Annotated in this window: 368 protein-coding genes, 8 tRNA genes and 3 pseudogenes (1 of these 379 running past the window's edge); 211 read left to right on the forward strand and 168 right to left on the reverse strand. The window is 44.8% G+C overall.

What is annotated here, in order from left to right:
• Window positions 1-233, reverse strand: partial view of a molybdenum cofactor guanylyltransferase gene (gene mobA / locus FBF61_RS12035; RefSeq protein WP_229215016.1) — the start only. 382 nt of this gene lie to the left of the window's left edge; only the first 233 of its 615 coding nucleotides appear in the window; its start codon is at window positions 231-233; its stop codon lies off the left edge, out of view.
• Window positions 234-431: 198 nt separating this feature from the next.
• Here mobA and fdhA point away from each other — a divergent pair, with 198 nt between their 5' ends.
• The 3 genes from fdhA to mnmA all read left to right on the forward strand — a co-directional run bounded on the left by fdhA (window position 432) and on the right by mnmA (window position 4,613).
• On the forward strand, window positions 432-1,622 hold the full coding sequence (fdhA, locus tag FBF61_RS12040; RefSeq protein ID WP_138477471.1) for a formaldehyde dehydrogenase, glutathione-independent: 1,191 nt from the start codon (window positions 432-434) through the stop codon (window positions 1,620-1,622).
• A 697-nt stretch (window positions 1,623-2,319) separates the two neighbouring features.
• Window positions 2,320-3,363, forward strand: coding sequence for a hypothetical protein (locus FBF61_RS12045; RefSeq protein ID WP_138477472.1), 1,044 nt, complete (start codon window positions 2,320-2,322; stop codon window positions 3,361-3,363).
• A 140-nt stretch (window positions 3,364-3,503) separates the two neighbouring features.
• Complete coding sequence (gene mnmA / locus FBF61_RS12050) at window positions 3,504-4,613, forward strand: tRNA 2-thiouridine(34) synthase MnmA (protein WP_138477473.1); 1,110 nt, start codon at window positions 3,504-3,506, stop codon at window positions 4,611-4,613.
• A 329-nt stretch (window positions 4,614-4,942) separates the two neighbouring features.
• Here the strand turns inward: mnmA and FBF61_RS12055 are convergent, their stop codons facing one another.
• Complete coding sequence (locus tag FBF61_RS12055; protein ID WP_138477474.1) at window positions 4,943-5,482, reverse strand: YciE/YciF ferroxidase family protein; 540 nt, start codon at window positions 5,480-5,482, stop codon at window positions 4,943-4,945.
• A 269-nt stretch (window positions 5,483-5,751) separates the two neighbouring features.
• Here FBF61_RS12055 and FBF61_RS12060 point away from each other — a divergent pair, with 269 nt between their 5' ends.
• On the forward strand, window positions 5,752-6,669 hold the full coding sequence (locus tag FBF61_RS12060) for an LEA type 2 family protein (protein WP_138477475.1): 918 nt from the start codon (window positions 5,752-5,754) through the stop codon (window positions 6,667-6,669).
• Window position 6,670: 1 nt separating this feature from the next.
• Here FBF61_RS12060 and FBF61_RS12065 read toward each other — a convergent pair whose 3' ends face one another.
• Entirely contained in the window at window positions 6,671-8,611 is a 1,941-nt protein-coding gene (locus FBF61_RS12065; RefSeq protein ID WP_138477476.1) for a glycoside hydrolase family 127 protein, read from the reverse strand.
• Between the two features lie 94 nt (window positions 8,612-8,705).
• Window positions 8,706-10,073: a sigma-54-dependent transcriptional regulator gene (locus FBF61_RS12070; protein ID WP_138477477.1), complete on the reverse strand. Its 1,368-nt coding sequence runs from the start codon at window positions 10,071-10,073 to the stop codon at window positions 8,706-8,708.
• A gap of 357 nt (window positions 10,074-10,430) precedes the next feature.
• Between FBF61_RS12070 and FBF61_RS12075 the strand changes: the two genes are divergently transcribed.
• Window positions 10,431-11,678, forward strand: coding sequence for an efflux RND transporter periplasmic adaptor subunit (locus tag FBF61_RS12075; protein WP_138478093.1), 1,248 nt, complete (start codon window positions 10,431-10,433; stop codon window positions 11,676-11,678).
• Between the two features lie 57 nt (window positions 11,679-11,735).
• On the opposite strand, the gene FBF61_RS12080 is transcribed toward FBF61_RS12075, so the two are convergent.
• On the reverse strand, window positions 11,736-12,095 hold the full coding sequence (locus FBF61_RS12080; RefSeq protein ID WP_138477478.1) for a four helix bundle protein: 360 nt from the start codon (window positions 12,093-12,095) through the stop codon (window positions 11,736-11,738).
• An 84-nt stretch (window positions 12,096-12,179) separates the two neighbouring features.
• Between FBF61_RS12080 and FBF61_RS12085 the strand changes: the two genes are divergently transcribed.
• The 17 genes and pseudogenes from FBF61_RS12085 to FBF61_RS12165 all read left to right on the forward strand — a co-directional run bounded on the left by FBF61_RS12085 (window position 12,180) and on the right by FBF61_RS12165 (window position 36,883).
• On the forward strand, window positions 12,180-12,857 hold the full coding sequence (locus FBF61_RS12085) for an ABC transporter ATP-binding protein (RefSeq protein WP_138477479.1): 678 nt from the start codon (window positions 12,180-12,182) through the stop codon (window positions 12,855-12,857).
• 156 nt (window positions 12,858-13,013) lie between these two features.
• Window positions 13,014-13,616 (forward strand): lipoprotein 17-related variable surface protein, encoded by a 603-nt coding sequence (locus FBF61_RS12090; RefSeq protein WP_138477480.1) that lies wholly within the window; start codon window positions 13,014-13,016, stop codon window positions 13,614-13,616.
• 11 nt (window positions 13,617-13,627) lie between these two features.
• A complete protein-coding gene (locus tag FBF61_RS12095; RefSeq protein WP_138477481.1) occupies window positions 13,628-16,057 on the forward strand; it encodes an ABC transporter permease in 2,430 nt (809 codons plus the stop codon).
• 103 nt (window positions 16,058-16,160) lie between these two features.
• Entirely contained in the window at window positions 16,161-18,572 is a 2,412-nt protein-coding gene (locus tag FBF61_RS12100) for an ABC transporter permease (RefSeq protein WP_138477482.1), read from the forward strand.
• Between the two features lie 167 nt (window positions 18,573-18,739).
• Window positions 18,740-21,208, forward strand: a complete 2,469-nt coding sequence (locus FBF61_RS12105) for an ABC transporter permease (protein ID WP_138477483.1) — start codon at window positions 18,740-18,742, stop codon at window positions 21,206-21,208.
• Window positions 21,209-21,295: 87 nt separating this feature from the next.
• The gene (locus FBF61_RS12110) at window positions 21,296-23,680 is read left to right on the forward strand and encodes an ABC transporter permease (RefSeq protein ID WP_138477484.1); all 2,385 of its coding nucleotides are present in this window, start codon (window positions 21,296-21,298) and stop codon (window positions 23,678-23,680) included.
• A gap of 96 nt (window positions 23,681-23,776) precedes the next feature.
• A complete protein-coding gene (locus FBF61_RS12115) occupies window positions 23,777-26,167 on the forward strand; it encodes an ABC transporter permease (protein ID WP_138477485.1) in 2,391 nt (796 codons plus the stop codon).
• Between the two features lie 105 nt (window positions 26,168-26,272).
• Window positions 26,273-28,654, forward strand: a complete 2,382-nt coding sequence (locus tag FBF61_RS12120; protein ID WP_138477486.1) for an ABC transporter permease — start codon at window positions 26,273-26,275, stop codon at window positions 28,652-28,654.
• Window positions 28,655-28,720: 66 nt separating this feature from the next.
• Complete coding sequence (locus FBF61_RS12125) at window positions 28,721-28,957, forward strand: hypothetical protein (RefSeq protein WP_138477487.1); 237 nt, start codon at window positions 28,721-28,723, stop codon at window positions 28,955-28,957.
• Between the two features lie 17 nt (window positions 28,958-28,974).
• Window positions 28,975-29,259, forward strand: coding sequence for a type II toxin-antitoxin system RelE/ParE family toxin (locus FBF61_RS12130; RefSeq protein ID WP_262712809.1), 285 nt, complete (start codon window positions 28,975-28,977; stop codon window positions 29,257-29,259).
• A 338-nt stretch (window positions 29,260-29,597) separates the two neighbouring features.
• Window positions 29,598-29,825, forward strand: a complete 228-nt coding sequence (locus FBF61_RS12135; protein WP_138477488.1) for a DUF433 domain-containing protein — start codon at window positions 29,598-29,600, stop codon at window positions 29,823-29,825.
• A 77-nt stretch (window positions 29,826-29,902) separates the two neighbouring features.
• Window positions 29,903-30,190: pseudogene (locus tag FBF61_RS35525) on the forward strand (DUF5615 family PIN-like protein); the annotation flags it as partial.
• 233 nt (window positions 30,191-30,423) lie between these two features.
• Window positions 30,424-31,062, forward strand: a complete 639-nt coding sequence (locus FBF61_RS12145; RefSeq protein WP_138477489.1) for a hypothetical protein — start codon at window positions 30,424-30,426, stop codon at window positions 31,060-31,062.
• A gap of 55 nt (window positions 31,063-31,117) precedes the next feature.
• Window positions 31,118-33,574, forward strand: a complete 2,457-nt coding sequence (locus FBF61_RS12150; RefSeq protein WP_138477490.1) for an ABC transporter permease — start codon at window positions 31,118-31,120, stop codon at window positions 33,572-33,574.
• A gap of 58 nt (window positions 33,575-33,632) precedes the next feature.
• Complete coding sequence (locus FBF61_RS12155) at window positions 33,633-33,845, forward strand: hypothetical protein (RefSeq protein ID WP_138477491.1); 213 nt, start codon at window positions 33,633-33,635, stop codon at window positions 33,843-33,845.
• Window positions 33,842-34,225: a type II toxin-antitoxin system VapC family toxin gene (locus FBF61_RS12160; protein ID WP_138477492.1), complete on the forward strand. Its 384-nt coding sequence runs from the start codon at window positions 33,842-33,844 to the stop codon at window positions 34,223-34,225. Before FBF61_RS12155 ends, FBF61_RS12160 begins: the two co-directional genes overlap by 4 nt.
• 237 nt (window positions 34,226-34,462) lie before the next feature.
• Window positions 34,463-36,883: an ABC transporter permease gene (locus FBF61_RS12165; protein WP_138477493.1), complete on the forward strand. Its 2,421-nt coding sequence runs from the start codon at window positions 34,463-34,465 to the stop codon at window positions 36,881-36,883.
• Here FBF61_RS12165 and FBF61_RS12170 read toward each other — a convergent pair whose 3' ends face one another.
• Both FBF61_RS12170 and FBF61_RS12175 read right to left on the reverse strand, forming a co-directional pair.
• Window positions 36,884-37,282, reverse strand: coding sequence for a type II toxin-antitoxin system VapC family toxin (locus tag FBF61_RS12170; protein WP_138477494.1), 399 nt, complete (start codon window positions 37,280-37,282; stop codon window positions 36,884-36,886).
• Window positions 37,279-37,497, reverse strand: a complete 219-nt coding sequence (locus FBF61_RS12175; protein WP_138477495.1) for a DUF2281 domain-containing protein — start codon at window positions 37,495-37,497, stop codon at window positions 37,279-37,281. Before FBF61_RS12175 ends, FBF61_RS12170 begins: the two co-directional genes overlap by 4 nt.
• A gap of 240 nt (window positions 37,498-37,737) precedes the next feature.
• Here FBF61_RS12175 and FBF61_RS12180 point away from each other — a divergent pair, with 240 nt between their 5' ends.
• From FBF61_RS12180 to FBF61_RS12225, 10 genes are all read left to right on the forward strand, one after another.
• The gene (locus tag FBF61_RS12180; RefSeq protein WP_138477496.1) at window positions 37,738-40,146 is read left to right on the forward strand and encodes an ABC transporter permease; all 2,409 of its coding nucleotides are present in this window, start codon (window positions 37,738-37,740) and stop codon (window positions 40,144-40,146) included.
• A 143-nt stretch (window positions 40,147-40,289) separates the two neighbouring features.
• On the forward strand, window positions 40,290-42,665 hold the full coding sequence (locus tag FBF61_RS12185; RefSeq protein WP_138477497.1) for an ABC transporter permease: 2,376 nt from the start codon (window positions 40,290-40,292) through the stop codon (window positions 42,663-42,665).
• 190 nt (window positions 42,666-42,855) lie between these two features.
• Window positions 42,856-43,239, forward strand: coding sequence for a hypothetical protein (locus FBF61_RS12190; RefSeq protein WP_138477498.1), 384 nt, complete (start codon window positions 42,856-42,858; stop codon window positions 43,237-43,239).
• A 229-nt stretch (window positions 43,240-43,468) separates the two neighbouring features.
• Entirely contained in the window at window positions 43,469-43,840 is a 372-nt protein-coding gene (locus tag FBF61_RS35395; RefSeq protein ID WP_310590268.1) for a DUF6249 domain-containing protein, read from the forward strand.
• 101 nt (window positions 43,841-43,941) lie between these two features.
• On the forward strand, window positions 43,942-46,386 hold the full coding sequence (locus FBF61_RS12200; RefSeq protein WP_138477499.1) for an outer membrane beta-barrel family protein: 2,445 nt from the start codon (window positions 43,942-43,944) through the stop codon (window positions 46,384-46,386).
• Window positions 46,387-46,566: 180 nt separating this feature from the next.
• Complete coding sequence (locus FBF61_RS12205; RefSeq protein WP_310590269.1) at window positions 46,567-48,996, forward strand: ABC transporter permease; 2,430 nt, start codon at window positions 46,567-46,569, stop codon at window positions 48,994-48,996.
• Between the two features lie 111 nt (window positions 48,997-49,107).
• On the forward strand, window positions 49,108-51,510 hold the full coding sequence (locus FBF61_RS12210) for an ABC transporter permease (RefSeq protein ID WP_138477500.1): 2,403 nt from the start codon (window positions 49,108-49,110) through the stop codon (window positions 51,508-51,510).
• A 55-nt stretch (window positions 51,511-51,565) separates the two neighbouring features.
• Window positions 51,566-53,947: an ABC transporter permease gene (locus tag FBF61_RS12215; protein ID WP_138477501.1), complete on the forward strand. Its 2,382-nt coding sequence runs from the start codon at window positions 51,566-51,568 to the stop codon at window positions 53,945-53,947.
• A gap of 57 nt (window positions 53,948-54,004) precedes the next feature.
• The gene (locus tag FBF61_RS12220) at window positions 54,005-56,380 is read left to right on the forward strand and encodes an ABC transporter permease (protein WP_138477502.1); all 2,376 of its coding nucleotides are present in this window, start codon (window positions 54,005-54,007) and stop codon (window positions 56,378-56,380) included.
• A 104-nt stretch (window positions 56,381-56,484) separates the two neighbouring features.
• A complete protein-coding gene (locus tag FBF61_RS12225) occupies window positions 56,485-58,881 on the forward strand; it encodes an ABC transporter permease (RefSeq protein ID WP_138477503.1) in 2,397 nt (798 codons plus the stop codon).
• A 21-nt stretch (window positions 58,882-58,902) separates the two neighbouring features.
• Here FBF61_RS12225 and FBF61_RS12230 read toward each other — a convergent pair whose 3' ends face one another.
• The 3 genes from FBF61_RS12230 to FBF61_RS12240 form a co-directional block, all read right to left on the reverse strand.
• Window positions 58,903-59,151 (reverse strand): hypothetical protein, encoded by a 249-nt coding sequence (locus FBF61_RS12230; RefSeq protein WP_138477504.1) that lies wholly within the window; start codon window positions 59,149-59,151, stop codon window positions 58,903-58,905.
• A gap of 445 nt (window positions 59,152-59,596) precedes the next feature.
• Window positions 59,597-61,174 (reverse strand): carbohydrate-binding domain-containing protein, encoded by a 1,578-nt coding sequence (locus FBF61_RS12235; RefSeq protein ID WP_138477505.1) that lies wholly within the window; start codon window positions 61,172-61,174, stop codon window positions 59,597-59,599.
• A 90-nt stretch (window positions 61,175-61,264) separates the two neighbouring features.
• The gene (locus FBF61_RS12240) at window positions 61,265-61,924 is read right to left on the reverse strand and encodes a 2'-5' RNA ligase family protein (RefSeq protein ID WP_138477506.1); all 660 of its coding nucleotides are present in this window, start codon (window positions 61,922-61,924) and stop codon (window positions 61,265-61,267) included.
• Window positions 61,925-62,268: 344 nt separating this feature from the next.
• Between FBF61_RS12240 and FBF61_RS12245 the strand changes: the two genes are divergently transcribed.
• The 11 genes from FBF61_RS12245 (at window position 62,269) to FBF61_RS12305 (ending at window position 87,379) form a co-directional block, all read left to right on the forward strand.
• Window positions 62,269-62,874, forward strand: coding sequence for an START domain-containing protein (locus tag FBF61_RS12245; protein ID WP_138478097.1), 606 nt, complete (start codon window positions 62,269-62,271; stop codon window positions 62,872-62,874).
• Window positions 62,875-63,231: 357 nt separating this feature from the next.
• On the forward strand, window positions 63,232-65,598 hold the full coding sequence (locus FBF61_RS12250; protein WP_138477507.1) for an ABC transporter permease: 2,367 nt from the start codon (window positions 63,232-63,234) through the stop codon (window positions 65,596-65,598).
• A gap of 325 nt (window positions 65,599-65,923) precedes the next feature.
• Window positions 65,924-68,302 carry an ABC transporter permease gene (locus FBF61_RS12260; protein WP_138477508.1) on the forward strand — a complete coding sequence of 793 codons (2,379 nt, stop codon included), beginning with the start codon at window positions 65,924-65,926 and terminating at the stop codon, window positions 68,300-68,302.
• 136 nt (window positions 68,303-68,438) lie between these two features.
• Window positions 68,439-70,832 carry an ABC transporter permease gene (locus FBF61_RS12265; protein WP_138477509.1) on the forward strand — a complete coding sequence of 798 codons (2,394 nt, stop codon included), beginning with the start codon at window positions 68,439-68,441 and terminating at the stop codon, window positions 70,830-70,832.
• Between the two features lie 228 nt (window positions 70,833-71,060).
• Window positions 71,061-73,478 (forward strand): ABC transporter permease, encoded by a 2,418-nt coding sequence (locus FBF61_RS12270; protein WP_138477510.1) that lies wholly within the window; start codon window positions 71,061-71,063, stop codon window positions 73,476-73,478.
• 118 nt (window positions 73,479-73,596) lie between these two features.
• A complete protein-coding gene (locus FBF61_RS12275) occupies window positions 73,597-75,978 on the forward strand; it encodes an ABC transporter permease (RefSeq protein ID WP_138477511.1) in 2,382 nt (793 codons plus the stop codon).
• A gap of 130 nt (window positions 75,979-76,108) precedes the next feature.
• Complete coding sequence (locus tag FBF61_RS12280) at window positions 76,109-78,484, forward strand: ABC transporter permease (RefSeq protein ID WP_138477512.1); 2,376 nt, start codon at window positions 76,109-76,111, stop codon at window positions 78,482-78,484.
• 172 nt (window positions 78,485-78,656) lie between these two features.
• On the forward strand, window positions 78,657-78,995 hold the full coding sequence (locus FBF61_RS12285; RefSeq protein WP_138477513.1) for a PadR family transcriptional regulator: 339 nt from the start codon (window positions 78,657-78,659) through the stop codon (window positions 78,993-78,995).
• A gap of 187 nt (window positions 78,996-79,182) precedes the next feature.
• Entirely contained in the window at window positions 79,183-81,804 is a 2,622-nt protein-coding gene (locus tag FBF61_RS12295; protein ID WP_138477514.1) for an ABC transporter permease, read from the forward strand.
• A gap of 70 nt (window positions 81,805-81,874) precedes the next feature.
• The gene (locus FBF61_RS12300; protein ID WP_166444507.1) at window positions 81,875-84,520 is read left to right on the forward strand and encodes an ABC transporter permease; all 2,646 of its coding nucleotides are present in this window, start codon (window positions 81,875-81,877) and stop codon (window positions 84,518-84,520) included.
• A gap of 213 nt (window positions 84,521-84,733) precedes the next feature.
• Window positions 84,734-87,379: an ABC transporter permease gene (locus tag FBF61_RS12305; protein ID WP_138477515.1), complete on the forward strand. Its 2,646-nt coding sequence runs from the start codon at window positions 84,734-84,736 to the stop codon at window positions 87,377-87,379.
• A gap of 34 nt (window positions 87,380-87,413) precedes the next feature.
• On the opposite strand, the gene FBF61_RS12310 is transcribed toward FBF61_RS12305, so the two are convergent.
• Window positions 87,414-87,770, reverse strand: coding sequence for a helix-turn-helix domain-containing protein (locus FBF61_RS12310; RefSeq protein ID WP_138477516.1), 357 nt, complete (start codon window positions 87,768-87,770; stop codon window positions 87,414-87,416).
• An 11-nt stretch (window positions 87,771-87,781) separates the two neighbouring features.
• Window positions 87,782-88,084 carry a type II toxin-antitoxin system HigB family toxin gene (locus FBF61_RS12315; protein ID WP_138477517.1) on the reverse strand — a complete coding sequence of 101 codons (303 nt, stop codon included), beginning with the start codon at window positions 88,082-88,084 and terminating at the stop codon, window positions 87,782-87,784.
• Window positions 88,085-88,389: 305 nt separating this feature from the next.
• Between FBF61_RS12315 and FBF61_RS12320 the strand changes: the two genes are divergently transcribed.
• The 5 genes from FBF61_RS12320 to FBF61_RS12340 all read left to right on the forward strand — a co-directional run bounded on the left by FBF61_RS12320 (window position 88,390) and on the right by FBF61_RS12340 (window position 96,904).
• Window positions 88,390-90,849: an ABC transporter permease gene (locus tag FBF61_RS12320; protein ID WP_138477518.1), complete on the forward strand. Its 2,460-nt coding sequence runs from the start codon at window positions 88,390-88,392 to the stop codon at window positions 90,847-90,849.
• A 160-nt stretch (window positions 90,850-91,009) separates the two neighbouring features.
• Entirely contained in the window at window positions 91,010-92,503 is a 1,494-nt protein-coding gene (locus tag FBF61_RS12325; protein ID WP_229215018.1) for a capsule assembly Wzi family protein, read from the forward strand.
• A gap of 153 nt (window positions 92,504-92,656) precedes the next feature.
• Window positions 92,657-95,056, forward strand: coding sequence for an ABC transporter permease (locus FBF61_RS12330; RefSeq protein ID WP_138477519.1), 2,400 nt, complete (start codon window positions 92,657-92,659; stop codon window positions 95,054-95,056).
• Between the two features lie 158 nt (window positions 95,057-95,214).
• On the forward strand, window positions 95,215-95,502 hold the full coding sequence (locus tag FBF61_RS12335; protein ID WP_138477520.1) for a hypothetical protein: 288 nt from the start codon (window positions 95,215-95,217) through the stop codon (window positions 95,500-95,502).
• Window positions 95,503-95,695: 193 nt separating this feature from the next.
• Window positions 95,696-96,904, forward strand: a complete 1,209-nt coding sequence (locus tag FBF61_RS12340; RefSeq protein WP_138477521.1) for a hypothetical protein — start codon at window positions 95,696-95,698, stop codon at window positions 96,902-96,904.
• 42 nt (window positions 96,905-96,946) lie between these two features.
• Here the strand turns inward: FBF61_RS12340 and FBF61_RS12345 are convergent, their stop codons facing one another.
• From FBF61_RS12345 to FBF61_RS12360, 4 genes are all read right to left on the reverse strand, one after another.
• On the reverse strand, window positions 96,947-97,876 hold the full coding sequence (locus FBF61_RS12345) for a serine hydrolase (RefSeq protein WP_138477522.1): 930 nt from the start codon (window positions 97,874-97,876) through the stop codon (window positions 96,947-96,949).
• 4 nt (window positions 97,877-97,880) lie between these two features.
• On the reverse strand, window positions 97,881-98,849 hold the full coding sequence (locus tag FBF61_RS12350) for a carbohydrate-binding family 9-like protein (RefSeq protein WP_229215019.1): 969 nt from the start codon (window positions 98,847-98,849) through the stop codon (window positions 97,881-97,883).
• 21 nt (window positions 98,850-98,870) lie between these two features.
• Complete coding sequence (locus FBF61_RS12355; protein WP_138477523.1) at window positions 98,871-99,338, reverse strand: GNAT family N-acetyltransferase; 468 nt, start codon at window positions 99,336-99,338, stop codon at window positions 98,871-98,873.
• A 316-nt stretch (window positions 99,339-99,654) separates the two neighbouring features.
• Entirely contained in the window at window positions 99,655-100,968 is a 1,314-nt protein-coding gene (locus FBF61_RS12360; protein WP_138477524.1) for a hypothetical protein, read from the reverse strand.
• Window positions 100,969-101,069: 101 nt separating this feature from the next.
• Here FBF61_RS12360 and FBF61_RS12365 point away from each other — a divergent pair, with 101 nt between their 5' ends.
• Entirely contained in the window at window positions 101,070-102,482 is a 1,413-nt protein-coding gene (locus FBF61_RS12365; protein WP_310590270.1) for a GH1 family beta-glucosidase, read from the forward strand.
• Between the two features lie 101 nt (window positions 102,483-102,583).
• Window positions 102,584-102,940 (forward strand): hypothetical protein, encoded by a 357-nt coding sequence (locus FBF61_RS12370; RefSeq protein WP_138477525.1) that lies wholly within the window; start codon window positions 102,584-102,586, stop codon window positions 102,938-102,940.
• 37 nt (window positions 102,941-102,977) lie between these two features.
• Here the strand turns inward: FBF61_RS12370 and FBF61_RS12375 are convergent, their stop codons facing one another.
• A complete protein-coding gene (locus FBF61_RS12375; protein ID WP_138477526.1) occupies window positions 102,978-103,208 on the reverse strand; it encodes a hypothetical protein in 231 nt (76 codons plus the stop codon).
• A gap of 272 nt (window positions 103,209-103,480) precedes the next feature.
• Here FBF61_RS12375 and FBF61_RS12380 point away from each other — a divergent pair, with 272 nt between their 5' ends.
• Window positions 103,481-104,521 carry a DUF4097 family beta strand repeat-containing protein gene (locus FBF61_RS12380; RefSeq protein ID WP_138477527.1) on the forward strand — a complete coding sequence of 347 codons (1,041 nt, stop codon included), beginning with the start codon at window positions 103,481-103,483 and terminating at the stop codon, window positions 104,519-104,521.
• A 136-nt stretch (window positions 104,522-104,657) separates the two neighbouring features.
• Window positions 104,658-105,608, forward strand: a complete 951-nt coding sequence (locus FBF61_RS12385) for a ComEA family DNA-binding protein (protein ID WP_138477528.1) — start codon at window positions 104,658-104,660, stop codon at window positions 105,606-105,608.
• A gap of 25 nt (window positions 105,609-105,633) precedes the next feature.
• Here FBF61_RS12385 and FBF61_RS12390 read toward each other — a convergent pair whose 3' ends face one another.
• Window positions 105,634-106,404 (reverse strand): LOG family protein, encoded by a 771-nt coding sequence (locus FBF61_RS12390; protein ID WP_138477529.1) that lies wholly within the window; start codon window positions 106,402-106,404, stop codon window positions 105,634-105,636.
• Window positions 106,405-106,527: 123 nt separating this feature from the next.
• Between FBF61_RS12390 and rpiB the strand changes: the two genes are divergently transcribed.
• On the forward strand, window positions 106,528-106,959 hold the full coding sequence (gene rpiB / locus FBF61_RS12395) for a ribose 5-phosphate isomerase B (protein ID WP_138477530.1): 432 nt from the start codon (window positions 106,528-106,530) through the stop codon (window positions 106,957-106,959).
• Here the strand turns inward: rpiB and FBF61_RS12400 are convergent.
• Window positions 106,956-108,368: a hypothetical protein gene (locus tag FBF61_RS12400; RefSeq protein ID WP_138477531.1), complete on the reverse strand. Its 1,413-nt coding sequence runs from the start codon at window positions 108,366-108,368 to the stop codon at window positions 106,956-106,958. The genes rpiB and FBF61_RS12400 overlap by 4 nt on opposite strands.
• Window positions 108,369-108,524: 156 nt before the next feature.
• Here FBF61_RS12400 and rbfA point away from each other — a divergent pair, with 156 nt between their 5' ends.
• From rbfA to FBF61_RS12415, 3 genes are all read left to right on the forward strand, one after another.
• A complete protein-coding gene (gene rbfA, locus FBF61_RS12405) occupies window positions 108,525-108,908 on the forward strand; it encodes a 30S ribosome-binding factor RbfA (protein ID WP_138477532.1) in 384 nt (127 codons plus the stop codon).
• A gap of 18 nt (window positions 108,909-108,926) precedes the next feature.
• On the forward strand, window positions 108,927-110,153 hold the full coding sequence (locus tag FBF61_RS12410) for an FtsX-like permease family protein (protein ID WP_138477533.1): 1,227 nt from the start codon (window positions 108,927-108,929) through the stop codon (window positions 110,151-110,153).
• A 79-nt stretch (window positions 110,154-110,232) separates the two neighbouring features.
• The gene (locus FBF61_RS12415; protein WP_138477534.1) at window positions 110,233-112,830 is read left to right on the forward strand and encodes a M1 family metallopeptidase; all 2,598 of its coding nucleotides are present in this window, start codon (window positions 110,233-110,235) and stop codon (window positions 112,828-112,830) included.
• A gap of 190 nt (window positions 112,831-113,020) precedes the next feature.
• On the opposite strand, the gene FBF61_RS12420 is transcribed toward FBF61_RS12415, so the two are convergent.
• From FBF61_RS12420 to rplU, 6 genes are all read right to left on the reverse strand, one after another.
• Window positions 113,021-114,085 (reverse strand): substrate-binding domain-containing protein, encoded by a 1,065-nt coding sequence (locus tag FBF61_RS12420; protein ID WP_138477535.1) that lies wholly within the window; start codon window positions 114,083-114,085, stop codon window positions 113,021-113,023.
• Window positions 114,086-114,515: 430 nt separating this feature from the next.
• Window positions 114,516-115,562 (reverse strand): ferredoxin--NADP reductase, encoded by a 1,047-nt coding sequence (locus tag FBF61_RS12425; protein ID WP_138477536.1) that lies wholly within the window; start codon window positions 115,560-115,562, stop codon window positions 114,516-114,518.
• A gap of 28 nt (window positions 115,563-115,590) precedes the next feature.
• On the reverse strand, window positions 115,591-116,685 hold the full coding sequence (locus tag FBF61_RS12430) for a hypothetical protein (protein WP_138477537.1): 1,095 nt from the start codon (window positions 116,683-116,685) through the stop codon (window positions 115,591-115,593).
• A 79-nt stretch (window positions 116,686-116,764) separates the two neighbouring features.
• Complete coding sequence (locus FBF61_RS12435; RefSeq protein WP_138477538.1) at window positions 116,765-117,361, reverse strand: NifU family protein; 597 nt, start codon at window positions 117,359-117,361, stop codon at window positions 116,765-116,767.
• Window positions 117,362-117,526: 165 nt separating this feature from the next.
• Window positions 117,527-117,814, reverse strand: coding sequence for a 50S ribosomal protein L27 (gene rpmA / locus FBF61_RS12440; protein WP_138477539.1), 288 nt, complete (start codon window positions 117,812-117,814; stop codon window positions 117,527-117,529).
• A gap of 78 nt (window positions 117,815-117,892) precedes the next feature.
• A complete protein-coding gene (rplU, locus tag FBF61_RS12445) occupies window positions 117,893-118,204 on the reverse strand; it encodes a 50S ribosomal protein L21 (protein WP_138477540.1) in 312 nt (103 codons plus the stop codon).
• Window positions 118,205-118,541: 337 nt separating this feature from the next.
• Here rplU and FBF61_RS12450 point away from each other — a divergent pair, with 337 nt between their 5' ends.
• The 8 genes from FBF61_RS12450 to FBF61_RS12485 all read left to right on the forward strand — a co-directional run bounded on the left by FBF61_RS12450 (window position 118,542) and on the right by FBF61_RS12485 (window position 124,620).
• Window positions 118,542-119,192, forward strand: a complete 651-nt coding sequence (locus FBF61_RS12450; protein ID WP_229215020.1) for a thioredoxin family protein — start codon at window positions 118,542-118,544, stop codon at window positions 119,190-119,192.
• Between the two features lie 22 nt (window positions 119,193-119,214).
• Complete coding sequence (locus FBF61_RS12455) at window positions 119,215-120,117, forward strand: SMP-30/gluconolactonase/LRE family protein (protein WP_138477541.1); 903 nt, start codon at window positions 119,215-119,217, stop codon at window positions 120,115-120,117.
• Window positions 120,118-120,146: 29 nt separating this feature from the next.
• Window positions 120,147-120,689, forward strand: coding sequence for a hypothetical protein (locus FBF61_RS12460; protein ID WP_138477542.1), 543 nt, complete (start codon window positions 120,147-120,149; stop codon window positions 120,687-120,689).
• Window positions 120,690-120,807: 118 nt separating this feature from the next.
• Window positions 120,808-121,491, forward strand: a complete 684-nt coding sequence (locus tag FBF61_RS12465; protein ID WP_138477543.1) for a DUF1361 domain-containing protein — start codon at window positions 120,808-120,810, stop codon at window positions 121,489-121,491.
• Window positions 121,466-121,840: a diacylglycerol kinase family protein gene (locus FBF61_RS12470; RefSeq protein ID WP_138477544.1), complete on the forward strand. Its 375-nt coding sequence runs from the start codon at window positions 121,466-121,468 to the stop codon at window positions 121,838-121,840. The genes FBF61_RS12465 and FBF61_RS12470 overlap by 26 nt, the downstream gene beginning before the upstream one ends.
• Before the next feature lie 44 nt (window positions 121,841-121,884).
• Entirely contained in the window at window positions 121,885-123,000 is a 1,116-nt protein-coding gene (locus FBF61_RS35400; RefSeq protein WP_138477545.1) for a hypothetical protein, read from the forward strand.
• A gap of 36 nt (window positions 123,001-123,036) precedes the next feature.
• Entirely contained in the window at window positions 123,037-123,333 is a 297-nt protein-coding gene (locus FBF61_RS12480; RefSeq protein ID WP_138477546.1) for a winged helix-turn-helix domain-containing protein, read from the forward strand.
• Window positions 123,334-123,552: 219 nt separating this feature from the next.
• Entirely contained in the window at window positions 123,553-124,620 is a 1,068-nt protein-coding gene (locus FBF61_RS12485) for a hypothetical protein (protein ID WP_138477547.1), read from the forward strand.
• A gap of 60 nt (window positions 124,621-124,680) precedes the next feature.
• On the opposite strand, the gene FBF61_RS12490 is transcribed toward FBF61_RS12485, so the two are convergent.
• The gene (locus FBF61_RS12490) at window positions 124,681-125,181 is read right to left on the reverse strand and encodes a DUF2911 domain-containing protein (RefSeq protein WP_138477548.1); all 501 of its coding nucleotides are present in this window, start codon (window positions 125,179-125,181) and stop codon (window positions 124,681-124,683) included.
• A gap of 140 nt (window positions 125,182-125,321) precedes the next feature.
• Between FBF61_RS12490 and recG the strand changes: the two genes are divergently transcribed.
• Window positions 125,322-127,442 (forward strand): ATP-dependent DNA helicase RecG, encoded by a 2,121-nt coding sequence (gene recG / locus FBF61_RS12495; RefSeq protein WP_138477549.1) that lies wholly within the window; start codon window positions 125,322-125,324, stop codon window positions 127,440-127,442.
• A 2-nt stretch (window positions 127,443-127,444) separates the two neighbouring features.
• On the opposite strand, the gene FBF61_RS12500 is transcribed toward recG, so the two are convergent.
• The 10 genes from FBF61_RS12500 to FBF61_RS12545 all read right to left on the reverse strand — a co-directional run bounded on the left by FBF61_RS12500 (window position 127,445) and on the right by FBF61_RS12545 (window position 138,590).
• The gene (locus FBF61_RS12500) at window positions 127,445-128,788 is read right to left on the reverse strand and encodes an FGGY-family carbohydrate kinase (protein ID WP_138477550.1); all 1,344 of its coding nucleotides are present in this window, start codon (window positions 128,786-128,788) and stop codon (window positions 127,445-127,447) included.
• A 127-nt stretch (window positions 128,789-128,915) separates the two neighbouring features.
• On the reverse strand, window positions 128,916-129,611 hold the full coding sequence (locus FBF61_RS12505) for a GDSL-type esterase/lipase family protein (protein ID WP_138477551.1): 696 nt from the start codon (window positions 129,609-129,611) through the stop codon (window positions 128,916-128,918).
• Between the two features lie 85 nt (window positions 129,612-129,696).
• The gene (locus tag FBF61_RS12510; RefSeq protein WP_138477552.1) at window positions 129,697-130,386 is read right to left on the reverse strand and encodes a hypothetical protein; all 690 of its coding nucleotides are present in this window, start codon (window positions 130,384-130,386) and stop codon (window positions 129,697-129,699) included.
• 17 nt (window positions 130,387-130,403) lie between these two features.
• The gene (locus tag FBF61_RS12515; RefSeq protein WP_138477553.1) at window positions 130,404-131,051 is read right to left on the reverse strand and encodes a hypothetical protein; all 648 of its coding nucleotides are present in this window, start codon (window positions 131,049-131,051) and stop codon (window positions 130,404-130,406) included.
• A 233-nt stretch (window positions 131,052-131,284) separates the two neighbouring features.
• On the reverse strand, window positions 131,285-132,595 hold the full coding sequence (locus FBF61_RS12520; RefSeq protein ID WP_138477554.1) for a TolC family protein: 1,311 nt from the start codon (window positions 132,593-132,595) through the stop codon (window positions 131,285-131,287).
• A 13-nt stretch (window positions 132,596-132,608) separates the two neighbouring features.
• Window positions 132,609-133,271: an ABC transporter ATP-binding protein gene (locus FBF61_RS12525; RefSeq protein ID WP_138477555.1), complete on the reverse strand. Its 663-nt coding sequence runs from the start codon at window positions 133,269-133,271 to the stop codon at window positions 132,609-132,611.
• Between the two features lie 223 nt (window positions 133,272-133,494).
• Window positions 133,495-134,934 carry an alkaline phosphatase gene (locus FBF61_RS12530; RefSeq protein ID WP_229215021.1) on the reverse strand — a complete coding sequence of 480 codons (1,440 nt, stop codon included), beginning with the start codon at window positions 134,932-134,934 and terminating at the stop codon, window positions 133,495-133,497.
• Window positions 134,935-135,031: 97 nt separating this feature from the next.
• Entirely contained in the window at window positions 135,032-137,452 is a 2,421-nt protein-coding gene (locus FBF61_RS12535) for an ABC transporter permease (RefSeq protein WP_138477556.1), read from the reverse strand.
• A 5-nt stretch (window positions 137,453-137,457) separates the two neighbouring features.
• Entirely contained in the window at window positions 137,458-138,369 is a 912-nt protein-coding gene (locus FBF61_RS12540; protein WP_138477557.1) for a winged helix-turn-helix domain-containing protein, read from the reverse strand.
• An 11-nt stretch (window positions 138,370-138,380) separates the two neighbouring features.
• Entirely contained in the window at window positions 138,381-138,590 is a 210-nt protein-coding gene (locus FBF61_RS12545) for a hypothetical protein (RefSeq protein WP_138477558.1), read from the reverse strand.
• Window positions 138,591-138,807: 217 nt separating this feature from the next.
• Here FBF61_RS12545 and FBF61_RS12550 point away from each other — a divergent pair, with 217 nt between their 5' ends.
• The 5 genes from FBF61_RS12550 to tnpA all read left to right on the forward strand — a co-directional run bounded on the left by FBF61_RS12550 (window position 138,808) and on the right by tnpA (window position 144,173).
• A complete protein-coding gene (locus FBF61_RS12550; RefSeq protein WP_138477559.1) occupies window positions 138,808-140,052 on the forward strand; it encodes an MFS transporter in 1,245 nt (414 codons plus the stop codon).
• Window positions 140,053-140,327: 275 nt separating this feature from the next.
• Window positions 140,328-141,812, forward strand: a complete 1,485-nt coding sequence (locus FBF61_RS12555; RefSeq protein ID WP_138477560.1) for a glycine--tRNA ligase — start codon at window positions 140,328-140,330, stop codon at window positions 141,810-141,812.
• A gap of 106 nt (window positions 141,813-141,918) precedes the next feature.
• Window positions 141,919-143,397, forward strand: coding sequence for a nicotinate phosphoribosyltransferase (locus FBF61_RS12560; protein WP_138477561.1), 1,479 nt, complete (start codon window positions 141,919-141,921; stop codon window positions 143,395-143,397).
• A 5-nt stretch (window positions 143,398-143,402) separates the two neighbouring features.
• The gene (locus FBF61_RS12565; RefSeq protein WP_138477562.1) at window positions 143,403-143,636 is read left to right on the forward strand and encodes a DUF3820 family protein; all 234 of its coding nucleotides are present in this window, start codon (window positions 143,403-143,405) and stop codon (window positions 143,634-143,636) included.
• Between the two features lie 99 nt (window positions 143,637-143,735).
• Window positions 143,736-144,173 (forward strand): IS200/IS605 family transposase, encoded by a 438-nt coding sequence (gene tnpA, locus FBF61_RS12570; RefSeq protein ID WP_138477563.1) that lies wholly within the window; start codon window positions 143,736-143,738, stop codon window positions 144,171-144,173.
• A gap of 509 nt (window positions 144,174-144,682) precedes the next feature.
• Here tnpA and FBF61_RS12575 read toward each other — a convergent pair.
• Complete coding sequence (locus FBF61_RS12575; RefSeq protein WP_138477564.1) at window positions 144,683-147,490, reverse strand: M16 family metallopeptidase; 2,808 nt, start codon at window positions 147,488-147,490, stop codon at window positions 144,683-144,685.
• Window positions 147,491-147,636: 146 nt separating this feature from the next.
• Window positions 147,637-150,597 (reverse strand): DNA polymerase III subunit alpha, encoded by a 2,961-nt coding sequence (locus tag FBF61_RS12580; RefSeq protein WP_138477565.1) that lies wholly within the window; start codon window positions 150,595-150,597, stop codon window positions 147,637-147,639.
• A 59-nt stretch (window positions 150,598-150,656) separates the two neighbouring features.
• On the opposite strand from FBF61_RS12580, the gene FBF61_RS12585 reads away from it, so the two are divergent.
• Together FBF61_RS12585 and FBF61_RS12590 are read left to right on the forward strand one after the other, a co-directional pair.
• Window positions 150,657-150,938 carry a type II toxin-antitoxin system RelE/ParE family toxin gene (locus tag FBF61_RS12585; RefSeq protein WP_138477566.1) on the forward strand — a complete coding sequence of 94 codons (282 nt, stop codon included), beginning with the start codon at window positions 150,657-150,659 and terminating at the stop codon, window positions 150,936-150,938.
• Between the two features lie 11 nt (window positions 150,939-150,949).
• On the forward strand, window positions 150,950-151,249 hold the full coding sequence (locus FBF61_RS12590) for a HigA family addiction module antitoxin (protein WP_138478113.1): 300 nt from the start codon (window positions 150,950-150,952) through the stop codon (window positions 151,247-151,249).
• Window positions 151,250-151,276: 27 nt separating this feature from the next.
• Here the strand turns inward: FBF61_RS12590 and dinB are convergent, their stop codons facing one another.
• Complete coding sequence (dinB, locus tag FBF61_RS12595) at window positions 151,277-152,506, reverse strand: DNA polymerase IV (protein ID WP_138477567.1); 1,230 nt, start codon at window positions 152,504-152,506, stop codon at window positions 151,277-151,279.
• A 133-nt stretch (window positions 152,507-152,639) separates the two neighbouring features.
• Between dinB and FBF61_RS12600 the strand changes: the two genes are divergently transcribed.
• Complete coding sequence (locus tag FBF61_RS12600) at window positions 152,640-153,401, forward strand: LexA family transcriptional regulator (protein ID WP_138477568.1); 762 nt, start codon at window positions 152,640-152,642, stop codon at window positions 153,399-153,401.
• A 75-nt stretch (window positions 153,402-153,476) separates the two neighbouring features.
• Window positions 153,477-154,073 (forward strand): 2OG-Fe(II) oxygenase, encoded by a 597-nt coding sequence (locus tag FBF61_RS12605; RefSeq protein WP_138477569.1) that lies wholly within the window; start codon window positions 153,477-153,479, stop codon window positions 154,071-154,073.
• Between the two features lie 8 nt (window positions 154,074-154,081).
• On the opposite strand, the gene FBF61_RS12610 is transcribed toward FBF61_RS12605, so the two are convergent.
• Window positions 154,082-155,863, reverse strand: a complete 1,782-nt coding sequence (locus FBF61_RS12610; RefSeq protein ID WP_138477570.1) for an ABC transporter ATP-binding protein — start codon at window positions 155,861-155,863, stop codon at window positions 154,082-154,084.
• 231 nt (window positions 155,864-156,094) lie between these two features.
• Here FBF61_RS12610 and nusB point away from each other — a divergent pair, with 231 nt between their 5' ends.
• The 6 genes from nusB (at window position 156,095) to coaE (ending at window position 159,871) form a co-directional block, all read left to right on the forward strand.
• Entirely contained in the window at window positions 156,095-157,261 is a 1,167-nt protein-coding gene (nusB, locus tag FBF61_RS12615; protein ID WP_138477571.1) for a transcription antitermination factor NusB, read from the forward strand.
• A gap of 137 nt (window positions 157,262-157,398) precedes the next feature.
• Window positions 157,399-157,701: a YtxH domain-containing protein gene (locus FBF61_RS12620; protein ID WP_138477572.1), complete on the forward strand. Its 303-nt coding sequence runs from the start codon at window positions 157,399-157,401 to the stop codon at window positions 157,699-157,701.
• Between the two features lie 9 nt (window positions 157,702-157,710).
• Complete coding sequence (locus FBF61_RS12625; RefSeq protein ID WP_138477573.1) at window positions 157,711-158,151, forward strand: DUF1573 domain-containing protein; 441 nt, start codon at window positions 157,711-157,713, stop codon at window positions 158,149-158,151.
• A gap of 60 nt (window positions 158,152-158,211) precedes the next feature.
• Window positions 158,212-158,514: a preprotein translocase subunit YajC gene (gene yajC, locus FBF61_RS12630; RefSeq protein WP_138477574.1), complete on the forward strand. Its 303-nt coding sequence runs from the start codon at window positions 158,212-158,214 to the stop codon at window positions 158,512-158,514.
• A 49-nt stretch (window positions 158,515-158,563) separates the two neighbouring features.
• Complete coding sequence (locus FBF61_RS12635; protein ID WP_229215022.1) at window positions 158,564-159,256, forward strand: YbbR-like domain-containing protein; 693 nt, start codon at window positions 158,564-158,566, stop codon at window positions 159,254-159,256.
• A 9-nt stretch (window positions 159,257-159,265) separates the two neighbouring features.
• Window positions 159,266-159,871: a dephospho-CoA kinase gene (gene coaE, locus FBF61_RS12640; RefSeq protein WP_138477575.1), complete on the forward strand. Its 606-nt coding sequence runs from the start codon at window positions 159,266-159,268 to the stop codon at window positions 159,869-159,871.
• A gap of 1 nt (window position 159,872) precedes the next feature.
• Here coaE and FBF61_RS12645 read toward each other — a convergent pair whose 3' ends face one another.
• Genes FBF61_RS12645 through FBF61_RS12660 form a run of 4 tightly spaced genes read right to left on the reverse strand, consistent with a single transcriptional unit; the run spans window position 159,873 to window position 163,159 of the window.
• Entirely contained in the window at window positions 159,873-161,645 is a 1,773-nt protein-coding gene (locus FBF61_RS12645; RefSeq protein ID WP_138478117.1) for a DNA polymerase III subunit gamma/tau, read from the reverse strand.
• A gap of 35 nt (window positions 161,646-161,680) precedes the next feature.
• Complete coding sequence (locus FBF61_RS12650; RefSeq protein WP_138477576.1) at window positions 161,681-162,517, reverse strand: glycoside hydrolase family 16 protein; 837 nt, start codon at window positions 162,515-162,517, stop codon at window positions 161,681-161,683.
• Window positions 162,510-162,725: a hypothetical protein gene (locus FBF61_RS12655; protein ID WP_138477577.1), complete on the reverse strand. Its 216-nt coding sequence runs from the start codon at window positions 162,723-162,725 to the stop codon at window positions 162,510-162,512. The genes FBF61_RS12650 and FBF61_RS12655 overlap by 8 nt, the downstream gene beginning before the upstream one ends.
• Complete coding sequence (locus FBF61_RS12660; protein ID WP_138477578.1) at window positions 162,722-163,159, reverse strand: DUF6934 family protein; 438 nt, start codon at window positions 163,157-163,159, stop codon at window positions 162,722-162,724. The genes FBF61_RS12655 and FBF61_RS12660 overlap by 4 nt, the downstream gene beginning before the upstream one ends.
• Window positions 163,160-163,286: 127 nt before the next feature.
• Between FBF61_RS12660 and FBF61_RS12665 the strand changes: the two genes are divergently transcribed.
• The 6 genes from FBF61_RS12665 (at window position 163,287) to FBF61_RS12690 (ending at window position 172,457) form a co-directional block, all read left to right on the forward strand.
• Complete coding sequence (locus FBF61_RS12665) at window positions 163,287-164,288, forward strand: GSCFA domain-containing protein (protein ID WP_138477579.1); 1,002 nt, start codon at window positions 163,287-163,289, stop codon at window positions 164,286-164,288.
• A 119-nt stretch (window positions 164,289-164,407) separates the two neighbouring features.
• Window positions 164,408-165,514 carry an Mrp/NBP35 family ATP-binding protein gene (locus tag FBF61_RS12670; protein ID WP_138477580.1) on the forward strand — a complete coding sequence of 369 codons (1,107 nt, stop codon included), beginning with the start codon at window positions 164,408-164,410 and terminating at the stop codon, window positions 165,512-165,514.
• 73 nt (window positions 165,515-165,587) lie between these two features.
• Window positions 165,588-165,845, forward strand: coding sequence for a NifU family protein (locus FBF61_RS12675; protein WP_138477581.1), 258 nt, complete (start codon window positions 165,588-165,590; stop codon window positions 165,843-165,845).
• 170 nt (window positions 165,846-166,015) lie between these two features.
• The gene (locus FBF61_RS12680; RefSeq protein ID WP_138477582.1) at window positions 166,016-167,728 is read left to right on the forward strand and encodes a D-alanine--D-alanine ligase family protein; all 1,713 of its coding nucleotides are present in this window, start codon (window positions 166,016-166,018) and stop codon (window positions 167,726-167,728) included.
• Between the two features lie 121 nt (window positions 167,729-167,849).
• Complete coding sequence (locus FBF61_RS12685) at window positions 167,850-170,540, forward strand: MGH1-like glycoside hydrolase domain-containing protein (protein ID WP_138477583.1); 2,691 nt, start codon at window positions 167,850-167,852, stop codon at window positions 170,538-170,540.
• Between the two features lie 153 nt (window positions 170,541-170,693).
• Window positions 170,694-172,457 (forward strand): phospho-sugar mutase, encoded by a 1,764-nt coding sequence (locus FBF61_RS12690; RefSeq protein ID WP_138477584.1) that lies wholly within the window; start codon window positions 170,694-170,696, stop codon window positions 172,455-172,457.
• Window positions 172,458-172,508: 51 nt separating this feature from the next.
• Here FBF61_RS12690 and FBF61_RS12695 read toward each other — a convergent pair whose 3' ends face one another.
• Window positions 172,509-174,248, reverse strand: coding sequence for a M56 family metallopeptidase (locus tag FBF61_RS12695; protein ID WP_138477587.1), 1,740 nt, complete (start codon window positions 174,246-174,248; stop codon window positions 172,509-172,511).
• A 222-nt stretch (window positions 174,249-174,470) separates the two neighbouring features.
• Between FBF61_RS12695 and FBF61_RS12700 the strand changes: the two genes are divergently transcribed.
• Window positions 174,471-175,613: a carboxypeptidase-like regulatory domain-containing protein gene (locus tag FBF61_RS12700; RefSeq protein ID WP_229215023.1), complete on the forward strand. Its 1,143-nt coding sequence runs from the start codon at window positions 174,471-174,473 to the stop codon at window positions 175,611-175,613.
• Window positions 175,614-175,680: 67 nt separating this feature from the next.
• Here FBF61_RS12700 and FBF61_RS12705 read toward each other — a convergent pair whose 3' ends face one another.
• Together FBF61_RS12705 and FBF61_RS12710 are read right to left on the reverse strand one after the other, a co-directional pair.
• Window positions 175,681-176,085: an Hsp20/alpha crystallin family protein gene (locus FBF61_RS12705; protein WP_138477589.1), complete on the reverse strand. Its 405-nt coding sequence runs from the start codon at window positions 176,083-176,085 to the stop codon at window positions 175,681-175,683.
• Between the two features lie 19 nt (window positions 176,086-176,104).
• A complete protein-coding gene (locus tag FBF61_RS12710) occupies window positions 176,105-176,320 on the reverse strand; it encodes a hypothetical protein (RefSeq protein ID WP_138477591.1) in 216 nt (71 codons plus the stop codon).
• 21 nt (window positions 176,321-176,341) lie between these two features.
• Between FBF61_RS12710 and FBF61_RS12715 the strand changes: the two genes are divergently transcribed.
• Entirely contained in the window at window positions 176,342-176,542 is a 201-nt protein-coding gene (locus FBF61_RS12715) for a hypothetical protein (RefSeq protein ID WP_138477593.1), read from the forward strand.
• A gap of 176 nt (window positions 176,543-176,718) precedes the next feature.
• On the opposite strand, the gene FBF61_RS12720 is transcribed toward FBF61_RS12715, so the two are convergent.
• Window positions 176,719-177,075: a hypothetical protein gene (locus tag FBF61_RS12720; RefSeq protein ID WP_229215024.1), complete on the reverse strand. Its 357-nt coding sequence runs from the start codon at window positions 177,073-177,075 to the stop codon at window positions 176,719-176,721.
• Between the two features lie 11 nt (window positions 177,076-177,086).
• Window positions 177,087-177,635 (reverse strand): RNA polymerase sigma factor, encoded by a 549-nt coding sequence (locus FBF61_RS12725; RefSeq protein ID WP_138477595.1) that lies wholly within the window; start codon window positions 177,633-177,635, stop codon window positions 177,087-177,089.
• Between the two features lie 455 nt (window positions 177,636-178,090).
• Here FBF61_RS12725 and FBF61_RS12730 point away from each other — a divergent pair, with 455 nt between their 5' ends.
• The gene (locus FBF61_RS12730) at window positions 178,091-178,456 is read left to right on the forward strand and encodes a T9SS type A sorting domain-containing protein (protein WP_138477597.1); all 366 of its coding nucleotides are present in this window, start codon (window positions 178,091-178,093) and stop codon (window positions 178,454-178,456) included.
• 79 nt (window positions 178,457-178,535) lie between these two features.
• On the opposite strand, the gene FBF61_RS12735 is transcribed toward FBF61_RS12730, so the two are convergent.
• From FBF61_RS12735 to FBF61_RS12745, 3 genes are all read right to left on the reverse strand, one after another.
• A complete protein-coding gene (locus tag FBF61_RS12735; RefSeq protein WP_138477599.1) occupies window positions 178,536-179,573 on the reverse strand; it encodes a Gfo/Idh/MocA family oxidoreductase in 1,038 nt (345 codons plus the stop codon).
• Between the two features lie 143 nt (window positions 179,574-179,716).
• Complete coding sequence (locus FBF61_RS12740; protein ID WP_138477601.1) at window positions 179,717-181,819, reverse strand: outer membrane protein assembly factor BamB family protein; 2,103 nt, start codon at window positions 181,817-181,819, stop codon at window positions 179,717-179,719.
• Window positions 181,820-181,838: 19 nt separating this feature from the next.
• Window positions 181,839-182,792: a sugar phosphate isomerase/epimerase family protein gene (locus FBF61_RS12745; RefSeq protein ID WP_138477603.1), complete on the reverse strand. Its 954-nt coding sequence runs from the start codon at window positions 182,790-182,792 to the stop codon at window positions 181,839-181,841.
• A 151-nt stretch (window positions 182,793-182,943) separates the two neighbouring features.
• On the opposite strand from FBF61_RS12745, the gene FBF61_RS12750 reads away from it, so the two are divergent.
• The 8 genes from FBF61_RS12750 (at window position 182,944) to FBF61_RS12785 (ending at window position 192,831) form a co-directional block, all read left to right on the forward strand.
• On the forward strand, window positions 182,944-184,230 hold the full coding sequence (locus tag FBF61_RS12750) for a Gfo/Idh/MocA family protein (protein ID WP_138477605.1): 1,287 nt from the start codon (window positions 182,944-182,946) through the stop codon (window positions 184,228-184,230).
• A gap of 137 nt (window positions 184,231-184,367) precedes the next feature.
• Window positions 184,368-184,805, forward strand: coding sequence for a tRNA (adenosine(37)-N6)-threonylcarbamoyltransferase complex ATPase subunit type 1 TsaE (gene tsaE / locus FBF61_RS12755; RefSeq protein ID WP_138477607.1), 438 nt, complete (start codon window positions 184,368-184,370; stop codon window positions 184,803-184,805).
• A 39-nt stretch (window positions 184,806-184,844) separates the two neighbouring features.
• The gene (locus FBF61_RS12760) at window positions 184,845-186,071 is read left to right on the forward strand and encodes an alanine dehydrogenase (RefSeq protein ID WP_138477609.1); all 1,227 of its coding nucleotides are present in this window, start codon (window positions 184,845-184,847) and stop codon (window positions 186,069-186,071) included.
• Between the two features lie 128 nt (window positions 186,072-186,199).
• Window positions 186,200-186,604, forward strand: a complete 405-nt coding sequence (locus tag FBF61_RS12765) for a hypothetical protein (RefSeq protein ID WP_138477611.1) — start codon at window positions 186,200-186,202, stop codon at window positions 186,602-186,604.
• 157 nt (window positions 186,605-186,761) lie between these two features.
• Window positions 186,762-187,196, forward strand: a complete 435-nt coding sequence (locus FBF61_RS12770) for a hypothetical protein (RefSeq protein ID WP_138477613.1) — start codon at window positions 186,762-186,764, stop codon at window positions 187,194-187,196.
• A gap of 186 nt (window positions 187,197-187,382) precedes the next feature.
• Window positions 187,383-188,297, forward strand: coding sequence for an ABC transporter ATP-binding protein (locus FBF61_RS12775; RefSeq protein ID WP_138477615.1), 915 nt, complete (start codon window positions 187,383-187,385; stop codon window positions 188,295-188,297).
• A 45-nt stretch (window positions 188,298-188,342) separates the two neighbouring features.
• The gene (locus FBF61_RS12780) at window positions 188,343-189,668 is read left to right on the forward strand and encodes an ABC transporter permease (RefSeq protein ID WP_138477617.1); all 1,326 of its coding nucleotides are present in this window, start codon (window positions 188,343-188,345) and stop codon (window positions 189,666-189,668) included.
• 187 nt (window positions 189,669-189,855) lie between these two features.
• A complete protein-coding gene (locus FBF61_RS12785; protein ID WP_138477619.1) occupies window positions 189,856-192,831 on the forward strand; it encodes a glycosyltransferase family 117 protein in 2,976 nt (991 codons plus the stop codon).
• 57 nt (window positions 192,832-192,888) lie between these two features.
• Here FBF61_RS12785 and FBF61_RS12790 read toward each other — a convergent pair whose 3' ends face one another.
• From FBF61_RS12790 to FBF61_RS12800, 3 genes are all read right to left on the reverse strand, one after another.
• Window positions 192,889-194,067 (reverse strand): endonuclease/exonuclease/phosphatase family protein, encoded by a 1,179-nt coding sequence (locus tag FBF61_RS12790; RefSeq protein WP_138477621.1) that lies wholly within the window; start codon window positions 194,065-194,067, stop codon window positions 192,889-192,891.
• Window positions 194,068-194,208: 141 nt separating this feature from the next.
• Window positions 194,209-195,372: a molecular chaperone DnaJ gene (gene dnaJ / locus FBF61_RS12795; RefSeq protein WP_138477623.1), complete on the reverse strand. Its 1,164-nt coding sequence runs from the start codon at window positions 195,370-195,372 to the stop codon at window positions 194,209-194,211.
• A 100-nt stretch (window positions 195,373-195,472) separates the two neighbouring features.
• Window positions 195,473-196,090: a nucleotide exchange factor GrpE gene (locus tag FBF61_RS12800; protein ID WP_138477625.1), complete on the reverse strand. Its 618-nt coding sequence runs from the start codon at window positions 196,088-196,090 to the stop codon at window positions 195,473-195,475.
• 112 nt (window positions 196,091-196,202) lie between these two features.
• On the opposite strand from FBF61_RS12800, the gene queG reads away from it, so the two are divergent.
• From queG to ppk1, 15 genes are all read left to right on the forward strand, one after another.
• Complete coding sequence (gene queG, locus FBF61_RS12805) at window positions 196,203-197,159, forward strand: tRNA epoxyqueuosine(34) reductase QueG (RefSeq protein WP_138477627.1); 957 nt, start codon at window positions 196,203-196,205, stop codon at window positions 197,157-197,159.
• 68 nt (window positions 197,160-197,227) lie between these two features.
• Window positions 197,228-197,641, forward strand: a complete 414-nt coding sequence (locus tag FBF61_RS12810; RefSeq protein WP_138477629.1) for a DUF1761 domain-containing protein — start codon at window positions 197,228-197,230, stop codon at window positions 197,639-197,641.
• Between the two features lie 413 nt (window positions 197,642-198,054).
• Entirely contained in the window at window positions 198,055-201,147 is a 3,093-nt protein-coding gene (locus FBF61_RS12815; RefSeq protein WP_138477631.1) for a SusC/RagA family TonB-linked outer membrane protein, read from the forward strand.
• A gap of 17 nt (window positions 201,148-201,164) precedes the next feature.
• Window positions 201,165-202,715 (forward strand): SusD/RagB family nutrient-binding outer membrane lipoprotein, encoded by a 1,551-nt coding sequence (locus FBF61_RS12820; protein WP_138477633.1) that lies wholly within the window; start codon window positions 201,165-201,167, stop codon window positions 202,713-202,715.
• Window positions 202,716-202,821: 106 nt separating this feature from the next.
• A complete protein-coding gene (locus tag FBF61_RS12825; protein WP_138477635.1) occupies window positions 202,822-206,112 on the forward strand; it encodes a VCBS repeat-containing protein in 3,291 nt (1,096 codons plus the stop codon).
• 139 nt (window positions 206,113-206,251) lie between these two features.
• Window positions 206,252-209,572, forward strand: coding sequence for a VCBS repeat-containing protein (locus tag FBF61_RS12830; RefSeq protein ID WP_138477637.1), 3,321 nt, complete (start codon window positions 206,252-206,254; stop codon window positions 209,570-209,572).
• Entirely contained in the window at window positions 209,572-210,888 is a 1,317-nt protein-coding gene (locus FBF61_RS12835) for a vanadium-dependent haloperoxidase (RefSeq protein WP_138477639.1), read from the forward strand. Before FBF61_RS12830 ends, FBF61_RS12835 begins: the two co-directional genes overlap by 1 nt.
• Before the next feature lie 80 nt (window positions 210,889-210,968).
• The gene (locus tag FBF61_RS12840; RefSeq protein WP_138477641.1) at window positions 210,969-211,652 is read left to right on the forward strand and encodes an outer membrane beta-barrel protein; all 684 of its coding nucleotides are present in this window, start codon (window positions 210,969-210,971) and stop codon (window positions 211,650-211,652) included.
• A gap of 192 nt (window positions 211,653-211,844) precedes the next feature.
• Entirely contained in the window at window positions 211,845-212,060 is a 216-nt protein-coding gene (locus FBF61_RS35530) for a PIN domain-containing protein (protein ID WP_138478123.1), read from the forward strand.
• A gap of 158 nt (window positions 212,061-212,218) precedes the next feature.
• Window positions 212,219-213,118 carry a ThuA domain-containing protein gene (locus tag FBF61_RS12850; RefSeq protein ID WP_229215025.1) on the forward strand — a complete coding sequence of 300 codons (900 nt, stop codon included), beginning with the start codon at window positions 212,219-212,221 and terminating at the stop codon, window positions 213,116-213,118.
• A 65-nt stretch (window positions 213,119-213,183) separates the two neighbouring features.
• Window positions 213,184-216,354 (forward strand): PVC-type heme-binding CxxCH protein, encoded by a 3,171-nt coding sequence (locus tag FBF61_RS12855; RefSeq protein WP_138477643.1) that lies wholly within the window; start codon window positions 213,184-213,186, stop codon window positions 216,352-216,354.
• Window positions 216,355-216,572: 218 nt separating this feature from the next.
• Entirely contained in the window at window positions 216,573-218,270 is a 1,698-nt protein-coding gene (locus FBF61_RS12860; protein ID WP_138477645.1) for a hypothetical protein, read from the forward strand.
• A 120-nt stretch (window positions 218,271-218,390) separates the two neighbouring features.
• Window positions 218,391-220,085, forward strand: coding sequence for a hypothetical protein (locus FBF61_RS12865; protein WP_229215026.1), 1,695 nt, complete (start codon window positions 218,391-218,393; stop codon window positions 220,083-220,085).
• Between the two features lie 193 nt (window positions 220,086-220,278).
• Entirely contained in the window at window positions 220,279-222,234 is a 1,956-nt protein-coding gene (gyrB, locus tag FBF61_RS12870; protein WP_138477648.1) for a DNA topoisomerase (ATP-hydrolyzing) subunit B, read from the forward strand.
• Window positions 222,235-222,395: 161 nt separating this feature from the next.
• A complete protein-coding gene (gene ppk1 / locus FBF61_RS12875) occupies window positions 222,396-224,699 on the forward strand; it encodes a polyphosphate kinase 1 (RefSeq protein ID WP_138477650.1) in 2,304 nt (767 codons plus the stop codon).
• Between the two features lie 56 nt (window positions 224,700-224,755).
• Here ppk1 and FBF61_RS12880 read toward each other — a convergent pair whose 3' ends face one another.
• The 3 genes from FBF61_RS12880 to FBF61_RS12890 all read right to left on the reverse strand — a co-directional run bounded on the left by FBF61_RS12880 (window position 224,756) and on the right by FBF61_RS12890 (window position 229,269).
• Window positions 224,756-227,230 carry a bifunctional UDP-N-acetylmuramoyl-tripeptide:D-alanyl-D-alanine ligase/alanine racemase gene (locus FBF61_RS12880; protein WP_138477652.1) on the reverse strand — a complete coding sequence of 825 codons (2,475 nt, stop codon included), beginning with the start codon at window positions 227,228-227,230 and terminating at the stop codon, window positions 224,756-224,758.
• A gap of 48 nt (window positions 227,231-227,278) precedes the next feature.
• Window positions 227,279-228,319 (reverse strand): magnesium/cobalt transporter CorA, encoded by a 1,041-nt coding sequence (gene corA / locus FBF61_RS12885; protein WP_205748275.1) that lies wholly within the window; start codon window positions 228,317-228,319, stop codon window positions 227,279-227,281.
• Window positions 228,320-228,417: 98 nt separating this feature from the next.
• The gene (locus FBF61_RS12890; protein WP_138477654.1) at window positions 228,418-229,269 is read right to left on the reverse strand and encodes a universal stress protein; all 852 of its coding nucleotides are present in this window, start codon (window positions 229,267-229,269) and stop codon (window positions 228,418-228,420) included.
• A 407-nt stretch (window positions 229,270-229,676) separates the two neighbouring features.
• Between FBF61_RS12890 and FBF61_RS12895 the strand changes: the two genes are divergently transcribed.
• Together FBF61_RS12895 and FBF61_RS12900 are read left to right on the forward strand one after the other, a co-directional pair.
• Window positions 229,677-231,077 carry a dicarboxylate/amino acid:cation symporter gene (locus tag FBF61_RS12895; RefSeq protein WP_138477656.1) on the forward strand — a complete coding sequence of 467 codons (1,401 nt, stop codon included), beginning with the start codon at window positions 229,677-229,679 and terminating at the stop codon, window positions 231,075-231,077.
• Between the two features lie 27 nt (window positions 231,078-231,104).
• Window positions 231,105-231,479, forward strand: coding sequence for an arsenate reductase (locus FBF61_RS12900; protein WP_310590271.1), 375 nt, complete (start codon window positions 231,105-231,107; stop codon window positions 231,477-231,479).
• Window positions 231,480-231,538: 59 nt separating this feature from the next.
• Here FBF61_RS12900 and FBF61_RS12905 read toward each other — a convergent pair whose 3' ends face one another.
• A complete protein-coding gene (locus tag FBF61_RS12905; protein WP_229215027.1) occupies window positions 231,539-232,846 on the reverse strand; it encodes a THUMP-like domain-containing protein in 1,308 nt (435 codons plus the stop codon).
• 171 nt (window positions 232,847-233,017) lie between these two features.
• On the opposite strand from FBF61_RS12905, the gene acs reads away from it, so the two are divergent.
• Entirely contained in the window at window positions 233,018-234,907 is a 1,890-nt protein-coding gene (acs, locus tag FBF61_RS12910; RefSeq protein ID WP_138477660.1) for an acetate--CoA ligase, read from the forward strand.
• A 79-nt stretch (window positions 234,908-234,986) separates the two neighbouring features.
• Here the strand turns inward: acs and FBF61_RS12915 are convergent, their stop codons facing one another.
• Genes FBF61_RS12915 through FBF61_RS12945 form a run of 7 tightly spaced genes read right to left on the reverse strand, consistent with a single transcriptional unit; the run spans window position 234,987 to window position 239,158 of the window.
• Window positions 234,987-235,142 carry a FeoB-associated Cys-rich membrane protein gene (locus FBF61_RS12915; protein ID WP_138477662.1) on the reverse strand — a complete coding sequence of 52 codons (156 nt, stop codon included), beginning with the start codon at window positions 235,140-235,142 and terminating at the stop codon, window positions 234,987-234,989.
• A gap of 20 nt (window positions 235,143-235,162) precedes the next feature.
• Window positions 235,163-235,696 (reverse strand): YfiT family bacillithiol transferase, encoded by a 534-nt coding sequence (locus tag FBF61_RS12920; protein ID WP_138477664.1) that lies wholly within the window; start codon window positions 235,694-235,696, stop codon window positions 235,163-235,165.
• A gap of 26 nt (window positions 235,697-235,722) precedes the next feature.
• Window positions 235,723-236,514: an inositol monophosphatase family protein gene (locus FBF61_RS12925; RefSeq protein WP_138477666.1), complete on the reverse strand. Its 792-nt coding sequence runs from the start codon at window positions 236,512-236,514 to the stop codon at window positions 235,723-235,725.
• 7 nt (window positions 236,515-236,521) lie between these two features.
• Window positions 236,522-237,730, reverse strand: a complete 1,209-nt coding sequence (locus FBF61_RS12930) for a lipoprotein N-acyltransferase Lnb domain-containing protein (RefSeq protein ID WP_229215028.1) — start codon at window positions 237,728-237,730, stop codon at window positions 236,522-236,524.
• The gene (gene rsmI, locus FBF61_RS12935; RefSeq protein WP_138477668.1) at window positions 237,708-238,421 is read right to left on the reverse strand and encodes a 16S rRNA (cytidine(1402)-2'-O)-methyltransferase; all 714 of its coding nucleotides are present in this window, start codon (window positions 238,419-238,421) and stop codon (window positions 237,708-237,710) included. Before rsmI ends, FBF61_RS12930 begins: the two co-directional genes overlap by 23 nt.
• 47 nt (window positions 238,422-238,468) lie before the next feature.
• On the reverse strand, window positions 238,469-238,711 hold the full coding sequence (locus FBF61_RS12940) for a 4a-hydroxytetrahydrobiopterin dehydratase (RefSeq protein WP_138477670.1): 243 nt from the start codon (window positions 238,709-238,711) through the stop codon (window positions 238,469-238,471).
• 15 nt (window positions 238,712-238,726) lie between these two features.
• Window positions 238,727-239,158: a hypothetical protein gene (locus tag FBF61_RS12945; protein WP_138477672.1), complete on the reverse strand. Its 432-nt coding sequence runs from the start codon at window positions 239,156-239,158 to the stop codon at window positions 238,727-238,729.
• 240 nt (window positions 239,159-239,398) lie between these two features.
• On the opposite strand from FBF61_RS12945, the gene FBF61_RS12950 reads away from it, so the two are divergent.
• The 3 genes from FBF61_RS12950 to FBF61_RS12960 are packed head-to-tail and all read left to right on the forward strand — an operon-like array spanning window position 239,399 to window position 241,310.
• Window positions 239,399-239,827 carry an OsmC family protein gene (locus FBF61_RS12950; protein ID WP_138477674.1) on the forward strand — a complete coding sequence of 143 codons (429 nt, stop codon included), beginning with the start codon at window positions 239,399-239,401 and terminating at the stop codon, window positions 239,825-239,827.
• 38 nt (window positions 239,828-239,865) lie between these two features.
• The gene (locus FBF61_RS12955; protein WP_138477676.1) at window positions 239,866-240,687 is read left to right on the forward strand and encodes a thymidylate synthase; all 822 of its coding nucleotides are present in this window, start codon (window positions 239,866-239,868) and stop codon (window positions 240,685-240,687) included.
• 14 nt (window positions 240,688-240,701) lie between these two features.
• Window positions 240,702-241,310: a trimeric intracellular cation channel family protein gene (locus FBF61_RS12960; protein ID WP_138477678.1), complete on the forward strand. Its 609-nt coding sequence runs from the start codon at window positions 240,702-240,704 to the stop codon at window positions 241,308-241,310.
• Between the two features lie 59 nt (window positions 241,311-241,369).
• On the opposite strand, the gene FBF61_RS12965 is transcribed toward FBF61_RS12960, so the two are convergent.
• Window positions 241,370-242,281: a DUF2911 domain-containing protein gene (locus tag FBF61_RS12965; protein WP_138477680.1), complete on the reverse strand. Its 912-nt coding sequence runs from the start codon at window positions 242,279-242,281 to the stop codon at window positions 241,370-241,372.
• Between the two features lie 76 nt (window positions 242,282-242,357).
• Here FBF61_RS12965 and FBF61_RS12970 point away from each other — a divergent pair, with 76 nt between their 5' ends.
• Window positions 242,358-242,903 carry an NUDIX hydrolase gene (locus tag FBF61_RS12970; protein WP_138477682.1) on the forward strand — a complete coding sequence of 182 codons (546 nt, stop codon included), beginning with the start codon at window positions 242,358-242,360 and terminating at the stop codon, window positions 242,901-242,903.
• Here FBF61_RS12970 and FBF61_RS12975 read toward each other — a convergent pair.
• The 6 genes from FBF61_RS12975 to FBF61_RS13000 all read right to left on the reverse strand — a co-directional run bounded on the left by FBF61_RS12975 (window position 242,884) and on the right by FBF61_RS13000 (window position 249,516).
• Window positions 242,884-244,548 (reverse strand): S8 family peptidase, encoded by a 1,665-nt coding sequence (locus FBF61_RS12975; RefSeq protein ID WP_138477684.1) that lies wholly within the window; start codon window positions 244,546-244,548, stop codon window positions 242,884-242,886. The two genes, FBF61_RS12970 and FBF61_RS12975, sit on opposite strands and share 20 nt — an antisense overlap.
• Window positions 244,545-245,231 (reverse strand): hypothetical protein, encoded by a 687-nt coding sequence (locus FBF61_RS12980; RefSeq protein WP_138477686.1) that lies wholly within the window; start codon window positions 245,229-245,231, stop codon window positions 244,545-244,547. The genes FBF61_RS12975 and FBF61_RS12980 overlap by 4 nt, the downstream gene beginning before the upstream one ends.
• A 39-nt stretch (window positions 245,232-245,270) precedes the next feature.
• The gene (locus tag FBF61_RS12985; protein WP_138477688.1) at window positions 245,271-246,863 is read right to left on the reverse strand and encodes an FMN-binding glutamate synthase family protein; all 1,593 of its coding nucleotides are present in this window, start codon (window positions 246,861-246,863) and stop codon (window positions 245,271-245,273) included.
• Between the two features lie 30 nt (window positions 246,864-246,893).
• Window positions 246,894-248,129, reverse strand: a complete 1,236-nt coding sequence (locus tag FBF61_RS12990; RefSeq protein WP_138477690.1) for a 3-phosphoshikimate 1-carboxyvinyltransferase — start codon at window positions 248,127-248,129, stop codon at window positions 246,894-246,896.
• A gap of 61 nt (window positions 248,130-248,190) precedes the next feature.
• The gene (locus FBF61_RS12995) at window positions 248,191-248,805 is read right to left on the reverse strand and encodes a hypothetical protein (RefSeq protein WP_138477692.1); all 615 of its coding nucleotides are present in this window, start codon (window positions 248,803-248,805) and stop codon (window positions 248,191-248,193) included.
• 87 nt (window positions 248,806-248,892) lie between these two features.
• Window positions 248,893-249,516, reverse strand: a complete 624-nt coding sequence (locus tag FBF61_RS13000) for a DUF502 domain-containing protein (RefSeq protein WP_138477694.1) — start codon at window positions 249,514-249,516, stop codon at window positions 248,893-248,895.
• A 222-nt stretch (window positions 249,517-249,738) separates the two neighbouring features.
• Here FBF61_RS13000 and FBF61_RS13005 point away from each other — a divergent pair, with 222 nt between their 5' ends.
• The 10 genes from FBF61_RS13005 to FBF61_RS13050 all read left to right on the forward strand — a co-directional run bounded on the left by FBF61_RS13005 (window position 249,739) and on the right by FBF61_RS13050 (window position 261,238).
• Window positions 249,739-250,818: an Ldh family oxidoreductase gene (locus tag FBF61_RS13005; RefSeq protein WP_138477696.1), complete on the forward strand. Its 1,080-nt coding sequence runs from the start codon at window positions 249,739-249,741 to the stop codon at window positions 250,816-250,818.
• Window positions 250,819-250,876: 58 nt separating this feature from the next.
• A complete protein-coding gene (mltG, locus tag FBF61_RS13010) occupies window positions 250,877-251,914 on the forward strand; it encodes an endolytic transglycosylase MltG (RefSeq protein ID WP_138477698.1) in 1,038 nt (345 codons plus the stop codon).
• A 48-nt stretch (window positions 251,915-251,962) separates the two neighbouring features.
• Window positions 251,963-252,379: an acyl-CoA thioesterase gene (locus FBF61_RS13015; protein ID WP_138477700.1), complete on the forward strand. Its 417-nt coding sequence runs from the start codon at window positions 251,963-251,965 to the stop codon at window positions 252,377-252,379.
• 16 nt (window positions 252,380-252,395) lie between these two features.
• Complete coding sequence (locus tag FBF61_RS13020) at window positions 252,396-253,319, forward strand: YihY/virulence factor BrkB family protein (RefSeq protein WP_138477703.1); 924 nt, start codon at window positions 252,396-252,398, stop codon at window positions 253,317-253,319.
• Between the two features lie 124 nt (window positions 253,320-253,443).
• The gene (locus FBF61_RS13025) at window positions 253,444-254,436 is read left to right on the forward strand and encodes a glycosyltransferase (RefSeq protein ID WP_138477705.1); all 993 of its coding nucleotides are present in this window, start codon (window positions 253,444-253,446) and stop codon (window positions 254,434-254,436) included.
• A 29-nt stretch (window positions 254,437-254,465) separates the two neighbouring features.
• The gene (locus FBF61_RS13030) at window positions 254,466-255,092 is read left to right on the forward strand and encodes an L-threonylcarbamoyladenylate synthase (protein WP_138477707.1); all 627 of its coding nucleotides are present in this window, start codon (window positions 254,466-254,468) and stop codon (window positions 255,090-255,092) included.
• Between the two features lie 132 nt (window positions 255,093-255,224).
• Window positions 255,225-255,854 (forward strand): WbqC family protein, encoded by a 630-nt coding sequence (locus FBF61_RS13035; protein WP_138477709.1) that lies wholly within the window; start codon window positions 255,225-255,227, stop codon window positions 255,852-255,854.
• Between the two features lie 65 nt (window positions 255,855-255,919).
• Window positions 255,920-258,460 (forward strand): ATP-dependent Clp protease ATP-binding subunit, encoded by a 2,541-nt coding sequence (locus tag FBF61_RS13040; protein WP_138477711.1) that lies wholly within the window; start codon window positions 255,920-255,922, stop codon window positions 258,458-258,460.
• Window positions 258,461-258,683: 223 nt separating this feature from the next.
• The gene (locus FBF61_RS13045) at window positions 258,684-260,318 is read left to right on the forward strand and encodes a carboxylesterase family protein (RefSeq protein ID WP_229215029.1); all 1,635 of its coding nucleotides are present in this window, start codon (window positions 258,684-258,686) and stop codon (window positions 260,316-260,318) included.
• 29 nt (window positions 260,319-260,347) lie between these two features.
• Entirely contained in the window at window positions 260,348-261,238 is an 891-nt protein-coding gene (locus FBF61_RS13050; protein WP_138477715.1) for a sugar phosphate isomerase/epimerase family protein, read from the forward strand.
• 77 nt (window positions 261,239-261,315) lie between these two features.
• On the opposite strand, the gene atpH is transcribed toward FBF61_RS13050, so the two are convergent.
• From atpH to FBF61_RS13080, 5 genes are all read right to left on the reverse strand, one after another.
• Window positions 261,316-261,852 carry an ATP synthase F1 subunit delta gene (gene atpH / locus FBF61_RS13055; RefSeq protein ID WP_138477717.1) on the reverse strand — a complete coding sequence of 179 codons (537 nt, stop codon included), beginning with the start codon at window positions 261,850-261,852 and terminating at the stop codon, window positions 261,316-261,318.
• A 56-nt stretch (window positions 261,853-261,908) separates the two neighbouring features.
• Entirely contained in the window at window positions 261,909-262,445 is a 537-nt protein-coding gene (gene atpF / locus FBF61_RS13060) for a F0F1 ATP synthase subunit B (protein ID WP_445438730.1), read from the reverse strand.
• A gap of 127 nt (window positions 262,446-262,572) precedes the next feature.
• Complete coding sequence (gene atpE / locus FBF61_RS13065) at window positions 262,573-262,836, reverse strand: ATP synthase F0 subunit C (RefSeq protein WP_131957818.1); 264 nt, start codon at window positions 262,834-262,836, stop codon at window positions 262,573-262,575.
• A 46-nt stretch (window positions 262,837-262,882) separates the two neighbouring features.
• Window positions 262,883-263,977: a F0F1 ATP synthase subunit A gene (gene atpB / locus FBF61_RS13070; protein WP_138477719.1), complete on the reverse strand. Its 1,095-nt coding sequence runs from the start codon at window positions 263,975-263,977 to the stop codon at window positions 262,883-262,885.
• Window positions 263,978-264,372: 395 nt separating this feature from the next.
• On the reverse strand, window positions 264,373-264,621 hold the full coding sequence (locus tag FBF61_RS13080) for an AtpZ/AtpI family protein (protein ID WP_138477723.1): 249 nt from the start codon (window positions 264,619-264,621) through the stop codon (window positions 264,373-264,375).
• Window positions 264,622-264,715: 94 nt separating this feature from the next.
• On the opposite strand from FBF61_RS13080, the gene porW reads away from it, so the two are divergent.
• Genes porW through uvrC form a run of 3 tightly spaced genes read left to right on the forward strand, consistent with a single transcriptional unit; the run spans window position 264,716 to window position 271,143 of the window.
• Window positions 264,716-266,968, forward strand: a complete 2,253-nt coding sequence (porW, locus tag FBF61_RS13085; RefSeq protein ID WP_229215030.1) for a type IX secretion system periplasmic lipoprotein PorW/SprE — start codon at window positions 264,716-264,718, stop codon at window positions 266,966-266,968.
• Window positions 266,969-267,018: 50 nt separating this feature from the next.
• Complete coding sequence (locus tag FBF61_RS13090) at window positions 267,019-269,316, forward strand: transglycosylase domain-containing protein (protein ID WP_138477725.1); 2,298 nt, start codon at window positions 267,019-267,021, stop codon at window positions 269,314-269,316.
• A gap of 18 nt (window positions 269,317-269,334) precedes the next feature.
• Window positions 269,335-271,143, forward strand: coding sequence for an excinuclease ABC subunit UvrC (gene uvrC, locus FBF61_RS13095; protein WP_138477727.1), 1,809 nt, complete (start codon window positions 269,335-269,337; stop codon window positions 271,141-271,143).
• A 9-nt stretch (window positions 271,144-271,152) separates the two neighbouring features.
• Here uvrC and FBF61_RS13100 read toward each other — a convergent pair whose 3' ends face one another.
• A complete protein-coding gene (locus FBF61_RS13100; protein ID WP_138477729.1) occupies window positions 271,153-272,379 on the reverse strand; it encodes a BaiN/RdsA family NAD(P)/FAD-dependent oxidoreductase in 1,227 nt (408 codons plus the stop codon).
• A 99-nt stretch (window positions 272,380-272,478) separates the two neighbouring features.
• Between FBF61_RS13100 and FBF61_RS13105 the strand changes: the two genes are divergently transcribed.
• The 6 genes from FBF61_RS13105 (at window position 272,479) to FBF61_RS13130 (ending at window position 277,898) form a co-directional block, all read left to right on the forward strand.
• Complete coding sequence (locus FBF61_RS13105) at window positions 272,479-273,531, forward strand: saccharopine dehydrogenase family protein (protein ID WP_138477731.1); 1,053 nt, start codon at window positions 272,479-272,481, stop codon at window positions 273,529-273,531.
• Between the two features lie 20 nt (window positions 273,532-273,551).
• Window positions 273,552-275,090 carry an L-piperidine-6-carboxylate dehydrogenase gene (amaB, locus tag FBF61_RS13110; protein ID WP_138477733.1) on the forward strand — a complete coding sequence of 513 codons (1,539 nt, stop codon included), beginning with the start codon at window positions 273,552-273,554 and terminating at the stop codon, window positions 275,088-275,090.
• A 67-nt stretch (window positions 275,091-275,157) separates the two neighbouring features.
• On the forward strand, window positions 275,158-275,424 hold the full coding sequence (locus FBF61_RS13115) for a PqqD family protein (RefSeq protein WP_138477735.1): 267 nt from the start codon (window positions 275,158-275,160) through the stop codon (window positions 275,422-275,424).
• A 62-nt stretch (window positions 275,425-275,486) separates the two neighbouring features.
• On the forward strand, window positions 275,487-275,870 hold the full coding sequence (locus FBF61_RS13120; RefSeq protein WP_262712811.1) for a lasso peptide biosynthesis B2 protein: 384 nt from the start codon (window positions 275,487-275,489) through the stop codon (window positions 275,868-275,870).
• A 17-nt stretch (window positions 275,871-275,887) separates the two neighbouring features.
• Window positions 275,888-276,808, forward strand: a complete 921-nt coding sequence (locus FBF61_RS13125) for a serine kinase (RefSeq protein ID WP_138477739.1) — start codon at window positions 275,888-275,890, stop codon at window positions 276,806-276,808.
• Window positions 276,801-277,898, forward strand: coding sequence for a nucleotidyltransferase family protein (locus tag FBF61_RS13130; protein ID WP_138477741.1), 1,098 nt, complete (start codon window positions 276,801-276,803; stop codon window positions 277,896-277,898). Before FBF61_RS13125 ends, FBF61_RS13130 begins: the two co-directional genes overlap by 8 nt.
• On the opposite strand, the gene FBF61_RS13135 is transcribed toward FBF61_RS13130, so the two are convergent.
• From FBF61_RS13135 to rsfS, 3 genes are all read right to left on the reverse strand, one after another.
• Window positions 277,885-278,832, reverse strand: coding sequence for an aldose 1-epimerase (locus FBF61_RS13135; protein ID WP_138477743.1), 948 nt, complete (start codon window positions 278,830-278,832; stop codon window positions 277,885-277,887). The genes FBF61_RS13130 and FBF61_RS13135 overlap by 14 nt on opposite strands.
• A 103-nt stretch (window positions 278,833-278,935) precedes the next feature.
• Window positions 278,936-280,999: an ATP-dependent zinc metalloprotease FtsH gene (gene ftsH, locus FBF61_RS13140; protein WP_138477745.1), complete on the reverse strand. Its 2,064-nt coding sequence runs from the start codon at window positions 280,997-280,999 to the stop codon at window positions 278,936-278,938.
• A 71-nt stretch (window positions 281,000-281,070) separates the two neighbouring features.
• Window positions 281,071-281,454: a ribosome silencing factor gene (gene rsfS, locus FBF61_RS13145; protein ID WP_138477747.1), complete on the reverse strand. Its 384-nt coding sequence runs from the start codon at window positions 281,452-281,454 to the stop codon at window positions 281,071-281,073.
• 45 nt (window positions 281,455-281,499) lie between these two features.
• On the opposite strand from rsfS, the gene FBF61_RS13150 reads away from it, so the two are divergent.
• The gene (locus FBF61_RS13150) at window positions 281,500-282,267 is read left to right on the forward strand and encodes a biotin--[acetyl-CoA-carboxylase] ligase (protein WP_138477749.1); all 768 of its coding nucleotides are present in this window, start codon (window positions 281,500-281,502) and stop codon (window positions 282,265-282,267) included.
• Window positions 282,268-282,271: 4 nt separating this feature from the next.
• On the opposite strand, the gene FBF61_RS13155 is transcribed toward FBF61_RS13150, so the two are convergent.
• Both FBF61_RS13155 and FBF61_RS13160 read right to left on the reverse strand, forming a co-directional pair.
• A complete protein-coding gene (locus FBF61_RS13155; protein WP_138477751.1) occupies window positions 282,272-282,601 on the reverse strand; it encodes a transmembrane 220 family protein in 330 nt (109 codons plus the stop codon).
• 87 nt (window positions 282,602-282,688) lie between these two features.
• Window positions 282,689-283,390 (reverse strand): tetratricopeptide repeat protein, encoded by a 702-nt coding sequence (locus FBF61_RS13160; RefSeq protein ID WP_138477753.1) that lies wholly within the window; start codon window positions 283,388-283,390, stop codon window positions 282,689-282,691.
• Window positions 283,391-283,671: 281 nt separating this feature from the next.
• Between FBF61_RS13160 and fsa the strand changes: the two genes are divergently transcribed.
• Together fsa and FBF61_RS13170 are read left to right on the forward strand one after the other, a co-directional pair.
• On the forward strand, window positions 283,672-284,328 hold the full coding sequence (gene fsa / locus FBF61_RS13165) for a fructose-6-phosphate aldolase (RefSeq protein ID WP_138477755.1): 657 nt from the start codon (window positions 283,672-283,674) through the stop codon (window positions 284,326-284,328).
• A 105-nt stretch (window positions 284,329-284,433) separates the two neighbouring features.
• Window positions 284,434-285,090 carry a cell division ATP-binding protein FtsE gene (locus tag FBF61_RS13170; protein ID WP_445438732.1) on the forward strand — a complete coding sequence of 219 codons (657 nt, stop codon included), beginning with the start codon at window positions 284,434-284,436 and terminating at the stop codon, window positions 285,088-285,090.
• A gap of 73 nt (window positions 285,091-285,163) precedes the next feature.
• Here the strand turns inward: FBF61_RS13170 and porX are convergent, their stop codons facing one another.
• Together porX and kdsB are read right to left on the reverse strand one after the other, a co-directional pair.
• Window positions 285,164-286,729 (reverse strand): T9SS response regulator signal transducer PorX, encoded by a 1,566-nt coding sequence (gene porX, locus FBF61_RS13175; protein WP_138477759.1) that lies wholly within the window; start codon window positions 286,727-286,729, stop codon window positions 285,164-285,166.
• 147 nt (window positions 286,730-286,876) lie between these two features.
• The gene (gene kdsB, locus FBF61_RS13180) at window positions 286,877-287,617 is read right to left on the reverse strand and encodes a 3-deoxy-manno-octulosonate cytidylyltransferase (protein ID WP_138477761.1); all 741 of its coding nucleotides are present in this window, start codon (window positions 287,615-287,617) and stop codon (window positions 286,877-286,879) included.
• 58 nt (window positions 287,618-287,675) lie between these two features.
• On the opposite strand from kdsB, the gene FBF61_RS13185 reads away from it, so the two are divergent.
• From FBF61_RS13185 to FBF61_RS13205, 5 genes are all read left to right on the forward strand, one after another.
• Window positions 287,676-288,464: a DUF4905 domain-containing protein gene (locus FBF61_RS13185; RefSeq protein WP_166444510.1), complete on the forward strand. Its 789-nt coding sequence runs from the start codon at window positions 287,676-287,678 to the stop codon at window positions 288,462-288,464.
• 3 nt (window positions 288,465-288,467) lie between these two features.
• Complete coding sequence (locus FBF61_RS13190; protein WP_138477765.1) at window positions 288,468-289,439, forward strand: septal ring lytic transglycosylase RlpA family protein; 972 nt, start codon at window positions 288,468-288,470, stop codon at window positions 289,437-289,439.
• A gap of 20 nt (window positions 289,440-289,459) precedes the next feature.
• Window positions 289,460-289,672 (forward strand): hypothetical protein, encoded by a 213-nt coding sequence (locus tag FBF61_RS13195; RefSeq protein ID WP_138477767.1) that lies wholly within the window; start codon window positions 289,460-289,462, stop codon window positions 289,670-289,672.
• Window positions 289,659-290,462, forward strand: coding sequence for a TIGR02757 family protein (locus FBF61_RS13200; RefSeq protein WP_138477769.1), 804 nt, complete (start codon window positions 289,659-289,661; stop codon window positions 290,460-290,462). Before FBF61_RS13195 ends, FBF61_RS13200 begins: the two co-directional genes overlap by 14 nt.
• Window positions 290,463-290,713: 251 nt before the next feature.
• Window positions 290,714-292,288: a tail fiber domain-containing protein gene (locus tag FBF61_RS13205; RefSeq protein ID WP_138477771.1), complete on the forward strand. Its 1,575-nt coding sequence runs from the start codon at window positions 290,714-290,716 to the stop codon at window positions 292,286-292,288.
• A gap of 86 nt (window positions 292,289-292,374) precedes the next feature.
• On the opposite strand, the gene FBF61_RS13210 is transcribed toward FBF61_RS13205, so the two are convergent.
• The 5 genes from FBF61_RS13210 to FBF61_RS13230 form a co-directional block, all read right to left on the reverse strand.
• Window positions 292,375-295,779, reverse strand: coding sequence for a ThuA domain-containing protein (locus tag FBF61_RS13210; protein WP_138477774.1), 3,405 nt, complete (start codon window positions 295,777-295,779; stop codon window positions 292,375-292,377).
• 97 nt (window positions 295,780-295,876) lie between these two features.
• Window positions 295,877-296,929 (reverse strand): sugar phosphate isomerase/epimerase family protein, encoded by a 1,053-nt coding sequence (locus tag FBF61_RS13215; RefSeq protein ID WP_138477776.1) that lies wholly within the window; start codon window positions 296,927-296,929, stop codon window positions 295,877-295,879.
• Window positions 296,930-297,023: 94 nt separating this feature from the next.
• Entirely contained in the window at window positions 297,024-297,395 is a 372-nt protein-coding gene (locus FBF61_RS13220; RefSeq protein WP_138477778.1) for a four helix bundle protein, read from the reverse strand.
• Between the two features lie 57 nt (window positions 297,396-297,452).
• Entirely contained in the window at window positions 297,453-298,598 is a 1,146-nt protein-coding gene (locus tag FBF61_RS13225; protein WP_138477781.1) for a Gfo/Idh/MocA family protein, read from the reverse strand.
• 70 nt (window positions 298,599-298,668) lie between these two features.
• Window positions 298,669-299,799: a Gfo/Idh/MocA family protein gene (locus FBF61_RS13230; protein ID WP_138478137.1), complete on the reverse strand. Its 1,131-nt coding sequence runs from the start codon at window positions 299,797-299,799 to the stop codon at window positions 298,669-298,671.
• A gap of 242 nt (window positions 299,800-300,041) precedes the next feature.
• On the opposite strand from FBF61_RS13230, the gene FBF61_RS13235 reads away from it, so the two are divergent.
• A complete protein-coding gene (locus FBF61_RS13235) occupies window positions 300,042-301,295 on the forward strand; it encodes an MFS transporter (protein ID WP_138477783.1) in 1,254 nt (417 codons plus the stop codon).
• Between the two features lie 69 nt (window positions 301,296-301,364).
• Here FBF61_RS13235 and FBF61_RS13240 read toward each other — a convergent pair whose 3' ends face one another.
• Both FBF61_RS13240 and FBF61_RS13245 read right to left on the reverse strand, forming a co-directional pair.
• Window positions 301,365-303,773, reverse strand: a complete 2,409-nt coding sequence (locus tag FBF61_RS13240; RefSeq protein WP_138477785.1) for an endonuclease MutS2 — start codon at window positions 303,771-303,773, stop codon at window positions 301,365-301,367.
• Window positions 303,774-303,849: 76 nt separating this feature from the next.
• The gene (locus FBF61_RS13245) at window positions 303,850-304,368 is read right to left on the reverse strand and encodes a DUF7935 family protein (RefSeq protein WP_138477787.1); all 519 of its coding nucleotides are present in this window, start codon (window positions 304,366-304,368) and stop codon (window positions 303,850-303,852) included.
• Between the two features lie 142 nt (window positions 304,369-304,510).
• Here FBF61_RS13245 and FBF61_RS13250 point away from each other — a divergent pair, with 142 nt between their 5' ends.
• Window positions 304,511-304,807: a HesB/IscA family protein gene (locus FBF61_RS13250; protein WP_138477789.1), complete on the forward strand. Its 297-nt coding sequence runs from the start codon at window positions 304,511-304,513 to the stop codon at window positions 304,805-304,807.
• Window positions 304,808-304,819: 12 nt separating this feature from the next.
• Here FBF61_RS13250 and FBF61_RS13255 read toward each other — a convergent pair whose 3' ends face one another.
• Window positions 304,820-305,392: an NUMOD4 domain-containing protein gene (locus tag FBF61_RS13255; RefSeq protein WP_138477791.1), complete on the reverse strand. Its 573-nt coding sequence runs from the start codon at window positions 305,390-305,392 to the stop codon at window positions 304,820-304,822.
• A gap of 160 nt (window positions 305,393-305,552) precedes the next feature.
• On the opposite strand from FBF61_RS13255, the gene FBF61_RS13260 reads away from it, so the two are divergent.
• Window positions 305,553-305,912, forward strand: coding sequence for a CoA-binding protein (locus FBF61_RS13260; protein WP_138477793.1), 360 nt, complete (start codon window positions 305,553-305,555; stop codon window positions 305,910-305,912).
• Window positions 305,913-305,931: 19 nt separating this feature from the next.
• Here FBF61_RS13260 and FBF61_RS13265 read toward each other — a convergent pair whose 3' ends face one another.
• The 5 genes from FBF61_RS13265 to FBF61_RS13285 form a co-directional block, all read right to left on the reverse strand.
• The gene (locus tag FBF61_RS13265) at window positions 305,932-306,933 is read right to left on the reverse strand and encodes a 3-oxoacyl-ACP synthase III family protein (protein ID WP_138477795.1); all 1,002 of its coding nucleotides are present in this window, start codon (window positions 306,931-306,933) and stop codon (window positions 305,932-305,934) included.
• A gap of 249 nt (window positions 306,934-307,182) precedes the next feature.
• Entirely contained in the window at window positions 307,183-307,887 is a 705-nt protein-coding gene (gene pssA / locus FBF61_RS13270) for a CDP-diacylglycerol--serine O-phosphatidyltransferase (protein ID WP_138477797.1), read from the reverse strand.
• A complete protein-coding gene (locus FBF61_RS13275) occupies window positions 307,884-308,522 on the reverse strand; it encodes an MBL fold metallo-hydrolase (RefSeq protein ID WP_138477799.1) in 639 nt (212 codons plus the stop codon). Before FBF61_RS13275 ends, pssA begins: the two co-directional genes overlap by 4 nt.
• Window positions 308,523-308,682: 160 nt before the next feature.
• Entirely contained in the window at window positions 308,683-309,393 is a 711-nt protein-coding gene (locus FBF61_RS13280) for a hypothetical protein (RefSeq protein WP_138477801.1), read from the reverse strand.
• Between the two features lie 141 nt (window positions 309,394-309,534).
• A complete protein-coding gene (locus tag FBF61_RS13285; RefSeq protein WP_138477803.1) occupies window positions 309,535-310,239 on the reverse strand; it encodes an SAM-dependent methyltransferase in 705 nt (234 codons plus the stop codon).
• A 78-nt stretch (window positions 310,240-310,317) separates the two neighbouring features.
• Here FBF61_RS13285 and FBF61_RS13290 point away from each other — a divergent pair, with 78 nt between their 5' ends.
• Complete coding sequence (locus FBF61_RS13290) at window positions 310,318-310,749, forward strand: hypothetical protein (RefSeq protein WP_138477805.1); 432 nt, start codon at window positions 310,318-310,320, stop codon at window positions 310,747-310,749.
• On the opposite strand, the gene FBF61_RS13295 is transcribed toward FBF61_RS13290, so the two are convergent.
• Complete coding sequence (locus FBF61_RS13295) at window positions 310,742-311,518, reverse strand: alpha/beta fold hydrolase (protein WP_138477807.1); 777 nt, start codon at window positions 311,516-311,518, stop codon at window positions 310,742-310,744. The two genes, FBF61_RS13290 and FBF61_RS13295, sit on opposite strands and share 8 nt — an antisense overlap.
• Window positions 311,519-311,985: 467 nt before the next feature.
• Between FBF61_RS13295 and FBF61_RS13300 the strand changes: the two genes are divergently transcribed.
• Entirely contained in the window at window positions 311,986-315,390 is a 3,405-nt protein-coding gene (locus FBF61_RS13300; RefSeq protein WP_138477809.1) for a TonB-dependent receptor, read from the forward strand.
• Window positions 315,391-315,472: 82 nt separating this feature from the next.
• On the opposite strand, the gene FBF61_RS13305 is transcribed toward FBF61_RS13300, so the two are convergent.
• On the reverse strand, window positions 315,473-316,378 hold the full coding sequence (locus FBF61_RS13305) for a patatin-like phospholipase family protein (protein ID WP_138477811.1): 906 nt from the start codon (window positions 316,376-316,378) through the stop codon (window positions 315,473-315,475).
• Between the two features lie 279 nt (window positions 316,379-316,657).
• On the opposite strand from FBF61_RS13305, the gene FBF61_RS13310 reads away from it, so the two are divergent.
• Entirely contained in the window at window positions 316,658-317,632 is a 975-nt protein-coding gene (locus tag FBF61_RS13310; RefSeq protein ID WP_138477813.1) for a polyprenyl synthetase family protein, read from the forward strand.
• Between the two features lie 135 nt (window positions 317,633-317,767).
• Window positions 317,768-319,162 (forward strand): leucine-rich repeat domain-containing protein, encoded by a 1,395-nt coding sequence (locus tag FBF61_RS13315; RefSeq protein ID WP_138477815.1) that lies wholly within the window; start codon window positions 317,768-317,770, stop codon window positions 319,160-319,162.
• A 9-nt stretch (window positions 319,163-319,171) separates the two neighbouring features.
• Here the strand turns inward: FBF61_RS13315 and FBF61_RS13320 are convergent, their stop codons facing one another.
• Complete coding sequence (locus FBF61_RS13320) at window positions 319,172-321,349, reverse strand: DUF5916 domain-containing protein (RefSeq protein WP_138477817.1); 2,178 nt, start codon at window positions 321,347-321,349, stop codon at window positions 319,172-319,174.
• 45 nt (window positions 321,350-321,394) lie between these two features.
• Entirely contained in the window at window positions 321,395-321,697 is a 303-nt protein-coding gene (locus FBF61_RS13325; RefSeq protein ID WP_138477819.1) for a DUF3817 domain-containing protein, read from the reverse strand.
• Between the two features lie 314 nt (window positions 321,698-322,011).
• Between FBF61_RS13325 and FBF61_RS13330 the strand changes: the two genes are divergently transcribed.
• Complete coding sequence (locus FBF61_RS13330; protein WP_138477821.1) at window positions 322,012-324,564, forward strand: TonB-dependent receptor; 2,553 nt, start codon at window positions 322,012-322,014, stop codon at window positions 324,562-324,564.
• A 69-nt stretch (window positions 324,565-324,633) separates the two neighbouring features.
• On the opposite strand, the gene ccsA (FBF61_RS13335) is transcribed toward FBF61_RS13330, so the two are convergent.
• From ccsA (FBF61_RS13335) to FBF61_RS13355, 5 genes are all read right to left on the reverse strand, one after another.
• On the reverse strand, window positions 324,634-327,237 hold the full coding sequence (gene ccsA / locus FBF61_RS13335) for a cytochrome c biogenesis protein CcsA (protein WP_138477823.1): 2,604 nt from the start codon (window positions 327,235-327,237) through the stop codon (window positions 324,634-324,636).
• On the reverse strand, window positions 327,234-327,668 hold the full coding sequence (locus FBF61_RS13340) for a cytochrome c maturation protein CcmE domain-containing protein (RefSeq protein ID WP_138477825.1): 435 nt from the start codon (window positions 327,666-327,668) through the stop codon (window positions 327,234-327,236). The genes ccsA (FBF61_RS13335) and FBF61_RS13340 overlap by 4 nt, the downstream gene beginning before the upstream one ends.
• Before the next feature lie 5 nt (window positions 327,669-327,673).
• The gene (locus FBF61_RS13345) at window positions 327,674-327,898 is read right to left on the reverse strand and encodes a CcmD family protein (RefSeq protein WP_138477827.1); all 225 of its coding nucleotides are present in this window, start codon (window positions 327,896-327,898) and stop codon (window positions 327,674-327,676) included.
• 85 nt (window positions 327,899-327,983) lie between these two features.
• Window positions 327,984-328,661 carry a cytochrome c biogenesis protein CcsA gene (gene ccsA / locus FBF61_RS13350; protein ID WP_138477829.1) on the reverse strand — a complete coding sequence of 226 codons (678 nt, stop codon included), beginning with the start codon at window positions 328,659-328,661 and terminating at the stop codon, window positions 327,984-327,986.
• A gap of 88 nt (window positions 328,662-328,749) precedes the next feature.
• Window positions 328,750-329,412 carry a heme exporter protein CcmB gene (locus FBF61_RS13355; RefSeq protein ID WP_205748276.1) on the reverse strand — a complete coding sequence of 221 codons (663 nt, stop codon included), beginning with the start codon at window positions 329,410-329,412 and terminating at the stop codon, window positions 328,750-328,752.
• Between the two features lie 241 nt (window positions 329,413-329,653).
• On the opposite strand from FBF61_RS13355, the gene FBF61_RS13360 reads away from it, so the two are divergent.
• Both FBF61_RS13360 and feoB read left to right on the forward strand, forming a co-directional pair.
• Entirely contained in the window at window positions 329,654-329,881 is a 228-nt protein-coding gene (locus FBF61_RS13360; protein ID WP_138477833.1) for a FeoA family protein, read from the forward strand.
• Between the two features lie 28 nt (window positions 329,882-329,909).
• Window positions 329,910-332,042 (forward strand): ferrous iron transport protein B, encoded by a 2,133-nt coding sequence (gene feoB, locus FBF61_RS13365; protein WP_138477835.1) that lies wholly within the window; start codon window positions 329,910-329,912, stop codon window positions 332,040-332,042.
• A 2-nt stretch (window positions 332,043-332,044) separates the two neighbouring features.
• Here the strand turns inward: feoB and FBF61_RS13370 are convergent, their stop codons facing one another.
• Window positions 332,045-333,526, reverse strand: a complete 1,482-nt coding sequence (locus FBF61_RS13370; RefSeq protein WP_138477837.1) for an NAD(P)H-hydrate dehydratase — start codon at window positions 333,524-333,526, stop codon at window positions 332,045-332,047.
• A 248-nt stretch (window positions 333,527-333,774) separates the two neighbouring features.
• Here FBF61_RS13370 and rplS point away from each other — a divergent pair, with 248 nt between their 5' ends.
• Window positions 333,775-334,137, forward strand: a complete 363-nt coding sequence (gene rplS, locus FBF61_RS13375) for a 50S ribosomal protein L19 (RefSeq protein ID WP_138477840.1) — start codon at window positions 333,775-333,777, stop codon at window positions 334,135-334,137.
• 147 nt (window positions 334,138-334,284) lie between these two features.
• Entirely contained in the window at window positions 334,285-335,070 is a 786-nt protein-coding gene (gene dapF / locus FBF61_RS13380; protein WP_138477842.1) for a diaminopimelate epimerase, read from the forward strand.
• A 15-nt stretch (window positions 335,071-335,085) separates the two neighbouring features.
• Here dapF and FBF61_RS13385 read toward each other — a convergent pair whose 3' ends face one another.
• The 4 genes from FBF61_RS13385 to FBF61_RS13400 form a co-directional block, all read right to left on the reverse strand.
• The gene (locus FBF61_RS13385) at window positions 335,086-335,445 is read right to left on the reverse strand and encodes a DUF4890 domain-containing protein (RefSeq protein ID WP_138477844.1); all 360 of its coding nucleotides are present in this window, start codon (window positions 335,443-335,445) and stop codon (window positions 335,086-335,088) included.
• A gap of 71 nt (window positions 335,446-335,516) precedes the next feature.
• Complete coding sequence (locus tag FBF61_RS13390) at window positions 335,517-336,260, reverse strand: DUF3307 domain-containing protein (protein ID WP_138477848.1); 744 nt, start codon at window positions 336,258-336,260, stop codon at window positions 335,517-335,519.
• Between the two features lie 6 nt (window positions 336,261-336,266).
• On the reverse strand, window positions 336,267-336,899 hold the full coding sequence (locus FBF61_RS13395) for a SatD family protein (protein ID WP_138477850.1): 633 nt from the start codon (window positions 336,897-336,899) through the stop codon (window positions 336,267-336,269).
• A gap of 87 nt (window positions 336,900-336,986) precedes the next feature.
• Window positions 336,987-337,274 (reverse strand): hypothetical protein, encoded by a 288-nt coding sequence (locus tag FBF61_RS13400; RefSeq protein WP_138477853.1) that lies wholly within the window; start codon window positions 337,272-337,274, stop codon window positions 336,987-336,989.
• A 174-nt stretch (window positions 337,275-337,448) separates the two neighbouring features.
• Here FBF61_RS13400 and FBF61_RS13405 point away from each other — a divergent pair, with 174 nt between their 5' ends.
• Window positions 337,449-340,469: an amidohydrolase family protein gene (locus FBF61_RS13405; protein ID WP_138477855.1), complete on the forward strand. Its 3,021-nt coding sequence runs from the start codon at window positions 337,449-337,451 to the stop codon at window positions 340,467-340,469.
• Between the two features lie 42 nt (window positions 340,470-340,511).
• Window positions 340,512-341,828: an amidohydrolase family protein gene (locus FBF61_RS13410; RefSeq protein ID WP_138477857.1), complete on the forward strand. Its 1,317-nt coding sequence runs from the start codon at window positions 340,512-340,514 to the stop codon at window positions 341,826-341,828.
• Between the two features lie 131 nt (window positions 341,829-341,959).
• On the opposite strand, the gene FBF61_RS13415 is transcribed toward FBF61_RS13410, so the two are convergent.
• From FBF61_RS13415 to FBF61_RS13445, 7 genes are all read right to left on the reverse strand, one after another.
• On the reverse strand, window positions 341,960-342,799 hold the full coding sequence (locus tag FBF61_RS13415; protein ID WP_138477859.1) for a CvfB family protein: 840 nt from the start codon (window positions 342,797-342,799) through the stop codon (window positions 341,960-341,962).
• Between the two features lie 47 nt (window positions 342,800-342,846).
• Window positions 342,847-345,255 carry a TonB-dependent receptor gene (locus tag FBF61_RS13420; protein ID WP_138477861.1) on the reverse strand — a complete coding sequence of 803 codons (2,409 nt, stop codon included), beginning with the start codon at window positions 345,253-345,255 and terminating at the stop codon, window positions 342,847-342,849.
• Window positions 345,256-345,493: 238 nt separating this feature from the next.
• A complete protein-coding gene (locus tag FBF61_RS13425) occupies window positions 345,494-346,819 on the reverse strand; it encodes a TolC family protein (RefSeq protein WP_138477863.1) in 1,326 nt (441 codons plus the stop codon).
• Window positions 346,820-346,881: 62 nt separating this feature from the next.
• Window positions 346,882-349,971 carry an efflux RND transporter permease subunit gene (locus FBF61_RS13430; RefSeq protein ID WP_138477865.1) on the reverse strand — a complete coding sequence of 1,030 codons (3,090 nt, stop codon included), beginning with the start codon at window positions 349,969-349,971 and terminating at the stop codon, window positions 346,882-346,884.
• A gap of 34 nt (window positions 349,972-350,005) precedes the next feature.
• The gene (locus tag FBF61_RS13435; protein ID WP_138477867.1) at window positions 350,006-351,109 is read right to left on the reverse strand and encodes an efflux RND transporter periplasmic adaptor subunit; all 1,104 of its coding nucleotides are present in this window, start codon (window positions 351,107-351,109) and stop codon (window positions 350,006-350,008) included.
• A gap of 138 nt (window positions 351,110-351,247) precedes the next feature.
• On the reverse strand, window positions 351,248-352,495 hold the full coding sequence (locus FBF61_RS13440) for a chorismate-binding protein (RefSeq protein WP_138477869.1): 1,248 nt from the start codon (window positions 352,493-352,495) through the stop codon (window positions 351,248-351,250).
• 52 nt (window positions 352,496-352,547) lie between these two features.
• Window positions 352,548-352,973: a hotdog fold thioesterase gene (locus tag FBF61_RS13445; RefSeq protein WP_138477871.1), complete on the reverse strand. Its 426-nt coding sequence runs from the start codon at window positions 352,971-352,973 to the stop codon at window positions 352,548-352,550.
• Between the two features lie 85 nt (window positions 352,974-353,058).
• Here FBF61_RS13445 and FBF61_RS13450 point away from each other — a divergent pair, with 85 nt between their 5' ends.
• The 4 genes from FBF61_RS13450 (at window position 353,059) to FBF61_RS13465 (ending at window position 356,561) form a co-directional block, all read left to right on the forward strand.
• Window positions 353,059-353,703 (forward strand): histidine phosphatase family protein, encoded by a 645-nt coding sequence (locus FBF61_RS13450; protein WP_138477873.1) that lies wholly within the window; start codon window positions 353,059-353,061, stop codon window positions 353,701-353,703.
• Between the two features lie 108 nt (window positions 353,704-353,811).
• Entirely contained in the window at window positions 353,812-354,879 is a 1,068-nt protein-coding gene (locus FBF61_RS13455) for a sensor histidine kinase (protein WP_138477875.1), read from the forward strand.
• Window positions 354,880-354,975: 96 nt separating this feature from the next.
• Window positions 354,976-355,710, forward strand: coding sequence for a LytR/AlgR family response regulator transcription factor (locus FBF61_RS13460; protein ID WP_138477877.1), 735 nt, complete (start codon window positions 354,976-354,978; stop codon window positions 355,708-355,710).
• A gap of 62 nt (window positions 355,711-355,772) precedes the next feature.
• Window positions 355,773-356,561, forward strand: a complete 789-nt coding sequence (locus tag FBF61_RS13465) for a PdaC/RsiV family protein (RefSeq protein WP_229215033.1) — start codon at window positions 355,773-355,775, stop codon at window positions 356,559-356,561.
• Between the two features lies 1 nt (window position 356,562).
• Here the strand turns inward: FBF61_RS13465 and radC are convergent, their stop codons facing one another.
• The 4 genes from radC to FBF61_RS13485 form a co-directional block, all read right to left on the reverse strand.
• Window positions 356,563-357,267, reverse strand: a complete 705-nt coding sequence (gene radC, locus FBF61_RS13470; protein ID WP_138477881.1) for a RadC family protein — start codon at window positions 357,265-357,267, stop codon at window positions 356,563-356,565.
• Window positions 357,268-357,342: 75 nt separating this feature from the next.
• Window positions 357,343-358,875, reverse strand: a complete 1,533-nt coding sequence (locus FBF61_RS13475) for a tetratricopeptide repeat protein (RefSeq protein ID WP_138477883.1) — start codon at window positions 358,873-358,875, stop codon at window positions 357,343-357,345.
• A gap of 61 nt (window positions 358,876-358,936) precedes the next feature.
• Window positions 358,937-359,683 carry a zinc ribbon domain-containing protein gene (locus FBF61_RS13480; protein WP_138477885.1) on the reverse strand — a complete coding sequence of 249 codons (747 nt, stop codon included), beginning with the start codon at window positions 359,681-359,683 and terminating at the stop codon, window positions 358,937-358,939.
• Window positions 359,684-359,784: 101 nt separating this feature from the next.
• On the reverse strand, window positions 359,785-360,885 hold the full coding sequence (locus tag FBF61_RS13485) for a Nif3-like dinuclear metal center hexameric protein (RefSeq protein WP_138477887.1): 1,101 nt from the start codon (window positions 360,883-360,885) through the stop codon (window positions 359,785-359,787).
• A gap of 158 nt (window positions 360,886-361,043) precedes the next feature.
• On the opposite strand from FBF61_RS13485, the gene FBF61_RS34605 reads away from it, so the two are divergent.
• From FBF61_RS34605 to FBF61_RS13495, 6 genes are all read left to right on the forward strand, one after another.
• Window positions 361,044-361,148, forward strand: a tRNA-OTHER gene (locus tag FBF61_RS34605).
• A gap of 25 nt (window positions 361,149-361,173) precedes the next feature.
• Window positions 361,174-361,278 (forward strand) — tRNA-OTHER (locus tag FBF61_RS34610).
• A 26-nt stretch (window positions 361,279-361,304) separates the two neighbouring features.
• Window positions 361,305-361,381 (forward strand) — tRNA-Asp (locus FBF61_RS13490).
• Window positions 361,382-361,407: 26 nt separating this feature from the next.
• Window positions 361,408-361,513 (forward strand) — tRNA-OTHER (locus FBF61_RS34615).
• Between the two features lie 26 nt (window positions 361,514-361,539).
• A tRNA-OTHER gene (locus FBF61_RS34620) sits at window positions 361,540-361,645 on the forward strand.
• A gap of 26 nt (window positions 361,646-361,671) precedes the next feature.
• Window positions 361,672-361,745: transfer RNA gene (locus FBF61_RS13495), tRNA-Asp, on the forward strand.
• Window positions 361,746-361,822: 77 nt separating this feature from the next.
• On the opposite strand, the gene FBF61_RS13500 is transcribed toward FBF61_RS13495, so the two are convergent.
• The 7 genes and pseudogenes from FBF61_RS13500 to FBF61_RS34625 form a co-directional block, all read right to left on the reverse strand.
• Entirely contained in the window at window positions 361,823-365,164 is a 3,342-nt protein-coding gene (locus FBF61_RS13500) for a VCBS repeat-containing protein (protein ID WP_138477889.1), read from the reverse strand.
• A 145-nt stretch (window positions 365,165-365,309) separates the two neighbouring features.
• Window positions 365,310-365,693 (reverse strand): RagB/SusD family nutrient uptake outer membrane protein, encoded by a 384-nt coding sequence (locus FBF61_RS35070; protein WP_310590273.1) that lies wholly within the window; start codon window positions 365,691-365,693, stop codon window positions 365,310-365,312.
• A 590-nt stretch (window positions 365,694-366,283) separates the two neighbouring features.
• Window positions 366,284-366,904, reverse strand: a pseudogene (locus FBF61_RS35535) (RagB/SusD family nutrient uptake outer membrane protein); the annotation flags it as partial.
• A gap of 3 nt (window positions 366,905-366,907) precedes the next feature.
• Window positions 366,908-369,919 carry a SusC/RagA family TonB-linked outer membrane protein gene (locus FBF61_RS13510; protein WP_229215034.1) on the reverse strand — a complete coding sequence of 1,004 codons (3,012 nt, stop codon included), beginning with the start codon at window positions 369,917-369,919 and terminating at the stop codon, window positions 366,908-366,910.
• A gap of 285 nt (window positions 369,920-370,204) precedes the next feature.
• Entirely contained in the window at window positions 370,205-371,056 is an 852-nt protein-coding gene (locus FBF61_RS13515; RefSeq protein WP_138477894.1) for a hypothetical protein, read from the reverse strand.
• Between the two features lie 172 nt (window positions 371,057-371,228).
• Window positions 371,229-371,579 carry a hypothetical protein gene (locus FBF61_RS13520; protein WP_138477896.1) on the reverse strand — a complete coding sequence of 117 codons (351 nt, stop codon included), beginning with the start codon at window positions 371,577-371,579 and terminating at the stop codon, window positions 371,229-371,231.
• A 132-nt stretch (window positions 371,580-371,711) separates the two neighbouring features.
• Complete coding sequence (locus tag FBF61_RS34625) at window positions 371,712-371,867, reverse strand: hypothetical protein (RefSeq protein ID WP_166444511.1); 156 nt, start codon at window positions 371,865-371,867, stop codon at window positions 371,712-371,714.
• Window positions 371,868-371,881: 14 nt separating this feature from the next.
• Between FBF61_RS34625 and FBF61_RS13525 the strand changes: the two genes are divergently transcribed.
• Window positions 371,882-374,749 (forward strand): PVC-type heme-binding CxxCH protein, encoded by a 2,868-nt coding sequence (locus FBF61_RS13525; protein ID WP_138477898.1) that lies wholly within the window; start codon window positions 371,882-371,884, stop codon window positions 374,747-374,749.
• A 70-nt stretch (window positions 374,750-374,819) separates the two neighbouring features.
• On the opposite strand, the gene FBF61_RS34630 is transcribed toward FBF61_RS13525, so the two are convergent.
• A complete protein-coding gene (locus FBF61_RS34630) occupies window positions 374,820-374,993 on the reverse strand; it encodes a hypothetical protein (RefSeq protein ID WP_166444512.1) in 174 nt (57 codons plus the stop codon).
• 123 nt (window positions 374,994-375,116) lie between these two features.
• On the opposite strand from FBF61_RS34630, the gene FBF61_RS13530 reads away from it, so the two are divergent.
• The 6 genes from FBF61_RS13530 to FBF61_RS13555 all read left to right on the forward strand — a co-directional run bounded on the left by FBF61_RS13530 (window position 375,117) and on the right by FBF61_RS13555 (window position 379,148).
• Entirely contained in the window at window positions 375,117-375,554 is a 438-nt protein-coding gene (locus FBF61_RS13530; RefSeq protein WP_138477900.1) for a VOC family protein, read from the forward strand.
• A 534-nt stretch (window positions 375,555-376,088) separates the two neighbouring features.
• Complete coding sequence (locus FBF61_RS13535; RefSeq protein WP_138477902.1) at window positions 376,089-376,559, forward strand: Lrp/AsnC ligand binding domain-containing protein; 471 nt, start codon at window positions 376,089-376,091, stop codon at window positions 376,557-376,559.
• Window positions 376,560-376,640: 81 nt separating this feature from the next.
• Entirely contained in the window at window positions 376,641-376,994 is a 354-nt protein-coding gene (locus tag FBF61_RS13540; RefSeq protein ID WP_138477904.1) for a PadR family transcriptional regulator, read from the forward strand.
• A gap of 37 nt (window positions 376,995-377,031) precedes the next feature.
• Window positions 377,032-378,057, forward strand: a complete 1,026-nt coding sequence (locus FBF61_RS13545; RefSeq protein WP_138477905.1) for an energy transducer TonB — start codon at window positions 377,032-377,034, stop codon at window positions 378,055-378,057.
• Window positions 378,058-378,210: 153 nt separating this feature from the next.
• Window positions 378,211-378,735 (forward strand): 3'-5' exonuclease, encoded by a 525-nt coding sequence (locus FBF61_RS13550; protein ID WP_138477907.1) that lies wholly within the window; start codon window positions 378,211-378,213, stop codon window positions 378,733-378,735.
• 339 nt (window positions 378,736-379,074) lie between these two features.
• Window positions 379,075-379,148: transfer RNA gene (locus FBF61_RS13555), tRNA-Ala, on the forward strand.
• A gap of 127 nt (window positions 379,149-379,275) precedes the next feature.
• Here the strand turns inward: FBF61_RS13555 and FBF61_RS13560 are convergent.
• The 3 genes from FBF61_RS13560 to FBF61_RS13570 form a co-directional block, all read right to left on the reverse strand.
• Entirely contained in the window at window positions 379,276-379,953 is a 678-nt protein-coding gene (locus FBF61_RS13560; RefSeq protein WP_138477909.1) for a potassium channel family protein, read from the reverse strand.
• A 10-nt stretch (window positions 379,954-379,963) separates the two neighbouring features.
• Window positions 379,964-381,733: a TrkH family potassium uptake protein gene (locus FBF61_RS13565; protein ID WP_138477911.1), complete on the reverse strand. Its 1,770-nt coding sequence runs from the start codon at window positions 381,731-381,733 to the stop codon at window positions 379,964-379,966.
• A gap of 190 nt (window positions 381,734-381,923) precedes the next feature.
• On the reverse strand, window positions 381,924-383,255 hold the full coding sequence (locus tag FBF61_RS13570; RefSeq protein ID WP_138477913.1) for a hypothetical protein: 1,332 nt from the start codon (window positions 383,253-383,255) through the stop codon (window positions 381,924-381,926).
• Window positions 383,256-383,691: 436 nt separating this feature from the next.
• Between FBF61_RS13570 and gnd the strand changes: the two genes are divergently transcribed.
• From gnd to FBF61_RS13590, 5 genes are all read left to right on the forward strand, one after another.
• The gene (gnd, locus tag FBF61_RS13575; protein ID WP_138477915.1) at window positions 383,692-385,107 is read left to right on the forward strand and encodes an NADP-dependent phosphogluconate dehydrogenase; all 1,416 of its coding nucleotides are present in this window, start codon (window positions 383,692-383,694) and stop codon (window positions 385,105-385,107) included.
• A 12-nt stretch (window positions 385,108-385,119) separates the two neighbouring features.
• Window positions 385,120-386,628: a glucose-6-phosphate dehydrogenase gene (gene zwf / locus FBF61_RS13580; RefSeq protein ID WP_138477917.1), complete on the forward strand. Its 1,509-nt coding sequence runs from the start codon at window positions 385,120-385,122 to the stop codon at window positions 386,626-386,628.
• 3 nt (window positions 386,629-386,631) lie between these two features.
• The gene (gene pgl / locus FBF61_RS13585; protein WP_138477919.1) at window positions 386,632-387,357 is read left to right on the forward strand and encodes a 6-phosphogluconolactonase; all 726 of its coding nucleotides are present in this window, start codon (window positions 386,632-386,634) and stop codon (window positions 387,355-387,357) included.
• Between the two features lie 186 nt (window positions 387,358-387,543).
• Complete coding sequence (locus tag FBF61_RS34635) at window positions 387,544-387,720, forward strand: hypothetical protein (RefSeq protein WP_166444513.1); 177 nt, start codon at window positions 387,544-387,546, stop codon at window positions 387,718-387,720.
• A gap of 5 nt (window positions 387,721-387,725) precedes the next feature.
• Window positions 387,726-388,556, forward strand: a complete 831-nt coding sequence (locus tag FBF61_RS13590) for a prohibitin family protein (protein ID WP_138477921.1) — start codon at window positions 387,726-387,728, stop codon at window positions 388,554-388,556.
• 39 nt (window positions 388,557-388,595) lie between these two features.
• Here FBF61_RS13590 and FBF61_RS13595 read toward each other — a convergent pair whose 3' ends face one another.
• The 7 genes from FBF61_RS13595 to FBF61_RS13625 all read right to left on the reverse strand — a co-directional run bounded on the left by FBF61_RS13595 (window position 388,596) and on the right by FBF61_RS13625 (window position 394,482).
• A complete protein-coding gene (locus FBF61_RS13595; protein ID WP_138477923.1) occupies window positions 388,596-389,267 on the reverse strand; it encodes a GIN domain-containing protein in 672 nt (223 codons plus the stop codon).
• A gap of 11 nt (window positions 389,268-389,278) precedes the next feature.
• Window positions 389,279-389,659: a GntR family transcriptional regulator gene (locus tag FBF61_RS13600; protein ID WP_138477925.1), complete on the reverse strand. Its 381-nt coding sequence runs from the start codon at window positions 389,657-389,659 to the stop codon at window positions 389,279-389,281.
• Between the two features lie 10 nt (window positions 389,660-389,669).
• Window positions 389,670-390,479 (reverse strand): hypothetical protein, encoded by an 810-nt coding sequence (locus tag FBF61_RS13605; protein WP_138477927.1) that lies wholly within the window; start codon window positions 390,477-390,479, stop codon window positions 389,670-389,672.
• A gap of 102 nt (window positions 390,480-390,581) precedes the next feature.
• Entirely contained in the window at window positions 390,582-391,415 is an 834-nt protein-coding gene (locus tag FBF61_RS13610; protein ID WP_138477929.1) for an ABC transporter ATP-binding protein, read from the reverse strand.
• 105 nt (window positions 391,416-391,520) lie between these two features.
• A complete protein-coding gene (locus tag FBF61_RS13615) occupies window positions 391,521-392,117 on the reverse strand; it encodes a nucleotidyltransferase family protein (RefSeq protein ID WP_138477931.1) in 597 nt (198 codons plus the stop codon).
• A 12-nt stretch (window positions 392,118-392,129) separates the two neighbouring features.
• Complete coding sequence (locus FBF61_RS13620) at window positions 392,130-393,332, reverse strand: XdhC family protein (protein WP_138477933.1); 1,203 nt, start codon at window positions 393,330-393,332, stop codon at window positions 392,130-392,132.
• Complete coding sequence (locus FBF61_RS13625; RefSeq protein WP_138477935.1) at window positions 393,298-394,482, reverse strand: cysteine desulfurase family protein; 1,185 nt, start codon at window positions 394,480-394,482, stop codon at window positions 393,298-393,300. Before FBF61_RS13625 ends, FBF61_RS13620 begins: the two co-directional genes overlap by 35 nt.
• Before the next feature lie 479 nt (window positions 394,483-394,961).
• Here FBF61_RS13625 and FBF61_RS13630 point away from each other — a divergent pair, with 479 nt between their 5' ends.
• Window positions 394,962-395,597, forward strand: a complete 636-nt coding sequence (locus tag FBF61_RS13630; protein WP_138477937.1) for a peroxiredoxin — start codon at window positions 394,962-394,964, stop codon at window positions 395,595-395,597.
• Between the two features lie 84 nt (window positions 395,598-395,681).
• On the opposite strand, the gene FBF61_RS13635 is transcribed toward FBF61_RS13630, so the two are convergent.
• Window positions 395,682-396,416 carry a DUF6962 family protein gene (locus FBF61_RS13635; protein WP_138477939.1) on the reverse strand — a complete coding sequence of 245 codons (735 nt, stop codon included), beginning with the start codon at window positions 396,414-396,416 and terminating at the stop codon, window positions 395,682-395,684.
• Between the two features lie 332 nt (window positions 396,417-396,748).
• Here FBF61_RS13635 and FBF61_RS13640 point away from each other — a divergent pair, with 332 nt between their 5' ends.
• A complete protein-coding gene (locus FBF61_RS13640) occupies window positions 396,749-399,256 on the forward strand; it encodes a TonB-dependent receptor (protein WP_138477941.1) in 2,508 nt (835 codons plus the stop codon).
• 189 nt (window positions 399,257-399,445) lie between these two features.
• Entirely contained in the window at window positions 399,446-400,147 is a 702-nt protein-coding gene (locus tag FBF61_RS13645) for an MCP four helix bundle domain-containing protein (protein WP_138477943.1), read from the forward strand.
• A gap of 72 nt (window positions 400,148-400,219) precedes the next feature.
• Here the strand turns inward: FBF61_RS13645 and FBF61_RS13650 are convergent, their stop codons facing one another.
• A complete protein-coding gene (locus tag FBF61_RS13650; RefSeq protein ID WP_138477945.1) occupies window positions 400,220-400,771 on the reverse strand; it encodes a hypothetical protein in 552 nt (183 codons plus the stop codon).
• Window positions 400,772-401,018: 247 nt separating this feature from the next.
• Between FBF61_RS13650 and htpG the strand changes: the two genes are divergently transcribed.
• Window positions 401,019-402,857, forward strand: coding sequence for a molecular chaperone HtpG (htpG, locus tag FBF61_RS13655; RefSeq protein ID WP_138477947.1), 1,839 nt, complete (start codon window positions 401,019-401,021; stop codon window positions 402,855-402,857).
• Between the two features lie 135 nt (window positions 402,858-402,992).
• On the opposite strand, the gene FBF61_RS13660 is transcribed toward htpG, so the two are convergent.
• From FBF61_RS13660 to rho, 5 genes are all read right to left on the reverse strand, one after another.
• Window positions 402,993-404,093, reverse strand: a complete 1,101-nt coding sequence (locus tag FBF61_RS13660; protein ID WP_229215035.1) for an NADH:flavin oxidoreductase — start codon at window positions 404,091-404,093, stop codon at window positions 402,993-402,995.
• 27 nt (window positions 404,094-404,120) lie between these two features.
• On the reverse strand, window positions 404,121-404,420 hold the full coding sequence (locus FBF61_RS13665) for an ArsR/SmtB family transcription factor (RefSeq protein WP_138477951.1): 300 nt from the start codon (window positions 404,418-404,420) through the stop codon (window positions 404,121-404,123).
• Between the two features lie 326 nt (window positions 404,421-404,746).
• On the reverse strand, window positions 404,747-405,265 hold the full coding sequence (locus tag FBF61_RS13670; protein WP_138477953.1) for a helix-hairpin-helix domain-containing protein: 519 nt from the start codon (window positions 405,263-405,265) through the stop codon (window positions 404,747-404,749).
• Between the two features lie 222 nt (window positions 405,266-405,487).
• Window positions 405,488-406,015, reverse strand: a complete 528-nt coding sequence (locus FBF61_RS13675; protein ID WP_138477955.1) for an OmpA family protein — start codon at window positions 406,013-406,015, stop codon at window positions 405,488-405,490.
• Window positions 406,016-406,123: 108 nt separating this feature from the next.
• Window positions 406,124-407,902: a transcription termination factor Rho gene (rho, locus tag FBF61_RS13680; protein ID WP_138477957.1), complete on the reverse strand. Its 1,779-nt coding sequence runs from the start codon at window positions 407,900-407,902 to the stop codon at window positions 406,124-406,126.
• A gap of 513 nt (window positions 407,903-408,415) precedes the next feature.
• On the opposite strand from rho, the gene FBF61_RS13685 reads away from it, so the two are divergent.
• The 3 genes from FBF61_RS13685 (at window position 408,416) to lptC (ending at window position 411,061) form a co-directional block, all read left to right on the forward strand.
• Complete coding sequence (locus FBF61_RS13685) at window positions 408,416-409,138, forward strand: type III pantothenate kinase (RefSeq protein ID WP_138477959.1); 723 nt, start codon at window positions 408,416-408,418, stop codon at window positions 409,136-409,138.
• A gap of 106 nt (window positions 409,139-409,244) precedes the next feature.
• Window positions 409,245-410,489 (forward strand): BamG-related protein, encoded by a 1,245-nt coding sequence (locus FBF61_RS13690; RefSeq protein WP_138477961.1) that lies wholly within the window; start codon window positions 409,245-409,247, stop codon window positions 410,487-410,489.
• Window positions 410,462-411,061, forward strand: a complete 600-nt coding sequence (lptC, locus tag FBF61_RS13695) for an LPS export ABC transporter periplasmic protein LptC (protein ID WP_229215036.1) — start codon at window positions 410,462-410,464, stop codon at window positions 411,059-411,061. Before FBF61_RS13690 ends, lptC begins: the two co-directional genes overlap by 28 nt.
• On the opposite strand, the gene FBF61_RS13700 is transcribed toward lptC, so the two are convergent.
• From FBF61_RS13700 to FBF61_RS13750, 11 genes are all read right to left on the reverse strand, one after another.
• A complete protein-coding gene (locus FBF61_RS13700) occupies window positions 411,058-411,474 on the reverse strand; it encodes a c-type cytochrome (protein ID WP_229215037.1) in 417 nt (138 codons plus the stop codon). The two genes, lptC and FBF61_RS13700, sit on opposite strands and share 4 nt — an antisense overlap.
• Before the next feature lie 23 nt (window positions 411,475-411,497).
• Complete coding sequence (locus FBF61_RS13705) at window positions 411,498-412,097, reverse strand: SCO family protein (RefSeq protein WP_374756612.1); 600 nt, start codon at window positions 412,095-412,097, stop codon at window positions 411,498-411,500.
• A 68-nt stretch (window positions 412,098-412,165) separates the two neighbouring features.
• On the reverse strand, window positions 412,166-412,600 hold the full coding sequence (locus FBF61_RS13710) for a viral A-type inclusion protein (RefSeq protein ID WP_229215038.1): 435 nt from the start codon (window positions 412,598-412,600) through the stop codon (window positions 412,166-412,168).
• Between the two features lie 39 nt (window positions 412,601-412,639).
• Window positions 412,640-414,295 (reverse strand): DNA repair protein RecN, encoded by a 1,656-nt coding sequence (gene recN / locus FBF61_RS13715; RefSeq protein ID WP_138477967.1) that lies wholly within the window; start codon window positions 414,293-414,295, stop codon window positions 412,640-412,642.
• Between the two features lie 161 nt (window positions 414,296-414,456).
• Window positions 414,457-414,672, reverse strand: coding sequence for a hypothetical protein (locus FBF61_RS13720; protein WP_138477969.1), 216 nt, complete (start codon window positions 414,670-414,672; stop codon window positions 414,457-414,459).
• A 55-nt stretch (window positions 414,673-414,727) separates the two neighbouring features.
• On the reverse strand, window positions 414,728-415,648 hold the full coding sequence (gene porD, locus FBF61_RS13725; protein WP_138477971.1) for a type IX secretion system protein PorD: 921 nt from the start codon (window positions 415,646-415,648) through the stop codon (window positions 414,728-414,730).
• Entirely contained in the window at window positions 415,645-416,853 is a 1,209-nt protein-coding gene (gene coaBC, locus FBF61_RS13730) for a bifunctional phosphopantothenoylcysteine decarboxylase/phosphopantothenate--cysteine ligase CoaBC (RefSeq protein ID WP_138477973.1), read from the reverse strand. The genes porD and coaBC overlap by 4 nt, the downstream gene beginning before the upstream one ends.
• Window positions 416,854-417,012: 159 nt before the next feature.
• Window positions 417,013-417,324, reverse strand: coding sequence for a DNA-directed RNA polymerase subunit omega (locus FBF61_RS13735; RefSeq protein ID WP_026632203.1), 312 nt, complete (start codon window positions 417,322-417,324; stop codon window positions 417,013-417,015).
• A gap of 48 nt (window positions 417,325-417,372) precedes the next feature.
• Entirely contained in the window at window positions 417,373-418,299 is a 927-nt protein-coding gene (locus FBF61_RS13740; protein WP_138477976.1) for an outer membrane protein assembly factor BamD, read from the reverse strand.
• Between the two features lie 74 nt (window positions 418,300-418,373).
• Window positions 418,374-418,988: a T9SS type A sorting domain-containing protein gene (locus tag FBF61_RS13745; protein ID WP_138477978.1), complete on the reverse strand. Its 615-nt coding sequence runs from the start codon at window positions 418,986-418,988 to the stop codon at window positions 418,374-418,376.
• Between the two features lie 182 nt (window positions 418,989-419,170).
• On the reverse strand, window positions 419,171-420,778 hold the full coding sequence (locus FBF61_RS13750; RefSeq protein WP_138477980.1) for an OstA-like protein: 1,608 nt from the start codon (window positions 420,776-420,778) through the stop codon (window positions 419,171-419,173).
• 147 nt (window positions 420,779-420,925) lie between these two features.
• Between FBF61_RS13750 and tilS the strand changes: the two genes are divergently transcribed.
• From tilS to FBF61_RS13820, 14 genes are all read left to right on the forward strand, one after another.
• Complete coding sequence (gene tilS / locus FBF61_RS13755; protein WP_229215039.1) at window positions 420,926-422,230, forward strand: tRNA lysidine(34) synthetase TilS; 1,305 nt, start codon at window positions 420,926-420,928, stop codon at window positions 422,228-422,230.
• Between the two features lie 84 nt (window positions 422,231-422,314).
• Window positions 422,315-422,399 (forward strand) — tRNA-Ser (locus tag FBF61_RS13760).
• A gap of 249 nt (window positions 422,400-422,648) precedes the next feature.
• Window positions 422,649-423,869, forward strand: coding sequence for a site-specific integrase (locus FBF61_RS13765; RefSeq protein ID WP_138477984.1), 1,221 nt, complete (start codon window positions 422,649-422,651; stop codon window positions 423,867-423,869).
• A gap of 1,185 nt (window positions 423,870-425,054) precedes the next feature.
• The gene (locus FBF61_RS13770) at window positions 425,055-427,046 is read left to right on the forward strand and encodes a hypothetical protein (RefSeq protein ID WP_138477986.1); all 1,992 of its coding nucleotides are present in this window, start codon (window positions 425,055-425,057) and stop codon (window positions 427,044-427,046) included.
• Between the two features lie 278 nt (window positions 427,047-427,324).
• On the forward strand, window positions 427,325-428,329 hold the full coding sequence (locus FBF61_RS13775; protein ID WP_166444514.1) for a S1 family peptidase: 1,005 nt from the start codon (window positions 427,325-427,327) through the stop codon (window positions 428,327-428,329).
• A 22-nt stretch (window positions 428,330-428,351) separates the two neighbouring features.
• Entirely contained in the window at window positions 428,352-429,653 is a 1,302-nt protein-coding gene (locus FBF61_RS13780; RefSeq protein WP_138477990.1) for a hypothetical protein, read from the forward strand.
• A 34-nt stretch (window positions 429,654-429,687) separates the two neighbouring features.
• On the forward strand, window positions 429,688-430,047 hold the full coding sequence (locus tag FBF61_RS13785) for a hypothetical protein (protein WP_138477992.1): 360 nt from the start codon (window positions 429,688-429,690) through the stop codon (window positions 430,045-430,047).
• A gap of 24 nt (window positions 430,048-430,071) precedes the next feature.
• Window positions 430,072-431,544 (forward strand): FtsZ/tubulin family protein, encoded by a 1,473-nt coding sequence (locus tag FBF61_RS13790; protein WP_138477994.1) that lies wholly within the window; start codon window positions 430,072-430,074, stop codon window positions 431,542-431,544.
• A 25-nt stretch (window positions 431,545-431,569) separates the two neighbouring features.
• Window positions 431,570-435,109 carry a hypothetical protein gene (locus tag FBF61_RS13795; RefSeq protein ID WP_138477997.1) on the forward strand — a complete coding sequence of 1,180 codons (3,540 nt, stop codon included), beginning with the start codon at window positions 431,570-431,572 and terminating at the stop codon, window positions 435,107-435,109.
• On the forward strand, window positions 435,102-436,346 hold the full coding sequence (locus tag FBF61_RS13800) for a hypothetical protein (RefSeq protein WP_138477999.1): 1,245 nt from the start codon (window positions 435,102-435,104) through the stop codon (window positions 436,344-436,346). The genes FBF61_RS13795 and FBF61_RS13800 overlap by 8 nt, the downstream gene beginning before the upstream one ends.
• A gap of 65 nt (window positions 436,347-436,411) precedes the next feature.
• Window positions 436,412-437,284 (forward strand): hypothetical protein, encoded by an 873-nt coding sequence (locus FBF61_RS13805; protein WP_138478001.1) that lies wholly within the window; start codon window positions 436,412-436,414, stop codon window positions 437,282-437,284.
• A gap of 229 nt (window positions 437,285-437,513) precedes the next feature.
• The gene (locus FBF61_RS13810) at window positions 437,514-438,335 is read left to right on the forward strand and encodes an endonuclease/exonuclease/phosphatase family protein (protein WP_205748277.1); all 822 of its coding nucleotides are present in this window, start codon (window positions 437,514-437,516) and stop codon (window positions 438,333-438,335) included.
• 9 nt (window positions 438,336-438,344) lie between these two features.
• Entirely contained in the window at window positions 438,345-440,234 is a 1,890-nt protein-coding gene (locus FBF61_RS13815) for an McrB family protein (RefSeq protein ID WP_138478003.1), read from the forward strand.
• Between the two features lies 1 nt (window position 440,235).
• Window positions 440,236-441,534 carry an McrC family protein gene (locus FBF61_RS13820; protein WP_138478005.1) on the forward strand — a complete coding sequence of 433 codons (1,299 nt, stop codon included), beginning with the start codon at window positions 440,236-440,238 and terminating at the stop codon, window positions 441,532-441,534.
• Window positions 441,535-441,572: 38 nt separating this feature from the next.
• Here the strand turns inward: FBF61_RS13820 and FBF61_RS13825 are convergent, their stop codons facing one another.
• From FBF61_RS13825 to FBF61_RS13845, 5 genes are all read right to left on the reverse strand, one after another.
• On the reverse strand, window positions 441,573-442,598 hold the full coding sequence (locus FBF61_RS13825; RefSeq protein ID WP_138478007.1) for a hypothetical protein: 1,026 nt from the start codon (window positions 442,596-442,598) through the stop codon (window positions 441,573-441,575).
• An 11-nt stretch (window positions 442,599-442,609) separates the two neighbouring features.
• The gene (locus tag FBF61_RS13830) at window positions 442,610-445,609 is read right to left on the reverse strand and encodes a type I restriction endonuclease subunit R (RefSeq protein ID WP_138478009.1); all 3,000 of its coding nucleotides are present in this window, start codon (window positions 445,607-445,609) and stop codon (window positions 442,610-442,612) included.
• A 163-nt stretch (window positions 445,610-445,772) separates the two neighbouring features.
• Window positions 445,773-447,104: a toll/interleukin-1 receptor domain-containing protein gene (locus tag FBF61_RS13835; protein WP_166444515.1), complete on the reverse strand. Its 1,332-nt coding sequence runs from the start codon at window positions 447,102-447,104 to the stop codon at window positions 445,773-445,775.
• 65 nt (window positions 447,105-447,169) lie between these two features.
• Window positions 447,170-448,489: a restriction endonuclease subunit S gene (locus FBF61_RS13840; protein ID WP_138478013.1), complete on the reverse strand. Its 1,320-nt coding sequence runs from the start codon at window positions 448,487-448,489 to the stop codon at window positions 447,170-447,172.
• 2 nt (window positions 448,490-448,491) lie between these two features.
• A complete protein-coding gene (locus FBF61_RS13845) occupies window positions 448,492-450,219 on the reverse strand; it encodes a type I restriction-modification system subunit M (protein WP_138478015.1) in 1,728 nt (575 codons plus the stop codon).
• A 627-nt stretch (window positions 450,220-450,846) separates the two neighbouring features.
• Here FBF61_RS13845 and FBF61_RS13850 point away from each other — a divergent pair.
• The 8 genes and pseudogenes from FBF61_RS13850 to tnpC all read left to right on the forward strand — a co-directional run bounded on the left by FBF61_RS13850 (window position 450,847) and on the right by tnpC (window position 457,204).
• A complete protein-coding gene (locus FBF61_RS13850) occupies window positions 450,847-451,248 on the forward strand; it encodes a hypothetical protein (protein WP_138478018.1) in 402 nt (133 codons plus the stop codon).
• A complete protein-coding gene (locus FBF61_RS13855; protein WP_138478020.1) occupies window positions 451,238-451,936 on the forward strand; it encodes a P-loop NTPase family protein in 699 nt (232 codons plus the stop codon). The genes FBF61_RS13850 and FBF61_RS13855 overlap by 11 nt, the downstream gene beginning before the upstream one ends.
• The gene (locus FBF61_RS13860) at window positions 451,929-452,447 is read left to right on the forward strand and encodes a hypothetical protein (protein WP_138478022.1); all 519 of its coding nucleotides are present in this window, start codon (window positions 451,929-451,931) and stop codon (window positions 452,445-452,447) included. The genes FBF61_RS13855 and FBF61_RS13860 overlap by 8 nt, the downstream gene beginning before the upstream one ends.
• A 201-nt stretch (window positions 452,448-452,648) precedes the next feature.
• Window positions 452,649-453,311 carry a plasmid mobilization protein gene (locus FBF61_RS13865; protein ID WP_138478024.1) on the forward strand — a complete coding sequence of 221 codons (663 nt, stop codon included), beginning with the start codon at window positions 452,649-452,651 and terminating at the stop codon, window positions 453,309-453,311.
• Window positions 453,308-454,153 (forward strand): relaxase/mobilization nuclease domain-containing protein, encoded by an 846-nt coding sequence (locus FBF61_RS13870; RefSeq protein ID WP_138478026.1) that lies wholly within the window; start codon window positions 453,308-453,310, stop codon window positions 454,151-454,153. Before FBF61_RS13865 ends, FBF61_RS13870 begins: the two co-directional genes overlap by 4 nt.
• Before the next feature lie 276 nt (window positions 454,154-454,429).
• Window positions 454,430-454,987, forward strand: a complete 558-nt coding sequence (locus tag FBF61_RS13875) for an antirestriction protein ArdA (RefSeq protein ID WP_138478028.1) — start codon at window positions 454,430-454,432, stop codon at window positions 454,985-454,987.
• 547 nt (window positions 454,988-455,534) lie between these two features.
• Window positions 455,535-455,783: an IS66 family insertion sequence element accessory protein TnpB gene (gene tnpB, locus FBF61_RS35540; RefSeq protein ID WP_205748282.1), complete on the forward strand. Its 249-nt coding sequence runs from the start codon at window positions 455,535-455,537 to the stop codon at window positions 455,781-455,783.
• A gap of 44 nt (window positions 455,784-455,827) precedes the next feature.
• Window positions 455,828-457,204 (forward strand): annotated as a pseudogene (gene tnpC, locus FBF61_RS13885) (IS66 family transposase).
• Window positions 457,205-457,295: 91 nt separating this feature from the next.
• Here the strand turns inward: tnpC and FBF61_RS13895 are convergent.
• Genes FBF61_RS13895 through FBF61_RS13905 form a run of 3 tightly spaced genes read right to left on the reverse strand, consistent with a single transcriptional unit; the run spans window position 457,296 to window position 460,513 of the window.
• Window positions 457,296-458,309, reverse strand: a complete 1,014-nt coding sequence (locus FBF61_RS13895; RefSeq protein ID WP_138478034.1) for a site-specific integrase — start codon at window positions 458,307-458,309, stop codon at window positions 457,296-457,298.
• Window positions 458,296-459,300 (reverse strand): tyrosine-type recombinase/integrase, encoded by a 1,005-nt coding sequence (locus FBF61_RS13900; RefSeq protein ID WP_138478036.1) that lies wholly within the window; start codon window positions 459,298-459,300, stop codon window positions 458,296-458,298. The genes FBF61_RS13895 and FBF61_RS13900 overlap by 14 nt, the downstream gene beginning before the upstream one ends.
• Window positions 459,260-460,513, reverse strand: coding sequence for a site-specific integrase (locus FBF61_RS13905; RefSeq protein WP_138478038.1), 1,254 nt, complete (start codon window positions 460,511-460,513; stop codon window positions 459,260-459,262). The genes FBF61_RS13900 and FBF61_RS13905 overlap by 41 nt, the downstream gene beginning before the upstream one ends.
• Window positions 460,514-460,909 lie beyond the last annotated feature (396 nt).

Consider the following 460,909-nt stretch of genomic DNA (forward strand, 5'->3'; position numbering starts at 1 on the left):
TCGGGAAGATCGATCACTACTTTATATTCCGCTGAGAGATCTGTAACCTGCTCGCTGCTGCACGACAAAAAGACTTCCTCACAAAACGGCCTGAGCATTTCGCTGACATAATATCGCTGAGGTTTGTCATAATAAACAAGAAGACTCTTATCCGTGCCCATGCGAGAACTTTGTCCGCCGCAAACAACCAACCCATATAAGTCCTTTGAAATCTGCATATTGATAATTTCCAACTCTCCTAGCAATTTACTCGGCCCCAGTTTCAAGGTAACGTTTTGCTTGTGATTTATAAAGTTAACAGGTAATCGCGTTTTTGATCAGCATTTCATCCGGCATGTATCTTGATGAATTTACCAATATTTAGTTAACTTTAAAAATTCAAAGAATAAATGTGACAATTCAATAATTTCTAACCCTTAAATTAAGTCTTTATGTGTCAAAATCATGGAGTGGCTTACATCAAACCCGGTGAAGTGGAAGTGCAGGAAATTGAATACCCAAAACTGGCATTGGGGGACAGGAAATGCGAACATGGCGTAATTCTTAAGATCGTTTCAACTAACATTTGCGGTAGTGACCAGCACATGGTCCGGGGGCGGACTACTGCTCCGGCGGGACTGGTCCTGGGTCATGAAATTACAGGCATTGTCCTGGAAGCCGGCCGCGATGTAGAGTTTATCAAAGTCGGCGACCTGGTTTCGGTGCCGTTTAACATTGCCTGCGGAAGATGCCGGAACTGTAAAGTCGGACAAACCGGTATTTGTCTCAATGTAAATCCTGCACGTCCGGGCGCAGCTTACGGATATGTGGACATGGGCGGCTGGGTTGGCGGTCAGGCTGAGTATGTAATGGTTCCCTATGCCGATTTTAACCTGCTCAAATTCCCGGATAAAGACCAGGGAATGGCCTACATTAAAGATTTGACATTACTATCCGATATTTTCCCGACCGGTTTTCACGGTGCAGTTACGGCTGGCGTGGGCCCGGGTTCTATTGTATATGTGGCGGGTGCGGGGCCGGTTGGACTTGCCTGCGCGGCATCCTGCCATTTGCTGGGTGCGGCCGTGGTTATTGTGGGCGATATGATACAGGAGAGACTGGATCAGGCTAAAAGCTTCGGTTGCGAGATCATCGATCTGAAAAAAGATGTGCCGCTCGAACAAGCGATCGCAGCCATCATTGGTGTTCCGGAAGTGGATTGTTTTGTGGATTGCGTTGGTTTCGAGGCCCGCGGGCATGGACAAAACGCCGATGAAGAACGCCCGGCCACGGTTTTGAACACGGCTATGGCCATCACCAGGGCAGGAGGCGCGATCGGGATCCCGGGTTTATATGTGACCGGGGATCCGGGAGCAAAAGATAAGGCGGCGCAGGAAGGCAGTCTTAGTATCCGGATTGGATTGGGTTGGGCAAAATCACACTCCTTTTATACCGGACAATGCCCGGTTATGAAGTACCACAGATCGTTGATGAATGCGATTTTATATGATAAAATAAAAATAGCAAAAGCAGTGAATGTGGAGGTAATCAGCTTACAGGATGCGCCGAGAGGTTATAAGGATTTTGACAAAGGAGCAGCCAAGAAGTTTGTGATCGATCCGCATAATATGATCCCGAATTAACGGTCTTCTCAATATTGTACCAAAAAAAGGCTTTCGTAAGGAAGCCTTTTTTTGGTACATTACTTATGTCACCCCGCGAGGGGTTCGGCGTTTGCTGATGATATCTCGCTTGTTGCGCTAATTTCAGCTCGTTGGCTTTCCAGAATTTTCTTGAAATACCCGGCTTAAAATCCCGAAGGGATGTAATTATTGTAGATAAAAATCAATCAGAAAAAGGTTCAGCGATTGTAGATGCGTCATCTTTGTTACAATAATTTCAGCTCTTCGGGCTTTCCGGAAATTTTGAAATGCCCGGCTTAAAATCTCGAAGGGAAGTAATTATTGTAGATAAAAATGAATCAGAAAAAGGTTCAGCGTTTGTAGATGAGTCATCTTTGTTAGAATAATTTCAGCTCTTCGGGCTTTCCAGAATTTTCTTGAAATACCCGGCTTAAAATCCCGAAGGGAAGTAATTATCGTAGATAAAAATCAATCAGAAAAAGGTTCAGCGATTGTAGATGCGTCATCTTTGTTACAATAATTTCAGCTCTTCGGGCTTTCCGGAATTTCTTTGAAATGCTCCGCTTAAAATCCCGAAGGGATGTAATTATTGTAGCCAAAATCAATCAGGGAAATAGAGAACCCCGTGAGGGGTGACATTTCAGCCTTTTTTAGAATTTCTTTCGCAGTTTCGCCCAATAAACATTAACTTCCTTACATGGAACACGGTGATGTAACGATCTTGCGAAAAAAACCGATTTACCCGGTTAGTACCGAGTTAAGGCGGTATCTGCGTTTTTACCAGCGTGATGCTAAGCTCCCTGTGGGTTATCAGGATCTGCTCAGCTTTTACGAATCGTTTCCTGTTATGGACAAAAACGGGAAGGATACACTTTGGGAAAGTCCGCTATATCCGCCGCATGAAATTGCCAGGCTGCACAGTGGATTGAAAAAAGCATATGCCATGCTGAAAGCTTCGGGCAATCTCAGGATTGTGGAACATAAATACATTGACAGGATAGATTATTGCAAATTTGGCAATTCCAACCCATTCAGAATCAAGATTGTAAACCGTCTCAATGATATTTACGATTATTTTTATGTAAAAAAGGCCGACGCTTCCCGCATATACGGATTGGAACTTGAAGAGATATTTTCCCCTAATCAGGTTAACTACCTGGTCGACGGCGACAGCCTGATCGAAGAACATATTGCCGGGATTCCGGGTGATGAATTTGCCAAAACGCGTCTCAGGCATACGGACTATAATCCGATCCGTATTGCGAAGGAATTTGTGAAGTTCAATGAACGGTGCATGATCACGCTGCTTGGCGATATGCGTTCTTATAACTTTGTGATGCAGATTACTCCGGATTTTGATGATTTTCAGTTCAGGCTGCGGGCCATTGATTTTGATCAGCAGTTTTATGAAGGAAACCTGAAAGTGTACATGCCGCAGTTTTTTAAGGAAAACAGGCCTTATGTAGAGCTGGCCATGGAATATTTGACAGACAAAACGGTTTTGCAATATCAGCAGGAAGAGCAGTCGTCGATCATGTATCAGGCAAGAAGCGAGAAGCACCGGTTGAAAGAGCTCCGCGATGTCTCCAAAAAAGATAATATTTCGACCCTGGATAATATTCATGAGCTGCGGGAAGGTCTTGCAAAACACTACCGTGATTCGCACTACTACAAGTGTGAAAGCATGACGGACGTGATAGAACTGAATATCAAAAATGTGATCCGGCAGGTGAATGCCTGAGATAAAACGCTGATATTCTGTGAAGCCTGAATTTTAGCGTTAACTTTGCCTTTGTAAGGAACAAATAGCAGGAAATATTCTGTTAGCAATTTTCAACTAAAACAAAATCGGAAGGCATTCAACCTTCGCAGATTCCCGGAATGAGTAAACACGGAAGAATTCTGGTCGCCATGAGTGGCGGCATCGACAGCTCCCTCGCAGCTGTTATGTTACACGAGCAAGGTTATGAGGTCATCGGAATGACCATGAAGACCTGGGATTACGCCAGCAGTGGCGGCACCAAAAAAGAAACAGGTTGCTGCTCTCTCGACTCCATCAATGACGCCCGCAATATTGCCGTTGAGCTGGGCTTTCCACATTATATTCTTGATATCCGGACAGAATTCGGGGACTATGTGATTGACCATTTCACCGGCGAATATCTGGAAGGTCGCACACCCAATCCTTGCGTATTGTGCAACACGCACATCAAATGGGATGCTTTGCTGAAACGCGCCGACAGGCTAGACTGCGAATTCATCGCGACCGGACATTATGCCAATATGCAATTCAATGATGGGCGGCACTATGTTTCAAAAGGTATAGATAGCTGGAAGGACCAGAGTTATGTGCTGTGGGGAGTTTCGCAAGAAAGCCTTTCCCGTACCAAACTTCCGCTGGGTTATCTGCACAAATCAGAGATCCGTGAAATGGCGCGGGAGAGGGGATTTATTGATCTCGTCAACAAATCTGAAAGCTACGAAATATGCTTTGTGCCCGACAACGATTACCGCGGTTTCCTGAAAAGAAGAATTCCGGGGCTTGAACAGGAAGTGGCTGGCGGAAATTTTGTCTTTCAGGACGGGACAGTTGTTGGTAAGCATGAAGGTTACCCTTTTTATACCGTAGGGCAGCGCAAAGGTCTCGGAATTGCATTGGGTAAACCGGCATTTGTAACTGAGATCAGGAAAGAAACCAATGAAGTCGTTTTGGGCGATTTACCGGATCTGTTCCGCGATGGAATGAACGTCGGGAAATTGAATCTTCAGAAATATGCTTCGATAGATAGGCCTTTGGAGACAGTTACCAAAGTGAGATATAAACACGATGGAACACCAGCGGTTATAGAGCAAGTAGAACCCGATAAAATTGTCGCCCATTTCCATGACGGTGTCAATGGCATTGCACCGGGGCAGGCCGCAGTGTTCTACGAAGGCGATGATGTAGTTGGCGGTGGCTGGATTACGAAGAGTTTTCGCCAGGGGAAATAAATGGGTAGCTCCTCCGGGGCAAATTCCTGGCCTGTGCATCTGTTTCTAGGAATGGGTAGCCCCGCTGGGGCAAGTGCTTACCTGTACTTTTGCGTTTAGGAATGGGTAGCCCCTCCGGGGCAACTGCTTACCTGTGCATTTGCGTTTAGGAATGGGTAGCCCCGCTGGGGCAAAATTTCTTGTCTGTACATTTGTTTCTGGGAATGGATAGCCCTTTTGGGGCTAGCATTGCGACAGAAGTTAATCTACTTATAACAATCAAGTTTTGCCCCAGCACGGGGCAACCCCCTTTTTAGAACCTTGCCCCGGAGGGGCTACCCATAATTAACTTACTCTGCGCTCGCTTCTTCGTTTACATACGTTTCGGCAAGTTCGGTAAGCTTGTGATCCGTTTCTCCCTCCTGATCGAGCGTTTGCTGCAACAGGTCAGCTACGTCCGAGTGGCCAAGCGTGCGGGCAATGTTACGGAGCGTGCCGTAAGAAGCAATTTCATAATGCTCCACTTTTTGGGCAGCCATAATCAAACCGCAGTCGCGTACCATCGTACCTTTATCGGTACTGCTGATGATCTCGTCTGCTTCTTCGAGCAGTCCTTCCATCGCTGCGCATTTTTTTGCCTGAGCTTTTTCACCTACGAGTCCGAATATTTCTTCCAGGCGTGAAGCGTGCTCTTCGGTTTCAGAAGTGTGCTTCTCAAAAGCAGCTTTTAGCTCGTCGGAAGTAGCGTTTTTAGCCATTTTCGGGAGTGCCTTAGCCAGGTGTTTCTCTGCCCAATAGATATCTTTCAGACCGTCTACAAAAAGTTCTTTCAATTTCTCGCTGTCTGTTTCTGTAATTTGATTGGTGGTTTTACTTTTAGTCGCTTTCATGATTTCGTCGTTGAAAAGGTGTAATTGGTTTGTTAAAAAAACATATGAACATCATTATTCATTGACGCCGCCCGTTAAAAACCTGTACCAAATAGAGAAACATCCTTTCTGCGATTGTGAAGTTATTTACTGAGAGAATAGTACACATATACGTTAAAATTGGAGTGGGATATGGGGAATTAATTGTGAATCAAATGATTATACGTCAGGGCCCGCGCGGAACGATTTTTTAATAAAACCTTTTTCGATCCTTAATAATCCATTCGAACATGCACCTCTCCAAACCGGTCAAAGTACTCCTGATAATCCTCGTCTTAGCCGTAGCCTTGGGCGCCGGATTTTATTTTTACAAACAAAAAAACGCCAACCCCGTTTCAGGTCTCAAACCGCGGGTGGAAATGGGGATCGGGCAGATCAGCAATATAACGGACAGCACCATTGATCTTACGCTGAGTTTGCTGGTAGACAATCCTTTGCCCATAGGAATACATGCCAAAAATTTCAGCTACTCTGTTCAAATGAATCAGGTGACAGTAGTGGAAGATGAATATGCAAAACCGCTGGTTATCAATGCGCAGGACAGCAATATGATCACCTTACCAGCCCAGCTAAAGATCAAGAAACTAAAGAAGGAAGGTGAAAAAGAAGCCGCGAAAGGGGAGGACAGCGCGGATTATCATTTTGAAGCGCATTTTCATCTGGAAAAACCCTTTTTAGGGAAAGATACCTTGAAACTTGAGATGGACAAGAGGCTGCCATTGTACCGTCTGCCAAAAGTTGAAATGGCTGGTTATGACATGAAAAAATTTGGTTTAAAAGAGTCGGAAGTTATTCTGCATCTCAAATTCTCCAACCAGAACCCGTTTCCCGTCCAGTTTGAAAATCCTTCCTATGTAGTGGATCTCGGTAAACAAAAAAGACTTGCAGAAGGAAGTGTGAAAGGAGCTACCAAAATAAAAGGAAAGAGCAGCGAAACTTATGAAATTCCGCTGTCTATCGATATGGGTAAAACTTTGAAGGCTGCGGTGCAGCTGCTGGGCAAAGGTAAAGACCTTCCTTTTACGCTCTATTTTAAAAGTAAGCTGGTTTCCGAAAACGATGCTTTTAAAAACAGCGACGTGAATATTGTCGTGAACGGAGAGCTTCGGGACCTGGAAACTGTGAAAAAGAATCTGGGCAAAAAATAGGCTATTTCTGATCGAACCAGATTGCCATTTCGTTGGCCCCGCGATTGGCCCAGGCATAGTAAGGGATCAGCGTTACATTCCCGGAAGTCAGTACGTTTACACCACCCAGAAAATCCTGACGGTATTCGGATTTGAATATCTGACCGGAAGTAACCGGGATCGAAAGTGCTTTTCCGCTATTATCATGGCCTTCGGCACAATAAACGATCGGACCGCGTTCCAGCGCGACTTTTCCCTTACCTGCTTTTACCTTTTCATTAGCCTTTACTTTTCTGACCGGCATATCCAGAGAAAGTGTGACCACATCCCCTTTTTTCCAGGTTCTGGCCAGCTTCAGGTAACCTTTTTCAATCGTCGCAGGCACATTTTTACCATTGACCGTCACTAAAACGGGGTTTGAATTTTTATCCTGATAATAATACAGGTTTCCCGGAATGGCTTCACCGTTCGCCCAGCCCGGAACACGTACTGACAAGAGGAAATTGGTCGTTTTTTCTGGTGAAACCGTCATTTTGATATTCCCTTCCCAGGGATAATTGGTCTGCTGGCTGATTTTTACAACCATATCATTAACCGTTAATGTTGCTTCATTGTCTGCGAACAAATTGACAAACAATTCATTGCCTTGGGTAGCGTACATGTAGCCCGGTACAGCGGGCAGAAAACGTGAAACATTGGTAGGGCAGCAGGCAGTACCAAACCATTCATGTCGTACGGCACCAGATCCTTTTCCGAAATCGTTTTTTCCGTTGGAAGCCATCGGATTTACATAAAAGAATTCATCGCCTTTCACAGACATTCCTCCGAGAAAACCATTGTAAAGCACACGTTCAAAAACATCCATATATTTTGCTTCACCCGTGTACAAATACATTTTGTGGTTCCATAACATGTTAGCGATAGCCGCACAGGTTTCTGCATACGCATTGTCGTTGGGCAGCACGTAAGGTTGGTCAAAGGCTTCTCCATCTTCCCGAGCACCTACGCCGCCTGTTATGTATTGCTTTTTGGCAGTTGCATCATTCCAGATCGTCTGAATGGCGGCGTCGTATTTCGGATCGTCCTGAACAGTCAGCATATCGGCAACGGCAGCATACAGATATTGAGCGCGGACCGCATGGCCCACAGCTTCTTTCTGACGTACGAATGGAACCTGGTCCTGGAAATAAGCAGGGCCCAGCTTGTGTTCATCCAGGTACAACGACCGTTTGTCCGATCGCCCACGCATATCGATGAAAAAACGGGAAAGGTCGAGATATTCTTTTTTCCCTGTGGTGCGGTACAATCTAATCAGTGCGATTTCGATTTCCTCGTGGCCGGGTACTACGACAAGCTGGCCGGGGTTGGGGCCAAAAGTTTTGACCAGGTGATCCGCATTTTTTGTGGCGATATTGAGTAATGTCGTCTTACCTGTTGCTTCGTAATGGGCAACGGCTGCTTCATAAAGATGCCCCACATTGTAGAGCTCATGGCTGCCGTTTTCAAAGGAATACCGGTAGGGGCCAGCGATCCAGTCGTAGGAACCGGTGGTATCTTTATTGATGGTCCGGACGGTGTATAAATATCCGTCTGGCTCCTGGGCAGCGGCGAAAAGAGTGATCAGGCTGTCGAGGTAGTGGTCGAGCTTGGGATCGTACTTATTCTGAAGAACATAGGCAGCACCTTCAACAACTTTGAAAACATCCGAATCATTGAAGCGTACACCCTGAAACTCACCTTTTTTTAGACCTCCTGCTATGGCAAAATTGTCGATCCTTCCTGTGATTTCACATTGATGCAAAGCATGAGGAACTGTTACATTCTGAGCCGATTCCAATCTGGTATGCCAGAAGCCCCTGTGTGTTTTAACATTTTTCAAGGGTACCGGGCTGATCCGGTTTCCCTGTGCAAATAGGGATTGAGAGAAAAAGATGAGTAGGAATAATGAAAGGTATTTGGTCATTATTGGATCTGTTGAAATTGAAATGCAAAGAGTTTTAACAACTATATTTCCAAAAAACATGCCAATAATGACCAATCCAGTGGCAAAAAGAATGTTACAAACCGTATTTCTCCATGCGCCGGTAAAGAGCTGCCCGGCTGAGACCCAATTCCCGCGCAGCATCGGTAATGTTACCGTTGAATCGTTTCATGGCTTTCACAATTAAGGTCTTTTCCATGTCTTCCAGGTCAAATCCTGTAGCGGTTGTTGGTGTTCCGCCGGAGCTTTTCAGGAACAGATCATCCGGTTGCAGCGTTTTTTCCTGCGACAGAATAACCGCTCTTTCTATGGCATGCTGTAGTTCACGGATATTCCCCGGCCAGTTGTACTGCTGCATTTTTTTAATGAGTGCGCTGCTGACATCGCTGACAGGCCGGTTGTATTTTTTACTGTATTGTTTGAGATAAAACTCCGCAAGGGCGCTGATATCCTCCGGACGTTCGCGGAGCGGTGGCAGGTCAAGTTCGATGGTATTGATCCTGTAGAGCAGATCCTGACGAAAAGTTTTTTCCACAACCATTTTTTCAATATTCATGTTCGTGGCGCAGATCAGGCGGACGTCGAGTGTGATCGGCTTGTTGGAGCCCACGCGGGTGACGCGCCGTTCCTGTATGACTGTCAATAGCTTAGCTTGAAGCGGCAATGTGAGGTTACCGATTTCATCCAGGAATATTGTCCCGCCTTTTGCTTCCTCAAACCTTCCGGCCCGGTCTTCTTTTGCATCGGTAAAGGCACCTTTTACGTGTCCGAAAAGCTCACTTTCAAAAAGCGTCTCGCTTAGTGCGCCAAGATCAACGGTTACAAATGGTTTGTCAGCCCGTTTGGAATGCTGGTGAACATGCTTGGCAAGCTGCGTTTTTCCGGTACCGTTTTCGCCCAGTATCAGAATGTTGGCATCAGTCGAGGCCACTCTTTCGGCGGTGTTCAGTACCTGTCGCATGGCTTCGCTCGACGCCACGATGGTATCCGCGGAGGACTTGCTTTTTTTACTGTCTTCCTTTGTTTTTTCTTCTGCTACGACGACCGGTTTATTGTTCCCTCCCTCGAGTGACATACTGATGGTAGTCAGTAACTTATCGTTTTCCCAGGGTTTGAGTACAAAATCTGTTGCTCCCGATTTTATCGCCCTGATCGCCATTTCTATATCCCCGTAAGCTGTGATCATAATCACCTTAGCAGCCGGATTGATGTCGAGGATGCGGTCCAGCCAGTGAAATCCTTCCCGGCCGCTGTTCACATCGCGGGTGAAATTCATGTCCAGCAGGATCAGATTGTAGTCCCCGTTGGTTACCAGAAAAGGAAGTTTTTGAGGGTTTTTTTCAATATCGACGGCTTTTGCGTGTCTTTTTAAGAGTAGTTTGGCTGCACTGAGGACATCGACATCGTCATCGATAATCAGAATTTTGGCTTCGGAGATTTGCATGGCTGGGTTTCTTTATTTAATTTTTATTCAGGGCAACGTAAAGAATTGAAGGGGGTTGTGTCTTTGCGACGGCAATTTATGGTTTTTACGATTTTATATCCGTGTTTGGAAAATTTATCCCCAAAAAAACTGCTTGTCCGAACGCGTACAGAAATGTCCGATAATGAACAAAATGGCTTGCTATTTGTTTTGTATTTCAATTGAATTTCAGTGAGTTGCGTCTTTATTTGTTTCGTGGCATAGTGATTGGATAGTATCTGTCAAAGTTAAACAGCGAATTCAATTACTATCAATATAATGGAAGTTAAAACACCTAACTCAACCAGCACCAATAACGGATTCTCCGGAGGCTCGTCAATGGACAAACTAAAACCCAAGAAATTCTGGACTACCCAGCGGATCGGAATCATTACCGGAAGCGTACTATTGGTTTCTTTTCTGGTCTATCAATTTTTCTTTGCAGATAAACGCAGCAAACTTAATGTTGAGCAGGATAAACTCACCATATCAACCGTAAGCCAGGGTAAATTTGACGAGTTCATCGTGGTGACCGGTGTTGTTCAGCCTTTGAAAACCATACAACTGGATGCAATTGTGGGTGGATATGTAACCGAAAAACTGATTGAAGGCGGTAATATGGTGAAGCAAGGCGACGTGCTCCTGAAACTCGAAAACCAAAACCTTAAACTAAGCTTTCTGCAATCTGAAACAGAAGCGAGCCGATTGGTAAACGATCTTCAGAATACGCGTCAGAGCTTGCGTATTGCTCGTTTTAATCTTCAAAAGACATTGAGCGAACTTGATTTTCAGATCGATCAGGCCAAAGACGCCCATGACCGTAACACCAAATTATACAAAGACAAAGTGATCCCGGACGCGGATTACCTGAAAACAAAACGCGAATTCGAACGTCTCACCAAGCAGCGGGAAATCGAAGTTGAATCGCAGAAATACCAGGAAGAAAACTCTAAAATGCAGATCACGCAATTGGAAGGTACACTGGCAAGCACACAGAAAAACGTAAACCTTTGGAGGCAAACGCTTGAAAACCTTTCGGTTAAAGCGCCGGTTTCCGGGTTGCTTTCGTCCATGAACGTAGAAGTGGGATCCAATATCAACCAGGGCCAGAACATTGGCCAGATCGATGATTTGAATGGTTTTAAAATGCGTGTCAGCGTGGATGAACACTATATTTCAAGGATTTTCGCAGGATTGCAGGGTTCTATGGAATTCAATGGCAAAGACTACGGATTAAAGATCATCAAAATATATCCCGAGGTTTTGAGCGGCAGATTTGAAGTAGATATGCAGTTTGAAAAAGGTGCTCCTGAACTGATCAAAAGAGGTCAATCGGCGCCGATCCGCTTGCAACTCGGCCAGCCTTCGCAGGCTACACTGCTGCCGGTGGGAGGCTTCTTCTCTGAAACAGGCGGTAACTGGGTATACGTAGTAGGAGACGACGGAAAACGCGCCGCCAAACGCAACATCACGTTAGGCCGTAAAAATCCTGAATATTTCGAAGTACTCGAAGGCCTTAAACCAGGCGAAAAAGTTATCACCAGCTCGTATGAGAATTTTGGGGATAATGAGGTGTTGGAATTCTGAAAGGGAGTAGGGAGGAAAGGGAGGAAGGGAAACAGGAGGAACGTTTGAGTTGGTAGATTAGAATTTTGTTTCTCTTGTTTTGATCAGGTTTTGCAGCATTGCTGATAGTATCTGAGTCTTTGCTACAAGTGAATTTCCCTTTTCTCTTTCAATTAACCCTATGCTCATTGCGATATAAATTTGAGTTCTTAGTTCACCAGACGAACCTTTTGCAATTCTTAAAAACCTTATAAATTCTTTGTTAGAATGACGTTCAAACCCTTCGGCTACATTGGAAGAAATAGAAACCGCGGATCTACACATCTGCTCTTTAAGGGAAAAATCCCTGCAACCGGCAAGCGACTCATACATCATGACGGCCAACGAAAGCCCATCTTGCCAAACTTTTAAATCTTCGAATTTTTCAACTTTTGACATAAATAAAAGGATTGGTACAAGGAGCAAGGTAGTATAAAAATCCTCCCCTTTCTCCCTCCTCCCTTTCCTCCAAAATTTACTGCTATGATCAAAATTACCAACCTGCATAAGATCTTTTCTACTGAGGAAGTGGAAACTACGGCCTTGAATGGCATTGACATGGATATCAAAGACGGCGAGTTTGTTGCCATCATGGGGCCGTCGGGGTGTGGTAAATCCACATTGCTGAACATTCTCGGGCTGCTCGACAATCCAAGTGAAGGGTCTTATGAATTTTACGGCACCGAGGTGGCAAAAATGTCGGAAAGGCAGCGTGCACAAATACGCAAAGGCAACATTGGTTTCGTTTTTCAGAGCTTTAACCTGATCGACGAACTTACTGTTTATGAGAATGTTGAGCTTCCATTGCTTTATCTCAAAACACCTCCCGCAGAACGAAAGGAGAAAGTGGAAGCTGCGCTGAACCGCATGAATATGATGCACCGCCGCAACCACTTCCCTCAACAGCTATCCGGTGGACAGCAGCAGCGTACGGCGATCGCGAGAGCGGTAGTGGCCACACCCAAAACAATACTTGCGGATGAGCCTACCGGTAACCTCGACTCCAAAAATGGCGAAGAAGTAATGAACCTGCTGAGCCAGCTTAACGCAGCGGGAACTACGATCCTGATGGTAACGCACTCCCCTTACGATGCAGGTTTTGCCCACCGCATTGTGAATTTGTTTGATGGAAAGATCGTAACGGAAAAAGTGCATGTTTAGAGGCTCTCGGCTGGCGGCCATCGGCAGTCGGTCACTGGCTCACTATGGCAGGTTTTGCATTATTATGAAGCAGAATTTTAGGATCGTGCGCGGATCAATATAACAAAGCCAGTAGCTGACAGCCAACAGCCGACGGCAAGAAAGCCAAATCTAACCATGAAAAAATTCCTGACTATTTTTCTCGCCGGTGTAAGTACACTGGCGATTGCCCAAAAAAGGGTTAACCTGAGCAGAAGTATTGACGATGACGGAAAAAAAATGTCTATCCGGGTACAGGGAACTGTCGACGGAAAGGAAGTCGATTTCGATAAGACATTTGAGGTAGAAGACCTGGATAAAGAAGAGCGTGCCGCATTCAGGGAAGAGATCCTGAACTCGATCGGAGCGGGTAATATGGATTTCCAGAAAACACAGCGTTCGCCAAAGGTCGCCGCTCCTCCCAAGCGAACGCCGGAAGTAGCCGCTCCGCCTTCCGAACCGGTCGTTGCTTATGTTCCCAACGATATGAACCCAAATGCTGCATGGTCGGCGGATATCAATGAACAGTCCGTTGCAAAAGGTATTTCACTTCCATTTACAAAGCTCATCAAATATAACAGGGAATCGGGGGAGCTATTCCTGAAGTATAGCTTTACAAGGAACAATGAAGAGTTCATTTATGAAAAAACGGTCAACGCAGCAGGTAAATCGGAAAATGAGCGTCAGAGCATTATAGACAATTTTGAGAACGAGATAGAATTGCCAGGACGAGGCATTTAATGGGATCAGAAATGTTAAAAAATTATTTCAAAATCGCGTGGAGGAACCTGCGCAAGCATAAGTTCTATTCCTTCCTGAATATTTTTGGCCTCTCACTCGGACTTGCAAGCTGTCTGCTTATCACCCTTTATGTCGTGGATGAGCTCAGTTATGACAAGTCATTTCTGCATGCCGACAGGATATACCGGATCAATTCCGATATCAAATTCGGAGGAGCCGACATGAAACTGGCTGTTGCGCCGGACCCGATGGCCTTTACTCTGAAAAAGGACTACCCGCAACTCGAAGCAGTGGCCAGGCTAAGGGAAAATGGAAGTTATCTGGTCCGCCGTACGGGATCAATTGATAATTTGAAAGAAGATCAGGTCGTTTTTGCCGATTCCACTTTTTTCAAGGTTTTCTCTACTCCGCTGGTTGCCGGTGATCCCAATACTGTGCTAACCGAACCTAACACGATGGTTATTTCGGAAAGGGATGCCAGTAAATATTTTGGTAAAGAAAATCCGGTTGGTAAAACACTCCTGCTCGATAACAAGCATACGTACAGAGTAACCGGTGTGATGGAAAACATGCCTGACCGCTCGCATTTCGGCGGTCTGAATATGCTGCTTTCCATGAGTTCCACCGACGAAAGCCGCCGGGATAACTGGGGCAGTCATAATTTCAATACCTATCTGTTGCTCCGGGAAGGTGTCGATGCACGCCAGTTTGAAAAGAATTTTGATACTGTCATTGAAAAATATACAGGGAAATGGGTGCAGAAACTCATGGGAGCTTCCCTCGCCGACCTGCGTAAATCCGGGAGCTACATTAAATATTCATTGATACGGTTGACAGATATTCACCTGAAATCTGACCGGACAGCAGAGATCGGCCCAAATGGTAATATTCAGTACGTTTACATATTTGGGGTAGTTGCGGTTTTCCTGCTTGTGATCGCCTGCGTGAATTTTATGAATCTGGCAACTGCGCGGTCGTCCAACCGGGCAAAGGAAGTAGGTGTAAGAAAAGCTCTGGGCTCGGAACGTTCCGCGTTGGTCAACCAGTTTCTCACGGAAGCAGTTTTACTCAGCTTTTTGTCGTTGGTACTGGCATTAATACTGGCGTACGCGGCATTGCCACTTTTTAATAATCTTGCCAGCAAACAGATCGTATTTCCATTTCAAAATATATGGTTTTGGCTCATCGTAATTTTTACGGGAGCATGGGTCGGTATTTTGGCAGGAAGTTACCCCGCATTTTTCCTGTCGGCATTTCAGCCGCTGAAAGTTCTTAAAAACCAGGTATCGCAGGAAGGAAAGGGTGGTTATCTACGTAATTCACTCGTGGTTTTCCAGTTTATGATTTCGGTGATGCTGATCGTTGGTACGGGCGTCATTTTCAGACAATTGAATTATATCCAGACTAAAAAGCTCGGTTTCAACAAAGACCAGGTACTGATTATCAATGATGCCTATGCTCTGAACAAGCAGGCCGCGGCGTTTAAGGAAGAGGTTTTGCAGCTTCCCAATGTCGAAAGCGGCACTATATCCAGCTATCTTCCGACGCCGTCTTCCCGAAGCGACAATACTTTTTTTCCGGAGGGACAATTGCAGCAGGATAAGGGGATCAATATGCAGCAATGGACTGTGGATCATGACTATCTTAAAACGATGGGCCTTGATGTGAAGAGCGGGCGAGGCTTTCTGGAAAACTATCCGTCAGATTCCACCGGCATTATCATCAATGAAAGCGCAGCAAAAATCCTGGGATTCGCTGACCCTCTTGGTAAAAAGGTATTTATGTTCCAGGATGCTCTCAACGAGAACAGAACCACCTATACAATTATAGGTGTTGTCAAAAATTTTCATTTTGAATCACTACGAAAAAATATCGGGGCGCTTAGTATGATCCTCAAACCAAGTTCCGGTTCCGTGGCGATCCGTTTGAAAAGCAATGATGTAACGCAAACCATCGCCAGCATTAAAAGTCTGTGGAAAAATATGGCTCCGGGACAACCGTTTAGTTACCGGTTTATGGACGATGATTTCGATAATGTGTACAGGAGCGAGCAAAGGGTTGGACAGATATTTATCACGTTTGCGGTGATATCCATCATCATCGGCTGTCTTGGTTTGTTCGGACTGTCGGCCTACACTGCGGAGCGCCGTACCAAAGAAATCGGGGTAAGGAAAGTGCTGGGCGCGAGTGTAAGCAATATTGTTACGCTGTTATCCACCGATTTCCTGAAACTGGTATTGCTGGCAATTCTGATCGGCAGCCCGATAGCCTGGTATGCAATGAACCTTTGGTTGAGCGAGTTCGTCTACCATATCAATATTTCCTGGTGGATGTTCGCCGCCGCCGGTCTGCTGGCGATCATCATTGCCTTGCTGACCATCAGTTTCCAAAGTATCAAAGCAGCATTGATGAATCCGGTGAAATCTTTAAAAACGGAATAAGGAGGAAAGGGATGAGGAACGAGAGGATTAGCATTACTCTATTCCCCTTCGTCCTTTTCCTCCCTTTCTTCCCTCCCAAAACGTTATAACCAAGCACAAAGCCATGCTCCAAAACTATCTCAAAATTGCCTGGCGTACTTTTTGGCGGGGTTCGGTGGTGAGTCTGGTTAATATTTCCGGGCTGGCGATTGGCCTGGCGGTGACTTTGCTTATCGTATTATATGTTGCGCATGAATATAGCTTCGACCGTTTCCATTCCGATGGCGAGCGTGTGATGCGGGCGCAATTCAGGCATTTTGAAGGAGAGGAGCTTTACACAGTTTCTGCGATGTCGTTTGGTTTTGCCGGTGCGGTAAGAAATGCGTCGGATCACATTCAGGATTTTGGAAGGATTTCTGAAAAAGGTTTTGGCAGCAAGCTCATTAGAAGCGATGCAAACCATGCCTGGTTCGAACCGGATTTCCGTTTTGCAGATGAAGGTTTTTTAAGATTGTTTTCCTTTCCATTTGTGCTGGGTAATCCTGAAAATGCTTTAAAAAATCCCGGAACCGTATTGCTCACGGAAAAGTCGGCAAAGAAGTATTTTGGAACGGTCAATCCGATGGGCAAGACCATTGTATATGATAAAAGACATTACCTGCTGGTGGTGGGGGTGTTGAAAGATCCGCCGGCAAATTCATCTGTACAGTTTGATTTTTTGGCGGACCTTCGCACTTTCCGCGCCATTGAGGTGGCAGGTTACAAGGCAATGATGGATGAAAAGACTGCAAGGCAGTGGACTGACAACATCGGGACCGGCGGGGCTTACGAGACGTATTTTCTTTTACATGAAAAGGGCAGTCATCGGGAGATCGAAAAACTGATCCCAGGGCTTCTCACGGAGAGCGAGAAAATCCGGGAATCAAAAGATTCCTACAAGCTTTTACCACTTTATGATGTTCACTTTTCATTGATTGCACCTGATTCGCAGGAAAAAGTGATGATCTTTTCGGCCATAGCGGGCATGATCCTGATCCTGGCGCTGATCAATTATATAAATCTCACAACTGCCCGTTCTTCGGTCAGGGGCCGCGAAGTTTCAGTCCGGAAGATTGTCGGGGCAGCGCGTAAAGCACTTGTCGTGCAGTTTTATCTCGAATCAGTTTTATATGTGACGCTGGCCTATGTACTGGCTTTCTTGCTGTTTGTCACATTACAACCAGTTTTTTATAAAACACTGCACCTGAATATAGACAGATCATTCCTGCTTACCCCGTTTTTTCTTATTCCGGCGGCGGCGTTCTGGGTTGTGAGCGTACTATTGTCAGGAAGTTATCCGGCATTGCTGTTATCGGGATTTACGGCGATCAAAACATTGAAAGGAACGACAGGAAATGCAGATGCCGCATTGAAAATCCGTAAAGGACTCACAGTATTCCAGTTTACAGTCTCTATCGCACTGATCATCGGTTCGGTGCTGGTGAAGCAGCAGATGGATTTCTTTCTTCAAAAGGATCTCGGGATCGACCGGGCAAGAGTAGCGACTGTTTTTCTGGATTCCGAGGACGGGCTGGACAAACATTACAAAATAATCCGGGAAGAGGTTAGCCATATCAAAGGAGTGGAAGCAGTGACTGCGTCCAATCTTCTGATGTACGGTGATTATATGAATGCCTGGCGTATCAAAAGAATTGATGCGAAAAAGGAAACCGACGCATATACCTATCCGGTCGACGAGGAATTTATTAAAACCATGCATGTGAAATGGGCTGTTGAACCATCAAAAAAAAGCGGATTTAATACAGGAAATGCGATTGTGATCAATGAAGTTGCGGCCAGACAATTAGGGATCAATGCTAAAAATTACCGTCAGACTGTTGACCTTGGAAATGGCCTGACGAAGGAAGTTGTGGGCATCATCGAGGATTTTCATTATGTGAAACTGGCCCAGCAGATCAGGCCGATGGCGCTTTTCGTCGGGAATGACACTACTTTCCGGAATTATCTCTATATAAAAATAAGCAAGGGCGCATCGGTCCCCGAAACGATCGCAGCCGTACAGCGTGTGTATAACCGGTATAAAACGATCAAGCCTTTTGAATACGCGTTTCTGGATGACACTTACCGCTATCTGTATGCCAGTGAGCTGGAAATGGGAACGATCGTTTCGTCGTTTACCGCTTTTGCTATTCTGATCGCGAGTCTCGGATTGTTCGGGTTGGCTACTTTCACAGCGGAGCAGCGAACCAAAGAAATCGGTATCCGTAAAGTGTTGGGCGCCAGTGTTTCAGGTATTGTGTCTTTGCTTTCCAGGGATTTTCTGACATTGGTTTTAATAGCAGTCCTGATATCTTCCCCCGTAGCCTGGTGGGTGATGGGAAAATGGCTGGAAAGCTTTGCTTACCGCATTGAAATCGAATGGTGGGTATTCTTCCTTGCAGGAGCAACCGGGATTGTCATTGCACTGCTAACAGTCGGTTTTCATAGTATCAAAGCTGCCTTGATGAATCCGGTGAAGGCGTTGAAAGTGGAATAGAGGAGGAAGGAGGAAAGGGAAGAAGGAGAGAAGCTATCGCCGAGTTGTACTCGGTGCACACTATTCCCCGAGTTGTACTCGGAACAGAAAAAGCCCCAAAAATAAACTTATAAACGTAGCCCCAGACAGCCGAAAGCTGATAGCAGAAAGCCGATAACCCCACCGCCATGTTTAAAAACTATCTCAAAATCGCCCGTAGAAATCTGTGGAGAAACAAGGCTTTTTCAGCCATTAATATTTTTGGCCTTGCCCTGGGTATGGCTGCATGTTTCTTCGTGTTTCAGTATGTTTATTTCGAAGAAAGTTACGACCGGTTCAATACCAACGCCCCGCATATCTATCGTGTTCCGATCTCGTATTCGGGCAGTATGGCCGATGTACCTACTACCGCGACCAATCACCCTGCACTGGGCCCGGCTATGAAAGCCGATTTCCCGGAAGTGGTCGATTACGTCCGGGTTGTGGGCGTTTCGCTTTTTATGAATGCCTCTACGATGTCTTACAACGCAGGCGCGGGAGAACCCAAGACATTCAACGAGGACAAGATTTTTATTGCAGATCATTCGTTTTTCAGGGTATTCTCTTACCCGCTGGTGTCCGGCGATAAAACAAGCTGCCTGTCGAAGGAAGGTTCGACTGTGATCTCCGAGACAACTGCGAAAAGGTATTTTGGTACAGGAGAGGCACTGGGCAAAGTCCTTCAGCTGAACGGCCGGATGCCCATGAAAGTAACCGGTGTTTTTAAAAATATTCCTGAAAACTCGCATATCAAGTTCGATATGCTGATCTCATTCGAGACCGTCGGCCACGACTGGGGTTTTACAGAATGGACCTGGCCGGAATTTTACAATTATGTGGTACTCGCTCCGGGGACTGATGTCAAGAAGCTTGAAGCCAAATTTCCGGCTTTTATAGAAAAATATCTGGGAGCGAAAATGCGGGAACTCAATTTCCGGTCGAGCTTTCACTTGCAGCCGGTTACGGATATCCACCTTAATTCCAATTACCTGAAAGAGGCTGAGGCAAACGGAAGCCAGAAAGAAATTTATTTTCTGGCCGTGATCGGTGTATTTATTCTTTTCATCGCATGGATCAATTACATCAATTTGTCCACTGCCAAATCCATGGAACGTGCCAAGGAAGTAGGACTCAGAAAAGTGGTCGGCGCGATTAAAAAGCAGTTGGTGACCCAGTTTCTGCTGGAATCTTTGATCATCAACATCCTCGCGCTTTTCGTCGCCGCGGTTATTATTGTTTCCTTTATCCCATTTTTCAACCAGTTTATCGGGAAGGATATCAGCACCGGTTTCTTCTCGACCGGCCTGGGCAATGAGCCGGTGTTCTGGATAGCAGTGGCACTCGTTTTCAATGTCGGCGCCTTGATGGTCGGCGCTTATCCCGCATTTGTCCTGTCTTCTTTTTTACCGGCCAAGGTATTGAAAGGATTGGTTATCCAGTCCAAAGGCAGTATTTCGCTGAGGCGTGTACTGGTGTCGTTCCAATTCACCCTGTCTATTATTCTGATCGCCGCCACATTCGTGGTTTTTAAGCAGTTCAATTACATGCGCAATGGGAGCCTTGGGTATAAAAAAGATCAGGTGCTCATCGTGAAAGCACCCGTGATTTCTGACACTACCATTTTTGCCAAATACAATTATTTCAAATCGGAAATGCGCAACACTGCCTCCATTTCCAATGCAACTGCCACTTCCGACATCCCCGGAAATATGATCCGTTACCGGAATTCGGTAAGAAGGGCTGATCAGGACAAGCAGCATAATTTCACAACTTACCTGATGGAAATCGACGAGAATTTCATTCCGACCTACAAAATGGCACTGGCGGCCGGGAAGAATTTCGAAAGCAATGATTATTCGGAATTGGACTCTATAGCTACGACAAAAGTGCTGATCAATGAGGAGGTGGTGAAAGCGCTGGGATACAAGTCGGCTGAGGAAGCCGTCGATCAGAATATCAAGTTCAAGCTAGGGCAGTTTGACGTGCCTTGCAAAGTGCTGGGCGTGGTAAAAAACTTTCATCAGCGTTCATTGAAAGAGAAATATGACCCTGTTTTATTCTACTATCCGTCCCGCACGGAATGGAAATATATATCGGTCAATATGAAGGGTGCCGGAGCAGCCAAAACCATTGCAGATGTTGAAAAGCTCTATAAAAAAGCTTTCTCAGGGAATCCGTTCGAATACTTTTTCCTGGACGAATATTTCAACAGGCAATACCAGGCCGACAGCCGCCTGGGAAATGTGTTTGGCCTTTTTGCAGTGCTGGCTATTGTGGTCGCCTCTATGGGGCTGCTTGGGTTGTCAAGCTTTGTGATCAGGCTGCGCACAAGGGAAATCGGTATCAGAAAAGTATTGGGTGCGTCGGTGCCCGGCTTGCTGGTTTTGATGTCCAGAGATTTTGTGAAACTCGTCCTTATCGCATCAGTGATCGCAATCCCGGTCGTGTATTTCGTTGCCCGCGAGTGGCTCAACAACTATGCGTTCCACATGGGACTGGGAGTTTCGGTGTTCCTGGTACCGCCGGTGTTATTGCTGACTCTTACACTAGCAACAATATGTGCCCAAAGCCTTAAAACGGCGATGACGAATCCGGTGAAGAGTCTTAGAAGTGAATGAAGGAGGAAAGGGAATAAGGATACGCTTCCTCCATTCTACCTTTCCTCCCTTTCTTCCGATTAAATCCTACATCCAAAACCCAGAACTATGCTTAAAAACTATCTAAAAATCGCCGCCAGGAATTTAACGAGGAACAAGGTTTTCTCTGTTATTAACATTGCTGGTTTGTCGCTGGGGCTGACATGCTGCATGCTTATTGTTTTGTATACCAAAGACGAGGTTAGCTTCGACAGGTTTCAGGAAAACAAGGATCAGCTGTACAGGGTCAATGTAACCATGTCAACCCCGGAAGGGACTCATAATATCAGCAGTACCAACTACATTCACGGCCCGAGTTTCAAGCAGGAGATTCCGGAAATAAAGGAAATCGTCCGCGCCCAGACCAGCTCATTTGTGACCAAAAAGGGAAATGACCTGCTCAATGAAGATGTCCTGTTTGCGGACGATAATTTCTTCACGGTATTTTCAATGCCTTTGCTTTACGGGAATGCTAAAACGGTTTTGTCGGACATTCATTCCATTGTATTGTCCGAAGAGCTCGCGGAAAAGTACTTCAATACGAAACAGGCTGTCGGCAGAACCATGGAGCTGAAAGTGGACGGTAAATTTGAGTCCTTTCTTGTTTCGGGTGTTGCTAAAAAATGTCCGCAAAACTCTTCCGTGCAATTCAAAGCCGTTTTGCCATTTAAATTCCAGGAGGCCAAAGGCTGGACCAATTCTGAGTGGCTGGGTTTTTACATGAACACATTCGTTTTATTGGAAAAAAAGGCGGATTATCTGGCTGTTTCACCAAAGCTGGACCAGGTTTTTATCAGTAAATCAGCCGAGGAGATCAGTAAGATCAAGGATTTTAATCAAAAAATTCACTTCTACTTACAGCCTTTTCTTGAAATACACCTGGATGACAAGTCTGAAAACACAAGAAACGGACTCGCGCACGGCAGCAGCCCGATTTACTCCTACATTCTTTCCGGGATCGCCATATTCATTCTCATTATTGCCTGCATCAACTTCGTAAACCTCACCGTCGCACGGTCGCTGAAACGTGCCAAGGAAATCGGTGTCCGGAAAGTGGTTGGCAGCCAGCGGAAACAGCTGATGTACCAGTTTTTGGGAGAATCTTTCTTTTTGTCTTTTCTAGCATTCACGCTGGCCATTGTATTGACCCAAATCGTTTTGCCTACTTTTAATGAGCTGGCCAACAAGCAACTGGCGCTATCCTATCTGATGGATATCAAGCTTGTTTCCGGCTATCTGGCCCTGTTTCTGGTTACAGGGTTAGTAGCAGGTTTTTATCCGGCGATGGTTTTGTCGGGGTTCAGTCCGGCTCAGACTCTTTACAACCGGACGCGGCTTACGCAGAAAAATTACCTTACAAGAGGGTTGGTTGTATTCCAGTTTGCGCTCTCGGTTTGTCTGGTGATTGGTACAATTGTGATCTATTCCCAGTTTAAATATCTCACCAACAAGGATTTGGGTTATAATGACAAAAACCTGATGAGTTTTAGTCTTGGCAGGGGAGGTGCCGGAGAGCAGGCGCGGGAAAGCGTTATGAATGAACTGAGAAACCGTGCGGGAATTGAAACCATTGCAGCGTTTAATGGTAATTACAATGGTACCGGCGCAAAGATCGGAGAGCGGGAAATCAGTTTCGGATATATTGGTGTGGACGATAATTTTCTGAACGCACTGCAGATCCCGGTTATAAAGGGACGTAACTTCTCCAAAAGCTTTGCCTCCGATCCGACAGACGCTATCGTGGTTAATGAAGCATTTGTAAAGGAAACTGGCTGGAAAAACCCCATTGGCAAGCAGGTCGACTTTTTCTGGAAGGAGAAAAAAATGACGATCATCGGTGTGATCAGGGATTATCATTATGCCTCGCTTAAAGAAAAGATCAAGCCGCTGGTGCTCACGCAGGACCCTCATTATGGCCTGGGTACTATTTATCTGAAACTCAATACAGGCGATATTCCGGAGACCATAAAAATGGTGGAGAGCGTATTCAGAAAACATGTGCAGTTCACACCTTTTGAATACAAGTTCGAAAACGAATCGAATTTGAAACGGTATGAAGCGGAAGCGAAGTGGAAACAGATGATCACGCTGGCGGCCATATTGTCTATTTTTGTTTCGTGCATCGGCTTGTTTGGGCTGGCGACTTTCAATGCTGAATCACGCGTAAAGGAGATCGGTATCCGCAAGGTACTGGGAGCCTCTGTGGCCAGCATCACGGCACTGTTATCCGCGGATTTCGTAAAGCTGGTACTGATCGCCATCATCATATCCCTGCCTGTTTCCTATTACGCGGTGAATATCTGGTTGCAGGATTTTCCTTACCGGATTGAAATATCCTGGTGGTATTTCGCAATCTCCGCCGTTCTGGCGATTGCAATAGCACTGCTTACAGTAGGTTATCAAAGTATAAAAACCGCCATGCTTGATCCGGTGAAATCTTTAAGAACGGAGTGATGGAGGAAGGGGAGGAGGGAGGAAGAATAATTAATTCACCCGGCCCCCTTCGTCCCTTTCCTTCTTTTCCTCCTTTCATCCTTACTCTCAAAAAAAATGCTCCCAAACCACCTAAAAATCGCTTTCCGGAATTTGTTGAGTTCCCGGCTTTTTACCTTTCTGAATATTGCCGGGCTTACCGGTGGAATGGTGGCGGCTGTGTTTATCCTTTTATGGGTACAAAACGAGCTCAGCTTTGATTCTTACCACATAAAGTCTGAACGGATCAGCCGCGTTATCACGCATCTTCAGGTCAGCAAGGAAGAAACCTGGCACTGGTCCAGCACGCCGCTTTTGCTCGCCGAACAAACCAAAGTTGTCCCGGAAATTGAAATGATTACGCGGAAAAATAGCGCAGGCAACCTGCCTATTAGGATCGGTGACCGGAAAATCGTCGGGGAAAATGCAGTGCACGTCGATTTCAACTGGTTTCAGGTTTTCGATTATACTTTTGTGGACGGTTCGGCAGCTCAATTTGCTTCCGGGGTGCGGACTATTGCCATGACGGAATCCAAGGCGAACGAGCTTTTCGGAATGTCTGAGGCAGCAGGAAAATTGTTGCGAATTGATACAATAGATTATGTTGTTGCCGCGGTTTTCAAGGATAATCCTGCTAATTCGAGCTTTCAATACGATTACATTTTGCCATTGTCGGCATATCTGGCTAACCCACAGAATTTCCAAAATGATAATAGCTGGAACCAGTTTAACTACGAAACTTTCATTGTATCAAGACCAGATGCTGACCGAAAGAAAGTTGGGAAAAAGTTGACTGCAATTATATCCGCTTTTAAAAAAGACGACGATGGAAGACCTTCAACCAACACTGTTCTGGAAGCGGAAGCATTGACCAATATTCACTTCAATAAGGAAATTCAGGGTGCAGGACAGGATAAAGGCGACCGGACAACGATCTATATATTTTTCGGATTGGCTATGGTGATCCTGCTCGTTGCCTGTATCAATTATATCAATCTCACCACGGCCAGGGCAAGCGTGAGGTCCAAAGAAGTGGGTATTAAAAAGCTCCTGGGAGCCAGACACGCGCATCTTTTCGGGCAGTTTATGACAGAATCTATTCTTACCTGCCTTGCAGCCCTTACGCTCGCATTGTATCTGATCTACGTTTTAACCCCAACCTTTAACAGCCTCACCGGAAAAACTTTCACTTTCTCATTCGGTAATCCGGCCCTTTGGTACGTGCTGGTAGGCACAACGCTCTCCGCTATTATCCTGACAGGCATTTACCCTTCTCTTTTGCTTTCTTCTTTCAAGCCTTTTGACACCATCAGAGGAAGTAATGTCCTCGGTTCCTCGAACGCGGGTTTTCGCAAGGGTCTTGTGGTCGTTCAATTTACGGTGACGGTAGTTTTTCTGATTTCTACGTTGATTGTATATCGGCAGATGAAGTTTATCAGGGAAAAAGAGCTCGGTTATGACCGCTCCCATGTTCTTGCTTTCAGGTTGCCGTGGGGCATGAAAAATAAGGTCGATCCTAAAACAGTAAAGAGCCGATTGCTGTCCCATTCGAGCATCGCCGATGTGACACTTTCGAGCCAGAGTATCGTGCAGATCAATAGCAGCACAACGGGTTCTTATGACTGGGACGGACGTCCGAAGGACTTTAACCCAACTGTTTCACAAATTGCAGTGGAGGACAATTTTGCAAAAATATTTGACCTGAAAATAACCGAAGGCCGGTGGTTTGCGGCTGACCGGGTTGCTGACAAAGAGCACGTCATTTTGAATGAAACGGCCGTTAAAAAGCTCGGTTTAAGAAAGCCGGTAGTGGGAAAACGGTTTCATTTTCAGGGTAAAAAAGGTGTTGTTTTGGGTGTAGTAAAGGATTTTCATTTTAAAAGTCTTCGCGATAAAATCGAGCCGCTCGTATTGTACAATGACACCGGTTTCAGTCTGGGTATGTATGTGAAAATACAACCGGGCAGGGAAGCCGAAGCTATTCAGGCGGTAACGAAAATATGGGAAGGAATGATCCCCAATCATCCTTTGGAATACAAATTCCTGGATGATACTTACGATAACCTCTACAAAAGCGAAACGCGGACTGCCACATTGTTCAACACTTTCACGGTTATAGCTGTCCTGATCTCGTGTATGGGATTATTTGGTCTGGCTACTTTCACTGCGGAACGGCGTGTGAAGGAAATAGGGATACGAAAGGTGCTGGGCGCGTCAGTAGCAGGGATTGTTTCGTTGCTTTCTGCGGATTTCATTGTGCTCGTTCTGATCTCCATCTTGGTCGCGTCTCCGATAGGGTATTATTTTATGAAAAAATGGCTGGAAGGCTTTGAATACCGCATCGAGCTGAGCTGGATCATGTTTGCCGCCGCAGGCATTTCGGCTATTCTGATTGCTTTATTTACAATCAGCTACCAAAGTATAAAAACAGCGCTGACAAACCCGGTGCAGGCGTTGAAGAGTGAGTAGCTGCTGGTTGATAGCTATTGGCTGTTGGCTTTTAGCTTCCTTTGCATACAGAAGATAAACGGATTGATTGTTCAAATAATAAAGCTGACAGCTGATAGCCAAAAAATGTTCAAAAACTACGTAAAAATCGCTCTTCGTAATCTCTGGAAAAACCGGATGTTTACAGGAATTAATTTGCTGGGACTTTCGCTGGGATTGGCCAGTGCCGGCGTACTGATCCTTTTTATTCAGAGAGGAATCACTTTCGATACTTTCCACAAGGATAATGATCAGATCTATTTTGTTCAGACTGAGGACAAGGAGAGCCGGTATAATCAAACTGTTTACCCGATCCTTTCCCAACTGGTGAAGACTTACCCGGAAGTTGAAACCGGTACGCATGTGCAGGGCTGGAACAATGTCTGGATCAACTACAAGGGAAAGGACATTCAGGGCGGCACCAAGTATGTCGATACCACTTTTTTCGATGTGTTTTCTTTCAAGCTCCGATATGGTAATCCCGAAACTGCATTGAAAAGGAAACAGTCGATCATCATCGATAAGAGGATCGCGGCTTCTCTTTTCGGAGACAAAAATCCGATCGGGGAAACGGTAACCGTCAATGATACGGTGAACTTTAGTGTTTCAGGCGTTCTGGACGATGTTCCTGCCAATTCATCTGTTCAGTTTGAGGTGCTGGTGCCGATTTCGAATCTGGAAGCTGATAAGAATTTCAAAGAAAATGCGGATTGGTACAATACGTTCGCGACGGTTTATCTTAAATTAAAAAAAGGCGCAGATGTCGGAAAGCTGGAAGCAAAACTCCCTGCATTCGCGAAAGCACATTTTTCGAAAGATGCTGGTCACCGGAAAATCCGCGTGGTACCTTTCAAAGATTTTATACATTACGAAAACCCGGCTTTTAAATGGATGATCAATGGCGCAATTGCCATTGTGGTTTTTATCTTGCTGATCATCAGTATTAATCTGCTTAATCTCAACACGGCAATAGCGTTTACCCGTGCGAAAGAAGTGGCTGTCCGGAAGGTAACAGGCTCTACATTACGTCAGATTTTGACCCAGTTCTGGACAGAATCCGGTATTGTGCTGACAGCTTCACTTTTGCTTTCGATGTTGTTCGGAATCATATACCTCGTGCCTCAGTTTAATGAATTCCGCAAAGAAAGAATGCAGCTGATCGTGACCTGGGAGCAGGATTATGTGACAATTCTGACCCTCGTGGGAATTATCAGTCTGATTGCCATTATCGCGGGTACTTATCCGGCATTGTATCTGAACAAGCTCGATATCAGGGATACGATCAAGGGAAAACTTTCCAATAAACCGCAGGGGCGTGGCTGGACAAAGGGAGGCCTCATTGTGGTGCAGTTTGTGATTTCAATCGGGCTTGTTATCGGCGCGGTGGCGATCAGAAAACAGGTGAGTTTTATGAGGGAGGCAGATCTTGGGTTTAACAGAAACAACATTGTGGTCGTTCAGGCCGACAGGCAATATAAGGACGAAGCGGCTGCTATGAGCCAGTTTAAGCCGATCCTGGATAACCTGATCAGGAATTCAAAGGTAAAGAGCCTGGCTACTTCAGGCGTTGTGCCTACCAAATACTGGTTTAACTACAACGTATATCTGCCGGATGGGGACGCTAATAAGGAAATCAGGTTCAGGCATGTCGGGACGGGTTCGAGGTATGCGGAGACTTACGGGATAAAGATGGTGGAGGGGAGGGATTTTTCCGATGAACTGGATAAAAACGGAGAAAATCATCCGGTTGTGATCAATGAGGCTGCGATGAAGGCGATGGGCTGGAAAACGGCGGTTGGTAAGCGGTTAAGGCAAAAGAACAATCCGGAATTTTATACGGTGATCGGTGTTATGAAGGATTTTCATTATCAGGAATTAAAAGAGAAAATAGAACCATTGCTGCACTGGTATGATGGCCCGGCAGCTTTGAATAGCTACCTCAGCATTCAGTTTCAAGATATAAGTCAGGCTAAGCCTTTGCTGGCAGATATGGAAAATGATATGATGAAAATTCCCGGGAAAAAACCTTTCAGCTTTTTCTATTTGTCCGACGAATTAAGCCGCCAGTATAACCATCTCGACGGTATCTGGAAAATGATCAATTTTGTAACGATACTTTCAACTGTCATTGCGCTCGCCGGCATTTTCGGGCTCATTACGCTCGCCGCAAACCAGCGGACAAAGGAAGTTGGTATCCGGAAAGTGTTGGGTTCGAGCGTGATCGGGATAGCGGTGTTGTTGTCCAGGGATTTTGTTATCCTGGCTTCCATTTCCATCGTAATCGCGATTCCGCTGGCGTACAGCTTTTCAGTGAATTACCTGCAGAGTTTCGAGTACCACATTTCACTGGAGTGGTATGTTTTTGCACTGGTGGGATTGCTCTCATTGGTTTTAACCGTTATCACAGTCGGATTTCAAAGCATCCGGGCCGCGTTGACGGATCCCGTGAAGAGCTTGCGGAGCGAGTAGGGTATTGTTAATTGATTGATAAATTCTTAAATTCATTTTTACGATTAGTTTGAATGATGTCAAGTTATGCCAGTCCAAACCATAGATTCACAGATAGTTGACTATCTCCCACTGCTTGGTGAAGAAGAAAAAAGATCTATTTTGGGGGTTATCAAGTCTTTCGTGTCTTTGAGAAAAAAAGAAGTGCAAGAAAGGATCTCGATTGAGCAGTATAACGAGGAACTGGACAATGCATTGGAAGAAATACGCGCTGGGAATTTTCTAACGCAGGAAGAGGTCGAGAAGCTATCTTCCGAATGGTAAATGCTGACTAAAAAGTAGTGTGGAGCAAAACTGCCTTGAAGTTTGCCGAAATATATGCTTACATTCTGGAAGATTCTTACCAAAATGCCCAGGCCGTGAGGAAGAAAATACTGGAACAAGTGGCAGGCTTAAATAAAGACCCAAAACGTTACAATCCCGACAAATTGAGGCTTGATAATAACGAAGGTTTCAGGGCATTCGAAGTGTATAAATTTCGTGTAACGTTCTATGTTGATGAAGAAAATAAAATAGTCAACATTCTTCGTGTGCGCAGTACCAAGCAAGAGCCGCTTACTTACTAATTTTTACGCCAAGCATAAACAGTTACCGAACAAAAGTGCCCAAAACCGCACACTTTTGTTGTTTGTAAAAAAATCGTAATCCATTGATAGATAGTATGATGGTGGTATCTGAGGAGCTATAAGTACCAGGTTTCACAGGTGTGGTATGTTTTTGCGTTGGTTGGAATTTTCACAATCGTTTTGACCGTCCTTACAGTCGGATTCCAAAGCGTACGTGCCGCTCTGACAGATCCTATGAAGAGCTTGCGGAGTGAGTAGGATTTCGAACCATTTGAAATTCATTTGAGTTGAACGTTAAGGATATTGTGGTTAATTTTGATAAATCAGATGTTATTAACATGGAATTAGATCGTATTACATTTAACCCTCAAATGATGGGTGGAAAGCCTTGCATCAGAGGTATGCGGATCACGGTCGGTACGATAGTTGGTCTGGTGGCTTCGGGTATCACATTTGATGATATATTGCTCGCATATCCCGGACTTGAAATAGAAGACATACGGCAGGCATTATCTTATGCAGCATGGCGTTCAGAAGAGATTGAAATCTCTTTTTTAGCTGCATGAGGATTTTGATTGACATGAATCTGTCACCTTTGTGGACAGAGTTTTTACTGAAAAATGATATTTAAGCTGTCCATTGGTCAGCAATCGGTAAAGCTACAGATCCTGATGTAGTGATTTTCGATTATGCTATCTTAAACAATTATGTGGTTTTCACCAATGATCTTGATTTTGGATCAATATTAGCTGCAACAAATCTTCGTGCCCCAAGTGTTTTTCAAGTGAGAAGCCAGAGTTTATTGCCCGAGCAGATCGGAAAGAAAGTTGTTGACTGTTTGAAACAATATTTGGCTTATCTCGAAGAAGGCAGTCTTGTTACTTTACAAGATCAAAAATCGAAGGTGCGTATCTTACCGTTACGTTCTTAAAGATCTCACATTAAACTGCATCATAGAAGTCGCCTGGCTTCCGTCACCGAACAAAAAGTGTCCGAAACCGGACACTTTTGTTATTTAGAACTGATTGTAATATGTTGATATATAGTGTTATATAGGTTATTTTTATAGTTTGGTACAATTATTCAATAGGTGCATTCATCTATTAGCCACATCATTAAACACTTATTTTCCCGGTCATGGATATTTCAGGACTTTTAAAAAAAATGACCATTGCGGTCGCTATCGGGACCTGGTCTTTGACTGCCGTGGCCCAAAATGTGAGCATCGATTTGTCAAAATTGGTATTAAACCAATCGGTGAGAGCTGTGAACCGGGAAGTAAGTATGGTGGAGAACGGGGCAAAAGGCTCGTATATCCATTTGAATGAGAAGCCCGGCGCGGGAGTAGCCTGGCTCGAAGGCGTTAAGTTTACAAATGGCACCATTGAATTTGACGTGAAGGGAAGAAATATACTGCAAAAAAGCTTTGTTGGAATTGCCTTCCACGGTTCCAATGACAGTACTTACGACGCCGTTTATTTCCGGCCGTTCAATTTCAAATCGCCGGAGGAAGAAAGACGAAACCACTCCGTACAATACATCTCACTCCCCGGGTTTGACTGGCCCAAGCTGCGTTCACAATTCCCGCTTAAATATGAGCAGCCGGTAAATCCAGCGCCCGAACCGGAAGACTGGGTACATTGTCGCCTGGTTGTGGAAAATGAGGAAGTAAGTGTTTATGTCAACCAAAATCCGAAGCCGAGCCTTGTCGTAAAACAATTGGGTAATCAGAAAGGCGATAAAATTGGTTTTTGGGTGGGTAATCAATCGGACGGAAACTTCGCAAATATCAATATCAAATAAACTGCCAATTATCCGCCAGCCAACATGAGCTGACAGCCATTAGCCAAAAAACGACATGATCAAAAATTATCTCAAAATAGCCTGGAGAAATCTACTGAAGAACAAACTGTTTTCCTCGATCAATGTGTTCGGATTGTCGGTCGGGATGACCTGCTGCATGTTGCTGCTGCTTTATATCCTGAGCGAGGTTTCTTTTGACAAACACCAGGAACATGTTGACGAGCTCTATCTTGTGCGGAGCGAAAATGTACGTTTTGGTGGGGATAAAATGGATAATCCAAGGGCTCCGTCCCCTTATGCACAGGCCTTAAAACAGGAGTTTCCGGAGGTTGAGCAGGTTTCCAGAGCATGGCTGAATTTTCTGGAAGGAAAGACCTTGTTTAAAGTCCAGGAGTCAGGCAAAACGGTCAGGTCCATATTCGAGACGAAAGGTTACCATGTGGATTCTACTTTTTTTAATCTGTTTTCTTATCATTTTACAGAGGGTGATCCCAGCACAGCGCTCAGTGATCCGCATTCCGTTGTGTTGTCGGAAGACGTTGCGTCTAAGCTTTTTGGAACAGTATCCGCTTTGAACAAAACTGTAAATATCGGCGGTACTGATGGGAATGCTGAAAATTTCAAAGTGACAGGTGTCTATCGCGATGAAAGTGCCCGGTCGCATATCGACGCCCGTTATTTCCTGCCGATGACGTCCGGCTGGGTCGGTAATTATCTGCGGCAGCCCGACCAGAATTTCAGTAATAACAATATGTTTTACACCTACATCAGGGTGAAGCCGGGTACTGATCCTGAAAAATTCAATCAGAAGCTTCCTGCCTTTGTGGAGAAATATGCGGGAAAGGATACAAAGGCAGCAGGGTATAAAAAGCACATGACCTTGCTGGCGGTCAAGGACATACATTTGTTTAATAAAATTGCAGAAATAGCAACTCCGACCACGAGCGCGACTTACTTATACGTACTTGCTTCCATCGCATTGTTTACCTTGCTGATCGCCTGTATCAACTTCATGAACCTTGCCACTGCGCGGTCAGCGAAAAGGGCCGCCGAAGTCGGGATCCGCAAGGTAATGGGCGCTGGTAAACAAGGCCTGATCGGACAGTTCCTGGGCGAATCTATGGTCCTCACCTTTCTTGCTTTGATTTTTGCAGTAGTGTCAGTGATTTTGTTCCTGCCGATATTTAATCAGTTGTCGGATAAGAATTTGCTTGTTTCTGATCTCTTCAAACCCGAAATAGTTGTCGCATTTATTTTGCTCGCTTTGTTGACGGGTTTACTTTCAGGTAGTTATCCGGCATTTTATCTATCGGTTTTTAATCCGCTTGATGTTATTAAAGGCAAGTTTGTCAATTCTGTTTCGGCTGTCACGCTACGGCGCGGACTGGTTGTTTTCCAGTTTGTTATCTCAATCGGGCTGGTCGTGGCAACGATGGTGATCCAGGGGCAGATCAGGTTCATGCGTGACCAGCCCCTTGGCTTTACAAAAGATCAGCAAATTGCAATTCCGTTGCGGAGTGAGCAGGCCCGTAAGTCTTATTACTCGCTCAGAAATGAGATTTTGCAAAGCAATCAGGTGACCGGTGCATCGGGAACTTCCTATTATCCGGGCATCAAAAACCCTCAGGATATGTCGTTATATCGTGGCGACCAGAGCGTAAATGAGGCGGCGGCGGTCAAGACAAACTATGTAGCGCCGGATTTCATGAAAACCATGGGATTTGAAATGGCGGCAGGGAGGATGCTTTCTGCTGAATTCCCAGGCGACACAAATCATAAGATGGTGGTAAACGAAGCTACGATCAAAAAATTTGGCATTCCCCTTGACAAGGCAATTGGCTCCAAGCTTTATTTTGATATCGACAATGGTAAAAATCAGGGAATTGAGATCGTAGGTGTGGTAAAGGATTTTCACTTTGCAGACCTTCGTCAGGCCATAGAACCTTATGCGCTGCTCCCTCATTTTGCCAATGATTTCAACTACATTATCACCCATGTAAATGGAGAGGATGTAGGCAAGGTACTTTCGTTTTTGGAAGGGAAATGGAAGTCAATGGTTCCTGATGAGCCGTTTTCGTACAGTTTTCTTGATGAAGATTTTCAGAGGAACTACACAGCTGACGCTCGCACATCCCGAATCGTCAATTCTTTTACCATCATTTCTATCCTGATCTCCTGTCTCGGTTTGTTTGGCCTGGCTGCTTTTGCGGCGCAGCAACGGATCAAAGAAATAGGAGTGAGAAAAGTATTAGGTGCATCGATCGGCAGCATTGTAACATTGCTGTCAGGCGATTTTATCAAGCTGGTGGCGATATCAATTATCGTGGCCACGCCCATTACCTGGTATGTGATGGATAAATGGTTGCAGGATTTTGCCTATAAGATTGAAATCGAATGGTGGATGTTCGGCCTCGCCGGAGCGTTGGCGGTAGTGATAGCAATACTGACAGTCAGCACGCAGGCGATCAAGGCCGCGCTGACGAACCCCGTGAAGTCTTTGAAGAGTGAGTAGGGACAATTGAATATTCGATCTTTTTGCATAAATTTAATTGTTATAAATCATTGATATTATGGAATTAGTGCTGAAAACAGACAGTGACGAACAGGTTGAATTGATCCTAGCGTTTGCAAAAAAGCTTAACATTATTGTGGAAAGCCGTGAGAAACTAACAAGGAAAAAGGAAACAGGTGACACGAGCTTATCTTCATTATTGGCTGGAAGTATAGATAAAAAGAAAGCTGCTGAGTTGAATAGGGAGTTGGAAAATATGCGAAATGAATGATGAAAAGATATCTTCTAGATACGAATGCCATCATTGACTTTTGCGCTTTATTGTTTCCAACTGCATCGCATCAACAAATTGCTCAAATCATAGATAATGGACCGATTCTTTCTATTATCAACAAAATAGAATTATTATCTTTTCCGGCTGTACCACCCGAAATAATCAGCCTCACCGAGCAGGCAGTCGTTCTTAATTTGAATGAACAGGTTGTAGATCGAACAATATTTGTCCGTAAAACTTGTAAAATAAAGCTACCAGATGCAATTATAGCCGCAACGGCCTTGGAGTATGATTTAATTCTGGTAACAAGGAATGTCGGCGATTTTACAAAGGTTGAGGGGCTGGAACTTTTCAACCCCTATGTACCTGAAAATTGATATTTGAATTTCCGAGGTTTCTTAGTCACAATCTCCCCGTCCATCCCTGAACAAAAACTGTTCAATTTCGAACAATCAATGTCTTTCACTTGGTTGCTAATTGCCTAAATAACAGTTAATTGCAAATGATCGTCTTGTTGGTATAATAATTCAAGGTAGAAACCCTGGAAACTGATCTGTACCAAAATTAAAAAAAGCTGAAAGCCGACCGCCGAAAGCTGAAATCCCCAAAACGCCATGTTCAGAAACTACTTTAAAATTGCAGTCCGCAATCTGTGGAAAAATAAAGGTTACGCATTTATCAACATTGTGGGCCTTTCGGTGGCGTTCTGCGTCAGTGTTTTCCTGTTTTTGACAGCATATTTTCAGCTCACGTTTGACGATTTTCATGTAGATCGCGACCGGATTTTTCAGACTTATTTCTTTTCAAATGATCCTGAAAAGGCTGGAAAAACGGCTAACATGCCGCTCCCGCTGACCCCTGCACTGAAATCGGAATTTCCTGAAATTGAAGGGATAACAAGATTCGTGAATGGAAGCGAAGTGGTGGAATATAAGGGGAAGTTTTTTGATAAAAACATCAAATTTGCTGATGCCGATTTCCTGAAAATTTTCACTTTCCCGCTTTTAAAAGGAAATAAAGAAATCGCACTCAACGATTTAAGCAGCATTGTGCTGAGCGAAAATACTGCCAAAGACATTTTCGGAACCGAAGACCCGATTGGCAAGCAGTTGCAGCTCGGCCTCGATGAGAACAGGAAGCAATATATCGTTACAGGCGTTTTAAAAGACTTTCCCGAGAATTCGACTATAAAATTTGACATGTTCACCAGAACAGAAAATCTGGGAAACTATGCGAATGAAAAGGATCATTGGGATTCGTATTCGCACAATGTGTATTTAAAACTCAGTCCCAAAACAGATAAGGCAACTTTTGAAAAACGGCTTAAACCATTCGTACAAAAGTATTTTGCAAACAATGTTGCGAGCCTTAAAAAAAGAGGAGCCAAGCCGGATGAAAAAGGGGATTTGTATGCATTAAGATTGCAGAATCTGGCGAATGTTCATTTTGATACCGAGGTTTCGGGAAGCTCCGGCGCGCCGATTGCGCTTGTATATGCATTGATGGGTATCGCCATATTCATTCTTATGATCGCCTGTATCAATTTTATTAACCTCAATGTTGCCAGGTCGTTCATCCGGGCTCGGGAAGTCGGTGTCCGCAAATCCATGGGTGCGTTGAAAAACCAACTGTTTTTTCAAATATGGGGAGAGGCGGCTGTAATATGTTTTCTAGGTTTTTTGAGCGGTGTGATACTTGCTATGCTGCTCCTGCCTACTTTCAACGCGACATTTCAAAGTAAGCTCACGCTTAGCTATATACTTCAGCCGGACAAAGTAGCGCTGCTGTTAGGGGTTTTTGTACTGGTTACATTCTTTGCGGGGGGGTATCCGGCCTGGCAGATGTCCAAGTTCAACGCAGTGGAGGTTTTGAAAGGAAAAGTTACCATGAAAAAACCGGGCTTTCTTCGTAACTCCCTGATTATAGCCCAGTTTACTTTGTCTGGTTTGCTGATATGCAGCACCATTATCGCGGTCCAGCAGGTGGAACATCTGCGGAATCAGCCGCTTGGGTTTCAAAAAGAACAGGTCATAAGCATCCCTGTTGGCAATAAAGTGAACAGCCGGCAGGCCCTGCAAAGGATGCGAAACAAGCTGGAAGGAGACCCAGGGATTCTCGGTATTACAGGCAGCGGGGTTAATCTGGGTTTCGGACTGGACAGAAGTACTTCCCGAAGTGTGATCGGGTTTACTTTCAAAGAAAAGGAAATTTCGACAGATTGGCTGCAGGTTGATTATGATTATTTAAAAACATTGAATATCAAACTTTTATCCGGCAGGGAATTTAATCCTTCATATCCTTCTGACACGCTGGACAGGGTGATCATCACGGAAAGTATGGCCAAAATGATTGGCGAAAAAGATCCTGTCGGTAAATTTTTCCAAACCGATAGCGCCGGTGTGAAACATCAGATCATTGGTCTCGTCCCGGATTTCAATCTCTATTCATCCAAAGCCGAGAAAAAGCCGATCACTATGTACCTGTCCGGTTCGGGCGGGCTGCCTTATATTTTTGTCAGAGTTACGCCCCAAAGTCTAAAAATTTCAATGGACAAGCTCAAAGCTGTCTGGAAAGAAGTAGCGCCGGAATCGGAATTCAAAGGCTCGTTTGTGGATGAGAATACTAATTCCTGGTACAAGGAAGAAGAACGGCTGTCGCAGGTTTTTAGTCTTGCTTCCGGCATTGCTATTATCCTGTCTTGCCTGGGACTATTTGCTGTTGCCTTGATCGTCATCGAGCAGCGTACCAAAGAAATTGGTGTCCGTAAGGTGCTGGGTGCCAGTATCGCCAATCTGGTTTTTGTGCTTTCGCAGGACTTCGTGAAACTGGTGCTGGTCGCGATTCTGATATCTTCCCCGTTAGCTTGGTTTTTAATGCAAAAATGGCTTGATAACTATCCGTACAGAATTGAGATCAGCCCGCTGGTATTTGTCATAGTAGGCGTCGGAGCGATTTTGGTGGCAGTAGTCACAGTAAGTTTCCAAAGTATCAAAGCCGCATTGATGAATCCGGTAAAGTCGCTGAAGAGCGAGTAGCTAATCAATAACATTAATAAACGGCCTGTACCGGCTGAATTTTTCGTCTGCTGAAATCAGAGATATTTGTTCTGATAAAGAAATTGCAAGCAAAAACCGATCGAAGGGATCTCTGTGATCATCGTAAAATGGGATCGACTGATAAGCGGAAATATGGGATGTTTTGATCGCAAGGAGCTTAAAGCCGTCTCTAAGAAGTTGTTCCACAATCTCATCAATGCCAATGATAAATTTGGGAAGTTTGCCTAATTTCAGTTTGATAGACATCTCCATTAAACTAATTGGGCTAACCATAATGATATCCTCCGGATTCTCTAAAATAGATCTTATGTGTAATTTGAGATTAGGATTGTCTTCAAGTGACCAAATCAGAATTTGGGTATCCAATAAATATCTCATTCGTACATATATTCATTTAGGTCATCAATCGGATCGTTGAAATCATCAGGGATTCCAATTTTTCCCTTTAAACTGCCTAGTTTTCTTTTCTTAGGTGCATTGTCCAAAATTTCTTCCAAAAATGTAACTACAATTTTTGATTTACTTTTTACAGAGGGAATTTCGTCGAGCGTGATTTTCCCATCTTCGTAAGTGCCTTGAATTGTAGTTAACATATCCGCGCATATTGTTTGTATATCAAATATAACGATTTTTTAAAGGATAAATATTTTCTGTTTCAAAATATAAAAACGCCTCTCTCATCCCCTTAAATCCGATCACAGGTGTTCGAAAGCGAACAATTTAATTTCGTGGAAGAGTTGTATGTATTTGAAAATGAAATATATATAAGCCTGGTATGGATTTTGGTATTTTGAGCCAGAGCACCTTATAGGCGTGCACTAAATCCATCTGCCATGATCAGAAATTACCTCATTACATCACTTCGCAGCCTGCGCCGCAATTGGAATTTTACTATTATTAACGTCACCGGGCTGTCGCTTGGACTGGCTTGCTGTTTGCTGATTTTCTTCACTTTACGCTACGAACTCAGTTTTGATGTACATCATAAGAATGCCGACAAGGTTTACAGGATCCTGAACCATGACCTGGCTGGCGGAGAAAACGGGTTCAATACCGGCATTCCTCTTCCGGCTTTGGAGGCTTTACGCAACGATTTTCCGGAAATCACAACCACTTGCACTTATGCTATACGTGAAACCCTCATTACTACAATAGAAGGAGGGCAAAAGAAGAAGTTTTCGGAGCCGTTTTATGCCGTGTCTTTTATCGGGCCGGAGTATTTCGGGATGCTCGACTATACCTGGCTCAAAGGGTCGCCTCAAACTTCATTGAAAAATCCGGGTTCGGTAGTTCTTACCGAGCAGCAAGGCCGGAAATATTTTGGTAACGCCGACCCGATGGGAAAAACAATCCGGGTCAGTAACAGAATGGATTTTATCGTCACGGGAGTAGTCGCTGACCCGCCTGCTACAACGAATTTCCCGTTTACAACCATGCTCTCTTTTGCCTCATTGAAAGAATATGGATCATTCACGAATTGGGACGACTGGGTTTCTACCTACGGTGGCGGGCAAATGTATGTGATGCTGCCGGAGTCGGTTTCGAAAGAACAGTTTAACAAACAACTGATTGCTTTCAACAAAAAATACCGAGAGAAGGAAGAGGGTGCAAAGCTGGCATTTGTGCTTCAGCCTGTTAAGGATATTCATTTTGCAACTAAAATCGGAAACTACGCCAACCGTTCGATCAGCAAGGGGATGATCTGGTCTATGGCTCTTGTCGGGATCTTTTTGCTGGTGACAGCTTGTGTTAATTTTGTAAATCTGGCCACTGCACAGGCATTGCGACGTGCCCGGGAAGTCGGGGTACGGAAAGTTTTGGGAAGTACGCGGGGACAGCTGCTCCGGCAGTATTTTTCCGAGACCGGTATCATTACAATGTTGTCGGTTGTTCTGGCTCTGGTTATCGCGCAAAGTTCCCTGCCTTACGTGGCAAACCTGCTGAACATCCAGTCCGAAGGGATCCTGTTTGTGACAGACCTGTCGGTTATTATATTCCTTCTTATACTGACTATCGTTACCACTTTGCTTGCTGGCTGCTATCCGGCCCTGATCGTGTCAGGTTATCAGCCGATTCTTGCTGTGAAGGGCAGAATGAAAACATCGGGAAGTAGCCAGTCCAATCTTCGGAGCGGGTTGATCGTACTACAGTTTACTATTTCGCAGATTATTTTGATAGGCACTTTGATAGCCTATACCCAGATGAAATATTTCCGGACCATGGATCTGGGTTTTGAGAAAGATGAAATTATAAACCTGGTCATCCCCGAAAATAATCCAGGCCAGCTTGAAGCGCTCCGGGCTGGATTTACAGCCGAACCGGGTATTCGTTCCCTCAGTTTCAGCGCGTTTACCCCCATGTCGAGAAGCAACTGGCAGACGGGTTTTACATACGAAAATGATGCGAAAGAACTTGATTTCGAAATTGTGATGCGTCCTGCGGATACTTCTTATGTCAGAACATACGGGTTGGAAATAATTGCCGGCAGAATGTACCTTCCTGCCGATACCATGCGCGAGTATGTTATTAATGAAACATTTGTGAAAAAAATGGGTTTTACCGATCCGAACGAAGTGTTGGGAAAAAGGCTTGCAATCGGGCGGTCGGCATTGAAATTGCCGATTGTGGGGGTCGTGAAGGATTTCAATACGTACAGTCTGCATCATGAGATTATTCCTTGCGTATTAACCAGTTCACTGCGGGAATACAGGACACTAGGTATGAAGCTGGATAAAAACGCGGACGTTGACCAGATCAAAAGAATTGAGAAAATATGGTCGGCTGTATACCCTGATTACTTGTTCAAATACAGTTTTCTGGACGATACGTTAAACAGTTTCTATGAGAAGGAAGAAAAATTCTTTTCTCTTTTCAGGCTGCTGTCCGGGATAGCTATTTTTATCGGCTGCCTCGGATTATACGGAGTCGTCGCCTTTATGGTCGAATCGAGGACCAAAGAAATGGGGATCAGAAAAGCAGTGGGGGCATCCGCACTGAATATTTTCGGATTGTTTTCCATTGATTTTGTCAAGCTGGTCATTATTGCGCTGGTCATCGCCTCTCCGGTGGCCTGGTATGCGATGAATGAATGGTTGCAGGACTTTACCTATAAAGTGAATATCAACTGGTGGATATTCGTATTGGCGGGTGTTGCGGCAGTAATCATAGCGTTAATAACCATTAGTTTTCAGAGTGTAAAAGCAGCTCTTACAAACCCGGTCGAAGCTTTGAAAGCGGAGTGAGGGAGAAGGGAAGAAGGGAGGAAGGGGAAGAAGGGGAGGAACTTCCCACCCTTTCCTCCCCGTTCTCCCTTTTTCCCATCCTTCCTTTCCTCCATCGTCCCTTTCCTCCCTCCCCCTATTTTCCACTCCAAAATAAAACAGCCATGATCAAAAATTATTTAAAAATCGCCCTGCGTAACCTGTCTAAAAGCAAGGTTTATTCATTCATTAACATTATCGGCTTGTCGGTCGGGATTGCGGTTGCGATGCTGATCGGACTTTGGGTTTGGGATGAGCTGTCTTTTAATAAGTATCACAAAAATTACGACCGTATCGTACAAGCCTGGATCAGCCAAACTTTTAACGGGCAAACGGGCAGCGGCGTCGCGGTATCGCTTCCGGCAGTGCGCGAGATGGCCACCAAATACAGCGCGGATTTCAAGTATACATCCATGGCGTCCTGGAATTACGGGCATTTGCTGGCGAATGGAGAAAAAAAGATAAATAAAAGCGGCATGTATGTGCAGCCTTCTTTTCCTGAAATGCTCTCGCTGAAAATGCTGAGAGGAGACTACAGTGCATTAAAAGAACCGGGCTCAATCATTATTGCTGAATCTCTTGCCAAGGCACTTTTCGGAAATGAAGATGCGCTTAACAAAACAATTAAACTGGATATCAAGAAAGACGTGAAGGTAACCGGCGTCTACGAAGATATCCCTTTCAATTCCAATTTTAATGAGACCAAAATGCTGCTCACCTGGAACGACTACCTGCAGGCAGAAGGCTGGGTGAAGGAGGCGCAGGAGCAGTGGGGAAACCATTCTTTTCAGTTTTATGCACAGGTGGCCGACCATGCAGATATCGGTAAAGTCTCGCTGAAGATCAGAGATGTGGAGTTGCCGCACAGTTTTTCCAAAACAGACAAGCCGCAGTATTTTCTGCATCCGATGAGCCGCTGGCATCTTTATTCGGATTTTAAAAATGGCAAGAATATCGGGGGAAGCATTCAGTTCGTTTGGCTGTTCAGCATTATCGGTGTTTTTGTCCTCTTGCTGGCCTGTATCAATTTCATGAATCTGAGTACAGCCCGCTCCGAAAAGCGCGCCAAGGAAGTAGGGATCCGAAAGTCAATCGGTTCGCAGAGAAGTCAGTTGATATTCCAGTTCCTGAGCGAATCGCTGCTGGTGGTTTCTTTTGCGTTGATCCTCGGCATACTCTTTGTTTTGCTTGCTTTGCCGGCGTTTAATGAATTATCCGGAAAGCATGTCGGGTTTCCTTACATGTATGCGCAGTTCTGGCTGGCGCTCTTGATTTTTTCGCTGTTCACGGGGCTGGTTTCGGGAAGTTATCCCGCGTTTTATCTTTCTTCTTTTAATCCCCTTGCTGTTTTAAAGGGTACATTCAAGGTAGGGAAATGGTCTGCCACGCCGAGGAAAGTAATGGTCGTTCTTCAGTTTACAGTTTCAATTACACTGATCATCGGGACCATTATTGTATTCCAGCAAATCCAGCACGCCAAAAACCGGCCGATAGGGTACGACAGGTCCGGGTTGTTGCAGATCAATATTTCGCCGAATATGTATGGCAAATATTATCCGTTGCGGGACGACCTTTTGAAATCCGGTGCTGTGTTTGAAATGAGCGAATCTTCCAGCCCTACCACGGGTATTTATTCCAATCAGATCGGTTTTGAATGGGAAGGGATGGAGCCGAACTCGCTTCCATTGTTTGGAACGATCGCCTGTACGCATGATTTTGGAAAAACAATCGGCTGGAAAATTGTTCAGGGGCGCGATTTTTCCCGCGATTTCTCAACCGATACTGCGGCTTTTGTTTTAAATGAATCGGCGGTTAAGTTGACCGGTATCAAGAATATAATAGGTAAAACGATCCGGTATAACGGCAAGCCCCGGCAGGTGGTTGGTGTGATCAAAGATATGGTTATGCAATCACCCTACGAACCTGCCGTCCCGACCATTTTTCTGATGGATTACGAGTGGGCTAATCTGATCAATATCAAACTGATGCCAAATGCGCCGGTGGATCAGGCGCTGAAAAAGGTAGAGGCTGTTTTCAAAAAACATGATCCCGATTCGCCTTTTGAATTCAAGTTTGCCGATGAGGAGTATGAAGCCAAATTCAGGGCCGAAGAGCGTATTGGCAAACTGGCTCGGGTATTTGCTGTGCTGGCTGTTTTTATCAGCTGCCTAGGATTGTTCGGATTGGCCGCATATACTGCCGAACAAAGAACGAAAGAAATAGGGATACGGAAAGCGCTGGGTGCAAGCGTGGCGCAAATGTGGGCGATGCTGTCCAAAGAGTTTGTGTACCTCGTCATCGTATCGTGCGTAATCGCCTCGCCGATCGCACTCTATTTTCTGAACGACTGGCTCAAAAAATATGAGTACCACATTGAGCTGAGCTGGATCGTTTTTGCAGTTTCGGCATTTTTAGCGGTATTGATAACCATATTGACAGTAAGTTTCCAGGCAATCAAAGCAGCTTTGATGAATCCTGTGAAGTCTTTGCGGAGTGAATAAGAGAGTGCGTAACGGGAATATTTGTCAAAAGTCAGGGTTCACCTGGTACCTGTTTTTACATTTCGTCGATTAAAAAACGCATACTATCTGCTGAAAAGCTGAGTTCGCAGATCGGTTTTCAGGTGTGTTAAACGTTTGTTGAAAAAAGGCCTCTAACCTACATAAACAAACAATTTAATAAATAGAAACCATGAAAAAGACCATCTTAGCCATCGCAACAATCGTAACATTGACCATCGGGAACAGCTTCGCGCAACGCAGCTACAAACATGCCGAAATCCCGGCAGTGAATAATTCCAGAGGTGACAATGCCTATGAAGAATTCCGCATCAACAAGCTGGATCAGATCGTTAAACTGACGCGTAAACAGGAAAACCGGATCAAGGCGATCGAAAACCGTTACGATCGTTTGACTTCCACAAACAGACGTTACAGTACTTACCAGGGAATAAAACGTCTGGAAGAGCAGAAGCAAAAAGAAATTCTTTCAGTACTAACCCCGGCCCAGCGTCAGCGTTTGTTCGCATATCAGAATTCGAACCGCTTCGATAACCGTTACAACCGCAGAGGATAACCTGATTCGTCGGGATTTGACGGGACGAATAAGTCCGCATAAAATAATCTATTAGCATCAATGAAGATAATGCAATCAGCGCGAGCCCAACCAGCTCAAACGTTGATTGCATTTTTTGCGTAAATGAAAAAGCGGAACGCGCAAATCAACTTAAAATGATTTGAACCCGGTTATTATAGTATTTGGTATTGTAGCAGGAGTTTTTCGGGGTGGCATATACGTGTATTGGATGGCACGTCATAGAGAACGTATAGCCTTGATCGAAAACGGGCAGACGCTTCAATTTTTTTTGGATAACAAAATATCGGCGTTCTCCACTCTGAAATTCGGGATGCTTTTTGTCGGGATCGCAACAGGTATTCTTGTCGGTAATGTGCTATATATAAACCTCGATTTGCCCGGAGGCATTGCCTGTATGTCTATGATTTTCATTCTCAGAGGTGTTAGCCTGATCGCCAATTTCTTCATCGAGCGAAAACTGTGCAGGAAACAAAGGATCGATACAAAAAAATTTAGCATAGTACCTTGCATCACAAAGTACCTTTCTATACCTTTGAATAGTGTTAGCTGTTATCACGCAAAAATCGTCGTAACAGCTTAGCGCTGAATCGATTCAACTACCGGAAAAATTTTAAAAGAGTGCAAACTCTTACCGGAATTTCTATGCCTTTTCAAATCTGTTAGCCATTTAAAATTTTAGCCATGAAAACATTACTCCTTTTTCTATTTTCGATTCTTTTTTCCGGGCTTGTGTGCATTAGCCAGGCCTCTTTTGGCCAGACTGCCACGCCCGGCGGGGCCAAAATTTCAGGTATTGTCGCGGATTCAGTAAGCAAGAAACCGCTGGATTTGGTGACGGTTAATTTGATGGCCGGAAATACTGCGGTCAAAGCCGATTTTACGAAGACAGATGGTTCTTTTGTATTTCGAAATGTCAAGCCTGCCAAATATTCAGTCGTCATCGTAGGGGTAGGATGCCAAACCAAAATGATTGCGGTGGACCTTTCGGACAGTACCAGAAAGACTGTCGAGCTCGGCTCTGTTGGTATCAGCAGCAACGTGATCGGTCTGAAAGAAGTGACAGTAACCAGTGTTAAACCGATTGTAAAACAAGAAGTTGACCGGATATCCTACGATCTGGAAGCCGACCCGGAAAGCAAGGTTTACAGCGTGCTGGAAATGATGCGGAAAGTACCTTACCTCTCCCTAGACGCGGACGATAATATTTATTTGAAAGGGAATGCCGATTTTAAGATCCTGATCAATGGGAAACCATCGAGTATGATGGAGCGGAGTTACCGGGATGTGTTGCGGAGCATGCCGGCATCTTCTATTGTACGTATCGAGGTGATCACCACGCCTCCGGCCAAGTATGACGCGGAAGGGCTGGCGGGGATTATCAATATTATTACCAATAAAAAAATCGATAATGGTTACAACGGGACGCTGAACGTCAGTGAACGTTTCAGGGTAGGCGGGCCTGGTTTTGGCGGATCTGTTTCGGCAAAACTCGGCAAGCTCGGGATGACAGCGATGGCTGGGGGAGGGCAGTACGACACGCCTTTGACACGTACAATTGTAGGGCGTAGTTCCACCGGGACAGAGCCATCGGAACTGTATCAGGAAAATTATGCCAGATCGGGGAATAAAAACGCTTACATCGGCTACGAGGTTAGTTATGAAGTGGACAGCCTGAACCTGCTGAGCGCCCAGTTGAATTTCAATGGCAGTAAATCAGATGGTTCCGGCCTTCAAAACTCTGTGATCAACGCAAGCGGGGAAACTCTGGAAAGGTATAATGTCACAAACCGCAATGACGGAACAGGTACCGGAATGGATGCGGCGCTGAACTATCAAAAGGGCTTTAAGGCAGATAAAAACCGGTTGCTTACTTTTTCATACCGTTATTATGGGTTCAACAATACCCAAAACAGCAATCTGGTGATCGACGACCGCATTAATTATGACAGGCCTGACTATACGCAGGTCAATGACCAGAGTTTTTCCGAGCAGACTTTTCAGGTCGACTATGTTTACCCTATCAAAAAGTTGAACATCGAAGCTGGTTTAAAAGGGATTATGCGGGATAATCAGAGCGATTTTCAATACAGTGCCTGTAATTCCGAAAGCAAAAAATTTGAGATAGATCCGGGTATGAGCAACAAGTTCAATAACACCCAGAATGTGTTCGGTGCCTACAATACCTATCAGTATAATTTCAAAAAATGGGGCGTGAAGGCGGGTGCCAGGATAGAGCAGACGGTGATCAATGCCGATTTCATTTCGACGGACTCCAAAGTGAAACAGAATTATTTCAATGTGATTCCTTCGGTGTCGGTCAACAGAAAATTGAAAGACAATGGCGGGATCAATTTTGGTTACACCCAGCGTATTCAGCGGCCGGGTATTTATCAGCTCAACCCGTTTGTGGACCGTACCAACCCTAGTTTTGAACGGACGGGAAATCCTGGTTTACGTCCCGCGTTCGTACATGATATGCAGCTGGGGTACAGCAAGTCCAAAAAAGCTTCGGTTAATATAGGCGTAGGCTTTACGAAATTTAAAGACCTGATTTTCCCGGTCGCAGTTTATAACCCTGAAACACAGATCACCCGGACTTCTTTTGGAAATACAGGAACTGCCAGGCTGTTCTCGGGAAACCTGAACGTCAATTATCCGATTACAAAGAGATTGAATTTCAGTACGAATTTCAGGATCGCCCATGGTAAGGTGACGGGCGTTGTCAACGGTGCAGAGATTACCAATAGCGGGATTATGTACCAGTTCTCAGCATCTACCGGCTATCGTCTGGACAAAGGCTGGCGTGTCAATGCTAATCTTAACTGCAATGGCCCCGGCGTGAATTTGCAGGGAACTACCAATTCGATGGTTAGTCCGTCGTTCAGTGTCAATAAAGATATCATCAAGGACAAGCTTTCTTTCTCGGCTGCCGCCAACAATCCTTTTACCAAATTCCGGAAAAATTACTCGACAACCTCCGGGCCGAATTTCAGCCAGTATAACGACAGAAGGGATTATTTCCGGTCGTTCAATCTGAGCCTGAATTATAAATTCGGCAGGCTTAAAGAGGCAATCAAGAAAAATAAAAGAGGAATCAGAAACGACGATGTGCAAAGCGGAAGTTAGGGAAAACAGTACATGCCGGTTCCAGCCGGTATGTACTGTAACAGTGTTCAATATCGGACAGCATGTTGTCATTTTAATGCATAAGTTTCTGTAAATCAGATATTATTAAATCTGGTACAGGATTTTTAAGAACAGAAGCCAAGTACGTTAATGGCCACCTGTTCATTTCTAACCTGACTAATGATGTTTAGCAACTATCTTAAAATCGCCTGGCGTAACCTGCTTCGGAATAAGGTGTACAGCCTGGTAAATATTGCCGGCCTGGCGCTGGGAATTACTGCTTTCCTGCTGATCCTGGAATACGTAAGTTTTGAGAAAAGTGTGAACCAGTTTCACAGGAACCTTCCGCAAATGTACCGGTTATTGAACCTGGGCGTAAAAGGGGAAACCTGGCCGGAGATCGAACCGGGCTGGGCACCTAGGATCAGGCAGGCGTTTCCCGAAGTTAAGGATTACTGCCGCGTTGCCGAAGGGATCGGAAAGGGATTTGTGACTGGCGCAGAATTGAAAAATGAATCATTCCGCGAAAATGCAATAGGTTACGCAGAAGGTAATTTCTTTGACTTTTTTACATTCCCGGTCGTCAGGGGCGACGGCAAGGCATTGGAAAATCCGAAAGTGGTGTTTTTGTCTGAAAAAACAGCCACCAAATATTTTGGCGAACAGAACCCTGTCGGAAAGACACTGACGGTCACTAACCAGTTTGGCGCCTTAACCTACTCTGTGGAAGGTGTTTATGAAAACCCCTCGAATTCGGACATCCAGTTTGACATAATCCTGTCCCTGGCAACTCTTTCCAATGCTGCAAACCTCAATGGAAACGATTGGGCTGCACTCGATAACGATGACTCTCAATACATTAACACCTTTTTTCTGCTGAACAAAGCGGCTGACCCCAAAGCGCTTGAAAAGAAATTAACCACGTTTCGCGACGGTTTACAAAAAGATAAAGACGGAATTCAGTTCCGGTTACAGGCTTTTGCCAACATTCATCTTGCCGATAACCTCAGTGACACATATATGACCAGCGGCAATGTGAAATATGTATATATGCTGCTCATTGTGGCCACCCTGATACTGCTGATCGCCTGGTTCAATTACATCAACCTTTCAACCGCCAACGCACTAAAACGCGCGAATGAAGTTGGTGTGAGAAAGGTCATCGGTGCTACCCCGGGAAATCTTATCATGCAGTTTTTAGGAGAATCGGCTTTGGTTAATGTATTGGGTCTGGGCACTGCGCTTGTTTTGGTAAGCCTGGTTCAGCCTTTTTTCAATCAGCTGATCGGCAAAGAGTTATCTCTCGGCTCACTCGGGAATTCCTCGATGTGGCTGGTCGGACTGGCGCTGTTGCTGGTCGGCGCGCTAAGCTCGGGTATTTATACTGCGTATTCATTTTCAAAATTCAACCCGGTCAAAATACTCAAAGGAAAACTGACCGCCTACGCAGGCGGAGTGTTGCTACGGAAGTCTCTGGTGGTTTCCCAGTTCAGTATTTCCATTGTTTTGATCCTCGCTACGATAGTCATTTACAGCCAGTTGAAATTCATGCAGACGCAGAATCTGGGCATTGATACCAGTCATCTGCTGGTTGTACGCGGACCGGAGTTGGGCAAGGACAGTTCCTATAAAACCCGTCAGAATGCTTTCTGGAATGAACTGGAACAGCAGAGTTTCGTCAAGGATTACAGTCTGTCCGGAACTGTGCCGGGCAACTGGTTCAATTTTAAGACTTCCGGTTTTTCACAACCCGGTTCAAAACCTGGTGATGAGCTCGAAAGCTATGCATTTGCGATCATCGGGGATACTTATCTCAAAACTTATGGCATCCAGCTCAAAACAGGCCGCAATTTTACAGCCGCGGAATGCCGTGTGGAGTGGAACCAAAACAGTAAAGTCTTGCTGAATGAAAAGGCTGTTGAGCAACTTGGTTTTAAATCGGCCGAAGATGCGATCCGAACGAAAGTACAGTGGGACGAAAGGTTTCTGGATGTGATCGGCGTGGTGAAAGACTACCATCATTCGGGTCTCCAGCGGGCGATCGAGCCCATGATTTTTTATCCGCAGGTGAATACGGGTTACATTACCATCCGGCTCACACCTGGTGAAATCCAAAATAAAATGGCCAAGCTGGAAAAGATCTACAAGGGCTATTTTGCGGGAAATCCGTTTGAATATTTCTTCGTCGACGAGAATTTCAACAAACAATATGTGACCGAAAAACAGTACAGCGAAATATTTACAACTGCTTCTGTCTGGGCAATTTTTATCGCGTGTCTGGGCCTTTTCGGACTCGCCACTTTTACAGTTGAAACTCGTACGAAAGAAATCGGTATCAGGAAAGTGCTCGGTGCTTCGGTGGCCAGCATCGTCGGATTGTTGTCGCTGGACTTCCTGAAACTGGTTTTTGTTGCGATCATCATTGCCTGTCCGGTTGCATGGTATTTCATGACCGGCTGGTTGAAGGATTTTGAGTACCAGATCAGGATCACCTGGTGGATTTTCGCCGCCGGCGGCGCTCTGGCCATAATGGTAGCAGTATTGACCATCGGTTTTCAAAGTATCAAAGCAGCTTTGGTCAATCCAGTGAAATCGTTGAAGAGTGATTGACTTTAAGGAGGATGGAGGAAAGGGAGGAGATTATTATACATTCGTCCCTTTCCTCCATCGTCCCTTTCCTACCTTCTCCGCCGCTCCTTTTCCCGTTAAAAGAAAAACACCATGTTCAAAAACTATCTAAAAATCGCGCTCCGTAATCTCTTAAAGCACAAGACATTCAGTGTCATCAGCATTGCCGGCGTGGCGTTGGGGCTTGCTTGTTTTCTGTTGCTGTCGCTTTATGTCAAAGATGAACTGAGCTACGACAGGCACCATGAAAATGCCGACCGTATCTATCGGTTGTCCAGGACTTTTTTGTCGAAAGACGGAACGGCTTCGTTGCGCCTCGGACATGCTGCGCCTCCGTTCGGGCCTCTGGTTGCTCAGGATTTCCCCGAGGTGGAAGAGGTCGTCAGGCTTTTGGAAACCGGTGCATTGGTACAATACGGCGAGAAAATTTTTAATGAAGAGAATATGTTCGCCGCCGAGAACAACCTGTTCAAGGTTTTTACTTTTCATGTGGAGCAGGGCAATCCTCAAAATGCATTGGAAAACCCTTTTTCGATCATGTTTTCGAGACCAATGGCTGAAAAGTATTTTGGTAAAGAAAATCCGGTCGGAAAGATCATCAGGCTTGATAATCAGCTCGACTACACTGTTACGGGCGTTTTTAAACCTTTGCCTGCACAATCTTCTTTTCACCCTGATTTCCTCGTTTCTTTTTCGACATTGAACGACGACCGGGTATACGGAGCCGAAGGTTTAAGGACAAATTTTGGCAACAATTCATTCTCAACGTTCTTACTTCTGCCGAAAGGATATGATCCGCAAAAGCTTGTGAAAGCATTTCCTGTGTTTCAAAATCGCCGTATAGAAGCCAAAGCTTCTACCTATTCGGTGCTTGACCTCATGAAACTCACGGATATCCACCTGCACTCGCATCTGGATTCAGAAATCGAGGCCAATGGCGATATTCAATATGTATATCTGTTTTCGGCCATCGCGATTTTTATACTGATCATCGCCTGCATCAATTACATGAATTTGGCAACGGCGCGGTCTGCCACACGGGCCAAAGAAGTGGGTATGCGCAAAGTGATAGGAGCAGTACGCGCCCAGCTGGTCCGGCAGTTTTTGAGTGAATCCATTCTGATGGTAGTGGTTTCTATGCTTTTTGCGATGATCATTGTGGTGCTTTGCCTGCCTTATCTCAACAATTTTACGCAAAAGACCCTGACAGCGAAAGCCCTGCTCGATCCGTTGTTTCTCTCAATTCTAGCCTGTATTACGCTTTTTACAGGGGTGATAGCAGGCAGCTATCCGGCTTTTTTCATGACTTCTTTTCAGCCGGTCAGTGTATTAAAAGGCAAAATTGCATCCGCCCTGAAAAACGGAAATCTGCGTCAGGTGCTGGTAGTGGCGCAGTTTTCCATAGCTGTGGTACTCATTATTTGTACGGCAGTGGTTTACAATCAGATGCGGTATGTACAGAATTATAAACTGGGTTATTCCAAAGATCAGATCGTTCTTTTACGCGCTGCCGGAGATTCTGCAACCAATTACGAGAGTATCCGGCAACAATTGAAAGAGAATAGCAATATCCTGGAAGTGGGCCGCTCTTCGAGAATTCCGTCAGGACGTTTGCTGGATTCGTGGGAGGCGTATGTGATGAAAGGGGATTCAATGGCGCCGGCCGACATCAGTATCAAGTCTTTGTCGGTGGACGAGGATTTTATTTCAACCTATCAGATCAAAATGGCAGCCGGGAGGAATTTTTCACGGGAATTCACTACGGATAAAACTTCCGGGTTTATCCTGAATGAAACGGCTGTAAAATTGCTGGGCTGGAAAAATCCGCATGACGCGATAGGAAGCAGGTTTGGCTACGGCGAAATCCGCGGACAGATCGTCGGGGTTACCAAAGATTATCATTTTGAGTCCCTGCACCAGAAAGTTGCACCTATTGTGATGTTTTCGCAGCCAGGAAACATGAGGTGGATGTCGGTTCATATTTCAGGGAATAATATTAAAAGTGCGATAGGTCACATGGAGTCGGTCTGGAGGAGGCAGTTTCCGGATGTTCCTTTTGCGTACGAATTTTTGGATCAAAGATTTGGAAAGCTCTATGCACGCGAACAGACACAGCAATTGCTTTTCGGGATTTTTGCGGGAATAGCGATTTTTATTTCATGTATGGGATTACTCGGCCTTTCCATGTTTATGGCAGAGCTCAGGATCAAGGAAATCGGTGTGCGCAAAGTTTTAGGCGCATCCGTGACCAGTCTGGTAATCATGCTTTCCAATGACTTCCTGAAACTGGTCCTGATCGCCATCGTTATTGCGTCGCCAATAGCCTGGTATGCTATGACCAACTGGCTGAAAGATTTTGCGTACCACACACAGGTAAACTGGTGGGTTTTTGCGCTGGCAGGGGTCATTTCCATAGGTATCGCCCTGCTCACGATCAGTTTTCAAAGTATCAAAGCAGCATTAATGAACCCGGTGAAATCGTTAAAGAGCGAGTAGCACCCGGAACCCGAAAAAAACCAAATTTCAACCACATAACAGTCAATACCAGGAAATGTTAAGAAGCTACCTAAAAATCGCCCTCCGTAATCTCTGGAAGCACAAAGTGTTTTCGTTTATTAACATAATGGGCCTGACGGTTGGGATGTCGGCCTGTTTCCTGATATTCCTTTATGTCAATTTCGAATTGAAATATGATGCTTTTCATTCCAAAGCCGACCGGATTTACAGACTGGTAACGGATATCAAAACACCCTCGGAAACGATCTACGCGCCAATTACTTCATGGGCATTTGCACCGGCCATTAAAAATGATCTTCCTGAAGTGGAGGAGTTTGCGCGGGTTAGCGGAGGCAGTTTCCTGGTACGCAAAGGCAATATCAAATTCCAGGAGGAAAAAACGGTTTTTGCAGACTCATCCTTGTTCCGCGTTTTTGATTTCAAACTGATCAAGGGAAATCCCAAAACAGCCCTTAAGGATCAGTTAAGCATCGTTTTTACGGAAAAAGCAGCAAAAAAGTATTTCGGCGATACCGATCCGGTGGGACAGACATTGCTTTTATCGGGCGAAGGGCTGCCTGCAACCGTGACCGGTGTCATGAAAGACATTCCTGATAATTCGCAGATCAAAGGCGACATGTTTGTATCGATGTCGACCCTTACTCAGCGGTTCAATAAAGGACTTGACGACCAGTGGTCCAATTTTGGCGCATCGACCTATTTACTTTTGAAGCCGGGAACTACGGGAAAAGCGATGGAAAAGAAATTTCCTGCATTTCTTCAGAACCGCGCGGGTAAACTGATGAAGGAAAATCAGATGTTCTACACCCTTTTAATGGAGCCTTTGAGAGATGTTTACCTGCATTCCACCCGAGAGGGGCAGGAAAAGGGCAGCATGAACAATGTCTATATCTTTTCGGTTGTGGCTGTTTTTATATTGCTGATCGCATGTATCAATTTTGTAAATCTCACCACTGCACGGTCGGCGGAAAGGGCGAAGGAAGTAGGCGTTCGCAAGGTTGTCGGTGCACCCCGGGCGCTTCTTGCCAGGCAATTTATCATTGAATCGGTCTTGCTATGCCTCATTGCATTTATATTTTCAACTGTTCTCTCAGCCCTCCTGATCCCTTTATTCAACAACCTGGCCGGAAAAACGGTCAGTACCGGAATTTTATCAAACCTCCCATTTGTCCTGGGAATGTTCCTGGCCGCCATAATGATCGGTATGCTGGCTGGTATTTACCCGGCACTTGTATTGTCGTCTTTTGAGCCGGTTGTTGTATTAAAAGGACGTTTCGCGACAAGTGTGAAAGGGATCTTGTTGAGAAAAGGGCTGGTAGCGGCCCAATTTGCCATCTCTATCGCGCTGATTATTGCCACAATCGTAGTTTATACGCAAATGAATTTCATGCGGAACCGCGACCTGGGTTTCAGCAAAGATCAGATGCTGATCATTAATACCGAGGGTGACCCCAAAAAACTGGCATTCAAACAATCTCTGGAAGGTCTGACGGGGGTATTGTCAACGGCAGCTTCATCCAGTGTTCCGGGCAGCGGTAATCCCGGTGCTTATTCGGAAATAGAAAACAAAAGCGGGGATTTGCAGATTGCCAATCTGGACCTGTATTTCGTCGATTTCGATTATATCCCGCAGTTTAAGCTGAAAATGGTTGCGGGAAGGGCTTTTTCAAGAGAATTTGGCACGGATACAACCCAAGCCATGGTGATGAATGAGTCCGCGGTAAAACTGTTTGGTTACAGTTCTCCGCAGGAAGCAATCGGCCGGCGTTTCAGGCAGTGGGGCAGGGAAGGGAAGATTGTAGGTGTCGTAAAGGATTTTCATTTCCGGTCTTTGCAGGAAAATATCAAGCCGCTGACGATGCGTATCGAACCGGGTGGCTGCGATTTGGTCTCCGTGAAAGTTGCAGGAGGGAATTTGCAATCGTCTATTGCGGCCATAGAAAGCAAGTGGAAGTCGATCATGCCGGAACGGCCTTTCAGTTATTATTTTATGGACGAATTCTTTGACCGGCAGTACCGGAGCGAAGAACGTTTCGAAAAGCTGTTTTTCAACTTTGCGATCCTCGCGATATTTATATCCTGCCTCGGTTTGCTGGGTCTGGCTTCGTACAGCACCATGCAGCGGACCAAAGAAATCGGCGTACGGAAAGTGATGGGTGCCTCCTTAGGGAGTATCGTTGCGCTTTTATCCCGCGATTTCCTGATCCTCGTTGTTATTTCCTTTTTCATCGCCGCTCCTATAGCCTACTATTTCATGAGCCAGTGGCTCGAACATTTTGCCTACCGGACCAACATACAATGGTGGATATTCCTTGTAGCCGCCGTGATCGCCGTCGCCATAGCTTTTTTAACGGTAAGTTTCCAAAGTATCAAAGCGGCATTGATGAACCCGGTGAAATCGTTGAGGAGTGAGTAAGGGGAGGAAAGGGACGATGGAGGAAAGGGAGGAGGAAAAGACAAAAGTCAAAAAATTATGCTGACAAATTATCTGAAAATTGCCTGGCGGAATCTGATGGGAGCGAAGGGATATGCTTTTATCAACATTACCGGGCTTGCTGTGGGCATGGCTTCGTCGATGCTTATTTTTCTATGGATACGCCATGAGCTGACTTTCGATCGGTTTTACCCGAAAACGGGCCGGCTTTTCCAGGTTTATAATGAAGATAAAATCAATGGTGAGATGTTCGTCTGGGGATCCACACCTTCGGTACTTGCCCCCGCATTGAAACAAGATTACCCCGAAATCGAAAACGCTACGAGATACCTGCCGGTAGGGCAATTGCTTTCGGCAAACGACAAGCATATACATGTTGATGGCAATTTCGCCGATCCGGCTTTTCTGGATATGTTCGATGTCGCTTTTTTATACGGTAATAAAACACGGGCATTGTCGGATCAGAACGGTATCATTTTAACAAAATCCCTGGCTGAAAAACTATTCGGAACGGCTGATGTGATTGGTAAAACAATACGGATAGAGCGGAAAGACAATTTCACAGTTACTGGTATTCTTGAAGATTTCCCAGCCAATTCGAGCTTTAAAGACATTGGTTATATACTCCCCTGGCAATATCTCGAAACCTTGGGCTGGACCAACGGTGACTGGAATAATAACAATTTTTACACCTATGTTTTACTGAACGAAAAAGCAGACCCCGCCGTAGTGAACCGGAAAATCAGCAAAGCTACCGCCAGTCATCTGAAAGGTGTCCTGAGTGATGTTTCAAACCGGAAAATATTTCTTCACGGGGCGGATAAATGGCATTTGTATTCCAGGCAGGAAAATGGAAAACTCGTTGGCGGACAGATTGTGACGGTCCGGTTATTCGGTTTTATTGCGGCGTTTGCGTTACTGATCGCCTGTTTTAATTTCGTCAATCTGAGTACGGCAAGAAGTGAAAAGCGGGCAAAGGAAGTGGGGATCAGAAAAGTAGCGGGAGCGCCCAGAACAGCGCTGGTCTTTCAGTTTATCAGCGAATCCGTAATCCTTGCATTATGCTCGGGACTGGTGGCGTTCCTGATCGTTTTTACCAGTCTTCCGGCCTTTAACGCTCTGCTCGGCTCTCAAATCGTAGTGCAAGTCGGGTCTGTGTATTTCTGGGTTGCGGCAGTCGGTTATGTATTCCTGACGGGCGTTCTGGCAGGGATTTATCCCGCCTTTTTCTTGTCCGGATTTCAGCCGGTTACGGTTATCAAAGGCACTTTCCGGTCTGTTAATTCCGTGTTTTCGACCCGCAAAGGTTTGGTTGTCCTGCAATTTACGTTTGCCATCGTGCTGATTATTTCTACGCTGGTCATCAGACAGCAGATCGGTCACGCACAAAAACGGGACAGTGGTTATGATAAGACTAATTTGTTGTTCACGCAGCTTACCGGCGATCTTCAACAGCATTACAATATAGTACAGCAGGAGCTGGTATCCGGTGGCGCAGCCATTTCAGTCAGTAAATCCATCGGCCCGATCACCCGCCTGAATACCCGGCACTGGGGTGTATCCTGGCCGGGAAGTACTCAGAAAGACAAGGATATCGAGTTTGTGCCGTTTGGCGCAGACTTTGATTTTCTAAAAACAAATGGTGTGAAATTGATGGCCGGCAGGGATATCGACGTCCGCAAATTCCCGACAGATTCGACTGCACTGATGTTGAATGAAGCGGCGGTTAAAACCATGCGTCTGAAAGATCCTTTGGGAACAACAGTGAAATTTAGTGGCAAAGAGTGGCATGTGGTTGGTGTTGTGAAGGATTTTATTTTCGCTTCACCTTACGAAACCGTTAATCCGGTGCTGATTTCCGGCCCAGCCTATGGCCTATCCTGGGCAAGCCTTCGCCTGAACCCGCAGAATACTCCCGCACGTAACCTCGAAATTGCACAGGCAATTTTTAAAAAATACAACCCCGAGTACCCTTTTGAATACACATTTGCCGACGAATCATACCGGGCGAAGTTTGCCGACGAGCAACGTACAGGTAAGCTTACCGGTCTCTTTACCGGCTTGACTATCCTTATTTCGTGTCTGGGTCTGTTCGGTCTGGCGGCGTATTCGGCCAGTCAGCGGACCAAGGAGATCGGTGTCCGGAAAGTACTTGGGGCATCGGTGGTCAGTATCATACAGTTGCTTTCGAGTGAGTTTGTCAGGCCTGTTTGCGTTTCCTTTTTGATCGCCGCGCCAATCGCCTGGTATGCGATGGACCAATGGCTGCAAGGTTATCAATACAGAATTTCAATCAGTATTACAGTTTTTGCGGTTACAGGTCTCTTATCAGTGCTGATCGTGCTTACGACCGTCAGTTTTCAGGCCGTCAAAGCGGCATTGATGAATCCGGTGGAATCGTTGAGGAGCGAGTAGTTCCAGCCGTCAGCTATTCGTTCCCTGGGACGGGTTTTTAAAAACAGGTATAAATAAACGTTGAAAAGAGCCGAAAGCTGACCGCCGACGGTTGACAGCCAAAGATGCTAAAAAACCATATAACCCTCATATTTCGGAATCTTGTCAGAAACAAGGTTTACTCTTTTGTCAATATATCTGGCCTCGCGGTCGGGCTGGCGGCGGCTATGCTGATCATCCTTTATATCAAGGATGAAAAAAGCTATGACCGTTTTCATGCCAATAATCCGAACATTTACCGGATTGTGAATCAGTGGATTAACCCTGACGGAAGTGTGAAGCAGGGTGATGGCGTTACCGGCAGTTTTCCGGGGCCGAAATTCAAGGCAGCCATTCCGGAAATCCAGTCGTATGTGCGGGTAATGGGTGATTTTATGGATATCCGTACCGGGCGCGACATCAAAGGCCACGAAGTGTTGCGGGTTGATTCCGGCTTTCTCTCATTTTTTTCATTTCCGCTGATTCATGGAAACGCCCGGGAATCTCTTAAACGCCCGAATTCTGTGGTTATTTCGGAAGACATGGCTGAGCAAATTTTCGGGACACGTGACGTTTTGGGAAGAACACTTGAAATGAAAAGGACAAAGGATTTTGAGCCATTTGTGATTTCAGGCATATCCAGAAGGTGCCCCCAAAACTCTTCTTTCAAATTCGACTTTTTGATCAGGTTAAATACAGATAATATTGACTATCAGAACAGTGAGAACTGGTTCAACTTCAATTTGAACACCTTCGTAATCCTTTCCCCCAAAGCGCAGGTGCCGGCGGTTGAAGCAAAAATGAAGCGTGTGTATGAGTCTGATGCCAGAGAGGCGATCGTGGCGATGAGCACGAAATACGATGTAAAGGAATCTGCCCGTTACTTGCTGCAACCACTTGCCGACATGCACCTCAGCACAGAGTTCGTGGCTATGAACGGACTAAAAGATGCCAGCAATCCCATGTATTCGTACATTCTCACCGGTATTGCACTTTTTATATTGCTGATCGCCTGCATCAACTTCATTAACATGTCAATTGCCCACTCACTGAAGCGGGCAAGGGAAATTGGCGTCAGAAAAGCGGTTGGGGGAGGAAAGGGGCAATTGGTTACGCAGTTTTTGGGAGAGTCGTTTTTGCTTACCTCCATTTCTTTTGGGCTGGCCCTTTTGCTGCTGGAACTCGTGTTGCCCACTTTCAACGCCCTGTCTAACAAGGTATTGGCGATTTCATATTTGTTTGATTCTGCGTTGATTCTCAGTTACCTGGTCTTGTTAATAGTAACAGGTTTACTCACAGGGATTTATCCTGCTTTTATACTCACCAATTATAACCCCGTAGAGGCGTTGTACAGCCGGCTCAATCTGGCTGGGAAAAATTATGTGCAAAAAGGCCTGGTTGTCCTGCAGTTCACTTTTGCGTCTTTTCTCATCATCGCAACCGTTACGGTTTTCTATCAGTTTGATTATCTGGTTTCCAAGGATCTGGGATATGATGATAAGAATGTGGTACTGGTGAACAAGAACGGCCTGGATCAAAATAAAGTCAGCTTGTTCAAGCAGGAACTATTGAAAAGCAATGATATACTGGTAGTAGCAGCTAAAAACGCGGGCGGCTGGGGAAGCGTTGCAAAGATCAACGGCGATACGCAGATCGATTTTGAACAAGAGACGATCGACGAGAGCTTTTTGCCGTTGTTTAAAATACCCCTGGTAAAAGGCCGGAATTTTTCGAAAGATTTTCCCTCTGACTCGATAAGCTCAGTGTTGGTCAACGAATCGTTTGTGAAAAAGGCTGCCTGGAAAGACCCAATCGGGCAGGAAGTGAAATTTATGCTGAGTAATAACAAAATTTATCGCGTTGTGGGTGTTGTCAGGGACTATCATTTTGCAGCGCTTAATCAGCAGATCAGGCCCCAGCTTTTTGTCATGAAATCTCAAAACGGATACGGATTGATGAATATCAGGATCAAGCCGAATTCCGAAACCGCTGCTTTGAAATATATAGGAAATACCTTTCACAGACTTTTCCCAGTGGATGCCTACGCATACCGTTTCCGGGACCAGGTGAACGCAGGAAACTACGAATCGGAGCTGAAATGGAAACAAATTATGCTTTTCGGTGCTGTACTGACGATCCTTATTTCCTGTTTCGGGTTATTCGGGCTGGCCACACTTTCAGCGGAAAGGCGTACAAAGGAAATCGGTATCCGAAAAGTACTGGGTGCCTCCGTTGCCGGTATTATGATGCTGCTTAGTAAAGATTTTATCAAACTCGTGGCAATATCGTTTATTATAGCGTTTCCCGCAGCTTGGTTCGCAATGCAGAAATGGCTGGAAAACTACCCTTACAGAACTGACCTTAACCCTGGCATTTTTACCTTTACCATGCTGGCCGTGATCATAATAGCTTTATTAACAGTAGGATACCAGGCAGGCAATGCAGCTTTAACAAATCCTGTGAAATCTTTGCGCAGTGAATAAGGTTTCCCCACAGCCCTTTCCCTAGCGGGACCGCGCCCTGTTAAAGTCGGCGATTTGCCTTATCAAGTCAGTAATGATACTGCAGTCGTCAATGACTTCCTGTGTATGGCTTATGGAAGGTCTGTGATCTTCCACTGGACGCAGGTAATGTAGCAAAATGTCGATATACTGGCGTTCAAGCATAACAGGATCGATGCCTGTTCCTAGAAAATTCTCAATGATCTGCGCTGGTGTGAGCTCTTCGGGCACTTCTTCAGAATTAGTTAGCATGTGGTGCATGTTTGAAGGTTTGAGTGCAGCAAAAAACGGTGCCGCACTTGCCGTTGCTCAATCCCAAACAGGGCAATGGTATTTAATCCATTACGGTAGCCACGACACCGTTCATACGTATACGCAGAAGTGTGTACCACATAGAAACCGCCAACTGTTGTCGGCTAGGTATTTTGTTTGAGATTCGAGCATAGCAAACGTAAGGCTCCATTTTCTCAATATCAAATACAATGTACCAACGGCAGCAATAATTGCAAAAATAGGCCAGGAAGCAATTTTTTGCCGGATCATCCAATGAGCAAACGGTAAGATATACCTGCAAGCTGGCGGCGGGCCGCACTCGGCACCCTATTCACTTAAATTGAGAAACCCATAAAAAAACCGGAAACCGAATGTTGTCCAAAAACAACATTCAGCCCCGGATCGCAGGAAAAACAGTGACGTGTTAAGGCCCGGTACTGCCGCCCACTCTGGTGACCATCGCTGAGGTTGTAAAGGACGATGCCTTTGTACCTGCCGTGTATGCACCGCTGGTGTAAAGCCCGTTGAATTCCGTCGTACCCGATACACTGCCACCGGTAAAGATGTTATAAGTCTGGTTCAGCTTTAACTTCGGACTGGAAAACAGCATTGTACTGTAATTTCGCGGGACCAAAAATGTGACAGCCTCCGATCCGTCTGCTGCCTGGATATGGACGAGTTGATTGGCCGTGCCGCTTCCCAGTAAGGCTGATGGCTGCGTGCTCGCATTGGCGGTCGGCGTGCTGCTGGATCCGCCTATGCCGATTAAAATTCCCCCTGTGATTTTAAATGTACTGCGGTCACAGTCAAAACCGGCTTCCGGAGACCCGGCTCCCACAGCAATAACTGTCCCTCCCGTCACCGTCAGCGGACCATTTGAATCTATCGCATCGTTGGAAGTGCTGTACGCGTAAATATTGCCTCCGTTGATATAGATGAAAGTACCGGCGTTTATGGCGTCGTCCGCTGTTTTGGCCACAATTGTGCCGCCGTTGATCGTCATGATACTTTTACTTTCAATGCCTTCGCCGGCAGTTGAAGTAATATCGAACGTACCGCCGTTGATAGTCAGATAAGGATCAATGCTTGTATCCGTATCATAAGATGCAGTAATTGCCTTGTCGGCGACATTGATTTTGAAAGTACCGTTATTGATCACAATAAACCCCTCTTCACACTGAATTCCGTCCCCGGCAGTGGTAATATCAATAATTCCGCCGTCGGCAATAAATGCGTCGTTGGCATGGATACCGTCGGATGCTGAGGCTGGTACTGTAATGGTCCCGCTGATAATGCGGATATAGTCGTCGCTGCAAATGGCGTGTTTGTAATTTCCTTTTACATTCAGGCTGCCACTTCCGCTGAATATCAGTTGGCCTTCACTGAACAACGTTGCCTTCATGTCTTCGCTACCGCTTGCCGTATACGTTGCTCCGTCGATGAGCGTATTAGTCGTGTTATTGTTCAGTACGATAAATGCCCTTTTCGACGATTGCACGTTAATGGCAGGCCCACTTGGATTGGTAATGTTTACGCCGTTTAACGTGAGTTTGAATTTTTTATCACTGTAAATTTTGAATGAACCGCTCGTGGTCGTTCCTGAAAGTACATACTCTACCTCGGAAACAGTTGAATTAACAATAACGTCGCCATTGGTTGCGGTCACGGTAACCCCGGCACTGGCCAGTGGATTGGAAATACTTACAGTTGTTCCAAATTCAATAGTTACCGCGGAGGAAAAAACAGAATTGGCGAGGAGGTCTTCTTCATCGGCGGCAGTACCGGTGTTGCCTTCCGCAGTGCCTGATGAAGTTGTGGTACTGTCGATGGTAACGGCTCCGGTATTGGTTTCTTCATTTTCAATAGTAACATCATCCTTGGAACAAGCCGCGAATGTAATGATGATCAGGATCAAAAGCAGGTGGATGCCAGATTTTTGCTTTCCGATGCAATGCGCCCAAACCGGCGACGGGGAGATTTTTAATGGATTACGAGGTGTCATTTTTCTTTGCTGAGTCGGTATCAGAATTGATTACTGTTACCGATACGCCGCAAATTGTGTGTGCGTTGCATAACTTCAAAGCTCGCCTCTTCAGGGTGTGTCAGGGAAGAGCGAACCTTGTATATATGGATCTTCGGGAAGACCTAGCAGCGGGAAACGTTGAACCACCTCATATCGGGAGCCTTTGAGCAGCGATCTGCGGAGAAGGGTTATCTCATTGATGGAAGTAGTTGTGTTAAATTTCCGGGGGCTCCACTCTTTCTTTGCCCGCTCCATCTGCTCGTCCGTCATATTTTTGGCAATGGTGATATGCGGTGTCGCGCAGAATTTATTTTCTCCCGGCGACCAGCGTCGTACGTGTTCCCCGGTCCTTGCTTTTAATGCTGCCACCAATGTGAGTATCTGCCGGGAGACTTTCTTTTCCACACCAATATACATGGTGCCATGCTCAAAATTGTCAAAGCCGTCGAGTTCCATTTTCATCGGCTTTGTATGCCGGGCGATTTTTGCACACGCCTGTATGACCGGATCAATCTTACTTTCGTTGATGACGCAGTGGAATAGTGTGAGGTAGGGACGCAATTTTGCAGCCTGCATACAGCCATATTGCTGTTCAAAGTACTGCTTGAAACTCATGATGATCGTTTCGGTAATCTGGTCACAGGAAAATACGAGGAGGTACTCATACATGTGATGCCGGATGCTTGCGAGGGTGTTCCAGTGATTGTTGTTGACATGCGTAGATTTCATACCACTAATTTTTAAACTGAAATGAAAACTTTATATACAAAAATAATAATTGGTTTTTAAAATATCAAATGTATGATCCTGAAAGTATCATTATTTTTTTAAATATTTGATAAAAAGCTGATTGTGGGTGATTGTGGACGATTTTGAAAAGTTGGGTATTCGTAGAGAGTTGAGCGTATTTGAAATCTACGACGAACTACCAACTACGCCGATATCTGAAACGAGCTTTATGTCATGCGGAACATGCTTTCTGACATTCTGCACATATTTTGGTTTGGAATCGAGCGTTTATGTTGGAAGTTTGCAGTGCCATGAAGAAATCAATCCTTATTTTAATTTTATACATGCTGCAAGCGGCTGTTGTCCGCGGTCAGGCCGACTGGAAGTTTCTAACTGCCAAAAGCGGGATCAAGGTGTATACCAAATCCATACCCGACTCCAAAATAAAAGCGCTCAGAATAGAATGTAATGTTAACGCAAGTGCTTCGGAGGTCGTGGCTTTGCTGATGGACATCCCGGCGGCTGTGAGATGGGTGAGCCATACCAAATCATGCGTGCTGATCCGAAAGGTTTCTCCCGCCGAGCTGTATTATTACACTGAAATCAGTTTGCCCTGGCCACTTGAAAATCGTGATTTTTCAGCGCATGTTAAAGTTTCTCAGGATTTGGCTACGAAAATTGTAACCGTAAACGCGCCTGCGGTTCCTGGCTGGGTTCCGGTCAAACCCGGGATTGTAAGAATCAGTCATTCGAAAGGTTTCTGGACCATTACGCCAACAGACAAAGGCAGGGTAAAGATCGATTATATATTGGAAGTTGATCCCGGAGGTAACATCCCGCCCGTGGTCGTGAACACCTTCGCCAGCCAGGGCCCGATCGAGACCTTCATGAATATGAGAAAGGAATTGCAGACTGGAAAGTATAAGAGTGTTGTAACGGGGATCGAGTAGGGAATAGCTCTGCTTTGTCAATGATATTGCTGTCCAGCTTGAGGGTCAGTTTAGTGTTCATATTTTAAATTGTTATACGTACAATAATAAGTTAAATGTACGTAACATCCAGGAGGTTAATCTCCTTCCGAAACCGAACAAAGCGTGTCCGATAGCGAACACCTTTTGTTCGGTTTTGTTTTTTAATATATTGAATAATAGAATGTTACTCCATAAAATAGAGTTGGCGCATTATTTGAATGAGTGAATGAGCCGCCGTGGAACGGGGAGTGAGTGTCCTGAGCGGAGTCTAACCGGAGTGGATGCCGGTAGCTTAAAATATAAGTCACTTTAACGGGCTGACAGCCGAAAGCCGCAATGCTCAGAAATTACTTCAAAATCGCTGGCAGGAATCTGGTTCGTAACCTGTCATTTTCTGCCATCAATATCTCCGGCCTTGCTCTGGGGCTCGCCTCTGCCATGCTGATTTTCCTCTGGGTACAGGATGAACTGAGCATCGGCAGGCAACACCAAAATGCCGACCATCTTTACCGGATCATGGAAAGGGAATTCACAGATGGTAAGGTCGTCGCTGATGACGATACTCCGGGCATACTCGCAGACGAGCTCAAAAGGGTCTTTCCTGAGGTAGTTTACGCAGCGGGTTTTTCCTCCTCTGAATCTCACATGCTGACCGCCGGCAACAAATCGCTGCGGCAATCCGGGAATTTTGCAGGGGCCGATTGGTTTAATTTATACCATGTCCCGCTGCTGGCCGGAACGCCGGCCGCTTTGCGTGATCCCGGCAGTGTAGCTATTTCCAGAAAACTGGCCGAAACCTATTTTGGGCAGGTACAAAATGCGCTGGGAAAATCCATCCGGTTTGATAACCATATCGATAGGCAGGTAACTGCGGTATTCGAGGATCATCCCGCCAATGCAACTGACCAATATGATTTTTTGCTCAATTGGCAGGAGTTCCTGGATCGGGAACCGTGGTTGAAGAAATGGACAAATTACGGCCCTGCCACCCGTCTGATGCTTAGTCCCGCTGCTGATGTGGCTGCATTGGACAGCAAGCTCACATGGTTTCTCAAAGGCCGCAATGATGAGTTCAGCAAAAGCTTTTACATCAATCTTTTTCTGAAAGCGGAGAAAGATGCATACCTCTATTCCAATTACAAAAACGGCTACCTGGATGGCGGACGTATCGAATATGTTCGACTGTTAAGCATCATTGCTTTTTTTCTCGTGGCGATCGCCGGGATCAATTTTATGAATCTTGCCACGGCCCGGTCGGTGAAACGGTCTATGGAAGTCGGTGTGAGGAAAGTGGTCGGGGCAGGGCGTGCGTCGCTGGTTAGCCAATTTTTGAGTGAGGCATTTTTACTGGTCATCATTGCGATCATACTGGGGTTAACGCTGGTATCTATCAGTTTGCCCGCTTTTAACAATTTAACCGGCAAATCACTACATATCCCTCTTGATCAGCCCGACTTCTGGTTATATCTTATTGGCCTGCTGGTGCTTACGGGATTTTTTGCTGGCAGTTATCCGGCGTTTTTTCTTTCCGGTTTCAATCCTTTGAAGGTTTTGAAAGGAGCTGGGAGTCCGCGTTCGGGCGATCTGGTTTTCCGTCGCGGGCTGGTTGTTTTTCAGTTCATGTTATCCCTGATCCTGATCGTAGGGACGGTCGTTATTTACCAGCAGCTACAATATTTTCAGAATAAAAACCTGGGCTATGACCGTGAAAATCTGATCAATATCCCGCTCGACGGCGATTTGCCGAAAAACTATCAGGTGTTCAAAGAGGAACTACTCCGGACGTCGGGCATCCAGTCAGCGACACACATGTATGCCAGTCCTTTGGGAAATGGCAATACTACCGAGTCGGTAAACTGGACTGGTAAAAATCCCGATGCCTCTATCTCTTTCAATAATACCGCCGTCGGTTTTGATTTTGTGAAAACAATGAAGCTCAAAGTCATGGACGGTCGTGATTTCTCGGCGGATTTTGGCAACGATTCTGCAAATTATCTTATCAATCAGGCAGCTGCGAAACGCATCGGGTATAAAGATCCCGTAGGGCAGCCGCTGACGTTCTGGTCAAAGCCCGGAAAAATCATTGGCGTGGTGGAGGACTTTCATTTCAATTCGCTGCATCAGGCCATCAACCCGCTGATCATCAGGCTGGCTGACGGTCATTATGGTAATTTGCTGGTAAGAATACAGCCGGGACAAACCAAAGAAGCGCTTGCCAGTATCGAGGCGGTTTACAAAAAGTTTAACCCCAAATTCCCTTTTACTTATGCCTTCGTGGATGCGGGTTATGAGACATTATACAGAAGCGAAAATATAGTAGGTACGATGGCCGCGATTTTTGCATTTCTGGCCATTTTTATCGCCTGCCTGGGCTTGTTCGGGCTGGCTGCATTTACTGCCGAGCAACGGACAAAGGAGATCGGGGTGCGCAAAATACTGGGTGCTTCCGTAGCCGGAATCGTGGCTTTGCTTTCAGGGGATTTTCTGAAACTTGTCCTGATCGCTGTGGTCATTTCCTCGCCCGTAGCCTGGTATGTCATGAACCAGTGGCTCGACAATTTTGCATACAAAATAGACATACAATGGTGGGTTTTTGTCATCGCCGGACTGCTGGCCGTATGCATAGCGATGGTAACGATCAGCTACCAGAGTATCAGGACAGCGATGATGAATCCAGTGGAGAGCCTTAGGGGGAATGATTGAATGATTGAATGATTGAATGAGTGAATGAGTGAATGAGTGAATGGGTGAATGAGTGAATGGGTGAATGAGTGAATGAGTGAATGAGTGAATGGGTGAATGAGTGAATGGGTGAATTTTGAATTAGTGAATGATTGAATGAGTGAATGAGTGAATGGGTGAATGAGTGAATGGGTGAATGAGTGAATTTTGGATTAGTGAATTTTGAATGAGTGAATGACTGAATGATTGAATGTGTGAACGACTGAATAAGCCGCGGCGGAACGGGGAATAATTGAATCTGAAAAATTAAAAAAGCTGATAGCAGACTGCTGATAGCCCAAACAATATGCTCCAAAATTATCTCAAAATCGCCTGGCGGAATTTGATGAAGGAACGCCAGTTCACTGCCCTGAACCTGATAGGTCTTTCGACTGGTCTGGTCTGTACTTTGCTGATATATCTGTGGATCAGTGATGAGCTCCATATTGACAAATACAATGAAAAGGACAGTCAGCTTTTTCAGGTGATGGCGAATCATTTTCATGAGAATGATATCAATACCATTGAGCATACACCCGGTCTTCTGGCCAAATCCCTCGCAGCTGAAATTCCGGAAGTGGAGCATGCCGTCACGGTCCTTCCGGCATCCTGGTTTTCTACGCAGGGCGTCATTTCTTTCGGGGCAAAGCATCTGAAAGCAGGCAGTCAGTTTATCGGGAAGGATTATTTCAATGTTTTCACATGTCCGTTCATCTCAGGTGACCCGAACAGTGTGCTATCAGACAAGCAGACGATCGCGATTTCGGAAGATCTGGCGATGAAGCTGTTTAATACCAAAGACAATCTTGTCGGAAAAACAATACATTGGGACCAGAGCGAATTTACTGGCGCATATATGATAGGGGGTGTTTTTAAAAATAATCCTCCAGATGCGACAAACAAGTTCGATATGCTGTTCAATTTTGATCAGTTCGCAGAAAAACGGCCCGGCATGGCCTCATGGGGAAACAGCGACCCCAGTACATTTTTGATCCTCAAAAAAGGGACAGATCCGGATCAGTTCAACAGCAAGATCAGGAACTACTTAAAGTCAAAAGACAAAGACCTTACCGCGCAGCTTTTTGCAATCAAATATTCCGACAAATACTTGCACGGGCAGTTTGAAAACGGCGTGCAATCGGGCGGGCGGATCGCCTACGTGAAATTGTTTTCCATCATCGCCGTATTTATCCTGATGATCGCCTGCATCAATTTCATGAACCTGTCGACTGCCAAAGCATCGGGCAGAATGAAGGAGGTAGGGATCAAAAAAGTCGTCGGCGCGTACCGGAGCTCACTGGTATTCCAATATCTGAGTGAATCTGTTCTGATGGCTTTTCTGTCGCTGCTCATTTCCTTTTTACTTCTGATTTTACTCCTTCCGCAGTTCAATATTATCACCGGAAAACAGATCATACTTTCTCTCAATACTCGGCTGATTTTATCTGTATTGGGTATTACGTTGTTCACCGGTCTGCTGGCGGGCAGCTACCCTGCTTTTTACTTGTCGGGATTTAATCCGGTGGCGGTGTTGAAAGGCAAGCTGAAAACGTCCGCAGGCGAGCTTTGGGTGAGAAAGGGGCTGGTGGTATTTCAATTTGCGGTTTCGGTCATTTTTATCGTTTCGGTGCTGGTTGTTTACAAGCAGATCGATTTCATACAGACCAAAAACCTGGGCTACAGCCGTGAAAATATCATCCATTTCGAAATTCCTTTCGGCATGGATTCTGCCAGCCTGAAATCTTCCGAATCATTTCTCAATGAGGTGAAAAACCTTCCCGGGGTGGTCAGCGCGTCGAGCTATTATCATACCCTCACAGGCGAGCACGGGGCCATTTCAGGGTTTGAATGGCCCGGAAAGCAGCCGGGGCGCGACATCGAATTCTCGAATCTGGAAGTAGGATATAATTTCATTGAAACGGCCGGGATCCAGTTCAAAGAGGGCCGCAGTTTTTCACAAAATCAAAACGCGCAGCATGAAATTGTCTTCAATGAAGCAGCCATTAAAAGCATGGGGCTCAAAGATCCCATCGGTAAAACGGTGAAATTCTGGGGGCAGGAAAGACAGATCGTAGGTGTCGTAAAGAACTTCAATTTCGAATCACTGTATGAAGCAGTTAAGCCCTGCTTTTTTCAGGTTTACCCGGTAATGCCCAATATCATGGTGAAAATCCAGGGAGGCGCTAAAAAACAGACCATTGCCCGGATAAAAAATGCTTTCAAAGACTACCACGCAGACCACGTTTTCGACTACCAGTTCCTGGATGAAAATTACAAAGCATTGTACCTGGCAGAAAGCCGGATCGGTACGTTATCCACCTGTTTTGCAGGGCTTGCGATCCTGATATCAAGTCTGGGGCTGTTCGGGCTGGCTGCCTTTACCGCCCAGAGACGACAAAAAGAAATAGGTGTGCGAAAAGTGGTAGGCGCGACGGTCGGAGATGTGGCCTTGCTGTTGTCGATGGATTTTCTGAAACTGATCTTCATTGCCATGATCATCGCGTTCCCGCTCACGGCCTGGGCACTAAGTCAGTGGCTCAATGACTTCGCATATCGTATTGATATAGGGATAAATGTGTTCCTGATCGCAGGCCTGTCGATAACAATGCTGGCCATCAGCACAGTAGGTTACCAGGCTGTCAAAGCAGCATTGAGGGATCCGGTGAAGAGTCTTAGAAGTGAATGATTGAATGAGTGAATGATTGAATGATGGGAGGAGGGATGAAAGGGGAGAACGGGACAAAGAATTTAAATATTAATGCTCTATCCTCCCTTTCCCCATCCTCCCTTTCCTCCATCCTCCATTATCCAAATTTAAAACTATGTTCTCCTACCTAAAAATCGCATTCAGGAATGTCCGCAAGAACGGGCTTTATTCTTTTATTAACCTCACCGGCCTGACGCTGGGGTTGGGCGTGGCGATCACTTTGTTCTGGATCGTCCGGTTTGAGTATAGCTTTGATCGTTATCATTCCAAAGCTGAGCGCATTTACCGGATACGCTCCACCGATAAGTTCGGAGAAAAGCAGTCACATGTTCCTTATGGTGTGATCAAGGTTTTAAATGAGCAGCTTCCCGGGGTGGAAAATGCAGCCAGCCTTTATGCACAAAATGAGGCAGGCATTAAGATCGGGACGGCTATTTACAGCCAGGAAAATTCCTTTTTTGCGCCACCGGCCATGCTGGAAATGCTGGACCTGGTCTGGCTGGAAGGATCGCCGGTACAATCATTGAGTGAGCCCGGGAAAGTGGTTATCGATGATGAAACGGCCGGAAAATTGTTCAATGGTAATGCGATGGGCAAATCTTTCCGGTATAACAACGATATGGACCTGACGGTGTCCGGCATCATCAAAAAAGTGCCTGTTAACTCCGAGTTTCCGCTGGCTATGGTCATTTCGTGGGAAACTTTGAAAAAAGCGCGGGAAGAATTCAGGAATGAAAACTACTGGGGCGGGGGCGACTCGATGAACCAGGGATTTGTATTGCTGAAAAAAGGAGCTGATCCGGAGCCGGCTAACAAAATTCTCACGGACCTGGTCAAAACCCATCAAGACGAAAGTACCATTGCTTCCTACGAATTGCAGCCGCTTGCCGACATGCATTTTGATACTACTAAAGACCCATTCAAATACTCTGTTCCTGCCTGGACGATTTACACGCTGGCGAGTATCGGGCTTTTTCTGATATTCATTGCATGCATCAATTATGTCAATCTGGCTACGGTGCAATCCATTCAGAGGGGCCGGGAAATTGCCATGCGCAAGGTGCTGGGCAGCGGTAAAACTAGGCTCATTTTCCAGTTTTTCGGGGAGACCGCGATACTCGTTTTTGCAGCACTTCTGATGGGCAGTCTGCTGGCTTCTAAATTGATAGGTTCTTCTTCGCAACTGCTCAACACACAGGCCGGCGAATCTCAGGTTTGGGGTGCCGGCACCATTGTTTTTTTAATAGTTCTGGGTCTGGTCGTGACTTTTCTGGCAGGATTTTACCCGGCTATCGTCGTTTCCGGTTTTGAGCCGAAAAGAGCTCTGCAGAGTACAAAATCGGTTCCGGTCGGGCGTGGGATTTCGTTGCGTTCTGGTTTGGTAACATTGCAGTTTGTGATCGCGCAGGTACTGGTAATATGTACGTTGATTGGTATCCGGCAGATCCGGTATTTTTATGAAAAAGACCTTGGTTTCGATAAAAGTGGTATTGTAACGGTAGCTATGCCGGACCGCGGCAGCCATATCCGCGAACGTTTCAAGCAGGAATTGATGCAATATCCTGAAATCCGGGAAGTTGCTTTCGGGCTTACAACGCCGGCCAGCAAAAGAAACCACTGGTGGAGTGCAGTGTCGGATCCGAACCTGCCCGACGGCGGGGAAACTTTCCGTATCCAGCATGTCGACACAAATTATTTTGCTTTTTTCCGCATTCCGCTCGTGGCCGGACGAAAACTGACTGCCGTCGATACCACCAGAGGAATGGGGACAAGTGTTGAAAATACCGACGTCATGATCAATGAAAAGGCGGCCAGGGATCTTGGTTACCGCGATCCACAGCAGGTATTGGGACGTAGGATCGAAGTATGGGGAATGAAAACGACTGTTGTGGGAGTGGTAAAGGATTACAATTCGGAAGACTTGAAAAGCAAGCTGATACCGCATGTGTATATGTATGGAAGCTGGAATTTTCAACTGGCAAGTATCCGTATTGATCCCAATAAAAAAACGGCCGCGCTCACCCACATAGGGGAAAAATGGAAGGCGATTTTTCCAAACAACTACTATAAACCTTCGTTTTTGGAAGACGATATCAATAGCTTTTACGAAAGCGAACAGAAGCTGACCAATTTCCTCAAACTGTTTGCGGCGATCGGGATTGTGATCGGCAGTCTGGGCTTGTTCGGGCTGGTGTCGTTTGTGGTGACGCAGCGCACCAGGGAGATTGGCGTTCGCAAAGTATTGGGCGCCACGGGAGCGAGTATTGTCAACTTGTTATCAAAAGATTTTCTGAAACTGGTACTGGTTGCCTTCGCAATTGCTTCCCCCATAGCCTGGTACCTGATGAAACAGTTTTTGAGTGAGTATACATTCAAGATCGACATTGAACCCTGGGTTTTTGTCCTTGCGGGCGCCGTTTCGACGGGTGTCGCGTTGGTCACGATCAGCGTCCAGAGCATCCGCGCAGCCATGATGAACCCGGCGGAGAGCCTGAGGGGGAATGATTGAATGATTGAATGATTGAATGAGTGAATGAGTGAATGAGTGAATGAGTGAATGACTGAATGACTGAATGATTGAATGAATGGAGAAGGGAATAAAGGGAGGAAGGAGGAAAGGGAAGATGGTGGTTGAATATTTAATCCTCCATCGTTCCCTTTGTCCCTTTCCTCCCCTTCGTCCCTTTCATCCATTTATTCCTTTTATACCCAAACTTGCAAAACAGCCAAAAAAACAATGCTCCATAACTACATAAAAATCGCTTTTCGTAACCTGGTGAACAATAAGGTTTACACCGGGATCAACGTTTTCGGGTTGGCTCTTGGGCTGGCTACTTCGCTCCTCATCATATTGTTTATAGCCGATGAGCTCAGTTTTGACAAACATCACAAGGATGCGGACCGGATTTACCGGGTAGCGATGAAAACCAAGGTGGAAAGCTGGGCGGCACTCGCGGGGCCTGTGGCGGGAGGGCTAAAAAACGATTTTCCGGAAGTGGAGTCGGTGACGCGGATATTGAAGTTTCTGGGAATGGAAAAGATGTTCTTGAAATACGAAAACGGAACCGAAAAGAAACAGTTTTACGAGTCCAACGGATACTACGCCGATTCTACGGTCTTTGAGATTTTCACCTATGATTTTAAATATGGAAATCCCGGTAATGCGCTGAACCGCCCCAATACGCTCGTCCTTTCTGAAACATTGGCTGATAAAACTTTTGGCAGCGAAAATCCGGTAGGAAAGGTCATCAGCGTCGGGCTTCCTTTCGGCAATTTTAATTATACCGTTACGGGCGTTTTTAAAAACGATGGTAAGTCCCATTTGAAGGCAAATTTTTTGCTCTCCATGCAAAACAATGACCTTGGCGGATGGGTTGTTCAGCAAACCAACTGGGCTGTCAACAATATTTTTCATACTTACGTAAAATTGCGGCCGGGCACGGATGCACAGGTTTTTGAATCTAAACTGCCGGGTTTTTTGAACCGCAACGGAGGAGCGGACCTGAAAGCAATGGGTATTTCTAAAACATTTTTTCTGCAGCCGCTGCCGGACATATACCTCAGATCGAATATCGGAAATGAGCTGTCACAGAACGGAAGCATGACCTATATCTACATTTTTGGCTCGATATCTGTGTTTTTGCTGCTGATCGCCTGCATTAATTTCATGAACCTCTCCACAGCACGATCCGAAAAACGCGCCAGGGAGGTAGGCGTTCGCAAAGTGATGGGGGCTGAAAAGCAGTCGCTGGTATATCAGTTTTTAGGCGAATCGCTGTTTATGGCATTCTTATCGCTTGGCCTGGCGCTGGTGCTGATATGGCTGTCGCTGCCATTTTTTAATAACCTGACCGGCAAAAAACTGGCTATCCTGCAAAACCCGGATTTTGTGATCTGGATAGCCGGTATAACCCTTTTCACCGGGCTGCTTGCCGGTTTGTACCCGGCATTTTACCTGTCTTCTTTCAAACCTGTAAGCGTGCTGAAAGGCCGGCTGACGAGCCATATTTCTGCGGCGTTTTTGCGAAAGGGACTGGTTGTTTTTCAGTTCACGATCTCGATCATGCTTGTGTTGGGGGCGATTATTATCTGGCAGCAATTATCATTTATCCAAAACCGGAACCTCGGATTCAACAAGGAGCAGAAGGTAATCATACCCTTGAAAAGCGGCGAAGCGGCTAAGAATTACAGCGTTTTACGGGAAGAAATACTGAGAAATCCCAATGTGGTTTCGGTGACCAGCGGATCTGCTTATCCCGGGATCAAAACGGTGGAAGATTTGCTTTTTTATAAAGACGGCGAGACGGTTCATGAGGCCGTGGATGTACATTTCGCATCGGTGGAGGACGACTATCCCGAAACACTGGGTTTGCAGATACTTTCCGGAAGAACATTTTCCAGGCGTTTTCCAGCCGATTCCAACAGTATCATTCTCAATGAAGCAGCCATAAAACAACTGGGTTTCACTCCTGAAAATGCGATCGGGAAAAATCTTTATTTTGAACTGTCGAACAAGCGTCGGCAAATCAGGATCGTTGGGGTAGTGAAGGATTTTAATTACCATAGCCTGCACGAGGAGATCAAGCCCTATGGACTTGTAACGGGTATTACGGACAACCATCAGTATTTGATTGCAAGCGTCAATGCCGATGATTATGAAAAGCTTCTGGGAAGTTTTGAACAAACCTGGAAAAAGCTGAACCTGGATACGCCGTTTTCGTTTTCTTTTCTGGACCAGGATTTTCAAATGAATTATGAAAAAGAACAACGCACATCGCGTATCGTGGTTTCATTTACATTGATCGCAATTGCTATCGCTTGTCTGGGGTTATTCGGTCTGGCTACTTTTTCTGCCGAACAGCGTACAAAGGAAATCGGTGTCCGTAAAGTACTCGGAGCTTCCATTGGCAGTATAATCGGTTTGATGTCCCGAGAATTTCTGGTGCTCGTACTCATTTCCATTGCTCTGGCAACACCTGTCATGTGGTACGCCATGAACAAATGGTTACAGGATTTTGCATATAAAGTGGATATCAAATGGTGGGTTTTTGCAGTAACCGGCCTTTTAGCAATTATGATAGCATTATTAACAGTAAGTTTCCAAAGCATCAAAGCAGCGTTGACCGATCCGGTGAAGGCGCTGAAAAGGGAGTAAGGGAAGACGGAGGAAGGGGAATAAAGGGACGAAAGGGAAAAAACTTACGTCCATACAATTATTTCCTTTCCTCCTACCTCCCTTTTCCTTCCCCCCTTTTCTCCTTTCAAGAAAAACAATGCTCCCAAACACCCTGAAATTCACGCTCCGGAACCTCGTAAAACATCGAACCTACTCGACGATCAATATCGCCGGGCTGGCTATTGGTATGGCGGGGGCGATTGTTATTTTTCAGCTTGTCAGCTATCATCTGGGTTTTGACAAACACCATCAAAAGGCTGACAGGATTTACCGGGTCGTGGTGGACCTTCACTTGGAAGATGGTTCGGTGGAGAAGGAAAAAGGCTCGGCGTACCTGCTGCACCAGACTTTAAAAAAGGAGTTCAGCCATGTCGAGAATGCGGCTTATCTGGCTCACAAAGAGCTAACTGTGGCAGTAGGCGGGGATAAAAATCCGAAACGTTTCCTGGAAAAAGAATCGGCGGCGTTTACCAATGCTGATTTTTTTAAAATATTTGATTATGAATGGACTGAAGGGAGCTCCGCTGCGCTGGATGTGCCCAATCAGGTGGTGCTGACAGAGAAATTTGCAAAAAAATATTTTGGCAGCGAAAATCCGGTTGGGCGATATATCCGGATTAATAGCATTGAAAACCTGCTTGTTGCGGGTATTTTGAAAGACCATATGGAGCAGACGGATATCAAAAAAGACATTTTTGTCTCGCTCCCCACACTGAAAAAAATCGTCCCGGAATATGGATATGAGGATTGGGGATGGATTGAAAGCACCCGCGAGACCTATATTACTCTGCATGAAAGTCAGCAAAAAAAAGCTTTTGACAAACAAATGCCCGCATTTGCCAACAAATATTACGGCCCTGACGGTAAGGTTTTTCATTATCATTTACAGGATCTTTCCGACGTTCATTTCAACATTGATTACGGGGGGAAAATCAAGTACAGTACGATTTTTATGCTGGCAACTGTGGGCGTGTTACTGATCCTGATCGCCTGTTTTAATTTTATCAACCTTTCCACTGCACAATCATTCAAGCGCGGCAAGGAGGTTGGGGTGAGAAAAGTACTCGGTGTATCGCAGGCGCAGATATTCTGGCTTTTTATCCAGGAAACGACGGTTTTTACTTTTGCTTCATTTCTGCTTTCGCTCTTGCTGGCAGGAGCAATGTCGTCGGTACTGCGGGAATGGCTCGGGGTTGATCTTTCTGCCGGTATTACGGCCAGTTATAAGTTTCCACTTTTCATTTTTGTCCTGCTTGTGTCAGTTATCGTGCTGGCGGGGATCTATCCTGCTATTGTTATATCCCGCTTTAACCCACTGCGTGCGATCAAAGGACTGATGAAGCCGGTGGACAGAAACTGGTTTTCCGTCAGAAAGGGGCTTGTGATAGCGCAATTCAGCATTTCGTTCGTGCTGATGGCCGTTTCGATGGTGATCATTTTACAGTCTGATTATATCAAAAACAAGGATCTGGGGCTGGATAAAGATCTTATTCTGCATATCAATCTGCCCGTCAATGACCGCAGCAAACAGACGGCTTTGAAAAATGAAATCCTGAGGCTGAAAGACGTCCAAAGCATGTCGTTTTTCAGGACCGCTCCTTCGGTTCAGATGAGCAGCGGCGGAAGTATCAAATTTGAGAACAGGGACTGGGAGAAGTTTGTCGCGCGGTCACGGATCGCAGACGAGGATTATGTGAAAACTTACGGATTAAAGCTGCTGGCGGGACGGAACCCGGTTGCCTCCGATACGATACGTGAATTGCTCATTAACCAAAAACTCGTGAAAGATCTGGCCCTGAAATCACCGGACGAAGCCCTGGGCAAACGTTTGCTGGTAGGGGATGTTGGCAAGACCGGGATCATTGTAGGTGTGTTATCGGATTTTAACAATACGGACCTCTATTCCGGCATCGAGCCCACAGTGCTGTTTCCGACACAAAAATATTACCGGTATGCGGCTGTGAAGCTGGGACATTTGAGTCCGTCCACCGTCCGGCAGATCAGCGCGGTGTGGCAGAAACAATTTCCGGAAAATGTATTTGAGCACAGTTTCTACGACGAAGAAATCGCCAGGTTCTACCAGCGGGAAGAGCTGGCGGCTAATCTTACTTCCACATTTGCCATGTTATCCGTGTTCCTGTCATGTCTGGGGCTGTTTGGGCTTGCTATTTTTTCTATTGAACAGCGCACGAAGGAGATTGGTGTGCGTAAAGTTCTGGGTGCCTCGGTGGCTGGTATAACAACTCTGTTATCAAAGGATTTTTTGCAACTGGTCATGATCGCGATCGTTATCGCCAGCCCGGTTGCGTACTATTTTATGGACAAATGGCTGAAAGATTTCGCCTATCGTATCGATATCCAATGGTGGTTTTTCGCCTCCGCCGGTGCCATATCCATCCTCATCGCATTTGCAACAATAGGTTATCAATCCATAAAAGCCGCTTTAAAAAATCCAGTGGAAACGTTGAAGACGGAATAGGGGGAGTAAGGAGGAACGGGAGAATGGAAGGATTTTTTTTCGTTTTTTTCCCCTTCCTCCGTAGTCCATTCCTCCCCTTCTTCCCCTTCTTCCCTTCTTCCCCTTCCTCCATTTTTCCTTTCAAAAAAATATGCTAAGAAATTATCTAAAAATCGCCCTTCGAAACCTTGTTAAGAAAAAACTTTATACTTTTTTGAACATCGCCGGACTGGCGATGGGGATTGCGGTTGCAGTGCTGGTAGGGCTTTGGGTTTATGACGAGGTCTCTTTCAACGCGTATAATGGCAACTTCGACCGGATCGCGCTTGTTCAGAAAAACAAAACCTATGACGGGACGATCCATACAGAAACTTCCAATTCTGTTCCTCTGGGGGCGAAACTGCGGGAAACTTACGGCGGTTACTTTGATGCTATCGTGGTTTCTTCCTATGGTGCGGAGCGTACGCTGAAATCAGGAGAAACTACGGTCGTTAAGCGTGGCTATTTTATGGAAAACGGCGGAGAGCAGATCCTCGATCTCAAACTGGTAAAGGGTTTCACGACTTTCCCTATTGACCCGTCTTCCATTCTCATATCTGAATCTTTGAGTAAGAGCCTTTTTGCTAATGCCGACCCGGTAGGGAAAATTGTAAAAATTGATCAGAAAATCGATGTGAAAGTGGCCGGAGTATACAAAGACATTCCTGTCAATTCCACTTTCCGGAATGTGTCGTTTTATGGCTCTTTTGAAACGTATGCCAAAATGGAGGAATGGGTCGAAAAGTCCAAAACGGACTGGTCGGCGAATTCCTATCCCATTTATGTAAAAATGGCACCTCATGTTGATGTGGAAGAGGTTTCTGCCAAAATCAGCAATGTGGATTTTGAGGTTACAAAAGACGAATCCAGGCCTGCGCTTTTTCTTTATCCGATGTCGAAATGGCATCTGTACCCGGAGTTTAAAAATGGGGTCAATATCGGTACCGGCTTGCAGAGTATTGTCGGGTTCGGTTTAACCGGCGTTTTTGTTTTGTTGCTGGCTGCCGTCAATTTTATGAATCTGAGTACGGCCCGCTCCGAAGTCCGTGCCAGGGAGGTGGGGATCAGGAAAGCCCTGGGTTCCGAAAGAAGTCAGCTGGTCCGGCAGTTTTATGTCGAGACTTTCCTGACGGTCGTTCTGTCCGGTATTGCCGGGTTACTGGTTGCGCGGTTGGCATTGCCCTGGTTCAATCAGATTTCCGAGAAGTCGCTGACATTTTTGTGGCACCATACGTATTTCTGGGTTCCGTTTCTTGCATTTATCATCCTTACCGGCTTGATATCGGGCAGTTATCCTGCCTTTTATCTGTCGTCCTTCATACCTGTGAAAGTCCTGAAAGGCGTGCTGAAAACCAGCAGGACGGAAATTTTTTCCAGGAAGGCGCTGGTCGTTTTTCAGTTCAGTATTTCGATATTTCTCATCATTGCCATGACTATCGTGAACCGGCAGATACGGTTTGCCCGCGACCGTCCGATCGGCTACGATACCAACGGCCTGATCCAGATCCGGAAAAGTTCACCGGATTTGTCCGGACATTTTTTCGCAATGCGGCAGGATATGCATAACTCCGGGGCTATTGTGGAAATGGCCGAGGCGAACGGCCCCATTTCGGAATGGTGGCATAGCAATTCCCAGATAAAGTGGCGGGGCAAGCCTTCCAATACCGCGGAAGAATTTGTTACGCTCTCGGTCACGCCGGAATTTGGCAAGACCATTGGCTGGAAAATAGTCAAAGGCAGGGATTTTGACCGGAAGTTTTCGCTCGACACGGCTTCCGTTATTCTGAATGAAGCGGCAGCTACACGGATGGGTTTTGCAGATCCGGTCGGAGAAACGATCCGGTTCGAAGGCAAGAATTACCAGATCGTGGGGCTATCCCAAAATGTGGTCATGGATTCTCCGTTTGATCCGGTGAAACCCACAGTTTTTATTGGTCGAAACGCCAACTTGCCATTTATCACGATCAAGCTGAATCCTGAATTGAGCATTGCAACTTCGGTGAAGAAGGTGGAAGCCGTTCTGGGAAAATACGATCCGGGCGGGACTTTCAATATCAAATTTGCGGATGCCGAGTTTGGGTTGAAATTCTGGCGGGAAAACAGGATCGCGCAGCTTGTAAAGGTATTTTCCGCACTGGCAATCCTGATCAGCCTTTTGGGGATTTTCGGACTGGCAACTTTCATGGCCGAACAGCGTACGAAGGAAATCGGGGTGCGTAAAGTTTTGGGAGCGTCTGTTTCGCAGCTTTGGGCTTTGCTTTCCAAAGATTTTGTTGCGATGATCGTGATTTCCCTGCTCATAGCCAGCCCGGTAGCATGGTATTTTATGGATCAGTGGCTCATGAAATATGAATACCGGGCAACTATTTCCTGGTGGATTTTTGCAGTTTCCGGCCTGGGGACGATTTTGCTGACCCTGCTAACGGTCAGTTTTCAGGCATTCAGGGCGGCCTTGCTCGATCCGGTGAGGAGCCTGAAGACAGAATAAGGATTTAATAACTGTAAATTTCTATTGTCCGCTTTGGCACGTCTGTTGTTCGAAAGCGGACATTTTTTATTTCATTGTTTTAATCAAGAATGGTCATTAAGATCCGGTAAGCCTGTTTTTTAAAAATGGCATGGCATTTGATCGACATTATCGGATCAAATAAAATTTTGTTATGAAACGGACCTTTCTGGGAGAGTTTGAGGAGGTGGTCTTGCTGACCGTAGCCATTCTGGGAGAAGAGGCGTACGGCGTTACCGTCACCCAGGAACTGGAACAGAAAACCGGCCGGTCCGTCGGTTTCAGTACAGTTCATACCACTTTGCAGCGCATGGAGGAAAAGGGGCTGTTGTCGTCGAAGATGGGCGGCGCAACTGCCGAGCGCGGCGGCCGTCGCAAACGCTTTTTTACAGTTACGGCTTTTGGCCGGAAGGCTCTTCAGGAGGTAAAACAGGTTCGTGAGGAATTATGGAATGCATTGCCACCGCAGACGCTGCAGTTGATGGGAGGATAGGGGAGAGCTGAATGAGTGAATGAGTGAATGAGTGAATGAGTGAATGAGTGAATGAGTGAATGAGTGAATGAGTGAATGAGTGAATGAGTGAATGATTGAATGAGTGAATGATTGAATGAGTGAATGATTGAATGAGTGAATGATTGAATGATTGAATGATTGAATGATTGAATGAGTGAATGAGTCAATGATGAGATACTTTCCTCCCCGCTGGATAACCGCTCTTTTCCGCTGGTTCGCTGACCCTGACACTTTGGAAGAAACGGAGGGTGATTTGCTGGAAATGTATGCTTATTGGGTGGGAGCAGTCGGATTAAGGAAAGCCAGGTGGAAATATATATTCACTGTAGTCAGGTTATTACGACCTTTTGCAAAACATAAAAGATCAAAAGAGTACCCGCAACCTTTTTTATTCAGCCATGCCATGATACGTAACTATTTCAAAATTGCTTTTAGGAACCTCAGGCAAAACAAGGCCTACGCTATCATTAATGTATCGGGGCTGATGCTGGGCATTACCTGCGCGATGCTCATTTTCATGCTCGTTAAATACCACCTGGGTTTCGACAGGTTTCACAGCAAGTCGGATCATATTTACCGCATCGTTACCGAGATGCACCGCGACGATATCGCCTATGTAGGCTCGGTGCCCAGCCCGCTTGGCAAGGTGTTCCGGAACGATTATACCTTCGCCGAAAAAGTGGCGCGTATTGCGAGTTTCAACGAGCAGCTGATTTCTGTCAAAACCGGCAACGAGGTCAGGAAGTTTAAAGAAGAGGAGGGGGTCGCATTTGCGGAAACTGAATACTTCGACATATTCAATTTCCCACTCTCTGAAGGAGACTATGAAACTGCCCTGGCCGAACCCAACTCGGTGATTGTGACGGAAAGGATCGCGAAAAAATATTTTGGCTCAACCCATGTTATCAATAAAACATTTCGGTTCGATAACCGGATCGATGTAACGATCAAAGGCGTATTGCGGGATTTACCCGAAACCACGGATCAGAAAGCAGAGATTTTCGTCTCTTATCCGACGTTGAAACAGTACAATGACTGGCTTGCCAGTGACGATTCCTGGGGAGGTATACAAAGTTCCATGCAGTGTTATGTCAGACTGCGGCCCGGCATTGCGGTCAGCGAGGTTGAAAAGGTGTTTCCGGCTTATGTAAAAAGGTACCGCCCCGAAAGCAAAAATGTCCATCATTACAAGCTTCAGCCGCTTTCAGATATTCATTTCAATGCAAGATATGGCGGCACGATGGAGAAACGAAACCTATGGATTTTGAGCGTAATAGGCACTTTTCTCATTATCACGGCTTGTGTCAATTTCATCAACCTGGCAACGGCCCAGACATTGAAACTTTCCAAAGAGGTAGGAGTCAGAAAGGTATTGGGCAGTGGCCGCGGGCAGCTTTTCTGGCAGTTCATTGCACAGACATCACTGATCACGGGCATAGCAACACTGGCGTCTGTCCTGATCACAATGCTGGTCTTGCCTTATTTCAATCAGCTGTTTGAAACCCGGATCAGGCTTGATTTCCTTTCCGACTGGCAGCTCTTTGTGTTCCTGGCCGGACTTATGGTTCTGGTTACACTTTTCGCAGGCTCATACCCGGGATTGATTATCGCCCGTTTCCAGCCGATCATGGCGCTGAAAGGCAAACTTTCCCAGCAGAACATTGGCGGCTTTAACACCAGACGGGCATTGATCATCACGCAGTTCGCGATTTCCCAGATCCTGATCATCGGAATGATCGTAATCGCGAAACAAATGCATTATTCGCAGCAGTCGGACCTTGGTTTCGTAAAGGATGCGGTCGTTATGCTACCCATCGCATCTGAACCCGGGGCAGCCAAAACGGTAAAAAACCAACTCCAGCAAATTGCGGGCGTCGAAAATGTTTCGCTTTGTTTCGACGCGCCCGCCTCCGACAACAACTGGGGTACTACACCGTATTATGACAACCGTTCGGAAGAAGAGGCTTTCCGGATCACAATGCGTCCCGCAGATCAGGATTATGTCAAAACTTTCGGGTTGAAGGTTCTGGCAGGCCGGAATATTTTTCCGTCTGACACAACCAGGGAATTCCTTGTCAATGAGACATTTGCCAGAAAACTAAATCTGGCATCTTCAACAGAAGTGTTGGGGAAACAGCTGCGGGTCAACGGAAATATGACCGGGCTGATCGTAGGCGTGATAAAAGATTTTCATGATACTTCCTTTCATGAAGACATTAACCCGATATGTATTTCTTCTGCCAGCGACCGCTATGCCAGCTATGCAGTGAAAATCAATCTTGGCAACATGCCTGCAACCATGGCAGCTATCGAAAAAGTCTGGTCGAAAACGCACCCTGACGAAATTTATGAGTACGAGTTTTTGAATGATCAGATTGCCTCATTTTACGATACAGAGGCACTGATGCTGACCCTGATCCAGATTTTTTCTTCGATAGCAGTCTTCATTGGTTGTCTGGGACTTTACGGGCTGGTGTCGTTTATGGCCGTACAAAAAACAAAGGAAATAGGTATCCGCAAAGTGCTGGGAAGCAGCATCAACCAGATCCTGTGGATCTTCGGAAAGGAGTTTGTGCTGCTGATCGTTTTTGCATTTTGCATCGCGGCCCCGGTTGCCTGGTGGCTTATGCGCGGCTGGCTGAAAGATTTCAAATTCAGGATAGAGCTCGGCGCATGGATTTTCGCATTATCGATTTTTATTACCCTGGGCATAGCCGCGCTGACAGTGTTATTTAAGTCCTTCCGGGCCGCGACGATGGATCCGGTAAAAAGCCTCAGGAATGAGTAGCGGCTATCGGCCGTCGGTTGTTAGCTACTGACAGTCAGCTTTTAGAATAGTTCATATCAAACCAAAAAAAATGTCGAAAGCCGACCGCCGAAAGCCGACAGCCACCACGCCCCCGCGCTGGGTAGCCACTCTTTTACGCTGGTTCGCCGCGCCGGATACTTTGGAAGAAACGGAGGGTGATTTGCTGGAAATGTATGCTTATTGGGTCGGAACAGTCGGGTTAAGGAAAGCCAGGTGGAAATATATAGGCAGTGTAGTCAGGTTATTAAGACCTTTTGCAAAACATAAAAGATCAAAAGAGTACCCGCAACCTTTTTTATTCAGCTATGCCATGATACGTAACTATTTCAAAATTGCTTTTCGGAACCTCTTGAAAAACAAGGGTTATTCGGCTATTAACATTGGTGGCCTGGCGGTAGGTATGGCGGTTGCGATGCTGATCGGGCTGTGGGTCCATGATGAACTGACATTTAACCAGCATCACGAAAACTATGCGCGGATTGCGCAGGTGATGCAAAACCATCATTTTGGAGGGGAAATCAGAACGGGCAGCGGCACGCCCAAGCAGCTGGAAACGGCTCTCCGGAACCAGTATGGCAGTAATTTTAAATATCTGGTACTGGCAGGCGGGGCTGGGGAACACACGCTGGCGTTCGGGAATACAAAAGTCACCCAGACCGGAAATTATATGGGGCCGGAAGTGGCAGAAATGCTCTCCCTGAAAATGCTGAAAGGCACGCGGTGGGGATTAAAAGATCAAAATTCGGTTATGCTATCGGAGTCGACCAGCAAGTCGGTTTTCGGGGATTCTGATCCGATCGACAAAATCCTGAAAATTGATAACAATCAGTCTGTCAGGGTTACAGGCGTATATGCCGATCTGCCGCATCATTCATCTTTCAGTAACCTGGCTTTTATCGCGCCCTGGAAGTTGCTGGAAAAAGATCTTCCGCCATGGATCGGGTGGGGAAATAACTGGTTTCAGCTTTTTGTGCAGATAGCCGACAACGCTGACATGAACCGGGTTTCCGCAAATATTCATAATGCTAAGCTGAATCATATCGACAAAGAAGAGGCCAAATACAAGCCGGTGGTCTTTCTTCAGCCTATGCGCAACTGGAATTTGTATTCCAATTTCAAAAACGGCGTCAATGCCGGGGGAAGAATAGAGATCGTGTGGCTGTTCGGTGTGATCGGGCTTTTTGTACTGCTGCTCGCCTGTATCAATTTCATGAATTTGAACACGGCGAGGAGCGAAAAACGGGCGAAAGAAATCGGCGTACGCAAAGCAGTCGGTTCCGCCAAAGCCCAACTGGCGCTGCAATTTCTCGGCGAATCTTTGCTGGTGGTGTCAATTGCATTTGTTATATCCCTTTTACTGACGCGTCTTTGTCTTCCGGAATTCAATAATGTCGTGGAGAAAAAGATCGTTGTCCCTTGGAATATGCCTTCCTTTTGGTTGGCATGCATAGGGTTTGTGCTTTTTACGGGCCTTGTTGCCGGTAGTTATCCTGCCCTTTATCTGTCGTCATTCAAACCGATCGCAGCCCTGAAAGGCGTCACTTCGAAATTGACAGGCGGGCACTTCTCCGGCTCTCCACGTCGGGTTTTAGTTGTTTTGCAGTTTTCGGTTTCAGTCACGCTTATTATCGGGACGATCATTGTTTTCCGTCAGGTACAATTTGCCAAAAACCGGCCGATCGGGTACAGTCGCCAGCAGTTGGTCAGCAGCCCGATCAAGTCGGATGAGATCATCAAACATTATGCGGCTTTCCGGAATGATTTGTTGAACACCGGTATCGTTGAGGAGGTTACGGCTACCGATTCTCCGGTAACCAACACTTTTGTCACAAACAGTGGTTTCAGCTGGAAAGGCAAAGATCCTTCGATGACGGACGAATTCGTAACACTCCGGATCACGCATGAATTTGGTAAGACGATCGGCTGGCAATTGAAACACGGCCGGGATTTTTCGAAGGAATTCCCAACCGACTCGATGGGATTTATACTGAATGAGGCGGCGGTCAAATACATGGGATTGAAAAACCCGATCGGTGAAATGATCCAGTGGGGCAACAATGGCAAGTATAAGGTAATCGGAGTTGTGAAAGACCTGGTCACGCAGTCGCCGTACGAACCGGTCAGACAGACTATTTTCTTTCTGAACTATATCAGGATCAGTCTGATCAGCATGAAAATAAAACCAACCGCAAGTGCATCAGCCGCAGTGGCAAAAATCGGTTCGGTTTTCAAGAAATATGATCCTGAAAATTTGTTCCAATACACATTTGCCGATCAGGAATACAACAGGAAATTCAGCGACGAAGAACGGATCGCAATGCTCACTACCTTCTTCGCGGTACTCGCGGTTTTCATTTCCTGCCTGGGATTGTTTGGCCTGGCTTCTTTCGTAGCGGAGCAGCGGACAAAAGAAATCGGTATCCGCAAAGTACTGGGCGCTTCCGTGGTTAATCTGTGGCAACTTTTATCGAGGGAGTTTTTAGTGCTTGTGATCGTGTCCTGCATCATTTCCGGTCCCGTTGCCTGGTATTTTATGAGCGACTGGCTGCAGCGATATACCTACCGGACAGAAATTTCCTGGTGGATTTTTGCCGCGGCAGGTGTGGGAGCCTTGACCATTACCTTGCTGACCGTCAGTTTTCAGGCGATTAAAGCGGCGCTGCTTAATCCGGTGAAGTCGCTTAGGAGTGAATGAATGAATGATTGAATGAGCCGCCGTGGAACGGGGAATGAGCCGCTGTGGAACAGGGAATGAGCCGCCGTGGAACGGGGAATGAGCTGCTGTGGAACAGGGAATGAGCCGCTGTGGAACGGGGAATTGGAGGGCTTGGAGCTAGGGCTTTCGATTGTCGGTGGTTTGGCCGCTTGCAAATAATGATTGAAAATCAATATAATTCAAAACCAAAAAATGCCGATAACTGACCGCCGAAAGCCGATAGCCCCCCTGCCTCCCCGCTGGTCAACCAAACTTTTACGCTGGTTTGCTGCGCCGGATACTTTGGAAGAAACCGAGGGGGATTTGCTGGAAATGTATGCCTACTGGATAGAAACGGTTGGGGTAAGGAAAGCCCGATGGAGATATGTAGTGAGCGTTGTTAAATTATTAAGGCCTTTTGCAAGATCAAAAAGATTGGAACAGTATCCCCGTACCTATTTTTTCAGCCATGTTATGATACATAATTATTTCAAAATCGCGGTAAGAAATCTTTTAAAAAACAAAGGCTATTCGGCCATTAATATCGGCGGACTGGCTGTCGGGATGGCTGTGGCTATGCTGATTGGCCTGTGGGTTCATGATGAAGTTACTTTTAACCGGTATCATCAAAACTATGACCGCATTGCGCAGGTGATGCAAACCCAGGACCTGGGCGGGGATGTGGTAACACAGGCGAAAAGCCCGGCGCCGCTGGGAAAAGAACTCAGGGCAACATACGGGGATAATTTCAAATACCTGGCCACTTCGACAACGACCGCGAACCACGTTTTGAGCTTTGCGGACAGGAAATTCACAAAAAAAGGCAAGTTCATCGATTCGGATGCTCCACAGATGTTTACCCTTAAAATGCTGAGCGGGAATTATGCAGCTTTGCAGGAGCCGGGATCTGTTTTGCTTTCCGAAAGTACTGCCGAGGCCTTGTTTGGAAAAGAGAACGCCCTCAACAAATTAATCAAGATCGATAATGATCTGAATGTCAGGGTAACAGGGGTATACGAGGAACTGCCATATAATTCCACGCTTGCGAACGTGGCTTTTATGGCTCCATGGCAGCTGTATATTTCCGGTGTGGCATACGGTATAAAGAACAAGGACAACTGGGGCAATAATTTTGTGGAGATTTACGCCCAGTTAGCGGATAATACGGATATGTCCGAAGTTTCCCGGAAGATTAAAGATGCCAAAGCAAACAAAGTTGGGCCGGAGGATTTTGTTTCCAAACCAGAAATTTCACTTCAGCCCATGAGCCGCTGGCATTTGTATTCGGAGTGGAAAAACGGAGTAAATACAGGAGGCCGTATTCAGTATGTATGGCTTTTCGGGATTATTGGCGGGTTTGTACTGCTGCTTGCCTGCATCAATTTTATGAACCTGAGCACGGCCCGTTCCGAAAAACGGGCAAAAGAGGTGGGTATCCGTAAAGCTTCTGGTTCTATGCGCGGGCAATTGGTCACACAGTTTTTAAGCGAGTCGCTGCTGGTGGCGGGCTTTTCCTTTGTTCTGGCCTTAATCCTGGTGTTCCTGATTTTGCCATCTTTCAATGAAGTCGCAGACAAGAAAATGGGTATTTTATGGACGAACCCCTGGTTCTGGTTAGCTGGAATTGGTTTCAGTCTTTTTACAGGTCTGCTTTCGGGAAGTTATCCGGCTTTGTACTTGTCTTCTTTCCAGCCGGTAAAAGTATTGAAAGGCACGTTCAAAGCGGGGCGTTTTGCTTCTGTTCCGCGCAAGGTGCTGGTAGTTTTGCAGTTTACTGTTTCGGTTACATTGATAATCGGTACCATCATTGTTTTCCGGCAAATCCAGTTTACCAAAAATCGTCCCATAGGCTACAATCGCGACAAGTTGGTGATGGTAGACATGCCTACACTGGACATTCACAATCATTTTGAGTCTTTCCGCAGCGAATTGCTGGAAACGGGCGTCGTAGTGGAAACTGCCAAAACGACCACACCGATGACTGAAAAAAGGCAGAACGAAAATGGGTTCAGCTGGAAGGGGAGGGAGGAAAACCAGGACAAACCATTTGCAACATTCGGGGTAACCCATGAATTTGGCAAAACGGTGGACTGGAAGATCAAAGACGGGAGGGATTTTTCGAAGGATTTTGCCGACGACAATCTGGCGGTAATCTTAAATGAGTCGGCTGTAAAATACATGGGATTGAAAAATCCTGTGGGCGAAACGATCACCTGGGGAACGCAGCCTCTGCATGTCGTCGGCGTAGTGAAGGATATGATCATGGAATCACCGTATGAACCCGTGCAGCAAACGATATATTACATTGCGCCCTGGCCTGCTTATATTTTGAGTATCAGGCTAAAACCCGATGTCGGCAACAGCGAAGCTTTGGCTAAAATAGAAACCGTTTTTAAAAAATATGCCCCAGCTGTACCGTTCGACTACAAATTTGTCGATGAGGAATATGATGCCAAATTCCGGATGGAAGAAAGGATTGGCAAACTGGCCAGCTTTTTCGCCGTACTTGCTGTGTTTATCAGCTGCCTCGGACTTTTTGGCCTGGCCTCATTCGTTGCGGAACAGCGCACAAAGGAGATCGGGATACGGAAAGTCCTTGGGGCTTCGGTTACCAACCTCTGGCAAATGTTATCCAGGGATTTTGTCTTGCTGGTTATTATCTCATGCCTCATTTCTGCGCCGATAGCCTGGTATGCACTCCATAGCTGGCTACAAAAATATAACTATCATACTGAAATTTCGTGGTGGATTTTCGCCGCCTCAGGCGCAGGGGCTTTGATTGTCACATTATTAACAGTGAGTTTTCAGGCGATCAGGGCTGCTTTGCTGGATCCGGTGAAGAGTTTGAAAACGGAATGAAAGGGAGGATGGAGGAAGGGGAGGATGCGGTGCGTTAGGCCAGGAGAATCTCGGCGGGGATTCCGAGGTCTTTATGAAGGAATTTCATAAACTTTACGCTCATTTGTTTTTTACCGTTGATGATTTCGGAGATCGCACCTTTGCTCATTCCAAAACGCTCAGCAAGCCCACTTTGTGTTAAACCCTGTTCCTCCATTTCAGCTTTCAGCGCTTCGATAGGCGACAACTGCCGAATTTGGTAATGTTTTGATTCATAGTCGCCTATGAGCAATGCCAATAACTCCAGCTTGTCGCCGTCAGGTGTGTCTTTCGCCGAATGAAATACGCTTTCCATTTCTTTAAGCGCTTTATTGTATTCTTCCTCCGTTTTTATCGGTCTTGAGATTTCCATTTTTGTATCTGTTAGTTAAATTCAATTGTTTTAGCGTCAATCTTATCGTATTCCTTATGTGTACCAATGAACTTAATGTAACATAGCTGAAACTCGTAATTAAAAGCCGCAATTAACCTGTACTTATTGCGGCATATATTAAAAACTATCCTTTCATTCCCTACAAAATCGGCACCTTTGAAATGTCCAACAATATGCTGAGGATTATTATACGTGTCTTTTGCTATGCGTCCATACCAATGAAGCAGATTTATCTCAGAATCGGGGTATTTGTTCCAAAACTCTTTTAGTGTGTTAAGTGCATATATCCTCATAAAGGTAAAATTACAAACTAAGTTCGCTCTTTGAGAACTTTTATTTAATTTTTTGAGTCAATGAAAAAGCTATAGAGAAGAAACCCTCCGTCACCTTCCCTTTCTTCCCCTTCCTCCATCCTACCTTTTTCCTTTTTCCTCCCTTCCCCAAACCGAACAAACACTGTCCATTTTTGAACAATGATTAACTTTTGCGAATATTCAAATGTTTGATGGTCAGATGTTTATGGATAAATTAGTTTTATGGCAAGCTATTTGATTCGAAGGGGCAGAGGTTCATTCTACCTGCTAACGATCCACCGGGCATGTTAAAAAACTATTTTAAAATTGCGGTTCGGCGCCTTCGGGCTGACCACGTCCATACAGCTATTAATGTGCTCGGCCTGGCTTTGGGGATCACAAGCTGCCTGGTTATTTATATTTTCATCCGTTACGAACTCAGCTTTGATGGATTCCATTCCAATAGTGCAAATACATACAGGGTTGTTGAACACAGCCGGAAGGCCGACGGTGTACAGCACTGGCCCACTACTGCGTATCCGCTGGCCGAGGCTATCCGTCGTGATTTGCCCGGGGTGCAGGTAACCCAAACGGCCGGCCCGCTGGCCCGGGTCATCAGCTCGGAGGATAGCAAAGGAACTGTACATCGTTTCGAAGAAAACCGTCTCGTGTTTGCAGACAAAAACTATCTTCAGACCTTTGATTTCAGGAATGTGGTAGAGGAAGGTATATGGCTGGCGGGTACAGCCAAAACAGCTTTTGAACAGCCCAATACCGTTGTCCTGACCCAGAAACTGGCCGACAGGTATTTCGCTGAAAATGCTGGCAATTATGAAAAGATGATCGGCAGGACGCTGATGCTCAACAATACAGATCCGATCGTTGTTTCCGGTGTGATCCGCAATCCGCCGCATAACACGAACCTGTTATTTGAAATGCTTGTCAATTATGCTTTTTTCAAAGCAAATAACCAATATCAGGCAAACAACTGGTCGGGAAATTACCAGGGCACAACATATGTTACGCTGGCGCCCGGCGCGGATGCTCCTGCTTTTGAAAAACAACTGGCAGGCCTGAAAACAAAATACATGAATGCGGAGGATAACCGGCGGATCAGCTATTTCCTTCAACCGCTGGCTGATATTCATACCAACACTTTGTATGAAGACTTCCTGGGAGGCTACCATGTGAGCCGGCAAATGTTACTGGTTTTGAGCAGTCTGGCTGTTTTCCTGATCCTGATCGCTTCTTTTAATTTCATCAACCTCACCACTGCCCAGGCCACCCGCCGTAATAAGGAAGTCGGTGTCCGAAAAGTGGTAGGGAGTACACAGACGCAATTGTTTATTCAACTGATAGGGGAAACGCTGATCATTGCTGTTATCGCAGGCCTTATTTCGGCTGTCGGTCTGGAGTTTTTACTAATGGCGCTGAACAGTTCCCTGAGCATCATCAATCTGGATCTCCGTACCGATTTTACGGTCTGGCTTTTTGCGGCCGGGCTGGTAGCGGCGGTGGCATTGCTGGCGGGGTTTTATCCTGCTATGGTGATAGCACGGTTTCAGCCGATCAAGGCCCTGAAAAACATTGGTAGTACCGAGCGGCAGCGGTTTTCACTACGCCAGGGACTTATTGTCCTGCAATTCTGCATTACCTATGGTCTGCTGGTCGGGACGTTTGTGGCTTCCCGTCAGATGAATTTTTTCATGAACAAAGATCTCGGTTTTGTCCGGGATGCCGTCGTTACAGTCAACAGTCCGCGGAATCAGTCGGTAAGTAAAATGGATGTTTTTCGTCAGGAACTTCTGGAAAACCCGGCTATCAGAGAAGTGAGTTTTTCGTCCGGTGCGCCAATTACAGAAAATTATTTCGGGACTGATTTCAGGTTAAAATCCGAGCCGGTGCAAATGAACAGGCAGGCAGAAATGAAAGTGGTGGATTTGAAATACCAGTCTCTCTTTGGCTTACAGACGCTTGCTGGCCGGTGGTTTTCAAATTCGAATATCGTGAAAGACGGCGATGCATTCAATGGTTTTGTTGTGAACGAGACCATGGTTAAAATGCTTGGCCTGACTCCGGAAACTGCTATCGGGAAAACGGTGACGATCAGTGAGGGAGAAGCCCCCATTTTGGGAGTTGTAAAGGATTTTCACAATGTGTCTTTGCAGCAACAAATACTTCCCTGCGTTTTGATCTGCTGGAACACAGGTTTTTATGAACAAATACATATAGCACTGCAAGCTGCTGCCGGGGATCGCCTGAACGTACCCCAGATCCTGAATTCGATCGAAGGAAACTGGAAGCAGACGTTTCCGCAGGATGTGTATCAGTATGACTTTCTGAACGAGTCGCTGGCCAAAGGTTATATTGTGGAACAGTTGGTTTTCGATTCCTTCCGGATCTTCGCAGGTATTTCAATTTTTATCGCCTGCCTGGGTCTGTTCGGACTGATTGCTTTTACGGCCAACCAGCGCACCAAGGAAATCGGGGTTCGGAAGGTGCTGGGTGCTTCGGTGACGAGCGTAGTAATCATGCTCTCGAAAGATTTTATAAAACTGGTAATTATTGCAATTGTCCTGGCCAGTCCGGTTACCTGGTATGCGCTGAACCAATGGCTTATGAATTTCGAGTACAAGATCGGTATCGAATGGTGGGTGTTTGTGCTGGCAGGGTTACTTGCCATAGGTATTGCGCTGTTTACCATCAGCTTTCAAAGTATGAAATCCGCGCTGATGAACCCGGTGAAGGCGTTGAGGAGTGAGTAGTAGTTTGAGCTTTCGGCGGTCAGCAGTCGCCTATCGGCTATGTTTTTCAAGCAAAAGAAAACCGACAGCCACATTAATTTTTCTGTAAACAAAACCCCATCAACGCATTTTTTCAGGGAAGGTTTTATCTTGCATGATAATCTTTCCTTGACAATCTTTCATGATTAAATTCAGGTTAGTCGTTTGCAACGCTGTCACTCTGATGCTTTTGTCCGGAACAGGGTTTGGCCAAACGAGCTCACACACGAATAAATGGAACGCCGCTGTTGAAGCGGGCGGTTTTGCTGCTTCCGATCCTGCCACGCCGTTCTGGCTCCGTACCAACCAGTTTGGGATTGTGCCGCACCGGTCACCTGCGGGAATGGTGCAGGCGAGTTTTTACAAGAATTATGTCTTCCGGGACAGCCTTTCCGGCCGACTGAAGAAATGGGACTGGGGTGTTGCCGTAAACCCCGTTGCTACCTACGAAAGGGATAACGAATTCAAATTTTTGCTACCCGAGGCAAGCGCCAAAGTCAGGTTCAGGAGATTGGAATTTTACGCAGGCAGGCGGCGGGAGCTGATGGGCATCGGGGATTCATTGTTGTCCTCTGGTTTTTATTCCGGTTCAGGAAACGCACTGCCTATACCCAAAGTTCAGCTTTCTACGATCGGATATATTCCTTTGCGTTTTACAAAAGATTTCGTGGCTGTCAGTGCCGGTTTTTCACACGGATGGTTCAATTCACCTTATATGCAGGGCGTACGTTTGCATCAGAAATATGCCTACATAAGGTTAGGGAAACCCACTTCCGGAAGCAAGTTCTATTTCGGACTAAACCATAATGTGCTTTGGGCAGGGCGTTCTGAATTTTTAAAGCAGCATCCGGAGCTTGCTATTGACGGCGAATTGCCTTCTTCCTGGAAATTTTATCCGAATGTGGTTTTGGCATATACCTCCAAAAACTGGTATACCAAAAACGGTTACAGCTCTTTTGACAGCTACCGGTTGGGCAATCACCTGGGGAGCTATGATTTTGCTTTTGAGACAAAGATCAGTAATTACAGGCTCCTGGCTTACCATCAGCATGCTTTTGAGGATGTTTCCAGCATGGTTTTCAAGAATATTCCGGACGGACTTTATGGGGTCAGTTTCAAACTGAACGCTGAACGTACGGGCACTACCGGTTTCCTCCTTTCACATATTACGCTGGAATTTCTGACCACGAAAGATCAGTCGGGATCGGAATTTTATGTTCCCGGCAGCAAGTTTCAGGGTGCCGACAACTATTTTAATCACTCCCAATATTATGAAGGCTGGTCGTATTTCGGGCAGACTGTCGGGACACCTTTTATTGCGCCTGGGAAAGATATGGATCGATCCAAGGGCATTACCGGGCGATATTTTCCAAACAATCGGGTGAATATGTTGTATCTGGGCGCTCAGGGCAGGTACGGAAAGTCTTTACTACTCACATTCCGCACTTCTTACAGTCGTAATTTCGGCGTACCTGGTTTCGCTTTCAACCCGCCTCGCGGTCAGTTTTCTTCTTTTTTATCGGCCCAGTATGCTTTGGGACAATCTACCAGTATTATCGCGCGTCTCGCGGTGGATCAGGGCGATTTGTTTGTGAAAAGTACAGGCGGATATCTTGGTGTAAGAAAAAGCTTCTGAGCACTTGATGCCAATGTCCATGGACGGACAAAAGCTGTTCGATTCTGAACATTTAACCCTTAATATGATGGTTTAATTAGTTGATAATTAGCGAATTAATTTTTATGGCATAAATTTGTTGACATGAAATAAAGTCCGTTAACTCCCGCTGTCATGCTAAAAAATTACTTCAAGGTTGCCTTCCGCAATATTTGGAAGAACAAGGTTTTCTCCGCTATCAATATTGTCGGTCTTGCAATAGGTATGGCTACCTGCATCGTGATCATGCTCTTCGTTTTCTACGAAAGAAGTTTTGACAAAGTCCACCAGGGGAATATATACCGGCTTGACGAAGTTCAGAAGTTCGAAGGAATGGTGGCGCCTCAGAAAGTGGCGTTATCCATGTACCCAATGGGTCCGACGTTAAAAAATGAATATCCGGAAATCCGGGATTTCACGCGGATCAATGCTTTTAATAAGGTGCCGCTGAGATACGGAGAAAAGAAAATGGAGCTGCCTGCGGCATTATGGGTGGATTCTAATTTCCTGCAAATGTTTGATTTCAAGCTTATTGAGGGAGAAAAGAAGGGTGTGCTGAAAGAACCAAACAGTATTGTGCTTTCTGAAAAAAGTGCGAGGAGCATATTTGGTGAAGAGAATCCGATTGGGAAGTCGCTTGTCCATTATGGCGGCGACACGCTGGCCCTGAAAGTGACCGGTGTGATGGAGGATGTGCCCGCCAATTCACATCTTCAGTTCGATGCATTGCTGTCGTTCAGTACCATTGCTCGTCCCGATTTTATGAACAACTGGGGTGGAAACTGGCTGGTTACTTATCTGGAACTGGCTCCGGGAACCGACATTGCCAGTCTTGAAAAAAAATTCCCTGCGTTTCTCCAAAAGTACATGAAAGAAGGAGGCTGGAAATTTTATGAGCTGTTTTTGCAGCCGCTTGCCGATGTTCATGCCAAATCTGTTGACATTACCCACGACTATATCAATTATCAGAAGTTCGACCGGAGCTACACCTATATTTTTTCAATTGTGGCAATTATCGTCTTGATTATTGCCTGCGTCAATTTCATGAACTTGTCCACGGCGCGCTCTACCGGCCGGGCCAAGGAGGTAGGTATTCGCAAGTCCATCGGTGCGCAACGCTCTCAGCTGGCGGGCCAGTTTATCGGAGAGTCTGTTTTGCTTTCATTCATATCATTAGTTCTGGCGGTTATTCTTGTAAAGCTTATTCTTCCTTACATGGTAGATTTTAGCCAGCGGGCTTTAGGTTTCGCTATATTCAGTAATCCGCTCTTATTGTTGGGCGTTTTGGCCGGGACTGTGCTTGTGGGTGTATTTTCTGGGCTGTATCCGGCGGCTTTCCTGTCTTCTTTTGAGCCTGTCAGGGTTTTAAAAGGCACTTTGACGATTGGTAAAAGCAATTTCCGGAATGCGCTGGTCATCGCACAGTTTACAAGTGCAGTATTCCTGATCATCGCCACCGGTTTTGCTGTAAAGCAGCTGCGTTTCATGCGGGATAAAGACCCTGGGTTCAGCAGGGAACAGGTGGTAATCATTCCGCTTGATTCGAAATCCAGTCCTAAATACCAGTCCCTTAAAGATGAACTTTTGTCCGGATCTTTTGTGGAGGCAGTAAGTGGCTCGGGGCAGCGGCTGGGTAATAATTTGCACCAAACCGGCGTGAGTTTTAAGGGTGAGGGGCCGCTGCGGAAAATGGCATCGTCTCAGGTGATCGTAGATCCCGATTATCTTTCTTTATATAAAATAAAACTCGTGGCCGGCAGGAATTTCACGCATGATGTTTCCGAGAATGCCCGGACGTATATTATCAATGAGTCACTTGCGAAAGAACTGCTGAAAGATGAGCCCAAACTCACATTGCAGTCGCTGATCGGGAGGCGCTTTGGTTTTTCGGGAATGGATTCGACAAGCACTATCGTAGGCGTGGCCAAGGATTTTAATTTCAATTCGCTGCACCACAAAATCGAAACATTGTGCCTGTTTAATCAAAAAGACTGGGGCTACAGCGAGATGTCCGTTCGGGTCAAAGGAAAGGATGCAAAGCAGGCGGTTGAATCGATCCGGTCGGTATGGAGTAAAATGTCGCCCGAGTCGCCGTTTACATATTCTTTCCTGGATGACCATTTTGCAGAGCTTTATAAAGCCGACAGCCAGGTAAGTGAAATTGTGGGCATACTGGCCGGTCTGGCCATATTTGTGTCCTGCCTGGGACTGTTCGGGCTGGCGTCCTATTCAGCGGAAAGAAGAATTAAAGAGATAGGAGTACGAAAAGTGATGGGGGCTTCCGTGGCTGGCATTGTTGCGTTGCTTTCGCGGGATTTTGTTAAGCTGGTGCTCGTTTCCATTGTTATCGCTTCGCCCATTGCCTGGTGGGCAGTGCGTCGCTGGTTACAGGATTTCGCCTACCGGATCGATATTGAATGGTGGGTATTTGCGTTGGCCGGAGTCCTCGCTATTGCAGTAGCATTGCTGACGATCAGTTTCCAGAGCATCAAGGCTGCAATGTCAAATCCGGTGAAATCGCTTAGGAGTGAATAGCTCAATCTGGTTAAATCTTTGAAAAGGGGAGGATGGAGGAAAGGGAAGAAGGATAAAAGGGAGGGTGCAGACAAACCAGACTCCCCCTTTCGTCCCCTTCCTCCATTTCATCCCTCAAAAAAGCTATCATCAATTATAGATTTAAACAAACAGTCGCTATGAGTCACATTGCTATCCCAATTCCGCCGCTTCAAGGCAAGCAGGAAATTCAGGTTGAAGTAACCATTAATGGCATCAAGCAGCAATTATTTTATCGGGTCGAGCTATTTTATTGGGAGGACTGTTCCAATCCAGTGGCACACCGGGCCGATTGCATCAGTGAGATGCTCTCGCATCACGATCCCGAATGGACCGTTTATTACATTGGCGCGCCGACGGATGAATTCGTTCCGATCACTTTTGTGAAAAAAGAAAGCCGCAATGTTTTCAAACTTTCTTCGGTCTAAATTTCTACCAACCATCAATTGTTTCTTAGCCAGTGGGTCTGTACTCACTGGCTAAAATATTTTCAGGGTATTCAAAAAACGCTTTCCAGTCGTCATAATGGCTGATCCGAGTCTAGGTTTTATTTGCATCATTGTTGCATAATTAACGATGTTTTATATTTTTGCATCATTGTTGCAAATAAAATCAATTTATATGAACAGGTATTTATTAAAAACATTACTGACCCTTATTGCTGTATCCGTATTCATTTCCTGCGAAAAGAAAGAAGAGGACGTAACTCCGGCCGAAGAGCTGACAGAATACAAATTCATCCGTGTGCTTGTCAATGACGAGCTTACGAACCAGATTTCGCTGGTTGATCCTGTGAAAAATGCGGTGGAATCCTTTGAAGCACAACATCCCAAATCGGCATTGTATAATACCCAGGCGGGGCGTTTCGGCGCTTTGGTGAACGGCGCCAACAACCACGTGCAGCTATTTGATACCGGGTTTGAAGGACATGGGGATCATGTGGACGTGAAAGGTACGCCCAAGTTCGGGGCACTGACAGGAACCGGAAACAGACCGACACATTTTAAAAGCAAGGGCGACGAAATCATCACTTTTAATGATGGTGACGGCACGCTGAGCATTGCCAAAGAGGCGGATTTTCATGTAACCGGTGCCAAGATGAAGACAATCCCCACCGGGAACAAAGCGCACCACGGAGCCATGACAAAATTTGATAACGGGACCTACGCGATTACTGAAAAGGACGAATCCGTTGCCGGTACTTTGCCTGAAAGAGTCAGAATCATCAACGGGGCGGGGGAGACTCTTTTTGCTTCAACTGTTCAAACGAAGGGCATTCACGGAAATGCCAGCGACGGAAAGGTTTCACTTTTTGGTTCTTCAAGCGGTATTCTGGTTGTGGAGCCCTCCGGCGCACAACGTTTGATCCCGCATCCCGAAAGTTTCGGCTCGGCGTGGTTCGGTACTATCCTGGAAGCCAAGGGAGCGGGTAAGTTTATCGGATATTCGGCTGCTGTCGGGGCGTATATGATAGATGTGGCGTCGGGCACTATTACGCCGGTTATCGAAAGCTCTGATCTTATTCAGGTAAAAACGGATCTTTCAGGAAACAACCTGGTCGCTTTTTTACACAGCGGAGAAGTGAAGATCTTCGACCTGAAAGCCAATTTGCTGACAAAAAGCGGCAATGTTGTTCCGGCAGTTGCGAAGGACGAAACACAGAAACCCCAATTGGAGGCTACTTCCCGTTTCTTGTACATTATCCAGCCCAAAACCGGTGAGTTACTGCAGATCGATGCGAAAGATTTTGGTAAAATAAAAAAGATCAAAGTCTCATCCACACCGTACCGGCTGACCATCCTCGGGTTTGAATCCAGCGAGGGGCATTGATTTTTCAACTTTCCGGGCTATTCGTAGCCCGGAAAGCCTTTCTCAAAACCACCATTGCTTCGCCTCCGGTGAAGGCCTCCATTTGCTTTTTGGCTCGAAGTGGTTCCAGATGATTTCGGAAATTTTTCGGATCAGCATATATCCTTCATTCTCCCGCTGCCAGGTCTGATCCTGCTGGTTTTTGGTGGTAATGCAAAAAACATAGTCTCCGTGCGGAGCGTGCACGACCAGTACTTCGGACTTGGCTTGATTAACCGCCCCACTTTTCGCAGCAGTTTTAACATAAGGTGGGATTTGGGAAATAGCTTCTCCATCCCAGAATTGCATGCCCAGGTACCGGTACATACGTTCACTAACTGACGGACTAATGGCTTTTCCGTCCCGGATCATTGCAACAAGCTCAGCCATTTCCCGTGGTGTGGTTTGTCCCCAGCCATAAGTAGCTTGTCCTTGCTTTCGCCCTGGCGTGCGGGAATTCACTTTTGTGTTGGCAAACCCGTTATTTTCAAGCCATTGATTGATAGCAGCCCCTCCGCCTGCCATTGCCTGAAGCCAAAGGCTCCCCGTATTGTCGCTCAGCGAGATCATCAGGTGGATGACCTTCGGCAGCGGGATTTTCGTACTGTCGCGGAAAGATCCGACGACACCATTATCATATTTGAGCGAATCGCGGTAAACAAGCTCCTGGCCGAACTTGATTTCACCTTGATTGATCTTGTCAAAAAGTCCGCACATGATGGGGACCTTGATCATACTGGCGGTCGGGAAAAGGGTGTCTGCGTAAACCGCAGCAACCCGGTTTGTCTTCAAATTCCGCACATATACCCCAGCTTCACCTTTAAAGCCGGCAAGTGCCTTCTCAATTTTGGCAGTCAGTTTTTCATCCGTTTTAACATTTCCGACCGCCTGAGGCTGTGCCAGGATTTTAAAACAGATGGAAAGTAGGATGAGAGAGACATAAAGGGTTTTCATCGAATCATTTGCTTTTAGTGAATTTTTTGGCCTTGTTCTTTCCTGGTTTTTCAGAAATGAACTCGAGAAGGCCCCAATGCTCCGGCACATGCATATTGATCACCCCTTGTGGCGACCATACCCAGTTGTATTCCGGGAGATTTCTGCGGGTTTCCGGATTTTTCTTGCGAGAATATTTCCCATCTTCATCAATATCATGCTGCCAGTTGACGCGTGAAAAATTGATACGCCATACCGAGCCATTTTCCGGAATGATTGCAGGCACATTCTCATTCTTAAGAGAGGCAAAAGGGATGGCAATTTCGAGGGTCCAGCGCTTGTCTTTGTCTTTGCTGTCATTAATGGTCCCGTCTATTGAGACAGCGGATTTCAGGCCTTCGATATCCCATTTCATTTGAGCCCTTCCGCCTTTCCGGTAAGTTTTGGGAAGAAACAGGTCAAAATTGGTATTCAATGCATTGATTTCCAGTTCGTAATAATTTTCCGAATCTCCGTCTGGGTCGATGAACACTTCGAAATCATTTTCGTGAAACACGATCTGATCCTTTTTGTCCTGGTAGGCCCATATATGTTCCTCGTCCATCACTGCGGCGATGTACAAATATTCCTTATCCCAAAGCATTTTCGCCATCGTTTTTTGAAGTGGCAGCGGTTTTTTTGCTCCTTCTATGTCAACAAATGTCTCTGTCCATAGGGCCTTTTTCCAAGCGGATTCATTGAGTTTTCCATCAATAGTAATCGGCTTGTCCGGTTGGTAGCAGATGTATTTTCTGGGAGGATCAGACGGCTGGGCTGCCGAATTAAAGGAAAGCAATAAAGCTGAGGCCAGAACAAATAGAGCTGCAAATGCTAACTTAGGAAGGAGAATAAAATGAAATCTGTTTTTTCTGGAGAGTAATTTAAAATTTTTCAAGATCTTATCAGAGCGTAGTTTGGAAAGTACAATATACCTCGAAACCTCCTGATTTTTCAAGAAAAATGTGCTTTTTGTTCCTTACACCAACCTTTCGAAATAGAGCACTTCGGCATGTGGATTATAGTTATAGGGCTGGGTTTCGACAAATCCGAAAGACCTGTATAAGCCCACGGCGGCAGGCATTTTTGAGAGCGTGTCCAGTTTGATTACCTGATAATTTAGCACCCCGGCCGTTTCCAGAACTTTTTCCATGAGTGCTTTTCCTATGCCTATTCCCTGATAGCCCGGGCGGATATACATGCGTTTCACCTCACAGGTCAAATCATTTTCGATACGTCTTAATCCCACGGCCCCGATGTACTGTCCAGCTGTTTCAACAAGCAAAAGTGCACCTGTCGGAGGCCCGTACATTTGGGGAAGGATTTTCAATTCTTCATCGAAGCTCTGAAAACAGAGCGTGAAATCAAGCGAGCGGGCATATTCTTTAAAAAGCTCCGCCCCGGTTTCGTACTGGCCTTCGGTAGTAGCATGGATGATCTGGAACATTGGTAAATAACAAGCGTATTTTGTCTTGGGACTATTTAAAAGCAAAGGAATCTTCGCAATGCCTGAATATACGATTGTCTTGTCAAAAAACGCGCAAAAGCAGCTAGACAAACTTCCAGACGCACTAGCAGAACCAATTTATAAAGCCATCGCTGAACTGGGAACAAGCCCAAGACCGTTGGGCATTTCCGGCAGCATTGCTCCCAATTTAAAGGTTTCATATCCCTGCTCAAAGGCATCTATTTTATCCTGCGTACTTGGTCCCTGATGAACGCGTCAATGCTGACGAGCTTATTTTTTTCATCCTTAGCGTCCATTATTTCTTTTCCAATAAGTCACTTGCTTTATACTGCTTACTCAACAGCTCCTCAAACAAACGCCAGCGCACCTCGGAAGAATTCCCACCCCGGGACTCGATATACTTTTTAACCAAAGCCTGCCCATAATTGTAGTTAATGACATAGCTTCGGTATTTTTTGATAAACCGTAAATAGTCCGTCGCACCTTTTTCGGTCAGGAGGCAATAATCAGTAAGCCAGCGTAGTGCCTCTTTATCACCCATATTTTTACGTTGAATTTCCCTTGCTACCTCATTGCGGGCATAGTTTAATTCCGAACGGATTGCAAGGGCGCGGAAATATAAACCGGCATTTGACGTATCCATTGCCGCGAGAGGCATCAGCGTTTTTTTACAAAATTCCAGTTGTTCATTTCCGGGAAAAGCAACTGCAATACCGTAGTTGGCGCTTCCCTCGGCTATCAGTGACTGGGGGCTGAAAAGGGGATAGAGCGAAATCTCCGTCTGGTTTTTATCGCGGTAGAGATTTTTTTCCAGCAAAGCATTGTAGACATGATGCCCGGGATAACCCTCATGACACGCAAGATCGATAGCCCTTTCAATGAAGATCGGCTGACTGATATTGATCTGTATCACACTTTTGTAATTTCCCTGGTACCAGTTGTAGCCTGACCATGGCTTATCAGTGACATATTCTAACCGGAAGTCCTCACCGGCGGGGAGTCGATAATGCGCTAAGGTCCTTTTCCGGGCTTCTGTAATGGCTGTTCTGAAAACGGTATCAATTTTATTTTTGGGTATTAAAAACTGGCTGGCCAGTTTTTGGTACCTGTCCGGGAGAGGGCCCTTTCCGGGTAAAATAGAATCCAGCCGGGCCATGAGCGACTGAAAATGCTTCTCCGGATAAACAGGAGCTACTGCATCAAAAAGTTCTTTTGATTCCACATCAAATGCGCCACTTTCGCCTGAATGGATTTTTATTCTGCGTTCAAAAGCACGTAACTGCGCCTGTAACCAGTTCGACCTATCACGGATGGTATCATTTTCAGTGCTCGTGGCAATGTTGCCCAGCTCCTTTGTCAGATTTTGCGATACTTTTAAAAGACTATCTTTTGGAAAAGTGGCCGAAGGAGTTAACACTGGTTTCAGGGAATCGGGGCCGTAGTACGCGTCGACGAAATCCTTATCATATTGCCCGATTACCAATCCCAGCCGGACATAATCCAAAGAAATTTCATGCAGCTTCTCTGCCTCTGTGGTCTGGGAAGATTGTTTTGAGCAGGAAAAAGAGAGCGTTGCGAACAGGAAAAGCAGTTTGATCTTGGTGTGCATGGTCTTGCTATATTTTTGGTCAGTTATGGAAGCCGGCGGATAAGGTACGAAACTTGCCTTTTCTTCCTAACTTTCTGCCGTAAAGATCAATAAAAGATATTTTGGAAGAAATTGGAGCATACCGGACTAAGGGCCATCCGGTGGAAAACGGGCATAGCGACTTGACTTTCCGTAAGGAGGATTTTGGCCATGATTTTCGCTGGGGAGTAGCCACCGCTTCTCACCAGATCGAAGGAAGTACCGATGGTGATGGGCGGGGCGCTTGTATCTGGGATGAGTTTTCCCAAAAAAAAGGGAAGATAAAAAACGGTGATCATGCGCGGGTCGCATGTGATTTCTATAACCGGTATGAAGAGGATCTGGCTCTCGTCGCATCCCTGGGATTCAAACAATTTCGTTTTTCAATCTCCTGGTCACGGATTATTCCTGCTGGTTATGGAGAAATAAATCACAAGGGGGTTGATTTTTATAACCGATTGATCGACAAATGCCTGGAGTTGGATATTGAACCGTGGGTCACGCTTTATCATTGGGATTTGCCGCAGGCGCTGGAAAAGAGAGGAGGATGGAAAAACAGGAAAATCGTTGAATGGTTTTCCGCTTATGTCGAGATATGTACTCATGCGTTTGGTGACAGGGTCAAGAATTGGTTGGTGCTGAATGAACCTATGGCGGTGGCCGGACTAGGCTATACAACGGGGCTGCATGCACCAGGAAAAAAAGGGCTATGGAATTTCTTGCCTGTTGTGCACCACCTGGCACTTTGCCAGGCTGAGGGCGGCAGGGTTATCCGTAGGAATGTCGCCGACGCTTATATCGGAACTGCACTTTCCTGCTCCTACGTCCACGCATATTCGGATAATCCCAAAGACGTCCGTGCAGCGGAAAGAGCAGATGCATTGATGAACCGCCTCTTTATCGAGCCCGCACTGGGCCTGGGTTATCCAGTCGATGCATTCTCATATTTGCTGAATATCCGGAAGTATATGAAGCCGGGAGACGAAGAGAAACTGAAATTTGACTTTGATTTCATCGGACTTCAGAACTATTTCAGTGTAGTGGTAAGGCATTCCTACCTCTCGCCAGTTTTGTGGCTGAAAGAAGTGCCGGCCGGGTTGCGGAACGTGCCTGTTACTGAAATGGGCTGGGAAATAGATCCGGCCGGAATGTATAACATTATCGGGCAGTTTGAAAAGTATCAGGGAATTAAAGAGATCATTATTTCCGAAAATGGGGCTTCATTTACCGATAACCTGAATGGAAACGAGATTCCCGACAAGCAGCGGACCGGATTTTTTCAGGATTACCTGGGCGCCGTGCTGAGAGCGAAGAACGATGGCGCAAAGGTTAACGGTTACTTCGCTTGGACACTGCTTGATAATTTTGAATGGGCCGAGGGCTTTTCGGCCAGGTTTGGGCTGGTATATGTGGATTTCAAAACGCAGCAGCGCACCATTAAGCACTCGGGGAAGTGGTTTTCTCATTTTCTGAACGGAATAAAATCTTCAAAATAATTTCCAACCAATGTATACAAAATTGTATCCTTGGTTTAGAATATTCCAGCCAGGAATATTTTATTGAAAATCCAGTATTCCAGCTAAATCCTAACATTGAAATGAAAATCCTGATTGTCTTTTTTGGCCTGTTGGCCTGGATTGGCGGATGCCATGACGAAACTGTCCTGGATGAGGACATCATTGAGGCTGACGCTACCTGGACCAACATGCTGGCGTCTGACGGTTGCTCATGGCACTTCACAGTTCAGGAAGGTAAAAATTTTATATCCTTGCTGCCAAGTGAAGCTTCTCTGAAAACCATTAAAGCAGAAGTTGGTGACATAGAAAGCAGCTACAGTTTCACTGACGTGCGCATCAAATACAAGCTCACCGGCGGAAAGCGTACCGTTTTATGCGGCTGGGGATCTCAGCAAACGTATGATGAAATCAACGTGATCAGTATCAAGAAAAAATAGCCGCAGCCACTGGCAAAAAAATTACTTCTATCCCTTTTCAGAGTTTGAGAATGTTTTTTGCTTCTTCCTCTGAATAGTAAGGGCCAAGCTCAGCTTCATCAATAATCTCTTGCACCTGCTCTTCCGAAGCGGGTGCTCTTTTTTTATAATCACCTTCCGAATGCTCGTATTTGAATTCAATTATTCCTTTGGTTGCCAAATTCTCCAGAAGCTTGGTGACCAGTTCTTCGTCAGCTTCGTTGTTTACCCTGATTTGAAATGTTTTCATGAATTGATCTTAGTTAGAATTATGTTGGTCATTGAAAAAACCGTACCTGTTAAACCCAGGATTCTCTGTTTTGGAAATTGGTATGTCCGGAAAATTGTTCATTTGCGGACAATGTTAAAAGAATAAACCTATGATTATCAATATAATAGAATACTGGTCTTCTTTTTGTCCTCTCTGATCCTGTTGCCGGACATTCTTTTGCGATTTTTTATATGGGTGGATGCAACTTGTAATTTCAATTTTACATCTTTTTCAAAATAAACATAAAGATCATGAAAAAAATACAGCTACTTTTTATAGCGCTTACCTTATTTGTTTCTGTTGCGGTACAGGCGCAAAGTGAGAATGAGCAGCCTTATGTTACAAAGAATTTTACCAACTCATCCCTGAAAGAACTGACAGTTGAAACCTCCGGTGGATCCATTTCGGTAACCGGAGGAAGTAGTACTGGTTTTAAGGTAGACATGTTTGTAAAACCCAATAACTGGAATGGTAAAAAAGAACTTTCCAAGCAGGAAATAGAAGACCGGCTCGAAGACTTTGACATCGTGATCGGGACTGAGGGAAACAAAGTGGTTGCCACTGCGAAAAGGAAAAACAATGTTGACTGGAATAAAAACAGCGTTTCCATCGGCTTCAAAGTGTATACGCCCAGGAATGTCGGAACGAATCTGAAAACCAGCGGAGGCAGCATTCATATCAAATCTCTGTCAGGTGAACAGAATTTTACAACAAGCGGCGGAAGCTTGAAAATCGATGACCTGGACGGCGTGATCCGCGGGCGTACTTCCGGCGGAAGCATTGAAGTTGCGAACTGCAGTAAGGATATTGACTTGCATACAAGCGGCGGAAGTATCAGGGCCTCGGAGCTGAAAGGTAAAATCGGACTTAAAACTTCCGGTGGAAGCATCACTTTAAATAATCTGAACGGTGATATCGAGGCACATACCAGTGGCGGCAGCGTAAAAGGTGACGATATCGCAGGGGCGCTGGACGCTGGCACATCGGGCGGTTCTGTGCGGCTTGCCAATGTTTCCGGCAGTTTGAAAGCCAGTACCAGTGCGGGCAGTATTGAAGTTTCAATGTCAAAACTGGGCGATTATGTAAATCTTTCAACATCTGCGGGAAGTGTGCGGGTTACAATGCCTATGGATAAAGGTATGGACCTGAACCTGAAAGGTAACAAAGTAAATGTTGCTCTGAAGAACTTCGATGGTCAGGCAGAGAAAGACAATGTGCGAGGTAAAATGAACGGTGGCGGTATTCCGGTGACGCTCACAGCAAGTAGCGGCAGTGTTTATGTAAATCAATAAGTTAAGTAATACAGGTTCAAACAATCTGATAGGCAGAAAGGAGGTCAACACTTCTTTTTGCCTATTTTTTTTGAAAAGATCCGAGACCAAATCATAAATCGAACGTCTAAGACTGACACACTTGAAAACATGAAATATGTATAAACGAATAGTCGAAGGACTGACGGATTTTTTCGGGATATCAAGGAAAGAGGCACGTGGGGCTTTGGTTTTGATGATACTTAGTTTTTGCCTAATCTGGACGCCTTTTATTTTCAGGAGGGCTATCCTTCCTCTGTTGCCGGCTGGCGCAGCACCGGTTGATCTGGCCAAGCTGGATAGCATTGCTGAGATGCTGGAAAAGGAACATTCCCGAAAGTATAAAGGCAAGGGATACGAGAGAAAGGAGTTTAAAAAAGAAGAGCCGCGGCCAGTCAGGCTATTTGATTTTGATCCGAACACGGTTAGCGTTGCTGAATTTCAAGACCTCGGTGTCCCGCTATTTCTGGCAAAAAGAATTGAGAAGTTCAGAAGCAAAGGCGGGAAATTCCGGAAAAAAGAGGATTTGCTGGCGATTTACGATTTTCCTTCCGATCTGTATCAGAAGTTACAGAAACATATCAAATTTGCAGCAAATACCGTTCAGCAGGCTGATAAAGGTCAGGACAAAAAGAGCCCGGATACCTGGAAAAAGCAGGAAAGGCGAGCGATCTCTGCTTTTGACATTAATAAAGCAGATACTACCGAACTTGTGAAGCTGCGTGGCATTGGCAGCAAATTGTCTCTCAGGATCATCAAGTTCCGGGACGGATTGGGCGGTTTTCATTCGACTACGCAGTATCAGGAGATTTTTGGCTTGGATTCTGTGGCGATAGCGGAGCTTAACAGATTTGCAAAAGTGTTAAGCCCGGTGCGGAAAATGAATGTTAACGAGATTTCTGAGGAAGATCTGGGCAGGCATTCCTATGTAAGGAATAAAAAACTGGCTGCGATCATCATGAATTATCGCAGCCAGCACGGGCCTTTCCGGTCTCTCGAAGATCTGAGGAAAGTAAAGGTTATCGATGAAAATCTGCTTAACAAACTGGAACCGTACCTGTCCTTCTAACCAATTTGTTTGCCTGATTCTCTGATCAGAAATTGGGTTTAAGCAGATATTTGGAATAAAAATTATCGATCACCTGAACAGCTTCATCGGGCGTATCCACGACACTGATCAGTTTTAAATCTTCCGGATTGATGTTCTTTTCTGTAAGCATTGTTTCTTTGATCCAATTCAGTAATCCGGTCCAGTAACTGCTTCCCACAAGGACGATAGGGAAGCGGCCAATTTTTTTGGTCTGAATCAAAGTCATCGCTTCGAAGAGTTCATCCAATGTTCCGAACCCACCGGGCATCACTATAAAGCCTTGTGAGTATTTAACAAACATCACCTTTCTGACAAAGAAAAAATCGAAGTTGATATTTTTGTCTGGGTCGATGTAAATGTTGCTATGCTGTTCGAACGGCAATTTTATATTCAATCCAACAGACTTTCCGCCCTGCTCGAAAGCGCCTTTGTTACCAGCTTCCATAATTCCGGGACCACCGCCAGTGATTACCCCGTAACCATGCCTAACGAGTTTGGCAGCAATGTCTTCGGCAGTTTTATAATGTGGATTCTCAGCTGTGGTACGCGCCGATCCGAAGAGGGAGACGCAGGGGCCGATTTTGGCAAGCTTATCAAAACCCTCCACAAATTCAGCCATTACTTTAAAAATGACCCATGAATCGGCACTTTTTATTTCACTCCAGTTTCGGTCTTCAAATGCCTCCTTGATACGCTTTTCATCCTCTGGCACAGCCGGGTTCAGGAGGGATACATCTATTAATTCAGAATTTTTGGGCTTCACTTCTTCACTCATATTTTTTCATTCAATTTAGTTGTTGAACAGATATTGGTAACTTTGGCTATTACTAAAAATAGAAACTTTAACAATAAACCCTGTTGTTTTGCGCAAGTGTGGGCAACAAATAACAAAAAAGTAATGAGAAAAATTGCTATTGGCTCGGATCATGCCGGGTTTCCCTATAAAGAGCCGGTCATCGAATGGCTTACGACAAATGGTTTTGAAGTGAAGGATTTCGGCACTTACAGCGCCGACTCAGCGGATTATGCGGATTTTGCACACCCGGTTGCCAGCGCCGTCGAAAGCAAGGAATTTGAGAAAGGCGTGTTGCTCTGCGGAAGCGGGCAGGGGGTTTGTATTACCGCTAACAAGCACCAGGGTATCAGGGCTGCATTGGTTTGGGATCTGCCGCTGGCTCCGCTGGCCAGGCAGCATAACGACGCCAATGTTATCTGTTTCCCGGTGAGATTCATAGAACTGGAAACTGCACTGGCAAGTTTGGAAGCATTTTTAAGTACGGAATTCGAAGGCGGCAGACACCAGGGGCGGGTCGATAAAATTGCCTGCTAGATCTTTTTCTGATAAATTCCTTTCCAGGGGCTGAGTTCATACTCTTCTTTCAATGCCGGAACCCTGTCCAGAAGTTTCGGCATTACATTTACTTTATCAATAACGAAGTCGGGCGGATCTTTACGGAAATTATCGTAGACGTGGATTACGCTGTCAAAGTTGTCAAGATTCTTCAAGTCATAACTTGCCAGATCCCAGTTCAGATAGGGTGTGGCCGTGTAATTATTGATGTATTCGCCTGACTGCTGCCCAATCACCAGAATTCTTTTCTTAGTGATCTGCTCGGGCAAGCTGGCGGGTTTTGTCCGGAGGTTTTCCAGTTTTCCCATTGTCACGCCAGGAATTACCCCCCTTAGTCCCTGATACTGTATCAATACGATAATTGCGCCCATGAATGTGAACTGCAGTTCATCTACAAAGCTCTTTTTTTTGAAACTTTGGAAATAATGTGTCGCGAAGAAAGCAGCCGGGGGGATAAAAATGACAAACTGCATAGGTGCGAGAAACTGCATTAACGGAATTGAAAATACTGCCACGATGAACCATAAGGCCATTACCTGTTGGATCCGGGTCTGGTAGTTGACGAAGCGGAGGGTTGTAAATATCCGCATGAAACCCATTACGCCAAATCCGAGCGGAAGAATCAGGGAAGCGAAAAGTGATACGAAATCATTGAGGTTATACTGTTTTACCTGAAAAACCGAGGTCAATAAATTTCGGTTGAGACTCTCTACGCCGTTGTTCATGTAAAAGAAAAGAACAACCATCAATAGAGGGAAGATAGAGCCGAACAAACCCAGCAGGTGATGACGAACTGTTGAGCCGGTATAAAAAAGCAAAGCCAGAAATGCCCATATCATGAAAAGCGAGGCGGGCAGATAGAAAAGTGTGGCAATCCCGATGTAAAGTCCCATTTCGAAAACCTGGGTCGTCACCTCTCTTTTAACCAGGATTTTGACGATGGCGCCAAAAGCAAACAGTAGAAACGTATTTGCCATGAGCATGGGCGAAAGCGTACCCATATCGAACGAGATATTCAAAAACAAGGCATAAAGGGCACCGGGCAGAAATGTCCGCTCCGGAAATACTTCACGCGAGTGGATTACAAAGTTGAAATAAAGGATTTGAATAATGGAAACCATCACTGCCGCCAGCTGGTAGGCCACTTGTGTACGGCCGAAAAGCGTGTCAATCAGCCAGTAGGTTAATCCGGAAAAGGGGCTCACATTATCCCATATATCCCGGTAAAGCATGAAGCCCCGACCCATTTGTTCCCCCACCAACATCCAGCTGAGTTCGGGAATGAGCAAAGGGGTACCTCCCAGGAAAAAAGGGAGACGCAGCAGCAGAAAAAATACGACCAGGCTGATGGTCTGATAACGTGCGTTGACGCGAAAAAAACTAAGCAAGAAATACGTGTGGTTATATATCTTATCAGAATAACTTTCACGAAATTACAACTCCGCATTCTACAAAAACAAAATAAGTATGGATATTTGTATTTATTCAAGGATTGGGAGAGGATTTGCGCTAGTGCCGGGTTTTCCTGGAAAATGACAAAAACAATGGAATCTAAAAGACAACAGAAAGTAGGAAGGCAGATACAAAAGGATCTTGGAGAGATTTTTCAGAAGGATGCGCAACATTTGACCAACGGGACGTTCGTTACGATCACGGCTGTGCGGGTTACGCCTGATCTTAGTATCGCGAGGGCCTATCTCAGCTTTTTGCCGGACAAGAATAAATCGATCCTGCTGGAAACTATTCAGGAAAATACCAAATTCATACGTCAGAAACTCGCGGAACGGGTACGTCACCAGCTTCGAATTGTTCCGCATCTGCAGTTTTATATTGACGACACGGCAGAGTATGCGGCTAAAATGGATCTGCTGTTCTCTGATCTGGTGATCCCGCCGGCTCAGCCCGACGACGAAGACGAATCTAATTGATTTCAAGCACCACCATAGATGGATCTTTCGTACCGGATTGCCATTCGATATTTTTTTTCACGTAATAAGCGCAGTTTCATAAGCCTCATCGCACGGATTGCCATGGCGGGAGTGGCTGTGGGTGCGATGGCTATGGTAGTAGTATTATCTGTGTTCAACGGAATGGAAGATCTAAACCGGAAAATCTTCAAAACCTTTGACGCTGACGTAAAAATAACGCCTTTCAAAGGCAAGAGGATGACGGTTACGGATTCCTTAATGCATGAAATCAATTCGGTAAAGGGAGTGAGGCTTATCACGCAGGTTATAGAAGACAACGCGCTTGCAAGATACGCGGGTCAGCAAACGATCGTGCGGTTAAAAGGTGTGGACAGCACATTTGAACGGCAGGGACAGTTGGATACTGCGCTGATAGAAGGGTCGCTGAAATTACACGGGGGAAACGGGACACCTTATGGAATTGTCGCCGAAGGTGTGCGAAATGCGCTAGCCATTTCATTGGAAGATATATTGGTACCGCTCGAACTTCTGTATCCGCGAACCGGCTCCAAAACGCTGAACCTGACTTCCGCTGATGCCTTCAATCAGTTATCGCTCAGGGCGGGCGGTGTTTTTTTTATTGAATCACGTTATGATGATTACATATTTGCACCGGTGTCGCTGGTGGATTCGTTGATGCAATACAACGGGCAACGGACTGCCCTGGAAATCAGGGTAATACCCGGATACTCTGAAATCGATGTGAGCGAAGCGCTTTCCGAAAAGCTGGGCAAGGATTTTGTAGTGAAAGACCGGGATGCATTGAATGCTGATTTACTGCGGGCTGTCCGTCTGGAGAAACTTTTTGTTGCGGTGACTTTATCGTTGATTATTTTAGTAGCTGCAATTAATATTTTCTTTTCGCTGAGCATGCTCGCCATCGAGAAAAAGAAGGATGTCGCGATGCTGTATGCGCTGGGTGCTTCGCCTACTCTGATCAGGAAGATTTTTCTGGCGGAGGGGGCTATTGTTGCATTTTCGGGGGCTATTGCCGGGCTGATCATGGGCATAGTATTGTGCTGGCTGCAAATAGAGTACGGACTTGTTTCAATGGGTATGACAACCTCACTGGTGGATGCCTATCCCGTCAAATTAATATGGGGTGATATACTTTTTACTGGCCTCGTTATCGTTATGATAACCATTGTCGTTTCGTACATTCCTGCGCGAAGGGCTGCGGAGGCCGGCGAAATTTTACGTGTTTAGCCAGATTTGGGGAACTGAATAAAAGAAAAAAAACTGATTTATTTTGACTTACTTTTTAGCAATCAATTTGAAGGCAAATATGGCCAGCGATAATGGAAAGTCTTTTTTGACGCGACTGATCTATACCTTTTTAGGATTTTTACTCATTCTTCCCCTGACTTCAAATGCTTCCCTATTCACTGCGGAATCTGATACGTTATATAGAAGAAATCCGGGCAATATCACCCCGAAAGGCCCATACCGCCCCGAGAGGGTAAAAAAGACCGATATTCTCTACACCAGGCTGGATGTCAGGTTTGATTGGGAAAGACAACAGGTGCCCGCTTCTGCGATCCTGATGTTCAAATCTCATTTTTATCCGCAGAATACGCTCGAACTTGACGCCAAAGGTTTTGATATCAAAGCTGTGTCCATGATGGACGCAGCAGGAAATTATGGCGACCTGACGATAAAGGATATTACCGGCAAAGTCAACAAGAAGCTGGAGTATTCCTATGATAAACGTAAGCTAACTGTTAAGCTGGGAAAGAGCTATTCCAGAAACGACACGCTGTTTGTAAAGATTGATTACGTAGCTCGTCCTAATGATGTTCCGCGTGATAAGGAGGACGACAGCCCTTTGGATAAAGGGTTGTACTTTATCAACGCTGACGGATTAGATGAAGGAAAACCAAAACAAATATGGACACAAGGGGAAACAGAAGGCAGTTCCTGTTGGTTTCCAACAATAGACGCACCCAATCAGAAGTTCACCCAGGATTTTTATATCACCGTTGACAGCACATATAAAACACTGTCCAACGGTCTCCTGATCTCTCAGGAGACAGATGAAAAAGGTTTGCGCACGGATCATTGGAAACAGTCGCTCCCGCACGCACCTTACCTTGCCATGCTGGCAGTCGGGGATTTTGCTGTGGCTAAGGATATGATGCCAGATGGACTGGAGCTGAGCTATTACGTAGAGCCGAAATATGGCCGGGATGCACATGCTATTTTTGGTCGTACACCCGAAATGATAGCGTTTTTTACAAACGTTTTTGGCGTTGCGTTTCCCTGGGAGAAGTACGCCCAGATCGCAGTGAGGGATTTTGTAGCCGGTGCTATGGAGAATACGACTGCAACAGTTCACGAGGAAGGCGTGCAAAATGACACAAAGTCACTGGTAGACGGGAACTCCGACGCGGTAATCGCCCATGAATTGGCACATCACTGGTTTGGTGATTATGTTACCAGCGAGGAATGGGGGCAATTGCCTTTGAATGAGTCATTCGCTAATTATTCGGAATATTTGTGGAGTGAATATAACAGCGGTCGATATGAGGCCGACTGGGGGAATCTGCAGGAAATGAAGCAGTATCTTGGCGAAGCGGAAACGAAGCAAGTACCGATGATCCGGTATTTTTACAAAGACCGTGAAAGTATGTTTGACAGTCACTCCTATGCCAAAGGAGGACGGATTTTGCACATGCTGAGATCTTATGTAGGTGACGACGCCTTTTTTGCATCATTGAAAAATTACCTGACTACGCATGCATTCGGTACTGCCGAAATTGATGATCTCAGAATTTCTTTTGAAAAAGTTACCGGACAGGATCTGAACTGGTTTTTTGACCAGTGGTTTCAGCGCCCTGGGCATCCTGTTTTAAAAATTCAGCAGGAATATCTTGCGCCGGCAGGTAAAGTGGTATTGAAAATAAAGCAGGCACAGGATACTGCGGCCACGACTGTTTACCGGCTGCCATTAAAGGTAGACGTGTGGGTGAGTGGCAAAAAAAACCAGTATGAAGTGGTTGTTGACAAATCAACCCAAACCCTGGAGTTTCCTGCTGCGAAAAAGCCTGACCTGGTACTTTTTGATTCAGATGCACAATTGCTGGGTGTGATCGAACATGAAAAGCAGCGTAAGGAAATGGAGTTCCAGTATTTGAATACGGACAGATTTTTGCATCAGTATGAAGCGCTCGCACAGCTGGAAGGCGGATTGGCCGACACAGTTGTGAGAAATATCCTGGTGAAAGGGATGACCGATCCGTTCTGGAAATTGCGCCAAATGTCCATCAGTAATTTTGCTGAATATGATGGCGCAGGTTTCGCTGATATTGAAAAGGTAATTCAGAGCCGGGCCCGACTGGACCCGCATCCGCAGGTTCGCGCTGAGGCTATCATTACATTGGCTTCTTTTGGCGACAATAATAGTGATTCGATTTTCAGGGAGGCACTTATGGACAGTTCTTATCAGGTAGTATCCGTTGCCATTGAAAAGTACCTGATGGGCCAGCCAAATGACGCAAATGAAATAGCTGCCGAGTTTGAAAACTCACCCAACGATGCGATTGTGACATCTGTGGCCAACTACTATGCAGGTCTGGCCCAACCGGAGCGGTTTGACTGGTTTCTGGAAAAAATGAAGGCGATGAAGCCTACCGAAAAATACAATTTCCTTCAGGTTTTTGGTAAATATCTGATCAAATCCAAACAAGATATCCAGAGGAGAAGCATACCGGTTCTCGAAGGGTTAGCCCGCGATAATCCTTCCTATTTTGTCAGATTCGGCGCATTCCAGGCACTGGGCCTGCTGACTGACATTCAGGGTGTGACTGCTCTCAGAAAAGACATCCGGGCAAAGGAAACCGAGCCGAAACTGAAAGAAATGTATAGTCAGTTTGGGGACCTTTAAAGGGGATTTTTATGGTTAAGGATGTTTTTTTGTTGGTATGAAGTAGTCATTTGTAGTCATGCATTGTCATTTATCGTCATTCCATCTCTTACAAGCATGACCACACCTGACTACTCTTGATTGCACCTGACCAAACATGACCACCCTCGACTACACATCACGGCCTGCTTCCTTACAGCTTCACTCCAACTTACTCCGGATCTAAATAATAGTCGAGGTTTTCTTTCGTAATAATATCCAGGGGCAGGAACTTGATGGGCTGAATTTCTTTTTTGAAAACCAGGTGATTGGCCAACTGGTGAATTCCCCAGTAACCCTGGCCTAGCGGGTTCTGATTAATCAGGAAGCTGATTATTTCCTTATCAAGATAGTCCAGGTTTGGTTTCAAGAGGTCATAACCAACAAGTTTGATATCGTTTAGGCCTTTACGTTCCAGGTAAGACGCGATTTCGAAAGCTTTGGAATTGGTAACATAAACTGCACTCAGTTGAGGCTCATCGGTCAGGATTTGGTCCAGCTGCATATCGAGGCTAGTTCCTTCCGAAAAATTAATCTCTTTTGTAACAATCCTGAATTTCTCCCGCTCAGCTTTTCGCGCGAAGTAATTCCTGAAACCTTCCTCTTTGGTGATCAGATGTGCCGAATTGGAGATATCTTCATTGATATGGGCAACTAGAATACTGCCCGGTGATTGCAGGCCGAAGCAAATGATTTTAGCAGCCAGTTCCCCACTCTGAAATGAGTCCTGGCCGATATAACAAAGGGGATCCACATGTTCAATTTGCGTGTTGAAAAGCACGTAGGGAATATCCTTAGTCGCCCATTCTTTGAAAAATGGCAACACTTCTTTATAAAAAATAGGCGCGATCAGTACTCCATCAGGATTTTCTTTTGTGGCTTCCTCTGCCTTCGCGATGAATGATGTTACCTCGTGCGGATTAAAAATAAGCTGACTGATGTATATGCCATACTGACGCAACTCCTTTTCCGCCTTTTCCAAACCGGCCTTTGGGGCCTCCCAATATGGATCAACATGAGGGTCCGGTATTAATGCTACGAGGTTGAATGTCCGTTGTGATTTTAATGATTGAGCAATAAAATTAGGTTCATAATTCAGCTCTTCTATGATTTTCAATATCCGCTCCCGTACATCATCCGCTACCCGTCCACGGTTATGCAGCACACGGTCTACTGTGCCTTTTGAGGTTTGCGCTTTTTCTGCGATATCTTTTATTCTAACTATTTTCTTTTTCACAATATGAGTCCGATTGCTTAATTCGTGAATTAACTAATAACATAAAAGTGACTTTTCTGATGTAAAAGCAAATCATGCTAATAATAATTTTCGAATTATTATTATAATAAATTTGATATTAAAAAGTTTAAGATTTAGTTTTACCTCACCGAAGGCAAATACTTTATAAATTAGGTGTGTTCGAGCACGTTTTGAAATATTTAATGTGTGCTCGTGCACTTTTTAATATTTTAGTTGTTTAAATCAATTTTACAATTAATTTTGTAATTAATAACATACATAAAATATTATTCTACATTTTCTAAGGAAAGCAAGTCCAAAAGTTTATCCTACTGAATATTCCTACTCTTTACTTCATAATTACTAGTCCTAAATCCTGATAAGGCGTACAAATTGGTTTGTACGCCTTTTTTATTTGTACGCAGGTTTATCAAGTAACTTGTATGCTTACATTTTCACTGTCTACATACGCGGAACAGGTAAGTATCCATCCTTCTGCCAAATCGCGGTCGGTCAGTACTTCGTTCACGCTCATGTGCACAGAACCCATTTTACAAATGCCCGCACAGGTGGAACAGCGTCCGCCTTTGCAGCTATATGGCAAATGAATTCCCGAAGCGAGTGCAGCATCCAATACGGTTGTAAGTGCCGGCACATACAGCTGATATTTCTGTCCTCTGAATTCAAGATTGATGGTATGCGGGTAAGAAACCGGTGGTGGCGGTGGTACTGAGGGAATTATGAAATTCTCCTTCCTGATCTGAGCCGCGGAAAAGCCCATAAAATGAAGGGTTATCTCCATGGTCCGCATCAGTTCGAAAGGGCCACAGATAAAAAATTGAGCATGCTCAGGGCTAAATCGCAGATTACGTCCAATGAGTTGTTCAAGTCGTGTGTTATTGATCCGGCCTCTGATCCCTGTCCATTCTTCGGAAGGCTGGCTGTGGATATGTATCACGTTCAGCCTTTCCGGGAAGCGCTGCTGCCATAGTCGTATTTCATCCCAAAATAAGGTATTGACTTTGTTCCTGCTCGCGTACAAAAGCGTTACCACACTGCCAGGTTCACGCACAAGCGTTTGTTTAAGTAGAGAAAATAGAGGTGTAATGCCACTCCCAGCACCTATAAGGACAATATCTCGGGGGATTCCAGAAGACTTTGCAAGCACAAAACGGCCCGAAGGATGAAGTACCTCGAACATATCTCCGGTGCGCACAGAATCGATCCAGAATCTGGAAATTTCGCCATTAGGCACACGCTTTACTGTAATGGCGGGAAAGAAATCGACATCGGGTGCGGAACTCATGGAATAAGAACGCCTCACTTCGCGACCATGGACCGGAATCAGGAATGTGAGGAACTGACCTGCTTTATAAACGAGTTTCTGGCTGTCCACTCGTTCGAAAACGAATGTTTTAACCTCATTCCCCTGTGTAATGATTTGCCTGACACGCAAAGAGATCGTTGAATCTGGCATTTTTTGTTGACCTGTAATATTGATATGATTAAGAAAGACCGGAAGATTCGCGGACTTTCCACAAAGCCTCATATTCGGCCAATAGTGCCCAGCAGTGCGCCTCACAGGTCCAGTGCATATGAAAAAGCGGGTTGACCGACAATTTGTAAAGTAATGGATTTTCGTAAGCTGTGAGCAACCCGGCAATGAAAAAATAAAATCCTCTGAAATCTTTGGCTGAAAAATGCTCCACTTCCAGGCGCGGGGAATCTGCTCCAAATCTTAACAAAGAAGAGGAAAGTATGATTTTGTCCATAGGGTCCCCGGTTATTTTCAGCAGCTCTTTGGTATCAGTGATGAGTTTTTGTCTGATTTCGGATAACGCAGGCGGATTAAATGCAGCGATAAGCCGGGAAACATGATAGATGATCAAAGGAGTTCGCGGATATTGATGTGCGCAACGAAACGGGACCTTGCGATACCTGTTGGTTGCTATCACTGAACGTATGTATTCCAGGCTCGCGAAATCGTGCTCGTTCAGCGGTAGGTTGTAGTAAAAAATGCAATACAACAGATTGCTCAACACGCTGACATCAAATTCGATGTACATGTTTTTCCCAAACCAGGTAGAGTAGGCCGGTAACTGTTTGTACTCAGGGTGAGTATTGCGGATCCATTGTTTTGAACCATTGGCATGGACTGCGAGCTTTTGTTTCAGCCATAGCAATTCTTCTGCATCCGGCTCTGTAGTTAAGTAGATGAACGCAGTATCATCTACGTCATCAGGGATCCGGAAATGTTCAAAACGCCGGAAAATATGCCCGTTTGGAAAGTGCCGGGATGGTTTTGTTTTCCAAAAGTTATAAGTTTTCAAACCGTCCTTGTTCTGAAAATCAGGGTAGTTCTGAACTACTTTATTACATATCGAATCGATTCTTAGCTGAGTTTCACTGTCGGTAAATTTCCGTATCGACTGTAAAGTGAAACTGGTGATCGCGGAAAAAAAAATTGTAGTATCGGGGCGTTTGTAGCCAATGATGCGATTACTTCTGTATGCCGGAAAAATACCTTCGGGGAAATAGTTATCACCTTTGGACTGAAGATCTTTGATTTTATCAATAAATAGCTGCAGAGGCTGCTTCATTCCCGAAACTAACAAAACGTGTTAAAAAAAGAAACCCTGTCGGTTAAACAGGGTTTCGAAATTATGATATTAATGACGCTTATATACCTTCGGCGACAACCTCCTTCACATCCGGAACCATGCGGGTGAGCAGGTTTTCGATACCGGCTTTCAAAGTGAGTGTTGAAGACGGGCACCCGCTGCAAGATCCTTGCAGCAAAACTTTTACGACTCCTGAGTTTTCATTGAACGAATGAAAGTTAATAGCACCGCCGTCAGATTCTACTGCCGGGCGTACATATTGGTCCAGCGCGGCCTTGATCTTCTGAACTGTGTCAGAGTCCCGGGAGTCAACAATGACTGTATTTTTTTCTATTGTTCTTTCTTCAAAAACCGGGTGATTTTCTTCGAAATAAATCTTGATAAACTGTTTTGTATCCCTCAGGACTTCTTCCCATGCAATCGCCTCATCCTTGGTGATTGTGATGAAATTGCTGGCTATAAAAACTCTCTTTACATGTGGGAACTGAAAAAGGTCCGAGGCGAGCGGCGAAGCTGTTCCTTCTGCCAGAGCCGATTCCAGACTTGGGTAGTCGAACGACAGTCCGTCGGGTACCAATTCAAAGTTCAGTACGAACTTCATGGAATTGGGGTTCGGGCTTAATTCAGTATATACAAAAACCGGTCGAGTGAGCATGATAAATAATAGTCGATGATATTGCGAAAATAACTTTCTTACTGTGCAAACACGCAAAACCCAATTTTGGTTTGACGGAGGTAGCTTCTTGCCTAAAATAATAAAGCCCGTAAGACAAATCGTCGAACGGGCTTCTTTTCAGATGGTTAATCTGACAATTTCTGACTATGCTTCTGCAACAGCAGCTTCTGCTGCAACTGCGATAGGCTCAATGTGTACAAAAGACTTGTTCTCACGAGTCTTACGGAAAACCACATTGCCTGCAACCAACGCAAACAAAGTATGGTCACGACCGATACCTACATTTTTGCCAGGGTTGTGTTTTGTGCCACGCTGACGAACCAGGATATTGCCTGCTTTCGCAACCTGTCCACCGAATAATTTTACTCCAAGACGCTTGCTTTCTGATTCACGTCCGTTTCTCGAGCTACCTACACCTTTCTTATGTGCCATGATATCTTAACTATTAATTGTAATTTCTTAATTTAAACTTACAACGGCTTCCATAAAAGGATTCCGCTAATCCGTGGGTCAGGCTACGATTTCGTCGATGCTGATTTTAGTCAGATACTGACGGTGACCGTTTTTAACCTTGTAACCTTTACGTCTTTTCTTTTTGAAGACGATTACTTTTTCACCTTTAAGGTGTTCAAGTACAGTTACTTTCACAGAAGCGCCTGCTACTGTCGGAAGACCTACCTGTACTGTGCCTTCGTTATCAACGAGGAGGACTTTGTCAAACACAAGAGCAGCGTTCACGTCACCTTCAAGCCTATGCGTGAAGATTTCGCGACCCTTTTCAACTTTAAATTGCTGACCTGCGATTTCTACGATTGCGTACATGTTAATAAATTATGATAAACTGGATTCTAAAATGAGGTGCAAAGATAAAGACATAAATGCAGAATTACAATGCATTAACCCTAATATTTAGGTGGTAAACCGAGGTAGTGCATAGGCTTAATTTTTTTCTAAAAGGGAGGAGGGGGCAGCCGTCCTGAGTTGTCATGCCTTTATAACCGATGTTAGTTAATTCGATATCCGGACTTTATATAATATGTATATCTTGGTGCGTTTACTGGATGTTAAATGACTGCATTATTAACCTTGACGTTCGAAATAGTTACTTTTATTACTAATTTACGTCACAACCAAAGCAATGATCAACAAAAATAATAAAATGACAAATAGCCTGTGGATTACGCTCATGCTTGGCCTGGGTGCTGTTTCTGCCGGATCTGCTTCTGAACCGGTCCATATATATATATCCGGTGACGATCAGGTTACAGCAGGTTATCAGGTAGGGGATGCAGTAGCCAATTTCAGGCTCAAAAATATCGATGGAAATACGGTTTCGCTCAATGACTTTTTAAACTCCAAAGGGGTTATAGTGGTTTTTACAAGTAATCATTGCCCGTTCGCAAAAGCGTATGAAGACAGGATTATCGCCCTGAACAGCAAATTTGCTTCGCAGGGATTTCCGGTCATCGCTATTAATCCTACCGATCCGGGTACGCATCAGGATGATACATTCGAAAAAATGAAGGAGCGCTCGGCTACTAAAAATTACGGCTATCCGTATCTTGTCGACGATACTCAGCAGACTGCGAAGGCTTTTGGCGCCGGTAGGACGCCACAGGTATATATCCTGCAAAAAAGTGGCTCTAAATTCACGGTTCGGTACGTAGGCATGATTGATGATAACCCACAGGATCCGGGCGGGGTATCAAAATTTTATGCTGATGAAGCAGTCAGTAATCTTTTGACTGGGAAGCCTGTGGTCACGACCATCACAAAGCCTGTCGGCTGCGCGATAAAATGGAAAAATTAAATCTTTTGACTTGCCATAACTTATGAATAAAACTGCTACTCTCCTGACCGTTCTTCTTTTGACATGTGCCCAGTCGCTTTTTGCTCAGACTAAGAGTAAAAAATTCACTAATGAAGGAGAATTTACCAATAATTGCGAAGGCCCGGCCGTAGACGAGGACGGCAATGTATACGCGGTAAATTTTGCACGTGATGGTACAATCGCCCAGATCAGCAAGAAAGGTAACGCCAGTTTTTTTGTAACCCTGCCAAAAGGGAGCACGGGAAACGGAATCCGTTTTGCAGATAAAAGCACATTTTTTGTGGCCGATTATACAGGCCATAATATTTTGAAAGTGAATATGATCACCAAGGATATTTCTGTTTTCGCCAATGAACCGAAAATGAATCAGCCGAATGATCTTGCCATTACATCAACCGGGCATATTTTCTGCTCGGATCCTAACTGGAAGGAGCAGACGGGCCAAATATGGCATGTGTCGCCGGAAGGTAAAACGCGGCTGGTTGCAGAGAATATGGGAACTACCAATGGGATAGACGTCAGCCCGGACGAAAAGAAGCTGTATGTCAATGAAAGTGTGCAAAGAAATGTCTGGGTTTTCGATCTTGCGGAAGACGGGACATTGTCAAACAAAAATCTTTTGCATCATTTTGAGGACGGAGGAATGGATGGTATGCGTTGCGATGTGCTCGGAAACTTATATATCGCAAGGCATGGAAAAGGCGAGGTTGCAGTACTTTCTCCGGACGGAAAAGTGATCCAGACAATCCAGACAATCGGGAAAAAGGTTTCAAATATATGTTTCGGGGGTAAAAATGGAAAAACTTGTTACATCACTTTGCAGGATCGCGGCTGTCTGGAAACTTTCAAAGCCAAAACTGCCGGCAGGGAATGGGCTATGATGAAAGCTTTTTCTAAAAAATAACCGGATATATCCATTCGAGGTTTCGGGCCATGATAAAATTAAAAGTTGCCGGATCTCTTCTGTTTTTTATTGCTCTGGTTTATCTTTTTGTAGGATGCCAGCCTGACGAGGCACCTGTCCCTGAGGAGCAGAAAGTGCTTTTCGAAGCATATTCCATCAATTTTGCCTGGGGAAAACAGCATGGTGGTTTTATCATTGATAAAAACGGGAGCATAAGGGTGTTTAAAAATCCCGCCAAATGGAATTTTCCGAATAAGGATAATGAGCTTTCTGCAGAGGAAATGGCGGAAAATCTCAATAATTCCGCCCTGTCCTCAACCAGTCTCCCTGTTCAGGAAGTTCGGGAGTATGCCTCGAAGATTTATACCGTTGATCCGAATAAGCTAAGCGAGCGGGTCAGTGAAGGAGCCGACAGGGGCGCAAGAGTTGTGCTTATGTATAGGTATAGTCCGAGTTCCAAAACTTATCAACAGGTAATTTTGAGCGAAACGGGCGACTGGAATGCAGAAAATTCCGACAGGCACGCGAAGCAGATCAGGGAATGGTTGCAAGGAATAGGTAAAAGTTTATAACTCGCCATTACGGTGAACCGGATAATCCATCATTTGAGTTTCTGATTACTTTCAATGTCTTTGAAATACGTTGCGTTTTACGTTACTTTGCAACTCAAAGTACTTTAAAGATATCACTATGACATTGGATAAACGGGTACGCTATCTTCAGAACAATCAAAAAGTTGCCCTTCTGGCGTTTATTTCGGGTTTGGCAGTAACGCTGCTGGTTTTCAGAATACTCTTTCACAATTGGGATTTCATTTTTCTTGTCTGGAATCTTTTTCTAGCCTGGATACCATTGATCTTTATTAAATGGGTGTGGGAAAAAGAATCCAGAAAACAATTGCCGTTCTGGCTGCTCGCAGCCTGTCTGGTGGTTTGGTTGCTTTTCTTCCCTAACGCGCCCTACATTATCACTGACCTCAAACATTTGCGCTCTGTTCCGGAAACGATGATCTGGTACGATGCCATTTTGATCTTTATGTTTTCAGTCGCAGGATTTTTGACCGGGCTTTACAGTATCCGAATCGTACATCGCATCATAAGCCGGCGTTGGAATCAGGAATTGGCCTGGGTAATTGTGGGTATTTCAATGGTTCTCAGTGGCTTCGGAGTATTTCTCGGGCGGTATGGTCGTTGGAACAGCTGGGATATCGTCACACAGCCGGGAGCGCTGGCTCGGGGAATTTTCAGTAGTATGCGTGATCCTCTGGCTATAAAACACACATTAGCTTTTTCGTTCGTGCTGATGTTGTTGTACTTTGCGTTTCATATTTTCGCTGAACTAAAACACAATGAAGGGACCCATAAATATTCGTAAAGCCTTGCGGAGCTTCACATACGCAGGTGTGGGTATTTTTAATTTATTCCGCTTCGAAAACAATGCACGTATTCATCTGATCGCCTGTATCCTGGTGGTTATTGCAGGTGTTTTCTTTAAAATATCCGCTACGGAATGGGCTCTGATCGTGATGCAGGTCGCTTTGGTATGGGCGGCCGAGGCATTTAACACGTCCATCGAAAAACTGGCAGACCTGGTTTCACCGGATTATCACCCAGTCATCAAAATAGTAAAGGATACCGCCGCCGCAGGTGTGCTGATACTGGCGATTTCAGCGGTTATAGTCGGGTCTATTGTTTTCATTCCCAAGGTATTGCTGCTCTTTTAAATTGTTTCCGCTTAAACTTTTAACCTCTTTTCAATCTTTGATCCATGGATTCTAATCAGGACTCTCTACATACGCTGGCCGAGATACGCAATTTGATGGAGCGATCTTCCAAATTTCTGTCGCTGAGTGGTCTTAGCGGGGTTTTTGCCGGACTTTTCGCCCTGATCGGGGCGGCAGCTGCCTACATCCGTTTCAAAACCGACTGGTTTGCAGAAATCCTCACTCCTTTGGGCACTTATGACGGTCAGTCCCGGCGGGAAGTAGTTGATTTCGTAGTGATCGACGGCCTTTGTGTATTGGTTTTTTCACTTGCAGTCGGAATACTTTTTACAGTCAGGAAAGGTAGAAAAAGAGGTCTGACACTCTGGAACGGAAGCTCCAAAAGGCTTTTGATCAGTATGCTGATCCCACTGGCTGCCGGTGGTATTTTTTGCCTTGCTATGCTTTCTTACGGTTTTATCTGGCTCGTTTTCCCTGCCACGCTTCTTTTCTATGGAATCGCCTTGGTCAACGCAAGCAGGTTTACCTATCCGGAAGTTTTTTATCTGGGTATATCAGAGATAGGAATCGGTTGCGTCGCGCTTTTTCTGACAGGATACTCACTGCTTTTCTGGTCGCTAGGCTTCGGAGTGCTGCATATCATTTACGGGCTCACGATGTACAACAGATATGATCGCGAAAAATTATCTTCCGGTAAAACGGTCGGGAAAAGTATTTTAGGGCTTATTTTGATTTTGTTCTTATCGTTTGATGGTAAGGCGCAGGTTTCGAAGGATAGTACTGTGACCGCAACAAAAAAATGGTATGACAGGGAAACGATATATCTGAGAGGAGGGAACAGCTTTGTTAAAAACAATGTAGTTTATAGCGGTCAAAAAGCTATTCAAAAGGAATTTATGATTTCAGAGGGTGGTTTGCAATTGTATATGAAGTCAAGACGTACCCGGAATATAGGCCTGGTTATATCACTGGCAGGTTCGGCTGGTTCGATCATTTCGCTTATATCAGGAAACCGCAGTAATCTGCGGAGTTTTTTTTGGGTATCGATAGGAACGGGTGTTGTTGCCTCTGTTTTTACCATGCAGGCAAATAATCAACGGGATCAGGCTGTATGGCTAAGAAACCGGGATGCTATGCTTTTTTTGGAAACCAATAATTAATTTAAAGGTTGTGGATTTGGTAAATAAGCTAGCATAATGGAATGGTTAGAGAAGTTTAATAAAATTTTTGAGAGTAAAATCAGGCTTGGGCTCATGTCCGTGCTTGTGGTAAACGATGCCCTGAGTTTTAATGAATTAAAAGACCTTTTACAGTTGACAGACGGAAACCTTGCTTCGCATTTGAAAGCATTGGAAGAAACCAAATATATCGAATTTCAAAAGCAGTTCTTGGGACGCAAACCGCTCACAACTTATAAAGCCACGGAGATCGGTCACAAAGCGTTTACAGACCATTTACAGGTGCTGGAAAATATGATCAGGCAGAATTTGTAGGGGAGGAAAGGGAAGAAGGAGGAAGGGGAGGAATAAAAAAACGGACAGTCGCTTTTTGGCAGCTGTCCTTTTTTTGTTTGATGGCTTTCATTGATAGGCGATTGCCGTCTGATTGCTGGTTTTTACCGGCTGATAATTTGATAGTTATACTGTTGGCGAGGATCATTTTCTTTATTCAGTATTCGATTAAATTTTTCAACCTCATTAAAATACTGCTATATGAAATCAACCTGTAATTTTTTGATTGTGGTAGTCTTGGCGTGTAACCTCTTTATCGGGTGTAAAAAGGATGCGCCGGAAATAGTAACTAGCGACCAGGGAAAGCCCGGAGAAGTTTTGGGAGCAGATACGCTGGGTTATGATTCGGTCGATGTTTTCATATCAGGTGCTGAATATGTCGCTTTGAATAAATGGAACGCTTGTTATTGGAAAAACGGGGCAATGCATATTCTGGATACGGACCACTCCGTCGCAAACGACATAATCGTTTCGGAGGACAACGTCATTGTTGGTGGTGAATTTGAGGGAAAACCTTGTTATTGGGAAAATGGGAAACGCATTGTAATCGATGACCGCACCGGAAAGGTGAAAGCTGTTGGTTTTCACAAAGGGGAGTTGTACCTGGTGGGTGAACTATACGACGAAAACGAAAACATCTCCAAGGCATTTGTCTGGAATAAAACGACTAGAATCTTAGATTCAGGTTATGCCAGTGACATTGCATTTAGTGACGGAAATGTATATATCTCGGGAATGGATTCGAAAAATCCATGTTATTGGAGAAATGGCATAAAGACAAAATTGTCAGGAAATTTCGGTCACGGATATGCGATAGAAGTAGCAGAAAACAACGTGTATGTAGCGGGTGAATACCGCCCGACCAATGGAGGTTATTATCTGGCTGGGTATTGGAAAAATGGAGAGTTCATTTCTCCGTTAGGCAATTCAGCTTATATAATAAATATTGGGATCCGCAGTGGCGACGTCTATATCTTGGGTAACGAAGTGGACAGTAAAAATGCTGATCGCGTAGAAGACAATGCTGTTGTTGTTAAGGGTAATAAAAAAACGGTTTTGTCAGCCGGTAAAAATTCGGTTTCAGGGGCGGCTGACATCGCTTTTAATGGAGAAAATGAATATGTATTGGGATCTTACAGCTTAATTTCTGGCCCTGATAGGGCCCCACATACATGTTACTGGCAAAACGGCAAGTTGCATACGGTGGGCGAATCTCAAACCGTCGGAACCGCGATCTTGCTCAATCCTCGTGTTTCGCAAGGAAAATAAAAAACGGACAGTCGCTTTTGTTGGGCGGCTGTCCGTTTTTTTAATATAAATTCTTTCGAATTAAAACTTCAATGGAACAGAAAATCCTGATTTATCCCATTGAAAATCTAGTGATGCGTCTTTTACAGTGAAGGTTAATTTCTCTTCGGATGTAGCATAAGTTTTGTTTGGTACGGTAACTTTAAGAACATCTTTACCTTTGATCTCGTCATATTTGTAAGCGCCCCATTGTTTAAGTTCACTGTTCAGAATAAGTGTCCAGTCCTTATCAGTTGGAAGAGCAAACAATGTGTATGTTCCCGCTTTTACAGGTTTGCCACCAAACGTGCCGTCTTTCTTGAAAGTTATTTCAGTAGCATTATTGGCGCCGATGCGCCATACCTTGCCGTAAGGTTCAAGGCTCCCGCTTCCTTCTTTCCCAAACAAAACACGTCCTTTTTTTGATGGCTGACCATATGCTACGCTTACGTTTTTGCCGTCAGCGGTAACTCTTGGGCTTTGTGCAGATGCCCAGGTGAATGCAATCAAAGCAAGAAACAGCGATAAAAATGTTGTTTTCATAAATAATTAAGGATTGAATTAAACTGATTTTAGGTACGTACTGAAAAGACTTTAACGAAATACGTAAACCAAAAGTTGTTAAGCAAGTCATTTACTTCAACGGATCAGGAATCCAGCATTTCAAATTGTATATTTGGGCGATGACTTTTGAAACAAACCTGCCTGTACGAACCCATTTTTTCGATACAAAAATCGAATTTCTGAAAGGAGTAGGACCCCAGAAAGCGGCCTTGCTTAATCAGGAACTGGGTATTTTTACTTTTGGGGATTTGATCCAGCATTATCCTTTCAGGCATGAGGACCGCACTGTTTTTCACAGGATCAATGGTTTGAATGAGCAGCTTGCGGCGGCGCAGATCAAGGGGAGGCTAAGGGAATGGTCAACTGTTGGCGAAGGCGGGAAGAAGCGGCTTGTGGCTTATTTTACCGATGGAACAGGTATCCTGGAACTTGTCTGGTTCCAGGGAATTGCATGGTTTGAAAAAAATCTGCGTGCCAATACCGAGTATATCGTTTACGGGAAGCCGGTGGCTTTCGGGGGAAGATGGAGTATCACACACCCGGAAATTGATCTTATCACTGCTGAAAACGAAAGCGGGGGGTATTGGCAGCCCGTTTACCCGCTCACTGAGAAGTTGCGTAAGAAGTTTTTGGACAGCCGTGGGCTGAGCCGGATGATCCGGAACCTGCTCGAAATTTCAAGAAGCCATATCCGGGAAACCCTGCCTGCAAGCCTTGTGCAGAAATACAGGCTGGTTTCAAAGGCCGATGCGTTATGGAATTTCCACTTGCCCCAAAGCCATCAATGGCTGCATCAGGCGCAGCGCAGATTGAAATTTGAGGAACTGTTTTATAATCAGTTCCGGCTGATCAAAAATAAGCTTTTACATAAAACGGAATACCCCGGCCTTATTTTCAACCATACTGACCTGGTTAAGGAGTTTTATGCCAATCACCTTCCGTTTACCCTCACCAATGCGCAGATAAGGGTTTTGCATGAAATACACGAAGACCTGAAGACCGGCAAACAAATGAACCGGCTTTTACAAGGTGATGTAGGCTCAGGGAAAACCATCGTGGCTTTTATAACCATGTTATTTGCATTGTCCAACGATGCACAGGCTTGCCTCATGGCACCGACGGAAATCCTCACCGATCAGCATTTTCAGGGGCTCAGGAAATTTGCGGATGTGCTGGGTGTTAATATTGGCAAACTAACAGGTTCAACGAAAAAAAGAGAGCGGGAGATTATTCACAAACAGCTTCTGGATGGTTCAATGCAGATTATCGTCGGAACGCACGCTCTGATTGAAGACATTGTCCAGTTCAGAAACCTGGGCTTGTGTGTGATCGACGAGCAACATAGGTTCGGTGTGGCGCAGCGAGCCAAATTATGGGCGAAAAATTCCCGTATCAATCCCCACATGCTTGTCATGACTGCGACTCCTATTCCAAGGACGCTTGCTATGACTTTATACGGCGACCTTGATATTTCGGCGATCAATGAACTGCCGGCCGGACGAAAACCTATCAAAACGGTGCACCGTTATGATGCACACAGATCGTCAGTTTTCGGGTTTCTGAAGGAAGAAATCGCCAAGGGCCGGCAAGTATATATGGTGTACCCGCTTATTGAAGAATCTGAGAAAATGGACCTTAAGGATCTGATGGACGGGTATGAAAGTGTTTCCAGATCATTTCCGGATGTCCCTCTGAGTATCCTGCATGGTAAAATGAAATCACAGGACAAGGATTATGAAATGGGACGTTTTGTCAGGGGGGAGACTAAGATTATGGTTGCTACTACGGTTATCGAGGTTGGGGTGAATGTTCCTAATGCATCGGTTATGGTGATCGAAAATGCAGAACGTTTTGGTCTGTCACAATTACACCAGCTACGGGGCAGGGTAGGGCGGGGTGCCGAGCAATCCTATTGTGTACTGATCACGGATTATAAGATCAGTAAGGAAACGAAGCTGAGAATTGAGACAATGTGCCGGACGAACGATGGTTTTGAAATCGCGGAGGTGGATCTTCAGTTACGTGGGCCAGGCGATATCACGGGTACGCAGCAAAGTGGTCTGATGGATCTCCTTGTGTCAAACCTGGCGCAGGATGGAGAGATTTTGAAAGCTGCGAGAATATCGGCTGAGGAAATTTTAACCGCCGACCCTGACCTTCTCCAGCCTGTTAACCACCCTATCCGCATACATTTGGAAAATCTGCGGAAAGAAGAAACAAACTGGAGTCGGATCAGCTGATTTTATGACTCGATTTCCCGGATCTCGTTCAGGAAATCGAAAGTTTGCGGGCGCGTCACATGCAATGCAGCACCCAGGGAAGTTGCATAAGGAAGATCGGTCGCGTAAACACTGTGGTTTGGGAAGTTGCGGGCGATCAATCTTGTAAATATTTCATTTCTTGCAAAACCCCCATCAATATAAATCGCCTGGACTTCATTGATACCCACCAGCTGCAATGAAACAGTAAGCATGTCGGTAAGTCCTTTGAGTAAATGGTGATATGCTGCTTCTGCCGAAGCAAAGGCGCTGATTTGCCACTCTTGTGTATTTGCTTCGGGGAACGGGCCGTTTCCTGTCATACAAGCCGAATAAAACGGCGGAGTATCCGCTTTCAGAATTTCCTCGTTAAATGCCACACTTTTATAGAAATCAGGCGCAACACGGAAATACTCCGCTATTCTTGCCACCTGAAAATCATGTTCTCTTCCCAGAAAAAGCCGTGATGCAGTGACGCCGCTCCCTTCCGGAGTAAGGTAATTCATGCAGTCGCGTTCCAGCTGGTAGGAGGTAAGCGGCTTGGAAGCAAATGAATTAAAATTGATGCACCAGGTTCCGGTCGATAGCAGCACAAAAGGTTTTTTTACCGCCATCCTGTATGGAATAAGGGCAGAAGAACTATCATGCAAACCAAAACCCGACTGAATGCCCTTATCACCATGACGGTAGATAAAAGATGAAGAAGCAAGTACCGGGGCCAGTTTTTTGTGGATGCCCTCCTGCTTCACCCAGTCGTGGTAATCCCACATTTCGAAGCTCCATAGTGCAGTATGGCATCCCAGGGAAGTATAGTCGCTTACCTTCCTGCCCGTTAAAAGATACAGGATGTACTGCGGGAGGTGAAGCGTTGTAACGATCTGACTGTAAATGTCGGGACGCGTATATTTAAGCCAGTACATGTGCATTCCCGAGTTGAGCATACCCATGGCAGGGGAGCCGGTCTGGAGCGATAGCCTGGTGGGATCACCATAAGTGTTGTAAAATTGCGCAAGCAACGCCTCCGGGAAAGGTTTCAGGTAATTATAGAGCGGAGTCAGCGGTTTGTTTGCACCATCCAGATGCACCAGGCTCGCACCATATGCGGCGACATTTACGGCCTTGATATCATACTTCGGGTTCTGCAGCAGATCCGACCAGCGGTTTTGCACCCAATGGGTGAGGAGTTCTATGTCTTCAGTAGGGAATCCGTCCTCGTCAGTTGTTTCGGGAAGGGATTCGGCAAATTCTTCTATGATCTGATACTTTTCATCGAAAAGTACATACTTTTTATTGGTCCTACCAATGTCAAAAACCGCAGTTACTTTCATTATTCGAATGCTATATCACTTTTAAACCGGAGTATATTTTTCGGTTAATATAGTGACTTTACGTTAAACCTAAACCCTTACTGTATGATAAAACTTTGCTTGCCTTACCTGCCCTTGAAATGATATGCTATACGGTTTTTTCAAGAATCGGTTTCAAAACCTTTATCCATCTCCGGTAGCCTTCTTCATTCATGTGAAGGCTGTCGCTGAGAAAAATACTTCCGTCCGGTCTGCCGTTTTTCAGCATCACCGGCCACACATCTATATATTGATGATTTTTATCCGATTTGATAAAATCCCGGATCAGCTTGTTTGCTTTCTCAACCTCTGCCCTTCTTTCCCAGCGTGAGGGGGAGGGTTTCAGGGAAATGCCGTACATGAGCACATCAGGCTGCTTTTCCCGGATTGTTTTGGTGAGTGCCACATATGCATCGCGGACTTGTTCAGGCGTTTTCTTTTTAGACCCGAACATATCGTTTTCGCAATAAATCACAACAGTTTTGGGATTGTATTTCAGGATCGTCCGGTCGGCGTAGTAAATGACTTCCGGGAGGGTGGATCCGCCAAAGCCTCGGTTAATGATCGGTAGTGGAGCCAGGTCTTCGGCGGCGGATTGCCATTTGGTGAACGAAGAACTTCCTGCAAAAACGATCCCGCCCGGAGCAGGCATTTTTTCGGCATCTTTCGCCTCATAATTTTTGATGCTGCTTTCCGATCTATCCAGTTTATAATCAGGCTCCCAGGGGACATCCAGCGATGTGTAATTCGGTTTATTGCACGCGCCAAGCCAGACGACTAACAGAACCAGGAAGTATTTTTTCATTCTGAACTAAAAAGTGGATATACCAGAGAAGGCAAATCGACTCTGTTTTTAATGTTCGCAAAGTAAAAATTTAAGGAATCGGCGCTTAATTATTTTTCAGAAAATAGCGCAGCCCAAGCCCGACGCTGGGGAAAGTAATGGCTGGCAGAAACTGGTAGGTCAGGTTTTTGCTTTTGAAGGTTGACTGATCGGACAAATGTTTGGAATTAACCATCGAGAATTCAACGGAAACGGGATTGGAAAACCCGATTGAGCCTGTAATCCACCACCGCTCGGTAAACTGGTAGTATGCTCCGGCACTGACTCCTGCTGCTAACGTGAATGTATTGTCTTTTTCAGCTCTCACATTATTGGCTCCTCCATCGTCATATTTTTTGTTGAAAGCATATCCCAGGCTCAGTTGCGGACCCGCATACAGGCCGAATTTGGTATTAAAATGCTTGTAAAACTGCCAGAAACGTCCTAATCCGAAACCAAAGCCGTTAATCCCGTTGTAGGTCGATGGTATGCCTTCCACGCGGGAATGACTGCTCTTGCTACCGCTCAGAGAGTTGCTCAGGCTCCATCCCGTAGCTGTGTTAGCGGTCCTGAATTTTCCGATATCGATGTTGAAATTGTACCCGTATCCGTTCGTCGTCTCTGATTCGCTGGGATTAATGTTGTTGAAATTTATACCGGCCGTACCGGAAATGAAATGTTTGCCCTCGGTCTGAGCCATTAAAACACCTTTGGAGCAAATTAATATAACGCTAGCTAAAAGTATACGATTTTTCATGACAGATCTGTTTTGCGTTATTGAAGGTACCAGGAGGCCCGAAGCAGGAAATAATTGGAGAGGCCGGTAGTGATCCCGGAATTGAAATTCACGGAATTAACATCCTGCAGATGCTGGTATTTCAGGCCCAGCGAGAGCAGGTTAACATCAGATTCCAGAGCGAAACGTGAAGAAAACCAGTAAGAAATGCCAGGATTGACTTGTAGACCAACGTTATATCCTGTTTCAAAATCCTTTACCGAGTCCTGGAAATTGGTGACTCTCAGGTAAGAAAAATTTGCGTTGGAATGCAAAAATAATGCCCACTTAGCGCTCAGGGATTTGTACTGGCGAATAAAAGGCGAAAGTGACAACGATAGGTTGTTCAATCCGGCGCGGTATGTCTGGCTAGCAAGCTCGCTTTTGTTGTGCAGAAAATACAGCGATGAGCCCAGCCCGACTCCTATCATCCGGTTATTCCGGGTAAACCATCCCGCCTGAACGGAGGGGTAAACGGCAAAGTAGCTGCTACCGGAGGGAGCACCGGGAGGATCTTTTCTGTGGGTGTGGATCCCGGTCAGATTTACCGTACCTGCCCAGTGTTTTGTGCCTTTTTGCAATTGGCCGCAGACCTTTACTGATAAGCCGGTCATGCACAGCAAAGTAACCAGTATAATTCTTTTCATTGTGTTGGGTTTAATAACTAAAGCAAGATACGCATGTTTATGTAACCGTAGAGTTATTTCTATAAATTTAACAAAAAAGAGACAGCTAATTCTAGCTGCCTCTAAGAACTACCGATACCAAATTTAACCTAACAATCTTTATAAATCGCTGTCATCTAGTGATTTCAGTTAATTTATCTTGATATTTTATAATTTTTTATTTACTCAGTTCTACGTTTCGGGCTGTGCACTTTTCAGAACACTCCGGACCAGTTTCCCTGACGGTAATATTGTAATAATCTTTGTTGCATTAAAAAATCGTACTTCGCCTGGATCGCGTTGGCCTGTGCCTTTGCAAGGTTCGCTTTGGCCAGGGAATATTCGAAAATATTGGCTATACCTGCATTCAGCTTACTCTCAACCAATGCGAAATTTGCCTTCAGCGATTCAGACTGTTCTTCGGCGGCTGAATATTTATCCGCCATGGCATTCATATTCAAAACCGCCAGTTCGATCGCCTGTCTCAGCTGCTGATTGGTGACATCGAGCGTGTTCTGAGCAAGCCTTTCCTGCACTTTTGCCGAAGCTACTCTCGGGCGTGTTACCCAGCGGCCCATGATCGGGATGTTCAGACCGAGGCTGACATATCCGTTCCGGGTTGCATTCAACTGTTTGAAATACGCGAGTTCATTGTTGGTCGATGCGTAAAACGCTCCGAAACCTGCTCCGAGTGAAAGTGAAGGAAAATTGCTGGCTTTGATGGATTTGACCTGGTAGGAAAAGCTCTGACGATAAAGTTCGGCGCTTTTGAGTTCAGGAAAGGTCAGCTGCGCCTCCTTGAAAATAGTCATTGCATCGTCTCTGTGCTTGGTAGTATCTCCGGCAGTCAGCGCTTCAAATTCCACTTTGTCGTCCGGCGCGATATTGATTCTCTGAAACAGCGCAAGTCTGGCGGTACGGTAGTTGTTTAATGCCGTGACCTGATCGAATTTGTCATTGGCCAGCTGTGCTTTGATCTCATAAAGCAAATTGGATCCGATAATTCCCGCATTAACCTGTTTGGAAACCCTGTCAACCTGTTGTTCAGAAGATTGTACCTGCTGGATGGCAGCTTCCAGTAACGCTTTGGTGGCCAGAACATTTACATAACCCTGCATCAAAAGAACGGTTTGTGCGTTCAGTACCGCGGTACGGTTTTCTATGGCCGACTCTTTCAGCAGCACATTCTGACGGATCTGGTTCTGTAATTTAAATCCCTGAAAAACAGGAACCTGAAATCTCGATCCCAGTGAACTGTTATTGTAAACCTGATCGATATACGCATTGGTATATTGGTCAATGCTCCGGCCGATGTTAACACTCTGGTCAACGCTGATATTGATCTGAGGCAGGATTTGCGAACGGACCTGGCGCAGATTGGCTTGCGCCGCTTCTGCCTGGAGATTTCCCTGCTGGTAGGTCAGGTTGTTTTTTGTCAGCAAATCGACACATTCGGCCAGGGTCAGAACATCCTGTGCACGGGTGACTGCCGGGAAAAGCAGAAGAAGCAGAATTAATTGTTTCATGGCTAATATTCTTTTACGCAAGCCAACCGTCCTTCAATCGTACCACGCGGTTTCCGTAACCTGCATTGATTTCGGAATGGGTGACCTGAACGATCGTTACTTTGTCTTCCTGGTTAAGTTTTTGAAATAATTCCATAATTTCTATCGACTGCTCGGAGTGAAGGTTGCCGGTTGGTTCATCCGCAAAAATCACTTTTGGATTGTGCACAATGGCGCGGGCAACACCCACCAATTGCTGCTGTCCGCCCGACAACTGGTGCGGGAACAGATCTTTTTTGGCAACCATGTTAAAGCGGTCAAGCAACTCGGCTACCCTGCTTTTACGCTCAGACGATGGGGTGCCCTTGTATAAAAGAGGTGTTTCGATGTTTTCATAAACCGTCAGCTCATCGATAAGGTGATACGCCTGAAATACGAACCCGATATGATGGCGGTGCAATTCCGTGCGTTTTTTTTCTGAGAGTTTCTGGACAGGTTCATCCAGAAAAAGATATTCACCTTCTGAGGGTTCTTCGAGTAAACCAAGGATATGGAGCAAGGTCGATTTCCCTGAACCTGATGGTCCCATAATCGATACGAACTCGCCCTCTTTGATATGTAAATCAATGTGCCGCAAAACATATGTCTTGCCAAAACCTGCCGGGTAATACTTTGATATTTTGTCTAACTTAATCATGAGAATTGGGATTTGAGATTTTTGGTACAATTAAAGATAACCTGATTTAAAAACAATGTTCGTACCTGAACCTCTTTTGCCAATCCTATTTTAAAAAGCCTTGCCAAAAGGATAAGTGTTTGACAGGCATTGTTTTAGGTTTTGTCTTTAAAAACGAACCGTCCGAAATCGTACAAAATGTGTACGGTATCGGACGGTTCGGAATATGCGGTATTTTGATGACCTAACTGGCTGTTTTTACGTCGGTTACATTCAGCATAAACTGGTGCAGTTCCGTGTTGCGGACAAATGGTTTGAGCCATTCACTCCCCGGCCCGAACATCGCCAGCTCAACATAATCAGAAGAATGGTCCATCCCCGACCAGTTGATGTAGGTATACGCCGACTGGATCAGAGCCAGCTCTTTGAAAGGTAGCTTTTTAGGATTGTACAGCCCTTCCTGATTGAGGGTAGTATAGTATTTCTGCAACCTTTCAGCCTCCTCTTTTTTGATCGCATAACCCTGGGCGGCTTCCAGTCTTTCTATGATCTGGGCAGCGGTGGAATCCCGGTTCAGACCGTTCAACACCCAGTCGTTGGTATGTTTGGCTGTATGCAGGTAATCGAAATTTCTGCTATTCAATGTTCCGCCGAACAAGCCCGGATTTCCGTTTCCATGATCGGTCGTGATGATAACCAGCGTTTCTTTGTCTTTTTCTGCAAAATCAATGGCTACTTTGATCGCATCGTCGAACGCAACCTGGTCGTAAAGAGCTGCAACCGTGTCATTGGAATGTGCAGCCCAGTCCACTTTACCGCCCTCGACCTGCATCACAAATCCTTTTTTATTGGTATTCAGCTTTTCAATAGCCTTTCTGGTCATTTCCGCAAGAGTTGGTACCTCTTTCTTCAATGTCGCGTCATGCAGCTGATCGAGTGTATAAGGCAGCGCATCCTTGCCGAAAATTCCAAGCAGAGGCTGGCTGCCCTGGGCCGGAACATTCATCATCGCCTCTTTATTACGCACGACCTGATATCCATTATCTGCAAAGCTTTTGAACAGATCTGTTTTATCTTCCCGGCTGTCGGCGCTGAAATACTTGGCGCCGCCGCCCATCATGACATCGAATTTCAACGGAAGGTATTGCATCGCGATTTCTCCCTGATCACCCCGGGAGCTGTTGCTGATGCAAAAGCCGGCCGGAGTAGCATGCGTGATAGGCACAGTGGTGACGCAGCCCACGGATTTTCCGGCAGCCTTAAATTTTTGAAGGATAGGTTTGTTCAAAGTACCGTCAGGATTAGCATTCAACGATCCGTTGTTCACGCGCACACCGCCGCCCCATGCAGAGCTGCTGGCGGCCGAGTCGGTAACTACCGAATCTGCCGATGCGGTATCCATTAGTGCCCGCTGTGCTTTGTTATCGGTATATAATTGCATCCAGTGGCCTATCCGGCCTTCTTGACGCTGGGTCAGCAAACTAGCCATGTTCAGCGTGCTGGTGCTCATACCATCACTGACCATAAAAATGATATTTTTCGCCGTTTTGGAATTTCCTTTGCGCCGGTCGGACCGGTCCGTTGCGCCGCTGGATTGAAAGGGCAGCAGGAGTGATGTTCCCAGAACTGTCAGGGAGGAATTTCGGAAGAACTCTCTTCTTCTCATGGATGTACCAATCTTCATAAGTCAAAAAAATAATGATCTGACCAATGTAAGACGGTGGTGTTATCACATGATTTTGACAATGTAAAGGTTGTGTTAAACAATTGGTTTGGCTTAATTAATCGACGCGTAACAACTTTGCCGGGCTTATCCCAGCCGCTTTTGCCCCTTGTAAGCCCACAGTGAAAAATGCGATCGCAACTGCGGTTCCCCCGGACAGGACAAAGATCCACGCGGTAATATCAATGCGGTAGGCAAACCCGGCGAGCCAATGATTCATAAGGAGATAAGCTATGGGGCTGGCGATGAAGATCGCGGTGATTATCATTTTTACAAAGCTTTTGGAAAACAAAATAACGATATCGGAAACGCTAGCGCCGAGAACGATCCGGATACCGGTTTCACGGGTTCGCTGTGTAACCGACAGGTTGGCAAGACCGAAAAGCCCGATGCTGCAAATGAAGATCGACAGCGCGGTAGCATTTCCGATGATCTTTTGCCATCTCAGTTCCTGTTCATAGTGTTTTGTATTCTCTTCATTCAGAAACGTATATGTAAATACGGCCCCGGGAAGTAGTTTTTTGAATGTTCTTTCAAGGGAGGAGATAGCCTCTTTCTGTTTTTTGTCATCAATTTTTACCCAAATCGCGTCCCCTCCGTATTGCCCGCTCGCCGGCATCACCATGGGTTGTATACGCTCGCGAAATGAACCGAAATGAAAATCGTTCACTACGCCTGCAATTGTAAAGTCTTCGTTTCCGGAATGGGAATCCGTTTTGATCAATGTGCCTACCGGGTTCTTTAAATCGGCCGCTTTTACAAATGCTTCATTTACAATAACCGCATACTTTTGGTCCGACGGAAACGATGGGGAAAAATTACGGCCCAGTTTCAGTTTTACTTCCATCATAGGCAGGTAATGCGGATCTATACTGCGGTAATAGCCAGGGATATTACGGTCCTGGATTTTTGTTTCCCGTATCCCAAATTCTCCTGCGAAAGATATTTGCCGGATATTCGGGGTGTCGTGCAGCTCATTCCGGAATTTGGATGCTATGTCATGGTCAGCCATCAGGGCAGGGATATTTATTTTTAAGATTTGTTCCGGGTTGTAGCCAAGGTTTTTTGTTTTGATAAATTCCATTTGCCCGTAAAAAACCATCGTGGCAATGCCCAGGAAAATCGCAATGGAGAACTGAAAAACGACCAGGGTTTTTCCAACAAGGTTCTTTCCGCCAAGCTTTTCCCTTTGATACAATACCTGCACGGGGCTGACTCCGGAAAGCAAATAAGCGGGGTAGACGCCAGATAAAAGGTTGTTAATAAGAAAGATAAAGAAAATCCAGATCAGCAGGTTTGTCCGAAGTATCTCTTTGAAAACAATCTGTTTGCCCGCTAACTGGTTGAAAACGGGTATTGTCAGGTAGGCGATACCAATGGCACACACAAAGGCGATAATGCATAAAATTGCAGATTCACCCATCAACTGCATGAGGATCTGAATCCTGCTGCTCCCCGACGCTTTTCTTATACCAACTTCTTTTGCCCTTTTTAAGGAATGGGCGATGGTTATGTTGATGAAATTGATGCTTGCCATTAGCAAAATGAACAACGCGATCCCCAGGAAAAGATAGGAGTATATGGGTTTGCTTCCGTTGATAACCCCGCCTTCACGGCTTTGACCCGAAATTTCCTGTGGATTAAGATGTATATCCGATATTTTTTGCAAGCCGTAAACAATTTGCGGCGACGACCCTGTTTGTTTTTTATGGGCCAGAAATTGTTCCCGTGAGTTGATCTCATGAATCCGGTTGAATTTCCGAACGACCAAATCGGGATTGGCTTTCGGATGCAAAACCACGAAAGTACCCAGGTATGCATTCAGCCAGCTGGTATCATCGAACGAAACCTGCATAAACCGGAACGGAAAAAGGATATCAAACTGAATCGAGGAATTTGCAGGCGGATCCTGGATCACTCCTGCAATAACCAGCGGTTTCCCGATCCGCATCGCGGAGGGGTCCGCGATCATCTCCAGCGTTTGGCCGGTGACATCGGTGCGATTAAAGAATTTGAGTGCTGTTCTTTCTGTTATCACTACCGAATTGACGTTCTTTAAAGCAGTGGCTGCATTTCCATAAAGCATTTTGAAGGAGAAAACGTTGAAAAAAGTGTCGTCTGCAAACAGTAACTGTAGCTTAAACGCTTTGTTACAGGACTTCACATCGCCGTAAATATCACCTCCCATCAGTCTTGCGTATTGAAGTACTTCCGGAACCTGAGCTTTGAATGCAGGACCCTGCACCTGGCCTGTCCCGCCGCTTTTTACAATATTACCGTCCTGTATGACAGTACTTGTCACTCGGTATAAATGCGGGTTGTTGGAGTGAAATGTATCAAAACTGTGCTCATCGGCAACATAGAGTGCTGCAAGAATAACGCATGCGGTACCTACGGACAACCCTGAAATATTGATACATGCATACAGCCTCGTCTGCCATAAATGGCGACGGGCAAGAACGAAGAAGTTTTTGAGCATGGATTTTAGGGAAGGACTTCCATTTTATAGCCGATGCTGTGAACGGCGGTGATTTTCACTTTCGGGTCTTTTATCAAGAGCTTCCTCAGCCTTGAAACAAACACGTCCACACTGCGGCCAACAATGACGCCTTCATCTTCCCAAACCGATTTGAGTATGAAGTCACGTTCAAGGATCTGATTGGAATGGGTTACAAAAAGATTGAGCAACTTCGTCTCCCTATATGTCAGGTTGTGCGTTGCTGTATCGGAAATCAGGGTTTGGTTTTGGGTGTCCAGTATGGAATTCCCGAACCCAATGCCGGTCGCAGCCGGAGCTATAAGGATTTCAGAAGCATTAACAGTTGCATCTTTTGACCGGGATCTTTTCCAGGCGATAAACCAAAGCCCTGCCAGCGCGCCGCCGAAGGGCAACAGCCACCAGCTACCACTGCCCTGGGCAACGGGCGGTGCCATAATAAAACTAACCTGGACATCATAACAACCTTCTTCACGCTGCCTGCCCTGGCAGGGTATGCCGCCTTTTTGATTCAAATCCTGAAAATTATAACCAAGCTGCAGCACTTCGGTTCCGCATTTCGTCACCGCCACATTGTATCCTTCTGTAATTCCCTGCATTTCCAGTGATTGTTTCAGGAGGTCCGGCAATTTTTCATAGTCGAACAAATGATCCACTTTGATAGAGAATGTACTCGCGCTAACCTGCCTGACAGGCGGGATCTGCGAAATGGAATCTCCGTTTGCGATGCGTAAATGATGGGCTGTACGTCGCAGTGCAAGGTTCGCTTTTTCTGCAAACCGGATAGCTTCATTATTAGCGATGGCCGGTTTCGGGCCAAATAACAACCCGGTCAATACCCATAAAACGAAAGATAGGTTTCGGGCAGATTCAAGCGGGTTGTTATACGATCCGGACATGCTTTTCTTTCTTAACAATTGTCTTTTTTCTTAACGGGCATATTCGAGGCAGGGCCGAACCAATGAAAAACCGGAACCACTTGCGCACTGTCTGCCGGAGCTACCTTCTCTGTTTTTACGGGTTTTTTGGCTGGTTCTTTACCTTCCTTTCCTTCCGGAAGTGCAATGGAGGTGGATACGGCCAGTAACACAACGCAGATAAAAACGCTTACATTTTTCATATTTTCCTCTGTTTAAATGAACAGAACAAATGTATCGAGGAGTAAATTATCTGCTGGTAAAAGCCTGTAAAACCTTGTAAACGAAATGTAAAACCATGTTATTTTTTTTGCGATCATGGTCATACGATTATAGATACAAACTACATTAAATTTCCATTAATCAAGAACATAACACTCGGTCAAAAGTGTTACTTTAAAAACAAAAGGAATAAAAAGTTTGAAAACCATCTCCCGACAGGATCCCTACGCTGCACTACGCTACTCAGATTTCAGATTTTACATCTCCAATACATTCCTTTTTTCAGCGACTATCCTGATTCAGGAAGTCATCGTTGCGTACGAATTATATAAAATGACCCATGATCCCCTCGCCCTCGGATTGATCGGGCTCGCGGAGGTGATCCCGTTTATTATAACTTCCCTGCTCGGCGGATATATCGCCGACCAGAAGAACAAGACCACGATCATGCACATCAGTCTTGTTGTCATTTTGTTCGGTTCCGTCATACTTTATACTGCTTTTCAGCCGGTCATTTACAATGCATTGAGCCAGGGACAGCATCTGGCGGCGATCTACCTTGTTTTCGCGTTGATCGGGTTTGCGAAAGGATTTTATTCCCCGGCGTCCAGTTCGCTGAAACCGTTTCTTGTACCGCGCACGATTTATCATAATTCGTCCACATGGAGCAGCTCATTTTCCCAGGCGGGCGCTATAACCGGTCCGGCCGCAGCAGGATTTTTATATGCCTACATGGGGCTGACGCACACATTATTGATCGTGATCGCCAATTTTGTGGTCTGCTGGATATTACTCGGGTTGATCAAAACGCGACCGGAGTTTCCTAAAATTGTTACTCCTCTGATGGAAAGCTTAAAGGAAGGCTTCCGGTTTGTATTTAAAACGAGGATCGTACTTTATGCAATTTCTCTTGACTTGTTTTCTGTGCTTTTTGGCGGGGTAGTGGCTATTTTGCCGGTTTTTGCAGAGGATATTCTCAAAGTAGGGCCAGAAGGATTGGGCCTGCTCCGGGCTGCGCCTTCTATCGGCTCACTGCTGACGATGTTTGCGATGGCATACTTCCCGCCCACGCGCAATGCCTGGCGGAATATGCTGATCGCCGTGGCTGGTTTCGGGATTTTCACAATCGTATTTGCACTGTCGACCAACTTCCTTTTATCCTGTGCTGCGCTTTTCGCAACCGGCGTTTTTGATAGTGTAAGCGTCATTGTGCGGCAGACTATCCTGCAAATTTACCCGCCGGATGAAATGCGCGGCCGCGTCGCGGCAGTAAACGGGATGTTCGTCAGTTCGTCGAATGAGCTCGGCGCATTCGAATCCGGTGTTATGGCCAAAGCATTTGGAACGGTTCCTTCGGTTCTGGCAGGAGGCGTTTTTACGCTCATTGTCGTTGGCTGGATCTATGCGAGATCAAAGGATTTGTTTGCTGTGCGATTGAGTTAGGGCTTTCAGCAGTCGGCTGTCAGCTTTCGGTTTTTTTGGCTTCTTATTAAAAACAGGCCATATATCAATGTCAAAACAAACGGCAGCCACTCATTGTAATTACTTGCGGTTTATTTTATAAAAGACTGGCGGAGCGATTCGGCCGGTCTTTTTTGTCTCATCCGTCAAAATTTAAACTCTTCTTCCTGCATTGCCGGCAAAATCCCTAATTTTGCCAAATTCATGATTTTGATGGATTGTTTATTGTTTTTTAAATTGATTTTTAACCAAATAGAATGAACCAAGCACCTGCTACTTCTTTACAAGACATTGTTGGGCATGCCAAGGAATACGGTTTTGTGTTCCCTTCTTCTGAAATATATGATGGGCTTCAGGCCGTTTATGACTACGGTCAGAATGGTGTGGAGCTGAAAAATAACCTGAAAGCAGCCTGGTGGAAGGCTATGACGCAGCTTCACGACAATATCGTGGGCATTGATGCGGCTATTTTTATGCACCCGCTGACATGGAAGGCTTCGGGGCATGTCGATGGATTCAATGATCCGATGATCGACAATAAGGATTCGAAAAAAAGATATCGCGCGGATCAGCTCCTTGAAGGAAAAGCGGAACAATACGAAGCAGAGGGCCAGGCGGAAAAAGCGCAGGCTTTGCTTGCTGAAATGGGGCGATTACTGAGCGCCGAAGACCTGACGGGTGTGCGTGAACTGATCATTTCCGAAAATATCAAGTGTGCGGTTTCGGGCACTGCCAACTGGACCGAGGTGCGCCAGTTTAACCTGATGTTCAGCACACAGGTAGGTTCGGTGGCCGAGGAGTCAAATCTGATTTATCTGCGTCCGGAAACTGCTCAGGGGATTTTCGTGAACTTTCTGAATGTGCAGAAAAGTGGCCGGATGAAAATTCCGTTTGGTATTGCGCAAATTGGCAAGGCGTTCAGAAATGAGATTGTAGCCCGTCAGTTTACTTTCCGGATGCGGGAATTTGAACAGATGGAAATGCAGTTTTTTATCCGGCCTGGTACTGAAATGGCTTGGTACGAAAGCTGGAAAGAGGCACGGATGAAGTTTCACAAAGCGATTGGCCTGCCTGCTGAAAAACTGAAATTCCATGACCACGAAAAGCTGGCGCATTATGCCAATGCGGCGGTCGATATTGAATACCAGTTTCCGTTTGGTTTCCGAGAAATGGAAGGAATTCACTCCAGAACGGATTTTGATTTGAGGAACCATCAGGAATTGTCGAAAAAGAAACAGCAGTACTTTGATTCTGACCTGGATGAAAACGGCAAGCCCTATGGAAATTACATCCCGTATGTGGTTGAAACGTCTGTTGGCGCTGACCGTCTTTTTCTGGCTACTTTTTGTAATGCTTATACTGTAGAAACAGTTGGCGAAGGCGACAATGTGAAAGAGCGGACTTACCTGAAATTGCATCCTGCCCTGGCACCTTTTAAAGTGGCGGTTTTGCCTTTGGTTAAAAAAGATGGTCTGGCTGAAAAAGCACAAGCGATTGCCAATTCGCTGAAGTCTTCATTCCGAACTACTTATGACGACGGGGCGGCGATCGGTAAGCGGTATACGCGCCAGGATCTGATCGGAACACCGTTTTGCATTGCTGTGGATTATCAGACGATGGAGGACGACACAGTAACGATCCGTCACCGCGATTCCATGGCGCAGGAGCGTGTGGCGATCAGTGAGTTGAAAGAAAAAATAGGTTATCAGGTTGCTATTGAGCGCATACTGGAAGCAATATAAAGGGTTTTTTACCCCTGTATTAAAGGAAGCATAAGTTATTCCCGGCTGGATTAGTCGGGAATTTTTATTAAATAGCCAATTTCGATTACATCAACAGGCAAAGGAGATGATCAACAAACTATACAACACTTCACTGGGATTACTGACTGATCTGTATCAGTTGACGATGGCTTATGGCTATTGGAAATCAGGAAAAGCTGAGCAGGAGGCTGTTTTTAACTTGTATTTCAGAAGGCACCCGTTCGAGGGCGGCTTTACCGTTACATGCGGGCTCAGCAGCATCATCGATTATTTACAAGCATACCACTTCGATGAAGATGATCTGCTTTATGTGGGTTCTCTCACAGGCAGTGACGGGCAAAAGCTTTTTGAACCCGGGTTTCTTGACTATCTCTGGACGATGAAATTTGAATGCAGTATCGATGCCATTCCCGAGGGTACGGTGGTCTTTCCAAATGAGCCGTTATTGAGGATACAGGGGCCGATTTTGCAATGTCAGTTGCTGGAAACCCCTTTGCTTAATTTGCTCAACTTTCAATCACTGATTGCCACAAAAGCTGCGAGAATGCGGCTGATTGCAAAAGATGATATTTTACTTGAGTTCGGTTTGCGCAGGGCACAGGGACCTGATGGCGGAATGACTGCCAGCCGGGCGGCTTATGTGGGTGGTTTCGATGCTACTTCCAATGTGCTGGCCGGGAAGTTGTTTGACATTCCGGTAAAAGGAACGCATGCGCACAGCTGGGTGATGTCATTTGACTCCGAGCTTGAATCATTTGAGACTTACGCCAGGTTCATGCCGAACAATGTCACGCTGCTGGTGGATACGTATAACTCTATCGAAGGAGTGAAAAATGCGATCAAAGTAGGGTACCAGTTACGTGAAAATGGGCATGATCTTGCTGCGATCCGGCTGGACTCGGGTGATCTGGCTTATCTGAGCATAGAGGCGCGTAAGATTTTGGATGAAGCGGGGTTCGAAAAGACCAGTATTGTAGCTAGCAATGATCTTGACGAGTATATCATGGACAGTCTCAAAATACAGGGGGCTAAAATTAATATATGGGGGATCGGGACAAAGCTCGTGACTGCTTTTGATCAACCTGCTTTGGGAGGGGTGTTTAAGTTGGCCGCAATCCGAAATGAAGACGGGGAGTGGGATTATAAACTGAAACTGTCGGAACAGGCGATCAAAGTTTCGACTCCGGGCGTGCAGCAGGTGCGCAGGTTTAAGGATGCGACGGGCTATATATCGGATATGATCTTCAATATCGAAACGCCTTTGATTGGAAAATCGACAATGATCGACCCTTACGATTTTACAAGAAATCGTTCTTTTCCTGAGGCTACACATTTTGAAGATTTGCTTGTGCCAGTCTTTGCTAAGGGGCAACTGGTATATACCCTTCCTTCTATCCATGAAACGAAGGAGAGGGTTCAACAGCAGCTTTCGCATTTTCATAAGGGGATCAAAAGGTTTGTGAACCCGCATACCTATCCGGTCGGACTGGAGAAAGAGCTGTTTGATATGAAAACAGAATTGATTGTAAAGTTGAGAGCGAGGAGTGAAAACGAAGGTCAGTGACAAATATGGAAGCAAATTTTCAACCCGACAGAGAATTCCTGAAAGAACTGGTAAAATATAAAATGCCGTTCGGGAAATATAAAGACTGGCTTATTGCTGACTTGCCTGTTTCTTATCTTGAATGGTTTCAGCGCCAAGGTTTCCCTGCAGGAAAACTTGGCGCGATGCTCAATACCATGTATGAAATCCGCCTGAATGGGCTGATGTTTCTCATCGATGGTTTGAGAAAGCTTGGCTGAGAGGCGTATTGCTCACCAGCACAAAATTAGAAGTAAATTTTTCTGAGCTTTCGAGACTTTTAATGCATCCGTGCGTCTAAATGGAAAACGCGCGTATGTATGGCTTATGTTAAGATTTGGATTCACGGCGTATGGAGTACAAAATACAGATCGCCAATCCTGAAACCTCCCGTGTTGGAGAAGATCTGCTCTCATATCAGAGCTAACGCCAGAAAAAAAGGTATCTACATTGATCGCATCAATGGGCACGAAGATCATATTCATGTACTTATGTTACTGAAATCCGAGTACAGTATTGCAAAGCAAATGCAGCTGCTGAAAGGTGAAAGTGCTCATTGGGCTAATGAAACGAATTTGGTAAAAGGCGGCCTGGAATGGGGAGTTAAGTATTTCGCCGCGTCAGTAAGTAAGGATAAATTGGATATCGTCAGAAGATACATCGACAATCAACAGGTTCACCATCAAAAGCAAAGTTTTGTGGAAGAGTATGCTAATTTTTTAGGGAATATCGGGTATGAGGATGTGGATTTTGAATGATCCAACGAGATATCAGGACTTCGTCCGACCTAGGGGGTCGGACGATGCGGATGAGCAGATATCGTGGATATGTGTCCGGAGCCCAGGACTTAAGTCCTGGGTTCCGGGTTCCGGGTTCGGGTTCAGACGGACGGGTTGCGTATATCAGCGTTCCGGCATCAGCACCACCTTGATGAAGTTTTCATCATTGAAGGCATGGTCGCGACCCCATCGCAGGATCGTCATACGCCAGGGTGGCATCGCGGGGCCGCCACGGCGGCGCCGGAGCCCAGGACTTAAGTCCTGGGTTCCGGGTTCCGGGTTCGGGTTCAGACGGACGGGTTGGGTATATCAACGTTCCGGCATCAGCAGCACCTTGATGAAGTTTTCATCATTGAAGGCATGGTCGCGACCCCATCGCAGGATCGTCATACGCCAGGGTGGCATCGCGGGGCCGCCACGGCGGCGCCACAGCCCAGGACTTAAGTCCTGGGTTCCGGGTTCGGGTTCAGACGGACGGGTTGCGTATATCAGCGTTCCGGCATCAGCACCACCTTGATGAAGTTTTCATCATTGAAGTATTGCAGGGCAGCTGCTCTGGTAGTAGCGACAGTGATGGATTTTAGCAATCGCTCCTGCTCAAAAATTTCATTTAGGTCGTCGCCCAAAAAGGTATTGTCATCCAGGTAGTTCAGCCAGAAATTGTTCGTCTTCACCGCAGTTTCCATTTTACGACGGGTTTCTGCAACAAATTTGTCGATATCTTTAGGGTCAGCCCCATCTTTTTTGATCCTGGCAATCTCTTCCTGCGTCCGTTTTACAAGCTTTTCAACATTTTCCGGCGCACAACCGAAACTAATCGTGAACCGGTAATGTCCGGAGGGGAATTTGTCCGTCGACTCAGAAACACTTACGCCATACACTCCGCTTTCTTCCTCGCGGAGCGCCTCAATTAGTTTGATCTGCAATACTTCCTGTAATGCTTCTACCTGGATATTATTTTCGGGATTGTATTCATACTCCCCGCTGGAAACCAGGGCAACACGACTTTTTGGTTCCAGACCTTTGTATATGGTCTTTTCTATTTTCCCTTTTGGCGGATAAATATTGGCATGTTTGAAAGTATCATTCCGATCAGTGGACGGAAGGGAACCCAGGTATTTTTCCAGCAATGGTTTGATCGCTTCTACCTTAACGGCCCCGACAATCGTAAATACAAAGTCGGAAGCATCTGAAAACCGGTCTTTGTATATTTCTACGGCGCGGTCCAGTTTTACTTTGTCTATACTTTCCGGTTTTAGTGGTGTGCGTTTTGGATTGTGACTGGTGAGTATGGCATTCAACGAATCGGAGAAAACCTTTTCAGGAGTAGGCGTCTTTTGCATATTCCCCAGATAGGCCTTTTGATTGGCCAATATACCGCTGGCTACGTCGGCATCTTTCCTTGGCGCGGTAAAATAGGCATAAATCAGCTGCAAAGTAGTTTCGAGATCTTTCGGATTCGTATTTCCGGCAATTCCCTCGGTTAATTCACTTATGTAAGGGCCGGCACTTGCAGTTTTTCCGGCAAGAAACTTTTGAAGCTGCGTCTGATTATAAGGCCCGACGCCGCCTGATTCAATCAGGAAACTTGTAAATATTCCGGTTTCTCTTTCGTCTGAAAATAACGAATACCCGCCTTTCGCAGTGGCCTTGATCAGTATTTCGTCATTCTTGAAATCAGTAGGTTTCAACAGTACTTTCACGCCGTTGGATAATTCCAGTTCAGTTACATCCAGTTTCGGTAAAGTTTTTTCGCCGGTGACTTTTCCAGACTTAGGTTCTGCGGCAAGGAGAGGGGAATCCACCACATCGTCGACATAGGCGGTAACATCTTTTCCTGCCCCGGCCAGAAGCGACCGTATCTCCGCCTCGGTAGGGAGGGCATTCTTGCTGTCTTCCGGCCCCATAACTACTACCGCCCGATTTTTTTCGGTGATGTATTTTTTAGCAAGTGCATTAACTTCTGCTAAGGTGACCGCTGCCATGTGTTTATTGGCAAATGCGAAATATGCCTCGGTACTCATGAAAGGTTTTTCATGTAAAAAATGATCCAGATAATCCTGGACGTGGCTTGAAGACTTTGTTTTGTCTCTTTCTTTATAATACTGTTCTACCGAATTCAGAAAATCTTTTTTTGCCCGGTCCAGCTCAGCCTGCGTAAAGCCAAATTTCTGCACTCTTATATTCTCTTCCAGCAAAGCTGTCAAAGCGGTTTTTAAGGAAGCGGCATCCTTCGCAAGTGCCACCGATGTATAAGAATCCAGATTGCCGAGAAAATCGCCATACTGGCTGCCCCCATACAGAAAAGGTGGATTCGCTTTTTGTGTCAGCTCCTGCATCCGTTGTCCCAACATCGCATTGTAGAGTTCCTGAGCAAAGTTATTGCGTACATCCAGCAGCGTTTTTTCTTTGTTATTAGGTTGTTTGTAAATAACCTGGATAAGGTTTTGAGGGTACTCAGGATCGGTTACTATGGATATCCTTGTCGAGCCGTCAAGTGGTATGTCATATTTCACACGTTTTTTGGGGTTGACAGGCGCAGGAATCGAACTGAATTTTTTGATAATACTTGCTTCAACTTTGGCTACATCAAAGTCCCCCACGGCGATCACGGCCATCAGGTCCGGCCGGTACCAGTCTTGGTAAAAGGCCTTTATTGTCTCCGGTTTAAAAACTTTCAGGATACTATCTTTCCCGATCGGCATTCGTTCCGTATATCTGGTATTCCCGAGAATTGTTTTCAAAAACTTGTCGCGCATCCGCTGTTGCGCACCACGGCGGCTCCTCGACTCTTCCAGCACCACGCCTCTTTCTTTATCTATTTCATCAGGGTCCAGCAAAGCACCATGCGCCCAGTCTTCCAAAACCTGAATACCCTTATCAAGTAAGCCGGCCGAATCTGTTGGAATGGGCAGCATGTACACCGTTTCGTCGAAGCCGGTATATGCATTCAGATCTGCTCCGAAACGGACACCTGTTTTTTGTAAAAAATTAACCAGCTCATTTTTAGGGAAATTAGTAGTCCCGTTGAAATTCATATGTTCCATAAAATGCGCAAGGCCCTGCTGATCGTCGGTTTCCAGTATGGAGCCGGCTTTTACAGCCAGCCGGAGTTCGGCCCGGTTTTTAGGTTCGGCATTTTTCTTGATATAATAGGTAACTCCATTCTTAAGCTTTCCCACTTTTACAGCAGGATCAAGCGGGATTTTTTGAGCTGCGAGCTCCTGTGCCGAAACCGAGGAAACAGACAGAATTCCCAAACCAACAACACTTAAAGCCATCAAAGCCTTTTTCATTTTTTTAATTTTAAATTGATAGAATTGAGGACGGGGCGAAATATATCTGGAAAGATCACGATTCCCAAAAACTGGCGATAATGTTTTAAGGGCTTGATGAATTTTATAATTTCTATATGCGTGTAGTTGGACGGGCGATTTGAAAACTATCTGCCTGCGGAATCCATTCTGACCATTTCCGTAACTTCCAAAGTCAGGAAACCGAACTCTTCCGTCACTTTTCCACATATTTTATAAACTCCTTTTCCGGTAAACCGGTATCTTGCTGCTACCGGTGGAAAATGGACGGTGTCGATAAATTGGCCTTCCTGATCCAGAAACGTGCCGAAATGCATCACTTCTCCTTTTGCGGTCCGGGTATTTTTGGTCGCTACCAGATAACCATATTGTACCACATGTTCGCCGACATATTTATACAGGTCTTTCGACATCACACTTTGCGGTAATCCCTCTTTCACCATCGAGAAAGGACTGCATAGGGGAAAACCAAGCAATTCTATCTGGTCATAGGCATCGTCGATTTGGGAAGAATGAAATGTTGGTAATTCAAAGTCCTTGACATCGGTGTGAAACAATTGTTTCTGAGGAACTTTCGGGCTTTTATTGATCCAGAAGTGCGCCTTCCAGAGCAATGTTTTTTTGTCGATCCCTGTAAAACGGAAGGCATTGATGCGGATCAGGATCGTGATCTGTTCGATGGAGATCGCCACGCGGTCCAGAAAGTTATTCAGAGAAGTAAATTCTCCTGCTTCCACTCTTGCTGCCAGAATTTTTTCAATCGTTTTCTCTTCAATTTCATTCAGAAATCCGAAACCCAAATAAATGTCTTTTCCCCTGATGATCGTATCCGCCTCACTATGGTTAATGCATGGTGCCAATACATTTGCCCCGAGCATTCTCGCCTCGTGCACATATAGTTCCGGTCCATAAAAGCCGCCGCCATTGTTCAAAACGGCCACCATATACTCCAAAGGATAGTATGCCTTCAAAAAAAGGGTCTGATAGCTTTCCACAGCATAGGAGGCAGAATGTCCCTTGGCGAAAGCATAGCCGGCGAAACTTGCGATCTGGTTCCAGATGTCCCGCGCTGTCTGCGGGGCATAACCCCTGGCCTGACAATTGCTGAAATACTTTTCCTTAACCCGTTCAAATTCGTCACGGCCCCTGAATTTTCCACTCATCCCGCGTCTGATCACATCCGCTTCGCCCAGTGTCAATCCCGCGAAATAATGGGCAACTTTGATCACATCCTCCTGATAAACCATGATCCCATAGGTTTCCTGCATCAGTTCCAGTAGAATCGGATGCGCGTCTTTTCGCCTCTCTTCGTCCTGATGCCGCAGAATATATTCACGCATCATACCGCTTTTAGCGACTCCAGGGCGGATAATGGAGCTCGCGGCAACCAGTCCAAGGTAATTATCTACCGCCAGTTTTTTCAGCAGCATACGCATCGCGGGAGATTCCACATAAAAACAACCGATACATTGGGCCTGTCTGATCAGATCATTGATTTTCGGATCGGTTTTAAATTTTTTCACGTCATCGATATCAAATTCAGGCGCGTCCGGACGGTTGTAGCGGATCACGTCCAAAGTCTCTTTGATCTTGGCGAGCCCCCGCTGACCGAGGATGTCGTATTTGTTCAGCCCCACATCTTCAGCGATCAGCATGTCAAATTGGGTCGTCGGGAAACCTTTCGGAGGCAGGTCCGTAGCAGTGAAATAATTGATCGGACGTTCGGAAATCAGGATTCCGCCGGCGTGTATGCTTAAATGATTGGGTTGATTGTTTTCCTGCAAATAGTCGGCATACTTGATCACAAGACCTGAAAACTGATCCAGCTTTTGGCGGTCGTATTTACCGTCGCTCAATGCATCGATTTCATAGGCAGGCAGTCCAAAAACTTTCCCTAATTCCCGTACCGCAGCACTATGCTGGAATGTACTGTAGGTGGCAAGCAGCGATGCCTGCCCATTTTTTCCGTATGTATCAAAAATGTATTGTGTGACATCCTCCCGGTCTCTCCATGAAAAATCAATATCAAAATCCGGCGGGTTTTTGCGGTGCAGGTTCATGAACCTTTCAAAATACAGGTCAAGCTCGATCGGATCGACGTTCGTTATGTTCAGCAGATACGCGACGATACTGTTTGCGCCGCTTCCCCGGCCGACATAATAATATCCTTTGTGCCGTGCATACCGGACAATATCATGATTGACAAGAAAGAAGGGGATATAATTTTGATTTTCGATCAATTCGAGTTCGGTGGAAATTCTGTCGAAAATCGCATCATTTACACTATCTCCGTATCTGTAACCTATTCCCTCGTAGGTCAGTTTTCGGATGAGTTGGTAATCGTCCGCCTTGTTTTTCCCAAAAACCTTCAGATTCTGATGTTGTCTGTTGTCCCCGAAACTGAAACGGATTTCACATTCTTCCATCAGTTTTTCGGTATTATAAATGATCTTGTCAAAACTCTTGAAATGCTCTTTAAGGGTCACCAATGGTATTATTTGTTCGGTTTCTTCTGCCGTATCCAACCCACTTAATTTGCTCAATAGCGTATTTTCATCAATGGCCCTCAATAATCGGTGCGTGTTGAAATCTTTTTTATGCCGAAAACTGACAGGCTGCATGATCACCAGTTTATCGACGTGCCTGAACAACGGAGAAAACCTGATCCTTGTAAGATCACGGGTAGAAATTCCGATGTATTCGTTATCAGCAAATTCATCCTTTTTGGACTGGGTCAGTTTTTCAAAAGGATAAATGAAAATGGCATTTTGCAATGCGGGTGCCTGGTCCGGAAAGTTCTCTTTTATATGTGAGTGGCCAGACAAATATGTGTTCAATTCTTGGAACCCAGCGTTGTTTTTCGCCAGACCTACAAATTGCTGCTGAATTCCGTTACGAAAATCAATCCCGACGATGGGCTTGATGCCATACTTAGGCGCAGTGCGAATAAAATTCAAACAGCCGGAAGTATTGTTGATATCGGTCAGCGCAATACACCTGTAACCGTTTTCCTTGGCCATTTTAAGGAGCTCTTCCTCCGGTATTGTGCCGTAGCGGAGACTAAAAAAAGAATGACAATTGAGTAACATGATTTTTTTGGAAAAAAGAAACCTAATACTTACTTTTAACGTTACTAACGCACTACGATATGATCATTGATTTTTCTTCAAAGGACACTGAGAAAATCTGGCAGGGAGAAAGGGTAAGTAAACTGCCAAATGAAGTTCAGGAGGTCGGCAGAAGAAAACTCAGGATGCTGAATAACTCTCAGACGCTAACTGATCTTCGTATTCCACCCTCCAATCGACTAGAGAAACTTTCAGGGAATATGAAGGAGTTTTATAGTATCCGGATAAATGATCAATGGCGGATCGTTTTTAAGTGGCAGGAGGGAAATGCTTCGGAAGTCAGTATCATAGATTACCATTAATGAATAATGAAATGGAAAAATTAAGTAACATTCATCCGGGGGAAGTTTTGTTGGAGGAGTTCCTGAAACCCCTGGGAATTTCTGCTTACAAACTGGCGAAGGACACGGCTATTCCCCAAACCCGGGTAAGCGAGATCATAAAAGGGCGGAGGAGAATTACCGCAGATACCGCTTTGCGATTCAGTAAATACTTTGGCACCACACCTAAATTTTGGCTTGGGTTGCAGGATGACTTTGATTTGGAAGAGGAACAGCATCTTATTTTTCAAGAGTTAAATGATATAATATCATTGCAGAATCAGGCAGCTTGATGAGCGGAGGGATTTTTATGTCCGGAACTAGGCATTTCTATGCGCGGGTATCACGGGTGGATCGCCGTTGAAAGGGTTACCCATGCTTGAAATGTTGGGAATGTCCAGCGTTGTGCCCCAGCTCAGAATTGAATTCCCGCGGTCGTCGGTGCCGTATCTGTTCCGGATGTAATCCATGGCCATATACAGGTTCAGTTTTTCCTCTGTATCATCAAACATATTGATCTGATAGTTGCCCGTGACGAGATCACTGAAATTCACCCCTACCAGACGTACCATCATTCTCCGGTTGTATAGCTGATCAAACAGCCGCTCAATATGCGGAATCAGTATATGATCGGCGGAGGTGTAGGGTATTTTCAGCTGTCTTGAAAATGTGTTAAAATCGGAATAGCGGATTTTGACAGAAACACAAGAAGTCAATTTTTGCCCGTTCCTGAGCTGAAAAGCCAGATTCTCTCCCATAGCCCGGATCATTTCCCTTATTCTTTTCACGTCCCCGGTATCTTTTCCAAATGTACGCTCGTTGGAAATCGATTTGCGTTCGTGAAACGGGACGATAGGGGAATCATCTCTGCCGTTCGCGCGGTTCCAAAGTGCGATGCCGTTTTTGCCCAGTACTTTGGCCATCATTTCCATCGGCATTTCCTGGATCGTTTTTACATAACGGATACCCAGATTATCCAGGAGCTGGTTTGTTTTGTCTCCAACCATCGGGATTTTTTGGATACGCATTGGGGCCAGAAACGTCTTTTCGTTTCCGGCATCCACTTTCAGCCGGTTATTGGGTTTCGCTTCCCCGGTAGCTACTTTCGAAACCAGTTTATTGGTAGACAGCCCGAAAGAAATAGGGAGACTGGTCTCCCGGATGATACGGTCCCGAAGCTCATTAGCCATACTAAAACAGTTGAAAAATTTATCCATACCCGACAGATCCGCATAAAATTCATCGATACTGGCCTTTTCAAAAACAGGGACAGTCTCCCTGATGATCTCCGTCACTACTTTTGAATGTTCCGAATAAGTGCTGGCATTTCCGCGTATCACTGTGGCCTCCGGGCACAAATTTCTCGCCATTTTCATTGGCATCCCTGAATGCACCCCATAACGACGGGTTTCATAACTGCATGCCGCTACCACACCCCGGTCTCCGGTGCCACCCACCAAAACCGGTTTGTTGTCAAGGCGGGAATCAAGCTTCCTTTCCACCGAAACAAAAAAGGTATCAAGGTCGAAATGTAAAATCGTGCGATCCATTGTATTAGGAATTTTTACGAACTTATGGATTTACTCCAAATTTATGGATATGATCCATGAATTAAAAGGAAATATTCCAAAAAAAATTTTATATTTGAGATTGTAAAGGAGTTAGATAAAAACTGATCTGATTATGCCCATTGAAGAGGAGTTCAAACGTTTCAAACAAATACGGGAAGAACTGAACCTGACGCAGTCTGCGTTTGCTGAGGAATTGGGGGTGAGTGTAACTACGGCCGACATTGAAAGAGGGCGGACGCGTATTCCTGGGCAGGTTGTCAAAGAGCTTCTAAAAAAATATCATATCAACCCGCTCTGGCTTTTTGGCGAAAGTTCACAGAAATACCTGCGGGCAGGTCATATATCAGTAAGCCCGGCTGTCGTCACGGTTGATAACACGGGCAAAGAGAATATTGTGTTGGTCAATGCAAAGGCAGCGGCCGGCTACCCTCATAACCTGGGTGATACAAAATGGTTTGAAAGCCTGCCTGCTTTTACCATTCCATTGCCTGAGTATCGTAATGCAACGTTTCGTGGATTCCAGGTGGATGGAGACAGTATGCTGCCTGCTTTGAACTCAGGAGAATGGATCGTAGGGAAGGCGGTGGATAATTTGGAAAGTATCAATAGTAAGCCTATGTATGTAGTGGTTACGGCCGATAGTATTTTGGTGAAAAAGATAAAAAAAGAAAGTGCAGGCGACTTTATCAATCTCATTTCCCTCAACCCGGAATACGCCCCGATCCGCATCGATCAGGCTGAAATCAGGGAGCTATGGCAGGTCAACAGCAAATTGACATTCGATCCAGAGGCAGATACGCAGCAGGTAAGCCTGCACAGCCTGCATCAAGAGATGAGAGAACTGAAGGAAGAGGTGAGGAAAATGGCAAAATAACTGGTTTGCGAATCAGACTTTAAAAGATAAATTTGTAGGAAGGAAGATTTATTTTCAACTAATTCCGCATCATCAATGGCCACACTATTTCCATACATGCATGTTCATAATTTTTTAAGCGATGCTCTAAGTCAAGAAATATTAGCTTATGGAATTAGCAAGTCTGCTGACTTCCAACCTTCTAAAGTCAACAAAAACGGTGTTGGTGTCGTCGCTAACTCCCGAGTATCTAAGATTTTATACGATTTAGGGCCATATCGGGAGATTATTAAAGAGCATATTGGGCAGATCATCCCTCAAATGACCGAGCAACTAAAAATCACTCCGTTTGAAGTAGGTGAGATAGAAGTGGAGCTAGCTGCACACGGCGACGGGGCACTTTTTACGGCGCATATAGACACAACTGTTCATCATCATACCGAGAAGCCAAGGATCATCAGTGCCGTTTATTACTTGCACAGCCAGCCGAAAAAATTTGAAGGAGGGAATTTGCTTTTGCATACCATGCCTTTCGGTAAAGGAAATGATGAACCGAAAGAAATCGAGCCCGAAAATAATTCATTGTTAGCTTTTCCGTCCTTTGCCCTTCATGAAGTACTGCCTGTCATGGCTCAGGGCGTTGAATTTAAAGACTGGAGATTTGCCGTGAACTGCTGGATACACCGGGCATAGGTATAAACTCACACCTCTTCCGCAACCAATTGCTTCTCATACAATTCCTTATAAGCTCCATTGAGGGCCATAAGTTCTACGTGCGTTCCCTGCTCAACAATTTTTCCTTCGTCAAGAACTACGATTTTGTCTGCTAGCTTAGCGGATGAAACGCGGTGTGAGATGATCACGGATGTCCTTTGATCCATGATCCGTTTCATGTTATTAAGGATAATATTTTCAGTGTTTGTATCGACAGCTGAAAGACAATCGTCGAGCACCAGAATTTTCGGATCGCGGGCTATGGCCCTTGCAATGGAAAGCCTTTGTTTTTGTCCACCTGAAAGCGTGATGCCCCTTTCGCCCAGCATAGTTTCATAACCTTGCGGGAAATCTTTGACATTATTGTAAAGGTCAGCATCTTTTACAGCCTGCTCAATGCTGTCAAAAGGCATATCTGCAGTTCCAAACCGCACATTGTTTTCAATAGTGTCGGAGAATAAGAATACATCCTGCGGGACGTAGCCGATCTGCCTGCGGTAAGCATGTACATCGTAGTCTTTCAGCGGAATATGATCAATAAGAATCTCTCCTTCCGTAGGATCATAAAGGCGGCACATCAGATGTGCCAGAGTGCTTTTTCCGGAACCAGTTGTACCCAGGATCGCCACCGATTCGCCTTGTTTCACTTCGAGGTCGAAATGGTGCAAAGCCTGAATTCCCGAGTCAGGATATACAAAGCCTACATTCCGGAAAGAAATTGCTCCTTCGAGTGGTTTGATCAGATTTTTTTCAGAAGTTAAAGTTGTTTTCTCATCCAGAAATTCGTTGATCCTGTTTTGAGAGGAGGCTGCACGCTGGATCTGGCTGGTGGTCCATCCCAGCGCCATAACGGGCCAGGTCAGCATGTTGACATATAAGATAAACTCGGTAATGTTGCCAGGGGTCAAATTTCCATTGATGATTTCATTTCCGCCAATGTAAATAACCAGAATATTGCTCAGACCGATCAACAGAAGAATAATCGGATAGAAAAAAGCATCAACCTTGGTAAGACTGAGAGACTTTTCCTTGAAATCTTCCGCTTCTTTCCGGAAATTAGAAAACGAGTGATTTTCCTGGACAAAAGATTTGATCACCCTTATCCCGGAAAACGCTTCCTGAACATAGGTCGAAAGTCCCGATAACTGTTTTTGTATTGCCTGCGAGCGTTCCATAATCATGCTGTTCACAATATAGACACTCACAGAAAGTACAGGCAATGGCAGCAACACGTACAATGTGAGCTTGGTACTTACCGAAAGCATGTAAGAAATCACCAGGAAAAACAGCACGATAAGGTTAATGCCGTACATCAGCGCAGGCCCCACGTACATCCTCACATTACTCACATCTTCCGAAATACGGGCCATAAGGTCGCCGGTATTGTGGCGGCGGAAAAAGCTGGCTGGTAAAGTCTGATAATGGCTGTAAATGTCGTTTTTGAGGTCAAACTCAATATGCCTGGACATTACGATAATCGTTTGCCGGACAAGAAAGAGAAAAATTCCTTTTAGCAAAGCCATCAGCAGGATAAGCAACCCGTAAAGCAGAATGCTGAAAGCAAAAATGTCATACATTTCATTCTGCAGGGAAGCACCTTTGAAGAGATAGTACAGATCAAGTGTTTCGATGACCAGGTCAAGGGCGTAACGCACGAGCTGGGCGGGTATAATGCCAAAAAGGTTAGAAATAATTGTAAAAACGGTTCCGAGGATCAGGTACCATTTGTATTTCCATAAGTACTGGTTGAGGTACTTCAGTGCTTTCACTTATTACAGATCTTTAAGATTTTCGATGTTGTGGCGTGACGTAAACTTATCAACATCCTATCGGTTTAAAACGTTGCAAAATTAAAAGGCGGCATTTCATTTTTTCGATTCTAAACAAAATAGTCTAATTTTGCGGTCAATTTAAACTAAAAGTGCAGGGCATGTCCTTGCTCACATGCAGACACGTTCTTTGATTTACTGTACCTTATTATCCAATTATTATTCCGGCTTATGCTGAATAGAAGATTATTAAGAACAAAAGCCGTTCAGGCGCTTTATGCCCGTCAACTTACTGCGGATGCTAACCGTTTGCTGGCATTGGACAACATTGACGAAGCTTTTGCCCCGGATCTCAACTCCATGGAATTTCAGGATCGTCAGAAACTTTCAGGGATGAAAAGGCTGGCCGGGATCACACTTGATGAATTTATCAAGAATGGAAAGCCGGGAGAGGATGAGGAGCTTCCCGAAAAAGTTATAAATGTTGCCAGAAGCGCATTTCAAGCTTACAGCCGTCAGACCAATTCCGATAGCGAAAAAATGGTCAGACGCGTTCTGAACGAAACCGAATCCATTCATGTAGATTTTATCCGAGTTTTATCACTGCTGACAGAACTGGCCCACCAGGCGAAAATCGATAGGGAGAGAAGATATGACGATCCCGAACTGCCTTTTCCGAAGGACTCAGGATTGGACACCAACCGCGTCATCAAAGTGCTCTTGGAAGACAAGACATTGGGAGACGAGATTATCAGGAGTGGGATTACATGGAGCAATGAAATGAACCTGGTCCGGAAAATTTACCGGGAGGCACTCAGAAAAGACAAAGAATATGAGGCCTATTGCAGGGAAACCACACATACGGTGGAAGAAGACCAAGCTATCGTACAGTATATTCTAAGGCAGGTCATCCTTAAACATGAGATCCCCCTGGAGTATCTCGAGCAGCGCGATCTTTATTGGGACGATCACAGCGAACTGATCCGGAGCCTGGCGATCAAAACTCTGAAGTCGGCAGATAGCAGCCATACTTTTCAACTGGCGCCTTTAACGAAAGATTGGGAAGAGGATCGTTTTTTTGTAGAAGAGTTGTGCAGGATTGTAGTGGCCGAAAGCGACCAGTACGATGTGTATCTTGATGACCAATTGAAGAACTGGGAACTGGACAGGATCGCACTTGTAGATCTCATTATTCTCAAAACGGCACTTGCGGAATTAATTCATTTCCCTGGGATCCCTGTGAAAGTAACGATCAATGAATTTATCGAAATAGCAAAAAGGTACAGTACACCAAAAAGCGGTAAGTTTGTTAATGGTGTATTGGACGTTCTGTCTGTCAAACTGGCAAAAGAAGGTGTTATCAGAAAAAGCGGAAGAGGTCTGATCGATAATAAATGATACCCAGGCACAGGATATAGGGTACAGAGGTAGACGGAGAAGTTGCTCAGGTTCGTGACATGGAATAATTTTTGAGAAGCTATTAAAATATCAACAAAGAGCTGATAGCCATCGCAACAGCTAAAACTATAAAAGTCATGAGTAAAACCAGTAACAGTTTAATTGCATTTTTAACCGGGTGTGCCACCGGTGCGGCTTTGGGTATACTTTACGCACCTGACAAAGGCGAGGTGCTTCGTACGCAGTTGACTTACAGGCTTTCCAAATATCGGGAGAAACTTCAGGAGGTTGTTCAGGATATGGTTGATAAAAAAGACCAGCCGGACAGTTATGCAAGAACGGAAGGAGAACGTGTGGTAAATGATGCCCGTGAAAAGGCGGAAAAGCTACTCGAAGATGTGGATCGCCTGATGGCACAGATCAAAGGTCAGTCCAATTGATTTATTGATATGAAAAGAATATCCGTGTGTGTATTGTTGGGAATCGCCTTGACTTTTTCCAATTGCTCCAAGGTTAAGAATACAGAAGAAGCAAAACAGGCAGATGGAAAAATGCCTGTTTTTGCTTTGATTGACAGTTCGTCTTACGATTTTGGTACTGTGAAAGAAGGCGAAATAGTAGAACACGATTTCAAATTCCGGAATGACGGAGGATATCCGCTGATATTGAATAATATAACTTCTTCCTGCGGATGCACAACGCCTGAGTGGCCGAAAGAACCGATCGGACCTGATGAAACTTCAAGTATCAAAGTACGTTTTGATACTAAAAACAAATCGGGGCCACAAGTGAAGACCATCACTGTTTATGCCAACACGGAACCTGAATATTCAGAATTAAGGTTAAAAGGCATCGTGAATACCGAAGCAAAGCCGGTGACTAAAAATTAGTCTCGTTTATTTTAAACAACCCTTCATAAGGTTCAGTATCTTACTAATCCATCTATTACAATGAATTTTTCTCTCTTAGCACAAGCAGCAGCAGGCGGTAACGAAGCCATGATTTATCAGGTCATTATGTGGGTTGGTATCATCGGGGTATTTTATTTTTTCATGATACGTCCGCAGCAAAAGAAACAGAAAGAGCAAAAAGAACTTCTTGGTAACCTTAAAAAAGGAGATCAGGTTGTCACGATAGGGGGAATTCACGCGCGGATTTATACAGTAGAGGAAGCCACCGTTACATTGGAGCTGGACAAAGGCGTGAAGTTAACAGTCGAAAAATCGGCGATCTCGCGTACCATTGCAGGATAATTATTAACAGCATACATTTTTTTGATGTCTGCAATTTTAAATTTTTATTGTGGATAAAGTACCGTCAGGCCAAAATAAGATCAAGACTTTCCTGGGATGCATTTTGGCAGCTTCTTTTTTTTGGTTGATGAATGTATTGAATAAAGATAATTATTCGATTAAGCTCAATTACCCGCTGGCCATTGAGTACGATAACTCGTCTTTCGTACCCATGCAGCCTTTGCCGAAGAGAATTTCTGTGAATGTCTCCGGCGACGGGTGGAGCCTGCTTCAGAAATCCTGGCTGAATTTCAATGCACTTCCGGTGGTTTACAAAGTGTTGAATCCGAATAAAGCCAGTTTCATCAATTCAACGACGCTCACTGATCAGATCACCGAGCTTTTCCCGGACCTGCACGTCAACTATGTCGTGTCCGATACTTTTGAGCTTAATTTCGAAAGGAAGATCAGCAAGATCATTCCGATCAGGGTGGACAGTGCAGCTATTAATATCCGGGACGGCTATGTGATATCTAGCATCATTAACGTCTCTCCTTCATTGATCTCAGTCGACGGACCGGTATCGCTCATTGCTTCATACCCGGACACAATACGGGTTTCGGTACCTACGCCCAAGATCCAGAATAACTACGACGAAAGCCTCCCGATCCCTTTGCCTGTGTCTCCATTAGTAGAGGTAAGCCATCGGGACGTTTACATTAGTTTTGAGGTTGCTCAATACCTGATCGATATTTCCCAGTAACCCGGTTCTATGTCAAAACCTCTTCTGATCGGTATAACAGGCGGTATTGGTTCGGGTAAAAGTGTTGTGTGCCGGCTGTTTTCGTGCCTGGAAATACCGGTTTACAACGCAGACGATCGTGCAAAATGGCTTACCAACCACGACCCCGGAATCCGGGAAAAAGTTATTGCTTTGCTTGGGCCGGAATCTTATGATAGCGAAGGTTTTTACGACCGGAAATTTGTTGCGTCTGTCGTTTTTAACAATGAACAATTGCTTAAAAATCTCAATGCGATTGTTCATCCTGCTGTACTTGCAGATACAGAAAACTGGGTAGCGGAAAACGCTGATTCACCTTATCTGATCAAGGAAGCAGCTATTATGAACAAGGCGGGAGTTGGAAACAATCTGGATTATGTGGTAGTAGTTCATGCGCCGGTTGAACTGAGAATTCAGCGAATTTTACATCGGGACAGCAGGAGTGAAGAAGAAATCCGGGCGATTATCCATAAACAGGTATCCGATGAAGAACGTAAAAAAATCGCCGATTTTACGATAGAAAATGATGAAACTTCTGCCTTGATCCCACAGGTTTTAGAACTCCATGAGCTTTTTAAAAAAAGCCGTCTGGCCTGACCTAGAAGTCCACATCCAATCCCAAAGCCTGTTTCAATTCCAGTAAGTAAGGGTTTTTCTCCGCCATATAATTGAATTTCTCTGCAGGTGTATAGGGAAGCCTGTTTACTTCCTGAGGAGCTACACGAGGATTAATGTCCAGTCTGGGTGCATTAATCCTGCTTTTTATGTAGCTAAGGAGCTCATATCTCACATTTTGTACCGCTTCCAGCTGGTGAGTATTATCAAGCGCAATTTCAATGGTCGTTCCCTGAAGTTTGAACTCTCTTCTCAGCGTAATTTCCTCGGTAGTGGAGTTCCCTGATTGCCTTCTTTTTTCGGCAAATTCATACCAGACTGTCTGTAGTGTTTCAAAAGTCAGTTCTTCTTTACGTATATTTTTTTCAAGAGTACCGGGATCATCATTTTGCTGCGTGTCGACTAATTCTTTTACAGTCTGATTTGCTGTAACAGGTGCGGTGGGAATAAGCGGCATGGTGCTCCGGAGGCGCGTTGACGCCGGAGTGGTCTGAGCAGCAGGTTGGGCAGGCGGGGGATATGCATCCCCGTTTGAATTATTTGTGCCGTTTACTTTTGTCTCAACCGGCCTTCCAGCCTCAGGATTTATTCGTTCGGGTTGGGGCTCAACTTTTTTTTTTGCCGTTTCATCAACGGCTGCAAGGGAATTAAGTTGAAGGACGTTGGGCAAATTGGCGAGTTTCATGAGGCAGAGCTCAACATGCAACCGCTGGTTTTTGGCTGATTTGTAATTAATATCACACTGGCCGGCTACGCTCAGGGCTGAAAGTAAAAAGCTCATGTCGGAAACCGCAGACTGATGCTGGTATTTCAGTTCAGCCGACTCAGAAACCTGCAGGAGCGTCACCGTCGCGGGATCTTTACATACGAGCAGATTACGGAAATGTTCCAGCAAACCGACCACAAACAAATGTCCATCAAAACCCTTTCTCAAAATTTCATCAAAAAGCACGAGCGACCGGGCCACGCTACCGGCGGTCAGAGCATCTGTGATCTTGAAATAATAGTCGTAATCGAGAATGTGCAGGTTTTCCAGCACTGCTGCATAGGTGAGGAAATTGTCCGTCGAAAAAGTGACATTAAGGTCGAACATCGAAAGCGCGTCCCGAAGACCGCCGTCTGCTTTTTGGCCGATCAATTCCAAAGCTTCTTTTTCAGTTTCAATTCCTTCTTTCTTTGCAATATCAGCCAGGTGATAAGCGATATCCTTTGGCTGTATACGGTTAAAATCGAAAATCTGGCAGCGCGAGAGGATCGTGGGCAGGATTTTATGCTTTTCAGTAGTTGCCAGGATGAAAATGGCATATCCGGGTGGTTCCTCCAAAGTTTTCAGGAATGCGTTGAACGCCGCCTGAGAAAGCATGTGAACCTCATCAATGATATAGATTTTGTATTTCCCGGTCTGGGGAGGATAACGAACCTGATCGATCAGGTTCCTGATATCTTCAACCGAATTATTGGAGGCCGCATCAAGTTCGTGAATATTGAATGATGCATTATTCTGAAAACTCACACAAGACTCGCATTCTCCGCATGCTTCAACGTCGTCTCCAAGGTTTTGACAGTTGATAGTTTTGGCCAGAATCCGCGCACAAGTTGTTTTTCCGACTCCCCTCGGGCCGCAAAAAAGGAAAGCCTGCGCCAGGTGATTGGTGCGGATCGCGTTTTTTAATGTAGTAGTGATGTGTGATTGGCCTACCACCGAATCGAAAGTGACCGGACGGTATTTTCTGGCCGAAACAACAAAGTTATCCATGGTGCAAGATACTTCCATGCACTGGAATTTCAAAGTTACTTTTTCTCAGTTAATGGATAAACGCGTACGTAATCGACCTCCATTTTTTGAGGGAAAATGCTGTCATCCACACCCTTTTGGCCTCCCCAGTTGCCTCCTACGGCAATGTTTAACAAAAGATGAAAAGGTTTGTCAAAAGGCCATTCCGCCCATTGGTAGGACGGTTCTTTGGTGAATGTAAAAAATGCCTTGCCGTCGATAAGAATGGAAACACTCGAGGGCGTCCACTCGCAGGAATAAACATGAAATTCGTCCGACACATTGTCAATCAGGACGTTATTCCCTTTATTCGTTTTGATCGCATGATTGAAGGCCTTCGTATGGATATTTCCGTGCACGCGGTTCTGGTCAAAACCGACATGTTCCATGATATCGATCTCTCCATTATCGGGCCAGCCTTTGTTGCCGTAATTTTTTTCACTAGCGAGCATCCAGATAGCGGGCCAGGTGCCCCTGCCTTTCGGCAACCGCGCTTTAATCTCAAATTTCCCGTACAGAAAATCACCTTTCCCTTTTGATACCAGCCTAGCGGAACTGTAATTCTGCTTGCCGGAAGTTTCTTTTTTGACTTCAATAACCAAATGCCCGTTTTCTACCCGGACATTTTCCGGTTTATCTGTATAGTTTTCCAGCTCATTATTTCCCCAGCCATGATCGCCCAGGTCATAGTTCCACTTTTCAGGATCGGGCTTGCCTGTGTAGTTGAATTCGTCCTGCCAAGTTGGCGTCGTGGCGAACTGGTACTGGTTGTTTACACTATCCGCCGGTTGCGCACAGCAAACTATTGCCGCAGGGAGTATAAGTAATGCGGTCGCTAAAATGAATTTAGTCATGTGGTTGTCTGGACGGTTGTTTACCTAAAATTGGATTTTCTAACACTTCGATGTCCTCGTCCGGTCCTGTGGGAATTTGGTCATAGGGTTTGTCCAGATTTGAAAGGTCAAGTCTGGAAACTAATTCAGTTATCTCAGCTATCTTTTTCTCCATAACCTGTTCGCCGGTTAGCCAGGGCTGGTCAGGATAAATGTGCCTTTTTTTCATAATTTTCTAATCATATAAAATTCATACAATCCATTTGATTTGAATCGGAATGATTTATCCCTTATTATTCCATAAACCTGAAATGTTTTTGATAAATCCGGCAGTTCGCGAGTTATAACAACCCTGTATAGCCTATGACGACGTGCGTCACTGCCCCTAAAAATAACCAGACAGTCTGGTTTGACACTTAAAAAATGGTCAATGATCTTTATTACAGTAGCCAAAACTAACCGTTCGTCACCGTTATTGCTCTCCACGGAAGCACTTGCTAATCCATCTTCGAGAATGTCAAACAATGCCAAGCTATAACTATTGCCATCAGTTATTTGAGTAAACAGAACGATTTTATTGATCTTCTTCCACTCACTTACGCTAACAAATTTATAACGAAATTCTTGGCGGGAACACGTAAAAGGGTAGGACTCTTCTTGCATTGTATCAAATATAAGTGTGTGTCAGATAAACCAAACTTAACGATTTCCCTTAAACTTTAGAAATCGCTCCATCGTGCTCAACTAGCTATTTCCTGCTAATTTTGTGGTACCGCACATCAAGGGTATAATGAAGCAATTTAAATTAAGTACCGAAGTCAGCATTGTTCCGCCGGAATGGAAGATCAATCATCAATCCAAAATACTTACAATCGGGTCCTGCTTTGCGGATGTGCTCGGAAAGCAGCTGGGTGATTGTAAATTTCCGGTCCTCAATAATCCCGTGGGAACGGTATTTAACCCCTTGGCGATTGCCAGGGTCCTGGATTCCGCTCTCGGAGGAAGGATGCCAAATCCTTCTTTGTTTCTGGAAAATGCAGATCATATCTGGCTGCACCACGATTTTCATTCTTCTCAATGGGGTATGAGCAAAACGGAGTTGGAAAATCAGATCATTGAGAAGCTTAGCAGAATAAAACGGTTTCTGAATGAAGCGGACGTGCTGGTAATCACGATGGGAACTGCTTATGCGTACCGGCATCGCCAGACCAATCTCATTGTAGGCAACTGTCATAAATTACCAGGCGACCGTTTTGTAAAAGAATTGCTGCACCCGGATCAGATCGGGATTGCTTTTGAAAATTTGTTGCAAAAACTGCAATCCTTCCGGCGAAACCTTCGTATTGTGCTCACTGTGAGCCCGGTAAGGCATACGCGGGATACTTTGCCGCTCAATCAGGTAAGTAAATCGACGCTGCGGCTGGTGTGCCACAGGTTGTCGGAAAAATATAAGCAGGTGGAATACTTTCCTTCGTACGAAATCATGGTCGATGAGCTGCGCGATTACCGGTTTTATGAGGAGGACCTCATTCATCCCAATACCCTCTCGGAAGCATTTATATTCAATGCTTTTGCACAGGCGTTTATTGATACCCCGTCGCTCGCTTTGATGAAGGAATGGGATGCAATACGCCAGATGATGAATCACAGAACCTTGCACGGAAAAACCGAAAGCCAGCTTAAACTGCTGAAAACGTTGGAAACCAGGCTGAATGGTATCGCTCAAAATCTGGATGTTTCGACGGAGCTGATCGAGATAGAAAGGAGAATCGGAGAATTTCCAGCCTCCTGACAAACTCATTAGGTTAATTTTGTGTTGCATAATTCAGGATATAAAATTTAAGAAAAAGTATTGGCATTGAGGGTTTTTGGCGAAATGAACACCTCTTATAAGTGCCCATAACCAGTACAATGGGAGAATTTACAATTAATAAGGAAAAAGTTTTACAGGCATTAAGCAATGTGGAGGAACCTGATCTTAAACAAGATCTGGTGACGCTGGGAATGATCCAGGATATCGAAATCGGTGTAAATCAGGTAAGATTTACGGTAGTTCTGACAACCCCGGCCTGCCCGTTGAAAGAACTGATCCGGAGAAATTGCGAAGCCGCAATTCACGAACATTTGAGTCCGGATGTTGAGGTTATTATCAAACTGACTGCAAACGTTACCTCTACCCGACAAACAGGTCCCTTAATCCCGGGAGTAAAGAACGTCATTGCAATTTCCTCGGGGAAAGGCGGAGTGGGCAAGTCTACGGTTACGGCCAACCTTGCGATGGCGCTGCACCGTTCGGGAGCGAAGGTCGGGATTATCGATGCCGATATCTTCGGGCCTTCCATGCCCGTGATGTTTGGTGCGGAAAACATGCAGCCTACGATTACTCCCAGAGACGGTAAAAACTATATTAATCCGATCCGGCAATACGGTATTAAGATCATATCAATCGGCTTTTTGACCCCACCGGAAAGTGCGATCGTGTGGAGGGGCCCGATGGCGAGCCAGGCTTTGAAACAGTTTTTTGCGGATACCGACTGGGGTGAGCTTGACTATCTGTTGATAGACCTTCCTCCGGGAACAAGCGACATACATCTTACATTGGTACAAACTGTGCCGGTGACAGGTGCCGTAATTGTTACAACTCCCCAAAAAGTAGCGCTGGCAGATGCTACCAAAGGTCTGGCAATGTTCAGGCAGCCGCAGATCAATGTGCCGATCCTCGGTATCATTGAAAATATGGCCTGGTTTACGCCGGAAGAGTTGCCGGATCATCGTTACCATATTTTTGGCAAAGGAGGAGGTCAGTCGCTGGCCGACAAGTTTGATGTCCCGCTTTTGGGCCAGATACCATTGGTGCAGGGAATCCGTGAGGCGGGTGACGAAGGGCGGCCTGCGGTGATGGATGTGAACCCGATTGTAAACGATGCTTTCAGGGACGCGGCAGAGTCACTGGCGCAGCAGGTGGCGATCAGGAACGCCTCGAAAGATAGAACGAGGCCTGTTGAAATCCAGCTCTAACCGGCAGCAAGTAGCGTAATGATTTGATTTTTTGATTATATTCTTGCATCTTAGCGAATAGAATTTTTTAATAATGGACTCAAAAGAAAAAACAATAGAACTTATCGAGCAGGCGCTCGAGTCGGTACGTCCCTATTTGCATGCAGATGGTGGTGATGTGAAACTAGTTGAATTAACGGACGATTTCATTGTAAAACTCGAATTGCAGGGATCTTGCCAGAGCTGCCCTATGAGTGCAATGACTTTCCGGGCCGGCCTTGAAGAATCAATCCGCAAGGCTGTTCCGTACGTTGCAAGCGTAGTTGCCGTTAATGTACCCGCACTGGCCTGATTACCTTGTTAAAGGTATTTGTAGCTTATTTTATATAAAAAGCAGTTTTCCTTACAGGGAAGCTGCTTTTTGTTTAAAAATATCGGCGCATCCCGGGGAGAAATTGATTCATCTCATTTAGAACCTTATATTGCGGCTATGATTTGAATGCATTTATCAGGATCTTAAATATGCGTATCGGAATTTTTTTTGGAGGCCCTTCCCGCGAAAGGGAAATTTCATTTGCAGGCGGGAAAACAGCTTTTGAGTATTTGGATAAAACGCTTTTCGAGCCTGTCCCGGTTTTCGTGGATAGTTTCGGGCGCTTTATTTTGCTCGAAAAAGAACTGATGTATTCGGGTGAAATAAGGGATTTTTATCCTGCTAGCAATGCATACGATGGCTTCAAGACATACATAGAATCACATCCCGGGCTTGCCGGTGAGCCTGTCCCCTCGGAAACGGGCACTCTTCTTTCTCCTCCAGATTTTAAAAACCATTTTGATTTTGCTTTTCTTGCTATGCATGGCCCCGACTGCGAGGACGGAGCGATTCAAGGGCTTCTGGAATGGTACCGAATCCCTTACAGTGGCCCGGGTATCATGGGGTCGGCGGTGGGGATCGACAAGATTCTGCAGAACGATATGATTGAGCTGGTCAACAACCAGCAAAAGAAAAGCTGGACACTTCGCTATGATCAGTGGATTCCACGTGAATATCCGATTCTTTTTCAGGTGCTGAAAAAGCATTTGGGGCTCCCGCTGGTCATAAAGGCGCCGCATCAGGGGTCTTCGATAGGAGTAGCCATAGTAAAAGATGATTCCCTCGAAGAATTTGTGGCAGCAGTAAACCAGTGTTTTTTTCAGATCGAACTGGAAGGTTCCACCTGGAAATCATTTGATTATGCTCAAAAACAAGCTTGGGGGCAAAAAATAGCTAATCTGGATGAAGGAATCGGCTTTCCGGTTGTCTTTTCCAGTAAGACCATTTATCACCCGGCAGATTTAATCAAAGATCTTGACGCTTATTTTTCAAAAGAAAGTGAGGTCGCTGTGATCAGTAGTTTAAATGCCGAAGATCAGGTTTTGATAGAAGAATTTATAAACGGACAGGAGTTTTCATGCGGATGTATCCAGTTCGACGACGGAAAACCCTTGGCCCTTCCGCCAAGCGAAGTAGTGAAAATGGTCCAGGTTTTTGACTTTAATGCCAAATACAAGCCCGGAGCCAGCCGCAAACGCATTCCGGTTGATACTTCCCTTGAAAAAAACCAGGAAATACAGCAGGTAATTGCGGAAGTCTTTCAGCAGCTTGGTATTAATGTTTGTGTAAGAATTGACGGCTTCCTCACAGAAGACGGCACGATTTTGTTGCATGACCCTAATACAATCCCGGGCATGTCGCCTACATCGTTCATTTTTAAACAAATGGCGGAAATAGGATTGAACGTGACCCAGGCTTTGACCTACCTGATCAGACAATCGGTCCGGGAAAGGATACGGACAGGGAAAAATACATGGCAGTTGCGCGGCCTGCTCGCAGATTTGGATAAAAAGATAAATGCACATCAATCAATAGAAAAGCCTTCAAAACTGATCGTTTTTGAATCGACAGACGAGCAGTATGCTGCCGCGAGAATGCAGTATGGGCGCCTTAATGCGGAAGGAAAGTCAGTGCCGGTGCCGGTTTTACATTCTGAGGATGGCAAATATTACAAGCTTACCAATCCATTGATGTTCAAGGAATATGTTGCGGATGTCGAAAACCTGGTTCGCGCCGAAAGGCATCCGTTGCTTACTGAAACCTCGCAGAAAGCTGCTGCGCTCACAGCATTTTACGCCGGGAATGTATCGTACAAAGTAGATATATATTCGGATGTGAATGCGCTGGAAGCGGTTTTGTGATTTTAAACAGGCAATTGTGGCTTTATTATTTTTCTCCGGTCATCCTGTTTTTGCAAACCTGTTTTTTTAAATTGTATTTAATTAGAATTGAAATTCATTCCTTTAGAAAATTCACATATTAATGGCAAACGGTGCTGAAAAGGTAAGATTAAGCCTGCAAAAGGAAAATAAAGGATGGAAGAAATGGGGACCTTATTTATCTGAACGCCAATGGGGGACAGTTAGAGAAGATTATAGTGGAAATGGCGATGCATGGAACTATATTACCCACGAAATGGCGCTCTCCAAGGCATATAGATGGGGAGAGGACGGGATCGGCGGTTTTTCTGATAACAAGCAGCATATATGCCTTTCTTTCGGGTTCTGGAACCACCGGGACAAGATATTGAAAGAACGTATTTTTGGGTTGACCAACCGGGAATCCAATCATGGAGAGGACGTGAAGGAGATGTACTACTATCTGGATAGCACTCCTACGCATTCTTACACCAAAATGCTGTACAAATACCCGCAGCAAGCGTTTCCTTATGAAAAACTGCGCCAGGAAAACGGCCGTCGCGGAAAGCAGGACCCGGAATATGAAATCATGGACACCGGTGTTTTCGAAAACAACGAGTACTTCGATATCTTCATCGAACATGCAAAGGCTGATGAGGAAGATATCATGATGAAGGTAACTGTTTTCAACCGCGGGCCAAAGGACGCGCCGATTACGGTACTACCGACCATCATGTTCCGTAACACCTGGTCATGGGGATACGAAGCATTCAATTATAAGCCGATCATGAACGGGATTTCCAATCGGCTGATCGAAGTAACCCACCGTAAACACGGAAAGTATAACTTGTACCTCGATGGTGCCGATGAGCTGCTTTTCTGCGAAAACGAGACCAATTTTAAAAAACTATACGGAACCGCCAACAATACATCTTATCCCAAAGACGGGATCAACGATTATATTGTCAGCGGCAGAAAGACGAGCACCGTAAATCCCAACTGTATCGGTACCAAAGCCTCGGCAAGATTTACCAAGACGATCAAAGCCGGTGAAAGTGCTACTTTCAGGATGCGGTTCGTAAATCATTCCATTTCCGAACCATTTGGGGGATTTGAAGACCTTTTTGCGAAAAGGATCAGGGAAGCGGACGATTTTTACGACGATCTGCATAAGGGTGTTTCGGACCCGGATCTTAAATCCATCCAGAGGCAGGCTTATGCAGGGATGCTTTGGAGCAAGCAGTTTTATTACTACAATGTTTATGAGTGGCTGAAAGGTGACCCCGCCCAGCCAGGACCGAACCAAGGTCGTAAGTGGGGCAGGAATTCGGGTTGGAAGCATTTATATGCCGCCAACATTATCTCAATGCCGGATAAATGGGAGTATCCGTGGTTTGCTGCCTGGGACCTGGCGTTTCACTGTGTCCCGCTCGCCAGAGTGGATGCCGATTTTGCCAAGAGACAGCTGGAAATCCTTTTGCGGGAATATTACATGCATCCGAACGGACAGATTCCGGCCTACGAATGGAATTTTTCGGATGTCAACCCGCCAGTGCACGGCTGGGCAACCTGGAAAGTGTATGAGATTGACCGTGAGCAAAATAACGGCGTAGGAGATATCGAATTCCTTGAGAAAATATTCCATAAACTGCTTTTGAATTTCACCTGGTGGGTGAACCAGAAAGATGATACCGGCAATAATATTTTCAGCGGCGGCTTTTTGGGACTGGATAATATCGGTGTTTTCGACCGGTCGACCCCTATGCCTTTCGGGGGGAAATTACAGCAGGCCGATGCTACCGGCTGGATGGCCATGTATACCCTTAATATGCTCAGGATCTCAGTGGAAATTGCGCTGGTGCATGCAGTTTATCAGGATATGGCTTCCAAGTTTTTTGAGCACTTCCTGCACATTGCAGGTGCGATGGAATCTATTGGCGGGAAAAATTCTTCGATCAGCCTCTGGGATGAAGAAGACCAGTTCTATTACGATGTGATCCATATTCCGAACGGTCAGAGTATCCTTTTGAAAGTACGGTCGATTGTTGGGTTAATTCCATTGTTTGCAGTCGAAATACTTGATCCTCAAAATCTTGACAAAATGCCGGTTTTCAAACGACGGGTAGAATGGGTACTTGCAAACAGGCCCGATCTTGCTCGTTTGATCTCCCGCTGGTTTGAATCTGGTAAAGGTGAAAACCGCCTGCTTTCAATCCTGCGCGGACACCGGATGAAAATGATCCTGAAGAGGATGCTGGACGAAAGCGAATTTTTGTCGGACTATGGGGTAAGGGCTTTATCCAAATACCATGAAGAAAATCCGTATAAGTTTTATATTAATGGAGAGGTACTTCAGGTTGACTATACGCCTGCCGAGGCTTTAACTGATATCATGGGTGGAAATTCTAACTGGCGCGGGCCAATATGGTTTCCGCTGAATTATCTGATCTTCGACTCATTGATGAAGTTTCACGCTTACTATGGGGAGGATTTTATGGTCGAATATCCCACCAATTCAGGTAATCTGACTACCATCAAAGATGCTGCGGTTGGTATTGCCTGCAGGTTGATCGATATTTTCAAGAGGGATTCAGAAGGTAACCGGGCGGTTTACGGGCATGATCAGAAAATGCAGAAAGATCCTCATTTCAATGAACACGTTTTGTTTTATGAATATTTTCATGGCGATAATGGTCGTGGATGTGGCGCAAGCCATCAGACCGGGTGGACGGGGCTGGTTGCCGAGCTGATCCATAAAACTGCCGGTGAAACGGTGAATCAGCCGGAGAAAGTGGAGCTGGAAATAAGTAAATAATTCAGGTATATATTTATATTTAAGATATTAATTTACGCTCAAATAAATCTGACATCCCTTTTTGATATAAATCGTTGATAAAACGGATTTTATATATCGAAAAGGGATTCATTTTCTTACTTAATCTAAAATCAAATTCTACTTAACTTAATTATGACTGCAAAATTGGAACCAAATGTAATGGCAAAGGTGAGCAGCTGGCTCAACGGCGATTATGATATCGATACAAAACAATCCATTCAACAATTAATCGATGAAGGAAATGATACTGAACTCACGGATGCATTTTATAAGGATCTTGAATTCGGAACCGGCGGTTTACGTGGGTTGATCGGCATTGGTTCTAATCGTATGAACCGTTATACTGTGGGTACTGCCACCCAGGGGCTGGCCAATTATCTCAACAAAGCATTTCCCAATGAAGAGATTAAAGTGGCGATAGCTTACGACAGCCGCATCAAATCCGATGAATTTGCGAAGATCATCGCTGATATTTTCTCGGCCAACGGAATCTCAGTTTACCTTTTCGAGGCTTTGCGCCCTACTCCCGAGCTTTCATTTGCAATTCGCCTTTTGGGATGCAAAAGTGGTGTAGTAGTTACCGCGTCCCACAATCCTAAGGAGTATAACGGATACAAGGCATATTGGGACGATGGCTCACAGGTTGTTGCTCCTCATGATTCCAATATTATAGACGAGGTCAATGCCATCAAATCTATTGATGAGGTGAAATTTGAAGGAGATAGTTCCAAAATCACCAAAATCGGCGTGGATGTGGACGAGAAATATATCGATCACATCCTGTCGCTATCGATCTCAAAAGGTGCTCTGGAACGTCAGAAAGGCTTGAAAATAGTCTATACTCCGCTGCACGGAACGGGTGTAACGCTGGTGCCGGCGCTTCTTGCCAAAATGGGATTTGAGGCAGTTACAGTTATCGAAGAGCAGGCAGAACCCAAGGGTAACGGACAGTTTCCAACGGTAGTTTATCCAAATCCGGAGGAAAGCGAGGCGATGTCCAAGGCCGTTGAAAAAGCTAAAGAAATTGATGCTGACCTTGTTTTGGGAACAGATCCGGATGCAGACCGCGTTGGAATAGCAGTGAAAAACCATCACGGGGAGATTCAGTTGCTGAATGGTAACCAGACTGCCAGTGTGTTGATATATTATCTTCTCAACGCCTGGAAAGATGCCGGAAAACTCACCGGAACCCAGTTTGTATGTAAAACCATCGTAACTACCGATCTGATCGATAAAATGGCGGCTGCTTATGATGTGAATTGTTACAATACACTTACCGGTTTCAAATATATCGCGCAGGTAATTCGGGAAAAAGAAGGAATCGAGCAGTTTATAGGTGGGGGAGAAGAGAGCTATGGTTATCTGATCGGCGATGCTGTTCGTGATAAGGATGCTATCGCTTCCTGTGCGATGATCGCTGAATTGACTGCTTATGCCAAGGACAAAGGTTTGAGCCTGTTCGATATGCTGATGGAAATCTACAAGCAATTTGGTTTCTATTATGAGGGCCTAATCTCACTGACCAAAAAAGGCAAAGCAGGTGCGGATGAAATTCAGCAAATGATGGCTGATTTCCGGGCCAACCCTCCCAAAACGCTTGCCGGTTCGCCTGTGATCAGAATGGACGATTACAAAGCACTTACAAAAACTGACTTTACAAGCTCGGTAACCAGCAGCATACCTTCCGGAGAAATGGGTATAGAGTCTTCGAATGTACTGCAGTTTTTCACCGAAGACGGAACGAAGTTTACATGCCGTCCGTCGGGAACAGAGCCGAAGATCAAGTTTTACGTCGGCGTCCGCGCAGCCCTGGAAAAGAATGAAGATTTCGACAGCGTCTATGCCGGATTGAAAGAAAAGGTGAAGGCGATTGGGGAGGAATTGGGGTTGAAGTAAAGAGCTAAATCTTGGATGTTGAGGCTGTCAGAGATCCTGGCAGCCTCATTTTTATTTAGTATAAACTAGAAAATACTTTTTGCCATGATCGTCTTGTATAAGATTTAGCCTGATAAACCGATCCATAGTAATTGTATTGAGTGTTGCCAGGCCCGTGGGTTTTCCATTCAGGTAAAATTCGCCGAATTTATGCATGCTTGTGATGTTAAGGGTATTTTCAGATGAAATTCCAAGACCCAGTTTTTGATATATGGCTTCTCTGTGTGGACCTTCCAGGTAATCTTTTGTGTAAATGGTGCCGGAAAAAGCGCCGTCTATTTTTGACTCCAGATCTTTTTCAAAGAAGCGGGCTTCATTTTCCTGTTTCAGTTCCAGTGCTTTTTGGTAGTCGGTCTCGATTTTGTTAAGTAGCGGCTCCGGTGGAAGTCCTCCCATTGTCAAACTCCCATTTTTTGAAATGGAGCCCGAATATCCTTTTACCGGTGTGTACTTATCTTCTTCCTGGCCGCCTTCACCGGCAGCTCCCTGGGTATTGATCTTTACGTTCAGCGAAGTAATAAAAAGCTGCAAAGGATCGTAACTAATCGAATTGATATTCATTTCACCCGCAAAATTCCTGATTTCAAGACTCATGTTGTGTATTTCTGCTATTGTCGCCAGTGGAGATATAGCCCAATAAAGTGTCTTTTTATTCTTTATAATCCACGGACTATTCCCAAATTTAAGAATGTCGTCCGGCTGACTTTTCAGCGAATCCAGCCGAATTGTTGTTGGTTTTTTTAATTCTGAGGAGTCTTCTTTTTGCAGTACGGAAGATGGTTTACCTTCCACAACCAGCGCATTCATCACCGGTCTGATATCCTCCGGTAAAGCCTCAATAACTTTATTCTGGTAAGGTGCGATAAACGCGGAAGACAAGTAAAGCAGCGCAATCAGAAGCAAATATTTGCCTGAAGCCCAGAGCTTGGAACGTTGCCTGTTCATCATTTTGATCCGCATTTTCAGCATTGATTGGGCGAAATTATGCGTCAGTGGCAGATCGCCGGTTTGAAGGGTGACACCTAAAAGATGGATCTGATAAGCTTTCTTTTCAAAACCATTTTTCAAAACAGCATTGTCAGCGAGATATTCCAGGTTTTCGTCAACCAATTTTTTATGAAACCAGGCTGACGGATTAAACCAAAGCAAAATTCGCTGGAATTCGGCTGCAAGCAGATCGAGACTGTGATATTGCCTGATATGTTCGGTTTCATGGGCTAAAATATGCTGTAAAGCGAGGTTGGAATGCTGCATGGGATTTAGAATAATTCGTCCAAAAAATGAATAGGGCGAAACATTTTTTTCGTCCTTGACGAGAACTATACCATTGTGCAGCTTTTGAGCGGGCAACGGCCAAAGCCTGAGCAGAAGTCTGGAAATTTGAAACAGGAAAATTGCTATGCTTAAAATTAATCCTGTAAAATATATAGCCAACAGCCAGTCTGTTAATTGCCACTCCTGCACAATTACATTGGAGGAATCGGCAGTAATAATGCCTGGTGAAACCTTGATTTCTGACGTGACCGAAAGATTTTCGATCAGTCTGGGTAGGTTTTCGTGAAATTCTGTCTGGACCTTAATCGGACCCCAGGCAGGAAGCGGAGCGAGAGGCAGTGTCCAGGAAGCCGCGACATTGAACCATAGTAATATGCGGTTAACTACTGAGAATGTTTCAAAACGTACGAGCCAGCGGTAACCCAACGTCAGGGCTGTCAGCAAGATGCTGACTTTGAATAGGTAAGGAATCAGCATAGGATCTGAAAGGTTAATTGTAAGCCTCTAAAATTGCATAAGATAAAGTTAAAACTATTTTTTTAGTTAAAAAACTATTTTTCTAGTAGATTATTTCGAGCGGGTTATCAAGCTGTTTTTTGCAACAAACCATAAACTATAATCGTACACATTCAATACATTACGATCTGCTCATTTATATTTGGGTTTAAAAAGATTTGAATCCGAAAACCGTACCTTGTTTTGATTGATCGCAACCCGACCGTTCTTTTTAAAACCTGCTTTATCGCCTTGTTGTTATCAGGGATTTTTAGCGGCTCTTTGGCCCAGGAAGGTGGCGTAGTAACACTGACCGGCAAGGTGACGGATGCTAAAACAGGGAAGCCGCTGCCTTTTGCAAATGTTTTTATCAATAATTCTTCGATCGGTACCAATGCCGATGAAAACGGGAACTACCGGCTTACAAATCTGTCCATCGGAAACCTGGAAATGGGTGTATCATTTTTAGGTTATGAAACTATTAAGCAGACGCTCCGTTTTGAGCAACCCGGCATCAAAACGGTTATGTTCAAGCTGAAAGAGGGAATGGAATTGCAGGGGGTGACGGTGTACGCCAGAAAAAACAAGAAAAGGGAGAAAAACCTTAAAATCATTACCCGGGAATTACTGGGTAACAGTCCGTTCAGTAAATCCTGCAAAATCATGAACCCGGAGGTTTTGCGGATTTCGGAAGACGACAATGGGCATTTGGGCGCCCAGACAACGAACCCGCTGATCATTGAAAACCACGCGCTGGGTTACCGGATTTTTCAGGATCTGGACGATTTTGACTATTATCAGGGCAAGGTATATTACGGAGGAAGCACACGCTTTGAATTACTGATACCGAAAGATAGCATCCAGAAAAGAGCGTGGCGCACAAATCAGAAAATAGCTTACCAGGGCTCTCTGAAACATTTACTGGCGAGTATGGTTTCGGATAGTTTGCAGGAACAGGGATTTAAGGTGTACCAGGTGATCCCCGACTCCATGCGGCGGTTTAACACTGTGCGCTCGATCAATGGCACCAATGTGCTTGCCAATCACCTGCATAACCGGATTGAGGCTGTGAGGGGAATGCGGCTGATCAGGCCGGGAGAGCTGGTTACCGAACGTTATATGGTATCTCAGACCCAACTGGAAGTCTTTTTTACCAAAAAAAGAGGCCGCTCCCCATATTCTGATATGTCCTATGCATATACACAAATCACTTTGCCGCAGGGGTACATCGTGATTACGCCTCAGGGATGGGTGGTGATGCCGATGGGATTTGAGATAGCCGGAGATCTCGGAAATGACCGGTTTTCATCTCTTTTACCGGCAGATTGGAAGCGGGACGGGGAGTAACATCAGATATTATAAAAAAACCGGACAGGAAAATCTGCCCGGTTTACCTATTTTACACGGCTAAGGATCAGATTATCCTGATTTCCTGTACTAGCTTTTCGGAACCAGGTATGATCGGCAGGAAGAGCTGTAAAATACCATTGTTGTACTCCGCGCGGATGTTTTCGCTATCCACCGTTTCATCGATCATAAATGATCTTTCAAAGGACGTCTTTCTGAATTCCTGGCGGATCCAGTTCCTGTTCTGATCTGGTTCATTTTTCAGTTCGTACGCAATTGTCAGTTCGTGACCTTTAATACTGATCTTGAAATCTTCTTTAGCCCTGTCAGGCGCGAAAATGAGCAGCTCATAGTTGTTTTCGTTTTTGACAATATTCACAGGGATCCGGAAAAATCTGTTTTCCCCGAAATGTCTTGCAAAATGTTCGTGGCGCATTCCAAAGCCACGGTTTCCATATCTGTTATTACACATGATTTTTTGGTTTGAGTTATTAAAAATTGGAAGATTCTTCTTTCTCCGCCGGTGCGGGCCGAGATTGTTTATTGTTAAAATTGGGGGCGTGCCTGTCACGATTGCGGGCGCAACCGCCGTGGTCGTAATATCCGAACCTGTTTCGGTGAAAACGCTCTCCAACGGTCCAGTGTAAACTTGCAGCGGTAACAAGGGCAACGCCGATACCCAGCAACATTTTGGTGCTTCTTCTCATGGCTTATATATTTTGTGGGTTTTGGTTAAAATAATCTCTCAGGTTTTCTTTTTCCTGATAAGGGCTGTAACGCTGCATGTGATCGTAGTAACGTTGATGGCGACGCCACCTTCTCCTGTAACCGCCGCCGCCGAGGAGGCGAAAAAGCAGGCTTACAAAAAGGAAAAAGAAAAATACTTTGAACAAAAAGAACGGGATGGCGAAAAGTATGAATCCGGCTAATATCCCGCCTGCAACGATTCTTAAAATCTGACCTGTCATGGCTTTGTAGTTTAAATGAACAATAATTTGTGTTATACAAACCGTGTATATCAGAGCAGACGGGCGAATCAAAATTTTACTTTAAAGAAATTATGAAAAATAAAAAAGCCCGGCAGGAGAGCCAGGCTTTGAGTAATCTATTGGTTTTCAGGAGGTCTTCCGCATCGATTCCGCATTTCCTGCCTGAACTTCTTTCGGTCTTCGTCGCTCATGTTGCGCCATTTTTCCCGCCAGGCCCTTCTAGCCATTGGCCCTCCAAACCCTCCCGGCGGTCCTCCGAACCCTCCGGGGCGACCTCCGAAATTGCCGAATAGTATCCTGCACAAAACCAGAAGTCCTACCGCCTGCCAGTATGAAATAGGATTAACATTTAGCAGGGCTGGCAAAATGGCATTCCAGAGCCAGCGGACGGCTGTACCCAGAACGAGGGCAGCCGCAAGCGCCATTAACGGAAACATCCCGAAACGCCTTTTGTATTTGTGTCGCTGATCCATGATTGACAAATTTAATAATTTACAAATTCCTGATATAATGTTTCCAACCGCCCACGCAGATGCTTGACGGCATAACGTTTTCGGGAAATCAAAGTTTTGATGTTTTCGCCGGTTCTGTCGGAAATTTCCTGGAAAGTCTGGTCTTCAATTTCATTCCAGATGAAAACCTGTCGCTGGTTTTCAGGAAGTTCTTCCAATGCCTGGGTAAGCTGCTCCCAGAATAGCTCTTTCATGTAGACCGTTTCAGGAGTGCCGTCATCGGCGAGCAGAATATCCTTAAAATAAAACTCTCCTTCTTCATCTTCAAAGCCATAATCTTCCAGGGATTCCGGCTTTTGTTTCCGGTACTTATCGATGATCCGGTTGCGCGCAACGCGGTACAGCCAGCTGCCGATCTGCTCTATCGCATCCAGCTCAGGCACGCTGCTCAGCTGATACCATACATCCTGCAGAATATCCTCGGCATCTTCATCGGAATTGACCCGCTGACGGATGAATCCCAGCAGCTGCTTGCCGTACGAGGTAACTGTCTGAATGATATTTGGCTTTTTTTGTGACAACCGCTGTGAAGGGAATTGGTACCAATGATGCAGACGGGCAACTATCGAAAATACTTCAAAAAAAGCAGAATATTTATCCGTGAAAATCCGTGAATCCGTGGCATTGTAAACCCCGGTATACAATTAGTAGCTATATCAATGCAATTTAGCGGTATAGTGCAATAAGTTAATAATTGTACTATTGACGGTTATGTGTCAAATTTAGAACTACTTGTTGTGTTATTTTTATAATCATATAAATATTCTAATATTATTGCATAACAAGAGAAAGAACTTTAACTAGCTGAAAACATGCTTATTGCTTTGTAATTGCATTGTATATTATCTTTGAACTATCAAATCGGGCGAAAGAGCAATCTGAAAACTGATTTAGAAAAACTTGAAGAACAAATTTTCGTATATCTGAAAAGTACAATTAAGTTCAATTAACTCAGACATTAAAAAATTCTAATAAAATGAAAAAAACTATCTTGACACTTGCAGTATTGGTGGGAGTATCAACTGCAAACCTTTCTATCGCTGGCGATAAAGTAAAAGAAAACAACACGTCTATTGAGCTTGTTTCAAACAGCGAATTGAAATTCAAACTGACACTTGAAAACGTGAAAGAGAGATCTTCACTGATTATCAAAGATTACAGCGGCAGCGTAGTTTACAGCACTTCTTTGCCAAAATCAGATAACTATTCGAAAGTGTTTGACTTGTCAAATCTTGCTGATGGAAACTACAGCTTCATCGTAAACAACGGAAGTGAAGTTTCTACAAAACCATTTGTAATTTCGACTGAAACGAAACGTCTGGTAACAGCGGTAATTAAATAAGTTTCCGTTCAATAGTAATACTTAAAAAGCCAGGCAGGTCGATACCTTGCCGGGCTTTTATTGTGACTATGGCTACTGATCAATATTTCATCACTTGTTTTTCGGTGCTGCTCCGGAAAGCCAGGTCTATAACCCTCGTAGTACGCAGGATTTCCGAAGGTTTCACGGCCAGTTCAGCACGATCTACGATCGCGTCATATACATTCTGGTAGAAAGGGGCATAATCTCCGTGCTCGCTTTCTACGACTCCTGAAAAGTCCTCACTGTACAGTTTTCCCCACCGGTCTTCCGGCTCACGGCCCCAGGGCTGCTCGGTGGGCAGTATGTTTTTCCGCAAAGTTTCTTCCTGAGGGTCCAGACCGCCTTTGATGAAAGAACCCTTGGTTCCGTGAATAGAGTACCGGAGCAGGTTTTCGTACACCATGAGGCTGGACTTTACAATTACCAGTTTATCCTTGTAACCCAGACGGATGTCGAAATAATCGTCGATTTCACTGCCAGGCCGTACAACACGGATATCGGCGGTTACGGTTTCGGGTTCTCCGAAAAGCACAAGTGCCTGGTCGATCAGGTGGGGGCCGAGGTTATAGACATTTCCGCCCACGGGAACGCTTTTCTCTTTCCAGGATTCCGTAGGTACTACCGGCCGGAAACGGTCGTAGCGGCATTCATATTCTACAATATCCCCTAATTTATCCTCAGCGATCAGCTTTTGGATCGTCAGGAAATCAGAATCCCAGCGACGGTTTTGATAGGCGGTGAGCACAAGTTCTTTTTCTTCTGCGAGAGCAATCAGCTGTTTTGCTTCTTCCTCGGTAGCAGAAAACGGTTTTTCAATCACCACGTGCTTGCCGTTTTCGAGGGCGTCCATCGCGTACGCGTAGTGCGTATCGTTGGGCGTGCATATAAATACCAGATCAATGGACGGATCGCTGAGCAGTTCTTCGATGGATCTTGCATTTTGTATCGAAGGATGAAATTCCTGAGCTTCGTTTTTGCTTCTTTCCACCACAGTTTTGATCTTGAACCCAGGATTCGTACTCAAAAACGGAGAATGAAAATACCGTCCCGACAACCCGAAACCGATTAATCCGACATTAAGAATTTTTGAAGGCATAATTTTAAATTTAAGCTTTTTACAAAGGTAACTTTTGGTTGTTATGCTGGCGGAAATAGTCGTAGGTAGTTTTTTGCCACGAATACACGAATTTCCACAAATCGGATTCGGTCTTCGTGTAAATCCGTGTATCCGTGGCAGCCTCACGGCAGCGCAAACGCCACAAACTTATCCCCTGATTTAGTATTGAGTTTCCCGCCACCACAAGCTATGACGATGTATTGTTTGCCGTCCACTGAATAAGTACTCGCAGAAGCATATCCTGCGGCAGGCAATTGGGCGGTCCAGAGAACCTTGCCTGTTTCCTTATCAATAGCCCGGAATTGCTCGTCTCGGCTGGCCGCAATGAAAATCAGTCCGCTCGCGGTTACCAGTGGTCCGCCATAGTTATCCGTGCCGGTGGGTGGTATACCTTTGGCTGTAAGCTCTTTATATTCTCCAAGCGGAATTTGCCATTTATGCTGGCCGGTATTGAGGTCGACAGCAGTTAAAGTGCCCCACGGAGGCGTACTTACCGGGTAACCGTTGCGGTCGTACCATCGGTTATAGCCGGTATGCCGGTAAGGAATCACTTCGCTTTGTTTCTCAGCGGCAATTTGAGGGCCGTCACCTTTGTTGTACAGATAATCAATAATCGCCCTTTTCATAGCGTCAGAAATGTGGGCGAACGAGGGCATCATTCCTTTTCCTTGTTTCAGGATTGTCTCTACCTGGCTAATACTAAGCCTTTTGTCGATACTTACAAGAGAAGGATATGAGCCATCATGATTCCCCGATTTATCGGCTCCATGGCAGGCGGCGCAGTTCGCTTGGTACAAACTGGCACCGGTCACACCTTTTTTGCCGGAATTTATTTCCTTTTTGATCAAAGAGGTATAAACCGGGATTTCTTTGGCCGGAACATACAAAATGCCATCAGGATCGCTAGCAGCCCCTCCCCACTGCGCTCCACCGTCGGTTCCGGGATAAAAAATCGTCATATCCGAAGTGATGGGAATGTATGCGCTTCCGGTGCGGGCTTTACTGAGCAGGCTTGCGATAGAATCGCGGTCGGTAACAAAGGGGTTGAGATCTTTGGATGTGAAATGTTGACGGGTAAATGGAACGGGCAGATCCGGAATAGGTTGTGTTTTACTGAGTTTTTCTCCGGCAATCGCGTCTTGCGGAAAAGCGGTTTCCTTAATCGGAAACAGTGGCTTGCCGGTAACACGGTCAAAAACAAAAATGTAACCTTGTTTGGTGATTTGAGCCACGGCATCTATACGTTTGCCCTTGTGGGTGACTGTCACCAGGTTCGGCGGAGCGGGCAGGTCTCTGTCCCAAATGTCGTGGTGTACCAATTGAAAATGCCAGAGACGTTTGCCGGTTGCTGCGTCGAGGGCTATCAAACAATTCGCAAACAGGTTATCTCCCGGACGGTTTCCTCCGTAAAAATCGTATGCTGCTGAGCCGGTCGGGACATAAACAATGCCTCTTTTCCGGTCAATAGCCATGCCCGCCCAGGAATTGGCACCTCCTATTAATTGTCTTGCAGGCTGGTTTTTCCAGGTATCGTAACCCAGCTCACCTTTTGTGGGAATTGTATGGAAGGTCCAGACTTTTTTCCCAGTATTAACATCAAAAGCTCTTACATCACCTAATAATGCGGTTTCAAATTCGGCCAGCCGACCTCCGACTATGATGAGATTTTTATAAATCGTATTAGGGGTATTGGAAACAATATAATCATCTGCTCCCGGCCGTTCGATTCCCTGGGTAAGATCAATTTTACCATTAGCACCGAAGGTTTCTACATGCTTGCCGGTCTTCGCATCCAGTGCATGCAGCCATTTGCCAGCACCAAAAAATATCCTTTTTGACTGGTCGTCCGACCAGTAGGTGAGGCCGCGGCTCAGCGTACCTCCGCTTTCGGATATATTTGTTTTCCAGATTTCTTTGCCGGTTGCAGCATGTATTGCAAAAGCCTGTATGCCGGCTGATACACCGTAAAGAATCCCGTCGATAATAATGGGATTGCATTGCATCTGGCTCCGATTTCTGAGCGTGTCCGCTCCGCCGGAAGCATAAGTCCAGGCAGGTTGTAGCTGCCTAACATTCTCTTTGTTGATCTGTTGAAGCGGAGAATAGTGGCTTTTCGAACCGTCGCCATTATACTCGGTCCAATCCACATCGCCGGGGCTTGGGAGGATCACAAAACCACTTATGTACACGAAAAGCGCTGAGGCCAGCAGGATGATAGATTTCATTGGGTATATCCGGACATTGTTATGCTTCCTGCCATAATTCCTTCGCTTTTTGCAAATCCCTTTTCATGGCGTCAAAAACAACTTTTTTATCAACAGTAATTTTGTCTGCACCCTTATCGGCGCCTCCCAGCGGATATTCCAGGTGAAGGCATATCGGTGCGTCAATTTTTTGATCTTTCACTAGTTTCAGATACGTTTTGAAGTCACACATTCCCTCGCCGAGCGGGACACTTTTTACGGCCCATTTTCCATTATTCTTTTCCCAGATAAAGTCTTTCAGTACGATGGTTTTGATATGGGGGCGAATTAGATTAAAGCCGGTTTGCCACGAAAGCCCGCCTTCTACAGTAGCGTGGCGGATGTCGTACTGAGCGCCCATGGTTTTCTGGTCGGCTTTCTGCAATATTTGCCAGATCTCAAACATGCTGGCGCCCACCATTCTGCCCGAGTGGTTCTGATAGCAGCCGGTCAGTCCAAGTTTTGCATTCAGTTTACTTAAACCTGTCATTTTGTCCCCGAATTCTGCCAGTGACTGCGGGATCGTTTTCTGGTCGTTGTATTTGTACCAGTTCATCCGGTAGTATTTGAAGCCCAGTTTCGAAGCAGTTTCCAGTAATTTTTTATCGATAGGATTTCCGGCGTCTTCTACCGCAGTGCAGAACATGGAGGGAGTAAATCCCGCCTTTTTCATTGCTTCTACGGCCAATGGTAGGTCCGTTTCCACTTTCTCAGGTAAAACGTGACCATTGGGACGTATGGTGAGATCAATTCCGTCAAAACCAAGTTCCTTCGCTGCATCTGACATGTCCTGATAGTTAAGGAATTGCAGATGTTTTGAGAAAATATTGATTTTTGGAACGTCGGCAACGGTTTTGTTTTCCGCTGATATTGCCTCACCGGAAATCAAGGGGGCTATACTCCCGGACAGTGCAGTGTTGATCAGGAAATCCCGGCGTGAAATGTTTACAGACATTGTTGATTGGGGGAATATGAATAGACCGATATTTTAAGATCATAAGCGGTTATAACCCTTTTTTTACCGGGCGGAGGGCAAGGGAATTATCTCAGCAAGTAGAATCTATAAGGCTTTTCTTTTTTTAAGCAATCTTTTACTTCTTAATCGCATGAAAGCTGAGCATTTAAACCGCAGGGATTTTTTGAAAGCGGGGGCCGTACTATCGTCCTTTATGATAGTGCCCAGGCATGTTTTGGGCAAAGGTTACAGGGCGCCAAGCGATAAAATCGTCCTGGGCTTCATCGGTTGCGGCCGCCAGAGCGGTGGATTACGGAACCGTTTTCTGGATACCACCGAAACGCAGGTTATTGCCGCCTCGGATGTGTATGCTGCCAAACGGGAAGCATTTGTTGCAGCAACCAATAAATGGTATGCTGAAAAATCAGGACAGAGCAATTACAAATCTGCAACGGGGATTGCCGATTTCCGGGTATTGTTATCTAATAAAGATATCGATGCTGTAGTTATTGCGTCGCCGGATCACTGGCATGCGGCGATGGCTGTTCGGGCGGCGGAAGCGGGTAAAGACATTTATTGCGAAAAGCCACTATCCCTGACCGTGAAAGAAGGGCGTGCGATGGTCGATGCGACACGAAAGCATAACCGGGTCTTTCAGACAGGAAGCATGCAAAGATCAACGAAGGAATTTCAACAGGCGGCACAGCTGGTGAGGAGCGGGGCGATCGGTACCGTTAAAAAAGTTTATGTAAATGTGGGCGGGCCTCCAAAAGTGTGGGATCTGCAGGAAGAAACTTTACCCCCGGGCCTTGACTGGAATGCATGGATGGGGCCTAATGCGGTAAACAGACCGTATAACAATGCCCTGGCTCCGGCGATGGATGCCACTTTCTGGCCAAAATGGCGTGACTATGTTGAGTTTGGCGGCGGCGGAATGACGGATTGGGGTGCACACATGTTCGACATAGCACAGTGGGGGCTGGGAATGGACGATAGCGGGCCGGTGGAACTGGTTTATTCGGAGGCGGGAAAAGGGTTGGTTTATAAATATGCCAACGGAGCCGAGGTCATTCACCGCCCGATGGAAGGAAAGCAGCATTGTCATTTTATAGGTACGGATGGAGAGGTGTTTGTGGCAAGAGGTGAGTTGAGAACTACGCCCGAACCTTTGAAAGGGAAGACTTTCAACGCTGCCGAAAGTAAGATTTACGTATGCAACAATCACTATAAAGATTTTCTGAACGCGATCCGGACCAGGAAGCCGCCTATTTGCGATGTCGAAACGGGGCACCGGACGGCTACTGTATGCAATATTGGTAACATAGCGTATCAGCTGCAGCGTTCATTGAAATGGGATCCTGAAAAAGAAAAATTTAAGAAAGACAAAGCTGCCAATAAGCTCCTCGGCCGCGATATGCAGAAGGAGTGGAAGGTTTGATTCACATAAAAACACAGGAGAGAGAAACCGGCGACTTCATCGTGAATCGCCGGTTTTTATGATTTTATCAGATCCGCTACCCGTTCGGGCGGAGATAAAAATGTAATGAGTTTTTCCAAATTGTGTATTTTTGTAACATGATCAAGCAGCCTACCATCATCCATTTCAAAGAACTCGACGAACTGCCTCAAATCTCAACACTTCTATTGCAAACCGGGAATGATTTACCTGTATGGTTATTTGAAGGACATATGGGAGCCGGTAAAACGACGCTCATTAAAGCACTTTGCAGGCAACTGGGCGTAAAGTCAACCGTACAAAGCCCGACTTTTTCCCTTGTTAATGAATATGATGCGGGGGAGAAGGTTGTTTATCACTTCGATTTTTACAGGATCAAAGATGAAACCGAGGCTTTGGATATGGGTGTGGAGGAATATTTTGATTCAGGTGATTTTTGTTTTGTAGAATGGCCCGGGAAGATCGAAAATTTATGGCCGCTGAAATATTTGATGCTGAAACTTCAGGCAGATGAAAGTGGCATAAGAATATTAGAGATCAGGAGGGTGGAGGAGTAGTTTTGTCAGTTTTTGTTTTCACTATCATTTTGCTATTCAATGGCGCAACCACAGATTACCGGTTTTGAAGAGCTGGCCAAGCAGTCGGTACTGTATCCACAAGAATCTTTATTGGCGGTCCGGAAAGACCAGAATTCTCTACATATAGGTCTGCCCAGGGAAGTATCACTTCAGGAAAACCGCATAGCACTTACCCCTGATGCCGTGGGGATACTAGTGCGAAACGGGCATGAAGTATGGGTAGAAAAAGATGCGGGCAAAGGGGCTAACTTGTCGGATCATGAGTACAGTGAAGCGGGGGCGAGGATTGTTCAAAGTGCCAAGGAAGTGTATCAGGCAAATCTTGTGCTAAAAGTAGAGCCTTTGGTGGAAGAAGAGTTTAAATATATCAAAGCGGGTACAACACTGATTTCTGCCCTCAATCTGCCAGCCCTGGAAAAACAGTATTTTGAAAAACTCAATGAGCTGAAAGTTACCGGAATCGGCTACGAACTGATTGAGGATAAGGTAGGAGGGAAGCCGATTATCAGGGCGATGGGAGAGATCGCCGGAAGTACTGTGCTTCTGATTGCAGCTGAATATCTGTCGACGCCTAACGGTGGGCGGGGGATTATTTTGGGAGGTATTACAGGTGTGCCACCTACCAAAATAGTGATTCTCGGTGCCGGTACAGTGGCCGAATACGCAACCCGGGCTGCGATCAGCGTTGGAGCGGACGTGAAGGTTTTTGACAAACATATTTACAGATTACAAAGACTAAAATATTCTATAGGCCAAAATCTTTACACTTCTATTATAGATTCCGATACGCTGGCCGAAGCCATTGGCAGAGCTGACGTTGTAATAGGTACGATGCGGGCGGAAAACGGGCTCAGTCCTTTGGTGGTGACCAAGGAAATGGTATCGCAGATGAAGCCGGGTTCGGTGATCATTGATGTGAGTATAGATCAGGGGGGATCGTTTGAAACTTCGCGGATGACGACCCACAAACACCCGATTTTTAAATATAATGATGTAATCCACTATTGTGTTCCTAATATTCCGTCCCGCGTGGCACATACCGCCAGTACGGCTTTGAGCAATGTTTTTCTGCCCTTTTTACTGCAAACCGGCACAATCGGCGGTATAGAAGAAATGATTTATGCGAACCGTTGGTTTATGAAGGGAGTGTATTGTCACAAAGGCACGCTCACCAACTCACACATAGCCCGGTCATTCAACATGCGCTACAAAGACCTGACGTTGCTGCTGGCTGCCAGAATGTGATGAGCTGCATCCGGCCGTCAGCGATCAGCTTTCAGCTTGGGTGGTGATTGCCAGATATATTTTGTCATTTTTTTCTAATATAAATAAAGCTGATAGCCGAAAGACGATGGCCGACAGCCCCCAACTCCATGATCAACAATAGTAATGAAAATTCCCTGATGGACGATGCCAACTCGCCGGAGTTGAACACAAAGCTGATGGGCTATATATCAGAAGATTTTATCAGGGTCTGCGACCAGCTGAAAGAAGCCTCCTACCAGATCAGGAAGCGTGGATTTTCGGAATATCCGATTTTCATAGTTACCAACGACGAACTGGATCTCGGCGCTTTGCTCATTGGTTCGACGGAAATGCACAACCGTTACAACTACCGTGCTTCATACATGCAGGACTTCGTAGACCGCAAGCTGATCGGAGAAGAGGCAGTTCTGATGTTCACAGAAAATTATAAGAATGCCGACGAATACTGTTGCTTGTTTGCTTTGATCGGCGATTTCTCCGGTTTCGTATACGTGCCTTATCCGGAGGATTAGCAGTTAACTGAGGAACATTCATTCCGCAGAATAATAATATCTTACCGATAAATAAACAAAGGCTCAGGGCTCGTTTCATCCGGTTAGAAAGAGGGAAAATTTTATTTAGCTTTATCAAATCATTGAATTTGTTTCAGCTAAAATTTTTCCCTCTTTCATGGAATCAAAACTAATTTTAGAAAAGGAATTGGAGCCTGTATTTCTTCAAAAATTCCCGCCGTTTTCGGAAAGCGTTAAAGAGTTCCTTGTCCAGTATGGCCCTTACTTCATTCTGGTCATCTCAATTTTAGGCGTAATTGGTATACTGACTGCGCTGGGCGTAGGCAGCGCGGCGATCGGTATGGGCGCAGTTTCGGCCGGCCTGGGTCTGACATTCTATGCCGGTATTGCTTTGGGGGCCATCACCCTGATCATGTACCTGATGGCATTCACACCTTTGAGAGCACGCAAAAGAGCCGGCTGGAACCTGCTGTACTATGCCCTGTTGCTGGGTCTTATAAGCAGTCTGGTGCAGCTCAATATTGTGGCAGCTGTTATCGGAGGTATTATCGGCTTCTGGGTGCTGTTTCAGATCCGGGAAAAGTACATCTAGGTTATTTCAAAATAAAGTATTTGAGAAAGCGAGCGGCCCCCGTTCGCTTTTTATTTTGCCACTAATCCGCCAAAAAACGCTTTTATACTTGTAAGTTTAGTTCGTGCTCTTATACTTTGCATCTTTGGCATGAGAACGGGATCGTTCGGGATATTGTCAGATTTCAACCAAGAATATTACCACCAAATGAATATCATTGAAGTACGGAATGTTACGAAGGAATATTCTAATCATATTGCGTTGGACGACGTGAGCATTGATATACCAAAAGGGTGCATCTTTGGGTTGCTCGGGCCCAACGGAGCGGGGAAAACGTCGCTCATCCGTATCATTAACCAGATCACCGGCCCCGACAAAGGACAAATTCTGTTTGACGGCCAGCCATTGAACGGAAGCCACATTTCCAGGATCGGGTATTTGCCGGAAGAAAGAGGTTTGTACAAGAAGATGAAAGTGGGTGAACAGCTGCTATATCTTGCCCAGCTCAAAGGCCTTAGCCAGAAAGAGGCTATGGATAAACTGAAATCCTGGTTTATTAAATTTGATATAAAAACCTGGTGGGATAAAAGTGTATCAGACCTTTCTAAGGGAATGCAGCAGAAAGTGCAGTTCGTCTCCACTGTTCTTCACGAACCGGACCTGATCATCCTCGACGAACCATTCTCCGGGTTTGACCCAATCAATGCCAATCTGATCCGCGACGAGATACTGGAATTGAAACAAAAGGGCTGTACGATTATTTTCTCTACCCACAGGATGGAAACCGTTGAAGAACTGTGTGACAATATTGCGCTGATTCATAAAGCCAGGAAAGTACTCGACGGGCCCAAGCTATTGATCAAGAATCAGTTCAAAACCAATACGTACTTTGTTGAGTATAAAGGAGTGCTGGACAGTCTGGAGACAATATATGAGATCAGCCATGAAAAGCAACTGGAAGACGGTTACAGGCGCACCAACATTCATCTGAATGCAAACGTAACGCCAAACGATCTGATCAAAAGCTTGCTGGAAAAGGTGGAAATCCGTGCGTTTGGCGAAAATATTCCATCCATGAGCGACATTTTTATGCGCTCGGTCAATGAAGTGCCGGAAGGCTGACAATACACCTGATTCAAAGCTCCTATAATTTTAAACTTCTTCAAAATGCGTAATATATTTCTGGTTATCAGGAGAGAATATATGGTGAGGGTGAAAAAACGCTCATTTCTTATCATGACTTTGCTGGCGCCTTTGCTTTTCGTGGGATTCTATGCCACCGTCATTTGGGTTGCCGTCGGATCTGTGGATACCAAAACCGTGCAGGTTTTGGACGAAAGCCGACTCTTTACCGGGAAATTTAAAGATTCGGAGTCCATGAAATTTATTTATCTGGAATCTTCGATTGATTCGGCCAAGGCAGGTTTCAGAAGAAGCGAAGCAAATGCGCTGGTATTTATTCCGAAAGATATTATCAAAAAGCCTAAAAGCCTCCGGATATATTCTGCTAAGAATGTAAGCATGGATATGAAATCCGAAATCGAGAAAGTGATCGAGAAGGAGATAGAGGATATCAAACTTTCCGAGGCCGGGATCACGCACAAAATTCTGGAAGATTCACGCGTAAATGTGAGTTCTGAAACGATCAGCCTGAGCGAAGAAGGTGAAAAAACCAGTAGTTCGGGTGCAGCAACAGTCATAGGCGGGATTTGTGCCTTTTTGATCTATATGTCGGTGTTTATTTATGGTACACAGGTGATGCGCGGGATCACCGAAGAAAAGACCAGCCGGATCGTGGAAGTGATCATTTCTTCGGTAAAGCCATTTCATTTGATGCTGGGGAAAATAATTGGGGTAGCGCTGGTGGGGTTGACGCAATTCGTACTCTGGATTCTGCTGACTGCTTCGCTGACCAGCGCGGCCTCAGCTGTCATGAGCAGCAAAATGCCAAAAGACCCGGCACAAATGGCCCAGGAAATGCAAAAAGTGCAAAATGGTATGCCCAACCAGGGAATGCCTGGGGGTAATGTAGAAAATCCGGTAGCAGAAGTGCTGGGTGCGGTCAATAGTTTGAACATTCCGTTGATAATCGGTTGCTTCCTGTTCTACTACCTTGGCGGATACCTTCTTTACAGTGCACTTTTTGGCGCAGTTGGGGCGGCGGTCGACAATGATGCGGACACCCAGCAATTTATGCTTCCCATTACATTGCCTATTATTTTTTCATTTGTCTTCGCCCAATTCGTACTCCGTGATCCAGACGGGACATTGGCTTTCTGGACATCCATTATCCCCTTTACCTCTCCGATTATCATGATGGTCAGAATTCCTTTTGGAGTGCCCGCATGGGAAATCGCGCTTTCTATGGTATTGCTGGTGCTGGGTTTTATGGGTACTACATGGCTGGCTGCCCGGATTTACCGGGTTGGGATATTGATGTACGGTAAAAAAGTCAGCTATAAAGAGCTGGCAAAGTGGATTTTTTATAAGTGATGCTTCCGGCCTCAGCTTTTTCCTGATCGCCGCTGTCTGTGATTTTGTTAACGTTTTTTAAGAGAACGAAAACCTTACAGTTGAGGTAATTTTGCTATTTTTGGCCGACCAATGATAAAACCGCTCAAAAAAGGGCAATCATCCTTGCTCATTTTGCTGAAAATTTTTAAATCTTACTGTCTCTCAAATGACGCGTTTTAACCGTTCCAACAACCTTACGGGTTGGATTGTTTTCGCAATTGCTTTAATCACATATACACTGACAGTTGAAAGGACTGCAAGTTTCTGGGATTGCGGAGAATTTATAGCTTGCGCTTTTAAATTGCAGGTACCACACCCTCCCGGAGCTCCCTTTTTCCTGCTGGTCGGACGGATTTTTTCTCTTTTTGCTTTCGGGGATTTAAGTAACGTTGCGTACTGGATCAACATGGTTTCCGTACTGAGCAGTGCTTTTACTATTCTTTTCCTTTTCTGGACAATCACACTTTTAGCCCGTAAACTGATTGCAAAAAGTGATGAAGAACTTACTTCTGCCGATATCATTCTTTTGATGGGGTCAGGAATTGTAGGTGCCCTGGCGTATACCTGGTCAGATTCGTTCTGGTTTTCGGCTGTGGAAGCGGAAGTATACGGGATGTCGTCCTTCTTTACGGCGATCGTGATCTGGGCTGTTTTTAAGTGGGAGAGAGTCGACGATCCCGCTGCTGAAAACCGCTGGCTGATATTCATTGCTTACCTCGTAGGTCTTTCGATCGGGGTCCACTTGCTCAATCTGGTTACTATTCCTGCTCTTGCATTGGTGTATTACTTTAAAAAATACCCCAAAACTTCTGTTTTTGGAGGTATTCTGGCTTTTGTAGGTGGCTTGGTAATACTGGCAATCATCAACTCCGGAATTATCCCGGGTCTGCCAAGTATCGCCGGAAAGTTTGAGATATTTTTTGTTAACTCGCTTGGCCTGCCCTATAAGTCGGGCGTTATATTCTTTATCATTATTTTCATCGGTTCCCTGATCTGGGGTATCAGGTATTCGCACAAGAAAGGTAACGTCCTGTTAAACACAAGTTTGCTTTCACTTGCGTTCGTGTTAATAGGTTATGCGAGTTATCTGATGGTTTTGGTTAGAGCTGAATACAATCCACCGATCAACGAAAACAATCCGAATGATGTACTGAGCTTCGTTTCTTATCTTAAAAGAGAGCAGTATGGCAGCCGGCCTTTGCTTTTCGGACCCTCTTTTGTGTCGCGCCCGGTAAGCCAGAAACGCGGTGCACCTATGTACCGGAAACAAGATGGTAAGTATGCAATTTACGACTACCGTCCGGAGTATGAATACGAGCCAGGCAGCAGCATGCTTTTGCCGCGTATGTACAGCACGCAGCCGGGCCATCCGCAATTATACCAGCAAATGACCGGGCTTGCCGAGGGACAGAAACCGACGATGGTACATAACCTATCGTTTATGTTCTCCTACCAGATCGGACACATGTACTGGAGGTATTTTCTCTGGAATTTCGTAGGCCGGGAAAGTGATGAAGAGGGCGCGGGAAATATGCTGCCGTGGGATGCAGGCAAGAAATATCCGTCTGCAATAGCTAATAATAAAGCGCACGATAACTACTTTATGCTTCCGTTTATACTTGGGTTGCTGGGTGTTGTAATCGTGTATTTCCGTCAGAAGCGGGATTTGCTTGTACTGGGTTTGCTGTTTGTTTTAACAGGCGTGGCCCTGGTGGTATACCTGAACTCACCGCCGACGGAGCCACGTGAGCGGGACTATATTTATGTGGGTTCTTTCTATATATTCTGTATCTGGATTGGGTTCGGTGTGATTTCGGTGGCTGATGGTATCAGTAAATTTATTCAGAATGCATCCACACGTGCAGGGGTTGCTACCGCTTTATGTCTTGTGGTTCCGGTGATCATGGGTAGCAAAGGATGGGACAACCACAACCGCGCTCACCGTTATCATTCAGTTGATTTTGCCAAAAACCTGCTGAACAGCTGCGCGCCAAATGCCATTCTTTTTACAGGCGGAGACAATGATACATTCCCGTTGTGGTATGTGCAGGAAGTGGAGGGTTTCAGAACGGATGTCCGTGTTTGTAACTTGAGCCTGCTTGGTACTGACTGGTATATCGATCAGATGAAACGCAAAACATACTTGTCAGAAGCATTGCCAATTTCATTGGAAAAAAATAACTATGCCTTCGGTAAAAATGATATCGTTCCATTTTATGAAATCCCAAGCGTGAAAGCAGGTATTAACCTGAAAGAATATCTTGGACTTGTAAAACAGGAGAATAAAGCCATTCAGGTTCCTTTGACGAGCGGAGATATGACGTCTATTCTGCCATCTTCAGTTTTGTTCCTGCCTGTGAATGCAGATGCTGTCAAGAAAATGAATATCATCAAAAGCGATCTGGTTCCTTTTGTAAGCGATTCTATCAGCTGGACGATTGGGAAAAGCGACTTGTACAAGTCTGACCTGATCATGCTGGATATCATCGCGACCAATGACTGGAAAAGACCGATTTATTTCTCGTCAACACTGGGTGGTTCAAGTTACATGAACCTTAAGGAATATATGCAGCTCGAAGGATATGCATATCGCCTGCTTCCGGTGAAAGTACCGGGTGCCAGCGACGGTTATGTCAATGCTGATGTGATGTATAATAACTTGATGAATAAGATGTTCTGGCGTGAAATGGATAACCCGAACACCTATTATGACAATACCTACCTGGGGTCTCCGGTAGCGACAGCACGTATCGCATTTCTGCGTCTTACCGGCCAGCTGATCGCGGATGGACGTAAGGACGAGGCTAAAAAGGCGATTGATAAATCTCTTGCTACAATGCCTGATAAGAGTATTCCTTATGATCAGTTTTCTGCCAATTTTATCGGGCCGCTTTTTGATCTGGGTGAAACAAAAAGAGCTTTGGAAATTGCCGAAACCATGGCTGTACGCTCAGACGAAGTATTAACCTGGGCAAAAGACAATGGTACTACCAGACGTCGCGACAGCAATGTGTATCTGTACATCATGCAGATTATCGTGCAGGAATGTCGGGAAGCAAAACAAGAAGCCGCTGCGAAGAAGTACGAAGCAATTTTCCAGAAACACCTGGCGGCTTTTAACATGTACGGCGGGGCGCAGTAATTGAAGCATATATGAAGAAAACGGAAGTTGCCATAGCCGCAGCTTCCGTTTTTTACTTCAGTCCAATCCTACTCTCACCCATACCAGTCGATGGTCCGAACTTGATTCCCGTTTCTCGACTAGTTCTGCCAATGGTTCCCCTTTTTCCGGCCAGAAAACGCCGCTGTCAATGACTTTGAACCCAAGCCGTGACGGTAGTACATAATCTGCTCGCATGCGCCACATGGCGGTGTGGTTTTTTGCAAAAGTATTATTCGGGCTATGCGTGGCGCCGCCTTTACTGGCCGGTGTAAAATCTGTATTGATCTTTGGGTGGCTTAGGAGAGATTTGATGCCGCCGGAAATAGCATCTCCTTCGTCAGGGGATGCATTCTGATCGCCAAGTATTACAAAAGAAGAATTAGGGGTTAGTCCGCCTTTTCCGCCGCGGTCGTCGTAGATGTACGAACTCAGATGGTCACTGATATAGTCCCGCCAGAAACGGATTTCATCATGGTTCCGTTTGCCGTTGCGGTCCTCAGGGCCGTCAAAAGTGGGCGGGGTGGGATGGCTGGCGAGGATGTGTACGGTTTTGTTGCCGGCTTTGACCGGAATGTCCCAATGCGATTTGGAAGAAAGCGGGAATTTATTCCAGGCATCCTGAGCGTACCAGTCGGTACCATCGGTTTTTGTCGTTTTGAGTCCGCCAGGCATGTCTTTCCATTTGAAATTCTGGAAAGTCCGGACTTTACTGATGTCAATGGGATACCTTGATAAAAGGACCATTCCGTACTGTCCGGGATATGCGCCGAAACCCCATGCGTCGGAACCGAATTGCTCGAATTTTCCATTGTTGTCAAGATCGTATGGAGTTGGCTGACCAGTATTGACGGTCGAATAGTAATAATAGGGGTAATTTAACGGTTTGTAGCCGTCTGACGAGTCTGCGAGGTAGGCACTGATGAATTTCCGGACGCCGGATTCCGGATCTTTGATATAATCAAATTCGTTCAAAAGGATGACGTCCGGGCGAACAGATTTAATAATCTTTGCAATATTATGAATTTGTGAATTTTTGCCGGAGGAGAGTTCCTTAACCAATACCTGCTCCGAAATACCTTTAGTCCCTCTTGGCACGTAGTTCTCAGCCTCCATACTTACGTTAAAAGTTGCGAAGGTAAGTTCAGTTGGTTGATCTGATTGGGCGTATAACATGGCAGAATATAGTAGCGCAATAAGCATTGAGATCGTTTTCATAAAGCAATTTTGATTTCGCTGATGGAACATTCATGAAATGTAGAAGACCAAGATATTTCATTCCCACTAAAAAAGAAAAGAGCCGGATCATCACTGAAACGGCTCTGTAACTTTCTGATTCTTGAATATCAACTTTATTGATCAATGAAAGAAATCCTTCATTTTATCAAAAAATCCTTTTTCATTCTTTCCGGGCTTCGGCTGAAAATTGGGTGAGTGGCGTAGTGACTCTAACGTCTCTCTTTCGTCTGATGACAATTGCTGAGGCGTCCAGACATTAATATGCACCAATTGGTCCCCTTTTCCGTATCCGTTGATATCCTTGATCCCTTTGCCTTTCAAACGGAGTATTTTGCCTGCCTGCGTACCGGATTCTACGGTTATGCGTGCTTTCCCATCGATGGTAGGGATTTCTACTGAGGTGCCCAGGGTTGCATCGATAAAGCTGAGATGCATATCAAAGACAATATTATTGCCGTCTCTTTTCAGCTGAGCATCTTCCTCCTCCTCGATCACGATCAGCAGATCACCCGCAACGCCTCCCCGGGAAGGAACATTTCCCTTTCCGGACATCGAAAGCTGCATACCTTCGGCAACACCACCGGGAATGTTAAGTGTGATCAGGTCATCCTGCAGCAGCCTGCCTTCACCGGCGCATGAATCACATCTTTCGCTAATGATTTTACCGTCTCCGTTACATGTAGGACAAGTACTGGTAGATACCATCTGTCCCAGCATAGTGCTCACAACCTTGCGTACCTGGCCGGTTCCGTTACAGGAATTACAATTTGTAAGTGCAGTACCGTGTTTTGCACCATTGCCTCCGCAAGTGTTACAGGTAACATGCCTTTTCACCTTTATTTTTTTCTCAACGCCATTGGCGACTTCTTCCAGGTTCAGCTTGAGCTTAATTCTCAAATCCGAACCTCGGCGTACCCGGCGACCGTTTCCTCCGCCTGCGCGACCGAAAATATCACCAAAGGGGCTGCTATCTCCAAAAATATCCCCAAACTGGGAGAAAATGTCATCCATAGAAAATCCGCCGCCGCTAAACCCGCCTGCACCGGCACCAGCGCCGCCCACACCGGCGTGCCCAAACTGGTCATAACGCTGGCGTTTGCTGTCATCACTCAGGACGCTGTATGCTTCCGCTGCTTCTTTGAATTTATCCTCTGCAGTCGGGTCGTCAGGATTCTTGTCAGGGTGAAACTTGATCGCTAGCTTGCGATAAGCCTTTTTTATTTCATCGGCGGCAGCACCGCGATCTACCCCCAGGATTTCGTAGTAATCTCTTTTCTTTGCCATTTTATATTTTCTAATGTACCATGTAAAGCGGCTGATGCCATGTTGAGAATCAATGATGGATGCCTTTGGTCATTATACATCATACATTTTGAATAAATTCTTATGCGCCTACGATCACTTTTGCATAGCGGATCACTTTGTCATTCAGGTAATACCCTTTTTCGATCTCATCAATTACTTTACCTTTAAGATCTTCGGAAGGAGCCGGAAATTGCGCGATGGATTCATGTAACTCAGCGTCAAAAGTTTCGCCTTTGGATACCATGGGCTTCAAACCTTTGGATTCCAATGTTTTAAACAGTTTGTTGTAAATAAGATCAACCCCTTCCTTCAGCGCATCGATTTCGGTAGATGAATCGAAAGAAACCTTTGCACGCTCAAAATCATCCACCACCGGCAAAACTGATTTCAGCATATCTGCACTCGCTCCTGAAATCATTTCCAGTTTTTCCTTCGCGGTACGTCTGCGGAAGTTCTCAAAATCGGCATAAAGACGCAGGTATTTATCTTTCAGCTCCGCAATTTCCATTTTTGCGCTTTCCAGCGGGTCGGCTGCTGCCGAGGGGGCCTCACCGGTAATTTCCTCACCCGCATTATCCAAAGGCACGGAATTGGATTGAATATTTTCTTCGTCGTTGTCAGTTTCCAATGGAGCTTTGTCCTCGTTCATCTCGTAAATTTTGTCTTGATCTATGTTGAATTTTGTATTTTCCGGCATGTTTTCTAGCGGTTACGTGACTTAAGTCAGCGACTTTTCCTTCTTAAATTATTTTGCCAGCGCTAAAATACTGACAAGATGACATTTTAACATCAATTCTTAACTTTGCCTGATGACAACCCAGGATCTCATACACCAGGAAAGAAGCCAGTTTATTAAATCAAAGGCCCTTGAAAATGGTTTTGATTTTTGCGGGATTTCCAGAGCTGACTTTTTGGAAGAGGAGGCGCCGCGACTGGAAAACTGGCTGAAACACAACCATCATGGGGCCATGGCGTACATGGCCAATCATTTTGACAAGCGGCTTGATCCCCGAAAATTGGTGGAAGGAGCGAAGAGTGTCATATCCGTGCTACTCAATTATTATCCCGAAGAAAGGTTACCGGAAGGACCGGAAGATCTTAAACTTTCCAAGTACGCGTACGGAAAAGACTATCATTTCGTATTAAAGGATAAGCTTGGTGCCCTCTTGCTGGCTATTCAGGAAGAGATCGGAGAGGTGAGCGGCAGGATTTTTGTGGACTCGGCTCCGGTCATGGATAAAGCGTGGGCTGCGAAGAGCGGATTGGGCTGGGTAGGAAAACATTCTAATCTGCTGAACCGGGACATGGGGAGCTTCTTTTTTATCGGGGAAATAATCTGCGACCTCGAGCTGGCTTATGACGGTGCCGTGCAGGACTATTGCGGCACATGTACCCGATGCATTGACGCTTGCCCTACGGATGCCATCACTGAGCCCTATGTGGTTGACGGGAGCAAGTGCATCAGCTATTACACCATTGAGTTGAAAGAAGCAATCCCGGCGGATGCGCGCGGGAAATTTGACAACTGGATTTTTGGCTGTGATATATGTCAGGATGTGTGCCCCTGGAACCGTTTTGCCAAGCCGAATACTACTAAAGAATTTGCTTTGCACCATGGTTTAGCCGGATTTTCAAATAACGACTGGCAGGAGATCACAGAGGAAGTTTTTCAGGAGCTATTCAGGAAATCGCCCTTAAAAAGAACGAAATATAGTGGCCTGAAGCGTAATATTGAGTTCGTCAAGCCTTCTAGAGAAAAGAAGTAAATAATTCCTAAACATTTTATATTTGAATTCGGGAGTTCCTCGTGATGACTGAATAAAATACTCGTAGCATGAGAAAACAATCTGTCAATCTTTGGGCCGTGCTTGTGTGTGTGGTTATTGGTCAAATTATACCCGCGTTATGGTATAACATGTTCTCAGAGCAATGGATGGCACTAAGTGGCTTCAAGATGCAGGATATAAAAACCGCTACGAGCCCCGTTCCGTATCTTGCCAGTATCGTTTCCACTTCTTTTATGACATATACATTGGCTTGGGTCTTCACCAAGATCCCGGTCAAATCTCTGCTGGCCGGTTTCCTGACCGGACTGCTTTTCGGTGTCGTTTTTATCCTTTTCGAAATCATAGTCCGCGATATGTTCGCGATGAAGCCCCTTTTGCTCTCTTTCATCGACGGTGGTGTGATGGTGATAGTTTTTGCCGTTACCGGCACAATCCTGGGGGTCTGGCGTAAATACGACTAGCAATAGTGTCTTTGCAGCGCCTGATGCTACTGTACTCTTTCTTTCCTTTCATTTTTCTGGATCTGGCGTCACAGTCCGGCAGGCTGTGATAGGTCTCTGGCTCAGAATAATGCCATTTTGTTAACTCTTAAAATCGAATTATTTCTGAATATTTATATTTGGAAACGGAATATTTATATTCTCTTCAAATCGTCATTGGCGTGTAGGTTCGTACACGCAGTATAGAGTTGTTTTTTAAAATGTCGTAAGGACAAATATTATTCTACTTTTTCTGATAATACAGAACTTTTTCTACTTTAACTTGTGATCATGTCAAAATATTAGATAAGTACAATTAAATTTTCTAAAATATTTTGTTTGTGACGGTAAATAGTTTTAAATTTCTTAAAATTCTTAAAATACAATTGAAACCTATGAAAAGACAATTACTCGACTTGCTGTTTACAGTTCTTGTGACAGCGCTCCTCGTAACACCCACCATGGCTCAGGACCGGCAGCTGACAGGAAAGGTCATTGACGAAAATGGCTCGGGACTGCCTGGTGCAAACATCCTCATCAAGGGTTCTACGCGTGGAACAAACACCGATGCCGAAGGGAATTTCAGCTTATCCATGCCCGGAAGTGGTGTGCTCATCGTTTCCTCTGTTGGATATACTTCCAAGGAGATCAATGTAACCGAATCGGTTTCCAATGTTTCGGTAAGTCTTGATCCCGACGTGCGGAACCTTGGAGAAGTGGTGGTAACCGCCCTGGGTATTTCCAAAGAGCAAAAGACGCTCAGCTATGCGACGCAGATCATCAACACAGACAATTTTGCCAAAGCAAGGGAATTGAACGTTGCCAATTCTCTGTCTGGCCGGGTTGCTGGTCTTGATATCGTTCGTTCGTCCTCTGGGGTAGGTGGATCAAGCCGCGTTGTTTTGCGTGGTGACCGGTCCATTACCGGGAACAACCAGGCGCTGATTGTAGTGGATGGTGTACCTATAGATAACTCAAATTTCAGCCCCGGCAATGCAAACGGTGGCCGTGATGCGAGTGACGGGCTTTCCAGTATTAACCCGGACGATATCGAATCGATCAACGTACTGAGAGGAGCTTCGGCGACAGCCTTGTACGGAAGCCGCGCGGCAAATGGTGCATTATTGATCACGACCAAAAAAGGTGCGGTGCGTAAAGGTGTCGGCGTGAACATCAACAGCACATTCCAGATGGAGCAGGCCATGGAACTTCAAAAATTCCAGAATGTGTACGGACAGGGCGTAGAGGGTAAATTTTTCCCGAACAGCGAATTTAGCTGGGGCCCAAAAATGGACGGCCAGCAGGTAGCTGCCTGGGGACCTGATCCGGCAAATAAAGGCAAAACATATGCCTATTCGCCTCAACCCAACTCTTACAAAGACTTCTATTCAACCGGAACTTCAATTGCCAACTCTGTCTCTCTGACTGCGGGCAATGAAAAAGTACAGACGTATTTTTCTTATACCAATACGACTGCGAAAGGAGTTGTTTCCAATAACAAACTAAGCAGACACAATTTCAACCTTCGGCTTTCAAGCCAGATTACCAGCAAGCTCAGCTTCGACGGTAAAGTCACTTATCTGAGCGAGAAAATTGACAATAGACAGCAAACCGGTGAAGCTTTTGCGAACCTGCAGCGTCACATTCTGCGTCTGCCGAGAAGTATTTCTCTGGACCAGGCTAAAAGCTATGAATATGTAGATCCTGCAACTGGTAAAACGCTGCAGAACTACTGGAACCCGGGTTCTAACGGTGGCCAAAATCCTTACTGGATCAAAAATAAAGTATTGGCGCTGGATAACAGGGACAGGATCTATGGATTTACCTCGCTAAACTATAAAGTAACGTCGTGGCTGAACGTTATGGGACGCGCCGGTTATGATAAGTATATTGATAAATTCGAAGGTAAATGGCATACAAATACTTATACCATCGCTGATTTTGGGGATTATCAAACCAACTGGAGAGATAATGCCGAACTGAACCTGGATTTGTTTGCGCTTGTAAGCAAACAGTTTGGTGAAGACTTCAAACTGGACGGAACAGTAGGAGGTAACATCCTGCAACGTGATTACCTGAACCATCAAACGCTCAACAATGGTTTGAACCGCGATAACTTGTTCGTAACCACCAACGCCAGAAACTCGGTTACCAACCGGTCGGTTACACAAACCCGCAAACAAGGTGTGTTCGCTTCCGCTGACTTGATCTGGAAAGATGCTTTAACGCTTTCAGCATCGGCAAGAAATGACTGGTCGTCTACATTACCGACAGCCAATCAGTCCTACTTCTTCCCATCGGTAGGTGCTGCGGCGGTTTTGACGAGCTTGTTCAATCTTCCGCAGGCGATTTCTTTTGCCAAATTGAGAGGAAGTTATGCGTTGACGGGTAACGATGCTTCTCCATATCTTCTGACCCAGACGTATTCATATGTAGCGGGTGGAAATACGGGTTACATTGTCCGCGATGCGATCAAACCGTTCCCCGGCCTTAAACCTGAGTTGACAACCGCCAAAGAAGTTGGTCTGGAAGCGAAATTCCTGCAAAGCCGCATCGGTTTCGACCTGACACTGTACATCAGTAACTCGAAAAATCAGTTGTTCCAGGTTCCGTTGACAACTGCCTCGGGATGGAGTTCTGAGTATATCAATGCAGGTAATGTAGAGAACAAAGGTGTCGAGCTTACTTTGAACCTTGTTCCTGTTAAATCGGCAGATTTCTCCTGGAATATTGACCTGAACTATTCAAGAAACACCAATAAGCTGATCAAACTATCTGATCGCCTTGCTGTTCTGCCGCTTACCAATGACTTTATGAACTTCGTACGTGCGGAGGAAGGAAAAGCATTGGGTCAAATTTACAGCCGCGGTTATCAGCGGGACGATCAGGGACGTATCAAAGTGGGAACAAACGGAATTCCGCTGGTAACTCCGGGAACAACCGTGCCTCTGGGAACTTCACGCCCGACCTGGACTGGTGGCGTTTCGAACAGTTTAAGTTATAAAGGAATTAACCTGAGTTTCCTGATCAGCGGAAGAATAGGCGGCGTAGTGACTTCTTTTACCAATGCAGTTATTTATGCTGACGGCGTAACTGAGGAAACGCTGGCTGGCCGCGAAGGTATGGTAATCGACGGTGTCCAGGCAGACGGAAGCACAAACACGGTTTCTACCACAGCAGAAGCTTACTGGAAATTTGTAGGTGGACGTAACACGCCGATTGGTGAGGCATTTACTTACAGTGCGTCCAATATCAGGCTGAGAGAAGCGACGCTCGGTTACAGCCTTCCCCAGAAAATCATCGGAAGATCGCCGTTCCAGGGGGCCTCGCTGTCGATCGTGGGACGTAACCTGTTTTTCCTGATGAACAAGTCAAAAGGATTTGATCCTGAACTTGTGGCGGGTTCTGGTAATACGACTGTGGGTCTGGAGTCCTTCTCCATGCCGACCACACGTTCGTTGGGCTTGAATCTTAACTTGACATTCTAATTGTAAACCTGAAAGAAATGAAAAGGAGCTATAAAATATTAACACTCGCTCTCCTTACGACTGTGGCAATAGGAATGTATTCCTGTACAGGTGATTTTGAGGAGATCAATACCAATAAAACCAAGCTGACGTCCCTGGACGAGTTAGGAACTGAAAATGCATTTGCTGCGGCGCAGTACCGGTCCATCCAGGCCAGCTGGCAGACGTATCAAAGTCTTTTTGCCGATTTGCAGGGCCAGTACTTTGCGAACGTTGCCCAAAACTTTTCTTCCGACCGGAACGTAATGGTGGGCAGCTGGCTCAATGGTGCCTGGACAGGTTTCTACGGGACCGCGATACCGGCATTGTTAGGGGTTTTGGAAAACACAGGCCCTGGCGGGGCGTATGAAAACGCTGGAAAATTTGCTATCGCGAATATCTGGAAAGTGTATATGTTCCTGCCAAGGACAGACTACTGGGGCCCGATCCCTTACTCCAAAGTAGGCAGCGGGGAATCTTCAATCGAATACGATACCCAGGAATTTATCTATAAGGATTTCCTGACCACCCTGAAAACATCTACCGCTTCTCTGCAGGCATTGAAGGGTACCAAGGTTTTTGGGGCCGTAGATCAGATTTATGCCGGGGACGTGGATAAATGGATTTTGTTTGCCAACACATTGCGGTTGCGGATTTCGATGCGCATGTCCGAAGTGGAGCCCGCGCTGGCAAAAACAAATGCGGAAGAAGCAGTTGCCGGTGGCACGCTAAGTATCAATGCAGACGATGCTTTTCTGAAAGTAACTGCCAACTCATTCAACCCGATGAACCAGGCAACTGCCTGGAACGAGTTCCGTATGAGCGCGGCTATGGAAAGTGTGTTGAAAGGATATGCGGATCCCCGGATCAGCAAATACTATGCTCCCGTGCCAGGAACTACCAACACGTTTAAAGGACTGAGAAATGGTTATACGCAGGGGCAGCTTGGCGCGCCGGAGAACAACGCCAACGCAACTTCCAATGTGGCTGACATGTTTCTGCCGGCTGTACAGGCCACCAATCCATTCGCGATTATGTATGCATCAGAAGCTTATTTCCTGAAAGCAGAAGGTGTACTCAAGGGCTGGAACATGGGAACCGGTACTGCCAAAGATTTTTATGAAAAAGGAATAGAAACTGCTATGCGGCAGTGGGGAATTACTGACGCGGCCGCTGTTTCAGCTTATATCAACGGAACCACGCCGCCGGTTGCACTGGCCGATTTCTCCAAAACACCTGCTTTGACAGACGTACCGGTGAAATTCTCGGCGGATGCTACCAAACAATTGGAACAGATCATTACCCAAAAATGGCTGGCCAATTATCCGAATGGTCATGAAGCATGGGCTGAATACCGCAGAACGGGTTATCCCAAGCTATATGCCCGGATCAACTCGGATAACCCGGATTCACCGAAAGATGCTGTGGTACGTCGTACTCCTTACGTCAGCAGCGAATTGCAGACCAACAAAGCAGAAATGGATAAAGCCATCACGAAACTGGGAGGTGCAGACAATTCTGCGACCCGGCTATGGTGGGACAAGCCCTGATGCAGCAACTAACATTATTATAAACTGAGAGCGTGAGGCAGACTTTGTCTGCCTCTTTGCTATCCCGAAGTATACTATTTGGAAAAACCTTTCCTACCTTCATTTCATGCCATATTTCTTTTTCTTTTTGCTGATTTTTCTTGTCGGGTGCAAGAAAAATGACACGTTGTTCACCTTGCTGGACGCCGGGAGCACGGGCATTGACTTCAACAATTATATCGACGAGGACCCTGAAAATAATGTATTGCGGTATGGCTATTTTTACAACGGTGGAGGCGTGGCGGCGGCGGATTTTAACAACGACGGCCTCGTAGACCTGTACTTCACAGGCAACATGGTCGCCAATAAGTTGTATCTCAACAAAGGTGATTTCAAATTTGAAGATGTTTCCGAGCAATCGGGGGCGGGGCTGAATGAGGGTTGGAAAACAGGTGTGTCGGTAGTGGATATCAATGATGATGGCTGGATCGACATTTTCGTCTGCCGGGCAGGTGCTGAGGACCCGAGGCTGAGGAGCAAACTTTTGTATGTAAACAATGGAAAAACCGCCGACGGAATCCCGACATTCACAGAAAGATCAAAAGAATACGGTTTGGACGATCAGTCTTATACCACCCAGGCTGTTTTCTTTGACTACGACCGCGACGGGGACACAGATTGTTTTTTGTTGAACCATTCGGTTCAGAAATACGCAGGTTTCAGCAACCTTTTGGCCAGTTACAGAGAGCAGCGCAATGAAATTTACGGGAACAAGCTTTTACGGAACGACGGTGGCAAGTTCTCGAATGTGACCGATTCGTCCGGTATCGTCTCCAATGTTTTGAGTTTCGGCCTGGGTGTTAATATCAATGACTTTAACAATGACGGCTGGCAGGATATCTACATTGCCAATGATTACAATGAAAATGATTATCTGTACCTCAATCAGCAGAACGGGAAATTCAGGGAAGTAATCCGCGAAGCGACCGGCCACGTTTCATTGTTTTCCATGGGAACCGACGCGGCCGATCTGAACAATGACGGGCTCACGGATATCGTGACACTGGATATGCTTCCTGCCTCAAACGAGCGGATCAAGCTGACTTCCGGGGACGACAATTACGATAAATACCAACAATTGCTGAAAGCCGGTTTTCATGATCAGACCATGCGGAACATGCTGCAATTGAACAATGGCGTGAATGAAAACGGGGTACCGGTTTTCAGCGAAATAGGGCAGCTGGCCGGGATCTCCAATACAGACTGGAGCTGGGCTGCTTTAATGGCCGATTTTGACAATGACGGCTGGAAAGACATTTTTGTTTCAAACGGCTACGCGCATGACTATACCAACATGGAATTTCTGAAATACTCCGTGGACAAGCAGGTACAAGGGGGAAAAGCGCCGAGCCAAATGGAGGTTATCGCCCAAATGCCGCCTATCAATGAACCCGATTATATTTTTCAGAATCAGAAAGACCTTACATTCAAAAAGAAAATTACGGAGTGGGGATTTGAAAAAACAAACCAGTCCAATGGGGCAGTTTATGCGGACCTCGACAATGACGGGGACCTGGATCTGGTGACGAATAATGTCAGTCAAAAAGCATTTGTATACCGTAACAATGCGGAAACCAAGCTCAAAAACCAGTACCTGACAGTAAAGCTGGAATCTCCGAAATACGCTTTTCTGGCGGGAACAAAGGTAACACTATACTTAGATTCACTCACCCAGACCCAGAATTTCATTCCCGTCCGCGGTTTTCAGTCGGCTATTTGGGACCATGTACATTTCGGCCTCGGCGGAAACGCAGCTATCGACTCCCTGGAAGTGACCTGGGCCGACGGCAGCAGGCAGACAATCAAAAATATTTCCGGTAACAAGGCTATTACATTGAAATACAACGAGGCAAAAAAACAAAATGTAGTACCCACTATAAAACCCGAAACAATCTGGCAGAAAGCTGATCTGATCGGTTTCAGGCATGCAGAAGATTTCAGGAACGATTTCAGGGTACAGACATTGTTGCCGAATATGCTGAGTTACCAGGGCCCGCATTTTGCGCAAAAAGACATCAATGCAGATGGCTTGGATGATTTTTATATAGGCGGCGCTCGCGGCCAGTCGGGCGCACTTTTTATCAGCAAAAATGGCGGTTATCAGGAATCGAAACAAGAAGCTTTTCTTGAAGATGCAGCTTTCGAGGATGCCGATATGGAGTTTTTTGATGCCGACAATGATGGTGATTCCGATCTGCTTGTGACCAGCGCCGGATATGAACTCACCGCATCTGATCCGCTGGTTTTGCCGAGATTATATATCAATGATAAAGGAAATTGGAAAAAGGCAGCCTTTCCGGCAATCGGCATCAATGGTTCGGCGATTGCGGTCGGAGATGTCGATAAGGATGGTGATCTTGATGTTTTCATCGGTACGCGGGTAACGCCGGCCCGTTTCCCTGAGAGTGCGGGAGGGGTTATGCTGTTGAACGATGGAAAAGGAATTTTTACAGATCAGACAAAAACCGTCGCTGCCCAGTTTTCAAAGGCGGGCATGATTACGGACGCATCCTTTCAGGATCTGAACAAAGACGGATATCCCGAACTGCTGATCACAACCGACTGGATGCCGGTCCAGGTTTACAGCAATAGCAAGGGGAGATTCACGGATGCCAGTAATGCCTGGGGGACGTCGGACTTGCACGGTTGCTGGAATGTGATCAAGCCGGCGGACCTGGATGGAGACGGGGATATGGATTTTGTGGTGGGCAATATGGGCACGAACTGGCAGTGGAGCATTACATCGCCCGCGGGGCTTTCGATCTATGCGTCCGATTTTGACGGACTGGGCCGGGTGGTCCCGGTGATCAGCGTTACGGAGGGCGGCAAGGAATATCCTTATGCCAGCCGCGACGAGTTATTGGACCAGATTCCGTCACTGAAGAAAAAATATCCCAGCTACATAACCTATTCTAAAGCCTCGTTGGCTGAAATCCTTCCAGCGGAGAAACTCGAAAAAGCGCAAAAATTGACAGCAAGGGAATTCAGGAGCGGTATCCTGGAAAATAAGAATGGGAAACTGATTTTTCATCCTTTGCCAGTCCAGGCACAGTTCGCGCCGGTGTATGCAATTTCCATTTCCGATATCAATCATGACGGTAAATCGGACATTATTCTTGGCGGGAATGTCAAACAAACCAGGGTAAGGATTGGTAAAAATGATGCGAGTCTGGTGCAGGTATTTTTGAATAAAGGCAAACTAAAATTTGGATATGTTCCGCAATCTTCGAGCGGACTTTATATAGCCGGTGATGTGCGTAGTCTTTCGACAGTGCAGGTCAATCAGGAAACCTTTCTTATCGGAGGCGTAAATAATGCTGATTTGTTTTCCTATAAGCTGAACACCCGGGCAAAGTAGCATTTGAGGGATAAGAAATGTAAATTTTCTTATCCCTTTTTCTAAATTTATAATACTAAGTTTTAACTTCAACTTTCGGTGGAAGTTTTTTCACTCTTGGTAAATCCTCTTTTTTTAAACGCTCGGTACAGGCCTGTTAATGAATGCAAAAATTATTTGTAAGTCTCTGATTATTCTGTGTTTTCTGACATTTCAAGTTTCGTTTGTCAGAGGCCAGCAAGCCTTGTTCCAACTTCTTCCTCCCAAACAGACCGGTGTTGATTTTATCAATGCCATCAATGAAGACGAGAACCTGAACGTCATGGCTTACGAATATTTCTATAACGGCGGCGGCGTGGCAGTGGGCGATATCAACAATGATGGTTTCGAAGATCTCTTCTTTACTTCCAACATGGGCCCGAATAAGCTCTTTCTTAATCTGGGAGGGATAAAGGGGCAAACTATGAAATTCAAAGACATCACGCTATCCGCAGGAAAAGGGCTGGACGGCAGAAAAGGCGGGTGGAGGACCGGGGTGACAATGGCCGACGTGAACGGCGATGGCCTGCTGGACATCCATATATGCTATTCCGGTAAAGTGGATAACGAAAAAAGAAAGAACCAGCTATTCATTAACCAGGGTAATCTCAAATTTCTGGAACAAGCCAAAGAATACGGTTTAGACAACATCAGCTACAGCACGCAGGCAGCTTTTTTTGATTATGACAACGATGGCGATCTGGATATGATGCTGCTCAACCATAGTGTCAAGAAGATTGATAACATGGAATTGGCTAGGTTCAAACAGGAGACCGACGAGCTGGCAGGCAACAAATTATTTGAAAATCAGCAAAACCATTTTGTAGAAGTTACAAAGAAAGCCGGTATTCACCAGTACCCGCTTACATTCGGTCTGGGCATGGCGATCGCTGACGTGAACATGGACGGCTGGCAGGATATATATGTTACCAACGATTATAACGAGTCCGATTACCTCTATATCAATAAAAAAGACGGGACATTCGAGGATGTGACCCAGCGATACTTCCGGCATTTGGCGCAATTCTCTATGGGCATCGAGATCGCCGATTTTAACAATGATGGCCTGCCGGATATTATGTCCCTAGATATGCTGCCCGAAGATAACCAGCGCCAGAAATTACTTCAGCTTCAGGAAAATTACGAGTCGTTCGAGCTGATGATGAAGCAGAATTTGTATAAGCAATATATGCGTAACATGCTGCAGCTTAACAACGGCGACGGCACTTTCAGCGAAATTGCACAGATATCCGGCGTTTCCAACACCGACTGGAGCTGGACGCCACTGTTCGCCGATTTTGACAATGACGGTTACAAAGATCTTTTTGTCTCAAACGGTTATTACAGAGATTATACCAACAAAGACTTTCTCAAATACTGGGGCGATTATAAAATCAGAAGGGCGGTTGACAAAGAGCCTACACAATTGATGGATCTGGTGAAAGCGATGCCTTCTACAAAGCTTTCCAACTATATTTTCAGGAATAACCGCGACCTTACTTTTACCAAAATGCAGGAGGTATGGGGGTTACAGAATGTCGCGATTTCGAGCGGCGCGGCTTATGCCGACCTGGACAATGACGGCGATTTGGACCTGGTTGTCAATAACATCAACGAAGTTGCATTTGTATACCAGAATATCGGGCAGGAAAAATCCCCGACTTCCTGGCTGGAAGTAAAACTCAAAGAGAATTCCGCAAACAAAAATAGTGTTGGTGCCAAGGCCTATGTATATACAAAAGGCAAAATGCAATACCAGGAAGTAAGTCCAAACAGAGGATATTTATCATGCACACCGCTCAGGGTCCATTTCGGGTTAGAAAAAGAAACCAGCATCGATTCTTTGAAGATAATCTGGCCCGGAGGGGATCAAGAAGTTTTTACGGACGTGAAGCTCAATCAGGTATTGACTATTGAAAAATCAGAGGACAGGAAACTGAGGAAGGTAAATACTTCCAAAATCGAATCGCCTGTTTTTACAAAAGAATCCAACGCTATCGAGTATGTGCATGAGGGTTTTAACGAAAATGATTTTAAGCGCCAGCCGCTCATGTTATCCATGTATTCGCAAACCGGGCCTGTCGTGGCGAAGGGCGATGTAAATAAGGACGGGTTTGAAGATGTATTTATCAGCGGCGATCAGAACAAGCAGGCGAAGATATGGTTACAGCAGTCAGACGGCCGCCTCCAGGAAATGCCGGGGTTTGCGGTTGGGGATGAAAATATATCTGCTGCTTCCGCGGCGGTGTTTTTTGATGCCAACGGAGACGGGTTCGATGACTTGTATATTGCCAAGGGGGGATATTCACTTTTTGAACCCAATACAATTTCGTTTCAGGATGAAATGTATCTCAATGACGGTAAAGGCAGGCTCAATCTGTCAGTATTATCAGTGCCCAATCTCAAAGGAAGCAGCAAATCCTGTGTCCGACCATTTGATTTTGATAAGGACGGGGATCTGGATCTGTTTGTTGGTGGCCGCGTCGTTCCTGGTCGGTATCCTGAGGCACCTGCTTCATTTCTTTTAACCAATGACGGAAAAGGTAATTTTACAATCACCGAAAGTCCTTTTTTCAAGATCGGTATGGTGACCGATGCACAGTGGGCCGACCTTGATGGCGACGGAAATGTGGAGCTGGTTATCTGCGGGGAAATGATGCCGGTGAAAATATTTTCATACAAAGGCAAAGATTTCACGGATCAGACGGCGCAATATTTCAAAGAAGAAGAACACGGTTTCTGGTCTGCACTGAAAGTGGAGGACGTCGACGGAGATGGTAAAAAGGATATTATCGCTGGTAATATCGGCCTGAATTCTCAGATCAAGGTATCAAGTTCTGAGCCGGGAGAGCTGTATTTTGCGGATTTTGACAAAAATGGCTCGATCGATCCGTTTTTCTGTTTTTATATTCAGGGGAAATCTTATCCTTTCGTCAGCCGCGACGAGCTCAATGATCAGATTTATCCGATGCGGAAAAAATTCCCTTTTTACAAGGACTATGCAAATGCATCGATCAAAGAAATCTTCGCTGCTGAGGATCTGGCCAAAGCGACCAGACTGACGGTTACAGAGGCTCGCTCAGTCTGTTTTCTGAACCGGAACGGGCAGTTTCAGAAACAGGTTTTGCCTTTGCAAGCTCAGTTTGCGCCTGTTTATGCCATACTTGTTCGCGATTTTGACAAGGACGGTAACCTCGATTTACTACTCTTGGGGAACAAAACCGACAATCGTCTCAAACTGGGTAGTATGGACGCAAATTATGGTTGCCTGCTTTCGGGGGACGGAAAAGGGGGATTTACTTATGTGGATCAGCCCCACTCAGGTTTGTCTGTAACCGGTGATGTCAAATCGTGCATCGAGATACTGATCGGCAAGCAGCCGCACCTGGTGATCGGGACTTTTAATCAGTCACTTCAATTTTACAAAAACGTGAAAAAGTAATGCGCCCGGTTTTTTTGATACTATTGTTTTTAACAAAATTCGCTCATGCCCAGAAGCCTGAGGGAGGATTGAAATCCTATCTTCAGCCAGCTGTATTTTCCGTGACGATGGTGATGATCCACGACGTGGTAAATCCGCCTGCGGCCACTCGCTTTTACACATACTGCATGATGGGCGCTTACGAAATTGTAGCACAGAACAACAGCCAGATTGTCTCACCGACCGCATTTATCAGAAGTATCGAGCCTTTCAAAGTCGAATCGCCGGTGGCATATAATTATCAGATCGCTGCGCTTTATTGTATTCTGGAAACAGGGCGGGTGATCCTTCCTTCGGGATATATGCTCGAAGAAGATCAGAAAAAACTGATTATCGCACTCCTGAGGGAGGGCCATTCGCAGAAAGAGATAAACGTTGCGGTTTCCGTCGCGCAGGATGTTGCAAAGAAAATTGCAGCAAATGCATCTACCGACGGCTATCTCAAATTGAGCACCAGGCTCAGGTACAGGCCCAAAAAAGGAGAAGCCTACTGGTACCCCACGCCACCAGGATATATAGAAGGCATTGAGCCGCACTGGAAAACGATCCGTCCGATGATGATCGATTCTTGCAACCAGTTTGTACCCAAGCCGCCTGTAGAATTCAGTAAAGATAGCACCAGCCAATTTTATAAACTTGCCCGTGAAGTATATGAAGTAGGAAAAAAACTCACTGAAAAAGAGAGGTTTATAGCATCATATTGGGATTGCAACCCATTCGCGATCAATACATCAGGCCACATGTCGATCGGGTTTAAAAAGATAAGCCCGGGAGGTCACTGGATGAATATCACGGGAATTGCCACTACCAAGGCGAAACTCGATCTGGACAAGGGAATTATGGTGCACGCACTTGCGGCAGTTACGCTGATGGATGCTTTTATCAGTTGCTGGGATGAAAAATACCGCAGCAGCCGGGTAAGGCCGGAAACGGTCATTAACCGCTACATTGATCCGAAGTGGCAGCCGCTTTTGCAAACACCTCCGTTTCCGGAATACACCAGCGGGCATAGCGTCATTTCTACTGCCGTTTCGGAAACCCTTACTTATCTGCTGGGGGATAATTTCTCTTTCCGGGATGATACCGAAGTGATTTTTGACCTCCCGACAAGAGATTTTAGATCGTTCAGGCAGGCAGCGGAGGAAGCGGCAATTTCACGTTTATATGGTGGTATCCATTACCGCGATGCAATTACCGCCGGACAGCTACAGGGTAAAGAGCTTGGACAGTATATCATCGAAAAGCTGAAAAATAATGGAGTGAAGCCCGTGATCTGATAAAATAAGGTGCGGGGGCGGCTAATTCTCTCTGAAAATATTAGTTTTGGGTGATCATAATAATCCTGCTTTGCCCGATAATGAATAAACTGATTTTCGCTGTTTTACTGATAAGCGGCCTGGTGCACCCCCGGCTGAATGCGCAGCAACTTACCGTAGCAGACGAAAAGATTGACAGTACAGGAATCAATAATAGTCCAAAGTGGTTTTTCGGCCTGAACGGAGGTTACGGTCAGAGACTGTACCGCTCCGGAATGCAGGTGAAAAGGGCCGACATCAATTATCACAGAAACCTGAAATCAGGTATTTTCTTTGGAGGGGAGCTGGGCTATTTTCCCTGGAAAAAAGTCGGTATCGGCTTAAAATACGATCGCTACCAGAGCAAAGCGGAAACAGAAAAGCTGAGTGAGGATGTAACGATCCAGTTTATGGGCGCATCCCTGATCCATCGTGCCCCGCTTGGCAGCAGCCGGACCTCGGTACTGACTTCCTTATTACTGGGTTATCAACCTTATCAAAACAATACAGTTTCCGGAGAAGATGGGTTTACTTTCAGAGGGAAAACCATGGGGTGGGGGATCAGCGTTGGTCTTGAAAGACGGTTGAGCCGGAAATTTGCTATTCATCTCACCGGAACTGCTATCATGGGAGCTGCTTACCGCCTTACCCGTGAAACTGCATTCAGTACTGAAACCTTAAAGTTATCCAAAGACGATAGCGTCGACTTGTCCAGGGCCTCGGTCACGCTGGGGTTCAGGTTTTAGGCTATATATTCCTTCGTGGTAATGTCGTTAACTGACATATCACTGGCGCAGCAGTCCGGTGTATGCTTGGTATATTTAGGTTTAATCTGAACGGAAATGGTCATAGAGCGCAATAGCGAGGAAATTATCATCAGGCTCCCGGCGACGGTAGACATTGCAGGATTTTATTGATTTTGCGAGGTACAAAGAAATATCCGCAAAGTTTATAGCTGTGATTTTCTCAAAACAGAGATTCATAAGCATCGAAAGAAACTACTGAAACATACGAAAATCACCGAGGAAGAACTCAATGAATTGGAAATGCTGGTCACTTCCTGCAATACTTTTCTTCATGAAGAACTCATTCCCGCCGACAGCTACGTCAAAGCAGAAGAAAATGAACGCGGTAAAATCATTAAAATACTATAAAAAAGTAAGGGAAAAGTTGGATTAAAAAGTCTTGATTGTGATTCGTTGCCGGCCGGGAAGAAAATGCCGCTTCTAATGGTAGATTGGCCGGGTTAAAGCCTTAATTTAATAATTATAACCTTGAATTTTAATTAATATCATTTTCTAAACCCATATTGATGAACGCAAATTTCTTTAATGAAAGATTCAGTTTTTCTGCATTTGCCCTTTTTGTTTCCACACTTCTGATAGCTACTTCCGCTTTAACTGTTGCGCAGACAAAATCTTCGAAAAATAAAAAACCGCTCGTGGTTTTTGTCACGGGAGACCATGAGTATAGCGGAGAAGAAACACTTCCGATCATTGCGGCGGAGCTGGAGAAGAACTATGGAATGCGGACAATTTTCCTGAAATCATCCCCAGACCACAACAGCGAGAAAAACATACCCGGGCTGGAAGCTCTGAAAGATGCAGACCTGGCTGTTTTTTATCTACGGTGGAGGCAGTTGCCAAAAGATCAGCTGGCGCTTATCGATGAATATCTCAAAAAGGGGAAGCCGGTAATGGGATTTCGCACAACTACGCACGCTTTCAATTTCCCAAAGGGGGATGAAAGTGAAAAATGGAACGCATTTGGTGAATTTGCGCTGAATTCTCCTCCGGGATGGGGTGGTGCTGCCAAGCACACGCACTACGGACACAACAGCAGCACGGATGTGACCGTGATCCCGGAGCAGGCGAAGAACCCTATCCTTACCGGTGTTGCTCCTTCTTTTCATGCACGGTCCTGGTTGTACAGGGTATTGCCCGATTACCCTGTGAAGGGATCGACCTGGCTTTTGATGGGAAAATCTGTCAACCCTGACAAAGCAGCGATCGACAACCCTGTGGCCTGGACAGGCACCAATTCATTTGGCGGGAAAGTGTTTATGACAACACTGGGACATCCCGAAGATTTCAGACAGGAAGCTTTTCAACGTCTGGTTATCAATGCTATTCATTGGGAGCTGGGGCAAAAAGTGCCGAAGCAATGGAAAGGCAAAATGGACATTGAGGTTCCTTACCGGGAAGCCAAGTAATGTTTACCAGCACTTTAGAATAATTATAACCTATTCAGAATTTTGGATACAATCACCAAGAACAAATGACCAAACCCGGCAAAAAAAGTATCAGGGGATTCCTCCTCGCATTTGGCATAACCGTTGTCGCATTTACTGCGTTTCAGTTTATCCAATCGGAATCTATCAAAGTAAAAAAAGGCTCGCGTATTGTTTTGATCGGCAATAACCTCGGGTCGAGAATGATGAATTACGGGTTGTTCGAAACCGAAATGCAGGTTCGTTATCCGGATAGTTCCCTTTACATCCGTAACATGTGCGACGGAGGCGATACCCCTGGTTTCAGGCCGCATGCGAGCCGGAACTTACCCTGGGCATTTCCGGGCGCGGAGAAATTTCAGACTGAACTTGCCACGAATTCAAACAGTGAAGGGCATTTTGACACACCTGATCAATGGCTTACAAGGCTTAAAACAGACATTATCATTGCTTTTTTTGGATATAATGAGTCATTTCAGGGAAAAGCCGGACTTGAAAACTACAAGGCTGAACTGGATGCTTTTGTGAAATATACCCTGAGCCAAAAGTATAACGGTACGGCTGCTCCAAAGCTGGCATTAGTGTCGCCCATCGCGTTTGAAAACCTTTCAAATTTATACGACCTGCCGAACGGTGTAAAAGAAAACATCAATCTGGCCATGTATACCAAGGCGATGAAAGAGGTGGCCGAAAAAAATAATGTTCTTTTCGTGGATGCTTTTACGCCTTCACAAAAATGGTATGAAACAACCAAAGAGCCTTTGACGATTGATGGTTCTCAGTTGAATGAAGAGGGGTACAGAAAATTGGGTATTCTTTTGACTGACAACATATTCGGTAAAGTAGCCCCTAAAGCTGAGAAAAACCGCGCGTTGGTGCATGATGCTGTGATGGAAAAGAACTGGATGTGGCACAACGATTTTAAAATTCCAAACGGAGTGCACGTGTATGGCCGTCGTTACAATCCTTTCGGGCAGGATAACTATCCCGCTGAAATTCAGAAAATCAGGGAATTGACGGATATCCGGGACACAGCGATTTGGCTGGCAGCGTCCAAGGGACAAAAAACGGATTACAGTGTGGTGGATAAGAACACTTCTCCCTTACCTCCTGTTAAAACCAACTTCAACCCGGAGAAAAACGGAAGCCTTACTTATCTGTACGGAGCGGATGCGCTTGCCAAACTCAAAGTACCGGAGGGATATAAAATAGAGCTTTTTGCTTCGGAGGAAGAATTTCCGGATCTCGCAAAACCTATGCAGATGTCTTTTGATAATAAAGGCAGATTGTGGGTTGCAACTATGCCAAGTTACCCGCATTACAAGCCGGGAGATTCCAAGCCCAATGACAAAATCATTATTCTGGAAGATACCAACAACGATGGTAAGGCTGATAAGCAAACGGTTTTTGTAGATGGCCTTCATTTGCCGCTTGGATTCGAAATTGCTCCCGAAGGGGTTTATGTATCACAGGGAACAAATCTCAAAATCTTTACGGACACCAACGGCGATGACAAAGCTGATAAGAGCGAGATCCTTTTGAGCGGTTTTGATGATCATGACACGCACCACAACAGCCACGCATTCACAGTGGATCCGTCTGGCGCTATCTATTCCGGCGAAGGTGTTTTCCTGCATACCAATGTAGAGACGTCCTATGGGCCCGTTCGCGCAACAAACGGAGGTTTTTACAGATACAGCCCACAGCTGCATAAGCTCGAACGTACTGCCCAGCTATCCATTCCAAATCCCTGGGGTATTGCATTTGATGATTGGGGACAGCCGTTTTTCGCAGAAACATCCAGCCCCGATGTACGCTGGATGATGCCGGGAACTGTTTTGCCGAGGTATGGAGAAGCTACCCACAAGTCGGTACAGCTGATTGAAGAGAAACACCGCGTGCGCCCGACTTCCGGACTGGAATTTGTTTCCAGCCGCCATTTCCCGGACGAACTGCAGGGTGACCTTCTGATCAACAATACCATTGGATTCTTGGGAATGAAAGAGCATACGCTGAAAGACGACGGAACAGGATACAAAAGTTCTCACAGGATGGATCTTGTGGTAAGTGAGGACAGGAATTTCAGGCCTGTCGATATGGAGTTTGCTCCGGACGGTTCCCTTTACCTTATCGACTGGCATAACATCCTGATCGGCCACATGCAGCATAACGCCAGAGATCCATTGCGTGACCATTCGCACGGAAGGGTTTACCGCATCACTTATCCTTCTCGGCCGTTGGTAACACCTGCCAAAGTAGCAGGCGCTAGCATTGATGAACTGCTGGATAACCTGAAGCTGCCCGAGTACCGCACACGTTACAGAACCAGAAGAGAGCTGAGGGGCAGGGATGTGAAACAGGTATTGGCGAAGCTTACGACCTGGACCGCGTCACTGGACAAAAATGACCCGAGATACGAGCACCATTTGCTGGAAGGCCTGTGGGTGAGCTGGGGACTGAATAAAGTAGACCAGAAATTGTTACGCCAGTTGTTGAAAGCCAAAGATTATCACGTTCGCGCGGCAGCGGTAGGTGTGGTTCGCTATACCGGGCATCAGGTGGCTGACCAGGCTAATTTGTTGATGCAGGCGGTAAAAGATGAAAATAGCCGGGTGCGTCTGGAAGGAATTGTGGCTGCTTCCTGGCTGACAAAAGACAAAGGCCTGCCGATCCTGAACGAAGCTGCCAAAATGCCGCTGGACGACTGGATGGTGCATGCACACGAAGCGGCAGTAGCACACATCAGTGGGTTGCCGGTTAAAAAGGAAAAGGTAGTGGCGACCAAAACAAACCTTGTTGGAAAGGAACTCGAGCTTTTCAACCTCGGAAAAGAGGTGTACGCGAAAGAAGGTTACTGCACCACTTGCCACCAGCCTGACGGAAAAGGACTTTCTGCATCAGGGTTTCCGCCATTGACGGGTACCAACTGGGTTTCGGGGAGTGACGAGCGTCTGATCAAAGTGGTATTGAAAGGACTCCTGGGGCCTATTGAAGTGCAAGGACAAAAATATGCAGGACAGGTGCCGATGACACCGTTCGGAGGTTTGCTGAATGACAAAGAAGTCGCGGCTGTTCTTACTTATGTAAGGAATTCGTTTGGAAACAAAGGCGCCGCGATCCTTCCGGAAAAGGTAAAACAAGTGAGAGCAGCTACTGAAAGTAAAAAAGATTTTTATTCTCCGGAACAATTACTGAAAGATCATCCGATGGAGAAATAAAGCCTGACAGGTTATTTGAGGCATAATAAAAGAGCGGTGGGCAACCTCCGCTCTTTTATTATGCCAGGTATCGGAACGAAAACGATGGTTGTAATGAGTGTTCTAAATGAAAAGTAGGATTATTTTGAATATAAGGCCGCAATAATTCATAGTTTTGTGTAGTTAAATTGAGTGCCGCTTAGGTTACGTTCGATTCGGGACTCAACTAACACAACGCTATGCTAAGATTTTTTTCAGGTTTGACAATCAGTTTTGTAGTCATTTTATATATCATTTATAATTACTATTTCTCTGTTAATTTCCCTTTTCAGGACGACTTTCTGCTCATTCAGTTTATTGAAACGGTTACCAGCCGTGGCCTTCGTTCGTGGGAGCTTGTAAATGAGTTGTTCCGAACTTTTAATGATCATAAGGCGGTCATTCCGAGGCTCATTTCCCTTGTTGAATACAACCTGACAGGACATCTCAATTTCAGATTTTACATCGTACTGGTAACAGTCAATGTCCTTTATATCTTCTACTTTCTCTATTTACAGTTCCGGAAATCTGGACATCCGCTTTACTATTTTTTGCCCGCGCCATTTCTGTTCTTTCAGCCGCAGTTTTACGAAGTTTCGGGCTGGGCGCTGAATGGTATGCAACATACATTCCTTATCGCTTTTACGGTGAGCGCCATTATTTTGGTTTCCCGTGGTACTGCCTGGGCTTTCTACGTGGCCATGTTCTGTTGTTTCCTCGCCACTTTCACGCACGGAAACGGCATCCTTTCGTTTCCGGCTATCATCTTTTACTTTTTATGCCGGAAAGATTTCAAAAAAGCGGGCGGGGCAACTTTTTTTATGATCGTTTCGCTTTTGATATATCTCATCGGTTATGAGTCGGGGCAGGCAGTTCAGCTTCCGGCGAGTATTTCCAAATTGTTTGTTTTTCTCTTCAGCTTCATCGGTTTCAGCATGTCGGTTTTGGGAAGCCATGTATTATGGCCGGTATTGTGGGGTATCGTGATCGTGGTGCTGATGTTTTTCCTGGTGATCAAAGTAGGAGCTACCTATTTCAATAAGCCGGCATGCCTTAAACCGGGAACTCTGGAATTGCTTACTTTTTTTGTTTTCATATTTACAACAGCCCTTGTCATAGCTATTTTTCGGTCGTGGACCGAAATCAGCATTGCAAGCCGGTTCCAAATTTATGCAGCGTTGTCCACGGTCATCTTTTATCTTTTGCTGCTGGATTATTCCGTGGTTTTAAGAAAGAGGGCTGTTCTACTGGTGATCACCGGCCTGAGCGCGTTGTATTGCGGATATTCTTACTACACATTTACTGGCGACGTTGCGGCCAGACGGACTGCTTACCTGGCAGATGTTTACAACTGGACAAACAACAAAAACATGTTCTCTGTGGAAAGGAGCCTTGTATCTAAAGGGAATTTCTATTTATTGCCTGCTTATGAGAAAGGGGTGTTCAAGCTGCCCAGGCCGGTCGTAGGAAATGCAGAAATGAATGCAATGTACTATCCCGATTCGGGAACTATAAAATCTGCGGGCATTAAAATAGAGGACTGGAAAATCGTGAGGGCATCAAAAACCGGTGAAGATACGCTTAACTACTTTTTTGTCTCCGCAGATAGCATTCCAAAACGCAAACGTCTACTGCAAGACCGTTTTCTCGTTTTAAAGGCTCAGGGGACTGACACGTTTTATCTGATGCAAGCCAATCCTAAAACCGAGGGAAGGAAGCATGTACTCGGCGGAGGAAGCTATTTCAAAACAGGCTTTCTGGCAACACTGAGACAAGATGACCTGGATGTGGGGACATACGAGCTGGGGATGCTGGATGTGGGCTGTTGCGGTGATAAAAGCCTTTACAAGTTCAAGGAATTGCTTTATGTAGGTGATAACGGCTATATTATAAAATAAAATTAATTGGTTCACCCACGCTCGAAAAGGATGCTGGTGATACTTAAATAAGTGGCATGGCGTATTGTTTGATGATGCAATAATTATTTAATTGCGCTACCAAACACACACTATAAGATCATGCTGAAATTTCTAAGTGGCCTCGCCATCAGTGCAGTAATTGCATTTTACCTTCTCTTTAATCGTTTTTATTCCGTTAATTTCCCTTTTCTGGATGATTTTTCGCTCCTCCAGTTTACCGTGCAGGTGACAAAAGAGCCTTTCAGTTGGAGTACTTTCATCCACGAGCTCTTCAAAACTTATAACGATCACAAGGCTGTGATCCCGAAGCTTGTCAGCTATTGCTATTTCCTGATTAACGGATACGTGAATTTCAGGTTCTGCCTTTTTGTAGTCTCGGTAAATGTTACCTTGATATTCGTTTTCCTGTACTTTCAGTTCAGAAAAATGGCTTTGCCTTTGTATTATTTTCTTCCTTGTGCGTTCCTGTTTTTCCAGCCGCTATACCACGAAATTTCGAACTGGGCCCTCACAGGTATGCAGCAATCCTTCCTCATTGTATTTGTTTTATGTGCGATAGCATCGGTGTCATCAGGCACATTGAAAGGATTTTGGATTGCGATGTTATTTTGTTTTTTGGCAACGTTTACGTTTGGCAGTGGCATTATATCTTTTCCGGCGATAATGTTCTACTTTTTCTGCTTCCGGAATTACCGCAGGATGCTGGGAACAGCAGTATCTATGTTTGCTGCGCTTGCCATATATCTTTTAAGTTATGAAACGGGGCAAGAAGCAACGATACAGGATAATGTAGTCGATTTGTTTTCGTCTCTTTTTGCATTCATAGGGTCTGGAGTATCGGTGTTCGGGCAGCCGGATATTGTCTCTACGGTGCACGGGGTCTTTATTTCGGCATTTGTGATTTTTCTGATGGTTAAAAAATCCCTGGTCAATTATGAAAAAAACGACAGCTCAAAGTCAGGTACCATCGAACTGCTTACCTTTTTTGCCTTTATTCTCATCACTGCCGCGATTGTGGCGGTTTGCAGGTCCAGGAGCGGAAGTGTCATTGCCAGCCGTTTTCAGATCTATGCAGCATTGTCTATGGTGGTTTTTTATCTCTTGCTGCTTGATACCACTGAATTTGCAAGAAGAAAATCTGTACTGGCCGTCCTTACCTGCCTTAGTGCATTTTATTGGTGCTACTCGTATTACACATTTACGGAAATTGTGGCGGCAAAAAAAGCGACCTATCTGGCCGATATTTTCAATTGGAAAAACAACCGAACTATGTATTCGGTTGAAAAAACCGTCAGGGACAACGCAGCGTTTTATCTTCACCCTGCCTATAATAAAGGTGTTCTGAAGTTACCTGAGGCAATTATTGAAAAAAGTCAATTGGATTCCCTTTATCGGTATACTATTGCACCGGTCGGAGAGGCAGGAATTTATGTACAGGACTGGAATGTGAGCAGACGCACGAAGAAGGGAGAAGAAAGGTTGACATACTTTTTTGTGAGGAGTGACGTGGCGCCCGCCCGCAAGCAGTTTTCCGACGATCGCTTTCTTGTTTTAAAATGCAGAGATGACGGCAGAATTCATCTGGTACAAGCGAATCCAAAAATTGAAGCGAAGAGGAGGATCCTCAACGGCAACTATTACAGAAAGGGATTCAATGCATTCTTCAGGAATGACGACCTGGGCGAAGGCGTATATGATCTTGCGATTCTGGATGTGAGAAACAACAAATATGAAGCGTTTTACAAGCTGAACAAATCCCTTTATTTCTCAAAATGGAATTACTGCCTGCGATGAATTCATCGTTGATCCGCCCTTCGCGATTTGCCTGCTGAGGATATCGCTTTATTGGTAATTTAATATTTTTAAAAGCCTGCGGGTGGTGCATTTAATCCGGTATTTAAGCTGGAAATCTGCGAAAAAAGCCGTATCTTTACGTGCTTAAAAAGCCTGAAAATGGTTCTTTTTATCCCAGAGTAAAACAAACTATATGTCAAACGAAACAGTGATTGAAGTAAATAGTTATTCAGCCGAAAATATCCAGGTTCTTGAGGGTTTAGAGGCCGTTCGTAAACGTCCGGCCATGTACATTGGTGACACTGGTTTTAAAGGAGTTCACCACTTGATTTGGGAAGTTGTTGATAATTCCATCGATGAGGCGATGGCCGGCTACTGCGACACCATCAATGTTACCATAGAAAAGAATAATTCCGTTACTGTTCAGGATAATGGACGCGGTATTCCAACCGGAATGCACCCCAAAGAAAAAAAATCAGCTCTTGAAGTTGTATTGACAGTTCTTCACGCCGGGGGTAAATTTGATAAGGATACTTACAAGGTTTCAGGAGGTTTGCACGGCGTAGGGGTTTCCTGCGTAAATGCGCTTTCTATACACCTGCGTGCGGAAGTACACAGGGAAGGGAAGATTTTTGAGCAGGAATTCAGCGAAGGCAAGCCGTTGTACGCGACAAGGGTGATAGGAGAGTCGGAGAAAACGGGAACGTTCATCCATTTTCTTCCTGATGCCACGATTTTTACAGTGACCGAGTTTAAATACGAAACGGTTGCAACCCGCCTTCGCGAATTGTCCTATCTGAACAAGCGGATCAGGATTACGCTGGAAGATAAGAGGGAGGAAGATGAAGACGGTAAATTCCGTGGAGAAGAGTTTTATTCAGAAGTTGGTCTGAATGAGTTTGTAGCTTATCTTGATGCAACTCGTCAGCCGCTGATCCCGGAGCCTATCCATATGGAAAACCTGAAAGGGACTGTTCCTGTTGAGGTCGCGATGATGTACAACACATCGTATAGCGAAAACGTATTTTCCTATGTGAACAACATCAATACCATTGAAGGCGGAACGCACGTATCGGGTTTCAGGGCTGCTTTGACGAGGACACTGAAAAATTATGCCGAAAAATCAGGTGTTCTGGCAAAAGAAAAAGTAGAGATCAGCGGAGATGATTTTCGTGAAGGACTTACCGCTGTGATTTCAATCAAGGTCCAGGAGCCGCAGTTTGAAGGACAAACCAAAACCAAACTTGGGAATTCAGATGTGACCGGTGTGGTGAGCCAGGTTGTTTCGGAAATGCTGGACACATACCTGGCTGAACATCCAAAGGAAGCGCGCGTTATTATTGATAAAGTCATTCTGGCAGCCAAAGCACGTATTGCGGCTAAAAAAGCAAGGGAGATGGTTCAGCGGAAGAATGTTCTCTCGGGAACAGGTTTGCCTGGAAAACTCTCGGACTGTTCAGAAACGGATCCATCAATCTGTGAACTATACCTGGTCGAAGGGGACTCTGCGGGCGGAACTGCAAAACAGGGCCGTAACCGGGCATATCAGGCTATATTACCGCTTCGGGGTAAGATCCTGAATGTGGAAAAAGCGCAGGAATACCGCATTTATGAAAATGAGGAGATCAAGAATATGTTCACCGCAATGGGTGTGCAGATCGGAAAAGACGGTGACGAAAGAGCTTTGAATATTGAAAAGCTGCGTTATCACAAAATTGTGATCATGACGGATGCCGATATTGATGGTAGTCACATCCGGACACTGATCCTTACGTTCTTTTTCAGATATATGAAGATTTTGATCGATCATGGCTATATCTATATCGCACAGCCGCCACTGTATCTTGTCAAGAAAGGCCGTGAGGAAAGATATTGCTGGACAGAGGCACAGCGGGAACTTGCAGTGAGGGAAATCGGTGCCGGACGTGAGGATTCCGTCAATGTGCAGCGTTACAAAGGTTTGGGAGAAATGAATGCTGAGCAGCTTTGGGAAACGACGATGAACCCCGACGGAAGGAGCTTGAAACAAGTATCAGTAGAATCGGCAGCTGAGGCGGATCACCTGTTCTCTATGCTGATGGGAGATGAAGTTGCCCCACGTCGTGATTTTATAGAGAAGAACGCTAAATACGCCCGTGTAGACGTCTAACAGTTTATTCTGGTTTGATTTTTAAAACGGATGGCTGTGATTTTCAGTCATCCGTTTTTAGTTAAATTTAACACAAACTTCATTTTCACGAAAACAATAGATTATTAGATTCGTTGAATTTTTAGAGCATCCGCAACTAAAACACAAATTGAATTACTATTATGCCCGGAACGAACGATCCTATATACAGCAGTGAAAAAAAAGGGAGATTGACGAGCTTATTTTCTTTTTTCAAGAACCCCAAAGAACAGGTAGCTATGGAAGAAAGTAAAAATGTCAGTTCTTCGGAAAAGGTCAACACGCTGGTACAGCAGAGTGATCTCATCAGCCGTGATTTGAGCTGGCTGAAATTTAATGACAGGGTTCTGGATCAGGCAATTAATGATGAACGTAATCTTTTTGATCGTTTGAAATTTCTCGCCATTACATCTTCCAACCTGGACGAATTTTTTACGATCCGGGTTGGGAGTTTGTATAATTACCTTGATTTCGGCAAGGAAAGGCTTGACTATTCCGGATTGCGGGAAATTCCTTTTCGGAAGGTTTTAATGAAAGAACTGCATGATTTTGTCCGTCGGCAAAATGATTGTTATAGAGATCAACTGCTTCCATTGTTCGCCGAGCATGGTTTCAGGATCGTCGGCCTAGAGGAAATGGATAGTGAAGAGAAGCAAGTGGTTGAAGAGTATTTCGAGCGCACGGTATATCCGATGCTTACACCCATGCTTTTTGACTACACCCACGCATTTCCGGTACTCCTGGCGAAAGTGTTGGTTTTTGCAGTGATCACGCAGGTGAAGGGAACTACCTCTGAGGAAGACAGAAAGTTGTCTTTTGTTCAGATACCAATGAATCTTCCTCGTTTCTATGCTTTTGAGCGTGAGCATGAGCTTTTATTTTTACCGATTGAGAGCATCATACGTGCGCATGTTCACAAACTGTACCGTAATGTGGATATCGTTTCGACAAATCTTTTCAGGATCATCAGAAATGGTGATTTCTCCCTGGAAGAAAGTGACGACATAGAAGCGGACTTCATTGACGAGATCAAACAGAAAATAAAAGGCCGGAGGCTTGGCCGGGTAGTGCAGGTTTCCATTGAACCGGACACTAATCCCGACTTGCTGAATCTGATCAAAAAGCGGTGGGAAATAGATGACTATAATGTTTTTCCGATCGAAGGTCTGATCGACTATACTTCCTTCTGGAGTATTATCAAGCATCCCGAGTTCAAAGACCAGATACCACCGATCCATCCGCCGGTTCCGCCGCTGGGAATGGAACGCGAGCGGATCCCGGATATTTTTGAAGTGATGCGTGAAAGGGATATCCTCCTGCATCATCCGTACAATAATTTTGAGCCGGTTTTACAACTTCTGGAACAGGCAGCGGAAGATCCGAAGGTATTGTCCATCAAGCTGACGATTTACCGCCTTGCCAAAAATTCGCGGGTTACAGAAGCCTTGCTGCATGCTGCCGAAAACGGTAAGCACGTGGCGGTATTGTTCGAGGTGAAAGCCCGTTTTGATGAAGAAAATAACATTAAGGAGGCACAACGGCTTCAAAAAGCAGGCTGTTTTGTAATATACGGAATCGGCTTGCTTAAAACGCATACCAAACTGCTTCTGATCGTCCGTAATGAAGGAAACAGGGTACTGCGATATGCCCACCTGTCGAGTGGTAATTACAATGAAGATACATCCCGATTGTATACGGATACCGGCTTGCTAACTTCCAACGAGGAGTATACCCACGATATTTCGGAGTTTTTCAATGTTATCACAGGACATTCCATTCCCTCTGAATATCAGAATCTTATCACTGCTCCACGCTATATGCGCATCAAGCTGATAGAGCTGATCCAGCAGGAAGCAGAAAATGCCAAGGCCGGATTGAAAAGTGGTATCTGTATCAAGATCAACTCGCTCGAAGACAGGGATACGATCCTGGAATTGTATAAAGCGTCCGGAGCGGGCGTACCGATCCGGCTGATTGTAAGGGGTATGTGCTGCCTTCGCCCCAAAAGAAAAGGTTTGAGCGAAAACATTACCGTTCGTTCATTGGTAGGGGATTTTCTGGAACATTCCCGGATATTCTATTTTCATAGGAACGGCGATCCGGTTGTATACGGCGGTAGCGCTGATGCCATGGTCAGGAGTTTTGACAAACGGATTGAATCACTTTTCAAACTAGTGGACCCGAGGGTCAGGCAAGAGGCGATCCATATCCTTTATTACAGCCTGCAGGATAACGTAAATTCTTACGAAATGCAGGAAGACGGCACCTACATTAAATGTGAAATAGAGGATGGAAGGGAGCCTCTGAACGTTCACAAAGCGTTTTACAATGTCACGCTCGATCAGGTGATGGCAACCAATCTCTTTGAAGATGTAAAAACGGAAGAGCCTGAGCAGGAAAGTGAGCAAGAGGGAACCAATACGGAGCTGGAATCTCTCAACAGCTGATAAGAGTATTTACAGTTTGTAAATCATTTTTGCAAACTGTAAATATCAATATTGGCCTACTCTTTAAAAAAGATTCGTTTGACCCGGTCGCCGATTCCGGTCAGGATTTCGTAGGGAATGGTATGGATACTTTTTGCCAGGCTGGTAATAGGCATTTCTCTGCCAAACACGATCACTTCATCGCCTTCTTCAACATTTGCCCCGGTCACATCGATCATAGTCATGTCCATACATATATTGCCGATCGTAGGACATAGTACGCCGTTAACAGATATCTGCCCGACGCCATTTCCAAATCCGCGGTCGTAGCCGTCCGCGTACCCGATCGCAAGTGTAGCAATTGCTGAGTCATGGGCAAGCAAGCCTTTTCGACTGTAACCGACAGTTTCGCCGCCTGCCAGATATTTGATCTGGGAAACAATCGTTTTTAAAGTCCCCACCGATTGCAGTGCACGTTGCTCCTGCCCGGTCGCTTCCACTCCGTAAAGCCCGATCCCCAGTCTTACCATATCCAGCTTGTATCCCGGAAAACGGACAATGCCTGCGGAATTCAATATATGTTTCGTAGTCTGATATCCCAATGCCTCTTCGATAAGCCCGGCACCTTCGATAAACAGCTCGTACTGTTGTTTAGAAAATGCATTGTGCACACCCTCGTCCGCCCCCACCAGATGTGAAAAGATAGTTGAGACCCTGATCGCCGGATTTTTTTGCAGCTGTTGTATCAGCCATTCGTAATCATCTTTTACAAATCCCAGCCTGTGCATGCCCGTATCCAGTTTCAGATGGATCGGAGGGATATCTGATTTGGCGCCGATCTGGTTTACGTAGGTGATCCAGTCGGAGAAAATTCTCCGGCTGTAAATCTCTGGTTCCAGCTTGTATTGCAGCATCAGATCGAAAGCGGGCTGTGTTGCATTCATCACCATGATGGGCAGCGTTATGCCATTCTGCCTGAGCGAAACACCCTCGTCTGCATAGGCTACGCCTAGATAATCGACCCGGTTATACTGGAGCAGTGATGCTACTTCTGCACTGCCGCTGCCGTAGGCGAAAGCTTTGACCATTGCCATGATCTTTGTTGTCTTTCCTATCTTCGATCGGTAATAGTTCAGGTTGTGCGTCAGAGCATCCAGATTGATTTCCAGCACAGTTCCGTGTGCTTTTTGCTGCAAACGGTGCACAATTTTTTCGAATGAAAAGCTTCTGGCACCTTTGATCAGCACCAGACTGTCGGAAAGTGATGCAAATGGAAATTCATTCAGGAAAGCATCGGTAGTTTTATAAAACTCCTGTTTTGGTATGGCAAAAAGGGCAGACTGGCTGCCGATCTCCGGTCCGATCGCAATGAGGCGGTCGACGTCTTTTTCTTTGAGAAGCTTGGCTACCAGCTTGTAAAGTTCCGCCGGGGTCTGTCCGGTTTGCAGTACGTCTGAAAGAATAACGGTCTTCTTCTGACGCTGTTCCTGTTGGGAAAGGAAATTCAGCGCCATCGAAATCCCCTGGACGTCGTTGTTGTATGCGTCGTCGATCAGGTAACAGTGGTTAATGCCCTCTTTCAGTTCCAGCCGCATTGAAATGGGTTTCAAAGCCAGGATGCGTTGCTGTATGGTTCCAGCGGAAAGTCCGAAGTCCAGGAGGAAAACAATGCAGTGCGTAAGGTTTTCCAGAGATGCCTGGTCCCGAAAAGCTGTTTCGAACCGTTGCACGCCCAATTTTCCCTGGAATGAAATAACCGATTTGTCTTTTTCAGTATCAAAAACCACCCGCACATCTGCACCTGAATGACTGGTACCCCAGCTTAATGTTTCGAGAAAAGGATTGACAGGCTTTAAAATCAGACTTATTTCTTCGTCGACCTCGGTATAGTCTTTGCGGTAAATGAGCTTTTTAACCTTGGTAAAGAGCCTGAGTTTTTCGGTGATTTTCTGTTTACGGCTTTTAAAACCATCATCATGCGCCGAACCGATATTGGTAAAAACTCCAATAGTAGGATGCATTACCGGCTGCAGATACTCCATTTCATGGGCCTGCGAGATACCTGCTTCAAAGATTGCAATCGTATGCTCTTTTCCCAGATTCCAGACAGAAAGCGGCACGCCAATTTGCGAATTGTAGCTTTTGGGGCTGGCCACCACACTTTCGCCCGGTGCAATGAGTTGCGCCAGCCATTCTTTTACAATGGTTTTTCCGTTGCTTCCGGCAATACCGACAACCGGGATATTAAATTGCCTGCGTTTTTCGGCCACAAGTTTCTGCATGGCCCGGATGCTGGAAGGTACAATCCATATTGCCGCGTCGGTCCAGGCGGCTGTTTGTCTGCGAAGAGCATCGGTGAAGGAGGCTTCTTCCACGACGAATTCCCTGACGCCATTTTTATATAACTCCGAAAGAAACTGATGCCCGTCGTGGCGGTCTCCTTTGATGGCAAAAAAAATGCTCTGTTCCGGGAAAGAAATCTGACGGCTATCGGTAAGTAGGTAGGCAGCTTGTGTTACGATTGTCTGGGGATTATTTCCGGTAATGCTCATTCCAATATGTTTTTCAATACACAAAGGTATCAAGCTTATTCAATCAGCCTACAACCATTTTTTTGATTTAAAATAAATGATCATCCCGATGGTCACGGCTACCATTACTCCCCATACATAAAAATAGCCGTAGTGCATTCGCAGCTCGGGCATGTTGTCGAAATTCATCCCATACACGCCTACAATAAATGTGAGCGGCATAAATACTGCTGAAAAAATCGTCAGCGTTTTCATCACCGAATTCATGCGGTTGCTGATCGTGGAAAGGTGTACGTCGGCAAGGCTGGCAACCAGTTCGCGGTAGGAATCAATGGTGTCGATAACCTGCATGATGTGGTCGTACAGGTCCCTGAGGTAGGGTATAACTTCTTTGCCTATCAGTGCATTGTCTTCGCGTATCAGCTGATTGATCATGTCCCGCAACGGCCATATCATCCGCCTTGTAGTGGTCAGTTCGCGTTTCAGAGCGTACAAGTCCTTCAGGGAAAGGTCCTCTGCCCCACGTATCACCTGGTCCTCGACAGTATCCAGGCTGTCGCCCATTTTTTCAAGAATGATAAAATAGTTGTCGACGACGATATCTATCAATGCAAAAAGAAGGTAATCGGGGCCATTGGTGCGTGTTTTACCAACAGAGGCTTTCAGTCTGTTCAGTACTGGTGTGAAAATATCATCGGAAAGCTCTTCCTGAAAAGAGATCAGATAATTTTCGCCCAAAACAAAACTTACATGCTCGGATGAAATTGAAAGTGGCTGTTCCGAGTCGATATGCAGCATTTTTAATGTCAGGAAAAGCTGGTTGGTGTCATATATTTCCAGCTTCGGCTTATGCTCGGTATTGACTACATCTTCCAGCATCAGCGGATGCAGGTGGTATAATTTCCCGATCTTATCTATCAGGGGAACTTCATGGATACCATCCACATCAAGCCAGGTAACAACGGATTCCTGGGCCTGCGCGGGGCGGCAGTCGTTGAGGGATTTTACGGGCTCTTCCCTCATTACCTTATCATTGTACTCGATTCGCCTGATCTTGGTTTTCAGGCCGATTTCGGGTCCTATGTACGTCAGCGTGCCTGGCGACGTCATTAAATTCCGACGCTTGTACCGCTTGCTTTTTTTTATGCCCGCGCCCGGATGCTTCGATCCGGAATCCGTTGTTTGATGGGTTTTGTTCAAAACGAATGTTACTTAAGGTGAAAAACCAGCAACGGCACGTGGGTATCTACGATGAGTTTGCGGGTAATACTGGGGTTGATCAGGAATTCTTCAATAAATGAACGTTCCCTGGACGACATAATCAGCAGGTCTGCCTTGATCTCGTCACAGTAGTCCTCAATTCCGTCCAGCACATGCTTGGCTTTTCTGATCACAATGTCGTCGTCTGTGATCTTGAATTCTGCTTTTATTTCAGTGATATACTGATTGTCGGGCTGAATGTCGGGCTGGTGGTCGGACTTGATTTTTAAAAGGGTAAGACGGCTTCCGAGGTGGTTCATCAAAACATACACTTCTTTGAGAATATCGTTTTCATCGTACTCAAACTGCGTGGCATATACCACTTCTCTGAATTTATCAGGAATACGCTGTGGCGGGATCACAAGAACCGGGCAAGCCGAATGCAGCGCAATTTGTGTTGCGGAACTGCCGACAAGCTTGTCCAGAAAGCCACCGGTGCCCGTGCGGCCGATCACGATCATACCAGGTTGATACATTTCAATAGCTTCCTCCACAGCGGACTGCACGCCGCCTATAGCCCAGATCGGCGTAGCGATGTAACCTTCGTTCCTGAGATTTTCTGCATATTGGTTCAGTCTGTTTTCAAAATCTTTTTCCAGTTCATCGGTAAGTGTCAGGAAGTCCGTAGACGCTATTCCTGGCAGGACATTCCCCGGTACTACATTCACGTCGGCTATATATGGCTGAAAAGCATGCAGCACAAGCAATTCAGTACTTTCCTTCTTTGCAATCAGTTTGGCCGCTGCAAGGGCCCGGTCGGCATTCTCCGAAAAATCGATCGGGATAAGAATTTTGTTCATGACAACGTGAAATAAGGTGATTGATGTGGTTTGCTTCCTATCAAATTTATGGACTGAAACTGAGGAATCAACGACTGTTTTTGAAATAAAGGTGTTCCGTGAGTGATTTTAGGCGCGATACGATGGGTGAAATCAAAATTCTGTGCCACATACTTTTCTGTATACGGATGTGCGGCAGAAGATATTCATCCACCAGTCGCGCGGCAGCAGCCAGTGTTTCTAAATTGATATAAACCGATATTTATTTTTTAAATCGTAATATATTTAATACAATCATTAAATCAAATTGTTCAAAACATACAATAAATTTTGTTATTAGGCTAAATTGCATGTATCGTGATAGCTTGCGTTAAATTCATTTTTTATAAGTTTACAAAGCAAACTAATTCCTCATTTCAAATTTCTGTATGAAGAGCAAGATTACCATCATCAATATCGCCCTCGTTACCATTGCGGCAATAGCCACGGTGTTAAATGCTTACAACATTGTTTCATTATCTGACCAAGTACTGATTACCCTGAGATGGCTGGCGCTCGCCGGACTGATTGTTTACGCGATTCTCAAAAGAAATCTCACCACTTCCATCCTGATCTCCATGCTCGTTGGAACGGAGATTGGGTACGATTTCCCGAAAATGGGAACGGAGCTGCACTTTTTAAGGCAGATTTTTTTACAAATGATCAAAACGGTGATCGCCCCGCTTCTTTTTGCAACCCTTGTAACAGGCATCGCCGGGCACTCCGATCTGAAACAGGTGGGCAGAATGGGCTGGAAATCGCTGCTTTATTTTGAAGTTGTAACTACTTTCGCGCTTCTGATAGGTTTGTTTTTTGCCAACTGGTTCAAGCCGGGCGTAGGAATTATACCTCCTGAAACATTAAATGCTGTGCTGCCGAAGGTTAGCGAGCAGACCTGGCAGGATATCGTACTTCATTCTTTTCCTGAAAATATTGCCAAGTCCATTTACCATGGAGAGGTACTTCAGATCGTTGTTTTCAGCGTTCTTTTCGGCATAAGCCTTGCGTTGTTACCGGCTGCCAAAAAAGAGAAATTTGTACACGGCGTCGAGCTGATGGCAGAGGTAATGTTCAAATTCACGAAAATTATCATGCTTTTTGCCCCGATAGGAGTGGGTGCTGCCATTGCGGAAACCGTGGGCCACATGGGTATTGATGTTCTGAGAAACCTTGCATTGTTACTGGCTACGCTTTACTGCGCACTGATTGTTTTCATCCTGATCGTTTTTGTTCCGATCGCGTTATTTGCCCGAATTCCGGTTATCAAATTCGCCAAGGCTATTTTCGAGCCGGTATCCATCGCTTTCGCCACTACAAGTTCCGAATCGGCGCTGCCGAAGGCCATGGAAAAAATGGAAAAATTCGGTGTTCCACGCCAGATCGTATCATTCGTTATGCCTACCGGTTATAGCTTTAACCTCGACGGGTCGACACTTTACCTTGCACTGGCGACGGTATTTGTAGCACAGGCGACGGGTACGGAAATGTCTGTGGGGCAGCAGCTTACAATGGTGTTGCTCCTGATGCTTACCAGTAAAGGTGTAGCGGGTATTCCGAGAGCTACGCTGGTTATTTTGCTGGGTGCGATAGCTAATTTTGGGATGCCTGAGTGGCCTGTCTTATTGATCATGGGCATTGACGAACTCATGGATATGGCGCGTACTTCGGTAAATGTCACCGGGAACTGCCTCGCAACTGCGGTGATCGCACGTTGGGAAGGTGAGCTGGATGATGAAAAAATGCATGCGTCAGATCAGCTGAGTGAGGAACCTGTCGTAACGGAAGTTTAGATACATTTGCAGGATGAACAAAAAGTTTTGCAAACGAAAATAAATTTTATGCTGACGGTTTACGGAATCCCCAATTGTGACACGGTAAAAAAAGCCAGGACCTGGCTGGATCAACAAGGGATAGCTTACAATTTTCATAATTATAAAACGGACGGAATTACCCCTGAAAAAATCCACAACTGGCTGGAAGTTTTCCCGCTCGAAAAGGTACTGAACAAGGCAAGTACTACTTGGAAAGGGCTAACCGATGAAGAAAAGGCTGCGGTGAAAGACAATGTATCTGCTACGGATCTGATGGTTTCCCACACGTCTGTCATCAAAAGGCCCGTAATTGAAGACGCGTCAGGAAAAGCAGTGGCGGTAGGTTTCTCGGGAAAAGATTATGAAGAGAAATTTTTATAAAAAGATCCATTGAGATCTTACAAGAGCAGCCGGGATACTATATCCTGGCTGCTCTTGTATTAGGCCGGCTTCTTTGTCACAATAATGATCCTGGAATGATCAGCCAATGTCGTGGCGAAAAGATAAATGTCGCCACCTTCTTTGAGCTTCCATTTTTTGCGGAGGTCCTGAATTTTTGCAGGGAAATTTCTCAGCGTCAGGTTCGCTTTTCCATCTTTGGCAAAATCAGCAATTTCTTTCATATCCGGTTTGCAGGTTCCGATGATCTCAAAACTCCTGCCGGGGAAGTTGGCACAAAACCCCTCAGACGTATATAAGTGACTGTTAACCGATAATTTGGCCACATCAAAAACCGTACATACGGTTTTAAATGCACCGGCTTTCAGGACTGCCGGGTGCGGCTCATAAAGGTAGGAAAGCGGTTTCGAATAAGTGACAGCTGCTTCACGCTCATCTTCCCGGCTGAAGTCCAGTCCATACCGAACACTGCCGTCGGCATTAATGATCCTCACTCTAAGCATAAACTGATCGGAAACAATGTCCCTGTTTAACACAAACAGCAATTCCTTGCACTCCTGCTCATAACCCATTACATGCACCTCTTTTAGCTTTTGAAGCTGTTTGGCCGCCAGGTCAATATCCAGAAGCGGCGAGGTTTTTAACAGGATATCGGGTGCATTTTTGAATAAAATCGGAAGGTGAGACAGCACATCTGGTGTGCAGTCGGACAGAAGTACCACTTTTTCCCAGTTGAAGTCCCGGCGCGCCGGATCTGCGTAAATCCAGTCGAAATACTGATCGGTATCTTCCAATGATTTAAGCGAATCTGCAGCATGGACTTTGATATGATGCGCCCCAAGTTTTTCAAAATTAAATGCCGCGGCACGCGCCACTTCCGCCTGTAATTCGTAATAATGTGCTGTTTCGAAATTTCGGCTCATGTAAAAACAATCCACGCCCATTCCTCCGGTAATGTCGGTAAAAGTAGTACCGCCCACCAAACCGGCCTTGTACCGGGCTGTCGCCTCGGAGGAGGATTGTTCCACAGAAAGTGCAGGCGGGAAAATGAGTTCTTTATTTTCGGCCCACTCAGGCAGCTTTTTTACAGCCTTTTGCCTGGCTGCAATCTGCGCTGCCAGTTTTTTGACATCAAATTCTTTGAATTTGCCCGCCTTTAAAATAAGCTGGCTGATATCGTCATTCCGATGCGACTGAATGAAAGCAATTTCCGCCCGGGAAAAACCGGTTTCAGGTAAGTCGGCACTGGTAATAGGTTCATGCATGGTACTGCTTTTGGGGAACTGTTTAATAAATCGAAAGTACGGCTTTTTGGTTTCAGGGCGATCGGGGCCAAATGAGAAAAGCATTCAGATAAGTTTGAAAATCCTGTCAAGATTTGTTTTGTATTACTTGCTGATAATCAGCGGGATCGTTACCGGCCGCACCTCGATGCCCCTCCCAAGAAGTAGGAGGAACCAAATGAAAATTATAAATTGGCGGCTAATATCCTATTTCCCTAAGTTTAACCTTATTTAATCATGAGAATTAAGACCTTTGAAGAGTATCAGGTTGCCTACAAACAAAGCGTAGATGATCCCGAAGGTTTCTGGGCCGAGGTTGCCCAACAATTTCAGTGGCGTAAACCGTGGAAAAAAGTCCTGAGCTGGGATTTCCATGAAGCAAATGTGAAGTGGTTTGAGGGTGGTGTCATGAACATCACGGAAAATGCGCTCGACAGGCATTTGGCAGAACGGGGCAATCAGCCCGCAATTATATGGGAGCCGAACAACCCCGAAGACCAAGCAGTAAGTATCAGCTACAATGTGTTGTATGACCGGGTATGCCGGTTTGCCAATGTCCTTAAAAAACATGGAGTAAAAAAGGGAGACAGGGTTTGTATATATCTTCCGATGGTGCCGGAGCTCACGGTTGCAGTATTGTCATGTGCGCGAATCGGGGCGATCCACTCGGTTGTTTTCGGAGGTTTTTCGGCCAAGTCAATCGCCGACCGGATCAATGATGCGGCTTGTACGATGGTGATCACATCTGATGGCGCATTCCGCGGCTCGAAGGTGATCCCAATGAAAGAGACTGTGGACGCTGCGCTGGATCAGTGCGATACTGTGAAAAATGTGATCGTAATGACCCGTACGCGTACGCCGGTTTCCATGCTGAAAGGACGGGACCATTGGTGGGAAGAAGAAGTAAAGCATGTGGATTCCAATTGTCCTGCCGAGCCTATGGATGCGGAAGATACCTTATTCATTCTTTATACTTCGGGATCTACGGGCAAGCCCAAAGGTGTTGTACATACCTGCGGCGGTTATATGGTTTACGCGTCCTACACCTTCGCCAATGTATTTCAATATCAACCCGGCGATATCCATTTCTGTACTGCAGATATAGGCTGGATTACGGGCCATAGTTATATTGTTTACGGGCCGCTGTGCAACGGTGCCACTTCCGTGGTATTTGAAGGAATTCCTACTTATCCCGATGCAGGACGTTTCTGGCAGATTGTTGAAAGACATAAAGTGAATATCATTTACACAGCTCCCACAGCCATCCGTTCGCTGATGAGCTATGGCCTGGATTATGTGAAAAAATACGATCTGTCATCCCTGAAAACACTGGGGTCGGTCGGAGAACCTATCAATGAAGAAGCATGGCATTGGTTCAAAGATAATATCGGGGGTGGTACCTGCCCGCTGGTGGATACCTGGTGGCAGACTGAAAACGGCGGTATCATGATTTCCCCGCTAGCCGGAATTACTCCTGAAAAGCCGACTTTTGCAACTTTGCCGCTTCCTGGTATCCAGCCTGTGCTGGTGGATGAAAACGGAAAAGAAATAGAAGGTAATGGTGTGAGTGGAAATTTATGTGTTAAATTCCCATGGCCAGGCATTATCCGCACCACTTATGGTGATCATGAACGTTGCAAGCAAACCTATTTTTCTACTTATCCCGGCATGTATTTTACGGGTGACGGCTGTATGCGCGATGAAGATGGATACTACCGCATTACCGGCCGTGTTGACGACGTATTAAATGTTTCAGGGCACCGTATCGGAACTGCTGAGGTGGAAAATGCGATCAATATGCACCTGGGCGTTGTGGAATCAGCGGTAGTAGGCTACGCGCATGATATCAAAGGACAGGGGATTTATGCTTATGTGATCACGGAAGAAATACCTGATGATCCGGATATGTTCAGGAAAGATATCGCCGCCACGGTTTCCCGGATTATTGGCCCGATCGCGAAGCCTGACAAAGTTCAGTTTGTTACCGGTTTGCCAAAAACACGTTCTGGGAAAATCATGAGAAGGATTTTACGGAAAATATCGGAAGGGGATGTGAATAACCTCGGCGATATTTCCACTTTGCTTGACCCGACCGTTGTTGAAGATATCAAGAAGGGCGCTTACTAGTCTGTTGAATGAAGACAAAAAAACCATTATCGCTTTCGGGCGATAATGGTTTTTACTTTTTATACTAAAATAAAATTAATCAGGCTTTTACAGAAGTCGCCTTGTCCGTTGCGCAGCCGCATCCTTTCGCACAGCCTCCCGCATTACGTTTATCAAAAGTCTTCCATACCCGCCAACCCATAAAACCGGCTGCCGCCAGGAATAAAATAAGGACGATAATCTGCTGAACTTCCATGTTTTTTTAACAACCTTACTTTACCAATTGTTCCTTGCCGCGAGCTTATATGCATGCTGATAATGGTGCTCGCTGTGCCACGCATAATTGGCAATCACCTCATCCATGCGGAATGTCCGCCCGGAAGCCGGGTGAACATACGTTCTGGCGAGTTCCGTTTCGCCCATGGAATTAAGCAGCAAGACCCATCGCAAATGCACATACCGGATCAATTGCAGGGACAACTCTACCGGCGCAGCTTTGGCATCCGGAAGCTCGGCCCAGAGATGTTCTTCATAAGGTTTGATCACCGGGTTATCCTCTGTCAGTGCTAGCCTGCAACGCGTGTACGCATTGATATGGCTGTCTGCCACATGGTGGATGAGCTGGCGGACAGTCCATCCATCCGGGCGATATGGCGTATTGTATTGTTCCTCCGTCCATCCTCCCAAAAGGTTAATAAATTTGGAAGGTAATGCGCTGATAATCTGTATATTTGTCTTGATTTCTGCCGGTGTATAACCGTCCTGAAAAATGAATTTTCCGATAGGGTAGCGAAGTTGTTCCTGATCCATGGTGAGTTTTTGAGATTGAAAGTTGCCTAGAAATTTTCAAGAATTACTTCTACCAATTCTTTATGTGCGCCGGAAGCTGCGACGATATCCCCGCCAAAAAGATAGTTGTCACTACCGCTGAAATCCGTCACAGTCCCTCCGGCTTCTTTGATCAGCAACACACCGGCTGCCATATCCCAGGAATTGAGGTTGTATTCATAAAAACCATCAAAACGCCCGGCGGCAACATACGCCAGATCCACCGCAGCAGCACCCATTCTGCGTATCCCGTGCGTTTTTTGCATCAGGATTTCCAGCAGGTACATGTAGCGTTTTTGTTTTTCAAATTTATAATAAGGGAAACCGGTTGCGATAAGACTTTCCTGTAACAGCTGAACAGCTGATACCGAAATGCTTTTACCATTGCACCAGGAACCGCCGCCCTGCCATGCATAGAACATTTCGTCCAGGCTTGGCTCATGTATGACGCCGATCAGCAGTTCCTTTCCTCTGGCAAGGCCCACGCTTACACAATAAACCGGAATTCCATGGATGAAATTGGTCGTGCCGTCGAGCGGGTCGATGATCCAGTTCAGCGCGGTGGGATTGGGTTCCTGGCCGGTTGTTCCTTCTTCGGTAATAAAGCTGGCTTCCGGCAAAATTGCACTCAATCCTGCTACAAGCAGTTTTTCGGCTTCTTTATCAACATAAGAAACCAGATTGTTCAGATCCTTGTATTCGATTTTATCCCGGGAAAATAGTGCAGCTTCCTGTTGAATAAAAGTGGAAGCCTGCCTGACGATATCAAGGGTTTGTTTTGTAAGCAGTTCAAGATCCATTGTCAAACTATCCTTTTTGAGGGATTTTAGAAAGTGAATTATTAATGTAGTAAACTCTTATGATCAGAATCAGCAGGATCGGGATCACTACATAGTTATGTTTTAACAGATTGCCTGTTGCGCAAAGTAAGAGAAATCCATAGAAAATCAATAAAAACTGAAACCAGGCAGGCTTCTTCTTGGCTGAAATGGACAGGATCAGCGGCATCCAGAGTGGAAATGCCCAGAGCAGATCGTAGTTCCAGGAAGTCACCCCGTGATTGGTCCCGAACCAGAGCAAGACGATCAGCCAGCCTGTAATCCCGGCTATGGAAAAAAGGATTTTGTCAAAAGTAAAATTGACTTTTTGTTTTTGTATCTGCCAGTACGTGAAAGCCATCACCAGCACTGCCAGTGCCCAGAAAACATGCATTGGCGTAAATGTTTCTTCATATTGGACCGGCGTGGCGAGGAAAAGATCATTTTTGGCCATGACCAGCGGTTTTATCCCGGAGGCCGTTTTTACTTTGGCGTCGGCAAATGCTTTGCTCAGGTTATCGGGTAAAAAAGTGGCCTGATCGGCAGTAGCAATTTCGTCTGAGGGAGCGCCTATGGCCAGGTCCATCCCGAAATCCGCCCAAGGATTCTGTTTGTATGCATACCGGTCGATCCATTGCCGGAAGCTTAGCTTTTCATCCGTATAACCGTTGTAAATGAGGCTGTCGCCGCAAGCAGCCTTTAAGGCCAGCGTGAGGCGTGTGGCGCAGTTATCATAAAAAAACTTGTACTGATACTCCCGGTTTTGAGGCAGGTAATTGGTTTCCAGGTAGTTGTAAAGTTTTTGTTTCTGTATTGCCGAGAGGTCCAAAACCTGCTCGGATATAGATCTGTTTTCGGCCTGCCAATACGCTGCTTGCGGGGCCAGGGGGGCCACGGAGATTGTATAAGGAAGTGTGCCTCTCAAAAATTTGATGTAGAAATTGCCGGTTTCAAAGCTGAAAGAACCATAACTGTATGCATTGTCGAGGCGATTTACGGGATCATAAATCCAGATTACACTATGGCCAAAACCGGAGTATAATTCGCGCCCCGGCCCGACTGTTACCAGGCTCACTTTGGCTTCCGGACTCAGCATCGCAAACTGTGCATTGGCGTTCAGGATGCCGGCGGTACTTATCAATAGCGACAATATAATTTTACGGAGCATTACTATCTTATTCAGAGTCTTTGTCTTCATATTTATCTGATTTCTTTTTCTCTTCGGCTTTTCCGGCAAGCACGATCACGATCTCGCCTTTGATGGTTTTTTCAGAAAAATAAGCGATCACTTCTGTCAAAGTACCTCTGATATTCTCCTCATAAATTTTTGTCAGCTCTCTGGATACACTTACCTGCCTGTCGGCACCGAAATATTCCGAAAATTGCTGTAATGCCTTGATCAGCCGGTGCGGTGACTCGTAAAAAATCATCGTCCGCTCCTCAGTTACCAGGTTCTGTAAGCGCGTCTGCCGCCCTTTTTTATGCGGTAAAAAGCCTTCAAAAGTGAAACGGTCGCTGGGCAGACCGGAATTGACGAGTGCTGGGACAAAAGCGGTTGGCCCAGGCAGGCATTCGATTTCGATACCCAGTTTGATACATTCCCTGACCAGCAAAAATCCGGGATCAGATACAGCCGGCGTACCTGCGTCGGAGACCAGGGCGATCGTTTCGCCCTTTAAAATGCGCTCGGCAACCCGTGAAACCGTTTGGTGTTCATTGTGAATATGATAGCTGTGCATCGGTTTGGAGATCCCGAGATGTTTCAGCAACAAGCCGGATGTTCGTGTATCCTCAGCCAAAACCAGGTCTACGCTTTTCAGGACATTAATTGCGCGCAGGGTAATATCTTCGAGATTGCCGATGGGCGTAGGAACAATATAAAGTTTCATTTAAAAAGGTAATGGGCACACAATGAACCGTCAGCCAGTCGGTTGGATTATTTGCTCTGTTCAAAGATTACATCAATGGCTGCGGCCAGCTTTCTGTCTTTTTCGGTGACTTTGTCGCCCGCATCATGGGTGTTCAGTTCTATGCTGACTTTATTGTAGGAATTGGTCCAGAAAGGATGGTGATCCATTTGGTCAACGGTTTCGGCAACTTCTGTCATAAAGGCAAACGCCCCTTTGAAATCCTTAAAAGTGAAGCTGCGTTTTAATTTATTATCTTCTTCTTTCCACATCTTCGTTTTGGTTTATCAGATCTTCGTGACCCTGTATTCTACAAATTTATCGGGGCCGTTCCCTTTAACACATTTGATCGTTTCGATGGCATATAAGCGCGTACCATTGATACTCCCCGTGCCGGTCATGGTGATAGCCCCGCAATCGTCTTCGCCTATGCCGCGGTCGTAAGAAAATTCCATACCATTCAATACGATATGTTTAACATGATTAAAAGGCGCGATTTCTTCCAGCTTCATTTTATCATCGGAAGTCCATTCAAGCTTAATGGTTACAGCCAGTGAATCTTCACCTGATTTATTGAAATGCTTGTAACCCTTATAGGTACCGGAAAGCGCCTTTTTTGCAATTTGTTCATCTACAACGGGCTGTGAAACATCACTTTCCTTTTTACATCCTGCCAGAAAAAAAAGGCACCAGAGAAGGATAGAACACAATTTAAGCATTGTTATACAATTGGTCGTTTTGGGTAAACGAAGATACAAGTATTATGCTTCTTTTTAAATTATTCGGGGAAATAGCCGAATCCGGTATGTTGAAGTATATTTGAACTTTGATACCGCTGAAAACCTTATAAGTATAAGCGATGCGTTCAGTCATTTTCTAATGTCAAAAGCGTATCTGATGGTGTATCAGAAAATCCAAGTTCCATTAAAAAGCCACTTCCGGCAACGGGGGTAATAATCATGAAAGTAGAACTAGTGCGTGTCAATGACGCTTTCCATTTTGAAGGAAGCGGTTCATCGGAAGTTAAAGTACATACCGATGGTTCTCCGGAGATCGGAGGCAGTAATCTGGGGGTAAGGCCTATGGAATTGTTGCTGATGGGGCTTGCGAGCTGCAGCGCGATAGATGTGGTGCTGATCCTGAAAAAACAGCGGCAGGATATTACCGATTTTCGCATTGTGGCCGAAGGCGACCGCGAGCAGGAAGAAGATACGAAGCGAAAACCTTTCCGTAATATTCATCTGGTTTTCAAGTTTGCAGGCAACCAGCTTGATGAGAACAAGATCAACCGCGCCATTTCTCTTTCTATGGAGAAATATTGCTCCGCAACGGCGCAGCTGGAAGCATTGGCAACGATTACACACAGTGTTGAAATTGCTTCTGTATAGAAATTGAGTCTGGTTTTAAGGATAATCTGAAAAAACAAATGCAACAATACCACGACTTACTGCGCCATATTATTCAAAACGGCGTGCGCAAAACGGACAGGACCGGAACGGGGACGATCAGCGTTTTCGGATACCAGATGCGGTTCAACCTGAAAGAAGGTTTTCCGTTGGTGACCACCAAGAAGGTTCATACCAAATCGATCATCTACGAACTTTTATGGTTCCTGAAAGGGGATACCAATATCAAGTATTTAAAAGACAATGGTGTTTCGATCTGGGACGAATGGGCCGATGAAAATGGGAATCTGGGTCCAGTTTACGGCAAGCAGTGGAGAAGCTGGGAAGGCGCAAACGGCAAGTCGGTGGATCAGTTACAGGAAGTTCTGAAACAGCTGAAGTCATCACCTGACTCACGCAGGATCATTGTTTCGGCGTGGAATCCTTCTGAACTGTCGGAAATGAAGTTGCAACCTTGTCATGCATTGTTCCAGTTTTATGTAGCACCGCCGGACGTAGAGGCAGGGGAGACCAAAGGGAAGCTGTCGTGCCAGCTTTATCAGCGGAGCGCGGATGTTTTTCTCGGCGTGCCTTTTAATATAGCCAGCTATGCGTTGCTGACCATGATGATCGCGCAGGAGTGTGATCTGGATCTGGGCGACTTTGTCTGGACAGGGGGCGACACACATATTTACCTGAATCATCTTGAACAGGTGGAACTGCAGTTGAGCAGAGAGCCGCGCAACTTACCGGTGATGGCGATCAATCCTGATGTGAAATCCATATTCGATTTTCGATTTGAGGATTTTGAGTTGCTCAACTATAACCCGTGGCCAGGTATCAAAGCACCGGTAGCAGTTTAATTGATAGCCCTGCTATGAGCATCCAATATATTCTGGAAATAATCGGGACGTTTGCCTTTGCCATTTCCGGTGCCCTGGCGGTGCAAAACCAAAAGCACCAGGATTGGTTTGGGGCGAGTTTTACTGCATTTATTTCTTCAATCGGCGGCGGGACGCTCAGGGATATTTTACTTGGGAGCTACCCTTTGGTCTGGATCAGTGACATTACCATTATTTACGCCATTATGGCTGGAATCGTCGTCACTTTTATCTTTTATAAATTCCTTTTAAGACTGAGAAGGACCTTATTTCTCTTCGACACATTCGGAATTGCGTTGTTTACGATCGTCGGTACCGAGAAAGCATTGCACTTGGGAGTGAGGCCCGAAATTGCGGCCATCATGGGTGTTTTTTCGGCTACGATGGGCGGCGTGATCCGGGATATGATGACCAACGAAATCCCGATCATTTACAGGAAAGAGGTATATGCAACGGCCTGTATGGCGGGCGCCTGTTGCTATCTGCTACTGGACAGCATCGGGGCGGAGCGTAATGTTGCGTTCATTGCGGCTTCTCTCGTGATTATAGCGATCAGGATCCTGGCAGTGCGCTATCACTGGAGCGTACCGCGGTTTTTTAGGTGAGAAAAAAAATGCCGCTTCCTGACGAAGCAGCATTTTTTTCCGTCTGTGATTCTGAAAAATTATTTCTTCTTCTTTCCCTTCACATTCGATATAACCTCTTTCGGGGCGGTAGTAACTTTGGATTGTATCTGCTCTATACCTTTTTCAATCTGACCTTTGTAAAAGCCTGTAAAAGCGCCATCGCTGTTGGCATTGCCGGTTGTGAGGGCTTTCTGCGCAACGGGCAGCGCCTCTGTGAATTTGCCGAGTTTGGCAAGGATCTGCGCTTTCAGCCAGAGATTGGAATACGATTCTTTTAACCCGATCGCTTTATCGGCAAGGGAAAGTGCCACTTGCAAGTCTTTGCCTTTGGTCAGTAAATAAGCAGCTGTACTCTGTATGACTCCGATATCTTCCGGTTTTTCGGCTATTGCTTTGTTGAGGCCTGTCATCGTAAGTTCCTGCGTATTGACGGCCAATGGCACAGGTATATTTACTGATGACCAGGATAGGTTTAGGGTCGTAGTACTGTCAGTAATCGGTGAAAAATCAATTTTGAAGGCCTCATTGAATTCGTTCGAGGTAGGTACAACCAGCACGCGCGCAACGTCTTCCGACTCTTTGTAAGCATCGGTACCCACCGAAAAGTTCTTATTCAGAATCACCGTCCAGGCAGCGCCCGATGGAATTGAAAGCAGTGCATATTTTCCGGCAGGTACTTTTTTGCCCCCGAACATAAATTCCGTACTGGCTTCAAGTGTGGTTGCCTGGTTAGCTCCTGTGCGCCAGAGCTGATTATAAGGTGCCAAGGCTGCGTTGTCTGTAAAAACTGTACGGCCCTTTATGCTTGGACGAGAATATTTTACGGTAAAATCGGTAATGCCAATTGTTTGCACAATGCCGGCAGCCGGACTGGGCTGCGGCGTGCGCTGAGCCATCGAACTGGTTGCCATCAATGCAGCAAGGGTAACTGAAAGAAGGTATTTTTTCATTTTCAAAATAAGGTGGTTTATATATTGAAGTATTAAACTTGTGGTGAAATTAGAATGAAAAAATTACATAGCCTACATGAAACGTAATAGTTTGATATCCCTTCTCGATTCCTACATCCCCGTTGATGACAATGAAAATGATATGTATAAAGACACTGTCAGGTTTGTAACAGAAAATCCGGATTGTTTTGAGAGAACTCTGGAAAAAGGGCATGTGACCGCTTCCGGATGGGTTGTTTCACCCGACAGATCAATGGCATTGCTTATGCATCACCGCAAGCTGGACCGCTGGTTTCAGCCAGGCGGACATTGCGATGGGGACCCTTCGGTTGAAGAAGTAGCTCGGAAGGAAGTTTGGGAAGAAACCGGCGTTAGGGATCTGGAATTGTTGAAAGAAGGAATTTTCGATGTGGATGTACATCTGATCCCGGCAAACAAGGAATTTCCTGCGCACTATCACTATGATATCAGGTTTATTTTCAAAGCAGACCCATTCAATGCGTTGATAATCAATAGTGAATCCAAAGATGTTCAATGGATTCCTGTTACTGATATCGAAGGTTACAACAATTCTGAATCGATTATGCGCATGGTCAGGAAGACTATTGCTTTATCAGCTTGAAAGTCTTTTCCTGGTCACCTACTTTAATTTTGATCAGGTACAAACCGGTCGTCAACTGGCTGGTATCGATAGTCTGGGTCGCGGCGAGCCTGAGAGAAGACGTCCATAACGATGCGCCGTTGGGGCTGTACAACCCCACGTTAGCATTTTTTCCCACAAGCGTGGCGGGATATGAAATAGTAATATCGGAATGCACCGGATTAGGAGCTACGATCACAGATTTCAGAATGCTGTTTTCAGTACCCATGGGTTCAAATTCATCTGAAATGATCTGTTCTGCTTTCAGCACGCTGGGTACGCCGTAGCCAAGAAAGTTATCGGGATTGGAATACTGGCTCCCGGATTTTTTTAACACGTAGATAATTTGCTGGGCAGAAAGATTGGGATAGGCTTGCCAGAGTATGGCACATAACCCGGCAACCTGAGGAGCTGAAAAAGAAGTACCACTACCACTGACCGCGTTCCCCGTTACGTTACCGACCACAGCCCCTGCACCCACAGCGGCTATGTCCGGCTTTTGCTGACCGGCCGCATTCGGGCCCATTGAACTCAGCGACGCGTGACTTCTGTCATAGGTACTAGCACCTACCGTCAGCACAGAATCCACATCTGCCGGTGCGACGATATATCCCCATGCATTGTCTCCTTCATTCCCGGCCGAATTGACTACCAGTACGCCGGTACGTGTGGCCATTCTGGCTGCGCGACTGATAATGGTGGTTTTTCCGTCCATATCCTCGTAAGTGTAATTGTATTCCGGGGTATCAAACTCACCTTCAAAAGTACTGTATCCAAGCGAAGAGTTGATGATATCGGCGCCCAGGCTGTCGGCACGTTCGGCTGCGATGAGCCAGGTTATTTCTTCGTACGGGCCTTCAATTGCATTGGTTTCAGTCCGGTAAAGGGCAAACGTTCCTCTGAAAGCTGAGCCGATCATCGTGCCAGGTTGGTAGGCGGCAATGGTTGAAATTACGTTCAAGCCATGCGACCCATCATTATAAACGTTGCTTTCCCGGGCAATGAAATCGTAGGTGTCGATCACCCGTTTTTCATCCATTACCGCTTTCATATAGGCGACCTCATTCAGTTTGCTGAATCCATTGTCTAGCACGGCAATGATCATATTTTCTCCCTGAAAGCCTTTTTTATGAAGCTCCGGCACCTCCATCAATGCAAGTTGAGCATTCATGTTGCCGTAATTCAGATCTTCAGTAGCTTCCGATTTTTCAGCGATCGCAGCCACGCGTTCTATTCCGGGAGACTTTGCTGCAAGGTTGGCAACGGGTTTATTGAGCTCAATCCCTTTATAAAACGGCAGCTTTTTGATTTCGGCCAACTGGCTGGCAGAGGCTTCGACCAACGATCCGTTGAACCAGCGTGAGGAATAAACTACCGAGGCGCCGGTTTGTTTGATCGCGTCAACATAGCTGGGATTTACAGGCAAGTCGCTGGTTTTAATTGCGATATTTTGCCTTGCTCTTCTGGAAATTGCGCGTTCGGATAAATATCCGCCCGGCGTGTCTACCGAATAAGGGGAATTCGCTTTGTCTTTGTATAAAATAAGATACCTGGGATTGCTCTGGGCTTTTACTTCGAAAACGAAGTGCATCAGTAAGATAAGTGTGAAGAATAAAGGTTTGGTCATTGTTTGCCGTGGTTTTGAATAATGCTGATTTCCCTCCAACCCGAATTGATCACGCCTTTTCCCAGGCAATCAGCTGTATAACAATATTGTAAATAAATCCGCTCTCTTCTAATCAAACCAACGTCGCGGGCATATATTTCTATATACCTGTTTCTTGACAAAAGTGTTGAATCATCCTGCCGGATTATTGTGATGGTGTTGGGGAAAGATAGGTATGTGTCTGAATGTGGCTCTCCGACCCGTGAGGCCTCGAATATCCGTTCGTTTTGATTGTTTAGCAAATTCCCGTTCCATCTCAGGCCATTGGATACAGGCAGACGCATTCTGACGATCGTCTTACCGCCTTCCTGCGCCAGAATTTTGTCTTTGGTACGCAATTGCACACCGATGGAGTCCTGCTTCCAGTCCTGAGAAGGCCTTTTGGAAAAATATTTTATATTAAAAACACGCTCGCTATCGGAGTTCATAAAGGAGTCACCTATAGTTTCCCGCGTAAGGTACCGAATTGTTTCGTCAGGCTGAAAACGCTGGTAGTTCGTCCGGCTGACGTCCAGCTCCACGAACTGACCGGTTTGTAAAGGGAAATATTCAAATCCCACGTTACCGGTTCGCTGGGACGGATCGGAACAGGAAACCAGCATCAGTAGTAACGCGAAGTTCCGTAAAAGATGAATTGTTCGCATGATGATAGTGTATGAGTAGTAAAAGTCTTTTTACCAGGGTTAAGCCGGCTGAGATTCCAGGACTTTTCTGCCGCCGAGATGCGTACATTCCAGCAACGGTTTAAGGCCTGAGTAGGGAACGATGGTTTTAAGATATCCGTAGTTGTCCGCAAGAGAAACCGTCCGGTTATTATCTCCCATTGAAATATCAACATCATTCATACCAAACTGGCAGGGGTGTTCGTAGCCAGCGGCGTGGGTTATTTCGATGATCTCTTTGGCAAGCGTTTTCATGTAGTTACTGAAGCGCTCGCTTTTCAGAGCAGGGTCGATGCCGGCTTCAAGCCATTTGTTGTTGGTGGCGATACCGGTAGGGCAGCGGTTGGTATGGCAGGATTGTGCCTGGATGCAACCGATAGACAGCATCGCTTCCCTTGCAACATTAATGACATCGGCACCCATCGAAAAGGCCATTACCGCCTGAGCCGGAAGCCCGAGTTTGCCGGATGCTATAAAGGTGATTTTATCATTAAGGTTTCTTTTCTGGAATATTTTGTAAACCGTACTGAAAGCAAAAACCAATGGGAGCGAAACATGGTCGGCGAAAGACGGAGGAGCTGCGCCGGTGCCGCCTTCGCCACCATCGATGGTGATAAAGTCGGGGCCTTTCCCGGTTTCAGCCATCAGGTCAGCCAGTTCTTCCCACATATCCGTTTTGCCCACCGCAGACTTGATCCCCACTGGAAGACCAGTAGTTTCTGCCATTTGTTCAATAAAATCAATCATACCGCGCACGTCCGAAAATGCGCTGTGATAGGGAGGAGAAACAATATCTACCCCCATGGGTACTTGGCGTATGTCAGCAATTTCCGCAGTGATCTTGCTGGCGGGAAGTACGCCGCCTTTTCCGGGTTTTGCCCCCTGAGAGAGTTTGAGCTCGATCATCCGGACAGCCGGATTATTCTGCGTCATTTTTACAAGTTTATCCATCATGAAATTCCCTTCATGATCCCTGACACCGAAATAGGACGTCCCCATATTGAACACCACATCAGCCCCGAATTTATGGTAGGGCGAAAGTCCGCCTTCGCCGGTATTGTGGTAGTTGCCAAACTGGTACGAACCTTTGTTCAGCGATTCTATTGCGCGGGAAGACAGCGAGCCAAAGCTCATGGCACTCACATTCACCACCGAGCGCGGGCGGTATGGTCTTTTCCGATTATGAAACTCCCCGATGAGTTTAGCAGACGGAATGGTATAATGGTTGGGATCGCTGCCGTTTCTGACATGGTGATTGTGCGCAGGATCCAGTTTGTAGGGAAGCATAGAGGGCTTGATGAGCACATAACCCGCTTCCTGCATATTCTGGTCTGTTCCAAAGCCCTGATAATTATTTTCCTTTTTCGAAGACGCATATATCCAGGATCTCTGCCGTCTGTTGAATGGTAGTTCTTCACGGTTGTTGGCCACAATATACTGGCGCAATTCGGGACCAATGGTTTCGATCAGATACCTGAAATGACCTACCAACGGAAAGTTGTGCTGTATGGTGTGCTTTTTCTGCAGAATATCCCTGGCGACGATCACCAGAATCGCAACCAGAATATATACCCAGACAGGAATTGACGTCAGAAATGTCGAAACAGGATCCATAATTTCAGGGATGTTGATGAAAGACCATGATTATTGCTCTTCCCAGGAAGTGACTGTTGCCAGATGTTTCCAGTATCCCGGGTAAGATTTAACAACTACGTCGGGATCTTCAATAATGATGGGTTGTACCATTCCTGCCGGGGCAAAAGCCATCGCCATACGGTGATCATCATAAGTATGAATGGAAGCAGGGGTTGTTGGTACTGTCTCTTCTGTCCGTCTGACTTCGTACAGATGGTCTTTTTCCATTTCTATCAGTTCTGCACCCAGCTTCTTGAGTTCTTGCTGAAGGGCAAAAACGCGGTCTGTCTCTTTTATTTTCAAGCTTTCAATACCTGTGAGCGAAAGCCGTATGTTTTTAACTGCGCAGCATACCGCCACGGTTTGTGCAAGATCGGGGCATGCAGTGAAGTCCCAGCCTATCGATGCAGCCGGCTGGATTTTGGTAAGCAAAACACCACGGTCTGTAAAAATGCTTTCCACGCCAAGGTGCCGCATGATATCGACAATAGCGCTGTCGCCCTGCAGAGAATCTTTTTTTAATCCCAGAAGCTCCACTTCTGCATCCTCGGCCAGAGCTACAATGCTGTACCAGTAACTTGCACCCGACCAGTCCGACTCGATTGAATAGGGTTGCGGCTGGTATTTGAATGGCGGAATGTATATGGTGTTAGCGATCCAGTCTGCCTCGTATTCTATGCCAAAATGCGCCATCTGTTTGAGCGTCATTTCAATGTAAGGTTTTGATCCAACTTCCCCTTCCAGCTGTATTTTGAGACCGCTCGGCAACTCAGGTGAGATCAGTAACAAAGCAGAAATGTACTGGCTGCTCACATCTCCGCGCATCACCAGCTCATTGGTACCTGAATAAGAAAAGCCGTTCAGTTTCAGCGGAGGATAACCTTCTTCTTTTTCATAACTTATATCCGCTCCAAGTATTCTTAACGCATCCACGAGTATACCGATCGGACGTTCGCACATGCGTGGTGTACCGGTCATGATCTTTGACTGGTTAGTTACCGCGAAAAAAGCAGTGAGAAAACGCATGGTGGTACCGGCATCGATGACGTCAGCTATTGGTTCGCCGGAGTTCAGCAACCGGAGCATCGTCTGCGAGTCACGCGCTTCGGAAATGTTGGAAAGCTCACACTGAAAACCAGTAAGTGCATCAATGATCAGGGCCCGGTTGCATTCGCTTTTTGAAGCAGCCAATCTGATTTCTGCACGTATGGGTTGTTTGGGTGGGTGTACGAGAATTGATTTCACTATTAAAAATCTGATTTGGGTAAAATTGGTGTGGTTTGATCACACCTGTGTCAAACTTGGATTAGTAGGTTTCCAGCACTTTCAGCTTGTTCCGCCCGTTAATTTTAAGGGAAGAAAAAGTGAGCTTGTAGCAAACAAAACCGGCTGCCATCAGTGCTCCGCCGACGATCAATGAAGAAGAATCTGTTGTAAAACGTTTGTTATCAACTCCTCTATTGAAAAAATCGGCTCCGATATAGATCAGGCCGGCCAGCGGGAGTATCGGTGCAAGCTGGGAAATAAACGGGATACGTCTGGATACTTTCATCAGCCGTACATCTTTCAGAAGGATTTCCTGATAATCCATTCTGTTGACCGCTTCATTGATGATCGCAATGCTGAAAGATGAATCAGAAACACTGGCAATGGTCTCATTGAAACGGATAGTCTCGTTCTCCATCCGGAACTTGATATTGTCTCCCGGAAAAAAACGGTAACGGTGAAATCCGCCGATTACCGGGGACGCGTCCAGTACCAGGTATTTCTGGCCGGGTGTGGCGATTATTCGGCTTGTATTGCTTTGTTTTAGAAAGAGTTCCTCGCCAGAAAGCGCCTTTTTGGGGTCATAATGGTCTTGTGCCCACGCTTTCAAATTCCCCAGGAGAAGCAAAATGACAATAACTAGTAGTTGTCTCATATAATAAAAAGAATGGTTCAAATATAGGGAATCATTCTTTTAAACGGGCAAAAGTGTTGCAATGTTGCTTATTTAAAAGGCTATAAATTAATCTTCTTCGGCCGTTTCTTCTTTGGAAACTTTTACCGAAACACCACCCGATACCAGCATTTTCATGACGTCTGTGGACTTGGCGTCCAGTGGGGTAACATGCTCGGCAGGGACAATAAATAATTCGCCGGACAAGGCGTAGGAGAGTGGCATGTAAACCGCTACGTGGTCGGCGATTTTCAGATGGCTGAGATCTGTCTGCGTTATAAAACCGATTTTTTTGATACCCGTTTCTTTGTACATCGTGACGAGTACGGGCTGGTTAAACTTCTTTTTATCGCCGACAAATGCCAGTATCAGGTCTTTGAGAGAATAATAAATCAGGCTCACAAGCGGAATCCTGCGCATGAAACCTTCCGTGAACTTGAAGAAGGATTGTGGTATGATGGTTGAAAAAAAGAAACCAAGAAGGATAATTCCTGAGATAATGATCAATACGCCCAAACCCGGGAGATAAACGGTCCTGTTGCCTGAGATCGGGATTTCAATAGGGATGATGTTATCAAGAAATTCGATTCCGGTCCAGATGATCAGCGCAGTAGCATAAAGTGGTGCCACCAGGACGAGCCCACGAATGAAATAACTGATTATGCGTTTCAGAAAAGGACTTTTAATCTCCATGGAACGTTGCCGCAATGAAGCGGGAATTGTATAGTAAAATAAATCAGCCTCAATTTTTCAAACATACAATAGCTTCCCACCGCGGAAACGGATAAAAATCAGATCAGGAGGATGAAATATTGGACGATGCCGATTGAATTTGGATATTTGCAGCATCCGGGGTAAATCGGCATTTATTTATGTACGGATAAAAATAGAAAGAAGTTCACTCATTTAAAGTATATGTATCAGGCCAGTTATTTAAAACATTTTACCGGGGAAGTTTTTCTGGCGATTGGATGTTCTGAGGAAGAGGCGCAGTTGGCTTCCGAGGTGTTGGTCAGCGCAGATTTGAGAGGGGTAGACTCACATGGGATTGCCCGTTTGGCAGGATATGTCCGTTTGTACGACCATGGGCGGTTGAATCCTAAGCCCCAGGTTAAAGTGGTTTATGAAACTGCAAGTACTGCGGTTGTCGATGGAGACAGGGGTCTTGGGTTGGTAGTAGCACCCAAAGCCATGGAAATTGCGATGGAAAAAGCTGAGAAAGTCGGTTCCGGCTGGGTTTCTGTCCGAAATTCAAATCACTTCGGAATTGCGGGGTACCATGCAATGCTGGCGCTTGAAAAAGACATGATCGGCTGGACCATGACGAACGCAGCTCCGCTGGTAACTCCCACATTTTCTCTTGATAAATTACTGGGAACCAATCCAATAGCCGTGGCAGTGCCTGCGAATGAAGAACCTGCTTTTGTAGCAGATTTTGCTTCGACGGCAGTTGCTTACGGCAAATTTGAAATACTGCAGCGAAAAGGATTGCCGGCACCGCTTGGCTGGGCGCAGGATTCACAAGGCAATGCCACTACAGATTCCAACGCCGTTAAAAGTGGCGGCGGTCTGTTGCCCCTGGGGTCCGACCGGGAGCATGGCAGCCACAAAGGATATGGACTGGGTGCAATCGTCGATATTTTTTCCGGGGTACTTTCGGGAGCTAATTTTGGCCCCTGGGTCCCTCCGTTTGCGACGGCAGGATTTATGTCGACGCAGCAGGCTGTAGGCTTAGGAACGGGACATTTTCTCGGTGCCATGCGGGTAGACGGCTTCCGGCCGGCAGACGAGTTCAAGGAGGATATGGATAAATGGATCCGTGCGTTCCGGGGGGCAAAATCTGTTGAAGGACAAAAGGTCTTGATACCCGGCGATCCGGAAAGAGAAATGGAAGCGGAACGCGGCGAAAAGGGTATCCCGCTACTGGAACCTGTCGTATTATCCCTTGCCGAACTGGCCAAACGTTTTAACATCGATTTCGACGTTAATCTTTGAAGTTTTAATATTGTCAAAACCGAAACAGCGAAAAGCTTGCTGTTATAAGCTAAAATATATGTCCCGCAATTTCAAAGTAGGGTTGTTTGTCACCATTGCGATTCTTACAACCACTTTTACATTTTATTTCTGGCAGATTTTCAAAACGCCCAATTTACAGGTTGACAAGCAGACCAATTTCGCATTGCTGATCCCGGAGACGGCGACATATCAAACCGTGCTGGACTCCCTGAAAAAGCATGATGTCATTAACGATCATATTTCTTTCCGTTTTCTCGCGAGGTTGCTGAGCTATTCTGAAAAACTAAAGCCGGGAAGATATGTAATAAAGCCCAATACAAGTAATTACGAGGCTATCAAAAAACTGATTTCGGGAAATCAGGATGCGGTAAAGCTGACATTCAATAACATCCGGCTGAAGGAAGACCTGATAGCGCGTATCGGGAGCCGGTTTGAATTTGGGGAAGATAATTTTCGCAAAGCGCTTAGCGATCCTGCGGTTTGTGCCAAGTACGGCCTGGATACCCTTACAATCGTTTCCATGTTTTTGCCCAATACCTATGATATTTACTGGACCACCGGAACGGAAAAGTTTCTGGACAGGATGCACAGCGAGTATAAAAAATATTGGACTGATGAAAAAGTGGCAAAAGCGAGGGAAATCGGCCTGACGCCTGTACAGGTTTCGATACTCGCATCGATTGTAGAGGAGGAGCAGGCAAGAAAAGTAGATGAGCGCCCAAAAGTTGCAGGTTTGTATATCAACAGATTGAAAGCGCAGATGCCATTGCAGGCAGACCCTACGATCAAGTTTGCGTTGCAGGATTTTGCTATCAAGCGTATTCTTAATCAGCAACTGCTTATTAATTCTCCATATAATACTTATGTAAATACCGGCCTGCCTCCCGGACCGATTCGCGTGGCGGATTTCAATTCGCTGGATGCGGTGCTGAATTATGATAAACACGATTATGTATATATGTGCGCCAAGGCCGACCTTTCCGGATACCACGCTTTCGCCACCAATTATAAGGACCACTTAAACAACGCCCGCATGTACCAGGCAGAGTTGAACCGTTTGAAAATCATGAAGTAATGTGATCGTTTCGGCCTTTCACAGATTTTATACTTACAGCAATTACGAATGTTCAGCTACGAAGTCAAAGGGATCAGGGTGCGTTATGCGGATACGGATCAAATGGGATACGTTTATTACGGAAACTATGCGCGCTATTATGAAATCGGGCGGGTAGAGGCTTTGCGAAGCCTTGATTTTCATTATAAAGTAATGGAAGACGAAGGGGTGATGATGCCTGTTTATGAAAACCATTCGCGTTATATCAAACCTGCCCGGTATGATGATGAGTTGAATATCCGGGTAATCTTGCGCGAAATGCCTGGCATAAGAGTTGTATTTCAATACGAGATCCGTAACCAGAACAACATTTTGCTGAATACAGGAGAAACGACTCTTGTTTTTCAGAGACGTGATAATGGGAAGCTCTGCCCGGCTCCCGAGAAACTATTGAATAAATTGAAACCATATTTCGATTCCAAGTAGTAACACCGGTAATACTATGCTTGAAAAACTGTTGAAAAACCGCCATATCAAGCGACTTATCATTTGGTTACAGCGAACAATGCTGTTGAAAGGAACAGCTTCGTTATATGATGTTCTGGCGAATCTTGTAAAAAGTAACGGCAAGTACGATATTGACCAGCGTGCGTCGGCAGTGGCGTATAGTTTGACACTGGCTGCTTTTCCTGCCATCATTTTTTTATTCACACTCATTCCCTACATCCCGATAGAGGATCTTGACAAGCAGATACTTGAACTGCTCCGGGAAAATATGCCGAGCGGGATTTACAAAGATGCGGACCAAACCATTATTGATATCATAAGCCGTCCGCGCTCTGGAGTACTTTCCTTTGGTTTTATTTTTGCGATGATTGCCTCCACGAACGGAATGATGTCGCTCATGCGGTCGTTTGATATGGTGTATGAGGATATTGAAACGCGGGGATTTTTGAAAATAAGGGTTATTGCCATGCTTCTCACTTTGCTGCTGATCGTGGTGCTTTTTTTATCGGTTATCCTGCTGATCGTTGGGGATGGAGTGATGAATCTGCTGAGCGAGTGGCATATTATCCAAGATAACTGGCTCCTTGTTTTGCTTAACATTACACGGTATCTGATCAGTTTCGGGTCCCTGATGCTTGCAATTTCACTGATCTATCGTTTTGCCCCTTCACACGGGAGGCAGTATACTTTTGTAAATATCGGCACTATTGTTGCCTCAGTATTGATCCTGATTTCGACTTACGGTTTCTCTTTTTATCTGTCGCGATTCAGCTCCTATAACAAGCTTTACGGTTCCATCGGAACCATGATTGCCCTGATGATCTGGCTTTATCTACTCGCCTTTGTTATCATTCTGGGGTTTGAGATTAATGCCAGCATTGCCACGTCTTCCAGGTCCGTTCGTCCGGTTAAACACTGATTTACCGTAAAATAACTATGTCTCCCGTTTGTCTTTAATTGTAGCTAGTTTTGTAGCTTACGGTGAGGATGTAATTGAAAGATACGCCGTTGTGAGATAGGAAATCGTGTTCTAGCGTATTGAAATGGAAGAATCTGGACTACCACTGGTTACTGTAATCCTGACGTCATATAATCAGGAAAAATATATTGAGGAAGCACTCACTTCCGTATTTTATCAGACTTACCCCTATATTCAGCTGATTGTCGTCGATAATGCCAGCACTGACAATACGCTGGCTTTGATCGAGCGATTTCGAGTTACTTCTCCTGCGTTTCAGCTGATTAAAAATAATGTAAATGCGGGTTTGTGTCGCGCCTTTAACCAGGGACTGTCGCTGGCTCATGGAAAGTATGTCATCGACCTCTCCGGAGATGATATTCTGATCTCTGGCAGAATTGAAGATCAGGTGTCTGCTTTCGAAGAACTGTCCGAGGAATACGCGGTGGTTTTTTCAAACGCAACTTACGTGGACGCGGCGGGCAGAAATGTGCGGAATCATTACCCGGTAGATAAAAGTGGCAAGTCGCTTCAAAGCGTTCCTTCGGGGGACGTTTACAAAAATATCCTTGAACGGTATTTTATCTGTACGCCAACCATGATGATGCGCACAGCTATCTTGAATCAGCTGGGTGGCTATGATGAAAACCTGCTCTTTGAGGACTTTGATTTCTGGATACGCTCGTCTGTGAAGTTTAAATATTTTTATCTGGACGAGATTCTGATGAAGAAAAGAATTCTCCCCGTTTCCTTGTCTTCACTAGTTTATAAAAAGGGTAGCGGAATGCTGGCTTCTTATTACGCTGTTTGCAACAAAGCCTATGATTTGAACCGCGACCAGAAGGAATTTGATCTATTGGCTGCCCGTATACGTACATTCATCAGGAAATGTTTGTACGCACAAGAGTTTGAGCTAGCCATCCGTTTTCGCAGGTTACTCAATTATATCGAGAACCCCGGATGGAAAACAGAGGTGATCGTTTTTCTTTGCAGATTGCACCTCCCTATCAATTTTATTTACCGTTTTTATATTAAGAACGTAAAAAAAGCATTTACGCCGGAAGGTTTTAGCTTTTAGAGTTGTTAGTATAGAAAGTCTTTTTTTCTATGCCTGCCGAACTGATTAAAATTTATCCGCAAAATCCTGATGAAAGAAGAATACGTCAGGTCGTTGATTGCCTGAGAGATGGAGGGTTGGTGATCTATCCAACCGACACGGTTTATGGATTAGGATGCGACATCTACAATTCCAGGGCAGTTGAAAAGATCGCCCGCATCAAAGGTGTTAAGCCTCAAAAGAACGATTTTTCATTTATTTGCTACGACCTGAGCCACATCGCAGATTTTGCCAAAGTGGGAAATGCGGCGTTTAAAGTAATGAAAAAAGTTTTGCCTGGACCCTACACATTCATCCTTGAAGCCACCAGTAGTGTTCCTAAGCTTTTAAATACGAATAAGAAAACGGTAGGAATCCGTGTTCCGGACAACCCTATTCCCAGATTGGTGGTAAAAGGTCTAGGGAATCCGATCGTTACTACGTCTATTAAGGATGATGATGAAATCATTGAATATTCGACCGATCCTGAACTGATTTTTGAAAAATTTCAACATCAGGTTGATATGGTTATCGACGGAGGTTATGGTGGAAACATTGCGTCAACAATTGTAAAAGCTGACTCAGAATACTTCGAAATCATTCGTGAAGGACTTGGAGACCCAAGTGTGTTTTTGTGACAAGGAAAATGTAATAATCTAAGTACGAGTTGAACAATATGAGCTATGGAAAATAATTATTATAAATTTTTTGATAATATCATTAGCCTTTGCCATATTTATAGTGACAGTATTTTCGAGCATTAAGAACAATTGAAGGAAGTACAGATTGAATTGCAGTATTTGCCCTGCCTGGAATATTTTACCTGTATACTTGAGTACGACAGGATCCACGTCGATATTGAAGAGCGGTATGTGAAGCAAACGCATCGAAACAGGTGTAGCGTGCTTACAACCAACAAAATTGATGTGCTGACCATACCTGTTAAAGGCTATGAGGCAGCTTGCCCCACAAAAGATATAAAGATAGATTACAACCAGGACTGGATTCGCCGTCATTTGGGTTGCCTTAAGTCCGCCTACGGAAAATCACCGTTTTACGAATATTACGCACCCGAGCTCGTTCAGACTTACGATAAGAAATTTACGTATCTGGTAGATTTGAATTATGAATTATTGACAATTTGTCTTAGATTGGTTGGAATAAAGAAAAATATTGTGTACAATTTGTCAGGTGATTTTGCGGCAAAAAATGGTGTTGTAAACGATATATCGCTCATTAACAACAGGAAGAGCACCAATTCACATAAATATTATCAGTCAGTACCTTATTATCAGACCTTCGGGAATGATTTTGTGAGTAATCTGAGTATTGTAGATTTAATTTTTAACATGGGGCCGGAAGCAAAGAGTGTTTTGTTAAGATCCTGTAAGTCTCAATAAGCTATTTTGAACAAACAAGGATCAAGTAGCGTTTAGAATATTAAAACACTTTTTATTGCTACACAATGGAAGCAAAATTTTCGAATAGAGTGAAAGAAGTAATCTCAATGAGCCGGGAAGAAGCCCTCCGTCTTGGACATGATTACATTGGTGCAGAACACTTATTACTTGGCATGATTCGTGAGGGCGACGGTGTGGCAATTGGTTTATTGAAAAAACTCGGCGTGTCTTTAGAAGATGTACGACAGAACATCGAGCAGGCAACCAAGGGTGCAGCTACCAATAATGTTAAGAATTTGCAGAATATACCTCTGACAAGGCAGTCGGAAAAGGTTTTGAAAATTACCTATCTGGAAGCTAAGATTTTCAAAAGCACACTGATCGGTACAGAACATTTACTGCTTTCGATTTTAAGGGACGAGGATAATATCGGCACCCAGATCTTACATAAGTTTAATGTTAACTACGAAGTCATTAAGGAAATGTTAGAATATCAATCATCAGGATCACGACCCAATATGGGTCCAGAGACCGAAGACGGAGATGACGAAGCAAGAGGAGGAATGTTTGGGGGAGGAAGTGGCTCGGCATCCGGGAAAGAATCCAAGGGAGCGGAAAAATCCCGTACACCAGTTTTAGATAATTTTGGCCGCGATTTGACAAAAATGGCGGAAGTTGGCAAACTGGATCCAATTGTAGGACGTGAAAAGGAAATCGAGCGTGTTGCTCAGATCTTGAGTCGTCGTAAAAAGAATAACCCGATCCTTATCGGTGAACCGGGTGTAGGTAAAACGGCCATCGCGGAAGGTCTTGCGTTGAGAATCGTGCAGAAAAAGGTTTCGAGGGTTTTATTTGGTAAACGTGTAGTTACACTTGACTTAGCGTCACTTGTTGCCGGCACAAAATATCGGGGACAATTTGAGGAGAGAATGAAGGCTGTCATGAACGAGCTCGAAAAATCTCCGGATGTTATTTTGTTCATAGATGAGCTGCATACTATCGTCGGTGCTGGGGGTGCATCAGGTTCGCTGGACGCTTCGAACATGTTCAAACCGGCTTTATCGCGCGGTGAAATTCAGTGTATCGGTGCGACAACGCTTGATGAGTATCGTCAGTATATCGAAAAAGATGGTGCTCTTGCCCGTCGTTTTCAGATGGTCATGGTGGACGCTACTTCTATTGAAGAAACTATCCAGATCCTTGAAAATATCAAGGATAAATATGAAGATCACCACCATGTAAATTATACGCCGGAATCTATCAGCACGGCTGTTAAATTGTCCGAGCGGTACATCACAGACAGATTCCTGCCGGACAAAGCTATTGACGTCCTGGATGAAGTTGGTGCGCGTGTGCATATCAGCAATATTACCGTTCCTGAGGACATTCTGGTTCTTGAAGAGCAAATCGAGAACATCAAGCAGGAAAAAAACAGGGTCGTAAAAAGCCAGAAATATGAGGAAGCTGCGCAGCTGAGAGATCGCGAGAAAAAGCTGATCGACCAACTGGAGCGTGCCAAACTGGCTTGGGAAGAAGAAACAAAACAGAAACGCTATACGGTTACTGAACATAATGTTGCAGAAGTCGTAGCGATGATGACTGGTATTCCGGTTACAAACGTATCGATGGACGAGGGCAAAAAGCTGCTGAATATGGCGGATGAGCTTAAGGCCAAAGTTATCGGTCAGGATCCGCCGATCGAGAAGCTTGTGAAAGCAATTCAGCGGACAAGGGTAGGATTGAAAGATCCTAAAAAACCAATAGGTTCTTTTATATTCCTTGGACCAACAGGTGTGGGTAAAACCGAGCTTGCGAAGGTGTTGTCAACTTATTTGTTCGATAAAGACGATTCTCTGGTGCGCATCGATATGAGTGAATACATGGAGAAATTCAGTGTATCACGTTTAGTTGGAGCTCCTCCGGGATATGTAGGTTACGAAGAGGGTGGTCAGTTGACCGAAAAAATCAGACGGAAACCATACAGTGTTGTTTTGTTGGATGAGATCGAAAAAGCGCATCCGGATGTATTTAATATCTTGTTACAGGTTCTGGATGATGGTATTTTGACCGATGGCCTGGGACGCAGGGTTGACTTCCGGAATACGATCATTATCATGACATCAAATATTGGTGCACGTGATTTGAAAGATTTTGGATCAGGAATAGGCTTCTCGACGAAGGCAAAATCTGAAAACCAGGATGATATTATGAAAGGCACAATTCAAAGTGCACTACGTAAAGCATTTTCGCCGGAATTTCTCAACCGTTTGGACGATGTAATTGTATTTAATTCGCTTCAACGCGAAGATTTGCACCGGATTATCGATATATCTCTTGGCAAGCTATTTAACCGTGTGAAAGGTCTTGGTTACGAGATTGAATTGACGGTTCCTGCGAAGGACTTTCTTTCTGAAAAAGGATATGATCCACAGTATGGAGCACGTCCTTTGAACAGGGCGATCCAGAAATATCTTGAAGATCCCGTTGCTGAGGAAATTCTGAAAGGTGATTTGCGTGAAGGCGACGTTCTTGTGGCAAATCATGAAGAGAATAGTGAACAACTTGTTATCAGTGTACGTAAAAAAGAGGAAGAACTGGCCAACTAATCAAGGCAGTTCGTTATAGCAATAATTGTTTTTCTGGAGGCAGGTCATTTTGATCTGCCTCTTTTTTTGTTTGACACTTATTAATATGTCTCGGGCAAATGATATTGTTAGTTTTAGAAATTAGCATAGTGAATTAGTTTATATTTAAACCTTGGAAATTTTTATACAAATCCGGATGAAAATGAATTTGTGGCGGCTTGTTCTAATTTTTAATTTATTAGCGTTGATATATTCCGTTGAATTGCTGGGACAAAAGCTTCCTTCCGGTCCTCAGGTCCTTACTTTCTTTTCAGATGCGGATGATACGGAACAGCCTTATGGGCTTTATCTCCCCAAAAACTACGATGCGAGCAAAAAGTATCCTTTGGTAATGATGTTGCATGGGGCCGGATCCAATCACAGGTTAGCCCTTAGACGGGTTTTTGGTAAAAGTAATGCGGAAGGTGAGACAGATGCGGAAGCAACCCGGTATTTCCCTGTTTGGGATGATGTTGATTTCATCGTAGCCTCTCCATATGCAAGAGGAACCGCGGGTTATCAGGGAATCCCGGAGGAAGATGTCTATAATGTTCTGGAGGATGTTAAAAAACGTTTTAGTATAAATGAAAATAGGGTGTATCTGACCGGATTGTCTATGGGCGGCGGAGGTACGCTTTGGTTGGGTCTCACCAGGCCTGATATCTGGGCGGCGGTAGCGGCGGTTTGCCCGGCGCCACCGGAGGGTACATTTGAATTGGCCTCCAATGCTTTAAACTTCCCGGTGCATTTTTTTCATGGTGATGCAGATCCAGTCGTTCCTGTTGCCGGAACCCAAAAATGGGTATCACATTTACAGGATATAGGTGTGGAAGTGAGTTATAAGGAATTTGTTGATGTTAAACATGACAGCTGGGTAAGTGCCTATGACAATCAGTTTATTTTCGAATGGTTTTCGCCTGCGGTCAGAGTGCCTTATCCCGACCGTGTTACGTTTGTAAGTAAGCAATACAAATACAATAAAGCTTTCTGGATCCGGTTTGATGAGATTGAATATGGTAAGCTCGCTGAAATTGAGGCACGGTTTGTGAAAGAAAACGCGGTTGAAGCAAAAACCAAACACCTCAATGCTTATACCGTCACTTTGGCAGGTCATCCTAAGTTTAGAAAGGGTAGCGATGTTTCCTTCAAAATTGACGGGGAGGAGCTCACGGTGAAAGGTGACAGTATCGTTTCATTTTCGAAAATCAATAATGTTTGGTCTGTCGTGAAACCGCACGAAGCAGTTGGTATACGAAAAGTAAAAGGAGCTGAGGGACCAATTTACGACGCATTTTCCTCCAGACATGTTTATGTATATGGTACTTCCGATAACCCCTCAGAAGATGAAGTCAAAAGGCGGAGGGGTATTGCTGAGCAAGCGGCAGATTGGTCGCATTACCGTGGAGAATTTCTGGGCAGGGTAATGTTTTTTCCCAGGGTGTTATCAGATAAGGAAGTGCGCCCAAGCGATCTGGAAAACGCTAATCTTATTTTGTTTGGTAACAAGGAAAACAATGCATTAGTCGCCAGGCACGCGGATAAGCTTCCGGTGCATTTAAAGACCAGTGATAAGGAACACGGATTACTATATGTGTTTCCTATTGGCAAACATTATGTTGCAGTAAGTTCGGGCCTGCCTTGGTGGACAGGGGTTGAAGATGTTGGCTTTCCGTTTGTGCCAGTAACGCATCGGAAACTATCAGGATTTAAAGATTTGATTTTCTTTAAAAACTCTGCAAAAAATATTCTTGCAGACGGTTATTTTACTCCCGATTGGAGGCTTACGGAAGAAATGCAGACAATTCTTTCAGGTTCGGGCGTCATCACCATTACCAGATAATAACTACCATTTTAATTGATTTTACAGCAATGAACTACAACGAAAAGATTTCCAGGAAATCATTCATCAAAGCAAGCGCATTTGCACTTGCGACGCCACTGTTTTCAAAACTTGACTGGGATGTTAAAGCATCTTCCAAAATCGGATTGCAGCTCTATACGCTGAGGAACGAAATCGCTAAGGATCTGGAGGGGACTCTCAAAAGGGTTGCCGAGATCGGATACAAGGAAGTCGAGTTGTATGGATACAGCGACGGGAAGTTTTTTGGTAAGACCCCTAAGGAATTCAAAGCTATTTTAAAGGGACTCGGGTTAGATCCTGTGAGCGGTCACTATGGTGCCGGTGTGGAGAAAAAAGATGCAAAGGGTACACTAAGTAACGACTGGCAACGTGCTGTTGACGATGCGGCGGAAATAGGGCAGAAATATGTCAACTGTGCTTATTTGACAGATGCTGAGAGAAAAACTATCGACAGTTATAAAAGCTACGTCGACCTTTTTAATAAGTCGGGGGAAGTTGCCAAAAAAGCGGGTTTGCAATTCGGATATCATAATCATGATTTTGAGTTCAAAAAATTGGAAGGCCAAATTCCATACGACATCATTGCCGGGCAGACAGATCCTAATTTGGTGAAACTGGAGCTTGATCTTTACTGGATTGTGAAAGCAGGGTTGGATCCGGTCGATCTTTTCAAAAAGTATCCGGGACGTTTTCCTCTGTGGCACGTAAAGGATATGGAAAAAGGAGGGACGCAATCTTTTGCAGAGGTAGGAACAGGGTCCATCAACTTCGCAAAGATCTTTGAAGCGCGTAAAATGGCCGGGTTAAAGCATTTCTTTGTTGAGCAGGATACTGCCAAAAGACCACCTCTGGAAGCCATTGATATCAGCTTCAAAAACGTGACAAAGATGAAGGTCTAGTTCAGCCTTTTATTCATTAAGAAAAAAAGACCCGGCCGCATAGCAGCCGGGTCTTCGACATTATGCAGATAAAAATTTCAGTTTACTAACTGTAATTTAAGTTCGTTAAGCCTGCTTTTCAGCGAGGCATCTATTTGGCGGTCATCCACCCTGAGGACATAGCCTCCAATAAGATTCGGATCAATTTTCTCCTGCAACTGAACAGTTCTGCCAGTCGACGAAGCTACTATGTCTACAAATTGCTTGCGCAGTTCGTCCGTCAACGGAGTAGTGGTTATGACAGTTGCATTCTGAATGCCTTGGAAAAGATTATAGCTTTTGATAAACTCAGCAGCTATCTCATCAAGAATTGCTTCTCTGTTCTTTTTTGTAATGATCGTAAAGATTGCATAGGATACAGGATTAACGCGCTCCTTGAAAAGTGCGTTCAGTATGCCCAGTTTCTTCTCATGACGTACAACGGGGCTTTTTAACGCCAGCATCAAAGCTCTGTTTTTATCCGCTGTATCCTTAAACAACAGCATATCTGCATAAACCGCCTCCAGAACATTCTGTTCTTTGGCTAGTTCAATGAGTGACTTTGCGTATCTGGCGGCTACAATACCTACTGACATAGGAAATAAATTTTAGAATGCGATCGATAAATAAACAATTGATACAGGACCAATTATTAATTAAGATGTGCAGATGAAGCTAGGTCTGCAATTAATTTTTCCTGAGCTTCTTTATCTTTCAGTTCACGGTGCAATACCTTTTCAGCGATTTCAAGAGAAAGGGTAGCAACTTCTTTTCTGATTTTTGACACCGCAAGTTGCTGTTCATTACGGATCGATTCACGTGCAGTTTCAATCATTTTCTGTGCTTCAACAGCCGCCTTGTCTTTGGACTCAAGAATGGTTTTGTCAGCCGCTTCTTTCGCATCACGCAAAATTTTATCGCGGACAGCGTTAGCTTCTGCGATCAGTTTTTCATTGTCAGATTTCAATTGGATCATTTCAGCCTTTGTTCTTTCAGCAAGATCCAAAGCTCCCTGAATTTCATTCTCACGGTCTTTAAGTCCTTTGATGATCGGTTTCCAGGCAAACTTTGCTAAAATGAAAACAACCATAAGAAATACCACCAGCATCCAGAAAATAAGGCCTGGGTTAGGAGTAAGCAATGACATAGTATAAAATGAGTTTGGTGTAAGTTTGAGTAAATGGGGCAAACCCCGTTTTTGTCTTAGCTCTTCTTTATTAAAAATCGTGGAAGCCTATTGCTCCCACGAAGAGTTTTTTTGCTATTTCCTTACCTAATGTAAAAGAAATAGGGATCCGGAGATCCAATGTTTCTTACTAGAGCTTGAAAGAGATAAGCAGACAGATAACCGCAGCAAACAAAGCTACCGCTTCGATAAGAGCAGCGATGATAAGCATTGCAGTCTGGATAGCACCGGCAGCTTCTGGTTGACGAGCGATACCTTCAACAGCACTACCACCGATTTTACCGATACCTAGACCAGCACCGATAGCAGCAAGACCAGCGCCGATAGCAGCACCGAAAACTGCAAGACCTGCACCGCTTTGTTCTGTAGCCTGAAGCAAAATTTGAAGCAACATAATTGTGTTTGTTTTAAAATATAATTAATAAAAAAGAGATTCAGAATCAATGTCCGTGATCAGCATGATGATGCTCCTCGATAGCACTGCCGATGTACATGGACGATAAAAGGGTAAAGATGAATGCCTGGATAAAAGCTACCATGATCTCAATGAAATTGAGGAACAAGGCGAAAAGCGAAATAACCGGGGCAATGACAATACTTTGGAAAATGAAGATCAGACCGAAGAGACTCAAAAGAATAATGTGGCCTGCGGTCATGTTTGCGAAAAGCCGAACCATCAAAGAAAACGGTTTCATGAACACACCCACAATTTCAACAGGGATCATGATGATCAACAAGGGAATCGGAACGCCGGTTGGCTTCACAAGGTGCTTGTAATAATGTCCGTTGGCGTTCAGGTGTACAACTATGAATGTCAATACGGCTAAGGTCATTGTTACGGCTATGTTTCCTGTCAGGTTGGCAGATCCGGGCAGAAGTCCGAGAATATTATTGACCAGGATAAAAAAGAAAAGCGTGAGAAGGTAAGGCAGGTATTTTTCGTATTTCGGTCCTACGTTTGGCTTAACCACATCGTCACGAATGAAAAGAATAATCACCTCCATCGCAGACTGAAATCCTTTCGGAGCCTTGCCTTTGTTATTGGCATACCATTTCCCGATGCTGGTAAAAATAAGGATCAGGATTACGGCACTTAAGAGCATGGAAGCCACGTTTTTCGTAATCGAAAAATCATAGATTACACGGGATTCATCAACCGGAACAATTTTTTCGGAATCACCATGAACAAGGTGATAGCCATTGTATTCGTGGTGTTCGTTGTGAAAATTTGCGGAAGAGAAAACTTCAATACCGCGGTCGGCAGAATAAAGAATAACAGGAAGCGGAATCGTAACTCCGTGGGTAAATTCCCATTCGTGAGAATCAGCGATGTGGTGCATAATCATCTCGCCGATGTTGAATTTCTTCTCAGACTCTTCCAGATTATGTTCAATTTTATGCTCCTGTTCGTTGATGCTTTCCACCACCTTTCCAGAGTCATGCTGAATGGTTTGATCCGCCCTCGCCGGGACGTTAAAAAAGCAGGTTGCCGCTATGAGGGCAGTGGTAATAATCAGTCTCAAATTGGTATACATAAAGGCTTGAAATACTATGCTTTGTCAATCGCGGCGCAAGTTACGATACAAACCATATATTTCAAAGCATGTGTAAAACAAATAGAGTGCAAAAAAATTGGTAACAAATAAGAATGAATCAGTTAGCCCATGATATAAAAATGCACCGATAAACAAGAGACTGAGGATTATCCTCCCGACAATGGTTGATATGTAAAAAGTGACAAATTTTTGTCTGTTGTTTTTCATACCCAATTCCATAAGCCGGTGGATTAAAAAAGATATCCCCACAAAGAATACCACGATGTACCATATATAAGGATGCAGAACAGAGTCGAAATGAAAATACTGAGCAAGGAATAATACAATTCCGAGAATGACAGTAGCCAGAATGGTACGTAACATGTTGTTTAATTTTACTTTTTGGCGAATCCCCGTATCAGCAGATAAAGGGAGGCTCCGATGGAAGTCAGGGAAAGAATCAGGGTCCAGACAGGAACCTTATTTTGCTGCCATTCGTCAAGCTTGTACCCACCGTACGTGAAGACCAGGATTGTTCCCAGCATTTGCATGGCAAGACCTGAATACTTCAAAAATCCGGTCGGCGATTTTGTGACGGGAATCTTGCTATTTTTGTCACTGAAATCATCTGGATCCTTTTTCATGCCTTTGCTTTAGAAATGTAAAGGTAAAATTGCTTCAAATTTTACAAATGCAGCTATCTTCGATACGTATTTTGTTGTAATTACCGTTTTAGATTTGCCTGTTAAGAAGATTCACGACACCCCTAATAACATTTTTGTGATCCACCGCTTCGCCTCAAAGACTTACCGGATAGCTATTTTACTGACAATGATCGGTCTGCTTGCAGCCTGTTCACAGTTCAGTACAAGACCTGCTGCGGTTGGTTTTCACAATATGTCAGCCAGGTACAATGCTTATTTCATGGGCGATAAAGACATCCAGGAAGCGGAGTTTACCATGAGGAAAGCGTACAAGGAAGATTACAATCAGCTGCTGCCGATATTGCTTCCGATGGATTCGATATTGTCCCTGCCGGTAAAACCTCAGCTGGAAGATGCGATAAAAAAGGCTTCCATAGTTGCTGAAAAACATCAGAATAGCAAGTGGCTGGACAACAGTTATATTATTTTAGGTAAAGCCAGGTTATATCTTGGACAGTGGGCTGACGGCCTTGAAGCGCTCCGGTATGTGTATGCCAACGGACGCGATGAAAATGACAAAAACCGTGCACTCATTCTTCTTATGCGTGCCTATGTGATCAGGAAAGATTATTCTAATGCACTAGGCGTCGCTGAATACCTTAGCCAGCAGCCACTGGATAAGACATCCACGCGGGATTTCTATCTGACAAAAGCATATTTACATCAGCAGAATGGTGAATATCTTACCTCTGTCGCGATTTTGGAGGAAACTTTTCCGCTTCTGAAAAAATCGATTGAAACAGCCAGAATTCATTTCGCCGCGGCTCAGATGTATGACCGCCTCGGCCAATATGCGCTGGCAAATAAGCATTACAGCAGTGTCAGGAAGAACAGGCCTGATTATGACCTTGGTTTCTATTCATCCATGAGTTCACTCCAGAATGAGGTGGTGCTGAACCCGAAAAAGGATTTGGGGGCAGTAGGCTTCAACAAAATGCTGAAGGATAGAAAAAATGTCGATCTGCTGGACAGAATTTATTTTACAATGGGCTTACTCGCTGAACACCGGAAACAAATTCCTGAGGCAGTCGGCTATCTGAAAAAGTCGGCGGCTGCGTCCAAGGGCCCGAACGCAACTCAGAAAGCATATACTTTTCTACAGCTGGCCAGGATTAACTATGAAAACCTGGAAAATTTCGAAGCGTCAAAGGCATATTATGATAGTGCCCTGACTATTCTTCCTCAGGATGCGCCGGAATATACACTTGTAGCGGATCGCAAAAGGGCGCTTGACAACTTTGTGGTGCAATACACGATGGTCAATCTGGAAGACAGTCTTCAACTTCTGGCGAAAATGAATCCAGCGGCGTTGGATAATAAAATAGACCAGATCATCGAGGCTAAGGAGAAAATCAGGCTTGAAGAGGAGGAGGCTGCGAAAAAGCTGCTTGAAGCTTCTCAGACTGCAACTTCGAAGAGTACGCCTAACATGCTTAATGGAAATGAGCGGAGGTGGGAGCTCTACGATCCTGCTTTGCTGGACAAAGGTAAAATAGAGTTTCGGAGAATGTGGGGCAACAGGAAATTAGAAGATAACTGGCGCAGGAGCAAAAGACAACTGGGATCGGTTACCGAAGGCACTGACGACATTGCAGCGAGTGAAAATGACCCTGCCGATGAAGAACCAGACAATGCACCCCTGGTTAAAGGAAGCCCTCAGTGGGAGGAAGTGCATAATATATTGAAAAATGATGTGCCGCTCACAGAGGAACAGTTTGCTGAGTCGCAGAAGAGAAAAGAGGACGCGCTATATGCACTTGGTAAAATTTACAGGTTTGATCTGAAAGAGCCTCAGCGTTCCATAAGTACTTTCGAGCGTATGTTGGCTGATTTTCCGCAAACTACCTACAAAGAAGAAGTTTATTATTTGTTGTATCTCACATACGCGGATGGTGATAGTAAAAAGGCAGCCTGGAAAGAGAAATTATTGACTGAGTATCCAAATTCGACTTATGCCCGGCTTGTTACCAGGCCGGCAGGTTCTGACGGTAGTTCTGTGGCATCGGGCACTGCGATGAAAGAATATGAGGCCGCCTACCAGTTGTATTCGGAGGGTAACTACCAGAAAGCGCTTGAAAACATTGAACAAAATCTTCCTGCGTACAAAGGCTCCGAGCTTGAAGATAAATTTGCCCTTCTCAGGGTCTTCCTGATCGGAAAGGTCAGGGGTAAGGATGCTTACGGACAAGCTATTGCCGAATTCATGCAGTTGTACCCTTCCAGCATTTACCTGCAGAGAGTGTCTGAAATGCAGGAGCTGAATTCTGTTTCCATGGGAAAAAGATAATTATCTGACTTTGTATCTTTGTTCCTCCGTTTTTAATTAATTACACATTTATGATTGAACTACAACCCGGAAAGTACCGTCGCAGCATTATTCGTTTATGGCGTTATGTTGGACTGGGACTGGGCCTGATTATACTTTATATTGTCGCCGTAAGTTTTAATTTTTTCTGGCTGTTCGGTGGAATGCCAGATCTGAAAACACTTGAAAATCCAAAAAGTGAGCTTGCTTCGGAGCTGATCAGCGAAGACGGAAAATCATTGGGGAAATACTTTTTTGAGAACAGGACACCCATTGAAATAGCCCAGATATCGCCCAATCTGATTGATGCGCTCGTTGCCACTGAAGACGCGCGTTTTGTGAATCACTCGGGTATTGATCCAAGGAGTTTGCTGCGTGTTTTCAAAGGTATTGTTTCGGGTAATTCCAGTTCAGGGGGAGGGAGTACGCTAACCCAGCAAGTAGCGAAGAACCTATTTAATACACGTTCAGAGGAATTTGAGGGGCTGTTGGGGAAAATTCCATTGGTAAAAATCGTAATCGCGAAAACAAAGGAGTGGATTCTTGCTGTGGTGTTGGAAAGAAAATATACCAAGCAGGAGATCATGCAGATGTATCTTAACACGGTTTCTTTTGGAAATAACACCTATGGAATTAAAGTAGCTTCAAAAACTTATTTTAATAAAGAAGCCTGGGACCTGAATGTAACGGAGGCTGCTCTATTGGTGGGTATGCTCCAGAACCCAACGCTTTTCAATCCGCTTCGTTTTCCTAAAAACGCACTGACACGCCGGAATACCGTTTTGTCCCAAATGGCCAAATATGATTACATCCCTGTTGAGGATTTTGAAATATATAAGTCTAAATCACTTGGTCTCAATTTTACTATTGATAGTCATAACACGGGCCTCGCGCCTTATTTCCGAGAATCGATGCGGGGGTATCTCAGAAGCTGGATCAAAGTTTACAACGAAGAACATGACACCCATCATGATCTTTACACAAGTGGATTAAGGATTTACACCACCATCGACTCCCGCATGCAGCGCTACCAGGAACAGGCGCTGGAAGAGCACATGAGGCAGCAGCAAAAACTTTTTGACGAGCACTGGAAAGGAAGAAATCCGTGGATTGACAGAAATGGGAAAGAGATTCCCGGATTTATTAATTCTGCGGTAAGAAAATCGCCCCGTTTCATATCGTTAAAAAAGGATCTGGGAGAAGAGGAAGCATGGAAAGTAATGCGGAAACGCTATAAAATGAAGGTGTTTTCGTGGGACGGAGAAAAAGAGATCCTCATGAGCCCGATTGACTCGATTGCTTACTACAAACGTTTCCTGAGAGCCGGAATGATGTCAATGGATCCGCGCAACGGGCATGTGAAAGCGTGGGTAGGTGGTATTAATTTTAGGTATTTTAAATATGATCATGTAAAGCAGGGAAGCAGGCAGCCAGGTTCTACTTTCAAGCCTTTTGTTTACGTGTCGGCTTTGGATAAAAGTTTTCTTACTCCATGCGACCATGTTACGGATGCTCCGGTGTATTTCGGGCCTGCTGACGGAGTTCCGGGAGGCTGGACGGCACACAACTCCAATAACAAGTATTCGTATCAATCACTGTCGCTGAGGCAGGCGTTGGGGAAATCCGTGAACACTGTGAGTGCCTATCTGATGAAAATGGTGAAGCCGAAAACGGTTGTGGAATATGCGCACAAGCTTGGTATCACCAGCAAGTTGCAGGCAGTTCCCTCACTTTGTTTGGGCATCAGTGATGTCTCCGTCTATGAAATGGTTGGCGGCTACTGCGCCTTTGCAAACGGAGGTCACAGGACTGAGCCAATGACCATTCTTCGCATAGAAGATCGGAACGGTAATGTGCTACAGGAATTTTTTCAGAAGCAGAATCAGGAAATCAGCGAGAATATGGCGTATAATATGCTCTATTTGATGCGTGGCGCTGTGGAGGATCCGGGTGGTACTGCTGGCCGCCTCAGACAATATGGTGTTACGGAAGACAATGAAATTGCAGCGAAAACCGGAACAACCTCGAATTATTCTGATGGCTGGTTCATGGGAATGACGCAGCATCTGGTCTCGGGTATCTGGGTCGGAGGAGAAGATAGGAGTATACACTTTCGCACCATTACCTATGGTCAGGGTGGACGAATTGCAATGCCTGCCTGGGGGTTATTTATGCAAAAAGTGTACAATGACCAGACGCTTGTTCAATACAGAAAAGGACCTTTCAACAAGCCTGAAAATTACGTCAGGGAATGCGGAAGCGTAGCTGCCGATAGTGTTGACACATATATTCCACCGTCGCGGTCTGATGATGAAGGCGTATTGTTTTAAGTTCACATTTAAAATTCAATGTCTGATTTTAATTATAAAGAGGAACTTTCGAAACTTCCACTTGATCCGGGTGTTTATCGTTATTTTGATGAAACCGGAGAGGTTATTTATGTAGGGAAAGCAAAAAGTTTGAGGAACCGCGTTTCCAGTTACTTTCTTAAATCCAATCAGCATGATCGAAAAACCAAACGGCTGGTCAGTCAGATCCGCCGGATCGAATACACAATTGTTTTAAGTGAGTGGGACGCGCTGTTGCTGGAAAACCAGCTCATCAAACAACTTCAGCCGAAGTTCAATATTCTTTTAAAGGACGATAAAACTTATCCTTTTATCTGCGTTACGCACGAGCCTTTTCCCCGGGTTTATGTGACTAGAAATCTTGAAAAAGAAAAAGGTACTTTCTATGGTCCGTTTGCAAATCTGAGGTCCATGCACACATTGCTCGACATGTTCAAGTCTTTGTACCAGATCAGGTCCTGCCAATTGCCTTTGACAAAGCAGAATATTGAAGCCAAAAAATTCAAGGTATGCCTTGAGTATCACATTGGCAACTGCAAAGGACCTTGCGAAGGGCTGCAGCCGGAGGAAGAATACAATGCTGAAATTGAGCAAGTACACAATATATTGAAAGGCAACCTGTCGCTTCCCCAGCAATATTTCAAGGAAAAAATGCTTGCTGCCGCCGAAAGCATGGCTTTTGAGCAGGCGCATTCCTGGAAAACAAAAATTGAACATCTTTCCAATTTTCAGAGCAAGGCAACGGTGATCAATCCCAAAATAGGGAATGTGGATGTGCTTACTATTTTGTCGGACGAAGAGGCAGCCTATCTGAGTTTTATGAAAATAAAAAACGGGTATATGGTTGCCACACAAACGATCGAAGTCAAGAAAAAGCTTGATGAAAGTGACGCGGAGATATTGGCGATGATGATCGTGGAAATGCGAACAAAATTCGGTGCGGAAGCCCGGGAGCTGATCTCCAATCTGAAGCCTGATCTTGAAATGCGGCTGGATGTGGTGGTACCGCAAATCGGCGACAAGAAAAAGCTGCTGGATATGTCGATGAAAAACGTGATGTATTTCCGTCGTGAAAAAGCAGAACGCAGGGAGGTAGAGGCATCGGCAACATCATCTAAAAAAGACAGGATTCTGATCCGCCTAAAATCTGACTTGCAGCTAAAAACGCTTCCGAGACATATCGAGTGTTTTGATAACTCCAACATTCAGGGCACCAATCCGGTAGCGGCGATGGTTTGTTTTAAGGATGGAAAACCTTCGAAAAAGGACTATCGACATTTTAATATCAAAACGGTTATCGGGCCTAATGACTTTGCATCTATGAATGAGGTGGTCGGGCGGCGTTACTTGCGGCTGATTGCCGAGGAGCAGCCTCTTCCTGACCTGATCGTCATCGATGGTGGAAAGGGACAGCTCGGAGCGGCTTGTGACGCACTGAAAAGCCTGGGTATTTACGGTCAGGTACCGGTTATTGGTATTGCAAAAAGACTTGAAGAGATATATTTCCCGGAGGATTCCCTACCATTATATATTGACAAAAAATCCGAGTCGCTAAAATTGATCCAGCAGATCAGGGATGAGGCGCACCGGTTCGCTATCACTTTCCACCGTGATAAACGGAGTAAAGGCAGTCTGGTGAGTGAAATGGAAGGGGTGATCGGAGTAGGCAAAATTACTGCGTCGAAGTTATTGAAACATTTCGGGTCGGTCCGTGGAATTCGCGAAAGTTCCTTAGAAACACTCACTGAACTGGTAGGGCTGGACAGGGCGAAAAAGGTTAGGGCATATTTTGATGCGATGTCTGAATAAGTCGATTTTTCAGGCGCCAATATTTTTTCCTGCAATGTATCCGGTCGTCCAGGCATTCTGGAAGTTAAAACCGCCGGTAATTCCGTCTACATCCAGTACTTCGCCGGCAAAGTATAATCCTGGAAGAACACTGCTTTCCAATGTTTCACGATTCACATCGGCGAGGGAAATACCCCCGCAGGTCACAAATTCTTCCTTGAATGTGGTTTTTCCCTTTACATCAAACTGGCTGTTTGTCAATAACTCAGCGAGGCGATTCAATACTTTATTTGTCGCTTCGGACCATTTCAAGCCTTCGTTGATCTCTGATTTTTCCGTTAAGGCTTTCCAAAGACGCATGGGTATGCCGAAACGGGCATGAGAAGTGATTTGCTGTTTGGGCGTGTTTGTTTTTTCCTGGATCAAAAACTCCCTCACCTGTTGTTCATTGAGTTCGGCCAGCCAGTTGATCTTGCAAACGAAATCATAATTTTTTTCGGCCAGATCCCGCGCGCCCCAGGCGGATAATTTCAAAACAGCCGGCCCGCTGAACCCCCAATGTGTAATGAGTACCGGCCCGCGCCATTCATGTTTGGTACCCATAATCCGTACAACTGCATCAGGTACAGATACACCTGCAAGAGGAAGTAAATAATTTCCAGGCGTATTAAAGGTGAAGAGTGATGGCAGCGGATCTACAATCTGATGGCCATGCTCTGACAACCATTCGAATCCGGCTATTTTAGGATAACCGCCGGTAGCAATCAATATCCTGTCGCAGGTGATTGGTTCTTGGGAATCCAGGTTCAGTTCGAATTTCTCCCCCTCCGCACTGGATATTTTGGAAAGAGATTTTACCGAAACCCCGGTTTTTATTTCTATACCGGCCTGTTTCGCCGCACGCAACAGGCATTCTATGATAGTATGCGACGAGTCCGTGACCGGAAACATGCGGCCATCGTTTTCTGTTTTTAATTTGACACCTCGTTTTTCAAACCATTCGACAGTCGCAGCGGCATCAAAACGGGGGATGAGTTTACGTAATAATTTATCGCCTCTCGGGTAGTTTTTAATAAAAAAACGCAGGTCGGAAGGATTGTGGGTCACATTGCACCTGCCGCCTCCGGACACGCGGACTTTGTTGAGCACCGTTTTATTCTTTTCAAGAATCGTGATCCTGGCATCAGGAAAAGTCTCTGCCGCCGTGATGGCCGCCATAAATCCCGAAGCCCCTCCTCCGATAACAACAATTTGCATAACACATGTTTTGGTCATGCAAAAATGCCACGTAAGTTTTAAAAACTGCAGTTTCTTTTTATATCTTTCTCAATATCTCCATTCATTAAACTGCTATACATGCAAAAGATTCTCGTTATAGGACTTGGAAAGGTGGGCTCCCTGGTGGGCACTTTGTTGAATAAAAGATTTGATGTTACCGGCATTGATAAAGCCCCGCCGACTAATCAGCTACCATTTCCTGTGGAAGCGGGCGACATCAGTGATACAGATTTCCTTGACGGAAAACTTTCCGGTTTCGATGCAGTAGTGTCATGCATGCCTTACAATCTGAACCTTCCGATCGCGCGCAAAGCCTGTGATGCTGGTATCCATTATTTTGATCTCACAGAAGATGTCAACACAACGTCCGCAATTCGGGAAATGGCAACAAGCAGCAGGAGTGTTCTTGCTCCGCAGTGCGGTCTTGCGCCGGGATTTATAGGAATTGTGGGTATGGAGCTGGCGAAGCGGTTTACGAAACTCCGGGACATTGAATTGCGGGTGGGCGCATTGCCAAGGTACCCGAACGGATTGATGGGATATTCTTTTACCTGGTCACCGGCTGGGGTTGTGAACGAATATATTAACGACGCGGAAGTTATCCATAACGGTGTCCGTAAAATGGTACCATCGCTGGAAGGAGTGGAAATGATCAATATTGAAGGCCAGGAGTTTGAAGCATTTAGTACATCAGGGGGGCTGGGCACAATGTGTGAAACACTGGAAGGTAAGTTGGATACCCTGAATTATAAAACGATACGTTATCCCGGGCACTGCAGCCTGATGCGATTTATGCTATATGAGCTTTGCCTGAAAGATAAGCGGGAGCTTGTTGAGCAGATATTGACAGAAGCAAAGCCGCCGGTGCAGCAGGACGTGGTTTATGTATATGCGGTTGTGGAAGGCTGGAAGGACAAACATTTGGAACGGGAGGAATTTTACCGGGTATACCATCCCATTGAAATAGATGGTCAGCACTGGAGAGCTATTTCCTGGACTACTGCCGCATCCATAGCTTCCGTAGTTGAAATGGTTGCAGATGGTATTTTACCGGATAAGGGTTTCATCCGTCAGGAAGACATTGTTCTTGAAGATTTTCTGAAAACGAGGAATGGTAGTTATTTTAACTAATTCCCTAACGATATTTTCCAATGCTGGACATAAATAAAGTTTTAGAGAAACTGGAAATAAAGAGTGTCAACAATGGTGTGAGTACCGGCTTGAAAAGCTGGGTAGGATCCGGGGATGTGCTTTCATCATTTTCACCCGTAAACGGTGACCTGATCGCAGCCGTAAACCAGGCAGAAAAGGAGGATTATGATAAAGTGATTATAAAGGCCAGAGAAGCATTTAAAATCTGGCAAAATATTCCTGCACCCAGGCGAGGCGAAATAGTGCGGCAAATGGGTGAACAGTTAAGGATTTTCAAGAACGATCTTGGTACGCTGGTAAGTTACGAGATGGGTAAAAGCTTGCAAGAAGGCTTTGGCGAAGTTCAGGAAATGATCGATATATGTGATTTCGCGGTAGGCTTGTCACGTCAGCTATACGGACTGAGCATGCACAGCGAGCGTCCCAGGCACAGAATGTACGAACAATGGCATCCTCTGGGAGTGGTTGGGATCATTTCGGCGTTTAATTTTCCGGTAGCAGTTTGGTCGTGGAATTCCATGCTGGCATGGGTCTGCGGGAACGTGTGTATATGGAAACCTTCGGAAAAGACGCCTTTGACGGCAATCGCCTGCCAGAAAATCATTAAAAAAGTATTACACGAAAATGAGGTGCCGGAAGGTGTTTCCTGTATTCTGATCGGAGATAGGGAGGTTGGAGAGTGGCTGGCTGAAGATCCGCGCATAGCATTGGTATCCGCTACTGGAAGTGTTGCGATGGGACGGTCGGTAGGTGAGGCTGTGGCTAAGAGACTAGGGCGGAGTTTGCTGGAACTGGGAGGGAACAACGCCATCATTGTAACGCCACATGCCGATTTGAACATCGCAATTCCCGCCATTGTTTTCGGGGCGGCGGGAACGGCCGGCCAAAGATGTACGTCTACGAGAAGGGTGATTATACATAAAGATATTTATGAACATGTAAAAAAGAGGTTGATCAGGGCATATTCTCAACTCCGTATCGGGAACCCGCTGGACGTCAATAACCATGTAGGCCCGCTGATTGACAAACTAGCTGTTGAACAATATCTGCTGACCGTTGAAAAAGTGAAAGCGGCAGGTGGAAAATTCATTGTCGAGCCTAAAGTGCTTTCCGGGGGGGATTATTCTTCGGGATGTTACGTGGCGCCGTGCATTGCCGAAGTTGAAAACGGGTTTAAAATTGTACAGCATGAGACTTTTGCTCCTGTCCTGTATCTGATCCGGTACGAAAATCTGGATGAGGCTATTGCGATGCAAAACGATGTGCCACAGGGTCTATCATCGGCCATATTTACCTTAAATATCAGAGAATCAGAACAGTTTTTGTCCTGCTCAGGGTCGGACTGTGGAATTGCCAACGTGAATATAGGCACGTCCGGGGCTGAGATCGGAGGGGCATTTGGAGGCGAGAAAGAAACCGGAGGAGGTCGAGAATCCGGGTCAGATGCGTGGAAGGCATATATGCGGAGACAAACTAATACCGTTAACTATGGAACTGCCTTGCCGCTTGCCCAGGGAATAAAGTTTGAAATGGAGTGATTAAAATTTCTAACTTTGTCAAAAGGCAAACACATTATATATTAATTCTGAACATCAAGATATATATATGAAATATCAATTAACATCAGACCAGATTTCGTCAAAAGTTGCAGGGGAAACAGTTATTTTGAATCCCGATAAGGGCGCGTACTACGGACTTGATGAAGTAGGTGTGCTGGTTTGGGATACGCTGGAAAAAGGCCCCCAAACACTCGATGGACTTTGCGATGCGGTGGTTGATGTATATGAGGTGGACGCTGAAACCTGTAAAGGGGATATTGATAGTCTTCTTAAGGATTTGATTTCCGAAAAGCTGGTTGAAATAATCGATTAAAGAACTTGGGCAAAATTAGCAGATTCATAAGCAGATGGAAAAGGTTGTCCGGCAGGGGAAAGGTGCTCTTTCTGAAATCGGCGATTTGCCTGACGCTTATCAAAATCGGGCTGACAATGCTGCCATTTTCTGTATTTCGAAATGTATTTCGCTGGTTTACGACTACCGGTCGGCCAGAAGAAATTTCCCAGCAGGAAATTGAACTAACCGTCTGGGCGGTGGACACTGCCGCTAATTTGCTGCCGATGGAGGTGCTCTGTCTTCCCCGTGCACTCGCTACCAAGTATTTGCTAAGGAAAATGCCGGCACTAACACTCGAAATTGGTGTAGAAATTAATCCTGCCAAACAATTTGAGGCACATGCCTGGGTAGAGAGAAACGGAAGTATCATTATTGGCAACTGGCCCGAATCTGTATCTTATCAGCGACTCTGGGTTTGGAAATAACTATTTCTTCTACACACATGTATTTTTACAAAGCCTATGGCTTAAATATCCGCTCCGAAATCCTGCTACCCGAATTAAGTGAAGGGAATCCTGATGCAGAACATCACCTCGAAATCCTGTCAGGCACAATAAACTTGCCTGGCTTAAAAAAGACTCAAATTTTTCGGAGAGGGATCAGAGCATATTTCGGTCAGGATTCTGCGGACAGCCTTTTTTTACAGTGGGATAAAATTGGATCTTTTCAGGCGATTGAGGGTAGGCAATTGATGGTCTCTCCGCTGACTGATGATCCTAACCTGATCAGCCTGTTTACGGTTAGCGAAGCACTTGGCCTTATCTTGTTTCAAAGAGGGTATTTTCTTTTACATGCGAGTTCCGTACAGGTAGGCAACGAAGCCTGGTGTTTTATGGGACTTCCCGGGGCAGGAAAGTCAACCACGGCCGCGGCATTTTTAAAAGCTGGCTGCAAGTTGTTGAGCGATGATCTTACTGCTATCACTTTTACTGACGGAATTGCTTTTGTTGTACCTGCTTACCCTCAATTGAAGCTTTGGGATAAAACGGTAAAAGGCTTGGAATACGATCAGAACGAGCTGCAGCCGGTGAGTGAGGGAGTCAATAAGTTTTCTTATGCCCCTAAATCGGACTTTCTACATCAACCAGTGAAGCTGGGAGAAGTATTCTTCCTGCATAAGGCAAGAAACAGAAAAAATCTTACTGCATTATCTGCATCAGAAATCCCGACGGAAACACTCAAGAATTTCCCCCTTCCTATTAAATTATTAAAGGATGATGCTCTGAAAAACCATTTCTTTCAAAGTTTTCTGTGCGCTGGTACTGCGAACTTGTGGCGAAAGAAAAGACCCGATGGTTTTGGTAACCTGGAAAAGTGGGTTAGCGACTCTGTCAGAAAGGTTAATGTAGAAATGAATGAATAGATCAGCTTCACCAGAATTATCCCTGTTAATAGCATCCTGTTTGGACAGCGGGAGTTACCAGACTCAGAAAGTTGAGTCGAAGCAGCTGTTCAATTTGCTACACTTCCATCAGGTCCGTCCGGTTCTTCTATCTTACATCCATCGGAATCAGATTGACGTCGACTTTAAGCCTCAGTTGACAGAGTATTGCAAGCAAATTACTTTTTCGAACATGCTTAGTGCTCAGGAGCTTGTGAAAGCTGCCTGTATGTTAACCGCAAAGGGTATAAATGTATATGCCTATAAAGGTTGTGTATGGGCTGATTGGCTATACGGCAATATTGGGCAAAGGGAGTTTGGAGACATAGATTTACTGATCTCAAAGGATAATTTTTCCGAAGCAGTAGATGTCCTGACCGCAGATGCAGGCTATTTGGTTGACGATTACCGGCGACATCTGCTGGATGCACCCGAGATAAAAGAGAGGTTTTTTAAAACAGATTATCATATCCCAATGTCCAAAGCTACGGATGATTCGTCAGTGCTGGAAGCACATTGGGAAGTCGCTTATCCGCGCCTGCTCTTCACATTTCCTTCCGAAGAATGGGCCGAGTACACAGAAAAGTACTTCTTTTTGGGCAATGAGCTTAATGTATTTCAGCAAGAGTATCAGTTTCTGCTTCTCCTGGTACATCATGGAGGTAAAGAACAGTGGAGAAAACTGAAATACATTGCGGATCTGGCAGCTTACATGTCCCGATACGGGCATAGTACGAACTGGGCTAAAGTATCGCTCCTAGCTCATGAAAAAGGAATCTACAGCTTATACAAATGGAGTTTGGGGCTGTTAAAAGGGTTAGGGTTTGATTGGCAAAAAGAATGGCCTCAAATCACACCGGTTGACGCTACTCCTTTGATAAAATATTGGGAAGCCATGCCACGTGAGTCCGCTAATTCGAGTTGGCGGTATTTTAAGCATGGATTGGCTATCCACGATGGGCTTAGACATAAAAGTAATCTCCTGTGGAGACATTTGAAATACTTTTCAGAATTCAAACTACTCTGGCATAAGGCGATCTGGTATAGGACTGAAAAAGCTAGGTCAGCTTGATCTTAATTGTTCCGGATATTGCATTGCCGGGTGCGAGAATGTTCAAACCTTCACCCGAGTTAAAAGAATCCACATTGGCAGTCAGCGGCTCTATCGCGACACAATCTCTGGCAGGAGGCGTATATATTACCAGATAATTGAACTTGCCTTCCCCGGCTTCCTGCTCAATGCATAGCGTCACATCCTGATTTTCGGAAATAAGTTTTGTGACTACATTATCGGTATTTGAATCAACAATAAAACAGTTGTCAAAAGATTTTCTGTACAGCAAAGTCGGCTTCTCAACGAAGAACGGCTCTTTCCCAATGGGGATCATGTTACGGTCAAAAACGACAATATGATCCGAAGGTATATTGATTTTCCAGGCATCTGCCAGTTCATTACCTAGTTGGAAATATGGATGCCAGCCAAACATCACCGGACACGGGGCAGAACCTGTATTTTTCGCCTCGTAGGTTAAATTGAATTTTCCGTCAGAATGCAGGGAATAGGTTACTGTAAACTGTACCTCAAAAGGGTATCCTTCGGCCTCTGAGAGCTTATATGACAGCCTGATCAGCGCGTGATCATTACGAACGGATTGTTCTTCGAAATGAAAATTTTGCTTGCGTACCAGCCCGTGAATGGCATTTATGTTCCCTGTCTCATTCTTTGCCAATTGATATTCTTTTCCCAGAAACCTGTATTTCCCATCCGGTATACGGCTGGCAAACGGGAAAAGCAATTCACTCGCGCTTTGTGTATCTTCCACCAATGCATGAGGGGTAGCAGGGGTTTTTAAAAGCGAAAACAATGTGACGTTTCTTCTGAGAGACAGTTGCCGTACTATTCCCCCCAGTTCCGGAACAATTACACACCGGTTTCCGGTAGAAGGTTCCTGGATCACATACTCGGTCAAATCGCCAAACTGCTGTCTGAATATTTCAAAAGGCATAGTTATGAGGTTTAGAAAAGTGTCTTTTTGCAAGGTAATGTAAAAATAATAGCCGGAAAACGATTTGCTTTCCGGCTATTATTTTTAAGACTGAAATCAGTTATCACTCATTCGAAGCACTTTTATCTGCTTCTGCCATTTCTTCTTCTTTGGTCTCTTTTTCCTTTTCCAACGTCTGCTTTACCACTTCCTCGTGAATTGCAGCTTCTTCGTTCGAGCGGCGGTTGATGTAAGCCTGATAACTGGTTTCCTTTTCATAAGGTCTTTTGCCTATCAGCTTTTCAAGGTCACTCTGGAACAAAATTTCTTTTTCCAAAAGCTCGTTAGCCAGTACTTCCAGCTTATCGCGTTTTTCAGAAAGAAGGTTTTTTACGAACTGGTAAGCCTGGTCAATCAGTTTTCTTACTTCTTCATCAATTGCCTGGGAAGTAGATTCAGAATATGGTTTTGTGAACGCGTAGTCACTTTGTTTTGAATCATAATAAGATATGTTTCCGATGCGCTCGTTCATACCATACATAGTAACCATGCTGTATGCCACTTTTGTAACTCTTTCCAGATCGCTCAATGCACCTGTAGAGATCTTTCCGAAAACCACATCCTCTGCTGCGCGACCTCCCAAGGTCATACACATTTCATCAAATAGCTGCTCGGTACGATACAGATACTGTTCTCTCGGCAAATATTGAGCATATCCCAATGCCGCGACTCCGCGGGGTACGATTGATACCTTCACCAACGGATCTGCATGTTCCAGAAACCATCCGGCAACTGCATGGCCGGCTTCATGGTAGGCAACGATCTCTTTTTCCTCTGGTGAGATCAGCTTGTTTTTCTTTTCAAGACCTCCGATTACACGGTCCATAGCATCCTGAAAATCCTGCATTGTTACTTCTTCCCTGTTACGACGGGCGGCGATCAATGCCGCTTCGTTACAAACATTCGCGATCTCGGCACCGGCAAATCCTGGAGTCTGAGAAGAAAGCTTCTGGATGTTTACGTCTACGGACAATTTCAAAGGTTTCAAATGCACTTTGAAAATGGCTTCACGACCAATTACATCCGGTTTGTCAACAGAAATCTGACGGTCAAAACGGCCTGGACGAAGCAATGCAGGATCCAGTACATCGGGGCGGTTCGTCGCTGCCACGATAATGATACCGGAATCTGTCGCAAAACCGTCCATTTCTACAAGCAGGGAGTTTAACGTATTTTCACGCTCATCGTTGGAACCCGGCATTGCGCCACGTCCACGTGAACGGCCAACTGCATCAATTTCATCAATAAAAATGATACATGGCGCTTTTTCTTTGGCTTGTTTGAAAAGGTCACGGACACGTGCTGCACCTACACCGACAAACATTTCCACAAAATCGGACCCCGAAAGTGAGAAGAAAGGAACGCCTGCCTCACCAGCCACGGCCTTAGCCAAAAGTGTCTTACCTGTTCCCGGAGGTCCTACCAGCAATGCGCCTTTTGGGATTTTGGCACCCAGTTTCTTGAACTTATCAGGACTTTGAAGGTATTCAACAATTTCCTTAATCTCTTCCTTTGCTTCGTCGAGACCGGCAACATCATTGAACGTGATTTTTACTTTGTTCTCGGCATCAAACAATGTGGCACGCGAACGGCCAATGTTGAAAATCTGTCCGCCAGGGCCAACACCTCCTGACATCCGGCCAAGAATAAAATACATGACCAGTATCATTACAATAAAGAAGCCCCATGTTCCCAGGAAACTCGTCCAGTCGTTGCGGGTGTCCACCACGAAAGGTACTTTGTCATCATCAGGGACACCTTCCTGGATTTTATCGAAATCCTTTTTGAAGGTTTCCGCAGAAGTTACCTGAAACTGATAATGTGAAGCAGTTTCTCCCCCGAAGTAATTATTCTCTTTGGCTACAACTTTATACTTATCTAATTTCAACGCCTCAGGCTTCAAAGTAACCTCAACTGACTTGTCGTTGACGATAGTTACTCTTTCTACTTCTTTGTCCGCCATCATTTTTTCGAAACGTTTTTGTGTCGTTTCGCGGATAGTGGATGTGCGGTTTAGATATGTTATTCCTAATATAGTGGCAATCAAAGCGGCTATAATCCAGCCCTGATATCCCTTTTGAGGACTTTTAGGACTTAGAGGCCCTCTTTTGTTATCGTGTTCAGACATTCTGTGTATTAATTAAGAGGAAATTATATTAAACAAACGTTCAGGGTCCGGTGAATGTTCACCGCAGTCAATTATACCATGGAATCTTCCAGGTATGTAACCTCTGCATCTCCCCAAAGTTCTTCCAGATCGTAATGCTTGCGGCGATCTTTGTTGAAAATATGTGCTACAACATCCACATAATCAATCAAAATCCATTCCCCATTCGCTTTTCCTTCCTTCTGCCAGGGTTCTGTTTTGGATATTTTATAAACTTCATCTTCAACCGAATTGGCCAAAGCGTCTATCTGGGTATCGGAATTACCCGAACAAATTACAAAAAAATCGGTTATTGAATTTTTTACTTTTCGGAGGTCAAGTATTGCGATGTCCTGGCCTTTCTTTTCTATCATTCCTTTTGCTACCAGCTCAGACAGATCTTTTGAAGATAGTTCTTTATTTTTGCGTTCTTTCATGCGTAGTGTTTTCACTTTTCTAAACCCTAAAGTAAAGCAAAAAAATTGTACAACTCCATACAGGATACCTTAATAATTGGTAAAAAAGTTATATATCTGCCAACTTGTCACTCTACCAACGACATTGCGGCTGAAATAGTGCATGCTGGATTATTTGAAGAGGGGACGGTTGTCATAACAGACAGCCAGCTAAAAGGCAGAGGACAAAGAGGGACTACGTGGCTGGCTGCTCCGGGTGAAAATCTTACGTTTTCGATCATTCTCACACCGCATTTTCTTCCATTGAGCGATCAGTTCCTTATAAGCCAGACCGTTGCTCTGGCGGTAAGTTCTTACGCAAGTCAGTATTCTGATGACGTAAAAATCAAATGGCCTAATGATATCTATATGAAAGGTAAGAAGATATGCGGCACGCTCATTGAAAATTCAGTTCAGGGAATGGGGATAGCCAGCTCCGTTATCGGGATCGGTGTGAATATCAATCAGACAGTTTTTGAAAATCAGAGAGCAAGTTCTATCAGGCAGCAAACCGGTAACTTTTTCGTCCTGACGGAGGAATTTGGCAAACTGATACGGTTTTTGGATGCGTTTTATTTGAGATTGAAAACGATGTCTCAGTCAAAGATCATCAGGGACCAGTACCTTGAAAATCTGTACGGTTACAACGATGCAGTGCGTTTTTTGTATAAAAACCAGGTCGTAGAGGGTTCTGTGACAGATGTGTTGCCTCAGGGCAGGCTCTGTGTGAAACTTGCCACTGAGGAAGAGGTATTACAATTTGACCTGAAAGAGATAGAATGGGTGATCGATTAAGATATCAACCCCACTTGCCAAGTACAACCATCACCAGCGCACATAAGCCCAGTCCCAGAGATTCACGAGCGAGCTCGATATTAAGGCTTCTCATAGCAGTTTCACCAAAAAACACTCCTTCAAATTCAGGTGGCCACTGCAATACAGCTGCGACTACATAGCCGGCTGCGAGCACATAAAAAACCCAGGAAGGCCACAGCTCACGGATGCTCATAAAGCATGCAAGCGCAGCGAAACTGTATACACCGATCCAAATTCCTGAATCCGGATCATTGAGCTGAAGATAAGCGAAGATCACAAACAGGATCCCAAATAATATTTTGAACAGTTTCATCAGGTTCAAGATTAAAAATTGATACTAAATCTAAAAGCTAACAGCAGTGGATAGTTAACTATTTGGTCAGTTTATTCCGGAAAATACTTACTGACAGAACTGAACGAGCGCAGCGGACGCATCAGAGTAGCCCAGGTTTACTGCTTGTTTCAAACTGCTGCATCCCAAATCTTTTTCACCATCATACCATTGTGACAATCCAAGTCCGTAAAAAGCTTTACCGTACTGCGAGTCGAGCTTTAAAGTCTGGCGGAAAGCAAGTGTGGCCTTTTTGAAATCTTTACTGCGATAATAAGTATTTCCCAGATTATACCACGCTTGTTTATTATTTACATCCAGGCGGGTAGCTGTTTCGAAGTCTGAGATAGCTTCTGGTGTCTTCTCCATCAGTACCAGGAGTTGTCCGCGGTTTAAAAACACGTCGGCGGTGTCAGGAGCTAGTGTAGCTGCTTTGTTGTAATCCGCAAAGGCCGAGTCGAGGCGGTTTTCGTCAGTGTAGAGCAAGGCCCGGTTGAAATAAGGGCGGTAAGAGGAAGGTTGCAATTTAATGGCCTGCCCGAAGTCCAGTAAAGCACTGGGATATTCTTTTAATTCATAATACGCAACACCGCGCAGGTTGAAAGCATCGGCACTGGATGTATTTTTTTCGATGGCTTTATTGATAAATTCGATGGCTTCCCTGGTTTTTCCTTGCTGCATTAACTCCTTTCCTTTTTGTAAAAAAGCATCGGATGATTGGGAACATGAATAGAGTGTTATTAAAAAAAATAAAAAAAATAATCGGGGCATAATGATTCATTTCTAGTTGATTCGCACAAAAGTAAACCGAAACGTGAAATGAATGTTTTCTTTTTGTCAATAAAATGTCTTTATCTTTGCATCGGCAAATCGGAACTACCAGCTCCTTCCGAATCCCCCAGGTCCTGACGGAAGCAAGGGTAGGTGGTCGATGCGGTGAGATTCTCGGTTTGCCTTTTTTTATGCCCTTCCGTTTCTAATCTCCGCTTTCTTTTTGCTTTTGACCAGGGTTTTCTACTTTTGTGGAATATTCTAACCAATCAATTCCCGATATGAAATTTTTTATTGATACTGCGAACCTGCAGGAAATTCAGGAAGCACAGGCTCTTGGTGTACTAGACGGCGTTACTACCAATCCATCGTTAATGGCTAAGGAAGGGATTACCGGCAAGGATAACATTATGCGTCATTACAAAGCCATCTGCGATATTGTGGACGGCGATGTGAGTGCAGAAGTAATTTCAATTGATTTGGCAGGTATGATCCGCGAAGGAGAGGAACTGATTGAGATTGATGATAAAATTGTTGTAAAGATCCCAATGATCAAAGAAGGTGTGAAAGCCTTGAAATATTTCTCTAGCAAAGGTGTTCGTACTAACTGTACGCTTATATTCTCTGCTGGTCAGGCACTTCTTGCTGCCAAAGCGGGAGCAACATATGTTTCCCCGTTTATCGGTCGTTTGGATGATATTTCAACAGACGGAATCGCTCTGATCGAGCAAATCCTGACCATTTATAGAAATTACGGATTTGAAACTCAGGTTTTGGCGGCTTCGGTTCGTCACCCGATGCACATTATCCAATGTGCGGAAGTAGGAGCAGACGTCATGACAGGGCCTTTGAGCGCCATGGAAGCGTTATTGAAACACCCGCTTACGGATATCGGTCTGGAGAAATTCCTTTCTGATTACAAAAAAGGTAACTCATAATAAGTCACACTTAATTGTCGCCCTGGGCGAAGCCGAAGGGCGACAATTTGACCGATCAGGGTCACACCATTTTCTTGAAAATTTATGACGGAGTCGACAGAGCCAATTATTATACTTGACCGGGCGGATATTTATCAGGGCGAGCGGCCTGTTTTAAACGATGTACATTTTGAGATAAAAAACGGAGAGTTCGTATACATGATCGGACGTACCGGCAGTGGGAAAAGTTCCTTATTGAAAACGCTCTATGCCGACTTGTGGCTGCACACCGGTTCAGCCAAAGTTGCGGGTTATGAACTGCACAATATCAAAAGAGCTGACATACCTTTTTTGCGTCGCAGGATCGGGATAGTGTTTCAGGATTTTCAGTTGCTTTCGGACCGGTCTGTTGAAGATAATCTTTCGTTCGTACTGCGCGCAACCGGCTGGGAGCAGCAGAACAAAATATCAAAACGGATTGCTGAGGTTTTGATGCAGGTAGGGCTTGGAACCGCCCAGAAAAGAATGCCGCATCAGCTTTCCGGTGGAGAACAGCAGCGTGTGGTGATTGCGCGCGCTATGCTCAATGAGCCGAAAATTCTGATTGCTGATGAGCCTACCGGTAATCTTGATCCCGAGGTTGGGGAGCAGATCATGCAGGTTTTCAGGACGATTAACAATGCCGGAACAGCCATATTGATGGCTACCCATAACCATGATTTCCTCAAAAAATTTCCTGCTCGTACCTTAAAGTGCGAAAACGGAAGTGTAACGGAGGGGTAATCGAAAAGATAAAAAAAGCGAAAGCGCCAGGATTTTTCCGGCGCTTTCGCTTTTTTTATGTCTCACCAGATTTTTATTTGGCTTTCATATCAATGATCGGGATGATCATTTCCTCCAGAGAAACGCCTCCATGCTGGAATGTGTCCCTGTACAAATTAACATATTGATTGTAGTTATTCGGATACGCAAAGAAGTAATCTTCTTTTGTAAATACATAGGATGTAGATACATGCGGTTTTGGCAGGAATATGCGCTCAGGCTTCCTGCAAACCATTAAATTCTTATCGTCGAAGCCCAGGTTCTTGCCGTGTTTATACCGCAAATTTGTATTGGTTTCCCGGTAACCGATAATTTTCACCGGCTTCTGAACCCGGATCATGCCATGGTCAGTTGTCAGGATCAGCCTTCCTTTTTTCTCCGCTACTTTTTTGATGAAATCCAGTAAAGGCGAGTGTTGGAACCAGGATTTGGTAATAGAGCGGTAGGCTGCCTCGTCCGGCGCGAGCTCCTTGATCATCTGGACATCCGTACGTGCATGCGAAAGCATATCCACAAAATTATAAACAATGACATTCAGCTGATTATTCATCATATTGCTGAAATTGTCGATCAAAGCTTTTCCCTGGTTGGTGTTCAGGATTTTGTGGTAAGAAGACTTGATATTGAAATGATTCATTTCAAGCTGCTTCTGAAGGAAATCATGCTCATGGTTGTTGAGACCTTCCTCACCTTCAGGTGTGTTTTCATCGCTGACCCACCACTGCGGATGTTTTCTCTCCATTTCACTAGGCATTAATCCCGAAAATATGGCGTTTCTGGCGTATCCTGTGGTAGTAGGGAGTATGGAATAGTAAGAGGACTCCTCTTCAATGTTAAAATATTCCTGCAAAATTGGCTGGATCATTTTCCACTGGTCATACCTGAAATTATCGATCAACAGGAAAAAAATCGGTTCATCTGATCCTTTTAGATATGGAAATACCTTCTGTTTCATCAGCTGGTGTGAAAGGATCGGCTTGTCGGATCTGGGATCATTTAGCCAATCTTCATATTCTTCCTCTATAAACTTGCAGAAATTAGCATTGGCCTCGCTTTTTTGCATGCTGAAAACTTCGGACATGCCCTGGTCTTCAGAACTTTCAAGTTCAAGCTCCCAATAGATCAGTTTTTTGTAAATATCAGCCCACTCTTCATGTCCGATCCTGTCCTGATATTGCATCGCAAGATTTCTGAATTCCTGCTGGTAGCTAAGCGTTGTTTTCTCCGTTACCAGTCTTTTGTTGTCTAAGATTTTCTTGACTGAGAGTAGTATCTGATTGGGATTGAGTGGTTTAATGAGGTAATCATCGATCTTGGAGCCGATTGCGTCTTCCATGATATGCTCCTCCTCACTTTTTGTAATCATTACAACAGGAAGGTTAGGCTGCTGTTGCTTAATCTGCGCCAGCGTTTCCAGGCCCGTCATGCCCGGCATCATTTCGTCAAGGAAAACTATATCAAATCTGTCATTTTCTATTCTGTCCAGGGCATCAGCTCCGCTGTTTACAGGCGTAACGTTATAACCCTTGTTGGTCAGGAACATGATATGAGGTTTAAGAAGATCTATCTCGTCATCGGCCCAGAGGATGTTATATTGCATATGAGTAATTTTTCAAATGTTTAATTAAGTCAATGTAAGGTTAACGAGGTAATCAGCGGCAGAGGTATAAAAATAACCCTTTTAACGTTTTTTAAGAAAAAACCGCCAGCTGGAAATCTTAAAAATAGCGTTCCTTTAAGGTGATTTTTATAGTAAAAACTTTTTCGTTACCCTGTCGAGATCGTCCGGCGTATCGACTCCGTGAGAATCATCAGAAGTGATCACAGCTTTGATTGCGTAGCCATTTTCCAGCCAGCGCAATTGTTCAAGTGCCTCGGCTTTTTCAAGGGAAGAAATCGGCAGTTTCGTGATTTGGGCAAGTACATCGGTGCGATACGCGTAAATGCCGATATGTTTGTAAAAAACATGTGATGAAAGCCATTCCCGGGTTTCCTTGTTTCTCAGGTACGGAATTGTCTGCCTGCTGAAATACATTACTTCGTTCCGTTTGTTGAGTACTGCTTTTGGAACGTTGGGGTTAAAAAGAATTTCGTCATTGTCAATTACTTTTACCAGTGTAGCAAGTTCTGTGTCGCCCGTGAGCACTTCCGCCAGCCTGTCAATGGGCTCCGGACTGATAAACGGTTCATCTCCCTGGATATTAATAACATATTCGTATAATCCCTCCGTTTTTGTCAAAGCTTCATAACATCTGTCCGTACCGCTGTGATGGTTTTCGGAAGTCATCACTGCCTTTCCGCCAAAATCCAGTACATGATTCAAGATCCTTTCGTCATCCGTCGCGACAATTACCTGAGCGAGTTGTGTAGCTTTGGCAGATTGTTCATACACCCGCTGTATCATACTTTTGCCACCGATATCCACCAGCGCTTTGGCGGGAAAGCGGGTGGATGCATAGCGGGCGGGGATTATTCCTAATATTTGCACGAGGTCGTTGTTTGTATAATCTGATGGTAAATTTTGTTTCAAAATAAAGCTAATAATATTGCAAAAACTTTTTTCACACCAGTTTTCGGAAAATATCTGGCGCATTCTGCCTAATTCAGATCCTGACAGCAGCCTGTGGGCGATTGAATTACGAAGTGCTTCTGAAAAGAAAGTTTCCTTTGCTGTGGTAGATCTGTCTCAAGCCAGATTGCTATGGCACGGAAGCCCGGAAGGTTCCGACTGGTGGACTTCGCTGACAGCCTTTTCATACGGAGAGCTTTTTCTCCATAATTACCGATACCCTGAAATTCCGGAGCCAACGGATCTGCTAACTATGTCCGGCTTGGATGGTACGCTCCTATGGGTTTTGCCCAACTACCTGCTTGTTAAAACGATTGATCAAAACACAGCCGAAGTAGCTACGAAAGCAGGGGATCAGTTCAGATATTGGCAATGTGACATCAAAACGGGTGCTTTATCCAGCCTTGGTGAAGAGCATAAGCACTTCCCGGAGCAAATAATTTTAACGGAACCGGTTCGTTACAAGGGAGGAAATATCTATTTCGAAAAGTTGGCTGCCTTTATCGCAAAAGCAACCGGCGGACATGCGGCGGTGAGTATTGATTATCTCGAGAAAAGGCCCTATATGATGTTTTCTTATTATATTTACGAGCAGGATAAATTAGGTCAGTACCTGCTTATTGTTACGGATCAGAAGGAACTGGTATTGCATGAGCAATTATCAGAAGAACGAGATGGACTCGGCCGCTCAACAATGCTGCTCAAAGAGTCTACACTGGTTTATCTAAAAAATAGTAATGAATTTTCGAGTTTAACTCTTTCATAATAAATGAAATACATTTTTAGCCTGACTCTCTTGGCAGGTTTGTTGACAGGTATGGCAGATGCCCGGGCAAACGGGATGGTTGCGGTAGACTCGGTTGGAGTTGAAAAAGTGGGAGGCAAAATATATGTCTTGCATAAAGTAAATCAGGGACAGACTATGTTTGCGGTGGTCCGGCAGTATGGAACTACCATTCAGGCACTGCGGGAGGCCAACCCGGGAATGAGCGATCAGATCCAGTCAGGGCAGACTATTCGGGTGCCTTATATTTCGAAATGGACAAAAAAGGATAAAAAAGACGAAGAGAAAGTGATCGTGGCGGAAACGAAGCCTGCAGTACAGGCGCCAGCCGCTGCGGTTCCTGCACCCACAACATCAGCACCTACCGCAGGTTCAGCGGTTTCTGTTGCACCTAATGGAATCCATAAAGTGGAGCCGGGGCAGACATTATATCGTGTAGCCGTGAAGTATGGTGTCCTCATGGCTGACCTTCGCAAATGGAATAATCTTTCCAGTGATAATCTTACCGATGGCCAGGAATTGATCGTGAGCGATAAAGCTGCGGAGAAACCTAGTCCCACGGCAGCAGCGCCAGCACCGAAAGTAACGACAACGGTCGTGAAAGATTCAGTGAAAGCTAAAACCGTAGTGCCCGAAAAGGTAGTGAAACCGGTGGAAGAAGTTGCTCCTGCGAAAGTGGTAAAGGGTAAGAAAAAATCAGAATCTGGGCTGGCCGAAGTAATTGAAACGGATGAAAGTACCAGTAAATTCCTGGGTCTGCACCGTTCCGCACCAATCGGAGCATTGGTCGAGGTTCTGAATGAGTACAATCAGGAAAAGATCATTGTCAGGATTATCGGCAGGATTCCCGATACCAGTGTCAATGATGATATCGTAATCAAATTATCTTCAAGAGCTTTCGAAAAAGTATCTCCTAACAGCAAACGTTTCAGAGCAGTGGTTAGTTATTTAGAGTAACCGCTGAACTACAACATATTATGAAGCATTCACCAGAGTTTAGATCAAAAAGAGAAGAGGAAAGGGCAGCATTGAAAAACACTGCCGGATATAAATTGTGGAGCGTGATGTTCACTCTGATGTATCCCTTTGTCGCCATATTCACATTCCTTTTTTCAGGAATAGTCATGATATTTTCCGGTATTTCAAGAGTGTTGGCATACCTGTTTGGAGGTAGCCATGCTGAACGCTGAACCAGAACTCTCCCCTTTATCCGCTTATGTAAGCGATTTGCTGGAAAAAAAAGCCGACCATTATAACAGGCCGGACTTTATTCCTTATGATCCCGTCTGCATACCTCACCTCTTTACCATCCGCCAGGATATCGAGATCATGGGCTTTTGGGCTTCGGTGCTTGCCTGGGGACAGCGAAAAACCATTATCAATAAATGTCATGAACTGATTGGCCTGATGGATCACGCGCCTTATGATTTTATGATCAATCATCAGGACAGCGATCTGAAGCCTTTTCTTAATTTTAAGCACCGTACATTTAATGCAACGGACACGCTTTACTTCCTGCATTTTTTTCAGCATTATTACAGGAAACAAGATTCGCTTGAACATGCCTTCAGCAGCCAGATGGGGAAGGACGATGTGACTATCGAAAACGGACTTATCGGTTTTCATAACATGTTCCGTGATTCTGAGAATTTCCCGCCGCGAACTGCTAAGCATATAGCCACGCCTCTGCGGAAATCATCCTGCAAACGTCTTAATATGTTCCTCCGATGGATGGTTAGAAAGGATGATAAAGGCGTTGATTTCGGTATCTGGAATACCATACAACCATCTCAGTTGGTTTGTCCCTGTGATGTGCATGTAGACCGCGTCGCCCGGCTTCTGGGCCTGATCACAAGACCGGTAACCGACTGGCAAACCGCCAAGGAACTTACGGCCTCTCTTCGTTTACTGGATCCTGCCGATCCTGTGAAATACGACTTTGCTTTATTTGGCCTTGGTATTGAAGGCTTCGCGAAGTAGAACTTATTCAGCACCTGGCATTTCGCCAGGTTCCTATTTCTCTCTCAACTTATTGTAGACTCATTCTGGACCGACTTTTCGGATACAATCGTATTTGCTTGATCCAATCATAGAAGGTCTTTTTGGCGTGTCCCGTTCATTAACCTGTTCCTGCCGTAGGGTCATCGGTTTAGGTGCCAGGCTTTGCCATGTTATAAATTAGGCACTCAGTAAAAGGGTAATTCTGCCCGGAAAATTTAAAATAAAACATTATGAAAAAAATTTGCAGAACTTCAGCCACACTGTTATTGCTGCTGTGCGGCGGTAACCAATTGCAAGCGCAGACGCATTATGGCCTGGGTGCAGGTGAAAAAGGATTGAATCATTCGTTTTTTGGTTTCCATGCGGGTAAAGTGAATACCGCCCAGGATAATACATTCATAGGATATCTTTCTGGAACTTCTAATGGAGTCGGTTTGGCTAACACTTTTGTCGGTGCGAGATCCGGGGCTCTCAATATCAAGGGTGAGAAAAACACTTTTATTGGTATGCAGGCGGGGATGAAAAACACTGCTGGTAACAGCAACGTTTTTGTTGGGATGGAGGCTGGGCTGAACAATTTGAGTGGCTGGGCAAATACCTATCTCGGTGCAACCGCAGGCCACGCCAATGTGGCTGGAGTGAACAACACGCTCATTGGTTTCGAAGCGGGGTTTTCAAATGCAGCAAATAACAATACATTTCTGGGGCATCAGTCAGGATATAGCAATGAGAACGGCGCGAACAACACCTTCATTGGGATATCGGCGGGATTCAAGAACAAAGCGGGTGCATACAACACGTTTGCGGGCAGCAATGCCGGTTTTTCCAATGCGGGCGGTAGCGAAAATGCTTTTTTCGGTAATAGCGCGGGAAAGGAAAATATTGGCGGAAATAACAATGCATATTTTGGAAACTGGGCCGGAAGCAATCTGAAGTCAGGAAGTAACAATACTTTCCTGGGATATGCCGCAGGTGGTAACGATAACCTTATCAATGCCACAGCAGTCGGTGCTTTGGCTAAGGTTACGCAAAGCAACAGCCTTGTTTTGGGTAATAATGCAAATGTAGGAATCGGAGTTTCCTCGCCGACTTATCAGCTGCATTTGAGTACTTCGTCCGCTGCCAAAATCGGATCGTCAACCTGGGGTGTAATTTCTGACAAAAGATTGAAGAAAGACATTTCGGAATTTACCGACGGTCTTCAGGCATTGAAACAAATAAATCCTGTCTGGTTTAGTTACAATGGTCAGGCAGGAATAAGGGAAACTAGAAAATTTGTAGGCGTCATTGCACAGGAAATGCAAAAGGTCGCTCCTTATACAGTTGGCACTTTTACCTACAAAGATTCTTTGGGTAATAAAACGGAATATCTTGACTATGATGCCAACGCTGTTACATACATTGTGATCAATGCTGTAAAGGAACAACAGGCGATGATTGAGCAGAAAAATTCAGAGATACAGGAATTGTCGGCACGTCTAGAGAAATTGGAAAAACTGCTGTCTGCGGCACCTGTTGATTTCAACAAAAATACGGAGGCAAATGGTGTGATGCTGGAACAGAATGCGCCAAACGGCTTTTCGCAGAATACATCCATTAAATACTTTATTCCAAAATCGGTGCAAAATGCGGTGATAGATATTTATACGGTTGATGGCGTAAAAGTTGAATCTCATTCCATTGCTGAAAGAGGTGCAGGGGAATTGAAAGTTTCGGCCACTAAATTCCAAAATGGTGTACTCATTTATGATCTGATTACGGATGGTAAAAATGCTGGCGCTAAAAAAATGATCGTAAGCAAATAGTTATGTAGAAATAAAAACTGTAAATCAACAAAAAGTGGCTTCCGACTGTTGCGGAAGCCACTTTTTGTAAAATCATTGCTCTGTTATCAGAGTGTCGCATTATTGAACTGGATCCAGTCAATACCGAAAAGCGGTTTTTTCGCGTCGGTATTTTTGAATACAAAGTATACCTTCTGCATGCCCTTGGCGACCGGTGTTTTGATCGGGACTTCAACGGTTTGCGAAGACTCAATTTTTGCCTCTCCGATCTTTACACCGGTAGCAGATCCCAGCCTTACTTCCAGTGTGCCGCCAGCCGTTTTGTCCTCGGCACGAAGCGCAGCAACAGATAGACTTGCTATTTCATTTAAATCGATATCATCAAAAGAGATATAGCTTCCATTCTTCAGGCCTATCACAACTTCGGAGCCGCTATCGACTTTGAACTTCACAATGTCATTGCTGGAATCCAGTGTGTTGGCTTTAATCCGTGCAGGTCGGAGTGCCACGGTTTTGGAACCAGACAGAGGCCCCATACCACTGCTGCCCTTGTCTGTATAGCTTGCGGTGAAAATATATGAACCGTCTTTTTGTTTGGCCTGGGTTACATAAGAACTCTTCAAAGGTTTTTTATCAACCACTTTTTCTTTGGCCAGCGACAGAATATATTTCACCATTTCTTCGGCTTCTTCGGGTTTGTGCTGCGGGTGGGCTGCCATAGCTTGCTCTCCCCAGACGCCTCCACCGCCTTTGATCACTTTATCAGCCAGCGTTTTTACAGAATTTCTCTCTTTTTCATATTTTTTAGCCACTTCAATATAAGCTGGTCCTATCGACTTTTTATCAATAGAGTGACAAGCTTTACAGTCGCTCAGCTCGATCAGACGTTTGCCGGTTTCAAATCCGGTATTTGCCTGGTGACCCTGCGCCAGCTGAGTTTTGTCGAATCCTTCCAGGTAATTAATGGTAAGGGTAACTTCGTCTTCCGGGATTTTCTTGTTGGCAATACTGCCATCTTCTTTATCTGATACCGAAACTTCGTAATTCACGGGTTTATCATTCCAATAAAAGGTTTTGTTCCCTTTAATGGCGACATCAACCTTTGGAATTGCATTGCCGACTTTGATAGTTACCTCTGAGGTATTGCTGTTACCCGCACTGTCGGTAACTTTTAAGGTAGCAACGTATTCGCCCGCCTTGGCATAGGTGAATGAAGGGTTTGCCAATGTGCTTTTTGGTAATCCCTTTCCAAATGACCATTCGTATTTGATAGCATCACCGTCATAATCCAAAGAGCCTTTTGACGAGAACATTACTTTCAGCGGCACCGCGCCAACTGTATTCGTGGCACTTGCTGCAGCCACGGGCACCCGGTTTCCCGCATTAAAAGTAATGTGTGATAAGCTGGCTTCATCATTTTGCGCAAACCAGTTGGGGCCGTACTCCAGCGTGTACAATGAACCGTCATTCGCCAATTGCATATCAATCGGGTGACTGAACTTAGCATTGGGCATAAAACGCTCGATGTTACGAATGTCGCCCTGCTCGTTCATGGTCACAATATTGATATAATCCCTTATCCAGTCGTAGGCAAAAAATTTCCCATTATAATAATCCGGAAATTTATTCTTGCTGTCTTTAAAGTCATTGGCATAGTACACAGGGCCTGCCATAGCATTGCGCCCGCCTTTTCCTACAACCGGGCCAAACTCTGGTGAGTCGGCGTAAGGATACCAGATGAACGCCGGCTGGGCAGGAGGGAGCTCTCTGAGACCGGTGTTATGAGGCGAGTCGTTGATAGGAGCAGCAGGATCGAATGGTTTGCCAGATGTACTGTCAGCAAAATTAAAATCCACATAGGGTTTATTATCGGCAATAAACAATGGATAACCAAAATATCCTGCTTTTCTGGCTTGATTGACTTCGTCATATCCCCGCGGCCCGCGCTTGGGATCATCATTCGAAGCATCGGGACCAACGTCACCCCAGTACAAATAACCGGTATGCTGATCGACAGAAATCCTGTACGGATTACGGGTGCCCATGACGTAAATTTCAGGGCGGGCCTTAGGATTTCCGGCTGGGAAAAGATTTCCCTCCGGGATATCGTAAAGGTTGGTTCCGCCGGGCATGTTCGCGCGCCGATCGCCGTATCTTGGTTTAATGCGCAGCACTTTACCGCGGAGCGAATTTGTGTTCGATGATGAATGCTGTCCATCCCATCCTTCCCGGCCCGGCCGCTCATCGATAGGTCCGTAACCATTGGATTGAAACGGGTTTACATCGTCTCCGGTCGACAAGTACAGGTTTCCCTTGCTATCCCAGGCTATGGAGCCGCCGGTGTGGCAGCAGTCAGTTCTTTTTACGGGTACTGTCAACAGCTTTTCCTCGGTAGAAAGCAGTAAAGTATCTTTTACATCATCATATTTGAAGCGTGACAAATGCTGGGCAGTATCAGCCTCAGAAGATGGGGGAGAATAATAGAGGTAAACCAGTTTATTGGTTTTAAAATTAGGGTCAATATTCAAACCCATTAAACCATATTCCTGTTTTGTATAAACCGGAACCTCGGCAACCAGCTTTACTTTGCCGGTTTTCGGATTGTAGAGCTTTAATTTCCCTTTTCTTTCCGCAAATAAAACGCGCTGGTCTTCCAGTACCACGAGCTCCGTGGGCTCATCCAGTTTGGTAGCAAGCACTTTTTTGGTAAACCTGTTTTCCTCGGGGCGGGCTTTGGAATAATCAAGGCTGGAAGCCATAACGTATTCCAGTCCGCCAGTTAAATGTTTGACAAATACCGGGTTAACAAACGTAGCGTCTTCATGGCCGAAATTGGTATAAAATGCCTTTCCACCATCATATTCGTGGTACCACGACATGGGATGGTCGTCACCCATTTTTCCGTCCTTGTAAGTTTTTTCGTCAATCTTGACAAGAACGGTAACCTTTGGGTTGAAGCTTTTGAAATCATAGAATTCGTCCTTGATCTTCCACTTTTTCGGAAAATCCTTCATAGAAGGGTGGTTGTCATTGACTACATAAGCCTCGCCCTCCTGCACATTGGGATTGCCTGGATGGCTGGCAAAATAAGCGCCTGACAATTTATTGTACCAGGGCCAGTCATATTCGGTGTCGGTAGCAGCATGAATACCTACATAACCACCGCCAGCCTGAATATAATGTTCGAAAGCGTCCTGTTCTTTTTCGTTAAGGATGTTTCCGGTAGTGTTCAGAAAGATGACTGCGCTGTATTTTTTGAGGTTCTGATCCGTAAAAACACCCGCCTTTTCCGTTGTGTCAACGGCAAAACCCTTTTCCTGACCGAGTTTAATGATCGCGGCTTTACCCGCAGGAATAGAGGAATGACGGAAACCTGCGGTTTTTGAGAAGACCAGGACACGTTTTTCGGGTGTAACTTTTTGACCGAATGCATTGATACAACAGCAGATTATTGCCGCCATACCGAATATCCGGAGACGTTTTAAGGAATTTGGGTAAGCGAAATCAGTCATTATGAATTGGTTGTAGTTGGTTCACTATTTATGCAAAAAACCTATCTTCCATAAGAAGGATAGGTTTTTAATATACTTGTTAAGGAGACAATTATAATTAGAGTCCCAGAACCTTGCGATTGAAAGCCTCATCAGCTCCCGTTCCTGCGAAGTCGTCGAATGCTTTCGTAGTTACCTCAATTATGTGGCCTTCGATGAAAGGAGCACCTTCCGCGGCTCCCTGAACCGGTGATTTGATACAGCATTCCCATTCAAGAACTGCCCAGCTGTCGTAGTCATACTGAGAAAGCTTGGAGAAAATACTGCCAAAGTCTACTTGTCCGTCACCAAGGGAACGGAATCGACCCGCCCGATCGGCCCAGCCTGCAAATCCGCTGTAAACTCCCTGCTTGCCGGTAGCGTTGAATTCCGCGTCTTTTACGTGAAATGCCTTGATACGGTCATGATAAAGATCAATAAACTGGAGGTAATCCAGTTGCTGCAATACAAAGTGGCTAGGATCGTAGTTGATATTAGCTCGGGAATGTCCGTCGAGGTAATCCACAAACATTTCGAAAGTGGTACCGTCAAAAAGGTCTTCGCCCGGGTGGAGCTCGTAAGCAACGTCTACGCCATTTTCATCATATACATCCAAAATTGGCTTCCATCTGGCGGCCAGTTCTTTAAATGCTGTTTCTACTAATCCGGCAGGGCGCTGAGGCCACGGATAAAGAAACGGCCATGCCAACGCACCGGAGAAGGTAGCGCTTGCTTTCAGGCCAAGATTGCGGCTTGCCTTAGCTACATCCTTCAAATGTTGCGTCGCCCATTCTGCTCTCGCTTTTGGGTTATTCCTCACTTCCGGTACTGCGAAACCATCATACATTTCGTCATAAACCGGATGTGAGGCCACCAGCTGCCCGATGATATGGGAGGCAAGCTCAGTGATTTCCAGTCCTTTATCTTTTAACTTTCCTTTCAGTTCGTCTGCATAAGTCTGAGATTCAGCCGCTTGCTTGATGTCTATGACCCGCGGGTCCCAGGTTGGAAGTTGCAAACCCTTATATCCCAAAGCAGCCATATAATCTGCTATTGAATCCAGGGAATTAAACGGAGCCTCATCACCCAAAAACTGGGCAAGAAAGATTCCTGGTCCTTTTATTGTTTTCATGTTTTAATGTTGAATGACTCAATGAGAGAATGAGAGAATGAGAGAATGAGTGAATGAGTGAATGAGTGAATTGTGGATGAGTGAGTTAGTGAAATTAAATGGTGGCGCTTTTTCTTGCTTTGGATAAAATTTTAATAATTTCTTCGGCTTCCTGCATTAAGCTTTTGAGCTTTTCGAGCGGGAGTAATCCTGACTCTGATATTATTTCAATCCAAAACAAGGATTCATCAGCTTCCTCAATGGTGATACTCAGCTTTGCGAAAAATTCTCGTTGGCTCCTCGACCTACAAACGGCTCTGTAATTAGCTCCAACAGAAGAAGATGATCTCAGAAATTGTTTACCAATAATTCTGGCTTCCTCATTCTGTGGCAAAGACTTAAACAATCTGATGCTTCGTAAAACAAAAGATTTAGTCCTGTCTCTAAGAGAATTGACAAACAATTCCTTACTATTTTCACTACCCATAGCCGTGTGTATAAACTCAAAAAACATTCACTCACTCACTCATTCACTCATTCGAAATTATATTTCGACCCAAGCCTGCTTCTTGTTACTTTCCAGAATCTTCTCACATATCAGCAATTCGCGGTAGCCGTCTGCGAAGGTTGGGAAAGTTGGATTTTCAGGCTGCTTGCCCTGTTCGATGGCGGCGTATACCTCCTTGAACATTTGTTTTGATGTATCAGGAAAACCTTCGTTGTGGCCGCCGGGGAATGTGATCGTCGAGCGTACATCCTCGTTCACCAGTGAAGGGTCGCGCATCAATATTTCGTTCGCTTTGTCGCGGTTACCGATCCAAAGCTCGTTTGGCGACTCGGAGCACCAGCTGAAAGTTTTTAGCGAACCTGAGATTTCAAGAGACATCCGGTTTTTACGGCCCGCGGAAACTTGTGAAACCGTGATCACACCTTTGTTGCCATTATCAAAACGAAGCAACACATTGGCGTGATCTTCGGTAGTAATAGGTACATCGGCATAATCTTCAGGCTGAAGCATTTTTCCTGAATAGGTTTCAACAGCTTTCAACGGCTTTTTCCGTGTTTTATGGATGGTGTTGAAATCAGCCATTACTGCAATTGTTTTCAGGCCGGTGATATATTCAAGAATATCCATCAGGTGAGATCCGATATCGGCAATCGCACGGGAGTCGCCGGATTTGTCCGGTTCCAGGCGCCAGTTGTAGTCGGTCTGATAGAAAAGCCAGTCCTGAAGGTACGATCCGATGAAAGAATAAATCTCTCCCAGTTCGCCTTTTTCGCGCATGGACTTCATCTGACGTGCCAGCGGATAGTAACGTAAATTGAAATGCACAGCATTCACCAATCCGGTTTTTGCTGCCAGCTCCACCAGTTCTTCCGCTTCCGAAAGATCCTTGGCAAGTGGTTTTTCGCAGATAACATGTTTGCCTGCAAGTAGCGCGGCTTTGGATTGAGAATAATGAAGAAAGTTTGGTGTACAGATGTGAATCACCTGGATATCATCCTGCTTCAGCAATTCGTCGAATGTATAAGAACGTTCGATTCCAAGTCCGTCAGCCTTTTGTTTCGCCAGTTCGGCGGTTACTTCACAAAGTGCGGCAACTTCTACATTTGGAAGGCGTCTGAGAGCTTCAATATGCGCAGGGCCAATGAAACCTGTACCGACAACGCCGACTTTAATTTTGTTCATAAATGGGTATTGAATGAAAGGTGAAAAGTGTCCGCCAAAGCGGTTTTTGATTTAAAATTGAGGTTAAAAGTTACAAGAAATCCGTCCACTTCTTGTCTGATGCGTTGGAAGCGATGACGGTATCAATGAATTTCATTCCGCGCAAACCATCCTGAGCCGACGGAAAGTCGTACACCGGGTCCGCTGTGGTTCCTTCCCAGTATGCTCGTACATGTATTGCAAAATTTCTATACAGATTCGCAAAGGCTTCGAAGTAACCTTCCGGATGGCCCGCTGGTATACGGGTGTGCACCTGAGATGCCTTTGAAAGGTTACCGACACCTGTGCGGATAATCCGGGTTCCCTGGTTTGTCTTATGGATCAGTGTGTTAGGTTCCATTTGTTTCCACTGCAGGCCGCCTGTTTCTCCATACACGCGGATATTCAGATCGTTTTCTTCTCCGTTTGCGATCTGGCTGTTTTGCAGGATTCCTTTTGCACCGTTGTCAAAACGAAGTAAAACGTGTGCATCATCATCGAGAAGGCGGCCTTCCACAAAAATCGTCAGGTCTGCGCAGACCTGAGTTATTTTAAGGCCTGTGATGTATTCAGCAAGATTTTCGGCATGTGTACCGATGTCACCGAGTCCGCCTGCCGCGCCTGAACGTTTGGGGTCGGTTCTCCATGCCGCCTGTTTATTGCCGGTAACTTCAACCAGCGTTGCCAGCCAGCCCTGCGGATATTCGACGATTACCTTGCGGACAGTACCGATTGCACCTGATGCGATCATCTGGCGCGCTTCCTTTACCATCGGGTAACCGGTATAATTATGAGTGAGACAAAATACGAGCCCGGTTTTTTCAGCCAGGGCTACAATTTCTTCTGCTTCCTCGGTATTGAGTGTAATAGGTTTGTCGCAAACTATGTGAAAACCATTTTCCAGAGCAAGCTTCGTAGGAGCCTTATGCATATGGTTGGGAGTCACGATCGAGACAAAATCCATGCGCTCTCCTTCAGGCAATTGTTTTTCTTTCTCGATCATTTCCTCGAAATCGTTATACACTCTGTCTTCAGGCAAATACAACGCTTTTCCGGTTTCTTTTGACTTAGCTGGATCGGAGCTGAACACCCCACAAACAAGTTCTATTTCTCCATCCATGATAGCAGCACGGCGATGGACCCCGCCAATGAAGGCATCCAGGGATCCTCCTACCATACCCATCCTTATCTTCCGTGACATTCCTGTTGGTTTAAGGTTTTGAAAAGTTTTTACAATTACAAAGAGTAGTATACATGACTCTTACTTCTTACAAATATAATTTTAACACATAAAAATCATTGCTCCCGGTTAACTAAAACCAGTAGAAATGTGCTTTATTTGTTTTTTTTGTGAAAATGTTAAATAAAAATAATAATCTAAAGAACTAACTTTTATCTCACTTAAATATTCAAACCCTAGCTCACATGGCTCAAACCGTTAACCATTCCCGGCTGTTTCTGGCAAGTTGCCTTGCCATTATTACCACAGCTTTTTCTTTTAGTATCAGGGCGGGTATTCTGCCTCAGTTGGGGGCCGACTTCGGCCTTACAGCCGAGCAATTAGGCTTTATCAATTCCATGTTCTTTTTCGGCTTCCCCATTTCAATGATTATCGGCGGGATTGTATACCACACGATCGGGCCCAAAATCATTATGCAGGTAGCTGTCGTGGCCCACACGCTTGGTATTATCCTGACCATTTATGCAGGTGGATATGCCGGCCTTTTGATCTCTACATTCTTTATCGGTTTCGGAAATGGCTGTACAGAAGCGGCCTGTAACCCGATGATCGCCGACATGTATACGAGCAACAAGCTGAACAAAATGCTGGGCCGTTTTCACATGTGGTTTCCGGGCGGTATTGTAATTGGTAGCCTTGTGTCCAAATTTATGACTAGCGCAGGCGCTACCTGGCAGGCGCAAATCTGGGTGCTTATGCTTCCTACTATTGTTTATGCGTACCTTTTCTTTGGCCAGGCTTTCCCTAGACCAAAAGTAGAAGGCGTAACTTCACTGGGCAAAAACTTCCAGGCGATGCTTACTCCCCTTTACATATTCATGTTCTGCTGCATGGCATTGACCGCAATTACTGAATTTGGTCCTAACCAATGGGTAAGTGTGGTACTGAGCGCAAGTGGCGCAGATGCGATGTTGGTTCTGGCTTTGACATTCGGTGTAATGACTGTCGGACGTCTTTTCACGGGTCCGGTTGTTGACGCTGTCGGACAAACCGGTGTTTTACTGGGAGGAGCTTTCCTGGCAGCTGCTGGTATCTATATGTTCAGCACAGTTACTGGTCCTATAGCTTATCTGGCGGCTGTGATCTTCGGTTTGGGGGTATGTTTCAACTGGCCTATCATGATCGGTTTTGTCGCCCAGCGTGTGCCTTTGAGCGGTGCTTTGGGGATGTCGATCATCGGTGGGGTAGGTATGCTGTCAACTTCGATCTTCCAGCCTTTCATCGGTCGCTGGATCGATGAGGACCATGCAGAGGCTGCGGCAAAAGGACTTTCTGGATCTGCTTTGGAACTGGCGGCAGGACAGGCTACGCTGTCAACCATGCTGACATTCCCTCTCATCCTGATCGTTGCTTTTATAGTACTTTGGCTATGGGCGGGTAATCCTAAGCCAGCAGCTCACACTGACGATGCGAAATTGGCTGAGCAGCCTTTGCTATAAAATATATTGCGAGAAATGAAAAAGAGGCAGACGAGTTGATCGTCTGCCTTTTTTTCATTACATAAGGTACTATTTCAGTTTCACAATTGTAACTCCGGCTCCGCCGCGGTCCGGATGCTCGTCTTTCATGCCGGAAACATGTGAATAGCCTTTCAAATGGTTTCTTACCAAAGTCCTCAGGATTCCGTCACCCTTGCCGTGTACGATCCGAAGCTCGTCGTAACCCAGCATAATTGCATTGTCCATGAACTGGTCCACAACCCCAAGTGCGTCTTCGCCTCGTTTTCCCCTCAAATCCAGGTTGAAACTGAAATTCAGCATCCTTTCATTAAGGTCTACGCCTTTGGCGGCTGTCTTTAGTTTCTTTTCGCCAGTGGCAGCTTTATAGGTTTTTTTGGAAACCTTTTCAAGCCTGTTCAGTTTGACTGTAGATTTGAGATCGCCAATCCGGATCTCTACATCCTTGCCCCTTAATGCAATCACCTCACCGATGGCGGTTTGCCCGCTGATCCGCACGTAGCTTCCCGAAACAATATCTCCACTTTCGGGCTCAAAAACTTCCTCAGCAGGAGCTGGTTCGGTTACTTCTTCCAGCACCAGGTTTTTCTTGCCGAATGATTCGAGTTCGGTTCGGATTATCTTGGTTTTTTCTTTTTCGGCCTTATTCTCCTTGATTTCCCGTATTGTATTTTCAATGAGCTGATTCGCGTCCGAGATAAGCGTTTTTGCCTTTTGTTTAGCGTCGTTTACGATCTTCTTTTCATTATTCTCAAGGCTCTCTTTTAAAGATGTATAATCAGCAAGCTGACGGGTTAGCTTTCTTTCTTTGATGCCTATTTCAATATTTTTTTCGGCAAATACCCGTCGCTCTATGTCAAGTTCCTTAAGCAGCTTTTCAAAACTTACCTGCTGATTGCCAAGCTTATCCTTCGCACGGCCGATCACCGCTTTGGGTAACCCTATTTTGGAAGCGATCTCAAAGGCGAAAGAGCTTCCCGGTCTGCCGATTTCCAGTTGATACAATGGTTCCAGATGTTCGCCGTCAAATCGCATGGCCCCGTTAACGAGTCCTTCCGTTTTATCTGCAAGTACTTTAAGATTGGTGTAATGTGTGTTTATCACGCCGTATGCGCCCGATTTTGTAAGATCTTCCAGGATAGCTTCCGCAATCGCGCCTCCCAGGCCGGGTTCGGTACCTGTTCCAAATTCATCAATCAGAAATAACGTGCGCCTGTTTGCCAGCGTAAGGAAATGCCGCATGTTGGTCAAATGCGAACTGTACGTGCTCAGGTCATTTTCCAGCGATTGCTCGTCACCGATGTCAATGAATATGTTTTGGAAAAAGCCCATGGAAGAGCCTTCCGCCATCGGCACAAGTAGTCCGCATTGAAACATGTACTGGATCAGGCCGACGGTTTTCAATGAAACAGATTTGCCCCCGGCATTCGGCCCGGAAACAATCAAAATCCGCTCCTTTTCTTTCAGTTCGATGTTTAATGGAACGACTTTCTTACCCTGTTTTTGAAATGAGAGGTGTAGGAGTGGGTGCCGCGCATCGCGCCATTCGATAAACTGACGGTTTGAGAACGGCGGATTGATGGCATCCATTTCCAGCGCGAGCTTGGCTTTCGCCCTGAGAAAATCCATCAGCCCCAGAAACGAATAAGCTTTTTGAAGATCGGGAACAAAAGGTCTCAATTGACTGGTCAGTTCAAGCAGTATCCGGTTGATTTCTCGTCGTTCTTCATATTCAAGCTCCCGGATCTCATTGTTTGATTCAAAAACATCAGTAGGTTCAATAAAAACGGTCTGACCTGTTGCCGACTCGTCATGAATAAATCCCCTCAGTTTTCTTTTGTGCTCAGCGGCAACGGGAATTACCATTCGTCCGTTTCTGACTGTCAATGAAACGTCGTCACCAATCCAGCCATTGCTTTTAGCGGATTTTAGTATGGTGTCCAGTTTTTTTCGGATACCCGATTGCTCAGAGATCAGTTTTTTCCTGATTCGTGCCAGTTCTGTTGATGCTGAATCACGGATCTGGCCCCGGTCGTCAATGACCCGGTCGATCGAATCGGTAATCGCTTTTTCAATGCGGATGGTTTTGGCATATTCGCCAAGGATCGGGTAGGCGTCAGGCTCCTGATTTTCAAAAAAACGCAGGCAAAGCCGGATCGTTTGAAGAGAAGCCTTAATATCTGAAAATTCCGCCAGCGTCAGCAGCATGCCTTCTATGGCAGCACGCTTTAAGTAGGGGGTGGCGTCAATGTAGTTCTGGGAAGGGAAGTTCTCACCGATCTGTATGATGCGATGCATTTCCGCGGTTTGACTAACCAGCTTTTCAACCAGTCCGAAATTCTCTGAAAATTTTATTTTTTCTACGAAATATTGCCCGAGAGGACTGATACAGGCCTCCTTTAATCGCTCCCTAAGTTTATCAAAACCTAATTTTTGTTCTATGGTACTTGGGTATAACATCTTTTATGCTGTTGGCTTTTAGCGTTTTGCTAGAAGCTTTAAAAATTCTTTTTACATTAAACGTCCGGCGCATTGATCAAAACAAACTTCTTATCTCCTCTTTAAGGACCTTTAGTGCAATGGTGGAAGGATGGTCATTTTTTTCAATGATCTGCGCAAAAATTTTTCTGGCCAGTTCAGAAGGCGGCGCTTCTGCTGACACCTCTCCGGCTGCATGGTTAATCACTGCAACAGTTTCATTCATTGCATTTGTAATCTGTTCCCAGGCATAAGTACTCATATAAAGCTGCTGCGCCACATTGTGGTTATATTCTTCTCTGATATCGTGCAGGAGAATCTGCTGGAGTTCTAACGAGCTTACAGCATTGGGTGTGAGCCGTAACAATAAATTACCAGGTGTGATTCTTTCCAAAAAAAGGCACATCCGTTCGTAGGCCTGTAAACGAAGAGGTAGCGTAATTCCGGAATTTGTACTGCGAAGCTCCCATTTTCTGTTTTCAAAAATCTTGTCGGCTATCGTTGTTACCGTAATGTACGTTCCGTATATGATCACCGCACCTAGTACCAGAATTGCAAGCAAAAAAACGTATTCCATATATTTATCTTGATAATTTTAAGCTAAAATGAAGCGCAAAATTAACGTATTACTAAGATTTAGGAGATAATTATTTTAAAGGACGAATGGAATACGCTGGAATGGTGTTCATCAGTTTACCAAATGTCACTGCTTTTTTAACATGAAAAGTCCGATTCAGCTTACAGAGAAGGCTAAACTCGAAATAAAATCAACATTACAGGCCAATAAAATTCCCGATACCTACGGGCTGAGAGTAGGATTGAAGGGGGGCGCTTGCAGCGGTACTTTCCTGCTTGGATTTGATACTGCCACCGAGTTTGACCAAACCTACCTGATAGAGGGCGTTAAAGTCTTGATAGATAAGCGCCACCTCATGTATGTAATCGGGGTGTCAGTCGATTATGAGGAGGGAGCGAACGGAAGCGGTTATACGGTTTCGTCCGCAGAAAAAAAGTAAATAAGTATTTTATTAATCCTCAATTGTTACATGTTTCCAGTTTTCGCCTGAACGGATGCGATTGAGCTGCGTATGTGTGATGCCGAATTGCTTCGCTATCATCTTTAAACGGTTGTTATCATTTTTCAACAGTTTTTTGATAATGCGGACCTTGCTTTCGGTCAGCTTGTAATTTTTCGTCCGCCTCGGGATAACCCTGTTGATGAACGCAGGATTTTCACGGTTGTGATCTATCATCTCCAGTTTGGTAACCCATTTCAGGTTTTCATAATAATTGTTTTGCTTTTCAAAGTCAGCATGGATAACAAACGTGTGATCCTCGCTTGTTTTTTCCACAAAATACTCAGCAACAAGCTTATGAACATATCTATTGATCGTCTTCCCACCGGCCACCCGGATGTTTAACGAGCGGTATCCCTGTATCACCGAGCCTTTGATGATCACCCCTTCTTTCGGATTATTCTGAAAGCTTTTTAACCTTCCATAGTTAGATACTTCGTAATGAGGAGCATTCTCGATTTCGTCGAAATTGATTTTGGCCCACTTTTCATTCCAGAAACTCCGACTTGCATTTAACTCGTTCATTTTGATAAAGATATATATTAGGTTTTTAAAATCTTGAATGCTTAAAACTGTGTTTTTAAAGCGATTTTCGCTAAAAGAAACATTTTTATCAATTTTTGGTGTTAACAAAATGGCTGCAATCGAAAACAGCAATCTTCATCATCAACCAAAACTTGTAATTATGAAACGCACACTTATTATCGGTGCTTCTTCAAATCCATCCAGATACGCTTATCTGGCAGCTCAGAAACTCAAAAACTACGGACATCCCATATTACTTCTTGGTCGCAGAAAAGGCAGTGCCTCCGGAGAAGAAATCCATTTCGAAAAAGTGAAATGGGATGATGTGGATACGGTTACATTATACATTAATCCGAGTCACCAGACTGAGTACTACGATTATATTATATCATTAAAACCCAAGCGTGTTATCTTTAATCCGGGCACTGAAAATCCTGAATTTGAAAACATGTTACTGGATAAAAATATCATACCAATAGAAGCTTGCACACTTGTGATGCTTTCGACAGGGCAGTTCTAAGAGAGAGGGCCTTTACAGCTTACCATTTGATCAATGCTGATGCCCACGTAAACCCGCTTCCAAAAGCTGCAAGGCAAATCAGATCACCATCGCGCAACCTCCCTGTCTCCCAGGCCTCTGCCAAAGCAATGGGAATAGATGCCGCAGTTGTGTTCCCAAAACGTTGTATATTGTTAACCACCTGATCTTCCGTCATTCCCAGTTGCTGCCTTACATAATCACTGATGCGGATATTTGCCTGATGCGGCACAAGCAGGTTCAGATCGCCGGGTTCATACCCGTTTGCTTGCAGGGCTTCCTGGATCACCTCCCCGAAACGTACTATTGCATGCTTGAAAACCGCATTTCCATTCATAAACACATTATATCCACCTTCTTTCAGCATCTCGCTGTTAACCGGTCTGCCCTCCCGGCTGCTGCCCGGTTCACGTACATATAAATCCTCTGCAAACCTTCCATCTGCATGCAGGTGTGTAGATAATATACAATGTTGTGGATCGTCCGTGGCCGCCAGAACTGCGGCTCCGGCACCATCGCCAAATATCACGGCTGTGTTCCTGCCGGCAGTACTCTTGTCGATCCAGGACGATTGTATCTCCGACCCGACAACAAGCGCGGTTTTATACATGCCCGATTTTATAAACTGGTCGGCGATAGAGAGGGCATAAACAAATCCCGAACACTGCTCCCGGATATCGATTACCGGCTTTCCATCCATGCCCAGCTCACGCTGCATCAGAAATGCCGAGCCCGGAAAAAAATAGTCGGGTGTGATGGTGGCATATACAATCACATCAATATCGTTAGCGCTGAGCCCTGCACGCTCCAGTGCCTGCCGGGAAGCCGCCGATGCCATGCTGTAATTGGTGTCCTTACCGTATTCAAAATATCTTCGTTCTTTAATTCCGGTTCTTTCGGTTATCCATTCGTCCGAAGTATCCATCCACTTGGTAAGGTCGCTATTTGTTACAATGTTATCCGGAACGTAGTAACCCAAACCAGTGATTTTCGAAAATGTCATGCAATAAGGAGGTAATGTTAAAAAAGAATCAAACTAGTGGTCGGTGCGATATGATACTTCCTCGCATCATTACCTGTTATCGATAACGTAAGTAATTCTGTAATTAGTTTTTTGCCACAATAAATATATAGACAAAAGCCAAGTATTTCAATTAACATTCCCGGAAGTTAGAAGTATGTTGTAGAAATAATTTCCCTGAAAATCCCTGTTTTTGACTGCAAATTTGCAATAAAAACCATTATCTAGCAATTATCTGTTTTTTTTCATAACATTATCAATTGCTGACAAAAGAATATAAAGAACCAGGATTGCGGGTACTGCGACAATTTTCAAAGTGAGGAGTAAAATCACTGTGGACAGGAGGAGGAGATATCTCGCTTCGTTACCCGCCCAACCGAATGATTTAAATTTGAGCGCAATGAGCGGCATCTCCATAACAAGAAGATAAGACATTATAGCGCTGAAAATCAATAAGTTATTTGTGTTGATAATCATGTCCTTCCACATGCCCCCTTCTATGTGCACGATCAGAGGAAGTGAGGCTATCAGCATGGCATTAGCAGGTGTCGGTACACCTACAAACGAATCGCTCTGACGAGGATCGTTGTTAAATTTTGCAAGCCTGATTGCCGAAAAAACAGCAATAATGAAGGCCGGATAGGCTTTCCAGATACCGAACAGGTCAGGTATACTCTGCATCAAAAGCTGGTACACGATGATGGATGGCAGGAGCCCGAAAGTAACCATGTCGGCCAGTGAATCCAGGTCTTTACCAATAGGAGAGGCTACTTTTAGCAGCCTTGCCAGGAAGCCGTCAAAAAAGTCAAAAATGAGTGCGATACCGATCAGGATACAGGACAGAAGGAGGTTGTTGTGAAACGCCTCCACCACGCCTATGCAACCGCAGAGCAGGTTCCCGCAGGTAAGGGCATTGGGGATGTTACGGCGGATCATTTGAAAAACGGGTTATTTTTTTTCTCAAAACCAATGGTGGTAGGTTCCATGTGTCCTGCATAAACGGTGTAACTATCCGGGAGTATAAACAGTTTATTTCGGATACTTGAAAGCAGGGTATTGTGGTCGCCCCCGGGCAAATCGGTCCGGCCGATGCTCATCCGAAACAGAACGTCGCCACCTATAACAAACCCCTGTTCATCATTTATAAATGCAATGTGGCCGGGAGCATGACCCGGCACAAAAATAGTCGTCAAAGATGAATTGCCCCATTTTATTACATCTCCTTCATTTATAAAATGATCAACAGCTGGCTCTTCGAATTGATTAAAGCCATAGTTAGGCGCATACGTCACAACAGCTTTCAGTACCGGCTCGTCCAGCTTATGAAGAGAAAACGGAATATTATATTTTCTTTTTAAAACAGCAATTCCTAGTACGTGGTCGATGTGGGCATGTGTGTTGATGATCTGAACAGGCTTTAATCCTTTTTTAGCAATGAAATCTGTCAATTCATTGTATTCAGAACTATCGTAGCAACCTGGGTCGATGATAATTGTTTCGCCGGTTTCGTCGTACAGTAGATATGTATTTTCAGAAAATGGGTTAAAAACAAAAGTTTGTATTTGTACCATTCAGGTCAATTATTAGTGAAAGTATGCTTGAAAAGTCCGTGCTAAGTTACAAAAGACTTTGCAAACGCACCTTTAAGCTTTGGAAAGTAACTGCATAACAAAAAACGTCACCGGACCGGAACTGGTACAGTGACGTTTTTCAAACAATATATTTTGCGAATTATTCGATCGGCTGCTCGATGATGGTGGCCCTGATATGGTCGTAATACAACACAGTCAGGCCTTCGAAACCGGAATCGCTGCCCACAAACAGCCAGATTTCACCTTGCGCATTGGCCTTAATATTGATGGGCTTATCCAGATTGGAGCGGCGTACCAGCTTGTAAATTTCCTGGTCTGCTCCATTGGAAACATTTCCCAGCAATACCGCATCCTTGCCAGCTTCTGATTGCTGGCCTTTGTCGAGTGTGAAATGGTAAGTTCCATCTTCCAGTTTCCGGTTGGGTTCCGTAGCAACTGCGCCTGCTTTGAGGTAAACAGAACTTCCCGGCGAGCCACCTGCTCCCAAACTGTTTTCAGGGTACTGGGTTCCGAGGTCCATCTCGAAGGTCACACTGTAATTCTGGTTGGGAACAAAACCCGTGACCTTTTTCTTGAGATACATAAACATGTCGTCACTGCGGTTATGTCCCTGGATCCGGAATGCATATTTGGTGGTGTCCAGGCCGATGGGAAGTCTGGCCCGGCCCGCCTGCATTTCCAGTGAAACGGAATCCGTAGCTGTTGAATATTCAGAAAACTGCGCGGTCCAGCCATCGGTGCCCGTCTGAAAAGCCGAGTCCACGATAGTGATCGCGTTTAATTTGTCGTCATTGCAGGAAAACAACATCCCCGTAATTGCTAAACTTACCCAGGTTATGCACTTTTTCATGGTATTAAACTTGATTGTTGTTGAAGAAAAACCGAACTGATAATACCATGAACAGTCCGCGGGCAAGATGGTTGGAAACTCTGAAATACTTTTTCGTGATCAAATTCATTAGCGTCTGATCTTGAAATGATTGGGGCGCTCTTATCCGATCAGAAAAATAGTGGGCTTCTTATGCAGATCCGGCTTGACCTTCTTCCAGTTTTTAACCGGTAAGGTTTTAATAAATTCATCCGTAGCGGTAACATTGGATGCAATGCAAAGTAATGTGTCGGGCATGCATGTTTCCAGCACAGCGTCGAGCAATTGGTTATTACGGAAAGGCGTTTCCATGAAAAGCTGTGTCTGCTGGCGTTGCCTTGCTTCGCGTTCCAGGCTCTGCAGGGCTTTTTTTCGCTCGGTTTTTTCAATTGGCAAATAGCCCTGAAAAGCAAAAGACTGTCCGCTCATGCCGGAAGCCATCAATGCCAGCAAAATCGAAGAGGGGCCCACCAGCGGTATCACACGAATTCCGATCTGATGTGCAAAATGAACAGCCACCGCACCTGGGTCTGCTACACCCGGGCAACCTGCCTCCGAAATGATACCCGCATCTGCCGAAAGACTGCGCAGGCTGTTCATCGTTTCCGGTTCAGGAGTGTCCTTATGAAGCTCTATAAAAGTAATATTATCAATGACTTTCCCCAATTTCAGGCTGCTGATAAACCGTCTTGCAGTCCTGATGTTCTCCACAAAAAAAACATCCAGGTTCTTTATCACGTCCCGGATTTGGGGACTGAGGACTTTCTCAGCGGTTTCTTCGGCCAGTATTGTAGGGATCAGGTAAAGAGATATATCGGAGTTGTTCATTCAGCATGTTATTTTTAATATTCCTTCCAACCAAACTCCGGAAAACAGAATCATGATGAGAGAGCAAAGTTAGAAACAATGAAAGCGATACTTTATATACCTGTTTTTTTAATTGTCCTTTTTTCGTGTAAAAAAGACGATATGGACATGCTTTCCGCCGATGATGCAATGGCGTCTATTACGGGCCCCTGGCGGCTGATTGAAGTTGAAAAAGGTCTTGCAACAGGTCAGACTTCATGGGCACCGGTAGCAGCGGGCAAGGGTGATACGCTCAGCTTCCGTTCCGATGGTGTGGTACTGGATGGAGAGAGCAAGCCCATCTGTTGCGGGCCTAACACCCTGATCATCAACGGCGCGGTAATGCCGGTTAAACCGCAGCAGCCACTAGCACCCAATCCCGCATGCGCATTGATAAACTGTGTGGGTTGTACAACATGGGAGCTTCAATTTGTTGAAAACGAGCTTATTGTGACTATCTGCAATAGCCAGCGAATGAAATATGTCAGATAGGTTCTTCGAGGAACTTTAACAGCGTTTCCACAAAAATTTTCGGCTGTTCCGCCTGAACCCAGTGCCCGGCATTTTGAATTGTTTCCACCCTGGCATTGGGAAAAATGCTCAGGATACCTTCAAGGTCCTCATCCAGAATATAGTTTGATTTCTCTCCCCGGATAAACAAAACCGGAACTTTGATTTCTTCACTAGATTTTACTTCCGACCCGACCTTCGACATGTCACTTGTCAGGACAGGCAGGTTAAAACGCCAGCCAAATCCTCCTTCATCTTTTCTGTAAAGGTTTTTGAGCAGAAATTGCCGCACGGACAAAATAGGCTCATATTGGCTCAGGATCTCATCCGCTTCATTTCTGCTTTCAATCTTATCGATCGGGATCGCGTTCAATCCCTGCAATATTTTGCTGTGGTGAATAGGGTAGGCTTTCGGACCAATGTCTACAATCACGAGTTTTTCAAAGGTACCGGGATAGGTTACTGCATATTCCATCACCGTTTTCCCACCCATCGAATGGCCCAGTAAGATCGGGTTCGAAATATTTTGCTGTTGAAGGAATTCTTGCAGGTCTTCTGCGAGCGTCGGGAAATCCAAAGGTGCCTCATGCGGCGACCGTCCGTGGTTACGTTGGTCAACCAGGTACAGCTGGTAACCCTGATCTGCTATGGTTTTGCTGATTGTGAGCCAGTTGTCAAGAAATCCGAACACGCCGTGCAGGATAATCAGAGTTTTCCCGCTTTCGCCGATTTTTTTATAGTTGAGTTGCATGGATCGTAATTTAATTCAATAAAAAATCCTGGTACTGGATACTAACAAAGGAAGAGCACAATTGTTAAGCACCAAAGTTTTTGGTACAATTTTTTGAGAACTGCACTGCATATCCTATGCGTGAAAACTTTTCCCTCAGAAATTTAACGAAATGATAATATACCGGCTCCTGAGTCCGGTATGCGTTGAATATACGGCATGGAAAATGCCTTTTCAGAGGCTGAGCGAAGGTTTGGAAGCAGTGCAAAATGTCATCAAATTTTAATAGTCAAAATTTTGATAAATATTGAATTATTGCTATATAAAAATTAATTATTTCATTAAATCAGCTAGTTACGGGTAATAGTATTGTATTTAAGTAGGATTTTGAATTTTGCTTCTCAAATTTAAAAGCTATTATTTTGTAAGGATCGGTGCTTTGTCACTGTTGAATGTAACCACTAATTACAAACCTAATCACCAAATTTATGAAAGGGAAAAGTTTACTTTTTCGGGCATTGTTTACAGCAATGATTGCCACGACATTACTTTTACTCGGGGGGCGACTGCAGGCACAGGTAACCACATCTGCGATCAATGGAATGATAACGGATTCTAACGGAGATTTTCTGCCGGGGGCGACAGTGGTAGCGGTACACGAGCCGTCAGGAACGCAATATGGTACGGTAACAACAGAAGCGGGGCGTTACAGTTTCCCGTCGGTTCGCGTAGGAGGGCCTTATAAGGTTACGGTAACTTACGTGGGTTTCGCCGAACAAAGCAAGTCCAACATTTTCGCGGAACTCGGTACAGCCACCAATATCAATATTGTGCTGAACGACGGTGGAACCCAGTTGCAGGAAGTGTTGATTACTTCGGGTTCAGGCCAGGTTTTCAATGGAGAAAAAACAGGAGCGGCAACATCCGTGAACAGCGAACAGCTCAGGACTTTGCCGACTGTAACGAGGAGCATCAGTGATTTTACAAGATTAACGCCGCAGGCAAATGGTAACAGCTTTGGAGGACGTGACGGACGTTATAACAACTTTCAGGTAGACGGAGCAAATTTCAATAACGGTTTCGGTTTGAACGATAACCCACTGCCTGGCGGCGGCGGTTTGTCCCTGGATGCCATTGAAGAGATTCAGGTCAATATTGCTCCCTTTGATGTCCGTCAGAGCGGATTTTCCGGCGCGGGAATCAATGCGGTAACACGAAGCGGTACCAACAAACTGACGGGTTCTGCCTATGGATTTTTTACAAACCAGAATTTCCAGGGAAAGAAAGTCAATGACGTGGATGTGACAAGGCCCAAAGCGACCAGCCAGACACTTGGTTTAAGATTAGGAGGTGCCTTGATCAAAAATAAATTGTTCTTCTTTGTTAATGCGGAACAAATAAAGAAAACAGGATCAGAGGTAGGCGCGGTAAATTTATGGACGGCTTCGGAGAACGGTGTCGCAGACCCTACCCGGAATATATCCCGTACCAGAAGAGCTGACCTCGAAGCAGTTCGCAACCATTTGATCAACCAGTGGGGATACGATCCGGGCGCCTATGAAGGATACGCCAATGATAACAGTGAAAAAACAACCAGCATACTGGCCAGAATAGACTGGAACATCAACAATAAGAACAAACTGGCGGTTCGATACAACCAGGTGGAGAGTTCGTCTCCATCGCTTGTGAATGCCAATTCAGGTGCAAATCCCCGGACACCATTTGAGACAGGCCGTGTAAGCGCCCTATCCATGGCCTTTGCCAATACCATGTATTCTACTAAGAACATTGTCCGCTCGGTAACTGCAGAATTGAACAGTGAAATCAGTCCGAAACTTTCCAACCAGTTTTTAGCAACTTACAGCCGTATCCAGGCCACCCGCAGTTCTCCAAGCGCAGAATTTCCGATGATCGATATCGGGTATGCAGGAGATGATCTAAGGAAAGCCGGAACTACTACCTACCAGAATTATATCACTGCCGGTTACGAGCTGTTTACTTATGGAAATGATGTATTGAATGATAATTTCAGCTTCATCAATAACCTTAACTACATTACGGGTAAACACACCTTGACAGGAGGTATCAGCTTTGAAATGCAGAAATTTGGTAACAGGTATCTCAGAAACGGGACTTCTTACTATCGTTATGCTTCCGTTGAGGAATTCCTGGCAACAGGCACAGCTAGTGAGGTAGCACCACTTCAGTTCGCGTTAACTTATCCTTATGAAGGACAAGATCCTTACGCGCCGGTGAAATATGGCTTGCCTTCTATTTATATCCAGGACAAATTTGATGTGAACGACAGGCTGACCATTACCGCAGGCCTTCGTGCTGAAATGCCTGTTTTCTTAAACCAGCTAACAAGGAACCCGTCAGTAGACACATTAAAGCTGCTTGGGCTAAATGGTCGTGAGCGCACTTATGACACAGGCTCGTGGCCCAAAACCCGGGTGATGCTTTCGCCTAGGATTGGGTTCAGATGGGATGCAAAAGGTGATAAATCATTGATCTTCCGCGGTGGTACCGGTATTTTCGCTGGCCGTGTGCCGTTTGTATGGCTTACCAATATGCCGACAGGTCTTGGTGTGATACAGAACGTTGTGGAGCCGGGAAGTTATGCGGCTTCTGCGCCCTGGATCGGCGATATCCGTTTTCAGCCTGACAAATATTATTGGTTAAATAACACGCCTGCCAGTGCACAAGGTGTGTTTATCAAAAATGCCAAAGCAGGTCTTCCAAGTACACTTTCGCTGGTTGATCCGGAATTCAAAATGCCACAGATATGGAGATCAAGCTTTGGTGTAGACTACAAAATTCCGGGCACACCTTTCTCTCTGACCGGTGATGTGCTTTATACTAAGGATATTCAGGCTGTTTACCAGTTTGGAGCCAACAGAAAAGTAGCTACCCAGCAAATGAACTACAGCGGTGATGACCGTGAATTTTATCCCAACACCGCTTCTTACCAATATAACAGTAAAATCGGTGCGAACTCTGTGAGTGTATTGAGCAACACTTCCAAAGGTTACTCTGTGAATGCCACGATCGGATTGACGATGGCTGCGCGCCGCGGGTTTTTCGGATCGCTGTTTTATTCGCACACTACCGCGAAGGGAACGACGGACAACAGTGGGTCTAATGCTAGTTCAGCCTGGGGAGCCACGCCGAATATAAATAACCCCAACGATCTGAGCCTTTACAGTTCTGTAGATGCGTTGCCGAACAGGGTTGTAGGTACATTGTCTTACCGTATCGAATATGCAAATCACCTTGCCTCTACATTCTCTCTGTTTTACAGCGGATCTAATCAAGGTCTTTACGGCAATGTTACCCAGGGAAGATTTTCATATACCTACAATGGTGACCTGAACGGAGATGCGATCGGGGCGGATATGTTGTATATACCTCAAAGCGCTTCTGAACTCAATTTTGTTGAAAATAAAGTTGGGGATGTAACTTTTACAGTTGAACAGCAACGAGCAGCATTTGACAGCTATATCTCGAGCAATTCCTTCCTGAACAGCAGAAGAGGCAAATATGCAGAACGTAACGGAGGCCTGATGCCGTGGCTGAACCGTTTCGATTTTAAATTCCTTCAGGATATTTTCACCAATGTGGGAAAGAGCAAAAATACACTTCAGTTGAGTCTTGATGTGATCAATGCCGGTAACCTATTGAGCTCTAAATGGGGTGTGCGCCAGCAAGTTATTGCAGGTGCCAACACGCCGTTGCGCCGTAGCAGCGTAGATGCTAACGGAGTTCCGACGTTTACGATGACTCCGGTGCAGATTGACGGGAAGACTGTGTTACCAACTGACAAGATTTTCCGGGATGTCACGACAACTGCAACAACCTGGAGCATGTTGGTGGGCGTAAGATATCTGTTCTGATAGTAATGATGAATGTCATGTAAAAGGCCGGGAGCATCGTTTGTCTCCCGGCCTTTCTGTTTGATAATTATCAAAGCCTGACTTATTGTACCTTTTCAGATTTAATGATTGATTCCGTGCCCGCCCGGTAACCTTCAATCACAAGCCTGGAAATATCATCAGAACTGAAGTGTTGCAAGTCGAGATATAACGGAGCACTGGGCCGGATCACAGTTAACGTCATCGGTTTGCCTCGCAGAATAGACCGGTCGACATAGGACTCTGCCCAAAGTATGTTGCTGTTCACAATCTGGTTCACTGTAATGTCCCTGACCCTCTCAATCAGTGATATCAGGTTACGGGCATTCATCCCTTCCGGCTGATAGAGCAGGGGGGAGTGACAGGCGATGAGCACAATGTCCGTTGCGCCGTCTTCAATAGCCTGCCGGATAGGTGCTACTTCACGAAGTCCGCCGTCAAGATAAAGTTGTTGTCCGATTTCAACAGCCGGCATCAGCATTGGAATGGAGGAGCTGGCGTACACGAAGTTTATGAAATCCGGATCTTTTGTATCAACGTATTTGATCTCGCCGCTTTCCATGTTCACTGCGCCCACTTTTGTCTTGACAGGCGTTCCTGTCAGGTGTTCATCCTTCAGATGTTTCCGGATCAGTTGGTGTAGTGGAGAAGGATCTACAATCCCGTCGAACCTGCTCATTAAAGTATTCATGCCCAGCATGACCCTCGATCTGAGCGTGGAAATGTCCTGTGGCTGGGTAATATTTTTAATCCAGAATTCCAGCAGTTTCCTGCCGGCAACCTGCCAGTTGATCGTATTATTTTCCTCATGCTGTTTTCCAGCTTCATTGGCAAGAAACGTAGCATTCAATGCCCCGACGGAAATACCATACACCATCTCGGGTTCGAAACCATTTTCCAGGACTGCCTGAATAACTCCCACTTGAAATGCTCCCTTCATTGACCCCCCTCCCAGGACGAGTGCTTTCATATCGAATGATTGAATGATTGAATGATTGAATGATTGAATGATTGAATGATTGAATGAATTTCATTCTTCCTTTCTGCTTTCCTCCTTCTTTCCTTTCCTCCCTCCTTATTCCTCTTTTTTTCAATTCTAAACATTTTCAAAATAAAATTGATATAAACAGAAGATTTTATTCCAAATTTGGAAATTAGAGTCGATGACACCAAAAGCAAAAATATTACTGAAAATGCTCGTCATCGCGGCGTTTAATATCAGGAGGGAACATAGCCCTCGACCATTAATATGACCCTTTCAATAAAGGATATTCAGGTTCCGGTTGCAGACGAAATGAAAGCTTTTGAGCATAAGTTTCGCCAGTTTATGAAAAGTGATGTAATGCTCCTGGATCAGATCATGAACTACATCGTCCGGCGCAAAGGCAAGCAACTGAGGCCAATGTTCGTCTTTCTTTCTGCCGGGGTTTGCGGCGAAATTTCTGAGTCGACTTACAGAGGCGGTGCTTTGATAGAGTTGCTGCATACCGCTACCCTGGTTCATGATGATGTAGTGGATGACTCCAACTACAGGCGGGGGTTTTTTTCTGTCAATGCTTTGTGGAAAAACAAAATTGCTGTGCTGGTAGGGGATTACCTTCTTTCACGCGGCTTGCTTTTATCTGTCGATCACCAGGAATTCGACCTGCTGAAAATCGTATCCACAGCCGTACGCGAACTCAGTGAGGGAGAATTGCTTCAGATAGAAAAAGCAAGAAGGCTTGATATCAATGAAGAAGTTTACTATCAGATCATTAAACAAAAAACGGCCTCGTTGATCGCTTCCTGCTGCGCGGTAGGTGCATGTTCGGTAGGTGCAGGAGCGGATATCGTGAAACGGATGCACGCGTTCGGAGAAAAGGTAGGAATGGCTTTTCAGATCAAAGACGATCTTTTTGATTACGGAGAGGACGAGATTGGGAAGCCCCTGGGTATCGATATCAAGGAAAAGAAAATGACCTTGCCGCTGATTTATGCGCTGAACAATGCCGGATGGCTGGAAAAAAGGAAGATCATCAATATCATTCGGAATGAAAGCCACAAGCCTAAAAAAGTAAACGAAGTAATTGCTTTTGTAAAAGACTCGGGCGGGCTGCGTTATGCACAGGAAGTGATGCAGCGGTATGTGGAAGAAGCGCGGGTGCTGCTATACGAATTTCCAGATTCCCCGCACCGCCGATCTCTCGAACAACTTGTGCAATATACGATTGAGAGAAGCAAGTAATTTGCTTATTTACAGTCAATTGATAACCTTATAAATGTGGTTCTTTGAAATGACAAAAGGAATTATATAAGTAAGTATAATATTGTGACTAAGTTTATAGTTATAGTCGTATGCTCACCATAATTTTAACTTGTCATGAGAATACTTATCACTTTTGTTCTAGCATTGGCCAGCTTACTTTCTGCTGCCCAGCCTGTTGTAATCGGGTCGAGGGAAGCAGAATCGCAAGGATTGACCAAGAAACTTCAAGAATATAAGTTTCCCGGGGATGTCACGGAAACCCCTTACAGCACGCAGCTCGCCATTCAATCAGCGTATTACAAAATTCTTGACAAGGAGAAACTGCATAACCTCGGCATCGTCAGCCAACTTTATCTGAACCAGCACGGAAAAATTGATTATCTGTTATATAATTTCAGTGATGCCCGGATGGGACCCGAGGCAAAGTTACCCCTCAATCTTGATTCTCTGAAACAGATCGTTTCCGGTCAACTCGCCCCGTTTATTAGTGATTTCGTTTCAAAGCGAGGCATAGGACACAAATCAATGCTACGTGTCTTTGTGTTTTCCGGGATGACGATGACCCCTACCAGGAGCAAAAAAGACAGTGTAATTACGAATCTAGAAGATGTTTTGACGAACAGGGATTCTCTGAAAATCAAAACCATTAATCTGGAAAGAAGTCTGCTCACAGCCATTCCCGAAGCGATTTATAGGTTTCCTAACCTTGAAAAACTCTTGCTGGCCCATAACGATATTGAAGAGGTAAATCTGGATTTATCACGCCTGCCGAAGTTGCAGCAGCTGGATCTTGACGGTAATATCCTTACGCAGGACAAGGTTCATTTGTCAAAAAACAAATCAATCAAACTGCTTAACCTGCAAAACAACATGCTCACCGATGTGCCCGATGTAGTGCCGAACTGCAAAAAGCTGGAATCGGTCTGGCTAGGGCGCAACAATATGAGCGGGCTTTCCAACAAGAGCTTTACAAAGCTGAAAAGGATAAAAGACCTGAACTTGTATAAAGCGGAAATTACAGTGCTTCCCAAAGGTGTTCGGAGAATGCGGAAAATTCAGGTGCTTGATCTGTATCACAACAAACTGGAAGTATTGCCTCAATCCGTCACAAGGCTAAAGAGACTTACGCACCTGGCGGTGTCACATAATCAGCTTACTGCTCTGCCATCTAAAATAGATAAAATGAAAAATGTGCAGATCATCTACGCACATCACAATCGCATGAGCAAGTTGCCTGAACGGATCGGTAAAATGAAAAACCTGAGGATTCTTGATCTTGGCTTCAACTGGTTTACCAATTTCCCGCCGGAGCTCGTCGCTTTCGGGAACCTTTCGGAGCTCGATCTTTCATCCAACAATTTCCCCGAATTCCCCGAGCAGCTCTTGAAAATCAAGCAGCTGGATAAGCTTTACATCCGGGGTAACCCGTTTCTTCAGGCAGATTCCGAGAAGAAATACGGGCAGCAGCTGGGTCTTTTAAAAAGCAAAAATATTGAAGTGTTTTACTAAAACGGCAGGTCACAGGTTCCACCAGTAAGTGAATTTCAGTACGACCGCCCTGTTTTTTACCCTGAAATTTTCAGGCAGATAATTGTCGGTATATACAATAAACAAATCGGAAGCAGGCTTGTACCTCCACTGCAGACGGGCGTTAAGATTAATATTGTCGGCCTGGTTGTTATACTGCATGAAAGTCGTGAAGAACAGATTGTTCGTAAATGTAACGTCCACGCGCGGGCCCACAAGCCAGAGTTGGGTGCGTTTCCAGGGTTCCGGCAGGCGGATATCGTTGTAGTTACCGGCCATTGTAATAGCTACATAAGGCTGTACACGATAGCCGACTTCGGCTCTCAGGTTATTTCGCTTCCCGTTCTGATAATAACCTCCCAAAATACCCGATGTCAGGAAAGTCAGGCGGTTTTGCGGCCCGGAAACAATATCAAATCCGACAGCTTTCCAATTGTGTTCAGTGCCGGTTGCCAGAGTCGCGGCTCCCAGGTTTGTGGGATCGAAGGGACGCAGCAGCCGGACATAATTGCTGGATCCCCAAAGTGCAACTGTTGCCCGGTTGATAAAATTAAGGTTATAGGAGAGGATAAATTCCCGGTCGCTGAGATCGAATTTTTTGTCCCAGTATACATTGCTGACCAGCTTAGGACCGTGGCTGATGATTTTGGGCGATTTTACAAAAAACAGGTAAGCAACGTTAGGACTGATCTTATAATAACCCATACGGACGGCATTGGGTACATACCCGACTTCGGCATTGTAATTCTTGCCTACATATTCATGCTGCCACTGCCATATCAAATTGGCCTTCGTGAATTTCAGGTCAGCCGCGTGGGTGAAATCATCAGTGGATTTTCCGGGCGTGAAAGATTTGAGGAACATCACTTTCCCCGTCCAGAGATTTTTCGCACTTGCCAGGTTAAACTCCGCCCCAATGTTGCGGTTATAGCGGTTTGTAGCTGCGTGCCGTTCCAGTGAATAATTCGTAGCGTCTTTGTTCACGAATATGAAACGCACATTCGACCGCGCAAGAAGCTGCCTCTGCAGTGCAAAAACCGCATAGTTATTTCTGGGCGTAAGGCTGTCCGAGGAGCCCGTCTGCACGTCCAGCACCCCGATACGCCAGTTCTTGTTGATCTTCCCGCTCATACGTGCACCAAACTGAATGGGGACACCCAGTCCGACGCGGCGGGAGAAAAACGGGCGAATGGTAGCGTACCCGAAATTGGCAAAAAGATCAGCATTTTCAAGAAAGAACTGACGCCGCTCCGGAAAAAACAATTCAAAACGGTCCAGGTTGGTTTGCTGGACATCAACATCAACCTGCGAAAAATCCGGGTTGACGGTCAGATCGAGATTCAATGAGGGCGTAAGGCCGATTTTTACATCTCCGCCGATTGCAGGCTTGTATTTGTTTGGTGTGTCTTTCTGATAATCTTTAGTGAGACGTGTAGCGGCATAAGGTATCACCGAAATATTTGGTCCCGGATTTGGTGGCGGGACATCCCATACCAAAACTCCTGTGTAGGCGAGAGAAGCGGATGGAAACTGCCGGGGCACCGGTGCCCAGGAAGATTTTTCCGAGATTGTCAGATCCTGACGGCTGAAATTGATACCCCAGCGGGTAATTCCCGGTTTATATCTTATGCTTTTAAAAGGAATCGCAGCTTCCCAGACCCATTTGTCATCATCATTTTTTACGGAGCTCAGCCATTTATTGTCCCAGCTGAGGTCAACGGTACCGCCATCGCCCTGCTGCCCGTCCCAGGGGGCGCCTGCCGCATTTGCGCCAAATGAAAAGCCGTTGGTCTTATCATCAAACGTGTCCATGAAAAGAAGAAAGTTGTCATTCTTTCCAAATGCGAAATCCCTTTTCAGGGATTCAACGATGATCGCACCTTTAATGGGCTTGTAGTTGATTACAAGGATATAGAGGTTGTTTTTATCATAACACATTTTTACATCCGTCAGGGCACGGGAAAAGCTTGTGTCCATGGGCGTGATCATGAAAAAATCTTTGGCTGTTTCGGCCGCCTCCCATGCTGCGTCGTCCGCGATGCCGTCGATAGTAAGCGGAGAAGCAGCTGAATGGATGTGGTACTGATAGTTTTCGTTGGGTTTCTGAGCAAAAGTTTTAAAAATGATCAGACAGAGAATAAGGCAGGTTAGGATAAAAGTACGTTGCACTTGATTTTGTTGGGGTGTAGGAATTTATATATATGTATTGACAGATCATTCTGGCCTGAACCACTTTACATCGGCATAAAAAGTACCGAACGGTACCAGCGAAGACAGAAACGACAAAAATGTTTTTTTGAAAGACCAGCTTCTTTCGATAGCGACCTGGATCAGCAAAATGACGAAAAGAACGAAAAGTACACCGTGTGCCATTCCGACGACCCGCACAGCCTCGGGAATTCCGGCAAGATATTTGAGTGGCATTGCGATACCGAGTAATATGAGATAAGAGACACCTTCAAGAAAAGCAATGATACGAAGGCGGCCAAGAGCTGATTTGATCAGGGTAGACAACATAAAGAAAGCGACAAAATGAGATTAATGCATTTTGTCGCAAAGATACGTATTCGAATCCTTCTTTAGCAGTGGCATTTTCAAGCTTTTACGGGGAAATTTTATATCACATCGGTAATCTGACTGCATAAGTGGTATGGGTTCTGGGAAATGTTTAAAAATCATATTTAGTTATTGAAAATTCATATTTTCTGTCGCTAATATTTCCATATTATTTGGTTTCATACTTGATTATTAAAATATTATTTGGATAAATCTTAAAAACTTAGATAAATAATACATTATTTTACTTCATTTTAAATTTAAATTCGACGTTAATGACCAGGACATTTGCATTTTTACTCCTCATTTTCCTCACGTTCAATTCGATAGCCCAGAGTATCAGGATTTCCGGCAAAGTCACGGATGAAAAGGGAGAACCGCTTATCGGAGCCTCTGTTATTGAAAAGGGTACGAATAACGGAACCACAGCCGACGGAAGCGGGTCGTATGTTTTACAGGTCGGGCATACCAATGCAACCATTGTGGTTACGTATGTGGGATATAATAAAATTGAAAGAGAGATCAGTGGTGCCGGGACGCAGGATTTTTCCTTGGAAGATGCGACTGTGCTCAACCAGGTGACTGTGGTAGGTTCACGAAACCTGAACCGCTCTTCCACGGACACGCCTGCACCGGTGGATGTAATTGATATCAGGGAGGTCACTACCAAGCAGGGGCAGCTTGACGTAAACCAGTTGCTCCAGTTCGCGGCCCCGTCCTTTAACTCAAACAGGCAAACCGGTTCAGACGGGGCAGATCATGTTGATCCTGCATCGCTACGGGGACTTGGGCCGGACCAGACGCTCGTACTGATCAACGGAAAAAGGCGGCATCAGTCTTCACTTGTTAATCTTTTCGGTTCTCGCGGACGCGGCAACACAGGTACTGACCTGAACGCGATTCCTGCGGCCGCCATTGAAAGGATTGAAATTCTGCGGGACGGTGCAGCAGCTCAATATGGCTCGGATGCTATTGCCGGGGTGATCAATATTGTTTTGAAAGAAACCGTAAATCAGCTTACTGCGAATGTTAACGCCGGAATTTTTCAGGCAAAATACCGTTTTGACGACAAAAAATTCGACGGACTGAATTACAACGTGAATCTTAATTATGGATTAAAGATTGCCAAAAAAGGATTCGTGAATGTGACGGCAGACTACAATCACCGCGATCATACGAACCGGGCCAATACAGTTTCTGATCCTGAAGATGTAGCGCGTCGCCAATATGGTGATCCCAGAATGGACAATGCAGCCCTTTATTACAATGCAAAGATCGCCATCGGCGGGAATTTTCAGGTTTATAGTTTCGGAGGTATCAATAAAAGAAAAGGGGACGCCTATGCCTGGACCCGTTATGCAGATGATGAAAGAAATATTCCTTCGATTTACCCCAACGGATTTGACCCTATCATTGCCAGTACAATTGATGACCGGGCAGTTACGGGCGGGGTTCGCGGAGTGTGGAAATCCTGGGACATTGACCTGAGCAATACGTATGGCTTTAATAAATTCCATTTCAATGTTAAAAATTCGTTGAACGCATCCTTTGGAGCGGGTTCACCCACCACTTTTGATGCAGGCGGTTTTCAGCTTGGCCAGAATGTCAGTAACCTCAACGTTTCGCGTTTTTACAAAGGCATTATGCAGGGACTGAATATTGCATTCGGAGCTGAATACAGGACTGAACGATATAAGATCTTTGAAGGCGAACGGTTATCGTACCTAAATTATGACCCAACTTTGCCGGGAGGGGCGCAGGGTTTTCCGGGATATAGTCCGGCAGACGTTACTAATAAGGGACGTTCCAATGTAGGTGTATATGCCGATGTTGAAGCAGATGTCACCAAAAACTTTCTGGTGGATGTGGCGGCAAGATTTGAGAATTACAGCGATTTCGGAAGTACAGTAAATGGGAAAGTTGGTTTAAGATATAAGATCACGGAGGATCTTGCAGTGCGCGGATCAGTAAGCACGGGATTCAGGGCGCCTTCGCTGGCTCAGAAATATTTCAATTCAACATTTACAAACTTTGTTGAAGGACAGGCTGTTGAGGTGCTTCTTGCAAACAACAACAGCGCTGTTACCAAAGCTTTGGGCATTCCTGAACTGAAACAGGAGACTTCGCAAAATGCCAGCCTTGGACTCACTTTTACACCTATTTCCGGGTTTTCTGTGACTGTGGACGGTTACTATGTCAAAGTGAAGGACAGGGTAGTGCTGACCGGGCAGTTTAGCGATGACGATGAAGAGATCGGTGAGCTGCTTAAGTCACTCAGAGTGGGCAAAGCGCAGTTTTTTACCAATGCACTTTCCTATACCACAACAAAAGGTGTAGATGTAATCGTTGCGCATTCTACGCCCCTCGGGATCGGGCGTTTAAACTCAACTCTGGCAGCCAATTTCAACTGGATGGAACTTGGGCCGGTTAATACCAGTCCGGCCCTTGCAGGCAAGGAAGATATTTATTTTGACGAGCGCGAGCGCCGGTTTGTTCTTGCGTCCGCACCTCCGTCCAAAATCAACCTCACGCTGGACTATGCCGTCAGTAAGCTAAGCTTCATGCTGCGATTGATCCGTTTCGGGGAAGTGAAGCTTGCAAACTGGGATTATGAAATAGATGTTTACAGGCCTAAAATTCAGACGGACCTAACCGTAAACTACAAACTAAACAACCATTTTTCAATTTCAGTGGGCGGAAGCAATATTCTGAATGTTTATCCGGATATGTCATTACCGGCTCTGACAGAGTCGGGTGGGGGATGGGACCCTGTTCAGATGGGAAGCAACGGCGCTTTCTTCTTCACAAGGGTAGGCTTCCGGTTTTAAACAATAGCTGGAAACGAAAAGGGTTCAGACTGGCAGCAGCTGAACCCTTTTTTATATTACAAATGAATTTTAAGCAATTTGCGGCTTGACCTTTGGGGTGCCTTTGTCTTTGCCCGAAGCCAAGGTTTCTTTATCTCTCATTTTAATAAAGTCCTTGAACCGCCGAATGGTTGCGAGGATAAATCCGATGATCAAAACGAAAGTTCCCAGCCAGAGTACATTTATAAGCGGCTTTTCAATTGCTTTCATCACAATAAAATCTCGCTGAGTAGTGTTTACAGCAAATGAAAACTGGCCGGTCTGCGGATTGATTTCCTGGAACTGGATCCGCATTCCCAGATCATTGTTAACCTCCGGCTTCCTGGCCACCATGCGGTCGCGGATTACAAATGACGGTGTTAATACATATTCTTTGTCTTTATCAAGAATGCGGATAATCGCTTTCACCGCAGCATCGCCTTCACCTAGCGCGACACCTTCCACCTGCTCGGTGCGTACCACGTTATCGAGGATGGCTACATAGTCATTCACGAAAAATGTATCCCGTAAGCTGATCGTAAAATTCTCAGTTTGGCTCCATACGGGTTCCGCAGTCGGATTGGTAACCATATTGACGTGGGTATACAAGTCCTTACCCACTTTCCGCTGGATGTCAGGCGAAGATACAATACCGCCCATTCTCGGGTTGATCTGTACCCGTGGAAAAAGGTTGAAAATACGTCCCGAAGGCTCGCGGTACTCGATTTCGTAATAGAAGTTCTCAGGAAATATCTCGATCGTATCTCCTTTGGAATTGTACTTCTTATCGTTTACAACAATGTCGCGGAGTGCTACTGCATGAAAATCACCTTCAACAATATCTACCCAGCTTTTCGGAATGTATCCCGGGATGTTGCGAGGCTCCACTCTCACATCACGCCAGGTGAGCATATACTCGCCCATCTTCTCAGGCTTGTTAAGCCAAAGCGTGATATTTTCTTTGTTTTCCTTATTGTCGTTGCTTGTGAACTCTTCACTGCGGGAAATCATTAAGCCCGAGTTATTGATAGATACAACTTTGGTATAACCCGACGAAAACAGGATACCCACCAGCATCAGCGCCACACCGATGTGCGTGATAGCCCCTCCTGACAAATTGTAATTACCACGGATGATATTAAGGAGAATAGTGCCGTTTGCAACAATCGCAAAAATGGCGGTTGTCAGCAATACGATGTGCTGGATATCCTTAATCTCCTGAATCGTAATCACTGCTGCACTGATGATCAATGCGATCAGCAACGGATTGTAAAGTGCCTGAAGTTTTCCCTTGCCAACCCTTTTCCACCAGAAAAACTGTCCGATACCTGTCAAAACGATGATCAGGGAGAAAAACCATAGCTGGAATTTATTATAGTGGCCAATCTGGTCAGCCGGCAGCGCCATATTCAGAACTGCTCCGAAAGATTCGGCGATTTTGTTATAGACCGGAATGGAAGTGGTAGCCAGAATCTGAAAACCGGAGAGGCAAAGCAAAGTTGCGCCTATGAAAATCCAGAATTCCTGAGAGTAGGTAGAAACCTCTTCTTCGTCTGTCGGGAGTATTTTCCAGCGATATATCAGTAAGCCGATGGCTACAATGGTGAATGTCAGAAGATAGATCAATAACTGTCCTGATAAACCCAGGTCAGTAAATGAATGCACCGACGCATTTCCAAGCACGCCGCTTCTGGTCATGAAGGTGGAATACAGGATCAGGATAAATGTTGCAATCGTTAAAATAAATGATGTTTTGAGCGCAGTGGCATTTCTACGGCCAATGATCATAGTGTGGACCGCCGCCACCAGGACTAGCCATGGAACTATGGAAGAGTTTTCAACGGGGTCCCAGTTCCAGTAACCGCCAAAGTTCAGCGTTTCATAGGCCCAGTAGGCGCCCATCAAAATACCTACTCCGAGGATCAGACATGAAAACAGTGCCCACGGGAGTGCAGGACGTATCCATTCCTGAATTTTTTTAGACCATAACCCGGCAATCGCGAAGGAGAAAGGAATAAGCGTCGTTGCGAAACCCAAGAAAAGGGTAGGAGGGTGGATAACCATCCAGTAGTTCTGTAAAAGCGGGTTGAGGCCGTTTCCGTCTTTCGGGATGAAATTCGCATCCATCTTGTAAACAGGCAGATCGGGCATTACTTCTTTGAGCAAAAGGAAGGGTGTAGATCCGATTTTAACGTCGAGCCCAGGAATTACCACACCCAGTATCATGGAAGTCAGGAATGCCTGAACCAATGCAAAAACAGTCATTACCGGTGCTTCCCAGGAGCGGTTTGTGAAAATCAGTACGCAGCCAAGAATCACATTCCAGAAAATCCAGAGCAGAAAGCTGCCTTCCTGGTCCTGCCAGAAACTGGAAATGGTGTACCCTGTCGGGAGGGAAAGCGAAGAGTTTTTCCAGGCGTAATGGTATTCGAAATAGTGGTTTCCAATGATCCAGTACAATGAAAACACAACGCCCAAAACAGCAGCTACATGCAGATAGAAAACAATCCTCGCGAATTTTTTCCAGGTCAGCGTGTCTTCCACCGTTCCGCCGGACATACCGGCTTTGAAATAAGCAAAGGTTGCCACGAGGGCTGTTACAAAAGCAATAATTACCAGCAGGTGCCCTGCACTTCCTATGGTGCTATGAATCATGATTTCGCTGCCGTATGTTCAGTGGTTTCCATTTTTCCGTTCTCGTATTTCGAGGGACATTTCATTAGTATTTTTTCAGCGGAAAAGGTGCCGTTCTGCATTTTTCCGATCACCACAACCTGCTCGGACTTGTCGAAATCCTGCGGTTTGGAATTTTTATACACCACTTTCTGCGCCACGTTGTTATTATCTATCAGCGTAAATGCAAAGTAATTGGGGTCAATAGCAGGCTGGTATTCCATTTCAAGGATTTGTCCAGTCGCATCTTTTTTGAGCTTGCCCACAACGTGTATACTTTCACCGTCTCCGTCCGCAGCCATTTCTTTGGCTTTGGTAAAGTCAACGTAAGTGCTTGCATCACCGGCGGTTGTGACAATAATTCCAATGGCGACAGCTATGATGATGAGTCCGAATATCTGGATCTTTTTCATGGTATTTACTTGATATTTAATTCCTTTTCAATTTTTCGCAACTTGGCATCTATTCTGAGCATGTTAATGGCGATGCCCGCAAAAATAACGGCAATAACGGCTACTACTACCCAGATCTTTCCGTCTTCACGCAGTTTGTCGGCCATGCCGACGGCGGGTTCGGTGGACTGAGCGTACAGGTGTCCTGTGATTAAAAACAGGGTAAGCAGGAAGGGGGAGATTCGTTTCATTGTATAATAATCGACTGAAATCTTAACGAATTTTTGTTTTGAAATGTTTGTGACCGAAGAAAATATGTGGCAATACTGATGAAAATCACCGATTTGAAGCCACTTGTTCTTCCCGGACACGGTTGATTATTTTCATTCTGATGCGAAGCTCGGCAAACCAGAGCCCCAGCAAAACATAGCCGATCACGGCCGGATATAAAACTTTTCTGATGTCATTATCAATGTCATACGACCCGAAAGTACTGTTTCCGCCGCTGCCGGGATGCAGGGAGTCAGTCAGGCGGGGAAGTATATAGATGATCGGGACAAATACAGCAAACGCAAAAATGTTGTAAACGGATGATATCCGCGCTTTTCGCTGCTCGTCTTCAAAAGAGCTTCTTAATAGCAGGTAGGCCAGATATATCAAAATTCCGATAGCCGCACCATTAAGTTTCGGGTCATTTGGCCAGGGGTCGCCCCATGTGTAATTGGCCCATGTAGAACCTGTTAGACAGCCGAGAATACCGAAGAAAATCGCAGATTTGGCCAGTTCGCTCGCAACATCATCGTCTTTGATCAGCCCTTTGTTGAGATATTTAATGGAAAATATCATGGATGTAAAGAGCAGGATTGTCATGGCAAACCAAAGCGCAACGTGGAAATAGGTGTTGCGGATACTTTCATTGATGATGGGCAAGCGTGGAACAGGACCCATCAAACCCATTATAATTACATAAAAGATGATGACTATGCAGAGGATTTTCCACCAGATCTTTCTCATTTCACTTTTGATTTTGAACAGTTTTCAGGCTGTTTGTTATTTTTTGCAGACCGGCTAGCCGACCTTTTCTGATTTTAAAATCAGCGTTTCAGCTTCTCCATAAATAAGGAAAAAGCAGATAGCTGAGGGTTATTACTATTAAATCAATGGATAGCAAAGTGCTGATTTCGTCGGTGCTTACACTCCAGTCGAGTCCGTCCAGTGCGTTTTTCGCGAGCCGGATCGTCATAAGCAACATAGGGATGATGATTGGGAAGCTCAGAACGGCCATCAGGGTTGCGCTATTGTCGGCTTTGGAGGCTATACCCGCTACCAGCGTAAGTACAGAGGCAAATCCGATCGCCGCCAGCAGCATACAAATCGAAAACAAACCCATATCACCAACCGGATTTCCCATGACAAATGCATAGAAAATAAATCCAAATGTAGATAACAACAACATGATGAATGAGTTATATACTATTTTGGAAATAATGATCGCTTGCGGGCTGCATAAGTTGTAATAATACAGCAGCCTCCCATATCTTTCCTGAGAAAAGCTTTTTGCAATTGCATTCACTGCCGTGAACAATAAGATGATCCAGAAAAGTGTGTTCCAGACAATAGGAGTGAGTTGATTGCGACGTAAGTTAAAACTGAGATAACAAACAAAGACGGTACTGACAACGTACAGCAGCATTCCGCTCAGTGCGTATTTTTGCCGCCATTCCAGGGTCACTTCTTTCCAAATCAGGGTTTTAATCTCGTTCAAATTTCGCTTGCAATCGGCTTTCAGCAGTTGGCCTCCGGCTCAGTGATTCTATTCTTTCTTCGTCTCTCCGCTATTCGTTTTTCACTGCAAAAGTACTATATAAAGCCTGAGGGAAATAATAAAAGAGTAATGATTTTAAAGGATTTGGTACGGATAAAATGACATTTGCGAAGGTTATATTTGAATTACAGACCGATAGTGCTTATTTTGCGGCTTAAATAAACTGAGTCTAAATAAGGGTATGGCAGTTCGTACGGTTTCTAATCTTAGAAAAGGTGAAAAAGGTGTGATCAAATCATTTTCAGACAAAGGAATGTCCCTTAAGTTGCTCGAAATGGGTTGTCTGCCCGGATCAGAAGTTCGTCTTGACGCTATTGCCCCGTTTGGTGATCCGATTTGTATTAATGTTGGTGGCTGCTATTGTTTGTCGTTGCGTTTGAATGAAGCAGCAGTCATAGAAATAGAGTAAGAATTACGTTCCGCTTATTAGTCTCCTTTTGAAACAATCAAATATAAAAGTTGCGCTGGTTGGAAACCCTAATGCCGGCAAATCCACATTGTTCAATGCGCTGACGGGGTTGCGCCAGAAAACGGGGAATTTTCCCGGCGTAACAGTAGAAAAAAAATCAGGTACCTTCCGGCTTACGGATTCTGATACTTCTTCAACAACTGTGACGGTTGTTGACCTTCCGGGTACCTATAGTATATATCCTAAGTCGAGGGACGAAACGGTGGTGATGGATATACTTGCCAATCCCAAACATCCTGATTTTCCGGATGTCGTCGTCGTCGTCGTGGACGCGTCCAATTTGCAAAGAAATCTCCTTCTTTTTACAGAGATCAGCGATCTGGGAATGCCTGCGGTTTTGGCACTCAATATGCTCGACGTTGCCGCGAGTATGAACCTGACTGTGAATGCGGTACAGCTGGCTATGCAGCTGCATGTTCCGGTTGTGAAGATCAATGCGCGCACGGGGGAGGGGATCGGAAAGTTGAAAGAGGCGGTCCGCCAGGTTTCGGCGGTCAAAGAGAAATCTCTTCCTAACTATTTTTATGAGCCAAAAGGCAATGAAGTCGAGCTGATTGAGGAGGTAAAAGGTTTATATGCGCTTGACAATGATTATGTAGCATTACAATATGTTTGTCAGCACGACAATTTTTCTTTTCTGGAGCAACCAGTGCGGGCCAAGTTGGATACGCTGATCGAAAAATATGGATTTGATGAAAATAACTTTCTGGCAGAAGAGACAATCGCACGGTATGAAAAAATAAAACCGATCATTTCCAAAGCGGTAAAAACGGAAGGACAGACTGAGCAGCCTTACTGGACCAGGAAGCTTGACAGTATCCTCTTGCATCCATTTTGGGGATATGTGACTTTTGCGGCGGTATTGATTCTGGTTTTTCAGGCCATTTTCGCCTGGGCTTCCTATCCGATGGACATGCTTGACGCCGCTACGGCTGCCACTATTGAGTGGGTAAAAGAAACACTTCCCCAGGGCGTTTTGAATGATCTGATTACGGACGGTATCCTGGCCGGTATCGGAGGCGTTATCATTTTTATTCCGCAGATCGCTATTCTTTTTGCCTTGGTTTCTATTCTGGAAGAGTCGGGTTATATGGCCAGGGTAATGGTGATCATGGACAAACTGATGCGGAAATTTGGCCTCAATGGACGAAGCGTGGTGCCTCTGATATCAGGGGTTGCCTGTGCTGTTCCTGCTATTATGACGACGAGAAGTATCAGTAGCCGGTACGAGCGTCTGTTGACGATTTTGGTTACGCCTTTAATGAGTTGCTCTGCGCGTCTGCCAATTTACGCGATCCTGATTGCACTGGTGGTACCGGAAACCAAAGTTTTCGGTTTTCTGAATACGCAGGGGTTGGTATTGTTCGGGTTATATCTTTTGGGACTGGTGGGTGCGCTGGGGTCAGCCTGGCTTTTGTCACTTTTTATTCCAAGAAAAGAGCCGAGTTATTTCATGCTTGAAATGCCTTCTTACAAATTACCAAGATGGGGACAGGTCGGGTTCACTATGTATGACAGTGTAAAATCTTTTGTTTTTGAAGCTGGGAAAATAATTATGGCCATTTCAATCATTCTCTGGGTATTGGCATCTTACGGGCCTGGCGACAATATTGAAAAAGCTGAGCAACAAGTTGTGTCGGAAATGAGCGGGCAACCTCAGCAGGAAATTGATGTGGCGATAGCTTCCGCCAAGCTGGAAAGCTCATACGCAGGACAATTTGGACGGTTTATCGAACCGGTGATCAAACCCCTTGGCTATGACTGGAAAATTGGCATCGCGTTGCTTGCTTCGTTTGCTGCCAGGGAAGTTTTTGTGGGCACCATGGCTACTATATATAGTATCAGCGGAGATTTCGAAGACGTTCCGACTGTGAAGGAAAGGTTGGTTAAAGAAAAAAATGCCGAGACTGGCGGCGCGATGTTTACGCCAGCAGTATGTTATTCGCTGTTAATGTTTTACGTTTTCGCGATGATGTGTATGAGTACAATTGCAGTGGTTTACCGCGAAACCCACGGCTGGAAATGGCCTATTATTCAATTGATATACCTGATGACGCTGGCGTATGTTTCAGCATTTGCGGTTTATCAGTTGATGAGTTGAGTTTACCAACCCAGACAATCAATCACATCTGACGCGATGAGGGCGCTTTGACCTTTTAGGTCTGCTGCCCGGTCTCCGGCCAGGCCGTGTTGGTAAACGCCCAGGATAGCTGCATTTTCCGGGGTGTATTTTTGGGCAAGCAGGCTGGTGATAATACCAGTTAGGACATCGCCGGTCCCGCCGGTTGCCATACCTGCGTTTCCGGTTGAATTAAAATGCACTTCTCCATTCGAAAAAATCACGGCAGTATTCGCGCCTTTGAGGCAAATAATTACTTTGTATTTCTTTGCAAATTCCTTCCCGATTTCCAGCCGGTTATATTCATCTGTACTGTGTCCTGCAAGTCTTTGGAATTCTTTCGGGTGAGGTGTCAGGATTGTATTTTCCGGCAGTTTATACAGCAATTCACGGTTTTGGGACAAAATATTCAATGCATCGGCATCAACGATCAAAGGTGCCTTCACCGTTTTCAATAATTTTTCCAGTGCGTTTACGGTCAATGTATCCGTTCCCAGCCCAGGGCCGATGCCTATAGCCGAAGCGGACTCCAGCTCCGGCAACTGACTGATATATTTTTTGTTTTCATCCACAGAAACCATGGCTTCCGGTGTGGAAATCTGTATGATCCCGTATCCGCTTTCCGGTGCATGAACAGTCAATAACCCCACTCCTGATCTCAGGCATGCCTTTGCAGAAAGAACTGCCGCACCCATTTTGCCATAACTTCCTGCGATCAAAACGGCATGTCCGTAAGTGCCTTTGTGCGAAAATTTTTCGCGCGGCCTGATCAGCTCTTCGGCTGTTTGTTTATCGGTAAAAAACCATTGAGTATCTGCGTTTTTGATAAAGTCTTCACTGAGCTGGATATCCACAACATGCCAGTCCGCGACATATTTGGCATTTTGAGGCAACAGAAAGGCTAGTTTGGGAAGCTGGAATGAAACCGTGAAATCCGGTTCGATAATGGGATCTTCGTTACCGTTTGCTTTGTCTGCATATAATCCGCTTGCAATATCCACTGCCACCAGCTTATTGGGCAGGTCGTTCAGTCTGTCAATGACCGCGGCCAATAGTCCGGCAGCGGGTCTTGATAATCCGGACCCGAGCAGTGCATCGATGCAGATGACATTCGGGCCAAGTACCGGGAAATCGTCAATTGAATGAATATGCGAAGGCTGCAAATGATTTTTAAGACGGTCAAGGTTGGTTTTGAAGTCTGCAGATGCTTCCGGGCTATATTCGATTACATAAACCTGAACATCATAACTCCGTTCGCTGAGTATGCGGGCGATAGCCAGTCCGTCGCCGCCGTTATTGCCTTTTCCACAGAAAATACGGACCGGCCGGGTGTTCACAAACTGGTTACAAAGCCATCGTACAAATGCCTGAGCGGCGCGCTCCATCAGGTCGATGGAGGAAATCGGTTCATTTTTGATTGTGTATGCATCCAGTGACCGGATTTGCTCAACATTCAGGATTTTCATAAAAATGAGTTTCAATAATTGCTTCGAATGATCATTGGTATCAATGATTGTACCAAAGACCTGGTATTGAGCCCGGGTAATGCTAAAATACCATGTATTTTTTGTCTGTAAAAAGCCGCAAATGCTTTTAGAAGCCGGGAAATAATCTTAGCTTTGCACTCGTTTTCGCAAGAGCTGTTTTGAATGAAGGGGCGTCACCTCATCCGCTGGAAGCAAGCTATCATTTTTAATCCATAAAAGCATTCGTCATGAGCGAACTTATTAAACTCGTAGAAGCTACGATTGAAAATCGTAAATCCGAGTATCCTGATTTTAAATCAGGCGACACGATCAACGTACACGTTAAGATCAGAGAAGGTAACAAAGAACGTATTCAGCAATTTCAGGGTACGGTAATGCAACGCCGCAATCTTAGCGCAAGCGGTGAAACTTTCACTGTACGTAAAATATCAAACGGTATTGCCGTAGAACGTGTTTTCCCAATTCTTTCACCGAGTATCGCTAAGATCGAATTGATCCGCCGCGGTAAAGTACGTCGCGCGCGTCTTTTCTTCTTGCGTGGACGTCAGGGTAAAGCCGCTCGTATCAAAGAGCTTAAAGTTTCGAAGTAAGGTTTATTTCTTCGGACAAAAAATTAAAACCCTGCAGGTGATTTTTTCTTGCAGGGTTTTGTTGTTTAAAGAAATTGGCGTTTGGTTGTTAGCGGTCAGTTTTTGGCTTTTTTGAATGGGTTTCGATGGTGGATTAATGTTCAGATTATGAAAATTGCTTTTTATAAATACCAGGGTACCGGAAATGATTTTGTCATGATCGATGATCGTGACGGCTTGTTTCCTGTTTCAAAAGAATTGATCGCGTCTATATGCCATCGCCGGTTTGGGGTCGGGTCCGACGGTCTGATCCTTTTACAAAATGCTGAGGGTTATGACTTCCGGATGGTGTATTTCAATGCGGATGGTGGAGAAGGCAGCATGTGCGGTAATGGCGGGCGTTGTGTGGTAAGGTTTGCGCATGACCTGGGTTTGTTTTCAGATAAAACTTCTTTTATCGCTGTGGACGGCTTGCACGAGGCTACAGTCTCAGGTGATACGATCAGCCTGAAAATGTCGCCGGTTCAGGGCGTGGAGCGATATGAAGCGTACGATTTCATGAATACAGGATCACCGCATTATGTTACCTATGTAGAGCATATTGAGGAAACGGATGTGGTATGCATCGGAAGTGAAATACGCTACGGTTCGGTTTATGGGCCACAAGGCGGTACCAATGTTAATTTTGTTGAGATAATTGAAGACAATCATTTGAGTGTCAGAACTTATGAGCGGGGAGTAGAAGATGAGACATTCTCATGTGGTACCGGTGTTACAGCCTGCGCTTTATCTGCTCATTTGAAAAAAGGCTGGGAAGGCCCGGTACGGGTAGAAACAATTGGCGGGACCTTGCAGGTCTCTTACAAAGAAACGTCACCTGGCGTATTCGATGATATTTTCCTGATCGGTCCCGCTGTCAGAGTTTTTGAGGGAAATCTGAATGTATCAGATTAATATACAATAGTTTATTTAATTCCTCGGCCCTCTGCCGCCACCATTGCCCCGGCGTTCCGCCAGCATGGTTTTGTACTTTTCCTGTTGTTCTGCTGTAAGTACTTTGGCTAGTTCAGCATTAAAGGTTTCCATAGATGCCCGCATGGCAGAACGGTCCTGGTTTTGGGACGCTCTCAATTCCTCCATTTTTTTTACCCGGTCAAGGTTAAGCGTGTAAACCTGCTTTTGCTGATCTTCTGTCAGTTGCAGGTTTTCTGTCATGGTTTTGGTCTGGTTTTCTGCACGTTGTTCGGGAGTCCTGCCGCTATCCTGACGTTGCGCAAAGGCGGTCATACTTACAAAGGCCAGTAACATGGCCATCAATCCTTTTCTCATGGTTTTAATGTTTAAGATACCAGACTTAGAGTAGGAATGTGGTATCAAAGTTTAAAACCGGGAAGAGAAATTCAGTAAAACATTTTTACGATCAGCGCTACGGCTATCGCGCAGGTGTAGCTCATTAAGGTTCCTACCAATACATACTCCGATTTTTTACTTACATAAGCAGGGGAAATTTCCCCGCCCACAGCCTTGTCATTGTATCTCAAAAGTGATTTTGCCGCAATCAGAAAGCCAATCGCGGAAAACTGACTGACCAGTACAAATACAAAGATCAGCAACCTTTCGGACATCCCAATCCAGCGGCCTGCACTGGCCAGATTATCGTCGGCGTTGGGTGCGAGCTTGTGCAATTCTTCCCGCCATGGTCTTGTCAAAATCCCGACAAGAAAAGATATTGGCGACAGGGAAAGCAGCGCGCCCGTGAGGATCGACAGGGTTTTAGGAGTATAAATCCAGGTTTTGAATGTTTCCAGCTCAGCGGAAAAACTGCTTGTTAAAAGAATGGCCGTGAGTGCGATGGTGATAAGGTGTGCGATCTGGTCTGCAATAAACCAGGTCAGTGAGCCTTTTTTATCGGCTTCAATTTTAATGATATCGATAATGCCGTGTGCAATGCCGATAGCCAGGGCTGGAAAAGGATTGTCCCAGCGCCCCAGGAAAATGTATGACATCACGATGACCAGCGCAATATGAAAATACAGGTATTTTGACCTGAATGATTTATTTTTTTTATCAATTACCCACGAAGTCGGTTGCCAGTAAAAGTCGACAAGTACGTGAGCCAGCAGCAGTAATAAAAACTCGGTCATGTTTATTTAGCGTTTTGTGTATAGTGCAAGATGCTCAGGAAAGGTAGCAAGAAAATTTTCAATCGCCCACCATTTGGAAGAAGCTACCCGCTGGCTGGCGGCCGACTGGCTGATCGAAAATCGTTCCGATATCTGGGTAATGTTGTTTTTCTGGAGTAATGCCAGGATCACCTCGCTTTGTGAGGTTGTCCAGCTTCCGATCAATGTTTCCAGCAACCCCAGAGTAGCATTTAATGGCTCTGATGGAGAAGGAAGGGCAATACCGATTCGGGATTTTTGCTTGCGTATATTATCTGCCAGGTGGCCGGAAAGTCGAAACGCTTCTCCGTCCGATGTTCCTGAACGGTCGGTAAGGGCTTCTGCTTTTCCTATTCCGATCGCGACCCGTAAATCTGTATTGATATCATGTGCGCGCATGGCAGCCCTTGCCAGAATGGCCAGCCGCATAGCTTCGTCAGGATTTTTTAAAACACATTGAAAACTATCACCACGGTATATTTCAGGTTTTAAAGCCCATTCAAAGGCAGGTTCATTCCGTAGCAATTCAATCAGGCTTTCCAGCCATTCAGAAGTTTGCTCCCTTGTAAAATGAGTGGAATTAACCATATCCGCGGTGACAACGGCGAGTTTCTTCTTCACAGCATATAAGGTTTTTTACTTATAATTGACGAATATAAGGCAAAAACCTTATATATTGAAAATATAAGTAAAAAACCTTATGTAGTTTTAGAGTAATGATTGAACCAAATGCTTCCATTCTTCCTGTAAAGACCCTTTAAATACCTCTGATCCTGCACGCCTATACCAGTATCCGGCATTAAAAGTGTCGCCTTCCACCCTGTGGAGATAGGCATGTAAGCGATCATAAGAGCGGGTTCCTTCTTTACTTTGGGCAATGTTATGAGCTGCTTCCCAATCGTTTTTTGCATCATACCAAAGTGCTTCCAGGAGATCAGAAATGCCATTTGGTGGCGTGGATTGTGTAAGTGATCCGGTAAATTGGTCGTAAGTCATTCGGATTTGAGCTAAATAAAAACATAAAAATGCGGGCACAAGATGCAAAAAAATGAACTCAACATAAAGATTCTTAATGGTAATTGTAAGTTTAAGGGGAATGTCACCGGCTGTCTCTATTTTTTCATTTTAACTTGTATCTTGTATTTGCGAATTATAATTAATCCACCTAACATGTTTAAAAAAATATCAGCCTTGCTGGCAGGGGTAACCGTCAGTATATTTTGTCACGGGCAGCAGACATTCCCCCAAAACGGGGCTTATGATGAGCGCCCGGGGCGGTTTGCATTCACCAATGCCACCATTGTGGTGGATTCGAAAACCACGATTGCCGGAGGAACGATGCTGATCGAGAACGGAACGATACGGGAGGTTGGGAAAAAGGTGAAAATCCCTGCCGGAACTGTGGTTACAGACCTGAAAGGCAAATATATTTATCCGTCTTTGATTGATCTGGATTCTGATTACGGGATGCCTGACGTAAAGCGGGAACGTCCGGCGCAAGGCCGTCAGACTCCGCAGATCGAATCCAATAAAAAAGGTGCATTTGGCTGGAACCAGGCTATTCAGCCGGAAAATGACGCGAGCCTTTTATTTACACCTGATGCCAGAAAAGCCGAGGATCTACGTAAGATCGGTTTTGGTACAGTACTGACTTTTTCGCACGACGGCATAGTAAGAGGAAATGGCGCAGTGGTAACACTGACAGACGAACCGGCGAATAAGGCATTGTTAAACAAAAAAGCATCTGCACACTTTTCATTCAGTAAAGGTTCTTCAACCCAGACCTATCCCTCATCGGCAATGGGGATTGTGGCACTTTTAAGGCAGAATTATTACGATGCCGAATGGTATGCGCGGGCCGGCAAAACGAAGGACATGAATTTGTCGCTGGAAGCATTTAACCAGATCAAAACATTGCCTTCTTTTTTTGAGACAAATGATAAATACAGTGTCCTGAGAGCGGACCGTATCGGCGATGAGTTTGGTATACAATATATTATACGCGGAGGAGGGGATGAGTACCAGCGTCTGAAAGAAATCAAAGCGACGAAAGCAACTTTGATTTTGCCACTTCAGTTTCCCGACGCTTATGATGTGGCTGATCCCTGGGATGCAGATCTGGTGAGTGTAGCGCAATTGAAGCACTGGGAACTAGCGCCCAAAAATATGTCGGAGGTCGCAAAGGCGGAGATACCTTTCGCTCTGACCACAACCGGTTTGAAAAGTAAAGGAGATTTCTGGAAAAACCTGAAAACGGCCATTGAATATGGATTGCCAAAGGAAAAAGCGCTGGAAGCATTAACGACTTTACCAGCCAGTCTGATCAAAGCGGAGGGGCAGATCGGAAGTTTACGCACCGGTTTACTCGCCAACTTCCTGATCACCTCAGGGGATATTTTCGGGAAAGACAATATCATTTACGAAAACTGGATCCAGGGGAAAAAATTTATTCTTGCCCCACTCAATGCGCCGGAATTGAGAGGTACTTATCAGTTGTCAGTGAACAATGAATCCACAGGCAAGTTACTGGTTACAGGTACGTTTGAAAAGCCGGATTTTAAACTAGCACTGAAAGATTCAGTTAAAGTTACTCCTAAGACTATTATAGCTAATGAATTACTGACGCTGACTTATCAGCCTGACGCCCAAACGCCCGGAACAGTTCGTCTGACCGGCTGGATTACCGGAAATGGTCTGGCCGGGGAAGGGATTTTGCCCAACGGATCGGTTGTGCCGTGGGCTGCTACATTGTCTGAGAAATACCAGTCAGCAACTGTAAAGGATTCTGTAATTGTGAAAACCAAGGAAACGGGTAATGTGGTTTATCCTTTTCTGGGTTTTGGAAATGAAGAATTGCCAAAGGCTCAGACCGTCCTGATCAAAAACGCAACAGTATGGACAAACGAGAAAGAAGGGATTCTGCAAAATGCCGATGTGGTCGTTCAGAATGGTAAGATTACGAAGGTAGGAAAGGCGCTGGCCGCACCATCCGGCGCAAGTACTGTTGATGGTACCGGAAAACATCTGACAAGCGGGATCATCGATGAGCATTCCCATATTGCTTTATTTGCCATCAATGAGGGAGGGCAGTCCAGTTCTGCAGAGGTAAGGATGAGCGACGTGATCAACCCGGATGACATTAATATTTACCGCCAGCTTGCAGGTGGGGTGACCACTTCACATCTGCTTCATGGATCTGCCAATTCTATAGGTGGCCAAAGTGCGCTGATCAAATTGAAATGGGGGGCAGGTCAGTCGGAAATGTTGTTACCGGAAGTGAAAACGATCAAGTTTGCTTTAGGCGAGAATGTGAAACAATCCAACTGGGGTGATATAGTACGTACCCGTTTCCCGCAGACCCGGATGGGCGTGGAACAGGTCTATTTCGACCATTTTCTCAGGGCAAAAGATTATGCCAAAACCTGGAAAAATTACAATGCTGCTTCCAAAAAACAGTCTGCAAATTCGCCGAGGCGTGATATTGAGCTGGAAGCCCTGGCTGAAATCCTCGACAGCGAAAGGTTCATCACCTGCCATTCCTACGTGCAGTCCGAGATCAACATGTTGATGCATGTGGCCGATTCTTTGAATTTCAAGATCAACACATTTACCCATATTCTGGAAGGATATAAAATGGCTGACAAAATGGCCCAGAGAGGCATCGGCGGTTCGACCTTTGCAGACTGGTGGGCCTATAAAATGGAGGTAAAAGAGGCAATTCCTTACAATGCTGCCTTGATGTACCACGAAGGGATTACCGTTGCGATCAATTCGGATGATGCGGAAATGGCGCGGAGGCTGAACCAGGAAGCTGCCAAGACAGTGGAATACGGAGGCGTGCCCGAAGAAGAGGCATGGAAAATGGTAACCCTCAACCCCGCTAAATTGCTGCATATTGATCATAGGATCGGGAGTATCAAGGCGGGGAAAGATGCTGATCTTGTACTCTGGAACACCAATCCGCTATCGGTTTACGCCCGTCCTGAATTTACAATGATAGAAGGCGCTGTTTATTTTGATCGTAAAAAAGACGAAGAAAAGCAGAAATCAATAGCCATTGAACGTGAAAGGTTAATCCAGAAAATGCTTAACGATAAAGCTGAGGGCAAGCCTGTTCAGAAACCGCAGACTTCGCAGCCGCGCATGTGGCATTGTGAAGATGTGATCGGCGTAAATACCGAGCACGAATAATCCAGGTAAATCAGCTTTGTCCAAGATATCAACCTCATTACAATGATAGAATACAGATCTTTAAAATCCAGCTTTTTACTCATAAGCGGCACATTGCTTGCTTTTGCAGGTTATGCGCAAAATCCGGCCCCGGCACTACCTCAGACAAAACCCATTGTTCTGACGGGGGCAACAATCCACGTTGGCAATGGGCAGGTTATTGAGAATGGTGTGCTCGCGTTCGACAAAGGCGTCATTACCCAGGTAGGGCCGGCTGGCTCGGCGACGAACGCCACCGGCGCTGAGACAATCGATGTGAAAGGGAAACACATTTTTCCGGGCATTATTTCATTGAATACCACCGTTGGCTTACAAGAAATTGCTTCCGTGCGAGCCACTTTGGACTTTAATGAAGTGGGGCAGATTAACCCGCATGTCCGTGCTTTGATCGCCTACAATACAGATTCGGAAGTTATTCCCACACTTCGTGGTAACGGGATTTTACTCTCTCAGTCGGTGCCTCAGGGTGGCGTGATTTCCGGCTCTTCGTCTGTGTTTTATACCGATGGCTGGAACTGGGAAGATGCAGTTTTGAAGAAAGATGACGGTATTTGGCTGAGCTGGCCGCCGTTTTTGGCAAGTAGTTTTAATTATGAAGATTTCACGGTTTCTGTAAAACGGAATGATAAAAGACAGGAGATGCTGAACCTGTTCTATTCGACTTTCGCGGAGGCAAAGGCTTACGCCGAGTTGAAAGATCCGAATCCGGTGAATTTAAGACTGGCTGCGATGAAACCGCTTTTTGAAGGTTCGGCAAACCTTTATATCCGTGCCGATTATGGAAAGGATATTGTGGAAGCTGTGAAGTTTGCCAAAGAGGCCGGAGTGAAAAAAGTCGTGATCGTAGGCGGGGACGAATCTTATAAAGTTGCAGCGTTCCTGAAAGAAAATCAGGTTCCGGTTATACTAAATCCCACGCACCGGCTCCCCAACCGGGCAGATGAGAATGTGTATCTGCCTTACGAATTGCCGGGATTGTTGCATAAAGCAGGTGTAAAAGTAGCAATTACCTATGCAGACGAATGGTGGCGGACGAGGAACCTGGCGTTTTTGGCTGGAACATCCTCCGGGTTTGGCGATGTTTCCCCGGAAGAGGCTTTGCAATTTGTAACCAAAAATGCCGCCGAGATTATCGGAGCCGAAAAATCAGTGGGTACTATTGAAAAAGGCAAACAGGCTTCGTTTCTCGTTTCCAATGGTGATATATTGGACATGCGCGGAAATGTGATCCAGATGGTGTTTATCAAAGGAGGAAAAGTAAACCTTGATGATAAGCAGAAGCGGCTTTACGAGAAGTATAAGACGAAGTATGGAAAGTAGTAATGTGAAGGCCCCAGCTGGAATGCTCGGGCCTTTATGACTTTCCAGGATTGATATATTTCGATTCATCAATCTTTTTAAAATCTGGTAAGTTGACGAAAAAAATAGAAAATTAAATTTCCGGTCAGCCTTCAATCCTCCGCAACCAAATATATTCCCTCATCAGAGATTTTGATCAGGCCTTGTTTATAGAGTCCGCCAATTGCTTTTTTGAAAACCTTTTTGCTGATTTCCAGTCTTTTGTAAATTTTTTCAGGGGAACTGCTGTCTGATAGATCGAGAAATCCGTTGTCCTTTTTCAGCTCGTCCATAATATGTTTCGCCGTCGGTTCGACTACTTCGTAACCTGTTTTTTGTAAAGTAATATCCAGCTTGTTCTCTTCTCTTATTTTTTTGACATAGCCTTTCAAAGCATCTCCGATCTTCACATCTTTGAAAACTTCATTGGCATAGATCAGCCCTTTGTGATACTGATTAACAATCGCATTGTAGCCCAGATCCGTCTTTTGCCAGATTAACAGATCCACCTGATCCCCTTCTTTCACAGTCAGGCGCTCGTTTTCGAGGAAACGGTCAATTTTGGTGGAAGCAATCAGCCGCGAAGATTTTTGATCCAGGTAAAGAAACACCACATGCCATTCTCCGATCTCCATAGGCGTGCTTTGTTCGCGGAACGGAACAAAAAGGTCTTTTATCAATCCCCAATCCATAAAAGCCCCATGTTCGGAAACGTCCTTTACCTGAAGGTAGGCGAACTCGTTCCTGATGATTTTAGGGGTTTCCGTGGTAGCCACGGGCCGGTCTTCTGAATCCAGGTACACGAAAACCTTTATGGTATCGTCCACCTGCATTTCGTCGGTAAGATATTGGTTGGGCAGTAAAACTTCTTCTCCTTCCACATCACTCAGGAACATCCCGACGCTGGTAAGCCGCTGAATGGTGAGGTAATTGTATTTTCCTATAAAAAGCATTGTCTATTCCACTAAGTTGTGGTGCAAATGTAGCAGTTTAAGATATACTATCCTTCGTCTTCGTCTCCACCACCCCGGTTATCCATTTTTTCCTTTTCTTTCGAGCGGTTGAGCCGGTAGGAAAACGTAACGATAAACTGTCGGGTGCGCCACAGGTTTTCAGAGCTGGAGTAATAACCCGCACTTTCAACAATGCTGCGCTGCTTCCTGGTATTAAGCAAGTCACGTACGCTGGCGGTCACGGTCGCTTTTCCTTTTAAAACATCACGCGAAAGTCCGAGATCTATGGAGTATTGGGCAAGATCACGGCCCTGGGTGGTCCGGCGAGGGGCGCGGTAGTTTAACGAGGACTGAAAATCCACATTTCTGAAAAGGGTTAACCTGGATGATGCCCGGCTCGTCCAGCTGTAAGTATCGCTTTTTAAGACTTTATCATTATAAACACCCTCGTTCATCGACCGGAAAATATTTGCGTTGGCCGTCAATTTCCACCATGCAAAGGGATCGTAGGTCAGGTTAAATTCAAAACCATAGGAATCACCCGTGGAAAGATTGACGGGGGTTATTCTTGTAAAACCGGTGGAATCCACAGACGTAATATTCTCCACAACGCCGAGACGATGGCGGTAATAAATACTTGAAAGCAAAGAACCCTTTTCCATATTCAGCAAATGACCTGCCTCAAAAGAATGTGTAAATTCAGGGTTCAGAAGTGGGTTACCAGCACGAAAAACCCTTGAATCGCTAAAATTGGAGAATGGCAAAAGGTCCCTGAATCCTGGCCTGCTGAGCCTGTAACTGTAACTGAGCTGCAATGTCTGGGCGTCTTCTAGCTTGTAAGACAGGTGCAGGCTTGGGAAAAGGTTGAAGTACTTTCTATGATTGATTTGTTGCGTTTTTTTCAATTCTGTCAAAATATCCGAGTATTCCCCCCGAAGTCCGCCCTGAATAAAAAATTTCCCGAACTGGTTGCTGGCCATCAGATAAGCCGCGTGGATTCTTTCATCATAGGCCAGTTTGTTGTCAAAATCAGGCAATACAATCCAGTTCATTTGTTCATTTTGCTGATGCACAGTAAAATCATTATCCAGCATCCGGACCGAGCTTTTCAGACCGGCTTCTACCTTTCCGTCTTTGGCGAAAGGGTGGATGTAGTCGAGCTGGAACAGAAAGTTCTTCTCGTCCTCGGTATTGTAGGAGCGCTGAGCGATGCTTTTGTTATCCAGATCGGACGTTTCATTGTATTTGGCGGCTTCGGTTTCGTCACTCAAAATATATTTTGCATCTACGGACAGGCTTTGACCTTTCTTTGCAAATGTTTTGCTATAGTTCAGCGCGGCTTCCAGATTATTTCTGGGTTCAGTTTCCAGCTCTGTCCTGACCACGGTCTGGGTGAGGTTATTGGCAAAATCAAAATCCCGGTATTCCATCCGCGAGCTATTCTCATTCTGTGCATTGCGGTAGGATAGTGTGGTGGTTAAAGTATTGAAGTTGTTGATAAAATAGTCCATTCCAACCATCAGGCTATTGGAATAGCCACTGCGGTTCCGGTTGCTTTTTTGTTCGTAAACAAAGCTGGTATCAGCGCTGTTGTACTCCTGCCGGGACGAGCCTCTTCCCGGGCCCTCGCGGTACATGAAGCCGTAATTGGCGATCAGGTTTACTTTTTTCTTTCTGTAATTGATATTAAATGAACTACCGAAGTTGGAGGGATACCCTGCTGTGGCAGTAAACGAGCCATTCAAACCATATCGAACGTTTTTCTTCATCACAATATTCAGGATCCCGACCTCACCTTCTGCGTCGTAGCGGGACGATGGGTTCGTTATGATCTCAATGCTTTCGATGAGATCTCCCGGAATTTGTCTCAACGCTTCTGCGGGATTTAATCCGATCATCCCCGATTGTTTTCCGTCGATAAGGATACGAACGTTCTGACTTCCGCGCAAAGCCACATTCCCTTCCACATCCACCGTAACCGAAGGCATATTGTTAAGAATATCCGAGGCATTGCTTCCGATGTTAGTGAGGTCTTTTCCGACATTGAACACGCGTTTGTCGAGTTGCAGGTCCATCTGACTTTTTTCGCCTCTTACAATCAGCTCGTCCAGGACCTTTGCGTTCGATGTCAATCCTATTGTTCCCAGATCAACGCCCTGGCTGGTGAGGTTCACATTGGGAACAATTTTCTCGTCGAGGGTCAGATAGGTAATTTTGAGAAAGTAATTTCCCATTTCTGCCGGAATCTCGAATTTGCCGTTTTCATCCGAAGCGACTCCGCCGATCAATGTAGAATCTTTTGAAGCGTACAGAGCCACGTTTGCAAAAAGAACCGCCTCTTTCTCAGGATCTTCCAGTTTGCCGGCAATGATGTAGCTGGCAGGGGGATCGTCTTGTGCGTAACTTTTGAAAAGGCACAGGCTCAAAAGGAAGGAAAGTAGCAAACAGTTTTTCATTGCGATTTTGTTACGGGGATAACGATGGCAGAAACGATCTTTCCTGAACAGAAAGTCAGGGAGAGGGCAGTTAGATCAAAAATGAGTCAGGAGGTTTAACGACATTTTAACCTATTTGGAAAATAGAAGATAAAAACTTGTGCCAGAGATTATTGTGTCTTCTTTCTGTCTGATATGTATGACAAAAAAAGCGTCCGGCAATGAAACCGGACGCGCGCTGGGATATTCTTAAAATGTATTATTGCAGCGTGCTGCTCAATCTTTTCAGCTCTATTTCAGCGGCTTTCGCAGCATAATTTAGGTTAATCATCCGGTAGCCGGCATCTTCAAAGCTCCTCTGAGCCTCACGCACGTCAATGATTGTGGCCTGTATCAGCTCAAAGCGCTGCAGCGTCAGGTTCAGAAGCTGGCGGCTGAGGTTGTAATTTTCTTTTTGCGTTTCAAGCTGTTTTAAAGAACTTACATAGGTCTGGTACATTTTGATGACGCCGGCATTGTAATCCCTTACCAGCACATCTTTTTGCAGCTTCGCACTGGTTGTATTGATTTCAGCCACGCGTTGCTGGCGCTTGAATATAGAGCCGTTGTAGATCGGAACCCCAACAGACAATCCTGCATTCGGCCCGACAGTCTGATTTAATAATGTAAAACCTGCACTGGCCTGGTTCCGGGAATAATTGTATGCGGTATTGAGCCGGATGGTAGGGTAGCGCAATGCAGACGTTTCTTTTACAATCAGTTCATTGATCTTGATCTGATGATCAGCTGCTTTTACATCCGGATTCATGGCGATCCGCTCCAAAATGGGATCGAGCTGCAAATTTCCGTCCACCATGATCGTATCACGGATTGACAGGGGTGATTTGGGATCCAAGGTCAGGATCTTCAGCAATTCAGTTTTTGCAACATCGGCAACCATTTGCTGGTCAAGCAAAGTCTGATTTAGAGTATTTAAGTCAATCTGGGCCTGAAAAATATCCGCGTTATTTGCCATCCCCGCTGCTTTTCTGACTTGAAGGATTTCAAGTCGTTTTTCTGAGGCCTGAATGGAAGTCCTCACAGTATTAACATAACTCAGCTGGCGAACGACATCGTAATAGCTGGTCATTACCAGCGATATTGTATTCTGAATCTGGGAATTAAGGATTTCTGAGCTTTGATATTGCAATTCAGCCAGCCTTTTTTTCGTGGCTACCACGCGGTCGCCATTGTATAAAAGAATACCGGCAGTTAATCCGGCCTGCGTGTTGTTACCGGCTGCGCCGTTTCTTCTGATCACCGTTCCATCCGTCAGGTTTTGCCTTACGCTTGTAAACTGCTCCGTGTTGGTAGCTTGTGCGGTTACGATCGGCAGCCCGCCAGCGATCCCATAGTTATTCAGAATGGTATTTACGGCAACATTATTTTTTGCGATTTCAATTTCATAGCTGTTTTTCAATGCAGTGGCAATCGCCTCGTCCAATGTAAGTTTCAGACTATCTTTTTGGCAAAAAGCGGGGCTGCTGCATAATAGAATAAACAGTACAATATTTTTTTTGTTAATTAAAATCGTGAGCGGATTCATGCAAAAAAACAATGATTGATTTCGATTAATAAAATTCTGAGTTTGAAATACTGTCTGTAACATCATGCTACCAGCTCCTCCGCCATTTTCTGTTCTTCCGTCACCTTGTGTTTTTTGGGCGAAATAAAAGTATAAACCGCAGGAATAACGAACAGTGTCAATATCAGCGAGAACATCAAACCTCCCACGATTACAACACCCAGCGGAACCCTGCTTGTTGCCGCTGCACCGAGGCTGAGCGCGATCGGCAACGCACCAAATGCGGTTGCAAGGCTGGTCATCAGAATGGGCCTCAGACGTTGCGTGGCTGACTCCACCGCGGCGGCCATCCTGCTCATTCCCTGTTCCCGTTTTTGATTCGCAAATTCCACAATCAAGATCCCGTTTTTGGTTACCAGCCCGATTAGCATGATCATACCGATCTGAGAGAATATATTGATCGTCAATCCAAAAAGGTACAAGCTTAGCAATGCACCTGCCAGCGCGAGGGGCACCGTAATCATGATAATAAAAGGGTCTGTAAAACTTTCAAACTGTCCGGCCAGAACGAGGTAAACCAGCAAAAGGGCTAGCCCAAATGCGAAACTGGTATTGGAAGAGCTCTCTTCATAGTCTCTGGAGGGGCCTGTAACAGAGGTCTGGAAAGATTCATCCAGGAGTTTTGCACCAATTCTGCGCATGGCAATTACACCATCACCGATTGTTTTCCCTTCAACCAGAGATGCGGAAATGGTCGCACTTTTATACCGGTTATAGTGGTAGATTGTTGGCGGGCCACTTTCTTCCTTCATCTGTACAACGGCGGTTAGTGGAATATTTTCGCCCCGGTTATTTCTGACATACAATTTTTCAATATCAGCCGGCTTACTTCTCTCAGAACGTTCAACCTGGCCAATTACCTGGTATTGCTGACCGTTCATAATGAAATAGGCAAGTCTCCTGCCGCTGAATGCCGACTGGATTGTAGCCGCAACATCCGTCGTCGAAAGTCCAAGATCCCTTGCTTTCAGACGATCGATCGTAAGCTGTACTTCCGGCTTGTTGAATTTCAGGTTTACATCCACATTCTGGAAAGTGGGATCCTGGCGGGCTTCATCAAGAAATTTGGGAAGGACTTCGGTCAGCTTAGCGAAGTCAAGATTTTGCAAAACGAATTGCACCGGCAACGAGCCCCTTGATCCGATCCCGACAGATATGGTTTGTTCCTGGGTTGCAAAAATCCGTGCGTCGTTGAAGCGCGACAGCTTTTTGTTAATTTCCTGTGCAATCTCATTCTGGGTTTTGATCCGCTCTCCCGCAGGCACGAGACCAATCCGGCCCGTTGCGCTATTCACACCGCCGCCGCCAAAACCTGGCGTGGCCGAGAATGTAAAGGATTTTTCAGGAATGGAGTCATTCAGGAAATCCCCGAGCTGGTCAGAAACCTTTTGCATCTGGTCAAAGCTGGTGCCCTCTGGCGCCGACAGGTTGAACCGGATACTGTTCCGGTCTTCCATGGGAGCCAGTTCGCTCTGAAGATTGGTGTATGTAAACCAGATCACAACGCCGCATATCACGACAAGTACCCACGCTAACCAACGGGCTTTCATAAAGCCGCGAAGCGAACGATTGTAACCATCTTCCATTCCGGTAAAGAATGGTTCTGTTTTATTGTAAAACCATCCGTGGCCAGCATCCTTGCGGTTCAGGAAAACGTTGAGTACCGGTGTAATCGTAAGCGAAACGAATGCTGAGATCAAAACCGCCGATGCTACTACGATCCCGAATTCCCGGAACAGGCTCCCCACAAACCCTTCGAGGAAAATCACAGGCAGAAATACGACGGCCAGGGTAAGTGATGTTGAAATAACCGCAAAGAAAATCTCCCGGCTTCCTTCCAGGGCAGCCTGTCGTATCGGCAGGCCGCTTTCCAGCTTCCGGAATATATTTTCTGTCACAACAATACCATCATCAACCACCAGCCCGGTTGCCAGAACTATCCCGAGTAAAGTCAGGATGTTAATGGAAAAGCCGAACATGTACATGACAAAGAATGTAGCTACAAGCGATATAGGGATATCGATCAGCGGACGGACTGCCACCAGGAAATTCCTGAAGAAGAAAAGGATCACAATCACTACCAGCGCAAAAGCGATGAAAAGGGTTTCTTCCACTTCTTCAATCGATTGCCTCACCAAACGTGTGTTGTCAATCAGTACATTGAAAGTAATATCCGACTTGTTTGACTTCTGGATCTCGGCCAACCGCTTGTTGAATTCATCAGAAATCTGTACATAATTTGCTCCGGGCTGCGGAATCACGGCCAGCCCGACGGCATACATACCATTGTATTTCCAGCTTTGTTCTTCGTTTTCCGGCCCCAGTTCCACCTTTGCGACATTGGAGAGGCGTACTAGTCCGGAACTGTCATTTCTGATGACCAGATCATTGAACTGCTGTTCATCGGTAAGCCGGCCCATTGTACGGATGGTAAGCTCTGTATTATTCCCATATATTTTTCCGGCGGGAAGCTCCACGTTTTCAGAGCTTAATGTAGTGCTGATATCGTTAAATGAGATGTTATAAGCGCTCATTTTATCGGGATCAAGCCAGATACGCATCGCATATCGTTTCTGTCCGAATATATTGATGGCACTTACACCATCGATAGTCTGCAGGCTTTGCTGCAGAACATTCTCGGCATATTCGCTCAGCTCCAATAAACCTTTTGAGGGGCTTTGTACCGCAAGAAGCAGGATAAAATCACTGTTTGCGTCGGCTTTACTTACTACCGGAGGGGCGTCAACATCTTGCGGAAGGTTACGCTGCGCCTGGCTTACTTTATCCCGTACATCATTTGCGGCACCTTCCAGATCTGATTCCAGGTTAAATTCAACCGTAATATTACTGCTCCCGATCTGGCTTGAAGAGCTGATACTCTTAATACCTGGAATACCGTTGATGCTTTTCTCCAGCGGCTCAGTGATCTGGCTTTCAATGATATCCGCATTAGCACCTGTGTAACTGGTTCGCACGTTGACAATAGGAGGGTCGATAGCCGGATAATCACGGAGAGACAAAAAGTTGTAACCTACGATTCCGAACAGGATAATCAGCAGGTTCATGACGACCGCCAGTACCGGTCGTTTTAGTGATAGTTCCGAAATGTTCATAGGATGGATTTCAAAGGAATGTCTTTAGTTACCGCTAATTACTTGCAACTTTTAAGCTTCTCACGCTTCGCACTTTAACCGGAGCACCCGGACGGGCAAACAACACGCCTGAAACTACTACGGAATCTCCTATACTCAGGCCTTTTGTAACTTCAACAAAATCTTCTTTTCGGTCCCCGGTTTCCACGGTAACAAAAACCGCCTTTCCACCTTTTACAGTTACCGCCTTTTTACTTTGTGCCTCGGGAATAATACTATTGGTCGGGATCATGATACTGTTTTTCTCAGTACTGGCATCCAGGTAGACTTTTGCAAATGATCCGGGACTGGTTGATCCGGAATTCAGCACGGCTCTTACAGTGATATTTCGGGTAGTCTGGTTAACCTGCGGTTCGATGGCGATAATCCGTGCGGTTTGTTTCTGGCCTGAACTCTGGTCCAGAAGCACTTCAACATTTCCGCCCTTTGACACATACTTCTGATAAACTTCAGGAACTGTAAAATCTACCCTGAGATCGGAGAGCTGCTGCATGGTGGCAATTATGCTCGAGGGTGTTACAAAAGCACCCGCACTGACTTTCCGCAGACCGATCACACCCGTGAAAGGGGCGCGGACAACTGTCTTGTCTATCAGGGTTTGTGTGTAAGCCATATCTGCTTTCAATGAATTAACCTGATTAGCGGCAAGATCATAATCTGCCTGGTTTATACCATTGATGTTTACCAGCTGGTTCAGCCTTTTTTCAGTTGTCTCAGCCAGTTCCAGGAGAATCTTTGATTTATTAAGTTGGGCTGTCAGATCCGCACTGTTGATCCTGGCGATGACCGTTCCTTTTTTAACAGTAGTACCTTCGGGAACATCCAGGAACGTCAGCAAACCACTTACTTCCGGACGTAGTTCTGCAAACTCGTTTGCAACAATTGTGCCGTTTACTTCTACTTTATCATTTACCTTTTCGGATTTGGCAATGATGACATCAACGATCGTTGTATTTCCGCCTGGTTTTTGCTGAAAAGTATTTTTTTTTTCACCGCAGCCTAATGCTATGAAGAGCGTACCCGTAATGAAAAGAGAAGAGAAGGATTTTTTACATCTAAGGATGTCTGTAAGCGCAGACTTTCTAATGATTGGATTCATACTGATAAATTCCAGAGCTTGTAGGTTAGGGCTGAGCATAAATGCTCCTTTGGTGTGATTCCTCAAAATTATATATTATTCTTAAACCGATTAGATATTTTTATTCTGTAAAGGTTTAAAAATAAAAAATAATTTTTTTTAGAATTCTGTCGCAATCACATTCAAAAGTGTGTCGCATTTTAGCTCAGTTTCTTCCCATTCCCGCTCCGGAATGGAATCTTCGGTGATCCCTGCTCCCGCAAAAAATGTCGCTTTACCGTCCTTGAATCTTACGGTCCGAAGGTTTACGAAAAGATTGGTTTCACCTGAAACTTGTGCAGGCCCCAAAAATCCACTGTAAAATGACCTGTCATAACCTTCAATATCCGACAAAAACCTTAGGCTTGGTACCTTGGGGACGCCGCATACCGCCGAGGTTGGGTGCAGAAGTTTCAACATGACCGAGGCAAGTTCAGGAAAGTTCAGTGGCACGGTGTCCACTTCGAAATCAGTTCTCAGGTGGTAGAGATTTCCCGCCAGCGTCGCCTTCGGTCCGGTTTCCAGATATTCCCTGAGCCTTATTTTTTTGAAACATTCTACGATATACCTGCTCACAAGGGCCTGTTCCTCAATTTCTTTTTCTCCCCAACGGATATCATACTTTGGGATCAGTTCTCCTGCCGTATTGCGGGCAGTCTGAGTACCTGCAAGCGACATAGTCTTAAAAATCCCCTCTGCAGTTTGCTGCACAAGCACTTCGGGACTGGCGCCCAGCCAGAGTTCATTTTGCTCGGGCAGGTTAACAAGGGAGACGAAGGCATGCGGGTATATTTTTACAAGTTTGGAGAATGCTTTTGCAGGCTGGAAATCTTCGGAATAACCGAAGGTTTTAGTGCGTGAAAGAACAACTTTCTTGAATTGTTTTTGCCTGATCGCAGCGATTGCGAGCTCTACGGTCCGTTCAAAACGGGCCCGGGAATCAGGATCGGGCGGGCAGGTTGCTAGAATTGAGTTTTCCGCTGTTTCGTTTTGTTCAGCAATAGCAATTTCTCCGGCCAGACTAACCAGTTTTTTTACTTCCGTATGTTCTTCGCCAAGCTTGTTCTCGATGTTTCTAATTTGGTCGTTTTCAGAATAGGTTATGATAATGTCGCCCTCCAAAAAAAGGATATCTTCATTATTTTCCCAGTGAAAAGTACTCATAACAAAGCCTGGTGTGAGTTTTTCGAGGTCGGGCTGGCATTTTTGTATGCCCTGCTGCACGGATATGAGCAACTTGATTTCATTCTTATGCGGCAGTCTCCACAAAGCAGAAGGGAATCCGAGCCTCTTTGATGCGTTCCACAGCTTTTCAACCTGTAACCCTTCGAATATAGAAAGCCTGGAATCTGTTTGAACTGAAAACATTTATTGTAATTTGATTATAACTAAAAGTCAGGTTATTTCGCGCAAAATAAAGTTAACGGTTTGCATCTACAATAGCCACCGTCAATCTGCTGATGCAAACCAGTTTGTTTTCTTCATTCGTGATCCGGATATCCCATATGTGTGTTGAACGTCCCACATGGATCGGCTTTACGGTTCCGTAAACATAACCTTCTTTTACCGGTCGCAGATGGTTGGCATTAATTTCCAGGCCCACAGCGTGTTGTTTTTCAGGATCTTTAAGACAAAGAAACGAAGCGATACTTCCCAATGTCTCAGCCAGTACGACCGATGCACCGCCATGCAAAATGCCAAATGGCTGGTGGGTACGGCTGTCGACCGGCATGCGTGCAGTCACAAAGTCTGTCCCTACTTCTGTGAATTCGATCCCAAGATGGTGGGAGATCGTATGTTGACTTAAAGAATGTAATGCATCCAGTGATGCCGATTTAGTGAACATATCTAAAAAATATATAAATTTGTAACGGCTTTATTGGTTGGAAACAAGGTATTTGCAAAATTAATATTTAAATAATACAATTATTTTGAAAAGAAAGTCTATATACCTCATTCGCCACGGTGAAACGGATTTTAATCGCAGGGGAGTTGTTCAGGGAAGTGGTGTCGATTCCTTGCTTAATGAATGGGGTGAAGCTCAGGCTTCCGCTTTTTTTAACGCCTACCAACATGTTCCTTTTGATAAAATCTATACCTCAGATTTAAAGCGAACACATCAAACAGTCCGCGGGTTCATCAGACAGGGGATACCGCACGAAAGTTACTCAGGGCTGAACGAGATCTCCTGGGGAGCACGTGAAGGCAGAGAGCCTAACACCGGGGATAACAACTACTACAGGGCTTTGGTTACAGCCTGGAAGAACGGTCAGGTGGAGCTTGCTGCCGAAGAAGGTGAAAGTCCGGTACAGGTCCGGGAGCGCCAGATCCCGGTGATTGAGACTATTATTTCCCGTCCTCACGAGAGAAATATCCTGGTTGCCATGCATGGGCGCGCGATGCGCGTGCTGCTGACGACAATCTTTGACCAGCCTCTGGTGATGATGGATGATTACGAACACAGTAATTTGTGTCTTTACAAGATCAATTACTCCTACGATTCAGGAAAATTTGAACTCGAAGTTTCCAACGACATAACCCACTTACTTTCTCTCGAAATACCTCAGACGTTGTAGAAGCCGTTTGTGTAGATTCGTTTCCTTTGGTGTATTTATGACCAAAGGCTGTAGGCACATCTGTACATTTGTGACTTGTCGTAGTATCTCAGCGCAACAGAAAATTTCATGTCCAAAAAGCGAATTTATTGGACTTTGCAAATCCTGGGCTGGACCTTGCTCATTATGTTCGAGTTTGTTCCTTACACCCTCGAATTCGGGTTTGATCTAAGAGTGTTTTATTCAGCTCTTGCCAATATTCTTTTGGCAATATGCCTCACCCACGTTTACCGGCTCGTAATCCGCAGATGGAACTGGTCGTCGCTGCCCCTTCCTAGGCTGGCCGTAAGGGTGATCAGCTCTGTCCTGCTTTTGGGCTTTATCATGGCCATGGTTAATCAGCCGGTCGACCGCGAAGTACTGGAACAGAACCTGATCAACCAGCCGCTTGTTTTCTGGGGATATTATGCCAATTGGTGTAAAAACCTTCTTGCATGGATATTGTCTTACACGGTTTATCATTATATTGAACAGACTCGTCTTGCAGGGTACGAGAAAATCATGCTGAAAATGTCAATGCGTGAGGCAGAGGCTAAGGTTTTACGTTCCCAGTTAAACCCGCATTTTACCTTTAATGCATTAAACAGTATCCGTGCGCTGGTTTACGAAGATCCCGCCAAAGCACAGCTCAGCATTACGCAGCTTTCCAACATCCTCAGAAATTCACTTTTGGCCGATAGACGAAAAACGGTTGATTTACAGGAAGAACTAAGAACAGTTGCAGACTATCTGGAACTTGAAAAGGTGCGCTATGAAGATCGGCTGAGATATACTATTATTACGAATCCGCAAGCGATCTATTGGCAGGTTCCGCCAATGATGTTACAGACGCTGGTTGAAAACGGCATCAAACATGGGGTTTCAAAAGAGATGGGCGGCGGTTTTATAGAAGTAAAATCGGAGATTGAGAATGAACTTCTGGTGATCAATATTCTTAATTCCGGTAATCTTGGAAGCACAGAATCCGGCGGGGTAGGATTGAAGAATACTGCCGAAAGGCTTTCTATTTTATATGGGAAAGGTGCTTCTTTTCGGATTTATCAGGTGAAAGAGAATGTTGTGTGTTCAGAAGTAAAGATTCCGATGTTGTCTGAGGGTGTAATGATGGTAGGGGAGGAAACCGGACGAAGTGATTGATTTTCAATTTGCTATTCACTGAATTCTTTTAAATTAATCATAAACCTGCCTGCCAGACAAAACTTCGCAGAAGTCTGCCAGCCTAATTTAACAGCCATGAGAACCCTGATTGTAGATGATGAGCGCCTGGCCAGAAACGAATTGAAACGTTTACTGGATCCTTACACCAAAATAGAAATAGTTGGTGAGGCTGCCAATGCCGAAGAAGCATTGGTGTTGATCGAACAATTGCAACCCGACCTGCTTTTCCTGGACATTCAAATGCCTGGTAAAAATGGATTTGAGTTACTTTCCGCCATTGAGGGAAAAAGCCCGGAAGTGATTTTTACAACAGCTTACGATGAATATGCGATCAAAGCTTTTGAGTTCAATGCCCTGGATTATCTGCTGAAGCCTATTGATACAGAGCGTTTAAAAGATACGATCCACCGTATTGAAGAAAATCAGGCACAACCTGAATCAACTCCCGCTACGCAGGAAAGAGCGGAAAAGGTGCTGGGAGAAAATGATCAGGTTTTCGTAAAAGACGGAGAAAAATGCTGGTTTGTAAAACTCGGAAAGATTCGTTTGTTCGAGTCTATGGGAAATTACGTTCGTTTGCATTTTGATGATCAGAAGCCACTGGTTTTGAAATCATTGAATAATCTGGAAGAGCGTCTTGATCCGAATACCTATTTTCGCGCGAACCGTAAACATATCATTAATCTGCACTGGATTGAGAAAATTGAACCTTGGTTTAGCGGAGGTTTACTGGTTACTTTGCAAGGCGGCGATAAGATAGAAATCTCCCGCAGGCAGGCAATTCGTTTCAAAGAATTGATGAGCCTTTAATAAATTGATCATTGGTACCGAAGTAAACATTGCTTATGCGGGTTGCAGGAATTTGTATTTTGATGATTGGTTTTACGGTCCTTTTGGGTTGTGATAATTCTTCAAAAAAGGAAGGTCAGATCCAGGAAAGCGGTATTGTTGCCGGAGGGTTTAAACAGACCACATTGGGCAATTGTGATACAGTCCGGAACCAGGGCGTATCTATCCGGATGAAAATCTGGGAGCCTTCCGATTCGGGTAAATCTGCAAAATCCATTAGAACTCTGCTCGCCGGTAAAGTTGTAGAAAGGATTAATTCCTATGCTGATTCTGCGAGCATTGCTGCTAACCCGCAGGCTTACCATGATGCCAAAGCTTCTTTTGAGGTTTTCCAGAAGAATTATCTTGATTTCAAAAAGGATTTCCCTGATGCGCCGGGATGTTGGGAGGTAGCCCTTGAAGGTGATACGGTAATGGTTTCATCAAAAATTATCGCGTACAAGCTCGACCATTATTCATTTACGGGTGGCGCACATCCCAACAGTTTTCTCTCATTTCATGTATTTGATGGAAAAACAGGTGAAGAAAAAGACATGAAGGCGTACGTTTCGGATTCCGTAGCGTTGCTTAAAATAGTCGAAGCCGCCTTTCGAAAACTAGAAAACCTTACTCCTGATGTTAATTTAGAAGAGGTGGGTTATTTCCTTGCCGACCATAAATTTTTCCTCCCTGCGAATTATATATTTACCCGCCAGGGAGTTCTGTTCTTCTACAATCCTTACGAAATTGCTGCTTATGCCCGTGGTCCGATCGAATTCACTATACCTTATCAGGAATTGAAAGGCATAATAGATATGAATGATGTATTCTAAGCTAAATGTTACCTGAATCTCTGAAACTGTAGTAACCATCGTCCGTAAAAATAACATGGTCCAGAACAGGAAGGTCGAGCAGTAATCCAGCTTCTTTTATTTGCCGTGTAAGTTGTTTGTCTGCATGGCTGGGTATGAGCTGACCGGACGGGTGATTATGAACGAGTATTATGGCACTGGCCAGATGCTCCACAGCCAGTTTAAAGATCATCTTGATGTCCGCAGCCGTGCCCGATACGCCACCGACGCTGATGAGCAGCGTCCGCATTACATCATTGGCTCGGTTCAAAAGTAAAATCCAGAATTCTTCGTGGGGCTTATCCAACAGGTAAGCCTTCATTTCCTCGTAAACATCCAGAGAACGGGTTATCTTTCGTTTTCGGGTTGGAGAGATATCGGTTCTGCGACGGCCAAGTTCAAGGGCTGCGATGATGGTAATAGCCTTCGCCTTCCCTATGCCGCGGTTTTTTGTCAGATCTGAAATATTCAGTTTTGCCAGTTCATTAATATTATTACCCACGCTGCTCATAATACCTTTGGCGACATCTACTGCCGAGAGATCCAATGTGCCTGAGCCGATCAATATCGCGATGAGCTCTGCATCGGAAAGAGCTGTCCGACCCTTGTTTTCCAGCTTTTCGCGTGGCCTGTCTTCTTCTGACCAGCTTAGGATTCTGCGGGAAATGTGGTAACTATGTTCAGGCATATTGATACGTTTTAAAAGAAGTACTTTTCTTAGACGTAGCAAATCAAAATAGTAACCTTCTTTTCGAAAATTTATTTATTGTTCCAAAGCAGTCAGTGCAGCGCGCGCTTTGTTATCGATGCTGTTTTTGTATTCATGCTTTTTGTAGGACATGGCTTTTCTAAAATACATTACAGCTTTCTCCCTATCATTCTTATCAGAAAAAATGTAGCCAAGCTGCAGAGCAGACGACGCTCCAAAGCCGGACGAAGTATTTTGCGTCAAAGAAATAGCGCGTTCATAATATGGAACGGACAAGGTAGCTTGCCCTGATTTTTGGAAGATCCTGCCTTTCCGGTAATTGAATTCGGCTTTTTCAGACACGGACGTGAATGTCTTTTCTGAAACGCTTTCAATAAAATCGGTTGCCTCGCTAAGATAACCCCCGTCAGTAGCGTACCGGGCTTTATAAAGCACTTTTTGTTGAGCGGGAACTTTCCCGGCTGTAAAGTCTTCGGCAAACTTTTTGGCAAACTGGTCGCCTTCAATAATCGTATATCCCGTTTCACTGATTTTTTTCAAAAATGGCGCGGCATCATTATTCTTGTTATCAAGCCAGCGGCACATAAATAACTTCAAGTTGCTGTCCTTGATGTAGTTAAAGCCGTTATACTTTTTCTGAAAGTTAATATAATGTCCGAAAGCACTTTCGTACTCACCCTTTTGCAACAGGATTTCCCCTCGTAAATATTCGAGAAACGGGAATTGAATGTAAGCACTGCCGTGTGGAGCTTCTGCGAGATAATAACTGGCCTCTTCACTTTTTCCTTCTTTCATCAATATGGTCGTGGCAAAAAAGTGCAGGAGAAGGTTGTCGGGCTGCTCTTTCGGCCACTGGCGAATTTTGGAAAGCTGTGTTGGTGATAACTGCAGGGTGTAGGCGTGGAGTAACAGGTCGATCAACTCGGATTCCTGCCTGAAAAATGGTTCTTTTTCTATTACCGTATTCAGTTCCTGAATTCCGAGTTTAATATTTCCTCTCAGGCCGAGAATTTTGGTCACCCAGGTGTAATTGTCAGGTACCGAGCCGATTAATACATGTAATAAACCGAGTGATTTAAAAGTTGGAAGAAAGTCAGGGAATTTTTTTCTGTTTTCTTCCAGCAGGCGATAAGCTTTTATGATTTCCCAGGAACCACTTATTTCATTGCCGAATTTTAATTTGGCAAAAGCCCAGTGCATGCGTATTTCGGCCTGTAAAAAGCGCTTGTAGGGTGAAGTATCGGGAAGTTTCGCAATCTGTGAGAGTCGCAGGTCTTCTTTTGCTGAAAGTGATTGATAAGCTTTTCGGTCCTCTGAAATCAAAAGGTAATGCAGGTCCGCGTAGTTGTCCAGATAGGGGATAAGCGCATTGTCTGATTGCGAAGCCCGCTCTTCATTGATCAGCTTGGCGGCGGGTTGCAACCTTAGTTTTTGTATTTCAAAATAGGCTTTCTGCAGTTTTGGAGTAAATGAAATATTGTATGTAACGGATAGCGCCGGAGAAGGAAAAATACATCCTGCTATCAATATTGCCCAAATAGCAACATTGGTCCTGAGTTGGTAGCATTTTAATTTTATGCATTTCATTATCAAACACAAAAAAAGGTTGCCTTGCGCAGACAACCTTTATATATCCTATTTCAAAAAACTATCGGCGTTGATGAACTGGCTCTACGCTTTCTACATCTGCCAGGATACGTCCGCAATGTTCACAAACGATCAGTTTTTTTCTTTCACGTATATCTGCCTGACGTTGAGGCGGAACAATGCTGAAACATCCTCCACAAGCACCGCGGGAAACATGAACAACAGCGAGACCGTTCATCGAGTTGTCACGTATTTTCTGGTACGATTTCAACAGGCGGTCTTCAATTTTCTTGATGTGTTTTTCTCTTTCTTCGATCAGCGCTTTTTCTTCGGATTCGCTTTCGCTGGTAATCACCGAAAGTTCCCCTTTTTTTGCTTTCAGATCTTCATTTCTTTCGTTCAGGGTAGATTCAGCACGATTTGCATCTTCTTCTATCAAACGGATACGCGCACGGGCTTCGTTGATCTTCTTGTCAGCCAATTGCATATCCAGTTCCTGCAATTCGATTTCTTTGGTGATGGCATCATATTCGCGGTTATTGCGAACATTCATTTGCTGATCTTTGTATTTTTTGATCAACTTTTCACCGTCTTTCTGAGCATTCTTGAAATTGTCAATTTCAGTATTCAGATTGGCAATTTCACTTTTAAACTTTCCTAAACGTGTTTCGAAACCAATAATTTCATCCTCCAAATCCCGGACTTCCTCAGGAAGGTCCCCACGCGTTTTCAAAATTTCGTCCAGGCTTGAATCAATTTCCTGGAGTTTCAGGAGAGCGTCTAATTTTTGTGCGATTGTGTTTTCCATGTATGTCTTTTATGGACTTGTTTCAATGCGTAATATGGTGAAGATAGTCAGTTCTAGTTTTCTAACAGGTAATCAGACAAATAAGTTGATGAAATCACTTTCTAAACAAAATATCGGACCGGATTGGTATTGACATCTGACAAACAGAGTGCAAAATTAGGAAATTTTCCCGATAAATAGTTATGCAGTAAATTTTTAGTGAACACTTCACTTTCGTAGTGACCGATATCACAAATCATGATTTTATTTTCTGCGTCAAAAAACTCATGGTATTTATAGTCCGCGGTAACAAACGCGTCCGCTTTGTTCCTGATTGCATCGGGTAATAGAAAGCTTCCTGCACCGCCGCAGACGGCAATACGTCTGATCATTTTGTTTGCAGATTCGGTGTATTTGACCAGCGTGACATTCATACTGACTTTCAATAATTCAAGAAACTTCTCTACCGGCAGCGCTTCGGAAAGTTCGCCGACCGCTCCTGCGCCCACCTCCTGGTTCTCGTTTTCCAAGGCTGTTAGATAGTAGGCTACTTCTTCATACGGATGACTTTTTAAAAGGGCGGTCACGATATCATTTGTGAGATGGGACGGAAACATCACTTCGCACCGGTGCTCATGAACTTCTTCGAGTCGGCCGTCTTGCCCTATCGTAGGATTAGCGGATTCGCCGGGCAGAAAGGTGCCTGTCCCCTCAGTCCTGAAACTGCAGTTTTCATATTTTCCAATTTTCCCTGCTCCGGCTGCAAACAGTATGTCAAGAATTGCCTGTGTACTTTCTGTAGGCGCGAAAAAGGTAAGCTTCATAAGTAATTGTTTTTTTGGAGCAAGTACTTTGATGTTTTTCAATCCGAGCCTGTTAGCAATTTCCCAGTTCACGCCGGTCGCCACATGGTCAAGATTGGTATGGATTGCATAAATCGCGATATCATTTTTGATGGCTTTGATAACCGTTCGCTCCACATAGTTTTTGCCATTCAGTTTTTTGAGCCCTTTGAAGACGATCGGATGATGCGCGACGATGAGATTACAGTTTTTTTGAATAGCTTCTTCAACGATCTCCTCCGTCACGTCCAGGCTTAATAGAGCTCCTGTGACGCTCGTTTCATGCGAGCCGACGAGCAACCCGGCGTTGTCATAACTTTCCTGGTAGGAGGGAGGAGCAAGTAATTCCAGCTCGCGGATGATGTCTTTAATTTGTATCATATTGTCTAACTACAACTGTTTCATTTTCAGAATATTCCTCACAACTCGGTTTTTATTTTGTAAATAAAATAATTAAATTGGTGTCAGAAGTGTTGCAATGGAAAATAATAATACTAGTTTTGCACCACGTTTTACAGAAATACGCTGTGAAATAAACTGGTTTGGTAGTTCAGTTGGTTAGAATACATGCCCGGCTCACGTTGAGTGTCACGCATGGGGTCGCGGAGTTACGCAGCCCGGTTCGAGTCCCGTCCAGACCGCCAGTTTTTGAAAGTTTTGTAATGTTCTGGTTTGGTAGTTTAGTTGGTTAGAATACATGCCCGGCTCACGTTGAGTGTCACGCATGGGGTCGCGGACTTACGCAGCCCGGTTCGAGTCCCGTCCAGACCGCCAGTTTTTTGAAAGTTTTGTAATGTTCTGGTTTGGTAGTTCAGTTGGTTAGAATACATGCCTGTCACGCATGGGGTCGCGGGTTCGAGTCCCGTCCAGACCGCCAGTTTTTTTGAAAGTTCTTTATTTTTTGGTATTGGTAGTTCAGTTGGTTAGAATACATGCCCGGCTCACGTTGAGTGTCACGCATGGGGTCGCGGACTTACGCAGCCCGGTTCGAGTCCCGTCCAAACCGCCAGTTTTTTTGAAAGTTCTTTATTTTTTGGTATTGGTAGTTCAGTTGGTTAGAATACATGCCCGGCTCACGTTGAGTGTCACGCATGGGGTCGCGGACTTACGCAGCCCGGTTCGAGTCCCTTCCAGACCGCCAGTTTTTTTGAAAGTTCTTTATTTTTTGGTTTGGTAGTTCAGTTGGTTAGAATACATGCCTGTCACGCATGGGGTCGCGGGTTCGAGTCCCGTCCAGACCGCAAAAAGCTCAGAGAAATCTGGGCTTTTTTGGTTTTTAGGCGATATGATTGTCGTTACTTTTGGATCAAATTAAAAGCTATTTTTCCCCATTAACTTTAAAAACTTGCACCGGACCCTTGTTGGCCGAAACTACAATCAGTCGTTTGCCTTGACCATTCAGAGCAATCACAGACTTACAATCTCCGTCCGCCAAAAAACCGCTCTGCGGGAAAAGCAGTGGCTGAAAATTTCCTTTGCCATTGCCTTTCAATAGTAATCCGGTCAACGCATCGTACTGCCCCGCAACCGATTCCGCATCGTGGGCATTCCCGACAGCCAGTACATCAAGATGGCCATCCTGATCCAGATCTTCGACTAGTAGGCTCTGGATAGGCGCCCATTGGGCCGGCGCTGGTAGGGGAGTCATCCGAAAACCACTACCTGTATTTTCGAGATAAGTACTTTGTTGGTGGCAGGCTTGTAAAATCGTACTCATTTTTTTGCGATCCGGGGTGAGTAAATCTGAAGCTTTTGCCTTCGCATACATTGCGTAATTGGTAAACTGTTTTTTTATGACCGGCAGCTGGCGAGCCAGTTCGTCGCGGGAAGCAACCGGATATTCGACTCCATCAAGAAAATATGTTGAAATAGCGTCGAGGCGGCCATTGCCGTCATAATCGCCTGCATAAACACGCATGGGCTGATCCGCAGTTACCCTGTAACGGCTGTTGAGACCCATATTCCCGATTACAAAATCAAGGTCACCGTCATGATCAAAATCACCCGGACGGATACAGTTCCAGAACCCTTCGGAGCTTTTGAGCGAATGCGCAGGCGAAACCGATAATTTGCCACGGTTATTTTTAAAAACTGTAACAGGCATCATTTCACCCACAACGACCAGATCTAGCCAGTTATCCTGGTCGATATCAGCCCATGCCGCGTCTGTTACCATTCCTATTTTTCTCAAATTCGGAGCCAGCTCATCCGTAGCTTCCCGGAAAACGCCTCCTTCATTGATCAGCAGATAACTTTCACCCGGCAATGGATATTGCAGGGCTTTCAATCGCCCGCCCCGAAACAGATCAAGGTCACCGTCTTTATCAATGTCTGCCGCGACAATGCACGAGCCGCTATGCCGGATGGAAGGAAGCCGGTCGTTCGCCTCTGTAAATTTTCCTTTTCCATCATTCAGATATAGCCTGTCCTGATAGAATTCAGCCCCGTCGAGATATTCATTGGAACCGCTGACGATGTACAAATCATTGTCTCCGTCCCCGTCTGCATCGAATAAAAGCGCTCCGACATCTTCTTCGTCTTTGAGGCCGGATTCGCTTGTATAGCTTTTTTCAATAAACTTTCCGTCGGAAGTTTGTATCATCAATTTCCCATAGTGCCTGAACGAACCGCCTACAAAAAAATCCTCCAAGCCATCACCATTTACATCACCTGCCGCCAGTTTGGGACCTTGCTGCGAAAACTTGTGCGGCAAGAGCGGCTCTTGATTATAGTCCAGATAAAACTCCTCCTGATGACTGAACTGAATGCCTGATGAACCTGTCACGTTTGTTAGTAATGTTGTTTTGATCTTTTCCGGTTTTTTTATTTGCTCCTTAGCCTGGCGGTAATCAAAGGAGATCATTTTGTCGACGGCGGGCCGCCTTGATATCTGGGATTTTCCATCAGGCCAAACAACTGTCACTGAATCAATCAACGCTGAAGTGCCCAAACCAAAATGGATCATATAGTCAACTGACGACTGATATCCTCTTGTTACTGCCTGATGGTAATGTTGTGTAAGCTCACCGCTATAAAGCGTCACATCAGCGCCGAGACCGAATGCATTTTGCCTTGGCCCCAGCAATTTCACCTGGACGTAATGTGTATTGGTAGTGTTGTTTTGTAAAATATATGCAGCCTGATTGATATTGTTAACGACGAGATCCAGGTCCCCGTCGCGGTCCAGGTCGGCGTAAGCCGATCCGTTCGATAAGGATGTTTCGGCGCCGAACCAGGTAGCCGTCACATCTTCAAACGTCAGATCATGACCATTGCGAAAGAAGCGATTGGTCTTTTTGATACTCGGCATTTTAGTGGCTCCCTGTCGCAAATAGGCATTAATTTCTTCCGGCCTGAGGTTTGCCTTCGCGTAAGAATCGTTAAACGACACAAAGTCCAGGTCGGTAATGTCACGGAGGTAGCCGTTGGTAATAAACAGGTCACGCCACCCATCATTATCCAGATCAGCCAGGAGTGGCGACCAGCTCCAATCTGTGGCCGAAACTCCCGCAAACTGACCGATTTCTGAAAAAACCATCCGTCCATCGGCAGCTTTCCCGCCATTAATCTGTAGCATATTCCGCATAAACTGCGGATGATATCCTTCCCGGATAATGCTTTCAAATTGCTGGTAATTAGCCGGCCCGGCCATTTTTTTTCGCTGCTCATTGTCAGAAGGGAGCATATCGGCCACCATCAGATCCGTCAGTCCGTCGTTGTTGATATCGGCGGCATCGCAGCCCATCGAGAACTGGCTGTGATGCTTAAAGTATGTCTTACCCACTTCGATAAAGGCGGGGCCACCATTTGCTCCGTTTTTGTTATTGAGATACAAAAAATCATTGGCGAGAAAATCATTGGCCACATAGATATCCTCCCAGCCGTCCTGATTGAAATCTGCGATGGTCAGGCCCAGACCAAAACCGTCGTGCAGGATACCTGCGGAATTGGTGACCTCAATAAACTTTGGAGTCCCGGAGGTCGATTCGTTGCGGAAAAGCTTGTCATTCGCAAGTCCGGAGCCATCGGCGATCACTGGTGTCAACCGGTTTGGGTTACGGATAAGATTGGTGCTGGTAAGCAAATAAACATCCAGGTCTCCGTCTTTATCATAATCAAAAAACGCGGCCTGGTTCGTATAGCTTGTATCTGCAAGACCGTAACTTTCAGCACTTTCCTCGAACTGAACCTTCCCTCCATCTCGTGCACCCTTATTGATATACAGCTGGTTTTTCCGGATGCTGCCTTCGTAATTACCTGATTTGCAAACATAGATATCAAGTAACCCGTCAGCATTTATATCGGCCATGGTCACTCCGGTTGACCAGCCACCCCTTTTTATTCCGGCGGAAGACGTGACATCTTCAAAAGTCGGCGAGGCGGCACCCGGTTGGGTGGTATTGATATAAACACGGTCACCAACCTGGTTACCTGTGAAATACAGATCGGGCAAGTTATCGTTGTTCAGGTCGCCGATTGCTACGCCCCCGCCATTGTAGACGTAGTAATAATCCACAAGGTTAAAAGAGTCATTTTCGGTAACCGTATTCTTGAAATCAACACCGGTTTCGGAAGCGGTCAAAGTAGTGAATAGTGTCTTTTCCTTTTTCTGGCATGCAGACGCAATTAATGCGACCGATAGTAGCAGGAGGTATTTCATAGGGAGATGGGCGCGGGAAGCGATATTCAACGATATCTGTCGCGCTAAGCGCAGTCGAAGGGCGTTTGCACGATTCTTCGACTGCGCTTAGAAGGACAGATTGTACTCTGGTTTATAGCTTATTAAGCAAATAGCAACGCGTTATCTACTGCCATTCAGGGTTCTGGGTTACGTTTGGATTTCCCTGCAATTCTTTCAATGGCAATGGAAGCACATAGTCACGGGCTTTGAGCGTTCGGCCTACATTATATTTCGTAATGTAGTGTTTGATCCGGTCGCCGAGGTAATCCGGCTGTCCGCCCGGTTTGCTTTTTCTGCGTAGCTCGGGGTACATGACCTGTTCAAAGACAAATTCCTGCATTCTTTCGTGGATGATCGCATCCCGCAAAGCCGATTGAGACATGGTACCAAGTGCCGCCAGTCCAGCTCTGGCACGGACCTTATTGATGCCTGCCAGCTTATCACCTGCATTGCTTTCATTACAGGCTTCTGAATGCCCCAGTAATATATGTCGGCCAAACGGAAGTATACAGTATTCTTTTCCGTATTGTTATAATTGATACCCAGTTCTACCAGCTTTCCTGACCATGCCTTGCCAAAAACCAGCTGGGCCGGATCGGCGGGGTTGGCATCTGTTTTTACCACACCTCCAAAACGTGAAAGGTTGAAATCGGCGGTCGGGCTCCATTTTACCATGGGATATTGTCCATTTACCTTACCCAGCCTTCCGGTGGGATATGATTCGATAAAAGTCGCGCCAATCCGTTTGTCCTTGACGTCGTACGAAGCCCTGAATTCTTGTGTTGCACTAAGCCAGCTCCATCCGGCGCCACCCAGTTCACTCGGATAATCTTCGGGGTTGAAGTGGGCTGAATGGACATTCCATTCGCTGGCATTTGCAGCGGCGGATACCTGTCCTTCAAAAATCCGTTCGCCCTGGTTCTCGTGCGCGAGATCGAAGTTATGTCCAAAGTTTTCGTATAAGGTCAAACCGCTGTTGCTGATAATATCTTCGGCTGTAGCTTTGGCGTCGGCCCATTTCTCGTCCCAAAGCTGGGCTTTCATCAGGAGCGCTTTTGCTGCCCATTTTGTAGCCCTTCCAACGTCGGCCCCGGAGTAGGATGCAGGTAATATGTCCGCTGCGGCTTTGGCATCGGCATAGATCTGATCGATCACGGCGCGTTTTCCTCCTGCATTAGAAGGCAATTCACTGATCCCTTTCGTCGATTTGACGGTAACTGGCGGATTGTCGAAATAACTGAGCAGCCCATAGTAATAAAAGCCTCTCAGAAACTGGGCTTCGCCTTTCAAACGCTTTACCAAAGCGTCGTTCGCAGGATCATTCATTGCATCGGCAATTTCAATCGCCGCATTGGCACGATTGATAGAGCGGTAGCTGATAGACCAGTAGGCCTCAATATACTCGTCACCGGAACTGACATTGCCCAGATTGTATTGCAACGGCCCCTTTTCCCACCCGATCTGATCTCCCGTAAGGCATTCAAATACATAGCGGTCATAAAAATAACCGGAATACCCAGAGTTCAGGTCGTCGTAAATACCGTTGACTCCAAGCTGCAATTCGGTGGCCGACTTGTAAAACGTATCCGGGTTGATGAAGTCCGGCTTCTCTTGGAGATCCGCACAGCCCAGGAATGCAGCTATAATCGCCAGACTCACAAGGGCTTTTATGCCGGAAGATTTTATTTGATTCATATAATATCTTTTTAACAGGTTCATAGGTTAAATTCCAAGGTTAACGCCTACTGTAAACATCTTGGCCCGCGGATACGCATCGTAATCATCACCCCGGTTCAGGTTGTTCTGTCCCTGGTTGTTCACTTCGGGGTCGAAGCCTTTGTATTTAGTAATCAGGAAAAGGTTCTGACCACTTGCATAGACACGTGCGCTGCGAACGTATTTGTTTTTAAGCGGAACAGTGTAGCCGAGTGCCACATTCTGAAGGCGGATAAATGAGCCGTCCTGGATAAAAAATGAAGACCGGCGGAATGAAATAAAATCCCGGCGGCCATCTACGACGGGGCGGCTTGCATTGGTATTTGTAGGGGTCCAGGAGTCGGTCAGGATGTTTCCGATCTGATTGATCTTCTGTACACCGTCACCCATTTCAGATTGCTGAAGGTTCCGTACATCGTTGCCATGAACTCCCCGGAAAAATACAGATAGATCAAATCCTTTGAATTTAGCGCTGGTATTAAGTCCCCAGGTAAACTTCGGGTTCGGATTGCCGATGATCTGGTAATCGTCGGAAGTGTATTTGCCGTCACCATTTACATCTTCATATTTGGGGTACCCCGCACGCGCAGCGAAAGTCTTGCCTTCATCATCGCTTTGGAAAAGTCCGGTGTATTTGTAGCCCCTCCATACCCCGATGGCATTGCCGGGCTCTACCCAGCTGCCAAAAACACCAAGGTGCCCGCTTGTGCTGTTTGCGAAAAATGGCGTGCTTTTGCCCAGATCTGTGATTTCATTGCGCAGAATAGAAATATTTCCGCTCACATCCCATTTCAATGCTGCCCGGTCAACGATCTTATAATTGGTAGAAAACTCGATCCCCTTGTTAGACAGCGATCCCGAGTTCAGCATAATGGTGCTGAAACCGGTACTTTGCGGAATGGAGACGTCCAGCAGCAGATCGGTGGTTTTGTTGCTGAACACGTCAAACGTCATAGACAGTCGATTTTTCAGCAGCGCAACGTCCAGCCCCAGGTTCAGCATGGCTGTACTTTCCCATTTCAAATCCGGGTTCGCGATGCGGTCGGGGCCATATCCGGCGACCAACCCGTTTCCCAGAACATAATTGTAGGGGATAAGCCCGCCCAGAGAGCGGTAAACTGGTATCTGCGAGTTTCCTGTCAACCCGTAGCTGACGCGGAATTTGAAATCGTCGAATACTTTACCCAATCCTGAATTTGCAAAAAAACCTTCGTTAACTACACGCCAGCCAACGGCAGCGGAGGGGAAATTGGCCCATTTGTTGCTTGGCCCAAATTTGGACGAACCATCGCGGCGCACAGTTACCGTCAGCAGGTAACGGTCTTTCAAATTATAGTTGATCCGGCCAAGGAAGGAGGACAGCGTCCAGTCGAGCCGCCCGGAGGTAGGAATCTGCGGCTTGCTGCCATTTTGCATATTTACCGAAAGCGGATCATCTGAGGGCAACCCGCGCGTAGATGCGGCATTGATCTGGTTGTTTTCCTTTTGATAAGTATACCCCAGCGTCACGTCCAGATTGTGCCCTGGTATGATCTGCTTGTTATAAGTCAGGATATTCTCGTTCAGGATACTGCCAACGCTGCGGTTCGCCCTTTCCAGTTGGCGGTCGTACTGGCGGCCGATATAGGTGAACTTGTTGTAAAATGTAGTACGGTTGGCCGTTACCACGTCCGCTCCCAGACTGGTCCGGAATTTTAGCCCGTCCATGATATTGAACGTCAGCGCGGTAGTGCCGAAAAGACGGTTGATGTTGTCCCGGTCATATCCTTCCCGGGCTTCTGCAAGGGGATTGATGTTAAAACGCTGATCGTAGCTCGGGTAATTGTAATCTCCGTTCTGGTCGTAAATGGCAACCGTCGGATCAAGACCGAGTGCGGTGATCACAATACCGCCCGGGCCACCCCGGTCAGTGGCTACGTTGCTGCTTCCTGTCCGGTTGTAGGACCAGCTGTTGCTAAGGGTAGCCCGGCCGTTGAGAAAATCGTTGTCCAGATTCAACCGGAAACCGTATCGTTTGAAAAATGTATTTTTAACAACCCCTTTGTTGTCCAGGTAATTGGTTACGAAAGCATATCTCATACTCTTGCTTCCGCCGGTAAATGATAACTGGTGATTTGATAACCCGCCGGTCTGGGAAATGGCATCCAGCCAGTTCGTTCCCGCACCAATCTGGCTGATCTGTGCGTCGGTAAAACGGGGACTGCCGCCCTGGCTCGCTTCCAGGAGGTTGAGATAACGGGCATAATCCGAACCGTTCAGTACTTCTATCGGCCTCGCTATTTTCTGAAAAGAATAAGACCCTTCATAATCGACCCTGCTCTGTCCTTCTTTGCCTCGTTTGGTCGTGATCAATACCACCCCATTCGAACCGCGCGAACCGTATATGGAAGTTGCGGAGGCATCTTTCAGGATCTCAATCGATTCGATTTCGTTAGGGTTGATGGTCGCCATCGCGTTGCTGGCCTGGCGGTTGCCTGAGGTTCCCATTGCACCGTTATCTGGATACATCGGAAAACCGTCGATGACATACAGCGGCTCACTTCCGCTGTTGATCGAATTGGCCCCGCGCACGCGGATGGAAATCCCGCCGCCCGGAGCTGCCGAACTTTGGGTTACCTGCACGCCCGGTGCCCGGGACTGGATTGCCTGGTCGACCGACATTACTGGCATTTCTTTGATCGCATCCGCTTTGATAGTCGATACGGATCCAGTGAGGTCACTTTTCTTCACAGTACCGTAACCGACCACCACCACCTCTTCCAGGCTGCGGGAATCAACAAGCAGCTTAACCGTCATGTTGGTCTGGCTACCTGCCAGGATTTCCTGCGTTACATAGCCCACATAACTGAACACCAGGGTCTCATCTGAGGCGGTGCTGATCTGAAAAGCACCCTGCGCATCACTAGACGTACCACGGGTCGATCCTTTGATTGTGATCGTTACGCCAGGTATTCCGTTGTTGTCCTCGCCGACGACCTTGCCACTTGTGACGCTCTGCGCAAATGCGGTCAGTGTCATACAAACAACCAAGACGGCAGTTTGCAAACATCGTAAATAATGAATCATAGGTTAAGATAGGATTAAGTTGAGTGTTGACTGAAATCACTATTCAGTATAAGACAGTTTAACGAGAAAAACAATTAATCCAATTTATTACTTGTTAAATCACAGAAATTTGTAAATTCTTAACTTTGATTTCAAATCGGGGAGGCGGTTATGGATGGGCAATTCACGAAGCGAAGGCAATGTTCATTCCTCAGCCACAAGTGCATACGGGAAACTGACAGGCAAAAAGCGAAAAAATTATTTATTCAAAATCCAGTTTTTTATCCTTTTGACAAAATCGATTTTTCTCGGTTGTTCCCTTCCGTCGTGCGTTAGCGAGTTGTCATAATGATTTTCCAATTCCTTGGCATAGGCTATGGCTGTTTCATCTCCCTTTCTCAGGAGCTCGATAAAATGGCTGACCTCGTCGTTCAGCTTCCCATTCTGAGAAACGGTATTAAAATTACTCCTCTCGGAAATATCCTGATTTTTGTTAATCGGCTCTGAGTAATCCTGAGAAAAGTAATCGATGTGCCAGATTTCAGGATCAATTGATTTTAGCCGATTGGTTCCTCTTCGCTCATTTCTCCATGGGTTTTCTTTGGGAGGTAACTGGGCAAGAAAAAACATCCTGTCCCATAAAGTAAGCTGATGCGACATCAGATATCTGGATCTGGCATTGTCGACTTTCGAGACATTCAGCCCATGTATGAATTTCTCAGTAGGCAAAGTTTGATATATGTCAGCACTGTGAAGTTTTATCTGCTTATGACCTTTTTCCTGTACAAAGTCGAACAAATCGTCAAAAAACTCTTTACGTACCGGCTTGGAAAGCCACACGTCCTCCTGCATATAGATAACATAATCCTCCGTAATTTTCTCACGTAGTAAATAAGCCAGACGATCTGACCATTCTCCTTTACCGGATTTTATATTTTCAAAGCCTGGTATGTTGACATCGATTACTTCAGTCGCAAAATAATATTTGCACCTGATATCAGAATTCCAGAATTGATTAAAAAAATACTCAAACCCCTGATATAAAAATTCGTATCTATCACAAGCGTGCACCAGCAGAGCAAAGGTTTTCTGCGTTTTTTCCTGATTCATAAAGCTGATCCTTTCGTTTTGAGCCGTTAAGTTACATTGTAACTTGATAAAGAGTTCATCGCCGAAGCAAATGGTTGTATGAACCCCCCAAAAAACGAATGCAGCCGTTCATTCCGTTTAAGCCCTTGTTTTAGGTTCTTAATTCTTTTAAAAGGTACTAGGGCCAGCCGAATTATTTTATTCTTTTCCTGAAATAGTAGTAAAATGATTGCTCGCTTTTATCCCGGACTACGGCCGTGTCGTAATGCTCCCAATTATTAATTTCCATGAAATTCAGTAATGCTGAGGCAGATGTAAACCGGATCTCTTTTTTAGTTTCAGGATCGATTATCCTCTGGTTATCGGAATTGTTGTCCAGATACCCTGATCTGAAATTGCTCTTCTGCCCAAAGTCAACAAAAACATTAACTGATTTCCTGGATAACTTTTCCGCAATCAAAACTTCAATAATTCTGACGCTGTCGGCCTTATTGATGTCAACGTTCCCGACAACTATCTGAGAAACAGATGGTAATGCAAGCATGACAGAGAAAATTAGTGAAAATAGGTACCGCATTTGAAACGCATTTGAATGTTATCTATATGTGACGCCGCAAAACTGAATAATTCTCATAACATGTGCTTTCCGGGAAATCGTATTTAACAATTTCATAATTTAATAGTATCCCCGGGCAAGGCTGGGATTATTGAAGCGGAAGGAGGCAATACTGGCTTTACCGGTGAGATAGACCTGGCTGTACTTTTGATTCTGAGCTGGCAAAAGCCTGAATTCCTTCACAAGTAGTGATTTATGTTTTGATGCTTTTGTCATAAAAATTTATCACTATGTACCTATTCCGCTTGCTGGCACCGCTTTTTTTTGGCAGTTTTTTGGCATCAAAAACATACCTTCAAGTTCCTGTAACTGAGAAAATTCAGGGGGAAGACACCACACGAATTGACCGGGATTATGCTCTTGAAGCAACAATGCTTGGTTTTTTTGGTACCGATGGTGCCAGAAACCCCACCTTACGCGCCAATAAAGGCGACATAGTCAGGATCAAGATCACCAACGGAGAGCTGATGACGCATGACATTGCGCTGGAAAAACTGGGTATTAAAAGCAAGGTTATTCTTGAAAAAGGATCGAGTACCAGCATTGTTTTCAAAGCTGAACAAAGCGACACTTATTTCTGCTCTGTTCCTGGTCACCGGGCAGCAGGTATGGTCGGTAATTTCGAGGTGGTTTCGGGAGTGATTTCCAATACTACGGTGGCCGGACTACTGCCTCAAAAAGATAACAAACCTTTGAACCTTAATTTCGAAACAGGTTCCCTGCAGGACTGGACGGCCACAGGCGACGCATTTTCAAACGCCGTGTTCAGTACTGATCCATCGCCTGTTCATGAAAAAGAAATGCATATCGGTTTTGAAGGGAAATACTTTTTAAGCAGTGGCGGAACGGTCAATTCAAAACTGACCGGAACCTTAACTTCGGCCCCTTTTAAAGTTACCCAGCCATTTGCGGCCTTCCGGGTTTCGGGCGGGGCGTTACAGGATACGCGTGTCGAAATAGTAGAAGCAGCTTCCAATAATATCATTTTCCATATAACCGGACAGGGCAGGGCGACCCTTCAGCCGGTGGTGGTTGATTTACAGCCTTATGTTAATAAAGAAATCTTCATCCGGATCGTCGATAACGAAACAGGCATTTCACAGATCCCCTACATACCGAACGACAAATGGGCGCACATCAATTTTGATGAGTTTCTCTTTTATCCAAGCCGCCCGGATTTTCCGAATGAGCTTAAACAAAAAGACATCATTGTTCTTCCCCCGTTAGACCCGGTATTGAATGCAGGCCTTTCGGGTGTTGAGGCAGCGAAAGCGATGACACCTCCAAAGGGTTTTAAAATAACGCTGGCCGCGTCCGAGCCGGATATCGTTAAGCCCATCAGTTTTACCCTGGATTCAAAGGGCAGGCTTTGGGTGGTAGAAGGGCACACCTATCCTGTGCCAGCGCCGGAAGGCCAGGGAAAAGACAGGATCCTGATCTTTGAAGATACTGACGGTGACGGTACGCTGGACAAAAAGAAGGTTTTTGCTGAAGGGCTCAACCTCGTGAGCGGGATTGAGGTGGGAATGGGCGGAGTTTGGCTGGGCGCCGCGCCATATTTGTTGTTTATACCCATTGATGCAAAAAATGACAAACCTGCCGGTCCTCCTCAAAAACTGCTCGACGGCTGGGGCCTTCACGACACCCACGAAGTGCTCAACAATCTACGCTGGGGCCCTGATGGATGGCTTTACGGCACGCATGGCGTCTTTACCCATTCCAATGTAGGCAAGCCGGGTGCTACCGATGCAGAGCGGATCAAAATCAATGCCGGGGTGTGGAGATATCATCCTTCTTCGCAACAGTTTGAGGTATTTGCGGAAGGTTCGAGTAACCCCTGGGGTATAGATTTCAATGATTATGGGCATCCTTTTATAACGGTTTGCGTAATCCCGCACATGTACCATGTAATTCAGGGAGCGAGGTACCAGCGGCAGGCCGGGAAACATTTTAATCCTTATACTTACGACGATATCAAAACGATCGGTGACCATGTACACTGGCTCGGTGAGCGCGGACCGCATGCGGGAAATTTCCGTTCGGCTTCTGCCGGAGGCGGCCATGCTCATGCGGGAGCGATGATCTACCTCGGCGGCGACAGCTGGCCCAAAGAATACCGGAACGAGATTTTCATGAACAATATCAATGGGGCACGCCTGAATATCGACCATTTCGAAAGAAGCGGATCCGGTTATGTTGCTTCACACAAGAACGATTTCATGGCCATGAATGATTCCTGGTCGCAATGGCTCAATTTCAAATATGACCCGAGCGGTTCCGTGTTTGCGATCGATTGGTACGACAAAAACCAATGTCACAGCCCTAATCCTGATGTTCATGACAAAACCATGGGCCGGATTTTCAAGATCACCCATGAAAATGACAAATGGGTGAAAGTCGATCTTTCGAAAGCTTCTGACATGGAACTGGTTAATTATCAGCTTCATGCCAATGATTGGTATGTAAGGCAGGCCAGAACAATTTTACAGGAACGCGGCCCGAACAAAAAGGTACACAAGGCCCTGAAAGAGATACTGGCCAGAAATCCGGATGAAACCAGAAAACTCCGCGCACTGTGGACGCTGCATGTCACCAAAGGCCTCACCGAAAAAGACCTGACCGACCTGCTTTCAAATAATAGCGAGCATGTCAGAAGCTGGGCAATACAATTACTGGCCGAAAATAAAAATGTTTCTCCCGAAACGCTGAAACGATTTGTCGCATTGGCTCAGAAAGATGCTTCTCCGATTGTAAGACTTTACCTTACTTCCGCGATGCTCAGACTGGATCCTGCACAACGTTGGGATGTGCTGGATGCGTTGGTTCAGAAATCAGAAGATAAAGACGATCACAATCTGCCGCTGATGGTATGGTACGCTTCTGAACCGCTGGCCGCTATTGATATGAAAAGGGCTTTACAAATGGCTGAGAAAGCGAAGCTTCCGAAAATTTTACCCTATACCATTCAGAGAGTTGCAGCAATTGGTACAGACGAATCCAAAAAAGTATTGAAAGACCTGAATGAAAAGTTAGGCAAAACAAGTTCGCACGAAAATCACGAGAGTCAGATGCTGATCGGGAAAGTGTTGGAAAAATAACCCCGGATAAGTGAGCTGTTTTTCAATCCCTTCATCCTGTCGCACAGAATGAAGGGATTGTTTTTTTACATTACTTCTTGCTCCATCCCTTCTTCATCTTTTTGTAGGCTTTCTTGCCAACGGTTTTTTTCGTTTTGGATCTTGATATTCCCTTTTTCTTACGGGCATTGATGTTATTGACGAGGGAGTTTTTCACCCCGAGCTTGTTCTTTTTTGTGTTGCGTTTTCTCTTGGAAGTTGCCATGATGATGAGATTTTGGAATAAATCCATCAATTTTCGTGCCGTACTTAAGATCCAAGAACTTAAGGCGTACCTTCATTTTACATTTTAAAAATCATTTTCGAATTACTTAATAGGACAACCGATATGAAAAAGCTGCTTGTTATCTTTCTAATGTTTATCTGTTCAGATATCATCGCTCAAAATGCACCCAATAGCCTGGGCTTTGCCAGTTTCAACCACATCGCATTGCAGGTCAAAGATATGCCCGCGAGCAAAGATTTTTATCAAAATATCATCGGGCTCACACCGGTAGCTGTACCAGACAGCCTGAAAGCGATCAGGGGATGGTTCAATACGGGCAATGGACAAATGATACATTTGCTGGCCGGGCGCACCACACCGGTTCTGAATGACAAAAACGGAAGTCATTTTGCCATTTTCGTTAATTCTATTGACAATGCCGAGAAATTCCTGGCGTCACGTAAAGTACCGTTTCACAAGCAGGTCCGTTTCGGTGGGATCGTTCAAATATATTTCGCTGATCCGGATGGTTATCTTATTGAAATGAATGAGAAGAAGTAGTTGCGCAAGGCAGCGGGAAAGTCTCTGATGAACATGGTGAAGAATCGTGTTACCGGCATAATTTGCCGGATTTGACGGGCATAAAAAAACACGCAGATTTCAAAATGAACCCGCGTGTCAAATTACACTTCATCAACAAACTAAAAACCAAATAAAACTAATACGAAAAAATTCGCTTGTCAAGTTTTTTTTGCTGTAGGAGGGGGATTCGAACCACCCACGGTGCGGTTAGCTACGGTACAAATACTGTTGGTGGTCCACCCCAGTCGACGTAAGTCGGCATTATGCCGCGTTTATCCCTTGTTCACCACCCCCGAGACAGGAGGGCATGGCTGCCAATTTCATCACCCTACAATGTGATCTTTTTATCAACTAAGTTCAGCAACATTTAACAATCGCTTCATTTAATTGGTCTTACAAAATTAAGGCTATTGAATTTAAATATAAAATATTTTCATGAAAAATTGTCAAAATTTACAATTATTTCATAGTTTGGGTTGTTTTATTGTGAAAAATTCAATCATCTAATACAAAATGCAGAAATATTCAGATATTGATAGTACTGACTTGCGCATTCTTTCATTACTAATCGAGAATGCCGCCCTTCCTTATACAGAAATTGGGAAAAGAGTTTTTGTTTCGGGTGGAACCGTTCACGTCCGAATGAAAAAACTCGAACAAATGGGCATTGTCAAAGGCTCGCAACTTGTTATTGATCCGGCCAAGCTTGGCTGGGATATCAGCGCATTTCTAGGAATATATCTGGACAAAAGTTCTCTGTACGAACAAGTAGCTACAGAGCTTGAAAGCATACCCGAAGTAGTGAATATTCATTATACGACCGGTATTTATAGTATTTTTCTTAAAATCGTTTGCCGGGATACAGGCCATCTCCGGGAGATACTACACGACAAAATTCAGAAAGTCAACGGGATACAACGGACAGAGACCTTTATCTCGCTGGAAGAGCGTATCAACCGGTCTATACCTTTGGCAGAAGTTTGATTAAATTGTAAAAAAGAAAAATCTTTTGGTATTTGTATATATAAAAAACTTATATATATTTGTAGAGTAAAAATTATTCAGATGGAGAACAACGCAACAAGCAACGAATATGTACGTGGTACACTTAAGACGATCGTATTGAACTTATTAGCCGAGCATGATCGTATGTATGGATATGAAATCACGCAGGAAGTAAAGGACAGGACCGGCGGAGCTATTGCTCTCACTTTCGGGGCGTTGTACCCGGTATTGCACAAGCTGGAACAGGAAGGGCTGTTGGTCACGGAATCAGTGGAAGTAGATGGCAGGCTCAGGAAATATTATTCTTTGACAACTCCCGGCAACGAAGCCGCGCGTGATAAAACAAATGACCTGGAGCGTTTTATAGAGGCAGTAAGGCTGCTGCTGGCTCCAAAAAGTTTGGCAACTGAGTAAACCTTATTACATGGTTAATTCCTAAACAGATTATAAGATGAAACGTCTTCAGGAAAATCGACTTGATTTAATAAGCAAATATCTGCAAGCATCCAAACTGGATCCGGAATTGCTTCCGGAAATCCTGGATCACCTGGCGTGTGAAGCGGAAGAACGTCTTTGGGACGGAAAATCGTTTGAGCAGGTATTCGGCACCATCCTTGATACTGCCGATTCCCAGACACTGCTGAATCTTAGTGTTGATCATAAAAATCTGTTAGCCATGGAAAAATCGTTAAATGACATCGTTTTTGAAGGTCGTAACAAACTTTACGGAGCTTATGCGCTGAGAAAAGGGTATAGCCAGACCATGCAGCGGTCTGTACTGATGGGCGTTACCTTGTTTTTGCTGATGGTGATGCTGCCCAATCTTTATGCGAGGCTTGTACCTGAACCGAAGGCGTCGGATATAGCATATGTTGTCGAAGCGAAGCCTATAGATATCGTTCCTGAGGAAATGCCCAAGGTACTTCCAAAGAAAGAGCCGGCACCGGTAGCAAAAACGGTGAAATCTGTACAATTTGTTGTGTTGCCTGATAATCAGGTGGAGATCGAAAATATTCCTCCATCGGTGGAAGAGCTTGAAACTGCCCAGCCTGGGCAGGAAACTGTGGACGGGGTTGAAAACCTGGATATTGTAGCTCCCCCGGTGGTGGCCGCCAAACCTGCGGCTTCATCGGTAGTTGGCGTTGAACCTTTGAAGGAAGAGACTTTTCTGGGAAATGTGGAGCAGGCTCCCGAGTACAGGGGAGGACTTGCCGCAATGGGAGCTTTTTTACAAAAAAATCTGAAATATCCCTCGCAGGCTGCGAAGGCCGGTATCGAGGGGCGTGTATTTGTCGAGTTTACCGTGGGATCTGATGGAAAAGTTGAAAATGTCAAGTCTTTAAAAGGCATTGGTTTCGGTTGTGATGAAGAGGCGGTGAGGGTTGTGCAGCTGATGAGAAACTGGAATCCTGGAAAACAGGCTGGTGTTCCGGTTCGTGTACGCTTCACGCTACCCATCGCGTTTCAGCTCAATTAAGAAACTGGTTACGTTGTACGTAATGCCTTCCTTGTATTGATGAAAATCCTCGCTTAGGTGAGGATTTTTTTGTTTTTTTGTATTCGAAATTTTTTTGTTTTATAATCTTTCCGGCTAAGTGAATTTAAGAGAGAGTCAAATTTTAGAGGTGGAATGTACGCAATAGTGGATATTGAGACTACCGGTGGGGGCGGAGGTGCGCGCATTACCGAGATTGCGGTTTTCAGACATAACGGTTCAGAGATCGTCGATTTTTTTCATTCACTTATTAATCCGGAAATATATATCCCTCCGTTCATCACGCGTCTCACCGGAATAGACAATGCTATGGTTCAGGACTCGCCGACGTTTTATGACGTGCAGGACCACGTCCGCGCCCTGACCAAAGATGCCTGGTTTGTTGCCCACAACGCAAAATTCGATTACGGTTTTATAAAACGTGAATTTGGGGCAATGGATGAATATTTCCAGCGAGACCTGCTATGCACAGTTCAGTTAAGCAGGAAAATCTTTCCCGGGCTGAAATCATATAGTTTGGGAAATCTTTGCGAAAGCCTGGAAATTATCATTGAAAACAGGCACCGTGCCCACGGAGATGCAGAGGCTACCGTACGACTTTTTGAAAAGCTTCTGATGAACGACAGGCAGAAATTGATCCCTCTTGACCTTTATCAATAGCATATACCCACATTGCGGAAGATGGAATGATTTTTTTAGTATCACTAAAAAATTCAAACTTAAACTTCCTTCCGATGAAAGCATTTATCAATTGCCTTGTAATTTTAATACTAACCATAAGTCTTACCAGCTGCGAGTTGATCGGTGGCATCTTCAAAGGAGGAGTTTGGACTGGTGTTATTCTGGTGGTAGCTGTAATAGCCATCGTAATGTGGGCACTATCGAGGGCATTTGGCGGAGGGCGACGATGAAATTAAGTGATAAAATTTAAAAGTATGCTTGCTTATAAAAATTCTCCGGTTCATCTTTGCACCCTCTACGAGGAATCAACCTTGAAACGGGGGATTAGCTCAGTTGGCTAGAGCGCTTGCATGGCATGCAAGAGGTCGACGGTTCGAATCCGTTATTCTCCACTCACGATTTAGAGGCATTTACAGTCACATGTAAGTGCCTCTTTTTTTATTGTGGTGGTTAACTTGATCACCTCTGTTTTTTTACTTTATTCAATTAGAAAGTAGGCATCTTGGATAGATGTCAGCATCAATGCATCAGCTTTTCGATATCACCCAGTTCTCCGAAAAGGACTAAAACTTCGTTTTCATGCATAACCGTGTTGGGTGTGGCTATACCTGACGCTCTTTTAAAGATCTTGGCAAGCCCGTTTTCAGATCCTTTCGATAACGTCAGCACCGTCAGTACGATCACGTTATACCGGTTGGTTAAATCGGCCTCTGCAAGCGTCATTCCCACATAACGGGCCGGGACACGGGTTTCGATTATACTGTATTTTTCCGAGATTTTAAAGGAATCAACGATACCGGAATTGTCCAGACGGATAGCGAGCCTTTCCGCCGACTCTTCTTCAGGAAGAATGTACTCTTCTATTTGCATCGCTTCCAGAACTGTTTTCTGAAGATCCGATACGACCCGGCCGATGATCTTTTTCACACCCAGCTGTTTGAGAAGTGCCGTAGCCAGCAGGGATGCTCCTTCGTTTTCACCTATCGCTACAATCACCGAGTCTACATCTTTAAGAGGAAGCGAGCTTACCGCATTCCTATCTGTACAGTCCATGCAAACTGTGTGCGTAATACGCTCTTTAAGTTGCTGCACTTTCTGCATATTGTTATCCACGCCGATCGTTTCGTGCCCAAGTTCAGTCAAGCGGATGGCAAGGGATTTTCCAAAACTTCCCAATCCAAATATGATGTATTTCATGTCAATCGATTTAAAAATTCATTTGCTCACCGGGAAGCTGATAGTCTGTTGGTTTTGCTTTTCGGATAAATGCTACCAGTAACGTAAGCGAGCCGACCCGGCCGACAAACATAGTTAAAATGATTACCAATCGGCCTGCATTGCTCAATTCGGGGGTGACGCCAAGGCTCAGCCCGGTAGTACTGTAAGCTGAAAACGTTTCGAATGCCAGTGACAGCAGATTTTTATCGGGATCTGTGACGGACAGCATGAATATAGCGGCACCCAAAAAAATAAGGGACAATGAAATAATGCCCAACGCCCTGGAAACAGAATCGTCGGAAATCTTTCTTCCAAAAACTTCTATCCTGTCTTTTCCCCTGGCCAGCGTTAGAATATTGAGGGTGGCAAGCGCAAATGTGGTTACTTTGATACCCCCTCCGGTCGAACCGGGCGCGGCACCGATCCACATCAGCAGAAAGATCAGCATGATTGTGGGAAAGGCCAGTTCGGTCATTACAATGGTGTTAAACCCTGCCGAACGAGGCGACGTGCCAATGAATAAAGCGGTAACAAGCTTGCCATAATAACTTTCATGCGCCAGAAGCGTGTGGTTAAATTCCAAAATGAAAACCAGGACCAATCCAAAAAGCACCAGGAAAAAGCTGGTATAGGCTATTATTTTTGAGTTAAAGGCGATCACGCGTGCCCTGTGCAAAAAATGCCTGCCATACCTGATCTTGTGATAAAAATTAAAAGCCCAGCGCCGGATAAATTCATACGAATTAAAAATAATCCCAAAACCGAGCCCGCCCATTACATACAGCACAATGATGGAAAGATGCAGGTGATAATTAAACCGGACAGCTGTATTATTCAATCCATCGGGTAAAGTGGAGAAACCAGCATTGCAGAAGGCAGTTATTGCGTGAAAAACAGTGAAATAAATGTGCTCTGCACGACTTTCAAAGTGTTCCGGGTCCAGGCTCAGATAGATAAAAACACCTCCCAGTATCTCGAAAAAGAAGGTGATCAGGATAATTTTATATAAGGTAGAAATCACTGAACTTACTTTATTCTCACCAATCAGCTCGGTAAACATCAACTGGTTCTTATACGAAAAACCGCCGGAGAAAAAATAGCCGAAAAAGCCTGTAAAAGTCATGATCCCTAACCCGCCGATCTGCACGAGTACAAGCAGGATCGTCTGCCCGAACCGCGTAAATTCGGAAGCAACGTCGACGACCGACAGACCAGTTATACAAACTGCGCTTGTCGCGAGAAAAAGTGCGTCTACGAAACTAAGTTGCTGGTGATGAGTTGTTTTAGGTAGCAGCAGCAGCGCAGTGCCAATTAGTATCAGCGCCAGAAAACTCAGGACGAAAAGCAGCGTCGGATTAAAATAGAATTTATCGAAAAACAGTGTCTGCTTGGAAACTTCTATGATCAATATGGCAAAAATGCCCAAGTACATCCATTCGGGCTTTACAAGCTCGGTGCCGTCCTTTGCTGAGAAATAATAGCTGTCTGCGATGATAACGGCAAGAAAATAAAAAAGAAGCAGTGCCTCCACTACCCGTGAAATAACAGAAGACTTGCTCTTGGCTGCGGTAAACGTCTTTGCGGCCAAAGCCAGGGCGAAAAAAAGAAAACACCATTCAAGTATGCGATTGGTGAGCTGCCCGATCTCCGGGTTCTTGTTATAGCCCAAATGAAAAATAACCACCAAAGAGCAAATGATGCTCATGGCCAGCAGCAGGTAATCGAGTAACTTCCGAAAGTTTCTTATTTTTTCATCCATTCAGCTTCTATTTCCGTTACTCTACGTTTTTGACTCTGAGTTAAGAAGTATGACAGGCGGGGTCTTTACCCTGCTTTTTCTGCCGCACCGCTGAAACCACGCCAATGTACTCCAATTGTTCAGGTTATTTAGCAGCCGGAACTAATCGGCAGGAGTGATTTTTTGATAGGTAGCTCACTTTTTAGCCGCTTTACTTTATCATTTTCCTGAACGCCACCAACGGACAAGCCACAGTGGTGAGATAAATCGGATTTTGGGTGTAAGTTTGTTTGTTGAAACATTCGTAAGGCGCCCCGAAGTTGCCGCCTTTTCTGTAATCATTCGTTTTAAGATCTTCGATGTATTCATTGGCCAGTGTCATTGCCGACTGCGGGTCGACTTTGTTGATCGCAAAACAAACCCAGCCGGTGGGTGTCCCCCAGTATGCTCCGTTCTGGTAGGTGTTTTTAGCAGAAAGAGAAACTTCCCAAGCCGTTTTTTCATTGTAGTCGTCGGTGGTCAGTATATGTCTGATATTACCTCTATAGCTCAGCGTTCCGGATTTATAGGCGTTGGCAAGTATGCTGGAAGCTTTGTTTAGATTTTCACCTTCGAGCAAGCCCATGTACACCGCCAGAGCCGTCGCCCAGACGTCGGCCTGTTTGCTTTTTCCCGTGGAGGCGAGCAGCATACCTCTTTCGTCCAGGAATAGTCCCGGCAGGGTTTCCTTTATTTTGGAGGCGATCTGCTGGTATTTTTTTGATTCACCACTTTTTATCAGTTGCAGCATTTCTGATAATTCTGTTGCGGCCCGGTACTTCAGAATAGAGGGAAAGGATAGGTTGCCTGTAATGGCTTGAGCATCCCTGAAACCAAAATCAACTCCTCTCATTGCTTCCGTAGCATAAACAATGTGATTTGTGACGTCGGAAGGAGGAACATGAAACGAAGTTTTCAGCCGATCGATCAACCGGAAGCCATTCACTTCTTTCAACAATATTTTGTAATCCCCGGTGTGTTTTACATAATAATAGGCCATGTGCACGAAATAGAACTGGTCGCAATAAGGTGGGAGTGTCCCGAACTCCGGAGTTCCCTGGCCTTCATAGCTATATGTGCCAGGGAAGTAAATGGGTTTGCTGTCGTCGATCCTAACATGGTCGGCAATAGCTCCGAAAGGAACCAGGCTGCCCTTTTTGGTGACCCAGGCCTGGTCGCATTGTGTCGACGCCGTCAGCATAAGCATGTGCAGCTGTTCTTTTTTCGGGATAAGCCCGGTTTCCAGGGACATGGCATAATCCCTGATCCAGAAAGACGGATAGGCGTTTCGTCCGCCGGGCCGTATTAAAGTTGCTCCCGTTTTGTTGGCACCGAATTCTTTTGAAATAAACTGATCGGGATAGATACGTGAAGCTTCCAGTACGTCTTTAGTCATTCCTTCCAGAAACGCAAGGTCGGCAGCTGTTAAGAACGATGATGTTTGTGCAAAACCCACCGATATAGCGATCAGCTGGATCATGAGTAGCGATTGTAAGTGTTTCATTCGGTTGTATCTGTTAATTGACAATACTTTGGTTGTATAATCGGGAATGACCAGTTGTCCAGCGTATTTTTAAGGGAAGACATTTACATTCCTCTTCCACAAAAGAGAATAGCTGGCCCGATCTCCACATCTGGGGGAAGGCCAACTCAATTTTTGTTCAACGCTGATACTTTTTTTGCATCAGTATTTAATTAAATGGAGACGCTGTGAGGGCGGGAAACACATTCAGCCGTCTATCTTCCGGTAAACAGTTCCCAAAGCGGCGAGTTGTTGTGGCCTGTTGGCTGCTCTTTGAATGAATGTAATGTGAAAGTGCGCAACGGGCGGGATGAGGGCGTTCTTAAGGGGACAAAAATCTTCGTAAATAGGAATTCGTTAGGGTATATTCCTGTTTAAAACCTAATATTGTAGCTTCTTTAATAACGATGTATAAATTATGTCAGATAATGTATTCGATTTTGGAATGATCGGACTTGGGGTAATGGGTAGGAACCTGTTGCTTAATATGGCTGATCACGGATTCTCTGTTATTGGTTTTGACAAGGATGTAGCAAAAAATTCCGCACTGGAAGCGTCGGCAACACCAGGAACTACGGTGAAAGGCGTGCCGGACCTTGCTCAAATGGTTCAGCTGCTTCAAAGGCCCCGCAAGGTTATGATGCTGGTGCCCGCGGGTCAGCCGGTGGACGATGTGATCGCTTCGTTATTGCCTTTGCTTGAAAAAGGCGACGTGGTTATCGACGGAGGAAATTCTCACTATACCGACACGCTGCGTCGTGTCAAATATCTTCGCGAAAAGGAAATCCATTTCATGGGGATAGGGGTTTCGGGAGGAGAGCAGGGAGCCCGTACAGGTCCTAGTATTATGCCGGGCGGCGACCAGGCTGCTTATCAGCTGGTGCAGCCGATGCTGGAAGCTATTGCTGCCAAAGTCAACGGAGATCCCTGCGTTGCATATCTGGGTAAGGAAGGCGCCGGACATTATGTGAAAATGGTGCATAATGGCATCGAATATGCGATTATGCAGCTGATCAGCGAATCTTATGCGATATTGAAGCATGGCGGTTTGAGCAATCAGGAGCTGCATGAAGTATTCAAAAGCTGGAACGAAGGTAAGTTGCAGTCGTTCCTGGTTGAGATCACTGCTGATATTTTCCTTCAGAAAGACGACAAATCGGATGCACATCTTGTCGATGTCATTTCAGATAAAGCCGGATCCAAAGGTACCGGTAAATGGACCTCCCAGGATTCGATGGAATTGCCGGTGGCGGTGCCTGTGATCGATACTGCAGTGGCGATGCGTACGTTGTCCGGGTATAAGGATGAACGTGTGAAAGCAGCTGCTCTTTACAAAAATGAAGACGAAGTAAGTTCGGTTTCCAAAGAAGAACTTATACAGCAAGTACACGACGCACTTTATCTGGCCACGATCCTGAGCTATGCACAAGGCCTGGCGATGTTGTATCAGGCATCTAATGACCTGAGCATGGATATTCCTCTGCCGGAAGTGGTAAGTGTGTGGAGAGGCGGTTGTATTATTCGTTCCTCTTTATTGGAGGTTTTTACCAAAGCATACAAGGAAACCCCGGTATTGTCCAACATATTGCTGAACCAAGACGTAGCCTCGCTCGTTAAATCAGTGGAAAGCAATGCGCGTTCATTGGTTGCGTTTGCTGCAAAATCGGGTATCACCGCAGCGGGCTTTATGTCGTCACTGGCTTATTTTGACGCGTATCGTTCCGAGCGGATGCCGACCAACCTGATCCAGGCGCAGCGCGATTACTTTGGCGCACATACTTATCAACGTATCGATATCCCCGGTACTTTTCATACTGAATGGGGTCAACAATAAATCAGAAATTTTATGCAAACCAATAAACGTCCTCCTGCCTCCGTACTCTTTATTTTCGGCGGAAGCGGGGACTTGAATTACAGAAAACTTACTCCTGCGCTATATAATTTGTTTCTTGACAACTGGATGCCGGAGAAGTTCACCATTGCCGGTATTGGCCGGAGCGCTTATTCAAACGATAAATACCGTGATCATTTGCTGGATGGGGTGACTAAATTTTCCCGCCGTAAGGGCAAGCAGAATGGTCACTGGACAGAATTCAGCGAGCATGTAACATATCTGCAGATGGATGGCGACGACGCTGCGGCGTATCATCTGATCACGGATCTCGTCAAACAAAAAGAAGATGAGTGGGGTGTTCACCCGAACGTGATTTTTTACCTGGCAGTAGCTCCTCAGCTTGTGCCTTCGATCGCGCAGAAGCTGGGCGCATTGAAAATCTGTTCGGAAAAAAGCAGCACCAGAATTGTGGTAGAAAAACCATTTGGGCATGATTTGAAAAGTGCACATGAGCTGAACGAGCTTTTGTCGGGCATGTTCTCCGAGGAGCAGATTTTCAGGATCGACCATTATTTGGGGAAAGAAACAGTTCAGAATATATTGGCGTTGCGTTTCGCGAATGCACTTTTTGAACCGCTCTGGAACCGTCATTACATTGACCATATTCAAATTACTGCTGCGGAAAGCGTAGGTCTGGAAGGCCGGGGAGGCTATTTCGAGCATGCCGGTGCTTTGAGGGACATGGTGCAAAACCATATTCTTCAGATCCTGTGTATGATCGCGATGGAGCCGCCGGTATCTTTTGATGCCAATGAAATCCGCAATAAAAAAGTGGACGTACTGAATGCCATCCGCCGGATCACCAAAGAGCAGGTACACGATTATGCTGTTCGCGGGCAATATTCCGGAGGCTGGAAAAAGGGTGAAAAAGTAGTGGGGTACAGGGAAGAAGAAGGCGTTAATCCGCATTCCAATATCGACACTTTCGCGGCCGCTAAGTTTTATATTGATAACTGGAGATGGCAGGGCGTTCCTTTTTATGTGCGTACCGGAAAATACCTGAACCAGAAAGCGACCCATATCACGCTGCAGTTCAAACCTGCGCCGCATTATGCATTCCCGTCGGAAGCTGCTGAAACATGGAGATCCAACAGGCTGACGATCAGTATTCAGCCTAATATGGATATCAGTATCCGTTTCCAGGCCAAACGTCCCGGCCAGACTATGACGCTGGATCCTGTGGACATGACGTTTGACTACGATGCCGTAGCCGGAGAGCATGCACCGGAAGCTTATGAAACACTACTATTGGACGTTATGGAAGGTGATGCGACCTTGTTTATGCGTAATGATCAGGTAGATGCTGCGTGGAAAGTGATTATGCCGATCCTGGAAACATGGGAGGCGAGAGTTCCGCAGGATTTTCCTAATTATGCGCCGGATTCGTGGGGGCCTGACGACGCGGATGCACTAATCGCGCGCGACGGACATACCTGGATCAATTTACCACCGGTACTTTAATCCATGGAAATTCACATAGCAAAAGATGCCGGACAGTTGAGCCGGGAGCTGGCAGACTGGATCGGGAGTTATATCGGGGAGGTATTGACCAAGCAGGACCGTTTTACATTTGTATTGTCGGGCGGGAGCACTCCGAAGCAATTGTACGCATTGCTCGCTGAATCTCCTTATCATGAATCGATTGCCTGGGACCGTGTCCATTTTTTCTGGGGCGATGAAAGGGCAGTACCGTTTGAAGATTCCAGGAACAATGCAAGAATGTGCTATGATGAGCTGCTGAACAAAGTGCCTATTCTGGCAAAAAACATTCATGTGATGCGTACCGATATTACTCCGGAAGAATCATCTGCGGAATATGAAAAAACACTGAGGACGTATTTTCATGGATCGGAAACCACTTTTGATTTGGTACTGCTAGGCATGGGAGACGATGGCCATACTTTGTCTTTATTTCCCGGCACTGAGGTAATTCATGAGAAAGAGAAATGGGTTACTTCGTTTTTTCTGCCTGCGCAGGATATGTATCGCATCACTTTGACGGCCCCGGTGGTTAATCACTCGGCAGCTGTTGTTTTCCTGGCGGCAGGAAGTGGCAAGGCCGAAACTTTGAAGCATGTACTGGAAGGGGAAAAGAATCTTGATCTGTATCCTTCTCAGATCATCGATCCTTCAAAAGGTCAGTTACTGTGGTTTGTGGATGAAGCTGCTGCTGCTTTATTGAATGTATAGATAAGATAAGATAAGATAAGATAAGATAAGATAAGATAAGTGTTAAAGAGCGTCTCCGCCGGGGGCGCTCTTTTCTTTTATAAGCAGTTTTCGTCGGTTAGAAACTACTACGAGCCTTTTGATAAATATAATGATAGCTGCCTTCCCCGGAATGTTAAATTTACTTAAACAAATTTTGCTAAAAACATGATACACATTCTTAGGATTATCGCAGTGATCGTTGCGATCACTTATTCTCTGCACCTTGTCAATTCCCGGTCGGACCTGCTGGTTTTCGGTGGACTTGCTATTGTGGGTATTTCAATTTATTTCCTCTTTCAAGAATTCAGGGCCATTTTTAATCAACTAAAATCTAAACTGTAAAGCGCATGAAAAGAAATATTATTTACACGATTGTCATTGTTGTTGTTTCATTTTTCCTGCTTCTTGTACAGCCGTTTAATTTCGAAAACATCGATGCAGGTAACGTTGGGATCAAGATAAACCTGTATGGAACCGATAAGGGTGTTGACAATATTACCCTGGTGACGGGCCGGGTTTGGTATAACAGCTGGACTACCAAGATCATCGAATTTCCGACATTCACGCAAAGTGTGGATTACGATTCGTTTGTGATCACTACCAAAGATGCTGCCGAGTTTAAGGTAGACCCAAAGCTGAATTACCACATCAATCCAGACAAGGTGCCCCAGATTTACCGGCAATACCGCAGACCATTGGGCGAAATTCAGCAGGGTTTTATGAAAAACACGATTTACGATGCTTACCGGATTGTAGCCAACTCATTTACCTCTGACAGTGTAATGTCCAACCGGGAGGTTTTTGAAGACCGGGTGCAGAATGTTCTGACGAAAACATTGGGCAAAGACGGTTTTATCTATGATCAACTGACTTCCGCCATTACACCGCCGCCTTCTTTGCGTCAGATGATCGATGAAAAAAACACTTCGATCCAGGCCAGGTTGAAAGCCGAAAATATGGCCAAACAAGCCGAAGCCGAAGCAAAAGTTCTCGTGGCAAAAGCCGAAGGTCAGGCGAAAGCTACGTTGATCAAGGCACGGGCTGAGGCGGAAGCCAATCAGCTACGTCAGAAAACTTTAACACCGCTGCTGATCCAGCAGGAATGGGTAGCGAAGTGGAATGGGGTACTGCCCACCACCAACGCAGGAGGAGCGAGCCTGATGTTGGGGATAAAATAAGATTTGTAAAACGGCCCGGCAGTCTCCGGGCCGTTTTATTTACATACTACGGAACATACTGCCCGGTATATTGATGTGCGCAGAGCTGTCCACACTCGCTTTCAGTGATTTGAAATTATCGTTCTCAATTTTGATACTGCTGCTGTCGCGAACCTGAACTTCTGCATCGCCAAAGGTATTTTTTGACTTCAATACCAATACTCCGCCCGACGATACCTGCGTTCTGAGGTTGTCAATACTGTTATCGCTGAACAGTAATGCGCCACCTTCCTGCCTGACGGTCATTTCACCGCTTTTCCAATTTTTTATCTTGAACGGTACATTTTGAGAGGTTATGCCTTTGATCTCAGGCGCAGAAATGTAGATAGTCGGGGCTATACTCAGATTGTCTTCCGTAAACGGCCCAAAGAGCTCCCAATCCCTTTTGTAGGTAAAAACCAATGTATCACCCGTTACTTTCCAATCGAGGAGCCTCTTTTCAGGCGTCGCCGAAATTTCAAAGGTTTTCCCAGGATGTATCTCTGTAAGCCCAAACGCTTTTCCTTCCAGCCTGATATGTTTAAATGGCTGAACAGCTTCTGTCCGAAATCCGTATAAGGGATCATTCTTGTCGATTTTTTCGTATTCCGCCTTCAGTACGAGGTTTGACCCAAGCAGCGCCAGCAACACCACAGAGAATACCGCGATCAGTAAAATATTACTTGTCTTCATTGTTTTGCAGGTTAGTTGGTTACAGGATAGGTTTCGGCAATAAATTTGTTGTACCGGGTCTGAAGATCCTCCATACTGACATTGAGCAGGTACAAAGTCCTGAAAAATTCCGGCAGCTCACTGTCGAGAAAACGTTCCTTCCTGAAAGCCAGGATTTTTTCATTCGCATTTTCACCGGATGAATAGCCTATGCCCCTTTTATTAAAAATGATCTCTTTATTCTGAAGAAAATCGTAGGTACGCATGACGGTATTAGGGTTGACTTCGAGCATACCGGCCAGGTCGCGTACCGAGGGGATACGCTCGCCCGGCGGCCATTTGCCGAGCAGGATCTGTTCACAGATATAATCAGCGATCTGAAGATATATCGATTGTTTGTCTTTAAATTCCATTGATAGTCAATTAAATTTCTTTTTCTCTCAGTCTTACATAGGCTATATACCAAAAGCTCAGCGCGAGCAAGGCCGCGAATACCCGGAAGGCGAACACAGCATTGTCGGGATGCAGGATCTGATAAAACTTGGTGTGACCATCCCTGATCATGAACATGTCACTGTTATCCCATATTTTCCAGCCTGTCATAGGAAAAGCTACAATCTTTTCGGGGTAACCTGTGATCAGGTTCGCTATGGCCAGGTTTCCAAAAACCGCGATTAATGTAATAATCAGGACAAATACGGCAGTTTTGATATAAGATGCTTTTGTAAAAAAAATAGACCCCAGGAACACAACAGCATGCAAAATGAAGTAGCAATAGAGAAAATAGGCAAATACATCATCTGATATGTAGCTGTATTTGTAGCCGCCAGCAGGGATCATGGAGTTGCCGATGTCGATGGTGACGTGATGCAGTTTGATAAAGAAAAACAGGAACGGGATGATAAATACAAAGTTCAGGAACATTGCGCTCAAAAACTTTTCCACTTTTGACGCAGGTACCATCAGTGCCGCAATACATGATGAAGGGGCAGAGTATTGCGTAAGAGCGTAACTGGAATAGAAGGTCGTGCCGAAAATCATGACCATAAAAAGTGCCATATAATGCAGTGCCTCCCGCAAACCGCTCGGTTCCTTGGACATGGTGATCGGCAGCAGCATGAGCAGCAGGGACGTAATCAACAATGCAGCAAGCAATAGCAGATTTCTGCCTTTTTCTGCCACATCCAGTTTCAGGATCAGTGCAAAACGGTGAATATCAAATGTCTGGTTCATAATGTGATCTTTAAAAGTTGGGCCGGGATAATGGAAGGATTCAGGTAGTGTATGAGCAAAATGAGCACAATCAGGAAGAGTATGAGCAGTTGTTTCATGACATTATTGAAAAATAACTTTGATCCGTGCCGGGTTTTCTATCACTGCGTTGAACAATTGTTCCAGGTCTACACGACTTTCCTGCCGGGTCAAATTTTCAAATACTGCATTGTAGCCTCTCAAAGACGGCTCCGAATAAATAACCCTCTGGTCAAATTCGATACTTGGTAAAACACCGAAGCAAAGCCGCTCCGAGACGACGTCGAGGCTGTGCTGTATCAGTATGTTGCTGTCTTCCAGAATAATGATCGAATCGATCAGATTGTCAAGATCCCGAACCTGATGTGTGGAGATCAGTATTGTGCGGTCTGCCTGGAGAGAAGAGGAAACCAGTTTTCTGAACTGGCTTTTTGAAGGAATATCCAGTCCGTTGGTAGGCTCGTCCATGATCAGCACCTTGGTGTTGGTAGCGAGTGCAAATGCGATCAAAACCTTCTTTTTCTGACCATAAGACATGCCTGTGAGCTTGTTACCTTCAGGTATGTCAAATTCCGCGATATGGCTGCGAAACTGCGTTTCGTCGAACTGCGGATAAAAAGGGGCCAGGGTATCCAAATACTTCTCAACCGTCACCGACGGAAGATGAATTTCTTCCGGGATAAAAAACAGATTTTGCAGAAAAGCCGGTTTGCGTTGCCTGGGCTCGTGGCCAGCTACATCAATACTACCGCTGTCAGGAAAAAGCAGCCCGGCGATATTCCGCAGCAAACTCGACTTGCCGGCGCCATTTTTTCCCAGCAGACCGTAAATGTGTCCCGAGTCCAGCTTTAAAGTCAGGTTTTCAAATAATTTCTTGTTTTTACTGTATCCAAAAGAGACGCGGTCGAGATGGATCATAGTTAAGTAGTTTAGTGTTCTAGTTAAATAGTACACTACAAAACTAAATGAAGAAATTGTAAATACAAGCAGCGGAGAAAAAAATATCCGTGAAATTAACTTTCGTCAGGATTTGGAGCTGTTATTCAGGAGTTTTTGGTAATCCTGCTTTGTATCAATGTCGATGGCGCCGTAGGGGAAAGGGACGCTGGATACGTCATTTTCGAATTTCTTCAGTAATTTTTTTGCACCCTCGGCTCCGGTAAGGCTGAGAAGTGCGTCAAAATATTTTTTCTTAAAAAGAACAGGAGTTCCCAGGGTATCAGCATATGCGCTGGCCACAATACCAGAATCAGCTTCCTTTGCCCTGCTGATCAACATTTCAAACAGCGTAGTCGTGACAAAGGGTTGGTCACTGACCGCCAGAATGACCGATTCCACCTCAGGGTTCACCGAAAGTAACTTTAAAAGCCCGGAACGGACTGATGAAGCCATGCCGGTGGGCCAGTCGGGATTGTGGGCAGGAGAATAAGTCACTGATTCCAGCTCGGTGGTTATCTTACCGGCATCGGATCCGGTTACGACTACGAGCGTCACATCAGCTACGTTTGCGGCAGCTTCGGCGATCCGGCAAATCAGGGTTTTATTTTCGTAGCGAAGCAACTGCTTGGGCTCGCCGAGGCGGGAAGAATTACCGGCGGCGAGAATGATAATTCCATACATGCAGGCAGGGTTTCAGGATTCGACTGTTTGAATTGCGCAAAGAAAATCCTCCCGGGCGGTTTTGGCGTAATCAACTTTCTGATCCGAGCGGCTGTGTATCGGTTCGGCTTTTTCCCTCAATGAGATTCCTGTTCTGTCGTTCAGTACCGCTTTGATTTCCGCCAGTACAGATAGCGCGATCTCTTCCGAAGTTTCGGCCCCTATATCCAGCCCGACAGGGCCGTATATTTTTTCTTTTTGTTTGTCTGTGACCTGAATGCCCTCTTTTTCCAGGTCGTCAAACATTCTCTCCAGTTTTTTCTTCGGGCCCAATGTGCCAACATAAATACATGCTTCGATCTGGATCAGCTGTTTCAGCAGCGCGAGGTCATAATTGTAATTATGCGTCATTAACACAAAAAAAGTACGTGGATCGGGCTGTATATGATCCAGAACTTCATTCGAGCGTGCGACCAGCACTTTGTTTGCTTTGGGGAAACGATGTTTGGTCGCATGTCCGGCCCGGCCGTCGGCTACGGTAATTTCCCAGCCCAATACATGCGCCATTTCCATTAATGGAATAGTGTCATTGCCGGCGCCTACGATCACCAGGGAAGGAGGTAATTTGAGATATTCGATAAAACCCGTCAGATTTTGGCCACTGATCGTGAATTCTTTGAAAAAGGAATCTTCTTTTTCCTTTGCACTGTCGATTTCGGGTACCAGATCGCTCAGGAGCCGGGGATCGGATACATGATGTATCTGAGTATTATCTTTTTCAAGATATAAAAAGCAGGTTCCGGGCTGTTCCGCGGTGCGCGACCGGAGTGAAAACAAAGTGATCAGAACTGCGTTTTGTCTTTTCTGATGAATTCTTTTCAGCAGTTCCACAGGATTGTCGGGCTGACCGGGAAGGATCGGTTCAAAAAGTATGTGTACGATACCGTTGCAACCAAGCTGCACGCCGAGCGTAGTGTCGTTTTCGTCGGTGGTGTCATAAGTTACCAGTTTGTTTTTTTGCTGGGAAATAGCCAGCAAGGCTTTTCGGAGTGCATCACCTTCCAGGCAGCCACCGCTGATAGCGCCGGTCAGCTGGCCGTCGTCGGTAACGAGCATGCGTGCGCCCGGACGTCGGTAAGAGGAGCCTTCCACATGCACCACTGTGGTGAGCGCCATTTTTTTGCCTGCCGCCAGGGCCAGCTCATAGGACTTTATGATGTCCGTAATCTCTTTCATCACGATGCTCTTTTACAATCTTAGAAATTATTTTAACGGCGTGTTCTACCTGTTCTTCCGTGGAAAATCTACCCAGGCTAAACCTGAAAGAATTATGGATCAGTCCATCGGGCACGCCCATCGCTTTCAGCACATAGCTGGGTTCCAATGTAGCGGAGGTACATGCGGAACTCCTTGAGAAGGCAATCTCGTTTCCTGTTTCGAATATCAGTTTTTCACCGTCGATCATGTGAAATGAAATATTGGTGGAGTGGGGCAGGCGGGGGCTGTCTTCTCCGTTTATTTCAACGTCTCCAAGTTCCAGTAATTGATTTTCAAAATAATTGCGGAGCTTCTGCAGCCTTTTTCCTTCTGCAGCTAATTCGTCGCTGCATAGTTCGCAAGCTCTACCAAAGCCGGCAATTGCCGGAACATTCAGTGTGCCGCTGCGCATATTTCTTTCATGTCCTCCTCCATCGATCTGGGCGGTGATGGTCACTGCCGGATTTTTTTTTCTTACATAAAGGGCACCGATGCCTTTTGGGCCATAAAATTTATGAGCGCTGAACGCCATCAGATCGATTCCGTCTGTATGTACATCTACGGCGATTTTTCCCACTGCCTGAGTGGCATCTGTGAAAAAAAGAATTCCATGTTTTTTGGCGATAGCCGAAATTTCGCTCACTGGCTGAATGACCCCCGTCTCATTGTTTGCGTACATGACGGCTATCAGTATAGTATCCGGCTTGATGGCATTTTCGAGCTCAGCGAGATCGATCAATCCGTTGGAACCCACGGAGAGATAGGTGATCCGCCCACCCGATTTTTCTATGCGACGGCATGTATCCAACACTGCTTTATGCTCGGTAGCTACGGTAATGATATGTTTTCCCTTTACGGAATAGTCTTCGAAAGTACCTTTAATTGCAAGATTAACAGCTTCCGTAGCACCGGATGTAAAAACGATTTCCTGAGGATGTGCGCCAACCAAGCCGGCCACACTTTCGCGGGCTATATCCACTGCTTCCTCCGCTTCCCAGCCGTAGGCATGCGTACGGCTGGCGGCATTACCGAATTTTTCGACAAAGAATGGCAGCATTTCGTCAAGGACTCTCGGATCCATGGGAGTAGTAGCATTGTTGTCGAGGTACACGGGCAGTTTTAAGGGCATGTCAAGAAGATACAGTCAGTAACTGAAGAAAACCAAAACATTCTTTATAGTTCAAATTACACAAAAAACCACCTCATTTTAAACATGAGATGGTTTATTACACTAAACGAACAGGTTAACTATTATGATGAAGATCTCAATGCCATTTCGTCCATCGGTTTGACATCCTAGTTCTTGTTCTCAGGAGTGAGCTATCGACAATTGGTGTTTTTGTCAGATTGCGGCTTTACTGGTTACCAATCGCCGATAGCCATATTTTTAATGAATTGGGTATATGGGAGGTATGCGTTGTGACATTTTATAATTATACTCAAAGGAGCTCACAGGCAATTAAAACGCCATTAAACGCGCCTTAAAATGAGGTTAAATTAGGATGAAATTAAAGCCGCAAAATTCGGGGACGATTGAAACTATTTAGTTATTTTTGTATTAAGTCTATAATGTTAGTAGATTAATTTTCCATACTAAATCATATAACTATGTCTTTGCGATTAGGAGATATTGCCCCGGATTTCGAGGCGAATACCACTCAGGGCCCTCTTCACTTCCATGAATGGCTAGGTGAAAGCTGGGGGTTGCTTTTTTCCCACCCGGCAGATTTTACCCCCGTTTGTACTACCGAACTAGGTAAGACCGCCCTTCTGAAAGGCGAGTTTGAAAAACGCAATGTTAAAGTGCTGGCCGTGAGTGTGGACGATCTTGATTCTCACCATCGCTGGATACCGGATATAAATGAAGTAAATAATACGGAAGTTAACTTCCCGATTATTGCCGATGAGGGCCGTAAAGTGGCTTTGCTATACGATATGATCCATCCCAATGCCAGCGAGAAAGCTACAGTCCGTTCCGTATTCGTTATCGGACCTGATAAAAAGATCAAGCTGACTTTGACTTATCCGGCATCAACAGGCCGTAATTTCAACGAAATTCTGCGCGTGGTTGATTCACTTCAGTTAACGGCCAATTATTCGGTTGCTACCCCTGCCGACTGGAAAGACGGAGAGGATGTAATTGTGGTTCCGGCGGTAAGTACTGAAGATGCACAAAAGAAATTTACCAAAGGGCTCAATATTGTCAAGCCGTACCTGCGGTATACACCTCAGCCAAACAAGTAAATAAGGCAGGTGAATTCACTGAAAAGAGTAGGCATAACATTCCGTTGTGCCTACTCTTTTTAGTTTTGCCGCCTCAGTAATCTCTCAGGAAAACCCCTGGCTTTCGGTAACTTCTTCTTCCTTCAATACTTCCTTTCCGTAAAACACCATGTTCCTGCCACCCAGGTAATAGTACCATATCGACGCCCCCATGCTGATATGGCTGATGTCGTTATAATTGAACCAGGGTCCGAAACTGAATTTTAGTGCATGCAGCCCGGCCGATACGGCACCGAGCGCCGTGGCTATGAAGATGTATTTGCTTCCGGGGTCTTTCTTGTGTTTGTAAACATATATCTCGATCAGGAAAAGCATCAGGAATAAGCCGTAAAAGGCATGCACTTCCACCACGACGAAATTGAGGGTGATAAATGTCAGCGCAAAGAAAATGGTCAGTTCCAGGTAATTAAGCCATCCCAGTATTTTTCCATGACTATCTTTCAGAAGGGGTTTTATATGCCATATCGCAGCTCTTTCGAACAAAGCAACAGCAATCATACTCGCAAACCATCCGGGAATTTTACCCCGCATGCCGGTAAGGTATAAAAACCCGTGACCCAATACGCCCCCGATTGCAGTCGCTATGCCCATGAACAAGAAGAAATACTGGATCTGGGTGTACATCCGGTGTTTCCTGCTGAGCTTGTTCAGATGAAAAAATGCATAAATGCATATCACCGTCATCATCAGGCTGCTGATCACAGTGGAAGGTTCAAGTATGGTAACGCCAAAAATCTGTATCTGATGGACCTTACTGAAATCGATAGTTACTTCATTCATGAATAGAAGAGTGTTTTGATTAAGGATTGGAGTGAATGAATGAAGGGTTCTTCAATATTCCTGCCGCCCAAATTAACCATAATTGAGAGAATTTATAAACTATATTCTTGTCAGCGCAACCTTTACCAAAATTATACCAGCCTTGCAAGATCACCTCAGCTGTTTGCAGCGACCTCGGGACTTATATCCTGAAACGACCAGTTGGCAGATGAAAATGAGTCTTTGATCTATTATCGGACAGGAAGTACATAAGATAACTTTCCTTTGTATCGGTAATTGTATTTAAATATGACCATTTGATTTTGCCTTCTCTATCATAAGTAAATAAAACCATGAAAAAACCGTTTTTGTCAACTATCAGATTTGCAGTATTCGCAGTTCTTTTTACTACTCATATAAACACTGCAAATGCACAGGCCCCTAATCCCGGCGGGCAGTCCGCTATTCCCACCGGTAACTCAAAAATTTCAGGAATTGTACTGGATTCAGCTGCTTCCAAAGGCGTTGAATTTGCTAGTGTTGCATTATTCAGAGTTGCGGATAACAAAGCGGTAGATGGTTGTACCGCCGACGAGAACGGGAAATTCTCAATTGTCAAAGTAGCTCCGGGTGAATACAAACTGCTTATTTCATTCATCGGTTTCAAGGATAAGTCCATTGATAATATCAAAGTTGAAAAAGGAAAAGATATTGACCTCGGCTCTGTTCGGCTTGCAGGAAGTGTGCAGAATTTGCAGGAAGTAACGATTACAGGTGAAAAGTCCATGATTGAAGAGAAAGTGGACAGGCTGGTGTTCAATGCTGAAAAAGATATTACATCAAAGGGCGGCGATGCATCCGATCTGCTGAGGAAAGTGCCGATGCTCTCCGTGGACCTGGACGGCAATGTCTCGCTCAGAGGTAGCTCCAATATCCGTGTTTTGATCAATAACAAGCCTTCTACGATCCTGGCCAGCAACGTTGCGGACGCTTTAAAACAGATTCCCGCAGATATGATCAAGTCTGTGGAAGTGATCACATCTCCTTCTGCGAAATATGATGCTGAAGGATCGGGAGGTATCATCAATATCATTACCAAAAAGAATAATCTTCAGGGGCTTATACTGAACGTGGATTCGGGCGTGGGTAACAGAGGTACCAATCTGGGCCTGAACGGAAGTTACAGAAAAGGCAAGATGGGTTTTACGCTGGGCGGTTTTGGCCGGGCATTTTATAACAAAGCTGAATCCACTTTAAACCAGACTACTTTCTCGGGAGGAAATTCCTATCTCACCAATCAGACTTCGAACGCGAAGGACAGAGGGATGTTTGGGCAGTATTCTTTGGGATGGGATTACGATCTCGGTAAAAATCAGGCACTTTCTGCCGGCTTGCGCTACGGGACAAGAAATTTTCTCCAGAAACAAAACCTTACCATCAACCAGTTTGAGAACAATGCGCTGGATGCCACATCTCAAAGGAAAGTAGACCGCAAGGATCTGTCGGGAACGGTGGATTTCAATGTGGATTACATTCGTACATTCAAACCGCAACAGGAATGGAGCATCTCCACTTTGTATAGCAGAACAGGGCTTACCAACAATTTCAATACGGATTTATTGGGTGAATCGGGCAGTGTGGAAGGTCGGTTGAAAAACGAGAACAAGAACCATAATTCGGAATTTACATTGCAGACCGATTATCAGACTCCGATCGGAAAAAACCAGTTGGTGGAATTTGGCGCAAAAGGTATTTTCAGGACTGTTGACAGTGATTTTAAATACCTAATAGGAACTGAATCGGGAGACTTTATATTCAACAGCAGCCAGCCTTCCGGCTCGCTGAACTATAACCAGAATGTTGCTGCAGGATACATTTCTTACACGCTGACCACCAAAAATAAATACACTTTTAAAGCCGGAACAAGATATGAGTACACCGGAATTACGGCTGATATGGGAGAGCAAGGCAAAGTTTCAATTCCTAATTACGGAAATCTGGTGCCCAGCATTAACGTTTCCAAAAGTATTTCGGGTAGTACCACTTTGAAAGCTGCATATAACCGAAGAATTCAGCGCCCTGGAATCCAGCAATTGAACCCGAATGTCAACTTGTCCAATCCGCAGAGCATCAGTACCGGTAATCCTGCGCTTAGCCCCGAACTTACGGATAATTTTGAGGTTGGTTTGAGTTCAAATATTAAGAAGACCTATTTCAATTTTTCAGCTTTTGCACGGCAGACCAACAATTCAATTACGCAGGTAAGAATGGCGGTGGATACACTGCAAGGCGCGATCGTAACTACCTATGAAAACATCGGAAAGCAGCAGGCGTATGGTTTTAACCTTTTCGCGAACGTTTATCTTACCCCCAAATGGACATTAAACGGTAGTGTGGATGTATTGCATTCTTATTTATCCGGGCAGACCGTAAATGCAGAAGGCACGTCGGAAGCAGTGAGTAATTCAGGCTTCAATTATGGAGGACGTCTGATGTCGCAGCTTTCTCTTCCACAGGGTTGGGGATTACAGGCATTCGGTTTTTATCGTGGAAAGGAAATCCAGCTTCAGGGCACACGTACCGGTTTTTATATGTATGCATTAGGGTTTAAAAAGGATTTTGCAAATAAGAAAGGAAGTATCGGATTTGCAGCCGAGAACTTTATGACCAAGGGTGTGAGGTTTACATCAGATCTCAATTCGGCCCAGTTTGCACAGTCCAGCCGGACACAGCTTTATAACCGGAATTTTAAAATAACGCTGAATTATTCTATCGGTAAAATGAGTTTTGATGCACCGAAAAAGAAGACGAAATCGGTTAGTAATACAGACGTTGTCGGTGGTGGGGGAGACCAGAAATAATTACCAATGAGCTGACGTTTAAATATGGACAAAAAAGACAGATTCTACGGGATCTGTCTTTTTTGTTTTGTGTTACGCATATAAATTACAGAAAGCCGACGCTTTACATTTCGTTATTATAACGAGATATTTGTGTATTTTTGAAATACAACGATTTGATTGAGGGGATAAACTAAAAAGCGACAAACCATGAAATGGTCTTTTGTAATTCGTGAAAAACTGAAAGCTGCATTTTTGCTTGGTGGGATAATGGTCCTGATTATTTTGGGCAACCTTTTTTCACGACATAACATGGAAGGCATAAACAAGTCGTTCTCGTCAATTTATCAGGATCGGCTGATTCCGGCCACTACGATTATCTATCTGACAGAAAACCTGTATACAAAGCGGCTTTCGCTCGAAAAATTTGTGTTGTCAAAAGAGATCAAATCAGCCGAGGAGATCAGGGCGCAACTTCAGATGAACAACAATAGTATTGATTCGCTCGTACAGATTTTTGAAAAAACATATCTTGTCGATCAGGAGGCTAAGAGTTTATCGGGCTTGAAAGACCGCATCAATGAATATGTTTCATTGGAAAAAATGATAATCAACCTATGCGCGGCAGGCCTCCATGAAGAAGGGAAGGCGCTTTTTGCGGGGGATGGTGCCCATACTTTTCAAAGTACAATCGATACGCTGAACGAGTTGACCAGCATTCAGTCTATTGTCGGCAAGGAGCTGATGAGCGAATCGAAAAGCAATATGGCAAGTTTCGGTATTATTTCCTTCTTGCAAATCGCGCTCTCGGTAATAATCGGCCTGATCATTCTTGTTCTGATCCAGAATTCCGGCATCATCAACAATCCCAAGATTGTAGCAGAAAAGAACCAATATTTTAACCTGAATTAAATACGATAGGTATCCAAATAAAATGGTCAGGAACGCCTCCTGACCATTTTATTTGGAAAATCAATCCAATCACTACTGACCGACTTTCCGGCCTTTCAAAGTTTCTCTTGAATTTTTGACCTGTTTAAGCAAGTCTTTTTTCACGAACAACCGCGTACCGCTTCCTCCCTGCATGTCAAATGTCCGTTCTTTATATTGAAATTTATTATTGGGCAGAACGTCAAGAAAATAATGTTGTCCGCTCAGGTTGAATTTCATCCCTTTTGTATCCTGCTGTGTGTCGTCCCATGAAACATTGATAACGCCGTTGTCAGAGCTCAAAGAAACACCCGGTGTAAAAGGAAGTACATTGATAGTCTGGATGCTCTTGCCATTGCTCATTGTGATCTGTCCTTCGGGATTGACTTTGATATCGTTCGGGTCCACAACTTCGCGGCGGATATTGATTGCTTTATCGTTGAAGAACTGCACTTTTTCAATCGGGATATTGGCGGCTTCCAGGTCTCTTCTTAAATCTTCTGTAAATACTGTGTAATTGGAGAGGGGCACTGAATTCATGGTGGTACAAGCCGAAACGCTGCTTAAAATTAGTACACCGGCAAAAAGTTTTTTAATCAGATTCATATTTATATAATTCGTGTTTCTTGTGGACTCTATTTGGATGATTGCGGTTTTTAAATGCTTTTATGGACGCAATATTAACAAAAAAGACGATGAGTTACCAACCAATCGATTGATGGTATCCGCAGTATCTTCCTACTGACAATGTGTCAGCAGGATTGGGTTTTGATTGTATTTGGAACGCATATTTTTAGTGCGTATTGCAGGACAGAAAACAATTCTAAAATATAAAACCAAAAAACAAACCATTATGGAATCAGTGATTCAGGAAAAAGGAAATCTCAGTATTCACACCGAGAACATCTTTCCGATTATTAAAAAATTCCTTTACTCGGACCACGAAATTTTTTTAAGAGAATTGGTATCAAATGCAGTTGATGCTTCTCAGAAAATTAAAAAGCTGGCTTCTTACGGAGAGTTTAACGGGGAGCTGGGGGATTTGAAGGTAGTTGTTAAGCTTGATGTTCAGGCTAAAACAATTACTATCAGTGACAAAGGTATCGGTATGACGGCCGATGAAATTAAAAAGTATATCAATCAAATCGCATTTTCAGGCGCTACTGAATTTGTTGAAAAATATAAAGACAAAGGCGAGGACGGCAAAGGTGACAAGGGAATCATCGGCCATTTCGGGCTGGGCTTCTATTCTGCTTATATGGTTTCAGAAAACGTCGAGATCATTACCAAGTCATACAAGGACGGTGCAGAGGCCGTGCGGTGGCAATGTGACGGTTCGACCGAGTTTGAACTGACCAGTGCTGAAAAAGACGAGCGTGGTTCGGATATTATCCTGCATATTGCCGGGGATTCGGAAGAGTTTTTGGATGCAAGCCGCTTGCGTGGTATTCTTGAAAAATACGGGAAGTTCCTTCCGATTGAAATCGAGTTTGAAGACAAGATCATTAACAACCCGAATCCGATCTGGACCAAAAATCCTTCCGAACTGACTGACGAGGATTACCTTGCTTTCTATAAAGAACTACATCCTTTCAGTGAAGACCCTCTTTTTTGGATCCATTTAAATGTTGATTATCCGTTTAATCTTACCGGAGTTCTTTATTTCCCGAAACTAAGAAATGATTTCCAGGGACAGCGTGAGAAAATCCAGCTTTACAGCCGCCAGGTTTTTATTACGGATGAAGTAAAAGATATCGTTCCGGATTTCCTTCAGTTACTGCATGGTGTGATTGATTCGCCGGATATTCCCCTTAACGTATCGAGAAGTTACCTGCAGGCAGATGGTAATGTGAAGAAGATCAATGGCTACATTACCAGAAAGGTAGCGGACAAGTTGCTTGAAATCTTCAGAAATGATCGTGAAGGTTTTGAAAAGAAATTCGATGATATCGGCCTTTTCGTGAAGTATGGTATTATCAGTGATGATAAATTCTATGAAAAAGCGAAAGACTTCTGTCTTGTAAAAAATACAGAAGGAAAATTCTTCACCTTCGAAGAGTACCGTGAGCATATCAAAGAAAACCAGACAGACAAAAATGATATGCTGGTTTGGCTTTACACCACCGACGAGAAAAAACAGGATGCGTTTATTCAGTCGGCGAAGAAGAGAAGTTACGACGTGCTTGCACTGACCAGTGTAATTGATTCACATTTTATCAATGCACTTGAACAAAAAATAGAGAAAACGACTGTAAAGCGTGTGGATGCGGATACGCTTGATAAGCTCGTTGAAAAGGATGTGAAGCTTGAGAGCATTCTGTCGGCGGATGATCAGGAAAAGGTGAAGAAGATTTTTGAAGAGGTTGCAGGCAATAAGGGTGCTAACATCCAGGTGGAAGCTATGCCGGTTGACGAACTTCCAGTTGTCATTACTTTCCCTGAATTTATGCGCCGCATGACCGATATGCAAGCTAGTTCCGGGCAGCGTTCTATGTTTGGTGATATGCCGTTGATGTCGACGGTTTCACTTAACTCCAACCATCCCGTAATTGGCCGGATCCTTCAAACGGAGAATGAGGAAAGTCAGAAAACACTTGCCAAGCAGGTTTATGACCTTGCGTTACTTTCACAAGGTTTGTTAGTCGGAAGTGACCTTACGCAGTTCATCCAGAGAACCGTAACTACGCTGTAAGCGAGTAATCGTTATCAATAAAAAACCGCCCAGGATTATAGATCTTGGGCGGTTTTTTATTGATCGGAAAATTCCAACAAAACTAACCGTTTCCGGTGGCTTTGAAATCAATTCTGATTTGAAACTGAAATCATTTTAGTTTAAAACGAGCTCACCAAGTGCTTTTTTGGTGAATCCTTTCAATTCGGCTGTACGTTGCTCGTGGATTTTTTTGGTCCAGGCCGGATCTGCCAGTAAAGGACGGCCTACTGCAACGAGGTCAAAATCGCCACGGTCCATTCTCCGCACCAGCTCATCCAGCGAAGCGGGCTGCGAACTTTCACCTGCAAACGCAGCCAGAAATTCTCCGTTCAGGCCAATGGAACCAACTGTAATGGTCGCTTTTCCACTTACCTTTTTAGCCCAACCAGCAAAATTAAGGTCAGAACCATCGAACTCAGACTCCCAGAAACGGCGTTGCGAACAGTGGAAAATATCGACGCCTGCATCTGCCAGCGGCGTTAGCCAAGCCTCCATCTCCTGAGGGGTTTTTGCCAGCTGGTTAGTATATGCAGAGGGTTTCCATTGCGATAACCGCAGAATTACGGCAAATTCTTCACCTACTTGCTTTCGCACTTCCTTGATCACTTCGACTGCGAACCGGCTGCGTTCAGGTAAAGTTTTTCCACCGAAGATATCAGTTCTTTGGTTCGTTTCTTCCCAAAAGAACTGGTCGATCAGGTATCCGTGTGCGCCATGAAGTTCAAGTGTATCAAAACCCAATCTTTTTGCATCTGCAGCAGCACGGCCAAATGCCGCGATCGTATCAGCAATATCACTGTCTGTCATAGCCTTTCCATTCTTAAAGCCAGGCCGCCCGAAGCCGGAAGGACCTTCAAAAGGCTCAGCAGGAAGCCACCCGGAATGGTGATCATCCATCACGCCCATGTGCCATATTTGCGGCCCCATTGAACCTCCGGCAGTATGCACACCATCAATGACCTTTTGCCAGCCAGCCAATGCTTCAGTTCCATAGAAGTGCGGGATATTGGGATCGTTAGATGATGCAACGCGTTCGATAACAGTTCCTTCAGACAATATCAAACCTACTTCGCCTTGCGCACGCTTGGCATAATATGCTGCTACCAGGTCGGTAGGAACGCCATCGGGGGAGAAAGATCGTGTCATGGGGGCCATAACGATCCGGTTCTTTATATTCAATGATTTCAGGTTAAAAGGCCTGAATAGACTATCCATGTTCATACACTAGTTGTTATTAATTAATTATAATTCTGATTGAATAAGCTGGCTCAATGCTGCAAATGCTTCCTCATTACGGCGGTAATAAGTCCATTGACCCAGGCGGGTTGATTTTACTAGGCCTGCGCGCTGAAGAGTAGTTAAATATTCGGATACAGTGGATTGTGTGAGCCCGGCCTTCTGCTGGATCTGACCAACACAAACGCCATGCTCAAACCCGAATTCTTTCTGACCGGGGAAACTATCCTCCGGCTCTTTAAGCCATGCAAGGATATTTAGCCGCGTTTTATTAGATAATGCCTTGAAGATCTCTACTTGTTCCATAGCTCGGGAGATATATCGGCTTTTCTCGATATATCTATAAACATAGGATGCCAAATTTTAGTTTACAGGCGTATGATTTTTTATTGGGAAGGAAGGAAATGCAGTCAAAAATATCAATGCGCTAAGCAATTGATCTGAAGCGAGAGATGTACAGCTGGCATGTGTTCATCATAGCCAGTTGCAGTTATTTTGAAGATACTGATTAACTTATCTGTTCCATCTTTCCGCGGATAGAGGTACCAAAGCTGCACACGCGGAGATTTCGATTTGCAGAACGTAAATGTCCGAAACTGATGTCTGGATAGTTCTTTTTAGAAGGTTAGATACTACGGGTTTCTGCCGGCGATCAGCTGGTCTTTCAGCTTCTGCAATTCTTCCCACTTCCCTTCTTTTGCAAGGACGGCCTGTCCAGGCCAGGATCCTGGATCGTGAACCTGGAATCTTGGCCCGGCGCTTTTCAGGACGCCTGCTATTCTGACCGGGTTAATATCAGCCAGCTGTTCGAAGGTATAGATGCCTTGTTTATTCAATAACTCTTCTATTCTGGGGCCAATTCCTTCGATGATTTTCAGGTCATCCGGATCACGTTTGGGTGCCGGATCGGGGTAAATAGTGCTGGCAATTTTAGCGGTAACAGGCACAAAAGGCCTATCCTTTTCAGCATCGACGTATCGGGCGAGTTCCTCTTTCTTTTCTTGGATGGTAATTTTGAGGTCGTCCACTTTTTTGCTAACAATACGTCTGCCGAGAAACCAGGCGAGATATGCGACTCCGCAAAGTGGTATTAAAATTTCAGCTACTGAGATCAACAGATCCTGTAAGTCCAGTGTGGTAATATCTTTCAAGTTTTTCTCAAGGTTTATTTTTCGAAACGATAGTTTCTCAATTCACGATTTAGTTTTGCCAGCCTGTGTTTAAGGCCTTTGACCTTTGATTTCTCTGATCGTAAACCGATCAGAAAACCAAGTATTGCAGTGACTGAAAACATCACTGCGTAAGGCCATATTACTTGAAATCCTTCAAAAAGAGTTACTTCCTGCATCTTAAATAAATAAAAAAGTAAATATTTATTGAGCAACAGCCGTAGTGGTACCATTGCTTACTCCAAGTTCGATAGCGCCTCTTACAGAATCTGCATCCATGACCATATCCGGTTTTACACGGGCTCTGAATTTGAGCAGGGAGTCGGGAAGGCCTTTGCTGAGAAAGTATTTTTTGATACGAAACGCCCTGGCGAGTCCGAGGTTGGGAAATACCGTTTTATTGGTTTCGTCGGCAGAATAAAAGCCCGTGATGGTCACAACTTTGCCGCGGGCAGTTGCGTAAGTAGTTAGTGAGTCCAGTATTTTTTTTACCGGATCAAGATCAAGACTGTCACCCGACCTGGCAAAACTGAAACCGCTTTTTGCAGGTTGGCTGGGCTTGTCCGCGTCAGCTGTTTTTACAGGTGCGGCCGGGAGAATTGTATCCATTTCCGTCAGCTGGCTTTTCATGGCCCACATGTCGGAATTTTTGAGTTTGAAAACGTGCCAATACGTTGATCCCAGGATCCAGATTGTAAGAAGAGTCCATAAAAAGAACTTACTTTTTGACATGTTCTATCCTATTTTCAGTAGTTGTGTAGTTTAATACAAAGCAGTTTTTCCGAGCATCATACCCTTAAAACCAAAACAGCCGTGATATTTCTACCACGGCTGATTCATTTATCGGTTCATTGAAATCAGAAATTCTTCATTATTTCGGGTGCCCTTCATGTGTTCCAAAAGGAAATCCATGGATTCCATTGCGTTCATGTCCGACATGTGCTTGCGAAGTATCCATACCTTTTTAAGGGTTTCTTTATCGAGCAGCAGGTCTTCACGACGTGTACCTGATGCCATTACATCGATGGCAGGGAATACGCGTTTATTGGAAAGCTTTCTGTCGAGTTGTAATTCCATGTTGCCGGTACCTTTGAATTCCTCAAAGATTACCTCGTCCATTTTGGAACCTGTATCGATCAGTGCAGTGGCTATGATAGTAAGAGAACCGCCATGTTCAACATTTCTGGCTGCTCCGAAGAAGCGTTTTGGTTTGTGCAATGCATTCGCGTCCACACCACCGGAAAGGATCTTACCGGAAGACGGAACTACTGTATTGTAAGCACGGGCAAGACGGGTGATAGAATCGAGAAGTATAACTACATCATGGCCGCATTCCACCATTCTTTTTGCCTTTTCAAGAACGATACTGGCAACTTTTACGTGACGGTCGGCCTGTTCATCAAAGGTTGAGGCAATTACTTCTGCGCGAACGCTGCGTTGCATATCGGTAACTTCCTCCGGACGTTCGTCTATCAAAAGGATCAGAAGGAAAACTTCCGGGTGATTTCTGGTGATCGCATTTGCAATTTCTTTAAGCAAAACAGTCTTACCAGTTTTCGGCTGTGCAACGATCATCCCACGCTGACCTTTTCCGATCGGAGCAAAAAGATCCAGAATCCTGGTTGAATACTGATCCGGCCGCGAGCTTAGTCTAAGACATTCATCCGGGAAAAGCGGTGTGAGATATTCAAAAGGGATACGGTCACGAATTTCCTCAGTGGTTTTTCCATTAACCGTTTCAACTCTTAGCAGCGCAAAATATTTCTCGCCTTCTTTGGGAGGGCGTATCTGGCCCCTAACCGTATCACCGGTTTTCAGGCCGAAAAGTTTTATCTGGGAAGGAGATACATAAATATCATCCGGGCTAGCTAGATAATTGTAGTCAGCGGAACGCAGGAATCCGTAACCGCCGTCCTGCATAATTTCAAGAACCCCCTCGTTGATGATCAGTCCATCAAATTCCCTCACGTAATTGTTGTAATTACGTTTGATCTTCGAGGAAGGATCTTCACGTTGAGAACTAGGCTGTTGCGGACGTTCTGGGTTATCGTTACTCTGACGTGAAGGTTTTTCTTCTTTAACGGCAGGAGAAATGTCTGAAACTGTTTCAGTTGTTTTATCCTGAATTTCTTCGGCAGGTTGGTTTTCAACAGGCTCCGCCGGAATAATAACCTCTTCTTTCCCCAGATCATTTAGCGTGTCGCTATCGGAATCATCGACATCCAGGTTGTCACTTTCTGAATCAATTTCAGCGACAATTTCGGAGTTTTTATATGAATTTTCGACACGTTGCGATTCACTTCTGGATGGAAGATCGAACAAAGGCGCAGCAGATGCAACGGGTGCCGGTATATCTTTCTTGCCTTTTGAAGGCGGGCGGTTGCCTATTTGTTTAGCAGAGACAGGCGTGGCTTCAACCGGCCTGCGGACTCTTTTTTTCTTCGGTTCTTCTGTACCGTTTACAGGTGATTCTGTATTTTGTACAGTTTCTTGGTGGGTCAGAATTCTGTTAATCAATTCTTTCTTAGGGAGTTTGGCATAATCGGGTACGCCAAGGCCGCCTGCTATTTCTTTTAGCTCTGATAGAAGCTTAATGTTCAATTCATCAATTGTAGGCATATAGAAAAAGGAAAGTAAAGTAACACTTTACCAAATGGAAATTATGTTTTTGAGAATTTAATTGGGTAAGTCCGAGAAGTATGTCCCGCGGTCACGTGATGGTCATTGATGTCAGAATAAATATTTCTGTAAAAGTCTATGTGACGACTTTACAAACTGGAAAACTCGCTGAATTAAAAGTGAAAAGTTTGTAAATTTTAATACTGATAGAAGTACGGACAATAAATCTGCAAGATTTTTTAAACCTCGATAACGTTGAGAGTTATCGCGAGATGGAATTTGGATTTATAAGTCGATACCGGACTTAGTGAAACGAAGGTAAACATAGAAATTTTTATTTCCAAATGTTTCGTCACAAAAGTGGCTAATTCAGCATTTAAGCGGTCATACCCGGCTTAAAGTGCCCGTTTTGAACGTTGAATTTTTATCTGTTAATGAATAATTTACAGGGCTGTCATCGTGTTTGTGTCCGCACTAGTTTTTATGGACATAAAGTAAGACTTTTGTAGCATTATGAACGTTGTTGTTGATTCAGGGAATACATTTTCGAAGGTTGGATGGTTCCAAGGAGAAAAACTTATACGCTATACGAAGGGGCTTGGTTTTGAAGAACTCGTACAGGCTATACGTGCCGATGTCCCGCAGAATGTATTCTTTTCATCCGTTGGAATGGATTCTCAGGAATTTAAAAATGCGCTGGATCTGCCAGTCAATGTCTGGAATTTATCGCCGGATACGCGACTCCCGATTCATAAAAATTACGATACTCCCGATACACTTGGCGCAGACCGAATTGCTGCATCAGTAGGTGCTAATTTTCTATATCCCGGTGAAGATGTGGTAGTTGTGGACATGGGCACGTGTATCACATATGACCTGATCGACAGCTCGGCGACTTTTCAGGGCGGACTTATTTCTCCGGGGGTAAGAATGCGATTCAAAGCGATGCACTCCTTCACTAAAAGGCTTCCCATGGTTGACCCGGAAAAAGATCCTGTTTTGGTAGGCAAAAGTACGCGGCAAGCCATGCAAAGCGGAGTCATGAACGGCGTGTTGGCGGAGATGGAAGGAATAATTGAAAAGTACCGGCACAAATCGCCCGATTTGCGCGTAGTATTATGTGGCGGCGATGTTGCTTTTTTTGAAAGTAGCCTGAAACCACCCATCTTTGTGGTTCCGGAATTGGTTTTAATAGGATTGAACAGAATTTTAACATATAATGTCTCTTTACAGTAGAATAGGAATACTTACTTTGGCAATTACACTCGGTTGGAGTTGTTCAGACCTTACATCAAAGTTAAATGCCCAGGGTTTAGGCAATTCACCGTATTCGTCTCTCGGCATGGGAGAATTTTATGGAGATGCATATTCCGATAATGCTGGAATGGGACAGTCTGGAGTTAGTACCAGCACCGGCTTTCAAATAAACAACCTCAATCCGGCACTCTGGGTTCGTAACAGGTTTACTACACTTGATATTGGCCTAATAGGACAGTATAAAGAGATCGTTTCGGGTGCGAAGAAACAGGGAAATGCAGGTGGAAACCTCGCTTATGTTGCATTATCGTTTCCCATCAGTCCCAAATGGGCACTGGGTATCAGCTTGAAACCCTACACATTTGTTGACTATGAAAATACGTCGAGCCGTAATGTATCCGGCGCGCCGGATATTAATGACTACATCAAAAACTATGCAACTAGCGGCACTGTTACCCCAGATCTACCGCCAGGCCCGGGAGTTATAGATGCTCAGTACGTTGTGTCAGGAAAAGGCGGAATCAATAAAGCCTCTATCACCAATTCTTTCCAGATAGGGAAATATCTGAGCGTAGGACTTGAAACTTCGTATTTCTTTGGTAATGTACGCAAAGCATCAGAAGTTTCCCTGGGCATTCCGGGAGCGAATTATGTGGTAAGTTTGAATGAACGCTCTACTTATTCCGATATCGCATTCCGTGGAGGAGCCGCATTGCGAATCCCGATCAAAAAGGATAACAAGCTGAACCTGAACCTAGGCGGTACCTACAGTTTCAGTACAACAATAAATGCTACCCAAACTACGTCTTTCGAGCTTACTCAAAGCGGTTTTAACGTTGTCGACCCAGATACTTTACAGAATAATCTGAGTGGCGGATTGAAAATCCCGGAACAGTTCCAGGTCGGTGCCAGTCTTGAATGGCCGTTTAAGATGATTGTTTCGGTTGACTATAACCATCAATCTTGGTCAAATTACCGGAATTTTTCTAATTCAAATGACAATCTGAAGGATGTTGGCAGGTTCAATGTCGGGCTGGAATATTTGCCTCGTTTTTCTTCTTTGAATTATTTTGACCTTGTAAGGTACCGCATCGGTTTCAGTCATGGTAAAACCCCCTATACCATCGGGAAAAATGATGTTAATGATACCAATGTAAGTATAGGTTTCACTTTCCCCATGGGCCGCGGTTATCAAAACTTTTTGTCGCTGGCCCTCGTAGGCGGACAACGCGGCAATACAGGCGCAGGAATGATCAGAGAAAGGTACGGACGTGCAGTTTTGGGTATTACTCTTCTTGACAGATGGTTCGTAAAACAAAAAATAGATTAATAGAATTGGTCTTAGGAACTATGCCAAAAGGAGATAAATTTTTATCTCCTTTTTATCTTATAGTACTACTAGGTTTGCTTTTTTGGGCCTGCGAAGGTAAAAAGAACAAATTGGGGGCACTTTACACTGGACCACTGGAGATTGTTAATCAAGTTGAAGTTAAGTACAGTGAACAGGGGAAGCTTAAAGTATTGATGAAGACCCCAAAATCGTTGCGGTATCAAAATGAAACCAAAGTATTTCCAGATACTATCAACATCAGCTTTTTTGATTCATTAGGTACGGTTGTAACACGTCTGCGGTCCGATTCAGGTCGATATGATCAGAATTTGGATGTGTATATCGTGAAGGGGAATGTACGGGTTGTGAAGTCTGTTACCGATGAAGTGCTGACTACAACTGAATTAAGCTGGAGTCCAAGGACGCGAAAAGTATTTACAGAAAAGCCCCTGTCTGTCATAAATAAGCGAACATCCGAAGTGACTAATGCGATTGGTATGGATGCCGAACAGGACTTCACGAGGATCAAATTCAGGAAAGCTACAGGCATTTACAAGTTTACAGGCCCTTAATTCGGCGCGCAATCTTTCAGCGATTTTTCAACGAATTCAATTGAAGTGAATACGCTGTCCTTACCCCATTTTATATTCAGGTAGGTCACTATTTCGGCAATTTCCAGGTCTTTCAGCTTTGGGTTAGGGGGCATGGGCCTGCTGAATTCTTTTCCATTTACCATGATCGTATCGCTCATACCATTTTTAATAATGCATGCAAGGCGGGACTTCTCTGTTAACTGCCCGGAGCCGACGAGAGGCGGATAAAGACCTGACATTCCTTTTCCATCAGTCTGGTGGCAGTTGGAACAATAAGTTGTATACAACTGGTATCCCTCTGCAAAATATTGTTCACTCTTCAGTTCCTGCGAGCTTTGGCATGCATCATTGAGCAACCCCAGAACAAGCAATGCGCCAGCTGGTCTGATCATTCGAAAAACCTCTGTAAAATGCATTATTTCTTATATTCTTCCAGGAGGGTCGTAATATCTTTCAGCAGCTTTTGTGTTCCTTCGTCGGTAGTCCCATCATACATTCCACGCACATGTTTCTCCTTATCAACCAGAATGAACGCACCACTATGAATGTAACCTCCTTCAGCTGACTTGTCCTCCTTCGCAGTTGACATGTAATTCTTCTGCCCGATCTCGTAGATCTTGTCTTTTGGGCCGGTCACAAACTGCCATTGTTTTCCCTCAACGCCCAGATCTTCCGCGTATTTGTGTAGTACTTGAGGTGTATCATGTTCTGGGTCAATCGTATGCGAAATAATCATTACATCAGGATTTGCTTTAATTTCTTTAAATACCTTAAGCATCTGACGCTTCATCACGGGGCAAATGGTAGGGCAGGAGGTAAAGAAAAAGTCTGAGACGTAAATTTTTCCTTCAACGATTTTTTCAGTTATGGTATCCGAGTCCTGATTTACAAATGTGAAAGGAGGTATTACATTATAAATAGTATCAACTATTTCTTTGCCATCGACTGTTTTGGTAACCCAGTCACGCTCCCCCAAGATCGGAAGTTTGTTGTTTTCACTGCCACAGCTGAAAATCGCGGACAATGTAAATAAAGATGCTATAAAATTTATGCAAATATTTTTTTGAATCAATCTCATTACTATTATTCTAAAAATGTTTTGGTTTCCTCGATCGCCTTTACTGTTTGCTGTTTAACCAGGAGTATTTTTTCTTTTTGCTGTTCAAAATATAGAACGGCTGCCTCAGGGTTCAATTTTTTGGCTGAATCCCCACGGTAAGCATGCATCCAGTCCATCATCAATTTGTCAGATTCATTAAGCCTTTGGTTTAAATCAACAGCCTTGATACGTGCCTCGGCAGTAGTGTTGCTGCTTACACCCTCATTTTGCAAGCTATCCATAGTCTGGATTTTTTCGGACAACTGCGATTTTAGCGACATGATATCGTCCATTTGCGGCATAACCTCATCGTGAATCGCAAGGACTTCAGTTTCAAGCTCCTGTACTTTATCTGCTTTTTTATCACAGGAGGCGAAGCCAGCCAGAATGGCGACAAGCATTATTAAATTCTTCATCATGATATAAGGGTTATGTGAGAGATAAGCTAAGATTTCCGACTATTCTTTCAGGATCATTTCCCTGGCATTCAGCAGGACAGACTCCGAAGGGTTGTGTCCTCCTATCATTTGTGCAATTTCCTGGACACGTTCATCCACCGTCAATTTTTTGACCTTGCTGACCGTTTTATCAGAGGAGTGGTCTTTATAAACGAAGTAATGCGCATTACCGCTGCTGGCAATCTGGTGTAAATGTGTAATCGCAATAATCTGGTGATTGTGTGCCATATTCTGCATCATTTTTCCCATTTTCTTTGCGATCTCGCCGGAAACGCCCGTGTCAATTTCATCAAAAATGATCGTAGGAAGTTTCTTTTTGTCAGCAAGAATATATTTGATAACCATCATCAATCTTGAAAACTCTCCTCCCGAGGCTACCTGTTTCAGCTCCTGGGGTACAATTCCCTTGTTTCCGCTGAAAAGAAAAACAACAGAATCGCTGCCATTTGGCGAGGGAGGAATTTCGCTGATCTGAATAGAAATGCTCGCGTTAGGAATACCCAGTTCGACAAGTCTTTCCAAAATAAGGGATTCAATCGCCTTAGTAACTTTTTGACGGCTTGAAGAAAGGCTTTTGGCACTTTTCAGCATTGCTTCTCTGGCTTGTGCAGTCTTTCTTTCCGCCTTCAAAAGATCCTCGTCAAAGTTTAATACCGTATTTAATTTGTTCTGTAAATTTTGCTCAATTTCAAGAAGTTGGTCAATAGTGGAAACCTGATGTTTTTTTAGCAAAGAATAGATGAGATCCAGGCGTTCTTGCACCAGGTCGGTGCGATTTTTATCAACTTCAATAGATCCGTTCACCTGTTCAATTTCTTCCGCAAGGTCTCTGAGTTCAATCAGCGTACTTTGAGCCCGCTGACGGAGGGAATCATAAGCCGGCACAAGCCTCGCCGCCTGTGATAAGGAATTAATAGAACCTTTCAAAAATTCAAGTACCGAATTCTCCGGATTATCAAGATATGCGTGGGCGAGTTGAAGCTTTTCTTTGATTTCGACAGCATTTTCCAGAATCGTGAGCTCCTGTTCCAGCTTATCCTGTTCGTCCGAAACAAGTGCCGCGTTACTTAATTCCTGATGCAGGAATTGGTCGTAATCGAATTCTTTGCGTAGCTGCGCGGCCTCACTTTTAAGATCATCAAGATATTTTAATTCGGACCGGTAGGTTTGATAATCAGATATGTACGATTTAAGTAAGTCCAAGTTTCCGGCAAAAGAATCGACGACCTGTAACTGAAAATCGTTGTTTCCCAGCATAATCGAATCATGCTGCGAATGAATGTCCAGCAGCTGGCCTCCGATTCTCTTTAAGGTATCAAGATTAACAGGTGTATCGTTGATGAAAGCCCGCGACTTCCCAGAAACAGAAATTTCCCTTCTGATGATACAATCATCGGAAAAATCCAGATTTTCTTCTTCAAAATTGGGACGGAGATCATAGCCGGACAGATTGAAACTACCTTCAATCACGCATTTTTCACTGGTGTCGTAAAGGGACTTCACGTCGGCGCGATTACCTAGGAGTAACCCGATAGCACCAAGCATAATTGACTTTCCTGCGCCAGTTTCACCGGTTATGATATTCAATCCGGGATCGGGAGACATTTCCAGTTGCTTGATCAGAGCATAATTTTTTATAAGCAAATTAGAAAGCATATCTAATTTAAGCGGATTACCGGAGACGTTGCAATCATGCCTTTAAGAAGGAAAATCATATTTTTTGTCCCCGATACGAATATAGTTATGATATCTTCAATAAGGAAATATAACTCGGCTGGCAGGCCTATTTTAATGAGGCTTAACACTGGTTTTGCTGGCTAAGCATCGTAAACTATTTCGAAAAGATCGTTCAAAAGCAGCTGATGTGGATGGCTACGGGTATCGAGTAGTACAAGCTGGTCCTCTGTAAAAGAGTGAAGTTTTCCGAAAATAGTGTTTCCATTCTGCATCACCGCGTTAATCTCCAGTTTCAACAATTTGTCGAGGGACGGATAAATAGCCTGTGAGGTAATGCGGATTAATCTTTTACTCATTATTTACGGAGTGGATTGGAGAAGACAATTGGCGGCAAAACGGGAAATCACCATTTTACATCGACAAGCGTTGATAAAGCTGGGTTTTGGTAGGATCCAGACTTACCAGAATATTGTAAGCCTGCGTGCGTTCCTCAGGTTGAGCTTCAATCATAATCCTGTATAATTCATCCGATTTTGCATCAAAAAATGAATTGATCACCACGCTGGCCGGCCTTAGTTGCGCAACTTCTTTGATTGTATTCAGGAAGCCAAGTACACGCGCCTGCGTTTCCTCGGGATTTTGTGTCGCTACATCAAGACCCTGACGGTAATACTGATAAATTCCTTCTCTGAAAGGTGTAAACTGCTGACTCATCAAATTTTCTATCAGCCAATAACGGTTTCGTGAATCTCCACTCGTATCCCAGCCTTTTTTACTTGGCGAAGAATTCCTTGCCTGATTAACCAGATTAAAGGCCTTCTGAACGTAGGGAGAACCTCCCAGTTTACTGAAAGAATCGTAATCGAAAATCAATGCTACGTTTGCATAGAACGCGAGAATGTAGGGTAATTCTTCTGTGTAGCTGTTTTCGTTAAAGTAGAGTTGTGTGCTGGGTAAGTATGTAAATGTGAAATTTTTATCGATATAAGTGAACAAAACTGTTTCATAACTCGAATTAAAAACCGGCCTGGACACCACAAGCTGGGCATTTGCTTCATAATTTCCCTGGCTCAAAGACCGGGTAAGATTGACATTCAGCTTACATTTTATTTTTTCTTCCTTGGCAAATTCGTCGTTGGTCCAGCGCGTGTTATTCAAAAAATCAGTCATGTAGGTTTGCAGCTGGTTCATAGACTGAGGGTCCGTTTTTTGCTGTGCAATGAGCTGCTCATAGTTGAGATTCACTGTGAACTGCAATTCCTGAGCCAGTACTTCGCCTGAAATGCCCAATACAGTCACCAGTAAAATCAGTAAAACCCGGTTCTTTTTCATATTTCATTCCATTTTTCCAGAACAATATTAAGGATATCCGCAGCAACTTCATCTTTCGATTTTAGTTCGAACCGGCGGATCTTTTTTTCTTTGTCAATAACGGTTATTTTGTTTGTATCGTGTGCAAAACCGGCGCCAGGATCATTTAGGGAATTTAGTATTATGAAGTCAAATCCTTTGCGTTCGAGTTTTTCCTGTGCATGTTCCAGCTCCTTTTCAGTTTCCAGCGCAAATCCGATCACTAGTTGTCTGCCATTTTTGGTCTTGCTCAAAGTGCTTGCAATGTCGGTAGTTTTGACCAATTCCAGCGTCATCTCATCACCCTGTTTCTTGATTTTTTGTTCAGCTGTGACCTTGGACTTGTAGTCAGCCACAGCCGCGGAAAATATGATGACATCACTTTGCGAAAAGAAATCCTGACAGGCATTTAACATCTCCTGTGCCGTTTCAACCTTGACCAGATTAATGTTGCCATGAGGTTCATTCAAGCTGGTGGGGCCGCTGATCAAGGTTACCTCCGAGCCCGCGGAAGCGAAAGCGGCAGCAATTGCATACCCCATTTTTCCTGATGATCTGTTACTGATGTAACGTACCGGATCAATAGGTTCAACGGTCGGGCCGGCGGTGATCAGTATTTTTTTGGAGACAGCAGCAGACTTTCGGGCAAAATGATCTGCTAACACACGAACAATCAGTTCTGGTTCTGCGAGACGTCCGTCGCCAATGAGCCCGCTGGCTAGTTCTCCATATTCCGGGTTGATAAATATGTTGCCGAAATCAGTCAGCTGAGCTATATTTTGTCTGGTCGAGGGGTGATGGTACATATCGACATCCATGGCAGGTGCAAAAAAAACTGGGCAACGGGCCGAGAGATATATTGCAGTCAGCAAGTCATCGCAGTTTCCGGTAGCACACTTTGAAAGTGTACGTGCAGTAGCGGGCGCAATCACAATCGCATCTGCCCAGAGCCCGAGCTCAACATGGTTATTCCAGCTTTCGGCAGCAATATCGGTGAAAGTGCTCAACACCGGCCTTTTGGATAAAACAGATAGGGTAAGAGGTGTAATAAAATCCTTTGCGGATTCAGTCATGATGATCTGGACTTCGGCTTCGGCCTTAACGAGCAGTCTGACCAAAAGTGCTGACTTGTAAGCTGCAATACTTCCCGATATGCCAACCAGTATTTTTCTGCCCCTGATATTCAATTTTTAAGTGCGCTAAGCGATTTGAATTTAAGAAATCTTGATAGATGTCAGGAATAAAGTTACACAGATAACCTTACTATGGAAAATGTAGACGAATGATAAACAAAAAACCAGCCGTATAAATCTATCTACGGCTGGTTTTTTGAAAAGAACAATTGACTATTCTTCAGTAGTATCCCTGTAAGCGTGATACGTTTTTCCTTCGATGAATTCATCTATGGAAATGCTGCCTGCTTTTGGCATACGCTCGTAAAATTTGGAAATTTCGATCTGCTCTCTGTTTTCGAATACCTCTTCCAAATTATCGACCCCTGATGCAAATTCTGCAAGCTTATTGTTAAGCTCTTCCTTCATTTTACTCGAAATCTGGCGGGCTCTTTTTGAAATCACAGATACCGACTCATATAAGTTTCCGGTTACGTCTGCAATCTTGTCCGTATCCCTGGTAATGATCGATGGATTCGTTGCCATGTTGATTTGATATAGTTTAAATTTTTAAAACTTAATTAAAGCCCTATGCTACTGACCGTTAGATTGCGGTGTAGCGGGCGGGGTGGTTACTTTTGTAGGCTTGTTTTCTGGTTCCGGCTTAATTTCGAGATCCTTCCGCCTTTCCAGTTCTGCTTTTGCTATTACCTCAATTTGCTTCTGACTGTCTTCAAACATCCTTTCCGCATCTCTGTTATATTTCCCCGTCGGATACTTGTCGATTAATTCCTGATAAAATTTCACAACTTCCTGGTACCTGTCTTTTTGTTTCAGCGAATAACTGTTGGAGGCCAGGTTGTACTGGGACTCAACTTTCAGGAACGCAAGTTCTTCATTGTACTTTGAATCCGGGAAATCCTTATGAAAGTTATCGATTGAAATAACAGCGGATTTCAGAGACATCATATTGAAATCACTGACCTTGTGATACAACTTTGCTTTTTCATATGCTTTTCGCTCCAGTTTGGATCGAAGTTCTAAGATATACCGCGTACATTCTTCGCGAAAAGCACTTTCAGGATAAGTATTGATAAACTCCTGCATCGCCGAAATGGCAGTGAACGTACTTGTCTGATCCAGGTTGAAAGGTGAAGAATCTTTATATAATGAAAAAGCATGCATATAAAGCGCTTCCTGAGCATAATCGCTACGGGCGTAAGTGTCAAAGAATTTCTTGAAAAGAAACTGGCTTGTGCTATACTGAGCTTGCTGATATTGCGTGTAAGCATAATAGAACTGCGCAAGTTCAGATTCGGTGCTACCTTTTAGTAGAGGTATCAACTCCTCAAAAAGTAAGCCTGACCGGTAAAAATCGCCCTTTTTATAATAGGACATCGCGGCGTCGTACTTTTCCTGGTCCGTACCTGTTTTCTGTAATTTTGAAAATTTGCTACAGGAAGTAACAACAAGAATTGTAATTAATAGCAAGAAATAACTTGCAGGACTGATTTTTCGCATATTAGCTGCAAAGGTAATAAAAAAGCTACATCATCCATAACGAATGCGTAGCTGTGATAGTGTTTAAAATTAGCCTATTGCTGATGACGTACGAGCATTTTTTTTGTTGCCACTTTCTTCCCATCCAATGATAACTGGTAGAAATAAAGCCCTGTGGGCATATCCTTTGTGTTAACCCGAAGCTTTCTGTCCGCCTTGTTCAAAGTAAATTCTTGCATTTGAGAACCAAGTACGTTGTAAAAAACCAACTTAACATCCCTTAGACCGGGTGCTATGCTGTAGTCAAGTTCTGCATATTCACTGGCCGGATTAGGATATACATTCGACACTGATATTTTGTCACTTACATACAAAAGCTCTTCCGCTTTCGACTGCGCTTCTGGTGCAGGCGATTTTCTTTCTGAACCTTTCTCAATCACTTCGGCTGCGAGGATAACCTGACTGTCCTGATTGCTCGCGTTGGAAAACAAAAACGATCGGTAAAAACTGTTCAATGCTTTTGGATTTTGCAGGGATAATGGCTTATAGCTCAATCCCGATGCGATACTGCCGAATTTCATATTCTCGACAGGAACTGCCTTCTTTTTGCTGACCATATTAAGCCGGCTTCCGTTCGAAACGGATTGTGCGTATACTCCTGTTAGGGTAAACGTTATTAGGATAAATATATAAAGTATAGTTCTTTTCATAGCTGTCAATTGTAATACTTTTCAACAGTTTTTTGAAATCATAAAAGTTAAAAGTACACTATAAAAATATAGAGAAATAATTGTATATTCAAAATATATTGCGCGACCAAGCAAGTTTATTTTTGTGAGTAAAAAACCGTGCCGCTTATATGTTTTTTTAGTTTTCCCACAATTTTATTTTTTCATTCGGCCCAAACGGTTTTTTCTTTGGTCGGTTTTTCCTTGATTCGCCAGTTAAATCCGTCCAGTTGCCTCTCAGGTTGCTTTATTTTCGAAGGAGGAATAAGCCTTCCATCAGGTTTTCCAATGAATGATATCTTTCGTACCTGGCTTTCCGCAAACAATAAATTCATTCTGCCGCACTCTACTCTGTTAAGGCCGATGTTCTTTTGTTTGTCATCAATGGCATAGTATATACTTTCACCATTTCCATCCACCAGCACCTGTTTCAGTTTATTGTCAGATTCGAAATAAGCATTGATCGTCCGCCCCTTCACCTGATTAAATTGCTTCACCAAAGTATCTTCCGTGATCACAAAAGCCTTTCCTTTCAAAAGCATCCGGTTCATTTCGTTGTTCACAAGAAAAGCCGTAATCGAATCCGCTTCCATCTGGTAATGCTGGTCGCTCCAGAGTATCGGCTTCTGAAAAAAGCGGATAATTGAATCCGCTGTATTGTAACTGATGGAGTCGCATTTGCCTTGAAAATCAGACTTATATATAAATACATTTTTATACCCGATCAATTTTCTGGTACTGTCAATGTTATTTTCGTGTGAGTACAAAGTATCGGCTCGTATGTATAATGTGTCTTCGGAAATCACATTTCTTACGTAGGCATGTCCAAAAATCTTGGAATAACCCTGTGATTTCCAGTAAAATCCTTCGTCACCATTGAGAACTGTCTGATCTTTTTTTGCAACAATTACCACATTGCCTTTTCCCTGTCCGTTATTTGTCTTACCATCGACTACCAACGAATCAGCCGTTAATGTGTAGGTTTCATTGTCGACTGTCGTCCGGTTCTGGAAGGAAGATTCGGCAGATTCGGTATTGTAACGCCCCTTGGTACCAGCTACGGTTCCGTCTTTATTCACGATTTTAGTAGCCCCGCTGAAATAGGACCATTTCGTAATCGAATTGTACAGCAGGGTATCCGTAGTAAGGGTATATTTTTTATTTACCAATTTTACGTTTTTGTAATAGGTAAATTCTTTTGTGCGTGTATTGTAAAACCCTTCCGTACTTGTCAGAATATTTTCTTCATCAACAGTTCTCCCGGGCACTTTATAGTTGGCAATACCATTTGCCATATCATACTCGATTTTTCGTGTCGTTAAAGTTCGTTTGCTGTCTTTAAGTACTGTTTTTCTGCCACTTACGATTGCCATGCGAGTGTTGCCGTAGTAAAAAAGGGTATCCCCTGTTACAGTGACGGTGTCGCCTTGTAAAATCCTGACATTTCCAAATGCTTCGATCACATTGGTATTGATGTTTTGAATCGCCAGATTACTGTGAAGAATAGCTCCCTCGTGTTTAAAAACACCGTTAATTACCCGTCTTGAATCTACCCCATCTTTGTTGATGATTTCCAGAGTGTCCGACTTCAGAATTTCGACCAAATCTTGTTTTTGCACAGGGTGAGACAGAGGTAATGACTTCTGTGCCAGCAGGTAATGCGAAAAGACCATTAAGGAAAAGAACGTCAATAGGAATGCACTTCCTTTGATAGAGATGACGCGTAAAAGTTTAAAAGGGTTGCAGTTTGCTGTATATTTTTTTTTCTTCATGTTGCTTTTCTTTCTTTTACCTTTGAAAGCCGCCGCTTGAGCTGCTATGATAAAAGACACGCCGATATTGTACATGCCAAAATTACATCAATTACGTTTCTCTGGTCTATGTTGGATTCGTTTTTAACTTTTATTAACCAACACGAGTTGAATCTGAATGAAAAACCAACGCTGCTAACTGTAAGCGGCGGTGTGGATTCGATAGTAATGGCGCATTTATTCTACAAACTGGGACTTCCAGCGGGAATTGCACACTGTAATTTCGGTTTGCGTGGTAAAGATTCGGAGCAAGATGAGAGCTTTGTGAAAACTTTGGCCTGCGATTACAAGTACCCTTTTTTTACAGAAAAATTTGAGACAAAGCTATTTTCTGACAACCAGAGTGTCTCAACGCAAATGGCTGCCAGAGAGCTAAGATACAGCTGGTTTGAAACCATAAGGGTTGCCAACGGCTTTCATTGGACCGCAACCGCTCATCACGCAAATGATTCGCTGGAAACAGTTCTGTTGAACCTCGCCAGAGGGACTGGGTTGTCGGGAATGCATGGTATTCTGGTCAGGAATAACCATGTTATTCGCCCAATGCTTTTTGCTACCAAAGAAGAAATACTGTGGTATGCGAAGGATAATAACCTTACCTGGCGGGAAGACAGCTCCAATGATTCTGATCGCTACAAACGAAACGTAATCAGGCATCATGTAATTCCTGTGCTGAAACAGCTGAACCCTTCATTAGAACTAACCTTTAGAGCATCCTCTGAGCGATTACGCGCATCAAACGTATTGTTGAACGAATTTTTGGAAGACTGGCAAACAGAAAATGTCAAGGTGGACCAAAAAGGGGTTCGAATTGATTTAAAGGCGCTAATGTCAGCCTCAGAGCCGACTTTCCGTTTGTGGAGAATCTTAAAAAGTTATGGTTTTGCTTACAAACAGGCAGAAATTGTCTTTAAGAGTCTGGCAGGTATTTCGGGCAAACTTTTCATGTCGGAAACACATACTCTTTTACGAAACCGCGATAAGCTGATTGTCCGGACGAGGGGAGTCAGGGAATCAGAACGCGGAACCGAGATATTTGATTTAGGGGCAGATATTTTTTATGGTAAATCGGGGCTGCATTTTGAGATATTAGAACGTAATGAGGAGTTTGAGATAAAAAAGGATAGGAATTTTGCCTATATCGACGCAGACCTTCTGAAATTTCCGCTTACTCTAAGAAAATGGGTGCCGGGCGATATTTTTTTCCCGTTTGGCATGAAAAGAAAGAGAAAGAAAATAAGCGATTTATTGGTAGATTTAAAAGTTGACATTTTTGAAAAGGAGGAGGTATTTGTACTCGTTAATGGAAACGAAGATATTATTTGGGTAATAGGGATCAGGAGTGATGAACGCTTTCGGGTAGTTGAATCCACAAGACGTGTTCTGGAGATATCTATATTTAAGGAGACCTAGATTCAAATAATTTTGTTGAAATTTGTTGCATCGTAATGATTTGTTTTTACCTTTGCACCACGTTTCGCAACCGGCGAAATACTTAGAGAGATGGCAGAGTGGTCGATTGCGACGGTCTTGAAAACCGTTGACTGTAACAGGTCCGGGGGTTCGAATCCCTCTCTCTCTGCAGGACATGATGTCAAAACATTCAAAAACCCCGTTTAAACGCTTTAAACGGGGTTTTTGATTTTTACGGACTACCACAATATTCAAAAATTCCCGATGTTTTTTGACGTTAATCATGGAACAACGCCATGATCCAAAATGACGCACAAAAAGGCAGTTAACTAGCTGGTTAGCAAGATGTTCACCCCGTAAACATCTTGCGTTTCAATGATAACAATTCGATTTTTGTTCATCTAAAACCAGTTGTATTATGTTAGAAAACAGTTTCGGGTTGAATTTCTTTTTAAAAACCCCAAGAACAGAAAACGAAGATGGCACGCGCGCAATCTACCTGCGTGTCACAGTGAACCATCAAGCAAGGGACATTACCACAAGACGAACGTGGCATCCGTCCAAATGGAACGTGAGAGCCGGGCGAGCAACCGGGAATAAGGAAGATACGAAGGAGCTGAACGCCTATTTAGACTCGCTGACAACGAAAGTGTTTCAAGCCAAGAAGGCCCTACTGGACGCAGATAAAGAGTTGACGGCTGACGCAATTAAGAACTTGATGCTTGGGAAGGAAGAGAGCAAAATGACAATTCTCAAAATCTTCAAGGAGCATAATGAGCAGGTCGCGGAACTTGTCGGCACTGACTTTGCGCCAGGCACACTCGAACGTTACGAGACTTCGCTCAAACACACCCGTGAGTTCATCAAGTGGAAATATAAGGAAGACGATTTCGATATCAAGAAGCTAGATTACGAATTTATATCGCAGTTCGAATTTTGGTTCAAGGCGAAGAAAAAGATTAGCCACAATACGACAATGAAGTATTTGGCGAATTTCAAAAAGATCGTCTTGCTGTGTGTGAAAAGAGGATGGCTCCTGCGCGACCCATTCTACGCATTCAAATTTTCAAAGCGCGAGGTTGACCGGCAGGCTTTAACTGAAAGCGAACTGAAAAAGGTTTGGGACAAGGAAATGGGTGATGGGCGTTTGTCATACGTCAAGGATATTTTTCTATTCTGCTGTTACACCGGGTTGGCCTACGCTGATGTCTATAAATTGAAGCGAACCGAAATCGTAGAGGGTATCGACGGCGGAAAGTGGATTACCACCAAACGGCAGAAGACTGACACGCCTTCCCGAATTCCACTTTTACCGATGGCCCTGGAAATTATGGAGAAATATGAAGATCATCTTCAATGTGAAAATGAGAATAGAGTATTGCCAGTGCTGTCTAACCAGAAGATGAATGCTTATTTGAAGGAGATTGCGGATTTGTGTGGTATAAAGAAGAATATTACTTTTCACCTAGCTCGGCATACTTTCGCGACTACTGTGACTTTGACTAATGGGGTTCCGATCGAGAGTGTTTCGAAAATGTTGGGACACCGAAATATTAAGACTACTCAACAGTATGCGAAGATTGTGGATAGGAAGATTAGTGATGATATGGCTAGGTTGAAGGATATCCTGCGAAAATAATCTGTCTGAATCGGGGATATTGATCCGAAAGGATTACAGAAGGCACAGGGAAGTGTGCCTTCTGTGTTTATAAGCACTGATAAACTTAAACATTCCACACAAGAATTCATTTTAAATCATTCGATTGTTTAATATACTCTATGAGCCGATGGATTAGGTAATTGGGTGACTTAATCAATTTTGACTGAGGCGCTTTTTATCTTGGATTATCTACACAGACGTTGCTTATCGAGATCTTTTTTGAGCATAGATTTGAACGACAGTCTGTTGTTGCTTTTTTTGCTGTACCGGGGCAAATCCTTTGACAATAGAAAGCATTTATTATACTAAATTACATCAATAGAATCGATACCGTCATTTCCTTGAGCAAAGATCCAGTTCGACTTATGGAATGTAGAGTCGGAGCCCGGCTGGTGAGCACGAAGCGAAGATGAGTGAACCTGAAAATCGTTTAGCTGCAAGCTGAGATCCAACAGCCGAAATACGGATCGTGTACGAGAGGATAATTTGAGGAATCTTGGATTTCGGCATGTTCACCGAAATTGGTCTATTGATTGGCTTAAAAGTAGGGCTGATGAAGAAAGTTGTCTGCTGGAGATGGTTGAATTTGCGACTAACGACTATGATAGTCATTTGACAGCACGAAGCCTGTATTGTGCTTACGTGGATATGTTTACGGATGCTGCACGACAACAAGGATATCTCCTGACAAATCAAATGAATTGATAAGCCTCGTGACTAAATACTATTGACAAAAAAGATGAGAATGAAATTATAAATATTTACTAAAACGCAAAGTGTAAATCAAAACTGAACTAGGACATCAAGTCGTTCACGCTATTGTACCGCTTAATAAGTATTACAGTAACATGTAGATGTTTTCACCATTTTTTCTATGCTCTCGTAAATAGTTTTTAAATATCTGTCCGTCGAGAAATATTTGCTATCAAAAAGCAAATTGTTTTTAGAAATATCTACATTTATATCCATAACTAACCTCTCACTTTGAAACTACCTCTACACTTTAATTTATTGACACCTTGTTTTGGAATTTATAAAGGGCTCCTGATAGAATACTTTCTAAACGTCAGGTTGAGATCTTTCAGATCAGGATTTGTCTATCGCATTATCACGAATAGTTTGATTTTTGGCAGTGTAATATTAACTGGTAAAAAAAAGTTAATCATGTCCGTGAATGCTTTACAAATTTTAATACTGCTCCTTTTATGCTCTCAATCGGTTCTATCCCAAGTGAAGTTTTCTAAAACAGAGCTATATACAGTTTGGCTATTGGCGGAAGAGAAACTCGAAAACGGCAAATTTGAAGAAGCTGGGCAGTTATATAAGTTATACCCCAACGATCCCACGTTTATTTTGCGATCTGAGCAAGTAAAGCAGTTATCTGCAATTAAAACTGAGGGAGAGAAGTTGCTAAAAAAAAGACAGTATGTTCAGGCTTTGGAAAAGTTTAAGGAATATCGAAAGCTTGACGGAATCGGAACAATAGGCTATTTGGAGAAGAGAATTGAACGTTGTCTAGAGGAAGTTAACAAAACGAATCGCGACGAGCTAACCGTCCAACAACGTATAATTACCGGATTCGAATTTGCACACCGCGGCCGCGCTAAGTTGAGTGCGCTGGATACTGCCGGGGCGCATCGGGATTTTGCAACTGCACGGAGGTTAGGCGGCAAAAAAAACAATATACTTACCGAGCAAGTCATCGAAGGATTTCGAGTGTTAGCAAAGCTTGCGGAATGGTCGAAACAGTATGATGAAGTGCAGGCCAAAGGGGCGTCGGATATTGACAAATTGAATGCGCTTGTCAGCTATCATGAGATACGAAATATTGACCTCCCAAAGATCGAGATAGAAATAAAAGCGATTAAGAGCAGGTTATCAGGGAATTATTCAATTGCGGCAATAGCAAAAAATTGCGATCTTGATTTGTTGGTGAGCTACGTTGAGACTAACCGGTCGACAACAAATGTGTCTGAGCTTGCGCTAAGCCATCTCCGAGATATGCGAAGTACAATCAGAAAAATTGATAAGTTGAGTGACCGAAAGTCTAATTCGGAAACTGTCAAAAGTGCTTATGAAAGTCTTCTCGTATGGAGCCAAGAACTGCCGGATACATTCAGGGGTAATATAGATAGTTGTATTAGGGAAAAACAGGCTGCTTATCTGATGACGCTCGAGCCTTCTGAAAGTACTTCAAAAAAAAATTGCCCTGGATTGTCAAGTTATAATCGAGGTATCGCACTTGCGCGAAGGGAGCTTGCAAACTGCAACCTAAGACAATCTAAAACCTTGCTGAATGAAGCAATTGAATTTGTCAAAGACTGTGACCAAACCATAGCCTTGTCTGTCGAATCCTTGGGAATTAGAGATTCTCTTGAGCTCTATATTCGTAGTGATAGTTTGCTCAGGGCAGCTAGGGCAAGCATCTCTCAATTGGATCAGAAGGACTGCAATGAGGCAACTAGGCTATTCGTGCTGATGAGTAAATTGAAAACGTGCGACCCGATTGCACTGAAAGAAGAAGTGTCAAATGGACTTGCTAATTTGACAAATTGCGGCAGGCTTAGTTGGTGGCGTCTTCAACTCGTTGCGAACGGATCTGGCATCAAACCTCGCCTGAAAACCGGGGACACATCGCGCGACATGGGCATTGGTTGGGCTGGATCAGCCGGAATAGAACTATCATATATTGATCACAAAAACATCGTGGAGTTTGCAGGCGGTGTGCAGTACTTCAACACCTATTTTTATTCAAATAGCTCCTCCAAAACCGTTCAGGAGGATTTTGATATCAGGGGGGCAAGTGGATCTTTGAGTATCAAGATTCATTTTCCTGATACAGATCCGAATAAAATTAGAGCGTACTTAAAGTTTGGTCCAGAGATTCAGATTCCGCTGACTTATCGATATAAGAACTACTCGACTTCTGTGGAGACCAGCGACGTCGCACTTTTGCAACGGTCAATTTTGTTTGCAACTGGGGGGATCGGAGCAGAAATTCAAAGGAAGAAGTTTGGCGCATATGTGGAGGTGTCTGCTTCGTCAAGCTTGGGGAATTTGTATCGCACGAATTCTAGTCATCTCTCGGTTGGTACACAAAAAATAGAGACGAATGTAAGCAGGCTTGGAATTTCGGTCGGGGTTCGCTTTTGGTAAATATATGATCTCGATTAAAGGATTGTCTATAATATTTGTGTGCTGTCGTTAAATACTCGACTGCAATTGAAATTGATGAAACGAATTAGACGCAGCAAAGGCACGCCAAATTAGAAGTTTAGGATAAAATAAATTAATAATTGTAAAAAATATTGAATAGTATTACAACTGAATCTATTTTTAAAAATTCGGTAAGCCCAAACAATTAGTATTGTCTCTAACTTTTAATGATTATCCATTTTCTAACTCGCGCTAATATTTGCCTTTTACTAGTGGCCATGGGATTTGCTTCTTGCGGAATCGAAAAGGCGTCTGGGGATTTGGACGAAATGTACGGATCTGCTGTCGTATTGATTCGAACCGAGTCAGTCTACCAGCTCAGTCTAAATGAATATGGGGCTCAAACGGTATTCTATTTAACTTTTAACAGTCAAACTCAGAAAACTGCCATTTATGAGAAAAAGGTTGATGCGTTTGCTAATTCAGAAGTGACGGAAGGAACTGGCTTTTTTATCGATCGCAAAGGACGTATAGCCACAAACCGTCATGTGGTGGGTACATTTTCTCAGCAGGATAAAAGGCAGTTGATGACGCTAATGAGAGACTACTCTAGTGAATTTTTGCGTACGCTAAGGCAAAAGGAAGATGAGCTGGTTGTTTCTATTCGCGAGAGCTATGAAGACAATATTGAAGATCTACAAGAGCAATTAGCAACAACGCGAGAATGGATAGCCACCTACAATCGGCTATTTGCCATGCTAGATGGCGGAAGTCTTACAGAAGAGTCCCGCGTGAGTGTTGCTTACAAAAACAATTTCTCTGGTAAATCGTCCAGCTATCACGAAGTTGATGTTGTGTTTCAATCTGAGGATGATGAAGTAGACTTAGCTGTTTTGCAATTGCCAAACCGAAACACTCCTGAACAAGTGATTGAATTCTATGTTCCAACATATGAAGAAGCAAAGGAAATTATTTTCGAACCGCTAGACCCGGTTGTTATAATTGGTTATAATCTAGGTAGTGAGGTGGGGGAAACGCCTCAGGGATTGCAAGCGCAACTATTAAGGGGGAATATCTCTCAGGCTGCCACTCACCCAATTCGTATTATGTACAATATTTCAACGGAATCCGGTTCGAGTGGTTCACCCGTTCTCGATGAAGACGGCAATTTACTGGCGGTTAATTATGCTGGCCGAATCAACACACAACTTAAATATGGAATTCGAATTGAGCATCTGGCAAGAATACTCGATGAAAATAACCTTAGAGAAATTCCTGAATAGATAGACCACAATTTTAAAAATTATGACCCCTCATTCTAAAAATATACTTTTCGCTTTACTTTTTGTTTTAGTCGTTACAGGCGGTGGATACCTTCTTTGGCCAGGATGCATCAATTGTCCTGATGATAGCGACAGCAAAAAAAACACAGTTGCTTTGAAACGGATAAATTTCTTCCTTGATATCTCAGGCAGTATGAATGGATATCGGGCAGCAACGGTTTTTCCACGTGTAGTATCAGATGTTTTAGGGAAATCAAGTCAGTTGGTTCCATCTCTTGAAAATACAAAGATTTGGCTTGCCGGTGATACTGCTATCAGTTTCGGTGATGGCAGTAAAATTATTGACTTTACAAGATCTTTATCATATGGTATCGATTTCGGCGACAATAAAAGTTCGGAGCTTGTAAAGCTGTTAACTCGTGTGGCTAATCAGACGAAAAATAATGACATCTCAATCTTTGTAACTGATGGTTTGCCCTCATTTCCTCCTAGTTATATTAAGAAGTATAAAGGAGCTAATTTAGTTAATGCTAACGGACCTTACAAGACCGCTATGAATCAGATTTTTAGTAGTCTTTCGCGGAAAAATACTGCTTCTGCTGTATACGCTTACAAATCTGATTTTGACGGATACTATTATGATTTCTTAAATAATTACACCACTGTTGGAAGAGGAGAGAAACGCCCATTTTATATCTGGATTTTGGGGCATCGTGATGTTCTTCCTGATTTTCTGGAAAAACTTAATAAAAAGCTTTCAAAAGATAACAAACCTGATAAGTTGCTGACATTTGGATTGTCGCTTTCTCGTACAGTAAAATTGGATTTTTTAAACGAATATGGCAGAGGAATTAATGACGACTGGTCTGTGGATGAAGACGGGCTGGACGATTTCGGACGGCAGGGGACATTTGCTATCGCCATTGATCTTTCCAACTTGCCACTTTATGCACAAAATGAAAAGTATCTAATAGATAAACTTTCGATTACTGCTGGGGGTAAGGCGAGAGTCGCCGTTAAATCTGTACACAGGGTAGCAGGTAATACTAGCTTTGACCCAGACGATCAGCAATTTATAGTTGGGAAAACTCATATTTTTACGGTTAAGGTTGATGACTTCAATTCAGACGAAGCAGAAGTTGCCTTGAATCTGTCATATGAACCGGAAGAATGGTATAAAAAATGGTCTACGCTTGATGACAGAACTGCTTCAGGAAGAAAGGAAAAGACCTTTGCACTTGAGCAATTCATCGCGGGTGCGATAGAGGCTTATAACCGCCCTGAAGACAAACTGATTGATCTCAGAATGACGTTGAAAGATTGAATTAATACACCTTTTCTCATTAAACTGAATTAGAATGAAACCTGTTTACAAATTTTTACTCTCTCAGGTTGGTGTAAATATGCCAAACCCAAGGTTGGTAAATGTAGAGCTATTAGGTATAGGAACGTTCCTACTCTGCCTTGCCGCGACGATTATATTTTATTTATTGCTGGGGCGTTGGAAAGCTGTATTTTATAGTTTGCTGCATTGGATTATAACCCTTATAATAGTAATTGTTGGAGCCTTTTTCTTCGCAGCAAAAATGTGGCCACGGGGAGGTTCAAAAGCCCTTATATTGGGAGGAGTTAATGGCTTTATAGCATTGTTATTGTTTATTGGGCTTTCCTTATTGGCTAGAAGATTTTCAATTTTTGCCAAGGCTACCCCATTTTAAATTCTTAAATCAGAATATTCATTTATGAAAGTTTTCGTCTTCTTTATCGGAGGTACGGGTGCTAGGGTTATGCGCTCACTTACAATGCTCCTCGCTTCCGGAGCGTCCGTTCCCAATGACACGACCATCATTCCGATTCTTTTAGATATGGATTTGCAGAACGGTGATGTCCATCGTGCGGTTGACTCATTGGAGCTCTATGAGCGAATTCATAGGATGGCTTACGGTAGCCTTTCGAAGGAAAGCTCTTCGTTCTTCGGAGGCAATTTTCAACTAATAAGTTCTCTTCAGGCAAACAATACTCAAAACAACATGGTTGGCTCTGTATTGTCCGAAATCACCAGCCACTCAGGTACTTTTGAAAGTTACCTTCAAGTGGATGCGATGGATGAAATGGATAGAGAGTTTTTGAAGCTGCTTTATGATAACTCCGCGAAACCACAACAAGCAGAACTTAAATTGAATTTATCGGTTGGTTTCAAAGGAAACCCGAATATCGGTAGTGTTGTGTTTAGCGCATTTGAGGACTCTGCGATATATCAGTATTTTTCAGCTGCATTTAATAGTATAAATGATAGGATTTTTATTGTGAGCTCGATTTTTGGTGGAACCGGCTCATCCGGGTACCCCCAATTAGTCAAGCTTCTTCAAAAACCGGCGCAACGAAATGAAATCAGAGCTGCTAAAAAAGGGGCTGTCACTGTAATGCCCTATTTTTCTCTGGGAAAGAACACACAAAGTGCAATTGATCAAAAGAGGTTTATTCCTAAAACAAAAGCAGCGCTGTCTTATTATCAGAATCAACTTGATCTTGATGCAACCTATTTTATCGGCGACCAAGCAGGTAGCAAATTGTATCCGAATGTCGAAGGAGGCGGAAACCAACTCAATAATGCACATATTGTTGAGATGTTAGCCGCTGAGGCTGTTTTGGATTTCGCTCGCAAAACTGAATTTCCTTCAAACAAGAAATTCCTTGAGTTTGGCCTACAGAAAGGTGAAAAGACACTTGATTTTAGGCACTTCCATGATAATACTTTTCAGGCAATCATGCTACCCCTGCTTAGGTTCTCCTATGCGATGAAATTAGTACTCGATCATATCGGTAAACCGGAAGTGTATGCCAAGCAAGCATTTGCCGTAAAAGAACTGCGATTGCAGGATGAATGGAACTCTAGCTCCTTTTACAGCTCTCTAAAAGTCTTTGCAGAATTTTACAAGAAGTGGATTCGAGAGCTGCAGGAAAATGATCGTAGCTTCCATCCGTTCGAATTGGATAATGCGTTTAATGAAATGGTTAACGCTAAAAAAGTAAAGACAAACAAGTTGATTTTTAATTATGGAATTGACGACAGTTTTCTGAATACTAAACTTGGACATGCCGAAGAAGCACTTAGAGCCCAATTTCCAAATAAAGAGCAACGGTTTATGCAAATACTCTACCAGGTTGCAAACGATTGCGTGAAAGAGCTTGGTGATATTCCCCGAAACATATAGGTCATCCTCTCAAAACATAATTGTTATGTCATACGTATTTAAAATAGACTCAGATAGCACCGTTTCTCACGTCAATCACAAAGGATGGACTGGGTCGTCCGTTGGATTTCCCACCTCGCGGATTGAGACAATACTTGACCCTTACTCAGGTAAGATTACCGACGCCATGGCCGAAGCCGCGAAAAGCGGCACCTCCATTCCTTCGCCTTTTGCAAGGCTGTATCATTTTGATACTGCATTCAGGATGGTTCAACGCGATCCCAATCCAAAAGAAGTTACGTTATACCATATTTTGGTCTCTCATTGCTTGGATCTGCTTGAGCTGCTCTTTCAAGCAGGAAATAGTAGTGATATTACTTACAAGCCCTGGAAATTAAGCAGACTAAAAGCTATGCAATCACTTCCAGACATAGGAGGGCGTCGTCATCCCCATCGTGTGTTTGCAGATGCTTTGGATCTGGATATGAGGGGGGATTTGGCTAATATTGATGGCTTTATATTAATCTATTTCAAAGGCGCTCTGGTCGGCGGCACCTCACCACTCACGCTTGTATTTCTTTCACCGAATTGGGAGCAAGAGCGTTCAAACCGGCATATCGATCCGCCAAAAAGCGCGAATGGACGAGAGCTTTTCGGCAATGAGTATGTACCAATAGAAGCGCGCGACGGTTACTTTGTCAACTTCTTGAATAGTTATTTCAAAGCTAATAGAGAGTTGCTAAGGGGTGGGCTTCGTGAGTATCTCTTCCGAGTTTTTGAGGACTTTGTTCCATTTGGCATGCCGACATTAACTGTGCAAGGGATGGATAAATACGAAGTCATCCGGGTGGCGGCGGAAAATGACGCGCCGCTGGCGGTCACGCCAGGCTTACCACTGTACAAAGTGCTAAGTGCAGACATAAGTAAGGACATAGAAGAATTTAGCAGCTTCTTGATGAGTCCTACACAACTGAATTTTGAACGTGAAGTTGTATCGCAAGGTGTTAAAATTCATAAACCTCTTGTACTGACCCAGGAAATGGAAGGGCTTTATCTTCGGGATGTGAGATGGAGTCCGGATTTCAGGATCGTTCGCTCAGCCTACGAAGGGGTTCCTTTGTCGGAACGATATCTTCCTGGTGTAGATAATATAAAATATCCTTTTGTAACTACCGAAGATTTCTTGGAGGACAGACTCGTCCAAATGCCTTTCAAACTCAATAAAGAAAGGTTTTTGACCGGTTCAAAAGATGACGTAGAGTTTTTGCTTCCAATCAAGAAGGAATATTTCAACTTTTTTACTGCCGAGGATTTAAAAAGCCAGCTGCAGATTACGAGAAAGACAGGGACCCAAAATGGTGCACATGTAGATGAATTGGTAGCGTCGCTTAATATTCCGATTCGAAATCGTCGCACCGTTCAGCTTCGGAAAACATACTCTTTAAAAACATCTGAGAATGGCCAAGTGGAATCGTCAGTTAGTTTTATGGCTGGCTTAGGTTTCTTTCCATTTTACAAATTCACTCATCAGGATGGTTATTTAAAAGGAATTAATGAATATACGGTTATGCTTGCGGATTTATCATCTGAATCTGCGGGATTTGCTGCTTCAACTGGAATAAGATTCTTTAGGGCGCAAGACGCTGTGATTAATCGTAGCCTTCCTGTGAACCCACCAAAAGCGAGGAGTCCGAAAAGAGAGAATGAGAAAGCCCCGGGTTCGTACTACTACAAGGTAGGTGAAGAATTTGACTTTCTCGAAATTTCCCTGTATTCCGGTGGCATTCCTTACAAAGGATTGGTAATTCCGGCATTTGATCTAGTAGACGGCGTCGGTCACAAACAGTTCACTTTTGCCATTGATTTTGGAACATCCAGCACCCATGTTGCTTACAACACCGACACAAATCCGGAGCCCCAAAGCCTGACCGTCAGTGACGCAGATTTCAATGGAGAAAAAGATAAACTTCAAATGGTGTTGCTTAATAAATCAGATGACGAGGGCTTCTCCAGTACGAGTTACGAAAGGCACACAATTAAGAGAAATTATGGTCGCTTGACACAAATAGAGGCAATCGTGCGACAGGAATTCATGCCAGCTGTTATCGGTAGCCAATTTGGATCCCTATTTTCATTTCCCCTGAGAACCACAGTATTCGAAAAAATTGGAGTTGTCGATGAGGGAAATAATCTTTTTAATAATATAAATATAGGTTTTAACATCGATCTTGAGCAAACTGTCTCGGCAGTGAATCACTACGTCACAAACCTCAAGTGGTCGTTTGAGAATACGCCAGCGAACAGTTTGAACAGGCCGAGAGTTCGCGCGTTTTTTGAGGGCTTGTTTTCACTAATTCGAAATAAGGTTCTTTTAAACCACGGCGATTTAAAGAACACAAAAATTGTCTGGCTGATGCCTTCCAGCATGAAAAGGCGAATTGCGGATAACTTGACGGAGGAATTAGCAGAGGCATTTAAAAATATCTTTGGGAACGGAGGTCAGTTCGTTTCAGAACCCATCTCAGAATCCCTGGCACCATACTTCTATTTAAAAACGCTAGGTGTCCGGCCATTTGCAGATACCGTAAACATAGACATTGGGGGAGGGACAACGGATATTATGCTGTTTATGCAGGAGAGGGACCGTTTTCTGAACACATCTTTTAGGTTCGCCGGATACGATATATGGGGAGGCGGTGTCGGACATGATGGAAAGCCTGGCAATAGTAAGGATAATGGATTTATTCAGAATTACGATCTTTTTGCCAATGGTGTTGCCCGTCAGTCTGACGTTTTCAAAGACAGTATTCTTAGATCCTTCAAAGAAAAGAAGGAATTCAACGGAGAAGATGTTGTTAGTTTGTTATTTAAATATGATGATTACTACAATTTCAGTCGATCAATAAAGGATACACGACCAAGACTGAAGCTCGTATTATTCTTGCATTACGCTGCAATCGTCTATCATCTCATTCAGCTGTTACAGAAAAACGACCTACCAATACCAAGATATCTCACTTTTACAGGAAGAGGTAGTCAGTATTTAAGATTGCTTGGTAGCAATAGAGCCTTGATAGAGTTTACAAGGCTACTCATCAACTCCTATTCCAGTATGGTAATTCCACCTTCTTTCGAGATTGTTCTTACAGACAATCCAAAAGAAACCACAGCGAACGGAGCTGTTCTTTATTCAACATCATCTGAGATTAAGACAAAATACGAGCAAAAACTTACGGATTGCTACTGGGGGGAATCTGAGGGGGAGCAGTTCGATTTTGCTTACCGCAATACGCACATTAAGGATGTGTTGAGCAAACCCGAATTTGAAAACTCTGTTGTTAACAATGCTCAAAGGTTCATTGAGCTGACACTTAATAATAAGGAAATTAACAATTTCCTTGGAGAATATGGTATCAGTTCTGCCAGGCAGTATATTCCATATCTGGTTGCCGAGCTTAGTGATAGTTATAAACTCTGTATATCCGGTATGCAGGATGACGGAGACGAGCTGTTGTCTGAGACATTTTTCTTTTTGCCGTTGAAAAATACGTTGTATGAGTTTTCCAAATATCTATTACATGTATAAGCTATTGGTATTTTTATGTACGACGACGTTATTGCTATGTTCCAATGCTACAGGGCAGGCGTCATCGAGTGAGGATAGGGCTGCCAAGCTAAGCCAACCTGCACCTAAAGAGAATTTAGAATCGAAGCTTTTCGAAATTAATGAAAAGTTTAAGCTCAAGACTGCCGAATACATCAGTTCAGTTGACAACAAGCAAACTTTTATCGAGTCATGTAAATGTGATGGGAAAGAAGAGCAGTTTATTGAGAAAATTATTGACTTGAAAGATGAAGTTGCTAAAATTTCTAAATGGCTAAAATCCACTGACAAGGCCAACCCTAAAAAAGTTGTAGACAGCCTATCTCTTCAATATCAATCAGTGGCTGAAAAGCAGTTAAAAAAAAATGAGCCATATGAGGGCATTGCCAATGCTTATCAAAAAGCAATGACAGATATCTCACACGAAGTAAAGAATTGGTCAACAAGCGAAAATAAAGTTAGTGATGGCGGATCATCGTCTGAAAACAGCAGAGAAGGCGACGCCCCAGGTGATGACGAAAAGTCACAAGGAGAGTTAGGTAAGTGGCTGCTAGCCAACTGGCTCGTAGCTTTGTTAATGTTGATCGTATTTTTGCTATTAATATTATTGTTTCTCAAAAATAAAAGCCGTGGCAGGAAGAGTAACAACAAACATTCTTATAAGACAACTAACCGAGAAGCCGTAGGACATTCTGAAGATCCGTATACACTTTCTAAGGAAGTTGAGGCAACTCAGGGGAATAGACTGGCTACACTTCAAGTGCAGATCAGATCGTTGGAGACCCGCCTCGAGAAAATAGAGTTACGTCTAGACAATGATAGTAAGAAAACTCTGGAACACACGCCGCGTCAAGAAGAAATTGATGTGAGAAAAACTACGGAAACTTCGCTCGGAGTTGTTTTCCCCGTGCTCTATGCTAGGGTCGTTGATGTAGGTGACGGATTTAGTGTTGACGGACTGTCCAATTCCAAGGAAGAAGAAGCAGTTTTCGAAATTATGCGAACCACAGCTACGGATGCTACATTTAGTGTAACAGAATCCAGACGCGCTCAGCAAATTGCACTTTCTGATCCTTTTTCGTACTTGAATGACGCGTGTGAATATGCTGTGATACCAAATTCAGATAGAATTCGTACGCAACAAGTTGGGAGGCTTACTTTACAGCACAATAAATGGGCGATTCTAGAAAAAGCCAAAATCATATTTGAGCGTATATAAACAGTCGTTGGTAAGATTGGTTTTGCCATGCAATATAAATAACAAACAGTGTAATCAGCATTGCGATGACTTTCGAAGAGTTACGGGAACGTATTAAAGAAAAAGTAATTCTCGAGAAAGGAGAAATCGGACACTATCAGTGGGAGCAGTGGAACATTCGGTCGGCAGCATCTGAAATAGGTATATTAGATAGCCAGTTTTTCATTCTGGTAAGGGAGGTAACCAATACTGTATCATTTCGGGTAATTGAGGAGGTAGAGGAAGCGATCGTACTTCATGCGCCGCAATGGAAGAAACAAATTTCTACCAAGGACGAGGAAAAGATTGCAGCGAAGGCGGCAAAGCTCGCTGTTTCGAGGGCTTTTTTAGTAGATCATTGGATTCCTAAGGTTTTGCAAGGTCTCCCGGAAGTCGAAGGTACAGGACCTCAAGCACTTACGGTTTTGCTGCCTTCAAATGGCTATGTAACCGTTTATGAGCAGGGCACTGGTAGCTCTGAACCTGATCCTTCTGTGGAAGAACCCACAACTACGACCGGACCTTCCTCACCCCCATCGCTATTCAATCCATATCGCAAATACCAATTTGGAATATTGATTGTTGTCGTTGTATGCGTTGCTGGTTTTTACCTATACCGTGGAAGTGGAATCAGGCATTCACAGGAGGAGATGGAAAAGATTTTGGAAGATGGCATTAATCTGGTTGATGATAAAGGGTTGCACAAAGACGCCGACTTGAAGTTTGAAACGGTTCGTCAAATGTATCTGGGAGATCAGAGACTAGATACAGCTCTTATAGGACAGGCAATTATAAAATTCAAATCAGATGGTGATCGTTTTTGTAGTTCTACAAAAGATTCAACAATCATTTCTATTGCCAATGAATATTATAAACACGCGTCGATTCTTTCAAACAGACAACAAATCATATGCAAGTAAAATATCTATTTGTCTTGCTTTGCTGTTCTGTTGAACTTCTGCATTTTCGCAAGTCGCGTGGACCTGTACCCAATCGAAAAAGCGAATGATACGTATCTGCGCAAACCAGCTTTTCGTGTTCTTAATTATGGTAGTGCTGGAATTGAATTCGATGACTAGATTTAAGCAGATATGTATTGAGTAAGTAATATTTCAAATATAGATATGTATCATTGAAAACTGGCTTAGATTGAGAATTATCGTAACCTTTCTATTAAGTTTTTGCGCGGTATACTCCTTTGGACAAACACAAGTCAAAATAATTTCTTGGAACCTCAAAGACTTCGGAGCATCTAAAAGCGCGAGTCAAGTCAACTTTATAGCAGAAACTGTCAAAACATACGACATTCTAGCAATACAGGAGGTTGTTGCCGGCTTCGGCGGATCACAAGCTGTGGCTCGGTTGGTAGACGTTCTCAACAGAACTGGATCGTCTTATGACTATTCTATTAGTGATCCTACGTCCGGAAGTTCGAAACATAAGTCTGAGAAGTACGCATTCATTTGGAAAACGGCCAAAATGAAGTTGATAGGGAAGTGTTGGCTTGAGAAAAGATTTGGTCAAGTAATAGAGCGAGAGCCATATTATGGCAAATTCCTAGTGGGAGGCAAAACCTTCACGCTAGTGAATTTTCATGCTATCACTAAAAAGGCGCAGCCGGAGACGGAAGTTAAATACTTCAAATTTTTACCTGCCCAATATCCAGACGACAACCTCATCTTCTGCGGTGACTTCAATTTGCCTCAATCCCATTCTGTGTTTAATCCACTAAGGAAGAGGGGGTACAGGCCTGCGCTTGTAGGACAGAAAACTTCATTGAAACAGAAGTGCGTAAATGGGGACTGTCTCGCGTCTGAATTTGATAACTTCTTTTACAATCCCGCCAGAGTCACTTTGGTTAATAGGGGCTTGATTCATTTCTACCGCGGTTTTGGTGACTTGAAAACCGCGAGAAAATTAACAGATCACGTACCAATTGTTTTTGTTTTTAGTTTCGCATCCGGAGCATAAATTAAGCTTATGAAAAAAGAATACTACTGCGCAGGATTCACTTGGAATAACGGAAAGGATAGCCAGCTAAAACGTTTCATCCAAGAGGGTATCTGGGAGAATGGTTATGACGATAAGCATGTAGAAGCCATAAAGAAAGTTCCGATTGGCAGTGAGATCGCGGCAAAAACATCTTTCACCCGTAAAAAGAATGGCGAGACCATTTCGGTCCTTGGTGTTCATGGGCTTGGAACTGTGACAGCGAATCCGGGAGATGGTAAATTTCTAAGTGTGAAATGGCAAAAAGACTTTCAACCTTTTGAAATCGACAAAGGTGGAGCATATCGATCAACGATCACCAGGGTCGTGTCGCAGAAAAATATTGACTTGATTTTTAGTAGTAAGACTAAAGCTCTGAATAATGTGGAACTGGACATTGATCTTATAAGCGACACATTCCCGCTGAATCAAATACTTTTTGGCCCACCTGGAACCGGAAAGACATACAATACCATTGCGAAAGCAGTTGCCATCATAGACAGATTAAGTGAAGAGGAGGAGGCCGAGGACAGAAATTCTACAAGAAATCGTTATAAAGAATTAACTACCAATGGACAGATTGTATTCTGTACATTCCATCAAAGCATGTCCTATGAAGATTTTATTGAGGGTATAAAACCAGTATTGAACCAAGAAGATTCAGATGGAAATCTCAGCTATCGTATTGAAGACGGACTTTTCAAACGATTGTGTGTCGAAGCCCGATATGAATTGTCCAAGACTGTTTCGTCGCGTTCCAGTGCGGAAATGTCCCAAGCTGAGATATTTAATGCTGCTTACAATGAGTTCATTTCGAGGGTGGAGGACAAACTTGAAATTGGCCAGCCCGTTGAATTAGGATCGGTTACTGGGTTGAAGTTGTATGTAACAGACATTTCGGACCATCTCAATCTGAAGGTAAAACATGATGGTGACGTTCGCGAGAAGCCTTATACTGTCTCTCGCCAGCGATTACTTAAACTTTATACAAATTTCAAGCGAATAGAAGAAATTAAAAACGTTCATAAGGATATTCGAGGTGTAATCGGAGGTTCCAATACAACGGCCTACTGGGCGGTGTTATCTGAACTTTATAAAATTGCACAGAAAACAAAGAAAGCTGATCACCGTGAAATAGGACAACCCCTGGATTCCGGATTGGCTTATGACACCATGAAGTTGTTAAACACTGAAATTCCATTGATCGAAGAACAAAATTCTTCGAAGAGGTTCGTCATTATCATCGACGAAATCAACCGCGGAAACGTTTCCCAGATTTTTGGCGAGCTGATCAGTCTAATTGAAGATGATAAACGTCTCGGAGCGGGTGAGGCTCTGGAAGCAGTCTTGCCATATAGTAAAGAAAAGTTTGGAGTTCCGCGAAACCTGTACATAATTGGTACCATGAATACCGCTGATCGTAGCGTAGAAGCATTGGACACGGCTTTAAGACGACGGTTCAGTTTTCAGGAGATTTCTCCGGATCCTGAACTATTAAAAAATGAGGTGGAAGCTTTCGCGTTGAGGGATATTTTGAAAACCATTAACAAACGGATCGGAAAGCTCCTCGACAGAGACCATCTTATCGGTCATAGCTACTTTTTAAACTTAGAAACTGTATCTGAGCTGAAAATCGCTTTTCAAAACAAGATAATTCCCTTGTTGCAGGAGTATTTCTTCGGCGATTATGGAAAGATTGGGCTGGTTCTCGGTCAAGGATTTATTAGTGTTGAGGAGGCATTAGAGTCCAGACTTTTTGCAGATTTTGATCACGCCGACTACCTGGCATTCAGTGAACGGCCGATTTATACCTTGCAAAATACGTCCGCGATGTCTGATGAGGCTTTTGTAAATGCATTAAAACTATTAATGAACAGATAGTTTGCAAAGCGGAAACAACCATATCGCCATTTTTGAACATCAGTGCCTGCGACTGAATGATAAATACGAAAATGTAGTATTTGACCATCCAAAGCTCCTGGCACTGCAATCATTCTATGGAACAGCTGGTGTCCCTTACTTCTCACTCATTCATAACGGCGTACGGTTCAATGAGCATGTAGGCGTAATACAGGTGGGGGATCTCGTAATTGAGATTTTACCTAAGGCTGATCGTCCCACTTCAGGATCCTCTGCCGATGCAGCAACATGGCGGACAATTCTGATTAGAATGATGTTGGAAGTGGATGCTTTCAATATTCATGCACCCACAACCAGTACACTTAGCCTGAAAGCCAATTCAGTTCTTGATCTGCTTTTCCAGCTTTTTGTGAGTGAAGTTGAATATCTGTTACATAACGGTCTGGTGAAAAAGTATCGCCGAAAAGAAGGCAATGTCACCGCTCTGAAGGGAAATCTGATCTTCGGCAAGCATATCCAGAGAAACCTGACGCATCAGGAAAGGTTTTACGTTGGCCACACCGTTTACGACCCGCTGCACAAACTTCATGCGATAATCTATAAGAGCATCCGGCTCCTAAAACATATTAATACGAGTGCTGACCTTCACAGCAGGATCGGCAACTTGCTGTTAAGCTTTCCCGAAATGGCCGATATAGCAATTTCAGCCACAGCTTTTAACACAATTAATTACAACCGGAAGACCGAACCTTATCGTAAGTGTATAGAACTGGCACGCTTGATTCTATTGCAATACCATCCGGATGTTAACAAAGGGCCTAGCCACGTGCTAGCGCTGATGTTCGATATGAATTTGCTATGGGAAAAGTTTGTGTACAAGAGCCTGAGCCGCCATAAAAGCCCCAAAACTACTATCGCAGCTCAAAGTTCGAAACCATTTTGGAAGCCGGAGCGAGGAATGTCTTCTAGAGTAAGACCTGATATTGTGATTGATGAGAATACGGAGGAATGCATTGTGATAGACACCAAATGGAAGAACTTAAATGGATCCAATCCGTCTCCTGACGATCTTCGGCAGATGTACGTATACCATCAGTATTTTCGCGCAAAAAAGGTAGCCTTGATTTATCCCAGTAAAGCGCCATCTAAGGTAGCAGGAGTTTATCTTCCAATAGACAAACGAGAAAGACTCGAATTGGAATGTTGCATGATTGGAATTTGTGTAGATATTACCATAAGAAGCTGGCAAAAGGCAATTAATGACGAGGTCGTAAGGTGGTCGGAAGAATCGATTGTAAGACAAGAGCCGAGCACGCAATAACCGTTTTTTCAAGTATCGACTATTAAAAATATTCTGGGCTATTGCCTTGCGGCTGTACGAAAACTTATTTCGCCCTCGCGTTCACTTGCATCAACGTTTCGTTGAACGACTTCGAATCCCTGAGAAACCCAGGCTCGCACTTGATATAGTGTTTCCCAAGATTTATTTGTCCAGAAGGCAGTAGGACTATAAAAGCAGGTATTATTGAGTTCAATTGCGAGTTCTTCTATAATAAAATTCAGCTTCAGCTTGAATTCATTTGCCCCTGCACCTTTCAGTCGCCTAATGTGCTCTTGAAGCGCATAATACTTGTCACCTTCCTTCAACTCGGGACACCTAGCATGTTGAGTTAATATCAGCCTTTTATTTCGTGTCGCTGAATTTGGGTCTAGCGGCTCAGATGTCAAGAAAGATTTCTGATTTTTCATTGCCTTCCCCGCGGCAAATAGAATCTTATCAATATGGTACGTGTAACCATCAATCGTCCTTAGTTCTTCCATGATATCTTCAGATTGCAGCCATTGCTTATACATTTGAATGAGCGCCTTGTGTTTTCGGGTGACTGTTTTCAGCGACAAATAGTCTGCGGGATCTTGATCGTTAAGGTTGGCTTGGTAAACACCAAAGGCTCGAAGGACATGTTGATCGATGATTGGCTGATGCCTGTCACCAGTTAAATATTTACCGAATTGATAAAACACCAATGCATCATTTTGATCCAAAGTGTCGTCCGATTCATCTATGACACCTCTGGCAATGTGCTTTAATTTTTTCAGATCACCATTTTTCCATGCGATTGCATACAAGAGTTTAGTTATTGGATCAGCTAATCTACTACTCGCAGAGGTAGAAAAATTCAAATTTTCATCAAGCAAGCCTGACTCAACTAGTGACAAGATTTCGTTATTCCGAATTTGAAAATCGATTTTTGGATAGGCTCTTGCGTCCATTCGGTGCTTGGGCGCAATACAACAATCGTCTGGAATTTTCTCCAAATCAGCAACTGTCCTGGCGTTCCTGATTGACAGGAAGACGTTGGAAATGAAATCTATTTTATCTGACACTATTTGAAAATTTACGCCCTCAATCCATTATAAACCCGCTTCAACATATACCCCTTCACTAGCCCTCCAAATTCCTGATCATCCATCATCTTTGAGAAAAGCTCTTGGTTTTGCTCCATTCGGCTAATTAGCTTATCCATGAAAACGTCTTCAAACCCGTATTTGAAGTTGGCCAAAGTGTTTGTTTGGGCTTGCTGTCCTAGTTTGACATCGTTAAGCAGTTCGGCTTCAATTTGATCAAAGAAAAGTTTATCTGCCTCGTTGAATTCTGTGTGGAAACGTTTGTTTAAAACGTCTATAATCTCAGACAATGCAGCCTTTTCTTCCTTACTCATTCGAATTCCCGATACATTTCCGCCATCCAACCCAAACTCAGGTTGGTCCTCCATTTTAATGTTAATCTCACCGATTCGCTGTAATCGATAGTATTCAAGTGACACTTCGTCACTAAGCTGAAATCTGTCTTTGCTGTTTTTTGGAAGTGCTTTTAGTAAGAATTTGCCATAGTTGAAAAGCTTTTCCAAATCAATGTCGGAGAAAGGCATGATCTGACTTAGAAAAGAGTACAAGCGGGTAAATGATTGTAATGCGTTTTTGAAGTTTTCCTGAGATGCTGCTTCGCTTGCTTCTAAAGTGGTTGTTTCAGGCAGAGCTTTGTATCGATCAACAGCCGGATTTACATAAGCATAAAGTTTTTTTTGTTCACCGACAGACAATCGCTTTACCGACTTGAAATATACGTTACAAAAATTATCAACCTCGGTCTGCCAAACTATCTGGGCTTTTTCGATCTCATGTTTTAGATCATACAGGTGATTGGGATCCGTACTCGACTCTACGGTTGTCAGCTCATAGTAAGGCTGGAAAGAAGCGAGTATATCTTCTGTCTCATTCGCAAAATCAAGGACAAATGTATCATCCTTACCAGCTGCCATGCGATTCAAGCGGGATAGGGTTTGGACTGCTTTTACGCCCGAAAGCTTTTTATCCACATACATTGTGTGTAACAGCGGCTGATCAAACCCGGTCTGGTATTTGTCAGCTACTAGCAAAATCTTGTATTCATCGGTCGCGAACTTTCTGGGTACTTCGCTTTCTTTGAAGCCATTCAAATCCATCTCGGTGACACCCTCGGGGTATTGAACTTTGTCCATGACCTTTCCAGAAAAAGCAACGATTGTCTTTATATCTGTATAATTCTGTTCCTGAATGTACCGGTCAAATTCTTCCTTATACCGTACTGCATGAAGCCGTGATCCAGTCACAACCATTGCTTTCGCTTTACCACCGATTTTTTTAGACACGACTTGTCTAAAATGTTCCACCATCACTTCAGTTTTCTGAGCCAGATTGTGTGGATGCAAACTCAAAAATCTCGCAATAGCTCTTGCTCCTTGCTTTTTGTTGATATCAGGGTCGTCTTCTATTTGCTTCGAAAGCTTAAAATAGGTTTTATAGGTTGTGTAATTTTTCAATACGTCCAGAATGAAGCCTTCTTCAATCGCCTGTTTCATTGAGTACACATGAAACGGGCGCGGCTTACCGTCCGAAGATGGCGTGCCAAAAACCTCAATGGTTTTTGGTTTCGGGGTTGCTGTAAAACCAAAAAAGCTCAGGTTTGGCTGTTTTCCTCGCGATTGCATTGATTTACGTATTTCATCCTCAGCATCTTCGTCCAAACCAGAATAGCGCTCATCTTCAGCTGCTTGTTCCAAGGTTCTATCCGAGAGCACCTCTTTCATCTTTTTTGTCGCTTCACCGCCTTGGGATGAGTGCGCTTCGTCAATGATTACAGCGTATTTTCGGTTAGGCAGCTGACCTACCTTATCAAGAATAAAAGGGAATTTCTGTAATGTAGTAATGATGATGTGCGAGCCAGCGCTGATAGCATTGGCTAACTGTTGTGAGTCTTTATCAATTTTTTGAACAACTCCCTCTTTATGATCAAACTGGTAAATTGTATTTTGCAGTTGGCTGTCCAAAACTTTCCTGTCTGTAATCACAATGACCGAGTCGAAAACGCGCTCGTTATTATCGGAATGTAGACTGGACAATCTGTATGACAGCCAGGCAATAGAATTCGATTTTCCAGAACCAGCCGAATGTTGTATCAAGTAATTTTTCCCAGCACCTGATTGGCGGGAATCCGTTGTGAGCTTGCGAACGACTTCCATTTGGTGAAACCTAGGAAAAATGATGGCCTCTTTCACCTTTCTAATTCCATTGAGCTCAAATTCTTCTGAACTTATGTGCATGAACTTTCCAATAATGTCCATGAAGCTATCTTTTACCCACACCTTTTCCCACAAGTAGGAGGTTCGATAGCCATCTGGATTCAGGGGATTTCCTGCGCCGTTATTGTACCCGAGGTTAAAAGGAAGATATCGGGTATCCTTACCGGCTAGCTTTGTCGTCATATAACATTCATCCGCGTCAACAGCGAAGTGGACAAGGCTTCTTTTTTTGAACCAGAAAATAGGCTCCGTCGGCTCACGATCGTAAACATATTGCTTTTGCGCATCGAGGATGTTCTGCCCTGTAAATTGGTTTTTTAGCTCGACCGTGGCAATAGGGAGGCCATTCAGAGACAAGACCATGTCTAATGAATTTTTACCATCTCGCTCATAAAAAAGTTGACGCGTAACTGTGAGTTGGTTTGATTGATATAGCTGCTGGGATTGGACATTTAAGCTGCTTTCAGGCTTGAAGTAGCCCATCCTAAACTTCACACCATAATCTGTAAAGCCGTTCCGAACCACATCCAAAGTACCCCGCAGATCAAGCTCTTTCATCAATCGGCTAAGGACTTTAATTTGAACCTGATCTTTATGAATGTGATATATTCTTTCCCATTCTTTTGGCTGAGACTCTTGCAGAAAAGCAAAAACATGAGCCGGAAACAAACCAAGCTCTGCGTTAAAATCATTGGAATGACCTTTTATATAACTTCCGTTTTGCAATAATTCTTCTTCAATGGCGGCTTCGAAGGTACGTTCAGTATGGATAGACATTTATTCAACAATGAAGTGATCAGATTAGGGAGAGTAAGTTTTTATTCAAAAAAGTAGCCCGTCAGCAGATCTTTCGGTATGCCTACCTGTTACTTTCTCAAATAAATAAATTAATATTATTTAATCAAAATTTAGTTACATAGAAAACGACTTTGTAAGCGAACTACTTATCCTTCATTTTAAGATCCAGTACTAGTTTGTCTATCGCCTGTTCAAATTCCTTTTCATTCGAAGCCTCGGAGTTGAACTTAGAAAAATCTAGTGAGTTTATTTTTCTAAGTTCAACAATATTTTCCCAGTAATCTTCTACTACGCTTGCTGGTTTAATCTGATTTTTTTGAACTTCAAAAAGATAATTATCTATGTGAACAGGAAAAAATATGACGCTCCAATTTTCTTCTTGCCTTTTTCTACCCTCAGTTAATTCAAACTGGCAAGCTTTGCTTCTAATGGAATGTTCCGATGCAATAAATAATAATTTGCCATGCGTACGTACGCCAGAATACATTATTTCTTCTAGCGGCTGGCCTGCCGGCGCATCTTTTTCCCACAAGAAGGTAGTCAATCCATGTCTGACCAATGAATCATTAATTCGCTTTGCAAACGAGCGATCTTTTAAACTGTACGAGATAAATACGGTATAAAAAGGAACTTCTGTTGTCATCATTTTAACAATTTTTTTGATATCAATCCCTTTAACTATGTTGAAGTAAATTGATAAAATATCCTCTGAGGGTTGTTCACTTTTTAAAATGGTTTGAAAATCCATAGAAGCATAACATGTATTTTTTAAAACCTTATTTACAATAAATGTCTCTACTCCTAATTTGCAATCGATAAAGCTACATTTATATAGTCCGGAATTGTAAAAAATACTCTCAGAGAGATTGACGGTATTAAAGTTTGTGTCTAAAATTTCACATTCAGAAAAATTCAAATCTGACTCATCCTCTTCATTTAAATCAGCTTTTTCACCGGCATTATCAGAGTCGGCGTTAGAGATGTATTCAAAACTTGTCCTATCAAGAGTGCATAAATCAAAATTCACATTCATAATAGGATTAACATCTACAACCCTAAAATTTTGTAGATAGCATTTCGAAAAATAAATATTGAATAGGCCTGCTTCATGCCATTCAACATTTTGAAATTGACATTTAATGAATTGTACAAAATCCCATGCAAACTCGATATGACTAAATTTGCAATTTCTAAAATTGCACTTATAAAATTTGCAATTCGTGAATATCAAAAAGAAGCCGTCAAAACCCTCAAAATCACAGTTAATAAAATTGCAATTTTGAAATTCAAATCGATGCACCTTGCCTGTAAACCGAATATTTTTGATAGTTACATTAAAAATATCCTCATCCTTTTTATCATAAAGTTCGAAGTCTGCTATCTCACCGTCTTGGTTGTATTTAGCGCCCCGATTGTCAACATAGCGAGTCGCCCACCTTTCCTGAACGTAGGAAACTATGGATTCTTTATCCATCAAAGTGATTTTGGGCTCATTTATGTTCATAACAATGTTAGCCGTTAAGGCATTTGAGTTTAATCCTAAACCACTTTCAGTTTCCCTGTAACCACTTCGCTGACTAAGGCTGTTTTGTATTCTTTTAAAAGGGTGATTTCTTGATTGGTTTTGGTAATTATAGTGTCAACCTCCTTTGTTTTAAAATCCAAATATTCACTTATTTTAATTTGCTCTTCTAAACTTGGTAGTAACACCAAAAGTCTCTTCAGCAGATTCTGACTCAGCGATGCTCTTGTAACAATATTCATTTCTTTTATGAAGAAAATCCTGTGAATATTATTGCGAAAGTAATATTTGGAGAACCCTTCAAAAAGCAAATTTTCATTCGGTCTAAATCGTATCAAAAACCCTGCGTAAACTGCATTGTCAACATCTTCCAAGCATATTGAAGCTATTCCAATTTCATCAACAGTTTCCGATGTTCTGGTAAATAAAATATCTCCCCTTTTTATAGAAAAGTTTCCTCTATCCTTTTCGGTTGAATTTGCTAATCCAACTACGGATTTTGGTAAAACCGGATTTTTATAAACATCGCCGTAACTAATAAATGGAAAACCGAAGCCAAAATAATCCGCTCCTGCACTAATTCCGTTCTGAGTATTTCCAACATACCTAAGCGGTTTGGCTTCCCAATGTGCCGGAATCTCCCCCAACCATTCCACTCCACTATCCTTCATCTCCACATCCGGATCAAGTCCTTTGGTAACTGCCTGGTTAATGATGGCGGTGCGTTCTTCTTTGAGCAGTTCTATCAGCTTTTCTTTTTTGGAGATGAGGGTGTCGAGTTCGGATGTTTTTTTGTCGAGGTAATTGGCGATGGCGGTTTGTTCTTCAAGTGAATCAGGAATTGCAATCAAAAAACTATTTATCGTTCCGGACGTAAGTTGATTTATAGTAGCACTTAAAAAAAGACTTGATTGAGAAGAAAATATCTGTGAGTTAAAATACTGATATAAAAATCGCCATTCCTTTGTTCGAAAAATCATCATGAATGCGCCGAAGGTTTGCCCCTCCATTTGCTCATCTATATAAATATTTTTTCCGATCAAGTGACGACTCCCATTTCTTGAACAAATTAAAATATCTCCTTTTTTCAGTGTGAGCTTTTCTGAAATTTCTAAATTAACATACACATTGTCAGACAACTCTAACTTTCCATTTTGAATATTTGAAGATCTTAATACTAGTTTCCCCTCTTTTGAACTTTCTACAACATCATTAGGCGAATAAGTTAGTCCTCCAATCGCTTCCCCAATAAATTTGAGTTTTTTAATCTTCCAATGTGAAGGGACATTCCCAATCCACTCAACTCCCGAATCCTTATATTTTTCGTACCTCTCCATAACTATTCAATGACCTCTTTAATCAACCCCATTGTTTCTGTTTCAAGCGCAAAAATATCGGCGCGGATATCGGCCAGGGAACGGAGCGGTTTGTACTGGTAAAAATATTTGGTGAAGTTAATTTCGTAACCCACTCTGGTTTTGGTTTCGTCTACGTAGGCATCCGGTACGTGCGGCAGAACTTCGCGTTTCATGTAGGTCTGGATGTCTTCCTTTAACGGGATGTTTTCGGTATCACGCAAGCTGCTGTCAGCTTTTGGATTGCCGTTTTTGTCCAGTTTGGGTTTGCCATTTTTGTCGCGTTCCGGTCTTTCCACAGTTACTTTGGCATAACCAAAATCTGTATTATCAAATATCTTGCAATAATCGCTGGTTGTAAATTCTCCGTACAGTTTGGTGATATCTTTGATATGGTCGGGAGATAATTCATTCCGTTTATCGCCCAGTGATTTGCTCATTTTCTTGGAAAAATCAATGGCATTAATCAGCTGTACTTTTCCTTTCCGGTAGGCTGGCTTGTGGTTGGAAATGATCCAGATGTAGGTGCTGATACCGGTGTTGTAAAAAAGCTGGTTAGGCAAAGCCACAACTGCTTCGAGCATATCATTTTCAATAATCCACTGACGGATACTGCTTTCATTTTTGGTAGTACTCGGGCTGCCGGAAAAAAGCGGCGAACCATTAAACACAATCGCCAAACGAGAACCGCCATCACTTACCGGCTTCATCTTAGACATCAAATGCATCAGAAACAAAAATGATCCGTCAGAAACAGAAGGTAATCCGGCACCAAAACGCCCACCATGGCCTTTTCCTTCATGCTCTGCTTTCACCGATTTTTCAATCTTCTGCCATTTCACTCCGAACGGCGGATTGGTAATAAGATAGTCGAAATGCTCATTTGGCAACTTATCGTCAGAAATGCTATTTCCCCTTTTGATATTTGCGGCGCTTTGTCCCTTGATGATCATATCCGATTTACAGATCGCATAAGACTCTGGATTCAACTCCTGGCCAAATACTTCCAGCCTTGCGTCTGGATTGAGCTCATTCAGATATTCTTCTGCCACGCTCAACATGCCGCCCGTTCCCGCACAGCAGTCGTAAATGGTTTTTACAACTCCTTTTTGGGTGAGTATTTGTCGGTCATTTAGAAAAAGAAGGTCAATCATCAACCTGATGACTTCGCGTGGTGTAAAATGCTCTCCGGCTGTTTCATTACTAATTTCAGCAAATTTCCGAATCAATTCTTCAAAAAGATAGCCCATTTCCATACTGCTCACCTTGTCAGGGTGCAGATCCACTTCCTGAAAACGCTTCACGATCATGAACAACAAGTTGTTGTCATCCATCTTAACAATTTGATTGTCAAACTCAAACTGTTCTATTATCTCCCGGGCATCTTCGGAGAAGCCATTGATATAGTTCCGGAGGTTGGCAGCAATATTGTCCGGATCAGCCACCAGTTTATCAAATGTATATGGACTCCTATTATGGAATTTGTAACCTGACACTTTGTTTAACAGAGGGTCGATATTTTGTACGTTCATCGCTTTGACCTGTTCGTACTTTCTTAAAACATCTTCTTTAGATATAGCCAACACACAGTCGAGTCGGCGCAATACAGTCAAAGGCAATACCACTTTTCCATAATCACTCTGCTTGTAATCGCCTCTTAGTAAATCTGCTATGGACCAGATAAAATTCGCAGTCTCTTTAAAATTCTTCATTTATAACTTTTGGGTTTGTAATACAGCCGATGTTTCTCGATTCAATTAATACATAATCCAGAATCGAAGCATTTAGACTCACAATTTAAGTCTTAAATAAGGTAGTTTATACTCACGTGCTAAAAAAGCAAATGCTATTTATATGACGGTTTTATGTGGGATTTGCGATAACTAGCATCTTTACCATGCTGTTGGTTGAACCCTGGAATAAAAGGAGACACAGATCATTAGATTGAAAAAAGAGGCTACACAGGTGAAAGAGCCACTCCAACAAAACCTCTCAGTCTTACAGTCAATACGGTAACTACCTGTAATACAACCTGTTCACCAGGTAAACATCTTGTTTCGTATTGGTAACAATTCGACTTTTGTATTTCTAAAACAATCATTTTATGTTAGAAAACATTCTCGGATCGAATTTTTGTGTAATTGCCTTAAGCGTCAAAAATCTGGAGCGCACGAGACCAATTTACATCCCTTTCACAGTGAATCGTCCCAGGGACACTATTCCTACCCAAATCAGCCACCGGTCCCAATGGAAGGTGCAAACTGGGAGTGAAGTCAAAAACAAGAAAGCCAGCACGGAGTTCAGGGTTAGATCAATCATCATTGCAGAGCAATTGTGCCATGAAGGTCGATAAAGATATCCTAATTGATCTGTTCCAGCGCAAGGATAAGAAGAGGAGAAAGGTTCTCTATGAACTTTATGCGGAGCTTGTGTTGACATCACTCTCTGCGCATTATGTCGCAGAAATGATTAGTGCAGATTTGGGAAAACCTGAGCTGATCGATGCTGATGATGTGCGCTATTGTCGATATTATTTTCGGAAAAAAGCCAAGCCGTTCGGTAGAGTTCCTTTGAAAACGGAACCGCTTCTTCCTTCACCAGCTCCTGAACCCCGGCCGCAACACACTCATAATATGAGCGTGAAAAATCCACTTAAAGCACCCTGGTCTGATGGGGATGCAAAGGATATGCAAGACAAAATTTCAGTAAAAACTAAATTCATTAACAAAAATGAGACGTAAATTCAATTTAATACTTCAAGCAAAAGGTGGAGTTGGTAAGAGCCTGCACACCTATCTTCGGGCTTTGTCTGAAAAAGATAAAACTTCGCTTTTCGTCGATCTGGATAGCTCAACTCAAACGTCCACGCGGCAACTGGCTTTTCTGGGCGACGAGCGTTTGGAAACCATTTCGCTGATCGACAATCGTGACATGTTAGTCCGGGATCTTTTCATCGGATACATTGAAAGCCTCATGCAGACTCCTTTTAACGAAATCTTTATGGATTTTGGTGCGCCTGAAAGTGAGCAGTTCCCTGCGCTTGTGTCGCGAGATCTGGACTTTGAGGAATGGTGTGATGAGGTAGATGCAGACGCTGTGTTCCACATAATAATTGGCGGCGGCGGGGCTTACCGCGCGAGTGTCGAGTATTTGCAAAAAATGATTGAGGTCCTTGAAGGCAAGTTTAGGATTTTAGTCTGGGAAAATGTGTTCAGTTTCCGACAATTCTCGCGTCTGTCAGAAGAATTGGCTAATAACTGCGCTGCACTCGGGTTGGAACACATCAGGTTTGGTGATTTCGAGGCGAACTCTCTGCTCGGAAGCCAGATTTTGGATGGTATCAGGAATGGATTTCCGTTGGAAAATTATGGGCCTGGTGCGAGACTAAGGTTGAAGAAAGAAATTCGAGATAGCTTTTGCCATGCATAGTAGAACCGAACTCAATCACATTAAGGGGAAGTACGGGCAGAAATACGCCCAGGAAATCGATGACTGGTCGGCATTATTGCTTGCGGAGGTCGAGGAACACTTTGACCGCATTAAGGCCGAGGTCGATCAATCTGTTGACACAATCGAAAAAGCGGCATCTGCAATCAAAAGCAATCAACGACCAGTTCATTTTTCTGACAGAAAGCAAGCTTTTTATTATGGCTTGGCGCAAAGTCTTCCATGGTCTGTTGTTGCGATAATTTGCTCGATTTTATTTTCTTGGCTAATCTCAACAGACGAGGAGTATCGAGAGCGTCTCAGGATTGTTAAAGCTTACGAAAATGCACCAGCCTATCGTCTTCTAATGCAGAATGGCGAGATTGTGCAGGATGAGCGCGGTAATTTTTTAAAGCTTCGACCTCAGGGGAAGAAAGGGGATGTATTGATCGGGCAAGAATACTTGTTTGACAAAAAAACCAAGGAAATGCTCATTCCACTTGGGCGGAACTAAGCCCCGTAAGTCTGAAATCAGGTTTCAAACATTTTCAAACAAAGACAAACAAACTCGAACATTTTCGGGAACCACGGTGGTTTTTCCACAGCCAGCTATCGCCAGTACGTCGCAAAAAGCGACTCCCTGGCGGCTGGCCATGGGAAAACCCCTGGACCCATGCTATTCGCCTCGCGGCTCATAGCTTAAATCGTAGACATTATGGAAAGCAAAAGAAAAGGAAGACCACCGAAAGAGGAGAAGGTTGTGCGAAGGGACCACTTTTCTGTATGGGTTACCAAAGATGAAAAAATGAGGATCAACCAGCTGGTTGAAAAGAGCGGGCTTTCAGCAAGCCAATTCTTTTTGACATTGGCACTTGACACGCCTATCAAACGGCCACAAAAGAAAACGTTGCCCGCCAGAACCGCTGAGATAATCCGCACACTCGAACAGCTCAGCGGTATTCTGTCGCTTGCGGTTTTGAAGACAAAGGATCATCAAATGCAAAGCCGGCAATGGATGCAGAGTAGTCAGCACATTCGGTTACTTGCACAGATCACTACGCTCTGGATATTTGAAGATTTTGAGATAAGGACATTCCATAAGACGCTCGACAACGTGCAGCAATGGATGCAGCAGTTAAAGTTATACATTCAGCGGATCCTGCCCGAATCTCAAAATAAGACCAGCATCCTTGAAACAACCGAAAACATTTTTCGCAATGCCCAAGACCTGCTGGCAAAGTATGAGAGCTACTATCAACCAATTGAGCTGGCCGGACAGCTTCGGGTATGGAAATCGAATGCGTCGGATAATCCCGATCAAGTGCATATGATCATTGAAGAGAAGGTCACGGCAATGCTTAAACGTTTAGACTTATGATAGGGAAAGTGGGTTTGGGAAACTTCGCCAAAGGCATATTGAGTTACTGCTATTATGAAAAGGAGTTGACAGCAAAACAATTGAAAGAAGTTACGATTGACGACGTTCGGGGAGAGCTTATTTACATTCAGCATCTTGGCATAAATACAATGCCGGACGGAAGGCTGGACTTGGATTATCTCGCCAAGCAAATGCTGGATAACAGGGACAAAAACAGAAATCTCAACAAATATGTTTGGCATCAATCGTTCAGCTTTCCGCCAGGGGAAGATCCGCCCGCAGAAAAGCTTACCAGCTTGGTGGTAGAGTTTGCAAAGGAATTTGGTTTTGCGGAGAATCAAATGCTTGCCTTCAAGCACAACGACACGAAGCATAAGCATATTCATATTGTCGCAAACCGGATCAATTACAACGGCAAAAACACCGCTGATCATTTTAAGAATTATGCGCGGACGGGTGAATTTTCAAGACGGATGGAATTGGAACTTGGACTCACAATAACTTCTGACATGAGCTTAAATCAAAAAGGAAAGCAGCAAGCGCCAAGGCAGGATAAAGCAATCATTAACCTCAGGAGTTTGGTAGATCAAGTTTTAGCAAAAGCATCTTCAATCGATGAGTTCGGAAGGCAAATGCAAACGCACGGATTCAAGACGTATATAGGAAGAGGTATAGCTTTTTTCAATATGCAAAATCGGATGAAAGTGAAAGGTTCTGACCTGGGGAAAGACTATTCATTGCAAAATCTTGAACAGCGAATGGGTATGGAGATGTCGCAAGCTTTTGTGCCTGTAAAACGCAAGAAAAAGTCTCGGCGGAAACAACAAGGATTAAGTATCTAACGAATATTAGAACAGAGCAACAGCTAATAATATGTTTTCCAGAGTCGAAAACCACGCACACTTGTCAGTCAGTGCAACGAAAGTTACGAAGTAAAAAGTGACGGCTGTAAAGTCTCCGGCTATTTACCACGGCTAGGCGCCCCCGGCTATCGCCGCTCCTTAAACCGCCTCCCGACTTTGCACCCAAGGGGCAAGCCCCGTCACTTTTTCTTCGATTGAAGGAGGCGATTGCCCTGAGCACAAAGCCGGGGCTCGTAACTTTAAAGACTTTCAATCATGAAATCATCAGAAAACGCTCCAAGGATTTATGTTGGCACTTACGGAATGTACAACAGCGGTTCACTCTTCGGGAAATGGTTTGATTTGACAGACTATGCTGATGCAAAGGAGTTTTACCAAGATTGCTATAAATATCATCGTAATGAATTTGATCCAGAGCTCATGTTTCAAGACTGGGAAAACATTCCGGACTTCCTGATTTCCGAGTGCAGTTTGGATGATAAGGCGTTTGAGTACTTCCAAGCACTTGACGAAATGGACAATGCTGCAGCCGAAGCTTTTAAGCTTTACTGCGAACAGATCAGTAGCTGGCCTGGCAACGAGAAGGTGTTAGACGAGCAGATTGAAAATTTTCAGGAAAGCTATCGAGGATACTTTGGCGGATCAATGAAGGATGCGAAAATAGAGTATGCTTACCAGTACGTTGATGAAACTGGAATGTTGGCTGATGCAACTGCGACGCTTGAACGTTATTTTGATTATGAGGCTTTTGCTCGGGATTTGTTTTTAGATGAGTATAGTGAGGTCGGTGGGTATGTGTTTGCAGATTATTGAGTTTTCATGGCTGGTTAACCGACAAACGACGGTTAACCAGCTGTAAATTAATGTTTTGAATCCTAGTCAATTTGTATCCACCCAAGTAAGTACATCTTTTCTGTCGCGGCAACCGCGCCTATCTTCGCATGATCGAATTTAAGAAATATGTCCATCATGTTGAAACGCGAAATCAAATCCGAAGAGATGTTCAGGCTAGTTACAGAACTGGAATCCGCAGACTGCGACCGTCAGAGTTTTGCACGGCGTCAAGGAATAAGTTTAAGTAAGCTTGATTATTGGCGGCACCGTTATCATCTTTAAAACCAAAACGGATCAGGATTTATTGAATTGAAAGGTTTGCCTGTTGATTCATCCGTAGAAATTGTCTATCCTAATGGTGTGACAATCCGCTTGTCTGGGGACTCTGGCCTAATACGTTCACGTGCGCTGGTTACCTTGTTGTAGGAATGTTTTCTTTAACTTCATCCCAGCGATATCTACTTTATAAAGGCGATTGTGATATGCGCCGGGGAGCATACTCGCTCAGTGGGTTGGTTCGCAATGAATTAAACCGGGATCCGCTTTCGGCGAAGTATTTGTATTTCTCAACCGTCGTCGCTCCTGCATTAAACTGCTCCGCTGGGAACCCGGCGGATTTGTATTGTATAGCAAACATTTAGAAAAAGGCACCTATTGGAGGCCAGTCTCAATGGCAAAAGACGGGGCTTTATCCTGGCCGGAATTGGTATTGATGATAGAGGGCATCGTGATTAAAAGAAGTACTCAAAAGCCCAGATATGTCACATTTTCTTAGTTTTTCACATTGGAAATTGTGAGACTTTTGACTATTTTTAAATCATGTTAAACGCTCTCGAAAGTCTGTCTAAAGAAGACCTGATCGCTCTGATCGGGCAAAAAGATGTGCTTCTCAAAGAGCAACAGGCGCATTATACGGAAGTTCTTCAACAGAAGGAATCAGAGATCGCCAAGCTTCGCCGGATGCTATTTGGGCAGAAGCGGGAACGCTTTGAAACCTCGCCTATACAGCTCCCGTTAGATTTTGGACAGACCCTGTCTGAACAAGAGATCAAAGAACTGGAAGAGTTGATTAATAAGAAAGCAGAACTGGTTAAACAGCAGGATGACAAAGCTCGGGACACCGACCGACCACGCGGACCACATCCTGGCCGTTCACCTCTTCCCAAGCACCTCACTGTACAACAGCTGGTCTTGGAGCCACAGGAAGATACGACGGACATGGTGCTGATTGGCAACGAAGTGACCGATAGCCTGCAATATGAACCTTCTCGCTTTTACATTCAACGTATTGTTCGCCCTAAATATGCCCCGAAATCAGCCAATGTAATTGATGAACCTGTTCACATTGCCATCGCAGAGCTACCGCAGTCCGGATTTGGTAAATGCATAGCTGGAACGGGATTAATCGCCCAGATCCTGATTGATAAGTATTGTGATCATTTGCCTCTGTATCGTCAATTACAGCGATTTAAGAGGGAGGGTATTGACATAGCGCCAGCCACAATGGATCACTGGGTGAAACTGGGTATGCAGCGGCTGGAATTATTGTACGAATATCAAAAATCGATAGTTCTAAAAAGCAATTACTTACAAGTCGACGAGACCACCATCAAGGTACTGGATCACGATAACAAGAAAGGAAAAACCCACCTAGGGTACTTTTGGGCATACCATGACCCCTTGGGTAAGCAAGCCTTTTTTAGTTACGAGCCTGGAAGAGGTGGCAAGTACCCCACCACAATGCTGTCCGACTTTAAGGGATACCTACAAACCGACGGTTACGCCGGATACGAGGGCTTGGCCCAAAGGGAAGGCGTTGTCCATCTAGCTTGCTGGGCACACGTCCGCCGTAAATTTGAAGAATCCCTTTCTTATGACAAAGCTCTTGTGGAAACGGGTATGGCTCTGATACAGGAGCCGTATGCTATCGAACGACACATGAAAGAAAAAGGGCTGGACAGCGACCAAACCAAGGAACTGAGACTAAAAGAAGCATTGCCTAAGTATTAACTCATGGATCAATGGATCAGTGCTAATATGTCAAAAGTTTTACCGAAGAGTCCGATCGGCGTGGCATTCCGCTATGCCTTTGAAAGATGGGACGAACTGGGACATTACATGTATGATGGGATGCTCCAAATAGACAACAATCTGGTCGAGAATCAAATTCGCCCGATAGCACTAGGTTATGCATAGTTAAAGATTATGTAAAGTAAGTGAGCAATACCACGTTCCATTTTCAGTAGACAGCAGTTTTCTGTCACATTACTTTACATAATAACAATGGTCAAAAACGTTTGAGCCAGTCCAAAAGGTTTTCATTCGACAACCAGACCGGCTGCTTTTCCGGTACAACTGATGTGTATGCTCTTTGGATCGCTTCCCGTTTCGCACGCGAATCGGCTCGTGCATATACTTCCGTCGTTTGAACAGAAACATGACCGAGAATATCGCGTATGTACACCAGATTGACGCCTGCTTGCAGTAAATGCATTGCTTTGCTGTGACGCAGGGTGTGGCAGCTGATCTTTTCTGGTAAATGAACCTCACCTGTTGTTTTTCTGGCCATATCAGCATATTTAAGTAGAATATGATTTACGCCAGCCCTTGTAAGCTTTTCGTTCCGACTATTAAAAAACAGCGGATGTACGTCGTTATATGCCTGAAGAAGATGATGTTCTTTCAGATAAGGCTCCAATAATCGTACTTGCTCGTCGAGCATTGGAACAATGCGGGTTTTATTGCCTTTGCCATTAATCCGGATTGTACTCAGCTTGTCAAGCCTGAGACTAGACGGCGTCAGATCAATAATCTCCTGAACACGTGCGCCTGTATCGTACATCAACGAAAGCAACGCCAGATCACGTCTACCTCTAACGGTCCGGGTATCCGGTTGCTGTAAAAGCATTTTAATCGCATCAATGGTCAGATAGTTCATTGGTACTATCGCCTTACGCTTCATCGGTATTGACAAGATCTTCTGACATTCATAAAGATGTTCAGGATGCTGATACTGCATGTAGTGAAAAAAAGCATGGATAGCAGCCAATCTCGCATTCCTGGTCGCGTTACCATTTTTGCGTTCTACTTGCAGCCAATCAAGAAAACCGACGACTGCTGTTTGATTTATATTTTCTAATGTCAATCTTGATACAGAGATGCCTTGCGTTTCCATGTAACCTATGAACAGGGTGAAAGTATCCCGATAAGCGCTTATAGTGTTCTTACTTGCGCCGCGCTCGTGCGCCAAATACCCGGTCAAAAAACCTGTCAGGCATTTTGAGAAGTTAGTAGGTTTCATAGCCTGAGCTGTTAGGGAAAACGTTTATACAGATCCTGTCAATATCCTTCAGCAACCCAGGGTACATGGCAGATACCAGCCTGACATAATGATTTGTCGATTCTACTGATTTGTGACCAAGGTAGGTTGAGAGTACCGGTAAGCAGCAGTAGATATCCGCTCCACGTTCGGCCATCATCGCTAGGGAATGGACACTAAATGAATGGCGCAATGCGTGTGGTGTTATACCGCGACTTTTGGGAATTCCGGCCGCCAATAACAAACGTGAAAACCAGCGGCCGAAACAATCGTGTGATATGCTTTTCCCATCAAGGGAGATGAAAAAGTGGTCCTTTTTTATCAGGTAAGCGGGTAATTTATTCCTGTAAAAGACGTATTGCCTAAGTACGGCTGCCAACGAATCTGAAAAAGGGATGACACGCTGCTGTCCGTTCTTGCTGTCCCGTACAAGGATGGTCTGGTCATCAAGGTTAACATCTCCAACCGATAAAGCCAATGCTTCTCCGCCTCTGAGCCCTGTACAGTACAGTAACCTTAAAAGTGCAGGCATAGCAAACATGATTTGACGTAAACCCTTCTTGATACGAAAATGATCTGCTACTTCAAAAAGGCGTCCAAGCTCATCTTGTGAATAAATATGTGGCGTAAAATCCATTTTACATACAGGTAAACGCATCAGATAAGAGTGGATACCCTGTTCGTTAAGGAATGATGCCAGCTTATTGATGAGCAATGCGCGATGAAAATTATAGGATGACGACAGGTTAGCGCCTGTTTGCATCCATGCTTGCGAAAGTTTCGGCGTGATGCCCAGCCGGGTTTCGCCACGGCTAACAGTAAAGCGGTCAAAAATTGCAAGTATGGATTGCTCTGTTTGCTGCTTAAAGCCTAATCGCCTTTTATAATCCAGGTATTGTTCCAGATACGGGGCATAAATGCCGGTGAAGTGACTATGCATAAAAACAACCTCCTTTCTGATTATAGAAGCCATCAGCCACAGCAGGTGCGTCAAGCATACACTGCTTCATGGATGTAAGGTCTATCCGTAAATAGTATTTTGTTGAACGAGAGTTTTCATGACCGAGGACTTCTGTAATAACCGGTAAAACGGTACTCTGCTCCAGAAGTAAACTGGCAAGGCTGTGACGGAGCGCATGAGGCCCATGGTGCCGATGTTCAATATTAACCCCTGAGAGAATAAATGCACGGTTCACAAGATTGGTTATTCCGCAGCTATGCATCCTCCCAAATGGAGACCGACCCGCCAGGAACACATACGGTTCATCAGAAATTGGCCTCCCGTATTTCAGGTACTCAATGATCGCTTCACCAATCTCAGCAAGTAAAGGCAGTTGGAGTTGTCGCCCGGTTTTGTACTGACTTACCGATATTATGCTTTGCTGCCAAAACAAGTTTTCAAACTTCAACCCGGCAATGTCGGATGCTCTCAGACCCAGTCTGGCGGCAATTAATATAATCGCATAATCACGTTTTCCACAGGGTCGGGCGCGGTCGATCTTACCGATCATCTTTTGAATCTCATCGACTTTAAAGACAGACGGAAGCTTGGCCTGTTTTTGATAGTTGTCTTGTGGGACAGAAAGCGAGATATCTTTTTTTATCAATCCCTGTTCAAAGAGAAATTTTAAAAATGTTCTGATCGCTCTTAATGTCATATGAGCAACAGTGGAATACCGTATATCTAAGGTCCTCAGATAATCCATAATTACTAATTTATCCACCTTGTCGACGGAAGTGATGCCCTTATCTTTCAGATAGAGAAGAAACTTGCTTAGGTAATGTTCGCGCTCTCTTATTGTTGTTGACTTCAAACGCAGCGTGGCCAGGTGATCAACAAATTGCTTAACCAGCGCGCCGATTACACCGTCCAGTTGGAGCCGTTCCCGGGATCTGGTTATGGTACCGGTGTCATAAAATTCACATAGTACACTGACAATTTTCACAAAATCCTTATCTCTTTTGGAAAGTGTAGCGTAATCGAGCTGGCCAAACCGGTCAAGTAAATGTTGCCTGCCAAGGTTAGAAGTGAATTCGGGTATGCTTTGGCACCGTATCTCACGCCACATTCGTCGCCAATAGATACGATACCAGTTAACTGTCGCGTCAGTTCTTAATAGTTTGGTTCTCAACACTTCGCCTGCATCATAGATGAGCTGATCAAAGCATGTCTGTATTTTTCTCATAGCTGCATTGTTTTAGTGATTGCAACATCGCAATCACTAAAACAATGTATTATTATGTAAAGTACTTTCGTCTTCCGGTAAGCCTGGAAGCAACTTTTATATGCTGACTTTACATAATCTTTAACTATGCATAACCGATTTTATGCAAAGCTTTACATAATATCGGTCGAAAGAATTTCTTATTCGCCGGAAGTCATGAAGGAGCGAGAAGAGCGGCTGTGGTATATACCTTTATGGCTCAATGCAAAAAGAACACCATCAATCCCCACTGTAAGCTTTCCCGAAATTAGGACAGTGTAGGATTAGACTCGAAATGAGCTAATTTTAACTGTCACATGAAAAAGAAAAACTACTCAGAAACCCAGATCGTGGCGATCCTCAAACAGTATGAGGGTG

Origin of the sequence: Dyadobacter bucti (genome assembly GCF_005869225.1) — a bacterium.
GTDB classification, from domain to species: domain Bacteria; phylum Bacteroidota; class Bacteroidia; order Cytophagales; family Spirosomataceae; genus Dyadobacter; species Dyadobacter bucti.

Bases quoted from the DNA above. Each gene is read 5' to 3' on its own strand.
- FBF61_RS12180 (WP_138477496.1), top strand. From the start codon at position 37,738: ATGATCAGAAATTACCTCATTACATCACTTCGCAGCCTGCGCCGCAAT.
- FBF61_RS12655 (WP_138477577.1), bottom strand. From the start codon at position 162,725: ATGAAAAAAAGGCACATTTATCCTGACCAGCCCTGGCTAACCGGCGAA.
- FBF61_RS13530 (WP_138477900.1), top strand. From the start codon at position 375,117: ATGAAAAAGCTGCTTGTTATCTTTCTAATGTTTATCTGTTCAGATATC.
- amaB (WP_138477733.1), top strand. From the start codon at position 273,552: ATGCTGGACATAAATAAAGTTTTAGAGAAACTGGAAATAAAGAGTGTC.
- FBF61_RS13260 (WP_138477793.1), top strand. From the start codon at position 305,553: ATGAAACGCACACTTATTATCGGTGCTTCTTCAAATCCATCCAGATAC.
- FBF61_RS12505 (WP_138477551.1), bottom strand. From the start codon at position 129,611: ATGAAAAAATACTTCCTGGTTCTGTTAGTCGTCTGGCTTGGCGCGTGC.
- FBF61_RS12555 (WP_138477560.1), top strand. From the start codon at position 140,328: ATGAACCAAGCACCTGCTACTTCTTTACAAGACATTGTTGGGCATGCC.
- FBF61_RS12545 (WP_138477558.1), bottom strand. From the start codon at position 138,590: ATGAAAAATGTAAGCGTTTTTATCTGCGTTGTGTTACTGGCCGTATCC.
- FBF61_RS12830 (WP_138477637.1), top strand. From the start codon at position 206,252: ATGAATGCAAAAATTATTTGTAAGTCTCTGATTATTCTGTGTTTTCTG.
- FBF61_RS12740 (WP_138477601.1), bottom strand. From the start codon at position 181,819: ATGAAATCTATCATCCTGCTGGCCTCAGCGCTTTTCGTGTACATAAGT.
- FBF61_RS12345 (WP_138477522.1), bottom strand. From the start codon at position 97,876: ATGAAAACCCTTTATGTCTCTCTCATCCTACTTTCCATCTGTTTTAAA.
- FBF61_RS13315 (WP_138477815.1), top strand. From the start codon at position 317,768: ATGAGAATACTTATCACTTTTGTTCTAGCATTGGCCAGCTTACTTTCT.
- FBF61_RS13300 (WP_138477809.1), top strand. From the start codon at position 311,986: ATGAAAGGGAAAAGTTTACTTTTTCGGGCATTGTTTACAGCAATGATT.
- FBF61_RS13415 (WP_138477859.1), bottom strand. From the start codon at position 342,799: ATGCTTTTTATAGGAAAATACAATTACCTCACCATTCAGCGGCTTACC.
- FBF61_RS13420 (WP_138477861.1), bottom strand. From the start codon at position 345,255: ATGAAAAACTGTTTGCTACTTTCCTTCCTTTTGAGCCTGTGCCTTTTC.
- FBF61_RS13250 (WP_138477789.1), top strand. From the start codon at position 304,511: ATGAAAAGTCCGATTCAGCTTACAGAGAAGGCTAAACTCGAAATAAAA.
- FBF61_RS13455 (WP_138477875.1), top strand. From the start codon at position 353,812: ATGTCCAAAAAGCGAATTTATTGGACTTTGCAAATCCTGGGCTGGACC.
- FBF61_RS13765 (WP_138477984.1), top strand. From the start codon at position 422,649: ATGTTAGAAAACAGTTTCGGGTTGAATTTCTTTTTAAAAACCCCAAGA.
- recG (WP_138477549.1), top strand. From the start codon at position 125,322: ATGACTTTTGAAACAAACCTGCCTGTACGAACCCATTTTTTCGATACA.
- FBF61_RS13785 (WP_138477992.1), top strand. From the start codon at position 429,688: ATGAAACCTGTTTACAAATTTTTACTCTCTCAGGTTGGTGTAAATATG.
- FBF61_RS13635 (WP_138477939.1), bottom strand. From the start codon at position 396,416: ATGAATGAAGTAACTATCGATTTCAGTAAGGTCCATCAGATACAGATT.
- FBF61_RS13265 (WP_138477795.1), bottom strand. From the start codon at position 306,933: ATGACATTTTCGAAAATCACTGGTTTGGGTTACTACGTTCCGGATAAC.
- FBF61_RS12820 (WP_138477633.1), top strand. From the start codon at position 201,165: ATGAAAAGGAGCTATAAAATATTAACACTCGCTCTCCTTACGACTGTG.
- FBF61_RS12430 (WP_138477537.1), bottom strand. From the start codon at position 116,685: ATGAAGCAGCCTCTGCAGCTATTTATTGATAAAATCAAAGATCTTCAG.
- uvrC (WP_138477727.1), top strand. From the start codon at position 269,335: ATGTCTGATTTTAATTATAAAGAGGAACTTTCGAAACTTCCACTTGAT.
- FBF61_RS12205 (WP_310590269.1), top strand. From the start codon at position 46,567: ATGATGTTTAGCAACTATCTTAAAATCGCCTGGCGTAACCTGCTTCGG.
- FBF61_RS12920 (WP_138477664.1), bottom strand. From the start codon at position 235,696: ATGGATCAGGAACAACTTCGCTACCCTATCGGAAAATTCATTTTTCAG.
- radC (WP_138477881.1), bottom strand. From the start codon at position 357,267: ATGCCTGAACATAGTTACCACATTTCCCGCAGAATCCTAAGCTGGTCA.
- FBF61_RS13285 (WP_138477803.1), bottom strand. From the start codon at position 310,239: ATGAACAACTCCGATATATCTCTTTACCTGATCCCTACAATACTGGCC.
- FBF61_RS12980 (WP_138477686.1), bottom strand. From the start codon at position 245,231: ATGCGAACAATTCATCTTTTACGGAACTTCGCGTTACTACTGATGCTG.
- FBF61_RS12065 (WP_138477476.1), bottom strand. From the start codon at position 8,611: ATGACCAAATACCTTTCATTATTCCTACTCATCTTTTTCTCTCAATCC.
- FBF61_RS13005 (WP_138477696.1), top strand. From the start codon at position 249,739: ATGTATCAGGCCAGTTATTTAAAACATTTTACCGGGGAAGTTTTTCTG.
- FBF61_RS12250 (WP_138477507.1), top strand. From the start codon at position 63,232: ATGCTCAGAAATTACTTCAAAATCGCTGGCAGGAATCTGGTTCGTAAC.
- FBF61_RS12280 (WP_138477512.1), top strand. From the start codon at position 76,109: ATGCTAAGAAATTATCTAAAAATCGCCCTTCGAAACCTTGTTAAGAAA.
- FBF61_RS13115 (WP_138477735.1), top strand. From the start codon at position 275,158: ATGAAATATCAATTAACATCAGACCAGATTTCGTCAAAAGTTGCAGGG.
- FBF61_RS12380 (WP_138477527.1), top strand. From the start codon at position 103,481: ATGAAAAAAATACAGCTACTTTTTATAGCGCTTACCTTATTTGTTTCT.
- FBF61_RS13545 (WP_138477905.1), top strand. From the start codon at position 377,032: ATGAAACGTCTTCAGGAAAATCGACTTGATTTAATAAGCAAATATCTG.
- FBF61_RS12995 (WP_138477692.1), bottom strand. From the start codon at position 248,805: ATGAGACAACTACTAGTTATTGTCATTTTGCTTCTCCTGGGGAATTTG.
- FBF61_RS12515 (WP_138477553.1), bottom strand. From the start codon at position 131,051: ATGAAAAGAATTATACTGGTTACTTTGCTGTGCATGACCGGCTTATCA.
- gyrB (WP_138477648.1), top strand. From the start codon at position 220,279: ATGTCAAACGAAACAGTGATTGAAGTAAATAGTTATTCAGCCGAAAAT.
- FBF61_RS13560 (WP_138477909.1), bottom strand. From the start codon at position 379,953: ATGAAATACATCATATTTGGATTGGGAAGTTTTGGAAAATCCCTTGCC.
- FBF61_RS13720 (WP_138477969.1), bottom strand. From the start codon at position 414,672: ATGAGTAAAAGATTAATCCGCATTACCTCACAGGCTATTTATCCGTCC.
- FBF61_RS12580 (WP_138477565.1), bottom strand. From the start codon at position 150,597: ATGTTACTCAATTGTCATTCTTTTTTTAGTCTCCGCTACGGCACAATA.
- FBF61_RS13370 (WP_138477837.1), bottom strand. From the start codon at position 333,526: ATGAAAATCCTGAATGTTGAGCAAATCCGGTCACTGGATGCATACACA.
- FBF61_RS12315 (WP_138477517.1), bottom strand. From the start codon at position 88,084: ATGAGGATATATGCACTTAACACACTAAAAGAGTTTTGGAACAAATAC.
- FBF61_RS12270 (WP_138477510.1), top strand. From the start codon at position 71,061: ATGCTCCATAACTACATAAAAATCGCTTTTCGTAACCTGGTGAACAAT.
- FBF61_RS12850 (WP_229215025.1), top strand. From the start codon at position 212,219: ATGAACGCAAATTTCTTTAATGAAAGATTCAGTTTTTCTGCATTTGCC.
- nusB (WP_138477571.1), top strand. From the start codon at position 156,095: ATGCTGAATAGAAGATTATTAAGAACAAAAGCCGTTCAGGCGCTTTAT.
- FBF61_RS12625 (WP_138477573.1), top strand. From the start codon at position 157,711: ATGAAAAGAATATCCGTGTGTGTATTGTTGGGAATCGCCTTGACTTTT.
- FBF61_RS12190 (WP_138477498.1), top strand. From the start codon at position 42,856: ATGAAAAAGACCATCTTAGCCATCGCAACAATCGTAACATTGACCATC.
- FBF61_RS12300 (WP_166444507.1), top strand. From the start codon at position 81,875: ATGTCGAAAGCCGACCGCCGAAAGCCGACAGCCACCACGCCCCCGCGC.
- FBF61_RS12185 (WP_138477497.1), top strand. From the start codon at position 40,290: ATGATCAAAAATTATTTAAAAATCGCCCTGCGTAACCTGTCTAAAAGC.
- FBF61_RS13750 (WP_138477980.1), bottom strand. From the start codon at position 420,778: ATGAAGAAAAAAAAATATACAGCAAACTGCAACCCTTTTAAACTTTTA.
- porX (WP_138477759.1), bottom strand. From the start codon at position 286,729: ATGCAATATAACATCCTCTGGGCCGATGACGAGATAGATCTTCTTAAA.
- mltG (WP_138477698.1), top strand. From the start codon at position 250,877: ATGTCCCGCAATTTCAAAGTAGGGTTGTTTGTCACCATTGCGATTCTT.
- FBF61_RS12470 (WP_138477544.1), top strand. From the start codon at position 121,466: ATGAAGGGACCCATAAATATTCGTAAAGCCTTGCGGAGCTTCACATAC.
- FBF61_RS13510 (WP_229215034.1), bottom strand. From the start codon at position 369,919: ATGACACTGACCGCATTTGCGCAGAGCGTCACAAGTGGCAAGGTCGTC.
- FBF61_RS12235 (WP_138477505.1), bottom strand. From the start codon at position 61,174: ATGACACCTCGTAATCCATTAAAAATCTCCCCGTCGCCGGTTTGGGCG.
- FBF61_RS12540 (WP_138477557.1), bottom strand. From the start codon at position 138,369: ATGTCCGGATCGTATAACAACCCGCTTGAATCTGCCCGAAACCTATCT.
- FBF61_RS13090 (WP_138477725.1), top strand. From the start codon at position 267,019: ATGATTGAACTACAACCCGGAAAGTACCGTCGCAGCATTATTCGTTTA.
- FBF61_RS12435 (WP_138477538.1), bottom strand. From the start codon at position 117,361: ATGCTCACTCGACCGGTTTTTGTATATACTGAATTAAGCCCGAACCCC.
- tsaE (WP_138477607.1), top strand. From the start codon at position 184,368: ATGATCAAGCAGCCTACCATCATCCATTTCAAAGAACTCGACGAACTG.
- FBF61_RS13345 (WP_138477827.1), bottom strand. From the start codon at position 327,898: ATGAAACGAATCTCCCCCTTCCTGCTTACCCTGTTTTTAATCACAGGA.
- FBF61_RS12110 (WP_138477484.1), top strand. From the start codon at position 21,296: ATGCTTAAAAACTATCTAAAAATCGCCGCCAGGAATTTAACGAGGAAC.
- yajC (WP_138477574.1), top strand. From the start codon at position 158,212: ATGAATTTTTCTCTCTTAGCACAAGCAGCAGCAGGCGGTAACGAAGCC.
- FBF61_RS13040 (WP_138477711.1), top strand. From the start codon at position 255,920: ATGGAAGCAAAATTTTCGAATAGAGTGAAAGAAGTAATCTCAATGAGC.
- FBF61_RS12675 (WP_138477581.1), top strand. From the start codon at position 165,588: ATGGACTCAAAAGAAAAAACAATAGAACTTATCGAGCAGGCGCTCGAG.
- FBF61_RS13665 (WP_138477951.1), bottom strand. From the start codon at position 404,420: ATGGAACAAGTAGAGATCTTCAAGGCATTATCTAATAAAACGCGGCTA.
- FBF61_RS13570 (WP_138477913.1), bottom strand. From the start codon at position 383,255: ATGAAACACTTACAATCGCTACTCATGATCCAGCTGATCGCTATATCG.
- FBF61_RS13485 (WP_138477887.1), bottom strand. From the start codon at position 360,885: ATGATACAAATTAAAGACATCATCCGCGAGCTGGAATTACTTGCTCCT.
- FBF61_RS13525 (WP_138477898.1), top strand. From the start codon at position 371,882: ATGTACCTATTCCGCTTGCTGGCACCGCTTTTTTTTGGCAGTTTTTTG.
- FBF61_RS12490 (WP_138477548.1), bottom strand. From the start codon at position 125,181: ATGAAAACAACATTTTTATCGCTGTTTCTTGCTTTGATTGCATTCACC.
- pgl (WP_138477919.1), top strand. From the start codon at position 386,632: ATGGAAATTCACATAGCAAAAGATGCCGGACAGTTGAGCCGGGAGCTG.
- FBF61_RS13240 (WP_138477785.1), bottom strand. From the start codon at position 303,773: ATGTTATACCCAAGTACCATAGAACAAAAATTAGGTTTTGATAAACTT.
- mnmA (WP_138477473.1), top strand. From the start codon at position 3,504: ATGAGTAAACACGGAAGAATTCTGGTCGCCATGAGTGGCGGCATCGAC.
- FBF61_RS12940 (WP_138477670.1), bottom strand. From the start codon at position 238,711: ATGTGGAAAGAAGAAGATAATAAATTAAAACGCAGCTTCACTTTTAAG.
- recN (WP_138477967.1), bottom strand. From the start codon at position 414,295: ATGCTTTCTAATTTGCTTATAAAAAATTATGCTCTGATCAAGCAACTG.
- FBF61_RS12100 (WP_138477482.1), top strand. From the start codon at position 16,161: ATGCTCCAAAACTATCTCAAAATTGCCTGGCGTACTTTTTGGCGGGGT.
- FBF61_RS12520 (WP_138477554.1), bottom strand. From the start codon at position 132,595: ATGAAACAATTAATTCTGCTTCTTCTGCTTTTCCCGGCAGTCACCCGT.
- FBF61_RS12215 (WP_138477501.1), top strand. From the start codon at position 51,566: ATGTTAAGAAGCTACCTAAAAATCGCCCTCCGTAATCTCTGGAAGCAC.
- FBF61_RS12225 (WP_138477503.1), top strand. From the start codon at position 56,485: ATGCTAAAAAACCATATAACCCTCATATTTCGGAATCTTGTCAGAAAC.
- FBF61_RS12735 (WP_138477599.1), bottom strand. From the start codon at position 179,573: ATGCCTTCAAAAATTCTTAATGTCGGATTAATCGGTTTCGGGTTGTCG.
- FBF61_RS13235 (WP_138477783.1), top strand. From the start codon at position 300,042: ATGGCTCAAACCGTTAACCATTCCCGGCTGTTTCTGGCAAGTTGCCTT.
- FBF61_RS13080 (WP_138477723.1), bottom strand. From the start codon at position 264,621: ATGAAAAAGGATCCAGATGATTTCAGTGACAAAAATAGCAAGATTCCC.
- FBF61_RS12135 (WP_138477488.1), top strand. From the start codon at position 29,598: ATGGAATTAGATCGTATTACATTTAACCCTCAAATGATGGGTGGAAAG.
- FBF61_RS13690 (WP_138477961.1), top strand. From the start codon at position 409,245: ATGGGAGAATTTTATGGAGATGCATATTCCGATAATGCTGGAATGGGA.
- FBF61_RS13805 (WP_138478001.1), top strand. From the start codon at position 436,412: ATGACTTTCGAAGAGTTACGGGAACGTATTAAAGAAAAAGTAATTCTC.
- FBF61_RS13630 (WP_138477937.1), top strand. From the start codon at position 394,962: ATGTCTTTGCGATTAGGAGATATTGCCCCGGATTTCGAGGCGAATACC.
- FBF61_RS13895 (WP_138478034.1), bottom strand. From the start codon at position 458,309: ATGAAACCTACTAACTTCTCAAAATGCCTGACAGGTTTTTTGACCGGG.
- FBF61_RS13550 (WP_138477907.1), top strand. From the start codon at position 378,211: ATGTACGCAATAGTGGATATTGAGACTACCGGTGGGGGCGGAGGTGCG.
- FBF61_RS12465 (WP_138477543.1), top strand. From the start codon at position 120,808: ATGACATTGGATAAACGGGTACGCTATCTTCAGAACAATCAAAAAGTT.
- ftsH (WP_138477745.1), bottom strand. From the start codon at position 280,999: ATGTCTGAACACGATAACAAAAGAGGGCCTCTAAGTCCTAAAAGTCCT.
- rpiB (WP_138477530.1), top strand. From the start codon at position 106,528: ATGAGAAAAATTGCTATTGGCTCGGATCATGCCGGGTTTCCCTATAAA.
- FBF61_RS13360 (WP_138477833.1), top strand. From the start codon at position 329,654: ATGGCAGTTCGTACGGTTTCTAATCTTAGAAAAGGTGAAAAAGGTGTG.
- FBF61_RS12590 (WP_138478113.1), top strand. From the start codon at position 150,950: ATGGAAAAATTAAGTAACATTCATCCGGGGGAAGTTTTGTTGGAGGAG.
- FBF61_RS13195 (WP_138477767.1), top strand. From the start codon at position 289,460: ATGAAGCATTCACCAGAGTTTAGATCAAAAAGAGAAGAGGAAAGGGCA.
- rsmI (WP_138477668.1), bottom strand. From the start codon at position 238,421: ATGAAACTTTATATTGTTCCTACGCCCATCGGCAATCTCGAAGATATT.
- FBF61_RS13610 (WP_138477929.1), bottom strand. From the start codon at position 391,415: ATGATCCATCTCGACCGCGTCTCTTTTGGATACAGTAAAAACAAGAAA.
- FBF61_RS12275 (WP_138477511.1), top strand. From the start codon at position 73,597: ATGCTCCCAAACACCCTGAAATTCACGCTCCGGAACCTCGTAAAACAT.
- FBF61_RS13125 (WP_138477739.1), top strand. From the start codon at position 275,888: ATGTATTTTTACAAAGCCTATGGCTTAAATATCCGCTCCGAAATCCTG.
- FBF61_RS12565 (WP_138477562.1), top strand. From the start codon at position 143,403: ATGGAAGCAAATTTTCAACCCGACAGAGAATTCCTGAAAGAACTGGTA.
- fsa (WP_138477755.1), top strand. From the start codon at position 283,672: ATGAAATTTTTTATTGATACTGCGAACCTGCAGGAAATTCAGGAAGCA.
- FBF61_RS12895 (WP_138477656.1), top strand. From the start codon at position 229,677: ATGAAGAGCAAGATTACCATCATCAATATCGCCCTCGTTACCATTGCG.
- FBF61_RS12930 (WP_229215028.1), bottom strand. From the start codon at position 237,730: ATGAAGACAAAGACTCTGAATAAGATAGTAATGCTCCGTAAAATTATA.
- FBF61_RS12165 (WP_138477493.1), top strand. From the start codon at position 34,463: ATGTTCAGAAACTACTTTAAAATTGCAGTCCGCAATCTGTGGAAAAAT.
- FBF61_RS13860 (WP_138478022.1), top strand. From the start codon at position 451,929: ATGCATAGTAGAACCGAACTCAATCACATTAAGGGGAAGTACGGGCAG.
- FBF61_RS12855 (WP_138477643.1), top strand. From the start codon at position 213,184: ATGACCAAACCCGGCAAAAAAAGTATCAGGGGATTCCTCCTCGCATTT.
- FBF61_RS12785 (WP_138477619.1), top strand. From the start codon at position 189,856: ATGACGCGTTTTAACCGTTCCAACAACCTTACGGGTTGGATTGTTTTC.
- FBF61_RS12105 (WP_138477483.1), top strand. From the start codon at position 18,740: ATGTTTAAAAACTATCTCAAAATCGCCCGTAGAAATCTGTGGAGAAAC.
- FBF61_RS13745 (WP_138477978.1), bottom strand. From the start codon at position 418,988: ATGAAAAGAACTATACTTTATATATTTATCCTAATAACGTTTACCCTA.
- FBF61_RS12120 (WP_138477486.1), top strand. From the start codon at position 26,273: ATGTTCAAAAACTACGTAAAAATCGCTCTTCGTAATCTCTGGAAAAAC.
- FBF61_RS35400 (WP_138477545.1), top strand. From the start codon at position 121,885: ATGGATTCTAATCAGGACTCTCTACATACGCTGGCCGAGATACGCAAT.
- FBF61_RS12530 (WP_229215021.1), bottom strand. From the start codon at position 134,934: ATGAAGATTGGTACATCCATGAGAAGAAGAGAGTTCTTCCGAAATTCC.
- FBF61_RS13330 (WP_138477821.1), top strand. From the start codon at position 322,012: ATGACCAGGACATTTGCATTTTTACTCCTCATTTTCCTCACGTTCAAT.
- FBF61_RS13435 (WP_138477867.1), bottom strand. From the start codon at position 351,109: ATGAATCCAATCATTAGAAAGTCTGCGCTTACAGACATCCTTAGATGT.
- FBF61_RS12265 (WP_138477509.1), top strand. From the start codon at position 68,439: ATGTTCTCCTACCTAAAAATCGCATTCAGGAATGTCCGCAAGAACGGG.
- FBF61_RS12155 (WP_138477491.1), top strand. From the start codon at position 33,633: ATGGAATTAGTGCTGAAAACAGACAGTGACGAACAGGTTGAATTGATC.
- FBF61_RS12950 (WP_138477674.1), top strand. From the start codon at position 239,399: ATGAAAGTAGAACTAGTGCGTGTCAATGACGCTTTCCATTTTGAAGGA.
- FBF61_RS12560 (WP_138477561.1), top strand. From the start codon at position 141,919: ATGATCAACAAACTATACAACACTTCACTGGGATTACTGACTGATCTG.
- FBF61_RS12455 (WP_138477541.1), top strand. From the start codon at position 119,215: ATGAATAAAACTGCTACTCTCCTGACCGTTCTTCTTTTGACATGTGCC.
- FBF61_RS12210 (WP_138477500.1), top strand. From the start codon at position 49,108: ATGTTCAAAAACTATCTAAAAATCGCGCTCCGTAATCTCTTAAAGCAC.
- FBF61_RS12230 (WP_138477504.1), bottom strand. From the start codon at position 59,151: ATGCTAACTAATTCTGAAGAAGTGCCCGAAGAGCTCACACCAGCGCAG.
- FBF61_RS13775 (WP_166444514.1), top strand. From the start codon at position 427,325: ATGGGATTTGCTTCTTGCGGAATCGAAAAGGCGTCTGGGGATTTGGAC.
- FBF61_RS12510 (WP_138477552.1), bottom strand. From the start codon at position 130,386: ATGAAAAATCGTATACTTTTAGCTAGCGTTATATTAATTTGCTCCAAA.
- FBF61_RS13255 (WP_138477791.1), bottom strand. From the start codon at position 305,392: ATGAACGAGTTAAATGCAAGTCGGAGTTTCTGGAATGAAAAGTGGGCC.
- FBF61_RS13245 (WP_138477787.1), bottom strand. From the start codon at position 304,368: ATGGAATACGTTTTTTTGCTTGCAATTCTGGTACTAGGTGCGGTGATC.
- FBF61_RS12115 (WP_138477485.1), top strand. From the start codon at position 23,777: ATGCTCCCAAACCACCTAAAAATCGCTTTCCGGAATTTGTTGAGTTCC.
- FBF61_RS12330 (WP_138477519.1), top strand. From the start codon at position 92,657: ATGCTAAAAAATTACTTCAAGGTTGCCTTCCGCAATATTTGGAAGAAC.
- FBF61_RS13740 (WP_138477976.1), bottom strand. From the start codon at position 418,299: ATGCGAAAAATCAGTCCTGCAAGTTATTTCTTGCTATTAATTACAATT.
- rsfS (WP_138477747.1), bottom strand. From the start codon at position 281,454: ATGAAAGAACGCAAAAATAAAGAACTATCTTCAAAAGATCTGTCTGAG.
- FBF61_RS12385 (WP_138477528.1), top strand. From the start codon at position 104,658: ATGTATAAACGAATAGTCGAAGGACTGACGGATTTTTTCGGGATATCA.
- FBF61_RS12690 (WP_138477584.1), top strand. From the start codon at position 170,694: ATGACTGCAAAATTGGAACCAAATGTAATGGCAAAGGTGAGCAGCTGG.
- queG (WP_138477627.1), top strand. From the start codon at position 196,203: ATGACAACCCAGGATCTCATACACCAGGAAAGAAGCCAGTTTATTAAA.
- FBF61_RS13700 (WP_229215037.1), bottom strand. From the start codon at position 411,474: ATGATCAGACCAGCTGGCGCATTGCTTGTTCTGGGGTTGCTCAATGAT.
- FBF61_RS12150 (WP_138477490.1), top strand. From the start codon at position 31,118: ATGATCAAAAATTATCTCAAAATAGCCTGGAGAAATCTACTGAAGAAC.
- FBF61_RS12730 (WP_138477597.1), top strand. From the start codon at position 178,091: ATGAAAAAAACTATCTTGACACTTGCAGTATTGGTGGGAGTATCAACT.
- FBF61_RS13025 (WP_138477705.1), top strand. From the start codon at position 253,444: ATGGAAGAATCTGGACTACCACTGGTTACTGTAATCCTGACGTCATAT.
- FBF61_RS12370 (WP_138477525.1), top strand. From the start codon at position 102,584: ATGAAAATCCTGATTGTCTTTTTTGGCCTGTTGGCCTGGATTGGCGGA.
- FBF61_RS12160 (WP_138477492.1), top strand. From the start codon at position 33,842: ATGATGAAAAGATATCTTCTAGATACGAATGCCATCATTGACTTTTGC.
- FBF61_RS12810 (WP_138477629.1), top strand. From the start codon at position 197,228: ATGAGAAAACAATCTGTCAATCTTTGGGCCGTGCTTGTGTGTGTGGTT.
- FBF61_RS12090 (WP_138477480.1), top strand. From the start codon at position 13,014: ATGAAAAAATTCCTGACTATTTTTCTCGCCGGTGTAAGTACACTGGCG.
- FBF61_RS13710 (WP_229215038.1), bottom strand. From the start codon at position 412,600: ATGATGAAGAATTTAATAATGCTTGTCGCCATTCTGGCTGGCTTCGCC.
- FBF61_RS12325 (WP_229215018.1), top strand. From the start codon at position 91,010: ATGATTAAATTCAGGTTAGTCGTTTGCAACGCTGTCACTCTGATGCTT.
- FBF61_RS12620 (WP_138477572.1), top strand. From the start codon at position 157,399: ATGAGTAAAACCAGTAACAGTTTAATTGCATTTTTAACCGGGTGTGCC.
- FBF61_RS13100 (WP_138477729.1), bottom strand. From the start codon at position 272,379: ATGCAAATTGTTGTTATCGGAGGAGGGGCTTCGGGATTTATGGCGGCC.
- FBF61_RS13310 (WP_138477813.1), top strand. From the start codon at position 316,658: ATGACCCTTTCAATAAAGGATATTCAGGTTCCGGTTGCAGACGAAATG.
- FBF61_RS13615 (WP_138477931.1), bottom strand. From the start codon at position 392,117: ATGTATGGAATTATCATTCTCGCCGCCGGTAATTCTTCCCGCCTCGGC.
- FBF61_RS12860 (WP_138477645.1), top strand. From the start codon at position 216,573: ATGCTAAGATTTTTTTCAGGTTTGACAATCAGTTTTGTAGTCATTTTA.
- FBF61_RS12835 (WP_138477639.1), top strand. From the start codon at position 209,572: ATGCGCCCGGTTTTTTTGATACTATTGTTTTTAACAAAATTCGCTCAT.
- FBF61_RS12460 (WP_138477542.1), top strand. From the start codon at position 120,147: ATGATAAAATTAAAAGTTGCCGGATCTCTTCTGTTTTTTATTGCTCTG.
- FBF61_RS13135 (WP_138477743.1), bottom strand. From the start codon at position 278,832: ATGCCTTTTGAAATATTCAGACAGCAGTTTGGCGATTTGACCGAGTAT.
- FBF61_RS13840 (WP_138478013.1), bottom strand. From the start codon at position 448,489: ATGGAGAGGTACGAAAAATATAAGGATTCGGGAGTTGAGTGGATTGGG.
- FBF61_RS13565 (WP_138477911.1), bottom strand. From the start codon at position 381,733: ATGGATGAAAAAATAAGAAACTTTCGGAAGTTACTCGATTACCTGCTG.
- FBF61_RS13815 (WP_138478003.1), top strand. From the start codon at position 438,345: ATGAAAAAAGAATACTACTGCGCAGGATTCACTTGGAATAACGGAAAG.
- FBF61_RS13770 (WP_138477986.1), top strand. From the start codon at position 425,055: ATGTCCGTGAATGCTTTACAAATTTTAATACTGCTCCTTTTATGCTCT.
- htpG (WP_138477947.1), top strand. From the start codon at position 401,019: ATGGAATCAGTGATTCAGGAAAAAGGAAATCTCAGTATTCACACCGAG.
- FBF61_RS12055 (WP_138477474.1), bottom strand. From the start codon at position 5,482: ATGAAAGCGACTAAAAGTAAAACCACCAATCAAATTACAGAAACAGAC.
- FBF61_RS13605 (WP_138477927.1), bottom strand. From the start codon at position 390,479: ATGAACCAGACATTTGATATTCACCGTTTTGCACTGATCCTGAAACTG.
- FBF61_RS13160 (WP_138477753.1), bottom strand. From the start codon at position 283,390: ATGCCCCGATTATTTTTTTTATTTTTTTTAATAACACTCTATTCATGT.
- FBF61_RS12375 (WP_138477526.1), bottom strand. From the start codon at position 103,208: ATGAAAACATTTCAAATCAGGGTAAACAACGAAGCTGACGAAGAACTG.
- FBF61_RS12340 (WP_138477521.1), top strand. From the start codon at position 95,696: ATGAACAGGTATTTATTAAAAACATTACTGACCCTTATTGCTGTATCC.
- FBF61_RS13290 (WP_138477805.1), top strand. From the start codon at position 310,318: ATGAAAGCGATACTTTATATACCTGTTTTTTTAATTGTCCTTTTTTCG.
- FBF61_RS35395 (WP_310590268.1), top strand. From the start codon at position 43,469: ATGGCACGTCATAGAGAACGTATAGCCTTGATCGAAAACGGGCAGACG.
- FBF61_RS13675 (WP_138477955.1), bottom strand. From the start codon at position 406,015: ATGTCAAAAAGTAAGTTCTTTTTATGGACTCTTCTTACAATCTGGATC.
- FBF61_RS13480 (WP_138477885.1), bottom strand. From the start codon at position 359,683: ATGGAAAACACAATCGCACAAAAATTAGACGCTCTCCTGAAACTCCAG.
- FBF61_RS12720 (WP_229215024.1), bottom strand. From the start codon at position 177,075: ATGGATCAGCGACACAAATACAAAAGGCGTTTCGGGATGTTTCCGTTA.
- FBF61_RS12360 (WP_138477524.1), bottom strand. From the start codon at position 100,968: ATGCACACCAAGATCAAACTGCTTTTCCTGTTCGCAACGCTCTCTTTT.
- FBF61_RS13275 (WP_138477799.1), bottom strand. From the start codon at position 308,522: ATGGTACAAATACAAACTTTTGTTTTTAACCCATTTTCTGAAAATACA.
- FBF61_RS13625 (WP_138477935.1), bottom strand. From the start codon at position 394,482: ATGCCCTTAAAACTGCCCGTGTACCTCGACAACAATGCTACTACTCCC.
- FBF61_RS13835 (WP_166444515.1), bottom strand. From the start codon at position 447,104: ATGGATAAAGAATCCATAGTTTCCTACGTTCAGGAAAGGTGGGCGACT.
- dapF (WP_138477842.1), top strand. From the start codon at position 334,285: ATGAAAATTGCTTTTTATAAATACCAGGGTACCGGAAATGATTTTGTC.
- FBF61_RS12825 (WP_138477635.1), top strand. From the start codon at position 202,822: ATGCCATATTTCTTTTTCTTTTTGCTGATTTTTCTTGTCGGGTGCAAG.
- FBF61_RS13105 (WP_138477731.1), top strand. From the start codon at position 272,479: ATGCAAAAGATTCTCGTTATAGGACTTGGAAAGGTGGGCTCCCTGGTG.
- FBF61_RS12915 (WP_138477662.1), bottom strand. From the start codon at position 235,142: ATGGAAGTTCAGCAGATTATCGTCCTTATTTTATTCCTGGCGGCAGCC.
- FBF61_RS13210 (WP_138477774.1), bottom strand. From the start codon at position 295,779: ATGACTGATTTCGCTTACCCAAATTCCTTAAAACGTCTCCGGATATTC.
- FBF61_RS12925 (WP_138477666.1), bottom strand. From the start codon at position 236,514: ATGGATCTTGAACTGCTTACAAAACAAACCCTTGATATCGTCAGGCAG.
- FBF61_RS13595 (WP_138477923.1), bottom strand. From the start codon at position 389,267: ATGAAGACAAGTAATATTTTACTGATCGCGGTATTCTCTGTGGTGTTG.
- FBF61_RS13830 (WP_138478009.1), bottom strand. From the start codon at position 445,609: ATGTCTATCCATACTGAACGTACCTTCGAAGCCGCCATTGAAGAAGAA.
- FBF61_RS12685 (WP_138477583.1), top strand. From the start codon at position 167,850: ATGGCAAACGGTGCTGAAAAGGTAAGATTAAGCCTGCAAAAGGAAAAT.
- FBF61_RS12500 (WP_138477550.1), bottom strand. From the start codon at position 128,788: ATGAAAGTAACTGCGGTTTTTGACATTGGTAGGACCAATAAAAAGTAT.
- FBF61_RS12525 (WP_138477555.1), bottom strand. From the start codon at position 133,271: ATGATTAAGTTAGACAAAATATCAAAGTATTACCCGGCAGGTTTTGGC.
- FBF61_RS12645 (WP_138478117.1), bottom strand. From the start codon at position 161,645: ATGGATAACTTTGTTGTTTCGGCCAGAAAATACCGTCCGGTCACTTTC.
- FBF61_RS12355 (WP_138477523.1), bottom strand. From the start codon at position 99,338: ATGTTCCAGATCATCCATGCTACTACCGAAGGCCAGTACGAAACCGGG.
- FBF61_RS13620 (WP_138477933.1), bottom strand. From the start codon at position 393,332: ATGAAAGAGATTACGGACATCATAAAGTCCTATGAGCTGGCCCTGGCG.
- FBF61_RS13645 (WP_138477943.1), top strand. From the start codon at position 399,446: ATGAAATGGTCTTTTGTAATTCGTGAAAAACTGAAAGCTGCATTTTTG.
- FBF61_RS13440 (WP_138477869.1), bottom strand. From the start codon at position 352,495: ATGTTTTCAGTTCAAACAGATTCCAGGCTTTCTATATTCGAAGGGTTA.
- FBF61_RS13535 (WP_138477902.1), top strand. From the start codon at position 376,089: ATGCAGAAATATTCAGATATTGATAGTACTGACTTGCGCATTCTTTCA.
- fdhA (WP_138477471.1), top strand. From the start codon at position 432: ATGTGTCAAAATCATGGAGTGGCTTACATCAAACCCGGTGAAGTGGAA.
- FBF61_RS12790 (WP_138477621.1), bottom strand. From the start codon at position 194,067: ATGAAAACGATCTCAATGCTTATTGCGCTACTATATTCTGCCATGTTA.
- FBF61_RS12295 (WP_138477514.1), top strand. From the start codon at position 79,183: ATGATGAGATACTTTCCTCCCCGCTGGATAACCGCTCTTTTCCGCTGG.
- FBF61_RS13305 (WP_138477811.1), bottom strand. From the start codon at position 316,378: ATGAAAGCACTCGTCCTGGGAGGGGGGTCAATGAAGGGAGCATTTCAA.
- FBF61_RS12710 (WP_138477591.1), bottom strand. From the start codon at position 176,320: ATGAGAAGAAGCACCAAAATGTTGCTGGGTATCGGCGTTGCCCTTGTT.
- FBF61_RS13870 (WP_138478026.1), top strand. From the start codon at position 453,308: ATGATAGGGAAAGTGGGTTTGGGAAACTTCGCCAAAGGCATATTGAGT.
- FBF61_RS12660 (WP_138477578.1), bottom strand. From the start codon at position 163,159: ATGCAAGAAGAGTCCTACCCTTTTACGTGTTCCCGCCAAGAATTTCGT.
- ccsA (WP_138477829.1), bottom strand. From the start codon at position 328,661: ATGAGAAAGATCTGGTGGAAAATCCTCTGCATAGTCATCATCTTTTAT.
- ccsA (WP_138477823.1), bottom strand. From the start codon at position 327,237: ATGATTCATAGCACCATAGGAAGTGCAGGGCACCTGCTGGTAATTATT.
- FBF61_RS13430 (WP_138477865.1), bottom strand. From the start codon at position 349,971: ATGAACATTTCGGAACTATCACTAAAACGACCGGTACTGGCGGTCGTC.
- FBF61_RS12905 (WP_229215027.1), bottom strand. From the start codon at position 232,846: ATGCTTTTCTCATTTGGCCCCGATCGCCCTGAAACCAAAAAGCCGTAC.
- FBF61_RS13600 (WP_138477925.1), bottom strand. From the start codon at position 389,659: ATGGAATTTAAAGACAAACAATCGATATATCTTCAGATCGCTGATTAT.
- FBF61_RS12080 (WP_138477478.1), bottom strand. From the start codon at position 12,095: ATGTCAAAAGTTGAAAAATTCGAAGATTTAAAAGTTTGGCAAGATGGG.
- FBF61_RS12450 (WP_229215020.1), top strand. From the start codon at position 118,542: ATGACAAATAGCCTGTGGATTACGCTCATGCTTGGCCTGGGTGCTGTT.
- FBF61_RS12175 (WP_138477495.1), bottom strand. From the start codon at position 37,497: ATGTTAACTACAATTCAAGGCACTTACGAAGATGGGAAAATCACGCTC.
- atpE (WP_131957818.1), bottom strand. From the start codon at position 262,836: ATGTTGCTTCAAATTTTGCTTCAGGCTACAGAACAAAGCGGTGCAGGT.
- FBF61_RS34635 (WP_166444513.1), top strand. From the start codon at position 387,544: ATGATACACATTCTTAGGATTATCGCAGTGATCGTTGCGATCACTTAT.
- acs (WP_138477660.1), top strand. From the start codon at position 233,018: ATGAGAATTAAGACCTTTGAAGAGTATCAGGTTGCCTACAAACAAAGC.
- FBF61_RS12045 (WP_138477472.1), top strand. From the start codon at position 2,320: ATGGAACACGGTGATGTAACGATCTTGCGAAAAAAACCGATTTACCCG.
- FBF61_RS12965 (WP_138477680.1), bottom strand. From the start codon at position 242,281: ATGAAAAAATACCTTCTTTCAGTTACCCTTGCTGCATTGATGGCAACC.
- FBF61_RS13400 (WP_138477853.1), bottom strand. From the start codon at position 337,274: ATGACTTACGACCAATTTACCGGATCACTTACACAATCCACGCCACCA.
- FBF61_RS12335 (WP_138477520.1), top strand. From the start codon at position 95,215: ATGAGTCACATTGCTATCCCAATTCCGCCGCTTCAAGGCAAGCAGGAA.
- FBF61_RS13425 (WP_138477863.1), bottom strand. From the start codon at position 346,819: ATGAATCCGCTCACGATTTTAATTAACAAAAAAAATATTGTACTGTTT.
- corA (WP_205748275.1), bottom strand. From the start codon at position 228,319: ATGACGTCGCCAGGCACGCTGACGTACATAGGACCCGAAATCGGCCTG.
- FBF61_RS12840 (WP_138477641.1), top strand. From the start codon at position 210,969: ATGAATAAACTGATTTTCGCTGTTTTACTGATAAGCGGCCTGGTGCAC.
- FBF61_RS13685 (WP_138477959.1), top strand. From the start codon at position 408,416: ATGAACGTTGTTGTTGATTCAGGGAATACATTTTCGAAGGTTGGATGG.
- FBF61_RS13155 (WP_138477751.1), bottom strand. From the start codon at position 282,601: ATGAAACTGTTCAAAATATTATTTGGGATCCTGTTTGTGATCTTCGCT.
- coaE (WP_138477575.1), top strand. From the start codon at position 159,266: ATGTCAAAACCTCTTCTGATCGGTATAACAGGCGGTATTGGTTCGGGT.
- FBF61_RS13780 (WP_138477990.1), top strand. From the start codon at position 428,352: ATGACCCCTCATTCTAAAAATATACTTTTCGCTTTACTTTTTGTTTTA.
- FBF61_RS13280 (WP_138477801.1), bottom strand. From the start codon at position 309,393: ATGAAAAAGTGCATAACCTGGGTAAGTTTAGCAATTACGGGGATGTTG.
- FBF61_RS13340 (WP_138477825.1), bottom strand. From the start codon at position 327,668: ATGAAAAAGATCCAGATATTCGGACTCATCATCATAGCTGTCGCCATT.
- FBF61_RS12750 (WP_138477605.1), top strand. From the start codon at position 182,944: ATGAAAGCTGAGCATTTAAACCGCAGGGATTTTTTGAAAGCGGGGGCC.
- FBF61_RS12960 (WP_138477678.1), top strand. From the start codon at position 240,702: ATGAGCATCCAATATATTCTGGAAATAATCGGGACGTTTGCCTTTGCC.
- FBF61_RS12765 (WP_138477611.1), top strand. From the start codon at position 186,200: ATGATCAACAATAGTAATGAAAATTCCCTGATGGACGATGCCAACTCG.
- FBF61_RS13000 (WP_138477694.1), bottom strand. From the start codon at position 249,516: ATGGAGATTAAAAGTCCTTTTCTGAAACGCATAATCAGTTATTTCATT.
- FBF61_RS12310 (WP_138477516.1), bottom strand. From the start codon at position 87,770: ATGGAAATCTCAAGACCGATAAAAACGGAGGAAGAATACAATAAAGCG.
- FBF61_RS13445 (WP_138477871.1), bottom strand. From the start codon at position 352,973: ATGTTCACTAAATCGGCATCACTGGATGCATTACATTCTTTAAGTCAA.
- FBF61_RS13475 (WP_138477883.1), bottom strand. From the start codon at position 358,875: ATGAAATGCATAAAATTAAAATGCTACCAACTCAGGACCAATGTTGCT.
- FBF61_RS12945 (WP_138477672.1), bottom strand. From the start codon at position 239,158: ATGCTTAAATTGTGTTCTATCCTTCTCTGGTGCCTTTTTTTTCTGGCA.
- FBF61_RS12650 (WP_138477576.1), bottom strand. From the start codon at position 162,517: ATGACTAAATTCATTTTAGCGACCGCATTACTTATACTCCCTGCGGCA.
- FBF61_RS12760 (WP_138477609.1), top strand. From the start codon at position 184,845: ATGGCGCAACCACAGATTACCGGTTTTGAAGAGCTGGCCAAGCAGTCG.
- FBF61_RS13735 (WP_026632203.1), bottom strand. From the start codon at position 417,324: ATGGCAACGAATCCATCGATCATTACCAGGGATACGGACAAGATTGCA.
- gnd (WP_138477915.1), top strand. From the start codon at position 383,692: ATGTCAGATAATGTATTCGATTTTGGAATGATCGGACTTGGGGTAATG.
- FBF61_RS12260 (WP_138477508.1), top strand. From the start codon at position 65,924: ATGCTCCAAAATTATCTCAAAATCGCCTGGCGGAATTTGATGAAGGAA.
- FBF61_RS12880 (WP_138477652.1), bottom strand. From the start codon at position 227,230: ATGAGCATTACCGGAAATAATCCCCAGACAATCGTAACACAAGCTGCC.
- FBF61_RS12890 (WP_138477654.1), bottom strand. From the start codon at position 229,269: ATGAACAAAATTCTTATCCCGATCGATTTTTCGGAGAATGCCGACCGG.
- FBF61_RS12095 (WP_138477481.1), top strand. From the start codon at position 13,628: ATGTTAAAAAATTATTTCAAAATCGCGTGGAGGAACCTGCGCAAGCAT.
- FBF61_RS13220 (WP_138477778.1), bottom strand. From the start codon at position 297,395: ATGGGTAGTGAAAATAGTAAGGAATTGTTTGTCAATTCTCTTAGAGAC.
- FBF61_RS13855 (WP_138478020.1), top strand. From the start codon at position 451,238: ATGAGACGTAAATTCAATTTAATACTTCAAGCAAAAGGTGGAGTTGGT.
- FBF61_RS12970 (WP_138477682.1), top strand. From the start codon at position 242,358: ATGAAACGTAATAGTTTGATATCCCTTCTCGATTCCTACATCCCCGTT.
- FBF61_RS12770 (WP_138477613.1), top strand. From the start codon at position 186,762: ATGGAATCAAAACTAATTTTAGAAAAGGAATTGGAGCCTGTATTTCTT.
- FBF61_RS13520 (WP_138477896.1), bottom strand. From the start codon at position 371,579: ATGCTTGCATTACCATCTGTTTCTCAGATAGTTGTCGGGAACGTTGAC.
- FBF61_RS13800 (WP_138477999.1), top strand. From the start codon at position 435,102: ATGTATAAGCTATTGGTATTTTTATGTACGACGACGTTATTGCTATGT.
- FBF61_RS13905 (WP_138478038.1), bottom strand. From the start codon at position 460,513: ATGAGAAAAATACAGACATGCTTTGATCAGCTCATCTATGATGCAGGC.
- FBF61_RS13410 (WP_138477857.1), top strand. From the start codon at position 340,512: ATGATAGAATACAGATCTTTAAAATCCAGCTTTTTACTCATAAGCGGC.
- FBF61_RS12390 (WP_138477529.1), bottom strand. From the start codon at position 106,404: ATGAGTGAAGAAGTGAAGCCCAAAAATTCTGAATTAATAGATGTATCC.
- FBF61_RS13030 (WP_138477707.1), top strand. From the start codon at position 254,466: ATGCCTGCCGAACTGATTAAAATTTATCCGCAAAATCCTGATGAAAGA.
- FBF61_RS12585 (WP_138477566.1), top strand. From the start codon at position 150,657: ATGATCATTGATTTTTCTTCAAAGGACACTGAGAAAATCTGGCAGGGA.
- rpmA (WP_138477539.1), bottom strand. From the start codon at position 117,814: ATGGCACATAAGAAAGGTGTAGGTAGCTCGAGAAACGGACGTGAATCA.
- FBF61_RS12060 (WP_138477475.1), top strand. From the start codon at position 5,752: ATGCACCTCTCCAAACCGGTCAAAGTACTCCTGATAATCCTCGTCTTA.
- FBF61_RS12695 (WP_138477587.1), bottom strand. From the start codon at position 174,248: ATGCTGATTCCTTACCTATTCAAAGTCAGCATCTTGCTGACAGCCCTG.
- FBF61_RS13460 (WP_138477877.1), top strand. From the start codon at position 354,976: ATGAGAACCCTGATTGTAGATGATGAGCGCCTGGCCAGAAACGAATTG.
- pssA (WP_138477797.1), bottom strand. From the start codon at position 307,887: ATGATCCGCCGTAACATCCCCAATGCCCTTACCTGCGGGAACCTGCTC.
- FBF61_RS12680 (WP_138477582.1), top strand. From the start codon at position 166,016: ATGCGTATCGGAATTTTTTTTGGAGGCCCTTCCCGCGAAAGGGAAATT.
- FBF61_RS12085 (WP_138477479.1), top strand. From the start codon at position 12,180: ATGATCAAAATTACCAACCTGCATAAGATCTTTTCTACTGAGGAAGTG.
- FBF61_RS13225 (WP_138477781.1), bottom strand. From the start codon at position 298,598: ATGAACAAAATTAAAGTCGGCGTTGTCGGTACAGGTTTCATTGGCCCT.
- ppk1 (WP_138477650.1), top strand. From the start codon at position 222,396: ATGCCCGGAACGAACGATCCTATATACAGCAGTGAAAAAAAAGGGAGA.
- FBF61_RS12410 (WP_138477533.1), top strand. From the start codon at position 108,927: ATGGATCTTTCGTACCGGATTGCCATTCGATATTTTTTTTCACGTAAT.
- FBF61_RS13500 (WP_138477889.1), bottom strand. From the start codon at position 365,164: ATGAAATACCTCCTGCTACTATCGGTCGCATTAATTGCGTCTGCATGC.
- FBF61_RS13515 (WP_138477894.1), bottom strand. From the start codon at position 371,056: ATGAATCAGGAAAAAACGCAGAAAACCTTTGCTCTGCTGGTGCACGCT.
- FBF61_RS12975 (WP_138477684.1), bottom strand. From the start codon at position 244,548: ATGACCAAACCTTTATTCTTCACACTTATCTTACTGATGCACTTCGTT.
- dinB (WP_138477567.1), bottom strand. From the start codon at position 152,506: ATGGATCGCACGATTTTACATTTCGACCTTGATACCTTTTTTGTTTCG.
- FBF61_RS34625 (WP_166444511.1), bottom strand. From the start codon at position 371,867: ATGACAAAAGCATCAAAACATAAATCACTACTTGTGAAGGAATTCAGG.
- FBF61_RS12285 (WP_138477513.1), top strand. From the start codon at position 78,657: ATGAAACGGACCTTTCTGGGAGAGTTTGAGGAGGTGGTCTTGCTGACC.
- FBF61_RS13015 (WP_138477700.1), top strand. From the start codon at position 251,963: ATGTTCAGCTACGAAGTCAAAGGGATCAGGGTGCGTTATGCGGATACG.
- FBF61_RS13590 (WP_138477921.1), top strand. From the start codon at position 387,726: ATGAAAAGAAATATTATTTACACGATTGTCATTGTTGTTGTTTCATTT.
- FBF61_RS13325 (WP_138477819.1), bottom strand. From the start codon at position 321,697: ATGTTGTCTACCCTGATCAAATCAGCTCTTGGCCGCCTTCGTATCATT.
- FBF61_RS13205 (WP_138477771.1), top strand. From the start codon at position 290,714: ATGAAAAAAATTTGCAGAACTTCAGCCACACTGTTATTGCTGCTGTGC.
- FBF61_RS12985 (WP_138477688.1), bottom strand. From the start codon at position 246,863: ATGGATCCTGTTTCGACATTTCTGACGTCAATTCCTGTCTGGGTATAT.
- FBF61_RS13230 (WP_138478137.1), bottom strand. From the start codon at position 299,799: ATGGGTATGGTAGGAGGATCCCTGGATGCCTTCATTGGCGGGGTCCAT.
- FBF61_RS12800 (WP_138477625.1), bottom strand. From the start codon at position 196,090: ATGCCGGAAAATACAAAATTCAACATAGATCAAGACAAAATTTACGAG.
- FBF61_RS12480 (WP_138477546.1), top strand. From the start codon at position 123,037: ATGGAATGGTTAGAGAAGTTTAATAAAATTTTTGAGAGTAAAATCAGG.
- FBF61_RS13405 (WP_138477855.1), top strand. From the start codon at position 337,449: ATGTTTAAAAAAATATCAGCCTTGCTGGCAGGGGTAACCGTCAGTATA.
- FBF61_RS13465 (WP_229215033.1), top strand. From the start codon at position 355,773: ATGATTGGTTTTACGGTCCTTTTGGGTTGTGATAATTCTTCAAAAAAG.
- FBF61_RS13660 (WP_229215035.1), bottom strand. From the start codon at position 404,093: ATGGATAGTCTATTCAGGCCTTTTAACCTGAAATCATTGAATATAAAG.
- FBF61_RS12955 (WP_138477676.1), top strand. From the start codon at position 239,866: ATGCAACAATACCACGACTTACTGCGCCATATTATTCAAAACGGCGTG.
- FBF61_RS12220 (WP_138477502.1), top strand. From the start codon at position 54,005: ATGCTGACAAATTATCTGAAAATTGCCTGGCGGAATCTGATGGGAGCG.
- FBF61_RS13190 (WP_138477765.1), top strand. From the start codon at position 288,468: ATGAAATACATTTTTAGCCTGACTCTCTTGGCAGGTTTGTTGACAGGT.
- atpB (WP_138477719.1), bottom strand. From the start codon at position 263,977: ATGTATACCAATTTGAGACTGATTATTACCACTGCCCTCATAGCGGCA.
- FBF61_RS12775 (WP_138477615.1), top strand. From the start codon at position 187,383: ATGAATATCATTGAAGTACGGAATGTTACGAAGGAATATTCTAATCAT.
- FBF61_RS12535 (WP_138477556.1), bottom strand. From the start codon at position 137,452: ATGCTCAAAAACTTCTTCGTTCTTGCCCGTCGCCATTTATGGCAGACG.
- rbfA (WP_138477532.1), top strand. From the start codon at position 108,525: ATGGAATCTAAAAGACAACAGAAAGTAGGAAGGCAGATACAAAAGGAT.
- FBF61_RS13540 (WP_138477904.1), top strand. From the start codon at position 376,641: ATGGAGAACAACGCAACAAGCAACGAATATGTACGTGGTACACTTAAG.
- FBF61_RS12305 (WP_138477515.1), top strand. From the start codon at position 84,734: ATGCCGATAACTGACCGCCGAAAGCCGATAGCCCCCCTGCCTCCCCGC.
- porD (WP_138477971.1), bottom strand. From the start codon at position 415,648: ATGAAAAAGAACCGGGTTTTACTGATTTTACTGGTGACTGTATTGGGC.
- FBF61_RS12425 (WP_138477536.1), bottom strand. From the start codon at position 115,562: ATGCCAGATTCAACGATCTCTTTGCGTGTCAGGCAAATCATTACACAG.
- FBF61_RS12780 (WP_138477617.1), top strand. From the start codon at position 188,343: ATGCGTAATATATTTCTGGTTATCAGGAGAGAATATATGGTGAGGGTG.
- lptC (WP_229215036.1), top strand. From the start codon at position 410,462: ATGGTTCGTAAAACAAAAAATAGATTAATAGAATTGGTCTTAGGAACT.
- FBF61_RS13215 (WP_138477776.1), bottom strand. From the start codon at position 296,929: ATGAAAACAATAAAAGGACCAGGAATCTTTCTTGCCCAGTTTTTGGGT.
- FBF61_RS12600 (WP_138477568.1), top strand. From the start codon at position 152,640: ATGCCCATTGAAGAGGAGTTCAAACGTTTCAAACAAATACGGGAAGAA.
- FBF61_RS13200 (WP_138477769.1), top strand. From the start codon at position 289,659: ATGCTGAACGCTGAACCAGAACTCTCCCCTTTATCCGCTTATGTAAGC.
- FBF61_RS13390 (WP_138477848.1), bottom strand. From the start codon at position 336,260: ATGACCGAGTTTTTATTACTGCTGCTGGCTCACGTACTTGTCGACTTT.
- FBF61_RS13850 (WP_138478018.1), top strand. From the start codon at position 450,847: ATGAAGGTCGATAAAGATATCCTAATTGATCTGTTCCAGCGCAAGGAT.
- FBF61_RS12070 (WP_138477477.1), bottom strand. From the start codon at position 10,073: ATGCAAATCTCCGAAGCCAAAATTCTGATTATCGATGACGATGTCGAT.
- FBF61_RS13020 (WP_138477703.1), top strand. From the start codon at position 252,396: ATGCTTGAAAAACTGTTGAAAAACCGCCATATCAAGCGACTTATCATT.
- FBF61_RS12705 (WP_138477589.1), bottom strand. From the start codon at position 176,085: ATGTGTAATAACAGATATGGAAACCGTGGCTTTGGAATGCGCCACGAA.
- FBF61_RS12240 (WP_138477506.1), bottom strand. From the start codon at position 61,924: ATGAAATCTACGCATGTCAACAACAATCACTGGAACACCCTCGCAAGC.
- FBF61_RS13790 (WP_138477994.1), top strand. From the start codon at position 430,072: ATGAAAGTTTTCGTCTTCTTTATCGGAGGTACGGGTGCTAGGGTTATG.
- FBF61_RS13640 (WP_138477941.1), top strand. From the start codon at position 396,749: ATGAAAAAACCGTTTTTGTCAACTATCAGATTTGCAGTATTCGCAGTT.
- FBF61_RS12665 (WP_138477579.1), top strand. From the start codon at position 163,287: ATGAAGCAATTTAAATTAAGTACCGAAGTCAGCATTGTTCCGCCGGAA.
- FBF61_RS12670 (WP_138477580.1), top strand. From the start codon at position 164,408: ATGGGAGAATTTACAATTAATAAGGAAAAAGTTTTACAGGCATTAAGC.
- FBF61_RS12415 (WP_138477534.1), top strand. From the start codon at position 110,233: ATGGCCAGCGATAATGGAAAGTCTTTTTTGACGCGACTGATCTATACC.
- FBF61_RS12170 (WP_138477494.1), bottom strand. From the start codon at position 37,282: ATGAGATATTTATTGGATACCCAAATTCTGATTTGGTCACTTGAAGAC.
- FBF61_RS12145 (WP_138477489.1), top strand. From the start codon at position 30,424: ATGACCATTGCGGTCGCTATCGGGACCTGGTCTTTGACTGCCGTGGCC.
- FBF61_RS12125 (WP_138477487.1), top strand. From the start codon at position 28,721: ATGCCAGTCCAAACCATAGATTCACAGATAGTTGACTATCTCCCACTG.
- tnpA (WP_138477563.1), top strand. From the start codon at position 143,736: ATGGCTTATGTTAAGATTTGGATTCACGGCGTATGGAGTACAAAATAC.
- FBF61_RS12075 (WP_138478093.1), top strand. From the start codon at position 10,431: ATGGACAAACTAAAACCCAAGAAATTCTGGACTACCCAGCGGATCGGA.
- FBF61_RS12320 (WP_138477518.1), top strand. From the start codon at position 88,390: ATGTTAAAAAACTATTTTAAAATTGCGGTTCGGCGCCTTCGGGCTGAC.
- atpH (WP_138477717.1), bottom strand. From the start codon at position 261,852: ATGTCAGTAGGTATTGTAGCCGCCAGATACGCAAAGTCACTCATTGAA.
- zwf (WP_138477917.1), top strand. From the start codon at position 385,120: ATGCAAACCAATAAACGTCCTCCTGCCTCCGTACTCTTTATTTTCGGC.
- rho (WP_138477957.1), bottom strand. From the start codon at position 407,902: ATGCCTACAATTGATGAATTGAACATTAAGCTTCTATCAGAGCTAAAA.
- FBF61_RS12745 (WP_138477603.1), bottom strand. From the start codon at position 182,792: ATGTCTGTAAACATTTCACGCCGGGATTTCCTGATCAACACTGCACTG.
- FBF61_RS13650 (WP_138477945.1), bottom strand. From the start codon at position 400,771: ATGAATCTGATTAAAAAACTTTTTGCCGGTGTACTAATTTTAAGCAGC.
- FBF61_RS13875 (WP_138478028.1), top strand. From the start codon at position 454,430: ATGAAATCATCAGAAAACGCTCCAAGGATTTATGTTGGCACTTACGGA.
- dnaJ (WP_138477623.1), bottom strand. From the start codon at position 195,372: ATGGCAAAGAAAAGAGATTACTACGAAATCCTGGGGGTAGATCGCGGT.
- FBF61_RS13795 (WP_138477997.1), top strand. From the start codon at position 431,570: ATGTCATACGTATTTAAAATAGACTCAGATAGCACCGTTTCTCACGTC.
- FBF61_RS34630 (WP_166444512.1), bottom strand. From the start codon at position 374,993: ATGGCAACTTCCAAGAGAAAACGCAACACAAAAAAGAACAAGCTCGGG.
- FBF61_RS12485 (WP_138477547.1), top strand. From the start codon at position 123,553: ATGAAATCAACCTGTAATTTTTTGATTGTGGTAGTCTTGGCGTGTAAC.
- FBF61_RS12575 (WP_138477564.1), bottom strand. From the start codon at position 147,490: ATGAAAAAGGCTTTGATGGCTTTAAGTGTTGTTGGTTTGGGAATTCTG.
- FBF61_RS13385 (WP_138477844.1), bottom strand. From the start codon at position 335,445: ATGAGAAAAGGATTGATGGCCATGTTACTGGCCTTTGTAAGTATGACC.
- FBF61_RS13130 (WP_138477741.1), top strand. From the start codon at position 276,801: ATGAATAGATCAGCTTCACCAGAATTATCCCTGTTAATAGCATCCTGT.
- FBF61_RS12200 (WP_138477499.1), top strand. From the start codon at position 43,942: ATGAAAACATTACTCCTTTTTCTATTTTCGATTCTTTTTTCCGGGCTT.
- FBF61_RS13845 (WP_138478015.1), bottom strand. From the start codon at position 450,219: ATGAAGAATTTTAAAGAGACTGCGAATTTTATCTGGTCCATAGCAGAT.
- rplU (WP_138477540.1), bottom strand. From the start codon at position 118,204: ATGTACGCAATCGTAGAAATCGCAGGTCAGCAATTTAAAGTTGAAAAG.
- FBF61_RS13865 (WP_138478024.1), top strand. From the start codon at position 452,649: ATGGAAAGCAAAAGAAAAGGAAGACCACCGAAAGAGGAGAAGGTTGTG.
- FBF61_RS12815 (WP_138477631.1), top strand. From the start codon at position 198,055: ATGAAAAGACAATTACTCGACTTGCTGTTTACAGTTCTTGTGACAGCG.
- FBF61_RS12865 (WP_229215026.1), top strand. From the start codon at position 218,391: ATGCTGAAATTTCTAAGTGGCCTCGCCATCAGTGCAGTAATTGCATTT.
- FBF61_RS12245 (WP_138478097.1), top strand. From the start codon at position 62,269: ATGCTGCAAGCGGCTGTTGTCCGCGGTCAGGCCGACTGGAAGTTTCTA.
- FBF61_RS13050 (WP_138477715.1), top strand. From the start codon at position 260,348: ATGAACTACAACGAAAAGATTTCCAGGAAATCATTCATCAAAGCAAGC.
- rplS (WP_138477840.1), top strand. From the start codon at position 333,775: ATGAGCGAACTTATTAAACTCGTAGAAGCTACGATTGAAAATCGTAAA.
- FBF61_RS13295 (WP_138477807.1), bottom strand. From the start codon at position 311,518: ATGCAACTCAACTATAAAAAAATCGGCGAAAGCGGGAAAACTCTGATT.
- FBF61_RS12605 (WP_138477569.1), top strand. From the start codon at position 153,477: ATGGCCACACTATTTCCATACATGCATGTTCATAATTTTTTAAGCGAT.
- FBF61_RS13900 (WP_138478036.1), bottom strand. From the start codon at position 459,300: ATGGCTTCTATAATCAGAAAGGAGGTTGTTTTTATGCATAGTCACTTC.